We start from the raw sequence: 461,373 nt of genomic DNA, 5'->3' as shown, positions 1-461,373 counted from the left end.
CCTGCGCGTCCCCATTGGATGGAGCGATGCCGATAGGGTGCGCGGCGATGGTGATTGGGCGCGTTTCACGGGAGGCGATCACATGACATCGATGGGACGACGTACGGCTCTGCGCGCAGGCCTGGCGGCCACGGCCCTGGCGGGCGGGGCAGCTCTGGTGGCCAAGCCGGCCGAGGCGGCGATACCCGCCACGGACGACGGGTGGATCTCCGTTCTCGCGCACGGCGCGGTCGGCGACGGGGTCACCGACGACACCGCGGCGATCCAGGTGGCTTTCGACGCCGCGCGGGCGACCACGCCGAACAAGGGCGTGCTGTTCCCGGCGGGCCGGACCTACCGCGTCAGCAACCGGGTGACGCTCTCCGGGCTGACCGACACCGCGCTGCGCGGCCACGGGGCCACTCTGGCGCTGATCGGTGCCACGCCGATAACGAACAAGGACGACGTCCGCGGCGTGCTCCAGATCCAGGACTGCCACCGGTTGAAGGTGCTCGGGCTCAACCTCGTCGACAGCGCGGCCACGTACTGGTACACCGGGCTGGTCATCACCGCGTCGACCGGCATCGTGGTCGACGGGGTCGTGTCCCGCGGGTTCCGCCACACCGGCATCAGCGTGTGGGACAACACGCCCGGCACGTCAAACGACATCCTCATCACGAACTGCACCACCGAGGACGTTCGGCTCGGCATCGCCAGCAACGGCCACGACGTACGGATCACCAACAACCACGTGGCGATGGACTGGCTGTCGTCGCAGGAAGCCAAGGACTGGGGCGGCGTCTGGCGCGCGGAGTCCAAGTACTACGACGGCATCAACGTGTGGCGAGGCGCCGACCGGACCGTGATCTCTGGCAACACCATCACCGAGTGTGGCCAGGCCGGCATCTACGTGCAGCAGGTGACGAACCTGGTGGTCGCAGACAACACCGTGACGAGCAGCCAGCTGCTGGGCATCGAGATCGACGGCAGCGCCCGCGGCGGCGACCTGCCCCGGTCGGGCCAGGCTGTCGGCGTGTCCATCACCGGCAATTCGGTGACCAACTGCAACGGCCACATCAACGTCATGGCCACCCGCGACGTCACCGTCGTCGGCAACAAGGTGGCGAACCTGAACGCGAACCGGGCCGTGAGCTGCGTCGCCATCCACCAGGGCGCCACCAAGGCCGTGGTGGTGGGCAACCATGTGCGCCAGGCGCACGCGTCGTTCCCCGCGGTCTTCGTGGACACCGCGTCGACCGACGTCACGCTGGCGTGGAACGCCGTGGAGGCCGCCGTCCCCTACCAGGCCCCCGCGGACACGGTCATCATCCGCCGCAGCGGCGCGGGCCAGATCCGCACCGAGGGCAAGCTCATCGCCGTCGGCGGGCTCGGGGTCGGCAACAGCGTCGCGGCCACCACGCCGGGCTCGGTGGTCCGCAAGATCGAAGTGTTCTCCTCCACCGGGCAGAGCCTGGGCTGGGTCCCGGTCTACAACTCGATCACCTGAGTCCGTAGCGCTCCAGCTCTCCGCCTCCCCGGTGCAGGACCCGGAGGATCCGACCCCGGGGAGGCGGAGGCATCAGTCGACGATCGGCGGTGCCGTCCTCGCCGCCTCGGCGAGCGCGGCCGATGCCCCGGCGTACGGGTTGTAGCCGTAGGTGCGCGCCAGTCCGGCCGGGACCGTGAAGTACTCGGCGGCCAATTTCGCCGGGTCGCTGGCGATCTCGCCACGCGCGGGTGCGTCGTTGCCGTCGTCCCAGCCCCAGGGCGCGTTGGCGGAGTTCGTCGAGCAGCTCCAGGTGCCGACGCCGCAGTCGCCGGAGGTGTCGCCGGCGAAGGTGCCCAGGCTGGCGAACAGGCTCGGGTTGGACCGCTGCGCCCAGAGGCCGCCCGCGGCGAAGATGTCGATCAGCTGATACCGCACGTCGCGGTCGTTTCCACCGCTCGGCGTCTCGGCGATGGTCGACGGGTAGTAGACCAGGCCGTCGCCGTTGATGTTGTACTGCGGGTAGGCCTTCAGGCCGTGGCCCTGCGCCTCCTGGGCGGTCACCGGGTGCTGGAACGTGTCGTGCGGTGACGCCTGGAACTGCAGCGTGCCGTCGACGCTCTCCCGGCCACTGGTCCAGGTGCTGCCAGTCGGGGTGTAGGAGAAGAAGTCGCTGTGCGCGACCGTGACGGCGGAGCGCAGGACGCCGTACGCGGATCCGTCGCGCTCGATCGCGAAGAGGGCACCCTCACCGTCGTTCTCGTGCTCGGTCTCGAAGAACGGGTGGTCGGTCCAGTCTCGCGGGTGGAAGAAGAGGTACGTGATGTACCAGTGGGTGCTCGTCTCGACCACGGAGTAGTAGGCATGGGCGGCGAGTGAGACGCCAGCCTGGCCGGTTCGGTCCCAGTTGTTGCGTCCGTTCAGGTCGCCGTCGAAGTCGACTTTGGTGAGGTAGTCCGACTGGCCACCCAGAGCGTGGCCGCCGGTGGCGTCGACGTCCTGGTAGTGGATGGGCGCCCAGCGAAGGGCGAGCTCGGCCCGGCTGACCGCGGCGGTGGCGGGCGCCGGTGCGGCGAGTGGGGCGGCAGCCAGCACTGCCGCAGCGCCCGCCGCGACCAGTGCCCTTGCCACCCGGCGTCCCGGGGTCCTGCTGCTTCTGTCGAGCATGGTGTGCTCCTGCGTCCTAGGTGATAGACCGCGATGGATAATTCTCGGCCCGAACGCCCGGCGCGTGTCCTTTCGGCGAAGAGAAAACGGACGATTTTCGACAGGATCGCAACCGCCTTGTATCGATGTTCGTCGACTGCCATGCTGTGGTTCGGTCGTGCTCGGGAGCCAGCGCGCACCAGATCTTCTCCGGTCCACGGGGCGCACGAGGTGGCGTCGCCACCCGTGCCGGGCAGTCCTCGTCGGCGGCCGGAAACCCGAGTGCGGCACCGCCTGCCACCCTGGTCATCGGTGCCCGGTAACCACGGAGGTACCGATGCTTCGCCTGTTCCTCGCTGTCACGACCATCGCGCTGGGCGTCTGGGCCGGCACCGCCAGCGCAGCCGACGCGACGCCAACGCCAACACCGTCGGTCACACCAACGCCGTCGCCCACGATGGCGTGCCCGCCCGCCCTGCCGATCACCGCCAGCCTCACCGGGGCCACCACCACGAGCCTGACCATCTCGTACTCGATATTCTTCCGGCCGCCCTGTGGCTACGACCCGCCGATGACGATCAGCCTCTTCGCCAGCCGCGAGGCCGCCCAACGGTGGGAGGCTCCGGTGGCCGAGGCCGTCTCCGGCCCGGAGCGCAGCGGCGCGGTGACCATCGGCCGGCTGACGCCCAACACCGAGTACTGGTACCGGTTCAGCGACGCCGAGGGCAGGCGGGATCCCTACCTGGTCTCGTCGGCTCGGACCCTGTCGCTGACCGCGTGCCGGGCGACCGCCACGATCGACGCCCGCTGGGGTAACGGCTTCGTCGCCACGGTCACGGTCCGCAACGCCGGGACACAGCCGTTGGACCGGTGGCGCGTCTCGTGGCGGTGGTCCGGCGACGAGCGCGTCCAGACGGTCTGGGGCGGGGTGGTCGAGACGGCCGGTGCCGACGTCACGGTCCGCAACGCCCCGTACAACGGGGCGCTGGCGCCGGGCGCGGTGACGACGTTCGGTCTGCTCGTGGTGAGCAGTACGGTGCCCGACGGGTTGACGATGGCGTGCGATTCGTGAACGACGTCCGCCCCGCTCCCGCCGTCGTGGCGGGAGCGGGGCGGTGTCATGTCGGTCAGGGCTTGCGGGCCACCGCGCCGTACGCGTCGATCCCGGTGGCGTCGGCGTCCTCCGGTCGCCAGAGGGGGATCGGCACGAGGCCGGGCTGCACCATCGTCAGCCCCGAGAAGCAACTCTCCAACTCCTCCGGGCTGCGCAGAATGTACGGAACCCCGCCGCTCTGCGCCAGCCGGTCGGCGCCCGAGACCACCGCCGGGCTGGTGTTGGTGCCGTCCCAGAGCACCAGGTGGGAGCCGGACGGCATCGCGTCCATCGTCCGCCCGACGATCGAGCGCACCACGGCCAGGTCGGGCTCGTAGCCCATGACGCCCATGAACATCACCGCGATGGGCTGGTCGAAGTCGAGCGTCTGTGCCGCCTCGGCGAGAATCTTCTCCGGGTCGTGGTAGTCGGCGGGTACGTAGGTGGTGACACCCTCCGACGTCGTGCTGGACAGCAGCGCCCGTGCGTGCACCAGCACCATCGGGTCGTTGTCCACGTAGACGATCCGCGAGTCGGGTGCGATTCCCTGGGCGACCGCGTGCGTGTTCTGCATGGTGGGCAGGCCGGTGCCGATGTCCAGGAATTGCCGGATGCCCGCCTCGGCGGCGAGGTAACGCACGGCGCGCACCAGGAACACGCGTGACTGCTGTGCCATGAGGACGATCTCCGGGTAGACCTCGGCGACGGCGTCGCCGGCCGCCCGGTCGGACTGGAAGTTGTCCTTGCCGCCCATCCAGTAGTTCCAGATCCGGGCCGCGTGCGGCACGTCGGGCTGAAGCTTCGCGGCGAGTTCGGCGTCCGGGCCGGCCATGCCAGGCTCCTATCGAGGGGTCGTCGGCTGGAGGTCACCACAGCGGTACGCCCGGGATCGTACTCCGGCGATGTCCACTGTCGAGCGTGGGTCGGGTCAGCGGCCGGGGTGCCACCCGAGCGCGGGGCCGAGCCGGGTCGCCATGTCGGTGAGGATCTGCGCGTAGTCAGCCGACGCGAAGGTGAAGGGCAGGGCGAACGCGACCTCGTCGACCTCGCCGAAGGCGGCGTTCTCGAGCAGTCGTTCGGCGATCAGCTCCGACGGGCCGACGAGGTCGGGGGCGAACATCATCCGGGCCGGCCCCTGGGGCGCTGCCGTCCGCGGTGTCCGTTGCTGGGCGTACTCCTCGTAGCGGGCGCGTTGGGTCGGGGTGGCCGTGTCGGTGGGGATGACGACGAGCCCTTGCGAGACGCGAGCCCGCTCGCCGTCCGGGTGGTGGGCACGGAACGTCCGGATGTGCGAGAGCTGGATATCGGTGAAGTCGGTGGACTCCTCGGCCTTCACGACGCTGCTGGTGAGCAGGTTCATGCCCTGCTCGCCGGCCCAGCGAGCGGAGCCGAGACTGCCGGCGCCGTACCACATCCGGGCGGCCAGGCCGGGGGAGTGCGGCTGCACCCGTCGGGAGAACTGCTCGAAACCCTCGATGCCCTCGACGTCGCTGGCCGGCTCGCCGCGGACGAGGTCGAGCAGCCGTCGTACCCGCGTGTAGCTGAAGTCCTCCGCGTCGGCGGTGTCGGGGTAGAGCGATCGGCGGACCCGGTCGTAGTGCATCGGCGGACCGACGCTCACCCCGGGGTTGAGGCGCCCACCGGAGAGGATGTCGACCGTGGCCAGGTCCTCGGCCAGCCGCAGCGGGTTCTCCCAGCCGAGCGGGATGACCGCGGTGCCGAGCTCGATGTGTCGGGTCCGCTGCGACGCCGCCGCCAGGACGGCGACCGGTGAGGAGATGCCGTACTGGAGGTGGCGGTGGCGTACCCAGGTGCTGTCGAACCCGAGCTGCTCGCCCAGCTCGATGAGCTTCAGCGTCGCCTCGTGGCCGGCCCGAGGATCGGCCTCGTCGAACAGGCCGATGGTCAGGAAGCCGAGCTTTCGCAGTGGCGCCGATTGTCTCGACACGGGTGTTTCACTCACCGTCCGCCTCCGTGGATGCCAAGGATGCTTGACCCAGGGCTTGAAATCCTACCTTGTTGGTAGGAAAATCGATCGCATGCTGCCCGTTCGGCTGTTCACCTCTCGCCGGGTCGTCGACCTGATGCGAGTCGCCGCGCAGCTCTGTCCCGGCGAGCCCCTTCCGGCCTGACTGGGTCGCCGTCACCCGCACCCGCCCAGTTCTCCCGTCACCGGTCTCGCGGCCGGCTCGCGGTCACGCCGGCTTGCCCTGCATCCCGCGAAAGCGGAGGTGCCCCTTCGTCGAGAGAGACCCGCCATGAGTAACGATGCCGCGTCACCCGTCGCCACGGATCACCGGCGCGATTTCATCGAGGCCTGGCAGCAGTGGCATCGACGCCACGAAGAGACCCGGGCCGACCCGCACGGCTTCCTTGCCGTCACCGGCCTGCACTGGCTGACCTCGGGGCCGCAGCGATTTCCCGACGTGCCGGGGGAGTGGCACACCGGCGATGACGGGCCGGTGGTGGCTCTCGGCGACGACGAGGAGATCATCGTCGACGGCCGGCTGGTTCGGGGGCGGTACGAGTTCGGGCCGATCGCCGAGCGCGCCGGCGTCACCGTGGGCGTCGAGGGCGGAGTGCTGGAGGTGGCTCGCCGGGGTGGGCACGACATCCTCCGTCCCCGACGGCCGGACCACCCGCTGCGCGTCGACTACCGGGGCACCCCCACGTACCCGCCCCACCCGAACTGGGTCCTGACCGGGCGCTTCGTGCCGTTCGACACTCCGCGACCGACCACCGTCGGCGCGGCGGTGGAGGGGCTCAAACACGTCTACGACGCCCCCGGCCGGATCGAGTTCGCCGTCGACGGGGTGCCGCTGAGCCTGACCGCGTTCAACGGTGTGCGGCCGGGGAGCCTGTCCGTGCTGTTCACCGACGCCACCTCCGGCGTGACCACCTACCCGGCCAACCGATCCCTGTCCGTCGCGGCGCCGGACGAGCAGGGTCGGGTGACGCTCGATTTCAACCGGGCCACCAATCTGCCGTGCGCGTACACCGACTTCGCGACCTGCCCGCTGCCCCCGGCCGAAAACCGGCTGTCGGTCGCCGTCGAAGCCGGCGAGAAGACCCCGCACGAGCGGCTGGCGGGCAGTCCCGCCGACCGTTCGTAGCCCCTCCGGACCAACCCCTCGGGAGGATCGCCATGCCCCAGTCCACCGACGCCCCGATCGACGCCGACAGCGACGCGCTGCGGACGTTGCTGCGCCACCAGGCCAGCACCGTCACGGTCGTCACCGCGCCCGGCTCGCCGCCGGTCGGCTTCACCGCCACGTCGTTCACCTCGGTGTCATTGGCGCCACCGATCGTCTCGTTCTGTCTGAACCTGGGTTCGTCGAGCTGGCCCGCGGTGGCCCGTGCCCGACATGTGGCGGTGCATCTGCTCGCCCACCATCAGCAGGACCTGGCCCGGACCTTCGCGACAAGTGGCATCGACCGGTTCGCCGGCCCCACCCGGTGGCGGACCGGCCCGGAAGGCGTGCCGATCCTCGACGACACCCTGGCCTGGCTGCTCTGCCGGGTCGTCGACCGGGTGACCGTCGGCGATCACGCCGTGGTGCTGGCCGAGCCGGAGGTGCTCCGGCACGCCGAGGTCGGTTCGCCGCTGCTGTACCACCGGGGCCGCTACGCCGGGCTGACCGGCGACCACGACGCGGCAGCCCGTCGCCCCGCCGCCTGACCGACGCGGCCGTACGCCCGATCCGGGTCGAGGAGAACGCGGTCGGGCGCAATCCCGGTAAATCCTATCGGCCAAGTAGGGTATGCGTCAACGAATCGACGTCCCCACGTGCGATAGCCGACATCCGTCGATGGATTCGTTGACACCACAGCCGCCCTGGAGGTGGACTCGACTCATGTCCAGCGAGCTGCGGTTGACGATCCGCGGCCACATCGACTTCGGTCGCGTGTGGTCGAGTTCCTGTCTGGCCTGACCCGGCACCCTCGCCCGTAACCCGGCCCGCCGTACCGGCCCGCCGAGGTGAGGCGCATCGCCGCGCCGCCACAGCACCGACACCATCACCGGCCCACGCCCAGCCGTGGGGCCGGGTGTCGGCATACCCGCTTCCGCCTGCCTGGACAGGAGACTTCGCCATGCCCTCGAACCGATTGCGAACGCTTGCCGCCGCCGCACTGGCCCCACTGCTCGCCGTCATCGCCGGCTGCTCCACCGGCACCACCCCGGCCGCCGAGGCGGCCGGTCAGCCGCACTCCGGCGGCACCCTCACCTGGGCCGTGGAGACCGAGCCGATCACCCTCAACCCGCACCAGTACGCCCAGGCCAAGGCCCGTCTGCTGGTCTGGAACACCTTCGAGTCCCTGCTCACCTACGACAAGCAGGGCAGGTTGGTGGCATGGTTGGCCACCGGTTGGCGGGCCGCCCCGGACGGATTGTCCTACACCCTGACATTGCGCGACGGGGTCACCTTCTCCGACGGCACACCCTTCGACTCGGCGGCCGTCAAGGCCAACATCGACAAACTCCGTGAGCCCGGATACGCCCCGGGCGTCGCCGCCGTGCAGTTGCGCAACCTCAAGACGGTCGAGGCCGTCGACGCGCGTACCGTGCGGCTCACCCTGACCACGCCGGACGTGCTCATCCTCGACTTCCTCGCGTCGCCGCAGGGCGCCCAGATCTCGCCGAAGTCGCTGCGTGCGGCGAAGAACCTCAAGGCCGGCGGCGTCGACGTGGTCGGCACCGGACCGTTCGTGCTGGACCGCTACGTCCCCGGCCAGGAGCTGCACTATCGGCGTAACGCCGGCTACGACTGGGCCCCGCCCACCGCGACGCACACCGGGCCGGCCTACCTCGACGGAATCACCTACCGGTTCCTCAAGGAGTCGGCGGTGCGCGTCGGCGCCCTCACGTCGAGCCAGGTGCAGCTCATCGAGGGCGTGCCCGCCACCGATCAGCCGCTGGTCACCGGCAACCGGACGCTGCGCCTGAGCCGCGAGCTCAATTCCGGCTCGGCCTACTCCTACTACTTCAACACCTCCCGCGCGCCCTTCGACGACCTGCGGGTCCGGCAGGCGTTCCGGGAGGCCGTCGACGTCGACACCGTGCTGAAGTCGGTCTACCGGGACACGGCCACCCGCGCCTGGAGCGTGATCAGCCCGTCCAGCCCGCTCTACGACAAGAGCGTCGAAGGCGGATACAGCGGCGACGCGGGCAAGGCGAACACCCTGCTCGACCAGGCAGGCTGGGCGAAGCGTGACGCCGACGGGTTCCGGGTGAAGGACGGCAAGCGGCTCACCGTACGGCTCGTGCAGTCCGCACCCTTCGTCCGCGACCGTCGCGACGTCCTCGCCCAAGCCGTGCAGGCCGCGGTGAAGCAGAGCGCCGGCATCGACCTCAAGGTTTCGCTGGTCGACCAGGGCACTGCCACGCAGGCGTTCGAGCGCAACGAGTACGAGGTCTTCGACAACTCGCGCGCCGACACCGACGCGGGCGCCGCACTGAACCTGCTGCTGCACTCGAAGGGCGGCATCAACCGGACCCGGGTCAACGACCCGCGGATCGACCAGCTGTTGGAATCCGGTCAGGCCACCTCCGAGCCGACGAAGCGCGCCGGCATCTATGCCGACCTGCAGCGACAGGTCATCACCGAGCAGGCCCTGGCCCTACCGCTCTACGCGCCGGCCGACCAGATCGCCGCCAGCACCAGCGTCGGCGGGGCGCGCTTCGAGCCGACCGCCGGCGTCCCCGCCAGCGCGTACGACCTGTGGATCGGCAAATGACAGCCGTGCGGGCGGCGGCCCGTCGGCTCGGCGCAGGCCTGGTCGTCCTCTGGGTCGCGGCCACCGCCGCCTACCTGGCCCTGCTGGCCGCGCCCGGTGACACCGTGGACACCATCGTCGGCGACGGTGCGGACACCCCGCAGATCCGGGCTGAGATCATTACCGAGTGGGGCCTGGACCGGCCCGCCGTCCTCCAGTACCTGGACTACCTACTGCGGCTCGTCGGCGGCGACCTGGGCCGCTCCTACCTGCTGCAACGCCCCGTCGCCGAGGTGATCGGCGAGCAAATCGCCCCGACGCTCACCCTCGCGGTCGCCGCAGCCGGCCTCGGCGTGCTGCTCGCACTGCTCATCGCGGTCGCCACGGCCGGGGACCGCCGGCCGTGGCTGCGGCGGACCAGCTCCGGCATCGAACTGCTGCTGGTCTCCACCCCACCCTTCCTGATCGGAATCGTGCTGCTCAGCGTGCTGTCGTTCCGGTACGGCCTGTTCCCGGTCTCCGGCGACCAGGGCCTCGGCGCGCTGGTGCTGCCGGCCGTCACCCTCGCGCTGCCCATCGCCGGGTTGCTCGCCCAGGTGCTCCGCGACGGGATCGATCGGGCGCTCGACGAGCCGTTCGTGCTCACCGCCCGATCCCGAGGCGTACGGGAAGGTGCGGTGCTGCTGCGTCACGCCCTGCGACACGCGCTGCTGCCGGCCGTCACCATGGCCGGCTGGCTCTTCGGCATCCTGCTCGGCGGCGCCGTCATCGTCGAGCAGGTCTTCGGTCGACCCGGCCTCGGGCAGGTCACCCTCACGGCAGTGACCAGCAAGGACATGCCGGTGGTGCTGGCGGTCGTCACCCTCTCCGCAGCCGTCTACGTGGTGATCAACACCGCAGCCGATCTGGCGTACCTGCTGGTCGACCCGCGCCTGAGGAGGAGCTGACCCGATGACCGTCACCCTGAGCCCGGCATCCGCCGATGCCCCCGCGCTCGCCTCCGCCGACCCGGCCCGCCGGACCGTACGCCGGCGGTCCCGGCCGCGGCCCGGCCTGCTCGCCGCCGGGGCGTACCTGATCCTGCTGGTGGTGGCGGCGGCCTGGCCGGCCGCGCTGGCCCCCGCCGACCCGCTCGCCGCCGACCCGCTCACCGTGCTCTCACCGCCGAGCGCGGCGCACTGGTTCGGCACCGACCACCTCGGCCGCGACGTCTGGACCCGGGTGGTGCACGGCGCCGGCCACTCGCTCACCATCGGCGTGGCCGCCACCGCGATCGCCGTGACCGGTGGCGTGCTGCTCGGGCTGCTCGCCGGCCTCGCGCACCGGGTCGCCGACGAGGCGCTCAGCCGCACCTTCGACGCGGTGTCGGCGTTCCCCCTCCTGCTGCTGGCGCTCCTGTTCATCGCCGTCGCCGGAACCGGCACCGTCAGCCTGATCATCGCGATCGGCATCGCCACCCTGCCGCACCACGCCCGGGTGGTCCGCGGTCAGACGTTGCTCGTCCGCCGCGCCAACTACGTGGAACAGGCCGTCACCTTCGGCCTGTCCCGGCCTCGGCTGGTGCTGCGGCACGTGCTGCCCAACGTCGTCGGCCCGGTGCCGGTGCTCGCCGTGATCGGGCTCGGCGAGGCGATCCTGGTCGCCGCCGGGCTCAGCTTCCTCGGCATGGGCCCGCAGCCACCGTCGCCGGAGTGGGGCGCGATGCTCTCCGAAGGTCGCAACTACCTCCAGGTGGGCTGGTGGATCAGCATCCTGCCCGGCCTGGCGGTCACCGCCACCGTGGTGTCGCTGACCGTCGTCGGCCGGCACTGGCAGGCCCGCTTCGACGGGAGGCGGCGCTGATGGCCACCCTGGTAGCGGTCGAGGACCTGCACGTCGACTTCGACACCCCGACCGGTCGGGTGGCCGCGGTTCGCGGAATCAGCTTCACGGTCGAGCGCGGCGAGTGCGTGGCCATCGTCGGGGAGTCGGGCTCCGGTAAGAGCGTCACGGCTCGTACCCTGGTCGGCCTCGCCGGCCCCGGCGCGCAGGTCCGCGCCGCTCGGCTCGAACTGGCCGACCAGGACGTGCGGGGCCACCGGCCGCGAGACTGGCGGCGGATCCGTGGCCGGCTCGCCGGACTGGTCCTGCAGGACGCTCTGGTCTCCCTCGACCCGCTGCGTACGGTCGGTGCCGAGATCGGCGAGGTGCTCACCACCCACGGCATCGTCGGACGCCGCGAACGAGCCGGCCGGGTCGCCCACCTGCTGGACCAGGTGCACCTGCCCGATCCGCAGCGCCGGGCCCGGCAGTATCCGCACCAGCTGTCCGGCGGACTGCGGCAACGGGCACTGATCGCCTCGGCGATCGCCGGGGAACCAGCTCTGCTGATCGCCGACGAGCCGACCACCGCGCTCGACGTCACCGTGCAGGCGCAGATCCTGCGGTTGCTCGCCGAGCGGCGGGCCGCCGGGGTGAGTCTGCTGCTGATCAGCCACGACCTCGCGGTGGTCGCCCAGGTCGCCGACCGGGTGCTGGTCATGCGAGACGGTCGGATCGTCGAGCACGGCCCCACCGGCCGGCTGCTGCGGGCGCCGACGCATCCGTACACCCGGCAGTTGCTGGCCGCGGTGCCGTCTGCGACGTCCCGGGGCCGCCGGCTCGGTCCCGTTGCCGGGGCATCGCGGGACGGGGGCGCGTCGGCCCGGCCCGCACTGCCAGCACGGCCCGCGATCCGCCTCGACGACACCGTGCTCGACGCGGGCGGGCTGACCAAGAGGTACGGCGATCACACCGTCGTCCGGGACGTCTCCTTTTCCATCGCGCGGGGTGAGACGCTCGGCCTGGTGGGAGAGTCCGGGTCCGGCAAGAGCACCGTCGCCCGGATCGTCGCCGGTCTGCTCGACGCCGACGCCGGCACCGTCACCTTCGAGGGCACGCCGTGGGCCGGGGTCCCGGAGCGGACCCGTCGCCCGTCGCGGCGCAGGTTGCAGCTGATCTCCCAGGATCCGCTGAGCTCCTTCGACCCCCGCTACACGGTCGGGCGTGTCGTCGCGGAGAACCTCGACCACGACGTCGACCGGTCGGACCGCCGCGATCACGTCGTCGACCTGCTGCGCCGCGTCGGCCTCGGCGCCGACCTGGTCGACCGGCATCCCCGGCAGCTCTCCGGCGGGCAGCGCCAGCGCGTCGCCATCGCCCGCGCGATCGCGCCCCGACCCACCCTGATCATCTGCGACGAACCGGTCTCCGCCCTCGATGTCTCCGTCCAGGCCCAGGTCCTCGACCTGCTTGCCGACCTGCGGGCCACCGACGGCACCGCCCTGCTCTTCATCTCCCACGACCTGGGTGTGGTGCACCACCTCAGCGACCGCGTGCTGGTGATGCACGACGGCGCGGTGGTGGAGCAGGGTCCGGTCGGTGACGTCTTCACCTACCCCCGACACGACTACACACGGTCCCTGCTCGATGCGTTGCCCACGCTCGTCACCGTCGGCCGACCGCAGGAGGAACAACAATGACCGAGAAGACCCTGCACCTGGCCGTCGCCCTGGACGGCCTCGGCTGGCATCCCGCCGCCTGGCGGCTCTCGCACGCCGACGCGACCGCGCCCCTGACCGCCCGATACTGGAACGCCCTCGCTGGCGAGGCCGAACACGGCGCGCTGGATCTGCTCACCATCGAGGACAGCCTCGACCTCCAGTCGTCCCGCCCCGACGGCCCCGACGACCGCGTCGACGAGGTCCGGGGACGCCTCGACGCAGTGCAGATCGCGGCCCGGATCGCCCCCCTGACCCGGCACATCGGGCTGGTTCCGACCACCAGCACCACCCACACCGAGCCGTTCCACGTCTCCACCGCGGTTGCCACGCTCGACCACGTCAGCGGTGGGCGGGCTGGTTGGCGGCCCCGGGTTTCCGCCCGGCGGGCCGAGGCCGGGCACTTCGGCCGCCGGGAGATCCCCGCGCTGGACCTGGCCCGGCTCGACGAGCCGGAGGCGGTACAGACCGTCGGTGACCTCTTCGCCGAGGCCGGCGACGCGGTGGAGGTGGTCCGCCGGCTCTGGGACAGCTGGCAGGACGATGCGGCGATCCGGGACGTACCGACCGGCCGTTTCGTCGACCGGGAGCGGCTGCACTACATCGACTTCGACGGCCGGTGGTTCTCCGTCAAGGGTCCCTCGATCGTGCCCCGGTCGCCGCAGGGGCAGCCGGTCGTCGCCGCGCTGGCCCACTCGTCGCTGCCGTACGCCTTCGCCGCCCGGCACGCCGACGTCGTCTTCGTCACCCCGACCGACGTCGGACACGCCGCCGCGATCGTGGCGGAGGTGCGGGCCGCCGAGGAGACCAACGGCCGGGCCGGCCCACCGCTGCGCGTCCTCGCTGACCTGGTCGTCCTGCTGGACGAGACGCCGACGTTGGCCCGAGACCGTAGGACCCGTCTCGATGCGTTGCACGGCGACGAGTTCACGTCGGACGCGGCGATCTTCGCCGGCACCCCGGGACAGTTGGCCGACCTGCTCGCCGAGTGGCACCGGGCCGGCGTGGACGGTTTCCGGCTGCGACCCGCCGTGCTCCCCGACGACCTGACCGCGACCACCCGGGCGCTGGTGCCCGCGCTGCGGGACCGGGGCCTGTTCCGTGCTGGCTACCCCGGCGGGATGCTGCGTGACCTGCTCGGTCTGCCCCGACCTGCCAGCCGCTACGCCGTCGCGGCGACCGCCTGAGCTCAGGAGACCATCGTGCCCAAGCAGATCATCCTGGCCGCGCACTTCCCCGGCGTGAACAACACCACCGTGTGGAGTGACCCGGCGTCCGGTAGCCAGATCGACTTCTCCTCCTTCGTCCACCTGGCCCGCACCGCCGAGCGCGGGAAGTTCGACTTCCTCTTCCTCGCCGAGGGGCTGCGTCTACGCGAGCAGCGGGGCCGCATCCACGACCTGGACGTGGTCGGCCGTCCGGACACGATGACCGTCCTCGCCGCCCTCGCCGCGGTCACCACCCACCTGGGTCTGGCCGGCACACTGAACACCACCTTCCGCGAGCCGTACGAGCTGGCCCGACAGTTGGCCAGCCTCGACCACCTCTCCGGTGGCCGGGCCGCCTGGAACGTCGTCACCACCTCCGACGCGTTCACGGGGGAGAACTTCCGCCGGGGTGGCTACCTGGACCGCTCGCTGCGCTACGACCGGGCAGCCGAGTTCGTGCGTACCGCCCGGGAGTTGTGGGAGTCGTGGTCCGCTGAGGCGGTCGTGGGCGACCGGGACCGCGGCCGCTACGTCACGGAGGCCGGCCCCGGCGGCTTCGCCCACCACGGCGACCAGTTCGACATCGCCGGGCACTTCACGGTGCCCCGCAGCCCTCAGGTGCACCCGGTGATCCTGCAGGCTGGCGACTCTCCCGACGGGCGTGAGTTCGCCGTGTCCAGTGCCGACGCGATCTTCTCCCGGCACGGCACGCTGGAGGCCGGTCAGGAGTTCTACCGGGACGTGAAGTCCCGGCTCGCCCGGTATGGTCGCCAACCCGACGACCTGAAGATCATCCCTGGTGTCACCTTCGTGCTCGGGGGCACCGACGCCGAGGCGCAGGAACGCGCCCACCACATCCGCCGGCAGCAGGTCAGCCCGCAGACCGCGATCCTGCTGCTTGAACAGCTCTGGAACCGGGACCTGTCCGGGTACGACCCCGAAGGCCCGCTTCCCGCCGAGGACCCGGACGTCTCCGGCGACGCGATCAGCCGGGGCCGGGCCGGCATGTATCCCGACCCGGTCGGCACCGCGCGGCAGTGGCGGATCCTGGCCGAGGAGAAGGGGCTCGGCATCCGCGACCTGATCATCGAGGTCACCGGCCGACAGTCCTTCGTGGGCACCGCGCAGCAGATCGCCGAGCGGATGAACCACTTCGTGCAGTCCGATGCCGCCGACGGGTTCATCCTGGTGCCGCACTTGACGCCGGGTGGGCTCGACGAGTTCGTCGACCAGGTCGTCCCGCTGCTTCAGGAGCGCGGCGTCTTCCGCACCGACTACGCCGGCACCACCCTGCGCGACCACCTCGGCCTCGGCCCCGCCCGCCCGGTCACCCAGGTCGGTGCGGCGTGACCCGGCCGGTCACCGTCTGCCATCGACGCTGGGACGACCGGGACGCCGTCGCCCTGCGCACGGCCATGACCGGGGAGATGCGTCAGCGGTACGCGGACCGCCTGTCCGACCCCATCCATCTGCCGGACGCGCAGGCGGTCGCTGCGACCTCCGTGGCCTGGACGGGTGTGGCGTACACCGCCGACGCCACGCCGGTCGGGCACGCCGCGCTGCGCTGGCACGGCCCGGACCTGGAGCTCAAACGGATGTACGTGCTGCCGGCGCACCGGGGACGCGGCGTCGCTCAGGCGCTTCTCGACGCGATCCGGGAGACCGCCGGTCGGCTCGGCGCGGCGCGGATCGTGCTGCAGACCGGCGACCGCCAACCCGACGCGATCCGTCGGTACGAGGGGGCGGGTTACCGGCCGATCCCGGTGTTCGCCCCGTACGACGTGTTGCCGTACTCGCGCTGCTTCGCCCTGGTGGTGCGGCCGTCCCTGACCCTGCCCGCGAAAGTGCCGGTCCCCGCATGAAGTTCCTGCTGATCACCCTGATCACCCATCTACCCGACCCGGTCACCGGCCACCGCCGAAGCACCACTGAGCGGTTCCGGGAGGTGGTCGACACGGCCGTCCTCGCGGAGGAACTCGGCTTCGACGGGTACGGCGTCGGTGAACGGCACGAGCGCCCGTTCATCTCCTCGTCGCCGCCGGTGGTGCTGAGCCACATCGCGGCCCGCACCTCGACGATCCGGCTGTTCACCGCGGTCACCACCCTCAGCCTGCTCGACCCGGTCCGTGCCTACGAGGACTACGCCACCCTCGACCACCTCTCCGGCGGCCGACTCGAACTGATCATCGGCAAGGGCAACGGCGCCGCGCAGGCGCAACTGTTCCACGTGACCGCCGAGGACCAGTGGGACCGCAACCGGGAGGGCTACGAGCTGTTCCGCCGGCTCTGGCGGGAGGACAAGGTCACCTGGTCCGGGACGTACCGGCCGTCGCTGACCGAGGCCGAGACCTGGCCGCGCCCGCTGCAGCAGCCGATCCGGGTCTGGCACGGCAGCGCCACCAGCAGAGAATCCGTCGACCTCGCCGCCCGCTACGGCGACCCGATCTTCTCGGCCAACGTCACCAACCCCATCGAGCCGTACGCCGAGCTCATCCGTCACTACCGGGAACGGTGGGTCCACTACGGGCACGACCCGGCCGACGCCCTCGTCGGTGCCGGCACCGCCGGCTTCTACGTGGCCCGCACCTCGCAGGAGGCGATCGAGAGGTACCGGCCGATCTTCGACGCCCGGGTGGCCGCGTTCCGGCGGCTCGGCGTGCAACCGGTCTTCGGTGACCTGGAGGACGCTCTGGCCCGCAGCTCGATCCTGGTCGGCAGCCCGGAGCAGCTCGTCGACAAGGTGCTGCGCTACCACGAGCAGTTCGGCCACGAGGTCATCCACCTGCAGGCCGACCACGACGGGCTGACCGACAAGCAGCACCGGGAGAGCCTGGAGTTGTTCCAGGCCGAGGTGGCGCCGGTGCTGCGCCGGGAGATCCCCAGCCGTCCCTTCCTTCCGCCGGTGACCGCGGCCGCGGTCTGACCAGAAACGGGGATCACCATGTCACCGACTCCACTGTCCATCCTCGACCTCTCTCCGGTGCCCGCCGGTGGCACCGTCACCGACGCCCTGCGCAACACCGTCGACCTGGCCCGTCGGGCGGAGCAGTCCGGCTACCACCGCTACTGGCTGGCCGAGCATCACCTCGCCGCCGGCGTGGCCAGCTCCGCGCCGGCCGTGCTCATCGGGCAGGTCGCCGCGGCCACCAGCGTTATCCGCGTCGGCTCCGGCGCCGTCCAGGTCGGTCATCGCACCGCCCTGTCGGTGGTCGAGGAGTTCGGCACCCTCGCCGCGCTGTACCCCGGCCGCATCGATCTCGGGCTCGGTCGATCCGGCCAGCGGCGCGTCGAGGCGGCTCGGGAAATCCCCGCGCCCACCGCACCGCCGGTGGAGGCCCAGGTGGTCGACGGCCTGCTCATTCCGCCGCCGTTCTCCTACGCCAGGGTGCTCGCCTCACCGCGCTTCGCCCTGAGCAGCAACCTGCTGCACCAACCGGGTGCGCAGCCACCGCCCTTTGCCGAACAGGTGGCCGACGTCCTGGCCCTGCTGCGCGGCGACTACACCGACGCGGACGGCCTGGACGCACACGCCGTGCCGGGGGAGGGCAGCGACGTCCAGGTGTGGCTGCTGGGCAGCAGCGGCGGGGAGAGCGCCCAACTGGCGGGTGCGCTGGGTCTGCCCTTCGCCGCCAACTACCACGTCAGCCCCTCCTCGGTGCTCGACGCGGTCGCCGCCTACCGCGCCGCGTTCCAGCCCTCGGACGCGTTCGCCGAGCCGTACGTGGTGGTCTCCGCCGACGTGGTCGTGGCCGAGACCGACGATGCGGCGCGTCGGCTGGCCGCACCGTACGGCCCGTGGGTGCGCAGCATCCGCAGCGGCGACGGTGCGATTCCGTTCCCGAGCCCGGAGCAGGCCGCCGCGCTGCCCTGGACCGACGACGATCGCGAGCTCGTCGCCGACCGGGTGGACACACAGTTCGTCGGATCAGCCGCAACGGTCGTCGACCAACTGCGCACGCTGCAGGACGTCACCACCGCCGACGAGCTGCTGGTCACCACGATCACCCACGCGCATGCCGACCGGGTCACCTCCTACGAGTTGCTCGCCAAGGAGTGGAACCACTGACCGTCACCGGGTGCCGGGCGACGCCGTCGGGCAGTCGGCGATCCCGGTCCGTCTCGCCTGTCAGGCGGTCCTGGGGGTGGCACGCATGCCCACGTAGCAGACCCGAGTGCCGTTGGTGAGGGTCAAGAAGACCACCGGCATGTAGTCCTCGCTGAAGGAGGGACCTGCGCCGGAGGCCGCGAAGACCGTCTCGGTGACCGGCTCCAGGTCCATCTCCAAAGGCGGCGACAGGTCCTTCATGTCATCGACGAACTCGTACCGCATGTGGGGGGAGCCGTCGCCCTTGCGCGAGACGGTGATGACGACGCCCTCGCGCTTGTACGTGCCCAGCAGCGGCGCGAGGTCGATCGCGGGCGGTACGGGTGCCGGGGCGAACGGTGCGGGCATGGCGACGCCGGCGAGTTCGGCGAGCAGGTCGCGGAACAGGTCCGCGTACAGCAGGCGGGCCGCGCCGCCGTTGGTCATCAGGACCAGGGCGACGCCCGCCTGCGGGACGACGCGCAGGTAGGCGTACTGGCCGATGGCGGCGCCGTCGTGGCCGTACCCGGCGATGCCATTCCAGTCGTAGAGCGTCCAGCCCAGGCCCCACCCGTCGGCGCTGACCGTCCACTTGTCGGGCACGTCGACCTCGCGGTGTCCCATCGCGGCGACCGCCTCGGCGGAAAGAAGGCGGGTGCCGTCGGCCGCGAGCCCGCCGTCGAGGTGCATCTGGGCGAAGCGGGCCATGTCGCCGGCGGAGACGATGACCCTGCCCGCCGGGCCGATGGAGCGGGGCATCGGGTCCCAGAACGGGGCCGGGTCGGGATCGGTGCCCGACTCACCCAGGTGGCTCATGGCGACGCGGAAACGCAGGGCCTCCTCCGGCAGCGTCATCGAGCGTTCCAGGCCGAGCGGCTCGAACAGGAGGCTCTTGAGGGCTTGGTCCCAGGTCAGGCCGGTGAGCCTCTCAATGACGCGGCCCAGCACGACGTAGCCGAGGCCGCCGTACGAGATGGCCGTGCCGGGTGGGCAGTCCAGTGCCACCCGCCGGGCGGCTTCGACGTACCGGGCGAGGCAGTCGTCACCCCGGCCGCCGTCGAAGTTGAAGTCGTTGGTCACGCCGCCGGTGTGGGACAGCAGCTGTCGGATGGTGATCGTCCTGGTGGCCTCGGGGTCGGGGGTGGCGAACTCCGGCAGCACGTCCACGACCGGCGCGTTCAGGTCCAGCTTCCCCTCGTCGGCCAGCCGCATGATGAGCGTGGCGGTGTAGACCTTGGCGATCGAGCCGGACAGGAACACCGAGTCCGTGGTCACCGCCACGCCGGTGCCGCGGTGCAGCACCCCGCTGGCCAGTTCGTAGACCCGCGAGTCGAGCACCACGGCCAGGCTCGCGCCAGGGACATGGTGGGCGGCACGCAGCTCATCGAATCGCTGCTGCCAGCGGTCGACGTCGAATCGTTGGCCGGTCGAAACCCCTGCCCCCCAGTCGCCCTGGGTCTGTACAGCACTGTCGGCGTTCCGGCTCATGGTCACGGACATCGAACTTCCCTTCGATCCAGCGCCGCCTCGGATCGGGGCGACGGGCCCTCTCTCGGCACGGCACGTGCCGTGCCGTTATTGCCGGCGCCCAGTGTGGCCAGGTGGCGGGTGAATGTCAACGGCACGTGCCGTGCCGATAGAGTGACGGCATGAGCGACGACCGCCGCACCAGAGCCGCCGACCGGACCCAGGCGATCATGCGCACCACTCTGGAACTGGCGCAGGAAGTCGGCTACGCCAAACTCAGCATCGAGGCGGTGGCGGCCCGTGCCGGCGTCGGCAAGCACACGGTCTACCGTCGCTGGCCCTCCAAGGGCGCCCTGTTCCTCGACGCGGTGCTCACCTCCGGCGAACCCGGGCTCGACTACCCCGACACCGGCGACGTCGTGGCCGACCTACGCCGACAGATCCACGCGGCCGTCGACCTCCTGGGTCGGCCGCCAATGGGTCCCCTCTACCAGGCCCTCGTGGGCGAGGCCCAGCACGATCCCCTGGTCGCCGCCGCGCTCAACGAACGCTTCATCCGCCCTCAGGCAGACAGGACGGTCGCCCGGCTGAGGAAGGCCCAGCAACAGGGGCAGCTCTCACCCGAGTTCGACCTCGACGTGGCCATGGCCATCCTGTCCGGGCCGCTGTACTTCAGGCTTCTCATCACGCAGGAGCCGCTGACCCACGAGTACGTCGAGCGCGTGCTCACAGCCCTTCTCGCTGGGATGACACCGAGACCGTAGGGTCCGGCAGCCGTATCGCCGCCGCGCGACAGACCGATCGTCACCGCGCCGAGCCGTGCGTGGTGGTCTCCGCCGTCCTTGCCGCCTCGTTTTGGCGCGTACCGATGCGGGTACCGGACATCCATCGATGTCACCGACCACGCAGCGGAAAGGACCGTCCATGCGCGACGAACTGCTCGTTGGGGTTGTGCTCAGCCTTACCTTCGCCACCGGTTGCACGTCGTCAGCCGACAGTCTCGGCGGCGATGCGGCAACCTCCGGCTCTTCGTCCGAAAGCGCGAACCTGACCAGCCCTTTCGCACCGAGCGCTTCGGCGACTGGCAGCTCCGAGCCGGGAGCTGAGGCGAGCGAGATCAGGCGGACTGACTGGGCCAACGCGGTCATCCGCAACCTGAGTTTCTGCGGCGAGTCCGACGACTCGGTGGCGTTCCGCAACGGTTCCAACGGCTTCGACGTGCCCTGCAGGATCCTGCCGGACGGTGCGCAGCCGGTGTACGCCGAGTTCATCGTCGAGGAGCCGGCGAACGCGCCGTCGACCGAGGACGCGCTCGTCCTGGTCGAGCTGGGTAACCCAGGCGCGGCACGGCAGCAAGCGCTCGTGCCGGTCCAGCTCTCGGACGGCGGCAGCGGCCGGTACGCGTGGCCGGTCATCAAGGGAGACGACTCCAGCGCGGCCGGCGACCGGGTGATGACGTTCATCTCGTACCAGGTGGTGGGCCAACACGTGGAGGCCACCGTCCGCAATCTCGACGGCAGCACCGAGAACCGTCGGTGGCGCAAGGCCGACGGCAGCGGAAACTGGGAAAGGTACTAGTAGCCGCGCGGCCGTCGGGGCGTCCGCGCGTGCCGGTGCCAGAGGATCTGCCGGGCCTGGTGGCCTGCCCTTCCGGACATCGCTGCGACATCCGGGTTTGTCGCCGATCGAGCGACATCGTTTGACATGCTCCGGCAATCCATCTTTGATTATCGATGTTCCTTGTTCGACTTGGTCGGGCGCTGGGTCGTCGGCGCCGGGTCGGGCCGGTCAACACCCCCGATCCTGGAGGATCGATGCCAGTCTTCGCGCGGACCAACCCCCGGCACCCACGATGGCGGCTGCTGCCGGCGGCGATGGCAGCGGTGACGCTGCTGACCGTGGCGGTCGGCGTCCCGGCGTCGGCCGCGGCCCCCTCGACCGTGGTCGGCGTGGCGTCGGGTCGCTGTCTGGACGTGGTCGGCAACTCCAGGACGGCCGGGGCCGGCATCAACATCTACGACTGCAACGGTCAGGCCAACCAGGCGTGGAGTCTCACCTCGGCCGGTGAGTTGCGGGTGTACGACGAGACGATGTGCCTCGACGTGGTCGGCCAGGACACCACCGCGCCGGCCGCTCTGCAGATCAACGGCTGCAACGGCGGTGCCAACCAGCGCTGGCGGATCAACACCAACGGGACCATCGTCGGCGTCCAGTCCGGCCTGTGCCTGGACGTGACCGGCGCCGGCACCGCCAACAGCACCACCGTCGGTCTCTGGACCTGCAACGGGCAGGGCAACCAGCGGTGGACGACGGCCCTGGGCAGCGCCGACAGTCAGCCGCCCACAACGCCGGGCAGCCCGCGGGTGAGCGGCCTGACCTGCAACTCCGTGACGTTCGCGTGGAACGCCTCGACGGACAACGTCGCGGTGGCCTTCTACGACGTCTACCACGACGGTCAGCTGATGAAGTCGGTGAGCGGCTCGACGCTGTCCACCAGCCTCACCGTCGTCGCCGGTGCGACCTGGGGCCTGTACGTCAACGCCCGCGACGCCGCTGGCAACGTGTCCCAGGCCAGCACCACCGTCTCGATCACACCACCGCCCTGCCAGGCCGACACCCAACCGCCGACCGCGCCGCAGCAGCTCACCGGCACCGCGTCGGGCACCACGGTGACACTGCGTTGGACGGCGTCGACCGACAACATCGGTGTCCGGGCGTACGACATCTTCCGCGGTGGCGTGAAGGTCGGCACGGTGACCGGCGCGCCGCCCGCGACCACCTTCACCGACAGCGGGCTGGCGGCGAACACCGCGTACCAGTACTACGTGGTGGCCCGGGACGCGCAGGACAACACGTCGTCGCGTAGCGGCACCACGACGGTGACCACCGGCGCGGCCTGCGGCAATCCGGTGTGCGGGGTGCGGCAGGTCAGCACGGACACCGACATCCCGTGGGGTCTGGTGACGTTGCCCGACGGCAGCGTCCTCTACAACCGCCGCGACGCGCACGACATCATCCAGCTCAACCCCACCACCGGGGCCAAGACCAACGTGGGCACGGTGCCGAACGTCCAGAGCACCGACGGTGAGGGTGGCCTGCTCGGGCTCGCCATCTCGCCCAGCTTCGCCAGCGACCGCTGGCTGTACGTCATGCACACCTCGCCCAGCGACAACCGGATCGTCCGAATCAGGTTGGAGAACGGCCGACTCAACACCGCCAGCGAGCAGATCCTGGTCAGCGGGATCCGGCGGAACAAGTACCACGACGGCGGTCGGCTGCGGTTCGGCCCGGACGGCAAGTTGTACGCCAGCACGGGCGACGCGCAGAACGGCGCCTACGCGCAGGATCGGGCGAGCCTCGAGGGCAAGATCCTGCGTCTCAACCCGGATGGGACCGTGCCTTCGGACAACCCGTTCGGCAACTACGTGTGGAGCTACGGCCACCGCAACCCGCAGGGGCTGGCGTTCGACTCGCAGGGCCGGCTGTGGGAGCAGGAATTCGGCAACTCGATCATGGATGAGACCAACCTGATCACCCGGGGCGGCAACTACGGATGGCCGGCGTGCGAGGGCACCAGCGGCACCTGCGGCACCGCCGGGTTCATCGCGCCGGCGCGTACCTATCCGACCGCGGAAGGGTCCTGCTCCGGGATCACGATCGTGCGGGACGCGCTCTACGTGGCCTGTGCGCGTGGCGCCCGGATGTACCGCGCGGTGATCAGCGGTAGCAGCCTGACGAACGTGCAGACGTACTTCAGTGGCACCTACGGCCGGTTGCGGACGGTGGAGCCGGCTCCCGACGGGGGGTTGTGGTTGACCACCACCAACCTCGGTGACAAGGACAGCACCCCGAACAACAGCAACGAGAAGATCCTCCACGTCACCCTTGGCGGCTGACCGCGGCGGGTGGCGGTTGCTTCCGCTGCTCCGGCTCCGCTGAACCGGCGGACCGGTTCAACCCCCGCCGCAGCGCCCAGGCGGTGACGGCGGTGGCCAGCGTGCCACCCGCGCCCGCGACCAGCAGGGTGGTCGGGGGCGAGGTGGCGTCGAGCAGCAGGGCCCCGCCCAGGTAGGAGAGCGCCGCGGCGATCCCGATCGCGCCGTACAGGTTGCCGAAGACCCGGCCGAGCATCGCCTCGGGTACGGCTCGTTGCAGCAACGTGCTGGAGGCGACGTCCATGGCGGCGATCCCGAGTCCGCGTACCGCCTGCATGACGATGGCGGCACCGACCGCCCAGGCCAGTCCGGTCAGCAGGTTGCCGACGCTGCTGATGGCGAATCCCGCGATCAGCAGCCCGGCGGTGGACACGCGCATGCCGTACCGACTCAGCAGCAGGTAGCCGACGAACAGCCCAACCCCGACCGCTCCCAGCAGCAACCCGACCGCCGAGCCCTCAGCGTCGAAGGTCTTCGTGGCCAGCAGGACCAGGGCAACGTCGTCGACGCCGTTGAACGCCACGACTGCGCAGAACCCCAGCGCGACCACCCGGACCACCGGGGTCGACCAGAGGTAGCCCAGGCCCGCGCGCGCGTCCCGCAGCAGGGAGCCCTGGCCGGCATCCCCGCCGGCGGGCACCGGCATCCTCGGGAGCGTTGCCAGCAGGACCGCCGAGAGCAGGAACGACACGGCGTCGACCAGAAGCACCCCGCGTACGCCCATCAGTGGGAACAGTGCCGCCGCGAGCAGCGGGCCGATCGCCTCGCCGCCGTTGGTGCCGAACCCGACGGTGGAGTTGGCGGCCTCCAGGTGCCGGTCGGGGACCAGGGCCGGCACCGCTGCCCGGGAGGCTGGCTGGAACACCTGCCCGGCGATCGCCCGGACCGCCACCAGCGCCAGCAGCACCGGCAACGGCGGCAGCAGTACGGCGATCAACAGCACCATCCCGCCCTGGACCAGTTCCGCGGTGATCATCACCCGTCGCAGGTCGAATCGGTCGCTGAGCGCGCCTGTGAGCGGGCCGAGCAGCGCTGGCGCGAAGTCGCCGACGAGCAGCAGCACCGCGATCGCGAACGCCTGTCCAGTGCTGTCCGCGACGTGAAAGATCAACGCGACCAGGCTCAGGGAGTCGCCCGCGTACGAGATGACCCGGGCCGACCACAGCGTCCGGAAGGCCGGGTTCTGCCGCAACAGACGTATTCCGCCGTGGGTGGGTTGGCCGCCGTCGGCGTCGATGGCCGGACCCGTCACGACAGCCTCACTCCTCGCACTCGTGGTGGCTTGTGCGGACGGTAACGAGCCGACTATCTCGGCTCAACGCGATTTTCCACCCGGGGGTCGAGCGCCCTCAGCAGCTCGTCAGGATGACGAGCTGCTGGGTCGCCCGGGTCATCGCGACGTAGCGGTCGACCGCCCCTTCGATGCCCGCACCGAAGGCTTCCGGGTCGATGAGGACGACGAGGTCGAATTCGAGCCCCTTGGCCTGCTCCGGGCTCAGCGACCGGACGCGGGACATCGGCGGGAACGTCGGGTCGCCGATGACGCAGGCGATCCCGTCGGCGTGCGCGTCGAGCCAGGTGTGCAGGATCGAGGAAAGATCAGAAACCGATCCGTGTACGACGGCGAGCCCGTTGCTGCGGATCGAGGTCGGTACGTTGGCATCTGGGAGCACCGCCCGGATGATCGGCTCGGCTTCCGCCATGACCTCCTCCGGTGTCCGGTAGTTGATGCTCAGGGAGGCCAGGGTGATCCGGTCGAGCCCGACCCGCTCGAGGCGTTCCTGCCACGACTCCGTGAACCCGTGCCGGGCCTGGGCCCGATCCCCGACGATCGTGAAGCTGCGCGACGGGCAGCGCGCCAGCAACATCTGCCACTCGGCGTCGGTCAGTTCCTGGGCCTCGTCGACGACGATGTGCGCGAACGGGCCGGCGAGCAGGTCCGCTTCGATGCCGGGCAGCGCCGAATCGTCGACCAGGGCGTCGCGCAGGTCGGGTTGGCGCAACATCGTCAGCAGGCCTTCACCGTCGTCGTAGGCGTCGGCCGCGAGTAGCTCGTCGACGACCCTGGCCATGTGTTCGCGTTCGGCGGCGGCAGCGGGGTCGCGCCGACGCCTGCGTTCCGACCCCTCCGGGTCGCCGAGCCGCTGTCGTGCCGCGTCCAGGAGCGGTAGGTCGGACACGGTCCAGGCCTGGGCGTCGGCGCGCTGCAGCGTCCGGACCTCCTCGGCGCTGAGCCAGGGGGCACACTTGCGCAGGTACGCGGGCACCGACCACAGGTCTCCGACGAGGTCGGCCGCGTCGAGCAACGGCCAGGCGCGGTTGAAGGTCGTCCGCAGTTCCCGGTTCCGCAGCAGCGACGTGCGGAGCAGGTCGTCCGGCTCGTCGCCGTCGGACTTGTCGACCAGGATCGTGAGCAACTCCTCCCAGATTTCGTCCCGCGCCTCGTTGTGCGGCGTGCCGGGCCCCGGCGCCTGGAACGCGTTGGCCCAGTCGTCGGCGCTCAGCCAGATGTCGGACACGTCGGTCGTGACCGTCATGGGTTTGACCGGTGGTTCCTCGTAGAACCGGACCGCCGCGTCGATCGCCTTGACCAGGTCCGCGGAGGCCTTCAGCCGCGCGACGTCCGGGTCGGGTTCGATGGTCGCCGCGGCGCCCTCGGGCACGAGGTCGCGCAGGGTGCAGGTCTGCACGTCCTCTTCCCCGAGGCTGGGTAGGACGTCGGCGACGTAGGCCAGGTAGGGCTGGTGCGGCCCGACGAAGAGCACCCCGCCTCGGCGCTGGCTGAGACGCGGATCGGAGTAGAGCAGATAGGCGGTGCGGTGCAGCGCGACGACGGTCTTGCCCGTGCCCGGACCACCGTCGACGACGAGCGCGCCGGCCGATCCGGCGCGGATGATGGCGTCCTGGTCGGCCTGGATCGTACTGAGCACGTCGCGCATCCGGGTCGACCGAGCGCTGCCCAGGCTGGCGATGAACGCGGACTGGTCGTCGAGCGCGACGGCGTGCCCCACGAACCCGTCGGGGGTGAACACCTCGTCCCAGTAGTCGCTGATCTGGCCGCGGGTCCAGCGGTACCGGCGGCGGCTCGCCAGGCCCATCGGGTTGCCGTGGGTAGCGCCAAAGAACGGCTCGGCCGCCGGAGACCGCCAGTCGAGCAGCAGCCGCCGACCCGTGCTGTCCGTGAGGCCACGTCGACCGACGTAGACGGGCTCGGTGGTGTCCACGCCGACCACGTGGCCGAGGCACAGGTCCAGACCGTAGCGACTCAGTGCCCGCAGGCGACCGGTCAGCCGGCGGACCTCCATGTCCCGGTCCACCGCCTGCCGGCCCTTGCCGCCAGGTGCCTTGCGCTCGGCGTCGAGGCGCTCCGAGAGTTCGGTGTGCAACTGCTCGAGACTCTCCGCCATGGCAGCGAAGTGCTGCTCGTCGTGGCTGATCAGCGCCGGGTCGGCCTTGGGGGAGAGGCGATCGGGAAGGTCGAACACGGAGGTGGACGAAGAATTCAATTCACGACTTCCATTCGGCAGATTCTGGGCTCGGCCGACGATTTTGCGGCACGACCCGGGCCTTGCCGCAAGCCCCCCAATGCGCTATATGTTAGAAGTGGCAGGGACCGCGTGTTCCCGTTTCGCCTCTCTCCCCAGGCCCGATGATTGGCCGATCAACCCCTGATCGTTGGCTGACCGCCCGTTGCTCCCGGCTGACCGGCACGCCACCCACCCCACCCCAGCGCCGACGCCGCGCCAGGATGCCGTGCTGGCCGGCGCGGAGACGATCCGGCGCGCCTGAGGCGTCCTGGAGGTGAGCGGCTTCATGACTAGACGGACGGCGGCTACCTGCGGCAGTGTCTAGCGTGGACGTTCCGCCGAGGGCGTTCGCAGGGGAGGCTAATTGTGCGACGGGCCACTATGAACTCTCGCGCCAGCCGCGTCGAGGCGCGTCGAGAGCACGGCGGCACGCCCTCGGAGGCTCAGGAGGATCGGGTGGCGTCCGACGACCGCTGGCTGCGAGAAACCCCGATCGCACACCGAGGCCTGACCGGCGACGATCGACCTGCCAACTCGCTTGCGGCGTTCGAGGCGGGGGCCGACGGTGGCTATGCCTGCGAGTTGGACGTGCAGCTCACGAGAGCCGGCGAGCTCGTCGTGGTGCACGACCACGATTTGACCGAACTCACTGGTCAGTCGATCCGTACCGCGGAGCTGACCCCGGCCGACCGGCAGCGACTCAGGTTGAACGGCACCGACCAGCACATTCCCACCCTCGCCGAGGTATTGGAACGGGTCGCCGGGCGTGTGCCACTCCTGATTGAGCTCAAGCGGCCGAGCCTGTCACTCAACTTCGATCTTGTGGACGAAGTCTTTCGGCAGACGGCGGGTTACCCGGGGCGCTACGCGGTCGAATCCTTCGACCCGTTACTGGTGGCGGCACTGCGGGTCGCGGTGCTGCGAATGCCGCCCGACCAGCGGGTGCCGGTGGGGCGAATCTGTGGACTGCTCCGCACGGCCGGGCCGGTGACGCGAATGGTCGGCCGCAGCATGGTCAGCAACCTGGTTACCCGCCCGGATTTCCTGGCCTACGAGGTCGACGGATTCCCCTCCGGTCTGACGGCGTGGTGGCGCCGCCGGGGTGTTCCGGTGATTGCCTGGCCGGTAACCTCGCCCGATCGGGAGATGTTCGCCCGTCAATTCGCCGACAACATCGTGTTCTCGGGCTATAGACCGTCTCCGGGCGACGATCTAGCATCGTAACGTGTCTATTGATCGTGGGCAGCGTGGGGTGTTGGCCGGATCGCAGAAGTCTGCTACTGGAGATCCGTTACAGGATTACCGGGCGCTGGCCGAGGCGAGCGTCAACAAGCTCCGGGACCAGTATGATTGGCGGGCGAAATGGCACCGCCGACTGTTCCGATTCAGCGGCATCCTGGTCATCGTCATCAGCGCGTCCCTCCCGTTGCTCGCGGGCTTCAGCTACCCGGGAAAGAACCTCATAATCGCGGTCTCGGGCGTGGTCATCGCGACTGCCACGGCGTTGCGGACCTTCTACCAGTGGGATCAGATGTGGGCTCTGCTGCGCCGCACCCATTTCGCGCTCATCGAGGCGAACAACCAGTGGAGACTCGCATTCGGCCGTGCGGAGGCGACGGCCGATCCGATGGAGCGCGAGCAACTCGCCTATGCGGCCACTGAGGCACTGCTCGCAAAGATCGAAGATATTCGAAGCGCCGAGACGGAGAAGTTCTTCAGCTCGTTGGCCTTTCCGGACGAGACCACGCTGGCCCGCAGGCCGTTCCACCCCTGACCACTCGGCTGGCTGGGCCGAACCAAGGGTTGCTCGGTGGAAGACCTGATTCGAATCCAAGGGCCACCCGGGGGAGGTTCCCGGAGGTCGGACGAGCGGGGCGGCCAGATGATGGCTCGCATGAAACGCGCTGCGCTCTATGTGATCGCCGGGCCGGTGGGCATCGCGGCCTACGGCCTTGTCCGTCTGTGGGGAAAGTCCGACGGGGTGTACGGCCCGGGATTCGACTGGCAGGCCGCACACCTGGTCGCCCTGGCCGGCATGGTGTTCTTCGTCCCCGGGGTCCTCACGCTGGCCCGCCTGCTACCCCCCAGCCCATGGCGCACCGGGGTGGTGGTCCTCACGTTGGTCGGGCTCGCCGCGACGATGGTGCAGTTCGGCGCCGACATCGTGGAGGGGCTCCTGGCCGAGGACCGGGCGGAGATGTCGGCGCTCAGCGCGGACTTCAAGGACATCCCCGGCGTCGAGGTGGCCTTCTACGACGTCGTACCCCAGTTGTTCTTCCTCGGCCTGGTCGTCCTCGCGGGGATGCTCGCCGCCAAGCGGCGGCTGCCGTGGTGGAGCGCGCCGCTGCTGCTCGTCGGCATCGTCCTGCCGGTGGTCACCCTCGACCTGCTCCCCATCGGCGGCCTGTGCATGCTGGTGGCGTTGTCGCCGGCACTGCGGACCGTGGCGCGGCAGGATGAGCGGGCCACGTCACCCGTCGCCGTCCACTGAGGCCTCATCTGATGCGCTGGCCCCCACCGTCGGAGTCGACGCCGGGGGCCAGCCTGCGATGTCGGACCGCTACTTCAGCGCGAGGGTGCGGGCGTCGGCGGCGATGACGCTGGCGACCGGGGCCGGAACCAGCTTGCCGGCCTGCCGGTCGGCGTAGGTGGCCAGCTCGGCGTACTCGGCCCGAACCAGCTTGGTGGTCATCGCGTTGACAGCGGTCGGATCGGCACCGGACGTGAGGATCAGGTACCCGAGACCGGCCTGGCTCACCGTCACGGTGAAGGTGCTGGTCGCGGTGGCGGTGCCCTCAGGGCCGGTCACCTCGGTGGAGATGGTGTGGCGACCCGCGGTCAGCTTGGCCAGGTCGAGCTTGCGCCCCGCGGCGGACTTCTTGCCGTCGAGCGTGACGGTGACGGTGTCCGCGTTCGTCGCGGCAACCGCGATCACCGGGGACTGCGCCCGGTCGAGCCGAGCCCCGTTGGCCGGTGAGGTGATGGCCACCGTCGGGTCGGCCGAGGCCCGCTGCAGGAACGCCGAGTTCCAGCCGACCAACTCGGACGCGCGGTTGGTGATGATCGCGTCGGTGCCGATCCGCTCCAACCGCTGCCACAGGCCGGCGGAGTCCATCGTCCAGGCCATCACGGCGACCCCGGCGGCGTGCAGCGGGGCGACGACCTCCGGCTTGGCCAGCAGCGCGTTGCCGTCCGGGTTGTACGCGGTCAGGTGCAGCTCCTTGGCGATCGCCACCGGGTCGGCGTCGAGGGTGCTGCGGAGCAGGCCGAGCGGCAGCTCGGGGGCGAGTTCGTAGGTGTACCGGAGGGCGTCGACCTCGAAGCTCTGGATGAAGACGCGGCCCATCATCTGCTCGTCCCGGATCACCTGGATGATCGTGGCGACCTCGTCCCGGGTGTGCTTGCCCTTGATTTCCACGAGCAGGTTGCCGCCGCGGGTGCGCAGGTCGGCGAGCTGCTCGGCCAGGGTGGGCACCCGCTCGCCGACGTACTGCGGGCCGAACCAAGAGCCGGCGTCGAGCGCCTTGATCTGCGCGGCGGTCAGGTCCCGGATGTTGCCGGTGCCGTCGGTGGTCCGGTCGACGGTGCCGTCGTGCAGGATGAACGGGATGCCGTCCTTGCTCGGCTGGACGTCGTTCTCGATCCAGTCGGCGCCGCCCTTACGCGCGATCTCCTGCGCCACGAGGGTGTTCTCCGGCGCGGCGGCGGACGCGCCTCGGTGGGCGATCACGGTGAACGGGCTGCCCTCGGGGCGGAGGTAGCCGTTCGGCGCCAACTCGGTGACGGTGACGTCGTCGTACGACACGGTGGCGCCGTTGACGAAGAGCCCCTGGACGCCGTTGGCGGAGCGCTGGAGGCTGTTCGTCCGCATCGCCTCCCGCCCGTCGAAGATCCAGCGGGCCTGGTTCCCGTGTACCTCGACGGCGACGCGGACGTCCCGACCGGTGCCGGCGGCGTACGGGGCCGAGGCGGTGTTCGTCACGACCCAGGCGTTGGCCGTGGTCCGCTGGGCGAACTCGAGGCCGTTGGCGGCGGTGGTGCCGCTGCGCATGGTGGCGATCCACCACGGGGTGGCGCCGTCGGCGGGCACGTCGACGCCGAGTGAGGCCCAGCGCGTGGCGGCCGAGACCGACTCGAAGCGCATGGTCGCCTCAAGGCGGAAGTCGTTGAGGTGTCGACCGAAAGTGATCTTGTTGTTCTCGCTGGAGCTGGTCGAGGTGCCGTACAGCCGGCCGTTCTCGACCTTCCAGGTGCCGTCCACCGCGTTCCAGCCGGCGGGCAGCGACCCGGACGAGAAGTTCTCCGAGACGACGACGCTGCCCGGCTCGGCGGTGGCGGGTGACGACGTCGCGACGGTCACCGCGACGGCGGCGCCGGTGACGGCGAGGGCAGCGATGGTGGCGGAGGCCCGGGTACGCAGGGCGCCGAGCGTCGACCCGGCGCGGCCGAGCGACGAGGGTACGAGTGGGACAGTCATGGCCGGAACGGTACGAAGCGCGCCCGAACTGATGCTCAATCATGCATGGCTGTCGCCGGAACGCTCGGTGTACCGCATTCGATCGGCCCGGGTCGGCCCAGCCCGGTCAGTTCGGCAGACCGGTGCAGGCGACCCCGTCGATGGTGCACGCCTGGGGGCCGGAACCAGCGACCGAACCGTTGACCCGGAACGTCACCCGGACCGATGCGCTGCCGGGCACCTGGCCGGCGCTTCCGTCCGGCACGAACGTCCACACGGCACCGTCGCGACTGGCCCGGGCGCCTTCGACCGCGCTGACGCGCAGGGACTCCCGGGGCAGGGTGACAGTCAGCGTCCACTGCGGCACCGACACCGAACCGGGATTGCTGATCGTCACGGCCGCGCCATAGCTGAGCAGGGCGTTGTCCGCGATGGCGAACTCGGCGTTCAGGGGGGCCGGTGCGGGTGGGGCCGTCGAACCGGTCGGTACGGGTCGGGTCGACGCACCGCTGGTCGGTGGGGTCGCGGTGGCCGAGGCGGCGGGTGGGGGAGCGGGCAGCGCCGGGCTGGTGACCGCCGGTCGCGCCTGCGGCCGGGGGGTGCCGGGCGGCGGTGTGCCGACCTGCTCGACGGAGGCTGGCGGGTCGAGAGCCACCGGGGTCAGCTCCTCCGGCGTACGCAGCACCCCGATGATGGAGGCGGCTGTCGCGATCAGCACCCCGACCGCCGCGATCATGGCCACCCAGGCGGCCCGCGAGAAGTCGTCCCGACCGGTGAGCACCCGCCGTGCGGCCGTGAGCAGGGCCACGATCCGGTCCAGCACGATGATCGCCACGGTACGGCGTGGCTGGGGTGGTGTTGCCGGCACTGCCTGTCTCTCCTTCAGTTCGTCGCCGGGTGCCCGCTCGCGATCCGTTCGGGCCGCGGTCGGCACCAGCGCTGTCACAGGGTGCGGAGCCCGACGAGTATCGCTTCGAGCAGGTCCTCGGTCGGCAGCTCCGACAGCATCGGCGGATCGTGGGTCTCGATCAGCCCGGCCGTGAGCAGGTCGCCGAGCAACACCCGGACTGTCCCCAGCGGAAGGTCCAGCTCGGCGCCAACTTCGGCCACCGACACTGGATGGTGACACAGCTCGACGATCCGCGCCTGTTCAGGGAAGAGCGGTGTGGGCGGCGTGACTGCCCGCCGGGCGACGACCAGTGAGATCAGGTCGAATTGACCGCGAGCCGGCGCGGTGCGCCCGCCGGTCATCGTGTAGGGCCGGGCGACCGGGCCCGCGTCGTCGTCGTACCACGCCTCGTCAGCGGTGCCGCTGGTGTGCACCAGTGTCCCCGATCGTCGCCGAGGAGGCCGGTCCCAAGGTGATCGGCAGGTGCCGCTCGGCCTGCCCCACGAAGAGCGCCACCTCGTACGCCATGTCGCCGACCTCGACGTCATCCCCGGCGATCCGCACGGTGAGGATCGTTCCGTTCGGGATGGTGGCGATGAACAGGAACGCTCGCGACATCTGCACCACGACCTGGCGCAGACCGCCCGCGTCGCAGGTCCGGGTCGCGGCCAACCCGAGTGCGATCAGGCCGGCGACCACGCCGGAGATCTGCTCGGCCAGTTTCGCCTCCACCTGTCGGGAGCCGCCGAGGGCCAGCCCGTCGGGGGAGAGCACGACGGCGAACTCCGCGCCGTGCACTCGGTCGACCAGGCGGTCCAGGGCGCCGGTCAGGCTGTCGTTGGTGGCCACTGCAGACGTCATGGGTGTCTCCTCGCTGTTCTCGCGACCGGCATCTCGACCGTGTCGAGGCTGGTCCTGCCGTGTTCGGGGCTGGTCGGCCCGGTGCGACGGACCCGTGTCGGCAGCTCGCCGTCGCCGTTCGGGTCGGGCAGGTCGGCGCCGTCGCGGGCCGGCGGGTACGGGGCGCCGGGTGGTGCGGTGGCCGGTCCACGTCCGGTGTCGCTCTCCGTGACGAGCCGGGCCGGGAGGAGCACGATCGCGGCCGTTCCGCCGCGCCGACTGGGGCGCAGCGAGACGTGGGCGCCGCATCGCTCGCCGAGCACGGCGACGGTGTACAGACCTGCGGGGCCGGTGGGCGGGCCATCCGGCGGAGGGTTGCTGAGCAGGTGGTTCGCCTCGGCCAGCGCGGACGCGTCCAGCCCGGGCCCATCGTCGGTGACCAGGACCGCGCACCCCTGCGATCGGTGCTCCCCGGTCACCCGGACGGTGGTGTCCGCCGGCGAGAAGGCGAGGGCGTTCTCGATCAGCTCGGACAGCAGGTGGATGACGTCCGTGACGGCGGGACCCGCGATGGACCACGGCCAGTGCGGGGCGATCAGGACCCGGTGGTAGTCGGGTACCTCGGCGACCGCACCGCGAGCGACGTCGAGCAGTGGCACCGGGCGCCGCCAGCGGCGGGCGGGCGTCGCGCCGGCCAGGGCGATCACCTTCTCCACGTTGCGTCGGATCCGGGTGGTGAGGTGGTCGAGCTGGAACAGCTCGCCGGTCTCCTCGGCGGACCGCTCCCGGCGCTGCATCCCGTCGAGCAGGCTGAGCTGATCGCGCAGCAGGACCTGGTTGCGTCGGGTGAGCCTCAGGAACAGCTCCCGGTCGGCGCCGCCCGGAGTTGCCGGGGCGGCCGGGGTCGGGGCCGGGGCCGGGGCTGGGGCCGGGGGTGGGGGAATGATGTCCGGCCTGGTCAGCTCGTCGGTCAGGCGTCGGACGGTGCCCGCCCAGCTCAACAGGAGCATGAGCACGACGATGAGGCCCAACCCCACCACCGCGCCGGTACGCGCGACGATCACGGCGGCACCCGGCGTGGCCCGCTCGACGCTGCTGCGGGCGGTGGTCGTGACAAGTGTCTGCAGCGCGTCGAGGGCGGCGTCCGCGGCGGCGCGCCAGTCCTGGACGGTGATCCCGGCCAGTGCGTTGCCGGTGTCCGCCCGGAGCAGCCTGTCCTCCAGGGCGAGCAGGCCCGCGAACTCGGGGCCGGCCGCTATCCGCTGGTGCGCGCCCTGGCCGTCGACGCTCAACCCGGCCGCCGCCTCGGTCCGCGCGAACCGCTGGTTGCTGACGAGTTCGCCCAGTCGGAGTCGCTCGTCGACGCCGAGCGGTGCACCGGTCAGGGCCGCGCTGACCAGGGTGTCCTCCCGGGCGAGCAGTTCCCGGGCGCGGGCCAGCGCGATCACCGCGCGGGTGTCGGCGGCCAACGCGCTCTCGTACGCGCCCCACTCTGGGCCGTACACCCGGAAGGCGCCGTCGATGACCTGGTCGTACCCGTCGAGGGCCGCCGCCTGGTCGAGCCGCCCGGCGTCCACCTGGGAGCGGATCGCGCCCAGACCGTCGAGCCGTCGGACCAGTTCGCCGGCCCGGTCGCGGACCTCGCCGGCGCTGAGCAGCCGAAGGTCACTGCCCTCGCTGAACTCGCGGACCTCGGCGGCGGCCCGGTCGGTGCCCTCGCGTGCCCCGGCCAGCGGGGTCACCGTCGGCGCGGCCCCGGCGATCGTCTCGGTGGTGACCCGGCGTTCGGTCTGCAGGCTCAGGATCAGGCGGTCGAGCGGCTGGCCCAGATTGTCCGCCAGGGCGCGCACACGCAGCAGATCGAAGGCGTCCTGGCTGCTCACGTAGGCCGCGTACGACCAGAGCGTGATCAGCACGGCGGCCAGTACCACCAGCCTGGTCCGGATCAGCCGGACCTCGTTACGCGTCACGTCCCGCTCCGCTCGATGCGGCGGAGCTCGTGACGGGGGCGCCTCATCGGGTCGCCCGCTGCGGCCACGGCTGCCCGGCCGTGTCGCTGGCCCGGTCGGCGACGACGGTGCGCAGTAGAGCCAGCAACTCGGCGCGGTTGGCGCAGTTCAGCCGGCTGCGCATCCGCGCCACGTGATGTTCGACGGTCTTGGCCGAGATGAAGAGCCGGTCGCCGATCTCCCGGTAGGTCAACCCGGCCAGCACCAGCTCGGCAACCTCGTACTCGCGGTCGCTGAGCCCCTGCTGGGTCGGGCCGGCGGCCCGCGCCGTGCTCTCCGCGGTCGCCGATGTCGGCCCGCCGTGGCCGCCGGGCGGTCGGCCCTGCAACGCTCGGGCGCACTCCAGCAGGGTGGTCATCGCCCGCCGGTCCGCGGTACGGATCGCGGCCTGGCCGGCGAGGCGAGCACCGTCCCAGCACAACCCGGTGTCGTGCAGCCCTCGGGCGGCGGCCTCCACCCGGGCTGGGTCGACGACGCCCCGGAGCACCTCCACCCAGCTCTCCGCGGCCGAGGCGACGACGGCGGCGTACCGGCTGTGGTCCGCCACGGCGAGCAGCGCGGCGACGTGTTCGTCGGCGAGGGCCGGCTCGCCGGTGAGGATCGTGGCGTGCAGCCCACTCCAGTGCAGCGGCACGCTCCACAGTGGCGGGTCACCGAGCCGGCCGAGCAGCGCTCGTCCCTCCCGCAGGTACGGCTCGAGCCGGGCCAGGTCACCCAACCGCGCGCCCGCGATGGCCAGCTCACCCAGCGGCAGGAGCGTGAACAGGTCGACGGGGTGTCGGACCACCGCCTCCAGCGCCTGTCCCCAGCCACGCTTGAGCGCCCCGAGGTCGCTGTTGCGTCGGCCGATGCCCATCCGGATCGCGGCGGCGAAGAGCAGGTCGCGTGACTCCAGTTGCCGCCCGTCGAGCGTCACCGTGGCGAGGCGCTCGGCGGCGGCGTGCGTCTCGCCCCGGACCATCAGGATCCAGGCCTGCAACAGCCGGTGGCGACGAGCCATCAGCGGGCCACCGACACCGGCGCCCAGGGCCCGGTGCAGCACCTGCTCGGCGATCTCCAGCTCACCGCAGTGCACCGCGGTCAGCGCGGCGAGCGCCGCCGGGGAGTCCGGCAGCAGCGCCGCCCGTCCGTCCGGCTCCAGCAGCGCGGCGGCCTGCACGAGCGCGGAGAGCGCCGCGGTCGGCGGGCCGCTCACGCTCTCGCGTACCCCGTTGGCCATCAGCCGGGCGGCGCTGGTGTGCAGGGTTGGTGGGTCGCCGGTGGGTTCACCTGCCGGCGGCTCGGCGGCGGCGCGCAGGTCGCCGATGGCGAGGCCGCCGACGGTGGCGAAGGCCGCCGCCGAGGCGGTGCCGGACCACCGGTACAGCTCCACGCTGCGACCGACGTGACCACGATGCGCCAGGGCTGTCGCGGCCACCACGGCCGCCTCGGAACGGTCGGGCGGAGCGGCCGTGGCCAGCAGTCGGTCCGCCAGCCGCAGAGCGTCGTCGAGGTTGCCGGCGAGCGCGGCGGCGAGTGCCTGCTCGGCGCTCGCCGGCCGACCGGCGGCCGTGGCGGCCGCGAACAGTTCGGCCGCGAAAGCCGGCTCGTCGGCCAGCGCCTCACCCGCTGCGGCTGCCAGGGTCGAGGCCGGGCAGTCGCCGAGCGCGCCCACCGCCAGCAGGGAGCGGACCAGCGGCAGCACCGCGCCGCCCCGGGCGAGCTGCAACTCGGTGAGTCGGCGCCAGACCGCGGTCCGGTCGGTGGTGGGGCTGAGCGTCGTGACGGCCCGCCGCACGATCGGCGCGAGCCGGCCGTCGGCGCCGAGCAGCCCGGCCGCCCGCGTCGCGGCGACCAGTTCGTCCACCACCGCCGGCTCCCGGCCCAGGAGTGTGCCGAGCATGCTCACCGGCAGCAGCCCGCCGGCCGCGACGGCGAGCAGCAGTCGTCGTACCGCGGCGGGCTGCACGTCCAGGTCCGGCCCGAACTCTCCGACGGCGGACCGGGGTGGGGCGACCACCGTGCCGGTGGGGGTCTCCGCGCCGGCCAGGCCGCGGACCAGCCGTTCGACGTCCCGGGGTACGCCGGAGGTCTGTGTGTGTACGAAGTCGACCAGGTCGCCGTTGCGGCTCAGCTCTGGCGTGGCGGCGAGGTAGGCGGCGGTCTGCTCCCGGGTGAACGGCGTGAGGAGCACGGCCTGCCCGTCACGACGGAGGGAGTCGACCAGCTCACTGAGCGCCGCTGACCGGGGCCACGGCCGGTGGGCGACCACCAGCCGGTGCCGACGGGTGGCGACCAGACGCAGGAGCACCCCGATCCGCGCGTCGTCGAGCAGGTGCGCGTCGTCGACCAGCAGCAGCGCGTCGGGGTCGACCGGTTCGCCGGGCTCCGGAGCGGCCGTGCGTACGGTGATCCCGGCCCGCTGATAAACCCGGGCCAGCTCCGCGAGCAGTGCGGTCTTTCCGTGCCCGCCGGGGCCGGCGATGCCAACGGTGAGTGGGCCGGTCGGGTCCTGCCCGACCGTGTCCAGCAGGGCCTGCGGCCCCTTGTCCAGCGTCAGCCCCGACTCGGCGGTGCCATTCATGATCATTGAAGTCATCCTTCGCGTCCCCGGCTGCGGGCCAGCACCAGGCGGGACGGCTTCGGCAGTTCCAGTGGGAGGACCCGGACCGGTGGCCGCGGTGGCGGATCACCCGGGACGGTGGTGTCGTGGTGCGGGCGGCGCGGTGCCGGAACGGTGGCGCGCCCCGCACCGCTCACCGGCGCCGGTTCGCGGGCCGGCGCCGACGGGCGAGGGCGCGGCGACACCACCTGGCAGGCGGCCATCGCCGCCCCGGTGGCGGCAGTCAGTTGCGAGTCCGGTTCCACCTCGACGGGCACCGGGAGCGCCGCGCTGATCAGCTCGGTGACGAGCGGTACGCGGGTCGAGCCGCCCGCCAGCAGGACGCCGTCGAGCTGTGCCGGCGCCAGGTTGGCACTCTGCACGGCCCGCAGCAGGAGGTCGACGGTGGCCTGCACCGTCGGGCGGATCATCTGCTCGAACTGCGCCCGGGTCACCGGTATCCGGGCCGGACCGCTCGGCAGGGTAAGCACCACGTCGGCTGTCAGGTCGACGGTCAGCACCCGCTTGACCCGGTCACACTCCGCGCGTAGCCCGCGCAACGCGGCCTGGGTGCCGCGGCGGGCGGTGGTGGCCAACTCCCGGGCCAGCGTCGTACGCGCATGCGCGGCCAGCGCCTCGTCGAAGTCGGCGCCGCCAATCGAGTCGAGACCCTGGGGAGTGCCGAACGTCTCGTACGTGCCGCGCGGGGTTCGACGCACCAGGGCCGCCTCGAAGCTGTTGCCCCCCAGGGCGTAGACGACGGCCGTGCTGCCCGCGAACCCCCGGGCCGCGTGGCTCTCCGCCACCGTGACCGTGCGGGGCAGCAGCGTCACGTGACGCAACCCGAAGCCCGCCAACGCCCGGTGCAGCACCTCTCGCCGGTAGGGGCGCCACCCGGCCGGGTGGCTGAGCACGATCGCCTCGGCGGGACCGCCCTCCAGGGCGTGGACCCGATCCACCACCCACGCCGCCAGCTCCGCGGTCAGCGTCTGCGGCGCGCATGCTTCGCCGCCGAGTAGCAGGGGCACGTCGTCACCGATCCGGTGGACGAAGTCCCGCGTGGTGCGGCTGCCGTCGTCGGTCACCGGCTCGCCCACGTGCAGCGAGCCGTCCTCCGACAGGCACAGCACCGACGGTACGAGAGTCGAGTCGACGTGCAGCGGAACGGCCTCGGGACGCGTCCAGGTCGTGCCGTGCCGCCGCGCGACCGCGGCAGCCGTGTTGGTGCTTCCGATGTCTATCCCCAGGACGTACGGCATCGTCTCTTCTCTCCCCGTGGATCGGCCGGTTGGTGGCGATGGCGTCGGTGCTGCCCGACGACCCACCCCCGGCGAACCCCGCGGGCTCCTACGTTCGTACCAGAGATCAGTCCCTGGTCGGGACCCTAATCTCGCCGGTACGGTTTCCCCCTGTCCCCCTAACGTACGAGGTGGCGGTGCCCCTAGTTCAACCGGCCCGGATGCGGGCTGAGCCCCGATGCCCGGGGACGTGCCCGGCAATAGCGTCACTGTCGACGTACGACACTCGCCGACGCCAGATCCGAGGAGAACCGGCACATGGACTCGCAACAGACCCTCCACGACTTCGTGCTCGACCTGCTGACGAACCCCGACGCCCGGTCGGCCTTCGACCTCGACCCCGAGGGTGCGCTGCGATCGGCGGGGCTGACCGACATCACCGCGGCCGACGTGCAGGACGTCGTGCCGTTGGTCGTCGACTACGCGCCGGGGCAGGGCCTCGCGGCGTTGGCGCCGGTGGGGCAGCTCGGGCTGGACCCGCTGGTCACCGACACCACCGACGTGGTGGGCCAGTTGCAGAGCGTGGCGCAGCAGATCAGTGTCACGAGTTCTCCCTACGGGGTGGACGTCAAGGCCGGCGTGCTCGGTGCCATCGCGGTCGACCCGTCGGCGGCTGCCGCGGGGGTCACCGTGCTGCCGGGGATCGGCCTGGGTGTCGGTCCGTACGGTCTCGACACCGACCTGACCGGTGTCTCCGACGTGGCGCACACCCTCGACGCCGACGTGGTGCAGCCGGTGGACGCGATCGCGGACCCGGTGCTCGGGGACGCCACCGGCCTGGTCGGCGACTCGACCGGCCTGCTGGGCGGCACCGACCCGGGTCTGGTCGGTGGCGACCTGACCGGCGGCCTCCTCTCCGGCGCCCACGGTCAGGTCAACGGCATCGTCGGCTCCCTCGGTGTCGACGACACCCTGGGCGGGTTGGGCCTGGGGCATGACGGTGGCGTTGTCGGCGGAGTCGTCCCGCCGCTCGACGTGCCGTCGGTGGTGGGTGGTGTGACGCACCAGGTGGACGGTCTCCTCCCCGGTGTCACCGGCACGGTCGGTGATGTGACCGGCGGCGTCACCGACGGCGTGCTGGGTGACTCGGACGCCTCGTCCGATCACGGCCTGCTCGGCATCACCGGCGGTCTGCTCTGACGGGAATTTCCGGTCGGAGCGGAGGGTCGGATCGTCTCGGGCGATCCGGCCCTCTCCGGTTCCACATCCGGTCCCTCTTGCTAATTGAGCCGAAATCAGCACACTTGGTGCGGTGATGGCCGGGATCTGGTTGGACGTGCTGGACGACATCGCCCGCACGTGCAGTGCACACGGTCGTGGTGACCTGCTCCAGACGGTCCGGCAGAAACGTGCCCAACTGCTGGACCCGACGCTGCGTGTCCTGGTCATCGGTGAGCCGAACCAGGGCAAGAGTCAGCTGATCAACGCGATCATCAACGCGCCGGCCTGCCCGGTCGGCGACGGCCGAACGACCGTCCTACCGACCGTGGTGCAGCATGCCGAGGTCCCGTCCGTCGCGGTGGCTCAGGCTTCGCCACCGGCCCCCGGTCGTCCGGCCGGCACTGCGGTCGCGGCAACCGTCGAGCGGACCCCGGTGGCGCTCAACCAGGTCGCGGAGAGCGTGGCCGGCATGATCGGGCGGCGGCCGGGGGGCGGCCCGGCGTACGTCGAGATCGGGGTTCCCCGCGCCCTGCTCGGCGCCGGGCTGGTGCTGGTGGACACTCCCGGCACCGACGAGGTCACCGGTATCGGCGGCGCGGCCTCGGTCGCTGCTCCCGCCCGGGCCGACACCGTGCTGCTGGTCACCGACTCCACCCGGGAACTGTCGGTTGCCGAGCTGAACATGCTGCTGCACGTCATGCGGTCGCACCCGAACGTGGTGGTGGTGCAGAGCAAGACCGATCTGGTGGCGGACTGGCGGACGGTCGCCGAGCGCAATCGTCAACACCTGGCCGAGGCCGGCGTCCCCGCGGCGCTGATCCCGGTGTCGGCGGCGCTGCGGCTGCGCGCCGCGGCGGCCGACGACCGGGGCCTCAACGCCGAGTCCGGTTTTCCCGTGCTGATCGCCCGACTGCAGCGGGACCTGGCCGGCAAGGCCGACCAACTGGCTCGGGCGTCGGTGCAGACGGTGGCGCGGACGGTGGTGGAGCAGTTGGCCGCGCCGCTGCGTGCCGAGCTGGCCACCCAGGAGGCCGAGGAGCAGTCCGGGCCGATCTCGCGGCTGCACGCGGCGCAGCGCGAGGTCGACGAGCTGCGCCGCTGCTCCACCCGGTGGCAGAACATTCTCAGCGACGAGATCGCCGACCTGCTCTCCGACATCGAGTACGACCTTCGGGACCGGACCCGACAGATCCTCCGCACGGTGGACGAGGCGTTCGACACCGCCGATCCCCTGGTCGCCTGGGACACCTTCGAGGATTGGCTGGAGCGGAGCCTGGTGGAGGCCGCCGAGGCCAACCACGAGTGGCTGATCCAGCGCTGCGACTGGATCGCCCGCCGGGTGGCCGCCAACTTCGACCGGTACGGCTACGACGTGCTGCCGCCCTGGTCGATGACGATGCCGGACGACATCGGCGAGCGACTGCCGGAGCTGCAACGGCCGACGATCGACCGGTTCACCACCGGCCAGAAGCTGTTCACCGGCATGAAGGGCTCCTACGGCGGGATGCTGATGTTTGGTCTGGCGACCACATTGGCCGGAATGCCGATGATCAACCCGGTCTCGGTCGGCATCGGGGCGCTCTTCGGCGGCAAGAGCATCCGCGACGAGAGCAAGCAGTTGCTCCGCCGCCGACAGGCGACCGTCAAGACGGCCATCCAACGGCACGTCGACGACTTCTTCGTCCGGATGATCCGTGACTGCCGGGACGCCGCCCGGCAGGTGCAGCGGATGCTGCGCGACCACTTCACTGGGCTGACCGAGGAACTCCAGGAGGCGATCGTCCAGTCGTTCCGAAGCGCCAAGCAGGAGGCCGACACCGATGCCTCGCTGCGCGAGCAGCGGCAGCGCGAGATCCGGCTGAGGATGACCCGGTTGGCTGCGCTCTACGAGCAGGCGCAGCAGTTGACCGGCGCCCGTTCGGCACCGCTGCGGTTGGAGCCGCAGGCATGACCGTGGGGCTGCGCCTGGACGAGGCGGCCTGGGGTCTGCTGCATCAGGCCATCGATCTCTACCAGGCCGATCCGCGGGTCGTCGGGCAGTTGCGGCATCAGGTCGCCCGGTTGGAGCAACCGCTGCGGATCGCGGTCGCCGGCCCCTGGCGGTCTGGAAAGTCGACGATCCTCAACGCGCTGATGGGCGAGGAGGTCGCGCCGGTCGAGAGGGCGGACGGCGTGTTCACCTGGTACGAGGACGGCGCTGCGCCGCGGGCCACCGCGTACCCGGCCGGTCAGCCTCCGCAGGAGTTGACGGTGGTCAAGTCGGCGACCGGGCTGCGGGTGGATCTCGGCTGGGGCGCGGGCGACGTCCGCGACATCGTGGTGCAGTGGCCGACGCGGGCGCTGCGGCAGGTCACGCTGATCGACACCCCGGCGGTCACCGGCACTGTGGAGCAGGGGCGCGTGCCGGTGTTGGAGCGGGTGCTGCGGGACTCGGACGCGGTGTTGTATCTGACCCGCGATGCTCGCGACAGTGATCTGCGGCTGCTGGAGTCCGGCCGGGACAGCGCCGTCGGGCAGGCCGCGCCGGTCAACGTGATCATGGTGTTGTCCCGGGCGGACGAGACCGGCGGAGGCCGGATCGACGGCCTGCTCACTGCCCGCCAGCTCGCCCGCCGGCACTACCGCGATCCGCGGGTGAGCGCGCTCAGCGTGAACGTCGTGGCGTGCAGTGGGATGATCGGCCTGGCGGGCCGGATGCTCGGTGAGTCGGACTTCGCCGCGCTCGCGTCCCTGGCCCAGGTGCCCAGGGCGGAGCTGGACGTCCACCTGATCTCCGCCGACCGTTTCCTCCGTGGTGAGCTGCCGGTACGGCTGGAGACCGACACGCGCGCCGCGCTGCTGGATCGGCTCGGTGTGTTCGGCGTTCGGTTGGCGGCCACCCTGGTGCGCAGTGGTTTCGACAGCCGGGTGAAACTCTCTGCCGAGCTCATTCGGCGCAGCGGTCTCACCGAGTTGCGTGAGTCGGTGACACGCTGTTTCATCGATCGCAGCGACGCGCTGAAGGCCCGGTCGGCGCTGGCCGCGGTGGAGACGCTGCTGCGAGCCGAGCCCACCCGGGGTTCCGAGGAGCTGGTCGGCGCGATCGAGCGGATCCTCGCCGGTGCCCACGAGTTTCGGGAGCTACGCCTGCTGGTGGCGCTGCGCAACGCCCGGCTCGGTTTCGACGCCGAGTCGGCCGCCGAGGCGCAGCGGCTCGTCGGGGGTAGCGGGGTCGGCCTCGCCGCCCGGCTCGGTGTCGGGCACGAGGCGACCGTGCAGCGGCTCTGGGAAGTCGCCGCTGACGCGCAGTGGCGATGGCGGGACCGGGCGGAGGACCCTCTGCTTCCACTGGCGCAGCGGCGCGGGGCCCAGGTCGTCGTCCGTAGCTGCGAGGGGATGATCGCCGAGTTGGTCGCGGGCGGTCGCTGAGAGCTGACGGCGCCTGCTGGCACAGCGGCTGCCGACCATCTTCCGAGGTGCCGGGGCACCGGCATTGGCCAAAAACCGAAATGATGGTTAGCCTAACCTAACTCCGAGCCCGGGTGGCTCGCCTTTTCGATAGATCGGGAACTTCAGCATGCAGAAATGGCGTCCGGTCCTGGCCGTGGCGGCGCTCAGCGCCGCCCTCGGCGGGCTCACCGCATGTGGCGACGACACTGGTGCCGGTGACACCGCCGCCGCGTCCTCTGGCCCCTGGTCGTTCAACGACGGATCGGGTCAGGTCGTCAAGGCGGACAAGACACCCACGCGGATCATCGCGCATGCCGGCGAGGCCGCGGCGCTCCTGTCCTTCGGCATCAAGCCGGTCGGCGTCTACGCCGACGAGTCGGTCAAGACCGACCCCAACCTCAAGAACCTCGACCTCACCGGGATCGAGATCCTCGGCGAGGAGTGGGGCAAGATCGACGTGGAGAAGGCCGCGGCCCTGCGCCCGGACCTGATCGTCGGCGACTGGTGGCCGGCCGAGAAGGCGCACAGCGGCATGGAGGAGGGCGTCGACGAGAAGAGCAAGAAGCTCGCCGAGTTGGCCCCCGTCGTCGGAATCGCGCAGGGCAAGTCGATCGTCGCGCTGGCCGAGGGGTACGAGGATCTCGCCGAGAGCCTCGGCGCCGATGTCGACAGCCCGCAGATCGCCGCGAACAAGAAGCGCTTCGAGGAGGCGGTGTCCGCGTTCAAGGCGGCAACCTCGGGCAAGCCGGACCTGACGGTCGCGGCGATGTCGCCCGCCACGGAGAAGGTCTACGTGGCGAACCCCGAGTACGCGCCCGAGCTGCTGGACCTGCAGACCTGGGGCCTGAAGGTCATCAACCCGGCCAGCCCGGACCCGGCCTTCCCGTACTGGGAGAACCTCAGCTGGGAGAACGCGGACAAGTACCAGCCGGACCTGATCCTGTGGGACGGCCGCTCCTTCACGCCCACCGCCAACGCCGAGTGGGGTACGAAGCAGCCCACCTGGTTCAAGATCAAGGCTGCCAAGGCTGGCGCCACCGTCTCGTGGCCGGCGTTCTGGCTGCACACGTACGGTGACTTCGCCAACGAGCTGGGCAAGCTGACCGAGGCGGTCAAGGCCGCGGATCCGAATGTCGGCAACTAGCCAGATCGGGACGCGCGCCTCGACGGGGGGCGTTCGGCGAGCCTCTGCCCTCGGGCCGGGGCTCGCGGTCCTCTGCGTGCTCCTCGCCCTCGTCGGTTTCCTCAGCGTGACCATGGGCTCGCGCTCGATCGGGTTGTCCGAGGTGCTGCACGCCCTGTTTAGCCTCGACAGCGACGGACCGATCAGCAGCACGGTCACGCTGGAGATGCGCGTACCCCGCACTCTGCTCGGCATTTTGGTCGGCGCGGCGCTCGGTGTGGCCGGGGCGATCCTGCAGGGCGTCACCCGCAACCCTCTGGCGGACGCGGGGATCCTGGGCATCAACTCCGGTGCCGCCGCGTTCGTGGTCTTCGCCATCACCGTGCTCGGTGTACGCGGCGTCGGTGTCTACGTCTGGTTCGCGTTCGCCGGCGCGATCGCGGCGCTCGCGCTGGTGTACGCGATCGCGTCCATCGGCCGGGAGGGCGCCACCCCGGTCAAGCTGGCCCTCGCGGGGGCGGCTGTCACCGCCGGCCTCGTCTCGGTCACCGACGGGATCGTGATGACGAACGTGGACGCCCTCAACGAGCTGCGGTTCTGGCAGGTCGGGTCACTCGCCGGCCGGTACGCCCCGATCCTGACCGGGGTCGCGCCGTTCCTGCTGATCGGCCTCGCCGCGTCTCTGGGCCTGGGGCGTGCCATCAACAACCTCTCGCTCGGCGAGGACGTCGCGCGTGGCCTTGGCCAGCACGTGACCCGTACCCGCGCGGTCGCCTTCGCCGTGGTCGCGGTCCTCGCCGGCGCGGCGACCGCCGCGTGCGGGCCGATCGTCTTCGTCGGGCTCGTCGTGCCGCACCTGGCGCGGTTCATCTGCGGCCCCGACTACCGGTGGATCCTGCCGTACTCGATGCTGCTGGCACCCATCGTCCTGCTGCTCGCCGACGTGCTCGGCCGCGTGGTGGCCGCCCCCGACGAGCTCCAGGTCGGTGTGGTCCTCGGGTTGATCGGCGCGCCCGCGTTCATCGCCATCGTGCGCTACGGCCGGCTGTCGGAGGTGTGAGCAGATGACGACCACGACCACAGCCACGACCGACGTGCGCCCCGATCCATCTGCCACGGTGAGGGCGGTGCGCGCCAACCGGAGGCGTCGTGCCGGCCGGTCCATCGTGGTGACCTGCGCCCTCACCGGGGCGGTTTTTGCCCTCTTCGTGCTCACCATGATGGTGGGCAGCTTCCGCATCGGCGCCGGGGAGGTCATCGCCTCGGTGCTGCACCTGTCCGACAATCCCAGCGTCGACTTCGTCGTCCGTGGCCTGCGGCTGCCGACCGCAGCCGCCGCCCTGGCCGTCGGGCTCGCACTCGGCGCCTCCGGGGCGATCTTCCAACAGCTGCTGCGCAACCCACTCGCGTCCCCGGATTTCGTCGGCATCACCTCGGGGGCCGGGCTGGCGGCGGTCACCGGCATCGTGCTGCTCGAAGCCGGCGGGCTCGTCATCAGCGGGCTCGCCCTCGGCGGTGCGATCGTCGCCGCCCTGGCGATGTACCTGCTTGCCTGGCGCGACGGCCTCAGTGGCTACCGCTTCATCCTCATCGGCATCGCGGTGACGGTCTTCTTCCAGGGCCTGATCGGATATGTGCTCAGCCGGGCGCAACTGTTCGAGGCCCGTCAGGCCATGCACTGGCTGGTCGGTTCGGTCGGACAGGCCAGCACCACCGAGTTGCGTGTGCTCGCCGGCGCCCTGGTCGTCCTGCTGCCGGTCGCCGTGCTGCTCCAACGACCACTGGGCACCCTTGAACTCGGCGACGACGCCGCCCGCATGCTGGGCACCCGGGTCGAACTCAGCCGCGCCGGGCTCCTCGGAACCGCCGTCGTGCTGGTCGCGCTGGCCGTGGCCGTGGCGGGTCCGATCGCCTTCGTCGCCCTCGTCGCCGGGCCGATCGCCAACCGGCTCCTCGGCCCAGCCGCCCGGGGCATCCTCCCCGCCGCGCTGGTGGGCGCCGCGCTGCTGCTCACCGCCGACCTCGTCGCTGCGCACCTGCTGCCCACACCACTGCCCACCGGTGTGGTGACCGGCGCGGTCGGTGCCCCCTACCTGATGTGGCTTCTGGTCACCACCAACCGACAAGGAGCGGGCGGATGACCCGACTACGCGCCGAGGGGCTGACTCTCGGCTACGACGACCGGACCATCGTCGACCACCTCGACGTCGCCGTGCTCGACGGCAAGGTCACCGCGATCGTCGGCGCCAACGCCTGCGGCAAGTCCACCCTGCTACGCGGTCTGGCCCGACTGCTCGCGCCGCGCGACGGGACCGTCCTGCTCGACGGCAGGTCGCTCGCCGACCTGCGGAACATCGACGTGGCCAAGGTGCTCGGGCTCCTCCCGCAGACCCCCGTCGCGCCCGACGGCATCACGGTCGCCGACCTCGTCTCCCGCGGTCGCTACCCCCACCAGGGCTGGTTCCGGCGCTGGACCGCCGACGACCACGACGCCGTCGCCCGGGCCCTCGACTCCACCGGCACCGCCGACCTGATCGACCGTCCGATCCGGGAACTGTCCGGCGGCCAACGTCAGCGCGTCTGGGTCGCCATGGCCCTGGCCCAGGACACCGACCTGCTGCTCCTCGACGAACCCACCACCTACCTCGACATCAACCATCAGGTCGAGCTGCTGCGGCTGCTGCGGAAGCTGAACGCGGAGTCCGGCAAGACCATCGTCATCGTCATGCACGACCTCAACCTCGCCTGCCGGTACTGCGACCACCTCATCGCGATGTCCGGCGGCGCGATCGTCGCCGAGGGCGCCCCGGTCGACGTGGTCACCGGCGAACTCGTGGAGCAGGTGTTCGGTCTCAATTGCCTGGTCGTACCCGACCCGATCGCGGGCACGCCGATGGTCGTGCCTGCCTGAGGCTGGGCGACGGTTTCCGTACGCGTGATGGGGGCTGCCGTGGCGGCCGCCCCCATCGGTGCTCGCGGAGTGCGAATCAGCGCGGCTGATACGTCTGGCAGTCGGCGATGTCCTGCCCCGGGCCCACCCGAATGGACGGTGCGTGGCATTCCAACTCGGCGTTGTGTTGGCAGTCGGCGCGCTTGCAGGCCCCGACCTGGGCGATGACGCGGTCGAGACCGCCCTTCGCCGAGGTGTCGATGAATGTGGCGCAGCTGGCGTTCTGCTGCCCGATGGTGATGGCGAACGCGTGGCAGCCGTCGTGGTTGTAGCCGCAGTCGGTGACCGTGCACTCGTGGACCCGCGGCATCTCCAGCATGTCAGTCATGGCGATCTCGCTTCCGTCGGTGGTGCCGGGCCATCGTCATACCCAGCTTCGACCGGACAACTCCCTATCAGCCGCCCCTTTCGGGGATATTTTGGGTAGGAAAGCCTTGCCTAATCGCACGATTGGCGCCGACCATCAGTAGGCGCGTCGGGATCGGCAGCGTCGAGATTCCCGCAGCAGTGCCTCGATCTGGACGCCGAGTTGATCTGGATGGCGCAGCGGCGAGCGGAACCCCAGCCGGACGTCCCGATCGCCCCTGCTCAGCTCCAGCCTGAGCACGAGACCGTGCCGGTCCAGGCGTACCGGCCGGACCTGCTGGACGCCCTGCAGGTGGCGAGCGGGTATCAGCCGGCACAGGCGTTCGACGGTGTCCGGGTGGTGGTGATCGAGGTGGCACAACATCTCGGCTTCGGCGGCGGCCAGGGGGTCGGGATCGGCTGCCGCGAATGCGTCCGGGTCGATGCAGGTGGTACGGCCGTCGACGGTCAACTCGGCGGTGGCGAGGTCGAGGACTGCCAGCAGATCCTCATCGCCCCCGTTCGTGGTGGCCTGCGTCACCAGCCACCCGGTGAATCTGCCGCGCCCGCGAACCCGGTTGCGTACCGGGGTGGGCGCCAGGTCGGTCACCTCGACCAGCGCGACGGCCTCCTGCTCGTGCGCGAGGTGGTGCGTCAGACGGCCGTCGGCCGGTAGTGCGATCCGCAGTCGTCCGTCGTCCGCCACGGCGTGCCGTCCGAGGACGTACGCCTCGACGCCGGCGATGTGCAACGTGAGGGAATCGGCGGCGACGAGCATCGATCGGAGCCGGACGCTCGCGTCGTCGGCGGAGTCCAACGCGCTGGTCGAGGGGTTGCTCAAGGCGATCATCTCCTAATAAGGTTAGCCTTACCTTACTTGAGAGGTGAAGGATGAATCAGACCCGTCCCAAGGTCAAGCGGTCCCGTGCTCTGGGCATCGCGCTGACCCCGAAATGTGTGCGCTACTTCGAGCGCCGCCCGTTCCCGCCGGGGCAGCACGGCCGGGCCCGACGCACCACCAGCGACTACAAGGTGCGGCTGTTGGAGAAGCAGCGCCTCAAGGCGCAGTACGACCTGCACGAGGGGCAGTTGCGGCGCGCGTTCGACCGGGCCGTGCGCCGTCCGGGCAAGACCGGTGAAGAGCTGATCGTCGAGTTGGAGAGCCGGCTCGACGCGCTGGTGCTGCGGGCTGGTTTCGCCCGCACCATCTACCAGGCCCGCCAGGTCGTCACCCACCAGCACGTCACGGTCAACGGCCGTCGGCTGGACCGACCCTCGGCGCGGTTGCAGCCCGGGGACGTCATCGCCGTGGCGGAGCGCAGCCGGGGCAAGGCCCCGTTCCTCGCCGCGGCTGCGGGGGCGCACGCCCCGGAGCGTCTCGCCCCCTATCTGGAGGTCAGTCTGCCCGGACTGACCGCTCGACTGACCCGGCTCCCGCTGCGGTCGGAGGTCCCGGTCCTGTGTGAAGAGCAGCTCGTCGTCGAGTACTACTCGCGCTGAGCGAGGGCGGTCGACCGTTTGGAGGGCCCCGCTGACGCCATCCGCGCGCCGGGGCCCTCCACGTGGTTCGCCGCCCGAAAACCGTTATTCGATCTCCCTGCGCGCAGTCGCCCCACCTGCGGAGATAGCGCTCTCACGAAAGCTGGGAGAGTGCTTGACGCGCCCGAGGCAAGAACGCAACGATGCATTCGCATGTTTCGTGCCACCACCGCCAGGCGTGATCGGCGCACGCCGTCCTCGCACCGCGAAAGGACTACCGTGCGCAGATCCCTGAGATCGTGGCTCGGCGTCGCGCTGAGCGCGATCCTCGTGGCGGGCGGCATCGTCGCCGTGCCACCCACGGCCAGCGCCGCCCCGTTCACCGTGCTGGTCTTCAGCAAGACCGCCGGCTTCCGGCACGGATCCATCACACCGGGCATCACCGCCATCCAGCAACTCGGCGCCGCCAACGGCTTCACCGTCGAGGCCACCGAGGACGCGGGCCAGTTCACCGACGCCAACCTGGACCGGTTCGCCGCGGTGATCTGGCTGTCCACCACCGGCGACGTGCTCAACGCCGCGCAGCAGGCCGCGTTCGAGCGCTACATCCAGGGCGGCGGCGGGTACGTGGGCGTCCACGCCGCCTCCGACACCGAGTACGACTGGCCCTGGTACGGCGGGCTGGTCGGGGCGTACTTCGCCTCGCACCCGGCCGAACAGACCGTCACCGTCAAGGTCGCCGACCAGGTGCACCCGTCCACCGCGACGCTGCCGCAGCGGTGGAGCCGGTTCGACGAGCTGTACAACTACCGCACCAACCCCCGGGGCAACGTGCACGTGCTGGCCACCCTGGACGAGACCACCTACACCGGCGGCAGCATGGGTGCCGACCACCCGATCTCCTGGTGCCAGAACTACTCCGGCGGCCGGGCCTGGTACACCGGCCTGGGCCACACCGACGCGTCGTTCACCGAGGCGAACTTCCGTCAGCACCTGCTCGGCGGCATCATGACCGCGTCCGGCGCGGTCGGCGCCGACTGCGGCGGCACCGTCAACAGCAGCTTCCAGCAGGTCGAGTTGGCCAAGGGCGCCGCCGAGACCGGCGAGCCGATGAGCCTCACCGTCCTGCCGGACCGGGGCGTGCTGCACACCTCGCGCAACGGCGTGATCCGGCACACCGACGCCGCCGGCAACACCAAGATCGCGGCCACCCTGCCGGTCTACACCGGAGACGAGGAGGGCCTGCAGGGCATCAAGGCCGACCCGAACTTCGCCACCAACCGCTGGGTGTACGCGTACTACGCCCCACCGCTGAGCACCCCCGGTGGCGGTGCCCCGGCCACCGGCACCCCGGCAGAGTTCGCCGTCTGGGACGGCGTCAACCGGCTGGCCCGGTTCACCGTGAACGCGGACAACACCATCAACCTCGGCAGTGAGACGCTGATCCTGAACGTGCCGACCAGCCGGGGCATGTGCTGCCATGTCGGCGGTGACATGGACTTCGACGCGGCGGGCAACCTCTACCTGTCCACCGGTGACGACACCAACCCGTTCGACTCCGCCGGCTTCTCGCCGATCGACGAGCGGGCCGGGCGCAACCCGGCCTTCGACGCGCAGCGCACCTCGGCGAACAGCAACGACCTGCGTGGCAAGGTGCTCCGGATCAAGCCGAGCGCGGCCGGCGGTTACACCATTCCGGCCGGCAACATGTTCGCCGCGGGCACCGCGCGGACCCGTCCGGAGATCTACGCGATGGGCTTCCGCAACCCGTTCCGGATGAGCGTGGACAAGGCCACCGGCATCGTCTACCTCGGCGACTACGGTCCGGACGCGGGCACCGCCGACCCGAACCGGGGACCGGCGGGCAACGTCGAGTTCGCCCGGATCGACCGGCCCGGCTTCTACGGATGGCCGTACTGCACCGCCCGCAACGACGCGTACAACGACTACACCTTCCCGTCCGGCCCGTCCGGGCCGAAGTTCAACTGTGCGGGCGGGCCGGTGAACAACTCGCCCAACAACACCGGCATCACCCAGTTGCCGCCGGCCATCTCGGCGTGGCTGCCGTACGGCGGCTCCGGATCGCCGCCGGAGTTCACGGGCGGCGGCCTGTCACCGATGGGCGGCCCGGTCTACCGGTACGACCCGAACAACACCTCCGCCGTCGCGTTCCCCGAGTACTACGACGGGACCTACTTCGCCGGTGAGTTCGGCCGCCGCTGGATCAAGAACATCAAGCTCGACTCGGCCGGCCAACCCTTGAAGATCAACCCGTTCCCCTGGACCGGCACCCAGGTCATGGACATGGAGTTCGGGCCGGACGGCGCGCTCTACGTGCTCGACTACGGCACCGGCTGGTTCAACGGCGACGCCAACTCGGCGCTCTACCGCATCGAGTACGCCCGCACGGGCAGGGCGCCACGCCCGGTTGTCTCAGCCACTCCGACGAGCGGCACCGCCCCGTTGACCGTGGCCTTCTCCTCGGCCGGCACCCTCGACCCGGACGGGGACCCGTTCACCTACGCCTGGGACTTCGACAACAACGGCACCACCGACTCGACCGCGGCGAACCCGAGTTTCACCTACACCACCAACGGGACCCGCAGCCCGACGCTCACGGTCCGGGACACCACCGGCAAGACAGCCACCGCGAGCGTGGTCGTCACGGTCGGCAACAGCGCCCCGGTGGTCACCGTGAACACCCCGTTGAACGGGCAGACCTTCAACTTCGGGGACGCGGTGCCGTTCTCCGTCACCGTCACCGACGCCCAGGACGGTGCGATCAACTGCGCCCGGGTGAAGGTCAACTATGTGCTCGGGCACGACTCGCACGGCCACCAGCTCGGCAGCGTGCAGGGCTGCACCGGGGTCATCCAGACCTCGGCCGACGGCGAGCACGACACCGCGGCGAACATCTTCGGCATCATCGACGCGGAATACACCGACCTCGGCGGGGGTAGCCAGCCGCCGCTGACCACGCACACCCAGGCCGTCCTGCAGCCGCGGGTGCGCCAGGCCGAGCACTTCGGTGACTCGTCCGGCGTCCAGATCGTCGCCGGCGCGGCCGGGCACGGCGGCGCCGCGGTCGGATACATCGACAACAACGACTGGATCTCGTTCCACCCCTACAACCTGACCGGCATCCAGTCGTTCAGCGCCCGCGTCGGCGCCCCGGCCGGCGGTGGTGGCACGTTGGAGCTACGGGTCGATTCGCCCACCGGGCCGCTGGTCGGCTCGGCCACCGTCGTGCCCACCGGCGGGTACGCCACCTTCACCACGGTCACCGGTGGGGTCACCGCCCCGACCGGCACCCGGACCCTGTTCCTGGTCTTCAAGGGCGCCGGCCCGTACTTCGACATCGACGAGTTCACCCTCTCCACCAGCCCCGGCGGCCCGGGCCCGGATCCGGACCCGCCCACCGGGAACCTGGCCCAGGGCAAGCCCGCCCGAGCTTCCAGTCTCGAGGGCGCGTACGGCGCGGCCAACGCGTTCGACGGCGCGGTGGGCACCCGTTGGAGCAGCGCGTTCAGTGATCCGCAGTGGATCGATGTGGACCTCGGGGCCACGTACTCCCTCAACCGGGTCAAGTTGACCTGGGAGGCGGCGTACGGCAGTGGCTACCAGATCCAGACCTCGCCGGACGGGGTCAACTTCACCACGATCCGTACGGTGACCGGCGGTGACGGCGGCGTGGACGACCTGACCGGGCTCACCGGCTCCGGCCGGTACGTCCGGCTCCTCGGGACCACCCGAGGCACCGCCTGGGGCTACTCGCTGTTCGAGTTCGAGGTGTACGGCGGCACCGGTGGCCCGACCGGCCCCGGTACCAACCTGCTCTTGAACAAGCCGACGACGACGTCCAGCAACGAGGGGGCCGACGTGGCCGGCGCCAAGGCGGTGGACGGCAGTCTCACCACCCGCTGGTCGAGCACGTTCTCCGACCCGCAGTGGATCCGGGTCGACCTCGGCACCCCCACCGCGATTGGTCGGGTCAAGCTGAGCTGGGAGGCGGCGTACAGCAGCGCGTACCAGATTCAGACCTCGAACGACGGCACCACCTGGAGCACCGTCAAGACGGTGACCGGCGCCGACGGCGGCGTGGACGAGCACACCGCGCTCGGTGCCAACGGTCGCTACCTGCGGATCAACGGCACCGCCCGGGGCACCGGATACGGGCACTCGCTCTGGGAGGTGGAGGCGTACACCAGTTGACCCACCACCGCTGACGTGGCCGGCACGGATCGCCGTGCCGGCCACGTCGGTCGCTCAACTGCTGGGCGTCGGCGAGGGCAGCCTGGTGAACGGCCACGGGTAGGCGCCGAACAGGTTGGTGCACGCGGTGAGCAGCCCCTGCCGGGCGTCGGCCAGGCGCAGGTTGGCCGGCCCCTTGTCGACAGTGGGGTCGTTCTCCACCCAGAGCCGGCCGGCCTCCTGGGCGATCGGTCCGAGCCGCTGCCCGGCCTCCCGCACACCGGAGTCGGTCGATTCGATGGCCCGCATCGCGGTGCCCATGTCCTCGACGGGAGGGTTGTTCTTCTCGATGGTGAGCGCCACGCGGGTGCACGCGGAGGCGGCGGACTTGTCCGAGGGCGTGGTTGAGCTGGCCGCGGGGGTGGGCGCTTCGGTAGGAGAGCAACCAGCCAGCAGCAGCGTGGCGACAACGAGGGTGCGGATCACGGCAGGAGCCTAGCGATCTTCAGGTCCGGACCGGGTAGCCATTTCACTGTCCTTGCATATACCGGCTATCGGTATATGCTCCTGCCATGGCTGAGAGTCCACTTCGGGAACCGACGTTTCTGGTCCTCACCGCACTGGCGGAGGCACCCAAGCACGGTTACGCCGTCATCGAGGACGTGCTGCGCATCTCCGACGGTCGGGTGCGCCTCCGCGCCGGCACCCTCTACGCCGTCCTCGACCGGCTCCGCGCCGACGGCCTCATCGAGGTCGAGCGCGAGGAGGTGGTGCAGTCGCGACTGCGCCGCTACTACCGACTCACCGCGCTCGGCGCGCGTCGGCTCGCCGAGGAGGCGGACCGACTGCGGCACAACGCCGACGCCGCCCGCGTGCGGCTGCGCCGAGGCGGCCTGCTGAGCAATGGAGGCGCAGCGTGAGCAGCGACGATCTGGAACGGCGCTACCGACGCCTGCTGGCCGTCTATCCGTGGGAGCACCGCCGGGCGTACGAGGACGAGATGCTGGCCGTGCTCGTCGCCGGCGCGCGGCCGGGCCAGCGGCGACCTGCCGCAGGTGACGCGATGAATCTGGTCGGCGCCGGGTTGCGGGCTCGGCTGCGGGTGGGCGCACGGGGGTTCACCGGCTCGACCTGGGCGGACGCCGCGGCGGTGACGGGCCTGTTGGTCGCGTCCATCCTGCTCGCGCTCGCCGGGAAGTCACTGCTCAACCAGCTCATCCGGGACCCGAGCCTGCCACCGGGGTACGGGCCGGGTGGCCCCGACGTCGTCGACTGGCTTCGGGTGGCCGGCTGGGCGGGCGTCTGCGTGGCCGTGCTGGTCGGGTGGCGCTGGTTGGCCGCCGGTCTGGCCTGGGCTGGCGCGATCGGCTGGGGCGCGCTGGTCGCTCCCCAGGCCGGCGACGATCTCACGTACGTGGTGGACACCCTGCCGCGGATCGCCCTCGCCGTCGTGGCGGCCGCCGCGCTGACCGTGCCGGTGCCGCGTCACCGGACAATCGCGCTGCTGGGCGTACGCCGGTTGGCGGCGTTGCTGCTCGCGCCGGCCGTGATGGCCGGGCTGTTGGAGATCAACCGGGTGACCAGCCCCACGTTCAACCTTGTCGGCGCGGTCAGCTACGAGGCCTTCTACGGTATCGAGGCGAGCAGCGAGCTGGTCCTCTGGCTCTACGTCGCCGTTCTGACGGCCGTCGCGCTGACCATGCTGGTCGCGCTGGTCAGGCTCGACCCCGGGGTACGCCGACGAATCGTCGTCATGCTCCTTCCGGTCGCGGCGCTCGCCCTGGTGATCGACAACGCCCTCGCCGGTTGGTCCACCTCCACCATGCACATGGGACACGTCATTCCCCTGGTGCCGGCGCAGTGGGCGATGCTGATGCTCGTCCCACCGGTGACCTTCCTGGCCGGGGCACTGCTCGTCCGTCGTCGAGAGGAGACGATGCGCATGGTCGCCCTCGGCCGCGCCGCGGACCGCGAGCAGCCAGTGGGGCAGTAGGGGGGCGACCCGCGGTCAGTCGTCGGCGACTGCTACCGGCTCCGAGCCGATGCAGCGCACCTTCAACTCGTACTCGCGGGTCGAACCCTCGAACGTGACCTCGACGTCGTCATCCGGGCCCCGGTCCACGTCCCTGACCCGGTAGCCCTGCGCGGGTGCCCAGGAGACGAGGCGTACGCCGCTGGCGCCGCATTCGGCCACGGCCGTGCCGCCGTCGGTGGCGAAGCCCCGGCGGACCCCGGAGTTGGCGGTCGGCGCGGCGCTTGTCGTGGCCGGGCCGGGCGGCGCGGCGCTCGTCGTGCCCGGGCCGGGTGGTGTGGCGCTCGTGCTGGCGGTGGGCACCGGGTCTGGCGAGGCGAGCGCGCGCTCGATCTCGGCCTCGCTGCGGACCCCGCCCGGTGTGCCGGTGATGCTCTCGCCCACCAGCCGGATCGCGCCCAGCCCGATCAGGGTTGCCACGGCGGCGGTGGCCACCCACCCGCTGGCGACGAGGATCGAACGACGGCTCATGCCTCGACTATCCCCGATCCAGTGTTGTTGCCGGCACATCCCGACCCTAAGGAAGAGTTAACGACCCCTGCGGTGGGCGACGGGTCCTGATCCACTCCGCTTCGGCGATGTGGCGGTGTCACCGAGGCGGGATACCGCCACATCGGCGACATGGAGTCGATCGAGCCGTCGACCGAAGGGCCGGGACACCGATCGGGCCGCTTCGTCGACCGCCACGGCGAGATCGCGTGGTCCTGATGGCGAAACCGTTAGCCTTGCCAGGGTGGCCCGCCTGCTGCTCATTGAGGACGACCTGACCATCCGTACCCCGCTGATCCGGGCCTTGCGGGAACGCGGCCATGCGGTTGCCGCGGCCTCGACCGCGATGGCCGGGCTCCGCGACGCGCTGGAGGACCGGCCCGACCTCGTGGTGCTCGACCTGGGCCTGCCCGACCTGGACGGACGCGAACTGCTGCGAATGCTGCGCGCGGTCAGCTCGGTGCCGGTCATCGTGGCGACCGCGCGCGACGACGAGGCCGAGATCGTGCGGGTGCTCGACGCGGGCGCCGACGACTACGTCGTCAAGCCGTTCACCGCGGCGCAGCTCGACGCCCGCGCCCGGGCGGTGCTGCGACGGGGACCCGCCGGCGCCGACGCGCAGGATTCGGCGCTCGTCGTCGGTGGGCTACGGATCGACCCGAGGGCCCGACAGGTCGCCCTGGACGGGGTGGCGGTCGAGCTGACGCCCCGGGAGTTCGACCTGCTGCACCACCTCGCCGGCCGGCCCGGCCAGGTGGTCACCAAACGTGAGCTGCTCACCGAGGTCTGGCAGATCCCGTACGGCGGAGCCGACAAGACCGTCGACGTGCACCTGTCCTGGTTGCGGCGCAAGTTGGGTGAGAGCGCGCAGCAGCCCCGCTACCTGCACACGGTGCGCGGTGTCGGGGTGCGTCTCGAGGCGCCGGCGGCGCAGCCGTGAGGGCACGGCTCGCGCTGCTGGTCGCCGCGGTCAGCGTGCTCACCCTCATCGCGTTCCTGGTGCCGTTGGCGCTGCTGGTCCGCACCGTCGCCGAGGACCGGGCCACCGTTCGGGCCACCGCCGATGCGCAGAGCCTGGTGCCGGTGGTCGGCACCGCCGACGCGGCGACCATCCGTCTCACCGTCGAGCAACTCGCCGCGGAGTCCGGACGACCGGTGAGCGTCTTCCTGCCGGACGGCACGGTGCTCGGGGCGCAGACACCCCGTACGCCAGCGGTGGCCCTGGCTGCGCGCGGGCAGAGCCTCACCGGGGAGTCGGCGGCCGGCCGGGAGGTGGTCATCGCCGTGCAGGGGCGGGCGGACGGGACCGGGGTGATCCGGATCGTGGTGCCCCAGCACGAGCTGACCGCCGGGGTGACCCGGGCCTGGTTGGTGCTGGCGCTGCTCGGCGTGATCCTCGTGCTGATCGGGCTGCTGGTCGCCGACCGGTTGGCGCGCACCCTGGTCCGGCCGATCAGTGACCTCTCCGCCGTCTCCCACCGGCTGGCGAACGCCGAGCTGGACGCCCGGGTGACGCCAGCCGGCCCGGCCGAGCTGCGCGAAGTGGCTGGTGCGCTCAATCATCTCGCTACCCGGATCCAGGTACTTCTGGTCCAGGAACGCGAGCAGGTGGCCGATCTGTCGCACCAGCTGCGTACACCGCTGACCGCGTTGCGCCTGGAGGCGGAGTCGTTGCGTGACCCGGACGACGCCGCCCGGATCACCGCAGCCGCGGACGGCCTCGAACGGGCGGTCACCGGGCTGATCCGGCAGGCACGGTGGCGCCACTCACCGGCGGCGGCGCCGGCCACCTCGGACGCGGCGGCGATCGTCGCCGACCGGGTCGCGTTCTGGTCGGTGCTGGCCGAGGACACGGGCCGGGCCGTCACCCTCGACCTGGCTGCCGGCCCGATCCCGGTCGGTGTGGCCGCGGACAACCTGACGGCGGCCGTGGACGCCCTGCTCGGCAACGTCTTCGCCCACACGCCGGACGGCACGCCGTTCGCCGTCCGGCTCGCTCAAGACGCGGGGGAGGTGATCCTCACGGTTGCCGACGAAGGGCCGGGTATGCCGATCGGGGCGGTGCGGCGGGGCGCCAGCGCGGCCGGGTCGACCGGCCTCGGCCTGGACATCGCCCGGCGTGCCGCGCAGGCCGGCGGTGGTCGCCTGGAGCTGCGGACCGGCCCGGGCGGCGGGGCACAGGTGCTGCTTCGGCTCGGGCCACCGACGTCGACCCGGGAGGCAGAGGCGCCGCGCCCCCGGGATGCATAGGCGCCGCGCCCCCGGGTAGCTGCCAGTCATGGCGCGGTATACGAAACCCGAGCTCAGAGAGCAGATCAAGGAAGAAGTCAAGGCTTCCGACAAGGGCGGCAAGCCGGGGCAGTGGTCGGCGCGCAAGTCACAGCTGGTCACCCAGGAGTACAAAAAGCGCGGCGGGGGATTCCTGGGCGAAAAGGACGAGCGGCAGAAGTCACTGCAGCGCTGGGGCAACGAGAAGTGGCAGACGAAAGAGGGCGACACCCGTGCACGCAAGGGCGGCACGACGAGTCGTTACCTGCCCAAGAAGGCCTGGGACGAGATGTCGGAGAGCCAGAAGCGCGCGACCGACACCAAGAAGCGCGAAGCGTCCCGATCCGGCAAGCAGTACGTCGCCAACACCGGGCCGGCCAAACGAGCGCGTCGAGATGCCACCACGGCCGGCCGGATGTCGGAGATGTCGGTCGCCGAGGCCGCCAAGCTGGTTCGCGGCCTCGACACGCGACAACTCAGGACCGCCCTGCGTAACGAGCACGCCGGCAAGGACCGCAAGACGCTCGTCCAGCGGCTGGAGGCAGAACTCAACCGGCGCGGCTGACAGGCTTAACCTGGCCTTAGCGTCCCGACAGCGCGGTGCTATCCCGCTCCGACCGATCCTCAGAGTCGACAACCGAGGAGAGGTGGACACCACGATGAAGCGCACCAATTTGCTTCTGGCGACGGTAGGCGGGTCGGCGGTGCTGGCGGTGGCCGGCGTCGCGCTGGGCGTCAACGCCGCGAACGACACGCGGGTGGGCGGCACGGCACTCGCCGCGGTAACCGCCGACCCGACGGCCACGGACGCCAGCACCGCCACCGCCACGCCGGGAGCCAGCGGTACGCCGTCGAGCAGCACCCCGTCGAGCGGTACGCCGTCGAGCGGCACCCCGTCGGCCGGCACGCCGTCAGCCGGCACCGCGCCGGCGGGCAGCGCGGTCGATGAGAAGCGTGCCGGTGAGATCGCGCTGGCCAAGACCGGTGGCGGCCGGATCGTCGAGGTCGAGGCCGAGCAGGAACACGGCCGACCGGTGTGGAGTATCGAGATCGTCGCGGGTGACACCGAGCACGAGGTGGACGTCGACCGGGACAACGGCTCGGTGATCAAGGCCGAACAGGAACCGGTCGACGACGACGGTGACGACGACAACGATGACGACGACAAGGACGACCAGTCCGACGACGACGATGACGACCGCTCCAGCGACGACGACTGACAATTGTTCGACGGCGGACAACACGTCGACGACCGGCAACAATCAGCGGCGCTCCGACCGGATCCCACGATCCCGGTCGGGGCGCCGCTTCTTGCGGCCGAGCGCTGACCACGACGTGCATCGGGTCGGACAGCTCAGCGAGTAGGCTTGATCGATGTCAAAATCGGAGTCCCCGCTGTACGTGGTCGCCGACGTGCATGGTCACCGGTCCGAGTTGCGGACGGCGCTTCTCGACGAGGGGCTCGTCGACCCCGCGGGGCAGTGGTCCGGGGGAGACGCCAGGCTGTGGCTACTGGGTGACTACGTCGATCGTGGCCCGGACGGCGTCGGCGTCATCGATGACATTCGACAACTTGCCGCGTCGGCTGAGATCACGGGCGGCGAGGTGCGCGCACTCCTGGGCAACCATGAGGTGCAACTGCTCGCCGCGCACCGGTTCGGCACCGCCCCGATCCCCGGGTGGGATGAGCCCGGCGGCTTTCGAGGTGGTTGGGCGCGGTTCGGTGGGCGTGAGGACGACCTGCGCCGGCTGACCCCTGAGCACGTCGCCTGGATCATGAGCCTGCCGGCGGTCGCGGTGGTCGACCGGTACCTACTCGTCCACTCCGACACCGATCGGTACCTGGAGTTCGGGCAGACCATTGGTGCCGTCAACGCGGCAGTGGCCACGGCGATGATCTCTTTGGACACCTCCGACTGGCTGAAGTTCTGCGGGCGGATGAGCGATCGGAGCGCGTTTCGGGAGGCCGAGTCGGCGCGTCCGGACGATGTGGTGTCGGCGATGCTGGGCACGCTCGGTGGCGAGCTGCTTGTGCACGGGCACAGCACGCTCACCAAGTATTTCGGTGTGCCGCCGCAGGATGTCCGGGAAGCGCTGTGGTACGCCGACGGTCGGGTCGTCGCCGTCGACGGCGGGGTGTACGAGGGTGGCCGCATCCTGCTCACCCGGCTGGTCTGAATACGCCGCATCGCCGAGATACCCGAATGCCGGCCAGCACCCGGGAGGTTACTGGCGAACCGAACACGATCTCCACCGCGACATCGCCGCAGCACTCAGCTTCCCGGACTACTACGGACGCAACCTCGATGCCCTCAACGACTGCATGCGCGACGTGGTGAGCCAGGACTACGGGTGGGCACCGAGCACAACCGGCCTTGCTCTGGTTTTCACTGACTACGACGCCTTCGCTGCCCATTGCTCTCGCGCAGCCCAGGTCGTGCTCGACATCATGGCTGACCACTCCCGCAGCGCCGCTCTCTTCGGCCGTCGCCTCATGTGCCTGGTGCAGAGCAACGACCCACACATCAGATTCGCGCCCGTCGGCGCCACACCCGTTTTGTGGAACGACGCCGAGTGGCTCGACTCCAAGCGCAGCCCCAACTCATCCGCAGCCCCAGAAAACCCTTGAAACACGGCCTAGAGCCTGTTCCATAAGGACCGGCCGGCCTGCGGCGGGCCCGGACCGCCGCCCGGACTCCGCCTCGGCTCGACCGCCCTTATGAAACAGGCCCTAGTGCCGCCGCCCGTCACGGTATCTACCGGGACGGGCGGCGACATCGGGTACGAGACGACTCTCAGATGCCGACTCGTTGCTCCTGCACCGTCGGCTGTTCCTGGTCGAACTGCGTGCGGTACAGCTCCTGGTAACGGCCGCCCGCGGCGAGCAGGTCGCCGTGTCGCCCGCGTTCGACGATGCGACCGTCCTCGACGACGAGGATCTGATCCGCCGCCCGGATCGTGGAGAGCCGGTGCGCGATGACCACGCTCGTCCGACCGGTCAGGGCTTCGGCGAGGGCCTCCTGAACCGCCGCCTCCGAGGTGGAGTCGAGATGCGCGGTGGCCTCGTCGAGGATGACCACGCGCGGACGGGCCAGCAGCAGCCGCGCGATGGTGAGCCGCTGCCGTTCCCCGCCCGACAGGCGGTATCCGCGTTCACCGACGACAGTGTCGAGTCCGTCCGGCAGGGAGCGGATCAGGCCGTCCAGCCGGGCCCGCCGGAGCACCTCCCACATCTCGTCCTCGGTCGCGTCCGGCTGAGCGAACGCCAGGTTGGCGCGGACGCTCTCGTGGAAGAGGTGCCCGTCCTGGGTCACCACGCCCAGCGCGGTCCGGATCGACTCGGCCGACAGATCGCGTACGTCGATGTCTGCGAGCTTCACCGCGCCGTCCTCGACGTCGTACAGGCGTGGCACGAGCTGCGCGATCGTCGACTTGCCCGCCCCGGACGAGCCGACGAGGGCGACCATCTGCCCCGCTTCGGCGCGGAACGACACGCCGTGCAGCACCTCATCGCCGCCGCGCGTATCGAGCTTCGCCACATCCTCGAGAGACGCGAGCGACACCTTGTCCGCCGACGGGTAGCCGAACCGTATCCCGTCGAACTCGACCGCGACCGGCCCCTCGGGAAGCGGGCGGGCGTTGGACCTGTCGAGGATCAGCGGCTTGAGGTCGAGGACCTCGAACACCCGCTCGAAACTCACCAACGCGCTCATCACCTCGACCCGGGCGCTGGCCAGCGATGTCAGCGGCGCGTAGAGCCGCGACAGGAGCAGCGCGAGGGCGACCACGGTCCCGGCGTCGAGGCTGCCCCGTAGGGCGTAGATACCGCCCAACCCGTAGACCAGGGCCAGCGCCAGTGAGCCGACCACGGTGAGCGCGGTGATGAAGACCCACTGGAGCATCGCGGCTCGGATGCCGATGTCGCGTACCCGTCGTGCCCGCGCCGCGAACTCGGCGGACTCCTCGGCCGGACGCCCGTACAGCTTGACCAGGGTCGCGCCGGGTGCGGAGAAGCGCTCTGTCATCCGGGTGCTCATGGCCGCGTTGTGCTCGGCCGCCTCACGCTGCAACCGGGCGAGCTTCGAACCCATCCGCCGGGCCGGGAGGACGAAGATGGGCAGCAGGACGAGCGCCAGCAGCGTGATCTGCCAGGAGAAGGTGAGCATCACGGCCAACGTCAGGATCAACGTGACCGCGTTGCCCACCACACTCGACAGGGTGTCGCTGAAGGCCCGCTGTGCGCCGATCACGTCGTTGTTCAGGCGGCTGACCAGCGCACCCGTGCGGGTCCGGGTGAAGAACGCCACCGGCATCCGCTGAACGTGGTCGAAGACCGCCGTCCGCAGCTGGACGATCAGCCCCTCACCGATGCTCGCGGAGAGGAACCGCGTCACCAGACCCAGGCCGGCCTCGGCAAGGGCGATCAGGGCGATCAGCACCGCCAACCGGATCACGACGCCGCTGGCGGCGCCGTCGACGATCGCATCGACCACCCGACCCGCGAGTACGGGCGCCGCAACCGTGAGAACCGCGGTCACCACGCTCAGCAGAAGGAACCTGATGAGCAACGTCCGGTGTGGTCGCGCGAACTGCGCGATGCGCCTCAAGGTGGCCCGTGACAGTGGTCGCTCGTCCTGCGCGTTCATCGCGTGGTGCAGAGACATCCACGCGGTAACTTCCATGCTCATGCCGTACCTCCGATACCGGAGGCTAGGACCTCACCCGAGCTTGAGGTCAAGTCACCGCGCCGGAATGCCGCATCCGTCAGATGGCTTCCATGATCGACGGAAGACCTAGCTGCTGCGTTTGCTGGCGTCGAGGGCCGCCTGTTCCACTCGCTGGCGGTAGTCCAGCCACCAAGGCTCATCAGCGGGGGGCAGGTTGTCGTTCCTGGGCAGCAGCCCGGCCGCGCCGTCGATGAGTTCGCGCACGATGTCAGCGTGGCCGGCATGCCGTTGTGTCTCCGCGATGACGTGGACCAGGACGTGGTGCAACGTGACCGCCGCATCGCCCCACCACGGCACGCGGCCGACGTCGTCCAGCGCCAGGGCTTCAATGGTGGTGTCGGCGTGGGCGATCGCGCGACGGTACAGCGCGACGATCTCCTCGCGGGTTTCCTCCGCGGTCGCCCACATGTCGGCATTGGTCTCCGCCCCGTCGCCGACATACGGCAGCTCCTGCTCGAACGGTCGGCCGAACACGACGCCGAAGTAGAGGATCTCCATGGCCGCCGAGTGCTTCACCAGACCGAGCAAATTGGTCGCGGTCCGGGTCAACGGACGCCGAATGTCGTACTCGCTGAGCCCGTCGAGCTTCCACAGCAGCGCGTCGCGGCCGCCCGTCAAGTAACTGCGCAGGTCCGCCTTCATCGCGGCACTATGGCATTCGGTTGGGTGTCGGCGCTGCCCCGGACGATCCACGGGGCGGCTCGTCGGCCCGACAAAGGTGATCGCCTCGCTGGTGTGTCTATCTGCGTCGGTGGTAGTGGTTGCGGCGGGGGAGTTGTTCGGGGTCGAGCCAGGCGGGTGGGATGAATTCCGGGTGGCCGTTGCCGCCTAGCTGGACGGTCCAGTCGCTGTGGTGGAGGTGTCGGTGGTGGTGGCCGCAGAGCAGGACGGCGTTCGCCAGACACGTTGGACCGCCTTCGGCCCAGTGGTGGATGTGGTGGGCGTCGCACCAGCGGGGTGGGCGGTCGCAGCCGGGGAAGGCGCAGCCGCGGTCGCGCAGGACCAGGGCGCGCCGTAGCGGGCCGGTGATGAGCCGTCGTTGTCGGCCCACGTCGAGTGGTTGGCCAGTTCCGGCGAGGACGGCGGGCAGGATGGTGGCGTCGCAGGCGAGGCGGCGCACGGTTTCCGGGGTGAGTTGAAGACCGGTGTCGAGGGTGCCCGCGCCGAGTGGGAGGCCGGTGTCCAGGCTGCCGCTCTGCAGTTGCCGGGCGAGGCTGTCGTAGCTGGTGGTGACGACGATCTGGGCGGGGCCGCCGCCGTGTTCGGGTAGCTCGCTGGTGCGCAGCGCGAGTCGGAACACGTCGCTGAGGGCATCATGGCGGCGTTGCCCCGGGGAACGCTGATCGTCTGGACCGCTTGGCGCGGTCAGCGGGTCGATGGCGGCACGCAACAGGCCGGCGGTCTCCGCGTCGAGGGTGCCGCTGAGCCGCAAACGACCACCGGTCTGCTCGGACAGGGTGAGGTGCCGGTCGCGGGCAGCCCGCAGGGCTTCGGCGTCCAGTGCTGCCGCAGCGGCGGCGTCGGCGATGTCGGGGGCGACGTGGTCGAGGATGCGGGTGCTGAGTTTGCGCAGGAGGGCGGGGTCGAACTGCCCGGCCCAGTCGACCAGCACACCGATGGCTTTGTCGGCGGCCTCCGCGCCGGCCGACATGTGCACGGTGGTGACGGTGTCGGCGATGACCCGAGCCTGGTCGAGAGTGATGTCGGCGCTGGCCAGTGCGTGTCGTACCCCTGGGTTGCCAATGTCGAGCGCGGCGGCGAGGTCGACGAGCCGGCGGGCGGTGGGGACGGTGAGGCGGAGCCGGTCGCGCAGCCAGACCGCAGTGCTGGAGGCGCCCTGTGCGCGGGCGGTGCCGCGGGCGTCGAGCTCGCGGATCAGGGCGAGTTTTACGGCGGCGAGGCGTTGCTCCAGGCGGTGCGCGGCGTCGAGCGCGGCGATCAGCTCGTGCTCGGCCAGGGCCCAGGCGGCGGCATTGACGCAGGCGGCGACGGCGTCGTCTGCCTGCGCCAACTCCTCAACCATGACCCGAGATTAGAACAGGTGTACGACAGGAAGTTCGGCCGACAGGTATCTTCAGCGACGCCAGAACTGGCGTGGCGCGAAGCCCTCACGTCGCAGCCAATGCTCGGTGTAGACAATCCGCTCCGCTTCGATGACCACGAGGGTGTCCTCGGGCGGCTCGGACAGCAGTCGTCCCCGCTCGGCGTGCTCGTTCTCCCAGCGGAACGCCGCCCAGTAGTGCGCGTGGTCCGGCTGCTGCGGGTCAAGCACCCTGGCCGTTCCGAACAGTTGGGCGCCGCGGCTGCTGGCCAGCCCGACCAGCGGCGCGAAGATGCCGACGGACACTCGTGCGTCGGCGGCGATGTTGCGCATCTTCGGCGAGCGTGGCGCGGCGGTGAAGAGCACCGCGAAGCCGAGCGGGTAGTACCGCACCGGTGTGGCCAGCGGCCCGTCCGGACCCGTGGTCGCGAGCACGCACATGTTCTGCGACGACAGTAGGTTGAGAATGCGCTCGTCAAGTCGTTCACGATCGAGCCGCTTCGTCGGCGTGGGCCCGGACAGCCACGGATTCGTCAACGGCATTCGATGGCCTCGATCATGGCGAGCACCCTACCCGGGTAGCCTGCCACCAAGATCGGCAGAACGCCCCCGGCCCGGCGGGGCGGGGGAAGGTGGGGTCGAGGCCCGCGTGCGAGGCGGTGCGGTTGACGGCACGCGCAGCGCCGGCAGGTACGCGGCCAGCACGTTGCCCGGCTTGGTGCTCGTGTACGCCTCGACGGTCACAGGCCGGCGTGCATGGTCAGGCTCTGCCGCAGGTGGAGCTTGGGCCTGGACCCGACGACCGAGCCGACGACCTCGCCCCCACGGAACACCAGCAGCGTCGGCAGGGACATGACTCGGTAGCGCCGCGTGGCCTGCGGATTGTCGTCGGAGTTGAGCTTGGCGATGACCATCCGGTCGCCGAACTCCTGTGCCAGCTCGACGAGGCTCTTCTCGATCATCTTGCACGGCGGGCACCACTCCGCCCAGAAATCGACCACGACGGGCCGGTCGCTGGCCAGCACCAGCTCGGCGAACGTGTCGTCGGTGACGGTGATCAGGGAGCTGACGCTCGTTTCCTGGGGCATGTTTCCTCCCGGTGCGCGATGGCGTGGGTGAGCTGGGTGTGCAACTGCTGACGGACCGCTCCGAGCCGATCGAGGTAGTCGTCGACCTCGGCGAGCTTGCGTCGCAGCACCAGCACGGAATCCGGACAGACGTCACCGGACGCATTGCCCGCTCGCATGCAGGCGACGAACGGGCGGACGTCGTCGAGGCCGAAGCCGACGTCGAGCAGCGCCCGGATCTCCCGGACGACCCGCAGCTCCGCCTCGTCGTAGACGCGGTAGCCGTTCGCCGAGCGCTGTGGGTGTACCAACCCGCGGGCTTCGTAGTAGCGCAGCGTTCGGGTGCTCGTGCCGGCCCGTTCCGCCAGCTCGCCGATCAGCATCAGACCTCCTCGACCAGCCTGTCGCGACCAGGCTAAACCTTGTCGTCAGCGTCAAGGCAAGGCTGCTCCCGGCCCCGCGCACAGCTCAGGGCGCCGCGAGGCGGCGCCCTGAGCGTCTGCGGGTTTCGGACTAGCCGATGCGGAACTGTTGACCGTAGACGGCGAACGCCAGCGGGGTGTTCAGGTTGAAGTTGCCGTTGTTGAGGAACACCCGCTGGGCCGTGTCGACGCGGGAGGTGTCCGAGTGGGCCGCCTCCTTCTTCATCTCGATGACCCGCTCGTCGAGGAAGGCGTTGAGCCAGGTCCGCTCGTCGCCACCCTGCGCTGGGGGCTTCGCTCGAGCGAGGGCGCGGTTGCGGATCTGGCGCATCCCCTCGTAGCCGTGCATGACCGCCGCGTCGTAGTAGGCGAACTGGCCGAGCGCCCGGACCTGGTCGTTCTTGCCGTCGCGTACCGATGGGTTGAAGTAGACCCGGTCCCGCTCGGACTCCTGCGCGGCCCGGAACGCCGAGTCGTTGGCCGCGGTCCGCCAGTCGCGGGGGAAGTTGGGGTCGAGGCCCGCGTGCGAGGGGGTGCCGTTGACGGCCCGCAGCGCCGGCAGGTACGCGGCCAGCACGTTGCCCGGCTTGCTCTGCGTGTACGCCTCGACCAGTTCGAGCATGTCACCCGTGCCGGAGCAGAAACCGATGATGCCGGCGGTGTAGCCCCGACCGTCGCCGATGTCCTCGATGTAGGAGAACTGCGCGCGCCAGTCGAGCGACGAGTTCTCCGCAGCCGAGACGAGCTGCATGGCGACGTCCTTCTTCGCCGGGTCGTCGAGGTTGGTCCCGGTCGGAGTGGTCGGCGTGGGGGTGGGGGTGCCACCGCCGGGCAGCGTCCACCGCTGGTTGGTGGTGCCCCCGCAGGTCCAGATCTGCAACCGGGCGCCGTTCGCGGTGCTCCGGTCGGTGACGTCGAGACACTTGCCGGAGCCGGTGTTGACGAGCGCGCCGTTGCTGGCGGTCCACTTCTGCGCGGCGGTGTTGTTGCAGTCGTACAGCTGCACCTTTGCCCCGTTGGTGGTCGACGCGGCAGTGACGTCGAGGCACTTGCCGAGCGCGCGGATCGAGGCGTCGGTGTTACCGACCGTCCACGTCTGGGCAGCGCTGCCGTTGCAGTCGTAGAGCAGGACCGGCGTGCCGTTGGCCGGGTTGGCGCCAGCGACGTCGATACACTTGCCGCCGAGGCCGGTGATCGGACCGGCTGTCGCGGCGCTCGCCGACGGCAGGCCGTAGCCGACAGCGGCCACGCCGATCAGCAGGGTGCCCACTACGTAGGCGGCTGTTCTCTTGTGAACCATGGTGTTCCTCGGGGAAGGGGCGGCATGCCGCCGGCCGGTCGGTGGCCCGGCGCGGCGGTTCAGCCCCGGCGGGCACCGCGAGCATCAGGAAACTGTATTAACAAATACCAGTACGTCGATATGTCGTCAAACGGTGACCGCGAGGCGTGACGAAGCCTGTTCACCTCGTCGTTGGCGAGGCGTGCGGAAGGGTGGCTATCGTCGGGCGGCAACGAATCAGCGGGCCGGTCCAGCGGAACCAGCGCCGCCCGACGGACAGAGAATGGTCATGGAGTCGAGTCTGCGTGCCCGGGTGCGAGCCGGTGATCCCGGCGCGTTCGCCGAGCTCTTCGACCATTACGCGCGTTCGGTGTACAACCACGCGTTCCGGCTGACCGCCGACTGGGCCGCGGCCGAGGACGTCATGGCCGCCACCTACCTGCAGGCCTGGCGCTCCCGGGAGCGGGTCAGCGAGGAGGGCGGGTCGCTGCGGCCCTGGCTGCTCGGCATCGCCACCAACGAGGCCCGCAACCACACCCGCAGCAACCGCCGGTACCGCAGGGTGGCCGCCGCGCTGCTCGCCGCCGACGTCACCCTGCCCGATCATGCCGACGAGGTCGCCGGGCGGCTTGACGACAGCCGACGCATCGCCGCCGCGATCGACGCGTTGACCCGGCTGCGCCGGCCCGAGCGCGAGGTGCTGACCCTGTGCCTGTGGGAGGGCCTGGACTACGAGTCCGCAGCCGAGGCGCTGGGCGTTCCGGTCGGCACGGTCCGGTCCCGGCTGTCGCGTGCCCGCGCCCGGCTCCGTACCCTCGTCGACGCCCCGCCGCGCGCCTCGCGGCCGCCGGTCGTGGACGCCTCGCTCGTGCGGGAGGGCAGCCAGTGAGCACGCCGGACCCGGCCGAGTGGTCGGACCTCGCCCCGCATCCCGGTGACCACAACCTGCCGGCGGGCCGGCACGAGCTGCACCGGAGCCGCCTGCTGGCGGCGATCGCGCAGGAGACGCGTACCCGAAAACCAGCCCGCGCTCCTCTGCGGCCCGCACTCGCGGCGGCGGCGCTGGTCCTGGTCGTGGTTGGGGTCGGTGCCGGGCTCGCCACGACGTCCGGCGACGAACCGTCGGCCGCGCTTCCGTCACCCGCCGCGAGCAGTCCGACCGCGCTTCCGTCACCCGATGCGAGCAGCCCGGCCGCGCGGTCCGCGCCGCCGGACGCGGTCGGCAAGATCCGTGCGTACGGCACGGTGCGCCAACTCACCGACACGGCCGACCTGGTGGTCCGCGGGGAGGTGGTGTCGGTGGCCGATGGGCGGGCCGTCTACCGGGTGGCCGAGGTGCTCTACCGCGCGCCGGACGCCCCGCTGTCCACCGAGATCACACTGCTGGCGGAGTCGGCCGGGAGGCCCGGCCAGCCGACCGTCCTCTACCTGGCTCTCAGTGACCCGGAGGTGCGCGGCTACGCCCCGCTCAGCGGTGACTTCGGGATCTTCGACGTCGCCGGGGACAGGGCCACCAGCCGGTCGCCGATCAGGTCGGTGACCGGGCTGCGCACCGAGGACGCCACCTTGGCGGGTCGTGCGTTCGTGACCACCCTGCCGGAGCTTCGTCAGGTCGCGCGGGAGCGGGGCTGAAGCCCGGAAAAAAAAGATGGAACTCGGTGCCCGGACCGCACAGATAGATGGCGTAAGCAGTGCCACGTTCCGGGCGCGACGACCCGGGGCGGCACCGAGACGCAAGGAGCGTTCCATGGCAGTCGACCTCCGCCGTACCCGGCCTCTGTGGGCCACGGCCGCCGCCGTGCTCGCCGCGGCGGCGTTGTCCGCCTGCGGCAGCGGTGGCGCCGCCGACCCGGTCGCCGCACCCACCACGAGCAGCGCCGCCACGCCGACCGCCGCCACGCCGACCGCCGCCACGCCGACCGCCGTCGCGCCCCCGCCGATCAAGGGCAAGCTGCGCGGGTACGGCACTGTGCAGCAGCTCAGCGAAACCGCGGACCTGGTCGTACGCGGAGAGGTCGAGGCGGCCGGGCTCCGGGTCGACGAGGTGCTGCACGCGGCGACCGGATCGCCCGTGCGGGCCGGGGCGCGGATCACGCTCGCCCCGCTGCTGCCCGCCGGTGCGCCGGAAGTGGCGCACATGTCCAAGCTCGAGACGGGCCAGGTCGTGGTGCTCTACCTCTCCCAGGACCCGGTGGCCCCGGTGTTCCGGACGCTCAGTGGCGACTTCGGCGTGTTCGACGTGACCGGATCCGGCGACGACGCGGTCGCGGCGACGCGTTCGCAGGCGATGGCCGTCAGTGGCCTGCTCGCCGAGGACCCGGCCGCGTCCGGCCACGGTTTCCGCACCACCCTCGGCCAGTTGCGCGCCGTCGCCGCCCAGGTCAAGTAGCACCGCGGGACCGCGGACGGCACCCGGCCCGGGTGCCGTCCGCGTGGTCAGTGCTCCCGGTAGGTGGCCTGGTCGAAGTCGGCGTACACGCCGTCGCCGCCGAGATCCTGCACCCACAGGCCGACGAACGCCCCGGTGAAGCCCCAGGCCGCCGGTTCGCCATCGATGATCAGCGCGGCGTGTTCGTCGGACAGGATGGTCGCGTCCAGGTCGACCGGTAGCCGCTGCCAACCGGCGCCGAGGTCGTACTCGAAGCGCACCACCGGCCCGTCGAACACGGCCCGCAGACCAACCCGTGTGACCCCGCTGACGTCCACGCTCAGATCGGGGTACGGGGTGCGCCGCCCGTTGTCGGAGCTGAGCAGCTCCAGCACCGTCCGCCCGTCGTCGGCGCGGGTCAGGTAGAGGTGGTGCCAGTTGAGGGTGTTGTAGTAGGCGGTGATCCCGGCGAGCTGACGGTGGTCGACCGGGTCGAACTCCACCACGGTCTCCAGCGAGCAGTGCGTCGCGCCGACGCGCCGCGCGACCAGGCTGGGGGCCTGTCGACCGACCGGTGACTGCCCGCCGTGGACGCGCAGGTGCGATGGACGGGACCGCAGGTCGATCCAGTCCGGGGTGGCCGGCCGGCGCAGCGTCGACCAACACAGACCCAGCTCGGCGGCGTCGAAGTCGTCGGTGGCGGGCTCCGCCGGCCACGGGTGCGCGGGCAGGGCGGGTGCGACCACCTCGTCTGCTGGCACCCCTCCGGCGATCCGGGGCCAGCCGTCCGACGGCCACTCGACCCGCTGGATCGCGGTTTCCCGGCCCAGCACGCAACTGCCCAGCGGGGAGTAGGGGCGGCCCACCAGGTGGGCCAGGTACCACTCGCCGTCCGGGGTACGAACCAGGCTGCCGTGGCCGGCCTTCTGCAAGCGCAGGTCGGGCCGGCCGACGGAGCTGAGCAGCGGCCCGTCCGGGTCCACCTCGTACGGCCCGAAGAGCTCCCGGGACCGCGCCACGGTGACCTGGTGCTCCCAACTGGTGCCGCCCTCGGCGGTGATCAGCCAGTACCAGCCGTCGTGGCGGTACAGGTGCGGGCCCTCGGTGACCCCGACCGGCGTACCGGTGAACAGGATGCGGGGCCGGCCGACCAGGCGGCGCGCGGCCCGGTCGTACTGCTGGATCTCGATGCCGCCGAAGCGGTCCCGGCCGGGTCGCCAGTCGGCGCTCATGCTCAGCAGCCAACTCGTGCCGTCGTCGTCGTGGAACAGGGCGGCATCGAACCCGCGCCCGTGCAGTTTCACCGGATCCGACCAGGGGCCGGCGATGTCCTCGGCGGTGACCAGGAAGTTCTGGGGGTCCCAGTAGCCGCTGGCGAAGCTGGCCACGTCGCTGTAGACGAGGTGGAACTGACCGTCGTGGTAGGTCAGGTCGGGTGCCCACACCCCGTTGGAATCGCCGCAGCCGCGCAGGTCGAGCAGGCGGCGGTCGGTGATGATCCCGCCCAGGGCGCGCCAGTCCACGAGATCTCGCGAGTGGTGTACGCGCACCCCCGGGTACCACTCGAAGGTCGAGGTGGCCAGGTAGTAGTCGTCGCCGACGCGCAGGATCGACGGATCCGGGTGGAACCCGGCGAGGACGGGATTGCGGATCGACCGGGCAGCGGTCGCCACGTTAGCGATGTCGGTCGACACGAGGGCTCCTCTGTGCGGCGTACTGGAATTTCCGGAAAATCGCGGTCCAGGATCACTGGAAGCGCTGCCTACGCTAGCCGGTCCTTTCGCAATAGGACAGAGGTATTGACCGTGGCGGCGGCAGCTCGTAGCGTGCCGGCCATCGATCGGTATTACCGGCTACGCATTGAAAGTTCCGGAGATCCACGTTGGCGCCCTGCCGGCTCTACCGGCGTGCAGGCCCGAAGCTTCCAGCAGGACGAAGGGGGGACCGTGGGCGCCGAGAACGGCCGAAACGTCACCATCGCCATGATCGCGCGGCTGGCCGGTGTCTCCGTGCCCACGGTTTCCCGGGTCATCAATGGCCGCTCCGACGTCGCGCCCGACACCCGGGAACGCGTCGAGGCCCTGCTCAACCGGCACGGCTACCGCCGGCGGTCACCGGCCCGGCGCACCGACGCCGCCCTCATCGACCTGGTCTTCAACGACCTGGACAGCCCCTGGGCCGTGGAGATCATCCGCGGGGTGGAGGACGTCGGACAGACCAGCGGCGTCGGCACCGTCGTATCGGCCATCCACTGGCGCATCTCCTCGGCCAAACAGTGGCTCGACAACATGCGTACGCGCTCCACAGAGGGCGTCATCTTCGTGACCTCGATGGTGAACCCGCCGTTGCAGGCCGAGCTGCGCCGGCTCCACCTGCCGGTGGTCATCATCGACCCTGCCGGCGTCGACCCGCAGGAATCACCCACCATCGGCGCCACCAACTGGGCGGGCAGCCTGAGCGCCAACCAGTACCTGATCAGCCTCGGCCACCGCCGCATCGGCTTCATCGCCGGCCCACCGCACCTGATGTGCAGCCGGGCCCGGATGGACGGCTACCGGGCTGCCCTCGGCGCTGCCGACATCCCCGTCGACGACACCCTCATCCGCCCCGGCAACTTCTATCACGAGGCCGGTTTCAGCGCGGGTCTGCAACTGCTGGGCCTGCCCGACCCGCCCACCGCCATCTTCGCCTCCAGCGACCAGATGGCGCTCGGCGTCTACGAGGCGGTCCGTAAACGCGGCCTACGGGTGCCCGACGACATCAGCGTGGTCGGCTTCGACGACCTGCCGGAGGTCCGGTGGTGCTCCCCGCCGCTGACCACCGTCCGACAACCCCTGGCCGAGATGGGCATGTTGGCCGCACGGACCGTGTTGCGCCTCGCCGGCGGCGAGAAGACCGAAAGCCCTCGGGTCGAGCTGGCCACCGAGCTCATCGTGCGCGACAGTGCCGCGCCACCACGGCGAGCGGCAGCGTCCTGACCGTCGTCAGGCCGCGCGGAGGGCGTCGTCGACGCCCGTCTCCCGGCGGCCGAGGTGCGCCGGGTCCCGACCGGAGAGCAGGTCCAGCGCGGCCTTCAGGCAGGCGCCGTTCTCGCGGGAGGAGCTGATCCGCCACGTCTGGGCGTAGCGCTTCGCGGTCTCGTCACCCACCCCGGTGGCATCGATGCCGAGACCTCTGCACAGTGCCACGGCGCGGGGGAGGTGGAAGGACTGGGTCACCACCGTCGCGCGCCGCACCCCGAAGATGCGCTCGGCCCGCGCACACGAGTCGTACGTGTCGAAACCGGCGTAATCGAGCACCACCTTGCGCGCCGGTACGCCCCGGTCGACCAGCCAGCCCAGCATCGCGGCGGGCTCGTTGTAGTCCGCGTTCATGTTGTCACCGGACACCAGGATCGCCCGCACCTTGCCGCCCACGAACAGCCGTCGCGCGATCTCCAGCCGGGCGGCGAGGAACGGCGACGGGCTGCCGTCCGCGTCCACCTTGGTCCCGAGCACCAGGGCGACCGGCGCATCCGGCACGGAAGCCTCGCTGTAGATGTGGCCGTCCGCGGCGTCGCGGATCCACCGCACGCTGGCCAACGTGCCGCCGGTCAGCAGCACCGCACCAACCACCAGAGCGACGAGCGTGCGGCGAACGAACGGCCGGCGCTGCGCGTACCACCGCCTGAGCGCACCGAATCGTCCCCGCATGACGTTAGGTTATGCGGCTCGCGTTCGTGCAATCGCCGCCCCCCGGGCTACCTCTGGCTCGGCGGCTCGTACCGGTCGACGTAATCGCGGAACCAGTTGAGCGTGAAGCGGTGCGCCGCGATGCCGTAGTCGAGCGTTGCGCGCTGATGGGTGGCGAGGTCGCGGTGCTCCGCGGAGATGTCCAGGTTGTTGAGGTGCTTGTCAAGGGTCGAGAGTCCGGCGAGGTCGACCTCGATGCGCGCCGTGATTCGGCGCAGCACCGGTACGCGTTCGACTGGCTCCAGGAGGCCGAGGAAGTAGAGCCTGGACAGCGCAGCGGTTTCCAGACTGGACCCAGTCAGCTCCTCTGTCATCCATGTGTGGAACGCCTGGCGACCAGCGTCGGTGACGCGGTACACCTTCCGCCCCCGGCCCCCGGCTTCGATGCTGGCGACCTCGATGAGCCCTCGTGCGAGCAGGGTGTCCAGCGCCCGCTTGATGCTGCCCGAGCTGGCGCTGTAGAAGTGTGCGACGCCGGCCTCGAATCCTTTGATGAGGTCGTAGAAGCTCTGCTGGGCGATCAGGAGCAGACCGAGGATCACATGGGCCATTGGCCGAGTCTAAGCCGTTGCCTCTCATAGACATATCTAGTAGACATGTCAGTGATCGGCTCGGGGAGATGGGGACAGGGAGCATTCACGTGACATTGCCGCTTGCCACGACCCCGGCTCCTGACAATCACGTGCCCGCCGACGTCGACGCGCGGCTGACAGGCCTGCTGGAGAACCTCGTCGCGCGACGCGGTATACACCATGTCAACCTCGCCCTCAGCAGCGGCGACGGGAAGCGGCGCTGGTCCGCTGCCTCTGGCCCTGCCGCTGCCGACGATCACCCGCTGCGTCCCGATACCCCGTTCTTCATCGCGAGTGTCACCAAGCGTTTCATCATCGCGCTGGTGCTGCAGGCATACGAGCGCGGCGAGCTCGACTTGGCCGTGGCGATCGACCGCTATCTACCAGCGGAGACGATCGCAGGACTCCATGTCCTTCGGGGAATCGACCGGACGTCCGAGATTACGGTGCGTCACCTCGCGAGTCACACGTCCGGGTTGCCCGACCACTTCGAGAAGCGTCGTGCAGGCCTGAGCTTGTATGAGCGGCTTGCCGCCGGTCAGGATCTGGCCTGGACCTTCGACGACACAATGCGGACCACGCGCGAGCAGCAGCGCCCGCACTTCGAGCCGCAGGACCTCAACGCCGCTCGGCAGAAGGCCCGCTACTCCGACACCGGATTTCAGCTTCTCATCCGCATCGTGGAGACGGTGACCGATCGGTCGTTCGCCGAACTGCTGACCGAACGGATCATCGGCCCCCTCGGCCTGACGCACACCTGGCTTCCGGGACATTGCCCGCCGGATCCGGCGACCGCAATGCCGTCGTCCCTCTACGCGAAACGGCGCCGCGTGGAACTGACCTCGATGATCGAATCCTGCAACGATCTGTTCAGCACTACCGGCGATCTCCTCACCTTCCAGCGAGCGCTGCTTGACGGCAAGCTCTTCAGTGACGCCCGCTCACTGGAACTGCTCACCGAGCGGCGCAACCGGCTGCGCAACATCCCCGTCCTCCGGTACGGACTGGGCACCATGTTCTTCACGGTCGGTCGGCTCATGGCGCCGCGGCGCGGCCCGGCCACGCTCGTCGGTCACTCGGGAGCCACCGGAACGTGGCTCTTCCACTGTCCGGAGCTCGACCTGCATTTGGTCGGCACCGTTGACCAGACCAAGGGGCAGGCCATCCCCTTCCGGTTTATGGCACGCTGCCTGAGCGTCTGGCGAACGTGTTGACCGCCGCGGTCGTCACGCTGCTGGCTGCGGCCACTGTGCGTAGGCGCCGTAGTGGCCGCGGCGAGGACGACGACGTGTAGTGCCCCTTGAGATCCTCGATCCGACCATGACATTCTTGTGCGTCGATGACGAGCCGCGCGCGCGGGGCTGATGTCCGTCCAAAGGGCAGCCGGGATCCAGTACGGATCCCGGGGGACGGCGGCACGACCGATGGACCTCCGTGAGCCATCCGTCCACCCATTGCCGCGAAGGAAGCCCAGCCCATGCCCATCCCGAAAAGGCGCGCGTCCCTTCTGGTGAGCCTGCTGCTCGCCGTGACCGCGCTCTCCGGCATCAATCCACCGACCGCCAGCGCCGCCCCCGACCCCGTCACCGTGACCGTGACCGTCAACGCCCGCGCGGGGCTGGCGACCGTGCCCGACACCGCGTTGGGTGTCAACCACGCCATCTGGGACCAGAACCTGGGCACCGCCGAGACGTCGGACCTGCTACGCGACGCTGGCGTGCAGATGATGCGCTACCCCGGCGGCTCCTACGCCGACATCTACCACTGGAAGGACCACACCGCTCCCGGCGGGTACGTCGCGCCGAACACCGACTTCGACACCTTCATGGCGGCCGTCCAGCGGGTCGGCGCCCAACCGATGATCATTGCGAACTACGGCACCGGTACGCCCGCCGAGGCCGCCGACTGGGTGCGCTACGCCAACGTGACCAAGGGCTACGGCGCGAAGTTCTGGACGGTCGGCAACGAGAACTACGGCAACGGGCACTACGGGTCGGCCTGGGAGGCCGACGACCACCCGGACAAGAGCGCGACACAGTACGCGCGGCTGGTCATCGAGTACGCCGACGCGATGAAGGCGGTCGACCCCAGCGTCAAGGTCGGCGCGGTGTTGACGATGCCGGGCAACTGGCCGGACGGGATCACCGCCGGCAGCGACCCGGGCTCGTGGAACCAGACCGTGCTCTCCCTCGCCGGCGGAAAGATCGACTTCGTGGACGTGCACTGGTACCCGGGTGGCACCGCCGCGGAGTCGCTGGCCCGCACCAGCCACATCCCCGACGCGACCTACCTGCTGCGGCAGCAACTCACCCGCTTCGCGGGCCCGAACGCCGCGCGCATCGGCATCAGCTTCACCGAGCTGAACGTCGGCGTCGGCCAGAACACCCAGCCCGGGGCGCTCTTCCTGGCCGACGCGTACAGCGGCCTGCTGGAGAACGGTGTCTTCACCGCCCACTGGTGGAACGTGCACAACGGCATCGGCACCGTGACGCAGGTGGCCGGACAGACCGACTACGGCGACTTCGGGATGCTCTCCAGCGGCACCTGCACCGAGGACGGCTCGGTCTGCGAGCCGCCACTGAACACCCCGTTCGCGCCGTACCACGGGCTGACCATGATGAAGCTGTTCGCCAGGGCCGGCGACCAGTTCATCCGCGCCGGCACCGACGACCCGCTGGTCACCGCACATGCCGTCCGGCGGGGCAACGGTGACCTCGCCGTGCTGCTGGTCAACAAGGACCCGGACGCGGCGCATCAGGTCGCCATCGACTACTCCGGGTTCACACCGTCCGGTGCCGCGCCGACGGTCTCCACCCTCACCAACGGTGCCAGCGGCATCGCCACCAGCCAGTCCGGCACCGCGACGAGCCGGACGCTGCCGGCGTACTCGCTGACCACGCTCGTGCTGCGCGCGGCCGGCGGAACCAGCGGCCGTCCCACGGCGCCGGGCCAGCCCACCGCCAGCGGCGTCACCGACCGCGCCGCGACGATCTCCTGGCCGGCCGCCGCACCGGGCGGCAGCCCGATCGCCAAGTACGAGGTGCACCGGCAGAACGGTGCGGTCAGCGAGCAGCTCGGCGAGACGACGGCCACCTCGTTCACGGTCGGCAACCTGGTGCCGGGCAGCAGATACACCGTCAACGTGCTGGCTCGCGACACTGCCGGCCGGGTGTCCTGGGCGTCACCGCCGCTCACCTTCGCCACCGGCAGCCCTGCCTCCGGCGCGTGCACCGTCCGCTTCACCACCAACAGCGACTGGGGCAACGGCTACATCGGCGGCGTCGAGATCGTCAACAACGGGACCGGCCCGATCAACGGCTGGACCCTCACCTGGACCTGGCCGACCGGCTGGCAGCAGGTGAGCAGCGGGTGGAGCGCCACCTGGGAACAGGTTGGCACCGCCGTGCGGGTCACCCCCACCGACGACAATCGGCAGATCGCCGCCGGTGGCAGCGTGAGCGCCGGATTCGTCGGCGCGTACAGCGGGCCGAACGTGCTGCCCACGACGTTCACCCTCAACGGCACCGTCTGCGCGACCGGCTGACACCACCACCGCGGTCCGGCCGGCCCGTTCACTCGGGCCAGCCGGTCGCACGGTCAACCCATCACCCGGCAGGACGTTATGCTGCGGGATCGACGGGGGAGAGGCAGTCAGTCATGACGCAGTCGGAGTCCGAGGTCGGCCTGCAACCTGACAAGCCGAACGCGGCGAGGATGTTCGACTACTACCTGGGCGGCAAGGACAACTTCGCTGCCGACCGGGCCGCCGCCGAGATGGTGTTGCAGGTGGCGCCATGGATGCCCGAGGCCGCCCGGCAGGGCCGTGACCTGATCGCCCGGACGGTCCGCCACCTCGTGCAGGAGAAGGGCATCCGGCAGATCCTCGATCTCGGTTCCGGGCTGCCGACGCAGGACAACGTCCACGAGATCGCCCACCGCATCGATCCGGACGTGCGCGTCGTCTACGTCGACAACGACCCGGTGGTCTGCGCGCACGGACGCGCCCTGCTCGCCGACTCGAAGACGGTGTCGGTGGTGCAGGCTGACCTGCGCCACCCTGAGCAGGTCCTCGACCACCCGGAGATCGGCGCCGCGATCGACCTCGGCAGCCCCGTCGCGGTGCTGATGATGTTCGTGCTGCACCTGGTGCCCGACGAGCAGGACCCGCAGCGAATCGTGGCGACCTACCGCGACGCCCTCGCCCCCGGCAGTTACCTGGCGCTGTCGCACGCCAGCACCGACGCGCACCCGGACCTGATGGCGCGGATCTCCGCGATCTACGAGCGCGCCAACGCTCCGTTCGTGCCGCGCAGCCACTCGGACATTTCCCGGTTCTTCGGTGACTTCGTCCTTGAGCCGCCGGGCCTGGTCAACATGTGGCCGCACGTCGAGCCGCCGCCCACCGAGGACCCGAGCGTCGCCCGCACCGGCTACAGCGGCGTCGCCCGCAAGCCCGAGTGGAGCGAATAGCCGGGGTCAGTGCCGTGCGGGGTCGGGGTGGCGCAGGGGCGAGGTTGGGGTCCAACCCGCCGCGACGAGGGCGCGGCGCACGGTCTCGGCGACCTCGTCGGGGCGGGCGCGGACAAGCCAAGCCGGGAAGCGCAGAATCCGGTCGCCGCTGGTCCAAACGTCGTTCTGCCGACGCATGTCGGCCGCCCACTGCCGGGCGTCCATGTGATGCGCGCCGTCGATCTCCACCTGCACCCGCCACTCTCGCCAGTACGCGTCCAGCCACCGGTTCCGGCCCGCCGCGTCGACCCGGTGCTGCTGCAGGTCGGGGGCGGGAAGCCGGTGCCGGCGGCACAGCCGCAGGAAATCGATCTCGGAGAGCGCCTGGGCACCGCCCGCGATGTCGCTGATGGTCTGCCCGATCAGCCGCCGGCGGGGCGCCCGAGGGAGGACGTCGAGCACCGCCTGCAACTCGTCGGACAGCACCCGGCGCTGCTGGCAACCGGCGGCCAGCAACCCCTGCGCCTCGTCCACGCCAACCGCCCAGCCCGCTGCGTCCACGATGGCTCTGGCCGTGGTGGTACGCGGCGGGCGAGCGAGTTGACGATGAGACTCGGGCAGCACCGATGTGCGATGCACCAACACCGCGGGCATGTCGATCGGAAGTGAACGCAGGGTGGTCCGCGCGGCGCGGCGGGCTGCTGGCACCAGCACGTGCAGCGGCTCATGCCGCAGTCCCCGTACCCCGGCTTCCGCCGCGGCGGTTACGCCGGCCAGCACCGCCCCCGGCCCGGCTGCCAGCACTGCCACCCAGAGCTGTTGGTCGCGGGTGAGTCGGCCATTGCCGGCCAGCAGGATGCCTCGGCAGATCGACCGCCAGCGCCCGGAGCGGATCCGCCCACGCACTGCGCCCTCGCTGAGGAGCCCCGAGACCTGCGCGGTCGTCAGCACGCCGGCCTGCTCGAAGACGAGCCAGTCGAGTGCGTCGGCGTCATCGGCGGGCAGCATCCCGACAGCTTCCGCCGCCGGGCCGCCGCCACGCCACCAGATCTTGGACAGTTTCCGTTACCTGTTAACGGAAACTGTCCAAGATCTGCGCGGATATCGTGCTGGTGCTGCGGTCGCGCGCGGTCCGCTAGCGGGCGGAGGCCCAGGGGGTGTCTCCTCGAGCTCGCGTGGGGAGTGGCTGCCCCGTGAGTGCTCGCCCAGAAGGGGCGGCCCCGGTGCGAACACGCCCGCCGGGTCTCGGGCCCTCCACCGACCGCGCCGTTGGTGACACTCTGCTGTGGAACCAACTACGCTCGGACGGTGGGTCGCTGGTTCGGGCTGAGCTGGCGAAACGTTCCACGCCGGACGGCGGCGTGAGTAGTCGATCTTTCGGTTTGGGGTTGTGAATGGCCGACTTACCGCACCCACTCGCCGCCTTCATCGTCGGAGAAATCCGCCGCGCCCGAGGGGCTGCCGGGATGACACAGGAGGCCTTCGGCCGGGGCGCTGGCTTTAGCGCATCGCACGTCAGTGCCGTGGAGGGCGAGACGCGGGCGCTGACGATGGACTTCATCAAGGGCGCGGACCGGGCGTTCAAGAACGGCGGGCTGTTCGAGCGCATGGTGGGCAAGCTCGGCGCCCCGTCCTGGTTCCTGCCGTGGCTCGACGCCGAGCGCACGGCGACGCAGTTGAGGTCCTTTCAACCGAACCTCGTTCCGGGCCTGCTCCAGACGGAGGCCTACGGCCGCGCCGTCATCCGCTGCAACGAGACATTGAGCGAGGATGAGGTCGAGAAACGGCTCGCACATCGGATCGACCGGCAGGCGATCCTCACGAAGACGAACGCCCCGCAGTTCGTCACCGTCATCGCCGAGTCGGTGCTCCGCCGCGCCAGTGCGGACTTCCAGGACACCATGGCCGGGCAGATCAAGCAGTTGACCACCCTCGCGGAGCGGCCGAACATCAGCGTTCACGTGTTGCCGGACGAGGTCAGCATGCACGTCGGCCTGACCGGGCCGTTCAGCCTGGCCCGGCTGCCCGATCACAAGTGGGTGGCGGAGATGGAGAACCAGCTCGGCGGGGTTGTCGTCGATCGGGACGACGATGTAGATACCCTCGTGTCGAGGTGGGAGATGGTTCGCAGCGAGGCGCTGCCCCGCCGCCAGTCACTCGTTCTGATGAAGGAAGTGGAGACGTCATGGACCTGATCGACGCTGTGTGGCGTACGTCCACCCGCAGTGGCTCCGGCGGCGGCAACTGCGTCGAGGTTGCGGACAACCTGCCCGGCGTCGTTGGTGTGCGGGACTCGAAGGACCCCGAGGGGCCGGCCCTGGTCTTCGGGCCGGTTGCCTGGCGGGCGTTCGTCACCGAGGTCGCCCGGCAGTCATAGCCCCAGAAACGCGCCGAAGCGCCCGCCCCCGGGTTGAGGGGACGGGCGCTTCGCCGTGCGGGATCTGTCAGCCGACCACCGACCGTAGTGGCACCTTGGCGGCGTTCAGCGCGCGTACCAGATCTCTGGCGAACGGGTGTTCGTCCACCTGGAGTCCCTGGGGGTTGGGGATCACCACGTACGCCGAGTCGCCCTTCGCGGACGCCTGGGCGTCCGTGCTGAACCGTCCGACGATGGCCTGCGTGCGCGGCAGGTCCGCCGCGGCGACCTCGATGGTGATCGGCCGCCATCCGCCGCCCAGGTCCGGTGCCACCGGCGCGGCGGCGGCGCTGGCGCGCGCCGGGTCGATGCCGGCCGTGCGCCGAGCGTCCGGCGCCGCGCTCGCCGGGTAGAGCAACGCGTTGGCCACCAGGTGCAGACCATTTTCGTTGTACGCCCGGAAGAGCGGATTGAACGCGAACAGCACCGCCCGACCGGCGCCGGTCGGCTCGTCGACGACGGCTGCCGTGCCCTTCAGCGCCTCCGCCCCGACGGTGTAGCCGTTGGCCCAGAACGTGTCACCCGCCGGGTAACTGAGCACATTGGTGCCGGTCGTGGTCGGGTTGAGGATCGGGTCGCTGTTGTTGAACTCGAAGTCCTCCGCAGGGCGGCCCAGCGCGACCGGGCTGGAAGTGTCGACGTCGACCCGCAGGTGCGAGCCGATCACCAGGTAGTCGGCTGGCTTGGTCTTCTCGGTGGTGGAGGTGAGCCCGGCGGCGCGGGCCACCCGGGTGCCCTCGTTGCGCAGCCCGATGTACGTGTGGCCCTGGGCGATCCAGGCGCGCAGGTTGGCCTGCCCGGCGGCGGTCAGACCGCCGGTCGCGCTGCTCCCGTCCGGCACCAGCAGCACCGTGCGCCCGGTGAACGCCTCGGTGTTGTCGTTGATGTCGGCCGTGGTGACGGGGGAGAGGTCGAGCCCCCACCGCTTGCCGAGCACGTAGCGGGCCTCGCCGTGGGAGCCCGACGTGGTGGAGATGCCGGCGCCCTGGAACAGCCCGACCTCCGGCCGGGCGAGTGCGGTGCCGGTGGGGCGTCCGCCCGGGGTGAGAGTCACTCCGAGTGATTCGGCCAACTCGTCGACCGTACGGCTCAGCTTGGTGGCCGGGATCGCGACCCGGCTGGTTTGCAGGTCACGCACGAGCGGCACACCGCGGCCGAGCAGGGTGAACGTCAGCTCCGCGGCGGCCGCCGAGTCCAGCGGGTACGTGTAGGAGCCCCACGGCCACGCTGGCGCGGCCCGGCCGCCGGAGATCCCCCGGACCAGCTGGGCCTTCGGCCGGACGTTGTCACCGGTGTAGAGGGTGGAGACGCCCATCAGCAGCGGGTTGCTCCAGGACGACACGTCGTAGAAGTACGGGAACGGGACGTACGGATCCTCGCCCATGACGGCCTGGATCCAGTGCTTCTGCGGTTGGTCCATCGGGATCCAGTACGCGCCCTTCGGCACCGTCACGTTGCTGGCCGTCCGGCCGCCGAAGACCCGCGCGTTGGGCACCCGGGTGGGCTTCTGCACCTCGTAGACCTCGACGTCCATGCGGCGCAGCCGTTCGACGAGCTGGCGGACATCGGCGAGCTGCCGGTCGGGCAGCAGGAAGTACGAGCGGATCTTGATGTCGGGCACCGGGAACTGGACCTCGTTGGTGGGCTGCACCACCTCGTTCGGCTCCAGCGTGCCCGCCCTGCCCTGGGCGAGCGCGTCGGTCCAGATGTCGAAGTAGCCGTCCAGCACCTCGCGCTTGTTCGCGGCGGCCCAACCGAGCGTCGACCACTGGGTGTTGAACTGCTGCTGGACACGGTCGGCCACCGCCGACGTGCTGCCCTTCTCATACGTCATGCCGGCCGCGCCGAAGCCGGTGGTCGGCACCGTGTCGCCGTAACCCATGAAGAACATGTCGTACGTGTCGTAGTTGAAGTAACACTCGGTGGTGACAACCTCGTCGCAGGCGCCGTTGAAGCCGAAGCCCGCCTTGTTGGCCTCGCCGATCCGGTTGATCCAGTCCACCGCCTCGCCGGAGATCTCGTGGTGGATCGGGTCCGCGTTGGGCGGGAAGAAGTACTGGCGGCCACCCATCTCGTGGGCGTCGATGAAGACCTGTGGCGGGTAACGGCGCAGCAGTTCGAGCTTGCCGTCAGTCTCCTGCTGCGTGCGGGCGAACCAGTCCCGGTTCAGGTCGAAGCCGAACTCGTTCTGCCGTCGGGTCGCGTCGCGCCCGTCCGGGTTCTGGGTCGGGACGATGATGGTGACCAGGTTGTCGTTGCGCTGTTCGACCGCGCAGGACAGGCCGGCGGCCAACTCGTACAGCGTCTTGAGCGCGGCGTCGGCGCCGCTCTTCTCGCCGCCGTGCACGTTCGCGGTCACCCAGACGATGGCCGGGCTGTCCTTCGCCGTCCGGGCGGCCGTCCGCGCGCTGGTCCGGCGCGGGTCACGCAGGTCCCGGACGTCGTCGGCGATCTCGCGCAGCGCGGTGGGCCGCACGTTGCGCTCGTTGGACACCACCGCGTACGGCAGCGGCTGCCCGAGCACGCTGGTCGCCAGCACGCCCGTGACGACCCGGTCCGAGGCGCCGTCCACGGCCCCGAGGTACGCGCGGACCTCGTCGTTGGTGACGACCCGCTCCTGACCCACCCCCAGTGGGAAGCCGAGGACGGCCTCCGGGGTGGGCACGGTGCTCAACCGGGCGGTCGGGTCGTTGCGGCAGGGGGACGGCCGGGCGGCGCTCGCGGCGGACGTGCCGCTGAGCAGGGGGGTCATGCCGAGTAGGAGCGCGATCGTGGCGGCACTCGCCAACCGCTTCGGAGGGACCGTCCAGAACGGACGCGACGATGGGGCCATGTCTCGGGTTCCCTTCCTGGGGGAAAGCCTCGCAGTGGCCGGAGCCTATGAACCGTCGATGCGGCGGTCAAGGTCTGATCGACTTCGGTGACTTTGCGGGCTGCCCGGAGCCGGCGCCGGCTGGCAGGATGACGGTGTGGGGTTGTCCTCGCCGGAAGGAGAAGACGTTGCCCGCCTCTCAGGAGACGATCACGCTCTCGGTCCATCCAGATCTTCCCTCCGCCGACGCTCGGCGTTCCCTGGCGTCCTGGCTGCGCAACGAGGACCGGCTCCGCGGCAAGGTGACCGCCGCACCCGCCGCCGGTTCGACGGCGCCGCCCGACGAGACGTCGGCCGGTGCCACGGACGTGCTGCTGGTGGTCGTCGGCAGCGGCGGCGCCGTCATGGTGCTGGTCCAGGCGATCGCCGGCTGGCTGACCCACCGCCGCGACGACGTGACGGTGAAGCTCACCCGCCCGGACGGCTGGTCAGCGGAGCTGGACGTCCGCCGTGCTCGTGACATGGACCAGGTCACCGCGCTCATCGAGGAGGCCGTGCGCGCCGCCACCCCCGAGGAGGGGTAGGCGACTCGCCGCCGGCCGAGGAACCGGCCGGCGGCGAGTCGGGTCGAGCGGGGTACGCCTACCAGGTCGTCAGGCCGAGGCCGATCGTCTTGGTCAGCGTGGCGTTGTCGTCGTCGCCGTCGAGCGACCAGATCATCGCGCCACCCAGGCCGGCCCGTCGGATGTAGAGCATTTTCTGCAACACGACCGCCGGATCGTCGTACGTCCACAACGTCGTACCGTCGAACAACCAGGCGTGCCCGGCGCGGAGGTCGCGGTGCACGGTGAACCCGTTACCGGCCAGGGTCTTGAGCTGCTTGTAGTCCTCGTACCCGGCCTCGAAGGTCGCCGGTGCGGGCCCGGTGGCCGGCTGGAACAGGCCGTTGCCGCCGCCGGTGATGCCCGTCCAGCCCCGGCCGTAGTACGGGATCCCCAGGACCAGCTTGTCCCGTGGCGCGCCACGGGCGATCCACCCGTCGATGGCCACCTCGGCGGAGAAGTCCGGGTTGTCCGGGGCACCCGCCGGGACGCGCAGCGCGGACTGCTGGTTGGCCCTCGGGTCCCAGCCGCCGTGGAAGTCGTACCCCTGCACGGTGGCGAAGTCCAGGTACTTGAAGATCTTGCGACCCTCGTAGCCGGCGTCCATGGTGGCCGGGTTCGCCGGTAGGAAGGCGGTCAGCGGGTGGTGGGTGCGGGTCTTGCGCCCGTACGCGTCGAGCTGCCGGCGGAACTCGGCGAGCAGCTTGGTGAAGTTCTCCCGATCCTCCGGGCGGATGACGTTGCCGGGCTCACCGGCCCAGTTGGGCCACTCCCAGTCGAGGTCGATGCCGTCGAAGACGCCGGCCGCGGCACCCGGGCCGCCCGCCGCACCGTCTCCGCCGGGCAGGTTGCCCTTGAGGTAGAGGTCGATGCAGGACGCGACGAAGGCCTTGCGGGAGGCGTCGGTGCGGGCCGCGTTCGAGAAGTACGTCGACCAGCTCCAGCCACCGAGCGAGATCAGCACCTGCAGTTTGGGGTGCTTTGCCTTCAGCTTGGCGAGCTGGCCGAAGTTGCCGTTGAGCGCCTGGCCCGGGGCGTCCGCGACGCCGTCGACGCTCTCCTCCGCCGGGACGGGTCGCTGGTAGTCGGCCCAGGCGTCGCCCTCGGCCGGCCCGCCATCCACGTAGCAGCGCCCGTCCTCACTGACGTTGCCGAAGGCGTAGTTGACGTGGGTGAGGCGGCTCGCCGCACCGGAGGTGTCGAGCTTCTTGACCGGGAAGGCCCGGCCGTAGATGCCCCACTGGGTGAAGTAGCCGACCCGGTGGTAACCGGCGCGGCGCTGCTGGTTGTCGCTCGCGCTCGCCGCGGTGGGCGGGGCGGCGGTGAGGAGCAGGGCCGCCAGAACGACGACGGCGGTGAGACGGCGGTGACGGAATGGTCGCATCGGCACACTCCCACGAAGGTTGAGGCACAATTAGTAAAGATACTTATCTGATTGATGAAGTTAAGCCGATCACACTCTGCGGTCAAGAGCCGACCGGCCACACGGGGGATTGTGAACGCGTTACCGGGTGGTAACGATGTTGTGCCATGGACTCAGCCCTGACCTTGATCGGTCTGCCCATCGCTCTCGGCATCATCATGCTCGGCCTGGGACTCGGGCTGACCATTGCGGACTTCCGCCGCGTGGCCCAGCATCCGAGGGCCGCCATCATCGCCCTCGTGTGCCAGGTGCTGGTGCTGCCGGCGCTCTGCTTCTGCCTCGTCCTCGCGTTCGACCTGGCACCGGAGTTGGCCGTCGGGATGATGCTGCTGGCCGCCTCGCCGGGCGGCACGACCGCCAACCTCTACAGCCACCTGTTCGGCGGGCACGTGGCCCTGAACATCACCCTGACCGCCATCAACTCGGTGCTCGCCGTGTTCACCCTGCCGATCCTGGTCAACCTGTCGGCGGCGTACTTCCTGCCCGACGGCAGGAGCATCGGCCTGCAGTTCGACAAGGTGTTGCAGGTCTTCGCCATCGTGCTCGTCCCAGTCGCGATCGGCATGCTGATCCGGGCCCGGGTGCCGCAGGTCGCCGAGCGTCTGAACCGCCCGATCCGGATTCTCTCCGTCGTCGTACTCGTCGCCGTGATCGCCGGAGCCGTCCTCGGCGAGCGGGAGAACATCGCCGACTACTTCGTCTCGGTCGGCCTGGCCGTGCTCGCGTTCAACCTGCTGAGCCTCGCGATCGGGTACGGGGTGCCACGGCTCGCCGGGGTCGACCGCAGCGCCGCGACCGCCGCCGGGTTCGAGATCGGCATCCACAACAGCACCCTGGCCATCACGATCGCGCTCAGCCCGGCACTGCTCAACAACACCCAGATGGCGATCCCGGGAGCCGTCTACGGCATCGTCATGTTCTTCACCGCAGCAGCCTTCGGCTACCTGGTGACCCGCGCCGGCACCCGGTCCGCCACCACCCTGACGCCCTGACGAGGGGGCGTCAACCGTCAGCCGACCTGGCTGTTGTCCTTCTGGGCGCCCCAGCCGTGCCAGCGGTCGATCTCGATCAGGGCACTGACCCGGGCGCGCTCACGCCGCGGGTACGCGTTGCCCGTGTAGTGCTGGGACAACCGGTCGATGTCCGCGAGGTCCTCGTCCGCGCGCAGTTCGGTGACGCGCCCCATGATGCTGACGTGGGTGTACCACCCGGCCTCGTCGAGCACGGTGAGAGACACCCGGGGGTCGTTCCGGACGTGCTCCAGCCGGCGGCGACTCTCGTCCATGTTGACCAGGATCCGGCCGTCTTCCCACAGGTACCAGGTCGCGGCGGACACCGGCTGGCCACCGTTGCGCAGCGTGGTCATAACGGCCGGGTTCGGCTTCTGCAGCATGGCGACGGCGGCCTCGGGAAGTGGTGGCTTGGACATCGAATCTCCTTCGTGCGTGAGCGTTACCCCCGAACGTTACGCACCTTCGGTCCCGATCGAGATCGGATGGCGATCTTTTCCGTCCACGTCACTCTCCCGCTGACGGTGCTTCGCCGAGCCGCTCACGCAGTCGCGCACGGAGCGGCGGCACCTCGGGCAGCCTGGCGTCGCCGATGAGTTGCTCGGCCGCCGCCCACTCGGCGCGGGCTGCGCCGACGCGGCCCAGCGTGGCGAGGGCACTGGCCCGACCAAATCGGCTCCGGGCGGCATGCACCCGGTCGTGAAGCCGCTCGAACTGTGCGGCGGCCGCCTCGAACGCCACGATCGCGTCCTCGTACCGGCCGGCCCGGTCGGCGATCTCGCCCATTGCCTCCCACACGAAGCCGACGCCGTTGCCCTGCCGGTTGCGCTCGAACACCGCCAAAGCGTCCCGCATGTCGCGGGCCGCGTCGTCGTGCCGATTGTCGCCATACGCGAGCCAGCCGCGTTCCTCCAGCGCGTACCCCACGGCGATGTCGTCATCGAGCCGCCGTGCGATCTTCAGTGCCTGTGCGTTGAGCGTGATCGCCTCGTCGCGGCGGCCGGTGAACCGGTACGCGGTGCCCAACTGCAGCAGCGTCCAGGCGCGGTGGCGGCTGTCCTCGGCGGGCAGCAGCGCGAGCGCCCGCTCCAGCATGGGCACGGCGAGCTCGGGTTGCCAGGACATCGTGTAGAGCGTGCCGAGGGAGTTGCGGACCTCGATCTCGGACTCGGTGTCACCGAGTTCCACGAAGAGCCCCAGCGCCCGGACCAGCGGCTCCTGTGCAGCGTCCGAACGGCTGTCACGCAATGCTTCGCCGTACGCGTGCAGACCCTCGGCCTGCGCGCGGCGGTCGCCGAGCCGGTCGGCGATTGCCACGGCCTCCTCAGCCGGCGGCAACGCGTCGGTCACCGCACCCGCGCTCCGGTGCGAGTTCGAGATCCAACGTAACGCTCGCGCTCGACGGCTGTCGTCACCGAGGGACGCGGCCGCCGCTGCGGCGTCACGCCACAGCGCCAACCGGTCGGGGTGATCGCCCGCCCGGTCCAACAACGGGTGTACGACGGAGACGAGCGCCCACGCCCGCTCGTACGCGGAGGTCTCGACGGCTCGATGCGTTGCCGCCAGCACGTTGTCCCGTTCCTGAGCCAACCAGTCGCCGGCTCGGGCGTGCGTGGTGAGCCAGTCGAGCAGCCGGGTCAGGCACGCGTAGCGGTCGCCCGGCGTCTCTTCGATAGCGAGGCGCTCGGTGGCGAAGAGCCGGAGCAGATCGTGCAGCCGATATCGGTCGGGCGCGGGCGACTCGACCAGCATCGCGTCGACCAGACGTTCCATCGCGGCGGCGACCACCGGTGCATCGAGCCCGGCGAGCGCGGCAGCGCCACCGACTCCGAACACCTGACCGGGATGCGAGCCGGCCCGCCGGAACACCAGCCGGTCCACGGCCGACATCTCGACGTAGGACGCCTGGAAGGTGGATCGAATCTCCCGGTCGCCGACCTGCAACTCGTCCAGTCGGCGAGCCTCGTCGGCCAGCCTGGCCGCCAAGTCGCTCGGTGTCCACGATGGTCGAGCACGCAGGCGAGCTCCGGCGATGCGGATGGCCAGCGGCAGTCCGCCGCAGAACCGGACGATGCGCGCCGCGCCCTCCGGGTCACTGGCGGCCCGCTCGCCGCCGGCCGCGCCAGCGAACAGCGCCAACCCGTCGTCGTCGTCGAGCCCGCCGAGGGTGATCGGCCCAACGTTTGGCAGACCGGTGAGCTGTCGGCGGCTGGTGACCAGGACGAGGCAGCCGGGATCACCGGGCAGCAGCGGACGTACCGCGCTGGCGTCGCGCGCGTCGTCGAGGACGATGAGTACCTTCCGGTCGGCGACAGCGGACCGGAAGAGGGCGGCGAGGTCGTCGACGGTTCCGCGCCATTCGTCCTCGGGTACACCAAGGGCTCCGAGGAATCGGGTGAGCACCGCCTGCGGGGTGACGGGGTCGGTGCTCGCTCCGCGCAGCGCGGCGAAGAGCTGTCCGTCGGGATAGTGGTCGCGGCGGTTGTGGCCCACGTGCAGCGCCAGCGCGGATTTACCGGCGCCGGGCGGGCCGACCAGGGCGAGCACCCGGCAGCCATCGGCGAGGTGCTGATCGATGGCGGCGAGATCGCTTGCCCGGCCGGCGAAGCCGACCGGCGCGGCGGGCAACTCCGCCGGAGCCCGCGGGGCGGGGCCGGCCCGCAGTGGTGGTGCCACCGGGTCGGCGAGGCGCTGTTGCCAGAGCGTCAACCCGACGGCGACCACCCCGAGCAGCCCGACCGCTGGCCAGGCCAGCCAGGACACCGTGTCCAGCGGCGCCGGAAGCGTGCCACCGGTCGCGACGTTGACGGCGACGGCGAGCAGCACCGAGAGCACGCCCGACGTCACCGCCACCAGGGCAACCACCTGCCCACGTCGCAGTCTCGTCCCCCGACCTGCTCGGCGCTGCATCCGCCCACGCTACCGACCGGGTCCATCACTCGGGGTACCTCGTGCACCACCCGCCGCCCGGTGCTCGGCTGCTCGGCGCGGTGGGGCGGCTCGCCCGTCGTGCCCGCCGGCTGGGTCACCGGGTACCTGGTCGCCAGGCCTGGCCGGAGCCCCACCCGCCGGTGCGGCTCCGGCGGCCCCCGGAGAGGATGTGGGTCATGAGTACATCCGCACTGCCCAGACGTGTCGTCGTCACCGGCGCCACCGGCAAGCTCGGTCGCGCCGTCGTCGCCCACCTGCGCGCCGTTGGCGTCGACGTGCTGGCGGTGGACCGCGCCGGCGGTCGCGACCCGCGCGACGTGGCCGGCGAGTTCCTCCTCGTCGACCTGACCGACTACGGGCAGGTGGTGGAGGCGTTTACCGGGGGCGCCGACGAGCACGCCGGCGGGGTCGACGCGATCGTGCATCTGGCGGCCGTCCCGGCCCCCGGGCTGATGTCGAACGCGACGACGTTCGCGAACAACTCCGCCGCCACGTACAACGTGTTCGCCGCCGCCAGGGCGGCCGGGATCAAGCGGGTCGTGTGGGCGTCGAGTGAGACGGTGCTCGGGCTGCCGTTCGACACCCCGCCGCCGTACGCGCCGGTGGACGAGGAGTACGCGCCGCGGCCGGAGTCGACGTACTCCCTGAACAAGGCCCTTGAGGAGGAGATGGCGCGGCACTTCTGCCGGTGGGACCCGGAGCTGGTCATGGTGGGTCTGCGTTTCTCCAACGTGATGGACGTCGAGGACTACGCGCCGTTCCCGTCGTTCGACGCCGACCCGCGACTGCGGCGGTGGAACCTGTGGGGCTACATCGACGCCCGCGACGGTGCCCAGGCGGTCGAGCGGGCGCTCGCCCACGATCAGCCCGGTGCCGACGTCTTCGTCATCGCCAACGCCGACACGGTCATGACGAGGTCCAGCGCCAGCCTGATGGCCGAGATCTACCCGGGTGTGGAGATCCGTAAGGAGTTGGGCGAGCACGAGACCCTGCTCAGCATCGACAAGGCGCGGCGGGTGCTGGGCTACGAACCGCGCCACTCCTGGCGGGACCACGTGGGCCAGGTGTAGGTCAGCGGGCCGCCTGGTAGGCGCGGCCGACGGCGGTCGCTTCGCTACCGGTACGGAACAGCCCGGTCTGGTCCTTGTCCGTGGCGGGCAGGCCGAACCAGGCGTACCGGTGCAGCCAGGACAGGCCGCCCAGCATCCGGGTCGCCGCGGTGAGGAACGCGGCCTGCTGTGCCTGGGTCGGGAAGCGAACGCCGTTGGCGAAGTCGATCAGCGCGAACTCGGTGAGCCAGATCGGCAGCTTGTAGCGGTCGTGCACCGCCTGGAGGTACGACTTGAGCTGGTTGACCGCGTTGGCGGTGGTGAAGTCTCCGCCGTACCAGTGCAGGGCGATGAAGTCGACCCGGTAACCGCGCTGCTTGACGCCGGCCATGAAACGGTCGAGCCACTCGCCCGGCCGGTCACCGCCCCAGGCCACCGCCGGGCTGCCCAGCGGAAGGCCGGTGGCCTGCAACTGCGGCCACAGCTCCAAGGCCTGCTCGACGGTCATCTCCGCCTGGCCAGCCAGGTCCGGCTCGTTGAACCCGAGCAGGTAGCGGCCGTTCTTCTTGGCCTGCTGCAGATTGTTGGCGGTGACGCTCTTCGCCCCCCAGATCATCGGAACGAACTCGGAGTTCTTCGGGCTGGTGACGCCCTGGTGGGCCACGTCCCAGGTGTAGTACCAACTCGCTCCGGAGCTGGCCAGCGCCGCGCTGACGCCGTCGAAGGTCCACACACCGACGCCCTTGCGCTTCGAGCTCACCGCTGGCGCCGCCGGGGCAACCGGACGGCCGGTGGTCGGCTTCACCGTCGGGGTGGTCGTGGGCGTCGGGGTCACCCCCGCCGGGCTCGTCGTGGCAGTGGGCGTGGTCGCGGTGGACGGGCCGGGTCCCGGGCTCGTCGGCGGCAGCGCGTCGACCGCCTGCGTCGCCGCGGGGGCGGGCGCGGGCCCGGTCGGTTGCACCACGACGATCACCCCGGTCACCAGTACGGCGACCACCGCGGCCACGGCGAGGGGCCACAGCAGGCGCTTCGCGCCGAACGGGAGGTGACCACGCAGCCCGCGTCGGGGCTCCGCGTGGACGCCCCGGGTCACCTTCGAGGTGTCGGCTCGGCCGTCACCGGTTCCGCGCATCGCTTCCGCTCCTTCACGTGGTCGCACCGCTAACTGAGTGAGGTGTGGTGGTTGATCGCCACCAGCGCCTCCCCTCAGGAGACTGGCCGGCCATACCGGGATAACAGTTTCGTCGGCACGGCCTCGAACGGGCGGGCCCGGTCACTGCCCCGCTCGGTGCTCGATCCACCTTTCGGCCACCGCTACGGCGTACCTTCGGCTAGCGCCACGAGACTCGGCGCGGTCTGACCGGATCGGCTTCCTACGCAGGGCTGGGGCGACGGTCCGGGGACCGCCGCCCCACCTGCGTGGCTCGGTCAGACGGTGATGCGTCCGGCGCCGGCACCCGCGGTGACGGTCGCCTTGACGCCGCTGGCGGCGTCGAGTTGGTAGGAGTACGGGATGGCGGCGACGTCACCCGCGCTCTCCGGCGCACCGGAGTTGACGAAGACGTTGTTCCGCTGGACAAGGTCACCCGGGTCCGACTCGGCGTAGCCGACGGCGGTGGGCCGGGTCACGTTCTCGAAGGAGTTCCCCTCGACGAGCACCCCGGCGCCCATGGTGGACGCGACGCCGTAGTCCGCGTTGTAGTAGTAGTTGTTGAACACGTGTACCGGGTCACCGAACCGGACCCGGGGGTGCCGCTCCTTGCTGCCGTCGAACCAGTTGTGGTGGTACGTCACCCGCAGGTGTCCGATGTCGGCGGTGTGTCCGTCGTCGTGCCCGAGCAGCATGCTCTTGGTGTGGTTCGTGACCCGGTTCCAGGAGACGGTCACGAAGTCGGACTCGCGCTTGATGTCCAACGCGCCGTCGTAGCCGCCGTCGAAGGTGTTGTGGTCGATCCAGACGTTGCGCGAATTCTGCACGTTCACCGCGTCGTCGTCCCAGCCCCGGAACGTGAGGTTACGGATGATGACGTTGGTGGCACTGCTGACGTTCAGTCCGTTGTCCAGCGTGGCGTTGCCGACGCCGAGCACGGTCTTGTTGGAGCGGACGTCGTTCATCGTGTCCGGCATGCTGAGCGAGCCCTGCACCCGGATGACCAACGGTGACGCCGACTCCAGGGCGTCGGCGAGCGCCTGGCCGTCGGAGACGGTGACCGTCTGGCCCGCCGCGCCGCCGGTGGTGCCGCCGTTCTGGGTGGCCCAGCCGACGAGGCCGGTCTGCGGCGGGTTCGGCGGCGGGGTGGTCGGGGGAGGGGTGGTCGGCGGCGGGGTGGTCGGCGGCGGGGTGGTCGGGGTCGGGGTGGTCGGCCCGCCCGGCAGGCCGACCTTGCCGACTCCGGCCTGCGCGGTCACGACGGCCTTGATGTCGCAGGCGGTGGTGATGGTGTACGAGTACGACGGATTCGTGACGGTGCCCCCGGTCTCGCCCGCGCCCGTGTTGACCAGGCAGTTGTTCCGAGCGACCAGCCTCCCGGGGCCGGAGTCGGCCTCGGCCAGGTGGTACGGGTCGTCGACGTTCTCGAAGTAGTTGCCCTCGACGATCACGCCGGAGTTCTCGGTGGCCGCGACGCCGTAGTCACCGGTGTTGAGGTAGTAGTTGCTGTAGACGTGCACCTGGTCGCCGAAACGGACCCGGGGGTTGCGCTGGCGGGTCTCGTCGAAGAAGTTGTGGTGGTAGGAGACCTTCAGCCGCCCGGTGTCCTGGGCGGCGTTGCCGTCGTCGTGCCCGAGCAGCATGTTCTTGTTGGTGCCGTCGGCGTGGTTGTAGGACACCGTCACGTACGACGAGCCGCGCTTGATGTCGAGGCCGCCGTCCGAGCCGGTGGTCCAGGTGTTGTGGTCGATCCAGATGTGGTGGGAGAACATCTGGACGTTCATGGCGTCGTCCGCCCAGTTGCGGAAGTTGAGGTTCCGGATGATGACGTTGTTGACGGCGTTCGCGGGCGGGCTGGTGACCGCGTTGTCGATTGGCAGGCCGATGTTGAGGCCACCGCCGGTGAAGCCCGAGTTGGCGCCGAGACCGACGATCGTCTTGTCGGAGCTGACCTCGTGCATCGGGCCGGGCAGCGCGAGCAGCCCGTTCACCTGAATGATCTTCGGTCCGGCCGAGGCGGCCTCGGTGATGAACTGCGCGGCGGTGGTCACCGTGACGGTCGGCCCACCGGCACCGCCGGTGGTGCCGTTCTGACCCCAGGCGTCGACCGAGGCCCAGCCGTCGGCCACGTTCGGGCCCGGGTTGCCGGGCGGATCCGTCGGGTCGGTCGGGTCCGGGTCGGGAACAGTGGCGGTGACCTGGACGTTGTCGAAGTTCGCGCTGGCGTTGAAGGTGGCCACGCCGATCCGGCCGCTGGCGAACTGGCTGTCCGTGGCCTCGGTCAGCAGCGTGCCGTTGACGTAGCCCTTGAGCGAGTTGCCGGCAACGTCGATCCGCAGGGTGTACGCGGTGCCGACGGTCACCGTGACGGCCGCGCTGTCCAGCGTGGTGCCGGAGCCGCCGCTGAGCCGCTTGAGTTCGACGGTGTTGTTGCTGCGCAGAGCCAGGTAGTAGTAGCTGGTGCTGCTCTGCGCCCGGGCCAACAGGGCGACGAAGCGGTTGGAGCCGTTGAAGGCGGTCGGCTTGGCGGTGGCCTGGACCGAGTAGTCAGTCCAGCTCGCCGTGCCGGCCAACGAGCGGGCGTCACTGCTGGTGCCGGACTGCCGGTAGACCCGGGATCCGTCGGTGGCGACCGACCAACTGCCGCCGGAGGTGGTCCAACCGGTGGCGTTGCCGTCCTCGAAGTCGTCGGTGAAGAGGGTGTCGGCGTAGGCGCCGGTGGCCCCCATGCCAAGGACGAGCGCGACCGCGGCGAGCGCGGCCCCGATCGCGATCAGGAGACCTCGGCGATGCCTTCGCCAGGTTTCGGTGGTGTGCACGGAACCTCCTTGGTGGTGGTCAGCCCAGGAACGTGGGCATCAAATCGATCTACATCGATATATCGGAGTGGCGTCGTCCCTTGGTGCCGGGGCTGGTGCTGGGCGACCGGCCCCGGCCGCCACTGCTAGTAGCCGAGCTTTCCGGTGCCCGAGCCGGCCGAGACGACCGACTTGATCGTGCTCGGATCGGTGACGGTGTAGGGGTAGTAGGTGCTCGGCTCCTGCACGGAGCCACCCGCGTCACCCGGCTCGCTGGTGCCGGCGAGCACGTTGTTCCGGGCGATCAGCCGACCCTTGGACCCGGCGTAGCTGATCGACCACGGAACCTCGACGTCCTCGAAGTAGTTGCCCTCAACGACGCATCCGGAGTTGAGCTGGCAGGCGACCCCGACGTCGGTGTTGTAGACGAAGTAGTTGTTGAACACGTGCACCGGCTCGCCGAAGCGGACGCGCGGATTGCGCTGCGGCGTCCGGTCGAACCAGTTGTGGTGGTAGGTCACCTTCAGATAGCTGGTGTCCTGGGCGGCATTGCTGTCGTCGTGTCCGAGCAGCATGTTCTTCGTGTGGTGGTGGGTGTGGTTCCAGGAGACCGTGACGTAGCTGGCGCCGCGCTTGATGTCGATCAGCCCGTCGTAGCCGTACGCCAGGTCGTTGTGGTCGATCCAGATGTGGTGCGAGAACATCTGCACGTTGATCGCGTCGTCCACGGTGTTGCGGAAGTTCAGGTTGCGGACGATCACGTTGTGCACGGCGTTGGCGGGTGGGCTGGTCGCGGTGCTCACCGGCAGGCCGATGTTCAGGCCGCCGCCGGTGATGCCCGACCCGGCGCCCACGCCGACGATCGTCTTGTCCGAGGTGACGTCGTGCATCGGACCGGGTAGCGCGATCACACCGTTGACCCGGATGTTCAACGCGCCGGCGGTGCCGATCGCGGCGAGGAATTCGGCGGCGGTGTCGACGGTGACGGTCGGACCGCCCGCGCCACCGGTGGTGCCGTTCTGGCCGAGGGCGTTCACCGACGCGAAGCCGATCGGCGGTGCGCCTGGATCCAGCGGTGGCTCGGTGGGCGGCAGCGTCGGCTCGCCCGGCGGTTCCCCAGGCGCCCCGGTCTCCGTGTCCACCCTGACATCGTCGAAGGAGGCGCTGGCGTACGACGTGGCGAGTCCGGCGCGACCGGCGGCGAACGCGCCGTCGGTCGCCTCGACCACCAACGTGCCGTTGACGTAGCCCCGCAGTGTCGAGCCCACGGCCTCCAGACGGAGCGTGGCCCAGCTGCCGGTGGTCACGCCGCCGGCGGCCGAGTCGAGCGCCACCGGGTCGCCGCCGGACCGCTTGAGCAGCTGGATGCCGCCGCTGGCGGTGACCGCCAACGCGTAGTAGCTGCTGCTGTTCTGCGCCCGGGCGATCACCCCGACGTGCCGGTTCGTACCGCCGAACCCGGTGGGTCTGACCCGCGCCTGGACGCCGTAGTCCGCCCAGCCCGGGGCTGGGGTCAACGCCCGGGCATCGCTGCTGGCGCCGGACTGCCGAAAGGCCAGTGAGCCGTCGGTCACGACCGACCAGCTGCCCCCGGACCGCGACCAGCCGGTCGAGTTGCCGTCGGAGAAATCGTCGCTGAACAGCGTGTCGGCGAAGGCGGGTGGGGTGGCGATGAGCACGGCTGCGGCGGCGAGCGCTCCGGCGGCCAGTGTCGCGGCGATCAGCCGCGGCCCCGGCCGGCCCCGAGGGTTCATTGATGTCATCGTGGGCCTCCCTGGTGGTGGTGGCGGCTTCAGGAATCCGAGGGCGTAACGGATATGAAATGAGCCATACACAAACGGTAGGGAGACGTACTGGCAAGAGTCAATGCATTGAATGTGCAGGTATGTTGCAGGCTATTTGGGCATTGTGTATTGCCCGGCCGCTGGCAGCCGAGCTGATCGGCATTCGGCCCGATTCTCACCGGGCAGTAATGCCCATTCTTTGCGGCCGCTCAGCGATTTTCTCGCGGCGGCTGGAGTTCAGCTGTCGATGCTCGGCGCCGCCATGCGCCGATCAGCCGAGCCGTCCGTGGTGCGTGTCCGGCCGTGAGCGCCGATCGGCGCTCGGCGGCACCCGCTGGACAGCCCGCCGTGCGGTGCGTTGGTGGCGCGGCAGCCGGACGGGGAGGCCTCGGCCGATGGGCCTGACTGGCGCCGATATCCACCTCCCGTGCCTGCAAAGGTTTGCAGCGAAGGAAGCACAGAAGCTTGATCAACGTCAATGCCCAACAGTGAACCTGCGGCATTTATCCGCATTGATGAGGGTGCGGGGGCCGCGTCCGCGCTTCGGCGGCCACGAGATCACAGAAGTAGTCCGTGATCAATGCGGCAACCGTTTGCAGGAAGTGATGATCAGTTGATTGACATGGATCAATTGTCCTGTCTAGCATGGGTGCCGGAAAGCGCTTTCCGCCCTCACCCCCACCGCCACGGATCGCCGGCCGATCCGGCGCTCGCCCATGCCTCGTGTCGCCGACGTCCAGGCGTCACGGACCGGCTCGGGCTCGCCGCTGCGGCCCGTCGGACCCCCGCCCGGTCCGCGATTCGTCCCGCGAAAGGCAGCCAGATGCGCTCCACTTCCGCTCGCCGTCTCCCGTCGCGCTGGTGGTCACTCGCCGCCGTCGGCCTCGTCGCCGTCCTGCTCACTCCTCCTGGGCTGGCCAAAGCCACCCCTGCTGCCGCGTCGGTGGACCCGGTCACCAGTGCTGTGGCCGGTCCCGCTGACGGTTTCGCCAGCGTCGCGGCGCTCGGCCAGGACGGCACCACCGGCGGGGCCGGCGGACCGACCGTCACCGTCGCCACCACCGTCCAGTTCCTGGATTACATCGCCCGGCCGGGGCCCTATGTCATCCAGGTCGCCGGCACCATCAACCTGCCCGCCGGCAGTAGCGACGGGATGTACGACGTCGCCTCGGACAAGACCATCGTCGGCATCGGTGCCACCGCCAAGCTCTCCGGCGGTGGGCTGAACATCGGTGTGCCGGTCGACGACGACGTCACCGCACCGCCGGCGAACGCGGTACACAACATCATCATCCGAAATCTGCACCTGACCGGCGCGAGCGACGACCTGATCAACGTGCAGATGTTCTCGCACCACATCTGGATCGACCACAACGAGTTCTCCAATGGCGATGACGGCGCGGTGGACATCAAACGGGGATCCGATTTTGTGACCGTCTCCTGGAATCACTTCCACGATCATGACAAGACGTTGTTGCTGGGCCATGACGAGGATGCCGGCCCGCAGGACACAGGCCGGTTGCGGGTCACCTATCACCACAATTACTTCAACCGTTCCGACCAGCGCAACCCCCGGGTGCGATTCTCCGCGTTGGCGCACGTCTACAACAACTACTACTACGACAACAGCTACGGCGTCGCGTCCACCTACGACGCCGCCGTGCTCATGGAGAACAACTACTTCTACTCCGTGAACAACCCCGGCCGGGTGGACTTCAGTGGCGACCTGGGCCGGATCGTGGCACGGGGAAACATCCTCGTCGCCTGCAACCATCCGATTGAGACCCGTGGCACCGTTCCGGATCCGCGCGGTTACTACCCGTACCAGCTCACCCCCGCCGCCGACGTACCGACCACCGTTCCGGCGGGCGCCGGGGTGGGCAGGCTGCCGTCGACGCTCACCGCTGCCTCGCCGAGCGCGGTGCCGGCCAGTCAGCCGGACGGGTTCGCCAGCGTCGTCGCGCTCGGTCAGAACGGTACGACCGGCGGGGCCGGCGGCCCGGTGGTCACCGCGACCAACGCGGCGGACTTCCTCGACTACATCGACACCATCGGACCGATGGTCATCCAGGTCAGCGGCGTGATCCGGATCAGCAGCAAGCAGGGGGTGCGGCCGAACAAGACGATCATCGGCGTCGGGAACGCCGAGATCACCGGTGGCGGGCTGGACTTCTACCGGTCGTACAACGTGATCGTTCGCAACATCAACTTCATCGAGGCCGAAGACGACGCGGTCAACATCGGGCAGAACTCCCACCACATCTGGATCGACCACAACCGCTTCGCCGGCGCGATCGACGGCTCGGTCGACATCGTGCGGGGTGCCGACTACGTGACCGTCTCCTGGAACCACTTCGACCACGCCGACAAGAGCATGCTCATCGGACATTCCGACGGCGCGGCGTCCACTGACATCGGGCACTTGAAGGTGAGCATCCACCACAACTTTTTCGACCACAGCCGCCAACGCCATCCCCGGGTCCGGTTCGGCGATCCGGTGCACGTCTACAACAACTACTTCCTCGGCAACGCCCTCTACGGCGTCGCGTCGACGGAGAACGCCGGTGTCCTGGTCGAGGCCAACTATTTCCGGGACGTCCCGTACCCGCTGCACTCCGCGAGCGGGTACGCCGACAGCGGGCCCGGCCGTGCCGTGCAGCGCGGCAACGTCTTCGTCAACTCCGGCCAGCCCGAAACCGCCGGCACGGTCGTCGAGCCGCGTACCTACTACCCGTACCAGCTCGACCCCGCGGCGAATGTTCCGACCCTGGTCACCGCGGGTGCCGGGGTCGGTCGGCTGACCTGACGCCCTCGGTGTCGTACCGTCTCGGCTGGTGCCCCAGCGCACGGCCGGGACGGTACGATGCGGGACGGCCAGGTCAGCGACGCAGTGTCGCGGACGGTGACTCCCCGAATCGCGTCCGATACTCGGTCGCGAACCGGCCGAGGTGCACGAAGCCGTGCTGCAGCGCGACGGTGGTCACGGACGCCCCTGGCTCGGCCGCGCGCAGCATCCGATGGGCCGCGTCCAGGCGGCAGGCCCGCAGGTACGCCGTCGGAGTGGTCCGCAACTCCCGGCGGAAGCAGTCCTGCAGCGTCCGTACGCTCACCCGCAGCGCCTGGGCGACATCACCGACGGTCAGTGCCTCGTCGTGGTGGTCGGAGATCAGGGCGCAGGCCCGGCGGACGAGGCGCCCGGGGTTGGGGTGGTGGTCCGGCTCGGCGAGCAGGTCGGAATGGGTGTGCCGGTGGGCCAGCAACAGCTGGCCGATGAGCCCCTGTTCGAAGCGGGCGGCGACCTGCGGGTGGTCGAACAGGGACGCGTCCGCCGGCTGTGACAACTCGTCGGCGAGGAACGCCACCCCGCGGGCCCACGCCTGCGCGGTCGACGTGGTCATCACCATGCCGACGTCGAAGCGGACCGGGTCGTCCACCGGGCGGCCCAGGAGGCGGGCGAGTTCCCGGTCGACGGCGCGCCGGTCGGCGTAGAAGATCCGGTGTGGCGACCCCCCGGACCAGTGCATGTCCGACGGGTCGTACGGGGAGAGGACGGAGGCGACGCCGGGTGTCGAGGTCACGGTGTGTCCGGCGTGCCGGACCACCGTGCTGCCGGCGCGGGGGATCTGGACGAGATAGAAGGTGTCCAGGGCGGGGGGTTGGATCCGGACCGCCTGCCCGTAGTCGAGGTCGATGACACCCACCCCGCCCACCCGGCGTGCCGCCATTCGGAGTTGAACGCTGCGCACGCCCGCCTGCGGGATGAGCCGGTGCGGACAGAAGACCCTGCCCACCTCGGCACGAGCCCGATCGACGTCGTCCGTCCGGACCGTCACGGCATCCATCCGACACCTCCTGGGCGCCCTGGTGCGCCGACCATAAGGCGTGACCGGGAAGGACAGTGCCGCAAAGCCGCAGACCCGACACGGATCGGGGCCCGCTGCGCGTAGTGGACACATCCCGCGCGCAACGGATAGCGACCTCTGCGGCCTGCTCGTTAGCGTGCGCTCACCACGCTGCCGCGATTCGCAGCAGTGGTCCACGCACTCCGGAGGAGACCATGAGGATTGCCGTCGTCGGCGCTGGGTTCGCCGGTCTGAGCGCAGCGAAGGTGCTGCGGCAGAGCGGATTCGACGTCACCGTGTTCGAGAAGGCACCCGACGTCGGTGGGGTGTGGAGTCGTACCCGGCGTTATCCCGGGCTGCACACCCAGAACGACAAGGGCACCTACCACCTCTCCGACCTGCCGATGCCCGCCCACTACCCGCAGTGGCCGTCGGGTGAGCAGGTGCAGGAGTATCTCGAGAGCTACGTGGAGAAGTTCGGGCTCGCCACCGTGCTGCGCCTGTCCACCGAGGTCGCCTCCGCCGAACTCGTCAACGACGAGACCGGGTGGCTGATCGCGTCGCGGCCGGCGGGCGCCCAGGACCCGGTGATAGTGGAACGGTACGACCACCTCGTCGTCGCCAACGGCATCTTCTCCGACCCGCTCGTCCCGTCGTTCGACGGTCACGCGACCTTCGCCGCCGCCGGTGGACGCGTGCTGGCGGCGGGGGAGTTCCACGACATCGAGGCGGCCCGAGGCAGGAACGTCCTCGTCGTCGGCTACGGCAAGTCGTCCTGCGACGTGGCGATCCCGCTCAGCGATGTCGCCGCCCAGACCCACGTCGTGGCCCGCGAACTGCTCTGGAAGATGCCCCGCAAACTCGGCGGGGCGCTCAACTACAAGTACCTGCTCCTCACCCGGATGGGTGAGGCGCTGTTCCGCTACATCAACCTCAAGGGCTTCGAGCGGTTCCTGCACGGCCCGGGGAACGGTCTGCGCGGACGCATGGTCGACAGCGTCGGATCGGTCGCGACCAGGCAGCTCAAACTGCGCGAGCTGGGTCTCGTGCCGAACGGCAGCTTCGAGGACATCGCCCGCAGCACGGTCAGCCTCGCCACGGAGGGCTTCTTCGAGCGCGTCACCGACGGCCGCATCGCCGTGCACCGCGACCAGGTGATCAAGGAACTCCTGGTCGACGGAGGCCGACCGGCCGCCCGCCTCGCCGACGGTACGGTGCTCCCCGCCGACCTGGTGATCTGTGGCACCGGCTTCCGCCAGCACGTGCCGTTCTTCGACGACGCCCTGCACGCCCGGCTGCAGGACGAGGCGGGCAACTTCATGCTCTACCGCCAGATCCTGCCGATCGGTGTGCCGCGGCTGACGTTCGCCGGCTACAACTCGTCGTTCTTCAGCCCGCTCAGCGCAGAGATGGCGGCGGTCTGGACGGCCGCGTACCTGCGGGGTGGGATCGACCTGCCGACCGAGGGTCGGATGCGCGACGAGGTGCACACCCGCCTGACCTGGATGGCGGCGCGCACCAACGGGCGACACGCCCGCGGCACGAACATCATCCCGTTCTCGATGCACAACATCGACGAGGTGCTCAACGAACTGGGCCTCAACCTCGGCCCGCTGACCCGGGCCCGGCAGTGGCTGTTCCCCGTCGACCCGCGCTCGTACCGGGGGGTGACGGCACGCATGATCCGGCGTACCGCCGATGAGGGCGCGGCGGGCCAGGTCGAACCGACCCGGCCCGCCCGCGCGACGCGGTGAGAGCGCCCTGGCTACGGGCGGACGCAGCCCGGTCGCGGGGGACGCTCGGGCGCTGTCTGGGCCGCACCAACCGTCCACGCGCCACGGCCGGGCTCGTACACGCCCGCCGGGCTGCGCCGCTTGGACCTAGCCGCCATCGTCACTCTCACCTCGCTCGGGGTGGTCCTTCACCCCGACGTCGTCCAGCAGATCGCATCCGACCAGCTCCGGACAAGGATCTTCACGCGTCCTAGACAGCGGACGTCGGAGTCTTCACGCGCTCGATACGCGACGGTGGCATGAGTCGACCGGGTATCAGCCAAAACTATCAGGAGCCCTCATATAAGGCGATAAGGTACGCCAAAGGTGTTGAGGTGGAACAGATTGGCGATCCGTGCTGAGACCCACCTGGTTCCGCGGGCTCGGGGACAGCCGGAGCACCCCCTCGGCGACCGTCCTGGAGCTGCTGTTCGACATCGTCTACGTCTTCGCGCTCGCCCGGCTCGCCGGTCGGGTGGCGGACGACCTGACCATCGTCCGGCACACGCTGCTGTCCGAGGCGGGCCAGACGGTGCTGTTCTTCACGGCGATGTGGATGATCTGGTCGCTCAACGCTCTCCTGGCGAGCACCTACGACCCTCGGCGCCCTGACCTGCAGGCCGTTCTGTTGGTGACGATGTTCGGCACGTTGGTCCTGGCTGTCTCGTTGCCGGAGGCGTTCGGCGAGCGCGGCGTCGTCTTCGCCTGCACCTACGTCTTCATTCAGGTCGGCCGACCGCTCCTGCTGACGTTCGCCCTGCGCGGCCACCCGGGTCGGGTGTTCGCGAGCCGGGTGCTGGCCTGGCACACGGCGTCCGCCGTGCTCTGGATCGGTGGCGGCATCAGCGGCGGGCTCGGTCGGGGCGTCTTCTGGTCCCTCGCCCTCGCCGTCGAGCTCCTCGGCGCCGCCACGGCGTGGCCGGTGCCCGGCGGGAAACGGTTAAGCGGGGCGCGGGTCATCACCGTCTCCCAGGTACACCTCGCCGAGCGGTACAACCAGTTCTTCATGATCGCTCTCGCCGAGGTGGTGCTCGAAGCCGGTGCCGCCGTCAGCACCCCGGGCTTCACCACCGAGGGGAGCATCACCCTCGTCGCCGCGTTCTTGGCGGTGGTCTCGTTCTGGCGGATCTACTTCTACCACGCCCGATCCGGTCAGGCCTCGACCTCGGGCGGGGAAGGCACACGTCTCTCCCGGTGGGCGAGCTACAGCCTGCTGTTGATCGTCGGGGGCATCATCTGCACCGCGGTCGGCTTCGGGCAGATCATCGAGGATCCGCACCCGCCGATCGACTGGGCTCTGGTGGCCATCCTCTTCGGCGGCCCGGTGCTGTTCCTGCTCGGGCGGAGCTTTCTGGAGAAGGACGATCGAACCACGCCGCGCTGCCGGATGCTGTACCTCGGCGTGCTGGCGCTGGTCGTGGCGGCACCACCGATGGTGCTGCTCCCGCCGGTCGCCGTGGCGGCCGCCACGGGGTTGATCCTGGCCGGCATCGCCGTCCTCGACCAGGGGGCTCACCGGCGTGGCTCGGAGAGCAACCCGACGCTGTGACAATCCATTGCGGGCCGACGACCAGTCCGCGTATGGTCCTTTGGCACGCCGTCGAGCCGGGAGGAGGTCAGAACAATGTCCGATGTTCTGCGCCCCCTCCGCGCTCCGGCGTCCGCGCGGACCTGACCCGGGGCGCTCGCTTCCCGGAGGACCAAGCCATGACTGATCTGGTCATTCGTCCGCTCGTCGCGGGCGAGGAAAATCTGTTCGATTCGATGCCCGACCCGCTGCCCCAACTGCGGCAGACCGCGTACGCCGACGGCGTCGCCGGCGGCGGCTACCGGCCCGAGAACACCTGGGTCGCCCTCCGTGCCGGCCGGGTGGTCGGCCGGGCAGCCTGGCTCCTCCCGCCGGACGCCGTCGGTGCCCCCTGGCTGGACCGGTTCGATCTCGACGCCGAGCCGGAGGTGGGTGCCGAACTGCTGCACGCCGCCCACGAGGCGCTGGGCGGCCCTGGCCTGTACTACGCGGCCTTGCCGGCGCACTGGCGGCGTCGAGCAGAGGTGCTGGCCGTGGTGCGGGCGCCGATGGAGGCGGCCCGGCTCGCCGGGCTGATCGAGCGGGGGGAGCGGCTCAGATGCTCCTGGACGGGCACGCCCCTGCCGGCGTCCTCCGGGCGCTACGACTTCCGTCCGCCCGCCGACGCGGCGGAGATCAATGCTCTGGTCGCCAGGATCGCCGAGCCGGACGTGCTGACCGGCGTGGAGATCGCGCGGGTGGTCGGCGGCGTCGACCTGGCCACGGATCCCCTGGCCTGGCTCGGGGATGCGACCGAGGAATGGCGCGTCGCGCGGGAGGACGGGAGGCCGGTGGGCCTGGTCGGCACGGCCGGGGAAGCCTGCTACCCGCTCCTCGCCTACCTGGGCCTGCTCGACGAGGCGGCTCGACCCGAGCTGCTGGCCGAGGCGGTCCGGGTGCTGGCCGCCGGTGGTGCCCGTGAGGTCATCGCCGACGTCAACGCCCACCAGGTAGCGGTGCTGGCGGAGTTGGAGCGGACCGGGTTTCGGCAGTTGCGCTCCCGGGTCGTCTTCGCGCCGCCGAACGCTCCGGAATAGCTGATCGGGGTGCGCCCTGTCACCGGGGCGCACCCCTGCGCGGGCTCGGACTTCCTCCCCTGCCAGCATCTGCTCCATGCCGGAGATCATCGCGTTCGTCGTCGGCGCGTTTGCGCTGGTCGTGCTGGCGGTCGCCGGGCTGTATCTCTGGCCGGTACGCCGCCGTGGGCTGTCGATCGCGCCGGCGCAACCGCTCGATTTCGACACCGCCACCCGCGTCGCCGAGGCCGTCATCGCGGCCGACGCGGCGGATGCAGAGGTCCGCCCGGAGTCGCGCAGCCGCTTGTTGAGCCACGGCTCGCGGACCGGCAGGGTCGTGCTGCTGCTGCACGGATACACGCTCGCGCCCGAGCAGTACGACGGACTGGCCGAGGAGTTCTTCGACCGTGGGTACAACGTCTGGATTCCGCGGGCTCCCCAGCACGGGACCGTCGACCGCCGGGCCCACCACCGGGTCCAGACCGGTGAACTGACCGCGTACGCCGCGCAGGCGTTGGACGTCGCGGCGGGCCTCGGAGACGAGGTGGGCATCGTGGGGATCTCCGGCGGCGCGGTGCTCGCCACCTGGCTGGCCCAGACCCGGGTCGACGTCGTACGCCGTCTGCTGTTGTTGTCGCCGTTCTTCGGCCCGGATCCTCGCCAGGCGCCGGCCTTCGCGGTGAAACCACTCATCGTGTTGTACGGGCGCCGCATCCTCCCGGATCGCGTCACGTCGCGCGGCTACTCCCTCTCCGCCGTCACCCAGTACCTGACGATCGCGCGTGGTCTGCCGAAACCACGAAGCACCGGTCTGCGGAGCGCGGCGGTCGCCATCAGCCCGCTCGACGGTGTGGTGGACCTGGCGGCGGCGGTCAACGTGCCACGCCGGATCGCCGACGCGAACGCGATCCCGCTCCGGGTCCACACCCTGCCGGAGACATTGGGTGTCGGCCACAACATCCTCAACCTCACCGCGCTCGGCGCCGAGGGGGCCGAGGTACGCCGGCGGTACATCGCGCTCTACGAGGGCGATCCGGCGCCGACGTCCCCACTAGCCCGGACGTCCAGCGCCGACGAGTGAGCGTCGACGAGGCCGTGGTGACGGGGCCGCGTGCTTCCGCGTCCGCGTCTAAACTGCGCGCGTGCCTGAAAGACGGCGTCATCTCCGATGAGTACGGCCGGATCCACCGACCTACGTGCCGCAGTCCTCGCCGCGAACCGCCTCATCCCCCAAGCCGGCCTCGCCGCGCTGACGTGGGGCAACGTGAGCGGGGTCGACCGGGACGCGGGCATCTACGTGATCAAGCCTTCCGGCGTGGCATATGAGGACCTCTCGGTCGACCTTCTCGTCCCGGTGGATCTGGAGACCGGCCAGGTCGTCGCCGGAGAGCTCAAGCCTTCCGTCGACAGCGAAACCCACCGGGCGTTCTACCTGCAATGGCCGTCCGTCGGCGGGGTGACGCACACCCACTCGACGCACGCCGTCGCCTTCGCCCAGGCCCGCCGGGACGTACCGGTGCTCGGCACCACGCATGCCGACACCTTCGCCGGCCCGATCCGGGTCACCCGGGACCTGACGGCCGACGAATGTGCCCATGAATACGAGCTCAACACGGGGCGCGCGATCATCGAGCTCATCGGGGGAGAAACCGAGGCGCTGGCCAACCCGGTCGCCCTCGCCGCCAACCACGGCCCCTTCACCTGGGCGGCGAACCCACTGAAATCTGTGGAGAACGCGATCGTCTGCGAGGCGGTCGCCGAGATGGCCCTGAAGACGCTGTCCCTGAACCCCACCGCCGACGCACCACAGTGGCTGCTCGACCGCCATTTCACCCGCAAGCACGGCGCGGGCGCCTACTACGGCAACCAGCTCCCGGAACAGCGCCGGCCCTGACCAGCTGCCCGCCGGCCCAGCCGGTGGGCAGCCTCTGACGGCCGGTTGGCAGGAACAGGGGGCCCTCGTAGTGACGCTGTCGCTGCGAAGGCCCCTTGTTCCGCGGGCCTGACCTAGGGCCCGACCTCGCCCGACAGCGCCAGGTTGAACGCCTCGACGAACTCACGACAAAGGGTGTCGTTGCTCTGCGCCTTGTCGGGCTCCTTCACTTGGTGGGCTCAGACGCGCCGTTGAACACGGGAGGGGAGTAGCCCGCCGGCTTGTCGCCGATACCGAGACCGGGGCTCACCACCCAGGACTGGTACTGCGGAGTGAACATGGCGTACGGCAGCCCGAGGTTCGGGGCGCTGGCCTCCTCGATTCGGCGACGGGCGTCGGCCGGGATCTCGAAGTCGAGCGCGCCGAAGTTGCTGGCGAGCTGCTCGGGGCTGCTCGCCCCGACGATCACCGAGGCGACGGCGGGCTGGGTGGCGACCCAGTTGATCGCGACCTGGGCCATGCTGCGCCCCAGGTCGGCGGCCACGCTCTCCAGCGCCTCGATGACCTTCCAGTCGCCGGGGCTGATCTCCCGACCCGCCGCGTCGGGGTTGGTCAACCGGCCGGTCCCGCTCATGCCGTCGTCGGTCCGCCGGTACTTGCCGCTGAGCAGCCCGCCGCCGATCGGGCTCCACGCGGTGAGCCCCATCCCCAGGGTCTGCGACATCGACACGAACTCCGCCTCGATGCCCCGGCTGACCAGGGAGTACGGGAGCTGCACGTTGATCATTGGAGCCAACCCGTGCGCCTCGGCGTAGCTCTGCGCCCGGGCCGCGTACCAGGCCGGCACGTCGGAGAGTCCGGCATACCGGATCTTGCCGGCGCGTACCAGGTCGTCGAGGGTGTGCACGACCTCCTCGACCGGGGTGATCCGGTCCCAGGTATGCAGCAGGTACAGGTCGAGGTAGTCGGTGCCGAGCCGGCTCAGCGACGCTTCCACGGCCCGCATGATGTGCTTGCGGCCGTTGCCGCTGGCGTTCGGGTCGGTCGGGTCGACGGTGTTGGTGGCCTTGCTGGTGAGCACGAGCCGATCGCGGACGCCGGCCCGCGCGATCAGGCGGCCGAGGATCTTCTCGCTCTCCCCGGCGGTGTAGAAGTCCGCCGTGTCGATGAAGTTCCCGCCCGCCTCCAGATACTGGCGGAAGATCGGCTCCGCCTCCTCCTCGGTCTTGCCGTACGCGGCGTGGAACCCGTCCACGCCGAAGTTCATGGTGCCCAGCGCCAGCCGGCTGACCCGCAGACCGGACCGCCCGAGTAGGTAGTAGTGGTTCATCCTGACGTCCCCCTGATCGCGTGCCGGCCCCGTGCGGACCGCGCGTTCCAGACCTTTGCTCGGCAAAAATGGACCTGCAAGTCCAAAGTGCGAGCTAGGGTGACACCGGCAGGTCCGGGATGAAAAACGGTGACGGGGGTCTCATGACACGGGCGTTGACCCGCAAGGGCGAGGCGACCCGGGCGCGGATCGTCGCCGGCGCGGCCGCCGAGATCCGGGAGCGCGGCGTCGACGAGGTACGCCTCGAGGACGTGATGGCCCACACCGGCACCAGCAAGGGTCAGCTCTTCCACTACTTCCCCGACGGTAAGGAGGAGTTGCTGCTCGCGGTGGCCCAGCACGAGGCCGACCAGGTGCTCAGCGACCAGGAGCCGATGCTGAGCAACCTGACGTCCTGGCCGGCCTGGCTGGCGTGGCGCGACCGGCTCATCGAGCGTTACCTCGCCCAGGGTGTGAAGTGCCCACTCAACGGTCTGCTCGGTCAGACCGGCCGGCGTGCGCCGGGCGCGCAGGCCGTGGTGACCGGGCTCATGTGGCGGTGGCAGAAGGCGATCACCGAGGGCATCCGGCACATGCAGTCGACCGGCGACATCGCCGCAGCGGTGGACGCCGAACGCGCCGCCGCGGCGCTGCTGGCCGGCATCCAGGGCGGCGTGCTGCTGCTGCTCTCCACCGGAAAGATCGACCATCTTGAGGCGGCCCTCGACCTCACCATCGACTCCCTGCGGGCGAGCGCCCGGGTCGGGACGCAGGAAAGGTACGTCAATGACTGACGACGAGAACCGGCCGCCGTTGGTGCTGCTGCACGGCCTCACGTTCGACCGGCGACAGTGGAACCCGGTGCGGCGCGAGCTCGCGGTGATCGATCCTGCGCGGCAGGTCCTCACCCTCGACCTGCCCGGCCACGGAGAATCACCACGGCGGGCCTCCTACCGGATGGCGGAGGTCGCCGAGGTGGTGCACGGGCAGGTGACCGAGGCGGGTCTCGCCGAGCCGGTCGTGGTGGGACATTCGGTCGGCGCGGTGGTCGCCACGGCGTACGCGGCCCGCTACCCGGTGCGTGGGGTGGTGAATCTGGACCAGATTCTGCTGCCCGGACCATTCGGTGTGGCCGTACGCCAAGCCGAGCCGGCCCTGCGGGGAGCGGACTGGCGGCGGGTGTGGGACGGGATGCTGGCCGGGATGGGCATCGAGTCGCTACCGGCCGAGGCGCGCGAGATCGTGACGACCGCGACCGATCCTCGGCCGGACCTGTTGCTGGGCTACTGGGATGAGATCCTGCACGGGTCCGACGAGGGAATTGCCATCGAGCGGCACCGCGATCTGCGGTCCATCGGCGGGCGGGGGATCCCCTACCGCTGGGTGACCTCGTCCGAACCGCCGGCACGTTACCTGGCCTGGCTGACGGAGGCCCTGCCGGAGGTCGTGGTGACCGTGCTACCCGGTAGCCACTTCCCACACCTGGCGGAGCCCGCGACGATCGCCCGGCTGCTGGGCGGGAGCTGAGCGGGGCCGCCGAGTTACTCTTGCGGGCGAATTGCCGGAGATCGGAGCAAGCGTGGCAGGTGACGACGACATCTCCGGGTGAGAACCCGGACCAGCCGCCGACGGGCGCGTAATCGCGCCGCCGTCGCCGCGGCTCTGTCGTCATGCCCTGCTCATGCTGCCGGGCCACCCGTGTGCGCCCGGATCTCCCTTCCCCGAGGTCCCCATGTCTGTTCGACCCGCACTCATCGCTTATGACCTCGTGCGCTCCCGCGGCACCCGGCGGGTGCTCGACGGTGTCTCCCTGACCGCCGCGCCCGGTCGCCGGATCGGCCTGATCGGTGAGAACGGCACCGGCAAGACGACCCTGTTGCGGGTCCTGGCCGGCGTCGACGAACCCGACTCCGGCACCGTCGTACGGCCACCGGACCTTGGCTTCCTGCACCAGGAGTTGCCCTTCACCCCGTCCGCGACAGTCGCCGGAATCGTCGACGACGCGCTACGTGAGGCCCGAGCGGACCTCGCCGAGCTGGACCGGACCGCGGTGGCGCTCACCGAAACGCCGGAGGGCACCGAGGAACACGACCGGTTGCTGTCCGCGTACGGCGAGGTTCTGGAGCGCGCGCAGGACCGCGACGCCTGGGATGCCGACCGGCGTGCCCTGACGGTGCTCGCCGGCCTCGGCCTCGGCGAGATACCCCACGACCGGAGGCTGGCCGCGCTCTCCGGCGGGCAGCGTGGCCGCCTCGCCCTCGCGGCGATGCTGATCCGCCGGCCGGCCGCGCTGCTGCTCGACGAGCCCACCAACCACCTCGACGACGCGGCGGCGGCGTTCTGCGAGGAGCAGCTCCGCGCCATGCCGGGGGTGGTCGTGGTGGCCAGTCACGATCGGGCCTTCCTGGACGCGGTCTGCACCGACGTCATCGACCTGGACCCGGCGGTCGACGGGCCGGTCCGCCACGGCGGCAACTACACCACGTACCTGGCGGCCAAACGCGCCGAGGCCGAACGGTGGCGCCGACGCTACGACGACGAGCAGGCGCTCCTCGCCGACCTGCGCGAGGCCGCCGCCGTGACGGGGCACCAGGTCGCCCACGGCCGCGCCCCGCGCGACAGCGAAAAAATGGGGTACGGGCACACCGCCGGCCGCGTCCAGAACCAGATCTCCCGTCGCGTCCGCGACGCCGCGCGCCGACTGGAGACGATCGAGCGCGCCCAAATCCCCGCGCCGCCGGAGCCGTTGCGCTTCCACGCGTCCGTTCTCGCCGCCGGTGACGGCACCGAGGCCATCGTCACGGCAGACCAGGTGGAGGTTCCCGGCCGGCTGCGGGTGGGGCACCTTGAGGTCCTCGCCCGCGAACGGCTCCTGGTGAGTGGCCCCAACGGTGCGGGCAAGTCGACGTTGCTCGCCGTCCTCGCCGGCAACCTGAGCTGCACCGGAGCCGTCTGGCGGCGACCTGACCTGCGGGTTGGCCTGCTCAGCCAGGACAGCGTCTTCCCGGACGCGCAGCGGACGGCCCGGCAGGTCTTCGACGCGACCGTCGGCACGGAACGTGCCGAGGTGGTGGCGCTGTCGTCACTCGGGCTGCTCGCCCCGACGGACCTCGACCGTCCGGTGGCCGAACTGTCCGTCGGACAACGCCGTCGGCTCGGCCTGGCGGTGCTCGTCGCCGACCCGCCGGAGCTGCTCCTGCTCGACGAGCCCACCAACCACCTCTCGCCGCGGCTCTGCGACGAACTGGAGGAGGCGCTGGGCACCGGGCCGGGCGCCATCGTCGTCGCGAGTCACGACCGGCGGCTCCGGTCCCGGTGGCAGGGCCGGGAGATCACCCTCGCGGCGACGGTCACCGGCTGAATCGTTCGACGTCGTGGGCACAGGGGTGGATCGTCGCGGCTGGGCCGATGAGCATGCCGGGTAGGGCAGGGCGCCGGCCCGACCGTCAGGCCGGTGCGGCGGTCTTCGACGGCGGAGCGAGGCGATCGAGCCGTGCGAGGTTGGCGGTGCCGTCCCGGACCACGGCCACGGCCAACGCGGTCGTGGCCGGCTGGACCCCGTTCGTCCGCTCGGCGGAGGCGACCAGGACCGACTGCGTCAGGTGTGCACGCAGGTGCTCGGCGAGCAGCCGGAGAAACGGCTGCCCGCTGGCCGACCGCAACGCGGTCAACTCCTCGGCGGTGACCATCCCCGGCATGTCGTGACCCTCGTGCGGGTTCGTCGTCGGCGCAAGGGAGTCGCCCAGGAGCCGGCGGGCCTTGCCCAGGTCGGTGCGCAGGGTTGCCCCGACCTGGGCGGCCAGGTGCCGCCAGGCCGGGTCGGTGGTCCGCGCCAGCACGAGATCGAGTACGGGTAGCAGTCGCTCGACCATCGCCACCGTCAACTGGAGCCAGGCGATGTCGGTGGGGCTGAACGGTCCGGCCGTACCCGTGGGTGCTGGCACCGTCGTCGCGGCCGGCGCTGTCGCGGGCGGTGTGGTTGCGGGCGGTGCGGTGTCGGCGTTGTTCAGTGGTTCGATGGCGCAACCGGTGGCGAGCAATGTCGCCACGAGCAGGGCGGTCGGTCTGGTGATGCGCATCCGGCCCCCTCTCGCCTCGGATGATGCGTGTTGGTTGGCCGGCCTTGGGTGGCGGGCGTTGGTTGGCGGGCCTTGGGTGGCGGGCCCGGCGTGGACCGGGCCCGCCACCGCGGTGTGAACCAGTCGGCTCAGATCGGTCGGCCGTCGTGACCGCACTTGATGACGGGACGGATGCAGTCCTGGACCCGGCGGGCCATCTCCGCTACCGGCCAGGCGTTGAAGAAGTCGCCGTGCATGGTGTAGCCCGCTCCGGAAGCTAGCCGGAAGCCCGACGGGTTGCCGTTGACCGGGTAGCGCAGCACCTGCCGCAACTTCGGGACGTGCACGGGGTGGGTGCTCGGGCAGGCCTGGTTCACCGGGTAGGCCAGGTGGCTCTTGTGGTCCGGCGAGTCCAGGTCCCGACCGTTCCAGCACTGGGGGAAGTCCAGGTACGACTCCAGCATCGTGCCCGCCGGACAGGTGACGAAGTCCTTCGACGGCGGTACGTGCCCGGCGTGCAGGCACGACCAGCGGGCGATGCTCTCGTTCGGCCCGGTGGCTCGCGCGTTGCCGGCGACGAGTCGGAGCCCCAGCGGGAACGGCTGGGTGTTCGCGACGACGTCGGCGCGCACACCCTCGCCCAGGTAGTAGAACGTCGCGATCGCCGGCTCCACCGGCTGGTTGTCGCGGTACAGGGTCGGCACCCAGTAGGACGAGACGTCCACCCGTGGGTTGCAGGTGGTGGGGGAGCTGACCAGGTCGGGCAGTGTGGTGTGGGCGTTCGTCACCGTGCTGCCGAAGAAGCTGTGCATGTGCGAGGCCCCGGGCAGCCCGGGGAAGATGATCGGGTCGTCCGGCAGCCGGTGGCTGTAGGTGCAGTCGGCGGGGAACTCGGCCACCCGGATTGCGTTGACGCCGATGGCGTTGGCACCGGTGGCGTTGGCGCCGGTGGCGGCGTCGGCCCGGGCGGTGGTGGAAACGACGTACGTACCGAGTAACAGCAGCAGTGCGCCGATCGCTGTGGCGAGGCGCAGTCGGCGGTGGATGCCGGAGAGGGGTGCGGCCCTGTCCATCTTGTGACTCCTGTCGGGGGACGGGTCAGGGCCAGCTCCGGCGCCGCCGCCGAAGACATCGGAGTTTGCCCTGGCCAGACTGGTGGTGGCCGGTTGAGCCGGGGGTGAGAGAGCGCTCTCACCGTAGCTCAAGCCTCACCCGTGGGTCGAAACTTGTCAATACGTCCCGCAGTTGGTGGAAATGACGACGCCGAAGGGCCGGGCCCCGTGGTGGGGTCCGGCCCTTCGGTGTGGTCGTGATGGTGCGGGGGTCAGCTGGTGGCGTAGCCGCGGGTGGCGATCCAGTCGGCGAGGTGCTCGACGGTGATGTCGTAGGCGGCTTGGTTGGGGTCGGCGGAGTCGGCGATGGTGACGGTGTTGCCGTTGTCGTGGTAGCCGACGACGCTGATGTAGTGCCCGCCTTCGTAGGAGTGGGTGGTGCCGGTGGTGTCGGTGCTGGTGCCGGCGATGTTCGCGACCACGGCGCGGCCCTGGTCGACGGTCTTGACGACGTCGGCGCGCAGGGTGTCGGTCTGCTTGGTGTCAGCGTCAGGGCTGCTGATCTCCACGGACCGGTAGGCGTCGGGCTTGCCGGTTTCCTTGTTCAGGACGGGGGTGATGTCGTTGATGGAGTTGGTGCCGGCTTCGGTGGTGCCCATCTCCTTGGCCATGTCGTCGACGTTGATGTTCTTGCCTTGGACGGACAGGGCGTTACGGGTCGCGGCGGGGCCGCAGTAGTAGAAGTTCGGCTGCGCCTCGTAGCGGACGCCGAGTTCCCGCTCACCGGAGGGCTTGCGGTCGTTCTGCGTCTGCGAGGTCGGCTTGGCGTCGGACGCGGCGTAGGCGGCGGTGACGGGGCCGGCGATGGCGCCGCCGGTGAAGGCGAGTCCCGCAGCGGTGAGGGCGGTCTTACGGATCAGATCGGTACGCATGATGGCGTGCTCCTCTGCATTTCGGGGGGTGCGCAACACACACTCGGGGGTGGGTGTGCTGCGGGAAGAAGTCCTGGGGGGTTGCCCGGCAGCCCGCAAGGGGCCGGCATCGGGGCGTCTCCGTGGAGGGTGTAACGGCCCAGGGGTGGCGGGTCATTCCGCCGAACTCCCGGGGGTTGGCCTGCCGCTTGGGCGGCCGGGGGATGTAACCGTGGCGACCCGGCGGGTGTTCCCGGAGGCTGCCAGCTACTCGGGATGCAACCGTGGCGACCCGGCGGATGTTCCGGGGGCCGGCGGCTCCAGGGATGTAACCGTGGCGGCCCGGCGGGTGTTCCCGGAGGCTGCCACGCACCCCGGGGGTTGGGGCTGTTGCGCGCCTGGAGCCCGGGGGCTACGGCGGCATGCCAGGTATAACGACCCCGGCCGGCCCCCGATTCCGCCACCACGGTGACCCCGACCACCGGACGAAACCACCCAAACGGAACACGCCGAACGCCAGCCGACCCCGCATGATGGGCGCCGGGGCGTGATCCACTCCATGTCGCCGATGTGGCGGTATCCGTGGGGCGGGAAGCCGCCACATCGGCGACATGGAGTCGATCATGCCGGGGTCCGGTTCAGGGTTGCGGGGGCGCCTCTCGCTCCCGCCGAATGAACCGGACAAACCACCCATGCTGCCCATTGCCTGACCGGGCTTGGTCGGCGGTGCCACCCAACGCCGCCAGCGACCGCCCTGAGACCGGGTCGCGTGGCACCGAGGCGCGTCTCGTTTGTCCATGATCGCGCTCGATCCAGGAAACAGGGCCTTCGCGGGCGGACGAGGCCACTACATCCAGGATCGAGCACGATCATGCGAGGCGGAAGACGGAAGGCGGAAGGCGGTGGCGGAGGGCTGTGGCGCAAGGCGGCGATGGACCGCAGGCGGCGAGGGGCGGTGGCGCAAGGCGGCGGTGGACCGCAGGCGGCGAGGGGCGGTGGTGGGCGGGGTGGGGTGGTTGGTTCGGGACGGGCGGGTGGGGCAGCTCGACGTGCGAGCTGCCCCACCCGATGGACGAGATATTCGGGATGGACGGGATCAGAAGCCGAGGACGCCCCGCCCGCCGACCACCGGTAGGCGGAGTTCGCTGTCGTTCGGGGCGACCTGCAGCTCGGTGCCGCCCATCGGCAGCAGGGTGTACTCCTGGTCGCTGGAGAAGACGACCACGCCGATCCGGTGCCCTGCCGGGAAGATGTAGTCCTTCGGCTCCATGGTCCACCGGTAGTCGTACAGTTTGCCCTGCTTGACCGGCTCGGTGCGTGCGGCGTTCTTGCGGTTCTGCGGGTCCATCCAGCCTCGGGTCACCACGGTCGGCGCGGCGGTCGAGCCGGCCGGGCCGTAGTCGACCAGGTACGCGGTGAGGTTCGCGTCCGGCTTGTTGTCGATCGCCATCCGCAGCCGCATTTCCGGGCGTCCGGAGATGCGGACGTTCTGCGTCAGCGCGGGGGAGCGGTAGGCGAGTCGGTTGGCGCTCGCCGCGTCCGGGTTGGCGATCAGGGTGTCGGGGTGGATGGTGCGGCCCTCGTCGACGAAGCGCTGCTCGACCTTGGCCTTCGGCGGCTTGCCGGTGGTGAGCGAGCCCGGGGCGGTGGCGTCGGTGGCGGCGAACCGCAACCCGACCTCGCGTGCGGCCGGGTCGGGCCAGTTGGCGTACGTGGTGTAGGCCCGGTCCTCGCGCTGGAGCACGGCGGTCGGCTCGTCCATGATGCCGTTGCGTACGTTCCACAACCAGAAGTCGAACCAGCGGTTCTCGGTCTGCTTGTAGGTCCACGTGCGGCCGTCGGGCAGGGTCACCGACGCGCTGCTGCCCGGGCCGCCGTGCCCGCCCTGGTGCAGCCAGATCTTACGAGGTACGTCGCGCTTGGCGAGCTGGTCCCACCAGCCGGCGAAGTGCTCGGTCTTCACGTTCCAGTCGTTGAGGCCGTGCACGACGAAGACGCTGGCCTTGACGTTCCGAGCGTCGAGGTAGTCGCGGTCCTGCCAGTATTTCGAGTAGTCGCCGGTGACCCGGTCCTGCTTCTCGGTGATCGTTGCGAGCTCGTCGGCGCAGGGCCCTTCGGCGCGTGTCTGCCCCGCGGTGAACTGGGCCAGGATGTCGAGGTCCTCACCCTGGTACGTCCCGGGTGCGACGACCAGACCGTTGGCCCGGTAGTAGTCGTACCAGCTGCTGATCGCGGAGACCGGCACGATGGTCTTGAGTCCCTTGACCCCTGTGGTGGCCACCTGGTTGGGCAGCGTGCCGTTGTAGGAGACGCCGGTCATGCCGACCGCTCCGGTGGTCCAACCGGCGGTGATCGGGGCGCCGTTCGCGTCGTACCCCTTGGCCCGGCCGTTGAGCCAGTCGATGACCGCCTTGGTGCCGAGCGTCTCGGCCTGGTCGCCGCTGGTCGGGCAGCCGTCCGAGTCGCCGGTGCCGACGCTCTGACCGAGCACCACCGCGTACCCGCGTGGCACGTAGTAGTCGTCCAGCGAGCCGGGCAGGTTGGCTTTCGCCTGGGCCCGTTGGATGCTCGCGTCGAGCGCCCGCTGGCCGGACCGGTCGGTGCGGCCGTTCTGCGGGAGGTCGTCGACCAGCACGCTCGGGTATGGCACGTCACCCCAGGTGTCCTTGCGGTAGGGGCTGTGCTCGAAGATGACCGGCACCTTGAAGCCCTGCGTGGCGGTCTCCCGGGGTCGGGAGATGTCGATCGCCACCCGGTCGAGTCGGCCGTCGTGGTCAGTATCCACCGGGGTCTGGACGAACACCCGCTCCTCGATCGCGTCGGCGAGCGAGAACACCGGCTGGGTCATGCCGTCGGCGACGACGATGCCGGTGGGTGTGGGCACCGTGGGCGGGGCTGCCGCCGCTGTCGCTGCTGCGCTGAGCACCAGGGCGCCGGACACACCGACGCTGAGTAGTGCCAGATGGCGGGGTCGACGCATGCGCGTCTCCCTTCGGTTGGGCTGGTTGCCGGGGGTCGGCAGGGGCCAATCTCGAAGATCCATTCGTCGCCATGCTAGGTCCGGGCCGGCGTTCCGTCGATCCCTTCGAGCGGGGATACGTCTGTTGTCCACCGTGGTGCTCGCGAACGGGTAATCGAATCGACATCGAACCGGGCCCCGTGGCGACACACTGCGGAAATCCACGCCGCTCGGGCCGGAAATCCCCGCGACGAAGTCTCCCGAAGATCACGTATCCGTGCATATGATCTTGCTGGAAGTTGCCCGAAGAGGCACTTTCGTCCACTTAAGACGAGGAGCAAGATGCTCAGGAAAACGCGGTGGCTGATGGCCGTCGCCGTCACGGCCACGGTGCTGACCGCCGTACCGGGCGGCGCTGCCACGGCCGCGCCGAGCGGCATCGGTCTGACCGGCACAACCGGTGCCTCCGTCGACGGGAAGACGCACACCGTCACCCTGCTGACCGGGGACGTGGTGACCGTACGGAGCACCGGATCGGGATGCCCGCAGGCCACGGTGCGGCCGGTCGATGCGAACGCGGTGATCCGCCAGACCTGCGGGCCGGACGGCCACCTGCACGTCATCCCCGCGCGCGTCGCCTCCCAGATCGGCTCGGTCCTCGACCCCGACCTCTTCGACGTGACCACGTTGATCGCGGACGGTTACGACGACGAGAACGCCTCCGAGTTGCCGCTCATCGTGCAGCCCGCCACCGCGTCCGCCCGGGTGGCCGCGCTCGGTGACGTGCTGTCGCTGCCCAGCATCGGCGCGGTGGCTGGCCGCGTACCCAAGAAGAGCCCGGCCACCGCGAAGCTGGCGACCAACTCGCTGCTCGCCGGCGCGAAGAAGGTCTGGCTCGATCGTAAGGTCCGGGCCACCGCGCTCACCGGCGGCGGACAACAGGCTGGTCTCGACCGCAACCTGGGCCAGATCGCCGCGCCCGACGCCTGGAAGGCCGGCTACACCGGCAAGGGAGTCAGGGTCGCGGTGCTCGACACCGGCGCCGACTTCACCCACCCGGACCTGGCCGGCCGGGTCGCCGACCGGGCCGACTTCACCGCCGAGGGCGGTGACGCCGTCGACCACAACGGCCACGGTACGCACGTCGCCTCGACCATCGCCGGCACCGGCGCGGCTGCCCACGGGCAGCGTCGCGGTGTGGCGCCGGACGCCAAGCTGGTGATCGGCAAGGTCCTCGACGACCACGGTTTCGGCGAGGACTCCGGGATCATCGCCGGCATGGAGTGGGCCGCCACCCGGGCCGACGTCATCAACATGAGCCTCGGCGGCAGCGATCCCGACGACGGCAACGACCCGCTCTCGCTCGCCGTCGACGGTCTGAGCAAGCAGACCGGCGCGCTCTTCGTCATCGCCGCCGGCAACAGCGGCGGTGCCATCTCCTCGCCCGGTTCGGCCGCCAGCGCGCTGACCGTCGGCGCCGTCGACCGTAACGACAAGCTCGCCGACTTCTCCAGCCGCGGACCGCTGGTCACCAGCAACGTGGCCAAGCCGGAGCTGGTCGCCCCCGGTGTCGACATCGTCGCCGCCCGTGCCGCCGGCACCAACCTGCAGGATCCGATCGACGAGTACTACGAGGGCATCTCCGGCACCTCGATGGCCAGCCCGCACGCGGCCGGTGCCGCCGCGCTGCTCGCCCAGCGGCACCCCGAGTGGACCGGTGCGCAGCTCAAGGCCGCCCTCGTCGGTGCCGCCGATCCGCTGACCGGCGTCGACGCGTACGCCGTCGGGGCCGGACGGCTCAACGCGGTCCGGGCCCTCGGCGGCCCGACCAGCGACCAGCCGGTGGTCAACCTCGGGACCTTCGCGTACCCGCAGTCCGGTACCAGCGAGGCGAAGCTGAGCTGGACCGGTGCGTCGCGGACGGCGACGGCCGTCCTCGACCTCGACGTCACGGTCGTCAACCACGACGGCCAGCCGGTGCCGCGCGGCGCGGCATCGCTCTCGGCGAGCCGGGTGACGCTCAAGGGCGGCGCCACCGCCGGAACGACCCTCCGGGTCAACCGTGCGGCGCTGGCGGCCCGGCCCGGCTTCTACCTGGCCACCGTCACCGCCCGCACCGCCGGCCACAAGCTGGTCTCGACCACCCCGGTGAGCTTCTACGTCGAGCAGCCCAGCTATGACCTGACGATCCACACGAAGCCGATGCCCGGCCTCAAGGACGGCGCGGAGAGCTGGCTCAACATCCTGATCACCAACCTCACCGACCCGGTGATCTACTTTGGCGGGCCCAGCGGTACTCCCGGAGACACCTTCACCACGCGGCTGCCAGCCGGCCGGTACGCGGTCCTCGGCTCCTCCGTCGCCTACTACGTCGACAGTGACGTGCTGGAGACGACGCTCACCGGCGAGACCGACCTGAGCATCACCGGCGACCGGAGCATCACGCTCGACCCGGCGCGGGCCAGGCCGGTGACGGCGACGGTCGACGGGGTCGCCACCAAGGCGACCAAGATCGACTTCACCAGTCTCCAGACCGCGCCGAACGGTCTGTCCTGGTGGAACCAGATCAGCGGGTACGGGGCCGCGACGGCCGTCCGTACCTCCCCGCTGCCGAAGCCCGGCGTCGGATCCCGGCGCAGCTGGGCGGCCGTCAACCTCGACTCGCCGGCCGGGACGGCCAAGCCGTACCGCTACAACCTCATCCACGAGTACCCGAACGGCGTACCGGCCGATCCCGCGTACCGGGTGACCGCGGCCGAGCAGGCGAAGCTTGCCCGGATCGAGGAGCGGTTCCACCAGGCGGACTCGGAGGGGATGGTCACCCAGCTGATCCGTACCGGCCTCACCTCCGATGGGCTGGGCCTCACCCAGACCAACGAGGGGAACCTGCCCCCGTACCGCACCGACTACCTCTCGCCCGGCTTCCGCTGGGCGGACGAGGGAGTCTACGGTGGCCTGTCGGCCCAGGAGGCGCCTCGCAGCTACCAGCCGGGCAGTCGACAGACGAAGGTCTGGGCGCGGCAGCCGCTGCACTCCGGGTGGTACGACGACCCGGCCGGCGCCGGTTGGAGCTGTGCCACCGCGCCGTCGCGGACCCGGGGCAACCTGCACATCGACCTGGTGTCGCTGACGGACCAGCACCAGCGCGCCGACTGCCTGCAGGGCAACTCGATCGGCGTGAACCGCAAGCTGTCGCTGTACAGCAACGGCAGGCTGATCCAGGAGAGTGCCCTTCCGCTCGCCGACGTCACCGTCGGACAGCAGATGGCGGACTACCGGCTGACCCTCGACGTCGACACGAGCCTGATCCTGCCGATCTCGACCAAGGTCAACACCTCGTGGACGTTCCGGTCCGCCGGGCCGGACGGAACCGGGAGTGTGCCATTGCCGCTGCTCGCTCTGGACTACGCGCTGCCGATGGACACCAACAACCACGCCATCGGCGCAACGGCTGAGCTGACCGTCCGGCAGGCGCACGGTGTCAAGGCGCAGAAGGTGACGTCGTTGCAGGCCTGGACCTCGACGGACGACGGCGCCACCTGGAAGTCGGCCCGGGTCACCGGGAACGGCGACAACTACCGGGTCGCCCTGCCGAAGGCCGCCGCCGGGCAGGCGGTCTCGCTGCGGGTGAAGGCCGCCGCGAACGGCGGCAGCGGCATCGACCAGACCATCATCCGGGCGTACAACGCCGGCTGATGGTCATCCCGCTGGTGCGGCCCGGCCCCCCCCGACCGGGCCGCACCGGCACCCCGCCAATTTTTTTGGGTGGGCGGTGTCGATCCCGCCCTGCCTCGCTCGTCGTGACGGTAGAACGTGACGCCGACCCGAGAGGTGCGCCCATGACGTCCCTGACCACTGCCCCCGATCTCCGGCTCCGCCGAACCCGGATCCTGCTGGGCTGCGGCACGGTTGCCGGCGTTCTCTTCCCCGCCCTGTCGTTCGGGCAGGCGTTCACCCGCGCCGGTTTCGATCTGCGCCGGCACGCGGTGAGCGCACTCACCCTCGGTGACCTCGGTTGGCTGCAGGTCATCGCGTTCGTGGGCACCGGTCTGCTGGCCGTCGCCTTCGCGGTGGGCCTGTGGTGGGTGCTGCGTCCGGGCCGGGCCGGCACGGTGGTGCCGGTGCTGGTCGGCATCTACGGGGTGGCGATGGTCGGCGGCGGGATCTTCGTCCCCGATCCCGCGCTCGGCTGGCCACCCGGCGCGCCGGCGGGGCTACCCGAGCAGGCCAGCACGGGCAGCATCCTGCACACGGTGTGTGGCGCGGCGGCGTTCCTGTCGCTGATCGCGGCCGGGCTGCTGCTCGCCCGGCGCTTCGCCGGCCAGGGGCGCCAGGGCTGGGCGGTCTACAGTGCCGTCAGCGGCGCCGTCGCGTTCGTGCTCACCGCCCTGCCCTGGAGCGAGGAGAGCGCGAGCATCCGCTTCGCCGTCGGAGCTGTGCTCATCTCCGGCTGGCTCGTCGCGCTGTCCTGGCGAGCGCGTGACGAGGTGGCCTGAGGGTCACTGGCCCTCCCAGACCGCCTTCGCGCCGGAGTCGCCGGTGCGGACGACGTAGTACACGGCGATGGCGGCGGCCACCAGCGACAGCACCTGCAACGTCAGGGTCAGCGCCCGACCGCGTCGCGCGTCGTCGGCGGCATCCGCCTCGGCGGCTTTCGTCGGGGTGGTCTGCGGCGGGACGAACCGGACCAGCGCCAACGCCACGATCGCCAGGGCGATGGTGGCCCAGAGCGTGCTGTCGCCGAACGACTGGTGAGCCTCGATCTTGGGGACGAATTCGGGGGTGACCCGGTTGGCGTCACGCATGCGCTGGAAGAAGGCGTCGCCGGAGAGCTTCGCCAGCAGAGCAAAGACCGGTGCGCCCAGGGCCAGCAGCCCCAGCACCCAACGGGTGTGCGGCCGGATCGGGGCGACGAGCGCGTAGCCGATCGTCAGGAGGGCCAGCAGCGGCACGAACACGACCGCGGCGTGCACCACCAGAGGGTGGGCGGGGATGCCCATGATCTCCTCGAACATCGGCGTCTCCTCCGTCGGCGTCGGCTGGACGTCGCTCGTCCAGGAATGGACGGTATCGGTACCGCAGGCGTGTGTCAGCCCCCGCAGGCCGTCAGCAGCGCCCGCCGCGCTGGATGACCCGACGGGTACGTCGACCGGTCAGCGATCGCAGCGCAGCGCGGCCAGGTCGACGGCGTCCGCCATCGCCTGCATGCCCATGTCGTTCGGGTGGAGATGATCCCCGCTGTCGAAGAGCGGCAGGAGCGTCTGCGGGTCGTACGGACTGCGGGTGATCTTGTCGAAGTCGACCACGGCGTCGAACACGCCACTGTGCCTGATCCAGTCGTTGACGCCCTGGCGCACGGCCTCACCGGCGGGGTCGTACTCGGGCCAGCCCTTGTAGGCCATCAGCGTGGCGCCGACGACGCACTTGCCCGCCGCGTGCGCCCGGTCGACCAACTGCCGGTAGCCGGCGGCCAGGTCGTCCACGGTGACACCGGGGCGGGCCTTGATGTCGTTGATGCCTTCGTGCACGAACACCGTGCCGACCCCGGGGTGGGCGAGCACGTCACGATCGAACCGGCGCAGCGCGGCCTCCCCGGCGCCGTCGGCGAGGACCTTGTTGCCGGAGATGCCCTCGTTGGCCACGCCCTTCACCGTGCTCTCGGGCGTGGCCTGGAGCCGCCGGGCGAGGTAGTCGGGCCAGCGGTGGTTCAGGTTCGTGGTCGAGGCCCACCCGTCGGTGATGGAGTCACCGAGCGTCACGACCGAGCTGATCGCGGCGGATGTCTGCACGCTGACGGCGTCCAGCCAGTACCAGAAGCTCATCGCGTCGGTCCAGTTGACCGCCGCCTCCTCGGCGGCGTGATCACCCGTGGTCGCGTACGACGTCTGCATGGCCAGGCCGTGCCCGCTCATGGGCCCCTGGGCACCGGTGACGTAGAGGCTCACGACGAGATCGCTCTGGGCGGCCACGTCCCCGGGCAGCGGGTCGCTGAGTGTCGTCTCCCCGGCCGGGACGGTGACCGACGACTGCCCGCCGAACGTGAGCCGCCGGTTGCTGCCCGGGATCAGCTCCGCTCCCTGCCGCTGCAACCCCGCGTACGCGCTGGCGAACGTGACCGGGTGGTCGCCGAAGGCGTTGGTCAGGCGGATCCGTAGGGCGTTCCCGCCGACGCTGGTGCGGACGACCAGCCGGTAGCTGCGCTCGGCGGGCCCGGCGTTCTGCCGGCCGGCACTGGCCGCCCAGGTGACCGCGAAGTGCTGGTCCGCGGCCGCCGCCGGTTCGTGCTGGGTCCGCGCCGCGTGGACGACCAGGGGTACGCAGAGCGCCGTGAGTAGCGCCGCGACGGTGGACGCCACCACGCGACGTGCGGACCCGGCCCGCATCAGAGACCCCCAGCTGGACGGAATCAGTGCGGGCTCTTACCGAAATTGCTGCCCAGCGCGATCCGCGCAGCGCAGGGCAGCTCGCCCGGGGCCAGTTGGGTGTGCGACGGCCGCCAGAGCTCCGCACCCTTCGCGGTGACGCGGGCGAGGATGCAGTCGTACTGAGCGGCCCGCAGGGCGACGCCGACCCTGCCGCCCTGCACGGTCACCTCCTGCGCGATCGCCGGGTCCAGACTCAGGTCGTCGATCGCCGCGCGGACGGCGGACTCGTCGGGGCCGGCGGCCTGCAGAGCGCTCTTCAATCGTTCGTCGACTCCGCTGAGCGACGGGTCCTGGACAACCTGGAGGGGATCGTGGGACGGGCATTCGATGTCATCGTCACGGCGGTCGTCCTGCGGGCCGAGCTGGAGGCGGAAGCAGATCGGCTCGTCGCGTTCGTCGATCACTGAGCCGTCCGCGCCGATCTCCACCCCATGCGCCATCACCCGCAGCACCAACGTCACGCCGGTCTCCCAGTGCGTTTCACCAGAGACCGCGAGGACCGCGACGTCGGGGTTCTGGCTGGCCGAGTGCACGTACTTGTCTGCCTGGTAGAGGTGGTCGTACTCGAACCCGAACAGGACCTGGTCGACCTTCTTCGCGGCGTCGGCCACGGCACTGTCGTGAGTCCTGTTCTCCGGACGGTCGAAATGCCGCCACAGGCCGGCGCCGAGTAACGCCACCACCAGCAGCGCGACTCCGCCGAAGACCCATCGCCGTCCTGTCGTGACCACGAACCGGATTATGTCGCAGCCGGAACCGCACCGATGCCCCCCACACGGCTGAGCGTGCGATCCACGGGCGGCCACTTCGGACTCAGGAGACCGCCGCCCGCACGCCCAGGCCGAGCAGGATCGCACCGGTCAGTCGATCGAACACGCGTCGCACGCTCGCCTTGCGAAGCAGCCGGGCGGCGGCGCCAGAGACCGCCGTCCAACCGGCGAGCCAGCAGGTGTGCAGTGCGGCGTGGGCCGTGGCGAGGAGCAGCATCGGCACCAGCACGGGTCGGCCCGGTTCGAGGAACTGTGGTGCGAGGGTGAGGTAGATGGCGGCGGCCTTGGGATTCAGGACGTTGCCGAGCAGCCCCTGCAGGTAGGGGTGGTCGACGCGCCACGGCAGCCTCCGGGCACGCACCGTCGGTGGTGGCCCGGTGGGGCGGCGGGACGCGGACCAGAGCAGCCAGATCCCGAGCCCCACGAGGTAGGCGGCGCCGACCAGCTTGACGACCCAGAACGCCTGCGACGAGCGGAGCACCAACGCGGCCAGGCCGACGGCGGCCAGGGTGGCGTGCACGTAGAGCCCGGTGACCGTACCCAGGATCACCCACCAGCCCTGCCGCCGCCCGCCGGTGGCGACGCGCGAAACGACAAGCGTCAGGCTCGCTCCCGGAGTGGCGGTGATCGGCGCGACGGCGAGCAGGAAGCCGAGCACTGCTACTTCGCGCATGCTCAGACCACCACCCGGTAGTGGGTGGTGAGCAGGCCGGTGTCGTCGTACACGTGGAACGCGACGCCGGGCGGCTGGGTCTGGGTGGTCAGCCGGCCCTCGCCCTCCCAGGGCATCCGGAGGGTGGAGACCACGCCCGGCGCGATCCGCAGTGGGCGGCCGGCGAAGGTGCTGGCGGCGGCGGTGTGGAAATGCCCGGTCAGCACGGCGACGACCTGCGGGTGGGCGGCGACCAGCTCGGCCAGGGGATCGGCGGACAGCAGCCGCATCGGGTCGATGACCGGGTGGTGCAGCACCACCGGGGGATGGTGGAAGGCGATGAACGTCGGCGTTTCGGCCGGCACCGAGCCCAGCTCGGCAGCGAGCCACGTCATCGTCTCGTCGTCCAGGTGGCCGTCGTCCTCGCCCGGCACCGAGGAGTCGGCGAGGAGGAAGACCGCGCCGGCCACGTCGTGACGGGCGTTGATCGGGCCGGCGCCGCCGCGGTCGTCACCGAGCAGACCCTTGCGGTACGCGTCGCGCACATCGTGATTGCCGGGGCAGACCATGACCGGCAACGAGGAGTCGAAGAGCCTCGCGGCCAACTCGTACTCGGCGACCTCGCCGTGGTCGGCGATGTCCCCGGTGATCAGGATCGCGTCGACCGGTCGTGGCAGGGCGTGCAGGTAGTCCATGACCCGGGCGGTCCGCTCGGCCGATCGGGGATGGCTGTCGAGGTGGGTGTCACTGAGATGCGCGATGACCAGCACGAAGGCTCTCCCTAATGGCTATTACCGTTAAAGCCATTAGGGAAGCTACTCTGGGCGGGGTCGGCCGCACAAGCCGGAACGGAAGGAGAGCCCATGTCACCGCAGCTCGCGCTCGCCCTGGCCAGCACGATCCGGCACGACGGCAACGGCGGGGTCGCCGACGACCTCGGCGATGTCGAGGGCCTGACCGCGTGGCTCCGCGAGCAGGCCGAGCCCCTGCGGCAGTACGTCGGCGGGTTCGACCCCGCCGCCAGCACCGTCGACGAGCGGACCCGGCTCGATGTGGTGGCGGTACGGCGCGCCGCACGTACCCTCTTCGCGGTGGCGGTCCGACCGGGACCACCGAGCCGGGCCGACTCCTCCTCGCTGCTCCCCCCGCCGGAGGCGGTCAGCCGGCTCAACCAGGCCGCCGCGGCGCTGCCGGTCCGGCCGGTGCTGAGCTGGGCGGAGGAGGGCACGCCGACCCTCACCTGGCAGGGCGAGGCGGTCGACGCGCGAGTGCGGCTCACCGCGGGGCTGGCACGCGCGGCCATCGAATTCCTCGCCAGCCCCGCCCGCGACGAGTTGCGCGCCTGCCCCGCGCCGCGCTGCGTACGCTACTTCGTCAAGGACCACCCACGGCAGGAATGGTGCAAGCCCTCCTGTGGCAACCGGGCCCGCGTCGCGCGGCACTACCAGCGGCGCACCGAAGCGCGATAACCGACGCTCTCAGCTACGGGAACGCGGCAGGCAGTCCTTCTTGTACTTCAGACCCGAACCGCACCAGCAGGCGTCGTTGCGCTCCGGTGGCCAGGGGATCCGCGCGCTGGGCCGAGCCGACACCTCGGCGGCGTAACCCGCCCGGACCGCCACGTCGGCCGGGTCGCCGTCGCGTCGACCGGCGAAGGCGTTCAGCCCGGCCACGGACGCGGTGAACACGGCCAACCCGGCCTGACCGGCACCCGTCAGCCGGACCAGCTCCTTCTCCAGCAGGCCCCGGTGCGCGTCCCAGTCCGACCCGTACACCTCGGCGAGCCCGGGGTGCTCGGAGAGCAGCCGATCGAACTCGGCCCGAGGCCAGAAGAGCAGATCCGACTCGGCGCCCCTGCGCTCCCCGGCCCGACGGACGAGCTGGGTCTCCAACCGGTCCGCCAGATCGTCCTGCCGGTCGTGCGGCAGGTTGAGATCCCGGCGTACCCGATGCCGTTGTTGAAGCAGGAAGAAGAGCACACCCGGCGCGTCCGGCGGACCGAGCTCCACCACCGGGTCGATCGCCGTGCTGGTCGCCGCGGACGCCCCGGCGGCGGTCGCGCGCTCACTGAGCAGGGTGTCGACCGCCTCGCTCAGCCACGTCTCGGCGGTCGACGAACGCCCACTGGCGTCCAACGCGGCACTGACGTAGGCGGGGGCGTCGGGCTGCACGAGCAGCAGAGGGCGTAGCGCGGTCAACTCCGCCATCGCCTCGTCGTCGCGACCACCGGCCCGGAACAGGGCCCGCGCCCGCAGCGCTCGGGCGAACCCGGCCCGCGGGTCGTCCCCGGACGGGTACGCCGCCAGCGCCTGCTCCGCGTACCGCAGCGCGGCATCGGGTCTCGCCCGGATCTCGGCGATCTCGGCGGCCAGGGTCAGAGCGTCCCCGGCGTCGTCCGGATCCTCCAACCGGCCCTGCTCGGCCGCCTCGGCGATCTCGGCGGCGACACCGAGCGGATTGGCCGTCCCGAGCGCCGAGCGGCGAAGTTCGGCGAGGCCAGCCTTGGTGAGTACGTCTTTCGTCGACACGATCTCACGGTACGTCGGGGTGCTTCCGCCCGGCCCAACTATGGCCATCTGGTGTCAACCCACCGTCGATAGCGTCCGGTCGCCAGTTTCCCGAACAAGCACCCGATGGGGGAGTAATGGGCATGGTGGATCGGCGTACCTTCCTCAAGGCGTTGGGCGTTCCCGCGATCGGCGCGGCGCTTCCGTTGGACCTCAGCAAGGCACTCGCCATCCCGGCGAACAACCGGACCGGCTCGATCAACGACGTCGAGCACGTCATCATCCTGATGCAGGAGAACCGCTCCTTCGACCACTACTTCGGCGCCATGCGGGGCGTACGCGGTTTCGGTGACCCGCATCCGGCGACGCTGCCGTCCGGCAAGGACGTGTGGCACCAGCCCAACGGCGCCGACGAGCTGCTGCCCTTCCGCCCCGAGGTGAAGGATCTCGGCCAGACGTTCCTCCCGGACCCGCCGCACGGCTGGAACGACGGGCACGCCGCCTGGAACGACGGCCGGTTCGACAAGTGGGTGCCCAACAAGGGCGTCACGGCGATGACCTACCACACCCGCCAGGACCTGCCCTACCACTACGCGCTCGCCGACGCCTTCACCGTCTGCGACAGCTACCACTGCTCGCTGATGGGGCCGACCGACCCGAACCGCTACCACATGTGGAGCGGCTGGGTGGGCAACGACGGCAAGAACGGCGGCCCGGTCATCACCAACGCGGAGGCCGGCTACGACTGGTCGACGTACCCGGAGCGGCTGGAGCGCAACGGCATCTCCTGGAAGATCTACCAGGACGTCGGCACCGGCCTCAACGCCGCCGGCTCCTGGGGTTGGACGAACGACCCGTACATCGGCAACTACGGCGACAACTCGCTGCTCTACTTCCACCAGTACCAGAACGCGCAGCCCGGGACGCCGCTGGCCGACAAGGCCAAGACCGGCACGGAGATCAGGACCCAGGGCCGCGATCCCCAGGCGCTGCTGGCCGACTTCCGCGCCGACGTCGAGGCGGGACGTCTCCCGGAGGTCTCCTGGATCACCGCGCCCGAGGCGTACACCGAGCACCCGAACTGGGAACCGGCGTACGGCTCGTGGTACATCTCCCAGGTCATCGACATCCTCGCGTCGAACCCCGAGGTGTGGAGCAAGATGGCGCTCTTCATCACGTACGACGAGGAGGGCGGCTTCTTCGACCACGTGGTTCCGCCGACGCCCCCGCAGACCCGCGAGCACGGGCAGTCGACCGTCCCGACCACCAACGAGATCTTCCCCGGCGACGCCGACCACCCGGCCGGGCCGTACGGCCTCGGAATTCGGGTGCCGATGATCATCGTCTCGCCCTGGACGCGCGGCGGCTACGTCAACTCGCAGCTCTTCGACCACACCTCCCTGATCAAGTTCCTGGAGGCGCGCTTCGGGCACGGCCGGCCGGACCTGATCGAGAAGAACATCACCCCGTGGCGCCGCGCCGTCGTCGGCGACCTGACCTCGGCCTTCGACTTCCGGCACCCGAACCGGTCGCGCGACGTCAGACTGCCCGACACCGACGACTTCAAGCCCGAGGAGCTGGTCCGGCACCCCGACGAGGTGCCGGTCCCGCCGGCGGACCAGCGGCTACCGAAGCAGGAGCATGGGGTACGCCCGGCGCGGCCCATCCCGTACGCCCTGCACGCCGACGCGCGCATCGACGACGACTCGCTGCGCATCGACTTCCGCAACTCCGGTGGGGTCGCCGCGGTCTTCCAGGTCCGCCAGGCCGGCAGCGCGGACGCCCCACGCAGCTACACCGTCGAGCCGGGCAAGCACCTGACGGACACCTGGAAGGTCGAGTCCCGCTACGACCTGTCGGTGCACGGGCCGAACGGGTTCTTCCGCCGGTTCACGGGCGACCGGTCGCACCTCGACATCACCCCCTCCTACGACGAGCGCGACTACAAGGTCGTCCTCACGCTCAAGAACCGCGGGTCGAAGCGGGTCGAGGTGACCGTCCGGGACAGGTACAACTCCCGTCCGGTCAAGCTGTCGCTGCGGGCCGGCGAGACCGAGCGGTCGACCTGGGCGCTGTCCCGCACCCACGGCTGGTACGACCTGGCTGTCAGCGTCGCCGGTGACGCCGGCTTCGAGCACCGCTACGCGGGCCACGTCGAGAACGGCAAGGACAGCATCAGCGACCCGTCTCTCGGCGGACTCGTCTAACCGATGCCGTGTCACCCGGGCCGCACGTGGCCCGGGTGACACACCTACGCCCCGCTGTCGGCCCGCCGCTTGATGAACAGCACGGGCGATCGCTGGCCGGAGGCGGATGTCTCGTTGAGCGCTATGACTCACAGGTATATTTATGCCTCACAGTCATAACGCTCGTCGTGGTACCCGCTCGTCCGGAGGTCACGATCTGTAGCGGCCAAGCCGTGCCGTCGGTGCACGGCCTTCAGACCGTGACAACCGGCAACGCGACACAGGCGGGCTACCGAATGCGTCCGAGGTACGCCAGCATCGTCTCGCGGCTCCTCGGCAGGCCGTACTCGCCGACGAGCATGGCCACGTTGCCGAAGTCCTGCCCGTCGATCAGCCACGGCTCGGTCGACCGGCCCAGCGCCTCGGCGAGCCGGCGCTGCCGGGGCTCCAACGCTGCGATCGGCGTCCCGGCCGCTGCCGGACCGTCCGGGAACGCGAGGCGCAACGCCACGCCCAACACCGTCAACGACCGATCGCCGCTGACGGTGGGCAGCCGGTCGAGCAGCGCGTCGAAGGCGCGGTCCGTGTGCTGCGGGCCGAGCTGCCGCAGCGCGAGGCTGGCGTAGCCACCGAGATCACCGTCGAGGAACGGCACCCAGTCACCCTCGACCGGCCCGGTGGCGGCGTCGTCGAGCGGCGCTGACGCCCAGCTCAGCAGCTCCTCGATCGTCGCCGGACCGGCCGCCGCGCCGAGGACCCGGACCCGACCGATCGCGGCGGCCCAGCGGAGCACCGGGCGCGGATCGACCAACCAACGAACGTCCGGCGCGGCACCCAGCAGCCCGGAGGCCACCAGCATCGTGGCCACCTCGCCGAGGGTCGATTCGACGCCCGGTCCCTGAGCGGCGTCGATCGCGCCGTTCAGCGCGGTCACGCTGCCGTCGGCGTCCTCCGGAAACCAGGCGAGGGCGTAAGCCGCGACCGTCCGCACACTCGGATCGGGATGTCTCAGCAGAGTGCGAAACACGGGAACACCGGCCCGCACCGCGTCGTAGGTGGTCAGCTCGACGTACGCCCACAGCCGACTCTGCTCCGCCGCGGACAGGGACTCGACGTAGGTGTACTCGACGTACTCCTTCTTCGACTCGTCGGTGCCGGTCCACGGGGGCGGCTTGGCGGCGAGCAGCTCACGCCCGCCCTCGGCGGCCCGGCGGAACTCGGCCACCGGGAAGCCCTCCGGCAGGACACCCTCGTCGAACCCGACCGCCAGGAGGCTCAGCAGCCCGGCCACCGCCGCCGGGTCCGGGGTGGCCGGATCGGCGAGCAGCTCCAACAGGAACGGAACCGCGTACGCGCTCGCCTCGAACCGACTGCCCTGGTGGAAGATATTGGTGTAGAGATCGCCCAGGGCCTCGTCCCGGGTGGCCGGGTCGGGGGAGATCAGTGCCCGCAGTTGGCCGGGCACGTCGTCGGCTGCCCCGTAGGCGTGGCCCAGCCGCGCCCAATCGATGTCGTCAAGTCCGTCGAGCACGCGCCCATACTCTCCCGACCCGGTGACAGTCTGCCGGCCGGGAAGGTCAGAACTCCTCGTACACCGCCGGGTCCTGGTCCGCGAGCCGCCCGTCCGGGCGGCCCAACGCGGTGATCGCCTCGACCTCCGCGTCGGTCAGCTTGATGCCGAAGACGTCCAGGTTCTCGACCTGCCGCTGCGGGGACGCGGCCTTGGGCAACGGGATCACCTGGCGGGCCACGTGCCAGGCCAGGATGATCTGCGCCGGGCTGACGCCGTGAGCGGTCGCGATCTCCACGATGGCGGGGTGCTGCTGCAGGTCGTTGCCGCGGCCGAGCGGGCTCCAGCCCTGCACGAGGATCCCGTGCTCCCGGTGGTAGTCGATCGCTTCCTGCTGCGGGAAGTACGGGTGCACCTCGATCTGGTTGACCACCGGGGCAACCCCGGTCTCGGCCACCAGTCGGTCGATGTGCTCAGGCAGGAAGTTGGACAGACCAATGTGCCGGACCAGGCCACGCTCGCGTGCCTCGATCAGCGCCCGCCACGCCTGCACGTACAGGTCGACCTTCGGGTTCGGCCAGTGGATCAGGTACAGGTCGACCCGGTCGAGGCCGGTGCGGAACACACTCTCCTCGATGGTGGTCAGCGCCTCGTCGTAGCGGTGGTGCCGCCCCGGCAGCTTCGACGTGACGATCAACTCGTCGCGTACGTCGCCCGCCGCACGGGCCGCCCGGCCGACCGCCCCCTCGTTCTCGTAGTTGACCGCCGAGTCGAGCAACCGGTAACCCGCCTGGATCGCCTGACCGATCGCGTCGACACCGGCCGAGCCGTTCAGTCGGTAGGTGCCGAGCCCGATCGCCGGCAGGGTGGTGCCGTCGGCAGCCGTCAGATGGGGAATTGTCATGTTTGTGACCCTACCCGCACGTGGTGGCGTCTCGATGGCGAGTGCGGCTTGGACGAGCGCGGCGTGGGCAGCGTCTGGGGATACCGGTGCTTGCGAGGGCCTGAACGAGCCAACTGGATGCCCCAACCGGGGCGGCCTCTGCTTCGTCAAAGATACTGAGGACGTCACCGAGGGGACCCTGTTGTGGCCGGTTGGGAGCGAGTGCTGACGGATCTCGTCAGCACCAGAGGCATGGCGCTGAAACGCTACGCCTTCCTGCTGTGCGGCAATGACAGCGATGCCGAAGACCTGGTGCAGGACGCGTTGGTGCGTGCGTTCACCCGACCACTACGCGACGAGATCGAAAACCCTGAGCAGTACGTTCGCAAGGCCGTCCTCAACCTCTACCTCGACCGGGTCCGTCGGCGCAGCGTGTGGCGGCGAGTGATGCCGTTCGCGGCCGCGCCGGACCGAATCGAGGACGACTCAGGTGCCGTCGATGCCCGCCACGACCTCCAGGCGGCGCTCCTGGCGCTCGCCCCCCAACAACGAGCCTGCGTCGTCCTCTACTACCACGTTGATCTACCAATCCCAGAAATCGCCGCACAACTCGGCTGCGCGGTCGGCACGGTGAAACGCCACCTGCACGACGGTCGACGCCGCCTGGCCAGGCTGCTGCACGATGACACCAGGGAGGACGACCGTGCCGTCCGATGATCGTCTTTGGCGGGACCGTCTGGCAACCCTGGCAGACCGGGCCGCTCCGCCGTCGTTCGCCACCGATCGCCTGCGCGCACGTGTCCGGCGGCGGCGCAATCTACTGGCGGCCGGAACCGGCGCCGCGTCGATCATGGTGGTCTCGCTGGTGACGGTCGCCGCGGCCGGGATCGTAGGTGGCGGTGATCCGATCACCAGCACGGGTGCCACGCCCGGGCCGTCGACTCCCACCGGACCCACCGCCACCACCGGAAGCGAGCCTGACGTGTACGTCTGCGGTGACCGCTACGACCACCCCGGTTCAACTCCGGGAGGCATCCTCACGGCAGAGGTGTCCTCGGTAGCCAAGGTGAATGACGACTCTGGCCCCGCAGTAACAGTGACATTCGCTGCCACGCGGGCGGTCCACGTGGCCTCCAGTCCGCCATCGCTCCTTCAGGTCCTCTACCTGAAGGGCGGCGTCATTGTCGGCGGAGGGCCGATGGTCAACCAGCCGGGCGACACCATCGGCCAGGGCGTCGACGCGATCCGAAGTGGATTCGATCTCGCTCCCGGCAAACCTCACGAACAGCAGCTCGGTCCGCGAGAGATGTTGTGCCCGTCCCTGACCTGGTCCGAGATCTGGGCCACGCCAGATCGCTACGAGGTCGCTTTGGTGCTCGGCCCGATCGAAGACCGCGGGAAGGAGTTGATTCTCGGTGTTCCGCTCCCGCCCACTGTCGCCTCGCTGGTGGTGAAAGCACCACTGCCGGGCTGAAACGACGCTCTCCCCACGCTGCCCTGACTACCGGGCCCCACAGAGAGAGCGTCGATGTCAGAGTCAGGGCGCGAGTGACATTCCGAGTATGTTGAAGATGGCCGGGGCCTCCGTCCACCTCAAGTTCGTGCCGCCACTCTGGCTCACGATCCCGCGAGCCTGACGAACGTTGGCACTCACGTTGAACACAAGTCCTCCGCTGTCACCGTTTCGGGCCGCCGTGAGGCCGTCGCGTTGCCGCCCCTCCACGCCGCCATGGGTGATGCCATTGGACCCCACCCAGGTAAGCCAACTGGTGGTCACCTGGATGCCGCAAACGACACCGGTGGCGTAGCCCGTGTGGCAGACCCAGTCTCCGGTGTAGGAGAGAGCAGAGCTGGTCACGTCATTCACCGAGTAGGTGGGTGACTTGCCGTCCCACGTCCGGCTCGCTGTCGTCCCGGTGGACGAGGTGTCGATTGCTACCGCGTCGTAATAGTCGGAGCGCGTGGTGGTTACGCCAATCCTGTTACGTCCACCACTCTCCCAGCCGGTATAGATCGTCACGCTGTTGGCGAAGCAGTGCCCAGCGGTAATGAGAAATGATCGTCCATCGGACTTCCGACGGGCGGGCAGGCCGGACGTGCAGTCGTATCCTTCACTCTGCGTCGTTCCAGACGCGCTCAAGGCCGCGCCCGAGATCCATTGAGGGCTGTCCCGCCGCCGCGAAGCGTCGGCCATTGCGGGAGCCGGCTCGACGACGGTAGGAACGCCGACGAGTTCGGCGACGGGCCGCCGGGCGACGGCCGACGGCGTCAACGCCTCCGCAGCACGTACGACATCCCGGGCACGAACCCTCAGATTACTGCCGTCGGCGGGGACCGCCACGCTCTCGATGGACAGGTCGGCACGCTGCTGCTCGCCGATGAGTCGCTCACTCGCTGACTTCAACTCGACGAGGGTGTGACTGCCCTGCTTCAGCTCGATCCGGTCGGCTTCGATCGTTGGATCGGTCTTCCGCACCGCGGCCAGGAACCCCTTCGCGGCGCCGAGGTCCGTCAGATAGATCTTGACCGTTCCGGTCGTCCCGTCCAACTCGAGACCGGAGAAGACGTTGCTGTGAGACGCAGCCCCGACCGTAGCGGCCGCACTCGCGATATCCCGCAACGGCTGAAGCAGGATGCCCTGCTCGGCGGACGACATGGCCGCGATCTGCTCATTCGTTAATTGAGGCGGATCCGCCGCGGCCGGATTACCCAACATCGCAGTCGTCGCCACCAAGGTCACCGCGATGACGGCAGCCCCCCGCACTGTGGACATCCAACTCCTCCTCGTATTGCAATGAAGAGGCAGAGCTTATTCGGCCATGATTGACCTCGATGTCCCGGAACGACTGATCCGTACAAAAGACGAACTGCACCAAATTATGCTGGCAGTGCGTGTCCAGGGCGGGGTGACCTCAGCGCTGCCATCACTGATGGGCGGCTAGTTCGGAATGTCGTGCGTCTGGCGCCGACCTGGCGGCGAAGCTGCTGCACTCGGGACAGGTCGACACCACCGGGTGGGCGCAGGCGAGTACGTGATCAAGGAAGTCCTGCGCGGCGTGCAATCGGCGGATCTGGTCGATGAGCTGGTCCCGCCGGTCACGTACCAGCGCGGCGCGGCGCTGACCATCGCCGCGATACAGGTCTTTGATCTCGGCCAGTGACATGCCGGCCCGCTGGCAGAGCTGGATCAGACGCGCCCTCGTGATCGTCTCGTCGTCGTAGACCCGGTGTCCGTTGGCAAGCCGGGCCGGTTCGAGCACCCCGACCTCCTCCCAATGTCGCAGCACATGCGTCGGGACGCTGACCAGCGCCGCCGCGTCTCCGATTCGCCACGTCGTCACGCAGGCTCCTTAGGAATTGACTTCAGGTCGACCTGAACTTCTACGGTGCTCCCCCTGGCGCGCGGTGCGCCAGGATAGGGGAGAAGCTCATGATCCACGGGGTACGTCAGGCTGCGGTGGCGGCCGGTGCGTTGGCTGCGGTGCCGTACCGTCTGATTCGGCCGCGCCCGATCGACCGGCGCTTCCTGGCCGGGCTGTCCGACGCCGGCATCCCGCGCGGGGATGTCGAAGTCGAGCTGATCACATTGGACCAGACGGTGCGGTCGGTGCCGACGCCACTGATCGCCGAGGCTGTCCGGAAACCACGTCGGGTCGGCAACGCCCTGACCACGTACGTGATCCGGCATCCGGAGGTCACCGTGCTGCTAGACCCGTCGGTCTGTACCGACGTCGGCGACCGGGTGATCGGCGAGCTGCCGTGGACGTTGCGGCCGGCGGTGCGGCCGCGCTATCAGGTGCTGCCGACCACGATGGCGCTGGAACGGGCCGGCATTCCAGCCGACACGATCGACTTCGCACTGCCCACCCATCTGCACTGGGACCACGTCTGCGGTCTGCTCGACCTCCCCGGCCTGCCGGTCATGGTGCGAGAGCGGGAACGGGACTGGATGATGTCCGGCGACATCGCACCGGCAGGCGGCGTCCGAGCTGCGCTGCAGGGCCGCCGGCTGGACAGCTACGAGTTGCAGGGGCCGCCGGTGCTCACCTTCGAGCGCAGTCACGACCTGCTCGGCGACGGGTCAGTGATCATGGTCGAGCTGGCCGGACACACGCCGGGGAGTGCCGGCGTCCTGCTCCGTACTTCCAACGGGCCGGTCCTGGTTGCCGGCGACGCAGCCTGGCACGGACTGCAGATCGAACACGTCCGGCAGAAGGCGCCGTACCCGGGGTGGCTCGTCGACGACGATCGCGACGGAGCCTTCCGTACGCTGCACCGGCTGCACGCGGTCCGGAATCAGGTCCGCATCATCCCGACCCACGACCCGAGCGCCTGATCCCTGATCCGAACCTCGTACGTCGCCGCCAGCAGCGCCACCACGCTGTCCCGTTACGCAGCGGCCGACGGGGCCTGCGGGTCGCGCACGCGTGACTGGCGACCAACCGAGGAAGAGGGCATCGGTGTCGTGCCTGCACGCCATCGGCGAAGCCGAATTCAGCTGGCCCGTCCCTCACGTTTGGCGGTCGCGATGAAGTTGGTCCATGCCTGCGTGGTGAAGGTGAGTAGCGGACCCGAGGAGTCCTTCGAGTCGCGGACGGAGACGACCCCGGAGAGGTTCATGGCGACCTCGACGCAGTTGCCGCCGTTGTCACCGCTGCGGGTGCTCTTGCGCCAGTGGGCGCCGGTCAGGTCAGTCATGCCGCATCTCCCCGATGAGCCTCTTGATCATGTCTTTCGATTCTGCCTCGTCAAGCGCGAGGGCCACCAGCCCTCTCCACGTGTCCTCGTAGGCCCTGAGCTCATCTGGCTTGTCGAGGTACAGCGCCCCGGTAAGCGACTCGCTGTAAACCACCGAGGGTTCGGGTGCAGTCCGACCGCCGTTGGTTGGCGGAAAGTCGAGGACCACGAACGAGCCGGCGACCGCTCCAGGGTGCGGCCCTGCTGCGAGCGGCACCACTCGCACTGAAACGTTGGGCTGCTCGGAGACTTCGAGTAGATGTTTGAGCTGGTCGATCATTACGCCATAGCTGCCAACCACTCGGCGGAGTACCGCTTCGGAGAGCACTGCGTCCAAGCGTGGGGGCTGTGGCAGGCGACGCCTAAGCAATGCCTGCCGTTGTAGCCGCACCTCGACTGCTTGCTCACGCTCTTCTGGGCTAAGCCGACTCCCTGGCTGGAAGAGTCCAAGCGCGTAGGTGCGCGTCTGCAGCAACCCGGGAATCAGTGTCTCGCCGTACTCACGCAGTCGGGCCGCGGCAGACTCCAACCCCACGTACAGCTCGAACCAGTTCGGCACCGCATCGCCGTACGCGTGCCACCAGCCCTTCGACTTCGTCTCCGTGGCGAGCCCGCGCATTGCCTCGGTCATTTCAGGCGACACCCCGTACAGCTCGCACATCGCCTTGACGTCGAGCACCCGGACCGAGCCTTGGCCGCATTCGAGGCGCCAGATCTTCTGCCGGCTGTATTCGAGGGCTTCGGCGGCAGCGTCGAGCGTCACCCCGGCCTCGTTGCGGAACTGTCGCAGCAGCCGGCCGAGTTGTCGGCGCGGCACGGTCGATCCGATGTCGTCGGGCATCCGCACACTCCCTGGTTCCGTCACGCAACACTGCGTGACCTGCTCCTGCAACTCCTACGGGTTTCAACAAAGAAAGTCAATGCACAACGGCGAAATTGCGGTGTGGAACGTTGCCTCTCCGCTGCGGACTGTCGCAGGCTGATCACAGCACGGCGGCCGGCCGGTCCCCCCGAACGGTCGCCGTGCTTCCCCGAACACCCCTCGCCCCTCCGATCAGGAAGGCCGGCAGACATGAACGCCAGAAACCAGCGACCAGAGCCGCCGAGCGGTGGTGCGACCTACCGTTCCGCCGCGTACACCGGGCTGTTGCCGTGGCAGGTGCGCGAGCGCCGCTTTCCACCGACCGGGCTCGGACGTCGCGGTCTGAACCCCGACGACGTGTACGCCTTCCTCGACCGCGTCGCCGGCGACATGGCCGCCGTCTACACCGCGCTCGCCGAGAGCCGCCGCGAGACTGCCCGGATCAAGGCCGGCCTACGTCGCTGGCAGACCGATCAGGCCCGTGCCGGCAACGAGCGAGGCCAAGCCCGATGAGCCAGCGGTACGTCGTCCACCTGCCCGTCGTCGCCAACGACCTGCCTGCCGCGCAACGCCTGGCCCGGGTCATCGGCCGGTGGATGCTGGTGCTGCCGATGGCGGACCCGGGGGAGACCACCGTCTCCGAGGAGGACCAGCAGTTCCTCCGCCACCGGGTCTTCTGCGACCTGCGGCTGCCTGGCGGCCGGCGCTGCCTCCTCCGCGACGGCCACGACGGCCCCTGCGCCCGCCGGCTGCGCAGATGACCGTTTCCAACAGGGCCACCAGCACCCGGCGTCGGGTGCTCCGGGGCCGTCACGATGGCGACTGCTCGCGACGCCTGCACCGCGGACACAACCAGCCGATCCGGCATCTCAACTGCCCGTTGTGGGCGAGACCACGTGGACCTTGCCGGCCGCTGAGTAGCCCGGGTCAGCTCGCCGCCTGCTCGAGGTAATCGGAAACCGACCGCAGTGAACATCTTCACTTGCCGACAATGAGCACGTAGCCTGCCTGAAACGATTCATTGAGCGGAGGCCCGCGTGACTCGTCACCTTCCCCGATTCCGATCGGCACCCCGGCGGCGTCGAACAGCAGTGCTCCTGGCTGCCTCGACGGCCGTCGCGGTCGTCCTCAGCGGAGCCACACCGGCGCTGGCATCCCGGGGCCACGCTCCCGGTGCTCCGGTCTCGCTGACGGTCGGCGACCGAGGTCACCCACTCAACGTCGAGGGCATTCCGCGGTTCGGCTGGCTGCCTCGGGACGCTGATCCCGGTGAGACGCAGACCGCATACCAGATCACGGTCACCGCCACCGGCGGCGACCGGGTCTGGAACTCTGGCAAGGTCCGCTCCGACCAGCAGTCCTACGTGCCGTACGCGGGGCCCGCCCTAAGCCCCGGCGCTGCCTACGAGTGGACGGTCCGCACCTGGGACCGCACGAACCGGCCGTCCCGGACCGCCACCGGCGCCTTCGAAACCGGCCTCGCCGACACCCAGTGGGAGGGTGTCAGCTGGATCCGGCGCGCCACCACCGAGGCCGACGATTACACCCTGGCCCGCACCGAGGTACGCCCCAACGCCAGCCGCGTAGTCCGGGCCCGCGCCTACACGGCTGCGGATCACACCTTCGAGCTGTACCTCAACGGCACCCGCGCCGACCGGGGCACCTCCTTCGCCTACCCGGGAGAGGACTACTACCAGGCCGCCGACGTCACCAACCTGGTGAAGGCCGGCAAACCGCTCGCCATCGGGGTGCGCTACCACTGGTACGGCAGCGGCCAGGGCCGCCCGACCGGTGCCCGTGGCCTGCTGATGAAGCTGGTCGTCGAGCATGCCGACGGCACCCGGGAGGTGTACGGCACCGACGGCTCCTGGCAGGTCGCTCGGGACACCCAGTTCGTCGCGAACGCCGAACGCCGCAACGGCGAGGGTGACCGGATCGAACAGCAGGACGCCCGCGCCGAGGTCGCCGGTTGGACGCGGCCCGGCTACGACGGCAGCGCCGCTGGCTTCACCGCCGCCGAGGTACTCGGTGCGCACCCGACCGCGGCGTCGCCGCACCTGATCGGGCAGGAGACCCGGCTGTCCGAGACCACCGTCGCCCCGGTCGCGCTGCGCACCGCCGCCGACGGAACGGTGGTCGCCGACTTCGGGGTAGTCATCCCCGCCCGTCCCGTCGTGCGCTTCGACTCCGGCGTGGCCGGGCGCGCGGTCGACCTGCGGGCCGGCTACACCCTGACCGACACCGGCCGGGTCGCCACGTCCACCCTGGAAACTCAGGGCACCACCATGAGCTTCCCCTACCTGCAGAAGGACGGGGCGCAGGAGTTCCGGGCCTTCACCCACCTCGGCTTCCGCTACCTGGAGATCCCCGGCGCCGGCGAGAAGATCTCGGCGCGCGACGTCTCCGCCGTCGTGGTGCACACCGACACACCGGCCGGCCGGGAGGCGAGCTTCACCAGCTCGAACGCGACCCTCGACTCGGTGTGGACGATGATGAAGCGGTCCGCGATCTACTCCGTCCAGGAGGCGTTCGTTGACACTCCCACCCGGGAGAAGGGCCAGTTCCTCGGCGACGCCGCAAACATCTCGTACGCCACAATGGCCGCCTTCGGCGAGCGCGACGCCACCCAGCAGGCCATCCGCGAGTTCCTCCGCTCGGCCACCCGCTACTGGACCGCTGAGGCCGACCGTGGCCGGTACAACGCCGTCTACCCCAACGGTGACGGCAAGCGGGACATCCCCGACTACTCGCTGATGTTCGTCGACTGGGTGTGGCGGTACTGGACCGAGACCGGCGACCGCGAGCTGCTGGCCGAGGCGTACCCGGCCATCCGCGACACCGCCGAGTACGTGCTGCGCCATATCCCGGCCACCGGCCCCACCGCAGGCCTGGTCACCAACCTGTCCGGCGGGAGCGGTGGCTACCGCTACGGCATCGTCGACTGGCCCGAGCCCGGCCGCTTCGGCTACGACATGACCACCGCCGCCCGGACCACGATCAACACCCAAGGCGTCGACGTGCTGCGGACCACCGCTCGGATGGCCGAGGCCCTTGGCCGACCCGCCGACGAGGTGACCGCGTACGACGGGCGGGCCGGGGACCTCACCGACGCGGTCAACGCGTCGCTGCGCGCCGCCGACGGCAGCTACGTCGACGGCCTGTCAGCCACCGGCGAGCGCAGTGGCCATGCCGGGCAGCACGCCACGTCGTACGCCATCGCCCACGGGCTGGCACCACGGGGCGACCTGCCCGCGCTGGCGGATCGCATCGCGTCGATGGGCATGAAGCAGGGTCCGATGACGGCCCACTGGCTGCTGCGGGCGCTCGCCGACGCCGACCGGCCAGACGCGGTGCTGCGGCTGCTTACCAACCCGGACGACTTGGGCTGGGCGAACATCCTCGCCCAGGGCGGCACCTTCACCTGGGAGGCCTGGACCCTCGACCCCGGCAGCAACTTCAGCCAGTCGCACGGCTGGGGAGCGCAGGCCGTGGTCGACGTGCAGGAGACCCTGCTCGGCGTCCGTACCGCCAGCCCGGGCGCCGCCGTGGTCGACATCGTCCCGCCCGCGGTCGGGCTCGAACGGGCCAGCGGCACGGTACCGACGCAGCGCGGGGCGGTCCGCCTGGATTGGCGGCGCACCGGGGCCGGCCTCCGCGTCGACCTGGACGTGCCGGTCAACGTCACCGCCCGGGTCGCGCTGCCGGTCATCCCCGGAAAGTCCTATCGGGCCGCCGGTCCGAGCAAGGCCACCTTTGTCGGGATCGAGGACGGCCGCGCCGTCTTCCAGGTGGGTTCGGGCCGGTCCAGCTTCCACCCCGTCGCCGGCTCGGCGGCCCAGCCGCGCTGACTCCCTGACCCTTGCGCGTAGTGACGAAGAGCCGGGCGGGCAACCGCCCGGCTCCCCGTCGACAGCAGTCGGCGAGACTAAAACGTTTCACAGTGCGAACCCGTGGTGCTGTTCTTCGGATCGTCGGCCGGCGGATCAGTCCGGGTTGTCTTGGGAGTCGCCTCGGCAACAGGGAAGAAATCATGGCGAATCTCGGGCAACCGCGAGGCTGGCCCTGGCGGGAATGGGTCAGGTCTGGGCCGCCTAATAACTCCTAACGAAATGATGTTGGGCGTAACCCCCGGGACGTGAGGGTCGTTCTGTCTGAACGTGAGGAGGGGTGAGTAGCCGCCGTGGATCGTCTCGGACGATCTCTGGGCCGAGATCGCGCCGCTGCTGCCGCCCCGACCACCACGGCGGCACCGGTGAGAGCCGCCGACCAGCTCGACATGTCCCGGGCGGTGATCGACGGAACCCATGTCCGGGCGTTTGGTGAATTCGGAGCCAGCGACGCCGCCGCTGAGTCGAGAGGGCCGGTCAGCTGGCCTGCGAGCCCAGGCTGAAGCCGTCGAGCAGGTTGATGAGCTCGTCGTCGCGGCTCACCTCGTAGCCGCGCCGGCGCAGCTCGGCCACCAACTCGCCCTCGCTGGCGAGCGCAATCTCGAGGTAGTCGCCGTCGTGCAGAGTGAGCTCGCGCTTGCCGTACCGCTCTTGCAGGTCCTTGGGCAGCAACGTGAACGCCCGCACGGCGGCCATCCGCGGCCAGGTTCCGTCGCCGACAGCACCCACCTCGGTGATGTCGAAAGCCTTGTCGTCGGCGTACCCGTCCTCCGGCTCGTGGTATTCGGGGCCGGCGGGGTTCCACAGGTGGGTCATTCGGACCTGCCGGGCCTCGCCCCAGGTGCGCGCGGCGGCGAGCGCCCGGATCTCCGCGGCCTCCTCGGTCGCGGTGCCGGCGTCGGCGAAGGCGAGGCAGTCGTGCATCGTGGCGTAGCCGTAGACCAGGCGCCGGCTGTTCGGGTGGTGCGTCGTCATGGCGCACATCCTGCCCCAGACGTACGACTTCCAAGATCGTCGTACGGCCGGGGCCCTCTCCACCGGTCGGGTGACCGCTAGGCTGGCGTTCCCTGGTCTCGTCACCTGGAGAAATGCCCATGTCCGACAGCGTCTTCGCGCAGTTCACCGCCGACGACGACCAGCTCGCAGTCGGGCTGCTCGTGCAGCCGGCGATCAACGCCGCCCTGGTGCACAACCGGGTGCCCTTGGTCCGTCACCTCACGCTCGTCAACAACGGTGCGGTGCCGCTGACCGACGTGACGCTGACGTTGGAGCTGCTTGGCCCGGACGGCGCGCTGACCGAGCCGTGGACGCGCACGCTGGCCGCGCCGTTGCGGCCCGGGGCGAGCACGAGCTGGGACGACTTCCGCGACTTCACGCCCGACCGCGTGCTGCTGTACCGCACTGACGAGGCGTTCCCCGTCGACTACCGCCTCACCGTCAAAGCAGCCGAGGCAGCCGAGGCGGTTGCGGATCACAACCCGTTGACGCTGGTTGCCCCGTCACGAGTGTTGGCGCACAACGAATGGTTCAACAGCCCCGCCCTGTACGACAGCCTGGCGGCCTTCGTGCAGCCGAACACCCGGGCGGTGGAGGCGGTCCTGCGGGCTGCCGCCCAACTTCTGTTGGCGCGGACCGGCTCCGGCTCTCTGCAGGGCTATCAGGAGGGTTCGGAGCGAGCAGCCCTGATCGCCGGCGCCGTGTACGAGGCGTTGCGCCAACTCGAAATCACCTACCAGACCCTGCCGGCGTCGTTCGAGAACACCGGCCAGAAGGTACGGACGACAGCCGCGGTGCTGGACGGCCGGCTCGGCAACTGCATCGACCTGTCCGTCACGTACGCCGCATGCCTGGAGGCGGCAGGGCTGCATCCGCTGGTCTTCATCAGCGAGGGGCATGCCTTCGGTGGTTTCCTGCTGGAGGACGAACGGCTGGGCTCGGCCGCGCTGACCGAGAGCAACCTGCTGATCTCGATGGTGGACTCCGGTCGGGCGGTGCCGGTCGAGCTGACCCGCATCGGGCCGGGCGCACAGTCGGCGACCTTCACCGAGGCGGTACGGGTCGGGCTCGGCCACTTCCGCGGCGACGGCGAGCGCATGCAGGGCGTCGTCGACGTCCACCTGGCCCATCGCTCGGGGATCCGCCCGCTGCCGTCCGCCGACGAACTGGTCACCACACCGCTGGTCCAGGAAGTGACCGCCGACGCGGGAGCGTCCCTCGACCTTCCACCCGGTGTCGCGGCGGCGAAGCTGCGCCAGCTCGCCGACGAGGGCGAGGAGGTGCCGCACCAGTCCGACGGGTCCCCGGCGCGCGTGCAGCAGTGGAAGAAGTCGCTGCTCGATCTGAGCCTGCGCAATCCGCTGCTCAACCTGCCCAAGCGTGGCCGTGGGCTGGACCTGCACGTGCCGGCGGGTGCGCTGCCGCTGCTCGACGATCTGATCCACGATGGCCGTCAGGTACAGGTCATCCCGCAGGACGACATCAGTCATGTCCACGAGCTGGCCGGGGCACGCCGTGCGCAGGACCTCGACGCGGAGATCCTCACCCGGGAGCTGCGCACCGATCGCCGGGTCTACGGCGCGGTCACCGACGCCCGCTACAAGACCGCGATGCGGGCGTTGCAGCGTGAGGCGCGCACGATGGAGCAGGAGACCGGCAGCAACTACCTCTACCTGACCATCGGCACGCTGGTGCACACCAAGACGACCGGGGGAGAGGCGTACGCGCCGCTGTTCCTCCTACCGGTCCGCATCGAAGGCGGCAGCGGCCGTCGCCCGTACGCGATGGTCATCGACGGTACCGAGGTCGCCAGCCCGAACTACTGCCTCATCGAGTGGTTGCGGGTCAAGCACAGCGTGCGGATCCCCGAGCTGGAACAGCCGGTCCTCGACGAGCATGGCATCGACATCGCCAAGACCCTGGCCGCGATCAACACCGGCCTGCTCGACAACCGGCTCAACTACCGCATCGACGAGACCGCCAGCCTCCGGCTGTTGCAGTTCTCCACCTTCCAGATGTGGCGGGACCTCACCGACCACTGGCCGCTGTTCATGGAGAACCCGGTCGTCCGGCACCTGGTCGAATCCTCCGGCGCCACGTTCGACGACCCCGCCCGGCCCGAGCACGACGTCGACGTCGCTGTCGACGAGGCGGATTTGCACCTGCCGATCCCTGCCGACGGGTCGCAGATGCAGGCCATCGTCCGCGCCGAGCGCGGCCACTCTTTCGTCCTGGAAGGCCCGCCCGGTACCGGCAAGTCACAGACCATCACCAACATGATCGCGCGGGCGGTCAGCGCCGGCCGGTCGGTGCTGTTCGTCGCCGAGAAGCAGGCCGCCCTGGAGGTGGTGAAGCGCCGCCTCAAGCAGGTCGGTCTGGGGCCATTCGCCCTCGACCTGCACGGGCGCAAGCAGTCCCTCAACGCGATCCGCCAACAGCTACGCGACGCCCTCGATCAGTACGATCAGGGCGGCGACGGCACCTGGACGGCCGTCGAGACGGCGTACCGGACGCGGCTCGCCCCGCTGACCGACTACCCGGCTCAGGTGCACACCACCAACCCCGTCGGGATGTCACTCTGGTCGGCCTACGAGCAGACCCTGGCGTACGGGGACGGCCCGGTCGCCCCGATTCCGGTGAGCTACCTGCACGCACCCGCCGAGGCACGCGCCCAGGTCGAGACGACCCTGCGGGAGTTCCCGGCGGCCGCACGATCGGCGCGGCTCCGGGCCGCGCACCCGTGGGCGCTCAGCGGCTGCCGCGCCCTCGACGGGCTGCACGGGGCCGCCGTCACCGAGATCGCCGCCGAACTCGAACGTCTCCGTGCCGACCTCGCCGCCCACCCGCACCTTGTCGACCTGCTGCGGACACTGCCCGCCCCGGAAAGCGTGAGCGAGCTGCAGGCAGGCGCCTGGTTCGCCGTACGCGGAATGCTGCCGGACCGGGAAACCACCCTGCACGCCAGCGACCGACGGTGGGACGAGGCGGTGGCCCGGCTCCAAGCGGACCTGGCGGCCTTCCGGCAGGGCTTCGCCGGTGAGTTCGCCACCTTCCGGCCGGACGTGTTCGCCCGCCCGGAGCTGACCGCCTGGGATGGTGAGGCCCAGGAGGCCGCCAAGAAGCTGTTCGGTAAGCGCAAGCGTCGGCAGGCCGTCGCGGACCGGTTGGCGGTGCACCTGGTTGCCGGCGCGACGCTTGACGTCGAGCGGGCGGAGGTCATCACCGGCCGGCTGGTGGCCGCCCAGGCGCAGGCGGCCGGGCTCTACCAGCATGTTCTTGCGGTGGGCGGGCTGCGGCTGCCGCAGTGGCAGCCCACGGACCCGAACGCTCAGGAGCGGCTGACCGAGGCGATCGACGCGACCCGGGCCGGCCGGACACTTCTGGCGCGGCACCCGCAGGCCTGGGAGCTGTTCCAGCGCGGGTTCACCGACGGCGGTGCGGTGCTACTCGACCGGTTCGCCTCGCGCTGGCGGGCGTGGCGTGGGGTGTTGCGCTCGGCCGGACCCGAGCTGGCGCTGTGGGCAGCCGGTACGCACTGGTTCGACGCCTGGCAGCGCGACGGCGCAACCTGGCTGCACGAGCTGCAGATCGAGGAGCTGTTCCCGCTGCGCCGATGGGCGACCGTCCTGACGCACGCCGACGTGCTCGCCTCGGCCGGCCTCACCGACTTCCGGGACCAACTGTTGCGCGCCGAGGTGCCCGCGCAGCTGGCGGAGGAGGTCTACCGGCGGGGCGTCGCCGCCGCGTCCCTCGCCGAGCGGGTACGGGCCGGCGGGCTGCAGTACTTCGACCCGGAGCTGCACGACGACGAAATCAACCAGTTCGAGGTGGCCGCCGGTGAGCTGCGGTCCGCGCTGCCGACGCAACTGCCGGCGGTGCTGGTCCGTCGTCGGCCCTTCAGCCCGACCGACCGGCGTGGACGCTTCGCCGACTTCGCCGCGGAGCTTCGCCGCAAGCGAGGCGGCAGGTCCTTCCGCGAACTGTTCGAACAGTACCCGGACGCGGTGCTCGCACTGACCCCGTGCGTGCTGGTCAGCCCGGCGTCCGCGGCGAACTTCCTGGCACCGGGGAGCCAACGCTTCGACCTGGTCATCTTCGACGAGGCGTCGCAGATCCGCGTGGCAGAGGCGGTTGGTGCGATGGGTAGGGGCAGCGCCGTGGTGGTGGTTGGCGACTCCCGACAGATGCCGCCGAGCAGCATCATGCAGGCCAGCCACAGCGTCGACGAGGTCGACGAGGGCAACGGCCCGGTGCCGGAGGACCTGGAGAGCATCCTCAGCGAGGCCGTCGAGTCGGGACTGCCGCAACGATGGCTCTCCTGGCACTACCGCAGTCACGATGAGTCGCTCATCGCCTTCTCCAACCGCTACTACTACGACAACAAGCTCTCCAGCCTCCCGTCCCCTGGCGCCACCAGTTCCGCCGGTGTCAGCTGGCGGCGTGTCGACGGTCGGTACGACCGAGGTGGATCCCGAACCAACGAGGTCGAGGCGCGGGCGATCCTCGCGGACATCACCCGGCGGCTGCACGACCCGGCGACCGACACCCAGTCCGTCGGCGTGGTCACCTTCAACATCCAGCAGCGGGACCTCATCCTCAACCTGCTGGAGGAGAGCACCGACCCGATCATCCGCGAGCACCTCTCCGGGGCGGTCGCGGAGCCGATCTTCGTCAAGAACCTGGAGAACGTGCAGGGCGACGAGCGGGACGTCGTCCTGTTCTCCCTGGCCTTCTCCACGAACCTGGAAACCGGCCAGCTCCCGCTGAACTTCGGCCCGCTCAGCCAGGCCGGCGGCGAACGGCGGCTCAACGTGGCCATCACCCGCGCCCGCCGCCAGGTCGTCCTCTATTCCTCGTTCGACCCGTCGGACATCGACCTGTCCCGCACGTCCGCGCTGGGCACCCAGCACCTGCGGGCGTACTGCGAAATGGCCGCCGCCGGAGCGGACCGCCTGGGCGACCTCGCGACCGACCGCACCGAGCGACGCAGTCGGATCCGCGACGAGGTGGCCGGGGCGCTGCGCGACCGCGGCCACGAGGTCCGCACCTCGCACGGCCTCTCCGACTTCACCGTGGACATCGCCGTTCGCAGACCAGGCTCACCCACGTGGCAGGTGGCCGTCATGCTCGACGGTCCCGACTGGAGCGCCCGCCCGACGGTGGCCGACCGGGACTCGGCGCCCACGCTCCTGCGCTCGATCATGGGTTGGCCGGAGGTCGTGCGGTTCTGGCTGCCGGCGTGGATCCACGACCGATCGGCGCTGCTCGACCGTGTCGACGACGCGGTCACCCGTGCTGAGGCCCCCGCGACCGCCGAACCGGAGCCCGAGTCGGCAGATGCGCCGTACCGCGACGTCGAACTGCCGCAGCCGCGTTCCGCAACGGACGTCGAGCCGCCGCACCCGGCACCGGCCAGCGAGTTGCCGCAGCCGCGCCTCGGGGCGGACGAAGAGCCCCTCCTGGGCGCCGTGCCGGCACCCGTCACCGGACTCGCCGTTGAGTCCGTACCGTCTCCGGTGGCGGTCGCGCCGACGACAGCCTCGGGCACCATCACGGCGAGCCCATTCATCCCGTACGTCCCGACGCCGCTCGGCGAACAGGCCGACCTCGACCTGCTCGCCACGGACCAGCGCGTGCGCGGTCTGATGCGGAACGCCCTCCGCGAGATCATCGAGGCGGAGGGGCCCATCGAGCAGCACCGCCTGGCCCGCCTGGCCCTCGCCCGGTTCGGTTTCCTCCGGACCCGGGAAGACCGCCGCAGCGCCGTGCTCGCGCTCGTCGACTCCCGCCGGCTCCACACGCACCCGACCGTGAGCCGGTACGCCTGGCCCGAGGGTGCAGACCCGCAGACGCACCGCGCGTACCGGGTGACTCAGACAAGCAATGACCGCGCGTTCGAAGAGGTGCCGCCGGAGGAGGTCGCCAACGCCTTCGTGCACGTGCTGCAGGGCGTACCGAGCATGGACGAGGAGCGGCTGCTGCGCGCCGGTCTGGAGCGGCTCGGCTACCGCAGGCGTACCGACAAGATCGACAAACTACTCCGGTACGGGCTGCACGTCGCCGTGACCAGCGGTCGCCTCCGCTTCGACTCAGAGGGCCGTATCACCCTCGGCTGACGAGAGCGCGCCTCAAATCGGTGAGCGGCACGAATTGACGTAGCCGGTCCGGTAGCGGTGGAACGGGTCACGTCTTGGGCGCCTCAGCCGAGGTCGTGCTCGTCCAGGCGGTGTGGGACCGTGCGGCGAATGACTAACCGTCGCGGTGGATTACCTGGTCGGCCCGGAGCGTGACCATGGCGACGGTACGGCCGTCGGCGTCGGCGAACTCGACTTCGTACGCGGTCGAGGGGTCGCTGAAGATATGAACGACCGTCCCCACTGCCCCGGCAGGCAGTTGCTCTGCCGGCATGGCCTCTCGGAGCTCAACCACGTCGTACAGCTCCAACATGTCATCCTTCCTTGGGCGGGAACGAGATGGTGACCATCCGAGGTGTAGATGCCCCGTTCTCCAGTATCCAGGCTGTGCGGACGGTGATCGTGCCACCGGGCCCGGTCAGGGGAAGGTCCACGGACCACCGCTGGCCGAACTCGTCCGCCTTACCCAGCAAAGGGTTGCCGGCGAGTACGCCCTCGCGGATCTGCTGCACGATCACGTCGGCGTCGTCCGGGCCGAGGCCGGTGACGGAGCTGATGACGCGGTACTTGTTCTTACCGACAGGGTGGTCCGGGTTCATGGCGTAGGCGGTGATCTTCCTGGAGTCGATCTCGGCCTTGGTGAAGTCCGGTCGCCTGGGATCACCGGGAACCTTTGTCGGCCCGGACCCGTCGGGCCTCTGCGGGCCGGGCGACTGCTTCTGGAGTCGCCCCAGTGCCTGCTTGAGCTTCTCGATGAGGTCGCCGAGTCGGCGAACCTCCGGGATCAGCCGTCGCAGGCTGGCCAGCAGCCCACGCAGCAGTCGTGCGATCCGAGCACCCCAGGACGCCACCAGCGTCGTGACCTGTTCGACGACGAGCGGGGTGGCCAGTCCGCCGGTGATGACGAGTTCGCCCGCGTACACGATGATGCGGGACACGCAGGTGGCGATGGCGTCGCGGACCAGGAGCCGGACGGCGGCCACCAGGCCGGCGGCGCCTTCGGTGATCGCGGCCATGGTGTCGGCGCCCTGGGCGAGGCCGGTGATGGCCTGCTGTTGCTCGGCGGACCAGGCCCGGTAGGCGGGACCCGCACTGCCGCCCCAGCTGCCGATGTCGTCGCGGACGGCGAGAGCCAGCGCGGCGGCTTCCTCGCGTAGGGACCCTGCAACGTTGCGCCAGGTCTGGGCGTGTGCGGTGATCTGCGCGGGGTCGCCGGCGAGCCAGTCCAACGCCTCGCTGAGCGGCTTGACGTGTTCGATGAGCCAGGCGATCCCGTACTGCAGGAGGGCGCCAACCGGGTCCGAGACGAAGGCGAGGGAGTCCAGGCCGGCGCTGACCACACCGAGGCTGCCGTCGATCCAACTGCCGCTGCGCACGCCCTGCGCGATGAGCTCGATGTCCTCGCAGATCCAGACGCCTGCCCACGCGCTGGGTGGCGCGTCGGACGCGGTGGCGATGAGCGGGTTCGTCGTCACCGCCGTTGCCGTGTCTGATCGAGTAGGTGGCTGGCGCGGGCGTCCGAGCTTCGGTAGCGGTCCGCGCTGGTTCGCAGCCTTCCGGCGGTGTCCCGCACCGACCCGGTGGCGGCTCCGATGCCGTCGACGAGGGTGCGTTGCAGGCCGTCGAGCAGCATCGGCATCATGGCGCAGAGCTGCCCGTAGGCGTCGCCGCCCAGCCGGACGTGCTGGCCGGCCTGGCGGGCGGTGTCGAGGTTGCCGGCGCAGCGATCGAGGCGTGCGGCGTGGGCGGTCAGGTCGTCCGGGTCGACCTGGATGCCGTCACCGGCCGGCATCGCTTGACCCCTCGTCGCGGATCAGCCGGCTGCGGTACGAGTCGATGATGGCTCGGGCACTCGCGTCGTCGCCGAGGGACTCCGCGGTGACGTCACTGACCTGCCGCAGCAGGTCGGCGCGCGCGGCCCTGGTGGTCTCCAGGATCTGCTGTGCGGTGCGTGTCCCCGATTGTTGCCGGATGCGCTCGTCGAGCCGCAGGTCGATCAGCAGGCCGGCTGCGTCGACGGTGACGTCGACCGTCCGGTCGGCGTTGTGGGCGGTGCCGGTCAGATTCTGCATCCTCGCCGACAGCGTCTTCGCCCGCTCCGCCCGTTCGGCGAGCGACGACTCCCAATCGTCGAGCCGGCGCTGCGCCGCGTCTAGCGCGGCGTCGTCCGCCCACATGTCGACCCTCCCCAGGGGACCACCGCCGACCACCGCCAGCAGGATCACCGGTACGCTACCAACCGGTGGCGCTGCGTGCATGCCCCGAACCCTGGTCGGCCAGGAGGGATGCCGCCCCCGGGGCGAGGATTCGGCGCCAAATCGGGGGAAGGTCCAGGAGGATTGTCCCCGTGACGAGCAACAACCCGCTGCGGGGATGGTCCGCCCGAACCGCCTGGGAGGGGCGGTTCGACGCTCCGCTGCGCGCGTTCCTACGCACCGAGACCGGCGGCGCACGGGTCGTGCTGGTCGCCGCGGTGGCGGCGCTCGTATGGGCCAACCTGCACGTGTCGTCGTACGAGTCGCTCTGGGGCACCTCCCTCTCGCTGCAGCTCGGCGACTGGCACGTGACACACGACCTGCGTACCTGGGTCAACAGCGGCCTCATGACGTTCTTCTTCCTGGTCGCCGGGCTGGAGTTGCGCCGCGAGCTCGACATCGGCGAGCTGCGGGAGCGGCGTCGGCTGGCCTTGCCGATGCTGGCCGGGATCGCCGGCATGCTCCTGCCGATCGTGATCTATCTCGTCATCAACGCAGGGCACCCCACCGCTGCGGGCTGGGGTGCGGTGATGGCCACGGACACGGCCCTGGCGCTCGGCGCGCTGGCCGTCTTCGGGCCGCGCTTCTCGGATCGGCTGCGAGGTTTCCTGCTGACCGTCTCCGTCGTCGACGACCTGGTGGCGATCGCGGTGCTGGCGATCGCCTATCCGGACCATCCTTCGCCGAGGGCGCTGCTCGTGGCAGCGGGAATCTTCGGTGTCGTCCTGCTCGTCCGGGGCTTCCGCGTGCGGTTCGGGCCGGTCTACGCGCTGCTGGGGGTGGCGGCCTGGCTCGCCGTCTCGGAGTCTGGCGTCGACCCGGTCGCGGTGGGCCTGGTGATGGGGTTGCTGACCTACGCCTACGCCCCGGGTCGCGGAGACCTGCAGCGGGCGAGCGATCAGTTCCGCCTCTTCCGGGAACAGCCCACACCGCAGCTCGCCCGCATGGCCCGGGCCGGGCTCACCTCGGCGCTGTCCCCGAACGAGCGGCTGCAGACCCTCTACCACCCGTGGGCGAGTTACGTGGTCGTGCCGCTCTTCGCGCTGTCGAACGCCGGGATCGTGATCGACGGCGACCTGCTGGCCAGGGCCGTGAGCTCCCCGGTCACGCTCGGTGTCGTGGTCGCGTACGTCGTCGGCAAGCCGGCCGGAATCGTCGTCACCTCATGGCTGGTGGCTCGGCTGAGCGGCAACCGGTTACGGCCACCCGTGGGCTGGCTTGCCGTCGTGGGGGTCGGCACGGTCTCCGGTATCGGGTTCACCGTCGCGCTCCTGATCGCCACCCATGCGCTCAGTGGCCCCGCCCTGGATGAGGCGAAGCTCGGCATCATCGTCGCGACGCTCGGCGCGTCCCTCGTCACCTGGCTGGTCTTCCGCTCTGTCGGGCGGCTCTCGCCGGCACGGCGTGCGCGGGCGCTGCTGGGCGTCACCGAGGGGATCGTCGACCTGATGTTGCCGGTCGATCCGGAGCGCGACCATATGCGCGGGTCGCTCGACGCGCCGGTGACGGTCGTGGAGTACGGCGACTTCGAGTGCCCCTACTGCGGGCAGGCCGAGCCGGTGGTCCGGGAGCTGCTGGCCGACTTCGCCAACGTCCGGTACGTCTGGCGACACCTGCCGCTCACCGACGTCCACCCACACGCCCAACTCGCCGCCGAGGCTGCCGAGGCGGCGGGCGAGCAGGGGATGTTCTGGGAGATGCACGACCTCCTTCTCGCGCACCAGGACGCACTCAATCCCGACGATGTGCTCGGCTACGCCCAGCAGCTCGGACTGGACCTCGACGGGTTCCGGGAGCACATGGTGAAGCGCATGGGTGTCGACCGGATCGCCGAGGACGTCGACTCCGCCGACCTCAGCGGCGTCACCGGCACCCCGACCTTCTTCATCAACGGCCGGCGCCACCATGGCGCGTACGACATCGCCGCGCTGACCGCGGCGGTGAAAGGGGCGTTCGCGAGCGCCAAGCTCCGCCCCGAGTACCACCGTCGGGATCCCGGGCCTCGCGAGGGCGGCCCGGCGAGCTGACCGCGGGGCCGTGGGTCGGGGTGCGCTGGTCGGTGCCTTTGGAGCTGAATCGTTTGTGACATCACCGGCCGGAGGCGGCAGCCGGCCCGGTCTGAATCGTTTGCGACATCAGCTCCAAAGGCAGCACGCCAACCCCGCTGCCCCGCAGGTGGGCAGGGGCGTTCAGCTGGCCGGAAGGGCGGCAAGCCGCCCGGGGCGGTGCCCCGCGACGGCCACCGCAGCGGCCAGTCGGAGTCACCTCGGCGACGTGCTCGGAAGGTGATGTCCGAGATGGATCGACGTGCGGAACGTAAGCGCGAAATCACGATGGACGCGGGGTCTTGACTCTCGCGGAACATACGACCACCATCGGACAACGTTGTCATCGCTCACCGCCCACTGACAACGTTGTCATCTCTGGAGGCAAGATGTCCGAGCTACCGCCCCTGTCGCGGCGTACCTTCCTCTCCGCCGGAGCCACCCTGCTGGCCTCGGTCGGGGTGACCGCGGTCCTACCGGACGCCGTCGCGGCCGCCGCTCCGGCGACGCCGGCTGCCACGCCGCAGGCCACCGACCTCGCCCGGTACCGCCCGGTCGCGGTCTCCTCGACCGACTACGCGCCGACGCCCGGCACCTTCGCCGTGGATGGTCTGGCGCAGACCGGCGTTCGGGGGAGTGGTTGGCGGGCCGCCAACAGCGACCCACAGTGGATTTCGGTGGACCTGCAGGCACCGTGCCGTATCGAGGCCGTCACCCTGGTCTTCGAGGCCGCGCTCACCGACGGGCCGTTCGACGGCAACTACACCGACACCGACGGCGACGAGATCCTCTCCAGCGCCGCGACGGCGTACCGGATCGAGGTTTCCACCAACGGCCGCGACTGGCGGTCGGTGTACGAGACCGCCGAGGGGCAGGGTGGCGTGCAGGCCATCAAGCTGTCCGAGCCGGTCACCGCCCGTTGGGTCCGGATGACGGCCACCAAGCGCTCCAACAGCAACCCGGTGGGCCTCAACGGCTTCCAGGTCTACGGCGTACCCCTGGCGGGCCGGCCGAAGGCCGAGGGTTGGACCAGCTGGGAGGGTGGCAACACCGGTCCGGCCCCCGAGCTGCGGGTGGTGGCCGACGGCACGGTGCCGCTGGAGTCGGGCTGGTCGCTGACGATGGACGACTTCGCGGGCACCGCCGATGGCGCGGAGCTCTCCCGCGCCGGCGTCGACGTGCGGTCCTGGCTGCCGGCGACGGTGCCCGGCACCGTGCTGGGCACCCTGGTCGAGCAGGGGCACCTGACCGACCCCGTCTCCGGCTTCAACAACATGCGCATCCCGGAGGCGCTGTCGCGGCACACGTGGTGGTACCGGCGGGCGCTGCGGCTGCCGCGTGACCTGGACACGTCGGCCGGCCGACGAATCTGGCTGGAGTTCGACGGCATCAACCACGAGGCCACGGTCTGGGTGAACGGCGTGCAGGTCGGCGGCGTCAAGCACCCGTTCGCGCGGGCGGCCTTCGACATCACCGACGCGCTGGCCGGTCACCGGGGCGAGCACGTCCTCGCCGTCCGGGTCACCCCGATGCCGCACCCGGGCACCCCCGGCGACAAGGGCACCGACGGTCGCACCTTCCTCCAGTCGGCCCACCACTACCTCGACGCGCCGACCTACCTGGCGGTGTCCGGCTGGGACTGGATGCCCGCCGTCCGCGACCGGGTCACCGGCCTCTGGGACCACGTCCGCCTGCGCAGCACCGGCGCCGTCGTCCTCGGCGATCCGCACGTCCAGACCACGCTGCCCGACCTGCCGGCCACCGGCACCGCCGAGGTCACCATCAGAGTGCCGGTCCGCAACGCGGCGGCCACCGCCACCACGGTCACCGTCCGGGCGGAGTTCGACAAGGTACGCGTCGAGTCCACCGTCACCGTCCCCGCCGGCGAGAGCACCACCGTCACCTTCGCGCCGGAGCGCTTCCACGCGCTGCGCCTCCGCAACCCCCGGCTGTGGTGGCCCAACGGCTACGGCGAGCCCCACCTGTACGACCTCAAGCTCACCGCCACCGTCAAGCGCGCGGTCAGCGACCGGCGCCAGCTCCGCTTCGGGATCCGGGAGTTCGCCTACGACTGGCACCAGCCGATCGTGATCTCGCCGCCCGGGAAGGCGCCACTGGAGTTCGTCGACGGCGCCGCGACCCAGACGGTCACGTTCGACCGGCAGCACGCGCGTCACGTGCGCATCCAGGCCGGGCAGCGTGCCACCGGGTGGGGCATCTCGATGTTCTCGCTGTCGGTGGCCGACGGCAGCGGCGCGGATCTCGCCCTGCGCCGCGACGTGAGCGCGTCGACGTCGGAGAGCGACGCCAACGGGCCCGCCAGGGCCGTCGACGGCGACCCGGCGACCCGTTGGGCCTCACAGGCCGAGGACGACCAGTGGATCCAGGTCGACCTCGGTACGGCGGTCGACTTCGACCGGGTCACCATCGTGTGGGAGCAGGCGTACGCGCTGGACTACCGCGTCCAGGTCTCCGCCGACGGGGATTCCTGGAGCGACGTGAAGTCGGTCAGCAACGACACCCCGCTCGGTAGCCGCGCCACCCAGGTCGAGACGTTCGCGAGCCAGACCGCCCAGCACCTGCGCATCCAGACCGGGGCGCGGGTGACCTCGTGGGGGGTGTCCATGTGGGCGCTCTCCGTGCAGCGGCAGGCCGAGCCGGACGTCGACCTGGCCCTGCGCAGGACCGCCACCGCCTCGTCGTCCGACAGCGACTCGAACGGCCCGGACCGGGCCGTCGACGGCAACCCGCGGACCCGGTGGTCCTCGAAGTTCGAGGACAACCAGTGGATCCAGGTCGACCTCGGCGCTCCGGTCAGCTTCGACCAGGTGACGATCGTCTGGGAGCAGGCGTACGCCCGTGACTTCGTCATCCAGGTCTCCGACGACGGGCAGCGGTGGACCGATGTGAAGTCGGTCAGCAACGCGGTCACCCAGCTCAAGATCAGTGTCAACGGTGTGCCGGTGTTCGCCCGGGGCGGCAACTGGGGTTGGGACGAGCTGCTGCGCCGGGTGCTGCCCGACCGGCTGGCCGACACGGTCGAGATGCACCGCGACATGAACTTCACGATGATCCGCAACTGGCTCGGCAGCAGCAACCGCGAGGAGCTGTACCAGGCCTGCGACGAGCAGGGCATCCTGGTCTGGAACGACTTCTGGCAGGCGGGCCAGTTCCTGCCCAACCCGCCCGGTTACGTCGACATCGCCGCCGACACCATCCGGCGCTTCCGCCACCACCCCAGCATCGTGGTGTGGTGCGGCGCCAACGAGGGGGACCCGCCGCCGATCGTGGACGCCGGGCTGAAGCAGGCCGCCGCCACCGAGCACCCGGAGATCCTCTACATCCCCAACTCGGCCGGCGGCATCGTCAGCGGCCACGGCCCGTACCACTGGGTCGAGCCGGGGACCTACAACAACAAGAACACGTACGACACGGGCGCGTTCGGCTTTCACACCGAGATCGGCATGCCGGTGGTGTCGGTGGTCGAGAGCATGCGCAACCTGGTCGGCGACGCGCCGGAGTGGCCGATCGGCGAGGTGTGGAACTACCACGACTGGTCGACCATCGGGAACCAGCGCGTCGGCACGTACCAGGCGGCGATCGACGCGCGGCTCGGCGAGTCCGGCTCCCTCGACGAGTTCGCCGCCCGCGCGCAGTTCGTCAACTACGAGAGCCACCGCGCCATGTTCGAGGCGTGGAACGCCAACCTGTGGCAGGACGCCACCGGCCTGCTGCTGTGGATGTCGCACCCGGCGTGGCACAGCACGGTCTGGCAGACCTACGACTACGACCTCGACGTGAACGGCGCCTACTACGGGGCCCGCAAGGGTTGCGAGCCGCTGCACGTCCAGGCCGACCCGGGCACCTGGCAGGTGCGGGTGGTCAACCACACCACCGAGAAGCTCAGCGGTGTCACCGTCACCGCCCGCCGCTACGACCTGAGCGGCCGGTCGCTGGGCACGCCCCAGCGTCAGCGGGTGGACGTCGCCCGTTCGGCCACGACTCCGGTCTTCCCGCTCGCCGCGCCGGACGGTGGCGGGCTGCACCTGGTTCGGCTGGAGTTGCGGGACAGCCGCGACCGGCTGCTCACCGAGAACACCTACTGGCGGTACGACAAGGCCGAGCAGATGCGGGCGCTCAACGATCTGCCGAGCACCCGACTGTCGACGTCGTCGAGCACCGTACGCGTCGTGGACGGCCGGAACACCGTCACCACGACGGTCCGCAACCAGGGCCGTACGGTCGCCGCACTGGTTCGGCTCGCCGTCCGGGACCAGCATGGCAAGCGGGTTCTTCCGGCCCGTTACGACGACAACTACTTCTGGCTGTTGCCGGGGGAGACGCGTGAGGTGCGGATCTCCTGGCCCGCGCGGCCGGGCCTAGCCCGCCAGGTCACGGTGACCGCGCAGGCGTACAACTCCTAGGAGTACGCGGTGGGAAGCGGCGCTGTGCGGGCCGCTTCCCACCGGGACCCGGCCGGCGTCGCCGTCGCGAGTGGATTGCCCCGGCCCTGTTCACTGCGTGTTCTGGCGGGTGTCATGTCGGGCAGTTGGGATCAAGGGAGCAAAGGCAACACCGTCTGCTTTCCGGAAGGTATCCCTCCATGTCGCAACCCTCGTTCAAACTGCCGCGTCGTCACTTCCTCGCCCTGGGTGGCGTCGCCGCAGGCGCGACGATCCTCGCCGCCGAGCCCGCCTCGGCGAGCTCCGGCACCTCGAACGACCACATCACCCTGCCCGGCTACGCCTTCACGCTCGGTGTCGCGTCCGGCGACCCGTTGCCGGACGGCGTCGTGCTCTGGACCCGCCTGGCACCGGAGCCGCTCGCCCTCGACGGGCTCGGGGGCATGCCCGACCGCGCCGTCACCGTGCGGTGGGAGGTGGCCGAGGACGAGAAGTTCCGCCGGGTGGTGCGGCACGGCGCCGAGCGTGCCACCGCCGGCTGGGGGCACTCGGTGCACGCCGAGGTGCACGGCCTGCGGCCGGACCGCGTGTACTGGTACCGGTTCCGCGTCGCGGGCCAGGTCAGCCCCGTCGGCCGCACCCGTACGGCCCCGCGGCCGGGCGCCAACCTGCAGTCGATGACCTTCGCGTTCGCGAGCTGCCAGGCCTACACCGACGGCTTCTTCACCGCGTACGAGCACATGGCCCGTGAGGATCTGGACCTGGTCGTCCACCTCGGTGACTACATCTACGAGGGTGCCGGCGCCGGCACGATCGGCCGTCCGCACTTCCCGCTGGCGGAGACGTTCGCTCTGACGGACTACCGGATCCGGTACTCCCAGTACAAGCTGGACCCGGCGTTGCAGGCGGCGCACCGGGCCGCGCCGTGGGTGGTCGCGCCGGACGACCACGACGTGGAGAACAACTGGGCCGGTGACCACTCGCAGCCGGACACCGAGCCGGACCAGGATCCGGCCGTGTTCCGGTTGCGCCGGGCCGCCGGCTACCAGGCGTACTACGAGAACCTGCCGCTGCGCCGGTCGTCGATGCCCCGGGGCCCGGAGATGCAGGTGTACCGCCGCCTGGCGTTCGGTGACCTGCTGCAGCTCGACGTGCTCGACACACGGCGCTTCCGGGACCAGCAGCTCACCGACCAGTCGCTGCGCTGGGACCCGAACCGGCAGATCCTCGGCGCCAAGCAGGAGCAGTGGTTGTTGGCGGGCCTCGGCGCGTCGCGCGCGCGGTGGAACGTCCTCGGTAACCAGGTCTTCGCCATGGAGGCCGACCACACCGACGGCCCGGCCGGGACGTACAGCATGGACGGTTGGGACGGGTACGCGGCGGCGCGGCAGCGGCTCTTCGACGGCCTGGCGAAGCGGAACGTGGAGAACTTCCTCGTCGTCACCGGCGACGCGCACCGCAGCGTGGCCGCCGACCTCAAGCTGAACTTCGCCGACCAGAACTCCCGCACGATCGGCACCGAGTTCCTCGGCACCTCGATCAGCTCCGGTGGTAACGGCACCGACATGGACTCGCTCGGGGTGACCTGGCTGGCCGAGAACCCGCACATGAAGTTCCACAACTCCCAGCGCGGATATCAGGTGGTCCACCTCGGCCGTCGTGAGATGCACACCGACTACCGGGTCGTGCCGTACGTCAACGTGCCGGGCGCCCCGGTCGCGACGCGGGCCAGCGTCTACGTGCAGCACGGCCGGCCCGGGGTGGCGCACGTGTCGGCGTAGCTGGGCGTGAGCCCGGCGGTTGGCCACCGAGCCGGATCTCCGGTGTCGGTGACCAACCGCCGGGCGGCGGGGATGCGGGATGCGGGCGTTTCAGGGGGCGTTCGAAAGCCATGCTCGGAGGTCTTGCGGCAGTCATCGTATACAACATACGCTCCCCGAATCGCCCACTCGAGGAGCTCTCCATGACGAACCTCTCCGTCAGCGCAACGAGCCTGCCCCGTCGCCGTGTCCTCCGGGTCGCTGTCGCGGCGGCTGCTGTTGTCTGCACGGTCGTTGCCTGCTCACCGGTGTCGAACAGCGGGGACGGCTCCCCGTCCGGCGGCAACCAGTCGGCAGGCCAGGATTCCTTCGGTACGCCGGCCGACCCCGCTGCCGTCAAGCAGGGCGGCAAGCTCGTCATCGCCCTCTCCGCGGAGCCCGACGCGCTGGATCCGACACTGTCGCGAAGCCTCTACTCCCGTTACGTCTTCCAAGCGATGTGCCAGAAGCTCTACGACGTCGACGAGAAGGCGCAGGTCGTACCGCAGCTTGCCACCGCCCTGCCCACCACGAGCAGTGACGGCAAGACGGTGACCATTCCCCTGCGTCAGGGCGTGCGCTTCGCGGACGGGACGGCGTTCGACTCCGCCGCGGTGAAGGCCACCCTGCAGCGACACCTCACCAACGCCCGGTCGGCGCGCAAGAGCGAGCTCGGCCCCATCGACGGCGTCGACGCACCTGACGCGCAGACCGTCGTCCTTCGACTGAAGCAGCCGTTCGCGCCCCTGCTCGGCGCTCTCGCCGACCGGGCCGGCATGATCATGAGTGCCCAGGCACTGCAGAAGCTGGGCGACGACTTCGCCTCGGCGCCGGTCTGCGTCGGCCCCTTCAAGTTCGCCAAGCGGGTGCCGCAGAACTCGATCGAGGTCGTGAAGGACCCGAACTACTACGACGCGAGCGCGGTCCACCTCGACACCATCACGTGGCGCGTCCTCAGCGACGCGAGCATCCGTGCCGCCAACCTGCGCTCCGGCGACGCGCAGGTCGCCGACAGCGTCTCCACCCAGGACGTCGCCTCCCTGCGGCAGGACGCGTCGGTCTCCGTGCTGCAGTCGCAGTCCCTCGGCTACCAGGGCCTCACGATCAACATCGGCAACGTCGACGGCGTCGGCACCGCTCCGAAGCCCATCAACCGCCCGCTGGCGCAGAACGCGAAGGTGCGGCAGGCCTTCGAGCACGCCATCGACCGCAAGGCGCTGGTCGACGCCGTCTTCAACGGTGAGCACGCCGTCGCCTGCTCACCGATTTCGCCCGCGAGCTCGTTCTCGTCGCCGGAAGCGCAGACCTGCCCGGCGCACGACCCCGCCAAGGCCAAGCAGTTGCTCGCCGAGGCGGGTGTGCAGACGCCGTACGTGGTGACGATGCTCGCCTCGAACACGCCCGACACGCTGCGCCTCGCGCAGGCACTGCAGTCCATGGTCAAGGACGGCGGATTCGACCTCAAGATTAACCCGGTGGAGTACTCGTCGCTCCTCGACGAGCAGGATCGCGGCAACTTCGAGCTGCTGCAGCTGGGTTGGAGCGGACGGATCGACCCGGACGCCAACATCACGAACTTCGTCGGCACCAGCGCCAGCCAGAACGTCTCCGGCTACAGCAACCCCCAGCTCGACACGCTGCTCACCCAGGCCCGCCAGGCCGGCGACGTCGAGGAGCGCAAGAAGCTGTACGGGCAGGCGGTCACGCTGCTCCAGCAGGACGACGCGCTGATCTACCTCTACCGGCAGCGGAACCTGACCGCCGTGAGCAAGCAGATCCAGGGCCTGCAGGTCTTCCCGGACGGCGTGATCCGGGCGGCCTTCGCTGGCTTCGCCAAGTAGGTCACCATGGCCCGGTATCTCCTCACTCGCGCCTGGCAGTCGGCGCTGACTCTGCTGATGTCGACGATCGTGGTGTTCGTCGGCGTGCGGGCGCTCCCCGGTGACCCGGCCCTCGCGCTGGCCGGGGAGGACCGGTCGCCGGAGGCACTGGAGGCCATCCGTCGGCACTACGGGCTGGACCAGCCGCTGCCGGTCCAGTTCGCGCAGTACGTGGAACGCCTGGTGCAGGGCGACTTCGGAGTGTCGATCCGGACCGGTACGCCGGTCTCGTCGATGCTCACGACCGCCCTGCCGGTGACCGTCGAGCTGTCCGTACTGGCGATTCTCATCGCCGCGGCGCTCGGGGTCGGCGCCGGTGTGCTCGCGGCGGTCCGCCGCGGGCGCCCGGCGGAGTGGCTCGCCAACGGCCTGGCCCTGATCGGCCTGTCGGTGCCGCACTTCTGGCTCGGGCTGCTGGCGATCCTCTACCTCTCCGTGGCCACCGGCCTGTTCCCCGCCTCCGGCTTCGTGCCGTTCCTGGAGGACCCCGTGGACAACCTGCACCACATCGTCCTGCCGGCCGTGATCCTCGGGACGGGCCTCGCCGCCATCATCATGCGGCAGACCCGTTCCTCGATGCTGGATTCACTGTCCTCCGACTACGTGCGGACGGCGAAGGCGAAGGGCCTGCGGCCGCGTGCCGTCATCACCCGACACGCGCTGCGGAACAGCCTCATCGTGGTGGTGACCGTCGTGGGCCTTCAACTCGGCGGTCTGATCTCGGGCGCGGTCGTCACCGAACAGATCTTCGGGCTCCCCGGCTTCGGCAAGATGACCATCGACGCGGTGTTCCAGCGGGACTACCCGGTGATCCAGGCCGTCGTCCTGCTCACCGCGACCGCCTACATCGTGATCAACTTCTTCGTGGACCTGCTCTACTCGGTCATCGACCCACGAATCCGAGTGACGGGAGATCCGGCATGACCGTCCTCACCGTGCCGATCGCGGAGACCGCCTCCGCCAGCATCACCCGGCGAACGCGCGTGCTGCGGCGGTTGCGTCGCAACCCGCTCGCCGTCGTGAGCTTCGTCGTGCTGGCACTCGCGATCGCCATCGCGCTGCTCTCACCGTGGCTCGCGCCCTACTCCGTCGACCAGACCGACTTCGCCCGCGTGTTCGTGCCCCCCGGCAGTCCCGGGCACGTGCTCGGCACCGACGATCTCGGTCGGGACGTCCTCTCCCGCATCATGCTCGGAGCACGGGCATCGCTGCAGGTGGGGCTCCTGGCGGTGGCCACCTCCCTGGTCCTCGGGGTGCCGCTCGGGCTCGCGGCCGGTTACTTCCGGGCCTGGGACGCCGTGATCTCGCGCTTCACCGACCTGCTGCTCGCGTTCCCGTTTCTGATCATGGCGGTGGGGCTGGCAGCCATCCGGGGGGCCAGCCTGGGCAACGCCGCCGTTGCCATCGGCATCGCCCAGATCCCCGGGGTGATCCGGGTCGTCCGCTCGGACACGCTGCGGCTCAAGTCACTGGACTTCGTCGCGGCGGCCGTCGTGGACGGGGCGAGTGACCTGTGGGTGCTGGCCCGGCACATCCTGCCGAACGCGACGTCGGTGATCCTGGTGCAGGCCACGGTCGCCATCCCGGCCGCGATCCTCGGCGAGGCGGTGCTGTCGTTCCTCGGCCTCGGCATTCAACCCCCGGCACCCAGCCTGGGCACCATGCTGGCCACCGCCCAGCAGTTCGCCGCCCGAGCACCGTGGGCCGCGGTCCTGCCCGGCGTCGTGATCATGGGTCTGGCGTTGGCGTTCAACGTCTTCGGCGATGCCCTCCGCGACGCCCTCGACCCGAAGGGAGACCGACGATGACCACGGTCGAACGCGCCGAGCCCGTCCTGGCGATCCGCGACCTGTCGGTGTCCTTTCCGACCGAGACCGGCACCGTCTCGGCGGTCGACGGTGTCAGCCTGGATCTCGCCCCCGGGGAGATCGTCGGGATGGTGGGCGAGTCGGGGTGCGGAAAGAGCGTCACCGCGATGAGCATCGCCGGCCTGCTGCCGGGCAGCGCCCGGATCACCGGCTCCGTACGCCTCGACGGCACCGAGCTGGTCGGCGCCCGTGAGTCGGCGCTTCGGCGGGTACGCGGCCAGGAGATCGCCTACATCTTCCAGGAGCCGATGACGTCCCTGAACCCGGTGCTCACCGTGGGGCGTCAGATCGGGGAGGTGCTCCAGGTCCACGAGCGGATGTCCCGCCGCGCGGCGCGGGCCCGCGCCGTCGAGCTGCTGACGCTCGTCGGGATCCCGTCGGCATCACAACGCGTGGACGCCTATCCGCACCAGCTCTCGGGCGGCATGCGCCAGCGCGTGATGATCGCGATGGCGGTGGCCTGCGGCCCGAAGGTGCTGGTGGCCGACGAACCCACCACCGCGCTGGACGTCACGGTCCAGGCCGGCATCCTCCAGGTGCTGCGGGACCTGCGCGACCGGCTCGGCACGAGCGTCCTCATCATCACGCACGACCTCGGCGTGATCGCCGACATCGCGGACCGCGTCGTCGTCATGTACGCCGGGCGGGTGGTGGAGCGGGCGCCGGTCGACGACCTGTTCGCGCACCCGCAGCACCATTACACGGCCGGGCTCCTGTCCGCGTCGCCGCAGCCGGGCCGGCACGCCGGCACGGATCGGTTGACGGAGATCCCCGGGCTGGTGCCCGTCCTGTCGTCCCAGCCCGACGCGTGCACGTTCGCGGACCGCTGCCCGGCCGCCGACGCGCAGTGCCGCGACTCCGCGCCGGCTCTGCGGGAGCACGGCGGCACGGACCACCTCGCGGCCTGTTGGCACCCCTGCTCGATGGCACACCAGGAGGCGAACCGATGACGCCGCAGCCCAACGCCCTGGAGATCGAGGACCTGGTGATGCACTTCGGCCCGGTCCGCGCCGTGGACGGGGTGTCGCTCACGATCCCGAGGGGCCGGGTCACCGCCCTGGTGGGGGAGAGCGGTTCCGGGAAGTCGACAGTGGGCCGATGCGTGGTGCGGCTCGTCGAACCGACCGCGGGGACGGTCCAGATCGCCGGTACGGACGTCACCCATCTGTCCCGACGGCGGCTGCGCCCACACCGTGGCGCGGTGTCGATCGTCTTCCAGGACCCGGCCGCGTCACTGGACCCGCGGATGCTGGTCGGCGAGATCGTGGCGGAGCCGCTCCGGCTGGCCGGCAAACGGTTCTCCCGGCGCGAGCGGGAGGCCCGCGTCGCTCCGCAGCTCGAGCGGGTGGGCCTGCGGACCGAGGTGGCACGTCGCTACCCCCACGAGCTGTCCGGCGGGCAACGCCAACGGGTCAGCATCGCCCGCGCACTGATCTCCGAACCCATGCTGCTCATCGCCGACGAACCCACCAGCGCACTCGACGTGTCCGTGCAGGCGTCGGTGCTCAACCTCCTCGCCGACCTGCAACGTGACATCGGGTTCGCCTGCCTCTTCATCACCCACGACCTGTCCGCGGTCGAGTATCTGGCCGACGACATCGCCGTCATGTACCTGGGCCAACTCGTCGAGAAGGGCACCCGCGAGCGGATCTTCGCCCGGCCCGCCCACCCGTACACGCAGGCGCTGCTGTCGGCCGCGCCGGTGGCCGACCCGGTGCGCCAACGGCAGCGTCAGCCGGTGCTGCTCGGCGACGACCTGCCGTCCGCGCTCGATCCGCCGTCCGGATGCCGGTTCCGTACCCGGTGCCCGCTCGCGTTCGACCGGTGCGCGACGGAGGTGCCGGCGCAGATCCCGATCGGTGACGGCATGGCCGCGTGCCACCTGGTCCAGCCGGACGGCACCGGCCCTGACGTTCGCACCACAGATCCGAGTGAGGTGTTGTCATGACGTTCACGACCCGACCCACGCTGCAGGGCACCTTCGGCATGGTGTCCTCGACGCACTGGCTCGCCAGCCAGGCGGCGATGGGCATCCTCGAACGCGGGGGCAACGCCTTCGACGCGGCGGTCACCGCCGGGTTCGTCCTGCACGTCGTCGAACCGCACCTGAACGGGCCGGGTGGCGAGGTGCCGGCCATCGTGGCCACCGCCGGGGACCCGAGGCCGAAGGTGCTGTGCGGTCAGGGACCGGCGCCGGCCGGTGCCACCATCGCGCACTTCCGGTCCCTCGGGATGGACCTCATCCCCGGGGCCGGGCCGCTCGCGGCGGCCGTGCCCGGCGCCGTGGACGCCTGGCTCCTGCTGCTGCGCGAGCACGGCACGCTCACCCTCGCCGAGGTGCTGGAGCCGGCGATCGGCTACGCCGGCGCCGGCCACCCGCTGTTGGGCCGGGTCGGTGACACCGTGGCGGCGGTGCGGTCGTTGTTCGAGGAACACTGGCCCACCTCCGCCGCGCTCTGGCTGCGTAACGGCCGGCCACCGGCCGCGGGGGAGATGTTCGCCAACCCGGCGTACGCGCGCACGCTGAGCAGGCTGGTCGAGGCCGGGCAGGCGGCCGGCGCCGACCGGGAGGCACAGATCGAGGCGGCGCGGCGGGCCTGGAGTACGGGGTTCGTCGCCGAGGCGATCGAGGAGTTCAGCCGACAGCCGTTCCGGGACTCCAGCGGGCGCCCGAACGCCGGGCTCGTGACCGGCGACGACCTCGCCGCGTACTCGGCGACCTGGGAGGCGCCCGCCACCCTCGACTGGCACGGCTACTCGGTGGCGAAGACCGGTTTCTGGGGACAGGGCCCGGTGCTGCTGGAGGCACTGGCCACCCTGGACGCGCTCGACGACCCCGGTGCGTACGACGCGGGGACCGCGGCGGGCATCCACGCCCAGGTCGAGGCGCTCAAGCTCGCCTTCGCCGACCGGGAGGCCTGGTACGGCGACGGCACCGACGTGCCCGCCAAGGCGCTGCTCTCCCGGGAGTACGCGCGGGAGCGGGCGGCCCTGATCGGCGACCGCGCGTCGGCGGAACTGCGGCCGGGGCGTCCCGACGGGGCGCAGCCCCGCCTACCGGCCCACGTGCAACCCGGTGCGGGGCGTCGCACCGACTCGACGGACCCCACCACGGGCGAGCCGACTGTCCAGTCGGACGGGGTGACCCGAGGCGACACCTGTCACGTGGACGTGGTCGACCGCTGGGGCAACATGATCTCCGCGACCCCGAGTGGCGGCTGGCTGCAGAGCTCGCCCACCATTCCGGAGCTCGGTTTCCCGCTGGGGAGCCGGCTGCAGATGTTCTGGCTGGAGGAGGGGCTCGCCTCGTCGCTGGCACCGGGCCGTCGACCGCGTACGACACTGAGTCCGACGATGGTGCACCGCGACGGGGAGCCGGTGTTGGCGTGCGGCACACCCGGCGGCGACCAGCAGGACCAGTGGCAGCTGCCGTTCCTGCTCCGGCATCTCGTCGGCGGTCAGCCTCTCCAGGAGGCCATCGACGCGCCGGCCTGGCACACGCTCAGCCTGCCGGGGTCGTTCTATCCACGGGACATGGAGCCCGGGGTCCTGGTGGTGGAGGACCGCGTCGACGACGACGTGCAGGCCACCCTGCGGGCGTACGGGCACGAGGTGCGGCGCTCCGACGGGTGGAGCCTCGGCCGGCTCTGCGCCGTGAGCCGTGACCCGGCTACGGGTGTGCTCGCGGCCGGCGCGAACCCGCGAGGGATGCAGGGCTACGCGTGCGGCCGTTAGTGGGCGCCGTAGCCACCCTCGGCGTTCTCGTACGCCGCCGCGGATGCCGCGTCGAGATGGTCGAGTGCGGCCCGCTCGGCGCGGTCACCGTCGCCTGACTCGATGGCGTCGACGAGCTGGATGTGCTCGGCCCACGAGTGCGGCGCGCGTTCCGCCGCGCCCAGCCGGAAGACCCACTGGACATGGAGGTAGAGCGACTTGGCGATCGACGACAGCCAGGGGTTTCCGCTGATCTGGAGGATGCGCAGGTGCAGCGCGCTGTTCAGCTCGGCGACCCGGGCCAGGTCCTGCCGCTGCGTCGCGTCGCGGCCCTCGTCGAGCAGGGCACGCAGGGCCGCCACGTCCGCCGCGGTCGCCCGCTCGGCGGCCAGCCGGGCGGCCAGCGCCTCCAGGCGCTCGCGGACGGCGAACATGTCGGCGATGGTCCCGCTGCTGGGGGAGGCGACGACCGCTCCCCGGCGGGGGAGGATCACGACGAAACCCTCCGCCTCCGCGACGCGCAGAGCCTCGCGGACGGGGTTGCGGGAAACCCCGAAGTCCTCGGCCAACCGGTCCTCGGTGAGCCGTTCGCCGGGAAGGTAGTCCCCGTCGATGATGGCGGTCCGCAGAGCGGCGAGGACCTGATCGCGTAGCGGCAGGTGTTGCGCGCCGAGCTTGTCCCGCAGGTCTTCAGCCACCTGGTCGCCTCTCCCTACGTGTCCGAGCTTCGTGTATACGAAGAACAATCTCTGGAGGATAGCCGACAGTGTCGAGCACAGTGCCTCGCGTCATCCGCCCCCACGCCGCGGCTGAGAAGGACCAGCACCTCCTGCGGCGGCGGAACACACTCGTCGTCGTCCTCACCTTCCTGACCGGAAGCGCCGACGCTATCGGGTTCCTCTCCCTCGGCGGCGCCTTCTCCAGCGTCATGACCGGCAACATGGTCCTGCTCGGACTCTCGGCGGGCAGAGGTGAGGCCGAGCTCGCGGTGACGTCCGGCTGCGCCATCGTCAGCTTCATCGTCGGCGTCCTCGCGGGTGCCCGCGTCGTCGGCTCGGCACAGCCCGACGATCCGGTCTGGCCACGGCGGGTCACCTGGGCGCTGGTCCTGGAGCTGCTGGTGTTCGTCGTGTTCCTCGTCGTCTGGGAGGTCACGCTCGGCGCTCCCGACGCGCACGTCCATCTCGCACTGCTCATGCTCTCCGCGGCGGCGCTGGGTGTACAGAGCAGTGCGATCCAACGGTTCGGCGTGGCAGGCCTGTCCTCCACGTACCTGACCGGCACGCTCACGAGCCTGATCGCCGGCGTCGCCGCGCGCAGCCCGTGGGCCAGTCTGCGCCCCAAGGCTCAGGTGTTGCTGGCCCTGATGGTCGGCGCGGCGGTCGGCGCCCTGGTCGCCCTGCACCTGCCGGTCGTCGCCCCGGCACTGTTGATCGTGCCGCTGGTGCTCGTCATCGTCGTGTCCGCGCGAATGCGGGCCTGACTGTCATGGTGGCGTGCCGGTGTCGGTGGGACCAACGCGACATGGCGGAGACCCGCCATGTCCGTGCTCCGCCAGTGATCACGCGGTTCAACCGGAAGTCCCTCGCCTGAGAATCGGCGACGGCGGTGTCGGCCTTCCCCTGGCGACCGCCCGAGGGAGGGACGTTCTTCATGCTCAGACCCAGACAGCGGACACGTCGAGCCATGGGCGCCGTCGGTGCGGCGTTGGCCATCGTGCTCGCACTGCCCACGGGTGCGGCCGTGGCCGCGCCCGCGCCGACTGTTGGTGCGGTCGATCCGCTGCGCAAGGTGGACCCGCGCGTGCTCGGTTCGGCCCGCGCCGGCACCGAGGCCAGCTTCTTCGTGGAGCTGACCGACGAGGCCACCCTGGACCAGGGCGACCTGGACCGGGTCGAGCGGGCCGCCGGTGGCCGGGCCGGACGCGTCGCCCGCACCAAGCGGGTCTACGAGACCAAGACGGCGCACGCCGAGAAGACCCAGCGCAGCCTGCGTACCCTGCTGCGGGACCGGCACGCGGACTTCACCCCGTACTGGATCGCCAACATCATCGAGGTCACCGGTGACCTGAAACTGGTGACCGAGTTGGCCGGTCGGGCCGAGGTCGCACGGATCACCTCGATCGGCGGGACGAAGCTGGCCGAGCCGGTGCGCACCGCGGGCGCGTCCGCCGACGGTCCGCAGCTGCCGTGGAACCTCACCTCGGTCGGCGCGGACAAGGTCTGGCGGGAGTACGGCACCCGCGGCGAGGGCATCGTCGTCGGCAGCGTCGACTCCGGGGTCCAGTACGACCACCCGGCGCTGGTCCGCCAGTACCGTGGCAACGACGGTGACGGCACCTTCAGCCACGACTACAACTGGTACGACCCGACCGGGATCTGCCTGCCCTCGACGCCCTGTGACAACTACGGGCACGGCACCCACACCGTCGGCACGATGGTCGGCGACGACGGCGACGGGCGGATCAGCGGCGTGGCCCCGGGCGCCACCTGGATCGCGGCCAAGGGCTGCGAGGCCAACTACTGCAGCAACAGCGCGTTGCTTGCCGCCGGCCAGTGGATGCTCGCGCCGACCGACCACAACGGCGAGAACCCGCGCCCGGACCTCGCGCCGGACATCATCAACAACTCCTGGGGTGGCCACGACGGTGACCCCACCTTCTACGACACGATCATCGACGCCTGGGTCGCCGCCGGCATCTTCCCGGTCTTCGCGGTCGGCAACGAGGCCAAGGAGTTGCCCGAGCCGTGCGGCTCGGCGGGCCACCCGGCCACCAACCCGCTGGCGTACGCCGTCGGCGCGACCGACGCCACCGGCGTGATCGCTGACTTCTCCAGCCGTGGGCCGGGCCGCGAGGACACGGTACGGCCGGACATCACCGCCCCCGGGGTGGGCATCCTCTCCTCCGTGCCGGGCAGCGACTGGGGCATGAGCGACGGCACCTCCATGGCCGCTCCGCACGTCGCCGGCGCGGTCGCCCTGGCCTGGTCGGCGGTGCCGAACCTGCGCCGCGACCTGGCGACCACCCGCGAGCTGCTGGACCGCACCGCGCACGACGTCAACGACCTGCAGTGCGGTGGCACCCCGGCCGACAACAACGTCTACGGCGAGGGCCGGCTCGACGCGTACGACCTGGTGACCCAGGCCTCGACCGAGCAACTCGGCGGCGTCGTGGTGCACGCGAACCTGAACGGGCTCGCGCTCTCCGGGGCCAAGATCACCTTGACGTCCGCTCTGGTCACCCGCACTGCCCGCACCGACGCGCGCGGCACGGTCCAACTGGGTCGGGTCCCGGCCGGGGAATACACGCTGACCGCGTCGTTCTTCGCCCGGCGGACCGTACGACAGACCATCACCGTGTCGAGCAGCGGCACGACCAATCTGACGCTGGACCTGTCCGAGGCCGCACCGTGGCAGGCGATCCAGGGCCGGGTCACCGACCCGGCGGGCAAGCCCGTCGTCGGCGCGAAATTGTCGCTCGCCGGGGAGACGTTCCCGGCGTTCGTCACCGACGCCAACGGCCGCTACACGGGGATGCTGCCCGAGGCCGACTACGACCTGTTGGTCGACTACGGCCGGTGGCTGGCACCGAAGACGGTGGTGCTGATCGTGAACGGTCCGGAGACGGTGGACGTCGCGCTCGCCGCGAAGGCCGACCGGCACGGCTACCAGGCCGGCGCGGCCGCCGCCGGTTGGGTCGACGGCGGCACCGTGCTGCCCCTCACCGGCGACACCGCGAGCCGGGGCATCGACCTGCCGTTCCCGATGGCGTTCTACGGCAGCACCTACCGCCGGATCGCAGTGCACACCGACGGTTACCTGACCTTCGGCGCCGACGCGACCACCTCGGTCGGCGACAACGGGCCGCTGCCCGCACCGGCGATCTCCGCGCCAGCCGTCTACGCCTTCTGGGACGACCTGGTCCTGGACCACGCCTCGACGGTGCGCACCAAGGTGTCCGGGGCCGGTACGGCCCGGCAGTTCGTGGTGAGCTGGACCCGAGCCGCGCTGAAGAGCGCGCCGAAGACCCGGGTCGACGTTCAGGTGCGACTCGCCGAGAACGGCCGCGTCACCATCGCGTACCGCAAGCTCGGCGCCGGCGCGGCGGCCACCGGCGGTTCGGCGACGGTAGGCATCGAGGACGCCACCGGTCGCGACGCGCTGACGTACTCGCGGGACGAGCAGGTGCTCGACGCGGCCGACGCGGTCACCTTCCAGGTGGCCGGTCGTGCGCTGCTGCGGGGCACGGTGAGTGACGCGAACGACCGCCAGCCGCTGGCCGGCGCGACGGTACGGGTCGAGTCGCCGGACGCGCTGCAGCCGATCACCGCGACCACCGACGCCGACGGTTTCTACCAGTTGGAGGCACCTGCCGGGCCGGTCACGGTGACCGCTCTGCAACCCGGCTACGACCTGCCGGCGAGCACCCTCGACCTGGTCGAGGCGACGGTCGTCAAGCGCGACCTGGCGCTGCGTACGCCGCTGCTGCTCGCCAACCGGAACGCGGTCTCGCTGACCGCGCGGGCCGGGGTGACCCGGACCGCGACGGTGAACCTCACCAACCGTGGTGACCTGCCGGCCACCTGGCTGGCCCGGGAAATCAACTCGCCCACGCCACCGACCGGCATCCCCGGCCGGCAGCTCAGCTCGTTCCCGGTGAAGGAGATGTACAACGCGTTCGGCGTCGGCTACCGCAACGGCGAGTTGATCGTCTCCAACTCGTACCTGTTCGGGCAGTTGCAGCGCTTCGGCACCGACGGTCGGTCGATCGGCAAGGGCGTGCTGCCGATCGACGGTTGGCCCTCGGACATGGCGTACGTGCCGAGCCGGGACCTGATGTGCGCGCCGAAGATGTCGTTCGTCGGGGACCTGCCGATCGTGTGCTTCGATCCGGACACCCTGGAGGTGAAGGAGACCATCACCGGGCCGTGGGCCGGCAAGCTCTACTACGGGCTCGCCTACCGCGCCTCGGACGACACCTTCTACCTCAGCGGGGACGGCGGCATCCGGCACCTCGCCGGCCTGTCCCACTCGCGGCCCGGCTCGGTGCTGGGGGAGTGCACTCCGCCCATTCCGTGGATCACCGGTCTGGCCCTCAACGAGGAACACAACGTGTTGTGGGGCATCAACCAGGACTCCAAGGAGTCGATCTGGGCGCTCGACCCGGCCACCTGCCAACCGCTCGCCTCGCTGCCCGACCCCGACCCGAACCCGCTCAGCGGCGCCGGGCTCGACCTGGACGAGCAGGGCAACCTGTGGGTGCTGGGTAACGCGACCGGCCGACCGTACGGCAGCAAGGTCTACCACGTCGACGGGTCGCTCCCGGCCTACAGCGACGTGCCGTGGCTGTCCGCCGCAACGTCCGGTGAGGTGCAGCCGGGGGCGAAGGACGCCCTGACCATCACCGTGGACACCACTGGTCTGGCGCCAGGTACGCACGTCGCCACGCTGCTGGTCACCAACAACGGTGCGAAGGGCGCGTCCACCCCGGTCACCGTGTCGGTCACGGTCACGAAGTGAGGCACGGGGCCTGCCGACGCCTTGTCGGGTCGGCAGGCCCCACGACCGGGTTCAGAGCCAGTCGTTGCGGGCCATGAACCACCCGAGCTGCATCCGGGTGGCGCTGCCGGTCGTGTCCATCAAATGCCGCAGGCGTCGCTGCACCGTACGCAGGGAGATGCCCAACTGGGAGGCGACCGCCTTGTCCGGCAACCCGGTCATCAGCAGCGACAGGATCTGCCGGTCGGTGGGGGTGGGCGTGCTCTGCGGCTCGATGTCGTCGACCGAGGCGCTGGCCGGGGCGAGTCGGAGCGGCGTGGCGCGATCCCACACCTCGCCGAACAGCGCCACGAGCACCTCCACCCAGGTGGCGCCACGGACCACGAGCGCCCAGGGTTCCATGCTCTCGTCCCGGGTGGGGAAGGAGATCAGGGCCACCCGGCGGTCCGCGACGGCGAGTTTGCCGGGCACGTTCGCGGCTACCCGTGCCTGTTCACCGGCGGCGACGAACCGGCCGATGTGGGCGGTCGCGCCCGGCCGTTCCAGCCCGCGCTGGTCGTACACGACGCGGAAGGCGATGCCCCGGTCGAGCATCTCGATCTCGGTCGGGTTGTCCTGCAGCACGGCCGCGTAGGGCGGGCGGTCGAAGCCGAGCACCTCCTCCTGCGCCCCGCGCAGGAACTGGTCGAACGCCTGCATGATCGCGGGCACCCCGACGACCAGTTGGACGTCCTGGTCCAGCGGATCCGCCGGGCGTTGCTGCCGCAGCCAGTCCCACAGGCCGACCCGTGCCTCCTGAAGCTCGCGCATCCGCTGGTTCAGCAGCGACTCGATGGCCAGGTCGGGCGGTGCGGCGCCGGCGCGGCCGGCGACCAGGCGGACCAGCCCGGCCCGCACGAGGACATCGAGCGCGTGGTCCAGCTCGGGCACCGTGGCCGCGACCCGTGGCGCCAGCTCGGTCGCTGTCCCCGACTGGCCACGGACCAGCTCCAGGTAGACCTTCTCCTCCAGCTCGGTCAGACCGAATGCGCTCAGCAACAGACCACCACACCCAACTCGGGCGGCCCGCCGTGCGCGCGGCTCCGCTCCAGCTGATCTTGGAGCGCTCCCACCGACACGTCAAGGGGCACGACCGCGCGGCTTGCGACCTTCAGACGTTGCGGGCGAACAAGGCCAGACGTACCCGGTTGGGGCTGTCGGTCTTGGTCATCAGGCTGGTGATGTGGGTCTTGACCGTGGTGACGCCGATATGCAGCCGATCAGCGATCTCGGTGTTGGACAGGCCCTCGGCGACCAGGTCGAGTACGTCCTGTTCGCGGGCGGTCAGACCCTGCGCCGGCCGGGGGGTCTCGGGGCGGGCGTGCACGGCCCGCTGCACGAGGCGTCGCAGCACCTCCGGGCTGAACGGGCTGTCACCGACGGCGGCCCGGCGGATGCCGTCCAGCAGCTCGGTCGGGGGCGCGTCCTTGAGCAGGAAACCGCAGGCCCCAGCCGTCAGGGCCGGGTAGAGGTGGTCGTCGTCGCCAAACGTGGTCAGCACCAGGATGCGGGTGGTGGGGCGTTCGGCGAGGATCCGACTGGTCGCGGTGATCCCGTCGACACCGGGCATGCGCAGGTCCATGACGATGACATCGGGGAGGAGCCGCGCGGCGAGCGGGATCGCCTCGCGCCCGTTGTCGGCCTCTCCGACGACCTCGATGTCGGGCTGGGCGTCACAGAGCATGCGCAGCCCGGCTCGGATGAGGTGCTGGTCGTCGACCAGCAGCACCCGGATCACGCCGGCTCCGGCGCGGGTTCGCCGGCCCGGGCCTCGCGCTCACGGACCTGCGGCACGGCCGGCGTCCCGGCGGACGCGGCGACCACGGCCGGGAGGACGGTTCGCACCCGCCAGCCGGTGCCGGTCGGGCCCGCCTCCAGCCGGCCGCCGAGGACCTCGACGCGTTCGCGCATTCCGGTGATGCCGTGGCCGCCACCGCTCGGCACGCCCGCCGGGACCCCACCGCGCCCGTCGTCGGCGACCTCCCAGTGCACGGCCCCATCGCGAACGGCGACCACGAGGTGCGCGACCGCGGACGTCCCGGCGTGTTTGGCCACGTTGGTCAGTGCCTCCTGGGTCAGTCGCAGCACCGCCATGCCGCGCACCGCGTCGAGCGAACCGACCGCCGGGTCGAGGTCGGCCTCCACGGTGACACCCGCCTGACGGGCCCGGTCGATGGCCGCGCCGATCGCCGCTGGCAGCGCGGAGGGTTCGATCGCGGTCAGTGCCGCGTCACCGCGTACCCCGTCGGGGTTGCGCAGCACCGCGACCAGTTTGCGCAGCTCGGTCAGGGCTGCGGTGCCCGTGCCGTGCACGTCGTCGAACACCTCGCCCACCCGAGGATCCAGGTCGGTGAGCACATGCCGGGCCACTCCGACCCGCAGCACCATCGACGCCACGTGATGCGCGACGACATCGTGCAGCTCGCGGGCGATGGCGGCGCGTTCGTCGGCGCGTGCCGCCCTGCTGTCCGACTCGTGCTGCCGCTGCTCGGCCGCCGCCCGTTCCTGGGCCTGCCGGGCGACGTTCCAGTTGGCCCGGATGACCAGGCCGAGCAGCAACGGTATGCCGACCTCCAGGGCCAGGCCGACGACGCCGGCGGCGACCCGGTCGGCCGGATCGCCGATCGTGTTGGTCAGGTCGACCACGGCCAGCAGGCCGGCGGCCAGCCCGATGGTGCGGGCGCGGTAGGCCCCGATGGTGATCTCGATCAAGGCCCAGCTGGCGCCGACCTGATTGATCATGATGTCGTCGATCAGGGCGATCGCCACCGCCAACAAGGCCGCCTGCACCACCATGTTGACCACCGGCCGGCGGTGCAGCAGCAGCGCCGCGGCGAACGCGGCCACCGCGAGGATCCACTGTGTGGCCGTCGGCATGCGCCCGGCCTGGGTGCAGAAGACCAGGTAGGCAACCCCGGCGAGGTCGAGCAGCATCACCCGCACGAGCGCGTCGCGCGCGTTGAACAGCCGTCCCACCCACCGCACGGGTTTCAGCCTAGGTGCTGGGGCTCGGTGGCAACGACCGCCGACCGTTGCCACCGGGTACGGACTGCGAGGTAGGCGGCCAGGCCGAGCGGTCCGAGCAGGATCGTCAGCAGCAGCACCGGAGCCATCACCAGCGCCGGCACCCTCCGTTCACGGCTGTCCAACCACGCCCAGCGCCCGACGAACAGGTCAAACGCGATCATGTGGGCCCAGCCCGCCGCCGCCCCGTCGGAGGTGCCGAGCAGGTCACGCACCCCCGCCAGGGTCGGCCTCGTTACGGCCGGCAGCACGTCGCCGAACGCCGGGATCACCAGCAGCGCGTAGATCACCACCACCGGCAGCACGATCAGCGGCGAGGAGATGACGCGGGCGGTCCAGGACCAGTGCGGCAGCAGGATCATCAATGCCCAGAACGGCGCGGCCACCGCGAACGTCAGGGTGAACAGGGTCGCGGTCATGCGGCCAACGCCAGATCGGAGCGGCGCCGGCGAGCCAGCACCAGAGCGGTGGCGGCCGCTGTCGTGACCACCAGGGCCGCGACCGCGGCGAGCGTCACGGCATCCGGCCGCAGCAGCGGCTGTCCGCGCAGGGCCTGCCAGGTCAACAACACCGTGAGTACGCCGTACGCCGTCCCCGCCACGGCCACCAGCCGTGCCCGGGTGCGCTCGTCCAGCCGGGTCGCGAACCGGGTCAGCAGGATCGCCAGGATCGGCAGCGCCTGCAGGGCGTGCAGCCCCACGAAGTGCCCGATCCGCAGGTCCCCACCGGTGGTGCTCCACCCGACCACCGGCAGACCCGCTCCGCCGTCCGGTACGCCCACGCTGTGCGCCCCGCCGATCCCCTCGATGCCCGGGTCCTGGGAGGGCAGCGTCATCGGAATCGCCGCCAGCATGCCGAGCAGCGACAGGCCGAGACCCCACCGGACGGCGCTGCGGGCCACCCGGTCGGGGATCCGTTGGATCAGCACCACGATCCCGATGACGAGGTGCGCGACGAAGAGCACCGTGATCATTGCGGCCATCGTCACGAAGAGGGCGACGTTCAGTGGGGTGCTGATGTTGAAGTGGCTGGCCTGACCTCGCAGCACCTGCCCGACGATCACCGCCATCTCGATCGCCGCCATCGCGACGATGAGCGTGGCCATCCTCTGTGCGACCCGGCTCCGACGCGGCGGCAGCAACGAGAGCATCCAGGCGAGGGTGAGCCCGTACAGCACGAAGGACACCGCGAACTTGAACGGCTTGAGCCAGATCGGCGCCCCGATAAGGACGCGGGAGTCGACGAAGATGCCGACCGCGCTGACGACGGCGAGCACAGCCATCAGGTACACGAAAGTCATCAGTGGGCGGTGCCAGTGCGTCGTCCGACGCAGATCGATTGTCATGTCTGTAGATGTTCGCGACCGTGGCCGCTGGTCGCTTCCGACCGCGAGCCCCGAAAACGGCCGACGGTCGGAGCGGGCCTCCTCCCTGGGTAGGAGGTGAATCCCTCGGTGCTCTTCGCCAACCCTGGCACAATGGCCGGCCTGTCGAGCGGACCGGGAGTGACCATGACGACCAATGAGGACCGTGTCCAGCCGAACGAGACGACGGTGCCGCTGCTGCCCTGCCCGGCGCCGGAGGAGACCGTGGCATTCTGGCGGGCGCTCGGGTTCACGGTGGCGTACGAGCAGCTGAAGCCGTACGTGTACCTGGCCTTCACCTGGAGTGGGTTCCAACTGCACTACGGCCCGGCGCCCAGGGACCTGGACCCGGCGAAGGAGACGTCCGGCGGCTGCCTGGTGATGGTCGACGCGGTCGCGCCGTACCACGCGGCGTTCACCGAGGCGATGCGCCGCTCCTACGGCAAGGTGCTGGTCAAGGGTCTGCCGCGGATCACCCGCTACCGTGCCGGGACGTCGCGGTTCAGCGTCGTCGACCCGTCGGGCAACACCATCACCTTCATCCAAAGGGGCGAGCCCGAAGAGGTGGAGTACGGCGGGTCGAAGAAGTTGCAGGGCCTGGCGCGGGTGCTCGACAACGCGCGGATCCTGCGCGAGTTCAAGTCCGACGACCGGGCGGCCTACCGTGCGCTCGACTCGGGGATGCGCCGTCGTGCCGAGGACGCCCCGGTGGTCGAACAGGCGACGGCGCTCGCCGGCCTCATCGAGCTGGCGGTGGCGCTGGAGAAGGCGGAGCGCGTCCCCGAATGGGGAGCCCTCCTTCAGGCGCTGTCGCTGACCGCGCAGGAGCGGGCACAGGTGGAGCAGTACGTCGCCGACCCCACCGTGCTCAAGCCGTGGCTGCCTGACGCGACCTGATCGTCGCGCAGGACCGGTTTTCTCAGGGGCGCAGCCTGGTGTCGTCGCCGAGGACGGCTTCTGCCAGCCGCTCCGGGAACATGCGCCGCACGCTCGGGGAGTAAGCACTTCCGTCGCCGGGCTGCGTGACGCGGTCGCCGTCCACCCGCACGGGTGTCGAGACACCGGAGACGACGCCAGGGCCGGTCGCTTCGCAGTGCGCCCAGGCGAACGACGACGAACCGTCCCGCCCGAGCAGGCGGACCTTGCAGGTGCCTGGCCCACCGAGCAGTTCGAGAGGAAGGAGCGTCGCGAGACGCTCCTCCTCGGCTCGAACGTCAGTCGCGTTCCGGTCCGGCAGTGGGTACGGCGGCTCGGAGCAGCCGGAGAGCAGCCCGATCGCCAACCCGAGCCAGACGACGTGTCGGCGAATCACCCATCGAGCATCCCATCCGGTGGACCGCCGGGAAACACCATCGTCCTCAGCCAGCGTGCCGAGCGGCCCGAGCGGGAGGACGGCGGGTTCCGGTGCCGCGGCGGAACAGCACGGCCACGCCGGCGAGCATGACCAGCAGCAGCCCGGTGAACCAGGTCATCGCGGTGACGGTGCTGATGGCGCGGGTGGCGATTCCGATACCGACGGCCGGCAGACTCAGCCCCAGGTACCCGATGAGGAACAGCCCGGCCAGGGCCGCGCCGCGCTTGGCTGGTGCCGCCATCGCGGCGACGGTGCCGATGGCCGCCTTCAACAGCAGGCCGGCGCCGATGCCGGCGGCCACGCCGCCGACCAGGAACGCGGTCAGGCTGGCGGTGTGCATCCCGACCAGCAGGGTGGGCACGCCGAGAGCCTGTGCGAGCAGCCCGAGCCGCACCTTCGCCGGCGCGGCGAGTCGGTTGGTGAGGGTCTGTGCCACGGCGGCACCGCCGAACACGGCGAACACGATCACGCCGGCCAGGGCGCGGGACGGCAGGTGCAGGGCCCCGGCGACGAAGCCGGGGGCGACCGAGGTGAACAGACCGAACACGGCGAACGATGCGAATGCGGCAGCGGCAGCGGCGATGTAGCCGGCCCGGTCGCCGTGGTCGGCGCTGATCCGCTGCGGCCGGTAGGCGGGCTTGACCAGCCGCTCCTCGACGGTCTCCGGGGTCACCGCGACCGCGACGATGCCCACCAGCAGCAGGACGACGAACACCAGGTACGGGGTACGCAGCGGCGCGTCGACGTACTGGGCGAGGAACCCCGCGATCAGGGGACCGAGACCCAGGCCACCGATGTTGGCGGCGGTGGAGATCACTTCGAAGCGCTGGTGGGACCCCCCGGGCCGGTGCGCGGTGTGCAGGTCGTGCAGGTACGCGGTGGCGGTCGCGGTGATCATGCCGATGCCCAGGCCGGTGACCAGCCGGGCGAGCAGCAGGACCGGCAGCGACGGGTCACTCAGGAAGAGCGCGGCGGCGACCAGCTCCAACGCCAGCGCCGGGATGAGGATCTTCTTTCGGCCGACCCAGTCGGAGACGTGACCGGCCAGCACAAGGCTGATCACCACGCCCACCGAGTACGCCGCGAACACCACCGTGACCATGAACGTGGAGAACCCGTCCCGCGCCATGTAGAGCGGGTAGAGCGGGGCCGGCACGGTGGAGAACGCCATCGCGGTCAGGAACGCCAGGGCGATCAGCCAGAAGCCCCGGCCGTGTCGAGGGGACGAGCTCTCCGGGGTGGCGGGCGCGGCGGTGCTGGGTGACAGGGTCGTCAACGACATGACAACACTCTCGCCCCGACCCAGCATCACAGCCAACGAAAGTTGATGCTAGCAACGATCGCGATGGGTGATACTTGCTGGCGTGGAACTCCGTCAGCTTGAGTACTTCGTCGCGGTGGCCGAGGAGCAGAACTTCACCCGCGCCGCAGCCCGCCTGCACGTCGTCCAGTCGGCGGTCTCCGCGGCGGTCAAGACCCTCGAACGTGAGCTGGGGGCGCCGCTGCTGGACCGCAACTCCAAACGCGTACTCCTCACCGACGCCGGCGCGGCGCTCCTGCCGCGCGCCCGGATCGCCCTCGACGCGGCCCGCGACGCCCGCGACGCGGTCGCCGAGGTGCACGGCGGCCTACGCGGCACCCTGCGCATCGGCACGATGACCTCGATCCGACTCCTGCGCCTGCCGTCACTGCTCGGCGAGTTCCACCGCCGGCACCCCGGCGTGCTGCTGCAGACAATCGCCGCGCCGTCCGGGTCCCAGGGGCTCATCGACGCGCTCGCCGAGCGCCGGCTCGACCTCGCGTTCGTCTCGCTGCCCGGAGCGCCCCCGGCCGACATCCACCTCACCGAGCTGGCCCGTTCGGTGATCGACCTCGCCGTCCCGGACGACCATCCGTTCGCCAGTCGGGAGTCGGTGACGCTCGGTGAACTCGCCGGGCTGGACTTCATCGACTCGCCGGTCGGCTTTGGCAACCGCGCGGTGACCGACCGGGCGTTCGCCACCGCCGGCCTCTCCCGGCGCGTGGCGATCGAGATCCCCGACATCGCCACCGGAGCTGACCATGTCCGGCACGGCCTTGGCATCGCCCTGCTGCCCCGCTTTGTCGTCGCCGACACCAAAGGGGTACGCGCGTTGACCGTCACCGACGCCGACCTCGACTGGACGCTGTCGCTCGCCATCCCGCTGGGACGTCCCGTCGGCGCCGCCGCCCGCGCCCTGATCAACCTGACCGCCGAGTTCCTGCCCTGACGGGTCGAACGTCCGACTTCGTCGCCAGGCCATCGCTTGACGGCCGAGCGTCGGGTGGGCTTGCGAAAGCCGAATAGCCTGCGGCTATGACACGTCGAGCTGTGGTGGCCGGCATTTGCGGGGGAGTTCTGCTCATCCTGGCCTGCTCGGTTGCCATGGGGACGACAGAAGAACCCGCCGCGGCGCCGACCGTCAGCGCTGGCGCAGCCGACACGGCCAAGGCGATCGAGCTGCTGAGGGCAGGCACGACGTTCATCGATCAGACGAGCTTCCGCGTCGATGTCGACTTCGCCGGTCAAATCACGACGCTGTCGCACACCGACAACGTCAAGAAGCGCGGCATCACCACGGCTTCGATGTCCGGCCGCGTCATCGAGATCCGGATGATCGACAATGACGTCTATCTGAAGACCGACCTGGACCTCCCGGGCGTCGGCCACGAATGGATGACCCTCGACCCGGCCCGGGTGCCGTCGGACTTCGCCCTCAGCTTCGCGCCAGGCAAGAACGACCCTGGCGGCTCGGCCCGCCTCATCGACGCGATCGTCACCGCACGAGCAGACGGCTCTGAAATCGTCGGGACGTTCGATGTGACCCGGGTCCGCGACGGCACCGGGATCAACTTCCGTCCCCCTCCAGGAAGCACGTTTCCCGACAGCGTCCGCAGCCACCCGTTCCGCGCGACGCTGGACGCCGACGGCCGGCTGGTCGGTTTCCTGATCCCAGCCGGCAGCGGGATCCCGAACGCGTCCCTTCGCTACAGCGACTTCGGTGTGTCCACCGGCGTCACGCGCCCGGAAGGAGCGGTCCCTGCGCCGGACGCCCTGTATCCCCAGCTTGGTCTGAACGACTGACTACCGGCTCCCGGCTCGACGGAGTTCGGCGGCCATCTGCACTGAGTCGTGGTCGGCCTCGACTCCCTCGACGAGGATCACCTCGCCGGTGAGGTGCCTCGCCCGCAAGGGCTTGATCTCCTGGTAGGCGCTGGAGTGGTACCAGGAGCGGGCCCCGGCCAGGTCCGGAAACTCGATGATGATCACATCGCCCGGCCAGCTGCCCTCCAGCACCTCGACGGCACCACCGTGGACGATGAACCGGCCACCGAAGGGCGTAAGGGTCGACTCGATGCGCTCCAGGTATTCCAGCACTTCGGCGTTGATCGGTGCTCTGCGCAGGTGCGCAAGCGCGTACGCGGCGGCCATGAATCTCTCCTCGTTTGCGGGATGGGAGGCTGTGCGTGGCCTCCGAGAAGATGATTTCGGGTGCTTGTGCACGTTGTCGATTACGTCGCAGGTAAAGGTCCCTGCTCCGATGCGGCAATTAGGGTCGGGGCGTGACGACAATGACCAGGCAGGGGCGACCGGTCGGGGAGCTGCTGCGCGACTGGCGCCGAACTCGCGGGATGAGTCAGCTCGACCTGTCGATCGAGGCGGGCGTGTCGGCCCGGCACCTGAGCTTCGTGGAGACCGGGCGATCCCGGCCGAGCCCGGAGTTGATCCTGCGGCTGGCCGAGCAGCTCGACATGCCGCTGGCTGAGCGCAACACGATGCTGCTCGCTGCCGGCTACGCCCCCGCCTACCCCAGCCGCGAGCTGAACGACCCGGAGCTGGCTCCCGTACGTGCCGCCGTGCGGCAGATCCTCGACGGACACGGCCCGTACCCCGCCGTGCTCGTCGACCAGCATTGGCACCTCGTCGAGGCCAACCCTGCCGTTGCCCTGTTCACCGCCGGTGCCGAGCCGCACCTGCTGACCCCACCGATCAACGTGCTGCGGCTCAGCCTGCACCCCGACGGCATGGCCCCGCGCATCCTCAACCTGCCTGAGTGGCGCGCCCATCTGCTCAAACGACTGCACCAGCAGGCCGTGACAACCAACGACCCGGCCCTGTACGAGTTGCATGAGGAGCTTCGCGGCTATCCCAGCGGCGACGACGTCGCGGTGCCGATCAGCGACGACGCCGCGTCGCGGGTCGTCATCCCGCTGCGGTACCGCCACGGCGACCAGGAGCTGTCTTTCTTCAGCACCACCACCCTCTTCGGCACCCCGCTGGATGTCACCGTCTCCGGGCTGGCCGTCGAGGCCTTCTTCCCGGCCGACCCGGCGACCACCGCGACACTCCAAGCCCTCGCCAAGCCCGCCGCCGGGACGGGCTGAACTCGTCAGGTGGGTGGCCTCGGGGACACCGAAGCCGGGTCAGTGACCCGGCTTCAGTGTCCTCAGAAGGGCCACCGGTCGTGGGATCCGGCCTCGATGAGCGGGATCATCGCGAATGCGGCATCGGACAGACCGCCGAAGGTGTGGCGGTTCGCCGTGGTCGGTGCGTGACCAAGTCGGTATCCGGCCAGGTTCCAGGTGTACACGGGTACCTCCGTGGGCACCGCCGCCGCGACGTTCGCCGAGCTGTGCCATCGGGCCTGCTCGTCGGTGAGGATGACCACCCGGTCGTGCCCGTCGAAATACTTCCGGACCGCCTTCTCGGTGTCGGTGCCCATGCCGAGGAAATAGCCATCGTCCGTGAACCGCCGCACCCCCGCGAGCACCGACTCGCCCGCCATCGGCGGGAACACCCGGCTGGCGTTGGAGAACGACACCACCGTGGCCGCCTGCGCCCGGGCCGCCAGCGCGAGGCCGAACACCGTGGCAGCGTCCCAGCAGAGCAGGGAGCCGTCCCTGCTGAACGGGCTCCGCATCGAGCCGGACGTGTCGATGAGGACGAGGGTCCGACCATCCAGGGCGGGCACGTTCGTCAGGGCGTGCTGCAACGCCTTCTCCAGCGGGTACGCCCACCGCAGGCTCGGTGCCGCGTTGTACGCCGACAGGAAGCGCATCGGCAGCACCCGCGAGGTGGCGACCGCACCCGGATCCGAGAGCTTGGCCGCCACGGTCTCCGCGACGGTGTCGCTGACCCCCACCTGGTCGAAGTTGCGCAGGTTACGCAGCAACGCCAGGTAGCCCATGGTCGGGATGACGGACTCCCACGCCGTTGCGTCCAACGCGTTCTGCCGCCAGCCGGCCAGGGCCTCCCACGTCATACCGGCCGCGCCCAGCACCGCCGGATCGGTGACCGCCCGACGCTGCTCGACCGGCATCGCCATGAGCGCGTCCCGTGCCGCCAGCATCCGCAGCGACGACGGCAGCGGATTGTCCCGCCGGTGTCGCCGGTCCAGCGCGTGCCGGAACAGGTCACCCTGCCGGTCGTCCTTCGCGGTGGGGTGGGTCAGATCGATGACGTCACCGAACCGCACCTGGCTCCCGACCGAGTCGTACTTGAGCAGGCTCCGCTCGGTGTACAGCCGGACGGCCGCGTCGGCGATGCCCCGCTTGACCGGCTTGGGCAGTGCCCGACCATGGCGTGCCAGCCAGTACGCCAGAGCCTCGCCCGGCTCGTCCGCGCGCTGCAGCGCGGAGTTCACGACGGCCCGCGAGCCCGCGATCCCCGCGGCGACCTGGGCACGGGCACCCTCAAGGGCCGCCACCACAGACGCCGAGCGCATCATCGCGCCGGACCGGAGCCACGGTACGAAGCGGCCGAACCAGTCGGGATCGGCAACGGCGACGGCGGCAACCAGGTCCCGGAAACGAGCGTCCCGGGTCGTGGAGCCCTCGTAGAAGGTGTCTTCGCCGACCATGTTGGAGACTCCGAGCAGGAACAGCTCGAGTCGTGGCTCACGGGCGAAGCCGGGAGCGCCCTCGGCGGTCATCGGCTGATGCCGGCTCTTACGCAGCTTGAGGTTGAACTTGGCCATGACGTCCCCCCGTCAGTCGGCCGGAAAAGCGCCACCGCACCGCACACCCGAGATCAGAATCGGCCACGGACTAGTCCGCCGTTCTGTCCGTTGAACTACCCACCCGGAGGTGTCGAGGGGATTCGAACCCCCATCTGCGGAACCCTGAAGTAACCGTTGCCTGCGCACCGGGCGTGCGGCGTGGTCGCGCTTCCCGAGATCGAGATCAACGCACCGGGAAGTGCGGTCACGACCGTAGCGGTGGCGGGAAAGCCCGGGCAACGGAGTTTGCGATCTCCTGATCGACGAGGAAAGGGTCACGCCGCACGCCCGAGATCAGAGGTGGACACGGTGTTGCGGGTTCGAACCGCAGCCCTTGCCGGGCCTTACCAGAGAAGTAACCGTATCCGTCGCACCGGGCGTGCGGCGTGAGCGCACCTCCCGAGATCGAAGCGGTAACGGCGACCGGCCCTTGCGGGCCAAAGGTGACCTGGGCCGCTGGTCGACGCCACCCGAAGTGGCGGTGGGATTTGAACCCACGTCTCCCCGTTGGAAGCGGAAGTAGCCGTTGCCTGCGCACCGGGAGGTGCCCCATGACGCTAAGCCCGCAGCCCCGAGCGGACAACCCGATTCCGTACGTGCACAGATGCTGCCGGGCCAATCGGGCTCCGGGCCGTCTGCGGGCCACTGGCGGTGGTGCCGTTCACCGGGGGATGATCGTGGTTCGTCTCGACGGGGAGCCGAACCACGCGATCGGGGCGGGGAAGAGGGTGCCGCCGTGACCCCGACGCAGCTTCGCGCGTACGTCGCCGTGGTCCGGTTGGGGTCCGTCAAGCAGGCCGCCGCAGAGCTTCAGGTCTCCGAGTCGGCGGTGTCACTGCACATCGCGCAGTTGCGCAAGGAGTTCGGCGACAAGCTGTTCCGGCGGACGGCGGTGGGTCTCGCGTTCACCCCGGGTGGGCTTCGGCTGGCCAGTCGTGCGGCCGAACTGCTGGGCCTGCAGGACCGCACGATGCTGGAGGTGAGCGCCGCGAAGCGTGGCCGACGGTTGCTGCGGGTCGCCGCGTCGAGCCTGTTCGCCGAGTTCGCCGCGCCGGGGTTGATCGAGCTCTTCGCCAAGCGGGCGGCCGACCTCGACGTCGAGCTGAGCGTGGGCAACCCGGGCGCGTTCGGGTCGCTGTTGCTGACTCGCGCCGCGGACATCGCGATCGGACCGCAGCCGCCGGTCGTCGACACCGCGATCGCCTGCCGGCCGGTGATGAACTACCGGGTGGTGCTCGTCGTCGGCCCGGAGCATCCATTGGCCGGCATGCCGGCGTCCCCGGGGCAGTTACGCGAGCAGACGTGGTTGCTCGGGCCGTCGGCCGCCACCGAGTTGGGCGCGGTCCCGGCGCTGCTGCGCCGGCTGGCCGTGCTGGACGAGCGGCAGCAGATCTTCCAGAGCCACGCGGCGGCGCTGGGGGAGGCCAAGCGCGGCAAGGGTGTGGCACCAGCCCTCGCGTTCACCGTCACACCGGACGTCCGTCAGGGCCATCTTGCGCAGGTGGCGGGGCCGCACGCGACGATGGAAGCGGTGTGGCACTCGCAGGTGCTCGCCGTCCCCGGCTCGATGTCGGCCGCCGACGAACTGTCGCGTTTCTCGTCGACGCCGAGGGCGATTCAGGCGATGATGCGCGGCGCGGGCGTCAGCGTCGGCCAATTCCGGCCGTCGGTGCACGTGACGCTCTGGAGCTGACGGGCGACGACCAGCAGGTCCCCGAAGGTGCCGGCCGGCAGCATCCGGTCGCAGTAGGGGAGCGCGGCGGCCATGCCGCCGACCCGGGGGGCGAAGTCGGGTGCGCCTGCGCGGGGATTCAACCAGACGATCCGGTACGCACGCCGACTCAGCCGGGCCATCACGGCCGCCAACTCGTCGGGCGGATCGCTGTCCCAGCCGTCCGAGCCGATCACCACCACGGCCCCACGTACCGCGTCCGCGTGGTGGGAGTTGAGCAGGGCGCGCAGGTTCGTGGCGATCCGGGTGCCCCCGTACCGGTCGGTCACGGCGATGCTGGCCTGGGCGACCGCCTCGACCGCCGACGTGTGTCGTAGCACCACGGTGAGTCGGGTCAGGGTCGTCGCGAACGCGAACACCTCCGCGTCGGCGACGACCGCGAACGCCCGCATCAGGTGCAGGTACGCGGTCGCCTGCGCCCGCATCGACTCGCTGACGTCGCAGAGCAGCACGACCCGGCGTGGTCGCCGCACCGGCCGCTCGCGGACGACCTCGACGGGTTCCCAACCAGTACGGCGGGCCCGGGCGATCGTGGGCCGCAACGCGACCCGCGCACCGCCCGAGCCGACAGCGTGTCGCCGGGTACGCCGGGTCGGCCAGCCGGCGACAGCCGCGCGCAGAGCGTCACCGAGCTGCCTGACCTGTGCCGCGTCGAGTTCGTCGAACGGGCGCTCGGCGAGCCCGGCGAGGGCGCTGGGCCGCCGCTCGGGCAGCCGCAGTGGGGCCTCGTGTTCCGGTGTCTCCGCGACGGCTGGAGGCAGAGTCGCCCACGGCAGGCCGCCGTCCGACCCCGCGTCGTCGGTGTCGGCGGGCACCCGGGCGTACACGTCGTCGTGATCGGCCGCCGGCGGCGCGGACCGCGACGGTCGGGGCAGCGGCGGCGGGTCCATGAAGACCGCCGCGAAGACGCTGTCGAACGCGGCGAGGTCGGCGTGCCGCCGAACCAGGCTGATCCGGGCGGTCCAGTAGAGCGTGGACATCGAGTCGGGTGGGCTGATGGCGAGCGCCCGGACGAAGTCGTCGACATCGGTGAGCCCGGCGGGGACGCCGGCCCGTCGTAGCCGGCCGGCGAGCGCCACCGCGAACGCGGCCCGGTCGATCCCGCCCAGCACGGCCTGGCTCACCGGCGCGCGACCAGCCAGGCGATCACCGCGCCGACCGCGACAAGACCGACCACCACCGGTACGAGGCGCTTGGTGATCGAACCGCCGGCAACGCTGAGCAGGTCGAGCGCCTCCGGTTCGGCAGCCCGCGTGCCGGGCGTAGCGCCTGCCGACACCTCGGTGGGCGACGGCTCGACGGGCTCGGGTTCGGTGCGCGGCGCCGGGGCCGGCTGCTCGGCGGCCAGCTTGGCCTCCAGGTTGGCGACGAACTGGGCCAGCAACTTGCCCGACACCTCCTTGATCATGCCGCTGCCGAACTGGGCCAGCTTCCCGGAGATCTTCAGGTCGGTGTCCACGCTGACCAGCGTCCGGTCGCCGTCCGGGCGCAGGTGGGCGGTGACCAGCGCGGACGCGTTCCCGGTCGACCGGGCGTCGCGGCCCTTCGCGTCGATCACCCCGCGGTACGCGGTGTCGTCCTTCTCGACGAACCGGGCGGTGCCGGTGAACTCCGAGATGACCGGCCCGACCTTGACCTTCACCCGGCCCCGGTAGACGTCGCCGTCCACACCGGTCAACTGGGCGCCCGGCAGACACGGCGCGAGTCCTTCCAGGTCGGTGAGCACCGCCCACGCCCGCTCGATCGGGACGGTGACCGCGAACTCGTTGGTGATCTTCATGGCTGGCTCTCCTGGTAGGCGCCGAGCGCGGCGGCGACCACGGCGCGGTCGTCGGGGGTCTTGGCGATGGTGCCGATGGTCCGCGCGACGTCGTCGGCGGCCAGGTCGGCGGCGCCCAGCACCGACAGCGCGGCCACCCAGTCGATGGTCTCGGCCATCCCGGGCGCCTTCTCCAACTCCCGGCCGCGTACATCGCCGATGAACTGGACCGCCGTACGGATCAGTGGTTCGGTGGCCTCCGGCACGGCCCGGCGGACGATCTCCACGGCGCGGGCCGGCTCGGGGAAGTCGATCCAGTGGTACAGGCAGCGGCGACGCAACGCGTCGTGCAGTTCCCTGCTGCGATTGGAGGTGAGCACCACGACGGGCGGCGTGCGGGCGGTGAACGTGCCGAGCTCGGGGATCGTGATGCCGGCCTCGCCGAGGAACTCGAACAGCAGCGCCTCGAACTCGTCGTCGGCGCGATCGATCTCGTCGATCAGCAGCACCGGCGGGACCGGCCCCCGGTGGCGTACGGCCCGCAGGATCGGCCGTTCCTGAAGGAACTCGGCGCTGAACAGGTCCGCGTCGGTGAGGCGCGTGTGTTGTGCCTCGGCGAGCCGGATCGCCAGCAGTTGCCGCTGGTAGTTCCACTCGTAGAGCGCCTCGCCCGCGGTCAGCCCCTCGTAGCACTGCAAGCGGATCAGCGGCGTCTCCAGCGCGCGGGCCAACGCCTTCGCCGCGGCGGTCTTGCCGACACCCGGCTCGCCTTCCAGCAGCAGGGGCCGACCGAGGCGCAACGCCAGGAACAGGGCCATCGCCATGCCGTCGTCGACCAGGTAGTCGACGGCGTCGAGGCGGTGCCGCACGGTCAGGGCGTCCTTCATGCCTCGCCCGCCAGCAGACGCTCGTAGTCCGCCCGGGTGTCCACGTCGATCGGCACCGGCCCGTCGACGGGCACCTCGGTCACCGGGTGGCGACCAGAGTGCAGCAGCTTCCAGACGGCCTTGTCGCCGTGCAGGTCGTACAGCTCGGGGAGGACGTCACGGCCGAAGCGGAACGGGTGGCCCAGCCCGTTCGCGTACCGGCACACGGCCAGCGGGGTGGCCGCCGCGGCGACCCGGCGGACGTCTGCGGCGCGGACACCGGGCTGGTCGCCGAGGAGCAGCACGAGCGCGTCGGCGAGCGGGTCCACCGCCCGCGCCGCCGTGCTGACCGACGACCCGCAGCCGGAGCTGAACCGTGGGTTCTCCACGACCTGACAGCCGGTCAGGTCCACCCGGTCGCGGATGTTGTTCGCCGCGCCGCCGAGGGTGACGATCAGCTGGTCGAAGCCGCACGAGCGGGCCAGGTCGAGGGTGGCGTCGAGCAGCGTCCGCCCCCGGTACGGGAGCAGTTGCTTCGCCTCGCCGAGCCGCACCGATGCGCCCGCGGCGAGCACCAGACCGGTCAGGAACACGGGCTACGCCGCCAGGTAGGTCGCGAGGCAGCCGGCGCAGCAGAACCAGAAGTCCTGCCCGTCGACTCGCGTGTGCGGGGTCTCCGACCCGACCAGCACGGTCATCCCGCAGACCGGGTCGACGGCCTGGTGCGGCCGGCCGGCCGGCGCGTCCGAGGCCGGGGCCGGGGTCAGACCGTTCGCCCGGATCGCCCGGACCACCTCGGACATGATCGACAGGGCGATCTCCGGTGGTGTACTCGCGCGGATCTCCAACCCGGCCGGTGAGTGGACGCGGGCCCGTTCCGCGTCGGTCAACCCCAGCTCGTCGAGCAGGGCCGCGCCGCGTCTGCTGCTGGCGACGAGCGCGATGAACTCCACACCGGCGTCCAGCGCCGCGCGGATCGCCTCCTGCTCGCCCTTGCCGAGCCCGGCCACCACGACCGCGGTGCAGCCGGCGCAGTCGTCGGCCGTCACCACGTCGAAGTCGAGAAACGCGGCGAGGGTCTCCACCGCGGCGCTGATCGGTGTGCTGCCGAACACCCGCAGCGCCGGCGCCGGCAGCACCGGTTGGAGGAAGACCTCGATCGCGCCGCCGGAGTGGCACGGGTTGACCACCACCCGCGCCCCCGGGGTGTCCGGGAACGGGGCCTCGCCGTCCGGCAACACCCGCAGCAGCAGGGCGCTGCCGTCGCGCAGTGTGTCGAGTGCCGCCGCCCGCACCGAACTCTCGGCGCAGACCCCGCCCACGAAGCCCTCGATCGAGCCGTCCGTCCGGATCACCGCGGCGTCGCCAGGCCGGGCCGACGTCGGATCCTGTGCGCGGACCACGGTGGCGTGGACGAACGGCTCCCGAGCGACGGTCAACTCCCGGGCGCGCTCCGCGATGGTGGTCATTCTCGGCTCCCTCAGACCGGCGGCCGGGCCTGGCCGCGCATCGCGTCCCAGACCCGCGACGGCGTCAGCGGCATGTCGGCGTGCCGTACGCCGAAGGGCTGCAGGGCGTCCACGACCGCGTTGACGATCGCGGGCGGCGAGCCCACCGTCGCGGACTCGCCCACGCCCTTCGCGCCGATCGGGTGGTGCGGCGACGGCGTCACGGTGAAGCCGGTCTCCCAGTCGGGCACCTCCAGCGACGTCGGGATCAGATAATCCATCAGGGACGCGCCGAGGCAGTTGCCGTCCTCGTCGAACGCGATCATCTCCATCAGGGCCATGCCAACCCCGTCGGTCAGCCCGCCGTGCACCTGCCCCTCGATGATCATCGGGTTGATCCGGGTGCCGCAGTCGTCCACCGCGATGAACCGCCGGACCTTCACCTGGGCCGTGCCGGGATCGATGTCGACCACACAGATGTAAGCGCCGTGCGGGTACGTCAGGTTCGACGGGTTGTAGCAGATCTGCGCCTCCAGCCCGCCCTCGATGCCCTCGGGCAGGTCACCCGCGCCGTGCGCGCGCAGGGCGATGTCCTGGATCGTGACGGACCGCCCCGGGTCGCCCGCGACGTGGAAGGCGCCCTTATCCCATTCCAGGTCGGCCACCGACACCTCGAGCATTCCCGAGGCGATGATCCGAGCCTTGTCGCGCACCTTCCGGGCCACCAGTGCCGCCGCCGCGCCCGAGACGGGCGTCGAACGACTGCCGTACGTGCCGAGGCCGAACGGGGTGTTGTCGGTGTCGCCGTGCAGCACCTCGATGTCGGCCGGGGGGATCCCGATCTCCTCGGCGACGATCTGCGCGAACGTGGTCTCGTGCCCCTGACCCTGCGACTGCACGCTGAGGCGTACCACGGCCTTTCCGGTCGGGTGGACGCGCAGCTCGCAGCCGTCCGCCATGCCCAGCCCGAGAATGTCCATGTTCTTGCGCGGCCCGGCGCCGACCGCCTCGGTGAAGAACGCGATACCGACGCCCATCAGCTCGCCCCGGGCCCGCTTCTCCGCCTGCTCACGGCGCAACTCGTCGTAGCCGGCCATCTCCATCGCCAGCCGCATCGTCGGCTCGTAGTTGCCGGAGTCGTACACCCAGCCGGTCTTCGTCGTGTACGGAAACTGCTCCGGCCGGATGAAGTTCTTCAACCGCAGCTCGGCCGGGTCCATGCCGAGCTCGTCGGCGAGGCAGTCGACGATCCGCTCGACCAGGTAGACCGCCTCGGTGATCCGGAACGAGCACGCGTACGCGACGCCGCCGGGCGCCTTGTTGGTGTAGACCGCCGTCATCTTGCAGTACGCGGCCTCGATGTCGTAGCTGCCGGTGAAGACCCCGAAGAAGCCGGCCGGGTACTTAACCGGGGCGGCGGTGCCGTTGAACGCGCCGTGGTCGGCGAGCACGTTGGTGCGGATGCCGAGGATCCGGCCGTCCCGGGTCGCGGCGATCTCCCCGCGCATGATGTAGTCGCGGGCGAAGCCCGTGCTGATCAGGTTCTCCGAGCGGTCCTCCATCCACTTCACCGGTTTGCCGGTGACGATCGAGGCGACGATCGCGCAGACGTACCCGGGGTAGATGGGCACCTTGTTGCCGAACCCGCCGCCGATGTCCGGCGAGATCACCTGGATCTTGTGCTCGGGGAGGCCGGCCACGATGGCGTAGAGGGTGCGGTGCGCGTGCGGAGCCTGGGTCGTCGACCAGAGCCGCAGCTTGCCGTCGACGGCGTCGTAGTCGGCGACCGCCCCGCACGTCTCCATCGGTGCCGGGTGCACCCGGGGATAGACGAGATCCTGACTGACCACGACGTCGGCGCGGGCGAAGACCGCCTCGGTGGCCGCCTCGTCGCCGGTCTCCCAGTCGAAGCAGTGGTTGTTCGTCTTGCCGTCCAGGTCGTCGCGGATCAGCGGGGCGCCCGGCTCCAACGCGCGTCGCGCGTCGATGACCGGGTCGAGTACGTCGTACTCGACGTCGATCAGCTCCAGCGCGTCGCGGGCCGCGTACCGGTCCTCGGCGACGACGAACGCCACCTCCTGGCCCTGGAAGCGCACCTTGTCCGTGGCGAGCACGGCCTGCACGTCGTTGGAGAGCGTCGGCATCCAGGCCAGGTTCTGCTGCGCCAGCATCGCCCCGGTCACCACGGCCTTCACCCCGGGCGACGCCTCGGCGGCGCTCGTGTCGATGCTGACGATCCGGGCGTGCGCCACGGGGGAGCGGAGGATCGCGAGATGCAGCATGCCGGGCAGCTGGACGTCGTCGACGTACCGGCCGCGACCACGGAGGAACCGCGGGTCCTCCTTGCGCAGCATCCGGCCGTACCCGACGGGTTTCTGGTCGTTGTCGTGGAACGTGTCCACGCGCTCGTGCACGGTGGTCATGCGACGGCCCCCGCGGTCTGGCCGGCGTCGGCGATCTCGCCGGCCTCGGTCGATTCGGTGGTCTCGGCGACCTGGGCGGCGGCCTGTGCCTCGGCCACGGCAGCCCAGCGGACCGAGCGGACGATGGTGGCGTACCCCGTGCACCGGCAGATCTGACCCGAGATCGCCTCCCGGATCTCCGTCTCGCTGGGGTCGGGGTTGCGGTCGAGCAGCGCCCGCGCGGTCATCATCATCCCCGGCGTGCAGAAACCGCACTGCAGGCCGTGGCACTGCATGAAGCCCTGCTGGATCGGGTCCAGCTCGGCGCCCTTGGCGAGGCCCTCGACGGTACGCACCTGGTGGCCGCCGGCCATCGCCGCGAGCACGGTGCACGACTTGACCGGCTCGCCGTCGAGCCAGACCACGCACGTGCCGCAGTTGCTGGTGTCGCAGCCCCAGTGCGTGCCGGTCAGGCCCAGCACGTCCCGCAGGAAGTGCACCAGCAGCAGCCGGCCCTCGATCTCACGGGTGACCTCGACATCGTTGACGGTCATGGTGACCTGCATGCTCAGCTCCTCGCCCGTTCGACGGCCCGGCGCAGCGTCCGCCTGGTCAGCTCGGCGGCCAGATGCCGCTTGTAGTCCGCACTGCCGCGCTGGTCGGTCACCGGATCGCAACTGCGTGCCGCGATCGCCCCGGCCTGCTCGAAGAGGCTCTCCGAGGGCTCCTGCCCGCGCAGCGCGGCCGATATCTCCGGGATGCCGGTCGTGTTGGGGCCGACCGCCGCGAGCCCCACCCGGGCGTCGACGATCGCTCCACCGTCGAGCCACACCGCCGAGCCGGCCGACACCACGGCCCAGTCGCCGGCCCGGCGTTCGACCTTGGCGTACGCGCTGCCGCAACCCGGCCGCACCGGCAGCCGGATCTCGACCAGGATCTCGCCGTCGGCGACGGCGGTCTCGTACGGCCCGACGTGGAACTCCTCCATCGACACGACCCGCTCGGCGCCGCCCGGGCCACGGATCACGCAGCGCGCGTCCAGCGTCGTGCAGACCGCCGAAAGATCCTCGGACGGGTCGGCCTGGCAGAGCGAGCCGCCCAACGTGCCCCGGTTGCGCACCACCGGGTCGGCGATCACCCGCTCGGCGTCGGCGAAGATGGGGAACGCCGCCGCCAGCACGGCGGATTCGAGCAGCTCCCGATGTCGGGTCATGGCGCCGATGCGTACCTCGTCCGGGCCCGTCTCGATGTAGCCCAGCTCGGCGTGCAGGTCGTTGATGTCGATCAGGTAGTCGAAGTTGGCCAGCCGAAGCTTCATCATCGGCAGCAGGCTGTGCCCGCCGGCGATCAGGCGGGCGGTGCCGCCCAGCCGCTCCAGAAGGCTGATCGCATGGTCCACACTGGTGGCTCGCTCGTACTCGAACGGTGCCGGCACCTGCATGTCGCACCTCCGCAGTCCGGCAAAATCTCTGCCCGGCGGTGGCCAAAGTCAACGGCGACCTAAGCAACTGCTTAGGTCGCCGTTGACGGTGCCGCCGGGGCTCCCGGATCGTGCGGCCATGCGGGACATCGTCGACGGGCTGACGCGCTGGCGCACTGCCGGAGTCGCGTTCGCCGTCGCGACCGTCGTGCGAACCTGGCAGTCGGCGCCCCGCCCGGCGGGCGCGGCGATGGCCGTCTCCGCCCACGGTGAGGTCCTCGGAAGCATCTCGGGCGGCTGCGTCGAGGGTGCCGTCTACGAGCTCTGCCGCAGCGCGTTGGAGACCGGAACGGCCCACACCCAGACCTTCGGCGTCAGCGACGACGACGCGTTCGACGTCGGCCTGACCTGCGGCGGCACGATCCAGGTCCTGATCCAACCGGGCGTCGCGCTGACCGAGCCCGACGAGGTGCTCGCCGCGATCTCCGACGGCCGTCCGGTCGCCACCGCATCGGTCGAGAACGCCCAACTGGTGATCTGGCCCGACCGGGTCGCGGGCAGCCTGGGCGCACCCGACCTGGACGACGCGACGGCCCGGCAGGCGGCGGGGATGCTCGCCCTCGGTGTCAGCGGCACGATCCACCTGGGCCGGCAGGGGGAGCAGCGCGGCGACGACGTGGGCGTGTACGTGCAGTCGTACGTGCCGCCGCCCCGGATGATCATCTTCGGCGCTATCGACTTCGCCGCCGCGATGGCCCGGATCGGCAAGTTCCTCGGTTACCACGTCACGGTCTGCGACGCCCGTCCGGTGTTCGCCACCCGCGCGCGCTTCCCGGACGCCGACGACCTCGTCGTCAAGTGGCCGCACGCGTACCTGGAGTCGACGACCGTCGACGACCGCACGGTGCTCTGCGTCCTGACCCACGACCCCAAGTTCGACGTGCCGCTGCTCCAGGTCGCCCTGCACACACCCGCCCGCTACATCGGCGTGATGGGCAGCCGCCGGGCACACGACGACCGGATGCGCCGGCTGCGGGAGGCCGGTGTGCAGGAGAGTGCGCTGGCCCGGCTCCACTCACCGATCGGGCTGGACCTGGGAGCGCGGACACCGGAGGAGACGGCTGTGGCGATCGCCGCCGAGATCACCGCCGAGGCCTGGGGCGGCTCGGGTCGACCGCTCAGCGACGTGCGGACCCCGATCCACCACACCTGACCGACCTAGCTCATGGACAGGACCAGCGCGGCGGAGACCGCCAGGTCGCGGGCGACGAACACCATTGCCTGCCCTTCCTCACGGCGCACCGGACCCCGTACCCTCCGCGGATGGAGTTCGAGGATCTTCCGCTCGCCGAGTTCGCGTTTCCGGGGCCGCTGCGGGACAGTCTGGTGGCCGCGATCCTCTCCGGCGCGAAAACCTCGACGTCCGCCCTGCTGGTCGGGTACGAGCGCGCGAACGAGCCGCTGCCCGAGGTCGGCGAACGATCCGCCGTGGTGGACTCCGAAGGCCGGCGGGTCGCGGTGATCGAGCTGATCGAGGTACGCGTGTTACGGTTCGCCGACGTCGATCTGCAACACGCCCTGGCCGAGGGTGAGGGCGATGAGTCGGTGGCGCAGTGGCGCGCCGGGCACGAGGGGTTCTGCACAGCGCGGAAGTGCGCGCCGAGTTGGGCGACCCCGGCTTCACGGTCGACGACGACACCCTGGTGGTGACCGAGCGCTTCCGACTGGTGCACGTCGTCTGACGCTCCGTGGTCATATCTTCAGTTGGCCGCCGTTGCGCTGGGCATCGTCCTTGATCGCGATGAGATTCGCGGAGACGTACGGGATGTTGTGCGTCTGGTGCCATTCGCTCGGGAAGTACGTGACCAACCGCGACGCCTGGAACCGGCACTTGATCTCCGGCACGAACCGGGAATAGTTGGCGTCCGTGAAGTACCAGAACGAGTTTTCGTTGTAGAACGCCACATGCGTCGGATCCTGGTAGGCGCCCCGACCGTCGGTGCTGGGTGTCAGCGACAGCAGCATCCCGTTCGGCGCGAGGAGTCGGTACAACTCGTTGAACAGGGCGATCTTGTCCGGAATGTGCTCCAGGAAATCCACAGCCCGGATGACCCCGACGCTGTTGTCCGGCAGGTCGACGCCCTTCGTTATGTCGCAGACGATGTCGACGCCCGACCCGTCGTGGTAGTCCAGCCCGAGATACCCTTCGGGCTTGTTGTGGGCCGCACCCAGGTCGAGTGCCATCAACCCCTGCCGCCGTGACCAGGCCAGCGCGTTCTGTTGAATATTGCGGTCGTAGATCTCCACCGTGCGCTGCTGGATGCGGGCGTTGAAGTCCGGAATGCGCTGCGTGTTCTTGGCATGCATCCGCTGCAGGTACAGGCACTTCTGGATGTGATGGAACTCGCTCACCTGGTAGAACCGAGCCATGAGATCGGCGTCGTCCGCGACGTCGAGCGACTCGTCGTATCCGCCAACCTTCTCGTAGATGTCCCGCCGGAAGGCCCGCACATGGTTCGGCGCGTACCAGATGTAGCTCACATTGTGCGGCGTCGGCGGCATCGCCTGGCAGGCCAGCACCTCGCGGCCGTCCACCTTCTCGTCGTAGTGCCGCCAGCCGAACGAACTCGCGAAACGGTCTTCACAACGGCCGCCGTCCTCCTGGATCTGCGCGGTGTCGCTGTATACGAACCCCACCTCCGGGTTGGAGTCGAAGGCGTCGACGATCTCTTGCAGACAGTCGCTGCTGAGCAGGTCGTCGTCGTCAAGCTCAACCAGGATGTCGCCGGTGGCCTCGGCGCAGGCGAACCGCTTCACCGCGCCAACGCCGTTCAGGTTGTCCTGGACAATGAGCCGGATTCGATCGTCATGCCTCTCGGGCCGCCATCGAGATCCCTGGTTGAGAACGACCACCCATTCCCAGTCGGTGAAAGTCTGCTCGACCAGCGACTGAAAACATTCGTCGATGAAACGGGTGCGGTTGCTCCCCGTGAAGACCGTTACACGCGGCGTACGCATTGAGCTGATCACCTACCCGCCGGAGTCGAGGGCGGGGCCTTCGGGGCCGGACGGTACTTCGCCGGCACGGCTGAGGTGAGCTCCTTGTCCAGCCGGATCGCCGCCTTGAAGGCGTCCCGCGCCGCGGCGTCCTCACCGGACTGGGACAGCAGCATGCCCAGCCGGAGGTAGGCCGTCGACGACTTGTCGTCGATCGACACGACCTTGCGATAGATCTCCATCGACGTCGCCGGCGCCTTGCTTTCCAGTGCAATGGCCTTGTTGTAGAGGGCCGGCCGGTAGTTGCCGTCGGCCGCCAATGCCTTGTCGTAGTTGCCGACCGCCTCGTCGGCCTGGTTGCGCGACTGGGCGATGTAACCCAGGTTGAACCAGGCGAACTTGTTGTTGGCCTCTGCGGCCACCACCTTCTCGAAGGTGGCCTTCGCCGCGTCGAAGTTGCCGGCTTGGCCCTGCTCGACACCGAGCTTGAGCAGCTCCTCCGGTGTGGTGCCACCGTTCGCCTTGCCGTTGTTGCCGGCGCTGCTCGTCGGCTTCTCAGCAGGCTTCTCGCTGCATGCCGGGACTCCGGCCAGCAGGACCGCACCACAGGCGAGTGACCCGAATATCTGACGCGTGCTCATTCATTCTCCTTGACGGTAACGGGGCGGTCCGAGTCGCTGATCGGCCGGCTGGCATTGCTGCTGTTGGCCGTCGCCCGGCCCGACGTGTCGGCCGCAGACCCGAACGCCACCGGCGTGGCGGTCGAGATGCAGGACACCCAGATGTCGGCGCCTCCGCCGGTGAAGGTGAACTGGTAGCCACTGACCGAGAGCGGCTGGATCAGCACCGGGTTGACGCCCGCGCCCGACAGCTGATATCCGGTTCCGACAGCAATGTCTCCGGCCTGGCACCCGAAATTCACGGGGGTGTCCGCAATGACGGTCAGCGGGCCCTGAATGTAGGCGGCCTCAATTCCGTTGCCGGCCAGTCCCTGCACGCCCTGGGCACCCTGAACCCCCTGGGTGCCTTGGGCACCCTGTGCTCCGGTGTCGCCCTGGGCGCCTTGGAAACCTTGAGCACCCTGAATTCCCTGGGCACCGGTATCGCCTTGAGCGCCTTGAGCACCTGTGTCGCCCTGGTTGCCCTGGGAGCCTTGGAAACCCTGAGTGCCCTGGAATCCTTGGGCGCCTTGTGCGCCGGTGTCGCCCTGTGCGCCTTGGAACCCTTGGGCGCCTTGTGCGCCGGTGTCGCCCTGGAACCCTTGGTTGCCTTGCGCTCCGGTGTCGCCCTGTGCGCCTTGAGCGCCTGTGTCGCCCTGTGCGCCTTGCGCTCCGGTGTCGCCCTGTGCGCCCTGGAACCCTTGGTTGCCTTGCGCTCCGGTGTCGCCCTGGGCTCCTTGGAACCCTTGGAAGCCTTGGTTGCCCTGGAACCCTTGGTTGCCTTGTGCGCCGGTGTCGCCCTGTGCGCCTTGTGCGCCGGTGTCGCCCTGTGCGCCCTGGAACCCTTGGTTGCCTTGTGCGCCGGTGTCGCCCTGTGCGCCCTGGAACCCTTGGTTGCCTTGTGCGCCGGTGTCGCCCTGTGCGCCCTGGAACCCTTGGTTGCCTTGTGCGCCGGTGTCGCCCTGTGCACCTTGTGCGCCGGTGTCGCCTTGGGAGCCCTGGGCGCCGGTGTCGCCCTGGGCTCCTTGGAACCCTTGGAAGCCTTGGTTGCCCTGGAACCCTTGGTTGCCTTGTGCGCCGGTGTCGCCCTGAGCGCCTTGCGCGCCGGTGTCGCCCTGTGCGCCCTGGAACCCTTGGTTGCCTTGTGCGCCGGTGTCGCCCTGAGCGCCTTGCGCGCCGGTGTCGCCCTGTGCGCCCTGGAACCCTTGGTTGCCTTGTGCGCCGGTGTCACCCTGAGCGCCTTGCGCGCCGGTGTCGCCTTGGGAGCCCTGGGCGCCGGTGTCGCCCTGGGCTCCTTGGAACCCTTGGAAGCCTTGGTTGCCCTGGAACCCTTGGTTACCTTGTGCGCCGGTGTCACCCTGAGCGCCTTGCGCGCCGGTGTCGCCCTGTGCGCCCTGGAACCCTTGGTTGCCTTGTGCGCCGGTGTCACCCTGTGCGCCCTGGAACCCTTGGTTGCCTTGTGCGCCGGTGTCGCCCTGTGCGCCTTGCGCGCCGGTGTCGCCCTGTGCGCCTTGTGCGCCGGTGTCGCCTTGGGAGCCCTGGGCGCCGGTGTCGCCCTGGGCTCCTTGGAACCCTTGGAAGCCTTGGTTGCCCTGGAACCCTTGGTTGCCTTGTGCGCCGGTGTCGCCCTGAGCGCCTTGCGCGCCGGTGTCGCCCTGTGCGCCCTGGAACCCTTGGTTGCCTTGCGCTCCGGTGTCGCCCTGGGCTCCTTGGAACCCTTGGAAGCCTTGGTTGCCCTGGAACCCTTGGTTGCCTTGTGCGCCGGTGTCGCCCTGAGCGCCTTGCGCGCCGGTGTCGCCCTGTGCGCCCTGGAACCCTTGGTTGCCTTGCGCTCCGGTGTCACCCTGAGCGCCTTGCGCGCCGGTGTCGCCCTGTGCGCCCTGGAACCCTTGGTTGCCTTGCGCTCCGGTGTCACCCTGAGCGCCTTGCGCGCCGGTGTCGCCTTGGGAGCCCTGGGCGCCGGTGTCGCCCTGGGCTCCTTGGAACCCTTGGAACCCTTGGAACCCTTGGAACCCTTGGAACCCTTGGAACCCTTGGAACCCTTGGTTGCCCTGGAAGCCTTGGTTGCCTTGTGCGCCGGTGTCGCCCTGAGCGCCTTGCGCACCCGTGTCGCCCTGGGCACCTTGGTTGCCCTGGTTACCTTGAGCGCCTTGTGCGCCGGTGTCGCCCTGGAAGCCTTGGTTGCCTTGCGCACCGGTGTCGCCCTGAGCGCCTTGTGTTCCGGTGTCGCCCTGGGTGCCTTGGAAGCCCTGCGTGCCCTGGTTGCCTTGTGCGCCGGTGTCGCCCTGTGCGCCTTGGAACCCTTGGTTGCCTTGTGCGCCCGTGTCGCCCTGGGCACCTTGGTTGCCCTGGTTACCCTGAGCGCCTTGTGTTCCGGTGTCGCCCTGGGTGCCTTGGAAGCCCTGCGTGCCCTGGTTGCCTTGTGCGCCGGTGTCGCCCTGTGCGCCTTGGAACCCTTGGTTGCCTTGTGCGCCCGTGTCGCCCTGGGCACCTTGGTTGCCCTGGTTACCCTGAGCGCCTTGTGTTCCGGTGTCGCCCTGGGTGCCTTGGAAGCCCTGCGCGCCCTGGTTGCCTTGTGCGCCGGTGTCGCCCTGGTTGCCCTGCGCGCCGGTGTCGCCCTGTGCGCCTTGGAACCCTTGGTTGCCTTGTGCGCCCGTGTCGCCCTGGGCACCTTGGTTGCCCTGGTTACCCTGAGCGCCTTGTGTTCCGGTGTCGCCCTGGGTGCCTTGGAAGCCCTGCGCGCCCTGGTTGCCTTGTGCGCCCGTGTCGCCCTGGGCACCTTGGTTGCCCTGGTTACCTTGAATGCCTTGTGTTCCGGTGTCGCCCTGGGTGCCTTGGAAGCCCTGCGTGCCCTGGTTGCCTTGTGCGCCGGTGTCGCCTTGGGAGCCTTGGGCGCCGGTGTCGCCCTGTGCGCCTTGGAACCCTTGGTTGCCTTGTGCGCCCGTGTCGCCCTGGGCACCTTGGTTGCCCTGGTTACCTTGAATGCCTTGTGTTCCGGTGTCGCCCTGGGTGCCTTGGAAGCCCTGCGTGCCCTGGTTGCCTTGTGCGCCGGTATCGCCCTGGCTGCCTTGTGCACCGGTGTCGCCCTGGTTGCCTTGTGCGCCGGTGTTGCCCTGTGCGCCCTGGAATCCCTGAGCACCGGTCTCGCCCTGGTTGCCATGAGTGCCTTGGGCGCCAGTGTCGCCCTGGCTGCCCTGGGCACCTTGAGTGCCCTGAGCACCCGTGTCGCCTTGTGCGCCGGTGTCGCCCTGGTTGCCCTGGGCGCCATGAACGCCCTGGGGGCCTTGAGTGCCGTGCGAGTAGTCCGGCTTCGGCTGCTTGCCCTCGTCGTGCTTGCCGTCGTCGTGCTTGCCCTGGTCGTGCTTGCCCCACGGGCCCTGCCAGCCCTGGGGGCCGCAGTCCGGTGGCCCGCCAGGGTGCTGGTCCGCCGAGTCGTAAGGTCCGCCGCCGTCTCGAGCAACCGGAAGGAACGAGGGCCAACCGCCGTACTGTCCGAGAGGGCCGGGCGTGCCGACGTGCACGTCCTGGGCAGACGACTTCGCTTCCACGGGTTGCGCTGCGGCTGCGGGCCCGCCCGTCATCCCGACCACCATCAGGGCAGAGCTCAGCCCTGATGCGGCGCGGCCAGGCTTCAGCCCTCGCCGCAGCCGTCGGTTGTTGCTCATGACCCCTCCAGAAAGCCGCCTCGATACACCCAGAGCTACTGACGAGCGACGCATCGTAAGTTCGCGGGCGAGTCGTAGCGTATTCGACTGATTCGCCGGTTCTGATAGGTTTCGCGTCACCTAGGCGGAATTGGGCTAAAGTGGATTCCCTTCACGATCAGCCGTATGTCGGCCGCATAGGCCCCGGCCATTGCGTCACGGACCCGCGATGCGGGCCACTCATCCCAAGGCCTCGCCGCGTTCGGGGCAATGGATCGCCACCACGACGCCGAGTGCTTGGAACACCGCCGGGTGCGGCGGGCCCGGAGCCGCCTGCGGCGTGCATCGGCGAGGTCCTCAGTCGCTGCGTGTCACGGGGGTAGCTGTACTGCCCAGGGACGTTGCCCTGGTGCGAGCCCTGCAGCGCGCCCGGCGCGAAGACGTCGGTCGCGACAGTGGAGAAGGAATTGCGCGAGCTCGCCGCCGCGACCGCGGCAAGGTGGCCGAGGCGTTCTGAGCGAGTCGGCCCGGTCTCATTGTCGTGGCTAGCCTTCGTAACCTGGATCCGCCAGACTGCGCGGTATGGGTGATCGTTCGCGCCGGTGGGCGTGGGTCGGAGTGCTCGTCATCGGGCTGATCCTCTACATGGCGGTGCTGCGGACCCTCGTCAGCACGCAAAATCCGAATTTCGTACCGGCGCTGATCCTGCTCGGGGCGACGTTGGTGCCGCTGACGTTCCTGACGTTCGCGCAGGCCCGCACCGGGCGGTGGCAGGTGCCGGCGTCGGTGTTGGTGACGTCGGCGTTCTTCGGTGGTGTGATCGGCACGGTGGTCGCCGGCACGCTGGAGTACGACACCCTGCGCGGTCTCGGCACGCTGCCCATGCTGTTCGTGGCGCTGATCGAGGAGTCGGCGAAGCTGATCGTCCCGGTGGTGCTGCTGTTCACGGTCGTGGCCCAGCATCGCCGTCGGGTTCCCTCCGACGGGCTGATCATTGGCGTCGCCGCCGGCATGGGTTTCGCCGCGTTGGAGACGATGGGCTACGCGTTCAGCGCTCTGCTGAGTTCGCAGGGCAACATCGGCGCGGTGGAGCAGACGCTGTTCATCCGTGGTCTGACGGCGCCCGCCGGCCACACCGCGTGGACCGGGCTCACCGCCGGCGCGCTGTGGGCGCTGTTGGCCAGCCCGAGCGTCGCCCGGCTGTTCGGGTTCATCGGCACGTTCCTGGGTGTCGTCGTCCTGCACACCCTCTGGGACACGTTCTCCGGCTCACTGGTCTTCGTCGTGTTGGCGATCATCAGCATCGGTTGGCTGTTCTGGGAGCTGCACCGTTACCGGGCTTTCAGCGAGCACGGCGTCGGCCAGCTCCAGCCGAACTGACCTTCGGCGGGCACTCCGCCGACCGCATACACCATGCCTTCGCCGGCCCGCGCGAAAAAGGGCCGGGGGAGGCATCTCTCTAGTGATCCGCTGCGACCGGGGCGGCACCTCGTCTAATGTCAGGCTGTTCACATTTGTGCGATTAGTCGGAAAGGTGCGGCAATGGGGGTGCGGAGCTGGATCGAGGGCTGGCCGGTCTATCGCCAGCTCACCGGCACCGACCCGCTCGGCCGGGGCGCTGCCGCCAAGTCCGCCGGATCCCGTGCGCTCACCGCCCGTACCGAGGACGCCGACAGCATGGCCCGTTCGGTGTGCCCGTACTGCGCGGTGGGGTGTGGTCAGCGGGTGTTCGTCAAGGACGGGCAGGTCAGTCAGATCGAGGGTGATCCGGACAGCCCGATCTCGCGGGGTCGGCTGTGTCCGAAGGGTTCGGCGAGCAAGAGTCTGGTGACCAGTCCGCTGCGGCAGACGAAGGTCCGTTACCGGCGGCCGTACGGCACCGAGTGGGAGGACCTCGACCTCGACACGGCGATGAACATGATCGCCGATCGGGTCCTGGCCGCTCGGGACGAGACCTGGGAGGACGTCGACGCCGAGGGTCGACCGCTCAACCGGACGCTGGGCATCTCCAGCCTGGGCGGGGCGACGCTGGACAACGAGGAGAACTACCTCATCAAGAAGTTGTTCACCGCGATGGGGGCGCTCCAGATCGAGAACCAGGCCCGTATTTGACACTCCTCCACCGTCCCCGGTCTGGGGACCAGCTTCGGTCGTGGCGGCGCCACCCAGTACCAGCAGGACCTGTCGAACTCCGACGTCATCGTCATCCAGGGTTCGAACATGGCCGAGGCGCACCCGGTGGGCTTCCAGTGGGTGATGGAGGCCAAGCGCCGCGGGGCGAGGGTGTTCCACGTCGACCCACGCTTCACCCGCACCAGCGCGCTGGCTGACTCGTACCTGCCGATCCGGGCGGGCACGGACATCGCGCTGCTCGGCGGGGTGGTGCGCTACATCCTCGAAAACGAGCTGGACTTTCGGGAGTACGTCGTCGCCTACACCAACGCCGCGACGATCGTGACCGAGGAGTACGGCGACACCGAGGACATGCACGGCCTCTTCTCCGGCTTCAACGACGACAACGCCACCTACGACCAGGCCAGTTGGCGGTACCAGGGCCACTCGCAGAACCAGACGACCCGCGACAGTGAGACGCAGCGAGAGACGGCGGCCGGGCTGGAGAACGAGTCGCACGGCGCGCCGGTCGGCGGCGAGACCGAACGTGACGAGACGTTGCAGCACCCGCGCTGCGTCTACCAGATCCTCAAGCGGCACTTCGCCCGTTACACACCGGAGATGGTGGAACGGGTCTGCGGCATCCCGCAGGAGAAGTTCCTCGAACTGGCGCAGGCGTGGACGGAGAACTCCGGCCGGGACCGGACCGGGATGCTCGTCTACTCGGTGGGCTGGACCCAGCACAGCGTCGGTGTGCAGTACATCCGCACCGGCGCGATCATCCAGCTCCTGCTGGGCAACGTGGGCCGCCCGGGCGGTGGGGTGATGGCCCTGCGCGGGCATGCCAGCATCCAGGGGTCCACCGACATTCCGACGCTGTTCAACCTGCTGCCCGGCTATCTGCCGATGCCGCACCACGCCGAGCACCCGACCCTGGACAAGTGGGTGGACAGCATCGCGCACCCCGGGCAGAAGGGCTTCTGGGGCGACGCCCGCACCTACGGCGTCAACCTTCTCAAGGCGTACTGGGGTGACGCCGCCACCGCCGAGAACGACTACTGCTACGGCTACATGCCTCGGATGACCGGTGATCACGGGACGTACCAGCAGGTGCTCGACATGATCGACGGCAAGATCAAGGGGTACTTCCTGCTGGGCCAGAACCCGGCGATCGGGTCGGCGCACGGTCGGGCGCAGCGGCTCGGCATGGCGAACCTCGACTGGCTGGTGGTCCGGGACCTGTTCGAGATCGAGAGCGCCACGTTCTGGAAGAACGCGCCGGAGATCGAGACCGGCGAGATCGTGACGCGGGAGTGCCGCACGGAGGTGTTCCTCCTGCCCGCCGCCTCGCACGTGGAGAAGGAGGGGACGTTCACCCAGACGCAGCGTCTGTTGCAGTGGCGGGAGAAGGCCGTCGAGCCGCCGGGCGACGCCCGCTCCGAGCTGTGGTTCTTCTACCACCTCGGGCGCGTCATCCGGGAACGGCTGGCGACGTCGACGAAACCCCGCGACCGGGCGCTGCTCGACCTGACCTGGGACTACCCCACGCACGGTCCGCACGCGGAGCCGAGCGCCGAGTCGGTGCTGCGTGAGATCAACGGGTACGACGTGGCGACCGGCCGCCCACTGTCCTCGTTCACCGAGATGAAGGACGACGGCTCCACCGTCGGCGGGTGCTGGATCTACACGGGGGTGTACGCCGACGGGGTGAACCAGGCCGCCCGGCGCAAACCCGGCGCGGAGCAGTCCCTCGTGGCTCCCGAGTGGGGGTGGGCGTGGCCGGCGAACCGGCGCATCCTCTACAACCGTGCCTCCGCCGACCCGGACGGCAATCCGTGGAGTGAACGCAAACGCTACGTCTGGTGGGATGCGGACAAGGGCGAGTGGACCGGCTACGACGTGCCGGACTTCGAGAAGACCAAACCGCCGTCCTACCGACCGGAGCGCGACGCCTCGGGTGTGGCGGGCATCGCCGGCGACGACCCGTTCATCCTTCAGGGCGACGGCAAGGGCTGGCTGTACGCGCCCACCGGCGTGCTCGACGGACCGATGCCCACCCACTACGAGCCGGTCGAGTCGCCGGTGCGCAACCCGCTCTACCGACAGCAGGCCAACCCGACCCGCAAGGTCTACACCCACCCGATCAACACGCTCAACCCGAGCCCGCCGGAGCAGCACAGCCAGGTCTTCCCGTACGTGTTCACCGTCAGCCGGCTCACCGAGCACCACACCGCCGGTGGGATGAGCCGTACCGTCTCGCCGCTCGCCGAGCTGCAACCGGAGATGTTCGTCGAGGTGTCGCCGGAGTTGGCGGCCGAACGTGGCCTCGACCACCTGGACTGGGCTCATCTGGTCACCACCCGGGCGGCCATCGAGGCGAAGGTGTTGGTGACCGACCGGCTCACTCCGCTGCGGGTCGACGACCGGATCATCCATCAGATCTGGTTGCCCTACCACTTCGGATTCGAGGGCCTGGTCACCGGCGACGCGGCCAACGACCTGTTCGGGATCACCCTCGACCCGAACGTGCTGATCCAGGAGAGCAAGGTCGGCACCTGCGACATCCGGCCCGGCCGACGCCCGAGAGGACCGAAACTGTTGGAGCTCGTCGCCGACTACCGGCGCAGGTCGGGCGACCTGAGCCACCACTACCCACCGCAGGTCACGACTGACGTCGCCGACAGCAGCAGCGACCGGGAGGCCTGACCAATGCCCCATGCCAACGCCCTCTACGGGCCGCTCGACCCGGCGCCCGACGCCGGCTACGAGGACGCCCCACCGCGGATGGGGTTCTTCACCGACACCAGCGTCTGCATCGGCTGCAAGGCGTGCGAGGTGGCCTGCAAGGAGTGGAACGGCGTCCCGCAGAGCGGTCTCGACCTGCTGGGCATGTCGTACGACAACACCGGGGCGCTGACCGCGAACTCGTGGCGGCACGTCGCGTTCGTGGAGCAGCCTCGCCCGGCCGGTCGAGCGACCCCGGCGTTCGAGGAGGAACCGGCCGGGCCGCCGGTCAGCCCGGAGACGGCGGCGTTCGGCGCGCTGACCAGCGCGGACACCGGGACGACGCCCGGTCTTCCGACCGGGTCGCCGGCTGCGGCCGCCCGGATGTCGGGTGGGCCGGAGTTTCTGGGAATGCCGGGCGCGCAGCCGCCGGGCCGGGGGAGCGGCGCGGAGGGTCGCACGGATTTTCGCTGGCTGATGATGTCGGACGTCTGCAAGCACTGCACGCACGCGGCCTGTCTGGACGTGTGTCCGACGGGGTCGCTGTTCCGGACGGAGTTCGGGACGGTGGTGGTGCAGGAGGACATCTGCAACGGCTGCGGATACTGCATCTCCGCGTGCCCCTACGGGGTGATCGACCAGCGCAAGGATGATGGTCGGGCGTGGAAGTGCACGCTCTGCTACGACCGGTTGGGTGCGGGGATGACACCGGCGTGCGCGCAGGCGTGCCCGACCGAGTCGATTCAGTACGGCCGCCTCGACGAGCTGCGGGATCGGGCTGCGACCCGGTTGGCGACGTTGCACGGGCGGGGGGTCCCCGAGGCGCGGTTGTACGGGCATGACCCGCACGACGGAGTCGGCGGTGACGGTGCGTTCTTCCTGCTGTTGGATGAGCCTGAGGTGTACGGGTTGCCCCCCGATCCGGTCGTGACGACCCGGGATCTGACGGCCATGTGGAAACGCGCCGGCCTCGCCGCCCTCACCATGACAGCAGCCACCGTCATCGCGTTCCTCGGCAGGCGGCCATGACCGACATGCCACCGAACGAGCCGGTCGGCGCCCGGTTCCGTGACTTTCAGGCCCGCCTCGACCAGCCCGACGGGCAGCGCCAGCGCCGCCGGGGTCGCGGTCACGACGGCGAGCAACTCACCGTGCCGGCGGCCGACTTCACCTCCTACTACGGCCGTCCCGTCCTCAAACCGCCGGTGTGGAAGCACGACATCGCCGGCTACCTGTTCACCGGGGGCCTGGCCGCCGGAGGCGCGCTGGTCGGCGCGGGCGCCCAACTGACCGGGCGGCCCGGCCTGCGGCAGGTGGGGCGATGGACGGCCCTCGGCGGTGTCACCGCCAGCGCGTACCTGCTGGTGCACGACCTCGGGCGGCCGGCCCGGTTCCACCACATGCTCCGGATCGCCAAGCTGACCTCGCCGATGTCGGTCGGCACCTGGATCCTCACCGTCTTCGGGCCGCTCGCCGGTGTCGCCGCGATCGCCGAGATCGCGCCGCGACTCCCGCAGCACGGGGTGCTCGGCCTCGCCCGCCGACTGGCGCCGCCGGTCGGTGACGTCGCCGCTCTGGCCGCCGCGGCCACCGCCCCGGCGCTGGCCACCTACACCGGGGTGCTGCTCGCCGACACCGCCGTACCGTCGTGGCACGACGCGTACCCCGCACTGCCGTTCGTCTTCGCCGGTAGCGCGCTCGCCGCCGCGTCCGGGGTCGGACTGATCGCGGCGCCTGCCGCCGAAACCGCGCCGCTGCGGCGACTCGCCCTCGCCGCCACGACCATCGAGATGGTCAGCGGCCGACAGTTGGAGCGGATGGGCCTCACCGGTGAGCCCTACGAGCATGGTCGCGCCGGGCGGCTGGTCCGGGCGGGCCGCGTGCTGCTCGGCGTGGGCACCGTTGCCGCGCTGTTCAGCCGAGGGAACCGGATCCTGTCGGCACTCTCCGGCGCCGCTCTCGTCGCGTCGTCCGTCGCCACCCGGTTCGGGGTCTTCGAAGCGGGTGTGGCGTCGGCACGCGATCCGAAGTACACGGTCGTGCCGCAACGGGAGCGGCTCGAAAAGAAGCGGTCGGCCGGCCAGCTCTGAGCGATCGGCAAACGGAAGGCGCCCCTTCAAGGGGCGCCTTCCGTCGATCCAAGGTCTGGCCGCGACGGGCCGCCGCTGGCGCGACGTGTCAGCCGGTGAACAGCTTCGCGGCGGTGATGGCGGTCTGGACGATGCCGTACCCGAGGAGCACCGCGATCAGCAGCCACGACAACCAGAGGCGCCCGGTCTGACTACCGACGCGCGGCGGCGCGGGCGGCTGACTGTTCCGCCCGAGAGCGACCGGATCGGTGACAGTGGCTTTCGCCACGGGCGAGGTCGGCCCTCGGTTCGGTTCGTGGAACCGCTCGGGCACGGAACGGACCAGCAGGTTCGCGATGAACCCGATGGCGAGGATGCCGACCATGGTGAACAGCGCGGGCCGGTACGCCGCCGCGGTGAGGGTGCCGGGCTTGCCCTGCGTGTCGAGGATCCCGTTGACGATCAGCGGGCCGGCGACACCCGCGGCCGACCAGGCGGTCAGGATGCGGCCGTGGATGGCCCCGACCTGGAAGGTGCCAAACAGGTCGCGCAAGTAGGCGGGCATGGTGGCGAAGCCACCGCCGTAGAAGGAGATGATCGCGGCGGCGATCAGCACGAAGACCGCGGTCGCGGAGTGGCCGGCCACGGCGAGCAGCACGTACAGCACCATGCCGACGCCGAGGTACACCATGTAGATGGGCTTGCGGCCGATGAGGTCGGACGTCGTCGACCAGACGAACCGCCCAGCCATGTTGAACAGCGACAGCACTCCCACGAACCCGGCCGCCGCCGACACCGAGATCGTGGTGGCGGTCCCGTTGTCCCGGAAGAAGTCCTGGATCATCGGGCTTGCCTGCTCCAGGATGCCGATGCCGGCGGTGACGTTGCAGAACAGCACGATCCACAGCAACCAGAACGACCGGGTACGCACCGCGTTCGACGCGGACACACTCGCCGTCGTCACCAGCGGTCGGGCGGCGACGCTCGCGGGGTCGAACCCTGCGGGCCGCCAGTCCGGCGCCGGAACCCGGACGTTGAACGGGCCGAACATCATGATCACGAAATAGCCGATGCCGAACGTGACGAAGAGCGCCACGAGGGCATGTCCCGACGCGACGGCGGCCGGGTTGTCGGGGTTGTAGCCGGAGTCGTAGAGGGAGAGCAGTTGGCGCGCGAGCGGACCGGCGATCAGGGCGCCGCCGCCGAACCCCATGATGGCCAGCCCGGTGGCGAGGCCGGGACGGTCCGGGAACCACTTGATCAGTGTGGAGACCGGCGAGATGTAGCCGATGCCGAGCCCGATGCCGCCGATGACGCCGTACCCGAGGTAGAGGAGCCAGAGTTGTTGGGTTGCGATGCCGAGCGCGCCGACCAGGAACCCGACGGCCCAGAAGCAGGCGGAGACGAACATCGCCCGGCGTGGTCCGTTCCGCTCCACCCAACGGCCACCCACGGCCGCGGACGAACCCAGCATGACGATGGCGATACTGAAGATCGCCCCGATCGCCGTCTGGCTGGTGTCGAAGTGCGCGATGAGGGAGTTCTTGTAGACACTCGTCGCGTAGACCTGGCCGATGCAGACATGCACGGCCAGTGCTGCGGTCGGGATGAGCCAGCGGCTGTATCCCGGGGGAGCTACCGTGTGCCGGGGATCGAAGACCGACAGCATGGGCATCGTCCACACCTCCTGCGGCTGAGTAGGCCGCGACGTTGCCGAGCTGTCCGACCCGGCAGTTGCCGAGCGGCACCGCCGCAGTGGCGGCCCGGTGCACGTCTGGCGTCAGCCGGTTACCGGCTCTACCTCACGTTACGTGGCAGCCGGTTCGCACCAGGTGGTTACCAAAAAACGCGGGCGTACAGAACGGGGGCGGGCCTACCGGCCCGCCCCCGACTGCTGTCGTCCAGCTCAGTGAGTCGCGGCCTTGGCGGCCGCCTCCTCCTTGGCGCGTCGTTCGTCCCCGCTGAGGGTGTGCAGCGGCTTCTCCTTGATGAACAGCACGACGATCAGCGCGAGCAGCGCGATAGGCGCGCCGATCAGGAAGAGATCCGCGGTGGCGATGCCGTACACCTCCTGCACGATGCGCAGCACCGGCTCGGGCAGGGTGGACAGGTCGGGCACCTCGGCGGAGCCACCGCCGGCGGTCGCCGCCGGGCCGAGCCGCTCGGTCGTCAGCGAGGTCACCCGACTTGCCAGGACCGCTCCGAGGGCGCTGACTCCGATCGCGCCGCCCATGCTGCGGAAGAACGTCAGCACGGAGGTGGTGGCACCGAGTTCGTGGGCTGGCACGTCGTTCTGCGCGGCGAGCACGAGGTTCTGCATGAGCATGCCGACGCCGACGCCCAGCACGGCCATGTAGATCGACAGCACGACGACGCTGGTGTTGGCGTCGATGGTGCCCAGCAGCAGCATTCCGACGGTCATCACCGCGGCGCCGGCCACCAGGTACGCCTTCCACCGGCCGTACTTGGTGATGAGCTGGCCGGCCACCGTCGACGAGACGAGCAGACCGAAGATCATCGGAAGGCTCATCAGGCCTGCGACGGTGGGCGACTTGCCCAGCGAGATCTGGAAGTACTGGGACAGGAAGACGGTGCCGCCGAACATCGCGACACCGACCAGCACGCTGGCGACCGTGGCCAGGGAGACCGTGCGGTTGCGGAAGATGTCCAGCGGGACGATCGGCTCCGCCGCCCGCGACTCGACGACCACGGCCAGCGCCAGCAGCACCAGACCGCCGATGACCATCAGGGCCGTCCAGCCCGAGGCCCAGTCGAACTTGTTGCCGGCCAGCGACGACCAGATCAGCAGCGTGGAGACGCCCGAGGTGATGAGCAGGGCACCCAGCCAGTCGATCTTTGCCTTGCGGCGGACGACCGGCAGGTGCAGGGTGCGCTGGAGCAGGGCGATGGAGATGATGCTGAACGGAACGCCGATCAGGAAGCACCACCGCCAGCCCAGCCACGACGTGTCGACGAGCAGGCCACCGATCAGCGGACCGGCGATGGTGCCCACACCGAAGACCGCGCCGAAGATGCCGGCGTAGCGGCCCAGCTCACGTGGCGGGATCATCGCCGCCATGACGATCGTGGCCAGCGCCGTCATGCCGCCGGCGCCGATGCCCTGGACGATACGGCTGAGCAGCAGGACCTCGACGTTCGGCGTGAAGCCCGCGATGAGTGAACCCACCACGAACAGTCCCAGCGACAACTGGATCAGCAGCTTCTTGCTGTACAGGTCGGCCATCTTGCCCCACAGCGGCACCGTCGCCGTCATGGCGAGCAGTTCGCTGGTGACGATCCACGTGTAGACGGTCTGGCTGCCGTTCAGATCCGCGATGATCCGCGGTAGCGCGTTCGCCACCACCGTGGAGGCGAGGATGGACACGAACATGCCGACCATCAGGCCGGAAAGGGCCTGGAGAACCTCCCGACGCGACATGCGCGTGCCGACGTCGGCAGTGTCGGCGGGCGGGATGGTGGTGGTCATTGACGCTCCCTTGTCGGGTTTCTGGCGGAGTGGTTGCCCCGGAGCTGATGCGGCGGGGCGGGGACTGGCGGTCAGGAGTGGGATGGTGGATCGGGCAGCCCGGCGGCGATCGCGGCGAACGCCTCGTCGACGAAGTCGTGCAGGGGCCGGGTGTCGTCGTCGGCGGCCCAGCGCAGCATCGCGGTGCGGAAGGCGGCCCCGGCAACAGCGATGACCAGCGGCGGATGGCCGTGGTTGAGGCCGACGCCGAGGCGGGTGGCGACGATCGTGACCATGGCCTGCTCGGTCGCGCTGTTGCCGGCCACCAGCCGGGGCAGTAGCGCGGGGTTCTGGGCGATGACCGCCAGTCGCAGCCGCCACAACTCCCGGTCGGCCTGGATCGTGTCGATCGCCTCGTCGAGGGCGAGCCGGACGGCCTGCAACGCTGGCATCCGCGCAGGGGCGGCCGCCAGACGCGCCACGACCGGGTTGCCGTCGAGCGCCGGATCGTCGGTGAGCGCCTCGTCCTTGCAGGTGAAGTAGTTGAAGAAGGTCCGCGAGGACACGTCCGCGGCCTCGCTGATCTCCTCCACCGTCACGTGCTCCAGACCGCGTTCGGCGACCAGCCGCAGCGCGGCGGCGGTCAGCGCGGCCCGCGTCTGCGCCTTCTTGCGGTCGCGACGCCCGGTGGCAGCTTGGTCGGTGTCGGTCACGCGGCAGAGATTAGGAGTGAACTTGCACAGCCTGCAAGTTTTTAGACTATGAAGTGATCTTCCTGACCCGCGACGCCAGGCGGAGACCGGCGTGGGGTGCGGCCGGGACCCGGCCGCACCCCACGCCGTCGACTGGACCTACTCGCCGCGGGAGAACCCTCCCCTGGGCGCGATGAGTTCGAGGTTCGCTCCGTCGGGGTCGTTGAAGTACGCGACCTCGGTGCCGACGGCATCCGGCGGGTCCACCTCGCCGGCCGCGAACGTGTACGGCTGCCCGAGGAACTCGAAGCCGGCCTCGCGCATCCGGTCGAAGACCGAGCGCACGTCGTCGACCTGGAAACACAGGTGCATCGAGCCGGGCCGGTTGGCGGCCACCTCGGCGACGTCGCCGACCGGCTCCTGGAACTGGATCAGGTCGATGCCGAGGTTGTCGAGGTTGAAGGTGGCGTACCGCAGTTTCGTCGTCGGCAGGCCCTGCGACTGCGCGAACCCGGCGCCGTGCATGCTCTCGTCTCGTACCACCGGTTCCGCGCCGAGCAGGGCCTGATAGAACGCGACCGAGCGGTCGAGGTCACTCACCGCGATTCCGACGTGCGCGGCTGCCTTGAGGCCGATGGACACGGTCGAGGGGTGGGGGAAGGCCATCCTGACTCTCCTTACCAGCGTTCTTCGTCGCTTGTCTCGCTGCTGATCTTGACGTCGTACCCCACGCGCGATCAGTTCATGCGACGAAGCTGTCAGGCTCGTTCGACCCGCGCCTGCTGGTGGTCGGTCATCCGGAGCCCGACACCTCGAACGACGTCGATGGTGGCCCCGGTGCCGAGGTCGTGCAGCTTGCGACGCAGCCGCTTCACCAACGACTGCACGTCCGCCTTGCGTTCGCGCCCTTCATCGCCCCAGACCGACCGGTGCAACTCCGCGTAGCTCCAGACCCGGACCGGCTCGGAGATCAGGCAGGTCAGCAGGTCGTGTTCCAGTCGGGTGAGGTCGACCTCGCGGCCCCCGCAGCGCGCGCTGGACCGGGCTGAGTCGATCACCAGGGCGGCGGGCGCGGGCTCGGACGGGGTCGCGGCCACCTGCTGCGGTGCCGCGATCAGTCGGCGCAGCTCGTCGAGATCGGCCACCAGCAGCAGTGGCGCGATGCCGTCGAGGCGCTCCGCGAGCCGGATGCGCTCGGCCGGCGACGGGGTCACCGCGATCAGCAGCGGGAACGGCTCGTCGGCCGGAACACCACTGTCCACCGTTGCCTCGTCGTCCTCGGCCACCGCACCGCCCGGGATCGATGGGCATCCCTGCCCAGCTCGCGTCATGGTCCTGACAATGATTGGCAAGCGCGCCGCCTGCATGGCAACTCTTAGCGACAAGTTGCTTACGGCAAGTTCTTGATCGTCCGTTCTTCTCGATCATAGTGTCCACTCGGGCAACCGGCGTGACCCGCGCGGTGCATGGGGGGGCATGGAGGGTTCGATCGCTCGGTACGCCGAGACGAATCTCCCGCACTCTCACCATGGCCCATCTACACCCCTGGGTCGTTCTGAGGGAGGCAGCACCAATGTTCAGACGTCCACAATGGCGGCGCACAGCCAGATCACTGGTGAGCGCCGGGGCGGCGACGATCCTCGCCGCGACATGCTTGGCCACCATCAGCTCAGGCGCGCAGGCCGCGCCGGGCGGCGGGATGGGGGCGGGCGCCCCTGCGGGGGACAAGATCCGACCGGAGCTCGCCAAGCAGCTCCAGGCCAAGAGTGAAGGGGACTTCTGGATCCGGTTCAAGGACCGGGCGGACCTGAGCAAGGCCAGCGCCATCAAGGACTGGTCGAAGCGCGGCACGGCGGTCGCGGACGCTCTGCGCAAGACCGCCGCGGCGAGCCAGGGCAAGATCCGGGCCGACCTCGACAGCTCGGGCGCGAAGTACGAGACCTTCTGGGCCACCAACGCAATCAAGGTGAGCAGCGGCTCGCTGTCGATGGTGCAGAAGTTCGCCGGCTACTCCGAGGTCGAGGGCCTCTACGCCCCGGTTGCCTACAAGGTGCCCGAGACCACCAAGGGCACCGACGAGAAGACCGTGAACGCCCTCGAATGGGGTGTCGCCAACATCAACGCCGATGACGTCTGGTCCCAGTACGGCGTCAAGGGCGAGGGCATCACCATCGCGAACATCGACACCGGGGTCCAGTTCGACCACCCGGCGCTGGTGAACTCCTACCGCGGCAACAACGGCGACGGGACGTTCGACCACAACTACAACTGGTTCAACGCCGCCGGTACCTGCGCGGCCGCCCCCTGTGACAACGATGGCCACGGTACGCACACGATGGGCACCATGGCCGGCTCCGACGGCGCGAACCAGATCGGTGTCGCCCCCGGAGTCAAGTGGATCGCGGCGAACGGTTGCTGCCCCAGCGACGCCGCTCTGGTCGAGTCCGGTCAGTGGATGCTCGAGCCGCTGGACCTCAACGGCCAGAACGCGGACGCGAGCAAGCGACCGAACATCATCAACAACTCGTGGGGCACGCGCGACCCGTCGAACGAGCCCTTCATGGAGGACGTGACGCTGGCCTGGGCCGCGTCCGGGATCTTCGGAACCTGGTCCAACGGCAACAGCGGGCCGGCCTGTCAGACGAGTGGCTCGCCGGGCAGCCTCGCCAGCAACTACTCGACCGGCGCGTACGACATCAACAACAACGTCGCCGGTTTCTCCGCCCGAGGTCCGGGCCAGAACGGCGAGATCAAGCCCAACATCTCGGCGCCGGGCGTGAACATCCGGTCGAGCATTCCGGGCAGCTCCTACGGCAGCATCAGCGGCACCTCGATGGCCGCACCGCACCTCGCGGGCGCGATCGCACTGCTGTACTCGGCGGCTCCGTCGCTGGTCGGTGACATCGACGCGACCCGTGCGCTGCTCAACGGTGCCGCGGTCGACAAGGCCGACGCCCAGTGCGGCGGGACCCCGGCCGACAACAACGTCTACGGCGAAGGCCTGCTGGACGCCCTCGCACTGCTCAACGCCGCCCCGACCGGCGACGTCGGCACCCTGGCCGGCACGGTCACCGACGCGGCCACCGGTGCCGCGATCGCCGGCGCGACCCTGACGCTCACCGGCCCGACCGCGCGTGAGCTGACCACCGGTGCCGACGGCAAGTACTCGACCCAGCTCCCCACCGGTGACTACCAGGTCGCGGTGGCGGCGTTCGGTTACGGCAGCACCACGAAGCCGGCGACGGTCGCGAAGGCCGCGACCACCACGCTCAACGTCGCGTTGGCGCCGGTGCCGAGTGTCAACGTCACCGGAGCGGTCACCGATGGCTCCGGCCACGGCTGGCCGTTGTACGCGAAGGTGACCGTGACGGGCGTGTCCGGCGTCTACGACTACACCACGCCGACGAACGGCCGCTACAGCATCACGCTGCCGGCCGGGCAGACCTACACCCTGAAGTACGAGTCGCAGTACCCGGGCTACCAGACCGTCACCAAGCAGGTCGTGGTCGGCTCGGGCAACGCCACCGCCAACGTCGCCGTGCCGGTGGACACCAACAACTGCACCACCGCGCCCGGCTACACGTTCGGCTCCGACGGTGAGTACGAGACCTTCGACGGCACGACCACGCCGGCCGGCTGGACCGTCGTGGACAACGCGGGCAGTGGTCAGGTCTGGAAGTTCACCGACGACGGCAACCGGGGCAACCTGACCGGCGCCAGCGGCAACTTCGCGATGATCGACAGCGATGACTACGGGGCGGGCACCACCCAGGACACCTCCCTGGTCAGCCCGGTGGTCAACCTGACCAGCGTCGCGGCACCGGTCATCCGGTTCAACCAGGACTTCAACCAGCTGAGTGAAGACACCGCCGACGTCGACCTGAGCATCGACGGTGGTGCCACCTGGACCAACGTGCTCCGCCAGGAGACGGACGTCCGGGGCCCGAAGGTGACCGAGATCCCGATCCCGCAGGCGGCCGGTAAGGCGCAGGTGCAGGTCCGGTTCCACTACTACGACGCCTCGTACGAGTGGTGGTGGGAGGTCGACAGTGTCCTGATCGGCAGCCAGGTCACCTGCGTGCCGGTCGACGGCGGTCTGGTCGTCGGCAACGTCCGCGACAAGAACGACAACAGCTATGTCAACGGTGCGACGGTCACCAGCAAGGACCGGCCCGCCGAGAAGGCCGTCACCGTGGCGACCCCCGACGACGCGGCACTGGCCGACGGCTTCTACTGGATCTACTCGACGCTGACCGGCACGCACCCGTTCACCGCGACCGCCGGCAACTACGTCAGCCAGACCAAGCAGGTCGACGTCGAGGCCGACTGGGCGACCGCCGCGAACTTCCAGCTCGCGGCCGGTCAACTGTCGGTGACGCCGACGCAGTTGAGCGCGAACCTGCAGATGCCCAACGGCAAGGCCAGCAAGAAGTTCACGGTGACCAACACCGGCGGCGCGCCGGTCGAGGTCAAGTTCGGTGAGCGTGACAACGGGTTCGAACTTCTCCGGGCCGATGGTTCCAAGGTCACCCGGCAGCAGGTGCTCGGGGCCAGCGGCGCGCCGGAGCAGCGGCTCACCGTCCCGACGTCGTTCGCCGCCAAGGCGTCCGGCAAGGCAGCCAAGGCCGCGACCGCCGCGGTCGGCCCGCAGGCGGCGCCGTGGACGAACATCGCCAACTACCCGTCCACCGTCATGGACAACCGGGTGGTGAACCTGGACGGCAAGGTGTATTCGCTCGGTGGTGGCGACGGTACCGCCTCCAGCACCAAGAACTACGCCTACGACCCGTCCGCGCAGACCTGGACGGCGATCGCCGACCTTCCCGGTGCCCGCAACGCCCTGACGGTGGGCGTCGTGGACGGGAAGATCATCGCCACCGGTGGCTGGGGCGATGCAGGCCCGGACTCCGCCACCTGGTCGTACGACCCGGGGGCCAACACCTGGACCGAGCGGGCGGACAACCCGACACCGCGGGCCGCGGCCGGTCAGGCCGTCGTCGACGGCAAGCTGTACGCGGTCGGTGGGTGTACGACTGCGGCCTGTACGCCGATGTCGAACAGTGTCGTCCGGTACGACCCGGCCAGTAACACCTGGGAGACGATGGCGAACTACCCGAAGTCGGTGGCCTTCGCCTCCTGTGGCGGGATCGACGGCATGGTCTACTGCACCGGCGGCAACGACGGTGCCGCCTCGCAGAAGTCCAGCTACGCCTTCGACCCGGGTGCCAACACGTGGACCGCCATCGCCGACGCGCCGGCCGACAACTGGGCCAGCTCGTACGCTGTCGCCAGCGGCAAGCTCCTCGTCGTCGGTGGTTCGCAGGGTGGGGCCATCAGCAACGCCGGCTTCGCCTTCGACCCGGCCACCGGTTCGTGGTCCAACCTGCCGAACGCCAACACGGCGCGTTACCGCGGCGGGGCGGCGTGCGGCTTCTACAAGATCGGCGGATCGTCCGGCAGCTTCACCGCGGCGCCGGAGAGCGAGGTGCTCCCGGGCTTCGAGGGTTGCGCCGAGTCGGCGGCCGACGTCAGCTGGATGACCATCGACAAGTCGGCGGTCACCCTCGCACCGGGTGAGAAGGTCACGGTCACCGTCGGAATGACGGCGAACGTGGACCAGCCGGGCACCTACTCCGGCTCGGTCGGAATCTCGGAGAACACGCCGTACTCGGTGGCGCCGGTCGCCGTGACCATGACCGCGAACCCTCCGAAGACCTGGGGCAAGCTCATGGGTACGGTCACCGGCACCAGCTGCCAGGGTGCGACCTCGCCGCTCACCGGCGCGGTCGTCCAGGTTGACTCGTGGGCGTCGTCGTGGACCTTCGCGACCGACGCCGAGGGTGAGTACGCCTACTGGATGGACCGCCGCAACAACCCGCTCACGATGATCGTCGCCAAGGACGGCTGGAAGCCTCAGACCCGTCAGACGAAGATCAACGCCACCACTCCTACGGTGGAGAACTTCGGGTTGGCGCCAATCCGGTGCTAACGCCTGAGCGGTAGCGAAGAAGTCCGGCCCGCCTGGTCAGAGACCAGGCGGGCCGGATCGTTTCCCGGTGGATCAGATGGGGGCGAGCCGGAAACCCACTCCGCGTACCGAGTGGATCGTCGCCGCCGCGTTCAGGCTGGCGAGCTTGCCGCGCACCCGGCGGATCACCGAGTGCATGTCGGAGCCGCGGCCGAGGTGCCGGTTGCCCCAGACCTCAAGGTGCAGGCGCTCGTAGGTCCAGATCTGCCCGGGCGCGTGTACCAGGCAGAGCAGGACGTCGTGTTCCAACCGGGTCAGGTCGATCTCCTGGTCGCGCCACCGCAGCACCCGACGGTCGGAATCGACGGCCAGGTCGGGTGGCGGCGGCTGTGGGCTCGGCGTCGCCTCGACGACCATGGCTCTGGTCGGGGGAGTCGCGGCAGGAGGCGTCTCGACCACGCCGAGGAACTCTCGTGCCTGGTCGACGTTCGAGACGATCAGGAAGGCGTCGCTCCCGCCGAGCAATCGGGCCAGATGTCGGCGTTCGGCCGGTGACGACGCGATGCCGATAACCACGCTGGCGACTGGAATTCCCTGCATTCCCCAACCCCTTCCGGTTCCCCAACTCACTCCGGACGGATTTCTCGCACCGTCGACCGAAACATCGATCGGCGTCCTGACCCTAGTGGCGGCGGATCTCGGCTGGGTAAAACATCGTTGCATGTGAGCACATGAATCTATTCACGCCGCAGGCACTCCCGTCGGCGTCCGACTTTCCGGAAGCAGTTGTGACACAACCAAGACAATCCGCGCACGACGTACGGACCTGTCGGGGCGAGCATGGTCACCATGTCCATCGGATCGTCGTACCCTGTCGGGCGGTCGACGCCCGGCCCGCAGCCGGCGCGACCGCTGCCACGCCGCGCGGCGGCGCCTCTGGGTCTTCGGCTGCTCGCGGCGTCCCTGTGCTGTCTGCTCGCCCTGACTCTGACCGCCGTTGTCTTCGTGCGGACCTACCCCGGTCAGTGGCTCGACGGCGCCCTCCTGCCGCGCGCCGAGCGGGGCGGCGGATACGAGCAGCAGACCGTCCTGGTGGGCCCGGCCAAGACCGTGCTGGGCGCCTTCGGCAGCCCGACGCTCCTCGCCGCCCTGCTCGGCGCGGTGCTGTTGGTGGGTGTGCTGCGCCGACGGCTGGTGGCGGGTGTCGTCGGTGTCGGCATGGTCCTCTGCGCGGTGATGCTGGCCGGCGCGGTGAAGTCGGGGCTGCCCCGCCCGGATCTCCAGATCGAGAGTTCGACCACCCACAACAGTTTCCCCAGCGGCCACGTCGCGGCGGCGACGGCGCTGCTGTTGGCGTTCATGCTCGTCCTGCCCGGATGGGCCCGGCGTTGGCTGGCGGTGCCGGGCGCGGCGGGTGTCACGGTGATCGCCTCGGCCACGATGATCGCGGGCTGGCACCGGTTCAGTGACGCGCTCGGCGGCGTACTGCTGGGGGTGGCGTTGTTCTGCCTTGCCGCGGCCACGCTGGCGGGCTGGCGGGGTGACCAGGACACGGACGGCGGGTCGGAGGGCGGCAGCCTGTGGCGCGGGCTTGCCGAGGCGGCGGTCGGCCTGGTCGTGCTGGTCTGGGCACTCGTGGTGGTCGTGCCCGGCCTGGCCGCGTCGGTGCAGCGCGGGGCGCTGTTCGCCATCGCGGCGGCGGGCGCGGTGACGATGTTCCTGGTGGGATCGGTGGTGTTCCTGGTGCGCTCGACCGATTTCGGGGTCCGGCTTTCCGGGCGGCCCGGCTCGCGGCCACAGCCATCGACCGAGCCGCAAAAGATCTCGTGATGGGATACTTGACGACATGTCCCAGGTCCTGCTGATCGAAGACCACCAGACGGTGCGCGACGGACTGCAGTTGGCGCTCACCCGACAGGGCCACACGGTTCATGCGGTGGAGACCGGTGAGCAGGGGCTGGAGCGGCTGCGCAGCACCGCGTCCGACGTCGTGGTCCTCGACCTGATGCTGCCCGGGATGGACGGGTTCGAAGTGTGTCGTCGGATCCGGCAGCTCGGCGACCTGCCGATCATCATGCTCACCGCCCGCAACGACGACATGGACGTGGTGGCGGGTCTGGAGGCCGGTGCCGACGACTACGTGGTCAAGCCCGTGCAGGCCCGGGTGCTCGAGGCGCGCATCCGCGCGGTGCTCCGACGGACCGGTGGCGAGTCGCGGCGCACCGGTGGCGAGCGGGCCGGCCTGGAACGGCACGGCGCCCTGACCATCGACCGGGCCGCGCTGGTGGTCAGCCTGGACGGGACGCCGGTCGGCCTCGCGCCGACGGAGCTGCGCCTGCTGCTCGAGCTCTCGCACACGCCCGGGCAGGTGCTCAGCCGCCAGCAACTGCTGGAGGCCGTGTGGGAGCACGGTTATCTCGGCGACTCGCGGCTCGTGGACGCGTGCGTCCAGCGGCTGCGCGCCAAGATCGAGGCCGACTCGTCGGCGCCGCTCTTCATCCAGACCGTGCGCGGTTTCGGATACCGGTTCGGGCCGCTGTGACACGGTGGCGCTGGGCCGGCGCCCGAATCCTGGGTCTGCGGGTCCGGCTGATCCTGACCTTCGCGTTGCTCGGCGTGACGACCACGGCGGCCGTGGCCAGCGGCAGCTACTTCCAGGCCCGAACCGTCATCCTTCAGCAGGCGCAGGACGCCGCGGTGATGTCGCTGACCGACCAACTCACCAAGGTCTACCCGATCGCCCATCTCCCGCCGACCCAGGACGAACTCAACCTGCTGGCCCAGCGACTCTCCGACCGGGAGGGCTCCGCGGTGGTCGTCTACCGGGACATGCGGTCGCAGGGCAGTACCGGGCCGGACCCCGACCCGCTCACCCCCGAGCTGCGGCAGGAGGTCGGCGACGGCCTGATCGCCTGGCAACGTGTCTCATTCGACGGGCAACCCATGCTGCTCATCGGCACCCAGCTGGAGCTCGACCGGCCCGGCGGCATTTCCCGATCGTCCGGGCTGGAGGTCTACTCGGTGCGCAGCCTCGTGCCCGAGCAGCAGAGCATCGACCGGCTCGCCACCCGGGCATGGCTGACCGGCGGCCTGTCGCTGATCCTCGCCGTCCTGCTGGCCCTGCTGGCGGCCCGTGGTGTGCTGCGACCCGTCCGCGACCTGGGCCGGGCGGCACGCCGTCTCGGCGAGGGTGACCTGAGCACCCGGCTGACCGTCCGGGGCGCCGACGAGTTGGCCGATGTAGCGCGGACCTTCAACGACACCGCGGGGACGCTGGAGCGGCAGGTCGGTGAGCTGCGGCGGATGGAGTCCGACGCCCGCCGCTTCGTGGCCGACGTCTCGCACGAACTCCGTACGCCACTGGCGGCGATGACGGCGGTCACCGACGTGCTCGACGAGGAGGCGGACCACCTGCCCGGGGACGCGGGCCGGGCCGCACGCCTGGTCAGCCAGGAGACGCAGAACCTCACCCAGTTGGTCAACGACCTCATCGAGGTCAGCAGGTTCGACTCCGGCACCGCGCGGCTCGCCCTGGACGACGTGGACGTGGCCGCGGCGGTGACCGCGACGCTGCGGATCCGGGGGTGGGTCGACCGGGTACGGGCGGAGTTGCCCCCCGGAATCGTGGCGCGGCTCGATCCCCGTCGGTTGGACGTCATCGTCGCCAACCTGGTCGGCAACGCCTTCCGGCACGGTGCCGAGCCGGTGTCCCTGCGCCTGAGCGCCGACCCGGACTGGGTCACCATCGAGGTGAGCGACCAGGGGCCGGGACTGGACCCGGAGGTTCTGCCGCACGTCTTCGACCGCTTCTACAAGGCCGACACCGCGCGAACCCGGTCCGAGGGCAGCGGCCTCGGCCTCGCCATCTCCTGGGAGAACGCGCGCCTGCACCGCCACGGCGAGCGTCACGGGAGCCTCGTCGCGGGTAACGGCCCCGGTGGCGGCGCGGTGTTCACGCTCCGCCTGCCCCGGGACCTGGCGGACGCCGGAGGTGCCCGGTGACCGGCCGGCGGACGGGCCGCGCGCTGCTCGCCGGTGCGCTGCTCCTCACGCTGCTCGCGGCGGGTTGTGGGGTACGGCCCAGCCGCGTCATCACCGGTCGCTCCGCGGTCAGCGGCCCGTCGGTGGGCACCGGGCTCTACCTGCTGGCGCAGGGCGAACTCGTGCTGGTCCTCCGCCCGGCCAAGGCGGACGCTTCGCCCGCCAACGCCGTCGCACTGCTCGCGGCCGGCCCGGACGACAACGAACGCGGCCAGGGTCTCACCACCGAGGTGCCGGTCGAGCTCGGCCCGGTCAAGGTGGGGGCGGGCGCCGACCGTTCCGCCGGCCTCATCGCGCTGACGACAGGCGCGGCCCAGCCGTTGTCGGCGAACGCGGCTGACCAGATCATCTGCACGGTGGCCGACGCCGCGGCCCAGGTTGGCCTGGCGGACGACTTCGCCCCGGTCACCATCGTCGGGCCCGACGGCGCCCGACCGCCTCGGCCATGCCCGATCAAGTGACCGGGCGGCGACCACCGCCTCAGACCAGGTTGACCGCTCGTGCCTGCCGGGGCAACCCGCTGTAGCGGGCCTGGTCCTGGTCCGCCAGCGCGCCGGCGATCAGGATGTCGATCAGGGTGGCGAACCCGAGGCCGGCCGTCTGCCAGATCTGGGGGAACTGCGAGGCGGCGGTGAACCCGGGGAAGGTGTTGACCTCGTTCACGATGGGCTCGGGCGACCCCTCCGCGGGCAGGAAGAAGTCGACCCGGAGCAGTCCACGGCAGTCCAGGGCGTGGAAGGCGCGGATCGCGCGGTCCTGCAGCACCTCGGTGGTCGCCGCGTCGAGCGGGGCGGGGATCTGGAAGACCGCCCCGCCGTCGTACTTCGCGTCGTAGTCGAAGAAGCCGGCACCGGTCACCCGGATCTCCAGCGGCGGGCCCGCCTGCACCCGGCCGTCCGGGTGCTGGAGGACGGCCACGTCGATCTCGCGCCCTCGCGCCCCCTGTTCGACAAGCACCTTCGGGTCGACCTGGCGGGCCTGCTCCAGCGCGGCGGGAACTCCCTCCCAGTCGTTCACCTTGACGACACCCAGGCTGGAACCGGCCCGAGCCGGCTTGACGAAGACCGGCAGCTCCAGCCGTCGCCGATCCTCGGGCGACAGCTCCTCGCCGGCCCGCAGCGTCACCCCCGGGCTGACCCGCAGGCCCTCCGCGGCGAGCAGCCGCTTGGTGACGCCCTTGTCCATGCCGGCGGCGCTGGCGAAGACGCCGTTGCCGACGTACGGCACGCCGAGCCACTCCAGCAGTGACGCCACGGTGCCGTCCTCGCCGTAGGGGCCGTGCAGGGCCGGGAACACCACATCCTGGGTACGCAGGACACGCAACGCCTGGGGGAGGGGCATCGGCTTGCCGTCGACATGCCACCCGCCGTCACGGTCGATGAGCACCTCGGTGACCTGGTACCGCTCACGGTCCAGGTTGGCGAGGATGCTCGCCGCCGAGCGGCAGGACACCTCGTGCTCGCCGCTCTGCCCGCCGTACAGCACTGCCAGTCGGGTAGTCATGAAATCCGTGCCCTTTCGTGGAGGTGGTCGCGGGCCACCCGGGGCCCGATGCCGGTCAAGATCTCGTGCGGGTTGGTGCCCGCCCAGCGGGCCCACTCGACGACCGTGGGTGGGGTCTGGTCGCCCTCGGCGGGGCCGAACACCACGACCGGGTCACCGATCGTCACGGGAAGGTCCCCGGCGTCGACCACGCACTGGTCCATGGCGATGCGCCCGACGATCGGGCACCGCCGGCCGCCGAGCCACACCTCGGCGCGGCCACCGGTGACGCGGGGCAGCCCGTCGGCGTAGCCGAGCGGCAGCAGCGCCAGCGTGGTCGGCGCGCCGGTCACATGTTCGGGACCGTAGGAGACACCGGTGCCGGCGGGCACCCGCTTGACGTTGACCACGCTCGTGCGCAGGGTCATCGCGGCCTGCAGCCCGAACTCACCCGGACCGCTCGCGCCGAACGGGTCCACGCCGTACAGCGCGATCCCGATCCGGCAGAGGTCGAAGCGGGTCCGCGGTGCGGACAGCGCGGCCGCCGAGTTGGCCAGGTGCACCAGCTCCGGGTCGAGGCCGGCCGAGCGCGCGACCCGCAGCGCCTCCTCGAAGGTCGCCACCTGCCGGTCCAACTCGGGGGTGCCCGGCATGTCCGCGTCGACGAGGTGGGACCACACCCCGCGCACCCGGATCCCGCCCTCCTGCTCGTACTTGCGGGCCCAACCGACCAACTCGGGCCAGTCGTCCCCGGCAGCCCCGTTGCGGGACAACCCGGTGTCCGCCTTGAGCTGCACCATCGCTGGCACGCCGAGCAGGTGGACCGCGTCGACGACGGAGTGCAGGTGCGTCGTCGTCGACACGCCGACGTCGACGCCAGCGTTGATCAACTTACCGAAGTCCTCGCTCGGCCGGTGCAGCCAGCTCAACGTGGGCGCGGTCACACCGGCGTCGCGCAGGGCCAACGCCTCTGCCGCCGAGGTCACCCCCAACCAGCTCGCGCCGGCGCGCAGCGCGGCACGGGCCACCTGCACCGCGCCGTGGCCGAACCCGTCCGCCTTCACCACGGCCATCAGGTCGGTGCCGGTGATCGCCGTGATCGCCCGCACGTTGTTGGCGATCGCGTCAAGGTCGACCATCGCCTCGGCCAGGGCGCTCATCCGGTCGCCTCCACCCGGCGGGAGCCGGGAAGCGCGAACAGCCAGCGTGCGCGCGCCGCCAACAACCCGCGGTGGATGCCCAGGCTCAGGCCGATCACCAGCCCGGTCAGCAGAACCGGATAACCGAGCACGATCAGACCCTGAGCGGGCCGGCTCAGCCCGGAAACCGGTACGAGCAACAGCCGGTGCAGCAGAGCCAGGACCGGCATGTGGATGACGTAGATCGGCAGTGTGATGCGGCCGAGCCTAGCCAGCGGATTGCTGAGGACAGGCCACCGGGCCAGCCGGGCAGCGGCGGTTATGCCGAAGATCACTGCCACGACGGAGACCGCCGGCCACACGCCGAACCACTGCTGGGCGCCGGCCACCGCCATCGCGGCGAGCGCGAGAAGGTAGGCGCCCGAGGTCAACACCAGGCGGCGTCGGCTGGCGGTGGCCGCCCACCGATGGATCTGCGGCCGCAGGTACAGACCGGCGAGGAAGAAGATCAGATTCTGGTAGAGGCCGGCGCGGTTGCCCGGGGTGTCGAGCAGGCCGGCCGCGGCGACGGCGGACAGCACCGCGGCGGGTACGAGCACCAGCGCCCGGGGCACCCGACGGGTCGCCTTGGCGATGATGAAGTACAGCGCCAGGGCGTACAGGTACCAGAGGTTGGACGGCGTGATGGTGAGCTGCTCCAACAGGCCGAGAGTCGAGGTGGCGCGGTCGGTCGGCAGCTCCGGAGCGGCGGCGAGGATCGCGGTGTGGATCAGCAGCCAGACGGCGTACAGGTAGAGGAACCCGGCGACGCGGCTGCGGGTGACGACCCGCCAGGGCCGCTGGGCGGCGTTCGCCGCGAAGACGCCCGAGATGGTGAAGAACAGCGGCATCCGCAGCGGCAGGAACTGCTCACCCAGCGTTCCCCACAGGCCCGGCACCGGTACGCCGACGTGCCAGTCGAACTGCAGGTAGTCCTTCACGACGACGTGCCACAGGACGACGAGGATGATGCAGAAGCCCTTCGCGGCATCGGCCCATTCCGCGCGCCGGGACCGTTGCGCGGACGGCGTGGTCCCGGTCCGGTAGCGGTGACGAAACCGGACACGCGTCGCGTCAGGTTCGTTTTCGACGGGCCGGAACTCGGTGGAAGACAGCTCTTGGATCACTCAGCAGAAGCTGCCAGCCGGATATCCGCGCGTGATCCACGAATTGTCATGAACCGGTAATGGACGCGCCCAGCCCGGCTGGCAGGCCTTGCCGAGGAGCGCACCGCGGACCTCGCAGGCCACTAGGCTCGATCCGGAGGTGCCGAACATGAAGCTCGGGCTGCACTACTGGAGTTACTCGACCCCCGCCGATCCGACCACGATCGCGCCGACCCTGGCCGAGGCGGCGACCATCGCCGACCAGGCCGGCGTCGCCTCGTTCACGGTGATGGACCACTTCTTCCAGATGGAAGCGGTGGCCTCGGCCGAGGAACCGATGCTGGAGGCGTACACGACGCTGGGATACGTGGCGGCGAAGACTCAGCGGATGACGCTGGGTGTGCTGGTCACCGGCGTGATGTACCGGTACCCGGGGTTGCTCGCCAAGACCGTGTCGACCCTCGACGTGCTCTCCGGCGGGCGTGCCCGCCTCGGCATCGGCGCGTCCTGGTACGAGCGGGAGCAGCGCGGCCTCGGCGTACCGGTGGTCCCGATGGCCGAGCGGTTCGAGCGGCTGGAGGAGACGCTGCGCATCTGCCTGCAGATGTGGAGTGACGACAACGGGCCGTTCGACGGCCGGCACTACCAGCTCTCCGAGACGATCAACTCGCCGCAGCCGGTGAGCCGTCCGCGTCCGCCCATCATGATCGGCGGCGGCGGCGAGAAGAAGACCCTGCTGCTGGTAGCCCGGTACGCCGACGCCTGCAATCTCTTCGGCACCGACAAGGGCGCCGACGAGGTGGCACGCAAGCTGGACGTGCTGCGCGGGCACTGCGCCGCCGAGGGCCGCGACTACGACGCCATCGAGAAGACGGTGGTCGCCTCCCGGTCGCCACTGAACGACACCGACGGATTCCTCGCCGAGGTGTCCGACTACGCCGCGCTCGGCGTGACCGAGGTGCAGGTCACCCCGGATCGGCACCCGGTGGAGTTCGCGCAGCGGCTCGGCGACGAGGTGCTGCCCCGGTTGGCCGAGATCGGCTGATCCCTGCTGCGCCGGTGCGGGCGGCCACTGTGAACAAAGAGCGAACTCCGGATGGACTATCAGTCCCCGCAACGGCTCGGGCTCCGGAAAGAATGTGCCCGGAAGGGAATGACCTGGGTCACCTGGCGGCCCTGCTCTGCCCGTCGAAAATTGCGCGCCCGGTGGGCCAGGTAGCCTCTCCGGGTGCCGCAGATGTTACCGCTTCTTGTTACCGATCGGTATGAAGTCTTGGAGCTCCTCGGCCAAGGCGGAATGGGTCGAGTGTGGAAAGCCCGCGACCGAATGCTTCAGCGGGACGTCGCTATCAAGGAAATCGTCCCACCGCCCGGCCTCACCGATCAGGCGCGACAGGAATTGCGGATCCGGTCCCTTCGGGAGGCACGGGCGATCGCGCAGCTCGACCACGCCAATGTCGTCCGGGTCTTCGATGTGTTGTTGGGCGTCGACGGTGATCCGCAGATCGTCATGGAGTACGTGCCGTCCCGTTCGTTGCACGACACCATCACCACCGAAGGCCCCATCCCACCGGTGCGGGCAGCCGCCATCGGGCTGGCCGTGCTCGGCGCGCTCCGCGCCGCCCACCGCGCCGGGATCATGCACCGTGACGTCAAACCGGCCAACATCCTCGTCGGCACGGACGGCCGGATCGTGCTCACCGACTTCGGCCTGGCCACCGCAGTCGAGGACGTGAACCTCACCCTCACCGGTGTGGTGCTCGGTTCGCCCGCGTACGTCTCTCCGGAGCGGGCCATGCGCGGCACCGTGGGCCCGGAGGGGGACCTCTGGTCGCTTGGCGCGACGCTGTACGCCGCAGTCGAGGGTCAGTCGCCGTACGCCCGGCCGTCCAGCCTGATGAGCCTCACCGCGCTGGTCACCGAACCACCGCCGACGGCGCAGCGCGCGGGACCGCTCGCACCGGTGCTGGCCGGCCTGCTGCAGAAGGAGCCGGCCGAACGGATGGACGCCGAGACCGCCGAGCAGTTGCTCCGTGCGGCGCTCCACGGCACGTCGAAGTCCGTCGCGGTGACGCGGCGTCCGGTGCCCGCCGTGCCTCAGCCGGGGGCGGCGGAGACCGCGCCACACCCGGTCGGCGTGCACGACGTACCCCCGCCGTCGGCCGGAGCCACAGCGGACGGTGCCGGTCCGGGCCCGGCCCGCCGACGGCGAACCCTGCTCCTCGGCGGTGCCGCGGTCCTGGTCGCGCTCGGCCTGGCGATCGGGATTCCGCTGGCCAACCGCCGCCAGTCCGGTGTGACGGGCAGCGGGGCCGAGCTGGTGGACGCCACCGCCGCAGGTGTGCCGTCGACGCCGAGCGCCGCATCGACCGCCGGCGCGCTCCCGCCGATCTCGTGGTCGGTCTACCGGGACGACACCGGCTTCACGGTGCCGGCACCGCGCGACTGGCAGGTCGTCCGGCATGGCCAGCAGGTCGAGTTCCACGAGCCGGACGGCGAACGGATGCTCGTCGTCACTGCGACCGACTCCCCGCACAGCGATCCGGTGGCCGAGCTGAGCGGCCCCACGGTCAGCGAGCGGTACCGCGACTACCGTCGGGTCGACCTGCTCGCGGTCAACTATCAGCTCAAGGCCGCCGACCTGGAATGGGTCTTCCGCAGCGACGCGGGCACGGCGATGCATGCCCGCCAGCGCACCTTCACGACGGCGAAGCGGAAGGGCTACAGCATCGCCTGGTTGACGCCCGAGGCCGGCTGGCCGGCGGGAGCGGAGGCGTTCCGGAAGGTCACCGCGGGCTTCCGGGCGGCGTCGGCGGTGGGCGGAGCCACCCCGAGCGCCAAGCCCGATCCTCGCCTGTCGTCGACGCCGAGCGCGCCGCCCGCACGGTCCGGCTACCAGCTCGTCGGGGTGGCGAGCAACAGGTGCCTGGACATCTCAGCGCCGGACTCACCGGACCCGGTCCGGCTCCAGCTCTCCGACTGCCGGGACGACCGCGCCCGCAACCAGCTCTGGGCGATGCGACCGGACGGGAGCGTGCAGTTGGGCGGGCGCTGCCTGGACGTGCTCGGCGCGTCCAGCGAGGCCGGCGCGGCGATCCAACTGACCACCTGCAACACGACCCCGGCGCAGCAGTTCACCCTGAACGAGGGCCGCCAACTGGTCAACGCGCACAGCGGAATGTGCCTGGGCACGGTCGGGCAGAGCACCGCGAACGGGGCGTTGATCGAGCAGCGCAGTTGCAGCGCCAGCAGCCATCTGCAATGGACCAGGAAATAGCGGCATGACGAGCGACGAGGGCTGCCCTCCCGGCGAAGCGGAGGACAGCCCTCGTCACTGACCGGTCGGGTCAGGCGACCGAGGCCGGGAACCGTTCCCACACCCGGTGTGCGGCCATCAACTGCCGCACCGCCGTCAGAGCCTCGGCACCCGAGCCCGCCGTCACGATGCCGGGGGTGCCGGCCACTCCGGCCTGTTCCAGCACGGTGACGCCAGCGCCCCAGGCGCCGATGGCCTTGGCGTGCCGCCAGCACTCCTCGACGAGGAGCAGCACGCGCGGATCCACGGCTGCCGGGCCCGCCTTTGCCGCCTTACCCGCCTTGGCCGCCTTGGCGTCGGGGGCCGGGACGGCATCCGGCGCGGGCGCGGGCGCTCCGGCCAGCAGGACCGCGTCGAACTCGACCGACCGGCCGGTGGCGAAGGTGCGCTGCACCGGCAGGTCACCCACCAGGCCGCCGTGCGGGGCGATCAGCAGCGGCACCATGCCGGCCTCGAACACGGCCCGCCGCACCTCGTCGATGCTATCGAGGTCGCCGTCGGGGTCGACGACGATCCCGACCGTACGGCCGTCACTCGGCCACTCCCCGCCGACCTGCGACAGCGCCGGGCTGGGCGTGACGTCGGCGAGCGGCTCGGTCGGCTGCGGAGCGGGCAGGCCCAGACCGGTGGCGACCTCCGCACAGAGGACGGGGTCGATGTTGGCGAGGCTCTGCAACTGGCGTTCCTTGATCGCCTGGTGGTAGCACTTGCCGAGCTCGAAGGTGTACGCCCGGATGATGTGCTCCTTCTCGACCGGCGACATGCTCAGCCAGAACAGGCGCGCCTGGCTGTAGTGGTCGTCGAACGAGGCCGGGTTCGCCCGTACCTTCGGTGCCTGTGCGACCGTGACCGGCACGTCGAGGAACGCGTGCTCGTCGTCGCCGGCGGGGAAGGGGTTGCCGCCGTCGAGCGAGTTCGGCCGGTACGGCGCGACGCCCGCGTGCACGGCCTGCTGGTGGAAGCCGTCACGCAGCATGTCGTTCACCGCGGCATGCGGGCGGTTGATCGGGATCTGCGAGAAGTTGGGCCCGCCCAGGCGGGTGAGCTGCGTGTCGACGTACGAGAAGAGTCGACCCTGCAGCAGCGGGTCGTTGGTGACGTCGATGCCCGGCGGGAGGTGACCGAGGTGGAAGGCGACCTGCTCGGTCTCGGCGAAGAAGTTCGTCGGCGTCCGGTTGAGGACCAGCTTCCCGATGGGCTGCACCTCGGCCAGCTCCTCCGGCACGATCTTCGTCGGGTCCAGCAGGTCGATGTCGGCGAAGGTCTCCTCGGGGGTGTCGGGCAGGACCTGGATGCCCAGCTCCCACTCGGGGTACGCGCCGGCCTCGATGGCGTCGTAGAGGTCCCGACGGTGGAAGTCCGGGTCCATGCCGCTGAGCATCTGGGCCTCCTCCCAGGTCAGGGAGTGCACACCCAGCTTCGGCTTCCAGTGGAACTTGACCAGCACCGTCTCCCCGGCCTCGTTGACGAGGCGGAAGGTGTGCACGCCGAAGCCCTCCATGGTGCGGTACGAACGCGGGATGCCCCGGTCGGACATGTTCCAGATGGTGTGGTGCTGCGCCTCCGTGTGCAGCGACACGAAGTCCCAGAAGGTGTCGTGGGCGCTCTGCGCCTGCGGGATCTCCCGGTCCGGGTGTGGCTTGGCGGCGTGGATGATGTCGGGGAACTTGATGGCGTCCTGGATGAAGAACACCGGCATGTTGTTGCCGACCAGGTCGAACGTGCCCTCGTCGGTGTAGAACTTCGTCGCGAAGCCGCGGGTGTCGCGGACCGTGTCGGCCGAACCGCGCGAGCCGAGCACGGTGGAGAACCGTACGAAGACGTCGGTCTCCCGCCCCTTCTTGAGGAAGCCGGCCCTGGTGACCGCCTCGGCGGTGCCGTACGCGGTGAACACGCCATGGGCGCCGGCGCCGCGGGCGTGCACCACGCGCTCCGGAATGCGCTCGTGATCGAAATGGGTGATCTTCTCGCGTAGGTGGTGGTCCTGCAGCAGCACCGGGCCGCGTGGACCGGCCTTGAGCGAGTGGTCCGTGTCGCGCAGCCGCGCCCCCTGCGCGGTCGTCAGGTAGGCGCCCTGCTGACCGTTCGCGGTCGCCGGCGCTCCGGTCTCGGCACCGGTCGGCGTCCGAGTCCGCGGTGCCCCCTGTTCCGGCTTCGGCGGCAGCGGATCATGCGGCGTCGTCGGCTCCTCGACGGTCGGTGGCGCACTTCCCGGCGCGCCGGGGACCTCCGGGGTCAGCGCGTCGGCGATCTTTCCTGAGGCGGTCTTCACGGCGTTCTTGACCGCCTCGGCGGGCTTGCTTGAATCCACTGAACGAACCTCTCCATGGTGCGTGTGCGAGCAGGCGACTGCCCTGCTACCCCTGGTCAGAGGCTCGAAACACAACTGATCTCGGCATCCTCGGCCGGGACTGGTGATTTCACCGATGCGTGGATCGGCGGAGAGGGCCAAAACTGACGGACGTCGATATCCCTCGACTTTAGGGAGTGCCCGACGTGTCGTCACCTACCACCACCCGTCCCCGTTCCGTGGCCGCCCGGCTCGCGCTGGCCGCCACTCTCGTCGCCGGCGTCGTCCTGGCCGGACCGACCGGCGCCGCGCAGGCCGCGGGCCCGTACGAGCGGGGCCCGGCCCCGACCACCGCGATCCTGGAGGCCAGTCGCGGCCCGTTCGCCACGGCCTCACAGAGCGTGTCGTCGCTCAGCGTCACCGGCTTCGGCGGCGGCGTCATCTACTACCCGACCAGCACCAGCGAGGGCACCTTCGGCGCCATCGCCATCTCGCCCGGCTACACCGCCGCCTGGTCCAGCATCAGCTGGCTCGGGCCGCGGATCGCCTCGCACGGTTTCGTGGTGATCGGCATCGAGACCAACAGCCGCCTGGACCAGCCGGACAGCCGAGGCCGGCAACTGCTCGCCGCGCTCGACTACCTGACCCAGCGCAGCTCGGTGCGTACCCGGATCGACAGCAGTCGACTCGCGGTGGCCGGTCACTCGATGGGTGGCGGGGGCAGCCTCGAGGCGGCCTCGTCCCGGCCGTCGTTGCAGGCCGCGGTGCCGCTCGCGCCGTGGAACACGGACAAGAGCTGGTCCGAACTGCGGGTGCCGACGCTGATCATCGGTGGCGAGAGCGACACCGTCGCGCCGGTCTCGTCGCACTCGGTGCCGTTCTACAACAGCATCCCGGCCTCCGCCGAGAAGGCGTACCTGGAGCTGAACGGGGCGAGCCACTTCTTCCCGCAGACGACGAACACGCCGACCGCACGGCAGATGGTGGCCTGGCTGAAGCGGTTCGTCGACGACGACACCCGCTACGAGCAGTTCCTCTGCCCGGGCCCGAGCGGCTCGCAGATCGAGGAGTACCGCAACACCTGCCCCAGCGCCTGACCGTGGTCGAAGGGGCGGTCGCCACGCGGCGACCGCCCCTTTCACGTGTGGACGGCGCCGGCATCGAAGGGTCTTGACGCGATACCCGAGAAACGTACACTGCGAGTGTAAATAACACCCGCCACGACAGAGGGATGGGTGATGGAGCGCGGCCTCGAACTGCACCACATCGGCGTCCGTTTCGGCGGCCTCACCGCCCTCGACGACGTCTCACTGCAGGTGCCACCCAACCGGGTGGTGGGCGTGATCGGGCCCAACGGCGCCGGCAAGACCACGCTCTTCAACGTGATCTGCGGCTTCGTCGCGCCGGAGACGGGTGCGCTCACCCTCGACGGCCGGCCGTTGCGGCCACGGCCGCACCAGCTGACCCGGCTCGGCATCGCCCGGACCCTGCAGGGCACCGGGCTCTTCGCCGGGCTCACCGTGCTGGAGAACGTGATGACCGGCGCCGTGCACACCGCCCGTGCGGGCTTCGTCTCGGCGCTGCTCGGGCTTCCCGCGAGCGACCGCGACGAGCGCCGGCTGCGTCGACATGCCCTGGACATCCTCGACGGCCTGGGGATCGCCGACCACGCCGAGGCCGCGCCGACCACACTGCCCTTCGCCGTACGCCAGCGGGTCGCCCTGGCCCGCGCGCTCGCCGCCCGGCCCCGGCTGCTCCTGCTCGACGAGCCCGCCGGTGGCCTCGGCGGCGACGACATCGCCGAGCTGGCCGAGCTGATCCGCCAACTGCCCCGGCGCGACACCGATCCCTGCGCCGTGCTCCTGGTCGAGCACCACATGGACCTGGTGATGGCCGTCTGCGACGACATCGTGGTGCTCGACTTCGGCCGGGTGATCGCCACCGGCGCTCCGGACGCGATCCGCGACGACCCGGCGGTAACCGACGCCTACCTGGGCGCCGCAGTCGACAGTGAGGTCGCATGAGCGCGCCGGACCTGCTCGTCGTGCGCGGGCTGGTCGCTGGTTACGGCGCCGCGCCGGTGCTGCAGGCCATCGACCTCACCGTCCCGGCCGGCACGATCGCCGCGGTCGTCGGTGCCAACGGCGCCGGCAAGACAACTCTGCTGCGCGCGCTCTCCGGCATGATCCGCCCGGCGGCCGGCGAGGTGCTCCTCGCCGGCGAGGAGCTTCGGGGTACGCCCGTGGAGCAGCTCGTCCGGCGCGGCATGGCGCACGTGCCGGAGGGGCGGGGTGTGATCAGCGAGTTGACGGTCGACGAGAACCTGCGGCTCGGCGGGTTGTGGCGGCGCGACCGGGCCGACGCCGGTCGTGCGCTCGACGAGGTCTACCAGCTCTTCGAGCCCCTCGCCCGACGCCGCCGGCACCTCGGTCACCAGCTCTCCGGCGGTGAGCGGCAGATGCTCGCGCTCGGCCGGGCCCTGGTCGGCCGACCCCGCCTGCTGCTGCTCGACGAGCCGTCGCTCGGCCTGGCGCCGCGGGTCGTCGCCCGGACCATGGCCCTGCTCCGCCAGTTGCGCGACAGCACCGGTCTGACCGTGTTGCTGGTCGAGCAGAACGTCCGCAGCGCGCTCGCCGTCGCCGACCAGGGCGTGGTGATGTCCCTCGGCCGGGTGGTGATCGCCGCCCCGGCGGCGAAGCTGCGTGACGACGTCGACCTGCGCCATGCCTACCTCGGTTTCTGACCACCACCTCGTCCCCTGGAGGGAGGACTGTTGGACCGCTTCGTCTTCCTCACCATCGACGGCCTGTCCCGGGGCGCGGTGTATGCCGCGTTCGCGCTGGCCCTGGTGCTCATCTGGCGGGCGGCGCGGGTCGTCAACTTCGCCCAGGGGGCGATGGCCGTCGCCGCCGCGTACGTCGCCTACACCGTCTCGACCACGACGGGCTCCTACTGGCTGGGCTTCGCGGTCGCGATCGTCGCCGGACTGCTGCTCGGCGCGCTGGTGGACCGCGTCGTGATGCGGCACGTCGACCACGCCTCGCACCTCAACCCCGTGATCGTCGCGCTCGGCCTGGTGCTGTTGATCCAGGCGGTGCTGGGCATGGTGTACGGCAACGAGTTCCGCCCCGCCGAGGCGCCGTTCTCTCGGTCCGCGCTCACCGTGGGCGGGGTCGCCGTGCTGTCGCCGTACGACCTGTTCGTCTTCGCCACGATCGGGGTGGTGGTGAGCGGCCTGGCCTGGATGTTCGCCCGTACACCGGTCGGGCTGCGGATGCGCGCGGCGGCCTTCGCTCCCGAGGTGTCCCGGCTGCTCGGGGTCAACGTCGGTGGCATGTTGACCCTCGGGTGGGCACTCGCCTCCGGGGTGGGCGCGCTGGCCGCCATGCTGGTCATGCCGACCGAGTTGGGCCTGCATCCGCACGCGATGGACCTGGTGTTCGTCTCGGCGTTCACGGCGGCGGTGGTCGGTGGGCTGGACAGTCCACCAGGGGCGGTGGTCGGCGGTCTGGTGGTGGGTCTGCTGCTCTCCTACGTGAGCGGCTACGCCGGCAGTGACCTCACGCCGCTCGCCGTGCTGGTCCTGCTGTTGGCGGTGCTGCTGGTCCGGCCCGGTGGGCTGTTCGCCCCGGTCGCGGCGAGGCGGGTGTGAGCGCCACGAGGGCGGCCCTGCCGCCGAAGCACCGGCCGGCCGACACCGGTGACCGACCGGTCGACCGTCGACTCGGCTCCACCCTGCTGCGTCACCTCGCGGTGGTGCTCGCCGTCGGGCTGCTGCTGGTGGCGGTCAGCTACGCCGTCGAGCCGTTCCGCAACTTCCAGCTCGCCACGGTGGCGGCCTATCTCTGCGCGACCGCCGGGCTGACCGTCCTCACCGGGCTCAACGGTCAACTGTCGCTCGGGCACGGCGCGTTGATGGCCACCGGGGCGTACACCGTGGCCCTGTGTCAGAACGCGTTCGCCGACCGGGGGATGACCGGCGGCTGGCTGTTGCCGCTCTCGCTCGGCGCGGCGATCGTCAGCACGGTCGCGGTCGGCGCGGTGGTCGGTGTGGCGGCGGCCCGGCTGCGCGGCCCCTACCTGGCCGGGGTCACCCTCGCCGTGGCCATCGTCGTGCCGGCGTTGGCCGTCACCTTCGACGGCGTGTTCAACGGCGAGCAGGGGCTGTCGGTGCCGGTGGAGCCACCACCGTTGTCGCTCGGTCCGTACTTCCCGTACGAGCGGTGGCAGCTCTGGCTCACCGGCGCGGCCACCCTGCTCGCCCTGCTGCTGCTGGCGAACCTGATCCGCAGCCGGTACGGGCGCTCCTTCCGGGCGGTCCGCGACGACGAGGTGGCGGCCCGCCTCGCCGGTATCCACGTGGCCCGCACCCAGGTCCTCGCATTCGTGGTCAGCGCCGCCACCGCCGGGCTCGGCGGGGCATTGCTGGCGGTCCTCGCGCAGAGCGTCTCGCCCGGGGCGTTCTCGCTGACCCTGTCGCTGTTCCTGCTGATGGCCGTGGTGATCGGCGGTCTCGGTCGCCTCACCGGCGCGTTGTGGGGGGCCGTGCTGCTGGTCGCCCTGCCCGACCTCACGCACTCCGTGACCGAGTTGCTCACGCTCTCGCCCGCGGTGGCGCAGCGGCTGGAGGGAAACCTGCCGCTGGCGATCTTCGGGCTCACGCTGATCGTCGTCATGATCGCCGCACCCGGCGGGGTGCAGGGCCTGCTGTCGCGTCTCGGCCGGGGCCTGCTCGCCCGATGGTCGGCCCGGCGTTCCTGAGCTGTTCCCCGCCCGGCCTCCCGCCGGGCACACCACCACCACACCGTTCCCTCAATTACCGGACCGAGAAAGGTCGGTGTTTCCCATGCACCGTATGGCACAACGTGGTCTCGCGATCGCCAGCACCATCGCCCTGTTGGTCACCGCCGCCGGTTGCAGCGGTGACGACGGCTCCGGTCCCGGCGGGGCATCGGTGCCGGGAGTCACCGACACCGAGGTCACCGTCGGCACGCACATGCCGCTGACCGGTCCGGCCTCGGCCGGCTACTCGAAGATCGCGCCGGCGACGAAGGCGTACTTCGACTACGTCAACGCCAACGGCGGCGTGCATGGTCGGAAGATCACTTACAAGATCATGGACGACGGCTACAACCCGGCGAACACCCAGCAGGTGGTCCGTCAGCTCGTCCTGCAGGACAAGGTCTTCGCCATCCTCAACGGTCTCGGGACGCCGACGCACACCGGGGTGCTCGACTTCCTCAAGAGCAACCGGGTGCCCGACCTCTTCGTCGCCTCCGGCAGCCGCAGCTGGGACCAGCCGGACAAGTATCCCGGCACGTTCGGGTTCAACCCGGACTACACGGTCGAGGGCAAGATCCTCGCCAACTACGCGAAGGCGAACCTGGCCGGCCAGAAGGTCTGCTTCCTCGGCCAGGACGACGACTTCGGCCGGGACAGCCTGGCCGGCGTGGAGAAGGTGCTCGGCGCCGGGGCCGTGGCGGTCAAGCAGACCTACGTCACCAGCAACACCAACGTCGCGCCGCAGATCGGTGCCTTCAAGGCGGCCGGATGCCAGGTCGTGGTGCTCGCCACGGTGCCCGGCTTCACCGCGCTCTCCATCGGCACCGCGGCGCGGCTGGGCTTCAAGCCGCAGTGGCTGGTCTCCAACGTCGGCGCCGACCACCCGACCCTGGCCAAGCAGCTCGGCGCGGCCGCCCCGCTGCTGGAGGGCATGGTCGGCACCAACTACCTGCCGATGCAGAACGAGACCGCGAACCCGTGGATCCAGCTCTTCACCAAAATCAACAAGGAGCACAACGGGGACGCGCCGTTCGACGGCAACACCGTCTACGGCATGTCGGTCGGCTACCTCTTCGTGCAGACGTTGCTCGCCGCCGGCAAGGACCTCACCCGGGAGAAGGTGATCGAGGCCGTGCAGAAGGGCGGCTTCCAGGGCCCCGGGCTCGTGCCGCTGCGCTTCTCCGCCAAGGACCACTCCGGGTACGGCGGGCAGCGGCTGAGCAAGGTGAGCGGGGGAGTGCAGAGCTACTTCGGGCCGGCGTACGAGACCGACGAGGCGGACGGGGCGGTCAACGAGTACACCGCCACGCCGGCCGCGCCACCGGCGAACGGGGTGCCGACCGTCTCCTGAGGAACTGTCGTACACCTGGCGTCCGACCGGGCGTGGTCGCGCGTGACCACGCCCGGTCGGACGGCTGCGCGCGCTCCCGGGGTGGTGTCTCCGGGCTGTCGTCCGAGGCGTTGACCGACACCGATCAGCCCTCCTACTATCTGCACCGTGAATGCATATAAGGGCCGGCTCGTTGATCGTGTCGCCATCGTCACCGGCGCCAGTCGAGGCATCGGCCTGGCCATCGCCCAACGCCTCGTTGCCGAGGGCGCCAGGGTCGGTCTGACCGCCCGGCGTCCCGAGGCGCTGGGCGAGGCGGTGGCCGCCCTGGGCGGGCCGGAGTACGCCGTCGCCGTGCCCGGGCGCTCCGACGACCCCGAGCATCGAGCGGACGCCGTGCGACAGGTCAGCGCCGCATTCGGGCCGGTGGACCTCCTGGTCAACAACACCGGCATCAACCCGGTGCACGGCCCGCTGGTCGGGCTCGACCTGGCGGCGGCACGCAAGATCCTCGACGTGAACGTGGTCGCCACGCTCGGCTGGGTGCAGGAGGTCTGCGCCGCCGGCATGACCGAGCGCGGTGGCTGCGTCGTCAACGTCTCGTCGATCGCCGGGCTCGGCCCGTCGCCCGGCATCGCCTTCTACGGATTGAGCAAGGCCGCGCTCAACCACCTCACCGCGAGCCTCGCCGTGGAGTTGGGGCCGACGATCCGGGTCAACGCGGTCGCCCCCGGCGTGGTGAAGACCCACTTCGCCGCCGCCCTCTACGAGGGCCGGGAGGACGAGGTCGCCGCGCGGTACCCGCTCGGTCGCCTCGGTCTGCCGCCGGACGTGGCGGGCGCGGTCGCCTTCCTGGCCTCCGACGACGCCGGCTGGATCACCGGGCAGACCCTCGTCTGCGACGGGGGCGTCTCGCTGTCGGGCCGAGCCGGATGACGACGCTGGCGGTCGGCCCGGGGCCGCTGATCACCGCCTGTCTAGACTCGGCGATGCGTCGGGGGACGCCATGGGGGTGAAGGGGCGGGGGCGGATGGACGGGGTCGAGGTCGCGGGCCGGGTCGACGGGCGCACCGCCCGCGCCGAGCGCACCCGCGCGGCCATCGTCGAGGCGCATCTCGCACTCATCTCCGAGGGCGACCTCCGCCCGACCGGGGAACGCATCGCCGAACGGGCCGGCATCTCGCTGCGGACGCTCTGGACCAACTTCAAGGACATGGAGACGCTCTTCGAGGCGAGCGGCGCGGAGGTGCTCCGCCAGCAGGACGCCGCATATCGGCCGGTCTCGCCGGGGCTGCCGCTGGCCAAGCGGGTCGACGCGTACTGCCGGCAACGGGCCCGGCTGCTCCAACTCATCACACCGTCGGCGCGGGCCGCCCAGATGCGGGAGCCGGTCTCCGACCAGCTGCACCGCAACCGCCTCAAGCACATCGACCGGGTGCGCGACGAGGTCGAGGAGCTCTTCGCCGTCGAGCTGACGCAGGCCGACCAGGGGCGGGAGCAACTGCTCAACGCCCTGGTGGCCGCGAGCATGTGGCCGGCCTGGTCGATGCTGCGCTACGGCCTCGGGCTGGGCGTGGACCAGGCCCGCGCGGTGATGACCCGCACGGTGGGCGCCCTGCTCGCCGAGGTCGCGGCCGACTGATTCCGGCCCGACCCGGTATCGCCCCCTCTTTCCATTCGGTTTCCGATGAGTAACACTGACTTGCATGGTTACTGCATCGAGAGTGCAACTAACCGTGCTGCGTGGCCGCGACGATGAGTGGCAGGCTGTCCGGAGTCTGCTCGACGGCGTGACCGGCGGCGGTGGTGCCCTGCTGCTGCACGGTGAGCCGGGCTCGGGCCGGACCGCGCTGGTCGGCCACGCCCACCGGTACGCCGAGGGCTGCACCGTGCTCGCCGCGAGCGGACTGGCCGAGGAGGCCACGCTGCCGTACGCCGGCCTGCAACGCCTGCTCGACCCGGTGCTCCACCGCGCCGCCGCCCTGCCGGACGAGCAACGCCTGCTGCTGCGGCGTGCGCTGGCCGGGGAGACCTGCCCGGCCGACCGCCAACTGACGTTGTCCATGGCGGTGCTCGGGTTGCTCGCCGCCGCCGCCCGGGACCGTCCGATGCTCGCCACCATGGACGACGTCGACCGGGGTGACCCGCAGACCGCGCAGGTGCTGGCCTTCGTGGCCCGCCGGCTGCGACACCTGCCGGTCGTCGTCCTGCTCACCGCGGACGTCACCGTCACCGTCGACGGGATACCGGCGCACCGGCTCCGGCCGCTCGACGAGTGGGGCAGCGTCGCCGTCCTCACCGACCGGCTGCCCGAGCGGCCCGCCGCGTCGGTGGTGACCGCGCTGGCCGCGATCGGCGGCGGCAACCCGCAGGCCCTGGTGGACCTCGCCGAGGTGCTCAGCCCGGCCCAGTGGCGGGGAGAGGAGGCGCTGCCCGTGGCACCGCCGGCGGACGGTGCGCTGGGCCGCGCGTACCGGGCCCGCCTGGACCGGTTGCCACCGGACACCCGCCGGGTGCTGCTGCTCGCCGCGCTCGACGAGGCCGGCGAGCCGGGCACCCTGATCCGGGCCGCGGCGGCGGCCGGCACCGAGGTCGAGGCGCTCGCCCCGGCGGAGGTCGCCGGGCTGGTCCGCGTCGAACCGCGAGGCGTCACCTTCCCCCAGCCGTTGGTGCGCACGATGATCGCGGCCAGCGCGCCACTCGCCGAGCGCCGCGCGGCACACCGACTGCTCGCCGGGGTGCTGGTCGCGGATGGGCAGCGGTTGCGCCGGGCCATGCACCTCGCCGCCGCGACGGCGGGTGCCGACCCCGCCCTCGCCACCGAGCTGGAAGAGGCGGCGGCCGGTGGGGTCGGCGACTGGGCCACCGCCTCGGCGGCGCTGCGTTGGGCCGCAGAACTCAGCGGCCAGCCCACCCAGACGGCCGCCCGCCTGCTGACCGCAGCTCGTTACGCCTGGGCCGGGGGCCAACCCGACGCGGCCCGACTACTGCTCGATCGCCTCCGCGCCGTCTGCACGGACCCGGCCGTCCGGGGCCGCGCCGACCTGCTGCGCGGTGAGTTGGAGCTGCGGTGCGGCGGTGCGTCAGGTGCGTCGGTCACGTTGCTGACCGCCGCTACCGCGGTGGCTGGCACCGATCGCGCCCTGGCGCTGTCCGGGCTGGTGCGGGCCGGCGAGGCGGTCTGCTTCGCCGGTGACCAGTACCGGTACGCCGAGGTCGGCCGGCGGGCGCTGGCGTTGCGGCGACCGACCGACCCACCGGCCGTGGAGCTGATGGGCTGTCTGGTCGCCGGGGTGGCGGCGACCCTGCGGGGCGACCATGAGCGGGCCGGCCCCGCGCTGCGGCGCGCCGTCGTGCTGGGCGGCCGGTTGACCGGATCGGCGCTGACCCCCACCGCGCTCAACTCGGCGGCGGCGGCCGGCCTGGTGGTTGCCGTGGACGGGGCGGCGCACCGGCTCGCCGATCGCGCCGTCGGGTTGGCCCGGGAGCGGGGCGAGCTGTCCGTGCTGTCCCGAGCGCTGGAGTTGCGGGCGGTCGCCGAGTACTGGCTGGGCCGGCACGAGGCAGCGGCGGAGACCTCCCGCGACGGGCTACGGGTCGCCCGCGCCTCGGGCCAGGTCAACTGCGCCAGCGTCCACCTGGGCATGCTCGCCGTGCTCGCCGCGATCCGGGCCGACCGCGACACCAGCCTGCGGCACCTCCGCGAGATCGGCGAGTCGCCGACGCCGGGCAGCCGTCCGCACGCGCTCGCCGGGTGGGCACTGGCGGTGCTCGACCTCATCGACGGCCGGCACGCCGAGGCCGCCGACCGGCTGGCGTCGCTGGCCCGGCTCGGCACCGGTCGCGGTCAGGTCCTGGTGCAGGTGATGGCAACCCCATATCTGGTGGAGGCTGCGGCTCACCTGGCGCACCGACCGGCGGCGACGGCCGCGCTCGCCGTGTTCGACAGGTGGGCCAGCAGCACCGCGAGCCCGTTACGCCGGGCCCTGTCCGCCCGGTGCCACGCGTTGCTCGCACCCCGGGGTGGCGCCGACGCGGAACGGGATTTCCAGACGGCGTTACGGCTGCACCCGACGGAGGCCGGCACGTTCGAGCGTGCCCGTACCGAGCTGCTCTTCGGCCAGGAGCTGCGGCGCAGCCGACGCCCTCGTGACGCGCGTACGCACCTGCACCAGGCCCGCGAGATGTTCGGCCTGCTCGGGGTGGCGTGCTGGGCCGAGCAGGCCACCACGGAGCTGCGGGCGGCCGGGGAGTCGGTCGGTCCACCGGACCTGCCGGCGGCGCGGCTGCTGACCGGCCAGCAACTGCGGATCGCCGAGCTGGTCGCGGAGGGCGCCACCAACCGGGAGATCGCCGCCCGGATGTTCCTGTCCACCCGTACGGTCGACCACCATCTGCGCAACGTGTTCCACCGACTCGGCATCCGCTCGCGCACCGAGCTGGCCCGCGCGTTCGCCGCCGAGCGGCACGCCGGGTTGGCCTCCGACCGGTGACCGAGGGGCCGGTGACCGTCCGCTCTGGACGGCATAAACTATCACCGCTAGTTTAAAGGCCATGGAGCTGACCCTCTCCGCCGAGCAGGCCGCGGTCCGCCAGTTGGCCGCGGAGTTCGCCGACCGCGAGCTGGCGCCGCACGCCGCCGCCTGGGACCGGCGCGAGTCGGTCGACCCGGCCATCGTCGCCATGCTTGGCGACCTGGGCTTCCTGGGGCTGACCATCGCCGAGGCCGACGGCGGTTCCGGCGGCGACCATCTCGCGTACTGCCTGGTACTGGAAGAGCTCGGCCGGGGCGACTCGGCGGTGCGCGGCATCGTCTCGGTCTCACTCGGCCTGGTCGCGAAGTCGATCGCCGCCCACGGGACGGCCGCACAGCGAGCCGAGTGGCTGCCCCGACTCTGCGCCGGCACCGCACTCGGCTGTTTCGCGCTGACCGAGCCGGACAGCGGCTCCGACGCGGCCGCGCTGCGGACCCGCGCGATCCGTGACGGCGCCGACTGGCTGCTCACCGGCACGAAGACGTTCATCACCAACGGCACCACCGCCGACGTCGCACTGGTCTTCGCCCGCACCGGCGGCCCAGGGCACCGGGGCATCACCGCGTTCCTGGTGCCCACCGCCAGCCCAGGCCTGACCCGACGGGAGATCCACGGCAAGCTGGGCCTTCGCGGCCAGGCAACCGGCGAGCTGCGCTTCGACGAGGTACGCGTGCCCGACACCGCCCGCCTCGGCGACGAGGGCAGCGGGTTCCGGCTGGCCCTGGCGACCCTCGCCAAGGGTCGGATGTCGGTGGCCGCCGGCTGTGTCGGCATCGCCCAGGGCTGCCTCGACGCCGCGGTCGGCTACGCCGGGCAGCGGATCCAGTTCGGCAAGCCGATCGCCGGGCACCAGCTCGTCCAACAACTGCTCGCCGCCATCGCGGTGGACACCGCCGCCGCCCGGTTGCTGGTCTGGCAGGTGGCCGACCTGATCGACCGCGACCAGCCATTCGCGACCGAGGCGTCGATGGCCAAGCTCTTCGCCAGCGAGGCGGCCGTCCGCGCGGCCAACAACGCGGTCCAGGTCTTCGGTGGGTACGGCTACATCGACGAATACCCGGTCGGCAAGTACCTGCGGGACGCCCGGGTCGCCACCCTCTACGAGGGCACCAGCCAGATCCAGCAACTCCTCATCGGACGCGCGCTCACCGGCGTCAACGCCTTCTAGCCCCAAGGAGACCTGGCATGCGAGTCTTCAGCTCGTTCGAGGACCTGACGAGCGCGGTCGGCGAAACCCTCGGGCCCGGTCCGTGGCAGCGTATCGAGCAGGGTCGTGTCGATCTGTTCGCCGACGCCACCGACGACCACCAGTGGATCCATCTCGACCCGGTCCGGGCCGCAGCCGGCCCGTTCGGCGGGACGATCGCCCACGGGTACCTGACGCTGTCGCTGCTGCCGGCGCTGGCCGGCGGGCTCTACCGGGTCGAGGGGGTGGCGATGGGGGTCAACTACGGGCTGAACCGGGTGCGCTTCCCTGCCCCGGTGCGGGTCGGCGCCTCCGTACGGGCCACCGCCACCATCGCCGAGGTGTCCCCGGTGATCGGCGGCGTGCAGTTGGTCGCGACGGTCTCCGTCGAGAGCGACAGTGGCGGCAAGCCCGTCTGCGTAGCCGAGACCGTCAGCCGGCTCTACGGCGCCGAAGGTCGTTGACGCGTCGGTGAAATCGGGCCGATCTTGAGGTGCCTCATACCGCTAACATCGTCGCCATGGCGACGCGGCTTGTTCAGATCAACATGAAGGCTCGGGACGACTCCGCGCTGGGCGCTTTCTGGGCGGAGGTGCTCGGTTGGGAACTCTCCAGCGAGGGACCCGGCGTGACCAACCTCGAACCTGAGGGCTTCGTCTACCCCGACCCCGTCGCCGTCTGCATCGACCTCGTCGTCTCCCCGGAACCCAAGACGGTCAAGAACCGGGTGCACGTCGACCTCGCCACCACCTCGGCGGCCCATCAGGCGGAGGTGGTCACGCGCCTGAAGGAGCTCGGCGCGACACCCGCCGACGTAGGCCAGGGTGACGTGCCGTGGACGGTCCTGGCCGACCCGGAGGGCAACGAGTTCTGCGTGCTGGAGCCCCGACCGCTCTACCGGGACACCGGGCCGATCGCCGCGGTCGTGGTCGACTGCGCGGATCCGCGAGTCATGGCCCGCTTCTGGGGCGAGGCCACGGACTGGACCCTGCACGAGGTGACCGACCACCGGGCGGTGCTGCGCTCGGCGAAGGGTGTCGGCCCATATCTGGAGTTCATCCGCACCTCCGACGTGAAGACCGTCTGGAACCGCGTCCATCTCGACGTCCGTCCATACCCGGGTGACGACCCGGAGGCCGAGGCGGCCAGACTGCGGACTCTCGGCGCCACCGCCATCGACCTGGGCGGAAGCATCTCGTGGACGGTCCTCGCCGACCCGGAAGGCAACGAGTTCTGCCTCCTCGCCCCAAGCTGACCCTCGTCACCCGCTCAGGTGGGTGGCCGATCGTCGCCGACCTGGGGTTCTTCCAACCTCCGGGCGATCTGTTCGATGGCGGTGAGGTCGGTTGGGGTGAGACGGTCGATGAAGTGGCGTCGTACCGACTGAACGTGGGCCGGTGCCGCGTCCTCGAGTGCCTCCAGGCCTTGCGCGGTGAGTACGAGGAAGCAACCTCTGCCGTCGGCCGGGTCAGGTGTGCGCCGCAGGAGACCGCGCGACTCCATCCGGGTGGCGTGCCGGGACAGCCGGCTGCGTGACCAGCCCATCTTGTCGGCCTGTTCGCCGAGGCTGCTGGTGTGACCGGCCCGCTCCGACAGGGTGCTCAGCACCTCGTAGTCGGGCTCCGAGAGCCCGATCGCGGCCAGGTCGCGCGCCGTGCCGGTCTGGACGGAGACCATCACGCGCAGGAAGGCCCGCCACGCGCGTTCCTCGTCCGGGTTCAACCAGGGTACGGCCCCGACCGGCGATGTAGTTGACATGTAATCAACTTAGCACCTACGCTCGTTTCCATGTCAACGAAACTGACGCGTGTCCTCGTGCTGATGTGCAGCACCCGCCCCGGTGCCCTCGGCCCCGTAGTGGCACAGTGGCTGACCGAAACGGTCGCCTCCCGTGCCGCGGTGCTCGGCGTCGAGCTCGTGCCGGTGGCCCTCGGCGATCTGAACCTGCCGTTCCTCGACGAGGAGGAGCATCCGTCGTCGGGTCTCTACCAGCAGGAGCACACACGCCGGTGGAGCGCGATCGTCGACGCGGCGGACGGCTTCATCGTGGTCACACCGGAATACAACTACGGGATGCCAGCGACGCTCAAGAACGCGCTGGACTACCTCAGCCGCGAATGGGCATGGAAGCCGATCGGCTTCGTCAGCTACGGCAACACGTCGGCGGGCACCCGGTCGGTTCAACATGCCAAGCAGGTGGTGACGACCCTCCGCCTGGTCCCGCTGGGCGCCACCGTCGCGATTCGCATCGGCGACGCGGTGCGGAGTGGACAACTGCTCCCCGACGCGGCCCGCGACTCCGCGGGTGTCGGGCTGCTGGACGAACTGGTCCGGGTCGCCCACGCCCTCCGGCCACTGCGCGAACGCGGACGAGCCGGGGCGCTGTCTGGACCGTTGCCGGGGTCCTACGCGAGACGGCTGACTCCCGACGACGCGCCCGAGGTCACGGTGCTGCAGCGGTGCTGCTGGGTGGACGAGGCCGTCGTCAACGACACCCTGGCCATACCGGCTCTGCACGAGTCGCTGGAGGAGGTGCGCGACTGGCTGGAAACCTGGGACACCACGGGGATCTGGTTGGACGGCCGGCTGCTGGGCATGGTGCGGGCGCGTCGCGTCGGCACCGACTGGCACATCGGTCGGCTCGCCGTCGTGCCCGACCTGCGGGGGCACGGGCTCGGCCGGTGGCTGCTACGCACTGCCGAAGCAGGTGCCGGAGGGGATTGCCGCCGCATCCTGCTGTTCACCGGCGCGAAGAGCCTGCGGAACATCGACCTCTACCACAGCGAGGGGTACCAGTCGGAACCGCTTGCCCGCCCGGACGGAACCACCAGCCTCAGCAAGGAGATGGTGGTGGGTGGGGTGGTGGTCTTGTGATGGCCCGTGGCGTTCGACCCGAATTCGCGCGGCGGTGTCAGTGCGCGAATGCGTGCGCCGGGTGGAGCACCGAGTCGAGCCAACGCAGCTGACGCCGGACGTGCACGGCCTCGCCGCCTTCGTGACCGTTGAACGGGTAGACGTGCATCTCGCGCGCCGGCGGCACCGGTAGCTGGGCCGCCGCGCCGTACTGGTTGTAGGCGGCGAAGCCGGTCCGCGGCGGGCAGACGGTGTCGCGCAGCCCGATCCCGAAATGCGCCGGTGCCGTCGCGCGGCGCGCGAAGCTCACCCCGTCGACATAGGACAGGGTGCGCCACACCGCGTCCTCGGCCTCCCGGTGTACGGCCAGGTAGCGGGCGATCTCGCCGTACGGCGCGGGTTCGCTGAGTGCGACGGCCCGTTGCATGTCGCAGAGGAACGGAGCGGTGGTGAGCACCGCGCTGAGGTCGTCGACGAGGCCGGCCACAGCCAGGGCGATGCCACCGCCCTGGCTGTTGCCGACCACGGTGACCCGGTCACCGTCGACTCCCGGTAGGGCGCGGACGGCCTCGACCGCCCGGACCGCGTCGGTGATCAGGCGGCGGTAGTGGTAGTCACGCGGGTCGAGGATCCCCCAGGTGACCGGCGAGGGCCCGCCGGGCGCGCCGTGCGGGTCGGCGGTGTCACCGGCGCCGTACTGCCCGGCCTGGCCCCGGTTGTCCATGAGCAGGTGGGCGTAACCGGCGACCGGCCAGGTCAGCCGCTCGTGTGGCAGGCCGCGACCGCGGCCGTAGCCGGCGTACTCGACCACGGTGGGCAGCGGGTCTGCAACACCGGCCGGGCGGGTGTACCAGGCCCGTACGGGGTCGCCGCCGAAGCCCGCGAAGGTGACGTCCCAGGAGTCGAGCAGCCGCAGGTCGGTGGACTCCGGACGGACGTCGACGAGCACCGGTCGGGCGACCGTCTCGGCGAGGGTGTCGCGCCAGAACTGGTCGAAGTCGTCGGGCTCGACGATCTCGGGCGCGTACCGCTGGAGTTCGTCGAGGGTGCTTGCGTAATGGGGCACGGGTCCTCGCAGGGGCTGAAGTCAGTGCGGGTTGGCGGGCGGTGCGGTGCTCTCCCGGACGACCAGCTCGGTCACCAGGTCGATCCGGCTGGTCGCTGGCTCGTTGCCCCTGGCCAGGTCGAGCAGCATCTGGGTGGCGATGCCAGCCATGTCGCGCAACGGCTGATTGATCGTGGTGAGCGCAGGGTCGGTCCAGGCGGAAACCGGCAGGTTGTCGTACCCGATCACCGAAAGGTCCTCGGGCACTCGTAGGCCGCACTGGCGAGCGGCCCGGAGCACCCCCATGGCCTGGATGTCGGAGCCGGCGAAGATCGCCGTGGGTCGGGATGGCCGGCGTAGCAGCTCCAGCCCGTGGGCGTGCCCGGCGCCGGCGGAGAAACTGCCGTAGCGGATCAGCTCGCGGTCGACCGCGATCCCGGCTTCGTCGTGGGCCGACTGGAAGCCAGCGGCCCGGGCGCGGCTGCAGAGCATGTCGAGTGGTCCGGAGATGATGGCGATCCGCCGGTGCCCCAGCTCCAGGAGGTGCCGGGCGGCGAGCAGGCCGCCGTTCCAGTTGTTGGAGCCGACGGTGGGCACGGAGGCCGAGGTCGCGCTGTCGGTGTCGACGACGACGAACGGTATGCCCTGGCGTCGCAGGTGCTGTTGCTGGGCCTCGGCCAGGTGGGAGAGGACGAACACCACGCCCAGCGGGCGGTCGGCGAGTATCGCGTCCAGCCATCGTGCCGGCGGGCGGTGCGCGCCGTCGAGTTGAGCGACCGACAGCCCGACGCCGGCCGCGGTGGTCACCGCCTCGACACCGCGCAGGATCTCCATGGCCCACCCGGTGTCGAACTCGTGAAACACGAGATCGATCCGACCTCCGCTGGTCGCGGACCGCCGGGTGCGGCGCTGGTACCGGTGGCGGTCGAGGCTCGCCTCCACGCGTGCCCGGGTGCCGGGGGCGACATCACCACGTCCGTTGAGGACCTTGGACACCGTCGCGACCGAGACGCCGACGTCGTTGGCGATGGTCGCGATCGTGGTGGAGGCGGGTGGGTCGAGCGAGCGGTGCTCTGTCATCACGGCCCTCATGCAGCATCCGAAAGTTTCGGGAGACCCTAACACGATTGACCGTTCCCGCCAGTCGGTGCGGCAGCCGCCCTGCCCCGTTCGCCGGGCGTTTCAGGGCACTCGCGCAACCGAGCGCCGATGTCGAAGTCACCGTGCGCAGGCAACGGTCACCCATGGTCCAGATGAGACTCTTGACACACATCGATACGGACCTTAGGTTGCCGAAAAGGTTACGCAGGTTTCCGGAAAGTTTCGGATCGTGAAAACGTCCGCCACGGAACTGGTTCCACGAGGCACGGGGATGTGGCCGGAGCTAAAGGGGTCATGGCATGAGAAGTCAGTCGCCTGTGGGTAACGGCGCCGCACCGTGGCGCGATCCGCGGCTGTCGCCGACCGATCGGGCCGAGGCGCTCCTGCCGTTGATGTCGCTGGAGGAGAAGATCGCCCAGCTCGTCGGAGTCTGGGTCGGCGCCGAGGCGTCCGGCGAAGGCGTCGCCCCCCACCAGTCCGACATGATCAGCGAGCCGCTTGAGTGGAGCAGCGTCATCCGGTACGGGTTGGGCCAGCTCACCCGCCCGTTCGGCACCGCGCCGGTCGACCCGGTGGTCGGCGCCCGGTCACTCGCCGCCTCCCAGGCGCAGATCGTCGCCAGCAGCCGGTTCGGCATCCCGGCCCAGGTGCACGAGGAATGCCTCACCGGGTTCGCGGCGTGGCGGGCCACCGTCTACCCGACCCCGCTCAGCTGGGGCGCGTCCTTCGACCCGGAACTGGTCGAGGCGATGGCCGACCGGATCGGGCGTTCGATGCGTGCGGCGGGTGTGCATCAGGGGCTCGCACCGGTCCTCGACGTCACCCGCGACTACCGCTGGGGTCGCACCGAGGAGACGATCGGCGAGGACCCCTACCTGGTGGGGACCACCGGCGCCGCGTACGTGCGGGGTCTGGAGGGCGCCGGCGTGGTCGCCACCCTGAAGCACTTCGCCGGCTACTCCGCCTCCCGCGGCGGGCGCAACCACGCCCCGGTGCCGATGGGCCGTCGGGAGCTGACCGACGTGATCCTGCCGCCCTTCGAGATGGCCCTTCGGTTGGGCGGCGCCCGCTCGGTGATGAACTCCTACGCCGAGATCGACGGCCTGCCCGTCGCCGCCGACGAGGAGCTGCTGACCGGTCTCCTCCGCGACGAGTGGGGCTTCGCCGGCACGGTGGTCTCCGACTACTTCGCCGTCCGTTTCCTGCAGACCCTGCACGGTGTGGCCGAACGCTCCGCCGACGCCGCCCGGCTCGCGCTGCGCGCCGGGATCGACGTCGAACTACCCACGGTGGACACCTTCGGCACCCCGCTGGTGGAGGCGGTACGCAGCGGCGACGTCGACGAGGCGTTGATCGACCGGGCGCTGCGGCGGGTGCTGATCCAGAAGATCGAGGTCGGTCTGCTCGACGAGGACTGGCAGGAGCTGCCCGACGACGTGGCGTCCCTGCGATTCGACGACGAGAAGAGTCAGGACGTGGCCGTACGCCTGGCCCGGGAATCCGTCGTCCTGCTGCACAACACCGGCGTCCTCCCGTTGCCCACCGGCGGCCGGGTCGCCCTGGTCGGCCCGGCTGCTGACGACCCGATGGCCATGCTCGGCTGTTACTCCTTCCCCAACCACGTGGGTATCAACCACAGCGAGTTCGGGCTCGGCCTGGACATCCCCTCGCTGCGCGACGAGCTGGCCCGACGCGTTCCGCTGCTCAGCCACGAGCCGGGCTGCGCCATCACCGGCGAGGACACCTCCGGCATCCCGGCCGCGGTCGCCGCGGCGGCAGCCGCGGACGTGTGCGTGCTCGCCGTCGGCGATCGGGCGGGAATGTTCGGCCGGGGCACCTCGGGCGAGGGCTGCGACGCCGCCGACCTCCAGTTGCCCGGCGTGCAGGCCGAGCTCGTCCGAGCCGTCCTCGCCACCGGCACCCCGGTCGTCCTGGTACTGATGACCGGTCGCCCCTACGCGCTCGGTCCGGAGTTCGACACCGCGGCAGCCGTGGTGCAGGCGTTCTTCCTCGGCCAACTGGGCGGGCAGGCGCTCGCCGAGGTGCTCACCGGCGTGGTGAACCCGTCCGGACGCCTGCCGGTGAGCGTTCCCCGCGACGCCGGCGGAATGCCGAGCACCTACCTCTCGCCGCCACTCGGCCACCGCAACAACGTGTCCTCGATCGACCCCACCCCGGCGTACCCGTTCGGCCACGGGCTCACCTACACCACCTTCGAGTGGTCCGACGCCACCGTCGTCGAGCCGGCGGACGGGTCGCAGGATGACCCGACCGCCTGGCCGGTCGACGGCGAGGTTTCGGTGCGGATCACCGTCGCCAACACCGGTGACCGGGCCGGCACCGAGGTGGTGCAGCTCTACCTGCACGACCCGGTCGCGCAGACCACCCGCCCGGTGGTCCGGCTGGTCGGCTACACCCGACTGCCGCTGGAACCCGGCGAGGTGGCGCACGTGACGTTCGGTGTGCCAGCCGACCTGGCGTCGTTCAGCGGTCTGACCGGCCACCGGGTCGTCGAGCCCGGCGCGGTCGAGCTGCGGTTCGGCCGGTCGAGCGGCGAGGCGGTGGCGACCCTGCCGCTGCGGCTGACCGGCGTCGAGCGCCAGGTCGGCCACCAGCGGGAACTGCTCACGTCGGTGCGGGTCGAGCCCCTCGTGGCCGTCCCGCATCCTGCCTAGGAGGCCGAGGATGACATCGACGTTACGGCCACCACCGCCGGCGCCACCCCGTGCTCCGGCGGAGGCCGCCCGCCCCGCCCCGCGGTCACCGCGACGCCGCCGGAGCTGGCGGCAGGCGCTGCGCCGGGACTGGCAGCTCTACTCGCTCGCCATCGTGCCGCTGCTGTTCTTCCTGATCTTCCGGTACCTGCCGATGATCGGCAACATCATCGCGTTCCGCCGGTTCAAGCCGGGCGGCAGCATCTTCGGTGAGTACTGGGTCGGCCTGCGCTACTTCCGGATGTTCTTCAACGACCCGACGTTCTGGGAGGTCTTCACCAACACGCTGGTGCTCGGGACGCTGACCCTGCTGTTCTGCTTCCCGTTGCCGATCGTGCTGGCGCTGCTGCTCAACGAGGTACGCGCCCGACGATTCAAGCGGTTCGTGCAGTCGGTGTCCTACCTGCCGCACTTCCTGTCGATCGTCATCGTGGCCGCGATGGTCATGCAACTGACCTCGATCGGCGGCGCCGCCAACCAGCTGGTCCAGTTGTTCGGCGGCGACCCCGTGGCGTTCCTGCAACAACCGGGCTGGTTCCGCACCATCTACGTCTCATCCGAGGTCTGGCAGACCGTCGGCTGGGGCACGATTCTCTACCTCGCCGCCCTCACCACGATCGACCAGGACCTGTACGAGGCGGCCCGGATCGACGGCGCCAGCCGGCTGCGGCAGACCTGGCACGTGACGTTGCCCGGCATCCGGCCGACGATGATGACGCTGCTGATCCTCAACATCGGCAGCTTCATGGCGGTCGGGTTCGAGAAGATCCTGCTGCTCTACAACCCGCTGACATATCCGACGGCGGACGTGATCTCCACCTACCTGTTCCGGATGGGCTTCCAGTCCAGCAACTTCAGCTACGCCGCCGCCATCGGCCTCTTCGAGGCGGTGATCGGGTTGATCCTGGTCCTGACGGCGAACCTCATCTCCCGGCGCACGGTGGGGACGAGCCTGTGGTGACTCTCGGTACGAAGAGCGAAGCCCCGAAGACGCGTGGGCCGGTGGACAGCCGGGGTTACCGGATCTTCCGGGTGGTCAACACGATCGTCCTGATCGGCGTCGTGATCGTGACGCTGTTCCCGTTCCTCAACATCGTGGCCCGCTCGCTCAGCGAAGAGGCGTACATCATCGCCGGGAAGGTGACCATCGTCCCGCGCGGGTTCGACCTGACCGCGTACAAGCTGTTGATGTCGGACGCGATGTTCTGGACGAACTACCGCAACACTGTGGTGTACACGGTGGTCGCCACGCTCATCTCGATCGTGCTGACCACCTGTTACGCGTACGTGTTGTCGAAGCCGCAGCTCAAGGGGCGGGGTTTTCTCGTCGGCGTCGCGCTGTTCACCATGTTCTTCTCCGGTGGTCTGATCCCCAACTACGTGCTGGTCACCAGCCTGGGGATGAAGAACACCATCTGGGCCGTGGTGATCCCCAACGCCATCAGTGTGTTCAACCTGCTGGTCATGAAGGCGTTCTTCGAGAGCCTGCCGACCGAGTTGGAGGAGGCGGCGGCGGTCGACGGGCTGAACACGTACGGGATCCTGCTGCGGATCGTGCTGCCGCTGTCGAAGGCGATCATCGCAACGATGGTGCTCTTCTACGCGGTCTCCTTCTGGAACTCGTGGTTCACCGCGTTCCTCTACATGGACCAGCAGGATCTGCTGCCGGTCACCGTGTACCTGCGCAACCTCATCGCGGGCGCCACCAGCGCCGAGTCGGCGGCCGCCGACGCCGACAAGGTCCAGGCCGCCGCCACCCTTCAGGCCGTGACGATCGTGCTCACCACCCTGCCGATCCTGGCGGTCTACCCCTTCGTCCAGCGGTACTTCGTCTCCGGCGTGATGCTCGGCGCCGTCAAGGGATGACGCCGGGCACCGCAACGCTCCACCTCCGAGCCCCACCACCGAAAGGACGAGCCATGCTCCACAAGCCGTGGCGCCGAGTGGCGATAGCCACCGCGGGTCTGCTCGCGCTAACCCTCACCACCGCCTGTTCCGAGGACCCCGGCGAGTCGACGGATCTTTCCGAGAACCGGGTCGGCGCGATGGCCAACTACGGCGTCGGCGACCAGTTCAAGGCCACCGAGGCGCTCTCCTTCTCCACCCTCTACAACAACCACACGTTCTACCCGCTCAAGGAAGACTGGCTGTTCTGGTCCGAGCTCACCAAGCGCACCAATGTCAAGATCGAACCGGTCGCCGTGCCGCTGAGCGACTACGAGCAGAAGCGCAGCCTGCTGATCGGCGCCGGGGACGCCCCGCTGATCATCCCGAAGACGTACCACCCGCAGGAGGACGCCTTCGTGTCCTCCGGGGCGATCCTCCCGGTGAGCGACTACCTGGATCTGATGCCCAACCTCAAGGACAAGATCGCCAAGTGGAACCTCAAGCCGGAGATCGACAACCTGCGGCAGTCCGACGGGAAGTTCTACCTGCTGCCCGGCGTCCACGAGAAGCCCACACAGGACTACACGGTGTTGGTACGCACCGACATCATGCAGGAACTCAACCTCGCGGTCCCGAAGACCTGGGACGACCTGTACGCGGTGCTCAAGGCGATGAAGGCGAAGTACCCGAACGTCTACCCGTACTCCGACCTCTTCAGTAAGCCCAACCCGACCGGCGCCCTGCTGAACATCCTCGGCGCGTCCCACGGCACCCAGGCGGGCTGGGACTACCAGCACGCCACCTGGGACCCGACGGCGAAGAAGTTCAACTACACCGGTTCGTCCGAGCAGTACAAGCAGATGGTCACGTACCTGCACAAGCTCGTCGCCGAGGGCCTGCTCGACCCGGAGAGCTTCACCCAGACCGACGACCAGGCCCGCCAGAAGCTTGCCAACGGCAAGTCCTTCGTGGTCACCGGCAACGCGCAGACCCTGGTCAACAACCACCGGCCCGACCTGGCCAAGACCCTGCCGAACGCGAAGCTGGCCAAGATCCCGCTGCCGATCGGCCCGGCCGGTGAGATCAACCCCTTCCCCCGGCTCGAGAACGGCATCATGATCTCCACGAAGGCGCGGGAGAGCAAGAACTTCGTGGCCATGATGCAGTTCATCGACTGGCTGTGGTATTCGGACGCCGGCATGGAGTTCTCCCGCTGGGGCGTCGAGGGCACCACCTTCACCAAGGACGCGTCCGGCAAGCGCTCGGTCACCGCCGAGGTCGACGTCCTCGGGCTCAACCCGAAGGGCTCCAAGCACCTGCAGAAGGACTTCGGCTTCTACAACGGCGTCTTCGCCTACGGCGGCACCCCGGACCTGGTCCGCGGGTTCTTCTCCCCGGAGGAGCTGGAGTTCCAGAAGGTGATGGACGCCCGCACGCCGAGGCTGGTGGCCCCGCCGCACCCGTTGACCGATGAGGAACGCGAGCAGGCGTCGCTCTGGGAGACCCCGCTGAAGGACTTCGTCACCCAGAACACGCTCAAGTTCGCCCTCGGCCAACGGCCCCTCAGCGAGTGGGACGCCTACGTGGCGGAGCTGAAGGCCAAGAACTCCGAGCAGTACATCGACATGGTCAACAAGGCGTACGAACGGTTCCAGAAGAACAACGGCTGATCAGCGGGGAGTCGGTCGGGCGGTCCACCGCGGCCCGACCGACTCCCCGGCGACCACCACCGGCCGGTGCGACGCGCGCGACCCGCCCGCCCTCCGGCAGGACGACCAGAGGACAGCAATGCGCAACACCGTTCCCGATCAGCCCATCTGCCGCCTCACCGACGCCTGGCGGCAGTGCGTCGGCACCGGCCGTTTCGAGCTGGCCCTGCGCCGCGACTACCAGGACTCGCTGGCCCTCATCCAACGCGACATCGGCTTCCGACACATCCGGGGTCACGGGCTGCTCAGCGACGGCGTCGGTGTGCACCGCCCGTACGAGCACGCGGGTGAGCGTCGCGTACACCACTCGTTCACCTACGTCGACCAGGTCGTCGACGCGTACCTCGAACTGGGCATCCGCCCGTTCGTCGAGTTGGGCTTCATGCCCTCGGGTCTCGCCTCCGGCGACCAGACGGTGTTCTGGTGGCAGGGCAACGTCACGCCACCGAAGTCCTTCACCGAGTGGGCGGACCTGGTCCGCGCCACGGTCGCCCACCTGGTCGACCGCTACGGCCTCGACGAGGTCCGCGGCTGGCCGATCGAGGTGTGGAACGAGCCGAACCTCGTCGCCTTCTGGGCGGGCGCCGACCGCGACGCGTACCACCACCTGTACGAGGTGAGCGCGCACGCGATCAAGGACGTCGACGCGTCGTTGCAGGTCGGTGGACCCGCGATCTCCCCGGGGGCGGATGACTGGCTGATGCCGTTCGCCGAGTTCGTCACCGACCGACGGGTGCCGGTCGACTTCGTCAGCCGGCACGCGTACACCTCGGGGCCAGCCCAGCACGTGCCGTTCGGCACCCACCAGACCCTCACCCCGGCGGCGGAGCTGCTCACCCAGTTCGCCGCCCCGCGCCGGCACCTGACCGGCACCGCGCTGGCGGAGCTGCCGGTGCACATCACCGAGTTCAACTCCTCATACCGCCCGGACAACCCGATCCACGACACACCGTTCCACGCCGCGTACCTCGCACCCGTGCTGGCTGCCGGCGGCGACCTGGTCGACTCGTTCTCGTACTGGACCTTCAGTGACATGTTCGAGGAGGTGGGGATTCCCACCTCGTTGTTCCACGGCGGGTTCGGCCTGCTCACTCACCGCCAGATCAAAAAACCGACCTATCACCTGTACGCCTTCATGGCCCGCCTCGGCGACGAGGTGCTCGCGCGTGGAGACGACCACCTGGTCACCCGCCACACCGACGGCCGGGTCGCCGTGCTGGCGTGGGCACCGGTGGACGTCACCGGGCTGTCACCGGCACCGGACCGGCACCCGCTGGCCCTGTCGATCCCGCTCGGCCCGCCCGCTACGACGTCGGCGTTCCTGCTCCGTTCGTCGGTCAGCGAGGAGGCGGGCAACGCATGGGCGGCCTGGGCCGAGATGGGTCGCCCCCGCTCACCTCGAGCCCGCCAGCTCGACGCGCTGCGGGAGGCCGCCGAGCCCGCCCGGACCCACCGGGCCCTGCCGGTCGCCGCCGGCCGGGTCGAGGTGGACCTCATCCTCAGCCGGCACGAGGTCACCCTTCTCGAGCTGAGCCCGGTGCGGGACGAGACCCCGCCGTGGTGGAACGCCGACCGCCTGCTCGGCCTCCCGGCCGGGACCGACCGGAAGGAGCAATCATGAGCGGCGCCGCCCATGCCTGGCGACAGTTCGGTGACGGGCCACTGTCGCGGATCACCTCCCGCGTCTACATCCTGCTCGTGGTCGAGTTGCTGCTCCTGCTCACCACCCTGCCCGGCCTGCTCCCGTTGCTGCTGCTGGGCCGCGACCCCAGCAATCTGCCGTTGGTGGCGCTCTTCCTGGTGCCGGTCGGCCCCGCGATGTCGGCGGCCCTGTACGCCCTGCGCCACCAGCGTCCCGACCTGACCGAACTGCGGCCCGCCGCCCTGTTCTGGCGCGGGTACCGGGCCAACCTGTCCGGCGTGTTGCGCGTCTGGGTGCCGACACTGCTGTGGCTGACCGTGCTCGCCATGAACCTCGCCTACCTGGGTGCGGTCGGCCTCTCGGACTGGTGGACGGTGCCGCTGGTCCTGCTCGGAGTGGGGGTGACGCTCTGCGCGGCCAACGCTCTGGTGATCATCTCGCTGTTCGACTTCCGCACCCGGGACGTGCTTCGGCTCGCCACGCACTTCCTCGTGCGTACCCCCGGTGTCACCGTCGGCAACGCCCTGCTGCTGGCCGCGGCGGCCGGGATCACCGCGGTCTTCTCCGAGGCGGTGCTGGCGATGCTCGCTTCGGTCGCGGTCCTGGCGTTCCTGCGTATCGGTGACCCGATGATCCACCTGATCGAGAAGGAGTTCACCGGATGAGCCTGCCCGTCACTGCCAAGGTGCCCTTCGGGGGCGACTACAACCCGGAACAGTGGCCCGAGGACGTGTGGAAACAGGACTACCGTCTCTTCGACACCGCCCGGATCGACCTGGTCACCATCGGCGTCTTCGACTGGGCGCTCAATCAGCCCGCCGAGGACGTGTACGACTTCTCGTTGCTGGACCGGATCGTCGAGCGCGCCGGCGCCGAGGGGCGCGGGATCTGCCTGGCGACCGGCACCGGCGCTCACCCAGCGTGGTTGGCGAAGGCGTACCCGGAGGTGACCCGGACCGACTTCGAGGGCCGCAAGCACCGGTTCGGTCAGCGGCACAACTCCTGTCCCAGTTCCCCGGTCTTTCGCCGGCTCTCCACCGAGTTGGCCCGCCGGGTCGCCCGCCGCTACGCCGACAGCCCGGCGGTCGTCGCGTGGCACGTCGGCAACGAGTACGGCGGCGCCTGCTACTGCGCGCTCTGCGCGAACGGCTTCCGTGACTGGCTGCGCAACCGCTACGGCACCCTCGACGAGCTGAACGAGGCCTGGTACACCACCTTCTGGTCGCACACCTTCACCGACTGGGACGAGATCGAGCCGCCGTCGGCGCTGACCGAGCACTGGCGCGGCCCCGACCACACCGCCTTCCAGGGCATCACCCTGGACTACCTGCGGTTCTCCTCCGACGCGATGCTGACCAACTTCCGCGACGAGAAGGCCGCCATCCGGGAGTCCAGCCCGGTCCTACCGGTGACGACCAACTTCATGGGCATGTACCGGCCGATCGACTATCACCGCTGGGCCAGCCACCTGGACTTCGTCTCCTGGGACAACTACCCGCCGGACGACGAGTCGGCCGCCCGGATGGCGCTGACCCACGACCTGATGCGCGGGCTCAAGGACGGCCAGCCGTTCTGGTTGATGGAACAGACCCCGAGCTTCACCGCCTGCCGGGACGTCAACCCGCTGAAGAGGCCCGGCCTCATGCGGCTGTGGAGTTGGCAGGCGGTGGCACACGGCGCCGACGCGGTGCTGTTCTTCCAACTGCGTGCCGCCCGGGGCGCCAGCGAGAAATACCACGGCGCGGTCATCGGCCACGCCGGGCGCTCCGACACCCGGGTGTTCCGGGAGGTCGCCGAGCTGGGCGTCGAACTGGACCGCCTCGGCCCGGCGTCGCTGGGCGCGCGGACCCCGGCCCGGGTGGCCCTGCTGTTCGACTGGGACAGTTGGTGGGCGTTGGAGATCTCCGACGGCCCGTCCCGGCTGGTCCGCTATCAGCAGGTCGTGCTCGCGTACCACCGGGCGCTCTGGGACGCCGGCGTGGACCTGGACGTCGTCGCGGTGACCCAGGACCTGTCCCGCTACGACGTGGTCGTCGCGCCGGCCCTGCACATGCTCAAGGGTGACCTGCCGCAACGCCTGGAGGCGGTCGCCGAGCGCGGCGGTTCGGTGCTGACCACGTACCTGTCCGGTCGGGTGGACGAGAACGACCAGGCCTTCCTGATGGACGTGCCCGGCCCTCTCGGTCAACTGATGGGGGTCCGGGTCGACGAGTGGGACGCGCGCGGTCCGGAGGTGGTCAACCCGGTCCGCCTCGGCGACGGCGCCGACCAGGTCGACGTCGAGGCGCGGCTGCTGTTCGAGGTGGTGATCCCGCAGGGCGCGGAGGTGGTCGGCACCTACCAGGCCGACTTCTACGCGGGCACCCCGGCGGTGACCCGCAACTCCTTCGGTGCCGGCGACGGCTGGTACGTGGCCGCGGGTCTGGACCAGGCCGGGGTCTCCTGGGTGGTTCGGCAGGTGCTGGCCCGCCACGACGTGCTCGGGCCCTACCCGGACGTCCCGGACCTGGAATCCGCCGTCCGGGTCGCGCCGGACGGATCGCGGCTGCTGTTCCTGCTCAACCACCGCGCCGAGCCGATCGAGGTGGCCGCCCCGACCAGTGGCGTCGACCTGCTCACCGGCGACCGGACAGCGACCGGCGCTGCCCTGCGGCTGCCGGCGTACGGCGTCGTCGTGTTGCGGGCGGACGCGTGAACACCGAAGGGTCGGCGGACCTGGAGCAGTTGGTGTTCGTCGAGGAGCAGGAGAGGTCCGACGAGCCGCGCGTACACGCGGCCTGGTTGCCCCCGGAGGCGTTTCGGGCGCTGGGCGCGCGCCGCATCCTCGTCCACGGTCACGGGTTGCTCGTCGACACCGTCCTCGCCGAGGTTTCGCGTGCCTGCGCGCGCTACGGCGGACGGGTGTGGCATTCCCCCTCCTGGGACGTCGACGTCGACCTGGTGCTCGCCCTGCGTGGTGCCGGCGAGCTGCCCAACCCGGCGGTGGAGGCGGCGCGCGCCGTGGGGGAGGCGGCGCTGGTCGAGATCGGCGACGGCGAGACGCTCGGCGACGAGGGGTTCCTGCTGGCGCGGGCCGGCGAGGTGACCGTGGTGGTGGCCGACGCACCCGCCGGCCTGCTGTACGGGCTGTTCCACGTGGTTCGGCTCTGTGCCGCGGCCTACGACCCGGCCCGCCCGCCGGAGCGGCACCGGCCGGCGCTGCACCGGCGGATGCTGAACCACTGGGACAACGTGGCCGTGCACCCGGTGATGGGGCAGGTGGAACGGGGGTACGCGGGCGGCTCGATCTTCTGGTGTGCTGGCCGACCGCGCGGCGACCTTGCCCGGATCCGGGATTATGGGCGACTGTTGGCCGCGAGCGGTGTCAACGCGATCTCGGTGAACAACGTCAACGTCGCCCGGACGGAGGCGCTGCTGCTCACCGACCGGCTCGGTGACGTCGCCGAGATCGCGGACGTGCTGCGCCCGTACGGCATCCGGGTGCACCTGTCGGTCACCTTCGCCGCGCCGGTGGTCCTCGGCGGCCTGGCGACCGCCGATCCGATGGACGAGGCGGTGCGGGCCTGGTGGGCCACCACCACCCGAAACGTGTACGAGCGCATCCCGGACTTCGGCGGCTACGTGGTGAAGGCCGACTCGGAGGGGCAACCCGGCCCGTTCACGTATGGGCGTGACCACGCCGACGGGGCGAACGTGCTGGCGGAGGCCCTCGCCCCGCACGGGGGAGTGGTGCACTGGCGGGCGTTCGTCTACAACCACCACCAGGACTGGCGGGACCGGTCCACCGATCGGGCGCGCGCCGCGTACGACCACTTCGCCCCGCTCGACGGGCGGTTCCACACCAACGTGGTCGTGCAGGTGAAGTTCGGTCCGGTGGACTTCCAGACGCGTGAGCCGGTCTCCCCGGTGCTCGCCGCCATGCCGGCGACCCGGCTGGCGATGGAGTTGCAGGTCACCCAGGAGTACACGGGCCAGCAGCGGCACGTCTGTCACCTCGGCCCGTGGTGGAGTGAGCTGCTGCGCTTCGGCCCCTGGGGTCCGGGTGGACGGACGATCGCCGATGTGGCCACGGGGGAGGCGGGTGGCGGACTTGTCGCCGTCGCCAACACCGGTGACGATCTCTTCTGGACCGGGCACCCGTTGGCGCAGGCCAACCTGTACACGTTCGGCCGGCTCGCCTGGGACCCCCGGCTGGACCCGACGGCGGTCCTCGACGAATGGATCGCGCTGACCTTCCCACCGTCGGCGACCGCCGACCCGGAGCTGGTCGGACGGACGCTGCACGAGATCATGGACGACTCGTGGCGCACCTACGAGCGGTACACCGCCCCGCTGGGCGTCGGCTTCATGGTTAATCCCGGCGACCACTACGGCCCCGGCATCGACGGGTACGAGTACACCCGGTGGGGCACCTACCACTTCGCCGACCGGGACGGTGTGGGGGTGGACCGCAGCCGCGCGTCGGGCACCGGTTTCGCCGCCCAGTACCCGCCGTACTGGGCCCAGGTGTACGAGTCGCCCGAGAGTTGCCCCGACGAGTTGCTGCTCTTCTTCCACCACGTCCCGTACGAGCACGTCCTGCACAGCGGCTCGACCGTCATCCAGCACATCTACGACACCCACTTCGCGGGTGTCGAGGAGGTGGCGGTGATGCGACGGCGCTGGCAGACCCTGAACGGGATGATCGACGCGGCCGTGTACGAGCGGGTGGCCGAACGTCTCGACGAGCAGGTGCGGTCCGCCACCGAGTGGCGCGACCAGGTCAACACGTACTTTTTCCGGAAGTCCGGGGTGCCGGACGAGCGTGGGCGGCGCATCTACTGAACGAGGCCGGCACGTTTCGAGAACGTCCCGATAAAGGCACGCGATCCCCTCGGTGACCCGGTCTGTCGAGGTGCACGGGTGTGCAGGTGGGCACCAAATCGGTTGCGCTGAAAGGTTTCCGGAAGTCTTGACAATCGAGCATTCTCGATTGAAGCTGACTTGGTCACGCGAGCCGCGGTCAGGGTCGGGCGAAGGGCAGTCCTCGACTTACTCCCCTTCCATGCGCCATGTCCACGAGGGATCGCGAACGATGACACTCAAGACAAGGATGCTCGGCGCCGTCATGGCGGCCCTGACGCTGGCCGCCGCCGCGCTGACGTTCGCCACACCGGCGTCGGCGGCGACGCTGACCCAGGTGACCGGCTTCGGCACCAACCCCACCAACCTCCAGATGCACCTCTACGTCCCGGACCGGGTGGCCGCACGGCCGGCGGTCCTGCTCGCGATGCACTACTGCACCGGAACGGGCCCGGCGTTCCACTCCGGCACCCAGTACGCGTCCCTCGCGGACCGGTACGGCTTCATCGTGATCTACCCGTCGGCCACTCGCAGCAGCAAGTGCTGGGACGTGTACTCGCCGCAGGCGTTACGCCGTGGCGGGGGCAGCGATCCGGTCGGGCTCATGTCGATGGTCGACTACGTGCGGCAGCGCTACGCCGTCGACCCGGCGCGGATCTTCGCCACCGGCACGTCGTCCGGGGCGATGATGACCAACGTCATGCTGGGTGACTACCCGGACGTGTTCGCGGCGGGCGCCTCCTTCGCCGGCGTGCCGTTCAGCTGCTTCTCCACCGGGGGCAGCTCCGAGTGGAACAGCGAGTGCGCGAACGGGCAGCTCATCAAGACCCCGCAGCAGTGGGGCGACCTGGTCCGCGGGGCGTACCCCGGCTACAGCGGCCAGCGACCACGGATGCAGATCTGGCACGGCACCAACGACGAGACACTGCGCTACCCGAACTTCGGCGAGCAGGTCAAGCAGTGGACCAACGTGCACGGGCTGAGCCAGACCCCGACGTACACCGACTCCCCGCAGTCCGGCTACACCCGCACGAGGTACGGCAGCAGCGGCCCGATGGCTCCGGTCGAGGCGATCAGCATGCAGGGTGTCTCGCACAACCTGCCGGTCGACGCGGCGCAGGTCATCCGCTTCTTCGGGCTGGACGGCACCACGCCGCCGCCCACCACACCACCGCCGACCACTCCACCGCCCACGACTCCACCGCCCACGACTCCACCGCCCACGACTCCACCGCCCACCACGCCACCGCCCACCACGCCGCCTCCGACGACGCCACCGCCGACCACGCCGCCACCCAGCGCGGGCGCCTGCCGGGTCGGCTACACGGTCAACGCCTGGAACAACGGGCTCACCGCGAGCGTGACCATCACCAACACCGGTACCGCCGCCGTGAACGGGTGGGCGCTGGCGTTCACGCTGCCCACCGGACAGCGCATCACCAACGGCTGGAACGCCCAGTACGCCCCGGCCAGCGGCGCGGTGACCGCCCGCAACGTCTCCTACAACGCCACCATCGCCCCGAACACGTCGGTCGGCATCGGCTTCCAGGCCACCCATGAGGGCGGCACCGGCAAACCCTCGTCGTTCGCCCTGAACGGTGCCGCCTGCTCGGTGGCCTGACCCCCTTCCCATCCACCACCACAGAAGGAGTCGCACGATGACAAGGACGAAGTGGAGGGCGGCATCGAGAGCCGCGCTCGCGCTGGCCGGCGCGGGTGCTCTCGCCGCCGGCATGGCGCTGTTCGCGACGGCACCCGCCTCCGCCGGCACCACGCTCGGCGCGTCCGCCGCCGAGAAGGGTCGGTACTTCGGTACGGCGGTGGCGGCGTACAAGCTCTCCGACAGCGCGTACACGACGATTTTGAACCGTGAGTTCAACTCGGTGACGCCCGAGAACGAGATGAAGATCGACGCCACCGAACCGCAGCAGAATCAGTTCAGCTATGGCGCGGCGGACCAGATCGTCAACCACGCACGGAGCCGTGGGATGAGCGTGCGGGGCCACACCTTGGCCTGGCACTCGCAGCAGCCCGGCTGGATGCAGAACATGAGCGGCAGCGCGTTGCGGCAGGCGATGCTCAACCACGTGACGCAGGTGGCGACCCACTTCCGGGGTCAGGTGGTGGCGTGGGACGTGGTGAACGAGGCGTTCGCCGATGGCAGCTCCGGCGGCCGTCGTGACTCGAACCTGCAGCGGACGGGTAATGACTGGATCGAGGCGGCGTTCCGGGCCGCGGATGCCGCGGATCCGACTGCGAAGCTCTGCTACAACGACTACAACACCGACAACTGGACCCACGCCAAGACGCAGGGCGTCTACAACATGGTGCGCGATTTCAAGGCTCGTGGCGTGCCGATCGACTGTGTGGGTTTCCAGTCGCACTTCAACAACGACTCGCCGTACGTGAGTAACTACCGCACCACGTTGTCGAGTTTCGCGGCGCTGGGTGTGGATGTGCAGATCACCGAGCTGGACATCCAGGGCGCGTCGGCGGCCACCTACCGCAGCGTCGTGGAGGACTGCCTCGCGGTGGCTCGCTGCAACGGCATCACGGTGTGGGGTATCCGCGACAGTGACTCGTGGCGGGCCTCGCAGACCCCGCTGCTGTTCGACAACAGTGGGGCGAAGAAGCCGGCCTACGACGCGGTCCTCGCCGCGCTCAACAACGGCACCGCACCTCCGACGACCACCCCTCCGCCCACGACCCCTCCGCCCACCACTCCGCCGCCGACCACTCCTCCGCCCACGACTCCTCCACCCACGACCCCGCCTCCGGGGCAGGGTGGCTGCACCGCGACGGTGACGGTGAACCAGTGGACGGGCGGCTTCGTGGCGAACGTACGGGTCACGGCCGGATCGTCGGCTCTCAACGGCTGGACGGTGACGATCGGGTTGCCGTCAGGCGCGACGGTCACCAACGCCTGGAGCGCCAACCGCAGCGGTAACACCGGCACGACGAACTGGACGAACGTGGCCTACAACGGCCGGGTCGGCGCCGGGCAGTCCACCGAGTTCGGCTTCCAGGCCAACGGCACCGCCGGCAGCCTCAGCCCAACCTGCGCGGCAGGCTAACGGATCATCGGCCGGTGCGGGGGCGCCCCCGCCCCCGCACCGCCCCTCCGCACCCCCACCCCCACCCCCCCCTCCCGCGGTGATCAAGATGTTTCCGTCACGACACTCCGGGACGGCTGACGCAAATCTCTTGATCACTTGGGGCTCGTGGGGGTGGGGGTGGGGGGTGGGGGTTGGGTCTGGGCGGCGACCAGGAACATTGGTACGACGACGAGGATCCGGTTCGCGCGAGCGCGGTCGGCCTGCTCGGCGAGCCAGGTCTCGTCGTCGGTGATCCGTTTCAACAGGTCGAGCGCGGTGTCGCCGATGAGCACAGCGGTGTGCACCTCGACGATCGGGTCGGTGAACCCGGCGTCGAGCAGCAGGTTGCGATACCTACGTGCGATGCGCGGCGACGGGAGCGAGTCCGCTTTCGCGTGGACCAGCCGACGGGTGGCTTCCGGCTCGTCCGAGTCAATGGCGATCATGTCCCAGTCCTGACCGAGCAGCACGGCCCGACCGCCCGGTGCGAGCACCCGCCGGGCCTCGGCCACGGCACGCGCCGGGTCGTCGAGCGCGTGCAACACCTTGTCCGCCCGGTAGTAGGTGGCCGATCCGGTTTCGAGCGGCAGTTCGGCGGCGTCGCCGACATGGAACTCGCCGGCAGGCCAGCGCTCCCGGGCCACGGCGATCATCTCGGGATCGAGGTCGACGCCGACGGCGTGGGCTCCGCGCTCGGCCAGCTCGGCGACGGCGCGGCCACTGCCACAGCCGGCGTCGACGACGGTTCGGCCAGTGAGGTCGCCGAGCAACTCGTAGGAGCGGGCGCGCAGTTCGACGGCCGCAGGCTCGCTCTCGATGGCATCGAGGAAAGCTAGAAGACTGGACATGCCCGCCATGGTCGGCCTTAATGTCGACATGAAGTCAAGCCCGATGACGATCGGCGAAGTGGCCGACCACTTCGGCCTACCAGCGCACGTACTGCGGCACTGGGAATCGGTGGGCCTGCTCTGCCCCGCCCGGGTCACCGGCGGTCGTCGCCGCTACACCCACGACGACCTGTTCCGGGTGGCCTCGATCCTGCGCGCGAAGCAGGCCGGCCTGCCGCTGCCGGACATTCGAGCGTTCCTCGTCGCAGGCGACCCGGCCGCCCGCAAGGACGTGCTGCGCCGCAATCACGGCGCGCTGCAGGCCAGGATGGCGGCGCTGCGGTCGGCGCTAGATCTGCTTGAGGCCGGGCTGAACTGCTCACACGAGGACATCTCGACCTGCCCGAACTACCGCACCCACCTGGCGGAGCTGGTGGAGGTCGGGGGTAGGGGGTAGGGGCTAGCCGTCGATGCGGGTGATGTTGCGGATCTTGTTGGACGCGTCCAGGGCGGCCACCTTGTACGCCTCGGCCAGCGTCGGGTAGTTGAACACCGCGTCGACCAGGTAGTCGATCGTGCCGCCGCAGCCGATCACCGCCTGCCCGATGTGGACGATCTCGGTGGCGGCGGTGCCGAAGACGTGCACTCCGAGCAGTCGGCCGTCCTCGGGGGAGACGAGCAACTTCAACATCCCGTACGAGTCACCGACGATCTGGCCGCGGGCCAGCTCCCGATAACGCGCGATGCCGACTTCGAACGGTGTCGAGTTGTCGGTGAGCTGCGCCTCGGTCTGCCCGACGAAGCTGATCTCCGGGATGGTGTAGATGCCGATGGGCTGCAGGCCGTGCATCTCCCGGATCGGTTCGCCGCAGGCGTGCTGGGCGGCCAGCCGGCCCTGCTCCATCGAGGTGGACGCGAGCGCGGGGAAGCCGATCACGTCGCCGACCGCGTAGATGTTGTCAACCGTCGTGCGGTAGTTGGCGTCCACCTTGATCCGGCCACGTCGGTCCGCCTCCAACCCGGCGGCCTCCAGCGCCAGGTCGTCGGTCTGGCCCTGCCGGCCGGCCGAGTACATCACCGTGTCCGCCACGATCTTCTTGCCGCTCTTGAGGATGCACAGCGCGGCCGTCTGGTGCTTCTCCACGGCGGCGACCTCCTCGCCGAAGCGGAACGCCACGGACAGGTCGCGCAGGTGGTACTTGAGCGACTCGATGACCTCGTCGTCGCAGAACTCGAGCATCCGGTCACGGCGCTCCACCACTGTCACCTTGGTGCCGAGCGCCGCGAACATCGACGCGTACTCCATGCCGATCACGCCGGCGCCGACCACGACCATGCTGCGGGGTACGGCCTGGAGGTTGATGACGCCGTCGGAGTCCACGATCGTCCGGTCGTCGAAGTCGACGCTGTCCGGGCGGGCCGGGCGAGTGCCCGCAGCAATGATCATCTTGTCGAAGGTCACCCTCGACTCGCGACCCGAGCCGCTGTCGACCCAGACCGAGTGCGCGTCCGCGAAGCGCCCGGTACCGGTGATCATCGCGACCCGGTTGCGGGCCAGTTGATTGCGGATGACGTCGGTCTGTCGGGTGATCACGTGTTGGGTCCGGGCCGCCAGGTCGCTGACCGTGATCTCATCCTTGACCCGGTAGCTGCTGCCGTAGAGGTCACGCTGGCTGAGCCCGGTCAGATAGAGAACGGCCTCGCGCAGCGTCTTGGAGGGGACGGTGCCGGTGTTGATACACACCCCACCGATCATGTCGCGGCGGTCCACGATGCCGACTCGCCTGCCGAGCTTGGCGGCAGCGATCGCGGCCTTCTGACCGCTGGGTCCGGAGCCCAGCACCAACAGGTCGTAGTCATACACGAGCGTTAGCGTCGCAAGATGTCGTGGCCGGCGCCAGACCCCGGAGTCGAGCGTTATTCGTCTGCCACCACAGAGTTGGGCCGCCGCGGATTTAGCCGATGAGGCGGCGTTCCCAGGCCCACGCGGCGATCTCGACCCGGTTGCGGGCCTTGAGCTTCATCTGCACGCTCGCCAGGTGGGTCTTGACCGTGCCGACGGCGATGAAGAGCTGGGCGGCGATCTCGGCGTTGGTCAGGCCCCGGGCGACGAGCTTCACGACGTCGAGTTCCCGTGGTGACAGCCCGGTGTCGCCGCGCACCGGGGCGGGGGAACTGAGGTGCTCCAACAGCCGTACCGTGATGGATGGGCTGATCAGCGCGTCACCGGACACGGCCGCGCGGACCGCCTCCACCAGCAGGGCTGGCCCGGAGTCCTTGAGCAGGAAGCCGCAGGCGCCGTTGGAGAGCGCGGTGTGCACGTACTCGTCGAGGTCGAAGGTCGTCACCACGACCACCCGGATCGGGTCGGCGACGCCCGGCCCGGCGAGCAGCCGCAGTGCTTCGAGGCCGTCGAGGCGCGGCATCCGGATGTCCAGCAGCACCACGTCCGGGCGTAGTCGCCGGGCCAACTCGACGGCGACCACCCCGTCGGCGGCCTCGCCGACGACCTCCATGTCCGACTGCGCACCGATGATCATGCCGAAGCCGGTGCGGACCATCGCCTGGTCGTCGGCGATCAACACCCGGATCATCGTCCCACCGCCGTGGGCAGCGGGAACGCCGCATCGAGCACCCAGCCGCCGGCGATGCCGGGGCCGGCGGTGATCGTGCCGCCGAGGGCGCGTACCCGTTCGGTGAGACCGATCAGGCCGAAGCCGTGCCCCCGGGCCGGCGCGGTGCGCCCGGCCGTGCCGTCGTCGGCCACCCGGACCAACAACCAATCCGGGGTACGTCGCACGGCCACGTCCACGGATCGGGCGCCCGGCGCGTGCTGGCGGGTGTTGGTCAGCCCCTCCATCACCACCCGGTACGCCGAGGTCGAGACCTCCACCGGCAGCCCGTCCAGGTCGCCGTCGACGTGCAGTCGTGCCGGCGCGTTCGCCGCGCCGTTGAACCCGGTGAGCAGCGGCTCCAGCTCGGTCACCCCTGCCAGTGGAGCCAGCGGTGCGTCCGGCGGGGCGTCTGGATTGCGCAGGATCCCGACCATCCGCCGCATCGATGCCATCGTCTCCGCGCCGGCCCGCTCGATCTGCTCCAGGGCGACGATCACCCGCTGCGGGTCCTGCTCGGCGACGAACCGGGCGCCCTGCGCCTGCACCACGATGCCGGTGACGTGGTGGGCGATGAAGTCGTGCAGGTCACGGGCGAACTCGGCACGCTGCTCGGCCCGGACCAGCGCGATGGCCCGCTCCCGGCCGGCGGCCACGATGCGCAGGTAGAGCCCCACCCCGGCGGCGCCGGCCGCGGCGAGCACCTGGAGCAGGCCGAAGATCACCAGAAGGCTTTCGGTGCCGACGCGTAGCGGTAACGCGGCCACCGCGAGCCCGGCGGCCACCGCCGCCCACGGGGCGAGCCGCGGCGCGCCCCAGCGGGCCACCACGAAGACCACCCCGAGCAGTCCGGCCGACTCGGCGAGGCCCCAGCTGCCGCCGAGCAGGTAGCTGCCGTTGCTGGCGACCCGGATCGCCGCGGTCACGGCAAGCGAGGTGGTGGCGAGCGCCAACGCGGCCGCCGGCAGCCAACGGGAACCCAGCCGGTGCATCGGCAGCCAGAGCGGCACCGTCGCCACCGCCAGCCCCATCCGCACCAGCACGAGCAGGAGGGCAACCGGGGTCATCCCCACGGACGTGCTGAACCGCAGGTCGAACAGAGCGAGCAGGCCGATGGCCAGCAGTCCGGCGGCCTGGGCCAGACGTACCCACCAACGACGAAGATCCGGCGTGCTCATGATGACCCAGCGTAGCCAGCCACGCGGCGATGGCAGGTCGGCCGAAAGGCAGACCCCGCGCCGGCGATACCCGGCCCCGGACCGATGCGCCCAACCGCCGGTGACGGCGACGCTTCCCGGGTCACATCGCAGCCACTGGAGGAACAATGACAACCCACGCCCCGCCGGAGACCAGCCACGCCGCGGTCGCCGCGGTCGACCTGGTGAAGGTGTACGGCAGCGGCGAGACCGCGGTCCGTGCCCTGGACGGGGTCTCGGTCGGCTTCGGCCGGGCCGAGTTCACCGCGATCATGGGTTCGTCCGGGTCCGGCAAGTCGACCCTGATGCACTGCCTCGCCGGCCTCGACACGGCCACCTCCGGCCGTGTCCTGCTCGGCGGGACCGAGCTGACGGGCCAGTCGGACCGGACACTGACCCGGGTACGCCGGGAGCGGATCGGGTTCGTCTTCCAGTCCTTCAACCTGCTGCCGCAGCTCACCGCCGCGCAGAACATCACCCTGCCGCTGGATCTCGCCGGCCGGCAGCCCGACCGGCAGCTCCTCGAACACCTGGTGCGGGTGCTCGGCCTCGGTGACCGCCTCGCCCACCGGCCCAGCGAGCTGTCCGGCGGCCAACAGCAGCGGGTCGCGCTGGCCCGCGCCCTGGTGGCGCGACCGGAGGTGGTCTTCGCTGACGAGCCGACCGGCAACCTCGACTCCCGCTCGGGGGCGGAGGTGCTCACCATCCTGCGCGACTCGGTACGCGACCTCGGCCAGACCGTCGTCATGGTCACCCACGACCCGATCGCCGCCGCGTACGCCGACCGGGTGGTGCTGCTGGCCGACGGACGGGTCGCCGGCGAGATCGACAAGCCGGACCAGGGGTCGGTCACCGACGCGCTGCGCGATCTGGCGGCGGGCGCATGAGGGCGACCGTGCTGCGCACCCAGACCAGCGCCGCCGCCCGGCGGCCCGGCCGGCTGATCCTCACCGGTCTGGCGATCCTGGTCGCTTCCTTCGTCGTCTTCGGCACCGTGCTGGTGCAGGAGATCACCGAACGGACCGTGCGGGACAACCTCAGCGGTACCCCGTCCGCCACCGATCTGGTGATCGGCAGCCCGGAGCAGCCGCCACCCACCGTGACGGAGTTGCAGCATGTCCGCGCCGTGCCCGGTGTGGCCGAGGCGGTGGGCCGGGTGACGATCGGGGTGTCCGTCGGCGAGGGGTACCTCAACCTGCAGGCCGACCCCGGTACCGGCCCGCTTACCGCGGTCCGGGTGATCGAGGGCAGCTACCCGGACGGCCCGGGCGAGATCGCGATCACTCCGCGCACGGCCGAGCGGCTCGGGCTCTCGGTCGGCACCACGACCAACGGCACGGGCGGCGAACTCACCACACCCACCCGGCTGACCGTAACCGGCGTGGTCGAAACCCCGGCCGACGCCGGCTTCGACGCGTACGCCCCGGACAGCTTCGTGATGTCCTGGGCGCATCTGACGGCCGTGGAACGCGTCGATGTGCGGGCAGCCCCCGGCGAGTCGGTGGAGGCCGTCCGCCAAGGGGTGAGCGCGGCGTTCGCGGCCGGCCAGTCGATCCGCTCCGGCGCCGAGGTGCGCCAGGCGGAGGCCAACGCGGCAGCCGCGGAGGTCGGAAAACTCTTCATCCTGGTCGGCATCTTCGTCGCGATCGCGGTCGTCGCGGCAGCGCTGGTGGTCACCTCGACCTTCCGTATCGTCTTCGCCCAGCGGATGCGGCAGCTCGCACTGCTGCGTGCGGTCGGTGCGAATCGGGGCACCCTGGTCGGGGCGTTGACCGCCGAGGGAGCGCTGACCGGGCTGATCGCCGGCGTCGTCGGGGTCGCCGGCGCCCTCGCCCTCGGGTACGCGCTACCGGCGATCCTGCGCTCCACCGGGCGCGCGGTCTCCTCGCCGAGCCTGCCACTGGCGGAGGCGGTCACTGTGGTGCTCGGCGCCGTCGTGATCACCGTGCTGGCCGTGCTGGCACCGGCGCTCTCGGCCGCCCGGGTCTCCCCGCTGGAGGCGCTGCGGGCGGCAAGCACCACCGCCGGCCGGCGCGGCATCGGCGTGGCGCGTCTGGTCTTCGGGCTGCTCCTGGCCGTCGGCGCGGTCCTGGCGGCGGTCGGGACGATCAGCCAGTTGCCGAAGCCGGAGCAGTCGGACTACGACCCGTCGATGCCGCTGCTCCTGCTGGTCGGGTCCGGCGCACTGGCGTTCTTCGCGCTGGTGGCCCTGGGGCCGCTGCTGGTGCGTCCCGTACTGGCCGTGGTGGGTTGGCCGCTGCGCCAGCTCGGACCGCTCGGGCGGATGTCGGTCGGCGGGATCGGCGGTGCGCCGCGCCGCGCGGCCGCCGTCTCCGTCGTGGTCGCGCTCGGCGTGACCCTGATCTCCGGGGTGGTCATCGGTGGCGCGTCGCTGCAGATCCTGGCCGACCGCGAGATGGCGCTCTCGGCGCCGACCGACTTCGAGGTCACCAGCAACGGCGGGACACTTCCCGCCGCCGTGGTGAGCCGGGCCGAGGCGGCGCGCGGCGCGCTGGCCCGGGTGGTGCCGTACCGGCGGATCGACAACGTCACGCTGATGCGCGGTGCCGACAAACTCAGTGACGTCGAGCCCGGTTATCCGACGAACGACCTGGACCTGGCGGCGTTGCCGAGCACCGGCGATCTGGACACGGCACAGGGCACGCTGGCCGACCGTGGCCCCGGCCGGATCGTGCTCAACAGCTGGGTTGCCCGGGAAACCGGTCTGCGGGCCGGCGACACCGTCACGGTTGCCGTCGCTGCGCACAGGCTCGACGTGCGGGTGGCCGCGGTCCTGCCCGGTGACGGCCCGCTGCACGCGGGCATCCTCATCGACCGGACCGACCTGGACCGGCTCGGCGTGCCGGCCGCGTACACCGGTCTGCTGGCCGACGCGGCCGGCTCCGGCGAGGACGGCCGCACCGCCGGCGTGCGGGCGCTGCGGCAGGCGATCGGCGACAGCGACGGGGTGGGCCTCGCGGTGCTCGCCGACGAGCGCGACCGCAACGACACGTTGGTGAGCAGCCTGGTCTGGATCGCGGTCGGCCTGGTCGGCCTGACCGTGCTGATCGCGGTCGTCGGCGTGGGCTCCACGACCGCCCTCTCGGTGGTCGAGCGGGTACGCGAGTCGGGGTTGCTCCGCGCGATCGGCCTGTCCCGGACCGGGCTGCGCACCATGTTGACCGTCGAGTCCGGCCTCTACGGGGTGATCGGGGCGACCATCGGTCTGCTGCTCGGCGTCCCGTACGCCTGGTTGGCGGTCCAGACCCTCGGGATCAACGCACCGCTGACCGTGCCGGTGCTGCCGCTCGTCGGGCTTTTCGTGGCGCTGGTCGTGCTGACCGCGCTGGCCGGGGTGCTGCCGGCGCGGCGGGCGTCGCGGGTGAGCCCGGTGGTGGCGCTGGGCGCTGACGGCTGAACGTCATCCCGTTGGATCGCGGGTCGGCGCCGGCGTCTCGGCGCCGACCCGCGACGGCGTGCTCAGTTGGGGTTGTTGGCGTGGGTCAGGGTCTCCCAGGCGACGAAGAGGTTGTTGCTGCCGGCGGGGCGCTGTTGCAGCGTGAGGGTCTGCGTGTTGGTCATGACGTTGCCCAGCCGGGTGCTCATCGCGTTGAAGCCGACCTCGGTGATCGGGCCGAGGCCACGGGTGAGGCTGCCGCCGCAGAGCCAGGAGGGCGGCGCTTCGCCGAGCTGGTAACGCGAGTGGAAGCCGAGCGCCTGCCGCAGCCGCTCACCGACCTGGGGATACAGGTCCCGTCCCTGGATGCGGGAGGTCTCGGCGACGTGGGAGATGGCGGAGATCCCGTACCCGGTGTGGACGAAGTCGCGGCAGGTCTCCTGCGCGAGGCCGGCGACGAAGGTGGACTGGCCCTGCCAGTAGCCGATGATCTCCGAGCTGGTGTCGAGACCGCTGCCGGGCACCGTGTAGGGCAGCGCGCCGTCGCTGGGCAGGTAGACGAAGGCGCGGGTCCGGTTGAGGAAGCGGGTGACTGCCGCGTCGTAGGCGGACCGGTCCTCCAGGAAGACGGCGACGCCGACGGCCGCCTCCATCATGGTCAGCTCCCAGTTGCCGTTGCTGTTCGAGCCGTTGCGCACCACCGGCAGGTAGACGTTGCGCAGCATGGTGGCGAAGCGGTTGGCGTTGGGCCAGTTGGTGTACGTGTACTTGATGATCTCGGCGGCCCGGGGCCAGACCGAGGCGGCCCACCCGGTCTGCAGAGGGGCGTTGCTGCCGGTGTGCGCGGTGATCGTGGCCGACCAGGCGTCCATGATCTGGATCGACTTCTGCGCGTACCGGGCGTCGCCGGTGATGTACCAGGCGAGCGCGTCGGTGTACGCGGCGATCGCGTCCTCCCGCTCGTCGGTACATCCGTTGTTGGGGTTGGAGTAGGACCCGCACTCGACGACCGAACGGGGCGCCGGGGTGCGCGACAGTGAGGCGTACCGGCTGCCCATCATCTGGTTGTAGGCAGACGCCCACGGCTGCGCGCCCGCCTGCACCCGGCCGCGGACGAAGTCGAGCTGACCCCGGCTGACCAGCACGCCGGGGTGTGTGAAGCCGCCGGAGGGAGGTGGCGTCGTGCCACCGCCGGTGGGCAACGTCCAGGTCTGGTTGGCGGTGCCGGTGCAGCTCCAGATCTGCAGGGGTGTGCCGTCGGCGGAGCTGGGGCCGGTCGCGTCGAGGCACTTGCCGGAGGTCGGGTTGACCAGTTGCCCGGCGCTGGGCGACCACTGCTGCGCGCCGGTGCCGTTGCAGTCGTAGATCTGCACGCGCGCGCCGTTGGCGGTGCTGGCGGCGGCGATGTCGAGGCACTTGCCGAGCGACCGGATCGTGCCGTCGTCGGCCACCGTCCACTGTTGGGCGGCGGAGCCGTTGCAGGTGTAGAGCTGGACCTGAGTGCTGTTGGCCGGGTTCGCGGCGGCCACGTCGACGCACTTGCCGCCGTACCCCGTGATGGCGCCCGTCGCGGCCGCCGTGGCGGGCGAGGCGCCAACCAGCAGGCTTGTCGGTACGGCGAGCACGGTCACCGCGAGCGCGGCGGTCAAACGGATGCGGGGGCGGCGGGGCGCAAGCCCGGCCAATCGTCGCGCCATGTCGGGGTCCTTCCGAGCGGCGAAGCCAACTGTAAAGTGTGTTAATTATTACAGTCACACGCATCGATATCAATGCGTGTCGTGGACCGACGACCGCCATGAACGCGGATGGCCCCCGACGCCGCGCGCCGAGGGCCACCCGGTTCGATCGGGTTACCGCAGGCCAGGCACGTCGATCACGATCAGCTCCGTGTCGTCCGCGCGCCCCGGGACGCGACCGTCGTTGCCCGGGAAGTTGTTGTCGTTGGCCACGAGGACCCGGTCACCGCCCAGCGGCAGCACGGACTCGACCGACTGCAGCGGGAACGAGAAGAGCGGGCCGACGCCGTACTCACCCGGGCGGGCCGGGGTGGAGACGCCGGTCGGGTCGGCGATGTGCATCAGGTCGACCGCGGTGCGCCGCGGCAGGTAGCCGTCCGCGCCCACCTCGTCCAGATCGGTCACCACCAACCGCTTGACCAGCGACTGCTGGCCCATGCCGTTGTCTCGCTCGATCAGCAGCAACCGCCGGCCGTCGAGCACCGCCGCGTCTCCGACCAGCAGGGACGGGTCGTCCACCCGGAACGACCAGGTGCGGTTGGTGTACCGGTTGTGCCGTACGTCGAACTCGTAGACGACCCGGCGCCGCTGGTCAGGGTCGTTGACCTGGGCACCTTCGAGGATCGGGTAGAGGGTCCAGCCGTCCGCGCTGGCCGCCATCGCCTCGAAGCCGTTGCTGGCGCGCAGCGTCGGGGTCTCGCCCGGGGCGAGATCCGGCGACTGCGGGGACTTGGTCCCGTCCGGCAGCGGGATCGGCGCCTGCAGCACCTTTCCGGTCATGTCGGTGCGGATCAGGTACGGGCCGAACTCGTCACCGATCCACAGGTTGCCGCGTGCGTCGCGGGCCAGCGACTCGATGTCGAAGTCGGCGCCGGTCAGCAGCCGATCCCGGGTGTTGCCGTTGACGATCGGGAAGGGCACCTTGTGGTCCGGGTCGCGGAAGCTGATGTGCCCCCGAATGGTGACCTTGTGGCTACGGTAGGCCGGCTCGATCTCGTACGCCCGCAGCAGGAAGTCGGCCGAGTTGGTCTTCGCGCCGAAACCGTTGTCCGGCATGGCGAGCAGCCGCTTGCCCGAGCGGTCACCCGGCTGGGCCGGGATCACCGCCGAGAAGCCGGGAACGGGCTGGCCGGGGAAGGGGGCGGTGATCCCGTTGACCGGGTTGGTGGAGAGCTGGGTGCCGGAGATCGGGCCCGGCTGGTACGCGGTCGCCGACAGCAGCGCCCGGTCCCGCAGCGTCACCTGGGGCCGCAGCTTCACCGACAGCGAGTACACCCGGGTGGTCTGGGTGGCGCTGCCGTTGTCGTCGGAGATGAGGTACAGCTCGCGGCGACCGCCCGGCAGGTTGCCACCGAGCGCGGCACCCTCGATGTTGTCCAGCAGCGGGTTGGGCTGCGGCTGCTTGGTGGTCGCGCCGGACGGCGGGCAGGTGACGATGTCGACCAGCAGTTCCTTGCCGAGCCACGACCGCGGGTCGGTCGCCGTCGACAGGGTGGGCACGGCGGAGACGTCCGGCGCGCCGGTCGCGGAGACCCGGTACACCCGGACGGTGTTGCCCACCCCGCTGGTGAAGCCACGCTCCAGGGCGAGCAGTTGGTCGTCGCCGAGCGCGATCAGCTCGACCAGGCTGAGGTTGGGGTCGGTGCGGTAGGCGTACTGGGCGGTCGGGGCGTACGTGCCGCCCTCCCGGCCGTCGTACCGGATGATCCGGTTCCGGCCGCGCCCCTCGGCGTCGCTGCCGTCCGCGGCGAGCGGACCCTCCATGCCGGCGTAGAGCACCCGGTGGTCCGGGGTGGTCGCCAGCGCCTCGAAGGTCTGGTTGACCGCGGCCTCGCCGGCCGGGGTGACCTGGAACCGAGCGGGTACCGGTAGCGAGGCGATCTCGCGACCGTCGGAGAGCCGGAACCGGCGGATCGACGGCTCCCGCTCCGAGCTGGCCAGGACGGTGGCCCCGCCGCGCTCGGCGACGAGGCCCTCACCGTCGAAGTCCGCCCCGGTGTACGGCGTGCCATCCGGGCGGGTGAGCGTGGTGACGTCGCGGACACCCACGTCCACTCCGCGCCGGTCGGTGTCCAGGCCCAGCTCGTAGACCCGGGCGGGAGTGGTGCCGATGTTGTCCACCAGCGCGAGAGCGCGTCCGGGCCGGGTGAACGCCAGTGCCGACAGGCCGGCGACCGGGCTGCCCCGGAAGGTGGTCTTGTCGAGGGCATCGGTGAAGCCGAGCAGCGACGCGTCCGGCGCGCAGCTCGCCCCCGTGTTCGGGTGCCCCGGGGTCTGGTGCGTCGGCGCGCCGAGTGCCGGCGCCGCCGCGAGCAGCGAGATCGCCGCCGCGACCGACGCGACGGCCCGGGCCCTTGTGGAAGTGGTACGCACATTGCCTCCAGCATCAAGTCGGCGGTCGATACCGCCGGGCCGATGCAATCGCCCGCCGCTCACCACAGTGGAACCCCCACCGGAACGTCGCCTGAACAGCCAGTGCACGATCCTGTCCGTCGTCACCTCACGGGTGCATGGTGGTTCGGGTCCGTGTGGAAGTGGTGCGCGCGTGTTCATGCCCTGTTCCGGCGGGGGTTCCGGAGTGGCGGGCTGCGGCCGTCAGGCTGGAATTCCGGGCCAAGCGTCTGGCACGACGACGACCGCTCGCCTCCCCGATGAAGGAAAACCGTGGACCTGAATCTTGTGATCATTATTGGTGGTGCGGTCGTATTCGGCGGCGCCGTTGCCTACCTGGTTCTGCTGCGTGAGCGCGGCGCACAACGAGCTGCTCTGGCCGCCGTTGGCGTGGCGGCTGTCCTCGCCGCGAGCTTCCTGCTCATGCTCCTGCTCGCCAGACTCGCGTTGCCCGCCGTGCTGGTGTTCGTCGCCCTCTTCAGCGGCGCGGTCACCCACCTTGTCTTCCGTCGCGAGCTCGGTGCCCGGCGGGCGGCCCTGCTCGCCGCAGGCGCGACGATCGTGATCACCGTGAGTGCCCTGTTTGTGCTCTACCTCGCCGTGATCGCCTTCATCCTCGCCATCGGCGTGTACCTCCTACTGCGTATCCGTCTTCGGCTCGCCCCCGCACTGGTCCTGATGGGCGGCACGCTCGGCGGTCTGCTCGCGGCCTCCGCCGGCGCCTTCTGGATCAGCCTGACCTACATGTGACGGCACGTCCGGCCCGGCTCGGCGTCATCTCGGGTCGGGCCGGACCGCCGGGCCCGGCACTGCTGGCGTTCCTGCGGAGCTGATCAGTTCAGGCGAGCTGGCCGCCGATGACCGAGAGCAGCCGCAGCTTCTCGTCGCTCTCCGACCCGGGCACCGCGGTGAAGACCAGCAGCGTCTGCGACTGGTCGGGATCGACCAGCGTCTCGCAGTGCAGCTCCAGCGCCCCGACCTCCGGGTGCAGGAAGCGCTTCGGCGGGCAGTAGCCGGCCGGCACCGGGTGCTCCCGCCACAGCTCGGCGAACTCCGGGCTCCTGGTCAGCAGGTCGTCGACGAGCGCCGCCGCCCGCGACCCTCGGCCGTCGCGGGTGTACGAGGCGTGCAGGTTCGCCACGAGCAGGCGGCTCCGCGTCTGGTGGTCCTCGGCGGGGTGCAGCCGCCGCGCCGTCGGGTCGGTGAACCAGCGGTGGTGTGCGCTGCGCGCCATACCGGTGTGCCGGGTCTCGTCGCCGAGCAGGGCGATGGCCGGCGCGGTCTGCGCCAGGGTCTCGCCGAGATGGTTGACCACCTGGGCCGGGGTGTCGTGCATCCGGTCGAGGATCCGCATCATTCCTGGGTTGACGTGGTCGGCCCGCACCGTCCGGTGGGGGACGGCGTGGCCGGCGAGCTGGAACAGGTGGTCCCGTTCGGCCAGGGAGAGCCGCAGGCCACGGGCCAGGGCGGCGAGCATCTGCTCGGAGGGGTGCGGCCCCCGCTGCTGCTCCAACCGGCTGTAGTAGTCGGTGGACATACCGCTCAACGTGGCGACTTCCTCGCGCCGCAACCCACCGGTGCGCCGGCGCGCACCCCGGGGCAAACCGACGTCCTCCGGTTGCAGCGCCTCGCGGCGGGTGCGCAGGAAGCTGGCGAGCTGGGCGCGGTCCACGGCGTCTCCGATCAGTGGGTGCCGGCGGGTGAACCGGCACATCGAATGCAACAGGCGAGCCCAGCCGAGGTGTTCCGCCTCGCGGGCACGAACCTTGCAAGATCGCGCTGGCGGCGGGGACGGCACCGCCCCGACCCGACGGGCGCGGGCCGGGGTCGGAGCCGTCCGGTGGGTCAACGCTGGATGGACTTCGTCTCCAGGAACTCGTCCAGGCCGAAGCGGCCGAACTCGCGGCCGTTGCCGGACTGCTTGTAGCCGCCGAACGGGGCGAGCGGATTCCAGTGACCGGCGTTCACGTCGACCTGGCCCACCCGCAGGCGCCGGGCGACCGCCAGCGCGTGCTCCGGCTCGCCGAAGACCCCACTGGTCAGGCCGTACAGCGTGCCGTTGGCGATGGCGACGGCCTCCTCCTCGTCGGCGTAGGGGATGATCGTCAGGACCGGGCCGAAGATCTCCTCCTGGGCGATCGCGGAGGTCGGATCCACGTCGGCGAAGATCGTGGGCTGAACGTACGCGCCGGTCAGGCCCTCGGGCCGGTCCGGACCGCCGAACACGAGCCGGGCGTCGCTGGCGATGCCCTGCTCGATGTACCCGACGACCTTCTGCCGGTGCGCCTCGGACGCCAGCGGGCCGATCCGGGTTGTCTCATCGGTCGGGTCGCCGACGGTGTACTGCTTCGCGGCCTCGACGGCCAGCGCCACGACCTCGTCCTGGCGGGAGGCGGGCACCAGCATCCGTGGCCATGCGCCGCAGACCTGGCCACCGTTGGTGAACGACATCATCAACCCTCGGTTGACCGCCTCGGGCAGGTCGGCGTCGTCCAGGATGATGTTCGCGCCCTTGCCACCCAGCTCCAGCGCGACCCGCTTGACGGTCTGCGCGGCCACCGCGCCGATGCGCTTCCCGGCCCGGGTGGAGCCGGTGAAGGAGATCATGTCGATGTCCGGGTGGGCGGAGATGGCCTCGCCGACGACCGCGCCGGTGCCGTACACCACGTTGAACACACCCGCCGGCGCGCCTGCCTCGGCGACGACCTCGGCGAGGATGCGCGCGGTCAGCGGGGCGTTCTCGGACGGCTTGAAGACCATCGTGTTCCCGGCGAGCAGCGCCGGCGCCAGCTTGGAGACGATCTGCTGCAGCGGGAAGTTCCACGGTGTGATCGCGCCGACCACACCGATCGGCTCGCGGACGATCAGCGAGGTGCCGATCTCCTCGGTCCAGGCGAAGTCCTCGGCCAGCCCGGCGACCGACTCGACCACGGCGGCCGGGAAGGCGACCTGGGCGGTGCGGGACATGCCGATCGGCGAGCCCATCTCGGCGGTGATCGCCTGGGCGATCTCCTCCTGCCGGGCGCCGAGGCCGGCACCGAGGCGACGCAGCACCTCGGCCCGGTGCTGGGGCGTGGTCGCTGCCCAGGCGGGGAAGGCCGCCCGGGCGGCGGCCACGGCCCGATCGACGTCAGCGGCGGTGCCGGCCGGGGTTTCGGCGACGACCTCGCCGGTCGCCGGGTTCACGACGGGAAGGGTACCGGCGGCGCCGGCGACGATCTCGCCACCGATCCAGTGGCCGGTGACGGTGTGCGTGGAAGGTGTCATGGACCGACCGTCGCACCGGCCCGGAACCCCAACCAGGTGCGGTTTATCCAGGGCTTCGCGATCCCTGGCTGGGGCCCCTTCCGCTCAGAGCGTGAGGACGATCCGTCCGGCGGTGGTGCCGGCGTCCTGCCGGGCCCAGGCGTCCGCGACCGAGTCGAACGGCACGATCTCGTGGTCGACGGTGAGCCGGCCCGCCGCCGCGTGCTCGGCCACCACACCCAACGCCGCCGCCCGCTGCTCGGTCGACAACCCGTTGTTGGTGTAGCCGATCATCCGCAGCGAGCCGCTGCGCAGCACGGCGGACTCGATGGGCGCGGTCGCGCCCGCGGCGCTGCCCAGGTTGACCAGGCGGCCCGTCGGGCGCAGCACCCGCAGCGCCGCCGCGGCGGGGACACCGAAGACCGGGTCGAGGACGAGGTCGACCGGACCGTCGCAGACGTGGCGCAGCCGGTCAGCCATCGACGTGACGTCGTCGTCGGGCAGCAGCGGGATGGCGACGGCGGCACCGAGCTCCTCGGCGCGGGCCCGCGCCGCGGCCGAGCGGGCCACGGCGACGACCCGGCGTGCGCCGCCGAGCAGGGCCAGTTGAACGGCTGCCTGGCCCACCACACCCCCGGCGCCGAGCACGATGACCTGCTCGCCGACCGCCAGACCGCCGGCGTGGGTCAGCGCCGCGTGCGCGGCGACCGCGGAGAGGCCCAGGGCCGCGATCAGGGTCAGCGGTACGCCGGGCGGCAGCGCCACCACGTCGACGGCGGGCACCGCGACCGTGGTCGCCATGCTGCCGTCGACGCCAGGCTTCATCCCGGCTGACGTGCCGAACCAGACGGCGGTGCCGTCGGCGACTCGACCGACGCCCTGCACGCCCGGCACGTAGGGGATGCTCGGCGTGCCGAAGTAGCTGGTGCCGCTGGCGCAGAGCACGTCCAGCGGGGTGATCGGCACGGCCTCGACGGTGACCGCGACCTGGCCGTCGGCCGGTACGCGGGCCGGCCGCTCCACGATCGTCGGTGCGGTGCCGCAGGCGCTGAGCTGGGCCGCGCGGATCACGTCGCGATGTCCGGGTAGGGCATCGAGAAGTGCGCCAGCCGTGCGCCGTAGGACTTCTGGTACTCCAGTGGCTCGGTGTTGTCCCGCTCGAAGACGGCGATGAAGAGGGTCAGGGTGAGGAACGGGTGCGCCCCCAGCTCGAACAGCTTCACGTGGTCGTGGGTGGCCAACGCCTCCCGTTCCACGTCGTCGAAGCGCAACCAGGTGCTCGCCTCGTCGGTGTGGCAGTTCAGCACCGTGTTGGCGTACTCCGCCTCCCACCAGGTGACCAGCTCGCGCGGCTCGCTCCGGTACCGCTCGACCAGCTCGGGGTCCCGGTCGACCATGAAGAGGAACTTGTTCAGCAGGTACTTGCTCATGCCGCCGGCGCTCCGTTCGGGTACCAGGTGAAGTAGGCCTCCATGGTGTGGAACAGATCGAGGGTGTCGACGTAGTCGGCCTTCGCGCCAGCTCCGGCCACACCCATCATGAGCATGAAGTCCATGAAGCCGTGGGTGGCGTTACCCGGCGAGTGCAGGCTGTCCAGCGTGACCTCGCGCAGGCACCCGTCCAGGTCGCCGTTGGCGATCCACTCGACGGCCCGCTGGTCGAACTCCGGGTCCGGGCCGTGCGGGCCGAACTGCCGGGGGCCGCCGAGCTCCAGCGAGAGGTGGCCGGTGCCGATGACGGCCACCCGCAGGTGCGACGGCCACGACTCGACGATGTCCCGGATGGCCTGACCGAGCTGAACGAAGCGCTTCGGCTGTGGCAGCGGCGGCGCGAAGATGTTCGTGTAGATCGGCACGATCGGCAGGTCGGCCTCGGGCCGCAACGTGATGATCGGGCAGGTGATGCTGTGGTCGATCCGCAGCTCGTTGCTGAACGCGAGGTCGAAACCGGAGTCGAGCCCGGCCCGCAGAATGTGCCCCGAGAGGTCCTCCTGGCCCTTGAGCAGCATCCGGGGCAGCCCGAACTCGCGCTCCTCGTTGTACCAGTTGGCGTCGTAGAAGGGCGCCTTGCCGACCAGGAACTGCGGCATGTTGTCCAGCCAGAGCTGGTGGAAGTGGTCGGAGCCGACCATCACCAGCACGTCGGGCCTGGCCCGGGTCAACGTCTCACGGAAGGCCAGGATCTTGCTGGTCCACTCGTCGGCGAACGGTGGCCGATCCTCGCCGGTGGCCGTGCTGGCCCGGTAGTAGAAGGGGTGGTGAGTGGAGGCGATGACCGCGACGACGGTGGCCATTCCGCTCCTTCCGCTGCAGAGGAGGGGGTCTCAGGGTTCGTAAACCGCGTTGCGGTCCACGCTGCGGTAGATGTCCATGCCGAGCGGCCGGCGCCGCTCCTCGGCGAGGTGCCCGAGCAGCCCGGCCGCGCGGGCCAGCAGGGCGAAACCACGCAGCATCTCGACGGGGAGCCCGAGGTCGGCGAGCGCCGCGCCGCAGACGCCGGCGCCGTTGAGCGGCAGGGTTCGGCCGAGCACCTGCGGGTGCACCCGTCCGATCGCCTCGAACAGCCGCAGGTGGGGGCCGTGCAGACCCTCCTCGGTGGCGATCCGGATCAGCACGGGGGTGCGCGGGTCCTGCTCCTTGTGCACGGGGTGCCCGAGCCCCGGGACCAGGCGACGCTCCTGCTTGGCCCGGGTGACCGCGTCGAGCGCCACCGCGTCGTAGTCGGTCACCTCGCCGGCCTCAGCGAGGGTGTCGGCGAGGAAGCGTCCACAGTCCTCGGTGACACCGAGGAAGCGGGAACCGCCGCCGAGCAGGCCGGCGGCGAGCGCGCCCTGCAGCGACTCGGGCGCGGACAGGTACGTCAGTCGGGCCGCGATCGCCGTCGGGGTGAAGCCGTGATCGGCGAGCGCCACCAGTACCGCCTCGAAGACGCGCACCTCACCCTGGGTGGGGCGGCGGCCGGCGACCAGCCAGTACGCCAGTTCGCCGAAGCCGACCTTGCCCATCAGGTCGCCGGCCAGGTCCTGCCCGAGCAGGGAGATGGTCGTCGGGTCGGAGGTGCCGATCCCGGTCGGAAAGCTCAGCTCTTCAGCCACGCGCGGATCTCCTCGCCGTGTTCGTCGAGCCCGGGCGGCGGCAGCTCGTACCGGGCCGGGGTGTCGGAGAAGGTGATGGGGTTGCGGACGCCGGGCACGTCGCCGACGGCGACGACCGGGTCGAGCCCCAACTCCTCGGCGAGTGCCACGCCGCCGTCGATGGTGTTGATCGGGGCGCACGGGACGCCCGCGGCGAGCAGGTCACGGAACCACTCGTCCTTCGTCCGCTTGACGAGTCGTTCGACCAGCAGCGGCCGTAGCTCCTCGCGGTTGGCCGTACGGTCCTGGTTGCGCCCGAAGCGCGGGTCGTCGGGCAGGCCCGGCAGGTCGAGCACCTGGCAGAGCTTACGGAACTGCCCGTCGTTGCCGGCGATGACGATCAGCTCGCCGTCGGCGGTGGGCAGTGGCTCGTACGGGAAGAGGCTCGGGTGCGCGTTGCCCATCCGGAACGGGACGGTGCCACCGGCGACGTAGCCGCTGGAGTGGTTGACCAGCCCGGACAGCGCCGAGCTGAGCAGGTTGACCTCGACGTGCTGACCTCGTCCGGTCTCCGCGCGGTGGTGCAGCGCGGCGAGGATGCCGATGCTCGCGTGCAGCCCGGCCATCACGTCGAAGACGGAGATCCCGGCCCGGTACGGCGAGCCATCCGGGTCGCCGGTGAGGCTCATCAGGCCCGAGATCGCCTGCACCATCAGGTCGTAGCCGGGATAGTCCCGGCCGGCGCCGGTGCCGAAACCGCTGATGCTCGCGTACACGATCTTCTCGTTGCTCGCGGTGACGCTGTCGTAGTCGAGGCCGAACCGGACGAGACCACCGGGCCGGAAGTTCTCGATCAGCACGTCGGCGCGGCGGGCCAGCTCCTGCGCGGCGGCCAGGTCGTCCGGCTTCTTGAGGTCCAGGGCGACCGACCGCTTGTTGCGGTTGATGCCGAGGTAGTACGTCGAGACGCCGTCGCGGGTGGGTGGCATCCAGGTGCGGGTGTCGTCGCCCGCGGGACTCTCCACTTTGATCACCTGGGCACCCAGGTCTGCCAGGAGCATCGTCGCGTACGGGCCGGCGAGGATCCGGGAAAAGTCCGCGACCAGCAGGCCGGCCAGTGGCCCTGTCGAATGCTGCACCATGTTTCCGCCCGTCCTGCGGACACCTGTCCGCCGAGACAGCTTGCGACACCGAGTGGCCTCTGTCAACGGGTGCTTCACCGGCCGGAAACAGGCTCTTGACATGAATGGTGACCGGGACCACACTTGCGCCACTCGGGCTGGCCGCACAGCGGACATCGGTCCGGAACCCCCTCGTACCCCGGAAAGGAATGGGTGGCGATGAGCGCAACCGACCGGCCGGTGGTCTTCCGTAACGGCCTGGTTCTCACCATGGACGACGCGCACACGGTGCTGCCCGGCGCCGACGTGCTGGTCATCGGCGACCGGATCGCGGAGGTCGGCGTCGGCCTCACCGCACCCGACGATGCCCTGGAGATCGATGCCACCGACGGCATCCTCATGCCGGGAATGGTCGACACCCACCGGCACATGTGGCAGACCGCCATGCGCGGGTACGGCGCCGACTGGACCCTCACGCAGTACTTCGTCTGGTACTACCTCGAATCCGGAAAGCTGTTCCGGCCCGAGGACGTCTACGCCGGCAACCTGCTCGGTGCGATCGAGGCGATCGACGCGGGTGTCACCACCACCGTGGACTGGTCACACGGACTGCAGACGCCCGAGCACGCCGACGCCGCCGTGGACGCCCTCGAAGCGGTCGACGGACGGTTCGTGCTCGCCTACGGCAACATCCAGCAGGGGCCGTGGCAGTGGGCCACGTCGCCGGAGTTCCGCGACTTCCACCGCCGCCGCGTCGACGGTGGCAAGCTGGCCGGCTTCCAGATGGCGTTCGACGTCACGGGCGACCCGGCCTTCCCGGAGCGGGCCGCCTTCGAGGTGGCCCGCGAGTTGGGCGCCGCGGTGACCACACACGCGGGCGTGTGGGGCGCCACCAACGACGACGGCATCCGGCTGATGCACGAGAACGGGTTCATGAACCCGTCGACCGTCTACGTGCACGCGGCGACGCTGACCCACGACTCGTACAACCGGATCGCCGCGACCGGCGGCTCGGTCTCCGTCTCGACCGAGAGCGAGCAGAGCGCCGGCCAGGGCTACCCGCCCACCTGGCAGTTGCGCCACCACGACATCCCGGTGTCGTTGTCGATGGACACCAGCGTGTGGTGGAGCGGTGACCTCTTCGCCGCGATGCGGACCACGCTGGGGGCCGACCGCTCCCGGGAACACCTGGAGGCGCACGCCAAGCAGGACACCGTCACCCACTGCCACCTGCGCGCCGAGCAGGTCGTCGAGTGGGCCACCCGAGGCGGCACCCGCGCTCTCGGCATGGACTCCACGATCGGCGCCCTCACCCCCGGCCGGCAGGCCGACGTCGTCCTGATCAAGAACGACGCCTCGCCGGCGATGTTTCCGATCCTGAACCCGCACGGCCACGTCGTCTTCCAGGCCCAGCGTGGCGACGTGCACACCGTGCTGGTGGGCGGCCGGGTCGTCAAGCGGGACGGGCGGCTCGTCGGCGTCGACCTCGCCGCCGCGCGGGCCAAGGTGGCGGCGACCATCGATCACCTCCGCGAGACGATGGGGGAGGAGGCGTGGCAGCGGGGCATGAACCCGGACATCCCCGAGACCGCGATCCTGGAGAACCCGTACCAGTACACCGAGTGGGACGCCGGCTCGGCGCAGTGGAAGCATTAGGACATGAGTGACACCGGAAGGGGCGCCGGGCCCGACTTCATCGAGGCTCTCGCCCGTGGTCTCGACGTCCTGCGCTCCTTCCGTCCGGCCTGCCCGTCGATGACGCTCAGCGAGATCGCCGCCGCCACCGGCCTCGCCCGCCCCACCGTGCGGCGCATCCTCATCACGCTCGAGTCGCTGGGCTACGTCCGCGCGGCCGGCCGTGGCCACACCCTCACCCCTCGTGTGCTGGAGCTGGGGATGGCGTACGTCAACGCGCTGAACATGTGGGACGTGGCCCGACCGCACATGGAGAAGCTGGTCGCGCAGACCAACGAGTCGACCTCGATGGCCCAGCTCGACGGCAGCGACATCGTCTACGTCGCCCGCGTGGCCGTGCCGAAGATCGTCACGCTCGGGGTCACCATCGGCACCCGCTTCCCGGCTCCCGCGACGTCGATGGGGAAGGTGCTGCTCGCCGCGCTGCCACCGGAGACCCTGGCCGCCGTGCTCGCCGAGCCGACCCGCTCCGGCATCACGCCGCGCTGGCAGCCCGCACCGGCCGAGCTCCACGCCGTGCTGCGCGAGGTCCGGGCAAAGGGCTGGGCGCTCGCCGACCAAGACCTGGCCCCGGGAATCCGGTCCGTCGCCACCGGCGTACGGGACGGCGACGGACGGGTCGTCGCCGCGATCAACGTGACCGTGCACGCGGCCGAGACCTCGCTGGAGACCCTGCGGGAAGAGCACCTGCCGAGGCTGCTGCGCGCGGCGGCCGACATCGGGCACGACTGGGCGCTGACCGCCGCCGTGCCGGTGGTCACCGCCTGAGGCTGACCGCGCGTGGCCGCCGCACAGTCGATCCCTGGCCCTCGCCGGGCTGATCCGGACCGCGATCCGCCTCTAGGCCTGGTGCTGCTGGCTGATCGCCACCCCGACGACCGGCTGTAATGGGACGGCCGTTCGGATACGCGGCCGGGCGGTCACGAAAACTGGCAGCAGTTCGTCACAACTGGCGGTTAGTCTGCCCCCGCGCGTCGTCGCCCCGGCACGTCGCGCCCCGCGCCCGGTAGGCGCGGCCTCACCGCCACCGCCCCCTTGGCCGGATCAATCGACTTCAGGAGAGTTTGTGACACAGCAATCCGTCGCGACATCGGACAAACTCGACGCCGCGGTGCTCAAGGTGGCGGGTGTCGTCGTCCTTGGCGCGATCATGTCGATCCTCGACGTGACGGTGGTCAGCGTGGCGCTGCCCAAATTCCAGAGTGAGTTCGACGCGTCCTACGCCCGCGTCGCATGGACGATGACCGGCTACACCCTCGCGCTCGCCACCGTGATCCCGCTCAGCGGGTGGGCGGCAGACCGGTTCGGCACCAAGCGGCTCTACATGGTGGCGCTGGCCCTGTTCACGATCGGGTCGGGGCTCTGCGCCACGGCCGACACGATCGGCGAGCTGATCGGCTACCGGGTGCTTCAGGGCCTCGGCGGCGGCATGCTCATGCCGCTGGGCATGACCATCATGACCCGCGCGGCCGGCCCGCACCGGATCGGTCGGCTGATGGCCGTCCTCGGCATTCCGATGCTGCTCGGGCCGATCGGCGGCCCGATCCTCGGTGGCTGGCTGATCGACACCGCGAGCTGGCACTGGATCTTCCTGATCAACCTGCCGATCGGTGTCGTCGCGCTGATCTACGCGCAGATGGCGCTTCCGAAGGACGCTCCCGAGCCGTCGGAGTCGTTCGACTTCATCGGCATGCTCATGCTCTCGCCGGGCCTCGCCCTCTTCCTCTACGGCGTGTCGTCACTGCCGGAGGCGGGCACCTTCGCCGAAGCCAAGGTGTGGGCCCCGATGCTGGTCGGCGGCGCGCTGGTGGTGGCGTTCGTGCTCTACTCGTTCAAGCCCCGCCATCCACTGCTAGACCTGCGGCTGTTCCGCAACCGCGGCCTGACCATCGCGTCGCTGACGCTGTTCGTCTTCATCATCGCGTTCATGGGTGCCGGCCTGCTGTTCCCGAGCTACTTCCTGCAGGTACGCGGCGAGTCGACGCTGGCCGCAGGTCTGTTGATGGCCCCGCAGGGCATCGGCGCGATGATCACCATGCCGATCGCCGGCACGCTGGCCGACCGGGTGCCGATCGGGCGTACCGTCCCGTTCGCGCTGGCGCTCATCGTCGTCGGGTTCTTCAGCTTCACCCAGGTCGACCCGCAGACCTCGTACTGGCTGCTCGGCGGGTCGCTCTTCGTGATGGGCCTCGGCATGGGCGGCACGATGATGCCGATCATGACGTCGGCGTTGCGGACACTGCAGGCTCAGGAGGTGGCCCGCGGCTCGACGCTGGTCAACATCCTCCAGCAGATCGGCGGCTCGATTGGCGCCGCCGTGATGTCGGTGATCCTCACCAACGAGCTGAACGGCTCCAAGCCGATCCCCGGCCTGGTGGACCCGAGCGGTGAGCCGGTCACCGAAGCCGGGCTGGCCATCGCCGCCCAGCAACGGCCGGAGCTGCTCCAGCAGATGCCGGTGGACCCGTCCATCATCGAGCGTGGGCTCGACTTCGCCGCCAGGTCGTTCTCGCACACGTTCTGGGTCGCGTTCGCGCTGGTCCTGCTCACGTTCATTCCGGCCGCCCTGCTGCCGCGTCGACGTCAGCCGGCGCAGCTCGACGACCAGCAGGCGGATCAGGTCAAGGCGCCCGTCGTCATCCACTGAGCAACCCGCCCGCCGCGCTCGACACCTCCGCAGGTGTCGAGCGCGGCGGTTGCGGGTGGACGTCAGCGCAACGGGCCGTCGCCGGACCCGTCCGGGTCCTCGACCACGTGGATCGCCGCCTCCTCGGCGCTGGCGGCACCCGCGTCGATCCCGGCGTCCCACGCCACCGACTCGGCCTCGTCATCCTCACGAACGCCCTCGTCGTACGCGACGAGACGGCCCGCGCGTTCCTCGGCCTCGTACCCCCGGCGGGTCAGCTCGTCCTCGTCGTCACCGCCCTCGGCGTACGGGTCGACATCGGGCACCTCCTGGGCGAGGTGCTGCTCCAAAGACTCGCCCGCCCGCTCCTCGGCGGGCGTGGTGCCGAACCGGTTCGCCGCCGTCCAGTGGTCCTCGGCGATGATGCCGGTGTCGAGTGGGTCACCGACCCGGGTGTCGTCCAGAGTGTCGGACGCGTCCAGGACTCCGTCATCCTCGGCCACGTTCCACTCGTCGACGGAATCCATCCGCTCGGTCTGGCTCACGGTGGTCTCCTCCTCGTCACAATGCGGCAATGGACCAAGCCTATGGCTGTCCAACGCTGCCGCACCCCGAGGCCTGCCCGCTGTGACGAACGAACCTCGGGGCAGGGCGCCGCGCGAGGTTTCAGCGCCGCAACAGCTCCACCACGGCCTGGGTGAACTCCGCCGGCTGCTCGATGTGCCCGAAGTGCCCGCTCTGCTCCAGCAGCACCAGCCGGGAGTCCTTGAGGCCCGCGTGCAGTTGCTCGGCGCGGTGCGGCGGGCAGATGAAGTCGTACGCCCCGACGATCACCACTGCGGGCACGGTGATCTCGGCCAGGTTCTCCCGCACGTCGAAGGGCGTGGGGTCCTGCGCGCCCGCTGGCGCTGACCAGATCCGGACAGCGGCCTGAAACGGTGCGAATTCGTCCTGTCGGCCCCAGAAGTCCGCGAAGTAGACCGGAAGGGCGGCGCGCAGGGCGGTCCCCAACGACTCGTCGTCGGTGGCAGCGCCGATCTGCCCGAAGGCGGCCGGGACCGCCGCGGCCTCCGGCCGGTCCGGGTGCCTCTGCGGGTACGCGGCGAGCCCGGCCATCGCCTCGGCCCAGAACTCGGCGCCGGTGACGGGCGACGTGTCGTACAGGGCGAGGCCGGCGACCCGGTCCGGGTGCGTGAGTGCGTACCGCTGGACGACGAAACCGCCGTGCGAGTGCCCGAGGAGGTACACCCGGGGTTCGCCGAGGTGCTGGACGACGGCGTCGAGGAACCGGACATACGTGTCGAGACGGTAGTTGTCGGGGTTGTCGAGCTGCCCCGAGGCGCCCGTGCCCACCGGCTCGACGTACACCATCGTGAAGTGCTCTTCGAGGCTGGGCGTCCGCAGATACGCCCACTCGATGCCGGGGCCGCCGGAGTGCGCCACGCACACCGGGCCGGTGCCGGCGACGTGGTAGACCTGCCGAACGCCGTCGACGATGAACGTGTGAGCACCCGGTGCGAGGGCGCTGACGTCGTGGCTGGTGGAACCCATGAGCTATCTCCCGATCCGAGACCCGCGCGGCGTGTGCCGACGCGGCGACTGGTGAATGACGCGAACCAGATGCGCGGGTCGGGGAGAAAGTTCGCTCGATCCGAAAAGTTCTTCTCAGACCGGGGCGGGTTGGCGGGTCGCCAGCGCCGCGACGGGGTGGAAGAGGGTGAGTTGGCGCACCCGGCCCTCGCGCAGCACCTGCAACCACAGCGCCGCCGGTGGGCAGTGCTCCGGGTCGTCGGGCGGGCTGATCAGGTCGGTTTCCCAGATCAGCACGTCGCCGCTGGCCACGACGTTGCGCAGCCGCTGGCGTACGCCGGCCGTCAGGTCGCAGTCCATGCCCTTGATGGCGAGGTCACGGCCGCCGCGCGGGCCGCCCGGCACGACCATCTCGGCGTCCGGCCACCAGCTCTCGTGGACCACCCGGTCGAAGTCGCCGCCCATCGCCGTGGCGATCATGTCGCGGCCCTCGCGCCACCGCGAGTCGCTGGCCGCGGTGACATCGGTGTGCGCCGCGCTCGCCGCCGCCCGGAGGCCGCCGGCGAGCGCGCGGCGGGCGTGGCTGAGGCGGCTGCGGACAGTGCCGACCGGCACGCCGCACACGGCCGCGATCTGCTCGTACGAGGACGCGTCGCTGAAGTACCGCAGCAGGGTGACCAGCCGGTCAGGTTCGGACAGTTGCCCGATCGCGTGCCACACCCAGTCGCGCATCGCGCCCCGGTCCAGTGCCTCCTCCGGGGTCGGTGTGTCGGCGGGGCGGGCGAACCACTCCGGCTCGGCGACCGGGACGGCTCTGGGTCCGCGCAACGTCATCCGGCTGTTGTTGCGGACGATGGCACGTAACCACGGGCCGACGGCGGCCGGGTCGCGGACCTCGCCGATGCGGCGCAACGCCACCACCATCGCGTCCTGCACCGCATCCTCGGCGTCGGGTCCGTAACCGAGGACGCTCAGCGCCACGGCCCGCATCGTGGCCTCGTGACGGGCCAGCAGCGCACCGAGCGCGGCCGCGTCTCCCGCCTGCGCGAGCACGACCAGCTCCGCGTCACTCTGCGTCACGAGTTCGTCCTCCCTGCCCGTCCCAAGGCGTTCCACCTGTAGCACTTTGGGCGGTTTGCTCGGTACTGCCGCCCGTACCAGCCTACGACGGGTGAGTGTGCCGCCGTCCCGGCCAGCACCGCGGGGGCCGCCGGGCGCCGGCGACGCTGGCGGAAAGTGACGTACGTCGGTCGTAGCGTGGGCGACATGAGGACATGCGCCGTCGAAGGCCTGTGGTCGCGCGCGACCGGCAACCCCGCCCGCTGCACGAGCCCGCGATGAGCGACGTGAGCTGGGCGCAGGTGGCCGCCCGGCGTCTTGCGCGGCACGGGCTAGCGGTGTCGTCCGCGTCGGACGTCGCACCGGACGCCGACCGTGTCGCCGACGTGGTGTCGGCGATGTGCGGAGCCCACGCCCAGGTCGCCTCCGCCGCCGAGCTGTCCGTCGGGCTACGGGTCCCGGGTGCCACTCGTGCTCTGGTCCGCCGGGCGCTGTGGAGTGACCGCACCCTGGTCAAGAGCCGTGGGCCGCGCGGGACGGTGCACCTGCTCACCGCGGCCGACCTGCCGATGTGGACGGGCGCGCTGACCGCGATGCCCACCCCGCCGTGGGAGCAGAGCCGGGCCCTGTTGACTCCCCAGCAGACCGAGCAGGTCCTCGCGGCCATCGCCGACGCGCTGGCCGAGGCCGAGCTGACGACCGCCGAGTTGACCGAGGAGATCGTCGCCCGCACCGGCGCCTGGGCGGGCGAGCGCGTCATGGAGGCGTTCCAGGACAGGTGGCCCCGGTGGGTCGCCGCGATGGCCGCCGCCACCCGGGGCGGGGTCATGTGCCACGGCCCGAACCGGGGACGTGCCACCACCTACACCAGCCCGGCCCGCTGGTTGCCCGGGTTCGCGCCGATGGCCGGCCCGGCGGCGCTGGCCGAACTCGCCCGCCGCTACCTGTACGCGTACGGGCCGGCCACCCCGGCCCAGTTCGCCCAGTGGCTCTCGGCGACCGAGCGGTGGGCGACCGGGGTGTTCAAGTCGTTGGATCTGGCCGAGGTCACCGTGGCCGGCACGCGGGCGTGGGTGGTCGCCGACGACACCGACTTCCCGGACGACCGACCGTCCGGGGTGCGGTTGCTGCCCTACTTCGACGCGTACGCGGTCGGCTGCCACCCGCGTGAGCAGCTCTTTCCCGGTGCCGCCGCCGAGCGTGCGCTGGCCGGTGGGCAGGCCGGCAACTACCCGGTGCTGCTGATCAACGGGACGGTCGCCGGAGTGTGGCACCAGCGCCGCTCCGGGCGCACGATCCGGGTCACGGTCGAGCCGTTGCGGGCGCTCGGCACCGGTCGCCAGCGGGCGTTGGAGGCGGAGGTCGAGCGGGTCGGGGAGATCCTGGAAGGCAAGCCGTCGCTGACGATCGGCACGGTCGCCGTCGGCCCGCACGCCTGAGGGCACCCGTCTGTCACACGGCCGCGCAGTGCTTACGCCGGGCGGACCTGCGGCGCCGGCCCCTGCAGAGGGGTGTGCCCAGGGGCTCGCATGCCGTCGAGCAGGATCATGACGACTCGACGCCACCCGTCGGGCCCCGCGTCGACGCCGAGGCAGTGGTCGGTGTCCAGCGCCGCACGTGAGCAGAGCAGGACGTCCTGCCAGGTCACGTCCGCACGGAGAACGCCCGCCGCCCGTGCTCGCTCGGTCAGCTGGGTGACGGCCTCCTGCAGCGCGACGGTGCGCTGCGCGAGTTCGGGTGTCGGCGGCCGCTCGCAGGCCGCGGTGACCTCGGCCAGGCCACGGCTGTCCCGGTGGGCGCCGGCCAGCTCCAGCACGAACTCCGCCATGCCGTCCCACGGATCCGGGCGCTCCAGACAGACCTGCGCGGTGTCGCAGAGCTCGTCGTAGAGGCCGAGCACGGCGTTGTCGAGCAGCGCTTCCTTGGTGCCGAAGCGCCGGTACAAGGTGCCCACCCCCACGCCGGCGGCGGTGGCGATGTCCAGGGCCGAGACGTCGAGCCCACGGGCGGCGATCGCCTCCCTCGTCGCGATGATCAGCTGGCGTCGGTTGTGCCGCGCGTCCGCGCGGACGCCGGACGCCGGGTCCAGATCAGGCATCCGGGTAGCGTAGCACAAACGGACGTCGGTCGTCCGATTCTTCACGGCCTGGCCGACCACCTGCGCGCCGACGGACGCGTGTCAGCTCCCGGCCCTCACGAGAGCCGGGAGCTGACGCGGCGATGACCCCTGCGATCGCCCAGACGGGCCGCCGCTCAGTGGGCGGGCAGCGGGACGGCGTCCAGGGCGACGTCGTCCGACGCCGAGGTCGGAAGGTGCTCCGGTGCGCTGGCGTTCACCAGGATCGCGGAGACCAGGGCGGCGGCCACGACGAAGATGGTGGCCAGCCAGTACGCGGCCGAGTAGCCGTGCATCAGCGCCTGGTTCTGGACGTGGACGGGCGCTGCCGTACCTCCGCGGGTGACCAGGTAGGAGGCGGCGGAGCTGGTCGCGACGGTGTTGAGCAGCGCGACGCCGATCGACCCTCCGACCTGTTGCGACGAGCTGATCATCGCGGAGGCGACACCGACGTCCGTGGGCTCGACACCGTGGGTGGAGATGCTCATCGCGGGCATGAACGCGGTGCCGATGCCGATGCCGACCACCGCCTCGGCGATCGCGATCTCCAGGAAGCCGCTGTCGGCGTCGAGTAGGGCGAGCAGCACGAGGCCGGCCGCGCCCACGAGGTAGCCGCCGACCATGATCGGCCGCGGGGCGATCCGATGTGCGAGCCGTGCGCCGACCTGCGTGGCCCCGAGGGCCTGCAGCACCGCCATCGGCATGAACGCCAGTCCGGCCATGACCGGCGACCATCCCTTGACCTGCTGGAAGTAGTAGCTCAGCAGCAGGAACATCCCGAACATGCTGACGATGGCGAGACCCACCGACAGGTAGGCGGCGGCCCGGTTGCGTTCGCTCAGGACCCGCAGCGGGAGCAGCGGAGCCTTCACCCGCGACTGCACCACGATGAAGGCCGCCAGGAGCAGCACGCCGACGACGAAGGACCCGATGGTCGGACCGGCCAGCCAGCCGTGGCTCTCGGCGGCGCTGAAACCGTAGACCAGGCCGACGAGACCGAGGCTGGCCAGCAACACCCCAGGAATGTCGAGCCGGGCGCGGTGCCGTTCACCGTCGTCGTGCACGGTGGCGATGGCGCCCAGGATCCCGATGACCGCGATCGGCACCAGAATGAACATCGCGAAACGCCAGTTCAGGTACTGGGTGAGCAGGCCGCCGGCGATCAGACCGACGGCGCCACCGGCGATCGAGACCGCGGCGAACACGCCGAAGGCCTTCGCCCGATCCCGCGGCTGCGTGAACAACAGGGAGATCAGCGAGAGCGCGGCCGGCGCGAGCAGAGCCGCGAAGGCCCCCTGCAGCGCCCGAGCGATGAGCAGCATCTCCGCGTTCGCCGCCAGGCCGCCGATCGCCGAGGCGATCGCGAAGCCCGCCAGGGCGATCAGGAAGACGCGCCTGCGCCCCACCATGTCGCCGATCCGGCCCCCGACCAGCAGGAGACCACCGAAGGCCAGACCGTACGCGGTGACCACCCACTGACGACTTCCGTCGGTGAAGTGCAGCGCCTGCTGGGCCGAGGGCAGAGCGATGTTCATGACGGCGCCGTCGAGGACGACCATCAGTTGGGCGATGGAGATGAACAACAGGGCTTTCCACCGCTGAGAGCTCGGCGCGGTGTGACGAGTGGGCATCGTTGTTCCTTCAGGGGAGGTGGTGGCAACGGGTCGTCACGCGGCGGTCAGGCCGCCATCGATCGCGAGCGCGGCGCCAGTGATGAACGGGGCTTCGTCGCTCAGCAGGAAGGCCGCGAGCGCGGCGATCTCGTCGGGTCGCCCGATCCGTCCGACGGGGTGCATGGCGTTGCCCATCTGGAGGGCCTCGTCCGGGTTCGGGCCCAGGTTGCGCCGCAGGAGAGGGGTGTCGACGCCACCGGTGACGAGCGCGTTGATCCGTACGCCCGTGGCGGCCACCTCGAGTGCCGCCGAGCGGGTGAGCCCGACCACGCCGTGCTTGGCCGCGCTGTAGGAGGCCATGCCGGCAGAGCCGGTGACACCGCTGACGGAGGCGTTGTTGACGATCGAGCCGCCACCGGACGCCTGCAGCGCGGGGATCTGGTACCTGAGCCCGAAGAAGACGCTGCTCAGGTTGAGCGCCATCTCGGCGTCCCACGCGTCCTGGCCGATCTCGGTGAGCGGACCGACGGCGGTGGCCGCGCCGACGTTGTTGAAGACGCCGTCGAGCCGGCCGTAGTGGTCGACCGCCCGCTGCACCAGCTTCTCCATCTCGGCCCCGACCGTCACATCCGTCGGCACGAAGATCGCGTCGCGCCCGGCGGAGCGCAGGGTGGCGGCGAGTGCCTCGCCGGCCTCCTTGCCGCGGGCCGCCAGGACGACCTTCGCGCCTTCGGCGGCGACTCGTTCCACGAGGGCCTGGCCCATCCCGGAAGTGGCGCCGGTGACCAGAATGACCTTGTTTGCGAAGCGCTCGGACATGATTGTTCCTTCTCTGTGTGTAGAGGCTGGGGTGTTCCGCGGGTGAGCACGAGCCGCCCGCGAATCAGCGGTAACGGTTCTGCGGCAGGCAGCGCTCGGTGGCGCTGTCGAATGGCCGCCGTCCGGTCATCCGCAGCCGGACGGCCATCGTCCGCTTCAGCGAAGTTAGCCGAAGGGGACGAGCGTCGTCCACTTATGCTGGCGGTCGACGGAGTGACCCTGGCCATCCCCGCACCAGGAACAAAAGTGACCCTCGGCCACCGCCCGAGGGGAGCGCACCCGGAAAAACCGTCGGCCCGGCCGACACTCGGAGGCCACCCACCGAGGCAGGATGAGGACGTGGACATCGAGCCGGTCGACTGCGCGCCCCGGCAGACGTTTCCCCGAGCGATCCTGCGGCAGCGCTGGCAGGATCTCACCTTCCTGCACTGGGCCGTGGCACCCGAACTCGTCGCGCCGCTGCTGCCCGCCGGCACCCATCCGGACACCATGGACGGGGTCAGCCTCGTCGGCCTGATCGGCTTCCGGATGGTCGGGCTGGGCTTCGGCCGGGGCCCGGGAGTGCCCTATTTCGGCACCTTCGCAGAGACCAACGTCCGGTTGTACTCCGTCGACGACACCGGCCGACGAGCCGTGGTGTTCCGGTCGCTCGACGCGTCCCGCCTGGTGCCGGTCCTGGTCGCCCGGGCGACGCTACGACTGCCGTACCTCTGGTCGGCGATGCGGCTGGATCACGACGGTGACCGCTACACCTACCGGTGCCGTCGACGCTGGCCCGGGCCGGCGGGCACGACGAGCCGGATGACCGTGCGGGTGGGGGAGCGGATCGACGAGCCGAGCCCTCTCGAACACTTCGTCACCGCCCGGTGGGGTCTGCACACCCGGGCGTACGGGCGCACGCTGCACCTGCCGAACTGGCATCCGCGCTGGCCGCTGCACCGGGCCGAGCTGCTGCACCTCGACGACGAGTTGGTCGCCGCGGCCGGCCTGCCGGCGCCGGTCGGGCCGCCGGTCAGCGTGCTCTACTCGCCCGGTGTGGAGGTGGTGTTCGGCCCACCGGCGTCGGTGCGTCAGCCCGATTGACCGGGAACGGGCCTGGTGACCGCTCCCGGTCGGTGCCGCGTCAGTAGCGGCCGCCCTCCGGCGCGGGCAGCGCGTCGAGGTCGGCCAGGTCCTCGGCGCTGAGCCGCACGTCGCCGGCGGCGCAGTTGTCCACCAGGTACTTCGGGGTCTTGGTGCCCGGGATCGGAATGACCTGGTCACCCTGGGCGACCACCCACGCGAGCGCGACCTGCGCGGGGCTGACGCCGGCCCGGTCGGCGATCTCCCGGACCCGGGCGACGATGGCGAGGTTGGCGCGCAGCGCGTCCTGCTGGAAACGCGGCAGGCCACGCCGGAAATCGTCGGCGGGCAGATCGTCGAACGAGGTGAACCGGCCGGCGAGGAAGCCGCGACCGAGCGGGGAGAACGGCAGGAAGGCGATGCCCTGCTCGACGCAGTACGGCAGCACCTCGGCCATCGGGTCGCGGGTCCACAGTGACAACTCGGACTGGACCGACGCCACCGGGTGCACCGCCTGGGCACGCTGGATCTGCGTCACCGTCACCTCGGACAGACCGATCTGCCGCGCCTTACCAGCGGTCACCACCTCCGCCATCGCACCCCAGGACTCCTCGATGGGCACCTCCGGGTCGACGCGGTGCAGTTGGTAGAGGTCGACGTGGTCGGTGCCGAGCCGGCGCAGGCTGTCGTCGATCGCCGAGCGGATGTGCTCCGGGCGGCCGTTGTTGCCGATCTTCGGTGAGTTGCCGGGACCGCCGGTGGGCGAGGTGGCCACCAGGCCGGCCTTCGTCGCCAGAACGGCCCGCTCCCGGTGACCGCCGGCCAGGGCCCGACCGACCAGTTCCTCGTTGGTGTACGGCCCGTACACGTCCGACGTGTCGATCAGCGTGGCGCCCAGGTCCAGTGCCTGCCGGATGACGGAGATCGACGTGTCGTCGTCGCGAGGACCGGTGATGTCGTATCCGTGGCTCATGCCCATGCAGCCGAGGCCGATGACGCCGACCCCGGGGCCTGCGCTGCCCAGCGTGGTGGTTCGCATGCACCCCACGCTACGACCACCGCGGGCGATTGGCCCAGCGGGTGGTGCGTTGCTGCCGGGCCTCGCGGCCGGAGCGGCCTCATGCACGCAACGTCACCACCCCTTAGGGTCGGTGATGTTGACTACTGTCTCTGTCTGCGCTTGCTAGGGAGTCGCGACATGACGAGCAAACTGGTGGTGGGCACGTTCCTGTCCCTGGACGGTGTGATGCAGGGCCCCGCGGGTCCCGGCGAGGACGACTCGAGCGACTTCCCGCACGGCGGGTGGCTGCCGCCGCACCTGGACGAGGGGTTCGGCGAGATCATGGGTGGCGTGTTCGAGCGGGCGGACGGAATGCTGCTGGGCCGCAGGTCCTACGACATCCTCTCCTCGCACTGGCCCAACGTCTCCGACGAGGACGGCGGGGCGAAGATCAACAACATGCCGAAGTACGTGGCCACGCGTACCCCGATGACCGCCGACTGGCGCAACACCGAGGTCCTGGTGGGCGACGCCGCCGAGACGGTCGCCGCGCTCAAGCAGCGCACCGACGGTGAGCTGCTCGTGCAGGGCAGCAGCGACCTGCTGCGTACGCTGCAGACGGCCGGGCTGGTCGACGAGTACCAGTTGCTGATCTTTCCGGTCGTCCTCGGCCAGGGGAAGCGGCTCTTCGCGGAGGGGACCGCCGCGGCGGGGCTGCGATTGACCGGGTCGCGCACCACCAAGGCCGGTGTCGTCTACGCCGCCTACGAGGTGGCGGGCCCGCCGTCGTACGGCACCATCATGCAAGAGGCGTCCTGAGTCACGCACCCCGAGCGGATGGGGTGTCGGGGCGGTCGGACCGACCGCCTCGACGTCGACCCTCAGGACGTCAACTGGGTGAAGCGGATGCTGTTGCCGAAGGGGTCGCGCAGGCCGCAGTCGATCCCGTAGGGACGGTCGGTGGTGAAGATGAGCGAACCGCCCATTTCACGTTATTGCCGGGTTCCGCGACCCGCTTATCCGGAACTGCTCAGCGACCGTTGAGCAAGAAAAAGTTCGGCGGACGTGTCGAGGGCGGTGGTTCTGGCTTCGACCACGGGGTGAGGGCCGGGCACACCCGGTCCCACCGACAGGCTGACACAGCACGAACCAAGGAGTGGACCGATGACGAAGGTGACGACCGGGGCGACGATGTCGTTGGACGGCTACATCGCGGACGCGTCCCACGGCGGCTTCGAATACCTCTTCCAGTGGTACGCCAACGGCGACGTCGAGACCCCGACCGCCAACCCGGAGATGACGTTCCGGACGTCCGCCGCGAGCGCCCGGCACCTGCGCGATCTCAACGCGCGGACCGGGGCGCTGGTCGTCGGCCGGCGGCTCTTCGACATGACCCGCGGGTGGGGCGGCCGCCATCCGATGGACCTGCCCGTCGTGGTCGTCACGCACAGCGTGCCGGAGGGCTGGGAGCCGGAGAGCGACTCCTTCGTCTTCGTCACCGACGGCATCGAGAGCGCCATCGACCGGGCGAAGGCGCTCGCCGGTGACAAGGAGGTCGGTGTCAACGGCGGCACCGTCGCGGCCCAGGTCATCGAGGCCGGCCTGCTCGACGAGGTGCACGTCGACCTCGTCCCCGTTGTGCTCGGCGCCGGCATCCCGCTCTTCGCGGATCTGAAGATCGCGCCGCTGCAACTGGAAGGGCCGATCAACGTCGTCGAGGGCACCGGCGTCACCCATCTGGCCTACCGGGTACGTCCGGCGGCCTGACCCGTCCGGGGGCCGGTCCGTCCGGGCCGGCCCCGGCGGCAGAACGGTCCGTCACCTTAACGCACCGGAAACACGGCCGGCACCAAAGCTGGGAACGCTCGTCGGACAGCCGCGACCACCGACACGCGAACCGGGGTGACCATGGCCGACAACACCACGAACGCGCCGACGTTCGACGGGCCGATCGGCCGGTCCGGCAACGGCCGGACGCTGCCCACACCGCGTACCAACCCGCTCGTGTCGCTGCCCGACAGCGACCCGGCGGATCTGGCCACGATCGGCGTGGAGGAGGAGTTCCACGTCGTCGACCTGCACACCCGGGAGTTGGTGCCCCGGGCCGGCGAACTGCTCGACCGGCTGCCGACCGACTCGTTCACCGCCGAGTTGCACCGCAGCGTGGTGGAGACCAACACCGCGGTCTGCCGGACCCTGGACGAGATCCGCGTCGAGCTGACCCGGCTGCGCCAGCTGGCCGTACAGGTCGCCGACCGGGCTGGGTTGGGCATCGTGGCGGCCGGTACGGTGCCGCTGCGCGCCGACGGAGACCCGAGCGTCACCCCCACCTCCCGCTACCGGCGGATGCTCGACGAGTATCAGTTGCTCGCGCGGGAACAGTTGATCTGCGGCGCGCAGGTGCACGTCGGGGTGTCCGACCGGGATCTGGCGGTGGCGGTCACCCGCCGGGTCCAGCCGTGGCTGCCGGTGCTGCTCGCCCTCTCGACCAGCTCGCCGTACTGGATGGGCCAGGACAGCGGCTACGCCAGCGTCCGGTCGCTGGTCTGGCAGCGCTGGCCCACCGCGGGTGACCCGGGCGAGGTGACCAGCGCGGCGGACCATGAGGCGTTGGTCGCCGAGCTGATCTCCTCCGGCACGATCACCGACCCGGCCATGATCTATTTCGATGTCCGGCCGTCGGCCCACGTGCCCACGGTGGAGCTGCGGATCACCGATGCCAACGCCGACGTGGAGACCATCGTCCTGCTCACCGGCCTGTTCCGGGCGCTGGTCCGGCGGGAGGTCTTCGCGTTGCGCGCCGGGGTGGAGCGCACGGCGGTACGCCCACCGGTGCTGCGCGCCGCCGTGTGGAGGGCGGCCCGCTCGGGGCTGGAGGGGGACCTGCTCGACCTGCCCCGGTCGGCCCGACCGGTGCCGGCCGCCGAGGCGGTCCGCCGCCTGGTGACCGACCTGCGCCCGCAGTTGGAGGCGACCGGCGACTGGGAGCAGGTCCGCGAGCTGACCCGGTACGCGCTGGAACGCGGCAGCTCCGCGGCGCGGCAGCGGCGGGCGTACGAGCGTCGGGGCCGGTTGGCCGACGTGGTCGATCTGCTGCTCGACGAGACCCGGGGCCGGGTCCGTGGGCCGCTGCCCGGTGCGCCCGTACCGCCGGCGCTGCCCACGTACGCCGACGCCGGCGACGAGGTCTTCGGACCGGCCGGGCCGGAGCCGGCGTACGGCCCGATGCTGGCCGCCCTGCGTCAACTCGGTGCCGGTGCCCTGCGTCAGCGCGAGCACGACCGGGACGAGGAGCAGCGCGCGCGGGGGGTCACGTTCAGCGTGGCCGGCGAGGCGAGCACGCGGCTCTTCCCGGTCGACCTGGTGCCCCGCGTGGTGCCCGCCGCCGACTGGCGGACCCTGCGCGCCGGCCTGGTGCAGCGCGCCCGCGCCCTCGACACGTTCCTGCGGGACGTCTATGGCGACCGGGCCGTGGTGGCCGACGGCGTGGTGCCGGCGTGGGTGGTGGAGTCCTCGCCCGGGCTGCGCCCGACGGGGGCGCTCATGGGCCGGCGAGGCACCCGCGCCCAGGTCTCCGGGACCGACCTCGTCCGGGACCCGGAAGGTGGCTGGTACGTGCTGGAGGACAACCTGCGGGTGCCCTCCGGGATCGGCTACGCGGTGCAGAACCGCCGCCTGACCCGGGCGGTGCTGCCGGAGCCGCCGGTGCCCGCCGATCTGCTGCCCGCCGACGAGACGCCAGCGATGCTGTACCGGGCGTTGGTCGCCGCCGCCCCTGCCGCGGCCGACGATCCCGCTGTGGTCGTGCTCAGCGGCGGTTCGGGCGACCCCGCCTGGTTCGAGCACCGCCTGCTCGCCGACGAGATGGGCGTACCGCTCACCGAGACCAGCGACCTGCTGGTGGAGGACGGCCGCGTCAGGTTGGTCCGGGAGGGCCGCCGCAGCCAGGTCGATGTGATCTACCTGCGGATGGACGAGGAGGCGCTGCTGCACGCGCCGGGCGCCGACGGGGTGCCGCTCGGTTGGCCACTGCTCGCCGCGGTGCACGCCGGGCGGCTCACGCTGGCCAACGCGCTGGGCAACGGCGTCGGCGACGACAAGGCGCTGTACGCGTACGTGCCCCGGCTGATCGAGTACTACCTGGGCGAGAAGCCTCTGCTGGGGGACGTGCCGACGTACCTGTGCGGGTTGCCCGAGCAGCGGGTCGAGGTGTTGGGCCGGCTCGACCAGTTGGTGCTCAAGCCGGTCGACGGGTACGGCGGCGACCGGGTGGTGATCGGCCCTCGGGCCGAGGCGGAGGAGTTGGACGCCGTCCGGGAGCAGATCCTCGCCGCCCCGCACCGGTGGATCGCCCAGGAAATGATCGCGCTCACCACCCACCCGGTCTTCGACGGCACGGCTCTCGCTCCCCGCCACGTCGACCTGCGGGCCTTCGTGTTCCTCGGCGAGAAGGCCGAGGTCGCGCCGGTCGCACTGACCCGGGTGGCACCGGCCGGCAGCATGATCGTCAACTCTTCGCGGGGCGGCGGGTCGAAGGACACCTGGCTGCTCGGCGGCACCGAGCAGAATTCGGTGTAACCCACGCTTGACCTACACGTCATCGAGGCGCAACCCGGTCCACCAAGCCTGGACCGGTCAGCGGCCCGACGGTCCCGAGCCGATGAGAGGTGGGTGCCATGTGTGGTATCGGAGGTGAGTTCCGCCTCGACGGGAGGCCGCCGGACCTGGCCGCCGTCGAGCGGATGCTCCCCGTCCTGGCCTCCCGAGGCCCGGACGGCGAGGGTCGGTGGCAGCAGGGGCCGGTGGCCCTGGTGCACCGTCGGCTGCGCATCATCGACCTCTCCGACGCCGGCGCCCAGCCGATGGTCGACCCCGCGCTGGGCCTGGCCGTGGTCTTCAACGGCTGCATCTACAACTACCGGGAGCTGCGCGACGAGCTGATCGCCGCCGGTTACTCCTTCCGGTCGACCTCGGACACCGAGGTGATCCTCAAGGCGTACCACCGGTGGGGAACGGCCTGCGTCGAACGGTTCTACGGCATGTTCGCGTTCGCCCTGGTCGAGATCGCCACGCACACCCTGGTGCTGGCCCGCGACCGGCTCGGCATCAAGCCGCTCTACCTGGCGCAGGGGCCGGGCCGGGTCCGCTTCGCCTCCACCCTGCCGGCGTTGCTCGCCGCCGGTGACGTGGACACCGACCTCGACCCGGTGGCGCTGCACCACTACATGACCTTCCACTCGGTGGTGCCCCCGCCGCGCACGATCCTCGCCGGCGTCCGCAAGCTCCCACCCGCCACCGTGCGCGTGATCACCGCGGACGGCCGGAGCACCGACACGCTCTACTGGCAGCCGGAGTTCAACCGGGCCGCCGCCGCTCCGATGTCCGCCGACGAGTGGCAGGAACGGATCATGGCGGCGCTGCGCACCGCCGTACGCCGACGGATGGTCGCCGACGTGCCGGTCGGGGTGCTGCTCTCCGGCGGTCTCGACTCCAGCCTGATCGTCGCCCTGCTGGCCGAGCAGGGCCAGACCGGGCTGGCCACCTTCAGCATCGGTTTCGAGGCGGCGGCGGGGGAGAGCGGCGACGAGTTCCACTACTCCGACCTCGTGGCGCGCCACTTCGACACCGACCACCAGCAGATCCGCATCGGCGCGAGCCGGTTCGTCCCCGCCGTGCACGACGCCATCGCGGCGATGAGCGAGCCGATGGTCAGCCACGACTGCGTCGCGTTCCACCTGCTCTCCGAGGAGGTCTCGCAGCGGATCACGGTGGTGCAGTCCGGGCAGGGCGCCGACGAGATCCTCGCCGGCTACGACTGGTACCCGCCGATGGCGAACGTGGCCCGGGCAGACGCGGTCGAGGCGTACGCCCGGGTGTTCTTCGACCGTCGCCACGACGCGCTCGGCGGGCACCTGGCGCCCGAGTGGATGCTCGACCACGACGCCAGCCTGGAGTTCGTGGCGGCCCACTTCGGCGCACCCGGCGCGGACACCGCGCTGGACGCGGCGCTGCGCCAGGACAGCCTGGTGATGCTGGTCGACGACCCGGTCAAGCGGGTCGACAACATGACGATGGCCTGGGGGCTGGAGGCCCGTGTGCCGTTCCTGGACCACGAGGTGGTCGAGCTGGCCGCCGCGTGCCCACCCGCGTTGAAGCTGGCCCAGGGCGGCAAGGGCGTGCTGAAGGCGGCGAGTCGGGGGATCGTCCCGGATGAGGTGATCGACCGGCCGAAGGGCTACTTCCCGGTGCCCGCCATCCGGCACCTCTCCGGTCCACTGCTCGACGACGTCCGTGACGCGCTGACGGCTCGACCGGCGCGCGAGCGGGGCCTGTTCCGTAAGGACTATCTGGAGGAGTTGCTGGACGCGCCGAACGCCCGGCGGACCACGCTGGGCTCCAACGCGCTCTGGCAGCTCGGGCTGCTGGAGCTCTGGTTGCAGCGGATCGGGGTTTAGATGAGCGTACGGACCGAGGTGCCGCGTACCACCCGGCGGACCCGACCCGCCAGTCACCGCCCGGCGCCGCCGTCGTCGCTCCCGGCCGGCGAGGACTTCGCGCCCGCGCCGTCCCCCGACGGCCGCCGGGTGGCGTTCCTCTCCGACCGGGCCGGCACCCCGGGCGTCTGGGTCCGCGACGTCGACGCGGCCGAGGCCGTCGCGCTCCCCACCGGCGACGAGCCGGTGCTCGCGCTGAGCTGGTCCCCGGACGGGCGGTGGCTGGCGTGCGTCATCGCCCCCGGTGGCGCGCCGCGCACCGAGCTGTGGGTGCTGCGCCCGGACGGCTCGCGTCGCCGCCAGGTCGCCGGGTTCGGCCGCCGCAGCGCCGCGTTGGCCGGCTGGCTGCCGGGCGGCGCGGTCATGGCGGTCACCGAGACCGACGAGCAGGGTCGCGCCGTCCTGATCGACGCGGGCACCGGGCACCGGCGGGTGCTCGCCGAGGGCGACCTGCTCACCCTCCTGGACGTGACCCCGGACGCCAGCGCCGCGCTGCTGCGCCGCGGCCCGCGTAACGCCCGCTGGCTGGAGCTGCTCGACGTGGCGACCGGCGTTCGTCGGCGGTTGCTCCCGGACACCGGCAGGGGCAGCACCGACCAGGGTTGGTTCGGCTCGGACGGTACGAGCGTGCTGGCGCGCACCGACGCGTTCTCGGAGCTCGCCGCGCTGGTGCGGGTCGACCTGACCCGACCGGAGCAGACGCCGACCCGGCTCGCCGGGCGACCGGACGCCGAGTTGGAGCACGCGGCGCCGAGCGCGGACGGGCATCGTGCCGCGCTGCTCTGGAACACCTACGGCGGGCGCAGCGAGCTGAGCCTGCTCGACCTCGCCGACAACGTGCAGCGGGCCGTCGGCGCCCCCGGGGAGGTGCTCGACGACGCCGTCTTCGCCGCCGGCGGCGACCTGCTCTGCCTGACCGCCCAGGGGCCGGTGCAGCCCCGGGAGGTCTGGCTGGTCGACCCGCCCACCGGGGCGCTGCGCCCGTTGCGGCCGGGCAGCACCGCCCCGCGTACGGGCGACACCGGCGTCGCGCCGCAACTGGTCGACCTGCGCGCCCGCGACGGTCTGCCGCTCTCCGGTTGGCTCTACCGCCCGTCCGGCCCGGGCCCCTGGCCCACCGCGATCAGCCTGCACGGTGGCCCGGAGGCGCAGGAGCGTCCCGGCTACAACCCGCTGTTCCAGGCCCTCGTGGCGCAGGGCGTCGCGGTCTTCGCGCCCAACGTACGAGGATCGTCCGGGTTCGGTCGCTCCTTCGTCGCCGCCGACAACCTCGCCGGCCGTTACGGTGCGATCGCCGACGTGGCGGCCTGCGCCGACTTCCTCGTCGACAGTGGCGTCGCCCGGCCCGGCCAGCTCGGCTGTCTGGGCCGTTCCTACGGTGGTTACCTGGTCCTGGCGGTGCTGGTGAACTTCCCCGGGCTGTTCGCCGCCGGGGTCGCCGAGTGCGGCATCTCCGACTTTCGTACCTTCTTCGCCGGCACCGAGCCGTGGATCGCCGCCGCCGCCGTCAGCAAGTACGGCGACCCGGAGCGGGACGGGGAGTTGCTGCGGGACCTCTCGCCGCTGACCCACATCGACCGGCTGGACGTGCCGGTGCTGCTGATCCATGGCGCCAACGACACCAACGTGCCGGCTGGCGAGTCGACGCAGGTCGCGCAGGCACTGGCCGCTCGGAACGTGCCGCACGGGCACCTGGTGCTCACCGGCGAGGGGCACGACTTCCTGGCGCGTGCCAACCAGGAGACGGCTCGTACGGCCACCACCGGCTGGCTGACCCGGCACCTCGCCGCGACCGTGACCACCGTCGGCTGAGGCGATATCCTCCGCCGGTGGAGCTCACGGCGCAGGGCGAGCGGTTGGCCGCGGACCTGGGCCGCTGGCTGACCGATCTGACCTTCGTCGACCTGGACGCCGATGAGGTCACCGCACGGGTGATCGACTCGGTGGTGCGGTGGGCCGAGGCCCAGGGCTGGCGGGTCTACCGGCGCGCGCCCAGCGTGCTGCCGTTGCCACCACCGCTGGAGCAGCGACACTCGGTCCTCGATGTGGCGTGTGCCCGCCCGGACGGCCCGCCGGTCGTCGTGGAGGTCGACCACACCGACCGGGCCCGTACGGTGCAGAAGTTGCGCGCGGAGGCGGATGCCGGCCGGGTCCCGATCTGGGTGCGGTGGGGCGTCGGGCGTTTCACCGTGCCGCCACCGCCGGTGCGGATGGTGACCGTCGAGGTGACTCGACGGGCCGGCCCGGCGGGGCGCGGACGGCTGCACAGCCGCACCGGCGACCGCCCCGCGCCAGCGCACTCGACCGGCGGCGGCACGGTGGCCACGCAGGCGCTGCCCATCCCGCTGACCGATCCGGACGCGGGTGAGGGCGTCGGTAAGGGCGTCTGAAGCGAATCGTAAGCGGGTGCCGGCAGAGTTCTGGGTGTCACCGAAGAACACGACCGACAGCCAGGAGAATTCCGATGCGCAAGCTCATCAACTCGACCTACATCACCCTCGACGGCGTCATCGACAACCCCATGTGGACCATGCCGTACTTCGACGAGGAGGCCGCCAGCCTCGCCGGGGCACAGACCACCGAGGCCGACGCGATGCTGATGGGGCGCGCCACCTACGACGGCTTCTCCGCCGCCTGGCCGAACATGGACGAGAGCGACCCGACCACTGGCGCGGCGTACTTCAACAACGTCAAGAAGTACGTCGCCTCGACCACCCTGACCGACCCCACCTGGAACAACACGGAGGTGCTCCAGGGCGACCTGGTCGAGGCGGTCACCGCGCTCAAGGCCCAGGAGGGCAAGAACATCATCCAGTACGGCTTCGGCTCGGTCACCGCCCAGCTGATCAAGGCGGGCCTGGTGGACGAGGTCCGGTTCTGGATCCACCCCGTACTGGAGGGCGGCCCCAGCCTCACCTCGCCGCTGACGGACGTCAAGGGGTCGTTCGACCTGATCGACACCCGGGTGCACAAGAGCGGCGTGATCGTCGCCTCGTACGCGCCGAAGACGACGGCCTGACCCAGGGATCAGAGCTGAGCCCGGGCCTCGCCTGGGCTCAGCTTCGCGCCCTCGGCGAGCAACGCGTCGAACCGCTCCGGCCCGAGTTCGGCCCGCAGGCGCGCGGTCACCCGGTCGGTGTCGTCGCGTTCGGCCGGCGCGGCGGGGGACTGCGTGGCGAGCCGGGCGGCGGCCGCGGCGCCCAGCAGCCGGGCAGCGACCTCGGGGGAGCGCACCGCCGACGCCATCCCCTCCAACGGGCCGACCGCGTCGCGCATCGTCGCCATCGCCTCGGCGACCTCGAACGCCTCGATGTGCAGGGCCAGCGCGGCATCCGGGTCGCCACCCAACTCGATCGCGTAGCCCAGCTCGACCAGGACCATCGGCAGGTAGAGCGCGGGCTGGCTCTCCCCCCGTCCCAGGTCGACGAGGTGGCTGAGGTGGGTGACGGCCAGGTCGAGCTTGCCGTCGCGGCGGGCGGCCAGTCCGAGGCTCATCTCCGCGAAGACCAGCGCACCGGGCGAGCCCTGCTCCACCGCCAGGCCGTACGCGCGTTCGGCCAGTTCCCGGCCCTGGGCGTAGTCGCGGGTCTGCACGGCGAGCCAGGCCAGCCAGGACAGCTCCGCGCAGACCTGCGGCCACAGCGCCAGTTCCTCGGCCCAGCGCAGCCCCTCCCGGTACAGCGCGATGGCGCGCTCGTGCTCGCCGCGCATGTCGGCGAGCCCACCCTCCCATTCGGTCGCCCGGAGTCGACCCCACCGGTCGCCGAGGTCGGCGAAGATCGCGGCGCTGCGGGTCGCGGTGCGCTCCAGGGTGGCCTGGTCACCGTTGGCATGCGCGAGGTGTGCCAGGGAGGTGAGCACCGCGGCCTCGGTCCACGGGTCGACGATGGCGGTGGGCAGCAGCTCCGACGCCAGGGCCAGGTCGCCGTGCTCGATCACCGCGTTGGCCGCGAACCAGGCGGCGTGGCCGTCCGGGTCGGCCGCCACCGCGGCGCGTACGACGTCCGGTGCGATCGCCTCACCCTGGGACAGGGCGAAGCCGACCCGCCAGGGGGCCGCGCGGGTCTCCTGTCCCGGGTCACCGGGCACGGCCAGGGCTCGCCGCGCCTCGGTGAGTCGGCCGCGCAGATACCAGTACCAGCTCAGTGCGACGGCCAACCGCAGCCCGCCACCGTTGACCAGTGCCGATCGCAGGTTCGCCGTCTCGGCGTCCAGTTGTGCCAGCCACCGCTTCTGCTCTGCGCCGCGCAACCCGGGGTCGGCGCGCTCGGCCAGCTCGGTGTAGTAGGCGGCGTGCCGCGCGCGTACCTCGTCAGCGTCGGTCAGGCGGTCCAGGCAGAACGCGGCCACCGATTCGAGCAGCCGGTAACGCGGGTCGGCGCCGGAGTCGTCGAGCACCACCAGCGACCGGTCCACCAGCCGAGCGAGGGTGTCCAGATCGGTCCGGCAGACGTGTTCGGCGGCCTCCGGGGTGCAGCCGTCCCGGAACACCGCCAGTCGGGCCAGCACCGCCCGGTCGGTCTCGTCCAGGAGGTCCCAGCTCCAGCCGATCACCGCGGTCAGCGTCCGCTGCCGGGTCGGCACGTCCCGCTGCGGGGAGGTGAGCAGCCGGAACCGGTCGTCGAGGCGGTCCACCACCCCCCGCACGCCGAGTGCGCGGACCCGGGTCGCGGCCAACTCCAGCGCCAGCGGCAGGCCGTCGAGGCGGCGGCAGAGCTGGGCCACCGCGGGCGCGGTCTGCTCGTCGAGGCGGAACCCGCGCTGCTGCGCTGCGGCGCGGGCGGCGAACAACCTCGCCGCCGCCGAGCGCCGGACCGTGTCCAGGTCACTGTCGTCCGGCACGGGCAGCGGGGGTACGTCCCAGAGTAGCTCGCCGGTCAGCCCGAGCGGCTCCCTGCTGGTGGCCAGCACACTCAACCCGGGCACGTCACGCAGCAGCCGAGTGACCAGCTCGGCGACCGGCTCGATCACGTGCTCGCAGTTGTCCAGCACGAGCAGCAGCTGCCGGTGCCGCAGGGCGGTCACCACCCGGTCGCCGGCGGGCAGGCTCGTGCCGGCGGTCTCGTAGGCGCCCAGAACGCCGAGCACCTGCTCGGCGACGCGCGGGTCGCCCGCCGGCAGTGGTGCCAGCTCTACCAGTTGGACGCCGTCCGGGAAGGACTGCGCCCGGGCCGCCTCGGTGGCCAGTCGGGTCTTGCCGACGCCACCCGGCCCGATCAGCGTGACCAGCCGCTGCCGGGGCAGCAGCGCCCGCAGCTCGGCCAGCGCCTCGGCTCTCCCGACCAACTCGTCGAGCTGGGCCGGCAGACTGTTGCGGATGAGCGCGGCCTTCGGCGGAGCGCTCAGGCCGACGTCCTGTTCGAGGATCCTGCGGTGCAGGGCGACCAGCTCCGGGCCGGGGTCGAGGCCCAGCTCCTCGGCGAGCCGGTCGCGCAGTTCGGCGTAGCTGTCCAACGCCTCGGTCTGGCGGCCGGCCGCGTACAACGCGCGGAGCTGCACTGCCCGTAGGCCTTCGCGCAGCGGATGCCGGGCGACCAGCTCGACGAGGTCGGCGGCGACCAGGTCGTGCTCACCCCGGGCCAGCCGGGCCTCGGCCAGCCGCTCGTGTACGGCGAGGCGCTGCTCGGCGAGGCGGGCCGCCTCCGCACGGACGAACTCGGCGTCGGCCACGTCGGCGTACGCCTCGCCGCGCCACAGCCCGAGCGCCTCGGTCAGCCGGTCGACGTCGCTGCCGCGGGCCAGTTCGGCGAACCGGTCGGCGTCGACCGCGGCCGCCCGCAGCAGGTAGCCGGGCGGTCGGGACTCGATCAGCTCGCGGGCGCCCGGCTCGGCGTCGTTGAGCGCCTTGCGTAACTGGGACACCCGCACCTGCAGGGCGCCCAGGGGATTGGCGGGGGAGTCCGCACCCCACAGGTCGTCGATGAGCCGGTCCGCCGAGATCACCTGGTTGCGGTTGGCCAGCAGGTCGGCCAGGAGCGCCCGTACCTTCGTGCCGGGCACCACGACTGGCTCGCCGGCGTCGGTGCGCACAGCGAGCGGCCCGAGCACCCCGAACTGCACGGCCGACATCCTAGCGCCGGTAAGGCCACCTGAAGCCGACCGTAAGCGCGTCGGCGCACCGTGTGGGCATGGACATCTATCACGAAGCGCACGGCAACGAGGTGGGTCGCCCGCTGGTGCTGATCCACGGCGCGCTCTCCGGCATCGGCACCTCGTTCGGCACGATCCTGCCGTTTCTGGCGAAGACCCGCAGGGTGATCGCCGTCGAGTTGCAGGCCCACGGCCGCACCCCCGACGTCGACCGCCCGCTGACCGTGGAGCACTTCGCCGCCGACGTGGTGGAACTGCTCGACCGGCTGGGCGTCGCGCGGGCGGACGTGTTCGGCTGGAGCATGGGCGCGGCGGTCGCGCTGCGCCTCGGCACCGATCACCCCGACCGGGTCGGGCGGCTGGTGCTCGCCTCGGTGAGCTTCGACGACGACGGCCTGCACCCCGGGCTCCTGGACGGGATCCAGGACCTGCAACCCGAGCACCTGCACGGGTCGGAGTTCCACGAGGAGTACCTGCGGACCGCGCCGGACCCGGCCGGTTGGGCCAACCTGGTCACCAAGATGAAGGTGCTGGACGCGAACCTGCCGCAGTGGACGCCCGAGCAGATCCGCGCGCTGGCCGCACCCACCATGATCGTGCTGGCCGACTCGGACATCGTCCAACCCGAGCACGCGGTGCGGATGTTCCGGCTGCTCGGCGGCGCGGTGCCCGGCGACCTGACCGGTCTGCCCGCCTGCCGGCTGGCCATCCTGCCCGGCACGACGCACACCTCGATCCCGCAGCGCGCGGATTGGCTGGCCCCGATGATCGACGAGTTCCTGACCGAGGTTGGCCCACCCGGTCCGGGGTCGGTGTCGCATCGGGCTTGACCATGACGCAGCGTCAACCCTCCATGCTGGCTCCCATGAGCACCCCTTCGACAATCAGTCCGGCCCCGGGGCCGGCGATCCATGTGCAGGGCCTGGAGAAGTCGTTCAAGCAGCTGACAGTGCTGCGCGGTGTGGATTTCGAGGTGGCGCGGGGCAGCATCTTTGCCCTGCTCGGCTCCAACGGGGCCGGCAAGACCACGGTGGTGAAGATCCTCTCCACGTTGCTCAAGGCCGACGCCGGGACTGCCCGGGTCAATGGCCTCGACGTCGGGACACGCGCCGCCGAGGTACGCGAGTCCATCAGTCTCACTGGGCAGTTCGCGGCGGTCGACGAGATCCTCAGCGGGCGGGAGAACCTCGTCCTGGTCGCCAGGCTGCGGCACCTCACCGACCCGGGCGCCGTCGCGGACGACCTGCTGAGGCGTTTCTCGCTGACCGAGGCGGCCAGCCGCAGGGTCGCGACCTACTCCGGTGGCATGCGCCGCCGGCTGGACATCGCGATGAGCCTCATCGGGACTCCGCCGGTCATCTTCCTCGACGAGCCGACCACCGGGTTGGACCCGGAGGCGCGCATCGAGGTGTGGCAGGCCGTCAAGAAGCTTGCCGAAAGCGGCACGACAGTGCTGCTCACGACCCAGTACCTCGACGAGGCGGAACAGCTCGCCGACCGGATAGCGATCCTGCACGAGGGTCGGATCATCGTGAACGGCACCCTCGACGAGCTCAGGCAGCTCCTCCCACCGGCCGAGGTCGAGTACGTCGAGAAGCAGCCCACCCTCGAGGACGTCTTCCTCACCCTCGTCGGCGCCAAGACGGACAAGGAACAACGATGAACAAGCACTTCTTCGGCGACACCGCCGTTCTCCTCGGGCGTTCGCTGCGCCACATCGCCCGCAGCCCGGACACCATCATCACGACCGCGATCATGCCGATCGCCTTCATGCTGCTGTTCGTCTACGTCTTCGGCGGCGCGATCGACACCGGGTCCGAGTCGTACGTGAACTACCAACTGCCCGGCATCCTGCTCATCACGATCGCCTCGGGCATCTCCTACACCGCCTTCCGGCTCTTCCTGGACATGAAGGGCGGCATCTTCGAACGGTTCCAATCCATGCCGATCGCACGGTCCTCCGTACTGTGGGCGCACGTCCTGACCTCGTTGGTCGCCAACCTGATCTCACTCGCGGTCGTCGTCGGCGTCGCACTGGTCATGGGCTTCCGGACGGGAGCGGGCGTGTTGGGTTGGCTCGCGGTCGTCGGCCTGCTGGTTCTGTTCACCCTGGCGCTGACCTGGATCGCCGTGATTCCCGGCCTGACCGCCAAGTCCGTGGACGGCGCGAGCGCCTTCTCCTACCCGCTCATCCTCCTGCCGTTCGTCAGCTCGGCCTTTGTGCCCACCGCGACAATGCCCGGTCCGGTGCGCGCCTTCGCCGAGCACCAGCCGGTGACGTCCATCGTCAACGCGATCCGAGATCTGTTCACCGAGCAGTCGGTTGGCACCGACATCTGGATCGCCCTCGCCTGGTGCGTCGGCATCCTCGTCGTCGCCTACGTCTTCGCCAACATCGCCTACCGTCGGAGGATCGCCTGAGCCGCGACGACGGGTCCGGGCGGGTCGAGGGCAGGATCAGAGGATGCTGACGATCGGTCAACTGGCGGCGTACGCCGGCGTCACGGTGCGGGCGGTGCGGCACTATCACCAGATCGGGCTGTTGCCCGAGCCGGATCGGGATGCTTCGGGTTACCGGCGGTACAACGCGACGGCGGTCGTAGCTCTCATCAAGATCCGTACCCTCGCCAATGCCGGGGTGCCGCTGTCCCAGATCGGTCCGATGCTCGATGCTGACGCGTCGACCTTCGCCGAGACGATCCGAAGGATCGACTGTCACCTGCGCGACGAGATCGAACGACTTGAGGCGAGCCGCAGGCAGATCGCCCAACTCGCTGCCGGGGACCGTCTGATGCTCCCGCCGGAGGTGGCCTTCTATCTCGATCGTCTCCGGGAGATCGGGACGGCGGAGCGGGTGGTGGAGGGGGAACGGGACGGCTGGATCCTGGTTGCGGCTCGCTGGCCCGATCTGGTCCGCGGGTTCATGCCCGGGAAGATCGCGCAGCTCGATGACCCGAAAATCGTCCGGCTGTATCGGGTGCTGTCGGAGATCACCGAGAGTGACGATGCCGATGACCCGCGTCTGGAGGAAGCCGCCGACATCATGGCCTGCCTGGCCGAGCAGGCATACGCCTCCGGGGAGATCAGCCCTGCCGACGGGGCGTACGACGATCTGGTGCACGACCTGCTGGATGCGCTTGCGGCCGAGTCCGACCCGCGGTTGAAGCGGCTGCAGGAAATGATGCGCGAGCGTGGCTGGAACGGTTGGAACCGAATGGAACGGCTGACCGATCCGCCCGACTGACCTCCGGGCCTCGTCCGCCCGGTGGTGCGGGAGTCAGCTGCCGGCCGGCGGTCCCTGTTCGGATCGGCGGCGGACCGTGGCAAGCATCCGTCGGACGCCGATCACGTGACCGCCGGACGTCAGCAGGATCTGTCGGTAGAGACCGCCGGCGAAGCCGGGGAAGGTGGCTCGCGTCTCGGCCCGCAGGCGGGATCGGCCCGGCCCGGCTGGTTCGAGGCGGAAGATCAGCGCGTAGGTCGAGAACCGGTGGCTGCCCCGCAGTGCCAGCTCCTGACCGGGGATCGCGGCGGCGACGCGGAAGCCGGGGAATGTCGAGCCCTCGACGAGCGGTCGGGGCCCGGACCGGACCGGGTCGGTGGCGCTCACCAGGCGGGCGTACTCGGTCATGCCGATCCGCGAGAATGACCTCTCGACGACGTCGGTGAGGTGGGGCCAGATCCGGTCGGCGTCCGCCGCGATGAGCGTGGCGTGTTCGTCCAGGTGGGGCAACGAGTCGATAGGCATCTGCGCCTCCTCGCGTCACCGTTCATTCTCACCCGTCCGGCTGGAAGTTCGCCGCCCCGGTCATGGCGTGCGATCGATTTAACAGGTAGAAACATGGCAACCGTCAGAGAGCGCTCTCACAGCCCCAGTCGCGCCGGGAGAACGGTCCGGCCAGCGGAGAGGACTAACCACATGACAGCACCGTCCCGAGGCGTACGCCGGAGATCCGGTCGTACCCTTCTGCTCGCTCTGGTGTTGACCACCGCCGTCACGATGACCAGCACCGCCGCCACCGCCGGCCGCCCGACGGCCGGCGCGCCCGACTTCGGGCCCAACGTGACGATCTTCGACCCGGCGACGCCGGTCAGCGAGATCCAGCAGACCCTCGACGCGGCGCACGCCCGGCAGGTCGGCAACGAGATGGGCACCGAGCGGCACGCCTATCTGTTCAAGCCGGGCACGTACGGCAGCGCCGAGCAGCCGTTGCAGGCCAAGGTCGGCTACTACACCGAGGTGTCCGGCCTGGGCGCCGCACCCACCGACGTTGCCATCAACGGCAAGCTCGAGGTCTACAACCGGTGCCTGGCCGACGGCGGCACCGGTAACTGCCTCGCACTTGTCAACTTCTGGCGCACCCTGTCCAACCTGTCGCTCACCATCAACGCGGCCGGTCAGGACGGCTGCCGGTCGTCGGCGAACTTCTGGGCGGTGTCCCAGGCGGTGTCGATGCGCCGGCTCAACATCGGCGGCGGTGGTCTGTCGCTGATGGACTACTGCACGGCCGGCCCGCAGTACGCCAGCGGCGGCTTCATCGCCGACTCGCGGCTGCCGGCCACCACGAACGGTTCGCAGCAGCAGTGGCTGACCCGCAACAGTGAGGTCGGCGGCTGGTCCAACGCGGTGTGGAACCAGGTCTTCGCGGGGGTCGAGGGCGCACCGGACGACGCCACGTTCCCCGACCCGCCCTACACCACCCTGGAGACCACCCCGCTCAGCCGGGAGAAGCCGTACCTCTTCGTCGACGGCAAGGGCCGCTACAACGTGCGCGTACCCGTGGCGCAGCGCGAGAGCCGGGGCGTCTCCTGGGCCGACGGCCTGACGCCGGGACGGACCATTCCGATCAGCGACTTCTTCGTGGCCAAGCCGTCCGACTCGGTGCGCGTCATCAACAGTCACCTCGCGCGCGGAAAGCACCTGCTGCTCACCCCCGGGACGTACGACATCGCCCGCAGCATCGAGGTGCGACGCCCCAACACCGTGGTGCTCGGGATCGGGCATGCCACCCTCACGGCCGTGAACGGCGCCATCCCGCTGGACGTCGCCGGAGTCCCCGGTGTGATCGTCGCCGGTGTCACGATCGACGCCGGCACCGTGGAGTCACCCGTCCTGCTGCGGGTGGGGCGGCAGCACGGCCACAACGCCAGCAGCCCGCACAACCCGACCACCCTGTCCGACGTGTACTTCCGTGTCGGTGGTCCGCACATTGGGCGTACCAACACCGCGCTGGAGGTCAACAGCGACAACGTGCTCATCGACCACACCTGGGTGTGGCGCGGCGACCACGGCGTCGAAGGCTTCACCGAGGGCGTCAACGGTGACACGGACCGCTGGCGCACCAACACCGGTCGCTACGGCGCCGTCATCAACGGCGACCACGTGACCGCCACCGGTCTGTTCGTGGAGCATTTCCAGCGCTACAACACCGTCTGGAACGGCGAGCACGGCACCACGATCCTCTATCAGAACGAGCTGCCGTACGACCCGCCGACGCAGGCCGACTGGATGAACGGCACCGTCGAGGGCTGGGCCGGTTACAAGGTCGGCGATCGGGTGCGCAACCACACCCTGTACGGCGGCGGGGTGTACGTCTTCAACCAGAACAACCCCTCGATCCACACCGAGAACGGCTTCGAGGTGCCGGACAGGCCGGGCGTGAAGCTGCACCACGTCATGACCGTCAACCTCAGCGCCGGCACGATCGACCACGTGGTCAACGGCGTGGGCGACGCGGCCGACATGACCAAGGTCGGCGCACCGATCTATCTCACCCAGTACCCGACCCCGTAGGGAGAACGGGCGTACCGACGGGGCCGGAGCCGGCAAGGCTCCGGCCCCGTCGGCCTGTCACGGGTGAGACGCCGCGAAGAAGACCCGGCGATCTTGCAGTTTCGGTCGCCGTTTCGCGTGAAGTGTCCCCTATGTCGGGGCAGCAAGTGCAAGATCGCGGCGCCCAGCCAGGCCTGGCTGGCTGGGCGCGACGGGTGGCGGAGAATCCACGCTGACGGTCTTGAATTCCTATCGTCCTGATAGGAAAATAGGTGAATGCCGGTTGGTCCGCTCCTCACCTCACGTCGGGTCGTGGACCTGATGCGGGTCGCCTCCGAGCTCTGTCCGGGCGCACCGGCGACCGACTGAGCGCCGTCACCACCCGCATTCCTCGTCCGGCCCGCTGCCGGATCACACGCGCCGCCCGCACGGCCCCAACCGGCCCCGGCGGCGCTACGCGCGGTCGTCGAGGCCCTCGCGTATCCGTCTCCCCGCCCCTCAGCCGATCCCGCCGTGCCTGGATCGGTCCACCCCTTGGAGGTATGTCATGACCACCGATCCGTCACCGTCCACCCCACCGACAGCCGGGGAGTCCCGGCTCGCCTTCAGCGAGGACTGGGCGGCGACCATTCTCGGTCTGGCCCTGCTCGCTCTGGTCCTGCTCGGTGCCATCCCCGCCGGGCTGGTGCCCTGATGACCACCGACGCGACCCGCACGGGCGACGAGCCCCGCGCGGCCGACGCGACTCGCACGGACGACGAGCCCCGCGCGGCCGACGCGACCCGCACGGGCGACGAGGCCGACGTCACCGACGTCCGCGACGTGCCTGCTGGCGCCGTCGAGCCCAGCTCGGACGGTGGTCCACCGGCAACCGATGACCCCGCCGGGCCGACCACCGCCGTGCGCGGCGGCGGATTCTGGGCCTGGACGGCTCTCGGTCTGGTGGTCGTGGTCGGTCTCGCCGCGCTCACCCGTTACCTGGAGCAGAACGTCCCGACGTGGGCCGAGGGCACCGCGATCGAGGACTTCGGGGCGGCGATCGAGTACCCGGTCTACGCGATCCTGCTCGGTCTGCTCGGCAACGTGGCCGTCACGCTGCTCGGCTGGCGGGACCGGATCGCCGCCGCGTTCCGGACGGAGTTCTTCATCAAGACCGGTCTGGTGCTGCTCGGGGCGTCGATCAACCTGGCCGTCATCGCCAGTGCGGCCGGCCCGGCGATCGCCCAGGCAATCCTGCTGATCAGTGGGGTCTTCCTCTTCACCTGGTGGCTGGCCGGCAAGTTCGGGCTCGACGACAAGCTGCGGGCGTTGCTCGCCTCGGCGGTGTCGATCTGCGGGGTCAGCGCGGCGATCGCCGCAGCCGGCGCGGTGCGGGCACGCCGCGAGCAGTTGGCCTACACGGCCAGCCTGGTCATCGTCTTCGCGCTGCCGTCGATCTTCATCCTGCCCTGGCTGGCTGACGTGTTCGGGCTGTCCGACGCGGTGGCCGGCGCCTGGATCGGCGGCAACATCGACACCACCGCGGCGGTCACCGCCGCGGGGGCGCTCGCCGGGGAGGAGGCGCTCCAGATCGCCAGCATCGTCAAGGTCACCCAGAACGCCCTGATGGGTGTGGTCGCGGTCGCGCTCACCGCGTACTTCACACTGCGTGTGGAACGACGGCCCGGCGCGGCCCGTCCGGGCCTCGGTGAGCTGTGGCGCCGTTTTCCGAAGTTCGTCCTGGGCTTCATCGCGGCCTCGGTCATCGCCACCTGGTACCTCGACGCGGCGGGTTCGGACGGTAAGGCCACCATCGCCATCGTCAACGACCTGCGCGTCTGGTTCCTGATCCTGGCCTTCGTCAGCATCGGCCTGGAGGTCCGGGTGGCATCGCTGCGGGAGGCCGGTTGGCGGCCGGTGGCGGTGTTCGCCAGCGCCACCGTGTTCAACCTGGCGTTGGCGCTCGCCCTGGCGTCCCTGCTGTTCCGCAACTTCTCGGCCTGAACGAGCTGCAGCCCCGCCCCTCGGCGTCCGGGGGGCGGGGTGCTCGACTACTTCCGATTCGCTGGCGAATAATTTCATCGATCAGTCGAACTCTTGCGGGCCGGCAATCACTGCTGCCACGATGGCCGTCAATGCCTTCCGTCCCGAAGGAGTGGTCGTCATGGCGGTCTCCCGCCGCAGGTTCGTCACGTCGGTGCTGGCGGGGTCCGCCCTCGCCGCCGCCGCCTCCACCACCGAACTTCTCGCCAGCCCGGCGCAGGCCGCCAGTCCCCCCGGGGACGTGGTCGGCAAGGTGACGGTCGGCTACCAGGGCTGGTTCAGTGCTCCCGGTGACTCCGCGCCCATCGGCGGGTGGTGGCACTGGAGCCGGGACCGGTTCCAGCCCCCGTCGCCCTCCAACACCACGATCGTGTCCTGGCCGGACATGCGGGAGTACACGCGCAGCTATCCCACCGCGTACCCCAATCTCGGCAACGGGTCGCCGGCAACCCTCTTCTCCTCGTACGACCAGCAGACGGTGGACACCCACTTCCGGTGGATGCAGGAGTATGGCTGCGACACCGCCGCGCTGCAACGGTTCAACCCGATGGGCGACGAGGGGCCGACCCGCGACGCGATGACCCAGAAGGTCCGCTCCGCCGCCGAACGCTACAACCGCAAGTTCTACATCATGTACGACGTCACCGACTGGCTGACCTTCCAGGCCGACATCAAGACCGACTGGACGACGAAGATGTCGGCGTACACCGCCTCCAGCGCGTACGCCCGGCAGAACGGCAAGCCGGTCGTCTGCATCTGGGGTTTCGGCTTCAGCGAGCCCAGCCGCCCCTTCCCTCCGGGGCCCTGCCTGGAGGTCATCAACTGGTTCAAGGCGCAGGGCTGCTACGTCATCGGCGGCGTGCCCACCTGGTGGCGGCAGGGCATCGAGGACTCCCGCCCCGGCTTCCTCGACGTCTACCACGCGTACAACGCGATCTCGCCGTGGATGGTCTACCGGGCCAGGACCGTGGAGGAGCTCGACTCCTACTACAACAACGTCAACGTCGGGGACATGGCCGACTGCGCGGCCCGCGGCATCGACTACCTGCCCTGCGTGATGCCCGGCGACCTCGCCGGAGGGCACCGCAAGCACGGCGACTTCTACTGGCGGCACATCTACAACATGGTCCGACTCGGCTCGCAGGGCCTCTACGTGTCCATGTACGACGAGTACAACGAGGGCAACCAGATCGCCAAGACGTCCGAGACCCAGGCCACCACCCCGGCCGGCGCGAACATCCGGGCCCTCGACGAGGACGGCGTGGCCTGCTCCTCCGACTACTACCTGCGGATCACCGGCGACGGCGGCCGGATGCTCAAGGGGCAACTCGCGCTCACCCCGGTGCGTCCCACCCCGCCGATGGTCGGCACCCCGCCGCCGACCGGTGGCAACCTGGCCGCCGGCCGGCTCACCTCGGCAAGCAGCCAGGGCGGCGGGTTCCCGTCGGGCAACGCGGTGGACTCGAACGTCGGCAGCTACTGGGAGAGCGGTGGTGGCTCCTTCCCGCACTGGTGGCAGGTCGACCTCGGCGCCAGCCACCAGGTCAACAAGATCGTGCTGCGGCTCCCCGCCGGCTGGGGCGCGCGTACCCAGACCATCACCGTGCAGGGCAGCGTCGACGGCAGCGCGTTCTCCACCATCGCCGCCGCCTCCGCGTTCACCTTCGACCCGGCGACCGGCAACACGGTCACGCGCACGCTGACGACCACCACGGCCCGCTACGTCCGTCTCAGCATCAGCGGCAACACCGGCTGGGCGGCCGCACAACTCGCCCAGGTCGAGGTGTACGCCGGCAGCACCGTCCCGGACAACCCGCCGAGCACCCCGAGCGGCCTCACGGTGACCGGCAAGACGTCGACGAGCGTGTCCCTGGCGTGGACGGCGTCCACCGACGACACCGGGGTGACCGGCTACCAGGTGCGGCAGGGCGGCAACGTCGTTGCCACCGTCACGGGCACCACGGCGACCGTGAGCGGGCTCAGCCCGTCCACCGCGTACACGTTCACGGTCGTCGCCCGCGACGCCGCCGGCAACACCTCCAGCGCGTCCTCGGCGGTCACCGTCACCACGGACGCCGCTGCCAACTCGGACCTGGCCCGGGGTCGACCCACCAGCGAGAGCAGCCACGTCCAGAGCTACGGGTCGGGGAACGTCGTCGACGGTGATGCGAACAGCTACTGGGAGAGCGCCAACAACGCGTTCCCGCAGTGGGTCCAGGTCGACCTGGGCGCGTCGCGCACGGTCGGCCGGGTGGTGCTGAAGCTGCCGCCGTCGTCGGCCTGGGGCAGCCGGACGCAGACGCTCTCCGTGCAGGGCAGCACCGACGGGTCGAGCTTCGGCACGCTTGTCGGATCGGCGGGGCGCACCTTCGACCCGGGCAGCGGCAACCAGGTGACGCTCACCTTCGCCGCCGCCCAGACGCGCTACGTGCGGATCACCGTCACCGGCAACACCGGCTGGCCGGCCGGGCAACTGTCAGCGCTGGAGGTCTACGCGAGCTGACCGACGATCAGGCGGCCACCGGGGGACCGGTGGCCGCCCGTTCGCGCCAGCGGGCACGGTCAGCAGAACCAGCCGTCCTGCACCCAACCGCGTCGGTTGATGTGCCCGTACGCGAAGCCGTAGATGTAGCCACCGCTGCGGGGACCCTCGACCAGGAACGTCTGCCCCTGGTAGAGAGTGCCCATCCACGCGCCGACGGGCTGGGTGCGGACGAACAGGTCGCTCGCGCACACCGTCTCCCGTTGGCCGATCGTGCCGTTGGCGGCCTGGGCGGGGCTCGGCAGGGCGAGCGTCGCGGCCACGACCCCGGCCAGCAGGCCGGCGATCACCTGTCGCCTCACCATGAGTCGTACCCGCCGATGCACTCGGCGCGCAGGTAGCCCCAGTCGTTGGGGCCGAAGTCGAACGACGCCGCCCACCCGTTGTAGACCGGGTGCGCGCCCGGCGTGTGACCGATCTTGTTGCCATAGGCCAGGGTGCGCTTGAGGCCGGTCGGGCCGCCGGCCGAGTCGTAGTTGGCGTAGAAACTGGCGCTCTGGCAGACCACGATGGCGTGCCGTGGCACCACCGGGTCGGCGTGGGGCGGCGCGGCGCCCAGCGCGGCCGTGGCCGTGCCGATGGCCAACGTGGTGACCCACGTGCGGATTCGTCGGGGCATGCCCACCTCCCGTACGCCGAAACTTTCCTACCGGCAACCCTAACGAGAGCGTCGATATCTGTCGATGGCTCGGGCTCACCCGCTCGACACGGCGACGCGTTCGGCGGCCGGCATATCCGGCGAGCGGGCGGGAAAGCGCGGGACGTCCGACAGCCCGAAACCGGAGCAGGAGACAAACATGCCTTTCATCACCGTGGGGACGGAAAACTCCGCGCCCATCGACCTGTACTACGAGGATCACGGATCCGGTAAGCCGGTGGTGCTGATCCACGGCTTCCCGTTCAACGGGGCGACCTGGGAGAAGGTGACCACCCAGCTCCTCAACGCCGGATACCGGACGATCACCTACGATCGGCGCGGTTTCGGCAACTCGGCCCAACCGACGTTCGGGTACGACTACAACACGTTCGCCGCGGACCTGGACGTCCTGATGACCGAGCTGAACCTGAGCGACGCGACCCTGGTGGGGCACTCCATGGGCACCGGTGAGGTGATCCGCTACCTGGGCAACTACGGCTCCCAGCGAGTGAGCCGGGCCGTGGTGCTCAGCCCGCTGGAACCGATGCTGGTCAAGGCCAAGGACAACCCGGAGGGCGTCGACCCGAGCCTGTTCAAGGGTTTCCAGGACGCCATCATCAAGGACCGGTTCGCCTACCTGACCCAGTTCTGCGACGCGTTCTTCAACTACAGCGAGAACAAGGGCAAGCTGGTCAGCGAGGAGGCGTACCGGGCGCACTGGCAGATCGGTGCGATGGCCTCCGCGAAGGGCACCTACGACAGCGTGAGCGCCTGGCAGGAGGACTTCCGCCCCGACCTGCCGAAGATCGACGTGCCGCTGCTGATCGTGCAGGGCGACAAGGACAACGTGTTGCCCTACCCGGTGACCGGCCAGCGGCTCGCGCCGATGATGCCGACCGGCCAGCTCATCACGCTCAAGGGCGCGCCGCACGGTATCCCGTGGACACACGCCGACGACATCAACAAGGCGATCATGGACTTCATGAAGCAGCCGGCCAAGGCTCGCGCCTGACCCGTACCGGTAGCCGTTCGGACGCCAGCGCCGCGAGGACGCTGCGACACCCGGCCCTTCCCGGGCCGGGTGTCGCCGGCGGTCAGGGCCGGCGAGCGACCACCGCGCCGTTGGCCCCGGGGGCGTCGAACGGCACCGTACGGACGTCGACGAAGCCGGCGTCGGTCAGCCAGGCCGCATATTCGGCACCCGAGTAGTTTCGGCCGCCCTCGGTCTCGACCAGCATGTTCATGCCCATCAGCGCCGCCTCCGGCGGTCCGGTGCGCTCGTCGTTGAGCAGCAGTTCACAGACGACGATCGCCCCGCCGGGCGGCAGCGCCGCGTGGCACCGGGCCAGCAGCGCCCGGTTCGTCGGCTCGTCCCAGTCGTGCAGGATCATGCTGAGCAGGATGACGTCGTGCCCGCCGGGCAGCGCCGGGTCGGCGAGGAAGTCCCCGGCGAACGTGCCGATCCGCCCGGTCAGGCCGGCCTCCGCGATCCGCTCCCGCGCCCGTACGCAGACGTGCGGCAGGTCCAGGACGGTCGCCCGCAGCTCGGGCAGGCGTCGGCAGAACTCGATCGGGAACGCCCCGGCGCCGCCTCCCACGTCGAGCAGGCGGCTGTGCCCGGAGAAGTCGTACGCGTCGGCCAGCGCCGTGGCGGTGAAGCTGGACGTGGAGAACATGGCATCCCAGAACTGGGCCAGCATCTCCGGGTCGGAGGTGTCGAACATCGACTGCTGGGCCTCCGGGTCCCAGGTCAACGGTCGATCCGTGCGCAGGGCCTCGCCGATGCGGTGCCAGGGCAGGTAGGTGCGCAGGTCCGAGTAGCGCACCTGGGCACCGAAGTAGTACGGGCGGCCCTCGACCAGGAACTGCTCGGCCAACTCGGAGTTGCGGTATCCGTCGCCGGCCTTCTCCAGCAGGCCGAGCGAGGCACTAGCGGCCAGCAAAAGGTCCGCGGGCCGGTCGGGCAGCCCGAATTCGGCGGCGGCCTGGTCGACGGTCATCGTCCGCCCGCCGGCCAACCGGGTGAACAGGCCGAGCTCGACGCCGACCGCGAGGGTCTTGAACCCCCACACGCCGGCCACCAGGCGCATGAGGGGAGTCGGGGTGTTCATCGCGACATGAGATCACAGAAAGCGTCCCTCCACTATGGTCGTCGACCGGCGGTCAGGCCTGGATCAGCGTCACCAGCCCGGCCGCGACCAGCACGCCGGCCCACAGACGATCGACGTTGAACCACGCCCGACGCAGCACCCCGACCCCGAGCACCTCATAGACCAGCATCGCGATGACCAGGGCCGTGCCGAGCATGGCCACGGTGTGCACCCCCGCCGCGGCGAGCCCGGGCAGCGCACCTACCGGGGCGGCCGTCAGGTGCCCGGGGTGACCCCCGGGCACCGGCTCGGCGACCAGCACCGGCAGCAGCATCAGCCCCGCACCGTGCGCCGACGACATGAGGAACGACCAGCCCGCGAGTTGCGCCGCGGACAACCGCATCCCCGCCCAGCGGAAGTGTCGCTGGGAGAGCAGCCGCCACAGCCCGAAGGCGACCAGCAGCACCCCACCGACCACCGCCAGGGTGGTACTCGCCGTCACCGACCGGGTCGCGGTCACCAGCGCCGCGACGATCCCCACCGAGGCGAGATGTCCCGCCGCGATCGGCAGCAGCGACCGCAGCAGGACCGCACGGCTGCGTTCCTGCAGACCCCGGGCCACCGCGAACAGCCAGCCCATCGCCGGGTTCAGGCCATGGAACGCGCCGAGCGCCGCGAGCGTCGCCCAGGTGGTGACGGTCACGGAAAGCAGTACGAGTCGGAGGACGCGTCCCCGCCCTGCAACCGGGTCTGGTGCACCCGCAGCCCCCGGAACTCGTCCCCGTGGGGGAAGAACCTCTCGTCGGGGATGAGCCCTCCGGCGTCGACGTCGACGTCGAGCTTGGCCAGCCAGGCGCCCACCCCGTCGGGGTAGAACTGGTCGTCCCACGCGCCGTAGAGGGAGTTGCTGACATAGACCCGTCTGCCGTCGCGGCTGACCTCCACCATCTGCGGGCCGCCGGCCAACGCCTCGTCGGGGGCGGCCGGATGTGCCGTACGGCGGACGATCCCGCCAAGGTGCACCGAGCCCGTCTGCACGGGGTGCATCGGGTCGCTGACGTCGTACTGGCGTAGCTCCCCGGTGCCCCAGCAGGAGACGTAGAGGAACCGGTCGTCGACCGACAGGTCGATGTCGGTCACCAGCGGCGGCACCGCCCCGAATGGCTTGAGCAGGTCGGGCAGGTCCGCCGGGTCCGCGGGTTCGGCCGGAATGTCGATCACCTTCGTGACCGCCCAGGCGTCGCTGTCACGGTGCCACAGCCAGATCGACGCGGACAGGTCCTCGACGCTGATCACCACCCCGACGAACCCGTACGACTTCGTCGGATCGTGCGCCGGGCGCAGCTCCAGCGGCATCTGGTACTGGTCACCAAGGTCGACCCGCTGCACGTGCCGACGCTTCGCGAGGTCCCAGAAGTGGATCGCGTGGCCGTAGCGCCGACCCAACAGCAGCTCACCGATGATGCCGTCCTCGATCATCGACGGGGTACCCCACTCGCTGGTGACCAGCACGTCCTGGGTGAGGTGCCACCACACGTCGTACGCCAGGAACTGCGGGCCCCGGTCGGCCTCCCACGCCCCGCGTACCTCGAACGTGGTGTGGTCGAGGATGGCGACACCTCCCGGACCCTCGGCGCCGTCCGCGCCGCCGAGGGCGGAGAGGTAGATGCCGTCCGGACCACAGTGCACGGTGTGCGGGCGGGAGTAGCCGGCCCGCTTCGCCAGCTCCTCCGGCCCGATCACCTTGACGACCTGCGGCTGGCGGGGGTCGGGTTGGGTGTCGATGACGTGGATCCGTGACGACCGCAGACCGGGCACGATCAGGTAGCGCCGCTCGACGTGCGGGTGCGGCGCGGTCGGGCAGAGCGCGCTGCTGCACGCGTTCCAACCGAAGTGGTGCAACTCGTCACCGAGGTGTGGCAGGTCGGTCCAGCCGACGACCCGGCCGTAGTCGGGGGAGTCGGGGTCGGTGTCCAGCACCACGATGGCGTCCGGGCGGCTGGCGGCCCGGTCGAAGGCGGCCACGTAGGCGAGCTTCTCCGCCGGGGCGGTCACCGCCTCGCGGGGGGAGGGGTAGAAGGTGGGGTCGGGGGTCCAGTGGGTCATCGGGTCTCCGCTCGTCAGGTGGTGGGAACACCGAGTCGGTCGAGGAGGTGCCGGCGCAGCGCGCCGAATGCCGGGTCGTCCGGCGTGCGGGTGGGGGCCAGGTCGACGGGCAGGTCCGCGGCGATGCGGCCCGCGTCGAGGAGCAGGATCCGGTCGGCGAGCAGGAGCGCCTCCTCCACGTCGTGGGTGACCAGCAGGGCGGCGAAGCCGTGCTCGGCGCGGAGCCGGCGCAGCAGGACCTGCATCCGCAGTCGGGTCAGCGCGTCCAGGGCGCCGAACGGCTCGTCGAGCAGCAGCAGGTCCGGTTCGCGGACCAGGGCCCGCGCGACGGCCACCCGTTGCGCCTGCCCGCCGGACAGCTCCGCCGGCCAGGCGCGGTGCCGATCGGCGAGCCCGACCTCGGCCAGCGCCCGCTGGATCCGCCCGTCGGTGTCCGCCCCGGACAGCCCGAGGCCGACGTTGGGCGCCACCCGCTTCCACGGCAGCAACCGGTGCTCCTGGAAGACCACGGCGGCGGTGCCGTGCACGACGATCTCACCGCTGGCCTCGCCGTCCAGCCCGGCGAGAATCCGCAGAAGCGTGCTCTTGCCGGAACCGCTGCCACCCAGCAGGGCCACGACCTCACCCCGCGCGATGGTCAGGTCGACCCCGGCCAGCACGACTGTCGGCCCGAACGCCCGGTGCACCGCGTGGGCGGTCAACACCGGCGTCGCGCCGCTCAGGTGGCCCGCAGTCCGCGACGCCATGTCAACATCCTCCTCTCCAGGACACGCAAGGCAAGGTCGGATATCAGCCCGAGCAGCGCGTAGACGAGCAGGCCGAGCACCACCACGTCGGTCTGGCTGAACTCCCGCGCCTCCATCATCAGGAAGCCGATCCCGGTCTGGGCGTTGACCTGCTCGCCGACGACCAGGCTGAGCCAGGCCGCGCCGATCGCCAGCCGCAGGCCGAGGAAGAGTGCCGGTAGTGCGCCGGGCAGCACCACGTGACGCAGCCGGGCCGCGTGCCCCAGGCCGCAGGTGCGGGCGGCTTCCACCAGCCGCTCGTCGATGTCCCGGATGCCGGCGTAGGTGTTGAAGTAGATCGGGAAGAACGCGCCCAGGGCGACCAGGCTGATCTTGAGCGATTCGCCGATGCCGACCCAGATGATCAGCAACGGGACCAGGCCCAGGTGCGGCAGCATCCGGGCCATCTGCACCGGGGGGTCGACCAGGTCGTCGCCGAGCCGGAGCAGCCCCGCGACCGCGCCCAGGATCAGCGCCAGGAGGCCGCCGATGAGTAACCCGGTCCCGGCGCGGGTGAGCGAGTCCAGCAGATGGATGGCGAGTGTCCCGTCCCGGGCCAGCCGCCAGCCTGCGGCCAGCACGTCACTGGGCGCGGGCAGTTTCTCCGGTGCCAGCAGCCCGGTCCGGGCGGCCAGTTCCCAGCCCAGCACCAGGACGATCGGGCTGGCCAGCCGCCACCACCGCCTCGGCGGCCGCTGGGCGCGGGGTGCGACCGGCGCGGGGGCCGAGACCGCCGCGGGCGCCTCGGTGAGGCTTGTACGACTCACTGGAAGACCGCACTGAATCGGTCGTCGATCCGGGAACGGATGTCGACCGGGCCCGGAATGAGCTCCAGGGCGATGAAGCTGTCGGTGATCGCCTGGAGTTCGTCGCCGATGGCGGGGGTGACCGGGGCGAGGGGCTTGGCGCTGCGGGCCAGGGCGCGAGTGGTGATGTCCTGCGAGATCTTCAGCTCCGGCGCGAGCGTGCTGGCCCGCTCCTCGGGGTGGGCGATGCCCCAGTCGGTCACCTCGCGGTACCGCTGGAGGAACGCCCGGATCTCGTCCGACCGTTGCTCGACCGCGTCGGGGGCGGCCAGGACGTACTCGCGGTTGCTGGCCAGACCCGTCGCGTCGGCGAGCACCTGGACCCCCGGCTGTTCGGCCAGGGCGAAGTACGGGTCCCAGATCACCCAGGCGTCGATCTGCCCGCTGTCGAACGCGGGCCGCCCCTCCGCGGGCTTGAGGTACTTGACCTGGATGTCCTTCAGGGTCATCTGGTTGGCTTCGAGTAGCCGGACCAGCAGCCAGTGCACGTTGGAGCCCTTGTTCAGGGCGACGGTCTTGCCCTTCAGGTCGGCGAAGCTGCGATAGCCGCGGTCGGCCTTGACCAGCACGGCCTCACCCTGGGGGATCGGCACCGACGTCCCGATGATGGAGAACGGGATCTTCCCGGCCGCGGCGAAGACGGGTGGCGCCTCACCGACCTGCCCGATGTCGATGGACCCTGCCTTGAGCGCCTCGGTGAGCGCCGGACCGCTCTCGAACAGCGACCACTCGACACCCGGCGTCGCGCCGCGTGCCTTGACCAGGCTCAGGCCGCCGAAGCGCTGGTAGCCGATCCGGAGCGTCTTCGCGTCGCCGCGCGCATCGGCGGACCCGCCACACGCGCTCACTCCGGCCGTGGCCAGCAGTGCCACGGTGGCGAGCGCGGCCGTGAGCAGGCGGCGACGCGGGGGTCGGCTCGTCGATGAGATGCGCATGGCGGCTCCTCGGGTTGGACATGCGGGGGCGGACGCATCGACGGATGTCGGCGCCGTGGCCGGTAGCCTACTAACCCGATAGGTTTTATGGGTAGGCTGTCGGCGGGATCGTCCCACCCCTCAGGAGGTGCCCGCTCGCCGCGCGCGCACCCCCACCCGCACCCGCGCCGCACTCGAGGAAAGAGCCGAGATGAGCCTCACCTTCCACTGGTTCCTGCCCACCAACGGCGACAGCCGGGACGTCGTCGGTGGCGGACACGGCGTGCCGACCGGTGCCGCCGGAGGCGCCCGCCCGGCCAGCGTGGCCTATCTGGGGCAGATCGCCCGCACAGCGGAGCAACTCGGCTTCGTCGGCGCGCTCACTCCGACGGGTTCCTGGTGCGAGGACGCCTGGCTGAGCACCGCGATGCTCACCGAGGTGACCGAGCGCCTCAAGTTCCTGGTCGCCTTCCGGCCAGGGCTGGTGGCCCCCACGCTCGCCGCCCAGATGGCCTCGACCTTCCAGCGGCTGTCCCGGGGCCGACTGCTGCTCAACGTGGTCACCGGCGGCGAGTCGCAGGAGCAGCGGGCCTACGGCGACTTCCTGGACAAGGACGCCCGGTACGCCCGGTGTGACGAGTTCCTGCACGTGGTGCGCGCGCTGTGGCGCGGCGAGACGGTCGACCACGCCGGCACGCACGTGCACGTCGAGCAGGCACGGCTGCACCGCCTGCCCGACCCGGTCCCGCCGGTCTACTTCGGTGGCTCCTCCGCCGCCGCCCTGCCGGTGGCGGTGCGGCACAGCGACGTCTACCTCACCTGGGGTGAGCCGCCGGCGCTGGTCGCCGACAAGGTGGCCCGGGTCCGGGCGCTGGCCGCCGACGTCGGGCGTGAGGTGCGCTTCGGCATCCGGCTGCACGTCATCGTTCGGGACACCGCCGAGCAGGCCTGGGCGCAGGCCCAACGGCTGCTCGACGGCATCTCCGAGGCCGACATCCGGGCGGTGCAGGACGGGCTGCGCCGCAGCGAGTCCGAGGGGCAGCGCCGGATGCTCGATCTGCACGGCGGTTCCCGTGACGGCCTGGAGGTCGCACCCAACCTGTGGGCCGGGGTCGGGCTGGTCCGTGGCGGGGCGGGCACCGCGCTCGTGGGCAGCCACACCGAGGTCGCCGACCGGATCGCCGAATACCACGCGCTCGGCATCGACGAGTTCATCCTCTCCGGCTATCCGCACCTGGAGGAGGCGTACTGGTTCGGCGAGGGCGTGCTGCCGATTTTGCGCGACCGCGGGCTGTGGCGGCACCCCGACGGCGAGGGGCCCGCCTCGGCACCCGTCGACATCCCCTTCGCCGGGTCGCGGGCACCGGTGCCCGCCGCGCGGTGACCGGGCAGCCGCGACGGTCGGGTATCGCGATCAGCCGGGGCGGCCGGCCGAACGACGGCTGAGCCGCCGCGCCGAGACGCTCACCAGCGTGCTGCCCACCGCCATCCCGAGCAGCACCAGGACCGCCCCGACGGCCCACAGCCCGCTGTCGTCGCTGGCCGCGGCCTGCCACGTCCACGCCGACGTCAGGGCCACCGTCATCACCGGCGCCACCAACCACGGGCTGAGTCGTGTGCCGGCGAGCGCGGCCAGCACCACGAGCGTCAGCACGAGGCCGATCACCTGCCACGGCTCGTACGGCCCGCTGGTCGCGCCGGTCTGGGCATCGACCGTGTACTCGGTGTCCCGGCCCAGCCAGAGCAACCACGCCCCGACCGTGGCCGCCGCCAGAAACACACCACCGAGCAGTGCGCGCGTACCCCTCGTCGCCGTCATGCGGCGATCATGCCCCGGCTGGGGCACGAGCGGAATGAGCACGGGCACCCAGACGCGGGCCGCCGAGATCCCGAAAGGACTGTTGCCCCGGCCGGTGGCGATCCTCTACGGTCTGCTCAGCGGTGGGCGGTGCGGTCCGCATCCGACCGGACACCGCCGGTTGCCCGTCGCGCGGGCCGGGATGGTGGAGTCCCGGGACGCCCCGTCGACGGCGGCTCGGCGGTCGTGTGACTCCAGCTCGTACCCCGGGTGTTGCTGCCCGGCGCGGCTCCCCGCGGGGCCGACGACGAGCCGGGCACGCAGATCCCACCGGGAGAAGCCCGTGTTCCTCAGCCCCCACGAGCAGGACCGCCTGCTCGTCCACGTCGCAGCCGACGTCGCCCGCCGCCGCCGTGAACGCGGCCTGCGGCTCAACTATCCCGAAGCCGTCGCGCTGATCACCGCGTTCCTGCTCGAAGGTGCCCGGGACGGCCGGTCGGTGGTCGACCTCATGTCGACGGGCCGGACCGTGCTCGGTCGCGACGACGTCCAGGACGGCATCCCCGAGCTGCTGAGGGAGGTGCAGGTGGAGGCGACGTTCCCGGACGGCACCAAGCTGGTGACGGTGCACCACCCGATCCCGTGATCCCGGGGGAGATCCTGCCCGCAGCCGGCCCGATCGAGATCAACAGCGGCCGTCCGGTGACCACCCTGCTCGTGGTCAACACCGCCGATCGGCCGGTACAGGTGGGCTCGCACTACCACTTCGCCGAGTCCAATCCGGCGCTGGCGTTCGACCGGAACGCCGCCTGGGGGCAGCGGCTCGCCGTTCCGGCGGGCACCTCGGTCCGATTCGAGCCGGGCATCAGCCGCAGTGTCGACCTCGTCCCGTTCGCTGGTGCGCGCATCGTGCCAGGACTGCGCGGGGAGTGTGCCGGGCCGCTGGACCCACCGCCGGCCGACGGGTCGCCGCGGTGAGCGCCGTGCGGCGGGACCGCTACATCGACCTGTACGGGCCCACGACCGGTGACCGGATCCGGCTCGCGGACACCAACCTGCTGATCGAGGTGGAGACCGACCACTGCGTGGGCGGCGACGAGGCGGTCTTCGGCGGCGGGAAGGTGATCCGCGAGTCGATGGGGCAGTCGCGCGTCACCCGCGCCGAGGGGGCGCTGGACACCGTCATCACCGGCGCCGTGGTGCTCGACCACTGGGGCGTGGTCAAAGCCGACGTGGGGCTGCGCGACGGGCGGATCGTGGCCCTGGGCCGGGCCGGCAACCCGGACACCATGCCCGGCGTCCATCCGGACCTGGTCATCGGCCCGTCGACCGAGGTGATCGCCGGCAACGGACGAATCCTCACCGCCGGCGCGGTGGACACCCACGTGCACTTCATCTGCCCGCAGATCGTGACCGAGGCGTTGGCCAGTGGCATCACCACGATGGTCGGCGGCGGCACCGGACCGGCCGAGGGGACCCGGGCGACCACGGTCACCCCGAACGCCTGGCACCTGGCCCGGATGCACGAGGCCCTGGACACCCTGCCGGTCAACGTGCTGCTGCTCGGCAAGGGCAACACGGTCTCCAGCGAGGCGCTCTGGGAGCAGTTGCGGGCCGGTGCGGGCGGTTTCAAGCTGCACGAGGACTGGGGCACCACACCGGCCGCGATCGACGCCTGCCTGCGGGTGGCGGACGCGTCCGGCGTCCAGGTGTCGATCCACACCGACACGCTCAACGAGGCCGGCTTCGTGGCCGACACCCTGCGTGCGATCGGCGGGCGAGCCATCCACTCGTACCACACCGAGGGAGCCGGTGGTGGGCACGCGCCGGACATCATCACGGTGGCCAGCGAACCGAACGTGCTGCCGTCGTCGACCAACCCGACCCGGCCGTACACCGCCAACACCCTTGCCGAGCACCTGGACATGTTGATGGTCTGCCACCACCTCAACCCGTCCGTGCCGGAGGATCTGGCCTTCGCCGAGAGCCGGATCCGACCGTCCACGATGGCCGCCGAGGACCTGCTGCACGACCTCGGGGCGATCTCCATCATCGGCTCGGACGCGCAGGCGATGGGCCGGGTCGGCGAGGTGATCATGCGAACCTGGCAGAGCGCCCACGTCATGAAGGAGCGGGTCGGCGCGCTGCCGGGTGACGGCGCCGCCGACAATCACCGGGCCCGACGGTACGTGGCGAAATACACCATCTGCGCGGCGATGGCCAACGGGTTGGAGCACGAGGTCGGCTCGGTCGAGCCGGGCAAGCTCGCCGACCTGGTGCTCTGGGATCCGGCGTTCTTCGGCGTACGACCGCACCTGGTGCTCAAGGGCGGCATGATCGCGTACGCCCAGATGGGTGACGCCAACGCCTCGATCCCGACACCGCAACCGATGCTGCCCCGGCCGATGTTCGGGGCGTACGGCACCGCGGCGGCCGCGACGAGCCTCGCCTTCGTGGCACCGGCGGCCCTGGACGCAGGGCTCCGCCTGGACGTGCGACGTCGGGTGGTGCCGGTGCGCGACGTGCGGTCACGAGGCAAGGCCGACCTGCCGGAGAACAACGCGATGCCGCGAATCGAGGTGGACCCGGACACCTTCACCGTACGGATCGACGGCGTGCTGGTGGAGCCGGACCCGGTGACCCGCCTGCCGATGGCCCAGCGGTACTTCCTGTTCTGATGGCGACGCCGAGCCTGCTGTTGCTGCTGGCCGACGGACGCTTCCCGGCCGGGGCGCACGCGCACTCCGGCGGTCTGGAGGCGGCCGTCGCGGCCGGTCGGGTCACCGACCTGGTCTCGTTGGAGGCGTTCCTGGCCGGACGGTTGGCCACCGCCGGTCTGGTCGGTGCGGCGTTCGCGGCGGCCGCACACCGGGCGACGGTGCCGGGGGTCGGCGACGCGGCCGAGCCGGCCCGGTCCGCCGCACGGTCGAACGTGCTGGCGCGGCTCGACGCCGAACTGGACGCGCGTACCGCTGCCCCGGCTCTGCGGACGGTCTCCCGCCGACAGGGCCGAGCGCTGCTGCGCGCCGGCCGGGCCATCTGGCCGGACGCTCCGTTCGGCGACCTGCCCGCCACGGCCTGCGGTGCACACCAACCGCTGGTGCTCGGGCTGCTCGGCTCCGCGGCCGGGCTGTCCCGCCTCGAAACCGCCACCGTCGCCGCGTACGGGACGCTGACCGGGGCGGCCAGCGCCGGCGTACGCCTGCTCGGTCTCGACCCGTACCGGGTCCAGGCCTTGCTGGTCGGTCTCGCCGATGCCTGCGACGGCACGGCCGCCGACGCGGCGCAGGCCGCCGACGACCCACCGGAGCGACTGCCGGCCGCGGCCGCTCCGCTCACCGACATCCATGCCGAAGTCCATGCCACCTGGGAGGTGCGTCTCTTTGCGTCCTGACACCGTTGTGCCGAGCGCTGTGCCCACTGCCGAGCCGATCCCGCCGCTGCCGGCCGCCCCACCCCACGACGAGACCGTTCCGCACACCCATCCCGAACCAGGGGTCGACCCACACCCGCCGCTCGCGCGCGCGGGCCGTGCCCTGCGGGTCGGTATCGGCGGCCCGGTCGGATCCGGCAAGACGGCCCTGGTGGCCGCGCTCTGCCGCGCCTTCGCCGACGAGTTACGGCTCGGCGTGGTGACGAACGACATCTACACGACCGAGGACGCCGACTTTCTCCGACGGGCCGGAGTGCTGGACCCGGCCCGGATCCGCGCGGTGGAGACCGGTTGCTGCCCACACACCGCGATCCGCGACGACATCGGCGCCAACCTGGATGCCGTGGACGAGTTGGCCGAGACGGTCGGCCCGTTGGACCTGGTCCTGGTGGAGAGCGGTGGGGACAACCTGACCGCGACGTTCAGCCGGGGACTGGTCGACCGGCAGATCTTCGTGGTCGACGTCGCGGGAGGGGACAAGGTGCCCCGCAAGGGCGGACCCGGAGTCACCGCCGCGGACCTCCTCGTGATCAACAAGACCGACCTGGCGCCGATGGTCGGCGCTGACCTCGGCGTGATGGAGCGCGACGCGCGGGCCCGGCGCGGCGACCTCCCGACCCTCTTCCTGTCCATCGTGGGCGACCCCACGGCGGGCCGGGTCGCCGACTGGATCCGGCACGAGCTGGCCCACCACGCTGCCCTGCACCCCCTCGCCGTACCGGTCGGTCCGGCCTGATGCGAGCGCTCGCCCGGCTGGTGGCCCGGGCCGACGGTCGGGGTGGCACGGTCCTGGTCGAGCTGCACAGCGAAACGCCGCTACTGCTGCGCCAGACCCCGACCGACGATGGTGTCGCCACGGTGCACCTCGTCGGCGGGGCGGCCGGCCCGATCGCCGGCGACGATTTACGGCTGGAGATAGAGGTGGGACCGGACGCGGCGGTCCGGGTGCACACCGTCGCCGCGTCGATCGCCCTACCGGGCCGGCCCGGCGCCGTGTCCCGGATGGCGGTGCGGGCGGAGGTCCAGGCCGGCGCCACGCTGCACTGGCTACCCGAACAACTGGTCGCGGCGGCCGGCTGCGCGCACCTCGCCGAATCCCGGATCGACCTGGTCGCCGGGGCGAGCCTCCGTTGGCGCGACGAGCTGATCTGTGGCCGGTACGGCGAGGCACCCGGCGGCGCCGTCGTACACACCCAGGTCGACTACGCGGGCCGGCCGTTGCTGCGGCAGTCCCTGGCGGTGGGACCGCAGGCACCTGGCTGGGCGGGGCCGGCCGTGCTCGATGGCGCACCGGCTACCGGCTCGCTGCTGGTGGTCGACCCGTCGCGGCCCGCCGAACCGGCGTATGTCCGGTCCGACGGGACCGCCGCTCGACTGCCGCTTGCCGGTGGTCCAGCGACACTGTGGACCGCCACCGCCCCGGACGCACACACCCTGCGTGCCCACCTCACGAGCTGGGAGCACCCGCCCCTCAGCGCTGACCTGCCGTGATTCCTGCGGGTGTCGAGTCGGCGAGCCGGGTTGCGGGGGTCGCGCGGCGGGCCGGGTCGAGGCGGTCGATCAGGTCGTCGAGGGCTCCGATCAAACCGGCGGCCTGTGGCGCGTCCAGCGCGACGGTCTGCGAGATGCCCAGCTCGGCGAGGCTGGCCCGGACCCGCTCGTCGAGGCGGGCGTGCTCGCGCCGACCCCGGGCCGTGAGATAGGCGCGGATCCGCCGACGGTCCATCGGATCGATCCGACGGAAGACGAGGTTGCGGTCGACCAACTGGTCGACCAGCTTGGTGAGGGTGCCCGGGGGCAGTGAGGCCTCGGCGGACACCTCGCTCATCGGGTGTCCCTGGCCGTCGGCGAGCAGGCACAGCACCCGCCACGCCTCGATGGTCAGCGCGTCGTCGGCCAGGACGGCGCCCAGCCGGCGAGAGAGCAGCCGTTCGGCGCGGGTGAGCGAGCGCAGCAGGTCGGCTGGCGCCCCGGGCACGTCTGACATGAAACTCCCTGGTCCGGTGGCCCTGTCATGTTACCGAGTCGTCCCGGTCCGTGGAGAGCTCTGGCCTTCCGTCCTGGGCCGGGCAATCATGTGCACATGTCCGCGCCGGCACCGCCGTGGCTGACCGTCGACCGTGCCGTGGTCAGCATCGCGTTGGTCTATCCGATGCGCGGGCCGGCCGGCATGTTCGGCCCCACCTGCGAGCTCTGCGCGCAACTCGCAGTCGAGGAGATCAACCGGTGCGGCGGCGTGCTGGGTCGAGAGGTGCGGCTGGTGCCGGTCGACGGCGGCGCACCGCCGGCCGAGGTGGCCGCTGAGGTCGAGGCGCTGGTATCGGTGGGGGCCGTGCAGGGGGTGACGGGGTGGCACATCTCCTCGGTGCGCCAGGCGCTGGCACCTCGCGTCGCGCACCGCGTTCCGTACGTCTACACCGCACTCTACGAGGGCGGTGAGCGTACCGAGGGGGTCTTCCTGACCAGCGAGACACCGGATGCCCAACTGTGGCCGGCGATGCGGCTGCTCGCCCGCGAACAGGGGGTGCGTCGGTGGTTCGTGGTCGGTAACGACTACGTGTGGCCGCGGCGTACGGCGCGGGCGGCCCAGCGGTACGCGCTGCGCGGCGGCGGGCAGGTGGTGGGCCAGCATTTCCTGCCGTTGGACGCGCACGACTTCACCGAGGTGTTGCGCCGCGTCGAGCACAGCGACGCGGACGCGGTGTTGATGCTGCTGGTCGGTGCGGACGCGGTGCGGTTCAACCGGGCGTTCGCGCGATCCGGGCTGGACCAGCGCTGTCTGCGGCTGAGCACGTTGATGGACGAGAACATGCTGCTGGCCAGCGGTGCCGGCGCGACGCGGCGGCTGTACAGCACCGCGGGTTTCTTCGCCGGGCTGGTGACACAGGAGAACCTCGACTTCCACGGCGAGTTCGCCCGTCGCTTCGGGGTCGAGGCGCCGCCGCTGGGCAGCCTGGGGGAGTCCTGCTACGAGGGCGTGATGCTGCTCGCCGCGCTGATCGGGCAGGCCCGCACCCTCGACGTGCGGGCCATCGAGACGGCCGCCGACACCGTGGCGTACCACGGGCCGCGTGGGCGGTTGCGGCTGCGCCGGCGGCACGTGCGTCAGCGCATCTACCTGGCCGAGGCCGATGGGCTCGACTTCACCGTGCTCGCCCAGCTCTGACTCGGGCGCGGACAGCCGTCCCAGTGGTCGACCAGACCCTTGACAGCTCCACCCGATCCGGTCCTAAGATGCTTCCTGCGTGAAGGATCTGGCCCTGGGAGGTCAGCCGTCACCATTGTGCGCCCACCGTCGGCGGAATCGCTCGCCGACCATTGTGGTGACATTTTCTTCGACTCTCTCCGCGCGGCCGGCACCGTTCCTCAACGGGTGCCGGCCGATTTTCGTTGGCGTCTCACCGGCTGCGCGGAAACAGTCAATTAAGGACTGGGAAACACACGCGCAATCATGTCGGTCGACGCTTTCCCTGCCCATATCCGATCCGGTGCCTTGAGCGGCGTCCACCCGTCGCCCTCGGCATCGCCCACGTCAGCTCCACCGGACCGCACCGACCGTCCATTCGCCACTTGAGTGCACCGCAGGGAGAGTAGATGTCACTATTCCGGGGCCGCCGCATCATGGCGGGTGCCATGACCCTGGTCGCCGCGGCCGCGATGGCCGCGTGCGGCAGCAAGACCACCGACGATCCGAGCGCGACCGGCGTCACGGCCGACGTCGCCGGCGACACCGTCAAGGTGGGCCTGCTCAACTCGCTCTCCGGAACCATGGCGATCAGCGAGGTCACCGTCCGCGACTCCATCATGCTCGCCGTCGAGGAGATCAACGCGGCCGGCGGCGTCCTCGGCAAGAAGGTCCAGCCGATCGGTGAGGACGGCGCCTCGGACTGGCCCACCTTCGCCGAGAAGGCGGAGAAGCTCATCTCCGAGGACCGGGTCGCCGCCGTCTTCGGCTGCTGGACGTCGGCCAGTCGGAAGGCGGTGAAGCCGGTGTTCGAGAAGAACAAGGCGTTGCTGTTCTACCCGGTGCAGTACGAAGGGCTCGAACAATCCCCCTACATCTTCTACACGGGCGCGACGACCAACCAGCAGATCGTTCCCGGGCTCGACTACCTCAAGGCACAGGGCGCGAAGTCGGTCTATCTGGTCGGCAGCGACTACGTCTTTCCCCGCACCGCGAACAAAATCATCAAGGCCTACGCGGCCGCGAACGGGATGACCGTGCTGGGCGAGGATTACGCGCCACTCGGATCCACCGAGTTCGGCACCATCGTCAACAAGGTCAAGTCGTCGGGCGCCGACGCCGTGTTCAACACCCTCAACGGTGACAGCAACGTGGCCTTCTTCAAGGAATACAAGTCGGCCGGCCTGACCGCCGCCGCGATGCCGGTGGTGTCGGTGTCGATCGCCGAGGAGGAGGTGAAGGGCATCGGCACCCAGTACCTGGAGGGCCAGCTGACCGCCTGGAACTACTACCAGACCACGCCTGGGGCGGCGAACTCGAAGTTCGTGGCCGCGTACAAGGCGAAGTACGGCGCGGACAAGCCGACCAGCGACCCGATGGAGGCCGCGTACGTCGCGGTGCACCTGTGGAAGGCGATGGTCGAGAAGGCCGGCGCGTTCGACGTGGAGAAGGTCCGTTCCGCCTCGGGCGGGATCACGTTCGACGCGCCCGAGGGCGTGGTCACGGTCGACGGCACGACCCAGCACATCGCCAAGACCGCCCGGATCGGCAAGATCGGCGCGGACGGTCTGATCACCGAGGTGTGGAACTCCGGCAAGCCGGTCTCGCCGGACCCGTACCTCAAGACCTACCCCTGGGCGAGCGGCCTGAGCTGACGACGCCGGCCCGGGCGGGGCGCGTTGCCGCGCGGTCCGCCCGGGCCACCCGACCAGCAGTACGGAGTACCCACCGTGACAGTCCTCTTCGGTCAACTCTTCACCGGCATCAGCATCGGCGCGGTGCTGCTGCTCATCGCTCTGGGACTCGCGCTGACCTTCGGCCAGATGAACGTGATCAACATGGCGCACGGTGAGTTCATCATGGCCGGCGCGTACACCACCTATGTCCTGCAACAGAGCATCACCGGGGCCGGCTGGTCGCTGGTGGTCGCGCTGCCGGTGGCGTTCGTGGTCGCCGGCACGATGGGCGTCCTGCTGGAAATCCTGCTCATCCGCCGGCTCTACGCCCGACCACTGGACACCCTGCTGGTCACCTGGGGCGTGTCGTTGATGCTGCAGCAACTGGCCCGCGACGTCTTCGGCAGTCCGAACGTGCAGACCCGCGCTCCTGAGCTGCTGACCGGCAACGTGGCGCTGCCCGGCGGGCTGACCATCGCCAACAACCGGCTGTTCATCCTGGCCCTGGCGCTGGCCGCCGTCGCGGCGCTCACCCTGGCGCTGCGGCTCACCCCGCTCGGGCGCCGCATCCGGGCCGTGGTGCAGAACCGTGACCTCGCCGCGGTGTCCGGCATCCCCACCGCGCGGGTCGACCGGACAACCTTCTTCATCGGCTCCGGCCTGGCCGGGCTCGCCGGCGTGGCACTCACCCTGCTCGGCCCGATCGGCCCGACCATGGGCACCAACCTGATCATCGATGCCTTCCTGGTCGTCGTGGTCGGCGGGATCGGCCAGCTCAAGGGCAGCGTGATCGTCGCCTTCGCCCTCGGCGTGCTGCAGGCCACCGGGGAGTACCTGACCACCCTCAGCGTCGCCAAGGTGATCGTGTTCGTGGCGATCGTCGCGTTCCTCCAGTGGCGGCCACAGGGCCTGTTCACCCTGCGGACCAGGAGCCTCGCATGACTGCCGTCACCCCTGCGCCTCCCAGCGTCGCCGATGATCCGGCGCCCACCAGCGTCGTACCTCCGGCCCGGCCCGATGGTCGCTTCCGGCTGCGGACGGCCGCCGGCTTCGCGTTCGGCGCGGCGCTGCTGTTCGCCGTGGCGCCGCTGGTGCTGTCGGACTTCCGGCTGTCCCTGCTGGCCAAGTACCTCTGCGTCGCCATGGTCGCGGTCGGCATCGGGATCGCCTGGGGTCGGGGCGGGATGCTCACGCTCGGTCAGGGCGTCTTCTTCGGCCTCGGCGGCTACGCGATGGCCATGCACCTCAAGCTCGCCGACGCGGGCCCGGGTGGGATGCCCGACTTCATGCAGCTGTACGGGCAGCTCGACGAACTGCCGGTGTGGTGGAGACCGTTCGCCAGCCCGTGGTTCGCGCTGCCCGCGACGGTGTTGCTGCCGATGGCTGTCGCCTTCGGGCTCGGCTCGCTGGTCTTCCGTCGCCGTGTCCGAGGCGCGTACTTCGCCATCCTCAGTCAGGCGCTCGCCGCCGCGATGGTGATCCTGCTGATCGGGCAGCAGGGCACGACGGGCGGCACCAACGGGCTCACCGACATCAAGGGCTTCTTCGGCTACGACCTGGACGACCCGGTCAACCAGCGGATGGTCTACTTCATCATCGCCGGGACGCTGCTGGCGTTGCTCGCGCTGACCCGCCAACTCATCCGCAGCCGCTACGGGGAGCTGCTGGTGGCGGTCCGTGACGGTGAGGAGCGGGTCCGCTTCCTCGGCTACGACCCGGCGTCGGTCAAGCTCGTCGCGTACGTCGTCGCGGCCGGTATGGCCGGCCTGGCCGGGGCGCTGTTCGTGCCCGCGGTGGGCATCATCTCGCCCGCGCTGATCGGTATCGTCCCGTCGATCGAGTTCGTCATCGGGGTCGCGGTGGGTGGGCGGGCGACCCTGCTCGGTCCGGTGCTCGGCGCGGTGGCGGTGGCCTGGGCGCGTACCGCCCTGTCCGAGCGCTTCCCCGGCACCTGGACGTACCTGCAGGGTCTGCTCTTCGTGGTGGTGGTGGCGTTCCTGCCCGGCGGCCTGGCGTCGCTGTGGGCGCTGGCCCGCCGCCGTGACGGCGCCGTGGAGTCGCGCCGGCGTGGGTGGTCGCCGCTGGGTCGACGGCGCGCCGAGCGGACGGAGGTGCCGGCAGCATGAGCGGCGACCGGTTGGACGGTCTGTCCGTCTGCGACGTGCGGGTCAGCTTCGACGGTTTCACGGCCGTCGACGGCGTCTCGCTGGAGGTGCCGGCCGGCGACATACGGTTCCTGATCGGGCCGAACGGTGCTGGCAAGACCACCCTGGTCGACGCGATCACCGGCCTGGTCCGGGCCACCGGTTCGGTCCGCTTCGGTGATCACGAGTTGCTCGGCCGGCCGGTGCACCGGATCAGCCGGTTGGGCATCGGGCGGACCTTCCAGACCTCGACGGTCTTCGAGGAACTGTCCGTGCTGCAGAACCTCGACATCGCGGCGGGCGCTCGTCGCAGCTGGGCGACCCTGGCCCGCCGCCGTCGGGATGTCCCGGACGAGGTGGCCGGGGCGCTGGAGACCATCGGGCTGGCCGAGCGGGCCGGGCACCTCGCCGGGACGCTCGCGCACGGCCAGAAGCAGTGGCTGGAGATCGGGATGCTGCTGGTGCAGGACGCCCGACTGCTGCTGCTCGACGAGCCGGTCGCCGGGATGAGCCACGAGGAACGCGACGCCACCGGTGTCCTGCTGGAGACGGTGAGCCAGGACCGCACGGTCGTGGTGATCGAGCACGACATGGACTTCCTGCGCCGGTTCGCGCGCAGCGTCACCGTGCTGCACGCCGGTCGGGTGCTCAGCGAGGGCACGGTGGCCCAGGTCCAGGCCGACCCGCGCGTGCAGGAGGTCTACCTTGGCCACCCGGTCGACGCCGGGTCGGCCCCCACCGGCCTGGAGGCATGATGCTGACGTTGCGCGGGGTGCACGCCGGGTACGGGCGTAGTCGGGTGCTGCACGGGGTGGACCTCACCGTCCCGCCGGACGGGGTGGCCGCGGTGCTCGGGCACAACGGCGCCGGCAAGAGCACCCTGCTGCGGGTCGCGGCCGGCCTGCTGCGCCCGAGCGCCGGCACCGTCGAGCTGGACGGCGAGGACGTCACCCGCCTCGGGCCGCACGATCGGGTGGCGCGGGGGATGGCGTACGTCCCGCAGGGCCAGCAGTGCTTCCCGCACCTGACCGCAGCGGAGAATCTGCGGCTGGTCGCCGATGGACGGCGCGACGGCGCGGTGGCCACCGCGGAGGTGCTGGATCTGTTTCCGGCGCTGCGTCCGCTGCTGCGGCGCCGGGCCGGGTTGCTCTCGGGCGGTCAGCGCCAACAACTGGCCATCGCCCGGGCGCTGATCACCCGGCCGCGGCTGCTGATGCTCGACGAGCCGACCGAGGGCATCCAACCGTCGGTGGTCGCGGAGATCCAGGAGCGGATCGTCGAGCTGACCCGACAGTCCGGGTTCAGCGTGCTCCTCGTCGAGCAGCACCTGGGTTTCGCGCTGCGGGTGGCGAACCGCTATCACGTACTGGAATCCGGCCGGGTCACCTCGCACGGCGACGGGGGCGTCACGGCGGAACGGGAGGTCCGTGCGGCCCTGGCGGTGTGAGGCGGCGGTGCGGCCGACCGGTCAGGTCTTCGGTGCGGGCCCGGTCGAGTCGCGGACGACCAGCAGGTGTCCCGTGGGTCGGCGGCGAGGGCGTATCGAGCGTGGTTTGAGCGCGAGGGTGAGGGCCGTGCGCCCCATCTCGGTCATCGGCAGGCGGATGGTGGTGAGGCTGGGCGCGAGGTCGGCCGCCACCGAGACGTCGTCGAAGCCGACGACGGACATCCGCGCCGGCACCGGCACGCTGCGGGACCTCAGCGTCGACAGCACGCCCATGGCCATCACGTCGTTGAGCGCGATGATCGCTGTCGTTGCCGGATGTTCGTTGAGGATCTGTTCGGCGGCCGCACGTCCGCCACCGCGGGTGAAGTCGCTGTGCACGACGGCGAGGTCGGCGTCGGACCGCCCGCGTTGCCGCAGGGCCGACGACACGCCGGCCAGCCGATCGGCGACCGTGGTGAGTCCGGCGCTGCCGGCGGCGACCGCGATCCGCCGGTGGCCGAGATCCATCAGGTGCTGGGCGAGTGCGAAACCGCCGGCCTCGTTGTCCGGCAGGACGGCATCGATGCCGAGCGCGTGCCGTCCGATGGCGGCGGCGCGTCCGCCGTGGTCCTGGAACGCGGCCAGCTCGGCGCGGGCCGCGGCCTCCACCCGGGGGTCGTCGTAGCCCGAACCGCTGATCAGCACGATGCCGACCCGCTGGGCGATCAGGTGGCGCAGTTGTTGCAGCTCGTAGCCGGGGTCGCGTCCGGACTGGCACATCTGCACCAGTAGTCCCTGTTCGGCGGCGAGCTGGATGACTCCGGCGGCGATCTCGGAGAAGTACGGGTCGTCGACCTGGTGGACGATCAGGCCCACGGTGGAACTGGCTCCGCTGGCCAGGGTGCGGGCGTACGGGTTGGCGACGTATCCCAGCTCGCGGGCGATCTGCCGGATCCGGTCGGCCACCTCGGCGCTGACCCCCTCGCGGCCGGCGAGGGCCCGGGATGCGGTCGCCAGCGAGACGGCGGCGTGTTCGGCCACGTCCACGAGGCGCGGCCGCTGGTTGGCCCTGGGCATCCGCAACCCCCCGAAGGTATTCATGCCACCCGATCTATTGCCAGTGACGTTCGTCGAAGCCTAGGGTACGTAAGCGCTTACGTAAGCGCTTACGCAACCGGCACCGGCGTGCCGTGAAGTGAGGTGAACGCCCATGTCCAGGGCCCGACGAGCCGCCGTCTCCCTCCTGGCGGTCGGCGCGCTGACCGGCGCCGCGGCGCCGCCGGCGCAGGCGGATCGCAGCATCTCGCACGACGTCCACCCGGCCCTGCGAGCGCACCTGGTCGCCGCGTACGACTTCGACCACCCGGTGCCCGGCGACCCCGCGCTGGAGCGCGACCAGGGCCGCTCCGGCACCGAGATCGAGCTGATCAACGGCGGTGCCGCCATGCGGGTGCCGGACCACGCGTACCGGGGCAGCCGCAACGCGGTGCGGACGCGGCAGGTCGACCCGGCGGTGGCCGGCAACGACGACTGGAAGGCCGGCACCTGGTCGGCCAGCGGAGTGCGGACGCTGCGCGCCTTCAGCGCCACCGGCGGCACCACCGTGATGGGCTGGTTCAAGCTGAACATGGACAGCCCGCTGCCCAACTCCACCACCGCCGACCCGGACGACAGGTACAACGCGATCGGGCTGGCCGGAGTGCTGACCGGCGACTCCGACGGTCACGGCGTCCGCGCCCTGCTGGAGCTGATCGACGTCGACGGCGAGCTGCGTCTCGTCGCGCTCGGCCGACGCCTCGACGGCGGCAACTCGCAGACCTTCGCCGCCAACCGGGACTGGCGGGAACTGCTGCCGGTGGGGGAGTGGGTGCACCTCGCCGCCACCTTCGACTTCGGCACCGGGGCTCTCGCCCTCTACCGTAACGGCGAACCGGTGGACGGGTTCTACACCCGGACCGACGACCCGTGGCTGGTGTCCGGGCCTGGCCCGCACGTCACCACGGCCTCCGACCCTCGGGGCATCAAGATCGGCGGGAGCTTCCCCCAGGACACGCTGGAACGCAACCCGTGTGACTGCCGCATGGACGGCCTGATGTTCCTCGACAGTGTGGTCTCCGCGAACGACGTCCGGAGGCAGTACCGCCACCTGGCCCGCTGACCACCCTCGGCACCGTCCCACCGAGAAGGAGACACGCGTGCTCATCCTCCACCGCCGCACCGGCGGAGTCCGCCGATCCGCGCTGACGGCCGGACTCGCCGCCCTCGTGCTGGTCCTGTCCACCCTGGTCGCCAGCCCCGCCCGGGCTGCCGACGCGGTCTACGACCCGATCCCCGAGATGCCGATCCAGTCCCGCCTCGGGCTGGTCCTCAGCGAGTACACCAACTTCCCGCAGTCGCAACCCACTCCGGCTCCGACCGATCCGCGGCTCATGCGTACCGCGCGGATCAACACCATCATGGAGCTGCCCGACGGCTCCGGCCGACGCGCGGTGCCCGACCTGAACGGCAACCTCTACCTGGTCGAGAACGGCGTACCGCACGTCTACCTCGACGTGGCGGCGACGTTCGCGCCGCGGTTCTTCTCCGGCCGTGGTCTCGGCCAGGGCTTCGGGTACGTCACCTTCCACCCGGAATTCGGTGCCAACGGCCGGTTCTACACCATCCACACCGAACTGGCCTCGGCGGCGACGAGCACGCCGCCGGACTACGCCCAGCCGAACGCGATCTACCACGGTGTCATCACCGAGTGGACGGCGACCGACCCGGCCGCCGACACGTTCGCCGGCACCCGCCGCGAGGTGCTGCGCATCGGCTTCGGTGGCCAGGTGCACGGCATCCAGGAGATCAACTTCAACCCCACGGCCAAGCGCCACGACGCCGACTACGGCCTGCTGTACCTCGCGGTCGGCGACGGCGGTCAGGGCGCCCGCAACACCGATCCACAGAACCTGGGCCTGCCGCACGGCAAGCTGCTGCGGATCGACCCCCGGGGCACCAACTCGGCCAACGGGCGATACGGCATCCCACCCCGCAACCCGTTCGTCGGCCAGACCGGCGCGCTCGGCGAGATCTACGCCGTGGGCTTCCGGGACCCGCACCGGTTCAGCTGGGACCGGGCGACCGGCCGGATGTACCTGGGGCACATCGGCGAGCACGCCGTCGAGGCGATCTACGAGGTCCGCGCCGGCGACAACTTCGGCTGGAGCGAGCGCGAGGGTTCCTTCGTCTTCGACAAGGCGGCCACGAACCCCTGCGACCGGCTGTTCCCGCTGCCCGCCGACGACGACCGGTACGGCTACACATACCCGGTCGCCGCGTACGACCATGACCCGGCCGCGGGCTGGAACTGCACCGACGACGTCGGCGTCGCCGTGGCCGGCGGGTTCGTCTACCGGGGGCGGGCGCTGCCCGCGCTGCGCGGCAAGTACGTCTTCGGTGACCTGGTCGACGGCCGGGTGCTCTACACCGAGGCGAACGAGATGCGCCGCGGCCGTGGCCTGGCCCCGATCCATCAACTCGCGCTCTTCGACGCGGCGGGCGGTCCGGTCCGGATGCGGGACCTCTCCGGGCCTGGTGCGCCGGGCGACCCCAACCGGGTGGACCTGCGCTTCGGCACCGACGCGGCCGGTGAGCTCTACCTGGTCGCCAAGGCCAACGGGAAGATCTGGAAGGTCACCGGCACCCGGGTGTTCGCCAGCGGCGACGTCGGCGACACCACCCTGCGACGCACCGCCGGGGCGTCGAACTGGGCGCCGGTGACGCCGGCGAAGTGGCAGTTCACCCACGACCAGGTCATCCTCGCGGAGGCTGGGGAGAGCCGGCCGGGCCCCCGCCGTCCGTTCGAGTACGCGGTGCTGACCGCCGGATCGGCGTGGTCGTCGGTGCAGATCGACGCCCGGGTACGACTCGACACCCCGGTGGAGGTCACCAACCGTGATGTGATCATCGTGTTCGGTTGGCGTTCGGACACCGAGTTCTACTACGCCCACCTCTCCACCGACAACACGATCTATCCGCACAACGGCATCTTCAAGGTCGACAATGCCGACCGGGAGCGGATCGACCACCAGTGGAACGGCCGGTCCCGTGGCGCCAACCCGGCCATCACCGATGCCAAATGGCACGACGTCCGGGTGGTGCACCTGCCGGCGACCGGCGAGATCGCGGTCTACGTCGACGGGCACAAGGACCCGTTGTTGACCGCGAAGGACACCACGTTCGGCTCGGGTCGGGTGGGCTTCGGCTCCTTCGACAACGTGGGCCGACTGCGAAACCTGACCGTCACCGGCACGCCGGCCTGAGCCCTGTCGCGGTGTGGACGGCGATTCTTCGAGCCGCCGTCCACACCGCCGACGGCCCGGTCCGTCGACCTGGCCCGCAGGACCCTGTCCGGTTCGTAGAATCCCTGCCATGCCGGAGATCGTCGAGTTGCTGGCCTCGCCCGTGCACCGCTTCCTGGGCCGGCCCTCCGACGGCCCGGCGCCCGCCCCACCCGGCGAACTGGTCGACGTGGTCCAGATCCGGGCCAGTCTCGGCATCGTCGGCGACCGGTACTTCGGCCAGCAGGCGCACCGCGACGCCAGCGTCACGGTCATCGCCCGGGAGTCCCTGCCGGTCGGCATCGGCCTGGCCGAGGTCCGGCGCAACATCCTCACCACGGGGATCGCCGTGGACGAGCTGATCGGCAAGGTGCTGGTCCTCGACTCCGGCGACGGCCCGGTCAGCCTGCGGGTCAACCGGGCGGCCCGGCCCTGCGCCTGGATGGACGTCACCGTCGGCCCCGGAACGTGGAAGGCGCTGCGCACCACTGGCGGCATCCGCTGCACGCCACTCAACGACGGCACCCTGCGCGTTGGCGCGATCGCCGCTGCGGTGACCTGAGCCGGGCCAGCCGATTCGGCGAGGTGACGCTCCCGCGCGCCAGTGCGTGGTAGAACCAACACGCGCATGGGCTCGGAGGTCTGCGGGATGGACCCCGGCACGCCGGACGGGACCTGATCCGAACAGAGGTGGTGCATTGATCCCCGAGCTGCGGCAGCTCATCGAGGAGCTGCGGGCGGACCTGGCCGACCAACCGGCCAGCCTGGCGTGGGCCGAGTTCGGCGAGGGCGCCGCCATCGATGCCGTACCGGTGGGTCTCCCGGCCGACCTGCGGGATCTGCTGCTGGCGGCCGACGGGCTGCGCGCTGGTCGGGTCGAGCTGGCGTCCACGTCGACCCTGGCCGGAATGCAGTACCACCTCGACTACGCGCCGGACTTCTCGTCCATCCCCGAGGACCGGGCGGGCTGGCTGGTGGTGGGCACCCGCAGCGACGAGCCGATCTTCATGGACCGTGGCACGGGCGCCATCTGGTACTTCCCACCGAACGGCACCGAGTGGTTCATGTCCGACGCGTTCGAGGAACTCGCCCCCGACCTCGGCTCCTTCGTGGACTACTACCTGCTCGGCCCCGGCTACGCCGAGCTGACCCCCGCGGACGACCGATGGTTCGCGTACCTCGATGAGCAGGGCCTGCTCGACGAGGACGACGAGGAGTGACCTGAGTCAGACCGGGCTGACGTGTGCGGCGAGGACCCGCCAACCGTGCGGGTCGTCGTGGACCCAGGTCCGGGTGTAGCGCAGGCGTGCCGCGAACGCCGTCCCCTCGGACACCCCGGCCACCCTGCCCAGGAAGAAGGTCACCCCGGTCGACCCGACGACGAGCAGGTCCAGCTCCTCCTCGACCAGCTCCTCCACGACAGAGCGGCGGTCCCGGTAAGCGGCCAGGTCATCCTGCTTCGTGTACGTACCGCCGTCCGGACCGATGGCGATCAGCTGGTCGACGAGCAGCTGATCGAGGGCGGCCGCGTCGCCGGCCCGCTGGGCGTCCTGCAGGGTGCGCTCGGCATCGAGCAGCTCTGCCTCGCGTGCGCTGTCCGGCATCGTGCCATCCTCCCGATCGGGCTCGACCCGGTGTCACCGTCGGCCCGGGCTGTCCGCATTGTGGCAGCCAACGTAACCTGCGCGGGCGTGGATCGCCGCCCCCGTCACAGGCTCAGGCGAATACGTACGACGGTCTGCCCGGGGCTGGTGAGCACGGCGACCTCGTCGCAGACCCGTTCCACGATCGCCAGCCCTCGACCCCGTATCGCGTCGGCGGCCGGCATGGCCCGGCCCAACGCCCGCGTCGGCCCCTGGTCGACGACGTCGCAGAACAGCTGCCCCGATTCGGCCCAGAGCCGGACCCAGCCACCGCCGGTGGTGTGCTGCAACGTGTTGGTGGCCAACTCGCTGATCGCCAGCGTCAGCAGCTCCACCCGATCCGGCGGCAGACCCCGGGCCAGCGCCCCGGCGCTGACGAACCCACGCAGCGCTCGGACGTCGGTCGCCACCCGGTACGGCATGGTGTCCGCGAGGGGGGCGGGGACGCTCTGCTCGGTCACGGTCTCCGGTCGCTCCGCCGGCATCAGCCCGCCAGCTGCGGATCGTCGGTGCGCGTCACCACGATAGGCCCGGGTGCCGTGGACGTGCGAGCCTCGAAGTGCGCCATCGGGCAGCAGCAACCCTTCTCGTAGCGACAGCTGTCGGGCACATCATGTCACCCGCTGGCCGGAAAGCCGTCTCGCCCGTTCGGAGGTCGATCACACGCCGGCCGGCCCGATCGTGCGTCGTCGGCCCGGTGCCGGGGCCGGTCAGGGGGCCGCATCGAAGACGATGGACTCGCTCAACTCGCGCCACCGCGCATCGGATGCGGCAAGGGCCTCGGCGGCAGCCGTGGCGCCCGCCACAGCGTCGGCGCCGAGCAACAACCGGAGAGGCGGGTCGTCGACCCGGGTGATCCGGATGATCGCCTGGGCGGCCCGGACCGGGTCGCCCGGCTGGTTGCCGCTGGCCTGGCGCAGCCGCTGCACGGCCGGGTCGATGACCGGCTGGTACGGGTCGCTGATCGGCAGCATGGTCATCGACGAGCCGGCCCAGTCGGTGCGCAGCGCGCCCGGCTCGACGCTGGTGATCCGAATCCCGAACGTCGCGACCTCCTTCGCGAGCACCCCGGAGAAACCGCTGACCGCCCACTTGGCCGACTGGTACGCGCCCAGACCGGTGCTGGCGACCCGGCTGCCGACGCTGGAGATCTGGAGAATGTGCCCGCGCCGCTGATCGCGCATCGTTGGCAGGGCGGCGCGGGACAGATTGACCACCCCGTAGAAGTTGGCCTCGATCTGAGCCCGTAACGCGTCCTCCGGCATGTCCTCGATCGAGGCGACGTCGGCGTACCCGGCGTTGTTGACCAGGACGTCCAGGCTTCCGAAGGTGTCCACGGCGGTGCGTACGACGGTGTGGGCGGCGACCGGGTCGGTGACGTCGAGGGCGATCGTCCTGACCTGGTCGCCGTACTGGTCGACCAGGTCGTCGAGCTGGGCCGGGTTGCGGGCGGTGGCGACCAGCTGGTCGCCGTCGGCCAGCACGGCCTCGGCGAGCGCCCGGCCGAGCCCGCGGGAACAACCGGTGATGAGCCAGACTCGTGGCACGTCGCCTCCTCGGTGGGCGGTCTCCAGCTGCTACGGACGGATGTCCAGGGCGCCGATCAGGTCATCCCGCAGCGTGAACCGGTACCGCAGCTCGATCGGACTGCCGGGGAAGTCGCCGGAAACCCGGCTGAGGACCAGGTACGAGTCGCCCGCCTGCGGTGTGACACGAACCGGCTCGGACGTGTACGAGGTGGCATCCATCGTCTTCTGCCGCCAGGCGCGGATCGCGGCCCGTCCGTCGTACACCCGGTCATCGTCGGCGACGCTCGCGGTGTCCGCGAAGCAGGCGACGAAGGCATCCAGGTCCCGGTCGTCGACGGCCCGGAAGTACCGGTCGATCACGTCGGGCAGGTCGACCGCCATCTGCTCCTCCTGCGGCACGGGCCGCCGTCGGCAGCCGTCGGGTTCCCGGTCCGACCTCACCGTACGAGAAGCAGACGGCACCGCGCGGAGCAACCAGAAGAACGCCACCGATCGCCAGAGCGGGCATCCGCGTCGACTGCCGGGTTTGCCGCCGGTTGGCCCGGGTAGCCACGCGTTTCCGGAACGAAGGGCGGGGGCATGGCCGAGCTGGCATTCATCGACAAGGTTGCGGCGCGGGCGGGCATTTCGCCGGAGCAGGCGCGTCCACTGACCGAGGCGGTTCTGCGGACCCTCACCGAGCGGCTCAGCGGCGGTGAGGCGGGCGCGCTCGCCCCCCACCTGGCCGACGAGCTGAGCCCGCTGTTGGTCAAGGCCGCGGAGCCGCCGGAAGCGTTCGGCTACGACGAGTTCCTGCGCCGGGTGGCCGACCGCGCCGGGATCGACCGGCCCGCCGCCGAGCGGGGCGCGCGGGCCGTCCTGCAGACGATGCACCGGGTGGTCGGGCACCGGGAGTTCGAGGAGGCCCTGGCCCAACTCCCGACGGATCTGCGGGCGCTGGCGCAGCCGCTGCCCCACGGTCCCTGACCGACCGCCGACACGGCAGTCGACCGCGCTGTGCGCCCAACTCGCCGGCACCCGGTCTCGACCGGCCCGGAGTGGGGCCTGACCGGTCACCCGGGTCAGGCCCCGTCCGTCGTCAGGTGGCGTTGACCACCCACTTCTGGTGGGCGGCACCGGAGTTGGTGCCGATCTGGATCTGCGTGCCGTCGGCGGTGCCACCGCCAGCGGCCTGCAGGACCTTGCCCGACTGCGGGTTGCGGATCGAGCCGTCGGACTGCGGCTGCCACACCTGGGAACCGGTCCCGTTGCAGGTCCACAGCTGCACCTTCGTGCCGTCGGCGGTGCCCGCGTTGTCCACGTCCAGGCACTTGCCCAGGGCGCGGTAGGTCTCCCCAACCCGGCTCCACGACTGCGCGGTGGTGCTGTTGCAGGTCCACAACTGCACCTTCGTGCCGTCGGCGGTGCCCGCGTTGTCGATGTCCAGGCACTTGCCGGCGACTCCGGTGATGGTGCCCGGGGTGCCGCTGGCGCTCGCGTACACCTCCAGCTCGTAGATGCGCGCGGCGGTGTCGCTGGTGCTGGTCGGTGCGGTGATCGCCAGCCGGACGTAGCGGGTTCCCGGTGCGGAGACGCCGTGTGTGGTGGTGCTCGCGGTGTTGCCGGTCACCGTGGCGCGGGTGGTCCAGGTCGTGCCGTCGGCGCTGGACGCGACGGTGAAGTCCCGGGTGTTCCAGGCGGTGTCCTCACCGCCCGCGCCGGCGTGCTTGACCACGACCCGGTTCACCGGGTGGCTGGCTCCCAGGTCCACCTGGAGGAACTTCGTGGTGCCCTTCGAGCACCACTTGTCGCCGTTGCCGCCGGTCACGCTGCCGTTGACGGCCTTGGCCGGGGTCTCGGTCGTCGAGCAGGAGCTGTCCGCGACGGCTGGCTTGTTGAGTGCCAGGTTGGTCCCGCCGGTCGGTGGCGGGGTGACGCCCGGGATGGCGTTGAGCGTGTACCACGCCTCGGTGCTCCACAGTGACTGGCCGCTCGTCGAGGTGAACGGGCGAGGCGAGCGCAGGTGGACCACCCGCCCGGCCTTGCGCCCGGCCACCGCGAGGGTGACCTTCTTGCCGTCCGCGGAGAGGGTCGCCGAGGTGACGGTCAGCGTCTCCTCGTCGATCTTCGGGCCGCCGTAGTTCGAGGTCGCCTCGTACCGCCATTGCTTGATCTTGTAGTGCGCCGCCAGGTCGGCGGCGGTCTCCGTCGAGACGGGCTGGGTGTACTCCACCTCGAAGCCGGCCGTGGTGGCCCGCATGGCGAGCATCTCGAACGCGGTGGTGCTGTTCGGCGTGAGCTTCTGCAGGCCGTACGACAGCTTGCCGGTCTGACCCCAGTTGCCGCCCGCACCGAGCCCGCCGACGTAGATCGCGCCGTCCGGGCCGACGTTGACCTCCGAGACGCCCGCCTCCAGGCCCTGGGTGAGCCGGAACAGAGCGCCCTGGTACTCGCCGTTGACCTTCTCCACAAAGGCCCGCTGCAGCCCGCCGTACGTCACGTCGCCGATGACGAACTGGCCGGCGTAACGGCCGCTGGTCAGGTAGAGCGGCGTGCTGGGCGAGTTGGCGATCTCGTTCTGTGGCATCCAGAGCACCGGCGGGGTGACCGCGTTGGTGTCGAACGGGCCGGCCGGGTTGGTGTAGTGGTTGAAGAACCGGCCCTGCTTGACGTGCAACAGCTTCGACGAGGGCAGCCAGCCGCCCTGGTTGTCGGTGACGAAGATGCCGTTCTCCGGGCCCCAGCCGATGCCGTGCGGGGTACGCAGGCCGCCGGCGACGTAGCTCACCGCGCCGGTGTCCTTGTTGACCTTGAGGGTCGTACCCCGGTTGACCGCGGGCTGCGGGTTGGTGGTCGCGCCGCCAGAGTTGATCGACACCGACAGGTTCAGGTAGAAGAACCCGTCCTGGTAGAGCAGGCCGAACGCGAACTCGTGGAAGTTGCCGCCGTACGGCCAGGTGGCGACGGTCTCCAGGCGCTCGGCCACTTCGTCGCCGCCGGTGTTCACCAGTCGGGTCAGCCGCTGCTTCTCCGTGACGTAGACCACCCCGTCGACGACCTTCAGCCCCATCGGCTCCTTGAGCCCTCCGGCGATCTTCTTGGTGGTCACGTTGCCCGGACTGGTCGATCCGCCGGTGTTGCCGAGGATCCAGACCTCACCGTCCTGAGAGGAGCCGGACTGGTCGCTGCCACCCCAGGTGCAGATGACCAGCCGGCCGTCGGCCAGCCAGTCCATGCCCGTGACCTTCGGCTGGAAGCCGCTGGGCCGCAGGTTGGTCAGCGTGTAGCCGGGGTGTACAGCGGTCAGTGGGAGGCCGTCGCCGGGGGAGTCGGTGATCCCTTCGCACTCCTTGCGGCCGGGCGCGGTCACACGGACCACGCCGGCGTCGGTGCTCAGCGCCGAGTTCGGTACGACAACGAAGGACGACGAGCCGGGCGTCCTCCACTCCAGGGTGATCTGTTGACCACCCGCACGCTCGAAGTGGTCGATGCGCAGCGGGTGCAGCCCGGCGGTGAGGGTGACCGTGCCCTCCTTGGGCGGGGTGGCCCCGTGCAGCCCGTCGTGGTTGATCACCACGGCGTTGTCGATCGACAACTTGGAGCCGTCGTCGCTGCTGAGCCGGAACGTGTAACTGCCGGCCTGCGTGGTGGTGATGTTGCCGAGCACCTGCGAGACGAAGTTGTCCTCGAAGCCGAAGTCGGCCGCCGAGGTCCAGTTGATCGTGGACATCAGCTTGTCCACGTTCGGGGTCTGCGCGGGCTTGAGTGTGCAGATCTCGGAGAGCGGCACCTGCACGTCGAAGACGCGCAGCGTGACGCCCGGTTCCTGCTCGGGGGCGGCGGTGGCCGGGGCGGCCCAGAGGCCGGCGGTGAGGACCAGTGCCAGCGCACCCAGGACGGGATTGCGGAGTCGGCGTAGCAGGCGTGTGCCCATCGTTCCTCCAGGAGGGAGCGGAGTTTCCGACGGCCGGGACGGTTCAGTGGTGGGGGTGGCCGTCGGCCCGGCTCCGAAACGTCCTCGACGCCGACGAGTGACGATCCGGAAACACCGGGTTGATGGGTCGAGACATTAAGGCGTTTCGATTGGACTGTCCATGGCTTCACGTCGATACATCAAAAGTTCCCGATGTCCGTGCGAAAGTTCGCGGTGGTACGCGGAGAATGCCGGGTGTGGAGGTGGCCTACCGTCGTCCGCGCCGCGCTGGACCATCGGCCCGGTTGCCAGACTTGCGGGGAGCCGGGGTGGCGACCTTGCGGGTCGGTGCACCGGCCTTGCGCGCGGGGCCGGTGGGCCGTCGACTCGGCGTGGAGGTCGTGCGCGCGGCGGGTCGGCGGCGGGCCGCCACCAACACGATCGCGGTGACGACGACGACGATCAGGGCCGGCACCAGCCAGGCCGGAAACCCGCCGCCCTGCTTCTTTGTGGCATCGGCCGGCCCGGTCGCCGGAGCGCCGGTGACGTCCGGCAGGCCGCCCGTGGCGCCGGGGCTCGCCGATGCCCTGCCCTCGGCCTGGGCGAGCAGTGCCGGCTCCGGTCCGGCCGTGGGCGCCGTCCAGCCGGCCGGTGCCGCGGTGCTCGGCCCCTGATAGTCGAAGGTGACGGTGCCCCGCACCGCCTCACCGTCGGAGGCGACGGAGAGGTAGTTGGCGGTGTAGCGGCCCTTCGCCGGCCAGTGCGCGACGGTCACCATGGCCGGGAAGCCGGTGTGGTACAGCCGCGGCTCGAAGACGCCGTTGACCATGAAGTACTCCTGGACCGGCTTGTCCAGGCGCTTCGGCTCGCCGTGCGACCAGCCACTGTCCACTCGCGACCCGGCCGGCCCGGTGAGGGTGAAATGGGCGTTGGAGGCCGGCTTCTCGGTGAAGTACAACGCCACCTGCGTCAGTGGCTCGCGGACAACGGTGCCGGTCAACGGGGTGGAGGTCGCCAACTGGCCGTGCGCGGACGCCGGAGCGGCGGGCAGTAACAGCGACACCGCCAGTGTCGCGACCAGCGCCGCCGCGGCACGGCTCAGGGTGTTACTGACAGTGACGAGCCTCGATTGCATTCGTTCATCATGGTCATTTCCTCCCCGCCGAACAAGACGTAGAGTTCTCCTCCCCGACGATCAACTCGACACCCGTCCCCTCGCGTCGTTCGGAGTCCGCCCGTGTCCGTCCGTACCCGCACCTCCACCGCCCTCGCCGCCGGTGTCCTCACCGCCCTGCTCGTCACGGGTTGCGGGCAGGGCGACGACCCGTCCGGGGCGACCCCCTCCACGGCACCCACGTCCGCCGCCCCGTCGAGCGCCGCCACCGCCACCGCGCCGGCCTCGTCGGCCAGCCCGACACCCAGCGCCAGCACCCCGGCCGTGGACCGCGAGATCGTCGTGACGATCGCGAAGCGGCGAATCAACCCGCCGACCGGCCGGGTCACCGTGGACAAGGGCGAGCTGGTCCGGATCACGGTCACCTCGGACGTGTCGGACGAGCTGCACGTGCACGGCTACGACCTGGGCGCTCGACTGCCGGCCGGCACACCCGGCTCGGTGGAGTTCCGGGCCGACAAGACCGGCCTGTTCGAGGTGGAGACACACGAGACCGAGCTGGTGCTGTTCCAGCTCGTCGTCCGCTGAGCGACATGACCCCCGTGGAGACGGTGCTGGCGCACGGCGTCGGGGGCCGCCAGGACCTGCCGATCACACTGCCGCAGCTCGTCGTCGCCGCCGCCCTGACCCTCGTCGTCACATTCCTCGCGCTGGGTCTGCTCTGGCGCGAGCCCCGACTCGACCGGGACGCGACCGGTGGCCGCCCGGTGCCGCAACGGCTGGCCCGGCTCGTCGACGCACCCACGCTCCGGTGGGTGCTGCGCGGGCTCGGCCTGCTCGCCGCCGCCTGGTTCTGCCTGGGCCTGCTGGGCGGGCCGGACACCGCGGACAACCCGACGGCCGGCGCGCTCTACGTGCTGCTCTGGGTCGGGCTGGCACCGCTGTCGCTGCTGCTCGGCCCGGTCTGGCGGGCGGTCAACCCGCTACGGACGGTGCACCTGCTCGCGGCGCTGGCAGCACGGCGCGACCCGAACCGGGGGGTCCGTGAGCTGCCGGACGGTGTGGGTCTGTGGCCGGCCGCCACCACGCTGTTCGGATTCGTCTGGCTGGAGCTGGTCGCACCCGAACGGGCCACCCTGCCGGTCATCACCGCCTGGCTCGCCGCGTACGCGGTGGTCATGCTGGCCGGGGCCGCGGTGTTCGGCGCCGGCTGGTTCGACCGCGCCGACCCGTTCGAGGTGTACAGCGCACTGATCGGTCAACTCGCTCCGCTCGGCCGGGCCACGGACGGCGTGCTGGTGTGGCGCAACCCGCTCGACGGGATCGCCGGGCTGCGGCCCCGCCCCGGCCTGGTCGCCGTGGTCATCGTGCTGCTCGGCTCGACCATGTACGACAGCCTGTCCAACGCGCCGGGCTGGCTGCGCTTCACCCAGGAGAACGGCCTGCACCCGGCGGTCACCGGCAGCGCCGGACTGATCCTGGTCATCGCGGCTGTCGCGCTGGCGTACCTCGCCGCCACCGGAGCCGCGGCGCGCATCGGCCGGGCCGACCCGGTCGAAGCCCGTGGCGTGCCAGGCGAGATCGCCCACTCGATCGTGCCGATCGCGGTCGGCTACGTGGTGGCGCACTACTACTCGTTGCTGATCCTGGAAGGCCAGCGCACCGTCGCGCTGCTCTCCGACCCCCTGGGCACCGGCGCCAACTGGCTCGGCACCGCCGGCTGGGAGCCGTACACCGGTCTGCTCACGCCCTCCGGCGTGGCCACCCTCCAGATCACCGTCATCGTCCTCGGGCACCTGCTCGGCACCCTGCTCGCCCACGACCGCGCCCTGTACCTGTTCCCCCGGGCCCGGGCGGTGGCCGGTCAACTCCCGCTGCTGGCGCTGATGGTCGCGTACACCGTCGCTGGTCTGCTGCTGCTCTACGCGGGGTAGTCCGACCCGGTTGTGACTCCTGAGTCAAAATGGCTCGTGGACTCCGATCTTCAGCGCTACCTCGATGACCTGGTCGCCGCCGCCCGGGACGTACTCGGGGCCGACCTTGTCGGCGCGTACGCGGCCGGCTCGGTGGGGCTCGGCGCGTACCAGGCCGGTCGCAGCGACGTGGACGTCGCGTTGGTCAGCGCCGGGCCACTCACCGACGCCGTCAAGCGGGCGCTGGTGGCGCGGCTACGACACGAGGCCCTGCCCTGCCCGGCGCGCGGGCTGGAGTTGGTCGTGTACCAGCGTGCGGTGGCCGCCTCCGGAACGCCGGAGCCCGCCTTCGAGGTCGAGCTGAACACCGGGTCCCGAATGCCGTTCCGGTGCACCCTCGACCCCGCCGACCGACCGGCCGCCGACGGCCGCTTCTGGTACGGGCTCGATCGCAGCATCCTGCACCAGAGCGGGTTGCCGCTGCTCGGCCCGCCAGCGGGGGAGGCCTTCGCCGACCTCGCCCCGGCCGACCTGCGTCGCCTGCTCACCGAGGCGCTCTCCTGGTGGCTGGCCCTGCCGACCCCGCCGGACGACCAGCCCGCGCCCGGTGCGGAGGACGCGGTGCTCGGCGCGTGCAGATCGCTGGTGCGGCACCGCGACGGCGTGTGGCTGGCCAAGGTCGCGGCCGGTCAGCGGCTGATCGACGTCGGTGACCCGGCCGAGGTGATCCGTCGTGCGGTCGCCGCGCGGCACGGGGGACCGCCGCCCACCGGGGCGCAGGCGCGCGCCTTCCAGCAACGGGTACGCGACGAGATCGCCGGCTAGGCAGCCCGCGCGGCGCTCAGCGGACCGGGCGGGACCGCAGTGAGGCGAAGAGCAGGTTGAGACCCTCGGTCATGGTCGGGTGGGTGATGACCGCGTCGCGCAGGGCGGTCCACGGCATTCCGGCGAGCATGGCCAGTTGCACCGAGGTGATCACCTCACCGGCTTCGGCGCCGAGCAGCGCCGCGCCGAGGATCCGGTCGGTGCCGGCGTCGACGACCGCCTTCCACATGCCCTCGGTCTGGCGCAGGGTGCGCGCCCGGGGGATCGCGGCAACCGGCAGGTGAGCCACCTGGATGTCGTGCCCGGCGCGGCGCGCCTCGGTCTCGGTGAGCCCGACGCGGGCCAGCTCCGGGGTGGTGAAGACGGTGTACGGGATCAGTCGGTCGGCGGTGCTGCGCTGGCCCCCCGCGAGGTTCACCCGGATGATCCGGTAGTCGTCCAGCGCGACGTGGGTGAACTGGGGACTGCCGGCGACGTCCCCGGCCGCCCAGGTGCGCTCGGCGCTGGTGCGCAGGTGCTCGTCGACCACCACGAAGCCACGCTCGCTGAGCCGTACGCCGGCCGCGTCGAGGCCGAGCCCGTCGGTCACCGGTTCCCGACCGACCGCCACCAGCACGTCATCTCCGGTCACCAGGCTGCCGTCGTCCAACGTCACCCGGACGGTGCCGGCGACGTCACGGTCGATGCGGGCGACCGCGACGCCGACGCGTACGTCGATGCCGTCGTCGAGGAAGACGCGCATCACGGCGTCGCTCACGTCGGGATCCTCGCGGGTGAGCAGCCGGGGGCCACCCTCGATCAGCGTCACCGTGCTGCCGAACGACGCGAACATCTGCGCGAACTCGACCCCGACGGTGCCGCCGCCGAGCACCACCAGTCGGGCCGGCAGCCGGTCCAGGTGCAGCAGCGTCTCGCTGGTCAGCACCCCGGCCTCGGCCATCCCGGGCACCGCCGGCAGGTGTGGGCGGGTACCCGTGTTGATTACCACGTCGGCGCCGCGCAACAACCGCTCGCCACCGTCGGCGAGCGACACCCGTACGGTCCGCGGGCCGACGAACCGGGCCTGACCGAGCACCAGGTGCAGTCCCGAGTCGAGGAACTGTTGCCGGTTGGCGGCCACCATCCCCTCGACGACGTCCTGCTTGTGCGCGCGCAACAGGTCCACGTCGACCCGGCCGCCCTCGACCGCCAGGCCGAGCGTGGACGCGCCACGCAGGTGACGTGCCGCCCGCGCGCTGGTCACCAGTGCCTTCGTCGGGATACACGCGACGTTGATGCAGCTGCCGCCGATCATGCCGCGTTCGACCATCGCGACCCGTTGTCCGGACCGGGCGACGTCCATGCTCAACGTCTTTCCGGCCTTGCCGCCGCCCACGACGAGCAGGTCGAACTCCTCCGGTCGGTCGGTCACCGGTCGCTCCTCTCGGTCGCCGGGCCGGGCCGGCGGCCGCCGCTGGTGCGCGGCGGCCAGCCCAGCCTGGCAGGTCCGACGGGACCGTCGACGCGGTTCCGGGCAGAATCGCCCGGCTCGAGCCGCAGCCGAGAGTGATCGTCAAGGTCCAGGTGCGAGCCGTGTCGCCGAGGTGGGGGTATCCATGCGCGGGGATACCGCAACATCGGCGATCTGGAGTTGATCACGCGACGGGGTCAGGCTTGGGCGGTGACCAGATAGAACGTGAAGCCCGCCAGCAGCGGGCCGTCCGCGAGACGCTGAAGCCAGGGCTGAACATCCTCATCGGTCAACTCCCCGGCCAGCACCGCGCGAGCGGAGTTGCGCCGCAAGCCCAGGATCTGGTCCGCCGTGTCGAAGTCCCGGAACACCACGGCGATCGCCTCGACCGATCTCACCTGCAGGCCGGACTGCGCCGACAACCGGACAAGCTCGCGACCAATCGTCGGGTGCCGCACCCGTCCCGCTACGAACCGGGCGAAGCGGCGACTCGTCCGCACGTCCTCATCCGCGACCGCCAGGGTGTCCCAGTCCGGCTCTGCCATCCCGAACAGGCCTCCCGGACGCAGCACCCGACGGACCTCCGCCAGCACGTGTGCGGGACTCCGCACGTGCATCAGGACGCGATCCATCCTGGCCCGGTCCATGCTGGCGTCAGCGAGCGGAAGGTCGTGGGCGTCGCCTGAGCACAGCTCGACGGTTGCTCTGTCGGCCAGCCGGCGACCGGCCTGCGCCAACATTCGTGGGTCGCGGTCGACTCCGACAACCAGGCCGCTGGCCTGAACCGCGTCGGCGAGCCGTCCGAGATCGGTCCCGGGGCCGCAGCCGATGTCCACCACGGAATGCCCGGGCTGGAGGCTGAGAGCTTCGACGAAACGCTGCTTGTACTCGACACCCACAGCGGTGGCAGCGGCGGCGTCCAGGTACGCGATCTGATTCGGGGCGGTGGTCGCCGTCGCGAGTTGACTCATCCGCCAACCCAAACACAGAGTCGCGTACGTCCTGCGACGAGAATGTGCAGATTCGGTGCGGGTCGACCCCGTTCGCGTGCGGCGGCCGGCCCGGCCCGCAGCTTTTCGACCGGACCGTCTTCCCGGGCCCGTGCGGATTCGCTCCGGGCCCGGGTCGACCACTGTCGAGGTCAGTGCCGAGCTGCGCCGTTCTCGCTGACCGGCTGCCCGAAGGCCATGAACGGCACGGGCGTCGGGGCGTCAGGTCGGGTGAAGATCCGCTCAGCCTCGTCGGCGGGCCCGTCCGGGGCGGTCGTCCGCTCGGCCGAGGCGGCGACCGGCTCGTCCACGGTGGTCGGCCCGTCCGCACGCTCGGCACCGGACTGTTCGGCACCGGCCTGGTCGGCACCGGTCTGGTGCGCACCGGACTGGTCGGCCCTCGACTGATCAACAGCCGACTGGTCGGCCCTCGACTGATCAGTGACGGACTGGTCGTCGCCGGGGCGGTCGCCCTCGGGCCGCACACCCCCGGCCCGATCGACAGGGGACCGGTCGGCGCTGGACCGGGCACCCACCATCGGGTACTCGGCGGTCTCCGTACCGCCGGCTGCCGCGGCCATGACCGCGGCGGCGGCGAGGTCGGCCACCCGCTTCGCCTCCCGCTGCACCCGGGCGCGTACCTCCTTGGCGTGCCGCTCGGCGGCGTCGCCGGCCCGGCGGGCCTCGTCCAGCCGGGTGCTCTCGGCGGTGAGGTCCCGGCGGACCTCGTTGAGCCGCTGCTGCATCCGCGACAGCTCGTTCTCCAGCGTCTCGCCCTCCTGGCGGATCTCGGCCAGCTGCTGACCGGCGGTGTCCAGCTCGGCGTTCAGCTCGGTGGCCTCCTGCTGGCGCTCCTCGATCTCCTGCTGCAGGGCGGTGAGCTGCTCCTGGTGGCTGGCAGCCTGCTCGTCGGCCCGGTTGCGCAGCTCGGTCACGTGCTGCTGTGCCTCGGCCAACAGCTCGGCGATCTGCTGCTCGGTCGCGTTGCGCTGCTCAGCGAGCTCCTGCTCGGTGGAGGCCTGCTGCTCGGCGATGTCCTGCTCGGCGGCGGTCCGCCGCTCGTTGACCTCCCGCTCCACGCTGGCCTGCCACTGGGCCATCTCCTGCTGGTTCTTGGAGCGGGCCGACTGGAGTTCCTGCTGGATCTGGGTACGGGCCGACTTCATCAGCGCGTCGGCGGCGACCCGGGTCTGGTTGAGCTGCTGCGCGCTCTGCTCGGTGATCCGCTTCGCCTCGTGCTGGGCGCGCTCGTGCGCTGCCTCACCGTCGGCGCGCAACTGCTCCGCGTGCTCGCGAATGGCGGTCAACTCGGCCTCGGCCAGGGTGCGCCGTTCCTCGTGCGCCTGCTCCTGCTCGGAACGCCGGGTCGCCAACTCCTCGGCCAGGTCCTGCCGTGCCTGCGCGGCCCGCTCGCGGGTGTCGAGGAGAATCCGCTCCGACTCGCTGCGCAGCTCGTTCGCCCGGTCGGTGGCAGACTCGATGATCATGGCGGCCTGCTTGTCGGCGAGCGTCATGATCTCGGCGACCATCGGACCCAGGTCGTGGATCGAGGCGCGGTCCACCTGCACCGGTTGCTCCCGTAGTTCGGCCAGTTCGGTACGCAGCCGCTGCACCTCTGCGGTCAGCTCACGGACCCGGACGGCGGAGCGCCCGTGCTCCCCGCTCAGCATCGTGATCTGACCGTCGAGCTGCTCCAGGTGCCGGTCCACCTGGCGTTTGTCATAGCCGCGCAGGGCGAGCTCGAAGCTCGGCCGCGAGGCCGCATCGTCGCGTACTGCGTGCGGCTCAGCGCCGATGGACATGCACCATCCTCCGTAAGATCGGGGCGTCAGGGTCGGCGGTCGCCTGCCCCGCGGGCCGTCAGTGTGGCGCAACGCTACCGCCGAGCCCGCGCCGAGCGTAGGCCCCTCCCACCGCTGTTTGCTCGAACACCCGGGCCCAGGGTTGATCATGGAGTCGTGGTGCCCGGGTGACCCCGATCCGCGGCTCTTGTCCCCCACCACAACTGCATGATCGCCGCCCGGGGGCGGGGCGGGGGTGGGGTGGGGGAGAGCACGTCGGCCGGTCGCGGTGAGCGACCGGCCGACGTGAAATTTGGTACGGGGTCAGTTGGTTACGGACTGGTTGTAGTCCTTGACCGGGCCGGCGAGGGCCTCCTGCTGCTGCTCCAGCGCGGCGCGCGGTTCGGTGCCGCTGAGCACGGCCGCCTGCATGGCCTGCTCTGCGGCCTTACGAGCCTGCGGCATCGCACCGAGCAGGCAACCCTGGGTGGCCTTGCTCAGCGGGGTGTTCTGCAGCTGGGTGATCGCGGTCTGGAACTGCGGCCGCTGGGCCACCCACTGCTTGTCGACCTCGGTCTCCAGCGCACCCTTGCTGATCGGGAAGTACCCGGTCGAGGTGTGCCAGGTGGCCTGCGAGTCCTTGTCGGACAGGAACTTCACGAACTCCCAGGAAGCGCGCTTGTGCGCGTCGTCCTTGCCCTTGCCGACCACCCAGAGGGAGGCGCCACCGATGATCGGGCCACCCGCGTCGGTGGTGTTGATCTTCGGGTAGTTGCCGGTGGCGATGTCGAACTTGCCCTCGGAGCTCTTCAGGAACCCGCTCAGCGAGCCGGTCGACTCCAGGGTCATCGCGATGGTGCCGGCGGTGAACGCGTTGTCCGCGGTGGTGGTGTTGCTGTCCAGCTTGGGCGCCAGGCCCTCGTCCACCATCTTCTTCCACCAGGCGAGCAGCTTGACGTGGTCGTCGGTGGCCAGCTTGACGGTCGTGCCCCGGCCGTCGCGGCCGTTGCCCTGGTCGCAGTACTCCTGGTTGCCGACGGCGGTCCACTGCTCCAGGAACCAGCCGTAGAGCGCGGCACCGAAGCCGTACTGGGTGACCCGGCCGTTGGCGTCCTTCACGGTCAGCTTGCGGGCCGCCTCGGTGATCTCGTCGAGCGTCTTCGGCGGGTTCGCCGGGTCGAGGCCGGCCTTGGTGAACGCCGTCTTGTTCAGGTAGAGCAACGGCATCGACGTGTTGAACGGCATCGAGTAGAGCTTGTTGTCGACCGAGTAGTAGCCGGCGATGTTCGGCTGGATGTCCGCGGTGGTGGTCTTGTCGGCATCCACGAAGGACTGCACCGGCACCGTCGACTTGGAGTCGATCATGAAGCGGGTGCCGATGTCGTACACCTGCACCACGTCTGGGGCCTGACCGCTGTTCAGCGCGGCTTTGTACGCCGACAGCGTGTCGTCGTAGGTGTTCTTGAACTGGAGGTTGACCTTGACGCGACCCTTGTTCTTCGCGTTGAACTGGTCGGCGAGCTGCGTGAGCGCCTCGCCGTTCTTGCCGGTCATCGCGTGCCAGAAGTCGATCGACACCTCGCCCTTGCCGTCCAGGGCGCTGGCGGCCGGGGCGTCCGTGCCGCTGCTGGCGTCGCTGCTGTCCGCTGTGGCCGAACTGCAGGCCGCGGCGGTTGCCGTGAGGGCGGCGAGCGAGAGCCCGACCGCGATCCGGCGCAGAGTGGTACGCACTGTTTCCTCCTACTACGGGGTTGGGGGAGTTACTTGACCGCGCCGGCCGTGAAGCCCCGGACGAGCCAGCGCTGGCCGAAGATGACCAGCAGCAGCGTCGGCACCAGCGTGATGGTGATGCCGGCCAGGAGCACGGCGGGACTGCCGCCCTCGTTGTCCTTGAGGGCGAAGACCGCGGTTTGCAGAGTGTTCAGCGAGTTGTTGCTGGACGAGATGATCAATGGCCAGAAGTACATGTTCCAGCCCTGCAGGAACGACCACACCGCGATGCCGATCAGTGCCGGCCGGCTCGCCGGCAACAGGATGGTGACCAGGAACCGCAGGTGACCGCAGCCGTCGATGACGGCCGCCTCGCGCAGTTCCCGGGGGAACTGGGCGAAGGCCTGACGCAGCATGAACACGCCGAAGCCGGTGGCCAGGAACGGCAGGATCAGGCTGAGCCGGCTGTCGTTGATGCCGAGCGAGCGGATGAAGAGTGCGTTCGGCACCACGATCGACTCGTAGGGCACCATGATCGTGGCGAGGAACAGCCAGAAGATCGGCCTGCGCAGCGGGCTGCGCATGAAGACCAGGGCGTACGCGGCGAGGCACGACGTGATCAGGTGTCCGAGCATCACGCTGAGCCCGACGAAGAGCGAGTTCACGAAGGCCGGGGCCAGCGGCACCACCGGTTGTCGCCAGGCGGCCCGGTAGTTCTCCAACGTCCAGTCCCCGTCGAAGAGCTGCGGTGGCTGGTGCAGCAGCGCGTTCGACGGCAGGAAGCCACCGAGCACGGTGAGCAGCACCGGGAAGAGCAGCACCACCGCGGCGATGCCCAGCCACAGGTAGGTCAGGACGGTCGGTACCGGACCGGGTCGGTTCACGCTCCTGCTCACCGGTAGTGCACCCGCCTCTCGAGGACGCCGAACTGCACCACGGCGATCAGCACGCCGATCACCAGCAGCACCAGGCCCTGCGCGCTGGCCAGCCCGAAGTTGCTGTTGTTGTTGTGGAACGCGTTGTCGAAGATCGAATAGACAAGCGTCCGGGTGTGCCCGTTGGGCCCGCCGTCGGTCATGATCTGCACCTGACCGAGCGCTTGAAGCGCGGCCAGCGTGGTGGTCACCACGGCGAAGAACAGGCTCGGCGAGATCATCGGCAGCACGATGCTGACGAACTGCCGAGGGCCGGTGGCACCGTCCATCCGGGCCGCCTCCAACACCTCCTCGTCGACGCCGGCCAAGCCGGCGGCGAGCACGAGCAGGTTGAACCCGGAGACCATCCACACGGTGACGCCGACGACCGTGGCCATCGCCCAGCCCGGCTCGGTGGTCCAGTTCGGCGCGGGAACACCGATCAGACCCAGCGCCCAGTTCACCGGCGAGATCCCCGGGTTCAGCATGATCAGCCAGACCACGCTGGCCGCCGAGACCGAGTAGGCGAACGGCAGGGCGAAGGCGGTCCGGAAGATCCTCATGCCGGGCAGTCGTTGGGTCATCGGCGCGGCGAGCGCGAGCGGCAGCAGCACGCCGGGCACCACGACCAGCACGGTGAAGACCAGCGTCTGCCAGAGCACCGTGCCGAACTCCGGCGTCAGCAGCTCCTGGAAGTGCGCCAGCCCCACCGACCGGGTCGGGTTGCCGAGGATGTCGTTGCCCCGGGTGGCCAGGTAGATCGCCTGGAACAGCGGGAAGATCACGAAGATGCCCAGGCCGGCCAGGCCGGGAAGAGCGAAGAGCAGGCCGAGTGCCGTCTCCCGCGCCCGCGCCGGCGTGGCGGCCCGGCGGGCCCGGCCGGGTGGCCGGTCGGTGCGGGCAGCGGGGCTGGCCGCGAGCAGAGTTGGAGCTGTCACGCCGGGCAGCCTGCACAGGCCGTACGTCCGGGTGGGGTGAATCAGGTGGCGGATGGCTGACGTGCCAGTGACATTGCCTACGCAGCGTCACATCACGCAGAGAGAGATAGACATCCGCAGCTCAGATCCCCGGCCCTGCCCAGACATTCGTGACTATGCGTGCCGGTGGCGAGTGGGCCGCCACCGGCACCCGCGCTCAGCGCCGCCTGGCGAGCAGCACCGCGTCGTGGAGGGTGATGTGCTGGCCGTCCGGGTCGGTGGCCGGACGGGGGCGGGCGTCGGCGGCCAACACCTCCCAGCGGGCCGGGTCCAGCGCGGCGGCCACGTCCTGCGCGGTGTACATCATGTCCGGCATGTGCATCCGGTGCGCCGACGTCCACAGATCCGACGGGTGGTGCCCGACGATCAACAGGACGCCACCCGGCGCCACCGCGGCGGCCAGCCGGGCGAACAACTCCCGCCGCTGCACCGGAGGCAGGTGCATGAACTGCGCCGACACCAGGTCGTACGCCTCCTCGGCGGGCGGCTTGTCGCGCAGGTCGGCGTGCGTGAACTCGATCCGGCCCCCGACGCCGGCAGCGTCGGCGTGCGCGGCGGCCCGGCCCAACGCGACGGTGGAGATGTCCACCGCCGTCACCTGCCAGCCGCGCTCGGCCAGCCACACCGCGTCGGCGCCCTCGCCGCTACCCACGTCCAGCGCGCGCCCCGGCGGCAGGTCCGCGACCTCGGCGACCAACTGCGGGTTCGGCCGGCCACTCCACACCGCGGACCGGGACTGGTAGCGCTCCTCCCACGCCGGCTCCTCGAACGCCGTCGCCACCAACTGCCGGTACGCGGCCACCGCGGCACGGGTCTCCTCGGCGATGAGGTCGGCGTTGATCGCCGCTCCGGCAGTCAGACCGGCAGCGGCGGACGTGATGACCTGACCGCGGATGTCGGCGACGTTGCCGGCCACCCAGAGGCCCGGGACGGTCGTCGCCCCGGTGGTGTCGGAAGGGATCTGGGCGCCGATCACGTACCCACCCATCGTCACCTCCTCCGGGGCCAGGCCCAGCCCCACCAGGAGATCCGCGCGGGGAGTCAGCCGCGTCCCGACCACGACCGCGTCCAGCGCCACCACCCGGCCATCGGCCAGCCGTACGCCGGTCAGCGCGTCCCCGGTCACCTCCACCGCGGCGACCGGACCGGGCACCACCGCGATGCTCCGGGCGGCGAGGCGCTCGGCGGTCTCCTCGTCGGGTGCGGGGGCGTCGTGCAGCAGGAGCAGCACGTCGGAGCTCCACTGCCGCCACATCTCGGCCTGGTGCACGGCCATCGGCCCGGTCGCCAGTACGCCGATCCGCCGGTCCCGCACCTCCCAGCCGTGGCAGTACGGGCAGTGCAGCACGTCGCGCCCCCACCGCTGGGCCAGCCCGGGCACGTCGGGCAACTCGTCGGTCAATCCGGTGGCCACCAGCAGCCGGCGTGCCCGCACCGAAGTCCCGTCGTCGAGGCTCAGCCGGAACCCGTCGTCGGCACGCGTGGCAGCCTCCACCCGCCCGGTGCGGAACTGCCCGCCGTACCCGGCGGCCTCGGTCCGCCCGACCGCGAACAGCTCGCCCGGCGGCGTCCCCTCCCGTCCCAGGTAGTTGTGCACGTGGCCGGCCGGCGCATTGCGCGGCTCACCGGAGTCGATCACCAGGACCGACCGTCGGGCCCGGCTCAGTGCCAGGGCTCCGCTGAGCCCAGCGGCACCGCCGCCCACCACCACGACGTCGTATGTCTCGTCCACCGGTATCTCCCTTTATCTGTCGGCTGAGCCCACCATCCGTCGCCGCCGGTCAGGTGGCAACTATCCTTGCTGTTATGGCAAACGAGGACGCTGCCGCGCTGGCGGCCGTCGGCCCCCGGCTGCGCGCCCTGCGCCACCAGCGCGGGACCACGCTGACCCAGCTCGCCGACCTGACCGGCATCTCCGTGAGCACCCTGTCCCGGCTGGAATCCGGCAGTCGCCGGCCCACCCTGGAGCTGCTGCTGCCACTGGCCCGGGCCTACCAGGTGGCGCTGGACGAGCTGGTCGACGCTCCGGCCACCGGCGACCCTCGCGTACGCCCCAAGCCGATCGTCATACACGGCATCACGTTCCTGCCGCTGACCCGCCGACCGGGCGGGCTGCAGGCGTTCAAACAGATCTTCCCGCCGGACCCGTCCGCCGGGGAACGGACCCCGCAGACCCACGAGGGGTACGAGTGGCTCTACGTGCTCTCGGGCCGGCTACGGCTGCTGCTCGGCGACCGCGACCTGACCCTGACCCCGGGCGAGGTCGCCGAGTTCGACACCCGCATCCCGCACCTCGTCCTCAACCCCGGCCCCGGCACCGCCGAGGCCCTCAGCCTCTTCGGACCGCAGGGGGAGCGGCTGCACGTCCGGGCCCGCCCCGCCGCGCCCGACCCTCCGACTGATCACCCGCCGGCGTGACCGAAATGGCTTGCTGACTGGGCGGCACCGCTGCCATCCTTCGCCGCGATGACGACACCGAATGAACTTCTCGTACTGCACGACCAGCAGGTGCGGGGCACCATCGCCGCACGGCTGCCGAACAACTGGGAGCCGTCGTGGGACGGCCCGATTCTGCAGATCGCCACCCCTGCGCGAGGATTCGCCTTCGCCCAGGATCTCGACGGCCTCAGCAGTGAAGAGCTGGACGCGCACATCGGTCGGGTGCGGGACCGCTGGGCGACGCTGGGCCAGGCGGTCGAGTGGAAGACGTACGGCCACGACCGGCCGGATCTCACCGAGCGCCTGCGGCTGGCCGGGTTCGCGCCGGAGGACGAGGAGACGGTCGTCATCGGTGTGGCAGACACACTGACCACCGCCGGCGAAGTCCCCGACGGCATCACCATCCGCGCCACGACCGACCTTGCCGACCTGCGTCGGATCGCCGCCATGGAGTCCGAGGTCTGGGGCGCCGACTGGTCCTGGCTCGCCGGTGACCTTCGCGACCGCATCGAGTCGGCCCCGGAGAACATCGTCGTGCTCGTCGCGGAGGCCGGGGGCGAGGTCGTGTCGGCCGCCTGGCTGGTCATCATCGCCGGCACGGAGTTCGCGGCGTTGTGGGGTGGATCGACCCTCGCGCAGTGGCGTCGGAAGGGCATCTACCGTGCGCTGGTCGCCCGCCGAGCGCAGATCGCCGCTGACCGGGGCATCAGGTACCTTCTGGTCGACGCGTCCGAGGACAGTAGGCCGATCCTGCAACGCCTTGGCCTGCAGGCCGTGACGACCACCACCCCGTGGGTGTGGAGCCCGACCACCAGCGCGGGATAACAGCGCGGGCGGCCGGCCACGGTCGCCGGACACAGTCATCGCCGCCGCGGAAATGTCGGACCGGTGTGTGATCCTGCGGCCGTGGTTTTCGTCTTCGACGCCGAGTTGTGGTTGTGGGATGCCCGGCGCGCTGAAACGTGGACGTTCGTCAGCCTGCCGGCCGAAGCCTCGCAGGAGATCCGTGAGCTCACCGACGGTTCGCGTCGGGGCTTCGGCTCGGTGCGGGTCCGGGCGACGATCGGTGGCAGCACGTGGGCGACCTCGATCTTCCCCGGCGGCGGCGGTGGCGGCGCGTTCGTGCTGCCGATCAAGCGCGCCGTGCGCAAGGCCGAAGCGTTCGACGTGGGCGACATCGAGACCGTGACCGTCGAACTCATCGACGTGTGACGACCGGCCGCGTTCGGTGGACAGACACTCCAGAGCCGGTGATGCGAGGATGACGCGATGATCGATGCGGCATACCGACGCCAGCGTGACCGGATCGAGCACCGCGACATCGTCGTGCACGAGGTCCCGGGCTTCCGCCCGCTGACGTTGGACCTCGTCGTGCCGCTGGAAGCCCCCCAGCCGGTCCCGGTGCTGCTGTGGATCCACGGCGGCGCGTGGCTGTTCGGCTCGCCCAAGCAACCGGCCGACTGGCTCATGGAGGCCGATCCGTTCACCGCCGCGATACGTGCGGGGTTCGCGGTCGCCTCCGCGCAGTACCGGCTCAGCGGCGAGGCGCACTTCCCCGCGCAACTCGACGACGTCAAGGCGGCGGTGCGCTGGCTACGCCGCAAGGGCGACGAGGTGGGCGTGGACCGCGACCGGATCGGCGTGTGGGGCGAGTCGGCCGGCGGGCACCTGGCCTCGATGGTCGCATTGACGGGGGAGGACCAGGACGACAGCCGCGTCGCGGCCGCCGTCTGCTGGTACGCGCCGGCAAATCTGTTGACCATGCAGTCGCAGGCACACCCGTTGGCGACGATCGACCACGACGCGGCGGACTCACCCGAGTCACTCCTGATCGGCGCCCCGTTGACCGAGAACCCGGGGCGGGGCCGGGCAGCCAGTCCGATCACCTACGTCACCGCCGGGGCCCCACCCATGCTGCTCGTCCACGGCGACCAGGACCTGGTCGTGCCGGTGGGACAGAGCGAGGAGCTCGCCACGGCCTTGACCGCGGCAGGAGCTGAGGTCGAGTTGTCGGTGGTGCCGGGGGCCGACCACTGTTTCGCCGGAGTGCCGTTGGAGCCCCTGGTCCGCGACAGTCTGGCGTTCTTCACCCGAGTCCTCGCCGCGTAGGCGCTCTGGTCACCCTTCGCCACCTGCCGCGCTTGTGGACCGTTCGTACCCTCCTGGCATGACCACGGGGCGGGCGAGCGGACTGAGCACGACGCAGGGCTACTACTGGCACGCCGTCCTGCTCGGAGATCGCTCGCTGGTGCGTCGCCTGCAACCGCGCGCATTCCTCGACCGAAGAGCCTTGGGGGGTGTGCTGCTGGGAATGTTCAGCGTCGCGATTCGCTGGCTGAGCCCCGACCGGCACAACCCGACCGAGATTCGCCTGTTCGCTGAGCGGGTGACCAAGCACACCCACGCGACGTACGGCGTCACCGCGGACGAGGTGTCGCGGGCCATTCTTTGGGAGTTGGGAGACGCGGCCGGCGACGAAGACGTCAGCCCTGCGCATCCCGGCCTGGCGGAGTTGGCGGTCATCGCCACCGCCGTGCGTGATCTCGAGCTCAAGCCCGGCGACATCGATCGCCTGATCAGCAGCGCTGAGGGGCTCGCGAGGCAGCGGGGCATCAATCTCGCCGCCTATCGTCCCGGGCCTGTCATGCGTTGGCGCTTCGAGATGGCAGAGCTCCGTCGGTATGGATACCCGGCCCGGAAACGCTGGAGCGCAGAGCGAATGGGCGCCTTCGTCGACTGGATGCGGGACGACAGCACCGTCTGAGGGAAAGCCTGTGCTGACGGGTCGCGGCTGTGGGCGGCGATGGCGGTGACGTGCCGCGAGGGTCGGACCGGTTCCCCTCCGGTCCGACCCTCGCGATCATCCCGCGCTAGGCGCGGGTCCTACGCTGCCGTGCGACCAGCAGCAGCGTCGCGCCGAGCAGGAGGGCCAGCACGCCACCACTCATCCAGGCCACCGGGTACGACTCGCCGGTCACCGGCAGCTTCCCCTTGACGCGGATCGTGATGGTGGACTCCGGTGCCACCGGTGCCGGACCGTCCGGCGGGGTGCCGGTCGCGGTCGCGGTGTTGCGCAGCGATCCATGGTGGTAGTCGGCCTTGCTGACCGTGTAGGTCGCCGAGCAGGTGACGGCGGCGCCCGCCGCCAGGGTCACGGCCCCGTTGGCCGTCCGGTCCGGACCACAGGTGATCGGGCCGAGGTTGGTCGGCGAGGCCGGCGCGGTGAGAGTGTCGGTGACCGTCACGTCGGTCAGGGTCACCTGCCCGGTGTTGGTGACCACGAACTCGAACGGCACCTGTTCGCCCGGTCGGCCGATCTTGTCGGTGCTGCTGGACTTCACCACGGTGATCGCCGCACCCCGGGTGGCCGTGACCTCGGCGCTGGCCGGCTCGGAGCGTACCGGTGCCGGTGGTTGTTGGCCGGGGACGGTCGGCGGCGTGCCGGCGGCGGCGGCCGTGTTGGTGATCCTGCCGGTCTCGATGTCCGCCGCGGTGACGGTGTACGTCGACGTGCAGGTGGTGCTCGCCCCCGCCACCAGGGTGACGCTGCCGTTGGCCACCGGCGGTGTGCCGCAGGTGATCGGCCCGGGCGTTCCGGTGCCGGAGAATTCGGTCTCGTCGACCGTCACCGCGCTGAGCGAGGTGTTGCCGGTGTTGGTCACGACGAACTCGAACGTGACCGTGTCACCGGCAGCGGACACCACGGCGGGCGTGACCGACTTGGCGATGGCGATGTCCGGGTGCTGGATCGGGATGTCCAGGGACGAGGGCGGGGAGACCGGCGGCGGCCCGACCGGCGGCGTACCGGTGGCCGTGGCGACGTTGACCAACGCGGCGCCGGTGAAGTCCGTCGCGGTCACCGTGTAGGTCGCCCGGCACTGGATGGACGCGCCCGGCGCCAGGGTCACCTCGCCGTTCGGGGTGTCCTGCGGGCCGCAGGTGATCGGCCCGAGCGCGTCCCGTTCGGACGGCGGCAGCACGGTGTCGTTGACGGTCACGTCGGTGAGCGTGAGGCCGCCGGTGTTGACCACCAGGAAGGTGAACGGCACCTGCTGCCCCGGCGCGGTGATCGCCACCGTGGTCGACGACTTGATCACGTCGATGTCGGCGACGACCCCGGCCTGGGGGATGGTCAGCGTCGAGGGCGGCGAGTTCACCGGCGTCCCACCACCCGGGGGCGTCCCGTGCGCGGTGGCGGTGTCGGTGACCCCGTCGTTGTCGAGGTCGGCCTGCGTCACCGTGTAGGTGGCGGTGCAGGCGGTGGACTCGCCCGGGGCGAGGGTGGTGCTCACGCAGGTGATCGGGCCGAGGTTCGCGTTCGACGAGGGCGGTGCCTGGACGTCGGTGACGTTGACGCCGGTCAGGGTGAGCCCGCCGGTGTTGACCACGTGGAACGAGTACGGCACCTGCTGGCCGACCGTGGTGATCGACGCGGTGGTGGAGGTCTTGACCACCGAGATCGCGGCGACCAGCCCGGTCTCGGGGATCGTCAGGGTGGACGGTGGCGAGTTGACGGGCGTGTCACTGCCCGGCGGGTTGCCGTGCGCGGTGGCGACGTCGACGACCGCGTTGTTGTCCAGGTCGGCCTGCGTGACGGTGTAGGTGGCGGTGCAGGCCGTCACCTGACCGGGCGTGAGCGTGGTCTGCGGGCAGGTGATCGGCCCGAGGTTCGCGTTCGACGAGGGCGGGGTCTGCACGTCGGTGACGTTGACGTTGGTCAGCGTGACGTCCCCGTTGTTGATCACGAGGAACTGGTAGGGCACCTGCTGCCCGACCGAGGTGATCGCGGTGGTGGTGGACGACTTGACCACCGCGATCGACGGGGTGAGGTCGGCCGCCGGGATGATCAGCTCGGACGGCGCCGAGTCGACCGGGGTTTCACTGCCCGTCGGGGTGCCGTGCGCGGTGGCGACGTTTGTCACCTCGTCGTTGTCCAGGTCAGCCTGGGTGACGGTGTAGGTGGCGGTGCACGCGGTGGTCTCGCCGGGAGCGAGCGTGGTCTGCGGGCAGGTGATCGGCCCGAGGTTCGCGTTCGACGAGGGTGGGGTCTGCACGTCGGTGACGTTGACGTTGGTCAGCGTGACGCCACCGGTGTTGGCGACCAGGAACCGGTAGGGCACCTGCTGGCCCACCGAGCTGATGGCCGTGGTGGTGGACGACTTCACCAGCGAGATGGCGGGGACGACCGCATCGCCCGGGATCGTCAACGTCGACGGCGGCGACTGCGCGGGCGGCCTGCCTCCGGGCGGGGTGCCCTGCGCGGTCGCGGTGTCGCGTACCGAGCCGAAGTCCAGGTCGGCCTGGGTGACCGTGTAGGTGGCGGTGCAGGCGGTCTGCGCCCCCGGGGCGAGAGTGGTCGCCGCGCAGGTGATCGGGCCGAGGTTGGCGTTCGACGACGGCGGCGTCTGCACGTCGGTGACGCCCACGTTGGTCAGGGTGAACCCACCGGTGTTGACCACGTGGAACGAGTACGGCACCTGCTGTCCGACAGTGCTGATCACCGTGGTGGTGGACGTCTTCACCACCGCGATCGAGGCGACCAGGCCGGTCTCCGGCACGGTCAGCGTCGATGGCGGCGAGTCCACCGGCGTGCCGCCTCCGGGCGGGGTGCCGTGTGCGACGGCGGTGTTGGTGACCCCGTCGTTGTCGAGGTCGGCCTGCGTGACGGTGTAGGTGGCGGTGCAGCCGGTGCGCGCGCCGGGCGCGAGCGTGGTGACGGCGCAGGTGATCGGACCGAGGTTCACGTTCGACGAGGGCGGCGCCTGCACGTCGGTGACGTTGATGTTGGTCAGGGTGAGCCCGCCGGTGTTGACCACGTGGAACGAGTACGGCACCTGCTGCCCGACCGTGGTGATCGACGCGGTGGTGGAGGTCTTCGTCACCGTGATCGACGGGGTCAGCCCCGACTCGGGGATGGTCAGTGTGGACGGCGGCGAGGTGACCGGGGGGCCAGCGGGCGGCGTGCCCTGCGCGGTGGCGGTGTCGGTGACCCCGTTGTTGTCCAGGTCGGCCTGCGTGACGGTGTAGGTGGCGGTGCAGGTGGTGGTCTGGCCGGGCGTGAGGGTGGTGACGGCGCAGGTGATCGGGCCCAGGTTCGTGTTCGACGACGGCGGCGCCTGCACGTCCGTGATGCCGACGTTGGTCAGGGTCACACCGCCGGTGTTGGCGACCAGGTAGCGGTAGGGGACCTGCTGACCCACCGAGGTGATCGACACGGTGGTGGAGGACTTCACCACGGTGACGGCGGCGGCGAGTGGCTGCGCCGGGATGGTCAGGGTGTCCGGCTCGGAGACGACCGGGGGACCACTTGGCGGGGTGCCCTGGGCGGTTGCCACGTTGGTGACTCCGCCGTTGTCCAGGTCGGCCTGGGTGACGGTGTAGGTGGCGGTGCACGCGGTCCGTTCGCCGGGTGCGAGGGTGTTGACGGCGCAGGTGATCGGGCCCAGGTTCGCGTTCGACGACGGCGGGGTCTGCACGTCGGTGACCGAGATGTTGGTGAGCGGGACGCCGCCGGTGTTGACCACGTGGAACGAGTACGGGACCTGCTGGCCGACGGTGGTGATCACCGCGGTGGTCGACGACTTGATCACGTCGATGTCGGCCGGGGTGGATCCCTCGCAGGCGAGCGTGGTGCTGAACGGGAAGTAGTGGATCTCGCCGCCGCGGTGGTCCAGCGTACGGGTGATGACGCTGCCCTCGGTGTTGCTGGCCGAGAGGTCGGCGAGGCTGGCGTTGGGGGCGAAGATGGTGCCCTCGACGGTGGCCGCGGCCTGCGTGAGGGTGAGCGCGGTGGCGGTCGGGAAGTTGAACAGGACGTAGCGCGCCTGCGGGCCACCGATGCCGGCGAAGTTCGGGGCGTTCCAGTCGAAGTCGTTGCCGACGCCGCTGGTGTCCACGTTGACCAGCAGCGGGGTGTCGGCGGTGGGCTGGCTGGCGAACGTCAGCGTCTGGATATTGTTCAGGTCGGCCGCGCTGAGGTTGAGCACGTTTGTCACGCCCGGGGTCAGCGTGACCACGGCGTTGCTGCCGGCCGGGATCGGTCGGGGCAGCACGGCGCCGTTCGGCGTTCGCAGCACCACGGTGTTGCCGCAGGTGGCCAGGCCGGCGGCGTTGTCCCGGAAGGCGGCGAAGGCGCCGGCGAAGTTGATCGGTGCGGCGGGCCCGACGCTGGCCACCGGCTGCCGGGTGACCAGCTCGACCCGCGGGTACGCGTCGTAGTTGTCCGACGGCAGGATCCGGGTGTTGACCTGGGCGCCGTTGTTGTCGGTGTCGCGGACGAACGTGCCGGTCAGGTTGCCGATCTTGGCGTAACCGTTGGAGAGCACCTGGAGGCGGGTGCCGCCGACGCTGCCGGCGAAGTTCACCCGTCCGCCCACGACCAGGGCGGTCGGGTTGGCGTCGCCGGGTACGACGAACGACCCGGCGGTGTTGTTGGCCAGCTGGTAGTTGCCGAAGGTGAGATCGCCGCCGACCGCGAGGGTGCCCTCGTTCTCGTCGTTGATCACGCTGGCGTTGCCCTCGGTCATCACCCCGAAGCTCAGCGCCTCGGCGACCGGGTTGACCGGCCCGACGGCCTCGGCCGCGGCCAGTACCTGGTTCAGCGGGGGCGACGCTGGCGCCGGTGCCAGCAGGGCGTTCACTGCCAGCACGCCACCGACGGCGACCAGCGCCGCAGCCCGTGACCTGCGGCTACCCCACGAAGAAATCTCATCACGCCCCCGATGTGTCCGATGTGCGAGGGGAGCGTAGCGAGGTATTTAATAGCTTATGGGCAATTTGTCCGAATCGGCGCTGGCTGCCGTTAGCGCGGCGCGGCGATCGGCGGTGTCGACGGACCGAAGGCGGTCAGGAACCGGTCCCGGAAGCTGTCCATCGGCCACACCGGAGCGTCCGGCCCGGGCCGTAGCCCCTGCTGCCAGCCCCAACCCGACACCCGATCCAGCACCGCCGGATCGCGGGCCACGATGGTGATCGGGACGTCCCGGCTGGTGCCCTCGCCGGTGACCACCGGGGCGGGCTGGTGGTCACCGAGGAAGACCAGCACCAGGTCGTCGTCCCCGTAGGTCTGCACGTACGAGATCAGCGTCTCCAACGAGTAACCGATGGCCTGCCGGTAACCGGCCCGGACCTGGCCGGTGTCCCGGTCGTCGGCCTCGCCACCGTCCTCGCCGGTCGCGGCGCTGCCGTAGACCGAACCGTCGCCAACCTGGTCCCAGCCGATCATCCGGGGCACGGCCGTCCACGGTGAGTGGCTGGAGATCAGCGGGATCTCCGCCATCAGCGGACGGTCCGCGTCGGCCCGTACCCGCTGCTGGAAGAACTGCATCGTGTACTGGTCGGGCATCGGCGCGTAACTGAACTTCGGCCCCCGATAGCCCAGGGCCTCCGCGTCGTAGTAACGGTCGAAGGAGAAGAAACCCTTCTCCGGCCAGGGCTGGGTGGCGGCCGGCAGCACCCCGACCGTCTGCCAGCCGGCCCGTTGGAACGCGCCGTTGAGGGTGAGCCGGTCGCTGGCCAGCAGGCTGCGGTGGCGCTGCTCGTTGTCCGTCCACAGACCCGACAGCAACGTGTCGTGCGCCAACCAACTGCCGCCGCCGAAGGTCGGTGAGGTGAGGAAGCCGCTGCGGGCCTCGTACCCGGCCGCGCGCAGCCGCTCGGTCCCGGCGTCCAACACGGCGTTGACCTGCGGCGCCAACTCCGGGTCCTCCACCGCGTCGCGCCCGTAGCTCTCCACGAAGGCGAGGATGACGTCCTTGCCGCGCAGCCCGGTCAGGAGTTGGTCACCCGGGACGTCGCGGAACGGGTCGGCGTCGATCTGGGCGGTGAACACCTCCCGGTCACGCAGCCGCTGGTCCACCTGAGCGGCGTGCGCGCCGACCAGCGCCGTGATCTGAGTGTCGGCCACCGGAACGCCCGGCACGACCCGCACTCCGACGACGGCACACGCCACCCAGACGACGGTCAGCGCGGCCACCGTCCGGGTCGCGGCGCGTTCGTGGCGGACCAGCAGCGACGCCAGCCGCCGCAGCGCCAGCGTCAGCACCAGCAGCAGCGCGCCGACGAGCAGCACGACACCCACCGCCGCGCCGACCGCGCCGGCGCGACCGAAGGAGTCCCGGACGAAGCCGTACGCGTCGTCGAGCAGCAACCAGTCCAGTACCAGGTCGAACGGCCGGTCGAGGGCCGTCCGGAAGCCCAGGTCGGCGAGCTTCACGATGGCCAGCAGGCCGAGCAGCGGACCGACCACGGCCACCACCACCCGCCGGGGCCGCGCCGGCAGGGCCAGCAGGAGCGCGCCGACGAGCAACCCCTCCAGCGGGATGCGCAGGAACGCGCCGGGCGTCAGCAGGCCGAGCCGGTCCGGGCCCACCAGCACGGCGAACACCAGGAGAACGGCCAGCACGCTGCCCGCCACCCTCGCCGTCCGCCGGGCCCGGCCGGGAGAAACCCCAGGGGTACGCGGGGACGCGTCAACCCCCGGGCGGTGCGCGCGGAACCGGCCGGTGAGCCGGCGCACCCGGGCGGGAAGGGTCATCACGGCCTCCAGTCGGAGTGGACGCTACCGCCCGAACTGGCCGCCAAGGCGCGCACCGGCAGCCGAGGAGGCACGGTGACGGGTTCCGGCGCGACGGTGGGGCGGTGTCGCCACCGCCACGCCACGTCGCGGCCGAACGACTCGACCAGCATCGCCAGCGCCGCCACCAGCACCAGCGTGGTCCACGGCTCAGGCAGCACCCGCGCGGCGGCCACCGCCAGCAGGACTCCCTGCGCGGCGGCCACCACCTTGCGCCAGTAGCGCGGCGGCAGCGGCCCGTCCAGCCACGGCAGCACCACCATCGCCGCGACGAACGCGTACCGCATCGCGCCGATGGCCAGCACCCACACGCCGGCGGTCGGCGCGACGTACACGCTGAGCACCAGGATGAGGAACGCGTCGACCTCCATGTCGAAGCGGGCGCCCAGCGCGCTGACCGTGCGGGTACGCCGGGCCACCTGGCCGTCCACCGCGTCCAGCAGCAGCGCCACCGCGCTCACCGTGACCAGCAGCCCCACCGGCGCTGGCCGGCCGAACGAGTCCACCACCAGCGCGGCGACCGCGCCGACCAGGATCGCCCGGGTCAGCGTCACCCGGTCGGCGGGGCCCAACCGGGACGCGTCGGCCCGGTGCAGGCCCTGGTTCAACGCGAGGCAGGTGACCACCCCGTAGCCGACCCCGACCAGCCAGCCCGCCGGGCTCAGCCCCACCGTGACGGCCAGCGCCGCCAGCACGGCCAGTTGCGCGGTCAGCCCGATCCTCGGACCACTTCGAACTGTGGGCACCGTACCTCCGTGTTTATGATCGACGACCCCAACAGGGAACACGGAAACGGCGGCCGTTCGGTTCGGCCCGGAGCAAAAGGTGAGGTGCGCGACGGTGAACCGCGAGGCGTACGCCTGCTGGGTGCGCGAGCCCGGCGCGGCGGAGATCCGGCCGGTGTCGCTGCCGACGCCGGGGCCCGACGAGGTGCTGGTCCGTACCCGCTACTCCGGGGTCAGCCGGGGCACCGAGACGCTGGTCTTCGCCGGTCGCGTGCCCGCCGACCAGCACGCCGCGATGCGCGCGCCGTTCCAGGAGGGTGACTTCCCCGGCCCGGTGAAGTACGGCTATCTCAGCGTCGGCGTGGTCGAGCAGGGCCCGCCGGAACTGCTCGGGCGCACGGTGTTCTGCCTGCACCCGCACCAGAGCGCGTACGTCGTGCCGGCCACCGCCGTGGTGCCGGTGCCCGACGGGGTGCCGGCCGCCCGGGCGGTGCTGGCCGGCACGGTGGAGACCGCTGTCAACGCGCTGTGGGACGCGGCGCCGCTGGTCGGAGACCGGGTCAGCGTGGTCGGCGCGGGCATGGTGGGCTGCTGCGTCGCCGCGTTGCTCGCCCGATTCCCCGGCGTCGAGGTCGAGCTGATCGACACCGACGCCCGCCGGGCCGGGGTGGCCGGCGCGCTCGGCGTCGAATTCGCCCAACCGGCCGACGCGACCGGTGACCGGGACCTGGTCGTGCACGCCAGCGCCAGCGGGGCCGGCCTGCAACGCTCCCTTGACCTGCTCGCGCCGGAGGGCACGGTCATCGAGCTGAGCTGGTACGGCGACCGCCCGGTGCAGGTGTCGCTGGGCGGGGCGTTCCACTCCGGTCGACTGACCGTCCGCAGCAGTCAGGTCGGCATGGTCGCACCCGCCCGGCGGGGGCGCCGCAGCTACACCGACCGGCTGGCGCTAGCCCTGGACCTGCTCGACGATCCGGCCTTCGACGCGCTGATCACCGGTGCGTCCCGGTTCGCGGAGCTACCCGACGTGCTCGCCAGACTGAGCGCGGGTGACCTTCCCGCGCTCTGCCACCTCATCACCTACGACGACGGGGAGTGACCGTGTTTAGCGTGACCGTTCGGGATCACATGATGATCGCCCACAGTTTCCGGGGCGAGGTGTTCGGCCCTGCCCAGCGCCTGCACGGGGCGACGTTCGTGGTGGACGCGACGTTCCGCCGTGCCGACCTGGACTCCGACGGCATCGTGGTCGACATCGGCCTGGCCACCGAGCAGCTGCGGGCCGTGCTCAGCGAGCTGAGCTACCGCAACCTCGACGACGAGCCGGCCTTCGCCGGGGTGAACACCACCACCGAGGTGCTGGCCCGCACCATCGCGGACCGGTTGGCCGAGCGCGTACACGCCGGCGAGTTGGGCGCCGGCGCACGCGAGCTGGCGGGCATCACCGTCACCCTGCACGAGTCGCACGTCGCCTGGGCCAGCTACGAGCGGTCGCTGTGATCGATGCGGGCCGGGCGGTGCACGTCGTCCTGCCCGGTGACATCGACGACCCGACCACGCCCAGCGGTGGCAACACCTACGACCGGCGGATCTGCACGGGGCTGGGCGAGCGCGGCTGGGCGGTGCACGAGCACCCGGTGCCCGGCGCGTGGCCGCACCCCGGGCCGGCCGACCGGGCAAAGCTGGCCGAGGTGCTCGCCGCCGCGCCCGACGACGCCGTGGTGCTGCTCGACGGTCTGATCGCCTCGACCGTGCCGGACCTGCTCGCCCCGCACGCCCGCCGGTTGCGGCTGGTCGTCCTGGTGCACATGCCGCTGGACGACGAGGCCGAGGCGCGAGCACTGGCCACCGCGCGGGCCGTCGTCACCACCAGCGAGTGGACCCGCCGCCGTCTGCTGCTGCGCCACCCGCTGCCCACCGACCGCGTCCGGGTTGCGCCGCCGGGGGTGACGCCAGCGCCGCCGGTACCCCCCGGCTCGGCCACCGGTAACCGGCTACTCTGCGTGGCCGCGGTCACCCTCCACAAGGGTCACGACGTGCTGGTCGACGCCCTGACCGTCCTGGCCGGGGTTCCCTGGACGCTGGTCTGCGCCGGCACGCTGACCCGGGAGCCCGACCTGGTGCACCGGCTGCGTGACCGACTCGCCGGTGCGGGCCTCGCCGACCGGGTCCGGCTGGCCGGCCCGCTGACCGGGGCGGCGCTCGACTCCGCGTACGCCGCCGCCGACCTGCTGGTGCTGCCGTCGCGGGGCGAGACGTACGGCATGGTCGTCACCGAGGCGCTGGCCCGCGGCCTGCCGGTGCTGGGCACCCAGGTGGGCGGCGTACCGGAGGCACTCGGCCGTACCCCCGACGGTGACCTCCCGGGTCTGCTCGTCCCGCCGGACGACCCGGCCGCGCTGGCCGGCGCGCTGAGCTGGTGGCTGGGCGACGACGCGCTGCGGGGCCGGCTGCGGCGTGCTGCCCTCGCCCGGCGCGACACCCTGACCGACTGGCCGGCGACCGTCGGGTTGCTGGCCGCCGTGCTGAGAGAGGTGGCGGAATGACCGTCGAGGAGACCCTGCCGTTCGCCGACTGGCTGCGGTTGCGGGAGCCGGCCGACGCGGCGGCGCGCGCCGAGGACCTGCTGGACGCCGTCCGCCCCCGGCTGATCGGTGACGCCCCGACGGTGATCCATGACCTGGGCAGCGGCACCGGCTCGATGAGCCGCTGGCTGGCCACCCGGTTGCCCGGCCCGCAGCACTGGGTGCTGCACGACCGGGACGCCGACCTGCTGGCCCGCGCCGCCGACGGCATGACCGGGGTGACCGCCGCCGACGGCGCCCCGGTCACCGTGAGCACGCGGTGCGGTGACCTCACCCGGCTGAGCGCCGCCGACCTGGCCGACGGTTCCCTGGTCACCGCGTCCGCGTTGCTGGACATGCTCAGCGCCGAGGAGATCGAGCGGGTGGTGGCCGCCTGCGTCGGCCGCCCCGCCCTGTTCGCCATCTCGGTGACCGGGCGGGTCCGGCTCAGCCCGGCCGACCCGTTGGACGCGGCGGTCGAGGCCGCGTTCAACGACCACCAGCGGCGTACCGTCGACGGCCGGCGGCTGCTCGGCCCGGACGCCGTCGCCGCCACCGCCTCCGCGTTCGCCCGCCGTGGTGTCGACGTACGGGAACGGCTCAGCCCGTGGCACCTCGGCCCGGAGCAGGCCGACCTGGCCGCCGAGTGGTTCCGAGGCTGGCTGGGTGCGGCCTGCGAGCAGCGCCCCGACCTGGCCGGACCGGCCCACGAGTACGCCCAGCGCCGGCTGGCCGACGCGGCGGCCGGTCGGCTCACCGTGCAGGTCGAGCATCGCGACCTCCTCGCGGGCGGATGAACCGTTCACGCCCTGGGTACGTGCACTAGGGCAAGTGGACGATCTTCAAGGGGAGGGCCGGCGTCGATGTTCTGGGCCTGGGCACGATTGGTCGGCGGGGTGGGTCTGCTCGCCGTCCTGCTGTGGCAGGTGGGGGGCGGCCCGTTCCTCGCCGGAGTGCGACTGATCGACGCTCCGGCGCTGACCGCGGCGCTGCTGATCGGGCTGGTCACCACGGTCTGCGCGGCCTGGCGGTGGAGCCTGGTCGCCGGTGGCCTGGGCGTGCGGCTGCCCCTGGCGACCGCGGTGGCGCACTGCTACCGGGCGGTGTTCCTCAACGCCACCCTGCCCGGTGGGGTGCTCGGCGACGTGCACCGGGCGGTACGCCACGGCCGCGACGCCGGTGACGTCAGCCGGGGCATCCGTGCGGTGATCTGGGAGCGTACCGCCGGGCAGGTCGTCCTGGTCGGAGTCGCCCTGGTGGTGCTCGCGGCCTTCCCGTCCCCGGTGCGGCCCTACCTGCCGGTCGCCGCCGTGCTGCTCGTCGCGGGCGGGCTGGTCGCGGTGCTGCTGGCCCGGGCCGTTCCGAACGCCGGCCGATCGCGTTGGGCGAGAGCGGCGCGTACCGCCGTGGCGGACGTGCGGTCCGGGCTGCTGGCCCGGCGCACCTGGCTCGGCGTGCTGATCGCCTCCGCCGTGATGGTCGCCGGTCACCTGGCCACCTTCCTGGTGGCGGCGCGCACCGCCGGTGCGGACGCCCCACTGTCGCGGCTACTGCCGCTGACGCTGCTCGCCCTGCTCGCCATGGGCCTGCCGTTGAACGTCGCCGGCTTCGGGCCACGCGAGGGAGTGGCCGCGTGGGTGTTCGGGGCGGCGGGGCTCAGCGCGGCCCAGGGTGTCGCCACCGCCACCGTCTACGGGGCTCTGGTGTTGGTGGCCAGCCTGCCCGGCGCCGCCGTGTTGCTGGCCCGGCGGAGCCGGGTTCCCGCCGCCGCCCGGGAAGCCGCCTCCAGCGGCGGTTGTTGATCGGTTGTGAGACGCTACGCGTCGCCGCGCGGCGGTGGCGCCGGACGAAGGAGTCCCATGCCCGAAGCATTGCCGGTCGCCACGATCCGTACGCAGGTCACGGTGCCACTGTCCTTCCCCGACGGTTACGCCACGACCGTCCGGGTGTTCTCGTTCAAGGGTCTGGTCGACGGTCGGGAGCACCTCGCCCTCGGCCTGGGTGACTGGGCGGGCGCGCTGGATCGGCTCGCCGCCGGCGGCGAGCCGCCGCTGGTCCGCCCGCACAGCGAGTGCCTGACCGGCGACGTGTTCGGCAGCCAACGCTGCGACTGCGGGCCGCAGTTGCGCGAGGCGGTGCAACGGATCGCCGAGTTCGGCGGTTTCCTGCTGTACCTGCGGCAGGAGGGCCGCGGCATCGGCCTGTACGCCAAGCTCGACGCGTACGCGCTGCAGGACGCCGGGCTGGACACCTACCAGGCCAACGTCGCGCTGGGTCGGGGCGAGGACGAGCGGGACTACACCGCCGCCGCGCAGATGCTGGCCACGCTGGGCGTGCCGCGGATTCGACTGCTGAGCAGCAACCCGGACAAGGCGGAGCAGTTGACCCGCCTCGGTCTGGAGGTCGCCGAACGGGTGCCCACCAGCGTCTTCCTCTCCCCGGCGAACGCCGGCTACCTGGCGGCGAAGGCGGCCAAGGCGGCGGAGACCGAAGCAGCGGAGGCGCTCGCGGCGCGTACTCCTGAGCGGCCCGTCTCCCAATGAGCTGCTCGACGCGGCCGTACGTGCTGCTGAGTTGCGCCACCTCGATCGACGGGTACATCGACGACGCCTCCGACCAACGGTTGATGTTGTCCAATGCGGACGACCTCGACCGGGTCGACGCGGTCCGGGCCAGCTGCGACGCGATCCTGGTCGGTGCCGGCACCGTCCGCCGTGACGATCCCCGGTTGCTGGTCCGCTCCGCGAGGCGGCGCGCCGAGCGGGTGGCGTGTGGCCGACCCGCCTCGCCCACCAAGGTCACCCTGACCGCCCGCGGTGACCTCGACCCGACCGCCCGGTTCTTCACCGCCGGTGACGCGGCCCGACTCGTCTACTGCGCCACGGGCGCGCTGGAGAAGACCCAGGAACGCATCGGCCGACAGGCCACCGTGGTCGACGCGGGCGACCCGGTCGACCCGGGTTGGCTGCTGGCCGACCTGGCCGGGCGAGGCGTAGGGCGGTTGATGGTGGAGGGCGGCGGGACGGTGCACGCCCAGTTCCTCGCCGCCGGTCTCGCCGACGAGCTGCACCTGGTGGTCGCCCCGTTCTTCGTCGGCGACGGCCGGGCGCCCCGGTTCGTCGGCGAGGGAAACTTCCCGTGGCACCCGGGCCACCGCGCCCGGCTGGCCGAGGCCCGCCAGATCGGCGACGTGGTGCTCCTCCGCTACGCCCTCTCCGACCGCTTCACCGAAACCGGCGGCGGCGCAGGAGGTAGGTCACTGCGCTGAGGAGGAACAGGGCCGCGCTGAGGAAGAGCCAGCGGGCCAGGTAGGGCCGCTGGTCCTGGCCGGTGGCCGCCTGGTGGGTGGCCTCGCCGAGGCGGAGGATGCCGGGGGAGTAGACGACGAACAGCAGGGCCGTGCCGAGCGCGGGGACTCGCAGGTGGTTGAGCAGTGCGACCCGGCCGCGCACCAGCCGACGCAGCACACGGTCGGCGCTCGCGTACACCGGGAAGAGCACCAGGTCGTGGGCGATGGCCGCGCCGACGAACCAGAGCAGCATCCGACCGAACGTCGCCTCCCCGGCCAGCCGCAGCGCCACCCAGCCGGCGAGCACGATGGCCGCCGTCACCACGACGAGATGCCAGGGCGCGGCGCCGTAGCCGGCGCGCAGCCGGTCAGTCATCGGCACGCCCCCGAAAGTCGATCTCGGCGACCCACTTCGTGCAGTGCACCCCGGGTAGGGCCGGCACGATGACCCGGGCCGGGTAGCCGTGGTCGGGGGAGAGGTCGACGCCGTTGACCCGCAGGGCGAGCAGCGCGTCCGGGTCGACGACCTGGTTGGACGCGAGCACCGCCGTCCGGAACAGCCCGGCCTGCTCCAGCGACGACACCCGCGCGCTGGCCGGGTCGGCCACCCCGGCGAGCACGGCCAGGTCACGTAGCCGCACCCCAGTCCAGGTCTGCCGGGTCGACCAGCCCTCCACGCAGGCGATCGGCAGCGCGGCGGTGTGCTGCGCCATGGCCAGCAGCCCGGGTCGGTCCAGGGTCACCGTCCGTCCACCGCCGCGCAGGGTCAGCCGCCAGCCGGCACCGGTCTGCTCGGGGCGTACGCCGGCGGCCGCGACGGTGCGGTTGACCGGGAAGCCGTTCGGCCCGGGGCCGGGCTGCCGTCCCCGAGGCAGCAGCAGCGCGGTGTGGCGCAGCGGGCCGTCCAGGCTCTGCCCGATGGTCAGCGCACCCAGCAGCAGCGCACCACCACCGACGAGACCGACCGCGCCGCGTCGGCTGAGGGTCGCCGACCCGGGGTCGGCGGCGACCAGGCCGTCCGGGTCGGGCGGCTCGGGTCGGGTCGCCGTACGCGGGGTACGCAGCTCCGCGCCGAGCGGGCGCGACCGCAGTGCGGTCACCAGCCGGGGAAACTTGATGACCACGTGCGCCACGAACGCACCGGTGAAGACCCAGGCCCCGAAGTAGTGGGCGGTGTAGAAGTCGAAGCCGAAGATGTACGAGTACTGGATGTTCAGCAGGCCGGTGGCGATCTGGAACAGGATCCCGCCGACCAGCAACAGGAGGGTGAGCCGCTCCAACACCTGGGCCGGTGACCGGACCGGCGGCCAGGTGAACAGCTTCGGGATCACCGACCAGAGTTTGCCCAGCACCACCGGGATGAGGACGATCCCGAGCGTCACGTGCAGGCCCTGGGTGACCCGGAACAGCCAGGACGGCCGGGTCGGCCAGTCGAAGGTGGGTAGCCGCAACCAGCCCACGTTCGTCGGGAGCGCCTGGTCGAACCGGGGGCCGTAGGCGGCGTAGTCGAGCAGCCCGGTGATGATGACCAGGGGCAGTGCGACCAGCAGCACCGACCCGTAGACGGCGGTGAGCCAGGGCCCGCGCAGCGGGCTGCGCCAGCTTCGCTCGACCGTGTCCACCCCGGGCGGTTTCCACCCGCCGTCGCGTCGACCGGATCTGCTCGGGGACACCGCGGCTCCTTCCTCGCCGCCGTGGGCCGGCGACGGGTGCACTGCCGGCAGGCTAGACCGCGCGGGTACGGCCCGGACGGGTTTGCCGCATTACCGAACGCTTACCGGGCTGCCAGGTTGTGAACTCCTCACGGGTCACCCGAACCGGCCCGCCGGGCATCCGCACCGCCCTACCGTGACGGGAATGCGGGTACTGGTCACCGGCGCGGCCGGGTTCATCGGATCGCAGGTCGTCGACCTGCTCGTCGAGCAGGGGCACGAGGTGGTGGCGCTGGACGCGCTGCTGCCGCAGGCGCACGGCGGGGAACTGCCCGCCTGGTCGCGGCGGCACGACGTGGTACGCGGCGACGTCCGCGACGGCCCACTGTTGGACCGGTTGCTGACCGGGGTGGACGCGGTCTGCCACCAGGCGGCGATGGTCGGGCACGGCATGGACCCGTCGGACGCGCCCGACTACGTGACGCACAACGACTACGGCACGGCGGTGCTGCTGGCAGCGCTGCACCGGGCCCGGATCGGTCGGCTGGTGCTGGCCAGCTCGATGGTGGTCTACGGCGAGGGGCGCTACACCTGCCCCGGCCACGGCACGGTGCGTCCCGCGCCCCGGCGGCCCGAGGATGTGGCCGCCGGCCGGTACGACCCGACCTGCCCGCGCTGCGGCCTCGGCCTCGACCCGGCACTCGTGCCCGAGGACGCCCCACTTGAGCCCCGCAGCACGTACGCGGCGAGCAAGCTCGCCCAGGAACACCTGGCCGCGGCGTGGGCCCGGCAGACCGGTGGCGCGGTCTGGGCGCTGCGCTACCACAACGTCTACGGCCCCCGCATGCCCCGCGACACCCCGTACGCCGGGGTAGCGTCGATCTTCCGGTCCGCGCTGGCCGCCGGTGCGGCCCCCCGGGTGTTGGAGGACGGCCGGCAACGGCGTGACTTCGTGCACGTCAGCGATGTGGCGCGCGCCAACCTGCTGGCCCTGACCAGCACCGCGTCGCCGGCCACGCTGATGCCGGTGAACGTCTGCTCGGGCGAGCCGCACACCGTCGGGGAGTTGGCGGTGACCCTGGCCGAGGCGATGGGCGGGCCGGCCCCGCAGGTGGTCGGCGGTGCCCGGGCGGCCGACGTGCGGCACGTGGTGGCCGACCCGCGCCGAGCCGCCGACCTGCTCGGCTACACCGCCCGGGTCGGCTTCGCCGAGGGCGTGGCCGGCTTCGCCACCGACCCGCTGCGCGAACCAGCGGCCGTGGCCGGCTGACCGCCCGGAAGGCGCTGTGGCGGCTAGGACACCGTCCAGAGCAGGTGGTTCACCGCCAGCGCGGTGGCCGCCTGCGCAGCCAGCCACCAGCGCCGCGACCCCGCCGGCAACCAGGCGGTGGCCACCAGCAGCCACACGACGAACGGCAGCCAGATCCGCTCCACCTCGGCCTTGCTCAGTCCGGACAGGTCCGCGCCGAGCACCGCCAGCGCGGCGGCCAGCGGCAGCAGCACCGTCGGGCCGGCCGCGCGTACCGCTGCCAGCTGGCCCAGTCGGCGGCTGGCCCGCCACCGGCCCACCGTCGCGGGCAGTCCGAGCGCCGGGGGTCGCCGTGCTGCGGCGACGAGCGCCCGGCGCAGCGCCGGCCCGAGCACCGGCCCGGCGCTGAGCAGGAGCGCGGCCAGATTGGCCCACACCCAGTATCGGTACGGCCGGTCGGCCGCCCAGCCCTGGTAGTACCGCTCGACCACCAGTTGGTAGCCGACCCACCACTGGAAACCGGCGGCGACGAAGACCCCCGTCACGGCAGCCGCCCCGGCGCACGCGGCGAGCAGCGCGCCCCACCGGTGGGTGCGGCGCAGCGCCAGCACGGCCAACGCCAACACGCCGACCAGCAGGAATCCGTACGACAGGTGCAGCGCGAAGCCGAGCAGCGCGCCGCCGACCGCGGCGACGGCCCGGCCGCGTACCGCCAGCAGGGCCAGGCCTGCGGCGACCACGCCGGCGAAGATCCCGTCCGCGGAGGCGCCCACCCACACCGCGCCGGGCAGCAGCACGAGGAACGGGATGACCGCGCGGGCCGCGTCGGCCGCGCCGAGCGCCCGCAGGGTCACCGGCACCGACACCGCGACCGTGGCCCCAACCAGCACACAGGCCAACCCCGCGGCGGCACCCCCACCCAGGCCGACCCGGTCCAGCCAGACGAAGATCAACAGTGCGCCCGGCGGATGCCCCGCGGTGTGGGTGGACCAGGCGTCCGGCTGGAAGTCCAGGATCCGATCGGTGAACCCGGCCAGCATCGCCGGGATGTCGGTGACCCCCGGGACCTCGCGCGGATACTCGCCCTGAGCGGTGAGCCGCCGGGTCAGTCCCGCCGTCCAGCCGTCCACCAGGGCCAACGACAACGTCCACGCCACGGCTGCCAGCCACGCGGAGATCAGCAGAAGGCCCCACCGAGCGGTAATGGCCCACCGCGCCCCCCAGCCCACCACCGCGACCGCGACCAGCAGCGCGGCGGGGCTGCCCCAGCCGAGGTGCGGTCGCCAGGTCGCATAGAGCGGGGCGGTGTCGGCGTGCAGGCCGGCGCCGCGCGCGTTGAGCAGCGCGCCCACCAGCACGGCCACCGCGACCAGCGCCACCTCCACGCCCAGCACCAGCAGGTCGCCGGAAGAGCGGCGGATCGGCGTCCGTCCGGAGGTGGCGGGGGGAGCGGTGGTCGAGGTCATGACCACCGGACGGTACGGCGGCCACCGGCCCCTGCGGAGCGGAACCGTCGGCCCGTCATCGGACGGTAAGAAATGCGCAGGTGGCAGGGGTTCGGTAAGCACATTCCGGCCTCCGCCACCCCGGTGCCGCCCTAGCGTCGGCGATATGCCGACTCAGATCGACGTGGTGCTGCCCTGCCTGGACGAGGCGGCGGCCCTGCCCGGCGTACTCACCGCTCTGCCGCCCGGCTACCGGGCCATCGTGGTGGACAACGGGTCCCGGGACGGCTCGCCCGAGGTCGCGGCCCGGCACGGTGCCCGGGTGGTCCACGAGCCCCGCCGTGGCTACGGCGCGGCGGTGCACGCTGGGCTGGAGGCTGCTGACGGCGAGCTGGTCTGCGTCCTCGACGCCGACGGCTCATTCGACCCCGCCGAACTGCCGGCCCTGGTAGCGCCGGTGCTGGATGGCACGGCGGATCTCAGCGTGGGCCGGCGACGGCCGGTCGGGGCCGGGGTGTGGCCATGGCATGCCCGCGCCGGCACAGCGCTGGTGGCGGCGTTGCTGCGCCGTCGGGGCGTACCGCTGCGGGACCTCAGCCCGATCCGGGTGGCCCGCCGCGCCGCGTTGCTGGACCTCGGCGTTGCCGACCGGGCCTTCGGCTACCCGCTCGAACTGCTGATCCGCGCGGCCGCCGCCGGTTGGCGGATCCACGAACTGGACGTCACGTACGCGCCCCGGGCCGCCGGCACCCGTTCCAAGGTGTCCGGCTCGGTCCGGGGCACCCTGCGCGCCACCCGCGACTTCGCCGGCGTGCTGCGTACCGTGGATGGTCCCCGGTGACCGTCCTGCTGGTGGTCGCCAAAGCGCCGGTCGCCGGAGCGGTGAAGACCCGCCTCTGTCCACCGGCCACCGCCGCGCAGGCGGCCCGGATCGCCGCCGCGGCGCTGCGCGACACCCTCGACGCGGTCCGCGCGACCCCCGGGGTGACCCCCGTGCTGGCCTGCGCGGGCCAGCTGACCGAGGCCGAGGACTTCGCCGAGTTGACCGCCGCGCTGATCGGCTGGCCGGTGTTCGCGCAGCGGGGCGCGGGCCTTGGCGACCGGCTCGCCAACGCGTACGCCGACGTGGCGGCCGCGTATCCGGGCCGGCCGGTGCTGCAGATCGGGATGGACACCCCACAGGTGACCCCGACCCGGCTGGCCGCCGCGGTCCGTCGGCTGCGTACCGCCGACGCGGTTCTCGGCCGGGCGCACGACGGAGGCTGGTGGGCGCTGGGCCTGCGCGACCCCCGGCACGCGATTGTGCTGCGGGCGGTGCGGATGTCGACGCACGACACCGGCCAGGACACCTGGGAGGCGTTGACCCTGCGAGGGCTGCGCACCGCACCGCTGCCGGTGCTGCGCGACGTCGACGAGTGGCCCGACGCGCTCGCGGTGGCGGTCGAGGTGCCCGAGAGTCGGTTCGCCCGGCAGGTCGCGGCGGTCCACCGCACCCTGGTGCCGCCCGACCGGTGGTGAACCGGGTCGGGCCACCCCTCCGGGTCGCCGTCCCCGACGGGCCGTCCGGGAGCGGCGCGGCGCGGCACGGTCCCCGCATGATCCACTCCATATCGCCGACATTGCGGTGTCCAGCCGCCCGGATGCCGCGATATCGCCGATATGGAGTCGATCAGGAGCGTCAGCCTGCGCGACGTGCAGATCGCCGCCCGCCACGCCGACCCGCGAACCACCACGCGCTACGACCGGGCCCGCAGGAACCTCGGACCTCCAACAGAGGGGACCCGAATTACGATCGGTCCCAGATTGTTCCCTCATCTTGGGAATCTGCCCCTACGCGTGAATTAGGAGGCACTGTGAAGCTCTTGCTCACGTCGGGTGGTGTCACGAATCCCAGCATCCACTCAGCGCTCGTGCAGATGCTCGGCAAGCCGATCGACGAGTGCCACGCTCTCTGCGTCCCGACTGCACAGTGGGGTCACCCGATGTGCGGTCCGACATCGGTGCGGGACTTCGTCGCCGCCGCGCCCAAGCCCGACCGGCAGTACATGTCCGGCCTGGGGTGGGCGTCGCTCGGTGTCCTCGAACTCACCGCGCTGCCCACCATCGGCGCGGAGCGATGGATCCCCTGGGTCCGGGAGGCCGATGTGCTCCTTGTCGACGGCGGCGACGCGACGTACCTGTGCCACTGGATGCGCGAGTCCGGGTTGGCCGACCTGCTGCCTTCGCTGTCCGACAAGGTCTGGGTGGGAGTGAGCGCCGGAAGCATGGTGATGACGCCCCGGGTCGGAGACTACTTCGTCGAGTGGCCGTCCGCGCCGGACGACCGCACCCTGGGAGTCACCGATTTCTCGATCTTCCCGCACCTCAACCACTTCCCCACGAACACCATGGCTGACGCGCAGCGGTGGGCCGTTGGGATCGGCGTTCCGGCCTATGCGATCGACGAACAGACGGCCATCAAGGTCGTTGACGGCTCCGTCGAGGTGATCTCCCAAGGGCAATGGACGAAGCTCGGGTGATTGATAGCCCAACATCGCCAGCAAGCTGTCCGGTCGAATCGCCGAAACCCCGTACGCCGCCACGCCACGGGGGTCTGGACACAACCCCCGTGACATTTCCCTATGCGGCGTCGAGGGCTGCGGTGATCTTGCGAATCATGTCCGCCAGAGCTTCACGTCCTTGGGATACTTGGCGAGCACGTGCCCGACCAGCGGAGGCTAGGGCAATGGAGCCGCCGGTGGCAGCCTTGCGGGGCTCGCCGGCGAGATCGGCGGCGGACATCAGCGTCACGGCGCCGTAGGCGGCGGCACGCAGGGTGAACCCGTCCTGATCGGTGAGCGTGACGGACATGGTCGTGTGCTCCTTATAGTGTGGCCGGCATGCCACGCCTGGTGAAGATCACCCCGGAGAACGTCGAGGCCGCGTGCCGGGTGAATGTGCGGCCGGACCAGGAGAAGTTCTCGTCTCCGGTTGCCTGGTCCCTCGCCGAGGCGTACGCGCAGCCCGAGATCGCGTGGCCACGACTGATCGTCGAGGGTGACGACATCGTCGGCTTCCTGATGGGCTTCTTCGACATCGTGTGGCACCCGGACCGACCCGACGACCTGCGCTCGGGTCTGTGGCGGCTGAACATCGCCGCCGAGCATCAGGGCCGGGGGTACGGCCGTTTCGCGGTGCAGGCCGTCCGGGACGAGGCTCGCCGACGCGGGCACGAGCGCGTCTACACGACATGGGAACCGGGCGCGGACGGCCCGGAGCAGTTCTACCTGAAGCTCGGGTTCCGACCGACCGGGGAGACCAGTGAGGGCGAGGTCGTCGGCGCCCGTTCCGCCCACTGAGCGCGCGTCACCGCCCGCGCCCTGACCGAGTGATCAGCAGGGCGGCGTGGCCTGCGTACGATGCGGGGTCGAGTTCCCCTCGTCACGGCGGAGGTATCGGGTAGATGGCAGGCCAGCACGAGGGTTTCGCCCTCGGCGTCGACCTCGGTACGTCCAACACCGTCGCCGTGTTGCGCTGGCCGGACGGGCGGACCCGTCCGCTGCTGATGGACGGTCAGCCGGTCAGCCCGTCGGCCGTGTACGCCGACCCGGACGGCACCCTGCACACCGGCTGGGACGCCCGACGGTTGGCGCAGGCGGACCCGGCGCGGTTCGAGGCGAACCCGAAGCGTCGGGTGGACGAGCCGACCGTGCAGCTCGGCGATCGTTCGTACCCGCCCTCGGATCTGCTCGCCGCCGTGCTGGCGGCGGTCGCGCGGGCCGCGGTGGGCACCGTGGGTTTCCTGCCCCCGGCCGTGCTGACCTGCCCGGCCGCGTGGGACGCCACGCGGCGGCAGGTGCTCGCCGACGCGTTGCTGCAGGCGGGCTGGCCGCAGGCGGCCGAGCACACCCTCGCCGGGCCGACGCCGCCGGGCACCCGACTACTGCGGGAGCCGGTGGCCGCCGCCCGCTACTACGCCCAGGTGCTGCACCGCCCGGTGCCGGTCGGCGACTCGATCGCGGTCTTCGACTTCGGTGGCGGAACGCTCGACGTCGCGGTGCTACGCAACGAGGGCGCGGACCCCTGGGGTGACTCCGGCTTCACCGTGGTCGCCGACGGTGGGTTGCCCGACCTGGGCGGCCTGGATCTCGACGCCGCGCTGGTGCAGCGGGTTGGCGAGCTGGTCGGTGACCGGCACGCCGCGCAGTGGGCCCGGCTGATCCGACCGGCGGACCCGGCGCAGCGCCGCGACCAGGTGCGGCTCTGGGACGAGGTACGAGGTGCGAAGGAGACCCTGTCCCGGTCCACTGTGGCCCCGGTCGCGGTGCCGGGGGTCGCCGAAGCTGTCCGACTGACCCGGGCTGACGTCGAGCGGGTGGCCACACCGCTGCTGCGCCGCGCGGTGGACCGCGCCCGGGAGGTGATCGCGGCGGCCGGGCTCAGCCCCGACCAACTCGCCGGGCTGTTCCTCGTCGGCGGCTCGTCGCGGATTCCGCTGGTGGCCCGGATGCTGCACGCCGAACTGGGAGTCGCGCCGACCGTGCTGGACCAGCCGGAGCTGCCGGTGGCCGAGGGTGCGCTGACCGACCTGCCGCTGCGCCGACCGCTGCCCGCACCGGCGTACGCCGGACCGCACATCGCCCCACCCGCACCGGCCCCCGTGAGTCCGCCCGCCCCGCCCGCGGCGGCCGAGCCGCCCGTGCGGGCTGGGGCTGCCGCGACTGCGCCGTCCGGGGCTGCGCCGACAGCGCCGACGGTTCCGGCTGGGCCTGCGCCGACCGTGCCGGCCGGACCTGCACCGACCGTGCCGGATGGGGCTGCGCCGACCGTGCCGGATGGGGCTGCGCCGACCGTGCCGGCACAGCCCTGGCCAGGGGCGACCCCGTCGACCGTACCGTCGCGGCCTTGGCCGGGGTCGAGCCCGCCGGCGGACCCACCCGGGCCGGGCTGGGCGGGCCCTCCCTCGACGGCGGGGGCGGGTCGCTGGCGACGGGCACGCTGGGTGGTGCTCGGCGCGGTGGTGGCCCTGGTCGGGGTGGCTACCGCGGCGACGCTCTACCTCACCCGTGACCGCTACCCGGATCTGGAGTTCCGGGGGCTGCGTGAGCTGTCCCGGCCGGCGGCCGGCGCGGAGCGCCCGGCCGGCATGTGGACGGCGGTGCTCGGCGACCGGGCCTACCTCGGGTACCCCCTACCGGACGACCGTCTGGAGGTGGTGGCGGTCGACGCCGGCACCGGCGGCGAGCTGTGGCGCAAGGCGACCGACGTGCGCGCCGACGACTGGGAGGCGATCATCGCTGTCCCCGGGGCGGTCGCGGTCCTCGCCGACGCGCCGGGCGACAGCACCCTCCGCCCGCTGGCCGTCCTCGACGGTGGTTCGGGCGCGCAGCGGTGGCAGCGCGCGGTCCGTGGCGATGACACCGTCTACTTCGCCGATGACACGGCGGTGCTGGTGGACCGGGCCGAGGCCCGACTGGTCGGCCTGCGCCTGAGCGACGGCTCGACGAAGTGGACCGAGCCGAACCCCCGCGACCAGTACGACGGCGGCCGTACCGTGGTCCGGCCGGTGGGCACCGATGCGGCGGCGGGCGGCCCGGCCTTCCTCGACGGCACGCCCCGCAACCCGTGGACGAGCAAGGGGCGGCGACTCGTCCAGATCGGTGCGGACCGGTCGGTGCGGCTGCTCGACATGGCGAACGGCACCGTGTTGCGCACGTGGGGCAGCGTCGCCGACCTCGACGACCTGGTGGTCGCACACGAGGACCGCCTGTACGTGGCCGCCAACGAGGGCGGCTACCAGTTGCTGTCGTACGACCTGGAGTCCGACGCGGAACCGGTGGTGCTCCACCGCTCCGGCAACGACGAGTACCGCCCGACGGAACTGGTGGCCTGCGGCGAGCGGCGGGCCTGCCTGTTGCAGGTGCCGAACAACGACGTCCAGCGCACCGAGGTGGTGGCGGCCAGCGAGGGCGAACGTACGATCACCTGGTCGGCGCCGGGCGTGACCGACCTGGTTCCGTTGGGTGAGCAGGTGCTCGCCCAGCGGGAGAGTCCGGACCCGAAGGCCACCCTCTACGACGCCGCCGGCAAACCGGTGCTGCGCGACCGTGGTGGCGTGGCGGTCCGGCTGGACGAGGGCAACCTGCTGGTCTTCGCCAAGGCGCCCAGCGTCGTCGCGGACAACCGTGTGCTGGCCGGAGTGTGGGCCGAGTCCGGTGAGGTCGACGAGTTGGGCGAGCTGAAGGACGTTCGCAGCGAGTCCTGCTCGTGGAACACCCACGTGATCGCCTGCGGCGCAGAAAAGGACTTCGTCCTCTACCGCTTCGCCGAAAACTAACCCCGCCGGCCCCCGCGATCTTGCACTTTCTGCCGGTGCGAAGGCGGCAAATCGATACAGAACGACGACCGAAACTGCAAGATCGCGGGGGAGGGGGCGGGGCGGGGGCGGGGCGGGGCGGGTCAGGCTCGGGTGATGTTGTCGCCGTCGAGCCGGACGGGGATTTCGGTTAGGCCCTTTGTGGCGGGGCCGCCCAGGCGAGCGCCGTCGCTGGGCGAGAAGGTGGAGTTGTGCGCGGGGCAGGTGACGACCCCGTCGCGGGGTGCGCCGACCCGGACGCCCTGGTGGGGGCAGGTCGCGTCGTACGCCCTGAAGGTGCCCGCCTCGGGCTGGACGACCAGCACACCGGCGGTGACGGTGCCGCCGCCGACCGGGACATCTCCGGCACGGGCCAGCACGGTGCCGGGCGCGGCGGCCGCCTGGCTGTCGGTCGGGCTGTCGCCGGCACCGCAGGCGCTGAGCAGTCCGGCGGCGCCGAGGGCGCCCACTCCGGTCAGCAACCCGCGCCGGCTCAGGCACCAGCGGTTGTCGCGGAGGAACTCCTGCCCGTCGTACATCCTGGTCACCTCTTCCGTCGGCACACCGGACACCTCCGGTGGCTCGCCGGCTCAGCGTGCCCCAGCAGGCTGGACGCGCGATGCGACCAAGCTGAACATTGGCTGGACGGCCGAGCACCCGACACGGTGAACGAGGTGGAAGCGTGGCCGCGAGGGTCAGGGCGTCGGGGACGGGCTGAGCACCGCGCAGGCGGTCACCGCCTCGCGGGTCTTCGCGTCGCCGCTGTCGAGCCGGTCCGGATCCAGGCCGCGATTGCTCAGGCAGGTGCGGTACGCGGTGGCCCGACCATCGCCCGATCCGCCGGGTCGGCCGTCCGGCGCGCCCGACCCGCCCGGTCGGCCGTCCGGCGCGCCGGACGCGTTCGGGCCGCCGAAGCCGTTCGGCCGGCCGGTGGGCCGGACCGACGCGCAGGTCTGCTGTGCCTTCTGCCAGGTCTGCTCGTCGACCCCCTCCGGCCGGCCGCCGCCCGGGAAGCCCCCGCCGCCCGGAAAGCCCCGCCCCGGTCCGCGCGACGGGTCCGCGCTGCCCGACGGGCGGGCGGTGGGAAAGCCGGACGGGCGGGCGGTGGGAAAGCCGGACGGGCGGGCGGTCGGGAAGCCGGACGGGCGGGCGGTGCCGCGCGCGCGGCCCGGGGCGCGGGACGGGTCCATCGTCGGCAGCGTCACGCCGTTGTCCCGCAGGCAGTCCTGGTACGCGGCGAAGGCGTTCCCCGCCCCACCCGAGGCGCTCGACGTGTCGTTGTCGTCCGATCCTCCACCGCAGGCCGCCAGCAGCAGAACGGCCGTGGCGGTGGTGGTCAGTACGGCCGCGAGCCGGCGGTATCTTGCAGTCAACGGCACAGTGACTCCTCAGGCCTTCTCCGGGACCTGCTCAGCGAACCGGTCGAACCTCGTCGACGGCTCAGACCCGGCTCGGAGTTCCCTCGGAGCGGCGGGCGAGCGGCGCTGCTGTTCCCGGCTCCGAGCCAACTCTGAGGTGGGGTCGAGCCGATGGCGAGGCGCGGTGCGCAGACTGCTCGACCATGGGGATCGGCCTGAAGCGACGCTGGCGTACCCGGCAGGCCCGGTGGTGGGCGGCCGGTGCCGTTGTCGTGCTGCTGCTCGGCGTGGCCGGGGCGCGTGTCTGGTCCGCGGACGCCGGTTACGCGCCGGCCCGGCCGGTGACCGTGGCTGTCGACCGGGGGCCCGTCGCGGTCGAGGTGGCCACCTCGGGCACCGTCCAGCCGGCCACCACCCGCAGCCTCGGCTTCACCGTCGCGGGCACCGTGCAGACGATCGGCGTTCGGCCGGGCAGCGTGGTCAAGGTAGGTCAGCGGCTCGCCGCGATCGCCGACGCTGATGCCGCCGGGGCGGCGGATGCCGTCCAGGACGCCGAGGACGACCTGGCCGAGGCCCGCGCCGCCCTGACGAAGGCCCGGGACACCCTCGACGAGGATCCGGTGGTGAGTTGCCCGGCCGGCGCCGGGGTGCGGCCGGTTGCGTGGCGCTCTCCGCAGGCCAGCGCGACGCCGTCCACCGGCACGCCCACCGCCAGCGACAGCCCGACGCCCCGACCCACCGCAAGCTCCGCCACGCCGACCCGCACGCCTGGCCGGCCCGCGCCGAGCGTCACCGGCGTCCCCAGCGCTCCCCGAACGCCGACCGCTCCCGGGCAGAGCGGCCCGCGCTGCGGCGCGGACCCCGGAAACACCACCGGGGGTACGGATCAGATCCTGACCGCCCAACGCCGGGTCAACCAGGCCGAGGCCACCCTCAGCGCGGCGCGGCAAGCAGTCGCCGGCGCCACCATCACCGCGCCGATCGCCGGCACCGTGCTCTCCATCGCCGGGTCGGTGGGCAGCCAGGTCACGCGTGGAGCCGCCTTCATCACCCTGGCCGACACGTACTCCATGCAGGTGTCGGCGAAGTTCCCGGAGGCCGACGCCGGGGCGCTCGCGATGGGGCAGAGCGCGACGCTGTCCCTGGCCGACCGGCCGGGGCAGACGTTCCCGGCGACAGTGGTGCAGGTCGACCCGGTCGGCGCGGTCGACGGCACGATGGTCCGCTACGGCGTGGTGCTGTCCTTCACCGCCGCACCGGAGAACCTGCTGGTCGGTCAGAGCGCTGCCGTGACGGTGCGGACCGGTGCCGTGCCGGACGTGCTGCGCGTGCCGTCCACCGCCGTGCACGACGGCCCCGACCGCACCGGCACCGTTCTGCCGGCCGACGGTGGGCCGGCCCGCGCCGTCACCCTGGGACTGCGCGGCAACCAGTATTCCGAGATCACCTCCGGGCTCGCCGCCGGTGAGCTGGTGCTGCGCTCCTGGTAACAGCCCACGCACAGGTTCGGCACAGTTCGCGTGGAGGCTGGTCCGGTACTCAGTTCCCGTGCACACCGACATCCTCCGGCCGCCCACGGCCGGCCCCACCCCGACCGCCGAGGGCGAACCCGCCGCCGCCCGCCTGCTGGTGGTCGACGACGAGCCGAACATCTCCACCCTGCTGGCCGCCACCTTGCGGTTGGTCGCGTACGACGTGCGGGTGGCGGGATCCGGGCGGGCCGCGCTGACCGCCGTGGAGGAGTTCGCCCCGGACCTGGTCATCCTGGACGTGATGTTGCCCGACCTGGACGGCTTCGAGGTGGCTCGGCGTCTGCGGGCCGCGGGCCGGCCGGTGCCGGTGCTGTTCCTGACCGCCCGGGACACCGTCGAGGATCGTGTTGCCGGCCTGGTGGCCGGTGCGGACGACTACGTGGCCAAGCCGTTCAGCCTGGAGGAGGTGGTGCTGCGGATCAGGGCGATCCTGCGGCGTACCCGCTCGGAACCGCCCGCGACCTCGGACAGCCGGTTGCTGCGATACACGGACCTGGAGTTGGACGAGGACGCCCACGAGGTACGCCGCGGCGGCCGACCGGTCGACCTGTCGCCCACCGAGTTCCGGCTGCTGCGCTATCTGCTGCTCAACGCCGGTCGAGTGGTCAGCAAGGCGCAGATCCTGGACCGGGTCTGGAACTACGACTTCGGTGGCGACGGCCGGATCGTCGAGTCGTACGTCTACTACCTGCGGCGCAAGGTGGACCGGTCCGGTCCGCCGCTGATCCACACGGTACGAGGGGTGGGTTACACCCTGCGTCTGCCGCGCGGCGACGAGTGAGCCGGCTGCCCCGGATGCGTCCGTGGTCGCACTGGACACTGCGGTCCCGGCTGGTCCTGGTCGTCGGGGCGCTCGCCACGCTGGCGCTGATCGGGGCGAACACGGCCGGCCTGATGCTGCTACGCAGCTACCTGTTGGACCGCGTGGACGAGCAGCTCGCCGCGCAGGTCCGCCCGTTCACCGGCGGGCCCCGCCCGGCCCTGGCCACCACCCACCCGTTGGCCGCGCCCGCCCCGACGCCGTCCACCGCGTCGACCGCTCCGGCGGAATCGGCGGGGACCTGGCCGGGCAACGGGCCACCCGGCGCACCGCCCGGCCGGCTCGCCCGGCTCGGGCCGGACCAGCTGTTCCTCTACTACCGGGCCGACGGCACCCGCGACGCCGAGCACAGCAGCACCCCCAGCGAGGCCGCGCCTGACCCGGGCCCGCTGACCGAGGTGACGGCCCGCGCCCGCGCCGGTCGCCCGTACACCGTCCCCGGGGGCGACGGCGGCGCGGACTGGCGGCTGTACGCCGTGCCGGCCGGGGGGACCGGCGCGGTGGTGGTGGTCGGGGCGTCCCTGGCCGAGGCGACCGAGACGGCCGACCGGTTGCTGCTCATCGACGTCGCGGTCACCGGCGGGGTGCTGCTCGGCCTCGGGCTGCTGGCCGCCTCGGTGGTCCGTCTCGGGTTGCGCCCACTGACGCGGATGGAGCGGGTCGTCGCCGGCATCACCGGCGGTGACCTCGTGCACCGGGTGGACGACACCGACCCGCACACCGAGCCGGGCCGGCTGGGTGCCGCGGTGAACCTGATGCTGGACCGGATAGGCACCGAGATGAGCGCCCGCGCGGCGACCGAACGCCGGCTGCGCCAGTTCGTCGCGGACGCCTCGCACGAGCTACGGACGCCGCTGACCTCGATCCGCGGCTTCGCCGAGCTGTACCGGCGCGGCGGTACCCCGGCCGGCCCCGCGCTGGACGAGACGATGGGCCGGATCGAGAGTGAGGCGGCCCGGATGGGCGTGCTGGTGGAGGATCTGCTGCTGCTGGCCCGACTGGACCGGCAGCGTACGCCCACGTTGCGTCCGGTGGATCTGCTGGAGATCGCCGCCGACACCATCCGGGACACGCACGCCCGTACGCCCGGTCGGCCGATCCGGCTGAGCACCCTAGCTGAGCACGACCCGACCTTCGAGACGCCGACCGTGCTCGGCGACGAGCACCGGCTGCGGCAGGTCGCCGCGAACCTGGTCGGCAACGCCGTGCAGCACACCCCTGCGGCGGCGGGGGTGACCGTCCGGATCGGTTGGCTGCCCACCGCGCCGGCCGGGTCGGTGGTCCGGTCCGGCCCGGTGCCGACCGTGACCGCCGACGGGCTCGCCGTGCTGGAGGTGCACGACGACGGGCCGGGAATTCCCGCCGAGCATGCCGGCCGGGTCTTCGAGCGGCTGTACCGCGTCGAGGAGAGCCGGGGCCGGGGCAGCGGGGGTGGCTCCGGGCTGGGGTTGTCCATCGCCGCGTCGATCGTGCACGCGCACGGCGGCTGGATCGAGTTGGAGACCTCCGCTGGCGTGGGGACGACCTTCCGGGTGCTGCTGCCCGCCGTACCTCCGCGGTCGACGTCGCCGGACGACGACCCGGCGGCGCCGATTCCGAGCCAGCTCTGAGCTTGCGTCGAAGATCCTCCCAGGCGTGCCGGCGAGGCTGACCGGCATGCGAGTGCGCCTGCCGGCCGTCCTGCGTCGGCCTCCCGTCGCGGTCAACGCCGTCCTGGTCCTGCTGCTGGCCGGCGGCGGCTGCTGGGCCTGGCTGTCCGTGCGCGGCGACTCGGCGCAGGCCGGCCGGCCCACCGGCACCCGGACCGTCAGTGTCTCCCGGGGCACGGTGACCGCCACCGTCACCGCCGACGGCTCGGTGCGCAGCGCGTCGACGGCCAGCGCCAGCTTCGCCACCGCCGGGACCGTCACCGCGATCTCGGTGCGGGTCGGCGACGTGGTGAAGAAGGGCCAACTGCTGGCCACCGTCGATCCGGCTGCCGCGCAACGCGACCTCGACGTGGCGAAGGCGAACCTGACCGCCGCGCGGGATGCCCTGGACCGCGCCGAGGAGGGCGGTTCGGACACTTCGTCGGCGGAGAACTCGGTCGCCCAGGCCGAGCTGGCGGTGGACGAGGCGCAGGCCGGGGTGAGCGGTACCCGCCTGACCGCGCCGATGGCCGGCACGGTGGTCGCGGTCAACGGCACCGTCGGCAGCTCGGCCGGCGGGTCCGCGGGTAACGGCTCGGCCGCCGGTGCGAACGGAGGCTCCTCCGGCGGGCAGCAGGGCGGCTCCACCTCCAGCAGCTCGGGTTCCACCTCCAGCGGCGGGTTCGTCGAGCTGGCCGACCTGACGAAGCTCCAGGTCACGGCCGGCTTCGCCGAGGCGGACGCGACCAAGCTCAAGGACGGGCAGGCGGCCACCATCACGTGGAACGCGTTGCAGAGCGCCCAGGCCGCCGGCGCGGTGGTCGCGGTCGATCCGCAGGCCACCACCACCAACAACGTGGTCACCTACGGGGTCACGGTCAGCGTGACCACGCTGCCGGCCGGCGCCAAACCGGGGCAGACCGTGCGGGTCAGCGTGATCACCGGGACCGCCAAGGACGTCCTGCTGGTCAACTCGGCCGCGGTCTCCGGCACCGGCGATCGGCACACCGTCACGGTGCTCACCGAGACCGGGCAGGAGAGCCGGCGGGTCACCGTGGGTCTTGCCGGCGACCAGGCGTACGAGGTCACCGCCGGGCTGACCGAGGGAGACCGGGTGGTCCTGCCGCAGGGCGCCAGCACGGGCAGCACCGGTGGCGGTCTGCCCGCCCGGGGCGGCCTGCCGGGCGGCGGTGGTTTCCCGGGCGGCGGCGGCCTCACCGGCGGCGGTGCCCGAGGCGGGAACGGGACCCGCTGATGACGCCGGGAAACGCACGACCACCGGTCCTGGACGTTCGTGCGCTGACCAAGGTGTACGGCGAGGGCCCGGCGGCGGTGCATGCCCTGCGGGGGATCTCGCTGACCGTCGCGGCCGGTGACTATGTGGCGATCATGGGCTCCTCCGGCTCCGGCAAGTCCACCCTGATGAACATCCTCGGCTGCCTCGACGTGCCCTCGGACGGGCAGTACCTGCTGGACGGGGTGGACGTCGGCCGGCTCGCCGACCGCCAACTCGCCCTGGTCCGTAACCGGCTCATCGGTTTCGTCTTCCAGGCGTTCAACCTGATCCCGCGGACCACCGCGTTGGCCAACGTCGAGCTGCCGCTGGCGTACGCCGGGGTGCGGGCCGGCCAGCGGCGGCGGCGGGCGCTCGCCGCGCTGGACGCCGTGGGGCTGGCCGACCGGGCCGGCCACCAGCCCAACCAGCTCTCCGGCGGCCAGCAGCAGCGGGTCGCGGTGGCCAGGGCGTTGGTCACCGAGCCGGCGTTGGTGCTCGCCGACGAGCCGACCGGCAACCTGGACAGCCGCTCCACCGAGGACATCCTGGCGGTCTTCGACCAGCTCAACGCAGCGGGCCGGACCATCGTGCTGATCACCCACGAGCCGGAGGTGGGCGCCCGGGCCGGGCGGCTGATCCGGCTGCTCGACGGGCAGGTCCGCTCGGACGTCCGGCAGGGCGGACGGCACTCCGCGGCGGTGGGGCGATGAACCTCGCCGAGATCGTCCGGTTCGCGCTGCGCGGGGTGGCCGCCAACAAGCTGCGCTCCGCGCTGACCATGCTGGGCATCCTGATCGGGGTCGCCGCGGTGATCCTGCTGGTCGCGGTCGGCAACGGCTCCGCTCAGGTGATCACGAATCGGATCGAGGCCCTGGGCACCAACACGCTGACGGTGACCGGCGCCAACCGGGGCGGAAGCGGTGGCGGGCTGACCCTCGAGGTCGCCGACGCGCTCGCCGACCCGGTGCTCGCGCCCGACGTACGGTCGGTCTCCCCGCTGGTAACCACCAGTACCACCCTCACCTTCGAGGGGGCCGATCACGAGGTGCCGCAGTTCGTCGGCACCCGGCCGAGCTGGTTTGCCGCCGCCAATTCGCCGGTGGACAGCGGCGCCGCCTTCAGCGCCGACGACGAGGCGCAGGGCCGGCGGGTGGTCGTACTCGGCCGCACCGTGGCCGACGAACTGTTCGCGGGCAGGGATCCGGTGGGCCGGCAGGTCACCGTGGGCGGCGCGCTGTTCACCGTGGTCGGGGTGCTGGCGGCGAAGTCCTCCACCGGCTTCCAGGACGCCAACGACACCGTGATCGCCCCCCTGCGGGCGGTACGCGAGGTGCTCACCGGGTACGGGCCGCTCAACTCGATCCTGGTGGAGGCGACCGATGCGGGCCGGGTGTCGGCGGCGCAGGGGCAGGTCTCCACGGTGCTCGCCCAGCGCCTGCCGACGTCCACCTCGGGCAGCGTCCCGTACCGGATCCAAAACGCCGCGCAGCTCCTGCAGACCCAGTCCGAGACGGCCGACACGTTCACGGTGCTGCTGGGGGCGGTGGCCGCGATCAGCCTGCTGGTCGGCGGCATCGGCATCACCAACATCATGCTGGTCACGGTGACCGAGCGGACCCGCGAGATCGGCATCCGCAAGGCGCTCGGTGCCAGCCGACGTACCGTGCTGACCCAGTTCCTGGTGGAGGCGACCATGCTGAGCCTCCTCGGTGGGGCGCTCGGGGTGGCGGCGGCGCTGATCGGCGCCCAGTTCACCATCGTCGGCGTCCACCCGGTGATCGTGCCCAGCTCGGTGGGGCTGGCCCTCGGCGTCTCGGTGGCGATCGGCCTGTTCTTCGGTGGCCTGCCCGCGGCCCGGGCGGCCCGGCTGCGCCCCATCGACGCCCTGCGCTACGAGTAGGCCGACATGCGAGGACACGACATGGACAGCAGCGACACCGTCATCTTCGACCGGGTCGACGACCACCCGCAGGAGCCCTCATCGGCGGGGGCCCCGGATCGCGGCCTGACTGGCGCGCTCGCCGCGGCGGCGCCGCGGCGCTGGTGGAACCGCGCCACTCCGGTGCTCGGCGTCCTGGTGCTGGTGCTGGCCGGTTTCCTGGGCGGGGTGCACGTGCAGCAGCGCTGGGGCGAGCCGTCGAGCACCGCCGGGTCGGGCAGAGCCGGTTTCCCGGGCGGTTTCCCCACCGCCTTCCCCGGCGCCGCCGGGCGTGGCCAGAACGGCGCGGGCGCCCCCGGTGGGACGACCGCACCGGCCGCCACCAGCGGAAAAGTGAAGCTGGTCGACGGCGGAACGCTCTACCTGGAGACCGCCGACGGCACCGTGGTCACCGTCCGAACCACCGACGACACCGCGGTCCGCGTCGCCGAGGCCAGCAAACTGACCGCGCTCAAGGCCGGGCAGAGCGTCACCGTGCAGGGCGGCCCGGCGGCCGACGGCACGGTCACCGCCACCACGGTCACCGCCGGAGGCTGACGGTCGCCGCCGAACCGGCCGGACGTCGCCGCCGGGCCGGCTCGTACGATGCTCCGGTGAATCTTCGGGGTACGGTCCGGGCCGATCGTCCGCTGGTGGTGCTCGCCGTGGGCGAGGAGGCCAGCTATCTGCCTCCCGAGCTGCCGGTGCTGCTCACCGGCATGGGCAAGGTGAACGCCGCCAGCGCGGTGGCCGCGGTGCTGGCCGCCGGGCCGCGCCCCGCCCTGCTGCTCAACCTGGGTACGGCCGGCGCGTTGCGCCCCGGGTGGGCCGGCATCCACGAGATCGCCACCGTGCTCCAGCATGACCTGGACACCGACCTGCTGCGTAGCCTCACCGGCGAGACCTACGGAGCGCCGCTGTCGCTGGCCACCCAGGGCGCGGTGCTGGCCACCGGCGACACGTTCGTGGCCGACGACGCGGCGCGGGACCGGTTGGCGCAGCGTGCCGACCTGGTCGACATGGAGGGGTACGCGGTGGCGTGGGCCGCCGCGCAGGCCGGTGTGCCGTGCCGGCTGGTCAAGCAGGTCAGCGACGAGGCGGGGGAGGGTGCGGCCCGGACCTGGCGGGAGTCGGTGGACGCCTGTGCCCGCGACCTCGCCGAGTGGGCCGGTCGACACTTCGGCTGACCGTCGCGGTCAGTCGCCGGGACGCCGCAGGGTCAGCCCCGGCAACGTCTCCCGGCGGCCGCCGGGGACCAGCGCGTGACCGGCCAGCCCGAGCGCCACGATGGCGCTGACCAGCACCGGTGGCCAGCCGCCGGCCCACGGCAGCACCGCCAGGGGCAGCAGCTGCCACGCCGTTCGCCGCCACGGCACGGAGGTGGAGAGCAGCGCGGTGAACAGGGCGCGGCCGAGCACGAACAGCGCCGGCCCACCGATGATCAGCATCAGCCACCGCACCGGCGTCGTTCCGGTCGGCCGTTCGACGACCAGGTCGAAGGCGGCCGCCGTGGCGGTCACGCCGACCAGCATCACCAGATGGGTGTACGGGGCTACGCGGGCCGGCCGGTCCCCCTTCGCCTCGAGCAGACCGCCGGCCCGGAAGACGTAGATCTGCCAGAGCAGCAGCATGATGGCGAACCCGCAGAGCAGGGCGGCGATCCGGAGTATGTCGAACTCGCTCCGGCTGATCTCCAGGGTGGGCACCAGGATGATGTCGCCGAGGGCCAGGATGACGAACTGCTGGTAGCGCTCGCCCAGGTGTGCGGTGGTCCGCTCGTACTGTTCGATCGGCACCCGGCCCAGCCAGGGCGTGGGGTAGCGTGCGGCCGCGGAGATCAGGTCGATCGCTATCGCGCTGGTCCAGATCCACCAGCGCGCCGGGCCCGCCAGCGCGCCGATGATCCAGAGAACGCCGGACACCAGGAACCAGAACAGGAACCGGGCGGCTCGCGCCAGGGCCAACCGCTGCCGCTGCTGGTACAGGGTGCTGAGCAGGACGACGCCGCGTACCACGTGCGTGCCGACATAGGCGAGCGCGAAGGTCCGGGCCTGTCCGCTGGTGAGCATCGGTAGCGAGGCCGCCATCCCGACCGACCCGATCATGGCGACCATCAGGATGGCCTGGATCGGGCGCTGCTGCGGGTCGTAGAACTCGGTAGTGGTCGAGGTGACCGACCACGTCCACCAGATCGCCGTCAGCATCAGCAACACCGTCGCGCTGTGGGCCCAGGACTCCTGGTCGGCGAGCAGTTTCGAGGTCTGGGCGAGCGCGGCCACGAAGACCACGTCGAAGAGCAACTCCAGCAGCGTGGCCCGGGTCGACCCGTCCGGCCGGCGTACCAGTGCCGCGGTGCGTCCGGTGGTCATGCCCGGCCTCCCGCCGTGTCTCCCGAGGATTATCGGCGCCGCCAGCGCTGCCCGTCCCCGGATCGGCGATTCCCGCGTACCGGGGAAGAGGGCGGCCCGAGGTTGCCACGGCGTCAGAGACCGGGCGATGCTGGCACATATATCGATCTCGATCTCTGCGGAGGTTCGGATGCGTCGCTCCCCGCTCGTCGCCCTCGTCCTTGGCGTCCTACTGCTCGTCGCGCCCGGCGCGGCGCAGGCCGCCGTCCCCGACCGGGCCGCCGCGCCCGCCGCCGACCCGGCGGCCGTGCTGGCCGGCGTACGCACCGCGGGCACCGCCTGGGGTATCGACCCGGCGACCAACCGGATGACCCTCACCGTCGACGACACGGTGGCCCCCAGCGAACTGACCGCACTGCGGGCGGTGGCCGACCGGGCCGGCGCGCTGCTGCGCCGAGAGCCCGGAACACTGCGCACCCTGATCGCCGGTGGGCAGGGCATCTACGGCGGCGGCGGTCGCTGCTCGCTCGGTGCGAACGTGCGCAGCGGCAGCACCTACTACGTGATCACCGCCGGGCACTGCACCACGACCGCCAGCACCTGGTACACCGACAGCGCCCAGACCACCGTGCTCGGCACCCGCACCGCCACCAGCTTCCCCACCAACGACTACGGGCTGATCCGCTACACCGGTCGGATCGCCCACCCCAGCGCGGTCTACACCTACCCCGGCCTGCTGACCATCTACGGCGCCGGCAACGCGTACATCGGTCAGGCGGTGTGCCGCAGCGGTAGCACCACCGGGGTGCGCTGCGGCACCGTCACCGGTCTCAACCAGACCGTCAACTACTCCACCGGCGTGATCTACGGCCTGATCCGCACCAACATCTGCGCCGAGCCGGGGGACAGCGGCGGACCGCTCTACGTGGCCTCCACCGGCACCATCCTCGGCATCCTCTCCGGCGGCACCGGCAACTGCACCGCCGGCGGCACCACCTACTACCAGCCGATCGGGGAGGTGCTGGCCGCGTACGGTCTGACGTTGCCCTGAGCCTCGGGGGGCCCACCGCGCAACGGGTTGCTCGTCTCGCGCGGGGCACCTAGGCTCGGCGGCGCCCAGGACCCCCGCCGCGAGGACGTGTGCCCCGATGCCGACCGACCCTCGACCTGACCGGCCGACCGTCCCGGCGGATTCGCCACCGATCGAGGTGGCTGCGGTGGGGGAGACGATGGTGGTGCTCTGCCCCGCACCGGGTGAACCGCTGGAGCACGCCGAACGGGTAGCTGTCTCGGTCGGCGGCGCGGAGTCCAACGTGGCCGGCTACCTGGCCCGGCTGGGGCACCGGGCGGCCTGGGTGAGCCGGGTCGGCGACGACCCCTTCGGCCGGGCCGTCGTCCGGCATGTCGCCGCCGCGGGCGTCCGCGTCGACCAGGTCAGCGTGGACCCGGCCGCCCCCACCGGCATGTACGTCAAGGACCCGGGCCCGGAGGGGACCGCCGTGCACTACTACCGGGCGGGGTCGGCGGCCTCCCGAATGGACGTTGACACGCTGGCCGCCCCGGGGCTGGCCGGTGCCCGTGTGCTGCACCTGTCCGGGATCACCCCGGCGCTCTCCGCCTCCTGCCGGGCGCTGGTCGAGCACGCGGTGACCGATCGGCCGCTGGTGGGGGCGCTTGTCAGCTTCGACGTCAACCACCGGGCCCGGCTGTGGCCCGCCGAGCAGGCCGCGCCGGTGCTGCGTGACCTCGCCGACCGCTGCGACCTGGTCTTCGTCGGCCAGGACGAGGCCGAGACGCTGTGGGGCAGCGCCGACCCGATGGCCGTACGCCGGCTGTTGCCCGGACCGGAGACGGTGGTGGTCAAGGACGGCGCGGTGGGCGCCACCGTGCTGTGCCGAGACGCCGAGCCGGTCTTCGTCCCGGCGCCCCGGGTGACCGTGGTGGAGCCGGTCGGCGCCGGAGACGCGTTCGCGGCCGGTTACCTGGCCGGTCTGTTGCGCGGCCTCGACCCCGTTCGACGGTTGCGCCTCGGTCACCTGGTCGCGGCGCAGGCGTTGACCAGCAGCGGCGACAACGCCCCGGTGCCGCCGTGGGCCTGGTTCGAGAGGCTGCTCGCCGCCACTGCCGACGACTGGTCGTCGCTCGATCTGACCGGCGCGCGGGTGACGACCTGACCCGTGCCGTCGGGATCCGACCGGACCACCAGGCATCAGATTCACCGCGACCTCGGATGGAGTGCACCATGACCACAGCGGACTTCGACCACATCTTCGGCGGCGCCCGCGTGATGGCGATCCTGCGCGGCCTGCCGGTCGCCGAGACCGTTCGGCTCGCCGAGCGCGCCTGGGACCTCGGCATCGACGTGGTGGAGGTGCCGGTGGCCACCGCCGATGCCGTGCCGTCGCTGCGTGCCGCCGTCGAGGCGGGCGCCGAGCGCGGCCGGATCGTCGGCGCGGGCACGGTGCTCGACGTCGCACAGGTCGTCGCGGCCGCCGACGCGGGCGCCGCGTTCACCGTCGCGCCCGGCCTGGACCTCGCGGTCGCCGACGCGGCCGCCGCGCGTGGCCTGCCGCACCTGCCCGGTGTGGCCACCCCGACCGAGGCACAGCAGGCGCTGCGGCACGGCCTCACCTGGCTCAAGGCGTTCCCCGCGATCTCCCTCGGGCCGGCCTGGTTCAAGGCCGTAGCCGGCCCGCTGCCGCAGTTGCGCTTCGTCGCGACCGGTGGCTTGGACGCAGGCAACGCCGCCGCGTTCCTGCAGGCCGGCGTACGGGTGGTGGCGGTCGGCTCAGCCCTGTCCGACCCCAACCAGCTGGACCGCCTAGCCGAGCTGACCAAGCCCGCGACCTGAGTCGGCGGTGGCGGGTTTGTGCCATGTCGTTCTTGCGTCGCGGGTGGGTGGGTCGTGGGGGTGTGCGTTGCATCGATGCTGTGCTGCGTACCACTTCTCGACACAAAGAGGTCATCTTGGCTCTGTCTCACCGGCGTCGCCGATCCGGGCTGATCGCCCTCGGCACCGCCCTCACCCTGGCGGCCGGGTTCACCCCACCCGCCGCGGGGGCGTCCGCCGCCCCGCCGAACACCCCCGACCGCCCGGTAGGCCTTCCCCCGGCCGCCGCCGGACGCGCGTCCACCGTCACCCTGATCACCGGTGACACGGTCACGGTCACCACCGCGGCGGACGGCAGCACCGTGTCGACCGTGCGCCGACCGGACGGCAGCACGCCGACCTTCCACCGCACCGTGCTGCACGGCGACACGTACGTGTACCCGGACGCCGCCTTGCCGTACGTCACCAGCGGCGTGCTGGACCGGCAGCTCTTCAACGTCACCGAGCTGATCGCCGACGGCTACGACGACGCCCACACCGACAAGCTGCCGCTGATCGTCACCATGACCGACGCGGCGGCCCGCAACCGCACCCGCCCTGCCGTGGACGGCGCCGAGCTGGTCCGGCCGTTGGACAGCGTGCAGGGTGCTGCGCTGACCCGACCGCGTGCCACCGCCGACCGGTTCTGGACCGCGCTCACCGCCGGCTCGGCAGCCCGTCGTACGGGTGACGCCCCGACCCTGGCCAACGGCATCGCGAAGATCTGGTTGGACGGTCGGGTGCACGCCGACCTGTCCGAGTCCACCGCGCAGATCGGCGCGCCGAAGCTGTGGGCCGAGGGCAACACCGCCGCCGGTGTCGACGTCGCGGTGCTCGACTCCGGTGCCGACGCCGAGCACCCGGACCTCGCCGGGCAGATCGCCGAGTCCAGCAGTTTCGTGCCCGCGGAGCCCGACATCCTCGACTACAAGGGACACGGCACGCACGTCGCCTCGACGATCGCCGGGACCGGCGCCGCGTCCGGCGGTGTCGAGCGGGGCGTCGCCCCCGGCGCCCGGCTGCACATCGGCAAGGTCCTCAACAGCGAGGGCAGCGGGCAGGACTCGTGGATCATCGCCGGCATGGAGTGGGCGGCCCGGGAGCAGAAGGCCCGCGTCGTCAGCATGAGCCTGGGCGGTGAGACCACCGACGGCAGCGACCCGATGAGCCAGGCGGTCGACCGGCTCAGCGCCGAGACCGGCGCGCTCTTCGTGATCGCCGCCGGCAACAGCGGCCCGGCCACCATCGGCAGCCCGGGAGCCGCCAACTCCGCGCTCACCGTTGGCGCGGTCGACTCCACCGACCACCTCGCCGACTTCTCCAGCCAGGGCCCGCGTGCCGGCGACGGCGGGCTCAAGCCCGAGATCACCGCGCCCGGCGTGGACATCCTGGCCGCCCGCTCCCACCTGGTCCGCGGCGGCTCCGGGGACTACACGCTGATGAGCGGCACGTCCATGGCCACCCCGCACGTGGCCGGCACGGCCGCGCTGGTCGCCGCCGCGCACCCGGACTGGACCGGTCAGCGGATCAAGGAGGCGCTGGTCAGCACGGTCAAGGCCTCCCCCGACTACACCCCGTACCAGGCGGGTGCCGGTCGGGTGGACGCGGTCGCCGCCGTGCACGCCACCGTCTTCGCCACCCCGAGCGCCTACTCCGGCTTCCAGGCCTGGCCGCAGCAGCCGGCGATGACCGTCGACCGCACGGTCACCTACACCAACATCGGCAGCGCGCCGGTCACGCTGAAGCTGGCCCTCGACGCGGCAACCGCGCCGGCTGGGCTCTTCGCCCTCTCCGCCGACACGGTCACCGTGCCCGCCGGCGGCACCGCCACGGTGACGCTGACCGCGAAGTACGACAAGCTGCCGGTGGAGAAGCAGGTCAGCGGAATGATCATCGCCACGGACGACGCCGGTACGGTCCGCGGCCGTACCCTGATCGGCGCCGGCAAGGAGGGTCAGCGGCAGAACCTCACGCTGATCGCCAAGGACCGGGACGGCAAGCCGCTCGTCGGCAAGGTCATCCTCACCACCGACGGCCTGTTCACCGCCGTCGACCTGCCCGAGAGCGGCACCGCCACGCTGCGCCTGCCGGTGGCGAGCTGGAACGGTTGGATCTCCGCCGACGTGCGGGGTGTGAACGGGCCGCGTTCCAAGGGGATGGCGATGCTCAGCTTCACCGACGTCAACCTGGACCGCGACCGCACCGTCACGCTCGACGCGCGGGCCGCCCGACAGGTGCAGGCCAAGGTGCCGCAGGAGGCCACCGCCACTTCGCTGCGGATGGACATCCACCGGTCCACCGCGAACGGCTTCACCGAGAGCCAGGTGCTGCCCAACGACTCGTACGACAGCATGTGGGCGTTGCCGACGAGCCGGAAGGTCACCGACGGCGAGTTCGAGTTCGGTGCCCGGTGGCGGCTCGAGCAGCCGGCGTTGACGGTCTCCGCCGGCGGCCGCTTGTACGACGATCTGCTGGTGAAGCGGGCGACCCCCGCGCTGCCGGCCGGTCGTCGCCAGTTGGACGCGGTCTACGTCGCCGACGCGTCGGCGGCCAGCATGGCCAAGCGTCCGGTCCGGGACCGGGCGGTGGTGGTCCGGCGCAGCGACACCGTGGACATCGCCACCCAGGCGCAGGCCGCCGCGGCGGCCGGGGCGAAGTTGCTGCTGGTGGTCAACGACGGCGTGGGCCGGCTTGACCCCTGGGACGAGTCGCCGTGGAGCCCGGAGAGCCCGGCCCCGGTGACCGTGGCGACGCTCACCGCCGACGAGGGCGACCAACTCGTCGCGGCGTTGGAGCGCGGCACGGTGCGGCTGACCGTCGAGTCGCATCCGGAGACCACCTACCTGTACGACGTCGCGCACCACTGGACCGGCACCGTGCCGGCCGACCCCACCTACCGGCCCTCCGCGCGGGAGTTGGCCCGGGTCGACGTCGAGTTCCGCAACTACCGGCAGGGCAAGGCGCTGGAGTTCCGCACCGACATCTGGCAGGGCATGGCGTCGAGCAACCAGGAGACCGTCCCGGCACAGGGCCGGCGTACCGACTGGGTGAGCGCCGATCAGCGGTGGATCGACGACGCGTACATCGTCGGCGAGACCGGCCAGCACCTGCAAGACGTGGTCCGGTACCCGGCCGGCAAGCGGAGCACCGTCGAGTGGTTCGGCCCGATCCAGCGGCCCCGGATGGGCGGCCAGAGTTACACGCCGGTCCGCTACCTGGACACCGTCTACCTGCCCGCGCCGGGCTGGGGTGACGGGGGTGGCCACATCGGTGAGGCGCGCGCCAACTTCGACATGGTCAACCGGACCACCCTCTACCAGGGTGACAAGGAGCTGAACTGGGGTAACGCCGAGTACCTCCAGGTCTCCGGCCTGGCCGAGCAGCGACTGCCGTACCGGTTGGTGGTGGAGAACGACCGGGCCGCCTGGACCAACCCGTACTCCCGGCAGACCCGCACCGAGTGGGGCTTCAGCTCGGCGGCCACCGGGGAGGAGTCGTCGGAGGTGCTACCGATGATCCAGCTGGACTACCAGGTGGCCATCGACTCCGACGGCAAGGCGTCGCGGCGGGCACCGCTGACCGTGGTCGCCTCGCACCTGCCCGAGATCTCGGGCACGGTCGGCGGTGTGACCGTCGAGGTGTCCTACGACGACGGGGCGACCTGGCGGAAGCAGCGTCTGACCCGGCACGGTGACGGCTGGCGTACCTCGTTGTCCGCACCGGCGAAGGCCGGCTTCGTGAGCCTGCGCACCACCGCGCGGGACACCGCCGGCAACACCGTGAGCCAGAGCATCACCCGGGCGTTCGGCCTGCGCTGACGCCACAGTGGCCGGCCGCCGGTCGGGGTGCTTCGCGCATCCCGGCCGGCGGCCGGTTTCGTGCCTGACGTCAGCCGGTGGTGGTCCCTGGTCGGTCGAGGAAGAGGAGGCGGGCGCCTTTGTCCGGAAGGTCGATCAGTGGCCCGAGCCGGAACCCGGTGCGCAGCAACCGCCTGATGGCCCGGTCGTTGCGGGCGTCGGGCTCCATGACGACCCGCAGCCGGCCCGGATCGGCGAGGACGAAGTCGAGGATCGCGCCGAACAGCGCACCGGTGAACCCGCGCTCGACCCCCGTCGACGGTCCGATGAGCAGGTGGACGCCGACGTCGCCGGGGCGTACGTCGTAGCACTCGCCGACCGGGTCGGCCTCGGGCTGGTAGGTCTGGGCCAGCGCGGCCGGCACGCCGTCCCGGTGCACCAGGTACGCGTGATGGGTGGTCGACGAGTCCAGGTACGCGTAGATCTCGTGCACCCGTTCGCGGCTCGCCTCCCGCATGCCCCAGAAGCGGGCCCGATCCTGGGTGACCCACCCGTGCAGCAGGTCGACGTCCTCGTTCGGGCGCACGGGGCGGATGGTGACCACCCCGAACCCGGTGACGTCACGCCGGTAGTGGTGCTGGTCAGGCGTCGTGGTGTCAGCGCTCATCTGGCTCCTCCGTCAGCTGATCCCAGTCCGTGATCACCGGCAGCAGTTCGCCGGCCAGCCAGGCGGGGCTCTGGTCGTCGTGGTGCGGGTCACCGGGCACTCCACAGCTGCCCAGCGGCACCACCCAGCGGCTGTCCCAGCGTTGGGCCAGGTCCCAGACGAAACGCGCCGCCGGCCCGCGGAAGCACCAGTGGGTGACCCCGGGCACGCTGGAGGTGGCCAACACGCAGTCGTGGTCACCGTCGAGTCGGGGCCCGGGCCCGCCGTCCGGGTCGGGCAGCGCCCGCCACGGCAGCAGCCGGTGCAGGTCACCCCAGCGCACCTGCCCGGTGGATGCGTCGGCGACCTCGTCGGCCGCCGGGCGGACCAGCGCGGCCACGTCCACGCCGGGCAGCGGGGTCGCGCCGAGCAGGTGCTCCAGCGCGTAACCGACGCGCGGCGTCAGCGCCAGCCAGGGCGCGAACACCTCCGGGTACGCGGGCGGCTCGGCCAGCGCGGCCAGCGCCGGGTGGGCGGCGATCCGGCGTACGACAGCGGCCCGCAGAGTGGCGAAGTCCGCCGCGTCGGTGCTGTCGGCGGCCATCCGCCGATCCCAGCGCAGCAGCCGTTCGCGCAGCGCGGTGGCGGCCGGGCCGAGCCCGGTCGACTCGGCCAGCACCGCCAACAGTGCTCCGGCCGAGCCGAGGTAGGTGTCGGTGTGCACCGTCGCCATCTCGTCGGCCGTCCAGGCAGCACCGGCGTCGAGCAGTTCGGCGATGCGGTGTGCCCGGTGCGGCGGGGCGAACTCGACCCCGAGCGGTGTGGCCAGCCCTCGCTCGTTGGCCATCACCGCCCGGCCGACCACCTCGGCCCGGGGCAGCGGCGCGTACCAGCCCTGCCAGGTGTGCGCGGCCTCCCAGGCGGGAACCACCCGTCGGCCGTTGTCCGGATGTCGCAGCGGCACCGCCCCGGCGACCCGGTGCAGCAGCCCACCGGCGGTGTCCGCCGCCTGCACCACGTTGACCGGCTCCACCCAGTGCCGCAGTGCGTGGTCCACATCGGACACCGTGCGGGCGCGGAGCAGCTCCGGCAGCGTCGCGAAGCCGAGCTCGGCGCGCACCCGCGGCGGGTAGCGCAGGCTGATGGCCGTCTCGTCGTCCGGCGCGCCCACGATCACCGGACCCCGGTCGGTCTCCACCACCTCGACGTCGACCGGGTCGGCCCCGGCCACCTCGATCGTCTCGACGTGGGAGTGCACGGACCGCCAACCGTCCGGGCCGAGAGCCTGCACCTGGTTGCCGTGCCGGCGCAGCCGCTCGGCGTACAGGTCCTGGTAGTCGGCCATTGCGTTGGTGATCGCCCAGGCCACCGCGCCGGTGTGCCCGAAGTGCGCGATGCCCGGCACGCCCGGCACCGCCAGCCCGACCACGTCGTACTCCGGGCAGGCCAGTCGGATCTGCTGGTAGACGCCGGGATCCTCGATGAACCGGTGCGGGTCGCCGGCGAGCAGCGCGGCTCCGGTGCCGGTGCGCTCGGCGGCGAGCAGCCACCCGTTGCTGCCGGCGACGGCCGGCCCGTCGGTGGCGAACGCCTCGACCGCGTCCGGGCCGAGCCGCTGCGCCACGTGCTCGCGCCAGAGCTTGCTCGGGAACCCCGCGAACAGGATGTGGTGGCCCAGCCAGACCGCCAGCGGTGTCCACGGCTCCCAGCGGCCCGGGGACAGCCCGGTGGCGGCGAACTCCGGCGCTCGGGCCGCCCCGGCGGCGAGACCGGCGTTGACTCCGGCCACGTAGGCGTCCACCCACTCGGTGGTCGCCTCGTCGAGCGCCGCGTGGCAGCGGCGTGCGGTGTCGTCGAGCCGGACCTGCCGGACGAACCGGTCCCAGCCCAGCGCGTCGACGCCGAGGAACGCCGCGCTGGTGCCCTGTGCGCGGTGCCGTTCCACCTCGATCTGCCAGGCCCGGTCGTACGCGGTCACCCGGCCCTGCTCCGCCGCCAGCGCGAGCGGGTCGTCGGCACGCAGGTGCGGCACGCCCCACGGGTCGCGGAAACGCCGCCCGCCGCTCTGCCTGGTGGTTCGCCCGCTCACGCCGACTCCCGGACGGTGGCGGTGTTCCGGCGTCGGGCGGCGGGGACGACCAGCGGGGTGCCGGTCTCCGGGTCGTCGATGACCCGGCAGGGCAGCCCGAACACCTCGGCCACCAGATCGGCGGTGACCACCGCCGCCGGCTCTCCGGCGGCCACCACGCGTCCGTCGCGCATGGCGATGAGGTGCGTGGCGTAGCGGGCCGCGTGGTTCAGGTCGTGCAGCACGGCGACCAGGGTGCGCCCCTGCTCCTCGTGCAACCGGGCGCAGAGGTCCAGGATTTCGATCTGGTGGGCGATGTCGAGGTACGTGGTCGGCTCGTCGAGCAGCAGCAGGGGGGTCTGCTGGGCCAGCGCCATGGCGATCCAGACCCGTTGCCGCTGCCCGCCGGACAGCTCGTCCACCGGCCGATCGGCGAGGTCGTCGACGCCGGTCGCGGCCATCGACTCCTCGACGACCCGTTCGTCCTCGCGCGACCACTGCCGCAGCAGCCCCTGGTGGGGGTAGCGGCCCCGGGCGACCAGCTCGGCGACGCTGATGCCGTCCGGCGCGATCGACGACTGCGGCAGCAGGCCGAGCGTTCGGGCCACCTTCCGGGCCGGCAGATCGTGGATGTCCCGCCCGTCCAGCAGCACCGCGCCGGCGCTCGGGCGCAGCATCCGGGACAGCGCGCGCAGCAGCGTCGACTTGCCGCAGGCGTTCGGGCCGATGATCACCGTGAACGAGTTGTCGGGCACCGCCACGGTGAGGTCCTCGGCGATGGTCCGCTGGTCGTAGGCGAGGGTCAGCGCGGTGCCGCCGAGCCGGGATTCGCGGGGGTGCACAGGTGCTCCTTCGAGGGCGTCGCGAGTGTTCACAGCCGGCCCGCCCGGCGTTCCAAGGCCAGCAGCCAGACGAGGTAGCCGCCGCCGATCACTCCGGTCACCACACCGACCGGAAGTTGGTGCCCGGGAAAGGCGCGTTGGGCCAGCAGGTCGGCGCCGACCAGCAGCGCCGCGCCGACGGCCATCGACGGCAGCAGGTTCGGGCCCGGCGCCCGGGTCAGCCGTTTCGCCACGTGTGGTGCGACGAGCGCCACGAAGGACACCGGCCCGGCGGCGGCCGCCGCGAACGAGACCAGCAGCACCGCCGCGGCGAGCAGCACCAGGCGTAGCTGCCGTACCGGCACGCCGAGGGCGCTGGCCGTGTCGTCGCCCAACTCCATCATCCGCAGCGCCGGGGCGCAGCCGACGAGCACCACGGGTGCCAGCACGGCCAGAACGGCGAGCAGCGGCCCGGCGTTGGCCCAGCCCCGCCCGTCCAGGCTGCCGGTGAGCCAGAGCACCGCGCGGGCGGCGTCCATCAGCGGCGCCCGGGTCAGCAGGTAGCCGTTGACGCCGGTGAGGATCGCGGCGACGCCGATGCCGACCAGGATGAGCCGGTAGCCGTGCACTCCGCGTCGCCAGGCGAGCGCGTAGATCACCACTCCGGTGCCGAGCCCACCGGCGACGGCGGCGCCGGCCAGCGCCAGGCTGCTGCCGCCGAGGACGACCACCACCAACGCGCCGGTCGACGCGCCCTGGGTGAAGCCGAGGATGTCCGGGCTGCCCAGCGGATTGCGGACCAGCGACTGGAACACCGCGCCGGCGAGAGACAGCGCGGCACCGACCAGTAGGGCGGTGACCAGCCGGGGCAGTCGTAGCTCGTGCACGATGAACTGCTCCGCCGGGGTGCCGCCGCCGCTCAGCGTGCGCAGCACGTCGGCCGGGCCCATCGGGTAGTCACCACTGCCGAGAGCGACCAGGCTGAGCCCGGCGGCGAGCAGCGCGGCACCGACGCCGACGGCCAGCGCGCGGGGGCGGAACCGCAGCGACAGCCCGCCGGGGGTACGGAGAACGGTCACGGATGAGCCACCCGTCCACGAGCGACCAGCCACAGGAAGAGCGGGCCGCCCAGCACGGCGGTCACCATGCCGACCTGAAGCTCCCCGGGGCGGCCCAGCACCCGGCCCAGCACGTCGGCGCCGAGCAGCAGCACCGGCGCGAGCACCGCGCAGTACGGCAGCAGCCAGCGCAGGTCCGGGCCGGTCAGTGCGCGTACCAGGTGCGGCACGAGCAGCCCGACGAAGACGATCGGGCCGCACGCCGCTGTCGCCGCACCGCAGAGCAGCGTGACCGCGACGATCACGGCGGCGCGGATCAGCGCGGGTCGGGCGCCGAGCGCCCTGGCCGCGTCGTCGCCGAGGGCGAGCGCGTTCAGCGGGCGGGCGGCGGCGAGCGCCACCAGCAGGCCGACCAGGATGAACGGCAGCACCCGCGTCACGGTCGCGGAGTCCGCGCTGGCCAGCGAGCCGACCGTCCAGAACCGCAGCCGCTCCAGCGAGGCCGTGTCCAGCAGCATCACCGCGCTGACGTACGAGTAGAGGGTGGCGTTGAGCGCCGCACCGGCGAGCGCGAGGCGGGCCGGGGTGGCGCCCCGTCCGCCGCCGACGGCGTAGACGAGCGCGGTCACCACCGCCGCGCCGAGCATCGCGAACCAGACGTATCCGCCGACGGCGGTGACGCCCAGGAAGGCGGCGGCGGTGGCGACGGCCGCGGACGCGCCGGCGTTGATACCGAGCAGCCCGGGGTCAGCGAGGGGGTTGCGGGTGAGGGCCTGCATGACCGCGCCGGCCACGCCGAGCGCGGCTCCGGCAAGCAGCCCGAGCAGGGTACGCGGCAGGCGCATCCGGTGCACCACGGCGTACTCCGTGGCGTCGCGTTGCAGCAGCCCGGACCAGACGTCGGCGAGCGGCATGGCCTTCGCTCCGACCGCGATGCTGAGCACCACGATCACGCCGAGCAGCGCCACGGCGGCGACCAGGCCGGCGGCGCGGGCCGCGTGACGGCCGCGCCGCGCCGGGGGTACGGGCGTGTCCCTGGCTGGCACCGATGGTGCCGGCCTGGTGACGGTGGGTGTGGCGTCCAGTGTGGGCTCCGGGGTGGTGGCGACGCGGCGAACCGCTGTTGACAATAACCGAGGTTAGGCTAACCTAACCCCGCTGCCCCGGTCGAACCCGACCAACCCTGATCGAAAGACAACACCATGCCCGATGCCCTGTCCGCCCGCCGTCTCTCCCGCCGTGGCCTCCTGGCCGCCGGTGGCGCCGCCACGCTGGCCGCCCTGCTCGCCGGCTGCGGCAAGGACGACACCGCGAAACCCGTTGCCGGCACCGGAAGTGGCCCCTGGTCGTTTACCGACGACCGCGCCAAGAAGGTCGAGGCGGCGACCCGTCCGGCCCGCGTGGTGGCCTTCACCGGAGTCGCGGCAGCCCTGATCGATTTCGGTCTCGACAAGCAACTCGTCGGCGTCTTCGGGGAAACCAAACGTGCCGACGGAACGGCCGACCCGCAGGCCGGCGACCTGAACATCGAGGCCGTCGAGATCCTCGGCAACGTGTGGGGCGAGTTCAGCCTGGAGAAGTACGCGGCGCTGCGCCCCGAGTTGCTGGTAACCCACATGTACGACCCGGACGCCCTCTGGTACGTGCCGGACGAGAGCAAGGACAAGATCCTTCCGCTCGCGCCCAGCGTGGCGATCACCACCGCCCGCGTGCCGATGACCAAGCCCATCGAGCGGTACGCCGCGCTGGCCGAGTCGCTCGGCGCGGACCTGTCCGCGAAGAAGGTCACCGACGGGAAGGCGCGCTTCGACGCCGCCTCCGAAGCGGTCCGGCAGGCCGTCAAGGCCAACCCCGGGATCAAGGTGATGGCCTGCTCCGGCAGCCCCGACCTCTTCTACGTCTCCAACCCGAAGGTCAGCACCGACCTGATGTACTTCGCGGAGCTGGGCGTCGACATCGTGGTCCCCACCAAGCTCGAAGCCGGCGACTACTTCGAGGCGCTGAGCTGGGAGAGCACCGGCAAGTTCCCGGCCGACCTGATCCTGCTGGACAACCGCAGCACCGCCCTGCAGCCCAAGGACCTCACCGCCAAGCCGACCTGGCAGCAGCTGCCGGCGGTCAAGGCCAACCAGGTGACCGCGTGGGACGCGGTGCCCCGCTTCTCGTACGCCGGCTCCGCACCGTTGCTGGAGAACCTCGCCACCGCCATCCGCGCCGCGAAGAAGGTCAGCTGACACCATGACTGTGCCGACGTACCCCGTCGAGACCACCGTGGCGCCCCTGGCGCCATCCGCTGCGCGGGCCCACCTGCTGCATGACGGCTCGGTCGAGCAATACCGGCAGACGATCGCCGACGGCGTCGACCGGGTTGCCCGCCGGGTGGCCACCGTGGATCGTCCCGGCACCGGGATCACCCCGGCCGAGCTGTCCCCCCTGGTAGACCGGGTGGACCTGGACCGGCCGCTGGGCGACGCCCGTGCCGCGCTGGACGAGCTGGAGGACGTCTACCTGCGCGACGCCGTCTGGTTCCACCACCCCCGCTACCTCGCCCACCTCAACTGCCCGGTGGCGATCCCGGCGCTGCTCGGCGAGGCGGTGCTCACCGCCGTGAACTCGTCACTGGACACCTGGGACCAGAGCGCCGGGGCCACCCTCATCGAACGGCGGCTGATCGACTGGACCGCCGAGCGGATCGGCCTCGGTCCCGCCGCGGACGGCGTCTTCACCAGCGGTGGCAGCCAGTCCAACCTCCAGGCGCTGCTGCTGGCCCGGGAGGAGGCGTGCGCCGAGGCGATCGGCCCGGCCGCGCGCGCCGAGCTGCTGCCCCGGCTGCGCGTCCTCACCTCCGCGGCCGGTCACTTCAGCGTGCAGAAGTCGGCGAAGCTGCTCGGCCTCGCCCCGGACGCGGTGATCGCGGTGCCCACCGACGCCCGCCGGCGGATCCGGCCGGCCGCCGTCCGCGAGGAGATCGCACGGTGCCGGCAGGCCGGACTGGTGGTGATGGCCGTCGTCGGCACCGCCGGCACCACCGACTTCGGCTCCATCGACCCGCTCATCGACCTGGCCGGGATCTGCGCGGCGGCCGACGTCTGGCTGCACGTCGACGCCGCGTACGGCTGCGGTCTGCTCGTCTCGCCGACGCGGCGGCACCTGCTCGACGGCATCGAGCGGGCCAACTCGGTGACCGTCGACTTCCACAAGTCGTTCTTCCAGCCGGTCAGCTCCAGCGCGCTGCTGGTCCGCGACCGGCGGGCGCTGCGGCACGCCACCTACCACGCCGACTACCTCAACCCGGCCAGGATGGTGGAGCAGCGCATCCCCAACCAGGTCGACAAGAGCCTGCAGACCACCCGCCGCTTCGACGCTCTGAAGCTCTGGCTGACCCTGCGGGTGATGGGTCCGGACGCGCTCGGCTCGCTCTTCGACGAGGTGGTCGACCGGGCCGCCGACGCCTGGCAGTTGGTCAGCGAGGACCCGCGCTTCGAGGTGGTGACCCGCTCCGAGCTGAGCACGGTGGTCTTCCGCTACCTGCCCACCGGCCCGGGCCGGGAGCTGGCCGACGCCGCCAACCTGCACGCCCGGGAGGCCCTCGCGGCGTCCGGCCTCGCCGTGGTCGCCGGGACCCGCGTCGACGGCCGGCACTTCCTCAAGTTCACCCTGCTCAACCCGGCCACCACCGTCGACGACGTCGGCCAGGTGCTCGACCTGATCGCCAGCCACGCCGGCCGGTACGTGCACGACCACGTCGCCGCCGACCTGACCTGCCCCGTCGGCTGACGCCGATGACCATGGAGACCTCGATGTCCACCCACGACTTCATCGCCGTCGGGCTCGGCCCGTACAACCTGGGTCTGGCCTGCCTCACCGCGCCGATCGACGAGCTGGACGGGGTGTTCCTGGAGGCCCGGCCGAGCCTCGCCTGGCACCCCGGCATGTTGCTGGAATCAGCCCGGTTGCAGACCCCGTTCATCGCCGACCTGGTCAGCCTCGCCGATCCGACGTCGCCGTACTCCTTCCTCAACTACCTCAAGGAGATCGGCAGGCTCTACCCGTTCTACATCCGGGAGAGCTTCTACCCGCTGCGCAGCGAGTACGACGCGTACTGCCGGTGGGCGGCGGCGAAGCTGCCGAACCTGCGCTTCGGTCAGACCGTCACCACCGTGGAGTACGACGCCACCGACGAGCGGTACGTGGTGCGGGCCAGCACGGGCACGGGGGAGACCGTCGAGTATCGGGCCCGGCACCTGGTGCTCGGCACCGGCACCCCGCCACACCTGCCCGACGCTGTCGCCGACCTGCCGGGCGACGCTGTGCACAACTCCCGCTACCTGGAGCACCGGACGACACTGCGCACCAAGCGCAGCATCACCGTGGTGGGCAGCGGGCAGAGCGCCGCCGAGATCTACCACGACCTGCTCGGCGACATCGACCGGTACGGCTACCAGCTCAACTGGGTGACGCGTTCGCCGCGGTTCTTCCCGCTCGAATACACCAAGCTGACGCTGGAGATGACCTCACCGGACTACGTGGACTACTTCCACGCGCTGCCCGAGGCGACCCGCTACCGGCTGGAGTCCGATCAGAAGGGCCTGTTCAAGGGGATCAACGCCGACCTGATCAACGACATCTTCGACCTGCTGTACGCGCACAGCGTCGACAAACCGGTGAACACCCGCCTGCTCACCAACACCGAGCTGGTCGGCGCCGGCTACCAGGACGGGGAGTACACGCTCAGGTTGCGTCAGGTCGAGCAGGAGCGGGACTACGCCCTGCGTACCGAGGGCCTCGTCTTCGCCACCGGCTACCGCTACCGGGTGCCGGAGTTCCTCGCGCCGGTGCACGAGCGGATCCGCTGGGACGCGCACGGCCGCTTCGACGTGGCCCGCAACTACAGCATCGACCACAGCGGGCGGGGTATCTTCCTGCAGAACGCGGGCACCCACACGCACAGCATCACCTCACCGGACCTGGGCATGGGCGCCTACCGCAACTCCTGGATCATCCGCGAGCTGCTCGGCCGGGAGCACTACCCGATCGAGAAGAGCATCACCTTCCAGGAGTTCGGGGTGACGTCGTGAGCATCGTCTTCACCCACGCCGACGATCGGCTCGGCGAGTTCGCGCTGCGTCCGCTCGACCCGGTCGCCGACGCCGCGCTGGTGCGCACCTGGGTGACCCATCCGAAGGCGGCGTTCTGGCTGATGCAGGACGCCGACGAGGCCCAGGTGACCGAGGAGTACCAGCGCATCGCCGAGCACCCGCACCACGACGCGTACCTCGGGCTGTGGCGGGGGAGTCCCGCGTTCCTCGCCGAACGCTACGACCCGGACCACGTCGAGCTGGTCGGTCTCTACGACCACCAGCTCGGTGACGTGGGCATGCACTTCCTCTGCGCGCCCGTCGGCACACCGGTGCACGGCTTCACCCGGGCCGTGCTCGGCACGGTCATGGCCTGGCTCTTCGCCGACCCGGCGATCAGGCGGGTGGTGGTCGAGCCGGACGTGCGCAACACCGCCGTGCACGCGTTGAACGCCGCCGTCGGCTTCGAGGTCGTCGGCCCGATCGCCAAGCCCGAGAAGGAGGCGCTGCTCAGCGTCTGCACCCGGGCACAGTTCCAGGCCGCCGCCGAGCGCGCTGATACCACCCGAATCGAAGGAGCCCCGGCGTGACCGCCACCGCCGTCCCCGCCCAGATCGCCGCGCTCGCCGCCTCCGGCGACCCGGTCGGGCATCTCACCCCGCAGCGCTGGGCCCGGGCCAACCGGCTGCTGGTCCGCAAGGCGCTCGCCGAGTTCACCCACGAACGGCTGCTCACCCCGGAGCCCGTGCCGGGCCCCGACGACCGGCAGTGGTACGAGGTCCGCAGCGACGACGGCGCGGTCACGTACCGGTTCGCGGCGCGGGTGCTCGCCCTGGCGCACTGGCAGATCGACGCGGACAGCATCACCCGGCACCGCGACGGCAACTCGCTACCGCCCGACGCGGTGGACCTCATCATCGAGCTGCGTGGCGCCCTGGGGCTCTCCGCGCGGGTGCTCCCGGTCTATCTGGAGGAGATCACCTCGACGCTGGCCGGTACCGCGTACAAGCTGGCCCAGGCCGCGCCGAGCGCCGCCGAGCTGGCCGACGCGGACTTCCAGACCATCGAGACGTCGATGACCGAGGGCCACCCCTGCTTCGTGGCCAACAACGGCCGGCTCGGCTTCGGCGTCGACGAGTACCACAGCTACGCCCCGGAGGCCGCCGCACCGATCCGGCTGGAGTGGCTCGCCGCGCACCGCGACCACTCGACGTTCAGCAGCGCCGCCGACCTCGACTACGACACGCTGATCGACGGCGAGTTGGACGCGGAGACCCGGGCCCGGTTCGCGGCCACGATGGCCGGCCTCGGCCTGGACCTCGCCGACTACCACCTGATCCCGGCGCACCCGTGGCAGTGGTGGAACAAGCTGGCGGTCACCTTCGCCGGGGAGCTGGCCGCGCGCCGGCTGGTGCACCTCGGCCCCGGCCCGGACGTGTACCTCGCCCAGCAGTCCATCCGCACCTTCTTCAACGTCTCCGAGCCGAGCCGGCACTACGTGAAGACCGCGCTGTCGGTGCTGAACATGGGCTTCATGCGTGGGCTGTCGGCCGCTTACATGGCGGCCACCCCGGCGATCAACGACTGGTTGGCCGACCTGATCGCCGGCGACGAGGTGCTGACCGGCACCGGCCTGACCGTCATCCGGGAGCGGGCCGCGGTGGGTTACCGGCATCAGCAGTACGAGGCGGCGACCGACCGCACCTCCCCGTACCGGAAGATGTTCGCCGCTCTGTGGCGGGAGAGCCCGGTGCCCGACCTGGCGCCGGGACGGCGACTGTCCACGATGGCCGCGCTGCTGCACGTGGACAGCGACGGCGGCTCGCTGGCGGCGGCGTTGATCGCCCGGTCCGGGCTGGCGCCCGAGGTGTGGCTGCGCCGCTACCTGGACGCCTACCTGACCCCGCTGCTGCACAGCTTCTACGCCCACGATCTGGCCTTCATGCCGCACGGCGAGAACGTCATCCTGGTCCTCGACGAACGGGACACCGTGGAGCGGGTGATCTTCAAGGACATCGCCGAGGAGATCGCGGTGATGACCACCGAGGTCGAGCTGCCCGCCGCGGTCGAGCGGATCCGGGTCGACGTGCCCGACGACACCAAGCTGCTGACCATCTTCACCGACGTGGTGGACTGCTTCCTGCGGCACCTGAACGCGGTGCTGGTCGAGGCCGGTGTGCTCGCCGAGGACGACTTCTGGCGGACGGTCGCGGCCTGCGCCAGCGACTACTTCGAGCGGGTGCCGCACCTGGCCGAGCGGGTTCGCCACTACGACCTGTTCGCACCGGAGTTCACGCTGTCCTGTCTCAACCGACTCCAGCTGCGCGACAACCAGCAGATGATCGACCTGGCCGACCCGTCGGCCGCGCTCCAGTTCGTCGGCACCCTCACCAACCCGCTGGCCGCCCACGCCCCGGCCCGGTGACAGCTGGCGCGTTTGGTCCGGGCGTGTCCGAACGGGTGCAATGGGGAGCATGGGATTCCTGAGTACCGCCAGCCTGCTCGCCGCCACCCTGACCACCGGCCTGACCGCCGGGCTGTTCGCCGCTTTCGCGTACGCGGTCATGCCCGGTCTGGGGCGCACCGACGACCGGACGCTGGTGCTCGCCATGCAGCGGATCAACGAGTCGATCCTCAACGGGTGGTTCGCCGTCTGCTTCGGGGGAGCGCTGCTGTTCACGCTGCTGGCGGCGGCGCTGCACCTCGGTGCCGAGCGCCGGGCGGTGCTGCCGTGGATCGTGGCCGCGCTGGTGCTGTACGTGGTGGTGCTCGGCGTCACCGCCGTGGTCAACGTACCGCTCAACAACGTCCTGGCCCGCGTCGGCGACGTCGACCGGGTCACCGACCTCGCGGCGCTGCGGGCGCGCTTCGAGGTCACCTGGGTACGCGGCAACGTGGTCCGCGCCGTCGCCTCGACCGCCGCGTTCGGGCTCCTCGCCTGGGGGCTGGTCGCGGAGGGTCGGCTGCCCAGCTGACCCTCCGGGCCGGGCGGGCCGGTCGGGCGTCGTTCAGTCGGTTGTCCCGGGCGTTCCCGCCCCGCGGAACGCCCGGGCCAGCTGGGCGAGGTCGAAGCCCTCGAAGTGCTGCAGGAACCGCCGGCGGACGGCGGCCAGGTGGCTGGGCCAGGACTCCTCCAGGCGGGCGAAGCCCGCGTCGGTGAGGACGGCGTTCCAGCCCCGGGCGTCCTCCTCGCAGCGCTCCCGCTTGACCAGACCCTGCGTCTCCAGCCGGATGATGGTGCGGGTCATGCCGCTGAGCGAGAGGTGGCAGGCCGAGGCGAGCTCGTTCATCCGCATCCGCCGACCCGGCGCCTCCGATAGGTTCATCAGTGCGCTGTATTCGGTGAGCGGCAGCTGACGGTCGTTGACCATGTCGGCGTCGATCGTGCGGGGCAGCACGTACATCACGTGGCCCAGGGCGCGGACCAGGGCTTCCTCGTCGGGCGTGAGGGGTTGCAGCGGCTCTGCGGAGGGGTCGGACATCCTCATATCATAGTTGCTTGACTGAGCAACTGCCTACTCTGAGTGTGATCGTAACCATGCTCAGAGCATTTGCTTGACCAATCAAGCACCGGCTAGCGTTCACGTCGCCAGGCAAGGACTTCTGAAAGGTGCCAAAATGACCAGGATCGGAATCATCCTCGGAAGCACCCGCCCGGGGCGCAACGGGGAAGCCGTCGCTCGCTGGGTGCTCGAGATCGCCAAGCAGCGTTCCGACGCGGATTACGAGCTGATCGACCTGCTTGACTACCAGTTGCCGCACCTCGACGAGGCTTACCCGCCGTCGATGGGCCAGTACTCCCAGCCGCACACGAAGCGGTGGGCCGAGACGATCGCCTCGTACGACGGGTTCATCATCGTCACCCCCGAGTACAACCACTCCACCTCGGGTGCCCTGAAGAACGCGATCGACTTCCTGTACGCCGAGTGGAACAACAAGGCCGTCGGCTTCGTCAGCTACGGCTCGGTCGGCGGCGCGCGCGCCGTGGAGCACCTGCGTCTGATCTCCGGCGAGCTTCAGATGGCCGACGTGCGTTCGCAGGTCGCGCTGTCGCTCTTCACCGACTTCGAGAACTTCAGCGTGTTCAAGCCCAACCAGTTCCAGCAGGACGCGCTGACCACCACCCTCGACCAGGTGGTCGCCTGGAGCACCGCGCTGGCTCCGCTGCGCCAGGCCTGATCGTTTCGAGCACTTCCGGAGACGGTCGCGGGATCCTCCCGCGGCCGTCTCCGTCTGCCCACTTCCCGGCTGGTCAGGCACGCCGTGCCGCTACAGTCTGTCCTTGTGGCCACCCCTGAGCTGCGGCAACTGCGATACTTCCTGGTCCTTGCGGAGGAGCTGAGCTTCACGCGAGCCTCCGCCCGCCTGATGATCGCCCAGCAGTCGCTGTCCCAGCAGATCACCGCGCTGGAACGCACCCTCGGAGTGAAGCTGTTCGCCCGCGACTCCCGCGGCACCACCCTGACCGACATCGGCGCCCTGTTCGTGCCCGAGGCGCGGGCCGTGCTGGACCGCGCCGACGAGGCCGTCGCCGTCGTGGGACGGGCCCTGCGGGGCGAGGTCGGCACCCTCCGGCTCGCCTTCCTGACCACCGTCGCCAACCACCTCCTGCCCCCGGTGGTCCGGGCGGTGCGCGACCAGCTTCCCGATCTTCACCTGGCCACCGAGTCCACCAGCATCGCGTCCCTGGTCCAGGGTGTCCTCGGCGGCCAGTACGACGCCGCCTTCACCCGGACCACGCTCGTTCCCGGCCTGCAATCCAGGAGCCTGGCGACCGAACCGGTGTGCGCCGTGCTACCCGAGGGCCACCCGCTCGCCGGCCGCGCCGAACTGGAGCTCGCCGACCTGGCGGACGAACCGTGGGTGACGACGCCGCGCAGTTCCTGGGAACCCTGGCACCACGCCTTCGAGGAACAGTTCCGGGAAGCGGGCTTCGCGCCGAACATCGTCCAGGAGGAAGCGAGCGTGCAGAGCCTTCTCGGCCTGGTCGCCGCTGGGCTCGGCGTCACCCGGCTCGCCAGCTCGGCAGCCAGCCTGCGCCGCACCGGCGTGGTGTTCGTCCCGCTGACCGGCGCCTACGCGCAGACCGAGATGGTGTGGCTGCCGGACAACACCTCACCCACCCTGCACCGGTTCCTGGACGTGGTGACGGAACTCGCGGCCACGACCGACCTCACCAAGACCGGCTGACGGCAGCGCCACTACTCTCGTCGCGATGAGCCGAACTGTCTCCGCTGGCCGGGCTCCGCTGTGGCGGGACCGCACGTTCGGCACGTACTGGGTGGCGCAGGCACTCTCCGCCGCCGGCGACTCGTTCGCCTACCTTGCGGTGCCGCTGCTGGTTCTCCAGGCGACCGGGTCGGTGGCGCAGATGGGTCTGCTCACCGCCGTGGCGGGTGCGGCGTCCGTCGCCGCCGGGATCTTCGGCGGGGTGCTGGTCGATCGGTACGACCGGCGCACCCTGATGATCGTGGCGGACCTGGTCCGGTTGGTGCTCTATGGACTGGTGCCACTGATCTGGCTCGTCGGCCCGGAGGTCTGGCTGCTCTTCGTCGTGCTACCGATCTGCGAGGCGGCCGGCATGGTGTTCCAGGTCGCCGCGGTGACCGCGGTCCGCAACCTCGTCGACTCCGACCGGATCACCGAGGCCAACGGCCGGCTGCAGGCGACGTACGCGGCGACGGCCGTCCTCGGGCCGCTGCTCGCCGGCGTGGTGTCGGCTCGCTTCGGCCCGGCGATCGCCATCGCCGTCAACGCGGCGAGCTTCGCGCTCTCCGCGACCGGTCTGTGGCTGATCCGACTACGACCCGTGCGGGCCGACGACGCCGCACCGGCAACCCGGGAGAGACCGCTGGTCGAGTTTCTCGCCGGTGCGCGGTTTCTGTGGCGACAGCCCGTGCTCCGCGCCCTGACCGTCCTGTTGTCGGTCTTCATCTTCCTGACCTACGGCTTCACCGACGTGCTGATCTACCACGTCACACACGACCTCGGCGGCTCCGAGGGCACCGTCGGCATCGTGCTCGGCCTGGCGGCGCTGGGCACGGTCGTCGGCGCGCTGCTGGTAGCCCCGCTGCGCCGTCGTCGCGGCTTCGGCCCGACCTGGATCGGCGCGCACACGATCTGCGGCTTCGCGGTGGCGGGCGTCGGCCTCGCGGCGACCGTACCGGCGGTCACCGCGCTGACCGCGGTGTATCTGTGCTGCCTCAGCATCGGCGGGATCTGCTCGATGTCGCTGCGCCAGGAGATCACCCCCGACCACCTGCTCGGCCGGGTCACCTCGGCGTTCTGGAGCACGCACTACGCCCTCGGGCCGATCGGCGCGGCCGCGATGACCTGGGCCGCCGGCCGGTACGGCGTCCAGGTGGTCACCCTCGTGGCGGGGGCGGGGTGCCTACTGGTCGCGGCGGGTGGTCTCTGCACCCCGATCCGCCGCGCCGCCACGGGCCCAGCCCCTGTGCAGCCAGGGCTCCGCGCGGCCCCGGCCGGCGGCACGGTCAGTGGTTGAGACGCTACGGAGCTGATGTCGTACGCACCATCCTGGCCGCGTGACGCCTGCTCAGCCGTTCTACACGCCATCGTCCGTATTCGTGGACCAGGGCGAGGTAGAGGGCCACGGGCGCGACCGGAGTCCACTTCCGCTCCGGCTGCCCGGCGTGTAGCCGCTGCAGGACGGACCTTACATCGAAGGACACGAACTCCCAGGATGCGATCTCCAGCGAGCCGTCCTTCGTGCCGCGCTTCATACGACGTTCGAGTTGCTCCGAGGTGAGGTCATGCGCGTACGCCACGAACACCGAGTCCCACTGGTGCCGTTCGGTGTCGATGGTGATGCCGAGCAGGGCGAGGCGGTACTCGTGATCCTCAAGTGCAAGTTCCTCGCCGAGCCCACGTCGCGCGGCAGCATGTAGCCGAGGGGGAAGGCCGCTGGGCGAGTCGAGTCGTGCGCTGAGCCCCTCATCTGCCGAGACACCCCAGTGCAGCGGTCGGGAACCGACCCTGGGGCTCCGCTGGCAGATCAGAACGCGGTTGTCGGTCGTGATGACCAAAATGCTGGTACCGAGGCTCAGCGACATGAAGGCCGGTGCTCTGCGGTGACCGACTGGATCGATGTACCTGGTTCGTGGCGTGGTGCCGTCCCGAAAGCGCCTGTCGAGGTTCTGGCTGGCCAGGAAGCTGTAGTAGTCGGTGCGCCGGAGGTGGAGGAAAAGCTCCACCTCCTCGTCGCGGGAAGTCCGCTCTTCGACCAGTTCAGCAACCGCGAAACAATCACCATTCCAGTGGTGCGGTGCTCCGGAATCTGCCCTGGCCTGCTCCTCAGCGGCGATCTCCGATCGCCAGGCCGCCAACTCCGCCGGTAGCTCGACCGGCTCGTCACTGACGATGAGGTGCACCAGCTCCTCTTTGATGGCCTCGGTGCCGTCGCCAGTCACGATCATGCACTGTGACGTGACTCCGCCGAAGTCGAAGTCCACAGCTTTCGCCGCCCGCCGGCCCGCCCGCATAAATCTTCCCCGCCGACGAAGCCTCTGCAGGAGCTTCTTGAGCGGATCCTCAAAGACCACTGTCAGCAACAGACCCACCGTGGCGCCGACGAGAAGACCCACGCCGCCTGTGACGATCCACGCCAATGCTCCCTTGAGGGTCACTCAGCAAGGATATCGATGTGGTCAGCTCGCCCGGTTGCCCAACCGAGCCTTGCGCACGTGACCGAGGCGCGGAGCGCTGCCTCGGCCGGGGGCACGGTCAGTGGTTGAGACGCTATGGAGCTGATGTCGTAGACGATTCAGCCGGCACGGCTCAAACGGCACGGCTCAAACGGCACGGCGAGCGGCCGATTCGTTTACGACATCAGCTCCAAAGGCTCTGCCGACCACCATGGCCCCCGGCCAGCGAAGCCGGTCAGCCCACCAGGGACGGTCGGAGGCGCAGGTCAGAACTCCTGGTACATGACGTGCAGGCCGACCCGGCCGAGGGCGGGGTGGCGAAACGCGCCCGGCACGGTGCCGACCACGTCGAAACCCTCCCGCCGGTACAGGTCGACCGCCGACCGGTTGCTCTGCACCACGGCGTTGAACTGCATGCCCGCGTACCCCTGTTGGCGGGCCCAGGCCAGCGCGTCGCGGCACAGCGCGGTGCCGACGCCCCGGCCCCGGGCGTCGGCGGCGACCATGAAGCTGGCGGTGGACACGTGGGCGCCCGGTCCGGGCCGGTTGGTGCCCATCTTCGCGGTGCCGAGGACCCGCTCACCGTCGACCGCGACGACGGTCCGGCCCGGCGGAACCTCAGCCCACATGCCGTAGGCGGCGTCGGCGGTCATCGCCGGGTCGTAGGGAAAGGTCTCCCGGGCCCGGATCACCTCTTCGACGATCGGCCAGACCTGCGCCCAGTCCTCCGTCACGAACTCCCGAATCTGCACGCCGGGCAGGTTACGAGCGGTGCCCCGGCCGGGCAACGGGATTTCGCTCAGTCGAGGGCGAGCGCGGCCAGCTCCGAATCCAGCAGGGCCGCGAGCCGGGCGTGCCGCTGCGGGTGGCTCTGCGGGGTCATGCCCCGGCTGGGCATCTCGACGGTCATCAACAGGTACAGGTGCAAGCGGTAGAGGCCGAGCCGTCGGCGCGCGGACGCGTCCAGCACCAGCGGCGAGACGGCGGCGGCCCGGTAGCCGCGCAGCAGGGGCAGCTCCAGGTCGTCCTCGACGCGTCGGAACAGCACTGGCGAGACCAGGTCCAGCAGCGGGTCGCCGTAGAGGAACCGCTCACCGTCCACCAGCCCACGCAGCCGCAGCCGGCCGTCCGCACCCGGCGCGGCCAGCACGTTGCCGTCCCAGCAGTCGAAGTGCAGCAGGGCGGGGCGGCGCACCTCGTCCAAGTCGTCCGCGTGCGACCCCACCAGCGCGTGCAGGCGCTCCGGGGTCACCGGCAGCCGGACGTCCCACTCGGTCGCGTCGGCCAGCAGCGCGTCGAGCATCGCCGTGAACGCTGCCCGCCAGGTCGACCCGTCGGCCCGGTCGCCGTCGTACCCGAACCGGTCGCCGGTGACCCGGTGCAGCGCGGCGAGGGCCGCCCCGAGGTCGTACCGCGCCGGGCCGTCGTCGGCCGCGACACCGGCCTCGGCCAGCTCGCGCAGCGACCGGCCGGGCAGCAGCGCGGTGACCAACCACTCGCCGTACGCCGGGTCGGCGCCGTGATGCAGGACCGGGGGTACGGGCACCTGCGGCGCACGTTCGGCGACGAGTCGGAAGTATCGTGCCTCGGCGGCGCAGAGTCCTCGTTCGTAGCGCAGCAGTGGCGTTCCGGCCGGTGGGGCCAGCTTCAGCACCACCCGGCTGTCGTCGTCGAGCAGCGCCCACCAGACCGTCGCGTACCCGCCGCCGGCCAGCGGACCGGCGTCACGAACCCGGGTTCGCGACCCGAACGACGCACGCAGCAGGTACGCCACGTCGTCGCTCGTGATCCGACGCTGCGTCGGGCTGACCCCGCTCACGGGCTGAGCCCGCTCACGGGGTGGCGTCACCTCTTCGCGCGCGCGGCGCCGGGCCTGCCGAGGCACGGGCGGAATGCGGGACGGGACCGGCGGTGTCGCGGCGGACCAGCTCGGCGGGGAGCACCTCGACCCGGGGCGTCGGTGCCTCGGCGCCGAGCACCAGGGACATCGCCCGTACTCCCATGTCGACCAGCGGCAGCCGCACGGTGGTCAGCGCCGGGGTCACGTCCCGGGCGATCGGCATGTCGTCGAAGCCCACCACGGAGACCTGCTGCGGCACCGCCAGCGAACGGGCCCGCAGGGTGGCGAGCGCGCCGATGGCCATCGAGTCGTTGAGCGCCACGATCGCGGTCAGCTCCGGGTCGGCGTCGAGCAGCCGGGCGGTCGCCTCGGCCCCGCCGTCGCGGTCGAACTCGGCGTACCGGATGCGCCGCTCGGGCAGGTCGCGGCCCTGCTCGGTGAGGGCCTGCCGGAGGCCGGCCAGCCGGTCGGTCGTGGTGGTGAGGATGCGCGGGCCGGCGACCACGCCGATCGCCCGGTGCCCCAGCCCGCACAGCTCCCGACCAGCGAGGTAACCGCCGGCCCGGTTGTCCGGCATCACCGCGTCGCCGGAGTGCTCGTGGCGACCGATCACCGCGACCCGGCCGCCGGTCGCCTCGTACGCGGCGAGCTTCTCGTTGAGTTGCCGGGTGAACGCCTCGTCGTGGTAGCCGGAGCCGGCCAGGATCAGTGCCGCCACCTGGTGGCCGCGCAGCAGCTCCACGTACTCCAGCTCACGGTCCGGGTCCCGGTAGCTGTTGCAGATCATCAAGAGCCGGCCCTGGTCGGTGGCGACGCGTTGCAGACCACGGGTGATCTCGGCGAAGTACGGGTCGGAGACGTCGTGCACGATCACGCCGACCGCGCTGCGGTGCGAGCGGGCCAGCAGTTGGGCGTGTGCGTTCGGCACGTACTGCAGCTCGGCGACCGCAGCGAGCACTCGCTCGCGCAGCTCGTCGGTGACCGGCTTGCTGCTGCCGTTGATCACACGGGAGGCGGTGGCGGGTGAGACGCCCGCACGGCGCGCCACATCGGACAGGGTCGCCATGGCCCGCCCCCTCGATCTGTTGACGGCGTTTCGTCGTGCCGGCTAGCGTCACGGTACCGCAGAGAAAGCCCTTTCCCGCAGGGAGGCCCGGCCGTGTCGGATCACTTCGCCGCCCCGCTGCCCGGCGGCATCGGGGTCTCCCGCCTGCGCGTCTACGACACCGTCGCCCCGGACGGCCTGGTGGGCGGCACCCCGCACATGCACCTCTGCTGCACCGAGGGTTACGTGGTGACCGACGGCGAGGGCGCGGTGCAGACCCTGACCACTGCCGGCTTCCGGGAGACTCCGCTGCGGCCGGGCGCGGTGGTCTGGTTCGAGCCGGGCACCGTGCACCGCCTGGTCAACGGAGGTGGTCTGACCATTGTGGTGCTCATGCAGAACAGCGGTCTGCCCGAGGCCGGCGACGCGGTGCTGACGTTCCCGCCCGACGTGCTGGCCGATCCGGCCTCGTACGCGGCCGCGGTGGCGCTGCCCGACGGGGGAGCGCCGGGCGCGGACGTGCGCTCTGCGTACCGCAGGAGGGATCTTGCGGTGACCGGCTTCCAGGCGCTGCGGTCCGGTGGTCCGGCGGCGCTGGCCGCGTTCCATGCCGCGGCGATCGCGCTACGTCAGCCGCTGTTGGCGCGGTGGCGGCAGCGGTGGGAGGCCGGCGCGGGCCGCGCCGCCGCCGGAACCGGCGTGCAGCTCGACGCCCTCGAACGGGGGGACCCCGGTCACCTGGGCGAGGCGGGGGTGTACGCGGTGGACGAGCCGGTCGAGCGGGGTCGGCTGGGCATGTGTGGCCTGCTCGACACCTACCCGGCGACCGGCTGACCGTCCACAAGTCATGATTGCCGGGCTCGGTACGCATCGGTGGAAACAGATCGAGGAAAGGCCTTGCCTGGTATTGGTGGGCCGCCTACGCTCCAGGAAAGCGTTTGCCTGATCCGCCGACCGGCCCCTTCCGTGAATGCCGGGCCGGGCCCCGAGGAGGTTCCGCGTGACCGAGAACGCTCTGGACACGGCGGGCCAACGGGCCGGATCGGCGGCCACCGACGGCGTGGTTTCGTCCACGGTGGCCGGTCGACCGCCCGGCACCGGTGGCCGCCCCCCTCGGCCGACGCTCGGCCGTCGAGCGGTGACCTTCGCCGACTCGCTCTGGCGCCCGGCGCTGGTGCTCGCGGCCTTCGTCGCCGCCTGGTGGTTCGTGGCCGCCCGGGAGTACGTCCCGAACTACCTGGTGCCCACCCCCGGCCAGGTCTGGGAGACGATGACCGGCCAGTGGTCCGAGTTGGCCCGACACACCCTGGTCACCCTCTACGAGACGGTGCTCGGCTTCGTGCTGGCCGCCGCGCTGGGTCTGGCCACCGCGGTCGCCATCGCCTACTCGCGCACCCTGGACAAGGCGCTCTACCCGATCGTCCTGTTCGCACAGGTCATCCCGAAGATCGCCATCGCGCCGCTGCTGGTGGTCTGGTTCGGCCTCGGCCTCACCCCGAAGATCATCCTGGCGGTGCTCATCGCGTTCTTCCCGGTGGTCATCTCCGGCGTGGCCGGGCTGCGCTCCACCGATCCGGAGCTGCTCGACCTCGCCGCCACGATGGGTGCCGGGCCGTGGCGCACCTTCCGCAAGATCCGTTTCCCGAACGCGTTGCCGCACCTGATGGCCGGCCTGAAGGTGGCGGTCACCCTCGCGGTGGTCGGTGCCGTGGTCGGTGAGTTCGTCGGTGCCAGCGAAGGGCTCGGCTACGTCCTGTTGCTGGCCAACGGCAACCTCGACGCCCCGCTGCTGTTCGCCGACCTGATCCTGATGTCCGCCATCGGCATCGTCCTGTTCGTCCTGGTCGAGATCGCCGAGGCACTGCTCATCCCGTGGCACGCCAGCCGTCGCGCCAGCGTGTCACTCACCACCTCCTGACCGACCCCATCACGGAGGCACCGATGAAACGCACCGCTACCACCATCCTGGCCACCGCCGCCCTGCTCCTCGCCGCCACCGGCTGCGGCGGGGACGACTCCGCCGGCAAGACCGGCGCCGACGGCAGCAAGCAGGTCACCCTCACCCTCAACTGGGTGCCCTACGGCGAGCACGCGCCGTTCTACTACGGCCTGCAGAAGGGCTACTACTCGGCCGAGGGCATCGACCTGAAGATCCTGCCGGGCAACGGCTCGGGCAACACGGTCAAGCAGGTCGCCCAGAAGCAGACCGACTTCGGCTGGGCGGACAGCCCCGTGCTGCTCAAGTCGGTGGCCAGCGGGATGCCGGTGCGCAGCCTCGGCGCGTACCTGGAGAAGGGTCCCTCCTCGGTGGAGTTCTTCACCGAGGAGAACATCAAGACCCCGGCGGACCTCAAGGGCAAGACCGTCGGCGGCACCCCCGGCGACGCGCTCTACGCGACCTTCCCGGCCTGGTTGGAAAAGAACGGTCTCAAGAAGGACGACGTCAAGGTGGTCAACGTGGACGCCGCCGGCAAGATCGCAGCCCTGGCCGAGGGCAAGGTCGACGCGATCATGGGCTTCTTCCACGACCAGGCGCCCACCATCGAGAGCAAGACCGGCAAGAAGGTCGACGTGCTGCTCTTCGCCGACTACGGGATGAACCTGCTCGGCACCGGCCTGATCGCCAACACCCAGACCCTGCAGAAGGACCCGGAGCTGGCCCGCAAGTTCGTCCGGGCCACCCAGAAGTCCTGGTCCGACGCCGCGCGCGACCCGGCCGGAGCGGTGAGCGCGATGGTCGCGCTCGCCGAGAACGAGCCCGCCCCCGAGGTGCTCACCAAGCAGCTCACCCTCAACCTGCCGCTGCTCGGCGGCGAGGGCCCGCCCGGGGTGAACACCGAGGCGCAGTGGACCGAGACCATCGACCTGATGTCCCGCTACGCGGAGCTGAAGGACCCGGGTGCGCCGAACGCGTACTGGGACTCCTCGTACGCGGCGCAGGGGTGACCCGGTGACCGCCGCGCCGGCCGCCACCGGCACCGCCATCGGGATGTCCGGGGTGACCGTCCGATTCACCTCCCGGCGCTCGCAGACCACCGCGCTGGACGACGTGTCGCTGGACATCGAACCGGGCGAGTTCGTCACGATCGTCGGCCCGTCCGGCTGCGGCAAGTCCACCCTGCTGAAGATCGTCGCGGGGTTGGTCAAGCCGACCAGTGGCACGGTGTCGTTGCTGCGACGCCCGGTGCGCGGGCCGCAGAAGGAGATCGGCTTCGTGTTCCAGAAGGCCGCGCTGCTGGAGTGGCGCGGCGCGCGGGCCAACATCCTGCTCCAGGCCGAGATGCGGGGCATGGACCGGACGCAGGCGGCCCGCCGGGCGGACGAGCTGATCGAGATGACCGGGTTGACCGGCTTCGAGAAGGCGCTGCCACACGAGTTGTCCGGCGGTATGCAGCAGCGGGTGGCGCTCTGCCGCGCGCTGCTGCACTCCCCGCCGGTGCTCCTCATGGACGAACCGTTCGGCGCCCTGGACGCGCTGACCCGGGAGCAGATGAACGCCGAGCTGCACCGGATCTGGCGGGAGACCGACACCACGGTCGTGCTGGTCACCCACTCCATCGCCGAGGCGGTCTTCCTCGGCACCCGGGTCGTGGTGATGAGCGCCCGGCCCGGCCGGATCATCCGCACCTTCCCGGTCGAGCTGCCGGCGCACCGCGACTACGCGCAGGTGATGTCGGATTCCCGCTTCGACCGGCTCGCCACCGACCTGCGTGGGTTGCTCGGCAGCGCGGCCGCCAACCACTGAGCGCGGATCGGCACGACCAGCACGACGGAAGGAACACCATGACCCGCAGGTCGATCGGCATCATCGTCAACGGAGTGACCGGACGGATGGGGTACCGGCAGCACCTCGTCCGCTCGCTGCTGGCCATCCGCGAATCCGGCGGGGTGACGTTGGCCGACGGCACGACCATCTGGCCGGAACCGGTCCTGGTCGGGCGCAACGAGACGAAGCTCCGGGAGCTCGCCGAACGGCACGGGCTGACCGACTGGACGACCGATCTGACGTCGGCGCTGGCCCGCGACGACGTCGAGATCTACTTCGACGCCCTGGTCACCCAGCAGCGGGAGAAGGCGATCCGGCAGGCCATCGAGGCTGGCAAGCACATCTACACGGAGAAGCCACTGGCCGAGGACACCGCGGCGGCGCTCGACCTGGCCCGGGCGGCAGACGCGGCCGGCGTACGCACCGGCGTCGTGCAGGACAAGCTCTTCCTGCCCGGTCTGCGCAAACTCAAGCGCCTCATCGACGGCGGCTTCTTCGGCCGGATTCTCTCGGTGCGCGGCGAGTTCGGCTACTGGGTGTTCGAGGGCGACTGGCAGCCCGCACAGCGTCCGTCGTGGAACTACCGGGCCGAGGACGGCGGCGGCATCGTGGTCGACATGTTCCCGCACTGGCACTACGTGCTGGAGGAGCTGTTCGGTCGGGTCAACGCCGTCTCCTGCGTGACCGCCACCCACGTGCCCGAGCGGGTCGACGAGGCCGGCCAGGTGTACCAGGCCACCGCGGACGACGCCGCGTACGCCGTCTTCGAACTCGACGGCGGGGTGATCGCGCAGATCAACTCGGCCTGGAGTGTGCGGGTGTACCGCGACGAGCTGGTGGAGTTCCAGGTCGACGGCACCGAGGGCAGCGCGGTGGCCGGGTTGCGCAACTGCCGGATCCAGCACCGGGCGGTCACTCCGAAGCCGGTGTGGAACCCGGACCTGCCGGCCACCGAGGACTTCCGGGCACAGTGGGCCGAGGTGCCCGACAACGAGGAGTTCGACAACGGCTTCAAGGTGCAGTGGGAGGCGTTCCTGCGGCACGTCGTGGCCGGTGAGCCGTTCCGGTGGGACTTCCTGGCCGGCGCGCGCGGCGTGCAACTCGCCGAGTTGGGGCTGCGCTCGGCCCGGGAGGGCAGTCGCGTCGAGGTGCCGGAGCTGCGCTCATGACCGCCGAGGTCGTGCTGCCCGGCGGGCTGCGGCACCGGCTGGCCGGGGGGAGCGGGTTCGCCCGGCCGGCCGCGCCCGCGACCAGCCGCATCGCGTACGCCGCCGCGCACGTGGTCGCCGACCCGGGGGCGGAGAACGTGCCGGGTGCCCCGGCGGCGGTGGACTGGGACACCACGCTCGCGTTTCGGCGGCACCTCTGGTCGTACGGGCTGGGGGTCGCCGAGGCGATGGACACCGCCCAGCGGGGGATGGGGCTGGACTATCCGGCCACCCGGGAGCTGATCCGTCGCAGCGCCGCCGAGGCCCGCGCGGTGGGTGGGCGGATCGTCGCCGGCGTCGGCACCGATCAGCTGCCGCCCGGCCCGGCAACCCTGACCGCGGTCCGAGCCGCGTACCGCGAGCAGCTCGACGACGTACACGCGGCCGGCGCCCAGCCGGTGTTGATGTGCAGCCGGCACCTGGCCGCCGCCGCCCGCGGCCCGGAGGACTACCTTCGGGTGTACGACGAGCTGCTGACCGCCGCCGAGGAGCCGGTGGTGCTGCACTGGCTGGGCCCGATGTTCGACCCGGCGTTGACCGGCTACTGGGGTGCGGTCGACCTGGACCTGGCCGCCGACACGGTCACCGAGCTGATCAAGGGACAGCAGGCCAAGGTGGACGGCATCAAGGTGTCGCTGCTGGACGCCGGCCGCGAGGTCGCGTTGCGCCGCCGACTACCGGCCGGGGTACGCCTCTACACCGGCGACGACTTCCACTACCCGGAGCTGATCCGGGGTGACGAGGTGGGTCACTCCGACGCGCTGCTCGGGGTGTTCGCAGCCATCGCGCCGGCCGCCGCCGCCGCGCTGGCCGCCCTCGACCGGGGCGACCTGGCGGCGTACGACGAGATCTTCGCGCCGACCGTGCCGCTGGCCCGCCACCTGTTCGCGGCGCCGACCTGGCACTACAAGACGGGGATCGTCTTCCTGGCCTGGCTGGCCGGGCATCAGGACCACTTCACCATGGTCGGTGGCGCGCAGTCCGGCCGGTCCCCGGTGCACCTGGCGACCCTGCTCACCCTGGCCGACGCCGCCGGGTTGCTACCCGACGCCGACCTGGCTGCCGCCCGCGCCCGGGCGTTGTTCACGGTCGCGGGTGTCCGGCAATGACCGGGCTGCGCCGGTTCTCGTTCAATCAGGCGACCGCCCAGCGGTGGCCGCTGCCCGACGTGGTGGCCGGGTGTGTGGCTGCTGGCGTACCCGGCATCGGGTTGTGGCGGGAGCCCGTCGCGGAGCACGGCCTGGCCCGGTCGGCGAAGCTGGTCCGCGACGCCGGCCTGGCCGTCACCTCGCTGTGTCGGGGCGGCTTCTTCGCTGCCGACGACTGGCGTGCGGAGAATCTGCGCGCCATCGAGGAGGCGGCCACGCTTGGCGCACCGGAGCTGGTGCTGGTCTCCGGAGGGCTGCCGCCCGGTAGCCGGGACATTGACGGTGCCCGCCGTCAGGTCGCCGATGCGATCGGCGAGTTGGCCCCGCACGCGGCGGCAGCCGGGGTCCGGCTGGCGATCGAGCCACTGCACCCGATGTTCGCCGCCGACCGCTGCGTGATCGCCACCCTCGGTCAGGCGCTGGACATCGCCGAGCTGTTCGACCCGACGGTCGTCGGTGTGGTGGTGGACGCGTACCACGTGTGGTGGGACGACACGGTGTACGCGCAGATCGAGCGGGCCGGCCCACGGATCGCCGCGTTCCAGGTCTGTGACTGGGTGACGCCGCTGCCGGAGGGGGTGCTGCTCGGTCGGGCGCTGCCCGGCGACGGCTGCATCGAGCTGCGTCGGCTGCGCGAGGCGGTGGACGCGGCCGGGTATGCCGGCCCGATCGAGGTGGAGGTCTTCTCCGCCGAGGTGTGGGCGCGTCCGGGCGCGGAGGTGCTGGACGCGGCGATCACCGGCTACCTGGGTCACGTTGTCTGAGGTTCTCGAACGGCGGTGGCCGGCGGCGGTTGGCGCCTGGCTGGGCATCGGCACCGCGCCGGCCACCCTGGTGCTGGGCGCGGCGATGGCCGCCCGACACGGCGGCGCGGTGCCGGTGACCGGGCTGCTGGTCGGCGCGGCACTGATGGCGGCGCTGCTGTGGGGGCAGGGCCGGATCGGCTTGCGCCGGCCGCTCGGCGACGGTGGGACGCTGACGGCGGTGCTGCCCGCGTACCTGGGCAACACCTCGCGGCTGCTGCTGGCGGCCGTGCTGACCGTGTCGATGGTCGGCTGGAACGGGTTCAACGTCGGCCTCGGCGGCGCCTCCCTGGCCGCGTTGACGCATCTGCCGGGCTGGGCTGGGCCGGCCCTGCTGGAGGTCGCGGTCCTTGCCGTCTCGTGGGGGCCGGCCCGGCTCGGCAACCGGGTCGCGGTGTTCACCACGCTGAGCGCGGTGGTGCTGGTCGTCTGGTGCCTGACCGTGCTGCCGCCGCCCGGCGCGCCGGTCCGCCTCGCCGCCGGTGGGCTCGCCGACGCGGCCGCGCTGATCGGCTACGCGGCGGTGTTCGCGCTGCGCGCACCGGACTTCAGCGTCGGTCTGGCCCGGCGGCGGGACCTGGCCTGGTGCGTGGGGCTGCTGATCGGTCCGGCGCTGCTCGGTGTGCTCGCCGGCGCCGGCCTGTGGCTGCGGACCGGCTCGGCGGACGTGGTCGCGCTGCTCGCCACCGGGTCGGGGCTGGCCGCGTACGCGAATCTGTTCGTCGCGGTGGCGGTCTTCGCCGCGGCGCTGACCACCACCTACTCCGGGGCGTTGGCGGTGCGCGGCCTCGCACCGCGGGTGCCGGCCCGAGCGGCGATGCTCGCCGTCGCGGTGCTCGGCGGGATGCTGGCGGTGGCCCGCTTCGACCGCCTGGTGCTGCCCTGGCTCACACTGCTGGCCGCCGCGCTGCCGGTGCTGGTGGTGCCGATGGCGACCGAGGCCGCCGCCCGCCGGCGCGGCCGTGCGCCGCGGACCGTGCCCGCCTGGTGCTGGGTGCCGCCGGCGCTGCTGGCGGTCGCCTGCACGCTCGCCGGGGTCGGCGTCGCGCCGCTGCTCGGACTGGCCCTCGCCGGGGCGTGCACCCTGCTCTGGCGGCGTCAAGGAGACGCACCTGGACGGGGTGCCGCCATCGGTGCGGCCCGACAGGCCACACCGGACGCGGATGAGTTGAATCAGTAGCCCGGCTCGTGGCCGGCGGCCAGCCGGGCCGCTGCCTCGGCGGGCGTGTCGTCGTAGCCGGGCCGAGCCAGGAACGCCGACTGGAAGAAGTGACCCTGCTCCTCGTCCGGGTCGTCGTCCTCGGCGAACGGCCGCCACAGCGCGAGGTACAGCTTTCGCGCGGTGAACCCGTCGTCCTCCTCATTCGGCTCGATGTCGACATGGCGTCGTAGGCGCTCCACGACCTCCAGCGCGGGCAGCCCGAAGACATCGACATCGCGGTAGCGCACCACGTCCTGCTCATGTGGACGCCACACCTCGATCGCGTTGACCCGGCCCCGTGTCGGGCCGACCCCGAACCCCACGCTGAACCCCAGCCCGCTCGGCAGGTGCAGGGCCAGCTCGCCGTAGGCGGTCGGCGTCAGCCGGCCGAGCGTTTCGAGCGCTCCGCGGGCCTCGTCGATCGTCATGCCGAGCGAAAGCGGGCCCACCCCGCGCGGTGGATCGAGCACGAACTCCATCCGCTGATCATCGCAGCCCGTTCATGGGCGCACGCGATCGGACGCGTGGGGACCTAGGCGGCGGGCGGGATGGTGGCGTCGATGAGGTGCGGGCCGGGCTGGGCCAGCGCCTGGGAGAACTGCTCGGCCAGCTGCTCGGCGGTGGTTGCGCGGCTCGCGGGCATGCCGAACGCATTCGCCAGCCCGACGAAATCGATCTGTGGGTTGGCCAGGTCGAACAGTGGATTGCTGTCCGGACTGGCAAGGCCCGGGCGCTTGCTGAAGTGTCCCCACTCCTGGCGCAGGATCGCGTACGCCTGGTTGTTGAGAATCACGTTGGTGATGTTCAACTGCTCGCGCACCTGGGTCCACAGCGCGGTGGCGGTGTACATGACACAGCCGTCGGCCACCAGCGCCACCACCGGCCGGTCGGGTGCGGCAACCGCGGCGCCGACGGCCAACGGCAGGCCGTCGCCCATCGCGCCACCAGTCTGCATGAGCACGTCGTGCCGAGGGGCGCCGGCGGTGGCGGTCGCCAGAGCGGTGCCGGAGCTGACGCTCTCATCGATGATGATGGCCCGTTCGGGTAGCAGGGCTGCGACGACGTCGGCCCAGTTCTGCAGGGTGAGCGGGCCCGTCGGCAGCGCCGGTCGATGCGGGTCGGTGACCTGGGCGGCAGTGTCCGGTGCCACCAGGTCGGCAAGGTGGAGGAGCGCCGCGACGGCGTCCTGGCCGACCTCGGCCAGGATGTGCGTCCGAGCGCCCTCGGGCACGAGGAGACTCGGTTGGTCGGGGTAGGCGAAGAAGGAGATGGGCGCCTTGGTGCCCGCGACGATGACGTGACGTACCCCGTGCAGTTGTTCGAGCACCTGCTCCGGATAGAAGCCGAGTCGGGGGAACGCGGGTAGACCCGTCCCGCGTTCGACCCGGTTGGAGTAGAGCTCCTGCAGCACGCGAGCACCAGTCGCCGCGGCGATGCGGCCAGCGGCCAGCAAGCCCGCTTCACGGAGAAGCGGGCCCCCGATGACCAGGGCGGTCGTCTCGTCGGCGCGAAGGACGTCCGCGATCTGCGTCAGCACCTGTTGGTCGACGGCCGGCGCTGTCCGCGGCTTGGCGGGCGCGGCAGCCGCACCTCCGTCGGACCAGGACACGTCCGCCGGCATGACCACGGTGGCGACCTGCCCGGGAGGTTCCAGCACGGCGGCGAGGATGGCCGCGGCGTCAGGGCCGGCGCCGGCCGCGTCCTCGGGGCGGCGGACCGGGCCGCGCAGCCATCCCGCCAGGGCGGCAATGTCGGAGTTCAACGGTGGGTCGAACGCGGTGTGGAACGTGGCGTGGTCCCCGACGATGTTCACCACCGGCGAGTTGGCGCGCCGACTGTTGTGCAGGTTGGTCAGGCCGTACGCGAAGCCGGGCCCCAGGTGCAGCAGCGTCGCGGCGGGCTTGCCCGCGATTCTGGCGTAACCGTCCGCCGCGCCGGTGACCACACCCTCGAAGAGAGCAAGCACACCGCGCACCTCGGTGACCGACTCGAGCGCCCCGACCAGGTGCAGCTCGGTGGTGCCGGGGTTGGTGAAGAGCACCTCCACTCCGCCGCCGGCCAGCGTCCGCAGCAGTGCTTCGGCCCCGTTCACACACATCACCTCAGAAATGGCGGGATCAACAGTGATCAGATACTAATCCTGCATTCGTCACAAATACGGATAAAGTTATCCGAACCGCTCGTTCGGCTAGGGAGACGTGGGCACGATGGAACAGGGTCACTCCGAGCGCAGTTACCAGGCCAGGTGTCTGGACATCCGCGTCGATCGCCCCTTCGAGGACTTCCGGCGGCAGTACGAGCAGGCCGTCCCGCCTTACGACGCCGGGGCGTTCAACGCGCTGGTGGCCCGCGGCGCCCCGTGGGATGACGTGCTCGCCCTGATGCGCGAGCGGGCACCCCACGACTTCCTCATCTACTGGAGCAGCGGCGACCTGCAACCGATGATGAAGCTCGCAGGCGACCCCCTGCACTGTGTCGAATACCTGATGGGCAACCACACCACCGCCGAGCGGATGTTCCGGCACGATCCCGCCGCCATGCTGTACGCGCCGCTGCGCGTGGTGATCTGCGATGGACCCCAGGGCGGAGCGCGGTTCGTCATCGAGCAGCCCAGTCGTCCATTCGGTTCGTTCGGAGTGGACGCGATCCACGAGGTGAGCCTTGACCTCGACCGTGAGGTCGCCGCCCTCCTGGCGCACCTTCAGGTACCCGTACCGGCGGGGCTGTCGGGGTAGCTGCGCCCCCACGCGATGCGCCGGGCGAGCGATACGGGTTCGCCGTTTCCGATCATGGTATTGACGGCACGCCACCTAGCGCGCGTACGGTGATCTTGCCAGTGCCGGCGTTCCGTAACACCGCCCAAATCCTCGATTAACCGTCGTGGACTTGGGTTGGGGAGCGCTCCCAATGGCGGGTCGTGATCGATGAGAACTGCTCCACAAGGGAGCAACCGAAAGGAGCCTCGTGGCTACAGGCACGAGTGGAAACAGGCTGCGAAGACTGGCGATACCGACGCTGTTCGTCGCTCTGATCGCCGGAACCACCGGCGTCGCGGGAACGGCGTCGGCCGCACCCGCGGGTGCACCGGGTAACGGCAGCAGCGCCGGCTACTTCACCGCCGGGTCCGACCGGAAGGTCACCCTGACCGACGGGGCCGACCGCCGACCCGGCGGCAGCCGGGCGGCCACCCCGATGGCAGCCGTGGACGAGACCGGCTCCGGCATGTACGTCGTCGAACTGGCCGAGGAACCTCTGACCTCGTACGCCGGTGGTGTGTCCGGGTTGGCCCGGACCCGCCCGGCGGCAGGAAGCCGGTTGGACGTGACGTCGGCGCCGTCGCAGGCGTACCGCGGGCATCTCGACGCGCAGCGCAAGGCCGTCGTCTCCGCCGCCGGGGTCACGGTCAACGCCGTCTACACCACTGCCTTCAACGGCTTCTCGGCGAAGCTGACCGCCCAGCAGGCGGCCACCCTGCGGGCGGACAAGCGCGTCCGCGCGGTCACCGCCTCGCGGGCCCTCGGCACCCCGACGCCGCCGCCCACCGCGCCGCCGACCGCCCCGACCCCCGGTGCCCCGGCCGCCACCACTCCGGCCGCGCCGGACCAGGCCCCGACGGGTGGTCCCGCCGGTAAGCCGGTGAAGCCTGGCCCCGGCACGGGCGCGGGCATGGTGATCGGCGTCCTGGACACCGGCATCTGGCCGGAGAGCGCGTCGTTCGCCAAGAAGATGCCCGCCCCCGCGACCTGGCACGGCACCTGCCAGACCGGTGTCGGCTTCGCGGCCGAGCACTGCAACGGCAAGATCGTCGGCGCCCGGTACTTCGCCGACACCTGGCTCGCGGGCGGTGGCTCGGTGCCCGAGGGTGAGATGCTGTCCCCCCGCGACATGTCCGGGCACGGTACGCACACCGCGTCCACGGCGGCCGGTCTGCCGATCCCGAACGTCGAGATCGACGGTCGGCGCTTCGGCCCGGTCTCCGGGGTGGCGCCGGACGCCCAGATCGCCGTCTACAAGGTGCTCTGGGGCGGCATGGGCTTCGACGCGGACATCATCGCCGGCATCGACGCGGCCGTCGCCGACGGCGTGCAGGTCCTGAACTTCTCGATCGGCTCGGATCTCGGCGACTGGGAGGCCAACACACCCATCGGCATGGCCTTCCTCAACGCCTCGCTGGCCGGTGTCTTCGTGGCGGCGTCGGCGGGCAACACCGGCATCGTGAGCGGGGCGATCAGCAACGCGGCGCCCTGGGTGACCACGGTCGGCGCGGCGGTGACGAACCTCGACGAGGCCACCGTCAAGCTGGGCGACGGCACGAAGCTGGTCGGCGGCTCGCTGGACGCGCTGCCCGGTGACGCCTCGCGGCCGATGGTCTTCGGCGAACAGGCAGGATCGCCAGACCTGGGGGCGGTCTACTGTGAGCCCGGTAGCCTCGACCCTGCCAAGATCAAGGGCAAGGTGGTCGCCTGCGCTCTGTCCGACATGTTCGGATCCGCCAACGAGATCAAGGCCAAGGGCGGGGCGGCGATGGTGGTGTTCGACCCGGTCGGCAACTACCGGATCAACTCCATCTTCGACTTCCCGGTGGTCTACCTGCCGACCGAGAAGCAGGCCGGCACGCTCTTCAATTATCTGATGCGCCACCCCACCGACGCGAAGGTGTCTCTGCGCACCGGTGGTGACGGCTCCAGCGTCCCGGGCGTGCCCAGCGTCGCGGACTTCTCCTCCACCGGACCGGACAAGGTGACCCTCGGCGTCCTCAAGCCGGACCTGGTCGCGCCGGGCTCGGACATCATCGCCGCGGTCTCACCGGCGGGCAACTTCGGGCGGCAGTACGACGCGTACTCGGGCACCTCGATGGCCTCGCCGTACGTGGCCGGAGCGGCGGCTGTCCTGCGTGCCACGCACCCAGAGTGGTCACCGGGCGCGGTCGCCTCGGCGCTGCGCACCACCGCCACCGACACGGTCGGCACCAGCAGCCCCCTGGACCAGGGCAGCGGATTCATCAACCTGGCCGGGGCCAAGGACCCGGGACTGGTCATCGAGCCGACGGCCGCGGAGCTGGTCGCCTTCAGCGAGACGGCCACGCCGGACGGCAAGGAGCTCAACCTGCCGGCCATCTCGTTGCGCGAGTACGACGGGACCCGCCCGGTGACCCTCACCCGCACTCTGACCAACGTGGGCAAGGCGCCGGAGACCTACCGTTCGTCGGTGTCCGGCCTGGCCGGCATGAAGGTCACCGTGTCGCCGGCATCGGTGACGCTGTCACCCGGCAGGTCCGCGACGGTGACCATCACGCTGCGGCGGGGCAGCGCGGCCTGGGACCGGTACGCGACCGGGTCCATCGGTTGGCGCGGCAAGGCCCACAGCGCCCGGATTCCGGTCGCCGCCCGTCCGTGGGGAATCACGCCCCGGCCGTACGGTGACGACGGCGAGGAGTTCGGCCGGATGGCCAACGGTGCCTTCGGCTCGATCCAGCCGGGCTTCACCGGACCAATCGCCGGTCGCAGCACCGGTTACACGCCGGTGCAGCGGAAGTCGTACTCGATGCCGGCTGGCGTCTACGGCGGCGTGTTCGACCCGAAAGCCACCGGAGTGAAGAAGGTCGAGTTCACCGTGCCAGCCAACACTGCCGGCATCGTGGTCGAAACCAGCACCGACGACCCGAACACGAACCTGGACCTCTACCTGTACAAGGGCGACAGCCTGATCTACAGCAGTGACAGGTACTGGACCAGCGCGGAGCAGGCGTACAAGTTCCTGCCCGAGCCGGGGCGCTACACCGCGTACGTGTTCGCGCAGTTCCCCGGCGGACCGGTCGTCGACTTCCAGTTGAGCCACGCCATCATCGGCCGAAACGCCAAGTATTCAGGCGCCACGCTGACGATCCCCTCCACGGTGGAGCGCGGCTCGACGGTCGGATTCACCCTGAAGCCGAACAAGCCGTTGCCCGAGGGTGACTTCTGGGCCTACACCGAGTGGAGCACCAGCGGAACGGCCATCCCCGGCAACCTCGTCTACACCCAACAGAGTTCCTGGCAGTAGTCCGTCCTGAGCGGTGGGGCGGTGCCGATGGGCACCGCCCCACCGTCGCTTAGCCACTGATGGCACGACGGCGGGGCGGTGACGTCTGCCGCGGCTACCGGTCGTACCTGCCACCGTCCATCCGGAGGGTGGCACCGGTCATGTAGTCGGAGATCGGGCTGGCCAGGTAGGCGACGAGGTCGGCGTATTCGCGGGGATTTCCGATGCGGCCGACGTCGGTGCCAGCGCGAATCGGGGTGGCATTGCGCTCGACTTCCTCCCACGTCTCACCCCACCCGTTCTCGCGGCCGAGTTCCATGAGGTGCTCGCGGGTGGTCGGGACCAGGATGGCGCCGGCCGCGATGGCGTTGGAGGTCACCCCCGTGTGCTTGAGATCACGGGACAACGACCGGGCGAGGTTGAGCCGGGCGGCGTTGCTGGCCGCATAGTGTGGCTGCCCCGCCGACGGCGACTCACCGGTCACGCTGCCGATCTGGATGACCCGGCCCCACCCCTTGGCCCGCATCGCGGGAACCAGATGCCGGATCAGACGGACGGAGCTGAGCACGTTGAGGTTGAACATGTCGGCCCACGCGTCCGCGTCCAGGTCGGACCACCTTGAGGTGGGATCGTAGGTGCCGGCGTTGTTGACCAGGATGTCCACCTCTCCGGCTTGGGCAGCCACCGCCTCGGCGCCGTCATCGGTGGTGAGGTCACCGATGACGGCCTGACCGCCGACCTTCTGGGCGGTCTGCTCGGTGCGGGCACGGTCGCGCCCGTGGACGACCACGGCAACCCCTTCGGCGGCCAGGATCGCGGCGATCTCCGCGCCGAGACCGCCGCTCGCGCCCGTGACCAGAGCGCGTTTGCCAGCAAGCTGCAAATCCATGGTCTTCCCCCGTCACTTCCGGAAACGGCCGGGCCAGTGCTCGGCGCCGTATCGGACTGTGACTCGCAAATAATGGACCCGCAAGTCCAGAACCACTGGTTGGCGAGCCGCACGCAGCCGGACGGACTCGTATTTCGGCATCCCTCGGCCGAGCCTGGTGGAACGGTGGGACGGTTCGCGGCGATATCGATCGAGTTGAGGCCGCCGAGGCCCCGTCCGAGCCTGGGCCGCCGGGACACGGGCCATCAAGGCTGCTCGTCATGGCGGTGACGGGCGGGTGGTTAGCCCCGCCCGCCCGTCACCGATCTGCTGTCAGCTGACCGTGATGGTCAGGTTGGCCGAACGGGTTTCTCCGCTGGTGTAGGTGACCGTTACGCGGGCGGTGAAGGTTCCCTTGCGGGGGTAGCTGTGGGCCGTCGACCGCAGCGTCGCACCGTGCGTGATGGCGCTGTTGTCGCCGAAGTCCCACGCGTAGTCGGTGATGCTCTGCCCGGACGGTGCTGTCGCGGTGGCGGTGAGCGTGGTGGTCAGTGGCGCGGTGCCGCCGGTCGGGGAGGCGGCCAGGGACAGCGTCCCGCCCGGCTCCTGCTTGACCCCGGCACCGTTGAACCGCAGCCAGTCCAGTGCGAGGAGGTCCGGGGTGCCACCGACCTGGGCGGCGTTGACGAACTTCGCGTACAGGGTGGTGGTGCCGGTGGGCTTGTTGGTCAGCGTGACGGTGGGGGAGACCAGGTTGTCCCACCCGCCGGTCGAGCCGATGGCGGCCGAGCCGATCAGCGTGCCGGTGGGCGAGCCGGTCCGCAGCTCGATGGTGCCGCCGAGGCCGCCGTTGGTCACCCCGAGCGTCACCGAGCCGACGTTGCGCAGGTCCACCGGCCCGTACGCCGTCCAGTCGTTGTGGTCGACCTCGCCGAGCCGCTTGCCGGCGCGGGCGGTGGCCCGGTCGTTGACCGTGATGCCGGACTGGGCGCTGAAGTGCTCGGCTTCCTTGCTCTTCGGCTGTAGCTGCGCCCGGGTGGAACCGGTCAGCGCCGGCACGCCGCCGGCCGCGCCGCCGTCGGTGTACTGCGCGGTGACCACGGTGTAGAGGTTCTGCCCCGGCCCGTGCCCGTCACCGGCGTCCGCTTCGGTGGCCAGCAGCCCCGCGCAACCGGTGTACACGTCCAGCGGGTGGGCGTGGGAGTCGTGGCCGAGCTGCGTCTGCACGGTCACCTTCGAGCAGTCGATGGTGCCGTCCTCCGGGTCCGTCACCGTCACGGTGTACGGGATCTTGTCGCCGAAGTCGAAGAACCCGCCGTCGGGCACGGTGATGGTCACCGTGGGTCGGGTGTTGCCGACCACCACGTCGGTGACCGCGGTGGCGGTCAGCCCGTTGCCGCTGTTGCGGACGGTCAGTCGGGCGGTGTGCTTTCCGGCCGCCGAGTAGGTGTGGCTCGGGTTGGCCGCGGTGGAGTCGGTGCTGCCGTCGTTGGTGAAGTCCCAGGCGTAGCTGAGTGCCGACCCGTCACCGGCGGTCGAACCCGCCGACGAAAAGGTCACCGCGAGCGGCGTGCGTCCGCTGTCCGGGTTGGCGGCGATCTTCGCGGTCGGTGGCCTGCCGTTGGCCACGTAGTCGATCCGGTAGATGCCGGCGCCGGCGTTGCTGCCGCCGCGACCGCTGCCGGTGCCCTCGCCGAAGTCGATGACGTAGAGCGAGCCGTCCGGGCCGAACTCCGCCTCGAAGGGCTGGATCCAGCTCATGTTGCCGAAGATCCCGTTGATGGACTGGAGGTCACCGACGGCGGTGGGACCGAAGCGGGTGTTGGTGAAGGTCTGCGCCGTCTTGTGGATCGAGAGCGTCTTGAACCACCTGCGGGTGAGCTCGTAGGTGATCCACTTGCCCTCGAAGTACTCCGGGAACTTCGTGGTGCGGGTGTTCGCGGGGTCGTAGTCGTAGACCGGGCCACTCATCGGCCCGCCGCCGCCGGTGCCCAGCTCGGGGAACTGGGTGGAGGCGGAGTACGCGTACCAGACCAGCGCCGACTTCGCCGCCGGCAGGGTGGTCAGGCCGGTGTTGTTGGGCGAGTTGTTGACCGGCGCGGCGCAGTTGAACTTCGGCCCGGAGGTGTTGGTGGCGAAGTTGTAGTCGTTGAACGGGATGTTGTTGCCCACGCAGTACGGCCAGCCGAAGTTGCCGGCGCTGGTGATCCGGTTGAACTCGACAGTCCCCTCCGGGCCGCGGTTGGCGTCGGCGGCGCGGGCGTCCGGGCCGTAGTCGGCCACCAGGACCGCGTTCGTCTGCGGTTCGATGGTGATCCGGAACGGGTTGCGCATGCCCATCGCGTAGATCTCCGGCCGGGTCTTCGCGGTGCCGGCCGGGAAGAGGTTGCCGCTGGGCACGGTGTACGTACCGTCGGCCTGTGGGGTGATCCGCAGGATCTTGCCGCGCAGGTCGTTGGTGTTGCCGGCGGTGCCCTGGGCGTCCCAGGCGGCGCGGCCGGCGCGCTCGTCGACCGGGGTGTAGCCGCTGGAGGCGAACGGGTCGGTGTTGTCGCCGATCGCCGCGTAGAGCCGCCCGGTGGCGTCCATGGCCAGCGACCCGCCCATGTGCGAGTTGGCCCGGCCCTCACCCCGGTAGGTGGGGATGGCCAGCAGGCGTTTCTCCGAGGAGAGCGCGACGCTGTTGTTGGCGACCGTGAACCGGGACAGGTTGAGCTGTTTGAGGGTCTTGTCCGACCAGAGCAGGTAGATCCAGCCGTTGCTGGCGAAGTTGCGGTCCAAGGTCATCCCGAGCAGCCCGTCGGACTGGTCGGTCATCGCCGGGGTGTACGCGAAGTCCAGCAACGTGGTGACCTGGAGGGTGTCGGAGTTGACCACCTTCAGCGCCCCGGTGCGCTGGATGTAGTAGACCTTCCGGTCCGGGGCGACGGCCAGCTCGAACGGGTCGGCCAGGTTCTCGGTGACCAGCCCCACCCGTTCGAAGTTGCTGGTCTTGGTGGCCGAGCAGTCGCCGGCGACCGCACCGGCGGCCCACTCGATGCCGTAGCGCAGGTGCTCCAGGAACGTCGGCTCGCTGAACCGGGAGCTGGCGTGCCCGCCGGCGGTGAACCAGGACCGGCCGCCGTCGTAGCGCTGACACCAGGAGTATGCGTGGTCGATTCCCTCGTCCATCCCGTTGATCCCGTCGCGAACCTTGATCTGCGCGAGGGTGTGCACGTTGCCGGTCGGGTTGGTCCGCCAGTTGTACCACTCCTCACTCTGCTCCCAGAGCTCCGGCAGGTTGCGCGTCGAGGGGTGCGCCCGGTCGAGCACCTTGACCCGGCCGGGGAAGGTGCCGCCGGTGGCGGAGAAATCGGGGTGGTAGTCGAAGATCGTGCCGACCAGGCCCTCGTACCACGGCCAGTCACGTTCGCTGGCCGAGGCAGCGTGCAGGCCGGCCCAGCCGCCGCCGTTGCGGATGAACGTCTGCAACGCCGCCCGCTGGCTGGCGTTGAGCAGATCACCGGAGGCCGGGGTGGAGTTGGTGTTGTTGAAGACCAGGGCGTCGAAGGTGGCGAGGTTGGCGTCGGTGAACGCGGCCGCGTCGGTGGTGGCGACGACCTCGAAGTTGTGGGTGGTGCCGAGCTGCTGGATCGCGGCGACGCCGGCCGGGATCGAGTCATGGTAGAAGTTGGTGATCTTGGAGAAGACCAGCACCCGGAAGCGGGGGGCGGCCTCGGCGGGCAGGGCGGTGGTGGTGCTCACCACGGTGGCGACGGCGAGCAGGGCGAGGCAGAACGCACGGAGGTATCGGGGCATGGGGGCGCTCCCTGTCGGACGGTGAGGGTCGGAAAGCGCTTTCACACTGCCCGCATCACGGTACTGACAGCCAGTGATGACCGTCAATAGCCGCCTGGTAAGCGGTTTCCTGCTCGGGCGGCACCCGCGCGCGGTCCGCCGGTCCCGACGAGCGACGGGCACCGCGCCGCCACGGGGAGCACCTACCATGGTCCGGGTGGGCGTCGAGCCATGCGGCGGCGTAGCCGGTTGACCTGGGGAGGTCTCGTGACGGTGCCATCCACCTCGGATCTGTCCGAAAGCCGTGGTGTCGAGCCGATCGACACCACGACCGTGCACCCGGCCCGCCGCTACAACTACTGGCTCGGCGGCAAGGACAATTTCGCCGTCGACCGGGAGTCCGGCGACCAGATCGCCGCCGTCTACCCGGGCGTGCGCACCCTCGCACGGGAGAACCGGGCCTTCCTCGGCCGGGCGGTGCGGTTCCTCGCCGAGGAGGCTGGAGTCCGGCAGTTCCTCGACGTCGGCACGGGCATCCCGAGCGCCGACAACACCCACGAGGTCGCCCAGTCGGTCGCCCCCGAGGCCCACGTGGTCTACGTCGACAACGACCCGATGGTGCTGGTCCACGCCCGCGCACTGCTGACCAGCAACCCGGCCGGCGCCACCGCCTACCTGGACGCCGACCTGCGCGCACCGGAGCAGATCCTCGCCGACCCGCAGCTGCACGCCACACTGGACCTGTCCCGGCCGGTGGCCCTGGTGCTGGTCGCCGTGACGCACTTCCTCACCGACGACGACCGCCCACACGAGCAGGTTGCCCGGCTGCTCGACGCGCTGCCCTCCGGGAGTTGGCTGGCGCTGACCCACTTCACCACCGACCACATCCCCACCGAGATCGTCAAACGGATGGAGGCCGAGTTCGCGGCCGGCCGAATGAAGCAGGACGCCGTGCCTCGCGACCGCGCCGAGTTCGCCCGCTTCTTCGCCGGTCTGGAGCTGGCCGAGCCGGGCATCGTTCCGGTCGCCGAGTGGCGGCCGCAGGTGCCACCGGAGCAGCGGCCGCCCCTGGCCGACGCCTCCATCTACGGCGCGGTGGCCCGCAAGCCCTGAGCGGCTGCGCAGGCCAGGGCGTGTGCGGTGCCGGTTCCCTGATCGAGGACATCGGCGGTGCTGGAACGGCCTGACCGACTGGCCCGGGCGACGGCCATCCGCCTATGTCGATGACGGTGAGTCCGGCGCCGAGCTGCTCATTGCTCTGACCACGTCAACTCGGCCTTCGCGGCTTGCCGGAACAGACGTGTCTGCTCTCCGATAGCCTCATAAACCCGCTGCCCGTCAGGCGCGCCCTGCCACAGGCAGTGGCCGAGCTCGTTCGCAAGATTGTCTGCCGCAGTGCTGAGTTCGTCCGAACAAATCAACGTAAGTTGCTTGTGGCGAGACCACAGTTGCTTAGCGACGTGATCCTTCTCCTTGTCGGAAAGGGATTTGCGATTGGCGGCCGCCACCTCGGTTTCTTGGGCGGCCTCGAGGAAGGCGTCGACCGCGATTTTGCGCTCGCCACGTAGAGCTGCACGGCGCTGGAGTCGCTCGCGGGATTCCGCCGCGCTGGCAGCCACTCGTTGGCCAGCGATCGTTCCGATCATCCCAATGACGGTCCCGGCCAAGGTTCCAACCACCGCGATCCAGCCCATACCCATCCCCTTCGTGCGGTCATACTTCGCTCGCGCTCGACGGTGAAGATCGTTAACGCCCTACTGAGAAGATCAGGGACGTCTGCGCAGGTGTCCACTCTGGGCACGGCCCCTTCGGTGGCCCTGCGTGGATTGAAGGATCCGTGCTACGTCGCTTTCAGGACGAACATGTGCGGATCGGCGCGCCCATGATCGTCATCGTGCCGCACCTACACGAGCATATCGACGTCCACGCGTGCCGTGCCATGCGATCTGCTTGCCGCTATCCGCTTCTGCCGCCGATCAGACGAACGATCCCACGAATGCCGGCGACACACTGGTCGACGCGGAGCGCACCGCATCCGCTGAGATCCACCACCGACCCGCAGGCGCGCTGCGGCAATTGACCGTCAACGTCGGTGGTGTTCGACGGCTCCCTCGCGGTGGCGTGGTGTCGTCGCCCAGGTCGGGCGCCAGGTCGTCGTGGGCAGCGGTGCCAGGCTCGCGAAGTGGTCGATGACCGCCTGGAGCCCGGGGTGTGGATTCGCTCGGGGGAGGATGAGCGAGAGCGGGTAGGCCAGCGTCGGCTTCACGATCGGGATGCGACGTAGGTCGTGGTTCGTGGGCCAGATGTACCGGTCGCGTGAGCCGACGAGGGTTGCCACGTCGGCGGAGTCGGCGAGGATGTCGAGGAGCACCTCGTTGCCGAAGTTCGGGCCCGCCGCGTCCACGCGAAGATCGAAGGCGGTGGCGAGCTGATCGTAGAAGTCTGCCCATTCGCTTCGCGGCGCGATGCCCGGCACCCAGATCCGGTGTCGGCGCAGTTGGGCTGGTGTCAGCGTTCGTGCGGAGGCGAGCGGATGCCTCGGGCCGACGAGCAGCTCCGTCGGGGAGTCGAACGCGTGGATCATGTGCACGTCGCTCGGCAGTGTGGCCGGGTCGGTGACCGAGCGGAACGAGGCGTCGATGTCACCCGCCTGGACGGCGGCGACCGCCGCGCGTGGGTCGTCGACCCGGAGGGTCACCACGTCGAGGTCGGTTTCGGGATGCGACCGCCAGTAGTCGTGCAGGACGACGGCCTGTGCGGACCGTAGGCCGAGGACGTCGATCCGAAGGGTCCGCGAGCCTGGTCTGATCGCGGCCATGCCGCGATCGACGCCCGCGACGACGTCCCGGGCGTGCGGGAGAAGAGCCTGGCCGTCGAGTGTCAGCTCGACCCCTCGGGCGGTACGCGTGAACAGCCGGACGCCGAGGTCGCGTTCGAGAGTGGCGATCCGCTTCGACACGGCCTGTTGCGTCACGCCGAGCTCGTCGGCGGCATGTTGCAGCTGCCCGAGCTCGGCCGCGCGGACGAACGATCGCACCGCCTCGGTATCCACCGGACCATTATGCAGGCGCACAACCGATGGTTGTGACTCGCCCGGGGTCGGTTGTTTGATCCTGAGCCGACCGGTGCAGTGGGATGCGGAGACCCGAACATCGGTTGTCGCGAGGGAGTCGCATGCGCGTACGGTTGGGACGCAACTTCGGTTGGCTGTGGTCGGCCTACGCCGTCAGCACGTACGGCACGTGGATCGCTTTCGGCGCGTTCCCGCTGCTCGCGGTCCAGGTGCTGCACTCGTCGGCGTTCGCCGTCTCGCTCCTGGAGGCGGCCGGGCTCGCCGTTGCGGCAATTGTCGCCTTCTCGCTCGGACCGTGGGTGGAGCACCGCGCCAAGCGCCCGGTGATGATCGGGATGGACCTGATCCGGTTCGCCGCGATGGCGAGTGTCCCGATCGCGTACGTCCTCGGCTCACTGTCGTACGGCCAACTGCTGGTTGTCTCAGTCATCTCCGGAACCGCGAGCATCACCTTCGCCGCCGCGTCCGGCGCGTACCTGAAGTATCTCGTCCGTGGTGAGCATCTCCTGGCGGCGAACGGCAGATTCGAGGGCACGAACTGGGTGGCGACCGCGGCGGGCCCACCCCTCGGCGGCGCCCTGATCGGGTTGCTCGGCCCGGTCGTCACGATCATGGCCGACGCCTTCAGCTACCTGCTGTCCGCGCTCGGGGTCCTCCGCATCCGCGGCGGCGACGTCGCAGCACCCCGCGACCGGATCACCCGGCTGCGCGGGGCAGATCTTCTCGACGGCTGGCGGTTCATCCTGCGCGACCCCGTACTGAAGGGTCTGTTCCTCAACTCGGTCCTGGTCGGCGGCCTCATCATGGCCACCGTCCCGGTCCTGGCCGTCCTTCTGCTGGGCCAGTACCACTTTCCGGCCTGGCAGTACGGTCTCGCGTTCGGCATCCCCGCACTCGGCGGCTTCGTGGGCGCCCGACTGTCCGCGCGGCTCGTGACCCGCTACGGCCGGCACCGGATCATGACCATCTCCGGTTGGCTCCGGTCGCTCTTCCCCCTCGGTCTCGCGTTCGTCCAACCCGGCATTCCCGGACTCATCACCGTGATCGTCGTCGAGGGCCTGCTGATCACGTGCATGGGCATCTTCAACCCGATCTACGCGACCGAACGCCTGCAACGGACTCCCGCAGGCCACACCGCCCGGATCCTCAGCACCTGGAGTGCCGCCGGCAAACTCCTCCAGGCCGCTCTGATGGTCGTCTGGGGCATTCTCGCCACCCTCACCAGCCCGCTCGCCGCGATCACCATGTCCGGCGTACTCCTGCTCGCCACCCCACTCCTGCTGCCCAGGCGGACAGCTGACCCCGCGCCCGAGGCGGCCGCGTTGGCCGAAGATGCCCGGGTCGGCTGACCTCAGTCCGCGCTGCGGAGTGCTCCAGACTGTCGGGGCGACGGACGCTGGGTTTTCACGCTTGCGGGTTGACGGGTGTCAGGTCCGGCACTGCGATCATCGGAGTCGTCGCTGCTGATCTGCGCAGTTTCGGTCAGTTCCTGGTGCAGCGCCGGTGGGAACGTCAGCGCGCCGTCGAGCAGCGCTTGGGCGAGTGGCCGCGCGCGCGGCTCCTGTGCATTTCTGCCCAGCCACGTTCGCACGCAGTACTCGAACCACCCTGCCTCGTCCGTGGTCAGATCGCCGCGTGCTGCCGTGGCGGCGAGGACGAGGTGAGCAGAGGGTTGCTCGGCAAACCGCACCAACCACTCGCGAGTGAGGCGGAGAACCGTCTCCCGGACCTCGCGATCCAGGTTTGGTTCGGTGAGATAGACGAAGAGTGCATGGCGGGCCTGGGCCGCGTCGATTCCACGCTCAACGACGATCAGGTATGGGGAGGTGATCGCCCGGACCCTGTCCGGGTGTTCCGACTGCCGCCGAAATAGCGCCGCGATGAGGTGTCGGGCTCGAAAATAGTCGACCTCCGGTCGCGTCAGCCAGGTCCGAGCCGCTTCGATCGCGTCGACCAGAAGATCCTCCGGCAGGTCCGAACTGTCCAGGACCTCGCGGATGATGTCGCAAGCACGATCCGAATCTGCCTGCTCGTTCAGCCAGACCACCGCAGTTCGGAGCACCTGTTGGCGTGCCTGCTCGTGCAGAGCACGAGACCGCAGCAAGGGCTCGATGACCGAACGAGCCTCCGTGGAGAGTCCGAAACGCGACAGCCATTGCAGTGCCCGCTCGATCACCCTGGCGCTCGGAACATTCTCACCGTTATGGACGTCCAGAGCATCGTTGCTCGGCGGCTCAACCCGGAGTAGTGCGCGTAGGACCCCCACGGCCGCCGCCCTCTGCCACCACAGGTCCAGCCAGGCTGCCGCCGCGTTGACGGCCGACTCCCGAACCGCGGCCGGAACGACGTCGGCTTCCAGCAGCGCTTCCAGCAGGTGCCGCGCGGTGACGTGTGTGCCGTGGATGGGCAGCCAGGTCTGTGCGGTGGTGAACGTGGTGGTGCGCAGCTCTTCGGGCAGCTCTTTGGCGAGGACGAGCACCTGGAGCAGGTATTGCGCGGTGAGGTGTGTGCCGTGGGTGTGTAGCCAGGTTCGCGCGGTGGTGAACGCGGTGCCGCGCAACCCGTCGGGCAGCCCGTCGGTTTGCAGCATCGTTTCCAGCAGGTGCCGCGCGTCGAGATGTGTGCCGTGGGTGTGCAGCCAGGTCTGTGCGGTGGTGAACGTGGTGGTGCGCAGCTTCTTTGGCAGCCCGTTCGCGGGGACGAGCACCTGGAGGAGGTAGTTCGCGGTGGGGTGCTCGCGGTGCGTCTGGAGCCAGGCCTGTGTGGTGGTGAACGTGGTGCGGCGCAACCCCTCGGGCAGCCCGTCGGCCCGCAGCAACGTTTCCAGCAGGTGCCGCGCGTCGAGGTGTGTGCCGTGGGTGTGCAGCCAGGTCTGTGCGGTGGTGAACGTGGTGGTGCGCAGCTCTTCGGGCAGCTCCTTGGCGGGGATGAGCACCTGCAGGAGGAAGTTCGTGCTGAGGTGCTCGCTGTGCGTTTGCAGCCAGGCCTGTGCGGTGGTGAACGTGGTGGTGCGCAGCTCTTCGGGCAGCTCCTTGGCGGCGATGAGCAGCTGCAGGAGGTAATTCGTGCCGAGGTGTTGGCCGTGCGTTTGCAGCCAGGTCTGTGCGGTGGTGAACGTGGTGGTGCGCAGCTCGTCGGGCAGCCCTTTGACGGGGATGAGCAGCTGTAGAAGGTAGTTCGCGGTGAGGTGTGTGCCGTGGGTGTGCAGCCAGGTCTGTGCGGTGGTGAACGCGGTGGCGCGCAGCTCTCTGGGTAGCCCGTTGGCGGGGATGAGCACCTGCAGGAGGTGGGCCGAGTCGAGGTGTGTGCCGTGCGTTTGCAGCCAGTTCTGTGCGGTGGTGAACGTGGCGACGCGCAGCTCGTCGGGCAGCCCTTTGGCGGGAACGAGCACCTGCAGGAGGAAGTTTGCGGTGAGGTGTTGGCCGTGCGTTTCCAGCCAGGCCTGGGCGGTGGTGAACGTGGTGGCGCGCAGCTCTCTGGGTAGCCCGTTGGCGGGGATGAGTACCTGCAGGAGGTGGGCCGAGTCGAGGTGTTGGCCGTGCGTTCGCAGCCAGTTCTGTGCGGTGGTGAACGTGGTGGCGCGCAGCTCTTCGGGTAGCCCGTCGGCGGGAACGAGCACCTGCAGAAGATAGTTCGCCGTCTCGAGGATCCCGTAGTTCGACAACCATTTGGACGCGGTCGCGCAAACGACCGTAGTCATTTCCGACGGCAGTGCGGGGTGTGCCAATGCGCGTCGGATCAGGTAGTCAGCAGTGGGATCGTCCGAGTTCTGCTCGACCCACTCCCGCACGTGATCGAACGTTTCCGCAACGACTGTGGCGTCGAGGTCCTGGCGGGTCAGCAGGTGCGCCAGAACGTAGCGGGCTTCCGGCCGCGTACTGGAATGCGCGAGCCAGGTTCGGGCCGCTTTGACAAAGTCGGGGACCCGTTCCTGCGGTACCGCCGTTTGGTTGAGGAAACCCGGCAGCACATAGGTCGCTTCGATGGTCTCGCCGTAGCTGCCCAGCCAGGACAGTGCGCGGGTGACGAGCGGCACGACGGCGGCGGTGGGCAGGTGTCTGACCCTGCTCATAGCTCGCAGCAGATAGGTCGCTCTCAGTTGCGTGCCGTTCGCGGCCAGCCACTCCAGGGCGAAACCGGTGAGTCGTTCGAGGTCGGGATCCGCCTCGTGATCCACGACGTCGCGCCTCAGCGCGCACCTGAGGAGGAAGTCGGATCGAACGTCGCGGGAGTGGTGGCGCAGCCATTCGTTGGCCAACCGCACAGCGGCCCTGGCTCGGTCCGCGGGGAGATCGTCGCGGAGGAGTAGCAGCCGGAGGAGCTGTTCCACCCCGGCCAACGAGCGTCCGGTGAGCCAGGCGAGCGTGTGATCGGCCAACTCAGCGGCGACGTCCCGGCTTTTGGGGGGCACGTCACGCACCGCGGCCAGTAAAAGGGAGAAGGCCTCCGGCGCGCGGCCAAGCGTCGTCAGCAGAGGGCTGAACGCGTGGTCCCAGTACGTCTTCCAGGCCGTCGTGAGCATGCCGCTGCTCACCAGCACCGCTGCCGTCCGGGCACCGATCCGCGGGTCCCGCAGGAGCAGTTGAACCACCGGTTCGCGATGTTCTCCGAACCAACGGTTGATCTCACCAATCAGGTCGGCCGCGCGATCCCCATTGTCGATGTCGTCCGCGAGCCGGCCGAGCGCGACGAGCGCGTGCTCCAGGGAGGCCGGCCGCCGGCCGACGGCGTCCAAGAGTTGTGCGGTCAATGCCGGGCGCGGGGCGCCAGTGGTGCTCCAGAACACGACTCCGGTGACCAGGAAGTCCGTGACGACGTCGTGTACGGAGTCGAGGACGTCGTCACTGCTGACGAGCCAGCCCATCCTGATGAGCAGATGCAGCAGATTCGCCGCCGTCGCACCTTCGTTGAAGATGTGCGACGCAGCCTCCACGAGCGCCGGCTCGTCGCCCGGCGTGGCGAGGAATACGGCTGCCGCCGCCCGGATGTGGACCTCCACCTGCGGGCCCCACAAACTCTCGGACGAGTCGAGCCGTGGCACGAGGCCGTCCTCGTCGAGGCGAAGCTCCAGCCATTGCCGGAGGTCGTGGGCGTCCATGGTGGCGCGCGGAAGCACCGGCAGATTCCGGATGACCCGATTCTCGATCTGCCGCGCCACCAGGAGCGTGAGGATGGGCCGAACGCTGTCGGTGTACCCCAGCATGGTGTCCACACCCAGTTTCTTGGTGGCCACGGGGGCGACGGCCTGCACCAGGGATGCGCAGATGGCTCGCAGGTCCTCGGCCTCGGGCTCGAGCTGGATCTGCTCGAGGGCGGCAACGCCGCGGGCGTGGGCCGGTGTGAGCAACCAGCCCGTACGGGCGCTGGCGAGAATGGCAAGGTGCGGGCTGGAGCCGCGTCGGTTCTGCTGGATCAGGGCGTGCAGCTGCGGGAGGTCGAGGTCCTTGGCCATGCTCTGGTTGAGGTAGTCGACGACCAGTAGCACAGGCGCGAAACTCGACCGGACGACAGCGGTCAGGTGGTCCACCACCCCCGCGGCGTTCCCTGGGCGCACGTGCAGCACCGTCCAGCTCTGCCCGACGGCCAAGCCGGCAACTTCGAGCAGAGTGCGGCTCTTTCCGATGCCGCCGTGTCCATTCAGCAGGATGGCGTTCGGGCCGTCCTCGGCACTCAACCGCTGCCAGATGTTGCCAGGGTGCCAGCTGGCCTTGGGGTCGGGCGCGACGTACGGCATGACGTCGTCGAGCAAGCTGGACCGATAGCCGCTCAGTGATCGCAGTACGGTCTGGTGGTGGACGACGCACGCGGGGCCGGGTGGCCCGGGTCGCACCATGTGCAGGGGTGAGGTGCGACGTGCGCCAAACGCCGGCCACCAGTCGTCCGGGAGAGCCGTGGCGAGGGGTATGGCGGTCAGTGCGCTGGGACCTTCCGGCAAGCCGTGCGTGGTCACGACCCCGACCAGGTGCCCGTCGACGAGGACCGGCGCTCCCGAGAACCCCTGCCAGGGGGATCCCGATTCGACATTAGCCGGAGAGCTGCCGCTGACGTCGACACGTAGCAGCCCTTCACGCCGCCGGGTCATGTCCTCGATCTTGCCCACCGCGGAGTAGGTGCTCCGGTCGTGCCCGTTCGGACTGTCCATGAACTGAGGCCAACCCACGACGCGCACCGACTCCAGCGACCCCATCCCGGTGCGGTCGATCTCGGCGAGCGGAAAGGGTGGAGCATCCACCGCAGGGTCGTCGATATCGACAATGGCCAGGTCGGAAGCTATCCCCGTGCCTGGTGGGCGTGGGTCGCCCAGGTGTACGACGTGTCCGGTGTACGCGTTGCCCAAGGCGTCGTTCAGCAGCACCGTTTGGGCGCCGGCGACCACGTGTGCGCAGGTGAGAACGGCGCGGCCGGAGACAAGGAAGCCGGATCCGAAACCATATCGGCCGTCGGGATGGCCAGCTCCTCTATCGGCGGCTATCCCGAGGACACGTTCTGCGGCTTGCATCGACGTAAGCTACGGATCGCCTCACCGCTTCAACTCGTCAGCCGAATCCGAGATGCTCACCTGCTTGCCCACAGCATCCACGGGAGCTCCGAGTTGCACGGTGATGGTGCTGAGGACCTCATTTGTGTGACCCAGTTCGCCGCCCAGTTCGGTGTGGATGAACGGCACCTTGAACCCGGCCTTGCCGGTCTTGCTGCGCGTCGCGACGACCTTCAACTCGACCGTCGCCGACGTCACCGGAAACTTCGGATAGCTGGTCCGCGTGACGGCGGCTGCCGCCAGGTCGGCCTTGAGGGCCTCGATCGCGTCAGCGAGGCCCCACCCCTGATTGTCCTCGTCGTCGATATCCACTGGCTCGCCCTCCCCCTCTTGCGACCGGCCCGGCAGTCACGCATTGGACCGTATCAGTCACGGTCCATGAGGGGTGGAGGTCGAGTTGGCGCTCGCCCGGGCTGCGCCGGGTCGTCCCGTCAGGCCAGCGGCACCTGCGCCGACCGGTCGCCGTCGCCGCCGGCACGGACACCGACGGGCGCAGTGATCGGGGCCGTGGTGATCCGGCTGGGCAGCACCGGCGCGTCCCGGCCGGTGCCCCGTCGGCCGTCGCTGCTCGACGATTCCTCGTGGTAGTCCTGCTCCACGTTGACCGACCAGACGTCGTGCGTACTGCCGGTGGCGATGTTCTCGGCCGTGAGCATCGCGGTCAACATCGAGTGGTCCTGATTGTTGTAGCGGTGCATGCCGTTGCGCCCCACCGGGTGCACGTTCGGCACCGCCTCGCTCAGCCATGCCCGGATGACGTCCACGTTGTGCTGGTAGCGCTCGTCGTACACCGGGTAGGCCTTGGGCATCCGCACGACGTAGCCGGCCTCCACCACGCCCGGTCGCACCAACCCCAACCGCTCCAACTCCGCGGTGCCCAACGCCACGAGGTCGGCATCGGGGGTACGCCACATCTCGTCGTCTTGGAAGACGAAGTACTCCAGGCCGAGGCAGGTGCGTCCGTCCTTGACGAGGTGCGGCGACCAGGAGCCGAAGTTCTGGATCCGGCCCACCCGTACCCCCGGGTCGTGCACGTAGATCCAGTTGTCGGGGAAAGAGAACTCCGCCGGCACCACCAGCGCGACCGTCAGGAAGTCGCGGTAGCGCAGGTCGGCGGCGCAGGCCAGGATCTCCGGCGGCGCCGCCGGACGCAGCGCGGCCACCAGCTCCGAGATCGGCATCGACGAGATCACATGGTCGGCCGGTTCGGTACGCTGCCCGTCCGCGCCGTTGACCGTCACGCTGATCG

Annotated in this window: 382 protein-coding genes and 2 pseudogenes (1 of these 384 cut by a window edge); 217 read left to right on the top strand and 167 right to left on the bottom strand. The window is 70.9% G+C overall.

The features are described from left to right. Positions 1 to 91: 91 nt before the first annotated feature. A complete protein-coding gene (locus HNR20_RS02445; RefSeq protein ID WP_184176081.1) occupies positions 92 to 1,486 on the top strand; it encodes a right-handed parallel beta-helix repeat-containing protein in 1,395 nt (464 codons plus the stop codon). Between the two features lie 72 nt (positions 1,487 to 1,558). Here the strand turns inward: HNR20_RS02445 and HNR20_RS02440 are convergent, their stop codons facing one another. Beyond that, entirely contained in the window at positions 1,559 to 2,632 is a 1,074-nt protein-coding gene (locus HNR20_RS02440; protein ID WP_184176079.1) for a hypothetical protein, read from the bottom strand. Between the two features lie 316 nt (positions 2,633 to 2,948). On the opposite strand from HNR20_RS02440, the gene HNR20_RS02435 reads away from it, so the two are divergent. Beyond that, complete coding sequence (locus HNR20_RS02435; RefSeq protein ID WP_184176077.1) at positions 2,949 to 3,683, top strand: cellulose binding domain-containing protein; 735 nt, start codon at positions 2,949 to 2,951, stop codon at positions 3,681 to 3,683. 55 nt (positions 3,684 to 3,738) lie between these two features. Here the strand turns inward: HNR20_RS02435 and HNR20_RS02430 are convergent, their stop codons facing one another. Both HNR20_RS02430 and HNR20_RS02425 read right to left on the bottom strand, forming a co-directional pair. Further along, positions 3,739 to 4,536, bottom strand: a complete 798-nt coding sequence (locus HNR20_RS02430) for an SAM-dependent methyltransferase (RefSeq protein ID WP_184176075.1) — start codon at positions 4,534 to 4,536, stop codon at positions 3,739 to 3,741. A gap of 96 nt (positions 4,537 to 4,632) precedes the next feature. Next, positions 4,633 to 5,667, bottom strand: a complete 1,035-nt coding sequence (locus HNR20_RS02425; RefSeq protein ID WP_229687492.1) for an LLM class flavin-dependent oxidoreductase — start codon at positions 5,665 to 5,667, stop codon at positions 4,633 to 4,635. Positions 5,668 to 5,962: 295 nt separating this feature from the next. On the opposite strand from HNR20_RS02425, the gene HNR20_RS02420 reads away from it, so the two are divergent. The 11 genes from HNR20_RS02420 (at position 5,963) to HNR20_RS02370 (ending at position 18,211) form a co-directional block, all read left to right on the top strand. Next, positions 5,963 to 6,817 carry a DUF1684 domain-containing protein gene (locus HNR20_RS02420; protein WP_184176073.1) on the top strand — a complete coding sequence of 285 codons (855 nt, stop codon included), beginning with the start codon at positions 5,963 to 5,965 and terminating at the stop codon, positions 6,815 to 6,817. Positions 6,818 to 6,849: 32 nt separating this feature from the next. Next, positions 6,850 to 7,383, top strand: a complete 534-nt coding sequence (locus tag HNR20_RS02415; protein WP_184176071.1) for a flavin reductase family protein — start codon at positions 6,850 to 6,852, stop codon at positions 7,381 to 7,383. Between the two features lie 413 nt (positions 7,384 to 7,796). Further along, positions 7,797 to 9,440 (top strand): ABC transporter substrate-binding protein, encoded by a 1,644-nt coding sequence (locus tag HNR20_RS02410; protein ID WP_184176069.1) that lies wholly within the window; start codon positions 7,797 to 7,799, stop codon positions 9,438 to 9,440. Next, on the top strand, positions 9,437 to 10,366 hold the full coding sequence (locus HNR20_RS02405) for an ABC transporter permease (protein WP_184176067.1): 930 nt from the start codon (positions 9,437 to 9,439) through the stop codon (positions 10,364 to 10,366). Before HNR20_RS02410 ends, HNR20_RS02405 begins: the two co-directional genes overlap by 4 nt. A 4-nt stretch (positions 10,367 to 10,370) precedes the next feature. Beyond that, the gene (locus HNR20_RS02400; protein ID WP_184176065.1) at positions 10,371 to 11,261 is read left to right on the top strand and encodes an ABC transporter permease; all 891 of its coding nucleotides are present in this window, start codon (positions 10,371 to 10,373) and stop codon (positions 11,259 to 11,261) included. Next, positions 11,261 to 12,919: a dipeptide ABC transporter ATP-binding protein gene (locus HNR20_RS02395; RefSeq protein WP_184176063.1), complete on the top strand. Its 1,659-nt coding sequence runs from the start codon at positions 11,261 to 11,263 to the stop codon at positions 12,917 to 12,919. Before HNR20_RS02400 ends, HNR20_RS02395 begins: the two co-directional genes overlap by 1 nt. After that, positions 12,916 to 14,124 carry an LLM class flavin-dependent oxidoreductase gene (locus HNR20_RS02390; protein ID WP_184176061.1) on the top strand — a complete coding sequence of 403 codons (1,209 nt, stop codon included), beginning with the start codon at positions 12,916 to 12,918 and terminating at the stop codon, positions 14,122 to 14,124. The genes HNR20_RS02395 and HNR20_RS02390 overlap by 4 nt, the downstream gene beginning before the upstream one ends. A gap of 15 nt (positions 14,125 to 14,139) precedes the next feature. Further along, entirely contained in the window at positions 14,140 to 15,495 is a 1,356-nt protein-coding gene (locus HNR20_RS02385; RefSeq protein ID WP_184176058.1) for an NtaA/DmoA family FMN-dependent monooxygenase, read from the top strand. After that, on the top strand, positions 15,492 to 16,007 hold the full coding sequence (locus tag HNR20_RS02380; protein ID WP_221309665.1) for a GNAT family N-acetyltransferase: 516 nt from the start codon (positions 15,492 to 15,494) through the stop codon (positions 16,005 to 16,007). Before HNR20_RS02385 ends, HNR20_RS02380 begins: the two co-directional genes overlap by 4 nt. Further along, a complete protein-coding gene (locus HNR20_RS02375; RefSeq protein ID WP_184176056.1) occupies positions 16,004 to 17,068 on the top strand; it encodes an LLM class flavin-dependent oxidoreductase in 1,065 nt (354 codons plus the stop codon). The genes HNR20_RS02380 and HNR20_RS02375 overlap by 4 nt, the downstream gene beginning before the upstream one ends. Before the next feature lie 18 nt (positions 17,069 to 17,086). Then, a complete protein-coding gene (locus HNR20_RS02370; RefSeq protein WP_184176055.1) occupies positions 17,087 to 18,211 on the top strand; it encodes an LLM class flavin-dependent oxidoreductase in 1,125 nt (374 codons plus the stop codon). Between the two features lie 60 nt (positions 18,212 to 18,271). Here HNR20_RS02370 and HNR20_RS02365 read toward each other — a convergent pair whose 3' ends face one another. Then, positions 18,272 to 19,729, bottom strand: a complete 1,458-nt coding sequence (locus HNR20_RS02365) for a serine hydrolase domain-containing protein (RefSeq protein WP_184176053.1) — start codon at positions 19,727 to 19,729, stop codon at positions 18,272 to 18,274. A gap of 149 nt (positions 19,730 to 19,878) precedes the next feature. On the opposite strand from HNR20_RS02365, the gene HNR20_RS02360 reads away from it, so the two are divergent. From HNR20_RS02360 to HNR20_RS02350, 3 genes are all read left to right on the top strand, one after another. Next, positions 19,879 to 20,460: a TetR/AcrR family transcriptional regulator gene (locus HNR20_RS02360; protein ID WP_184176051.1), complete on the top strand. Its 582-nt coding sequence runs from the start codon at positions 19,879 to 19,881 to the stop codon at positions 20,458 to 20,460. A gap of 160 nt (positions 20,461 to 20,620) precedes the next feature. Continuing rightward, complete coding sequence (locus tag HNR20_RS02355) at positions 20,621 to 21,274, top strand: hypothetical protein (RefSeq protein ID WP_184176049.1); 654 nt, start codon at positions 20,621 to 20,623, stop codon at positions 21,272 to 21,274. Positions 21,275 to 21,510: 236 nt separating this feature from the next. Beyond that, on the top strand, positions 21,511 to 23,592 hold the full coding sequence (locus HNR20_RS02350) for a PQQ-dependent sugar dehydrogenase (RefSeq protein ID WP_221309664.1): 2,082 nt from the start codon (positions 21,511 to 21,513) through the stop codon (positions 23,590 to 23,592). Here the strand turns inward: HNR20_RS02350 and HNR20_RS02345 are convergent. Together HNR20_RS02345 and helR are read right to left on the bottom strand one after the other, a co-directional pair. Then, positions 23,576 to 24,883, bottom strand: coding sequence for an MFS transporter (locus HNR20_RS02345; RefSeq protein ID WP_221309663.1), 1,308 nt, complete (start codon positions 24,881 to 24,883; stop codon positions 23,576 to 23,578). The two genes, HNR20_RS02350 and HNR20_RS02345, sit on opposite strands and share 17 nt — an antisense overlap. A gap of 97 nt (positions 24,884 to 24,980) precedes the next feature. Next, on the bottom strand, positions 24,981 to 27,116 hold the full coding sequence (helR, locus tag HNR20_RS02340) for an RNA polymerase recycling motor ATPase HelR (protein WP_229687491.1): 2,136 nt from the start codon (positions 27,114 to 27,116) through the stop codon (positions 24,981 to 24,983). 498 nt (positions 27,117 to 27,614) lie between these two features. Between helR and HNR20_RS02335 the strand changes: the two genes are divergently transcribed. The 3 genes from HNR20_RS02335 (at position 27,615) to HNR20_RS02325 (ending at position 29,649) form a co-directional block, all read left to right on the top strand. Continuing rightward, on the top strand, positions 27,615 to 28,382 hold the full coding sequence (locus HNR20_RS02335; protein ID WP_184176045.1) for a glycerophosphodiester phosphodiesterase family protein: 768 nt from the start codon (positions 27,615 to 27,617) through the stop codon (positions 28,380 to 28,382). A 1-nt stretch (position 28,383) separates the two neighbouring features. Then, positions 28,384 to 28,932: an SLATT domain-containing protein gene (locus tag HNR20_RS02330; RefSeq protein WP_184176043.1), complete on the top strand. Its 549-nt coding sequence runs from the start codon at positions 28,384 to 28,386 to the stop codon at positions 28,930 to 28,932. Between the two features lie 120 nt (positions 28,933 to 29,052). Further along, on the top strand, positions 29,053 to 29,649 hold the full coding sequence (locus HNR20_RS02325) for a hypothetical protein (protein WP_184176041.1): 597 nt from the start codon (positions 29,053 to 29,055) through the stop codon (positions 29,647 to 29,649). Positions 29,650 to 29,718: 69 nt separating this feature from the next. On the opposite strand, the gene HNR20_RS02320 is transcribed toward HNR20_RS02325, so the two are convergent. The 7 genes from HNR20_RS02320 to HNR20_RS02290 form a co-directional block, all read right to left on the bottom strand. Continuing rightward, a complete protein-coding gene (locus tag HNR20_RS02320) occupies positions 29,719 to 31,635 on the bottom strand; it encodes a glycerophosphodiester phosphodiesterase (RefSeq protein ID WP_184176039.1) in 1,917 nt (638 codons plus the stop codon). A 106-nt stretch (positions 31,636 to 31,741) separates the two neighbouring features. After that, positions 31,742 to 32,482, bottom strand: a complete 741-nt coding sequence (locus HNR20_RS02315) for a cellulose binding domain-containing protein (protein ID WP_184176037.1) — start codon at positions 32,480 to 32,482, stop codon at positions 31,742 to 31,744. Between the two features lie 74 nt (positions 32,483 to 32,556). Then, complete coding sequence (locus HNR20_RS02310) at positions 32,557 to 32,937, bottom strand: DUF742 domain-containing protein (protein ID WP_229687490.1); 381 nt, start codon at positions 32,935 to 32,937, stop codon at positions 32,557 to 32,559. Further along, positions 32,915 to 33,364, bottom strand: coding sequence for a roadblock/LC7 domain-containing protein (locus HNR20_RS02305; RefSeq protein ID WP_229687489.1), 450 nt, complete (start codon positions 33,362 to 33,364; stop codon positions 32,915 to 32,917). Before HNR20_RS02305 ends, HNR20_RS02310 begins: the two co-directional genes overlap by 23 nt. After that, positions 33,361 to 35,313, bottom strand: coding sequence for a nitrate- and nitrite sensing domain-containing protein (locus HNR20_RS02300; protein ID WP_184176034.1), 1,953 nt, complete (start codon positions 35,311 to 35,313; stop codon positions 33,361 to 33,363). The genes HNR20_RS02305 and HNR20_RS02300 overlap by 4 nt, the downstream gene beginning before the upstream one ends. 43 nt (positions 35,314 to 35,356) lie before the next feature. Continuing rightward, on the bottom strand, positions 35,357 to 37,921 hold the full coding sequence (locus tag HNR20_RS02295) for a helix-turn-helix transcriptional regulator (protein WP_221309662.1): 2,565 nt from the start codon (positions 37,919 to 37,921) through the stop codon (positions 35,357 to 35,359). Between the two features lie 5 nt (positions 37,922 to 37,926). After that, on the bottom strand, positions 37,927 to 39,192 hold the full coding sequence (locus tag HNR20_RS02290) for an Hsp70 family protein (RefSeq protein ID WP_184176032.1): 1,266 nt from the start codon (positions 39,190 to 39,192) through the stop codon (positions 37,927 to 37,929). Between the two features lie 297 nt (positions 39,193 to 39,489). Between HNR20_RS02290 and HNR20_RS02285 the strand changes: the two genes are divergently transcribed. From HNR20_RS02285 to HNR20_RS02255, 7 genes are all read left to right on the top strand, one after another. After that, positions 39,490 to 40,371 (top strand): IniB N-terminal domain-containing protein, encoded by an 882-nt coding sequence (locus HNR20_RS02285; RefSeq protein WP_184176030.1) that lies wholly within the window; start codon positions 39,490 to 39,492, stop codon positions 40,369 to 40,371. 115 nt (positions 40,372 to 40,486) lie between these two features. Next, entirely contained in the window at positions 40,487 to 42,343 is a 1,857-nt protein-coding gene (locus tag HNR20_RS02280; protein ID WP_184187835.1) for a dynamin family protein, read from the top strand. After that, on the top strand, positions 42,340 to 43,800 hold the full coding sequence (locus tag HNR20_RS02275; protein ID WP_184176028.1) for a dynamin family protein: 1,461 nt from the start codon (positions 42,340 to 42,342) through the stop codon (positions 43,798 to 43,800). The genes HNR20_RS02280 and HNR20_RS02275 overlap by 4 nt, the downstream gene beginning before the upstream one ends. Positions 43,801 to 43,948: 148 nt before the next feature. After that, a complete protein-coding gene (locus tag HNR20_RS02270) occupies positions 43,949 to 44,965 on the top strand; it encodes an ABC transporter substrate-binding protein (protein ID WP_184176026.1) in 1,017 nt (338 codons plus the stop codon). A 76-nt stretch (positions 44,966 to 45,041) separates the two neighbouring features. Next, a complete protein-coding gene (locus tag HNR20_RS02265) occupies positions 45,042 to 46,004 on the top strand; it encodes a FecCD family ABC transporter permease (protein ID WP_229687488.1) in 963 nt (320 codons plus the stop codon). A 4-nt stretch (positions 46,005 to 46,008) separates the two neighbouring features. Beyond that, positions 46,009 to 47,085 (top strand): FecCD family ABC transporter permease, encoded by a 1,077-nt coding sequence (locus tag HNR20_RS02260; protein WP_184176022.1) that lies wholly within the window; start codon positions 46,009 to 46,011, stop codon positions 47,083 to 47,085. Then, complete coding sequence (locus HNR20_RS02255; protein WP_184176020.1) at positions 47,082 to 47,855, top strand: ABC transporter ATP-binding protein; 774 nt, start codon at positions 47,082 to 47,084, stop codon at positions 47,853 to 47,855. Before HNR20_RS02260 ends, HNR20_RS02255 begins: the two co-directional genes overlap by 4 nt. Positions 47,856 to 47,931: 76 nt before the next feature. On the opposite strand, the gene HNR20_RS02250 is transcribed toward HNR20_RS02255, so the two are convergent. Then, positions 47,932 to 48,222, bottom strand: a complete 291-nt coding sequence (locus HNR20_RS02250; RefSeq protein ID WP_030330445.1) for a DUF1540 domain-containing protein — start codon at positions 48,220 to 48,222, stop codon at positions 47,932 to 47,934. Positions 48,223 to 48,357: 135 nt separating this feature from the next. Continuing rightward, entirely contained in the window at positions 48,358 to 49,089 is a 732-nt protein-coding gene (locus HNR20_RS02245; protein ID WP_184176018.1) for a DUF2470 domain-containing protein, read from the bottom strand. 41 nt (positions 49,090 to 49,130) lie between these two features. Between HNR20_RS02245 and rpsD the strand changes: the two genes are divergently transcribed. Continuing rightward, positions 49,131 to 49,739, top strand: a complete 609-nt coding sequence (gene rpsD / locus HNR20_RS02240) for a 30S ribosomal protein S4 (protein ID WP_184176016.1) — start codon at positions 49,131 to 49,133, stop codon at positions 49,737 to 49,739. Between the two features lie 258 nt (positions 49,740 to 49,997). Then, positions 49,998 to 53,930 carry a ThuA domain-containing protein gene (locus HNR20_RS02235; RefSeq protein WP_184176008.1) on the top strand — a complete coding sequence of 1,311 codons (3,933 nt, stop codon included), beginning with the start codon at positions 49,998 to 50,000 and terminating at the stop codon, positions 53,928 to 53,930. A gap of 54 nt (positions 53,931 to 53,984) precedes the next feature. Here HNR20_RS02235 and HNR20_RS02230 read toward each other — a convergent pair whose 3' ends face one another. Further along, positions 53,985 to 54,395 carry a hypothetical protein gene (locus HNR20_RS02230; protein WP_184176006.1) on the bottom strand — a complete coding sequence of 137 codons (411 nt, stop codon included), beginning with the start codon at positions 54,393 to 54,395 and terminating at the stop codon, positions 53,985 to 53,987. 86 nt (positions 54,396 to 54,481) lie between these two features. Between HNR20_RS02230 and HNR20_RS02225 the strand changes: the two genes are divergently transcribed. Together HNR20_RS02225 and HNR20_RS02220 are read left to right on the top strand one after the other, a co-directional pair. Then, entirely contained in the window at positions 54,482 to 54,829 is a 348-nt protein-coding gene (locus HNR20_RS02225) for a PadR family transcriptional regulator (RefSeq protein ID WP_184176004.1), read from the top strand. After that, positions 54,826 to 55,902 (top strand): hypothetical protein, encoded by a 1,077-nt coding sequence (locus HNR20_RS02220; RefSeq protein WP_184176002.1) that lies wholly within the window; start codon positions 54,826 to 54,828, stop codon positions 55,900 to 55,902. The genes HNR20_RS02225 and HNR20_RS02220 overlap by 4 nt, the downstream gene beginning before the upstream one ends. A 15-nt stretch (positions 55,903 to 55,917) precedes the next feature. On the opposite strand, the gene HNR20_RS02215 is transcribed toward HNR20_RS02220, so the two are convergent. Next, on the bottom strand, positions 55,918 to 56,412 hold the full coding sequence (locus HNR20_RS02215) for a septum formation initiator (RefSeq protein ID WP_184176000.1): 495 nt from the start codon (positions 56,410 to 56,412) through the stop codon (positions 55,918 to 55,920). A gap of 262 nt (positions 56,413 to 56,674) precedes the next feature. Between HNR20_RS02215 and HNR20_RS02210 the strand changes: the two genes are divergently transcribed. The 6 genes from HNR20_RS02210 (at position 56,675) to HNR20_RS02185 (ending at position 61,327) form a co-directional block, all read left to right on the top strand. Further along, the gene (locus HNR20_RS02210) at positions 56,675 to 57,370 is read left to right on the top strand and encodes a response regulator transcription factor (RefSeq protein WP_184175998.1); all 696 of its coding nucleotides are present in this window, start codon (positions 56,675 to 56,677) and stop codon (positions 57,368 to 57,370) included. After that, positions 57,367 to 58,680, top strand: a complete 1,314-nt coding sequence (locus HNR20_RS02205; RefSeq protein WP_184175996.1) for a sensor histidine kinase — start codon at positions 57,367 to 57,369, stop codon at positions 58,678 to 58,680. Before HNR20_RS02210 ends, HNR20_RS02205 begins: the two co-directional genes overlap by 4 nt. 28 nt (positions 58,681 to 58,708) lie before the next feature. Next, positions 58,709 to 59,263 (top strand): DUF5872 domain-containing protein, encoded by a 555-nt coding sequence (locus tag HNR20_RS02200; RefSeq protein ID WP_184175994.1) that lies wholly within the window; start codon positions 58,709 to 58,711, stop codon positions 59,261 to 59,263. A gap of 94 nt (positions 59,264 to 59,357) precedes the next feature. Then, positions 59,358 to 59,918 carry a PepSY domain-containing protein gene (locus HNR20_RS02195; protein WP_184175992.1) on the top strand — a complete coding sequence of 187 codons (561 nt, stop codon included), beginning with the start codon at positions 59,358 to 59,360 and terminating at the stop codon, positions 59,916 to 59,918. Between the two features lie 154 nt (positions 59,919 to 60,072). Beyond that, positions 60,073 to 60,876, top strand: coding sequence for a metallophosphoesterase (locus tag HNR20_RS02190; protein WP_184175990.1), 804 nt, complete (start codon positions 60,073 to 60,075; stop codon positions 60,874 to 60,876). Further along, a complete protein-coding gene (locus HNR20_RS02185; protein ID WP_229687487.1) occupies positions 60,845 to 61,327 on the top strand; it encodes a barstar family protein in 483 nt (160 codons plus the stop codon). Before HNR20_RS02190 ends, HNR20_RS02185 begins: the two co-directional genes overlap by 32 nt. Positions 61,328 to 61,493: 166 nt before the next feature. Here the strand turns inward: HNR20_RS02185 and HNR20_RS02180 are convergent, their stop codons facing one another. From HNR20_RS02180 to HNR20_RS32590, 7 genes are all read right to left on the bottom strand, one after another. Continuing rightward, positions 61,494 to 63,386: an ABC transporter ATP-binding protein gene (locus HNR20_RS02180; protein ID WP_184175987.1), complete on the bottom strand. Its 1,893-nt coding sequence runs from the start codon at positions 63,384 to 63,386 to the stop codon at positions 61,494 to 61,496. Between the two features lie 105 nt (positions 63,387 to 63,491). After that, positions 63,492 to 64,067 (bottom strand): DinB family protein, encoded by a 576-nt coding sequence (locus HNR20_RS02175; RefSeq protein ID WP_184175985.1) that lies wholly within the window; start codon positions 64,065 to 64,067, stop codon positions 63,492 to 63,494. A 97-nt stretch (positions 64,068 to 64,164) separates the two neighbouring features. Continuing rightward, on the bottom strand, positions 64,165 to 65,448 hold the full coding sequence (locus tag HNR20_RS02170) for an HNH endonuclease signature motif containing protein (RefSeq protein WP_184175984.1): 1,284 nt from the start codon (positions 65,446 to 65,448) through the stop codon (positions 64,165 to 64,167). 51 nt (positions 65,449 to 65,499) lie between these two features. Further along, entirely contained in the window at positions 65,500 to 66,009 is a 510-nt protein-coding gene (locus HNR20_RS02165; RefSeq protein ID WP_184175982.1) for a pyridoxamine 5'-phosphate oxidase family protein, read from the bottom strand. 197 nt (positions 66,010 to 66,206) lie between these two features. Continuing rightward, positions 66,207 to 66,554, bottom strand: a complete 348-nt coding sequence (gene trxA, locus HNR20_RS02160) for a thioredoxin (protein WP_308425511.1) — start codon at positions 66,552 to 66,554, stop codon at positions 66,207 to 66,209. Continuing rightward, a complete protein-coding gene (locus tag HNR20_RS02155; RefSeq protein WP_184175980.1) occupies positions 66,524 to 66,916 on the bottom strand; it encodes a MerR family transcriptional regulator in 393 nt (130 codons plus the stop codon). The genes trxA and HNR20_RS02155 overlap by 31 nt, the downstream gene beginning before the upstream one ends. A gap of 130 nt (positions 66,917 to 67,046) precedes the next feature. Then, on the bottom strand, positions 67,047 to 68,255 hold the full coding sequence (locus tag HNR20_RS32590; protein WP_184175978.1) for a chitosanase: 1,209 nt from the start codon (positions 68,253 to 68,255) through the stop codon (positions 67,047 to 67,049). 268 nt (positions 68,256 to 68,523) lie between these two features. Between HNR20_RS32590 and HNR20_RS02145 the strand changes: the two genes are divergently transcribed. The 3 genes from HNR20_RS02145 (at position 68,524) to HNR20_RS02135 (ending at position 70,623) form a co-directional block, all read left to right on the top strand. Next, positions 68,524 to 69,123, top strand: coding sequence for an RNA polymerase sigma factor (locus tag HNR20_RS02145; protein ID WP_184175976.1), 600 nt, complete (start codon positions 68,524 to 68,526; stop codon positions 69,121 to 69,123). Further along, positions 69,120 to 69,866 (top strand): hypothetical protein, encoded by a 747-nt coding sequence (locus HNR20_RS02140; protein ID WP_184175974.1) that lies wholly within the window; start codon positions 69,120 to 69,122, stop codon positions 69,864 to 69,866. The genes HNR20_RS02145 and HNR20_RS02140 overlap by 4 nt, the downstream gene beginning before the upstream one ends. Before the next feature lie 115 nt (positions 69,867 to 69,981). Continuing rightward, complete coding sequence (locus HNR20_RS02135; RefSeq protein ID WP_184175972.1) at positions 69,982 to 70,623, top strand: hypothetical protein; 642 nt, start codon at positions 69,982 to 69,984, stop codon at positions 70,621 to 70,623. 47 nt (positions 70,624 to 70,670) lie between these two features. Here the strand turns inward: HNR20_RS02135 and HNR20_RS02130 are convergent, their stop codons facing one another. After that, positions 70,671 to 72,296, bottom strand: coding sequence for a glycoside hydrolase family 43 protein (locus HNR20_RS02130; RefSeq protein ID WP_184175970.1), 1,626 nt, complete (start codon positions 72,294 to 72,296; stop codon positions 70,671 to 70,673). Positions 72,297 to 72,548: 252 nt separating this feature from the next. Between HNR20_RS02130 and HNR20_RS02125 the strand changes: the two genes are divergently transcribed. Further along, positions 72,549 to 73,580, top strand: a complete 1,032-nt coding sequence (locus HNR20_RS02125; RefSeq protein ID WP_184175968.1) for a LacI family DNA-binding transcriptional regulator — start codon at positions 72,549 to 72,551, stop codon at positions 73,578 to 73,580. Positions 73,581 to 73,586: 6 nt separating this feature from the next. On the opposite strand, the gene HNR20_RS02120 is transcribed toward HNR20_RS02125, so the two are convergent. Then, the gene (locus HNR20_RS02120; RefSeq protein WP_184175966.1) at positions 73,587 to 74,294 is read right to left on the bottom strand and encodes a SanA/YdcF family protein; all 708 of its coding nucleotides are present in this window, start codon (positions 74,292 to 74,294) and stop codon (positions 73,587 to 73,589) included. A 47-nt stretch (positions 74,295 to 74,341) separates the two neighbouring features. Further along, on the bottom strand, positions 74,342 to 74,884 hold the full coding sequence (locus HNR20_RS02115; protein ID WP_184175964.1) for a PadR family transcriptional regulator: 543 nt from the start codon (positions 74,882 to 74,884) through the stop codon (positions 74,342 to 74,344). 89 nt (positions 74,885 to 74,973) lie between these two features. Here HNR20_RS02115 and HNR20_RS02110 point away from each other — a divergent pair, with 89 nt between their 5' ends. The 3 genes from HNR20_RS02110 to HNR20_RS02100 all read left to right on the top strand — a co-directional run bounded on the left by HNR20_RS02110 (position 74,974) and on the right by HNR20_RS02100 (position 79,375). Then, entirely contained in the window at positions 74,974 to 76,119 is a 1,146-nt protein-coding gene (locus tag HNR20_RS02110) for a serine hydrolase domain-containing protein (RefSeq protein ID WP_184175962.1), read from the top strand. Positions 76,120 to 76,382: 263 nt separating this feature from the next. Beyond that, positions 76,383 to 78,449 (top strand): cellulose binding domain-containing protein, encoded by a 2,067-nt coding sequence (locus HNR20_RS02105; RefSeq protein WP_184175960.1) that lies wholly within the window; start codon positions 76,383 to 76,385, stop codon positions 78,447 to 78,449. A gap of 113 nt (positions 78,450 to 78,562) precedes the next feature. After that, positions 78,563 to 79,375, top strand: coding sequence for an SAM-dependent methyltransferase (locus tag HNR20_RS02100; RefSeq protein WP_184175958.1), 813 nt, complete (start codon positions 78,563 to 78,565; stop codon positions 79,373 to 79,375). 6 nt (positions 79,376 to 79,381) lie between these two features. On the opposite strand, the gene HNR20_RS02095 is transcribed toward HNR20_RS02100, so the two are convergent. Beyond that, positions 79,382 to 80,362: a DUF559 domain-containing protein gene (locus HNR20_RS02095; RefSeq protein ID WP_184175956.1), complete on the bottom strand. Its 981-nt coding sequence runs from the start codon at positions 80,360 to 80,362 to the stop codon at positions 79,382 to 79,384. A gap of 386 nt (positions 80,363 to 80,748) precedes the next feature. Between HNR20_RS02095 and HNR20_RS02090 the strand changes: the two genes are divergently transcribed. Continuing rightward, the gene (locus tag HNR20_RS02090; protein ID WP_184175954.1) at positions 80,749 to 81,549 is read left to right on the top strand and encodes a helix-turn-helix domain-containing protein; all 801 of its coding nucleotides are present in this window, start codon (positions 80,749 to 80,751) and stop codon (positions 81,547 to 81,549) included. After that, entirely contained in the window at positions 81,540 to 81,731 is a 192-nt protein-coding gene (locus HNR20_RS02085; protein WP_184175952.1) for a DUF397 domain-containing protein, read from the top strand. Before HNR20_RS02090 ends, HNR20_RS02085 begins: the two co-directional genes overlap by 10 nt. Before the next feature lie 67 nt (positions 81,732 to 81,798). On the opposite strand, the gene HNR20_RS02080 is transcribed toward HNR20_RS02085, so the two are convergent. Further along, on the bottom strand, positions 81,799 to 84,603 hold the full coding sequence (locus tag HNR20_RS02080; RefSeq protein WP_184175950.1) for a M14 family zinc carboxypeptidase: 2,805 nt from the start codon (positions 84,601 to 84,603) through the stop codon (positions 81,799 to 81,801). Positions 84,604 to 84,770: 167 nt separating this feature from the next. On the opposite strand from HNR20_RS02080, the gene HNR20_RS02075 reads away from it, so the two are divergent. Then, positions 84,771 to 85,166 (top strand): effector-associated constant component EACC1, encoded by a 396-nt coding sequence (locus HNR20_RS02075; RefSeq protein WP_184175948.1) that lies wholly within the window; start codon positions 84,771 to 84,773, stop codon positions 85,164 to 85,166. 58 nt (positions 85,167 to 85,224) lie between these two features. Here HNR20_RS02075 and HNR20_RS02070 read toward each other — a convergent pair whose 3' ends face one another. Beyond that, positions 85,225 to 86,568, bottom strand: a complete 1,344-nt coding sequence (locus HNR20_RS02070; protein ID WP_184175947.1) for a glycoside hydrolase family 18 protein — start codon at positions 86,566 to 86,568, stop codon at positions 85,225 to 85,227. Positions 86,569 to 86,714: 146 nt separating this feature from the next. On the opposite strand from HNR20_RS02070, the gene HNR20_RS02065 reads away from it, so the two are divergent. Beyond that, complete coding sequence (locus tag HNR20_RS02065; RefSeq protein ID WP_184175945.1) at positions 86,715 to 87,599, top strand: bile acid:sodium symporter family protein; 885 nt, start codon at positions 86,715 to 86,717, stop codon at positions 87,597 to 87,599. A gap of 17 nt (positions 87,600 to 87,616) precedes the next feature. Here HNR20_RS02065 and HNR20_RS02060 read toward each other — a convergent pair whose 3' ends face one another. Together HNR20_RS02060 and HNR20_RS02055 are read right to left on the bottom strand one after the other, a co-directional pair. Continuing rightward, positions 87,617 to 88,036 carry a PPOX class F420-dependent oxidoreductase gene (locus HNR20_RS02060; protein ID WP_184175943.1) on the bottom strand — a complete coding sequence of 140 codons (420 nt, stop codon included), beginning with the start codon at positions 88,034 to 88,036 and terminating at the stop codon, positions 87,617 to 87,619. Between the two features lie 88 nt (positions 88,037 to 88,124). Continuing rightward, on the bottom strand, positions 88,125 to 90,527 hold the full coding sequence (locus tag HNR20_RS02055) for an ATP-binding protein (protein ID WP_184175941.1): 2,403 nt from the start codon (positions 90,525 to 90,527) through the stop codon (positions 88,125 to 88,127). A 197-nt stretch (positions 90,528 to 90,724) separates the two neighbouring features. Here HNR20_RS02055 and HNR20_RS02050 point away from each other — a divergent pair, with 197 nt between their 5' ends. Then, complete coding sequence (locus HNR20_RS02050) at positions 90,725 to 91,618, top strand: NAD-dependent epimerase/dehydratase family protein (RefSeq protein WP_184175939.1); 894 nt, start codon at positions 90,725 to 90,727, stop codon at positions 91,616 to 91,618. A gap of 1 nt (position 91,619) precedes the next feature. Here the strand turns inward: HNR20_RS02050 and HNR20_RS02045 are convergent, their stop codons facing one another. The 3 genes from HNR20_RS02045 to HNR20_RS02030 all read right to left on the bottom strand — a co-directional run bounded on the left by HNR20_RS02045 (position 91,620) and on the right by HNR20_RS02030 (position 97,308). Then, entirely contained in the window at positions 91,620 to 92,729 is a 1,110-nt protein-coding gene (locus tag HNR20_RS02045) for a glycoside hydrolase family protein (RefSeq protein WP_184175937.1), read from the bottom strand. A gap of 296 nt (positions 92,730 to 93,025) precedes the next feature. Continuing rightward, positions 93,026 to 95,566: a pectate lyase family protein gene (locus HNR20_RS32055; protein WP_229687486.1), complete on the bottom strand. Its 2,541-nt coding sequence runs from the start codon at positions 95,564 to 95,566 to the stop codon at positions 93,026 to 93,028. Between the two features lie 125 nt (positions 95,567 to 95,691). Then, positions 95,692 to 97,308 (bottom strand): pectate lyase family protein, encoded by a 1,617-nt coding sequence (locus HNR20_RS02030; protein ID WP_229687485.1) that lies wholly within the window; start codon positions 97,306 to 97,308, stop codon positions 95,692 to 95,694. An 844-nt stretch (positions 97,309 to 98,152) separates the two neighbouring features. Between HNR20_RS02030 and HNR20_RS31845 the strand changes: the two genes are divergently transcribed. Then, positions 98,153 to 100,135, top strand: a complete 1,983-nt coding sequence (locus tag HNR20_RS31845) for a pectate lyase family protein (RefSeq protein WP_221309661.1) — start codon at positions 98,153 to 98,155, stop codon at positions 100,133 to 100,135. 73 nt (positions 100,136 to 100,208) lie between these two features. Here HNR20_RS31845 and HNR20_RS02015 read toward each other — a convergent pair whose 3' ends face one another. Continuing rightward, on the bottom strand, positions 100,209 to 101,171 hold the full coding sequence (locus HNR20_RS02015) for an AraC family transcriptional regulator (protein ID WP_184175935.1): 963 nt from the start codon (positions 101,169 to 101,171) through the stop codon (positions 100,209 to 100,211). Positions 101,172 to 101,386: 215 nt separating this feature from the next. Here HNR20_RS02015 and HNR20_RS02010 point away from each other — a divergent pair, with 215 nt between their 5' ends. The 5 genes from HNR20_RS02010 (at position 101,387) to araD (ending at position 107,420) form a co-directional block, all read left to right on the top strand. Next, on the top strand, positions 101,387 to 102,925 hold the full coding sequence (locus tag HNR20_RS02010; protein WP_184175933.1) for a flavin-containing monooxygenase: 1,539 nt from the start codon (positions 101,387 to 101,389) through the stop codon (positions 102,923 to 102,925). A gap of 373 nt (positions 102,926 to 103,298) precedes the next feature. Continuing rightward, entirely contained in the window at positions 103,299 to 104,492 is a 1,194-nt protein-coding gene (locus HNR20_RS02005) for a low temperature requirement protein A (RefSeq protein WP_184175931.1), read from the top strand. Positions 104,493 to 104,650: 158 nt separating this feature from the next. After that, positions 104,651 to 105,547, top strand: a complete 897-nt coding sequence (locus HNR20_RS02000; protein WP_184175929.1) for an acetyltransferase — start codon at positions 104,651 to 104,653, stop codon at positions 105,545 to 105,547. Positions 105,548 to 105,623: 76 nt separating this feature from the next. Next, on the top strand, positions 105,624 to 106,607 hold the full coding sequence (locus tag HNR20_RS01995; protein ID WP_184175927.1) for an alpha/beta hydrolase: 984 nt from the start codon (positions 105,624 to 105,626) through the stop codon (positions 106,605 to 106,607). Positions 106,608 to 106,694: 87 nt separating this feature from the next. After that, a complete protein-coding gene (araD, locus tag HNR20_RS01990) occupies positions 106,695 to 107,420 on the top strand; it encodes an L-ribulose-5-phosphate 4-epimerase AraD (protein WP_184175925.1) in 726 nt (241 codons plus the stop codon). Positions 107,421 to 107,625: 205 nt separating this feature from the next. Here the strand turns inward: araD and HNR20_RS01985 are convergent, their stop codons facing one another. Beyond that, positions 107,626 to 108,729 (bottom strand): aldo/keto reductase, encoded by a 1,104-nt coding sequence (locus tag HNR20_RS01985; protein WP_184175923.1) that lies wholly within the window; start codon positions 108,727 to 108,729, stop codon positions 107,626 to 107,628. A 143-nt stretch (positions 108,730 to 108,872) separates the two neighbouring features. Here HNR20_RS01985 and HNR20_RS01980 point away from each other — a divergent pair, with 143 nt between their 5' ends. The 3 genes from HNR20_RS01980 to HNR20_RS01970 all read left to right on the top strand — a co-directional run bounded on the left by HNR20_RS01980 (position 108,873) and on the right by HNR20_RS01970 (position 112,069). Further along, positions 108,873 to 109,502 (top strand): TetR/AcrR family transcriptional regulator, encoded by a 630-nt coding sequence (locus tag HNR20_RS01980; protein WP_184175921.1) that lies wholly within the window; start codon positions 108,873 to 108,875, stop codon positions 109,500 to 109,502. Then, the gene (locus tag HNR20_RS01975; RefSeq protein ID WP_184175919.1) at positions 109,495 to 110,235 is read left to right on the top strand and encodes an alpha/beta fold hydrolase; all 741 of its coding nucleotides are present in this window, start codon (positions 109,495 to 109,497) and stop codon (positions 110,233 to 110,235) included. Before HNR20_RS01980 ends, HNR20_RS01975 begins: the two co-directional genes overlap by 8 nt. A 205-nt stretch (positions 110,236 to 110,440) precedes the next feature. Then, complete coding sequence (locus HNR20_RS01970) at positions 110,441 to 112,069, top strand: ABC-F family ATP-binding cassette domain-containing protein (protein ID WP_184175917.1); 1,629 nt, start codon at positions 110,441 to 110,443, stop codon at positions 112,067 to 112,069. Positions 112,070 to 112,154: 85 nt separating this feature from the next. Here HNR20_RS01970 and HNR20_RS01965 read toward each other — a convergent pair whose 3' ends face one another. The 4 genes from HNR20_RS01965 to HNR20_RS01950 form a co-directional block, all read right to left on the bottom strand. Beyond that, complete coding sequence (locus HNR20_RS01965; protein WP_184175916.1) at positions 112,155 to 112,787, bottom strand: DUF305 domain-containing protein; 633 nt, start codon at positions 112,785 to 112,787, stop codon at positions 112,155 to 112,157. Positions 112,788 to 112,915: 128 nt separating this feature from the next. Then, complete coding sequence (locus HNR20_RS01960) at positions 112,916 to 113,839, bottom strand: DUF1996 domain-containing protein (RefSeq protein WP_184175914.1); 924 nt, start codon at positions 113,837 to 113,839, stop codon at positions 112,916 to 112,918. Positions 113,840 to 114,090: 251 nt separating this feature from the next. Then, the gene (locus tag HNR20_RS01955) at positions 114,091 to 114,750 is read right to left on the bottom strand and encodes a C39 family peptidase (RefSeq protein WP_184175912.1); all 660 of its coding nucleotides are present in this window, start codon (positions 114,748 to 114,750) and stop codon (positions 114,091 to 114,093) included. Between the two features lie 1,075 nt (positions 114,751 to 115,825). Further along, positions 115,826 to 117,709 (bottom strand): Xaa-Pro dipeptidyl-peptidase, encoded by a 1,884-nt coding sequence (locus tag HNR20_RS01950; RefSeq protein ID WP_184175910.1) that lies wholly within the window; start codon positions 117,707 to 117,709, stop codon positions 115,826 to 115,828. 321 nt (positions 117,710 to 118,030) lie between these two features. Here HNR20_RS01950 and HNR20_RS01945 point away from each other — a divergent pair, with 321 nt between their 5' ends. Together HNR20_RS01945 and HNR20_RS01940 are read left to right on the top strand one after the other, a co-directional pair. Beyond that, a complete protein-coding gene (locus tag HNR20_RS01945; protein ID WP_229687484.1) occupies positions 118,031 to 121,384 on the top strand; it encodes a S8 family serine peptidase in 3,354 nt (1,117 codons plus the stop codon). 143 nt (positions 121,385 to 121,527) lie between these two features. After that, complete coding sequence (locus HNR20_RS01940) at positions 121,528 to 122,184, top strand: DUF998 domain-containing protein (RefSeq protein ID WP_184175908.1); 657 nt, start codon at positions 121,528 to 121,530, stop codon at positions 122,182 to 122,184. A gap of 3 nt (positions 122,185 to 122,187) precedes the next feature. Here HNR20_RS01940 and HNR20_RS01935 read toward each other — a convergent pair whose 3' ends face one another. From HNR20_RS01935 to HNR20_RS01915, 5 genes are all read right to left on the bottom strand, one after another. Beyond that, positions 122,188 to 122,703, bottom strand: coding sequence for a DUF2231 domain-containing protein (locus tag HNR20_RS01935; RefSeq protein WP_184175906.1), 516 nt, complete (start codon positions 122,701 to 122,703; stop codon positions 122,188 to 122,190). A gap of 138 nt (positions 122,704 to 122,841) precedes the next feature. Beyond that, positions 122,842 to 124,071, bottom strand: a complete 1,230-nt coding sequence (locus HNR20_RS01930; protein ID WP_184175904.1) for an SGNH/GDSL hydrolase family protein — start codon at positions 124,069 to 124,071, stop codon at positions 122,842 to 122,844. A gap of 23 nt (positions 124,072 to 124,094) precedes the next feature. Beyond that, a complete protein-coding gene (locus tag HNR20_RS01925) occupies positions 124,095 to 124,844 on the bottom strand; it encodes a hypothetical protein (RefSeq protein WP_184175902.1) in 750 nt (249 codons plus the stop codon). A gap of 82 nt (positions 124,845 to 124,926) precedes the next feature. Then, entirely contained in the window at positions 124,927 to 125,556 is a 630-nt protein-coding gene (locus HNR20_RS01920) for a LysE family translocator (RefSeq protein WP_184175900.1), read from the bottom strand. A gap of 2 nt (positions 125,557 to 125,558) precedes the next feature. Next, positions 125,559 to 126,305: a metallophosphoesterase gene (locus HNR20_RS01915; protein ID WP_184175898.1), complete on the bottom strand. Its 747-nt coding sequence runs from the start codon at positions 126,303 to 126,305 to the stop codon at positions 125,559 to 125,561. Between the two features lie 93 nt (positions 126,306 to 126,398). Here HNR20_RS01915 and HNR20_RS01910 point away from each other — a divergent pair, with 93 nt between their 5' ends. Continuing rightward, positions 126,399 to 127,004 (top strand): CGNR zinc finger domain-containing protein, encoded by a 606-nt coding sequence (locus HNR20_RS01910; RefSeq protein ID WP_184175896.1) that lies wholly within the window; start codon positions 126,399 to 126,401, stop codon positions 127,002 to 127,004. 9 nt (positions 127,005 to 127,013) lie between these two features. Here the strand turns inward: HNR20_RS01910 and HNR20_RS01905 are convergent, their stop codons facing one another. Next, the gene (locus tag HNR20_RS01905) at positions 127,014 to 128,063 is read right to left on the bottom strand and encodes an SEC-C domain-containing protein (protein WP_229687483.1); all 1,050 of its coding nucleotides are present in this window, start codon (positions 128,061 to 128,063) and stop codon (positions 127,014 to 127,016) included. Between the two features lie 122 nt (positions 128,064 to 128,185). Between HNR20_RS01905 and HNR20_RS01900 the strand changes: the two genes are divergently transcribed. Continuing rightward, the gene (locus tag HNR20_RS01900; protein ID WP_229687482.1) at positions 128,186 to 130,249 is read left to right on the top strand and encodes a phosphocholine-specific phospholipase C; all 2,064 of its coding nucleotides are present in this window, start codon (positions 128,186 to 128,188) and stop codon (positions 130,247 to 130,249) included. A 268-nt stretch (positions 130,250 to 130,517) separates the two neighbouring features. Here the strand turns inward: HNR20_RS01900 and HNR20_RS01895 are convergent, their stop codons facing one another. Together HNR20_RS01895 and HNR20_RS01890 are read right to left on the bottom strand one after the other, a co-directional pair. Continuing rightward, positions 130,518 to 131,759 carry a hypothetical protein gene (locus tag HNR20_RS01895; protein ID WP_184175890.1) on the bottom strand — a complete coding sequence of 414 codons (1,242 nt, stop codon included), beginning with the start codon at positions 131,757 to 131,759 and terminating at the stop codon, positions 130,518 to 130,520. A 46-nt stretch (positions 131,760 to 131,805) separates the two neighbouring features. Next, entirely contained in the window at positions 131,806 to 132,642 is an 837-nt protein-coding gene (locus tag HNR20_RS01890; protein ID WP_184175889.1) for an aldo/keto reductase, read from the bottom strand. A 183-nt stretch (positions 132,643 to 132,825) separates the two neighbouring features. Between HNR20_RS01890 and HNR20_RS01885 the strand changes: the two genes are divergently transcribed. Further along, entirely contained in the window at positions 132,826 to 133,338 is a 513-nt protein-coding gene (locus HNR20_RS01885; protein WP_311736866.1) for a sigma-70 family RNA polymerase sigma factor, read from the top strand. After that, positions 133,325 to 134,095 (top strand): hypothetical protein, encoded by a 771-nt coding sequence (locus HNR20_RS01880; RefSeq protein ID WP_184175888.1) that lies wholly within the window; start codon positions 133,325 to 133,327, stop codon positions 134,093 to 134,095. Before HNR20_RS01885 ends, HNR20_RS01880 begins: the two co-directional genes overlap by 14 nt. 63 nt (positions 134,096 to 134,158) lie before the next feature. Here HNR20_RS01880 and HNR20_RS01875 read toward each other — a convergent pair whose 3' ends face one another. Next, positions 134,159 to 135,394: a chymotrypsin family serine protease gene (locus HNR20_RS01875; protein ID WP_184175886.1), complete on the bottom strand. Its 1,236-nt coding sequence runs from the start codon at positions 135,392 to 135,394 to the stop codon at positions 134,159 to 134,161. 151 nt (positions 135,395 to 135,545) lie between these two features. Continuing rightward, on the bottom strand, positions 135,546 to 135,962 hold the full coding sequence (locus tag HNR20_RS01870; RefSeq protein ID WP_184175885.1) for a MerR family transcriptional regulator: 417 nt from the start codon (positions 135,960 to 135,962) through the stop codon (positions 135,546 to 135,548). An 89-nt stretch (positions 135,963 to 136,051) separates the two neighbouring features. On the opposite strand from HNR20_RS01870, the gene HNR20_RS01865 reads away from it, so the two are divergent. Next, entirely contained in the window at positions 136,052 to 136,957 is a 906-nt protein-coding gene (locus tag HNR20_RS01865; RefSeq protein WP_184175883.1) for an MBL fold metallo-hydrolase, read from the top strand. A 158-nt stretch (positions 136,958 to 137,115) separates the two neighbouring features. On the opposite strand, the gene HNR20_RS01860 is transcribed toward HNR20_RS01865, so the two are convergent. Both HNR20_RS01860 and HNR20_RS01855 read right to left on the bottom strand, forming a co-directional pair. Beyond that, positions 137,116 to 137,319 (bottom strand): DUF397 domain-containing protein, encoded by a 204-nt coding sequence (locus HNR20_RS01860; RefSeq protein ID WP_184175882.1) that lies wholly within the window; start codon positions 137,317 to 137,319, stop codon positions 137,116 to 137,118. Further along, positions 137,312 to 138,199 carry a helix-turn-helix domain-containing protein gene (locus tag HNR20_RS01855; protein WP_184175880.1) on the bottom strand — a complete coding sequence of 296 codons (888 nt, stop codon included), beginning with the start codon at positions 138,197 to 138,199 and terminating at the stop codon, positions 137,312 to 137,314. Before HNR20_RS01855 ends, HNR20_RS01860 begins: the two co-directional genes overlap by 8 nt. A 231-nt stretch (positions 138,200 to 138,430) precedes the next feature. Between HNR20_RS01855 and HNR20_RS01850 the strand changes: the two genes are divergently transcribed. The 3 genes from HNR20_RS01850 to HNR20_RS01840 all read left to right on the top strand — a co-directional run bounded on the left by HNR20_RS01850 (position 138,431) and on the right by HNR20_RS01840 (position 142,068). Next, complete coding sequence (locus HNR20_RS01850) at positions 138,431 to 138,733, top strand: DivIVA domain-containing protein (RefSeq protein ID WP_184175878.1); 303 nt, start codon at positions 138,431 to 138,433, stop codon at positions 138,731 to 138,733. After that, positions 138,730 to 138,981 carry a hypothetical protein gene (locus HNR20_RS01845; protein ID WP_184175876.1) on the top strand — a complete coding sequence of 84 codons (252 nt, stop codon included), beginning with the start codon at positions 138,730 to 138,732 and terminating at the stop codon, positions 138,979 to 138,981. The genes HNR20_RS01850 and HNR20_RS01845 overlap by 4 nt, the downstream gene beginning before the upstream one ends. Before the next feature lie 330 nt (positions 138,982 to 139,311). Continuing rightward, positions 139,312 to 142,068 carry a family 78 glycoside hydrolase catalytic domain gene (locus HNR20_RS01840; RefSeq protein WP_184175874.1) on the top strand — a complete coding sequence of 919 codons (2,757 nt, stop codon included), beginning with the start codon at positions 139,312 to 139,314 and terminating at the stop codon, positions 142,066 to 142,068. A 516-nt stretch (positions 142,069 to 142,584) separates the two neighbouring features. On the opposite strand, the gene HNR20_RS01835 is transcribed toward HNR20_RS01840, so the two are convergent. Then, positions 142,585 to 143,082 (bottom strand): hypothetical protein, encoded by a 498-nt coding sequence (locus HNR20_RS01835; RefSeq protein ID WP_184175872.1) that lies wholly within the window; start codon positions 143,080 to 143,082, stop codon positions 142,585 to 142,587. A 119-nt stretch (positions 143,083 to 143,201) separates the two neighbouring features. Here HNR20_RS01835 and proA point away from each other — a divergent pair, with 119 nt between their 5' ends. Further along, positions 143,202 to 149,219, top strand: coding sequence for an anti-phage protein ProA (gene proA / locus HNR20_RS01830; RefSeq protein ID WP_184175870.1), 6,018 nt, complete (start codon positions 143,202 to 143,204; stop codon positions 149,217 to 149,219). 133 nt (positions 149,220 to 149,352) lie between these two features. On the opposite strand, the gene HNR20_RS01825 is transcribed toward proA, so the two are convergent. The 4 genes from HNR20_RS01825 to HNR20_RS01810 are packed head-to-tail and all read right to left on the bottom strand — an operon-like array spanning position 149,353 to position 151,495. After that, a complete protein-coding gene (locus HNR20_RS01825; RefSeq protein WP_184175868.1) occupies positions 149,353 to 149,550 on the bottom strand; it encodes a DUF4926 domain-containing protein in 198 nt (65 codons plus the stop codon). 1 nt (position 149,551) lies between these two features. Further along, positions 149,552 to 150,712, bottom strand: coding sequence for a WXG100 family type VII secretion target (locus tag HNR20_RS32050; RefSeq protein ID WP_229687480.1), 1,161 nt, complete (start codon positions 150,710 to 150,712; stop codon positions 149,552 to 149,554). Next, complete coding sequence (locus HNR20_RS01815) at positions 150,709 to 151,029, bottom strand: type VII secretion target (RefSeq protein WP_184175866.1); 321 nt, start codon at positions 151,027 to 151,029, stop codon at positions 150,709 to 150,711. Before HNR20_RS01815 ends, HNR20_RS32050 begins: the two co-directional genes overlap by 4 nt. After that, the gene (locus HNR20_RS01810) at positions 151,016 to 151,495 is read right to left on the bottom strand and encodes a YbaB/EbfC family nucleoid-associated protein (RefSeq protein ID WP_229687479.1); all 480 of its coding nucleotides are present in this window, start codon (positions 151,493 to 151,495) and stop codon (positions 151,016 to 151,018) included. The genes HNR20_RS01815 and HNR20_RS01810 overlap by 14 nt, the downstream gene beginning before the upstream one ends. An 89-nt stretch (positions 151,496 to 151,584) precedes the next feature. Between HNR20_RS01810 and nhaA the strand changes: the two genes are divergently transcribed. The 9 genes from nhaA (at position 151,585) to HNR20_RS01765 (ending at position 167,222) form a co-directional block, all read left to right on the top strand. Beyond that, on the top strand, positions 151,585 to 153,519 hold the full coding sequence (gene nhaA, locus HNR20_RS01805; RefSeq protein ID WP_184175864.1) for a Na+/H+ antiporter NhaA: 1,935 nt from the start codon (positions 151,585 to 151,587) through the stop codon (positions 153,517 to 153,519). 407 nt (positions 153,520 to 153,926) lie between these two features. Further along, a complete protein-coding gene (locus HNR20_RS01800; RefSeq protein WP_184175862.1) occupies positions 153,927 to 157,961 on the top strand; it encodes a discoidin domain-containing protein in 4,035 nt (1,344 codons plus the stop codon). 179 nt (positions 157,962 to 158,140) lie between these two features. Further along, the gene (locus HNR20_RS01795; RefSeq protein ID WP_184175860.1) at positions 158,141 to 159,721 is read left to right on the top strand and encodes an alkaline phosphatase D family protein; all 1,581 of its coding nucleotides are present in this window, start codon (positions 158,141 to 158,143) and stop codon (positions 159,719 to 159,721) included. Positions 159,722 to 159,903: 182 nt separating this feature from the next. Then, positions 159,904 to 161,580: an ABC transporter substrate-binding protein gene (locus HNR20_RS01790; RefSeq protein ID WP_184175858.1), complete on the top strand. Its 1,677-nt coding sequence runs from the start codon at positions 159,904 to 159,906 to the stop codon at positions 161,578 to 161,580. Positions 161,581 to 161,586: 6 nt separating this feature from the next. Continuing rightward, positions 161,587 to 162,543, top strand: coding sequence for an ABC transporter permease (locus HNR20_RS01785; protein ID WP_184175856.1), 957 nt, complete (start codon positions 161,587 to 161,589; stop codon positions 162,541 to 162,543). Next, positions 162,540 to 163,427, top strand: a complete 888-nt coding sequence (locus tag HNR20_RS01780; RefSeq protein ID WP_184175854.1) for an ABC transporter permease — start codon at positions 162,540 to 162,542, stop codon at positions 163,425 to 163,427. Before HNR20_RS01785 ends, HNR20_RS01780 begins: the two co-directional genes overlap by 4 nt. Beyond that, positions 163,424 to 164,437, top strand: a complete 1,014-nt coding sequence (locus HNR20_RS01775; protein ID WP_184175852.1) for an ABC transporter ATP-binding protein — start codon at positions 163,424 to 163,426, stop codon at positions 164,435 to 164,437. The genes HNR20_RS01780 and HNR20_RS01775 overlap by 4 nt, the downstream gene beginning before the upstream one ends. Further along, the gene (locus HNR20_RS01770) at positions 164,434 to 165,435 is read left to right on the top strand and encodes an ABC transporter ATP-binding protein (protein WP_184175850.1); all 1,002 of its coding nucleotides are present in this window, start codon (positions 164,434 to 164,436) and stop codon (positions 165,433 to 165,435) included. The genes HNR20_RS01775 and HNR20_RS01770 overlap by 4 nt, the downstream gene beginning before the upstream one ends. Beyond that, a complete protein-coding gene (locus HNR20_RS01765) occupies positions 165,432 to 167,222 on the top strand; it encodes a gamma-glutamyltransferase family protein (RefSeq protein ID WP_184175842.1) in 1,791 nt (596 codons plus the stop codon). The genes HNR20_RS01770 and HNR20_RS01765 overlap by 4 nt, the downstream gene beginning before the upstream one ends. Here the strand turns inward: HNR20_RS01765 and HNR20_RS01760 are convergent. Further along, positions 167,219 to 167,899: a GntR family transcriptional regulator gene (locus tag HNR20_RS01760; RefSeq protein WP_184175840.1), complete on the bottom strand. Its 681-nt coding sequence runs from the start codon at positions 167,897 to 167,899 to the stop codon at positions 167,219 to 167,221. The two genes, HNR20_RS01765 and HNR20_RS01760, sit on opposite strands and share 4 nt — an antisense overlap. Before the next feature lie 68 nt (positions 167,900 to 167,967). Between HNR20_RS01760 and HNR20_RS01755 the strand changes: the two genes are divergently transcribed. Together HNR20_RS01755 and HNR20_RS01750 are read left to right on the top strand one after the other, a co-directional pair. After that, the gene (locus HNR20_RS01755; RefSeq protein ID WP_184175838.1) at positions 167,968 to 168,684 is read left to right on the top strand and encodes a YoaK family protein; all 717 of its coding nucleotides are present in this window, start codon (positions 167,968 to 167,970) and stop codon (positions 168,682 to 168,684) included. 170 nt (positions 168,685 to 168,854) lie between these two features. Beyond that, entirely contained in the window at positions 168,855 to 172,721 is a 3,867-nt protein-coding gene (locus HNR20_RS01750; RefSeq protein WP_184175836.1) for a S8 family serine peptidase, read from the top strand. Positions 172,722 to 172,772: 51 nt separating this feature from the next. Here HNR20_RS01750 and HNR20_RS01745 read toward each other — a convergent pair whose 3' ends face one another. The 5 genes from HNR20_RS01745 to HNR20_RS01725 form a co-directional block, all read right to left on the bottom strand. Next, positions 172,773 to 173,738, bottom strand: coding sequence for a helix-turn-helix domain-containing protein (locus HNR20_RS01745; RefSeq protein WP_184175834.1), 966 nt, complete (start codon positions 173,736 to 173,738; stop codon positions 172,773 to 172,775). Between the two features lie 112 nt (positions 173,739 to 173,850). After that, the gene (locus HNR20_RS01740; protein WP_184175832.1) at positions 173,851 to 174,477 is read right to left on the bottom strand and encodes a response regulator; all 627 of its coding nucleotides are present in this window, start codon (positions 174,475 to 174,477) and stop codon (positions 173,851 to 173,853) included. Next, entirely contained in the window at positions 174,474 to 175,724 is a 1,251-nt protein-coding gene (locus HNR20_RS01735) for a sensor histidine kinase (RefSeq protein ID WP_184175830.1), read from the bottom strand. Before HNR20_RS01735 ends, HNR20_RS01740 begins: the two co-directional genes overlap by 4 nt. A 5-nt stretch (positions 175,725 to 175,729) precedes the next feature. Further along, complete coding sequence (locus HNR20_RS01730; RefSeq protein WP_184175828.1) at positions 175,730 to 176,182, bottom strand: ABA4-like family protein; 453 nt, start codon at positions 176,180 to 176,182, stop codon at positions 175,730 to 175,732. After that, positions 176,179 to 177,108 (bottom strand): hypothetical protein, encoded by a 930-nt coding sequence (locus tag HNR20_RS01725; protein ID WP_184175826.1) that lies wholly within the window; start codon positions 177,106 to 177,108, stop codon positions 176,179 to 176,181. The genes HNR20_RS01730 and HNR20_RS01725 overlap by 4 nt, the downstream gene beginning before the upstream one ends. Positions 177,109 to 177,273: 165 nt before the next feature. Between HNR20_RS01725 and HNR20_RS01720 the strand changes: the two genes are divergently transcribed. Continuing rightward, positions 177,274 to 178,023 carry a DUF8817 family protein gene (locus HNR20_RS01720; protein WP_184175824.1) on the top strand — a complete coding sequence of 250 codons (750 nt, stop codon included), beginning with the start codon at positions 177,274 to 177,276 and terminating at the stop codon, positions 178,021 to 178,023. Positions 178,024 to 178,045: 22 nt separating this feature from the next. Here the strand turns inward: HNR20_RS01720 and HNR20_RS01715 are convergent, their stop codons facing one another. Beyond that, on the bottom strand, positions 178,046 to 178,438 hold the full coding sequence (locus tag HNR20_RS01715) for a hypothetical protein (RefSeq protein WP_184175823.1): 393 nt from the start codon (positions 178,436 to 178,438) through the stop codon (positions 178,046 to 178,048). A gap of 46 nt (positions 178,439 to 178,484) precedes the next feature. Continuing rightward, positions 178,485 to 179,762 carry an MFS transporter gene (locus HNR20_RS01710; protein WP_184175821.1) on the bottom strand — a complete coding sequence of 426 codons (1,278 nt, stop codon included), beginning with the start codon at positions 179,760 to 179,762 and terminating at the stop codon, positions 178,485 to 178,487. Between the two features lie 82 nt (positions 179,763 to 179,844). Here HNR20_RS01710 and HNR20_RS01705 point away from each other — a divergent pair, with 82 nt between their 5' ends. Both HNR20_RS01705 and HNR20_RS01700 read left to right on the top strand, forming a co-directional pair. Beyond that, the gene (locus HNR20_RS01705; RefSeq protein ID WP_184175819.1) at positions 179,845 to 180,729 is read left to right on the top strand and encodes a LysR family transcriptional regulator; all 885 of its coding nucleotides are present in this window, start codon (positions 179,845 to 179,847) and stop codon (positions 180,727 to 180,729) included. Between the two features lie 86 nt (positions 180,730 to 180,815). Further along, positions 180,816 to 181,583 carry a hypothetical protein gene (locus tag HNR20_RS01700; protein ID WP_189062336.1) on the top strand — a complete coding sequence of 256 codons (768 nt, stop codon included), beginning with the start codon at positions 180,816 to 180,818 and terminating at the stop codon, positions 181,581 to 181,583. Here HNR20_RS01700 and HNR20_RS01695 read toward each other — a convergent pair whose 3' ends face one another. Next, positions 181,584 to 181,931, bottom strand: coding sequence for a DUF1330 domain-containing protein (locus HNR20_RS01695; RefSeq protein ID WP_184175815.1), 348 nt, complete (start codon positions 181,929 to 181,931; stop codon positions 181,584 to 181,586). Positions 181,932 to 182,071: 140 nt separating this feature from the next. Between HNR20_RS01695 and HNR20_RS01690 the strand changes: the two genes are divergently transcribed. Beyond that, positions 182,072 to 182,884, top strand: coding sequence for a helix-turn-helix domain-containing protein (locus HNR20_RS01690; protein WP_184187816.1), 813 nt, complete (start codon positions 182,072 to 182,074; stop codon positions 182,882 to 182,884). A gap of 62 nt (positions 182,885 to 182,946) precedes the next feature. On the opposite strand, the gene HNR20_RS01685 is transcribed toward HNR20_RS01690, so the two are convergent. Next, complete coding sequence (locus HNR20_RS01685) at positions 182,947 to 184,476, bottom strand: TROVE domain-containing protein (protein ID WP_184175812.1); 1,530 nt, start codon at positions 184,474 to 184,476, stop codon at positions 182,947 to 182,949. A gap of 757 nt (positions 184,477 to 185,233) precedes the next feature. Between HNR20_RS01685 and HNR20_RS01680 the strand changes: the two genes are divergently transcribed. Beyond that, the gene (locus tag HNR20_RS01680; RefSeq protein ID WP_184175801.1) at positions 185,234 to 186,190 is read left to right on the top strand and encodes a LysR family transcriptional regulator; all 957 of its coding nucleotides are present in this window, start codon (positions 185,234 to 185,236) and stop codon (positions 186,188 to 186,190) included. Here HNR20_RS01680 and HNR20_RS01675 read toward each other — a convergent pair. Genes HNR20_RS01675 through HNR20_RS01640 form a run of 8 tightly spaced genes read right to left on the bottom strand, consistent with a single transcriptional unit; the run spans position 186,115 to position 194,145 of the window. Continuing rightward, complete coding sequence (locus tag HNR20_RS01675) at positions 186,115 to 187,353, bottom strand: vWA domain-containing protein (protein ID WP_184175799.1); 1,239 nt, start codon at positions 187,351 to 187,353, stop codon at positions 186,115 to 186,117. The genes HNR20_RS01680 and HNR20_RS01675 overlap by 76 nt on opposite strands. Continuing rightward, complete coding sequence (locus tag HNR20_RS01670) at positions 187,350 to 188,009, bottom strand: SRPBCC family protein (protein WP_184175797.1); 660 nt, start codon at positions 188,007 to 188,009, stop codon at positions 187,350 to 187,352. Before HNR20_RS01670 ends, HNR20_RS01675 begins: the two co-directional genes overlap by 4 nt. Next, positions 188,006 to 188,875 (bottom strand): AAA family ATPase, encoded by an 870-nt coding sequence (locus tag HNR20_RS01665; protein WP_184175795.1) that lies wholly within the window; start codon positions 188,873 to 188,875, stop codon positions 188,006 to 188,008. Before HNR20_RS01665 ends, HNR20_RS01670 begins: the two co-directional genes overlap by 4 nt. Further along, a complete protein-coding gene (locus HNR20_RS01660; protein ID WP_184175793.1) occupies positions 188,872 to 189,447 on the bottom strand; it encodes a nucleotidyltransferase family protein in 576 nt (191 codons plus the stop codon). The genes HNR20_RS01665 and HNR20_RS01660 overlap by 4 nt, the downstream gene beginning before the upstream one ends. A 3-nt stretch (positions 189,448 to 189,450) precedes the next feature. Further along, the gene (locus HNR20_RS01655) at positions 189,451 to 190,323 is read right to left on the bottom strand and encodes an XdhC family protein (RefSeq protein ID WP_184175791.1); all 873 of its coding nucleotides are present in this window, start codon (positions 190,321 to 190,323) and stop codon (positions 189,451 to 189,453) included. An 11-nt stretch (positions 190,324 to 190,334) separates the two neighbouring features. Beyond that, entirely contained in the window at positions 190,335 to 192,725 is a 2,391-nt protein-coding gene (locus HNR20_RS01650; protein WP_184175789.1) for an aerobic carbon-monoxide dehydrogenase large subunit, read from the bottom strand. Beyond that, the gene (locus HNR20_RS01645) at positions 192,722 to 193,270 is read right to left on the bottom strand and encodes a (2Fe-2S)-binding protein (protein ID WP_184175787.1); all 549 of its coding nucleotides are present in this window, start codon (positions 193,268 to 193,270) and stop codon (positions 192,722 to 192,724) included. The genes HNR20_RS01650 and HNR20_RS01645 overlap by 4 nt, the downstream gene beginning before the upstream one ends. 2 nt (positions 193,271 to 193,272) lie before the next feature. Then, a complete protein-coding gene (locus tag HNR20_RS01640; RefSeq protein WP_184175785.1) occupies positions 193,273 to 194,145 on the bottom strand; it encodes an FAD binding domain-containing protein in 873 nt (290 codons plus the stop codon). A gap of 118 nt (positions 194,146 to 194,263) precedes the next feature. Here HNR20_RS01640 and HNR20_RS01635 point away from each other — a divergent pair, with 118 nt between their 5' ends. After that, positions 194,264 to 195,337: an XdhC family protein gene (locus HNR20_RS01635; protein ID WP_184175783.1), complete on the top strand. Its 1,074-nt coding sequence runs from the start codon at positions 194,264 to 194,266 to the stop codon at positions 195,335 to 195,337. Positions 195,338 to 195,447: 110 nt separating this feature from the next. Then, positions 195,448 to 195,866, top strand: a pseudogene (locus tag HNR20_RS01630) (ASCH domain-containing protein). A gap of 10 nt (positions 195,867 to 195,876) precedes the next feature. Here HNR20_RS01630 and HNR20_RS01625 read toward each other — a convergent pair. The 3 genes from HNR20_RS01625 to HNR20_RS01615 are packed head-to-tail and all read right to left on the bottom strand — an operon-like array spanning position 195,877 to position 201,445. Then, entirely contained in the window at positions 195,877 to 197,142 is a 1,266-nt protein-coding gene (locus tag HNR20_RS01625; protein WP_184175781.1) for a glycosyltransferase, read from the bottom strand. 8 nt (positions 197,143 to 197,150) lie between these two features. Then, a complete protein-coding gene (locus HNR20_RS01620) occupies positions 197,151 to 197,762 on the bottom strand; it encodes a tetratricopeptide repeat protein (RefSeq protein ID WP_184175780.1) in 612 nt (203 codons plus the stop codon). Continuing rightward, positions 197,759 to 201,445 (bottom strand): beta strand repeat-containing protein, encoded by a 3,687-nt coding sequence (locus tag HNR20_RS01615; protein WP_184175778.1) that lies wholly within the window; start codon positions 201,443 to 201,445, stop codon positions 197,759 to 197,761. Before HNR20_RS01615 ends, HNR20_RS01620 begins: the two co-directional genes overlap by 4 nt. A gap of 561 nt (positions 201,446 to 202,006) precedes the next feature. Between HNR20_RS01615 and HNR20_RS01610 the strand changes: the two genes are divergently transcribed. The 4 genes and pseudogenes from HNR20_RS01610 (at position 202,007) to nrfD (ending at position 208,350) form a co-directional block, all read left to right on the top strand. After that, positions 202,007 to 202,804 carry a PrsW family intramembrane metalloprotease gene (locus HNR20_RS01610; RefSeq protein ID WP_184175776.1) on the top strand — a complete coding sequence of 266 codons (798 nt, stop codon included), beginning with the start codon at positions 202,007 to 202,009 and terminating at the stop codon, positions 202,802 to 202,804. A 162-nt stretch (positions 202,805 to 202,966) separates the two neighbouring features. Further along, positions 202,967 to 206,215, top strand: a pseudogene (gene fdh, locus HNR20_RS01605) (formate dehydrogenase); the annotation flags it as partial. Positions 206,216 to 206,245: 30 nt separating this feature from the next. Continuing rightward, the gene (locus HNR20_RS01600; protein WP_184175771.1) at positions 206,246 to 207,289 is read left to right on the top strand and encodes a 4Fe-4S dicluster domain-containing protein; all 1,044 of its coding nucleotides are present in this window, start codon (positions 206,246 to 206,248) and stop codon (positions 207,287 to 207,289) included. Further along, a complete protein-coding gene (gene nrfD, locus HNR20_RS01595; RefSeq protein WP_184175769.1) occupies positions 207,286 to 208,350 on the top strand; it encodes an NrfD/PsrC family molybdoenzyme membrane anchor subunit in 1,065 nt (354 codons plus the stop codon). The genes HNR20_RS01600 and nrfD overlap by 4 nt, the downstream gene beginning before the upstream one ends. 88 nt (positions 208,351 to 208,438) lie before the next feature. On the opposite strand, the gene HNR20_RS01590 is transcribed toward nrfD, so the two are convergent. From HNR20_RS01590 to HNR20_RS01570, 5 genes are all read right to left on the bottom strand, one after another. Next, the gene (locus HNR20_RS01590; RefSeq protein ID WP_184187813.1) at positions 208,439 to 209,998 is read right to left on the bottom strand and encodes an OFA family MFS transporter; all 1,560 of its coding nucleotides are present in this window, start codon (positions 209,996 to 209,998) and stop codon (positions 208,439 to 208,441) included. Between the two features lie 237 nt (positions 209,999 to 210,235). Continuing rightward, on the bottom strand, positions 210,236 to 211,816 hold the full coding sequence (locus HNR20_RS01585) for an MDR family MFS transporter (protein WP_184175767.1): 1,581 nt from the start codon (positions 211,814 to 211,816) through the stop codon (positions 210,236 to 210,238). Positions 211,817 to 211,887: 71 nt separating this feature from the next. Beyond that, on the bottom strand, positions 211,888 to 212,508 hold the full coding sequence (locus tag HNR20_RS01580; protein ID WP_184175765.1) for an acyl-CoA-like ligand-binding transcription factor: 621 nt from the start codon (positions 212,506 to 212,508) through the stop codon (positions 211,888 to 211,890). A gap of 138 nt (positions 212,509 to 212,646) precedes the next feature. Then, positions 212,647 to 213,153 carry a VOC family protein gene (locus tag HNR20_RS01575; RefSeq protein WP_184175763.1) on the bottom strand — a complete coding sequence of 169 codons (507 nt, stop codon included), beginning with the start codon at positions 213,151 to 213,153 and terminating at the stop codon, positions 212,647 to 212,649. A 92-nt stretch (positions 213,154 to 213,245) separates the two neighbouring features. Continuing rightward, complete coding sequence (locus HNR20_RS01570; RefSeq protein WP_184175761.1) at positions 213,246 to 213,818, bottom strand: winged helix-turn-helix domain-containing protein; 573 nt, start codon at positions 213,816 to 213,818, stop codon at positions 213,246 to 213,248. A 284-nt stretch (positions 213,819 to 214,102) separates the two neighbouring features. Between HNR20_RS01570 and HNR20_RS01565 the strand changes: the two genes are divergently transcribed. Beyond that, positions 214,103 to 218,476, top strand: a complete 4,374-nt coding sequence (locus HNR20_RS01565; protein WP_229687392.1) for a S8 family serine peptidase — start codon at positions 214,103 to 214,105, stop codon at positions 218,474 to 218,476. 72 nt (positions 218,477 to 218,548) lie between these two features. Here the strand turns inward: HNR20_RS01565 and HNR20_RS01560 are convergent, their stop codons facing one another. Beyond that, on the bottom strand, positions 218,549 to 219,055 hold the full coding sequence (locus HNR20_RS01560; protein WP_184175757.1) for a winged helix-turn-helix domain-containing protein: 507 nt from the start codon (positions 219,053 to 219,055) through the stop codon (positions 218,549 to 218,551). 249 nt (positions 219,056 to 219,304) lie between these two features. Between HNR20_RS01560 and HNR20_RS01555 the strand changes: the two genes are divergently transcribed. The 4 genes from HNR20_RS01555 to HNR20_RS01540 are packed head-to-tail and all read left to right on the top strand — an operon-like array spanning position 219,305 to position 222,957. Next, positions 219,305 to 220,285 (top strand): phosphatase PAP2 family protein, encoded by a 981-nt coding sequence (locus HNR20_RS01555; RefSeq protein ID WP_184175755.1) that lies wholly within the window; start codon positions 219,305 to 219,307, stop codon positions 220,283 to 220,285. Positions 220,286 to 220,301: 16 nt separating this feature from the next. Beyond that, entirely contained in the window at positions 220,302 to 220,997 is a 696-nt protein-coding gene (locus tag HNR20_RS01550) for a response regulator (protein WP_184175753.1), read from the top strand. Next, positions 220,994 to 222,457 carry an ATP-binding protein gene (locus HNR20_RS01545; RefSeq protein WP_184175751.1) on the top strand — a complete coding sequence of 488 codons (1,464 nt, stop codon included), beginning with the start codon at positions 220,994 to 220,996 and terminating at the stop codon, positions 222,455 to 222,457. The genes HNR20_RS01550 and HNR20_RS01545 overlap by 4 nt, the downstream gene beginning before the upstream one ends. Next, complete coding sequence (locus HNR20_RS01540; protein WP_184175749.1) at positions 222,454 to 222,957, top strand: hypothetical protein; 504 nt, start codon at positions 222,454 to 222,456, stop codon at positions 222,955 to 222,957. Before HNR20_RS01545 ends, HNR20_RS01540 begins: the two co-directional genes overlap by 4 nt. Before the next feature lie 19 nt (positions 222,958 to 222,976). Here HNR20_RS01540 and HNR20_RS01535 read toward each other — a convergent pair whose 3' ends face one another. The 3 genes from HNR20_RS01535 to HNR20_RS01525 are packed head-to-tail and all read right to left on the bottom strand — an operon-like array spanning position 222,977 to position 226,283. Continuing rightward, on the bottom strand, positions 222,977 to 223,999 hold the full coding sequence (locus HNR20_RS01535) for a D-alanine--D-alanine ligase family protein (RefSeq protein WP_184175747.1): 1,023 nt from the start codon (positions 223,997 to 223,999) through the stop codon (positions 222,977 to 222,979). Continuing rightward, a complete protein-coding gene (alr, locus tag HNR20_RS01530; RefSeq protein ID WP_184175745.1) occupies positions 223,996 to 225,138 on the bottom strand; it encodes an alanine racemase in 1,143 nt (380 codons plus the stop codon). Before alr ends, HNR20_RS01535 begins: the two co-directional genes overlap by 4 nt. Continuing rightward, complete coding sequence (locus tag HNR20_RS01525) at positions 225,135 to 226,283, bottom strand: acyltransferase family protein (RefSeq protein WP_184175743.1); 1,149 nt, start codon at positions 226,281 to 226,283, stop codon at positions 225,135 to 225,137. The genes alr and HNR20_RS01525 overlap by 4 nt, the downstream gene beginning before the upstream one ends. 148 nt (positions 226,284 to 226,431) lie before the next feature. Between HNR20_RS01525 and HNR20_RS01520 the strand changes: the two genes are divergently transcribed. After that, a complete protein-coding gene (locus tag HNR20_RS01520; protein ID WP_184175741.1) occupies positions 226,432 to 227,307 on the top strand; it encodes an LLM class F420-dependent oxidoreductase in 876 nt (291 codons plus the stop codon). Between the two features lie 192 nt (positions 227,308 to 227,499). After that, positions 227,500 to 229,539 carry a serine/threonine protein kinase gene (locus tag HNR20_RS01515; RefSeq protein ID WP_260321959.1) on the top strand — a complete coding sequence of 680 codons (2,040 nt, stop codon included), beginning with the start codon at positions 227,500 to 227,502 and terminating at the stop codon, positions 229,537 to 229,539. Between the two features lie 70 nt (positions 229,540 to 229,609). Here the strand turns inward: HNR20_RS01515 and HNR20_RS01510 are convergent, their stop codons facing one another. After that, positions 229,610 to 231,889, bottom strand: coding sequence for a catalase (locus tag HNR20_RS01510; RefSeq protein WP_184175737.1), 2,280 nt, complete (start codon positions 231,887 to 231,889; stop codon positions 229,610 to 229,612). A 185-nt stretch (positions 231,890 to 232,074) separates the two neighbouring features. On the opposite strand from HNR20_RS01510, the gene HNR20_RS01505 reads away from it, so the two are divergent. From HNR20_RS01505 to HNR20_RS01450, 12 genes are all read left to right on the top strand, one after another. Then, positions 232,075 to 232,965, top strand: coding sequence for an alpha/beta hydrolase family protein (locus HNR20_RS01505; RefSeq protein ID WP_184175735.1), 891 nt, complete (start codon positions 232,075 to 232,077; stop codon positions 232,963 to 232,965). A gap of 141 nt (positions 232,966 to 233,106) precedes the next feature. Beyond that, positions 233,107 to 233,892: an ABC transporter ATP-binding protein gene (locus tag HNR20_RS01500; protein ID WP_184175733.1), complete on the top strand. Its 786-nt coding sequence runs from the start codon at positions 233,107 to 233,109 to the stop codon at positions 233,890 to 233,892. Further along, positions 233,889 to 234,611 (top strand): ABC transporter ATP-binding protein, encoded by a 723-nt coding sequence (locus tag HNR20_RS01495; protein WP_184175732.1) that lies wholly within the window; start codon positions 233,889 to 233,891, stop codon positions 234,609 to 234,611. The genes HNR20_RS01500 and HNR20_RS01495 overlap by 4 nt, the downstream gene beginning before the upstream one ends. A 30-nt stretch (positions 234,612 to 234,641) precedes the next feature. Then, positions 234,642 to 235,520, top strand: a complete 879-nt coding sequence (locus tag HNR20_RS01490; protein WP_184175731.1) for a branched-chain amino acid ABC transporter permease — start codon at positions 234,642 to 234,644, stop codon at positions 235,518 to 235,520. After that, positions 235,517 to 236,629: a branched-chain amino acid ABC transporter permease gene (locus HNR20_RS01485; RefSeq protein ID WP_184175730.1), complete on the top strand. Its 1,113-nt coding sequence runs from the start codon at positions 235,517 to 235,519 to the stop codon at positions 236,627 to 236,629. The genes HNR20_RS01490 and HNR20_RS01485 overlap by 4 nt, the downstream gene beginning before the upstream one ends. A gap of 85 nt (positions 236,630 to 236,714) precedes the next feature. Next, positions 236,715 to 238,001: an ABC transporter substrate-binding protein gene (locus HNR20_RS01480; protein WP_184175729.1), complete on the top strand. Its 1,287-nt coding sequence runs from the start codon at positions 236,715 to 236,717 to the stop codon at positions 237,999 to 238,001. 147 nt (positions 238,002 to 238,148) lie between these two features. Next, positions 238,149 to 238,916 (top strand): SDR family oxidoreductase, encoded by a 768-nt coding sequence (locus tag HNR20_RS01475; RefSeq protein WP_184175728.1) that lies wholly within the window; start codon positions 238,149 to 238,151, stop codon positions 238,914 to 238,916. Between the two features lie 94 nt (positions 238,917 to 239,010). After that, positions 239,011 to 239,622, top strand: coding sequence for a TetR/AcrR family transcriptional regulator (locus HNR20_RS01470; protein WP_184175727.1), 612 nt, complete (start codon positions 239,011 to 239,013; stop codon positions 239,620 to 239,622). A gap of 64 nt (positions 239,623 to 239,686) precedes the next feature. Further along, positions 239,687 to 242,473 carry an AAA family ATPase gene (locus tag HNR20_RS01465; protein ID WP_184175726.1) on the top strand — a complete coding sequence of 929 codons (2,787 nt, stop codon included), beginning with the start codon at positions 239,687 to 239,689 and terminating at the stop codon, positions 242,471 to 242,473. Positions 242,474 to 242,534: 61 nt separating this feature from the next. Beyond that, positions 242,535 to 243,683, top strand: coding sequence for an acyl-CoA dehydrogenase family protein (locus HNR20_RS01460; RefSeq protein WP_184175725.1), 1,149 nt, complete (start codon positions 242,535 to 242,537; stop codon positions 243,681 to 243,683). 17 nt (positions 243,684 to 243,700) lie between these two features. Continuing rightward, a complete protein-coding gene (locus HNR20_RS01455) occupies positions 243,701 to 244,165 on the top strand; it encodes a MaoC family dehydratase (protein WP_184175723.1) in 465 nt (154 codons plus the stop codon). A 56-nt stretch (positions 244,166 to 244,221) separates the two neighbouring features. Next, positions 244,222 to 244,956 (top strand): VOC family protein, encoded by a 735-nt coding sequence (locus HNR20_RS01450; protein WP_184175721.1) that lies wholly within the window; start codon positions 244,222 to 244,224, stop codon positions 244,954 to 244,956. Positions 244,957 to 244,970: 14 nt separating this feature from the next. Here HNR20_RS01450 and HNR20_RS01445 read toward each other — a convergent pair whose 3' ends face one another. Beyond that, a complete protein-coding gene (locus HNR20_RS01445; protein ID WP_184175719.1) occupies positions 244,971 to 245,459 on the bottom strand; it encodes a MarR family winged helix-turn-helix transcriptional regulator in 489 nt (162 codons plus the stop codon). A gap of 30 nt (positions 245,460 to 245,489) precedes the next feature. Between HNR20_RS01445 and HNR20_RS01440 the strand changes: the two genes are divergently transcribed. After that, a complete protein-coding gene (locus HNR20_RS01440; protein ID WP_184175717.1) occupies positions 245,490 to 246,575 on the top strand; it encodes a bifunctional NAD(P)H-dependent oxidoreductase/GNAT family N-acetyltransferase in 1,086 nt (361 codons plus the stop codon). A 37-nt stretch (positions 246,576 to 246,612) separates the two neighbouring features. Here HNR20_RS01440 and HNR20_RS01435 read toward each other — a convergent pair whose 3' ends face one another. After that, positions 246,613 to 247,620: an acetylxylan esterase gene (locus HNR20_RS01435; RefSeq protein WP_184175715.1), complete on the bottom strand. Its 1,008-nt coding sequence runs from the start codon at positions 247,618 to 247,620 to the stop codon at positions 246,613 to 246,615. A 21-nt stretch (positions 247,621 to 247,641) separates the two neighbouring features. Continuing rightward, positions 247,642 to 248,679, bottom strand: a complete 1,038-nt coding sequence (locus HNR20_RS01430) for a LacI family DNA-binding transcriptional regulator (RefSeq protein ID WP_184175713.1) — start codon at positions 248,677 to 248,679, stop codon at positions 247,642 to 247,644. A 320-nt stretch (positions 248,680 to 248,999) separates the two neighbouring features. Between HNR20_RS01430 and HNR20_RS01425 the strand changes: the two genes are divergently transcribed. From HNR20_RS01425 to HNR20_RS01380, 10 genes are all read left to right on the top strand, one after another. After that, positions 249,000 to 251,375, top strand: a complete 2,376-nt coding sequence (locus HNR20_RS01425) for a beta-xylosidase/alpha-l-arabinosidase (protein ID WP_184175712.1) — start codon at positions 249,000 to 249,002, stop codon at positions 251,373 to 251,375. 10 nt (positions 251,376 to 251,385) lie between these two features. Then, positions 251,386 to 252,375 carry an ABC transporter permease gene (locus tag HNR20_RS01420; protein ID WP_184175710.1) on the top strand — a complete coding sequence of 330 codons (990 nt, stop codon included), beginning with the start codon at positions 251,386 to 251,388 and terminating at the stop codon, positions 252,373 to 252,375. Continuing rightward, a complete protein-coding gene (locus tag HNR20_RS01415; RefSeq protein ID WP_229687394.1) occupies positions 252,372 to 253,280 on the top strand; it encodes a carbohydrate ABC transporter permease in 909 nt (302 codons plus the stop codon). The genes HNR20_RS01420 and HNR20_RS01415 overlap by 4 nt, the downstream gene beginning before the upstream one ends. Before the next feature lie 53 nt (positions 253,281 to 253,333). Then, complete coding sequence (locus HNR20_RS01410; RefSeq protein ID WP_184175705.1) at positions 253,334 to 254,971, top strand: ABC transporter substrate-binding protein; 1,638 nt, start codon at positions 253,334 to 253,336, stop codon at positions 254,969 to 254,971. 118 nt (positions 254,972 to 255,089) lie between these two features. Then, entirely contained in the window at positions 255,090 to 256,631 is a 1,542-nt protein-coding gene (locus tag HNR20_RS01405) for a GH39 family glycosyl hydrolase (RefSeq protein WP_184175703.1), read from the top strand. Beyond that, entirely contained in the window at positions 256,628 to 257,317 is a 690-nt protein-coding gene (locus HNR20_RS01400; RefSeq protein WP_184175701.1) for a DUF624 domain-containing protein, read from the top strand. Before HNR20_RS01405 ends, HNR20_RS01400 begins: the two co-directional genes overlap by 4 nt. Continuing rightward, positions 257,314 to 259,347, top strand: coding sequence for a beta-galactosidase (locus HNR20_RS01395; RefSeq protein WP_184175699.1), 2,034 nt, complete (start codon positions 257,314 to 257,316; stop codon positions 259,345 to 259,347). The genes HNR20_RS01400 and HNR20_RS01395 overlap by 4 nt, the downstream gene beginning before the upstream one ends. Beyond that, on the top strand, positions 259,344 to 261,476 hold the full coding sequence (locus tag HNR20_RS01390; RefSeq protein WP_184175696.1) for an alpha-glucuronidase: 2,133 nt from the start codon (positions 259,344 to 259,346) through the stop codon (positions 261,474 to 261,476). Before HNR20_RS01395 ends, HNR20_RS01390 begins: the two co-directional genes overlap by 4 nt. 250 nt (positions 261,477 to 261,726) lie before the next feature. Further along, positions 261,727 to 263,115, top strand: coding sequence for an extracellular catalytic domain type 1 short-chain-length polyhydroxyalkanoate depolymerase (locus tag HNR20_RS01385; RefSeq protein WP_184175693.1), 1,389 nt, complete (start codon positions 261,727 to 261,729; stop codon positions 263,113 to 263,115). Positions 263,116 to 263,152: 37 nt separating this feature from the next. After that, positions 263,153 to 264,568, top strand: coding sequence for a glycoside hydrolase family 10 protein (locus tag HNR20_RS01380; protein WP_184175691.1), 1,416 nt, complete (start codon positions 263,153 to 263,155; stop codon positions 264,566 to 264,568). A gap of 134 nt (positions 264,569 to 264,702) precedes the next feature. Here HNR20_RS01380 and HNR20_RS01375 read toward each other — a convergent pair whose 3' ends face one another. Further along, positions 264,703 to 265,437, bottom strand: a complete 735-nt coding sequence (locus tag HNR20_RS01375) for a methyltransferase domain-containing protein (protein WP_184175688.1) — start codon at positions 265,435 to 265,437, stop codon at positions 264,703 to 264,705. 43 nt (positions 265,438 to 265,480) lie between these two features. Between HNR20_RS01375 and HNR20_RS01370 the strand changes: the two genes are divergently transcribed. Next, entirely contained in the window at positions 265,481 to 265,873 is a 393-nt protein-coding gene (locus HNR20_RS01370; protein ID WP_184175686.1) for a MerR family transcriptional regulator, read from the top strand. A gap of 3 nt (positions 265,874 to 265,876) precedes the next feature. On the opposite strand, the gene sthA is transcribed toward HNR20_RS01370, so the two are convergent. From sthA to HNR20_RS01355, 3 genes are all read right to left on the bottom strand, one after another. Beyond that, positions 265,877 to 267,280 (bottom strand): Si-specific NAD(P)(+) transhydrogenase, encoded by a 1,404-nt coding sequence (sthA, locus tag HNR20_RS01365; RefSeq protein ID WP_184175683.1) that lies wholly within the window; start codon positions 267,278 to 267,280, stop codon positions 265,877 to 265,879. Between the two features lie 91 nt (positions 267,281 to 267,371). Then, on the bottom strand, positions 267,372 to 268,010 hold the full coding sequence (locus tag HNR20_RS01360; protein WP_184175680.1) for a response regulator: 639 nt from the start codon (positions 268,008 to 268,010) through the stop codon (positions 267,372 to 267,374). Then, complete coding sequence (locus HNR20_RS01355; RefSeq protein ID WP_184175677.1) at positions 268,007 to 269,206, bottom strand: sensor histidine kinase; 1,200 nt, start codon at positions 269,204 to 269,206, stop codon at positions 268,007 to 268,009. Before HNR20_RS01355 ends, HNR20_RS01360 begins: the two co-directional genes overlap by 4 nt. Positions 269,207 to 269,352: 146 nt before the next feature. Between HNR20_RS01355 and HNR20_RS01350 the strand changes: the two genes are divergently transcribed. Together HNR20_RS01350 and HNR20_RS01345 are read left to right on the top strand one after the other, a co-directional pair. Then, on the top strand, positions 269,353 to 270,111 hold the full coding sequence (locus tag HNR20_RS01350) for an ABC transporter ATP-binding protein (protein WP_184175675.1): 759 nt from the start codon (positions 269,353 to 269,355) through the stop codon (positions 270,109 to 270,111). After that, the gene (locus HNR20_RS01345; protein ID WP_184175672.1) at positions 270,108 to 272,642 is read left to right on the top strand and encodes an ABC transporter permease; all 2,535 of its coding nucleotides are present in this window, start codon (positions 270,108 to 270,110) and stop codon (positions 272,640 to 272,642) included. The genes HNR20_RS01350 and HNR20_RS01345 overlap by 4 nt, the downstream gene beginning before the upstream one ends. 62 nt (positions 272,643 to 272,704) lie before the next feature. Here HNR20_RS01345 and HNR20_RS32040 read toward each other — a convergent pair whose 3' ends face one another. Further along, complete coding sequence (locus tag HNR20_RS32040) at positions 272,705 to 274,318, bottom strand: ricin-type beta-trefoil lectin domain protein (RefSeq protein WP_184175670.1); 1,614 nt, start codon at positions 274,316 to 274,318, stop codon at positions 272,705 to 272,707. Positions 274,319 to 274,471: 153 nt separating this feature from the next. Then, the gene (locus HNR20_RS01335) at positions 274,472 to 276,730 is read right to left on the bottom strand and encodes an esterase-like activity of phytase family protein (RefSeq protein ID WP_229687395.1); all 2,259 of its coding nucleotides are present in this window, start codon (positions 276,728 to 276,730) and stop codon (positions 274,472 to 274,474) included. Between the two features lie 291 nt (positions 276,731 to 277,021). Here HNR20_RS01335 and HNR20_RS01330 point away from each other — a divergent pair, with 291 nt between their 5' ends. Continuing rightward, positions 277,022 to 277,498, top strand: a complete 477-nt coding sequence (locus tag HNR20_RS01330; protein WP_184175664.1) for a hypothetical protein — start codon at positions 277,022 to 277,024, stop codon at positions 277,496 to 277,498. An 88-nt stretch (positions 277,499 to 277,586) separates the two neighbouring features. Here the strand turns inward: HNR20_RS01330 and HNR20_RS01325 are convergent, their stop codons facing one another. The 7 genes from HNR20_RS01325 to HNR20_RS01295 form a co-directional block, all read right to left on the bottom strand. After that, positions 277,587 to 278,420 (bottom strand): helix-turn-helix transcriptional regulator, encoded by an 834-nt coding sequence (locus HNR20_RS01325; RefSeq protein WP_184175663.1) that lies wholly within the window; start codon positions 278,418 to 278,420, stop codon positions 277,587 to 277,589. Positions 278,421 to 278,593: 173 nt separating this feature from the next. Then, entirely contained in the window at positions 278,594 to 280,015 is a 1,422-nt protein-coding gene (locus HNR20_RS01320; protein WP_184175661.1) for an aldehyde dehydrogenase family protein, read from the bottom strand. 84 nt (positions 280,016 to 280,099) lie between these two features. Continuing rightward, complete coding sequence (locus tag HNR20_RS01315) at positions 280,100 to 281,065, bottom strand: quinone oxidoreductase family protein (protein WP_184175659.1); 966 nt, start codon at positions 281,063 to 281,065, stop codon at positions 280,100 to 280,102. Then, on the bottom strand, positions 281,062 to 281,424 hold the full coding sequence (locus HNR20_RS01310; RefSeq protein ID WP_184175656.1) for a hypothetical protein: 363 nt from the start codon (positions 281,422 to 281,424) through the stop codon (positions 281,062 to 281,064). The genes HNR20_RS01315 and HNR20_RS01310 overlap by 4 nt, the downstream gene beginning before the upstream one ends. After that, the gene (locus tag HNR20_RS01305) at positions 281,421 to 282,287 is read right to left on the bottom strand and encodes a DODA-type extradiol aromatic ring-opening family dioxygenase (RefSeq protein WP_184175654.1); all 867 of its coding nucleotides are present in this window, start codon (positions 282,285 to 282,287) and stop codon (positions 281,421 to 281,423) included. Before HNR20_RS01305 ends, HNR20_RS01310 begins: the two co-directional genes overlap by 4 nt. A gap of 30 nt (positions 282,288 to 282,317) precedes the next feature. Continuing rightward, positions 282,318 to 283,088 carry a citryl-CoA lyase gene (locus HNR20_RS01300; RefSeq protein WP_184175651.1) on the bottom strand — a complete coding sequence of 257 codons (771 nt, stop codon included), beginning with the start codon at positions 283,086 to 283,088 and terminating at the stop codon, positions 282,318 to 282,320. Next, on the bottom strand, positions 283,073 to 284,209 hold the full coding sequence (locus HNR20_RS01295; protein WP_184175649.1) for a CaiB/BaiF CoA transferase family protein: 1,137 nt from the start codon (positions 284,207 to 284,209) through the stop codon (positions 283,073 to 283,075). Before HNR20_RS01295 ends, HNR20_RS01300 begins: the two co-directional genes overlap by 16 nt. A gap of 198 nt (positions 284,210 to 284,407) precedes the next feature. Between HNR20_RS01295 and HNR20_RS01290 the strand changes: the two genes are divergently transcribed. The 3 genes from HNR20_RS01290 to HNR20_RS01280 all read left to right on the top strand — a co-directional run bounded on the left by HNR20_RS01290 (position 284,408) and on the right by HNR20_RS01280 (position 288,530). Then, positions 284,408 to 285,844, top strand: coding sequence for an amidohydrolase family protein (locus tag HNR20_RS01290; protein WP_184175646.1), 1,437 nt, complete (start codon positions 284,408 to 284,410; stop codon positions 285,842 to 285,844). Positions 285,845 to 285,847: 3 nt separating this feature from the next. Continuing rightward, the gene (locus tag HNR20_RS01285; protein WP_184175643.1) at positions 285,848 to 286,651 is read left to right on the top strand and encodes an IclR family transcriptional regulator domain-containing protein; all 804 of its coding nucleotides are present in this window, start codon (positions 285,848 to 285,850) and stop codon (positions 286,649 to 286,651) included. A 298-nt stretch (positions 286,652 to 286,949) separates the two neighbouring features. Continuing rightward, positions 286,950 to 288,530, top strand: a complete 1,581-nt coding sequence (locus HNR20_RS01280; protein WP_184175640.1) for a DHA2 family efflux MFS transporter permease subunit — start codon at positions 286,950 to 286,952, stop codon at positions 288,528 to 288,530. A gap of 62 nt (positions 288,531 to 288,592) precedes the next feature. On the opposite strand, the gene HNR20_RS01275 is transcribed toward HNR20_RS01280, so the two are convergent. The 3 genes from HNR20_RS01275 to HNR20_RS01265 form a co-directional block, all read right to left on the bottom strand. After that, positions 288,593 to 289,054: a DUF5709 domain-containing protein gene (locus HNR20_RS01275; RefSeq protein WP_184175638.1), complete on the bottom strand. Its 462-nt coding sequence runs from the start codon at positions 289,052 to 289,054 to the stop codon at positions 288,593 to 288,595. A 121-nt stretch (positions 289,055 to 289,175) separates the two neighbouring features. Then, positions 289,176 to 290,060, bottom strand: a complete 885-nt coding sequence (locus HNR20_RS01270) for an alpha/beta fold hydrolase (protein WP_184175635.1) — start codon at positions 290,058 to 290,060, stop codon at positions 289,176 to 289,178. 114 nt (positions 290,061 to 290,174) lie between these two features. Continuing rightward, positions 290,175 to 291,119 (bottom strand): RNA polymerase sigma factor, encoded by a 945-nt coding sequence (locus HNR20_RS01265; RefSeq protein ID WP_184175632.1) that lies wholly within the window; start codon positions 291,117 to 291,119, stop codon positions 290,175 to 290,177. Positions 291,120 to 291,376: 257 nt separating this feature from the next. Here HNR20_RS01265 and HNR20_RS01260 point away from each other — a divergent pair, with 257 nt between their 5' ends. Beyond that, complete coding sequence (locus HNR20_RS01260) at positions 291,377 to 292,537, top strand: winged helix DNA-binding domain-containing protein (RefSeq protein WP_184175630.1); 1,161 nt, start codon at positions 291,377 to 291,379, stop codon at positions 292,535 to 292,537. Positions 292,538 to 292,569: 32 nt separating this feature from the next. On the opposite strand, the gene HNR20_RS01255 is transcribed toward HNR20_RS01260, so the two are convergent. From HNR20_RS01255 to HNR20_RS01245, 3 genes are all read right to left on the bottom strand, one after another. Next, a complete protein-coding gene (locus HNR20_RS01255; RefSeq protein ID WP_184175627.1) occupies positions 292,570 to 293,196 on the bottom strand; it encodes a TetR/AcrR family transcriptional regulator in 627 nt (208 codons plus the stop codon). 155 nt (positions 293,197 to 293,351) lie between these two features. Continuing rightward, positions 293,352 to 294,845 carry a DHA2 family efflux MFS transporter permease subunit gene (locus HNR20_RS01250; protein WP_184175624.1) on the bottom strand — a complete coding sequence of 498 codons (1,494 nt, stop codon included), beginning with the start codon at positions 294,843 to 294,845 and terminating at the stop codon, positions 293,352 to 293,354. 36 nt (positions 294,846 to 294,881) lie between these two features. Further along, a complete protein-coding gene (locus HNR20_RS01245) occupies positions 294,882 to 295,646 on the bottom strand; it encodes an SDR family NAD(P)-dependent oxidoreductase (protein ID WP_184175621.1) in 765 nt (254 codons plus the stop codon). 339 nt (positions 295,647 to 295,985) lie between these two features. On the opposite strand from HNR20_RS01245, the gene HNR20_RS01240 reads away from it, so the two are divergent. Then, positions 295,986 to 296,729, top strand: a complete 744-nt coding sequence (locus HNR20_RS01240; RefSeq protein ID WP_184175619.1) for a YqjF family protein — start codon at positions 295,986 to 295,988, stop codon at positions 296,727 to 296,729. Positions 296,730 to 296,769: 40 nt separating this feature from the next. On the opposite strand, the gene HNR20_RS01235 is transcribed toward HNR20_RS01240, so the two are convergent. Beyond that, positions 296,770 to 297,747 carry an aldo/keto reductase gene (locus HNR20_RS01235; protein ID WP_184175616.1) on the bottom strand — a complete coding sequence of 326 codons (978 nt, stop codon included), beginning with the start codon at positions 297,745 to 297,747 and terminating at the stop codon, positions 296,770 to 296,772. 159 nt (positions 297,748 to 297,906) lie between these two features. Between HNR20_RS01235 and HNR20_RS01230 the strand changes: the two genes are divergently transcribed. From HNR20_RS01230 to HNR20_RS01195, 7 genes are all read left to right on the top strand, one after another. Next, positions 297,907 to 298,527: a dihydrofolate reductase family protein gene (locus HNR20_RS01230; RefSeq protein ID WP_184175613.1), complete on the top strand. Its 621-nt coding sequence runs from the start codon at positions 297,907 to 297,909 to the stop codon at positions 298,525 to 298,527. 345 nt (positions 298,528 to 298,872) lie between these two features. Continuing rightward, complete coding sequence (locus tag HNR20_RS01220; protein ID WP_184175611.1) at positions 298,873 to 299,475, top strand: dihydrofolate reductase family protein; 603 nt, start codon at positions 298,873 to 298,875, stop codon at positions 299,473 to 299,475. Positions 299,476 to 299,616: 141 nt separating this feature from the next. Next, positions 299,617 to 302,286, top strand: a complete 2,670-nt coding sequence (locus HNR20_RS01215) for a carboxylate--amine ligase/circularly permuted type 2 ATP-grasp protein (protein ID WP_221309657.1) — start codon at positions 299,617 to 299,619, stop codon at positions 302,284 to 302,286. A gap of 98 nt (positions 302,287 to 302,384) precedes the next feature. Beyond that, positions 302,385 to 304,163: an N-acetylglutaminylglutamine amidotransferase gene (locus HNR20_RS01210; protein WP_184175608.1), complete on the top strand. Its 1,779-nt coding sequence runs from the start codon at positions 302,385 to 302,387 to the stop codon at positions 304,161 to 304,163. Next, positions 304,164 to 306,014: a S9 family peptidase gene (locus HNR20_RS01205; RefSeq protein ID WP_184175606.1), complete on the top strand. Its 1,851-nt coding sequence runs from the start codon at positions 304,164 to 304,166 to the stop codon at positions 306,012 to 306,014. 17 nt (positions 306,015 to 306,031) lie between these two features. Further along, positions 306,032 to 306,592: a hypothetical protein gene (locus tag HNR20_RS01200; RefSeq protein WP_229687396.1), complete on the top strand. Its 561-nt coding sequence runs from the start codon at positions 306,032 to 306,034 to the stop codon at positions 306,590 to 306,592. Positions 306,593 to 306,666: 74 nt separating this feature from the next. Continuing rightward, positions 306,667 to 307,221 (top strand): dihydrofolate reductase family protein, encoded by a 555-nt coding sequence (locus tag HNR20_RS01195; protein WP_184175604.1) that lies wholly within the window; start codon positions 306,667 to 306,669, stop codon positions 307,219 to 307,221. Between the two features lie 8 nt (positions 307,222 to 307,229). Here HNR20_RS01195 and HNR20_RS01190 read toward each other — a convergent pair whose 3' ends face one another. Then, complete coding sequence (locus HNR20_RS01190; protein WP_221309656.1) at positions 307,230 to 310,271, bottom strand: AfsR/SARP family transcriptional regulator; 3,042 nt, start codon at positions 310,269 to 310,271, stop codon at positions 307,230 to 307,232. Positions 310,272 to 310,330: 59 nt separating this feature from the next. Here HNR20_RS01190 and HNR20_RS01185 point away from each other — a divergent pair, with 59 nt between their 5' ends. The 4 genes from HNR20_RS01185 to HNR20_RS01170 are packed head-to-tail and all read left to right on the top strand — an operon-like array spanning position 310,331 to position 313,536. Next, positions 310,331 to 311,122, top strand: coding sequence for an alpha/beta fold hydrolase (locus HNR20_RS01185; RefSeq protein WP_184175600.1), 792 nt, complete (start codon positions 310,331 to 310,333; stop codon positions 311,120 to 311,122). Between the two features lie 35 nt (positions 311,123 to 311,157). Beyond that, the gene (locus HNR20_RS01180) at positions 311,158 to 311,955 is read left to right on the top strand and encodes an ABC transporter ATP-binding protein (RefSeq protein ID WP_184175598.1); all 798 of its coding nucleotides are present in this window, start codon (positions 311,158 to 311,160) and stop codon (positions 311,953 to 311,955) included. Then, positions 311,952 to 312,713, top strand: a complete 762-nt coding sequence (locus HNR20_RS01175; RefSeq protein ID WP_184175596.1) for an ABC transporter permease — start codon at positions 311,952 to 311,954, stop codon at positions 312,711 to 312,713. The genes HNR20_RS01180 and HNR20_RS01175 overlap by 4 nt, the downstream gene beginning before the upstream one ends. A gap of 43 nt (positions 312,714 to 312,756) precedes the next feature. Continuing rightward, positions 312,757 to 313,536 (top strand): MerR family transcriptional regulator, encoded by a 780-nt coding sequence (locus HNR20_RS01170; protein WP_184175594.1) that lies wholly within the window; start codon positions 312,757 to 312,759, stop codon positions 313,534 to 313,536. A 33-nt stretch (positions 313,537 to 313,569) separates the two neighbouring features. Here HNR20_RS01170 and HNR20_RS01165 read toward each other — a convergent pair whose 3' ends face one another. After that, the gene (locus HNR20_RS01165; RefSeq protein ID WP_184175592.1) at positions 313,570 to 314,040 is read right to left on the bottom strand and encodes an SRPBCC family protein; all 471 of its coding nucleotides are present in this window, start codon (positions 314,038 to 314,040) and stop codon (positions 313,570 to 313,572) included. Positions 314,041 to 314,211: 171 nt separating this feature from the next. Between HNR20_RS01165 and HNR20_RS01160 the strand changes: the two genes are divergently transcribed. The 4 genes from HNR20_RS01160 (at position 314,212) to HNR20_RS01145 (ending at position 320,590) form a co-directional block, all read left to right on the top strand. Beyond that, the gene (locus HNR20_RS01160) at positions 314,212 to 316,086 is read left to right on the top strand and encodes a pectate lyase-like domain-containing protein (protein WP_184175590.1); all 1,875 of its coding nucleotides are present in this window, start codon (positions 314,212 to 314,214) and stop codon (positions 316,084 to 316,086) included. 526 nt (positions 316,087 to 316,612) lie between these two features. Next, on the top strand, positions 316,613 to 316,759 hold the full coding sequence (locus tag HNR20_RS01155; protein ID WP_184175588.1) for a hypothetical protein: 147 nt from the start codon (positions 316,613 to 316,615) through the stop codon (positions 316,757 to 316,759). Next, entirely contained in the window at positions 316,759 to 318,048 is a 1,290-nt protein-coding gene (locus HNR20_RS01150; protein WP_229687397.1) for a YeiH family protein, read from the top strand. Before HNR20_RS01155 ends, HNR20_RS01150 begins: the two co-directional genes overlap by 1 nt. Positions 318,049 to 318,208: 160 nt before the next feature. Next, positions 318,209 to 320,590 (top strand): galactose-binding domain-containing protein, encoded by a 2,382-nt coding sequence (locus tag HNR20_RS01145; protein ID WP_184175586.1) that lies wholly within the window; start codon positions 318,209 to 318,211, stop codon positions 320,588 to 320,590. A gap of 59 nt (positions 320,591 to 320,649) precedes the next feature. Here the strand turns inward: HNR20_RS01145 and HNR20_RS01140 are convergent, their stop codons facing one another. Together HNR20_RS01140 and HNR20_RS01135 are read right to left on the bottom strand one after the other, a co-directional pair. Then, the gene (locus HNR20_RS01140) at positions 320,650 to 320,934 is read right to left on the bottom strand and encodes a hypothetical protein (RefSeq protein WP_184175584.1); all 285 of its coding nucleotides are present in this window, start codon (positions 320,932 to 320,934) and stop codon (positions 320,650 to 320,652) included. After that, a complete protein-coding gene (locus HNR20_RS01135) occupies positions 320,928 to 321,248 on the bottom strand; it encodes a hypothetical protein (RefSeq protein WP_184175582.1) in 321 nt (106 codons plus the stop codon). The genes HNR20_RS01140 and HNR20_RS01135 overlap by 7 nt, the downstream gene beginning before the upstream one ends. Before the next feature lie 178 nt (positions 321,249 to 321,426). Between HNR20_RS01135 and HNR20_RS01130 the strand changes: the two genes are divergently transcribed. Beyond that, positions 321,427 to 322,278 carry an alpha/beta fold hydrolase gene (locus HNR20_RS01130; RefSeq protein WP_184175580.1) on the top strand — a complete coding sequence of 284 codons (852 nt, stop codon included), beginning with the start codon at positions 321,427 to 321,429 and terminating at the stop codon, positions 322,276 to 322,278. Between the two features lie 82 nt (positions 322,279 to 322,360). On the opposite strand, the gene HNR20_RS01125 is transcribed toward HNR20_RS01130, so the two are convergent. From HNR20_RS01125 to HNR20_RS01100, 6 genes are read right to left on the bottom strand one after another with little or no spacing between them, the layout of a single operon-like run. Next, entirely contained in the window at positions 322,361 to 323,377 is a 1,017-nt protein-coding gene (locus HNR20_RS01125; protein WP_184175578.1) for a methyltransferase, read from the bottom strand. Between the two features lie 52 nt (positions 323,378 to 323,429). Then, complete coding sequence (locus tag HNR20_RS01120; RefSeq protein ID WP_184175576.1) at positions 323,430 to 324,059, bottom strand: hypothetical protein; 630 nt, start codon at positions 324,057 to 324,059, stop codon at positions 323,430 to 323,432. After that, a complete protein-coding gene (locus tag HNR20_RS01115) occupies positions 324,056 to 325,462 on the bottom strand; it encodes a selenium-binding family protein (RefSeq protein WP_184175574.1) in 1,407 nt (468 codons plus the stop codon). Before HNR20_RS01115 ends, HNR20_RS01120 begins: the two co-directional genes overlap by 4 nt. Before the next feature lie 14 nt (positions 325,463 to 325,476). After that, entirely contained in the window at positions 325,477 to 326,208 is a 732-nt protein-coding gene (locus tag HNR20_RS01110) for an ABC transporter ATP-binding protein (RefSeq protein ID WP_184175572.1), read from the bottom strand. After that, complete coding sequence (locus HNR20_RS32585) at positions 326,181 to 327,014, bottom strand: ABC transporter permease (protein WP_184175570.1); 834 nt, start codon at positions 327,012 to 327,014, stop codon at positions 326,181 to 326,183. Before HNR20_RS32585 ends, HNR20_RS01110 begins: the two co-directional genes overlap by 28 nt. After that, a complete protein-coding gene (locus tag HNR20_RS01100; protein WP_184175568.1) occupies positions 327,011 to 327,988 on the bottom strand; it encodes an aliphatic sulfonate ABC transporter substrate-binding protein in 978 nt (325 codons plus the stop codon). Before HNR20_RS01100 ends, HNR20_RS32585 begins: the two co-directional genes overlap by 4 nt. A 190-nt stretch (positions 327,989 to 328,178) precedes the next feature. Between HNR20_RS01100 and HNR20_RS01095 the strand changes: the two genes are divergently transcribed. Continuing rightward, positions 328,179 to 329,351: an LLM class flavin-dependent oxidoreductase gene (locus HNR20_RS01095; RefSeq protein ID WP_184175566.1), complete on the top strand. Its 1,173-nt coding sequence runs from the start codon at positions 328,179 to 328,181 to the stop codon at positions 329,349 to 329,351. Between the two features lie 30 nt (positions 329,352 to 329,381). On the opposite strand, the gene HNR20_RS01090 is transcribed toward HNR20_RS01095, so the two are convergent. Beyond that, positions 329,382 to 329,786, bottom strand: a complete 405-nt coding sequence (locus tag HNR20_RS01090; RefSeq protein WP_184175564.1) for a hypothetical protein — start codon at positions 329,784 to 329,786, stop codon at positions 329,382 to 329,384. 322 nt (positions 329,787 to 330,108) lie between these two features. Here HNR20_RS01090 and HNR20_RS01085 point away from each other — a divergent pair, with 322 nt between their 5' ends. Genes HNR20_RS01085 through HNR20_RS01060 form a run of 6 tightly spaced genes read left to right on the top strand, consistent with a single transcriptional unit; the run spans position 330,109 to position 334,689 of the window. Next, positions 330,109 to 330,411, top strand: a complete 303-nt coding sequence (locus tag HNR20_RS01085) for an urease subunit gamma (protein WP_184175562.1) — start codon at positions 330,109 to 330,111, stop codon at positions 330,409 to 330,411. Beyond that, positions 330,408 to 330,743 (top strand): urease subunit beta, encoded by a 336-nt coding sequence (locus tag HNR20_RS01080; protein WP_184175560.1) that lies wholly within the window; start codon positions 330,408 to 330,410, stop codon positions 330,741 to 330,743. Before HNR20_RS01085 ends, HNR20_RS01080 begins: the two co-directional genes overlap by 4 nt. After that, positions 330,740 to 332,443, top strand: a complete 1,704-nt coding sequence (locus tag HNR20_RS01075; RefSeq protein WP_184175558.1) for an urease subunit alpha — start codon at positions 330,740 to 330,742, stop codon at positions 332,441 to 332,443. Before HNR20_RS01080 ends, HNR20_RS01075 begins: the two co-directional genes overlap by 4 nt. Continuing rightward, positions 332,443 to 333,159: an urease accessory protein UreF gene (locus tag HNR20_RS01070; RefSeq protein ID WP_184175556.1), complete on the top strand. Its 717-nt coding sequence runs from the start codon at positions 332,443 to 332,445 to the stop codon at positions 333,157 to 333,159. Before HNR20_RS01075 ends, HNR20_RS01070 begins: the two co-directional genes overlap by 1 nt. Next, positions 333,149 to 333,934 carry an urease accessory protein UreG gene (ureG, locus tag HNR20_RS01065; RefSeq protein WP_229687398.1) on the top strand — a complete coding sequence of 262 codons (786 nt, stop codon included), beginning with the start codon at positions 333,149 to 333,151 and terminating at the stop codon, positions 333,932 to 333,934. Before HNR20_RS01070 ends, ureG begins: the two co-directional genes overlap by 11 nt. Beyond that, the gene (locus HNR20_RS01060; protein ID WP_184175554.1) at positions 333,934 to 334,689 is read left to right on the top strand and encodes an urease accessory protein UreD; all 756 of its coding nucleotides are present in this window, start codon (positions 333,934 to 333,936) and stop codon (positions 334,687 to 334,689) included. The genes ureG and HNR20_RS01060 overlap by 1 nt, the downstream gene beginning before the upstream one ends. Here the strand turns inward: HNR20_RS01060 and HNR20_RS01055 are convergent. Next, positions 334,670 to 335,185, bottom strand: a complete 516-nt coding sequence (locus tag HNR20_RS01055) for a MarR family winged helix-turn-helix transcriptional regulator (protein ID WP_184175552.1) — start codon at positions 335,183 to 335,185, stop codon at positions 334,670 to 334,672. The two genes, HNR20_RS01060 and HNR20_RS01055, sit on opposite strands and share 20 nt — an antisense overlap. Positions 335,186 to 335,281: 96 nt before the next feature. Between HNR20_RS01055 and HNR20_RS01050 the strand changes: the two genes are divergently transcribed. The 6 genes from HNR20_RS01050 to urtE all read left to right on the top strand — a co-directional run bounded on the left by HNR20_RS01050 (position 335,282) and on the right by urtE (position 341,649). After that, a complete protein-coding gene (locus HNR20_RS01050; protein WP_184175550.1) occupies positions 335,282 to 336,364 on the top strand; it encodes a substrate-binding domain-containing protein in 1,083 nt (360 codons plus the stop codon). Between the two features lie 428 nt (positions 336,365 to 336,792). Then, a complete protein-coding gene (gene urtA / locus HNR20_RS01045) occupies positions 336,793 to 338,037 on the top strand; it encodes an urea ABC transporter substrate-binding protein (protein ID WP_184175548.1) in 1,245 nt (414 codons plus the stop codon). 75 nt (positions 338,038 to 338,112) lie between these two features. Then, entirely contained in the window at positions 338,113 to 339,000 is an 888-nt protein-coding gene (gene urtB / locus HNR20_RS01040; RefSeq protein WP_184175546.1) for an urea ABC transporter permease subunit UrtB, read from the top strand. Then, on the top strand, positions 338,997 to 340,184 hold the full coding sequence (urtC, locus tag HNR20_RS01035) for an urea ABC transporter permease subunit UrtC (protein WP_184175544.1): 1,188 nt from the start codon (positions 338,997 to 338,999) through the stop codon (positions 340,182 to 340,184). Before urtB ends, urtC begins: the two co-directional genes overlap by 4 nt. Continuing rightward, a complete protein-coding gene (gene urtD, locus HNR20_RS01030; RefSeq protein ID WP_184175543.1) occupies positions 340,181 to 340,957 on the top strand; it encodes an urea ABC transporter ATP-binding protein UrtD in 777 nt (258 codons plus the stop codon). Before urtC ends, urtD begins: the two co-directional genes overlap by 4 nt. Next, the gene (gene urtE / locus HNR20_RS01025) at positions 340,957 to 341,649 is read left to right on the top strand and encodes an urea ABC transporter ATP-binding subunit UrtE (RefSeq protein ID WP_184175541.1); all 693 of its coding nucleotides are present in this window, start codon (positions 340,957 to 340,959) and stop codon (positions 341,647 to 341,649) included. The genes urtD and urtE overlap by 1 nt, the downstream gene beginning before the upstream one ends. Positions 341,650 to 341,670: 21 nt before the next feature. Here urtE and HNR20_RS01020 read toward each other — a convergent pair whose 3' ends face one another. Continuing rightward, positions 341,671 to 342,729 (bottom strand): LacI family DNA-binding transcriptional regulator, encoded by a 1,059-nt coding sequence (locus HNR20_RS01020; protein ID WP_229687399.1) that lies wholly within the window; start codon positions 342,727 to 342,729, stop codon positions 341,671 to 341,673. 109 nt (positions 342,730 to 342,838) lie between these two features. Between HNR20_RS01020 and HNR20_RS01015 the strand changes: the two genes are divergently transcribed. The 4 genes from HNR20_RS01015 (at position 342,839) to HNR20_RS01000 (ending at position 347,167) form a co-directional block, all read left to right on the top strand. Beyond that, entirely contained in the window at positions 342,839 to 343,786 is a 948-nt protein-coding gene (locus HNR20_RS01015; RefSeq protein ID WP_184175539.1) for a LamG-like jellyroll fold domain-containing protein, read from the top strand. 37 nt (positions 343,787 to 343,823) lie between these two features. Then, positions 343,824 to 345,929, top strand: coding sequence for a PQQ-dependent sugar dehydrogenase (locus tag HNR20_RS01010; RefSeq protein ID WP_184175537.1), 2,106 nt, complete (start codon positions 343,824 to 343,826; stop codon positions 345,927 to 345,929). 109 nt (positions 345,930 to 346,038) lie between these two features. Beyond that, on the top strand, positions 346,039 to 346,509 hold the full coding sequence (locus tag HNR20_RS01005; RefSeq protein ID WP_184175535.1) for a molybdenum cofactor biosysynthesis protein: 471 nt from the start codon (positions 346,039 to 346,041) through the stop codon (positions 346,507 to 346,509). 136 nt (positions 346,510 to 346,645) lie between these two features. Continuing rightward, entirely contained in the window at positions 346,646 to 347,167 is a 522-nt protein-coding gene (locus tag HNR20_RS01000) for an SUKH-4 family immunity protein (RefSeq protein ID WP_184175532.1), read from the top strand. A gap of 6 nt (positions 347,168 to 347,173) precedes the next feature. Here the strand turns inward: HNR20_RS01000 and HNR20_RS00995 are convergent, their stop codons facing one another. The 4 genes from HNR20_RS00995 to HNR20_RS00980 form a co-directional block, all read right to left on the bottom strand. Then, a complete protein-coding gene (locus tag HNR20_RS00995; RefSeq protein WP_184175530.1) occupies positions 347,174 to 347,551 on the bottom strand; it encodes a nuclear transport factor 2 family protein in 378 nt (125 codons plus the stop codon). 104 nt (positions 347,552 to 347,655) lie between these two features. After that, positions 347,656 to 348,075: an ATP-binding protein gene (locus HNR20_RS00990; protein ID WP_184175528.1), complete on the bottom strand. Its 420-nt coding sequence runs from the start codon at positions 348,073 to 348,075 to the stop codon at positions 347,656 to 347,658. A 225-nt stretch (positions 348,076 to 348,300) separates the two neighbouring features. Further along, positions 348,301 to 349,137 carry an oxidoreductase gene (locus tag HNR20_RS00985; protein ID WP_184175526.1) on the bottom strand — a complete coding sequence of 279 codons (837 nt, stop codon included), beginning with the start codon at positions 349,135 to 349,137 and terminating at the stop codon, positions 348,301 to 348,303. Between the two features lie 30 nt (positions 349,138 to 349,167). Next, on the bottom strand, positions 349,168 to 349,500 hold the full coding sequence (locus tag HNR20_RS00980) for a DUF4440 domain-containing protein (RefSeq protein WP_184175523.1): 333 nt from the start codon (positions 349,498 to 349,500) through the stop codon (positions 349,168 to 349,170). Between the two features lie 198 nt (positions 349,501 to 349,698). On the opposite strand from HNR20_RS00980, the gene HNR20_RS00975 reads away from it, so the two are divergent. Continuing rightward, positions 349,699 to 350,085 carry a DUF2267 domain-containing protein gene (locus HNR20_RS00975; RefSeq protein WP_184175521.1) on the top strand — a complete coding sequence of 129 codons (387 nt, stop codon included), beginning with the start codon at positions 349,699 to 349,701 and terminating at the stop codon, positions 350,083 to 350,085. 112 nt (positions 350,086 to 350,197) lie between these two features. Here HNR20_RS00975 and HNR20_RS00970 read toward each other — a convergent pair whose 3' ends face one another. Together HNR20_RS00970 and HNR20_RS00965 are read right to left on the bottom strand one after the other, a co-directional pair. Continuing rightward, the gene (locus tag HNR20_RS00970) at positions 350,198 to 353,032 is read right to left on the bottom strand and encodes a ricin-type beta-trefoil lectin domain protein (protein ID WP_184175519.1); all 2,835 of its coding nucleotides are present in this window, start codon (positions 353,030 to 353,032) and stop codon (positions 350,198 to 350,200) included. A 247-nt stretch (positions 353,033 to 353,279) separates the two neighbouring features. Further along, the gene (locus HNR20_RS00965) at positions 353,280 to 354,146 is read right to left on the bottom strand and encodes a copper resistance CopC family protein (protein ID WP_184175517.1); all 867 of its coding nucleotides are present in this window, start codon (positions 354,144 to 354,146) and stop codon (positions 353,280 to 353,282) included. A 102-nt stretch (positions 354,147 to 354,248) separates the two neighbouring features. Between HNR20_RS00965 and HNR20_RS00960 the strand changes: the two genes are divergently transcribed. Genes HNR20_RS00960 through HNR20_RS00950 form a run of 3 tightly spaced genes read left to right on the top strand, consistent with a single transcriptional unit; the run spans position 354,249 to position 356,863 of the window. Further along, entirely contained in the window at positions 354,249 to 354,713 is a 465-nt protein-coding gene (locus HNR20_RS00960; RefSeq protein WP_184175515.1) for a cupredoxin domain-containing protein, read from the top strand. Positions 354,714 to 354,718: 5 nt separating this feature from the next. Beyond that, the gene (locus tag HNR20_RS00955) at positions 354,719 to 356,059 is read left to right on the top strand and encodes a hypothetical protein (protein ID WP_184175513.1); all 1,341 of its coding nucleotides are present in this window, start codon (positions 354,719 to 354,721) and stop codon (positions 356,057 to 356,059) included. A 36-nt stretch (positions 356,060 to 356,095) separates the two neighbouring features. Next, positions 356,096 to 356,863, top strand: coding sequence for a nucleotidyltransferase domain-containing protein (locus HNR20_RS00950; RefSeq protein ID WP_184175511.1), 768 nt, complete (start codon positions 356,096 to 356,098; stop codon positions 356,861 to 356,863). A gap of 16 nt (positions 356,864 to 356,879) precedes the next feature. Here HNR20_RS00950 and HNR20_RS00945 read toward each other — a convergent pair whose 3' ends face one another. The 7 genes from HNR20_RS00945 to HNR20_RS32575 form a co-directional block, all read right to left on the bottom strand. Next, entirely contained in the window at positions 356,880 to 358,274 is a 1,395-nt protein-coding gene (locus tag HNR20_RS00945) for a dihydrolipoyl dehydrogenase family protein (protein WP_184175509.1), read from the bottom strand. 236 nt (positions 358,275 to 358,510) lie between these two features. After that, positions 358,511 to 359,284, bottom strand: coding sequence for a methyltransferase domain-containing protein (locus tag HNR20_RS00940; RefSeq protein WP_184175506.1), 774 nt, complete (start codon positions 359,282 to 359,284; stop codon positions 358,511 to 358,513). Positions 359,285 to 359,454: 170 nt separating this feature from the next. Next, complete coding sequence (locus HNR20_RS00935) at positions 359,455 to 361,104, bottom strand: coiled-coil domain-containing protein (RefSeq protein WP_184175504.1); 1,650 nt, start codon at positions 361,102 to 361,104, stop codon at positions 359,455 to 359,457. 303 nt (positions 361,105 to 361,407) lie between these two features. Beyond that, positions 361,408 to 362,814, bottom strand: a complete 1,407-nt coding sequence (locus HNR20_RS00930; protein ID WP_184175502.1) for an ABC transporter substrate-binding protein — start codon at positions 362,812 to 362,814, stop codon at positions 361,408 to 361,410. Between the two features lie 29 nt (positions 362,815 to 362,843). After that, positions 362,844 to 363,677 (bottom strand): carbohydrate ABC transporter permease, encoded by an 834-nt coding sequence (locus tag HNR20_RS00925; protein WP_204940404.1) that lies wholly within the window; start codon positions 363,675 to 363,677, stop codon positions 362,844 to 362,846. An 8-nt stretch (positions 363,678 to 363,685) separates the two neighbouring features. Further along, positions 363,686 to 364,645 carry a carbohydrate ABC transporter permease gene (locus HNR20_RS32580; RefSeq protein WP_221309654.1) on the bottom strand — a complete coding sequence of 320 codons (960 nt, stop codon included), beginning with the start codon at positions 364,643 to 364,645 and terminating at the stop codon, positions 363,686 to 363,688. 196 nt (positions 364,646 to 364,841) lie between these two features. Continuing rightward, positions 364,842 to 366,422 (bottom strand): FAD-dependent oxidoreductase, encoded by a 1,581-nt coding sequence (locus tag HNR20_RS32575; protein WP_373291113.1) that lies wholly within the window; start codon positions 366,420 to 366,422, stop codon positions 364,842 to 364,844. A gap of 68 nt (positions 366,423 to 366,490) precedes the next feature. Between HNR20_RS32575 and HNR20_RS00910 the strand changes: the two genes are divergently transcribed. The 5 genes from HNR20_RS00910 (at position 366,491) to HNR20_RS00890 (ending at position 369,887) form a co-directional block, all read left to right on the top strand. Then, the gene (locus tag HNR20_RS00910) at positions 366,491 to 367,102 is read left to right on the top strand and encodes a helix-turn-helix transcriptional regulator (RefSeq protein WP_184175498.1); all 612 of its coding nucleotides are present in this window, start codon (positions 366,491 to 366,493) and stop codon (positions 367,100 to 367,102) included. Between the two features lie 48 nt (positions 367,103 to 367,150). Further along, a complete protein-coding gene (locus HNR20_RS00905) occupies positions 367,151 to 367,948 on the top strand; it encodes a GNAT family N-acetyltransferase (protein ID WP_184175496.1) in 798 nt (265 codons plus the stop codon). A gap of 81 nt (positions 367,949 to 368,029) precedes the next feature. Further along, positions 368,030 to 368,335 carry a DUF1905 domain-containing protein gene (locus tag HNR20_RS00900; protein ID WP_184175494.1) on the top strand — a complete coding sequence of 102 codons (306 nt, stop codon included), beginning with the start codon at positions 368,030 to 368,032 and terminating at the stop codon, positions 368,333 to 368,335. A gap of 57 nt (positions 368,336 to 368,392) precedes the next feature. Further along, on the top strand, positions 368,393 to 369,232 hold the full coding sequence (locus HNR20_RS00895) for an alpha/beta hydrolase (protein ID WP_184175492.1): 840 nt from the start codon (positions 368,393 to 368,395) through the stop codon (positions 369,230 to 369,232). Positions 369,233 to 369,290: 58 nt separating this feature from the next. Beyond that, positions 369,291 to 369,887, top strand: a complete 597-nt coding sequence (locus tag HNR20_RS00890) for a hypothetical protein (protein ID WP_184175490.1) — start codon at positions 369,291 to 369,293, stop codon at positions 369,885 to 369,887. Positions 369,888 to 369,993: 106 nt separating this feature from the next. Here HNR20_RS00890 and HNR20_RS32570 read toward each other — a convergent pair whose 3' ends face one another. The 3 genes from HNR20_RS32570 to HNR20_RS00875 form a co-directional block, all read right to left on the bottom strand. Further along, positions 369,994 to 374,772, bottom strand: a complete 4,779-nt coding sequence (locus HNR20_RS32570) for a choice-of-anchor A family protein (RefSeq protein ID WP_184175488.1) — start codon at positions 374,770 to 374,772, stop codon at positions 369,994 to 369,996. Between the two features lie 152 nt (positions 374,773 to 374,924). Beyond that, positions 374,925 to 376,658, bottom strand: a complete 1,734-nt coding sequence (locus HNR20_RS00880; protein WP_184175486.1) for a sulfatase-like hydrolase/transferase — start codon at positions 376,656 to 376,658, stop codon at positions 374,925 to 374,927. Beyond that, on the bottom strand, positions 376,658 to 377,443 hold the full coding sequence (locus HNR20_RS00875; protein ID WP_184175484.1) for a CDP-alcohol phosphatidyltransferase family protein: 786 nt from the start codon (positions 377,441 to 377,443) through the stop codon (positions 376,658 to 376,660). The genes HNR20_RS00880 and HNR20_RS00875 overlap by 1 nt, the downstream gene beginning before the upstream one ends. A 94-nt stretch (positions 377,444 to 377,537) precedes the next feature. Between HNR20_RS00875 and HNR20_RS00870 the strand changes: the two genes are divergently transcribed. The 7 genes from HNR20_RS00870 (at position 377,538) to HNR20_RS00840 (ending at position 383,254) form a co-directional block, all read left to right on the top strand. Then, positions 377,538 to 378,521, top strand: a complete 984-nt coding sequence (locus HNR20_RS00870; RefSeq protein WP_184175482.1) for a zinc-dependent alcohol dehydrogenase — start codon at positions 377,538 to 377,540, stop codon at positions 378,519 to 378,521. Between the two features lie 2 nt (positions 378,522 to 378,523). After that, entirely contained in the window at positions 378,524 to 378,922 is a 399-nt protein-coding gene (locus HNR20_RS00865; RefSeq protein WP_184175480.1) for a 6-pyruvoyl trahydropterin synthase family protein, read from the top strand. After that, the gene (locus HNR20_RS00860; RefSeq protein ID WP_184187791.1) at positions 378,922 to 379,968 is read left to right on the top strand and encodes a glycosyltransferase family 4 protein; all 1,047 of its coding nucleotides are present in this window, start codon (positions 378,922 to 378,924) and stop codon (positions 379,966 to 379,968) included. Before HNR20_RS00865 ends, HNR20_RS00860 begins: the two co-directional genes overlap by 1 nt. Beyond that, positions 379,965 to 380,783, top strand: a complete 819-nt coding sequence (locus HNR20_RS00855; protein WP_184175478.1) for a class I SAM-dependent methyltransferase — start codon at positions 379,965 to 379,967, stop codon at positions 380,781 to 380,783. The genes HNR20_RS00860 and HNR20_RS00855 overlap by 4 nt, the downstream gene beginning before the upstream one ends. 66 nt (positions 380,784 to 380,849) lie before the next feature. After that, entirely contained in the window at positions 380,850 to 381,788 is a 939-nt protein-coding gene (locus HNR20_RS00850) for a lysylphosphatidylglycerol synthase transmembrane domain-containing protein (RefSeq protein WP_184175476.1), read from the top strand. Between the two features lie 57 nt (positions 381,789 to 381,845). After that, on the top strand, positions 381,846 to 382,529 hold the full coding sequence (locus HNR20_RS00845) for a GTP cyclohydrolase II (protein ID WP_184175474.1): 684 nt from the start codon (positions 381,846 to 381,848) through the stop codon (positions 382,527 to 382,529). Continuing rightward, on the top strand, positions 382,526 to 383,254 hold the full coding sequence (locus tag HNR20_RS00840; RefSeq protein ID WP_184175472.1) for a RibD family protein: 729 nt from the start codon (positions 382,526 to 382,528) through the stop codon (positions 383,252 to 383,254). The genes HNR20_RS00845 and HNR20_RS00840 overlap by 4 nt, the downstream gene beginning before the upstream one ends. On the opposite strand, the gene HNR20_RS00835 is transcribed toward HNR20_RS00840, so the two are convergent. Then, positions 383,211 to 383,651, bottom strand: coding sequence for a hypothetical protein (locus tag HNR20_RS00835; RefSeq protein ID WP_184175469.1), 441 nt, complete (start codon positions 383,649 to 383,651; stop codon positions 383,211 to 383,213). The two genes, HNR20_RS00840 and HNR20_RS00835, sit on opposite strands and share 44 nt — an antisense overlap. After that, positions 383,644 to 384,948, bottom strand: a complete 1,305-nt coding sequence (locus tag HNR20_RS00830) for a molybdopterin-dependent oxidoreductase (protein WP_308425483.1) — start codon at positions 384,946 to 384,948, stop codon at positions 383,644 to 383,646. Before HNR20_RS00830 ends, HNR20_RS00835 begins: the two co-directional genes overlap by 8 nt. Positions 384,949 to 385,132: 184 nt before the next feature. On the opposite strand from HNR20_RS00830, the gene HNR20_RS00825 reads away from it, so the two are divergent. After that, complete coding sequence (locus HNR20_RS00825) at positions 385,133 to 386,197, top strand: NAD-dependent epimerase/dehydratase family protein (protein WP_184175467.1); 1,065 nt, start codon at positions 385,133 to 385,135, stop codon at positions 386,195 to 386,197. Between the two features lie 23 nt (positions 386,198 to 386,220). Here HNR20_RS00825 and HNR20_RS00820 read toward each other — a convergent pair whose 3' ends face one another. Beyond that, the gene (locus HNR20_RS00820; protein ID WP_184175465.1) at positions 386,221 to 387,642 is read right to left on the bottom strand and encodes a hypothetical protein; all 1,422 of its coding nucleotides are present in this window, start codon (positions 387,640 to 387,642) and stop codon (positions 386,221 to 386,223) included. Positions 387,643 to 387,787: 145 nt separating this feature from the next. Here HNR20_RS00820 and HNR20_RS00815 point away from each other — a divergent pair, with 145 nt between their 5' ends. The 3 genes from HNR20_RS00815 (at position 387,788) to HNR20_RS00805 (ending at position 390,140) form a co-directional block, all read left to right on the top strand. Further along, entirely contained in the window at positions 387,788 to 388,462 is a 675-nt protein-coding gene (locus tag HNR20_RS00815; RefSeq protein ID WP_184175463.1) for a glycosyltransferase family 2 protein, read from the top strand. Further along, positions 388,459 to 389,139, top strand: coding sequence for a TIGR04282 family arsenosugar biosynthesis glycosyltransferase (locus tag HNR20_RS00810; RefSeq protein ID WP_184175461.1), 681 nt, complete (start codon positions 388,459 to 388,461; stop codon positions 389,137 to 389,139). Before HNR20_RS00815 ends, HNR20_RS00810 begins: the two co-directional genes overlap by 4 nt. Positions 389,140 to 389,474: 335 nt before the next feature. Beyond that, positions 389,475 to 390,140: a Type 1 glutamine amidotransferase-like domain-containing protein gene (locus tag HNR20_RS00805; protein ID WP_184175459.1), complete on the top strand. Its 666-nt coding sequence runs from the start codon at positions 389,475 to 389,477 to the stop codon at positions 390,138 to 390,140. A 100-nt stretch (positions 390,141 to 390,240) separates the two neighbouring features. Here the strand turns inward: HNR20_RS00805 and HNR20_RS00800 are convergent, their stop codons facing one another. Continuing rightward, positions 390,241 to 390,471, bottom strand: a complete 231-nt coding sequence (locus tag HNR20_RS00800; protein ID WP_184189369.1) for a hypothetical protein — start codon at positions 390,469 to 390,471, stop codon at positions 390,241 to 390,243. 29 nt (positions 390,472 to 390,500) lie between these two features. Between HNR20_RS00800 and HNR20_RS00795 the strand changes: the two genes are divergently transcribed. Both HNR20_RS00795 and HNR20_RS32565 read left to right on the top strand, forming a co-directional pair. Then, complete coding sequence (locus HNR20_RS00795; protein ID WP_184175457.1) at positions 390,501 to 390,959, top strand: GNAT family N-acetyltransferase; 459 nt, start codon at positions 390,501 to 390,503, stop codon at positions 390,957 to 390,959. Positions 390,960 to 391,063: 104 nt separating this feature from the next. Continuing rightward, entirely contained in the window at positions 391,064 to 393,937 is a 2,874-nt protein-coding gene (locus HNR20_RS32565) for an Hsp70 family protein (protein WP_184175454.1), read from the top strand. Positions 393,938 to 394,059: 122 nt separating this feature from the next. Here HNR20_RS32565 and HNR20_RS00785 read toward each other — a convergent pair whose 3' ends face one another. Further along, on the bottom strand, positions 394,060 to 394,518 hold the full coding sequence (locus tag HNR20_RS00785; protein WP_229687400.1) for a Rieske (2Fe-2S) protein: 459 nt from the start codon (positions 394,516 to 394,518) through the stop codon (positions 394,060 to 394,062). 132 nt (positions 394,519 to 394,650) lie between these two features. Next, a complete protein-coding gene (locus tag HNR20_RS00780) occupies positions 394,651 to 395,328 on the bottom strand; it encodes a hypothetical protein (protein ID WP_221309653.1) in 678 nt (225 codons plus the stop codon). A 188-nt stretch (positions 395,329 to 395,516) separates the two neighbouring features. On the opposite strand from HNR20_RS00780, the gene HNR20_RS00775 reads away from it, so the two are divergent. The 8 genes from HNR20_RS00775 to HNR20_RS00740 all read left to right on the top strand — a co-directional run bounded on the left by HNR20_RS00775 (position 395,517) and on the right by HNR20_RS00740 (position 403,674). Beyond that, the gene (locus HNR20_RS00775; protein WP_184175450.1) at positions 395,517 to 396,803 is read left to right on the top strand and encodes an efflux RND transporter periplasmic adaptor subunit; all 1,287 of its coding nucleotides are present in this window, start codon (positions 395,517 to 395,519) and stop codon (positions 396,801 to 396,803) included. 70 nt (positions 396,804 to 396,873) lie between these two features. Next, positions 396,874 to 397,626, top strand: coding sequence for a response regulator transcription factor (locus HNR20_RS00770; protein ID WP_184187782.1), 753 nt, complete (start codon positions 396,874 to 396,876; stop codon positions 397,624 to 397,626). Positions 397,627 to 397,640: 14 nt separating this feature from the next. Next, on the top strand, positions 397,641 to 399,275 hold the full coding sequence (locus tag HNR20_RS00765; protein WP_184175448.1) for a sensor histidine kinase: 1,635 nt from the start codon (positions 397,641 to 397,643) through the stop codon (positions 399,273 to 399,275). A gap of 46 nt (positions 399,276 to 399,321) precedes the next feature. Beyond that, positions 399,322 to 400,548, top strand: coding sequence for an efflux RND transporter periplasmic adaptor subunit (locus tag HNR20_RS00760; protein WP_184175445.1), 1,227 nt, complete (start codon positions 399,322 to 399,324; stop codon positions 400,546 to 400,548). Beyond that, positions 400,548 to 401,279 (top strand): ABC transporter ATP-binding protein, encoded by a 732-nt coding sequence (locus tag HNR20_RS00755; protein ID WP_184175443.1) that lies wholly within the window; start codon positions 400,548 to 400,550, stop codon positions 401,277 to 401,279. Before HNR20_RS00760 ends, HNR20_RS00755 begins: the two co-directional genes overlap by 1 nt. Next, on the top strand, positions 401,276 to 402,469 hold the full coding sequence (locus HNR20_RS00750) for an ABC transporter permease (RefSeq protein WP_184175441.1): 1,194 nt from the start codon (positions 401,276 to 401,278) through the stop codon (positions 402,467 to 402,469). The genes HNR20_RS00755 and HNR20_RS00750 overlap by 4 nt, the downstream gene beginning before the upstream one ends. A gap of 21 nt (positions 402,470 to 402,490) precedes the next feature. Beyond that, positions 402,491 to 403,045 (top strand): hypothetical protein, encoded by a 555-nt coding sequence (locus tag HNR20_RS00745; RefSeq protein WP_184175439.1) that lies wholly within the window; start codon positions 402,491 to 402,493, stop codon positions 403,043 to 403,045. Positions 403,046 to 403,101: 56 nt separating this feature from the next. Then, the gene (locus HNR20_RS00740) at positions 403,102 to 403,674 is read left to right on the top strand and encodes a nucleosidase (protein ID WP_184175437.1); all 573 of its coding nucleotides are present in this window, start codon (positions 403,102 to 403,104) and stop codon (positions 403,672 to 403,674) included. 9 nt (positions 403,675 to 403,683) lie between these two features. Here the strand turns inward: HNR20_RS00740 and HNR20_RS00735 are convergent, their stop codons facing one another. Next, a complete protein-coding gene (locus HNR20_RS00735) occupies positions 403,684 to 404,856 on the bottom strand; it encodes a low temperature requirement protein A (RefSeq protein WP_184175435.1) in 1,173 nt (390 codons plus the stop codon). 169 nt (positions 404,857 to 405,025) lie between these two features. Between HNR20_RS00735 and HNR20_RS00730 the strand changes: the two genes are divergently transcribed. The 4 genes from HNR20_RS00730 to HNR20_RS00715 all read left to right on the top strand — a co-directional run bounded on the left by HNR20_RS00730 (position 405,026) and on the right by HNR20_RS00715 (position 411,522). Continuing rightward, entirely contained in the window at positions 405,026 to 405,886 is an 861-nt protein-coding gene (locus HNR20_RS00730) for a S1 family peptidase (protein ID WP_184175433.1), read from the top strand. A 166-nt stretch (positions 405,887 to 406,052) separates the two neighbouring features. After that, positions 406,053 to 407,009 carry a sugar kinase gene (locus HNR20_RS00725; RefSeq protein WP_229687401.1) on the top strand — a complete coding sequence of 319 codons (957 nt, stop codon included), beginning with the start codon at positions 406,053 to 406,055 and terminating at the stop codon, positions 407,007 to 407,009. A 68-nt stretch (positions 407,010 to 407,077) separates the two neighbouring features. After that, positions 407,078 to 407,686 (top strand): bifunctional 4-hydroxy-2-oxoglutarate aldolase/2-dehydro-3-deoxy-phosphogluconate aldolase, encoded by a 609-nt coding sequence (locus tag HNR20_RS00720; RefSeq protein ID WP_184175429.1) that lies wholly within the window; start codon positions 407,078 to 407,080, stop codon positions 407,684 to 407,686. A gap of 116 nt (positions 407,687 to 407,802) precedes the next feature. Then, positions 407,803 to 411,522 (top strand): S8 family serine peptidase, encoded by a 3,720-nt coding sequence (locus HNR20_RS00715; RefSeq protein WP_184175427.1) that lies wholly within the window; start codon positions 407,803 to 407,805, stop codon positions 411,520 to 411,522. A 70-nt stretch (positions 411,523 to 411,592) separates the two neighbouring features. Here HNR20_RS00715 and HNR20_RS00710 read toward each other — a convergent pair whose 3' ends face one another. From HNR20_RS00710 to HNR20_RS00690, 5 genes are all read right to left on the bottom strand, one after another. Continuing rightward, positions 411,593 to 412,168: a GNAT family N-acetyltransferase gene (locus tag HNR20_RS00710; protein ID WP_184175425.1), complete on the bottom strand. Its 576-nt coding sequence runs from the start codon at positions 412,166 to 412,168 to the stop codon at positions 411,593 to 411,595. Then, on the bottom strand, positions 412,158 to 414,236 hold the full coding sequence (locus HNR20_RS00705) for a penicillin acylase family protein (protein ID WP_184175422.1): 2,079 nt from the start codon (positions 414,234 to 414,236) through the stop codon (positions 412,158 to 412,160). The genes HNR20_RS00710 and HNR20_RS00705 overlap by 11 nt, the downstream gene beginning before the upstream one ends. Further along, positions 414,233 to 415,021, bottom strand: coding sequence for an ABC transporter ATP-binding protein (locus HNR20_RS00700; RefSeq protein ID WP_221310016.1), 789 nt, complete (start codon positions 415,019 to 415,021; stop codon positions 414,233 to 414,235). The genes HNR20_RS00705 and HNR20_RS00700 overlap by 4 nt, the downstream gene beginning before the upstream one ends. Before the next feature lie 65 nt (positions 415,022 to 415,086). Continuing rightward, entirely contained in the window at positions 415,087 to 416,115 is a 1,029-nt protein-coding gene (locus HNR20_RS00695) for a FecCD family ABC transporter permease (RefSeq protein ID WP_184175419.1), read from the bottom strand. Beyond that, entirely contained in the window at positions 416,112 to 417,224 is a 1,113-nt protein-coding gene (locus HNR20_RS00690; protein ID WP_221309652.1) for a FecCD family ABC transporter permease, read from the bottom strand. The genes HNR20_RS00695 and HNR20_RS00690 overlap by 4 nt, the downstream gene beginning before the upstream one ends. Positions 417,225 to 417,296: 72 nt before the next feature. On the opposite strand from HNR20_RS00690, the gene HNR20_RS00685 reads away from it, so the two are divergent. Genes HNR20_RS00685 through HNR20_RS00660 form a run of 6 tightly spaced genes read left to right on the top strand, consistent with a single transcriptional unit; the run spans position 417,297 to position 424,147 of the window. Further along, positions 417,297 to 418,328, top strand: a complete 1,032-nt coding sequence (locus tag HNR20_RS00685; protein ID WP_184175415.1) for an ABC transporter substrate-binding protein — start codon at positions 417,297 to 417,299, stop codon at positions 418,326 to 418,328. 4 nt (positions 418,329 to 418,332) lie between these two features. After that, positions 418,333 to 419,871 carry a pyridoxal phosphate-dependent decarboxylase family protein gene (locus HNR20_RS00680; RefSeq protein ID WP_184175412.1) on the top strand — a complete coding sequence of 513 codons (1,539 nt, stop codon included), beginning with the start codon at positions 418,333 to 418,335 and terminating at the stop codon, positions 419,869 to 419,871. Positions 419,872 to 419,894: 23 nt separating this feature from the next. After that, on the top strand, positions 419,895 to 421,172 hold the full coding sequence (locus HNR20_RS00675) for a lysine N(6)-hydroxylase/L-ornithine N(5)-oxygenase family protein (RefSeq protein ID WP_184187776.1): 1,278 nt from the start codon (positions 419,895 to 419,897) through the stop codon (positions 421,170 to 421,172). Beyond that, positions 421,169 to 421,762 carry a GNAT family N-acetyltransferase gene (locus HNR20_RS00670; protein ID WP_184175410.1) on the top strand — a complete coding sequence of 198 codons (594 nt, stop codon included), beginning with the start codon at positions 421,169 to 421,171 and terminating at the stop codon, positions 421,760 to 421,762. The genes HNR20_RS00675 and HNR20_RS00670 overlap by 4 nt, the downstream gene beginning before the upstream one ends. Next, positions 421,759 to 423,597, top strand: a complete 1,839-nt coding sequence (locus tag HNR20_RS00665; protein ID WP_308425484.1) for an IucA/IucC family protein — start codon at positions 421,759 to 421,761, stop codon at positions 423,595 to 423,597. Before HNR20_RS00670 ends, HNR20_RS00665 begins: the two co-directional genes overlap by 4 nt. A gap of 49 nt (positions 423,598 to 423,646) precedes the next feature. Further along, positions 423,647 to 424,147 carry an anthrone oxygenase family protein gene (locus HNR20_RS00660; RefSeq protein ID WP_308425485.1) on the top strand — a complete coding sequence of 167 codons (501 nt, stop codon included), beginning with the start codon at positions 423,647 to 423,649 and terminating at the stop codon, positions 424,145 to 424,147. Positions 424,148 to 424,180: 33 nt separating this feature from the next. Here the strand turns inward: HNR20_RS00660 and HNR20_RS00655 are convergent, their stop codons facing one another. After that, the gene (locus HNR20_RS00655) at positions 424,181 to 424,654 is read right to left on the bottom strand and encodes a MarR family winged helix-turn-helix transcriptional regulator (protein WP_184175406.1); all 474 of its coding nucleotides are present in this window, start codon (positions 424,652 to 424,654) and stop codon (positions 424,181 to 424,183) included. 136 nt (positions 424,655 to 424,790) lie between these two features. Here HNR20_RS00655 and HNR20_RS00650 point away from each other — a divergent pair, with 136 nt between their 5' ends. From HNR20_RS00650 to HNR20_RS00640, 3 genes are all read left to right on the top strand, one after another. Then, a complete protein-coding gene (locus HNR20_RS00650; protein WP_184175404.1) occupies positions 424,791 to 425,351 on the top strand; it encodes an NADPH-dependent FMN reductase in 561 nt (186 codons plus the stop codon). Between the two features lie 105 nt (positions 425,352 to 425,456). Then, positions 425,457 to 426,362, top strand: coding sequence for a LysR family transcriptional regulator (locus tag HNR20_RS00645; protein ID WP_184175402.1), 906 nt, complete (start codon positions 425,457 to 425,459; stop codon positions 426,360 to 426,362). Positions 426,363 to 426,387: 25 nt separating this feature from the next. Next, the gene (locus tag HNR20_RS00640) at positions 426,388 to 427,677 is read left to right on the top strand and encodes an MFS transporter (protein WP_184175400.1); all 1,290 of its coding nucleotides are present in this window, start codon (positions 426,388 to 426,390) and stop codon (positions 427,675 to 427,677) included. Between the two features lie 4 nt (positions 427,678 to 427,681). Here the strand turns inward: HNR20_RS00640 and HNR20_RS00635 are convergent, their stop codons facing one another. From HNR20_RS00635 to HNR20_RS00620, 4 genes are all read right to left on the bottom strand, one after another. Beyond that, positions 427,682 to 428,818 carry an NUDIX hydrolase gene (locus tag HNR20_RS00635; protein WP_184175398.1) on the bottom strand — a complete coding sequence of 379 codons (1,137 nt, stop codon included), beginning with the start codon at positions 428,816 to 428,818 and terminating at the stop codon, positions 427,682 to 427,684. Positions 428,819 to 429,102: 284 nt separating this feature from the next. Next, positions 429,103 to 429,588, bottom strand: a complete 486-nt coding sequence (locus tag HNR20_RS00630) for a GNAT family N-acetyltransferase (RefSeq protein ID WP_184175396.1) — start codon at positions 429,586 to 429,588, stop codon at positions 429,103 to 429,105. A gap of 47 nt (positions 429,589 to 429,635) precedes the next feature. Continuing rightward, the gene (locus HNR20_RS00625; protein WP_184175394.1) at positions 429,636 to 430,655 is read right to left on the bottom strand and encodes a phosphotransferase family protein; all 1,020 of its coding nucleotides are present in this window, start codon (positions 430,653 to 430,655) and stop codon (positions 429,636 to 429,638) included. A gap of 13 nt (positions 430,656 to 430,668) precedes the next feature. Then, positions 430,669 to 431,742 (bottom strand): LacI family DNA-binding transcriptional regulator, encoded by a 1,074-nt coding sequence (locus HNR20_RS00620; RefSeq protein ID WP_184175392.1) that lies wholly within the window; start codon positions 431,740 to 431,742, stop codon positions 430,669 to 430,671. Between the two features lie 93 nt (positions 431,743 to 431,835). Here HNR20_RS00620 and HNR20_RS00615 point away from each other — a divergent pair, with 93 nt between their 5' ends. The 8 genes from HNR20_RS00615 (at position 431,836) to HNR20_RS00580 (ending at position 439,826) form a co-directional block, all read left to right on the top strand. Then, positions 431,836 to 432,555 carry a cupin domain-containing protein gene (locus HNR20_RS00615; RefSeq protein ID WP_184175390.1) on the top strand — a complete coding sequence of 240 codons (720 nt, stop codon included), beginning with the start codon at positions 431,836 to 431,838 and terminating at the stop codon, positions 432,553 to 432,555. A gap of 166 nt (positions 432,556 to 432,721) precedes the next feature. Beyond that, a complete protein-coding gene (locus tag HNR20_RS00610) occupies positions 432,722 to 433,639 on the top strand; it encodes an ABC transporter permease (RefSeq protein ID WP_229687402.1) in 918 nt (305 codons plus the stop codon). Positions 433,640 to 433,662: 23 nt separating this feature from the next. Further along, positions 433,663 to 434,667 (top strand): ABC transporter substrate-binding protein, encoded by a 1,005-nt coding sequence (locus tag HNR20_RS00605; protein ID WP_184175388.1) that lies wholly within the window; start codon positions 433,663 to 433,665, stop codon positions 434,665 to 434,667. Between the two features lie 43 nt (positions 434,668 to 434,710). Then, positions 434,711 to 435,466 carry an ABC transporter ATP-binding protein gene (locus HNR20_RS00600; RefSeq protein ID WP_221310008.1) on the top strand — a complete coding sequence of 252 codons (756 nt, stop codon included), beginning with the start codon at positions 434,711 to 434,713 and terminating at the stop codon, positions 435,464 to 435,466. A 38-nt stretch (positions 435,467 to 435,504) separates the two neighbouring features. Next, complete coding sequence (locus HNR20_RS00595) at positions 435,505 to 436,656, top strand: Gfo/Idh/MocA family protein (RefSeq protein ID WP_184175384.1); 1,152 nt, start codon at positions 435,505 to 435,507, stop codon at positions 436,654 to 436,656. After that, positions 436,653 to 437,804 (top strand): dihydrodipicolinate synthase family protein, encoded by a 1,152-nt coding sequence (locus HNR20_RS00590; RefSeq protein WP_184175382.1) that lies wholly within the window; start codon positions 436,653 to 436,655, stop codon positions 437,802 to 437,804. The genes HNR20_RS00595 and HNR20_RS00590 overlap by 4 nt, the downstream gene beginning before the upstream one ends. After that, positions 437,801 to 438,607: a sugar phosphate isomerase/epimerase family protein gene (locus tag HNR20_RS00585; protein ID WP_184175380.1), complete on the top strand. Its 807-nt coding sequence runs from the start codon at positions 437,801 to 437,803 to the stop codon at positions 438,605 to 438,607. The genes HNR20_RS00590 and HNR20_RS00585 overlap by 4 nt, the downstream gene beginning before the upstream one ends. Beyond that, entirely contained in the window at positions 438,600 to 439,826 is a 1,227-nt protein-coding gene (locus HNR20_RS00580) for an SLC5/6 family protein (RefSeq protein WP_184175378.1), read from the top strand. Before HNR20_RS00585 ends, HNR20_RS00580 begins: the two co-directional genes overlap by 8 nt. Here HNR20_RS00580 and HNR20_RS00575 read toward each other — a convergent pair. Together HNR20_RS00575 and HNR20_RS00570 are read right to left on the bottom strand one after the other, a co-directional pair. Beyond that, positions 439,820 to 440,326 (bottom strand): hypothetical protein, encoded by a 507-nt coding sequence (locus tag HNR20_RS00575; protein ID WP_184175376.1) that lies wholly within the window; start codon positions 440,324 to 440,326, stop codon positions 439,820 to 439,822. The genes HNR20_RS00580 and HNR20_RS00575 overlap by 7 nt on opposite strands. 53 nt (positions 440,327 to 440,379) lie before the next feature. Next, a complete protein-coding gene (locus tag HNR20_RS00570; RefSeq protein ID WP_221309651.1) occupies positions 440,380 to 441,939 on the bottom strand; it encodes an acetolactate synthase large subunit in 1,560 nt (519 codons plus the stop codon). A gap of 115 nt (positions 441,940 to 442,054) precedes the next feature. Here HNR20_RS00570 and HNR20_RS00565 point away from each other — a divergent pair, with 115 nt between their 5' ends. Next, on the top strand, positions 442,055 to 442,582 hold the full coding sequence (locus HNR20_RS00565; protein WP_184175372.1) for a DUF302 domain-containing protein: 528 nt from the start codon (positions 442,055 to 442,057) through the stop codon (positions 442,580 to 442,582). 229 nt (positions 442,583 to 442,811) lie between these two features. Beyond that, positions 442,812 to 445,889, top strand: a complete 3,078-nt coding sequence (locus HNR20_RS32560; protein WP_184175369.1) for a S8 family serine peptidase — start codon at positions 442,812 to 442,814, stop codon at positions 445,887 to 445,889. A gap of 94 nt (positions 445,890 to 445,983) precedes the next feature. Here HNR20_RS32560 and HNR20_RS00555 read toward each other — a convergent pair whose 3' ends face one another. After that, positions 445,984 to 446,757 carry an SDR family NAD(P)-dependent oxidoreductase gene (locus tag HNR20_RS00555; protein WP_184175367.1) on the bottom strand — a complete coding sequence of 258 codons (774 nt, stop codon included), beginning with the start codon at positions 446,755 to 446,757 and terminating at the stop codon, positions 445,984 to 445,986. 312 nt (positions 446,758 to 447,069) lie between these two features. Further along, on the bottom strand, positions 447,070 to 450,534 hold the full coding sequence (locus tag HNR20_RS00550) for a ThuA domain-containing protein (RefSeq protein WP_184175365.1): 3,465 nt from the start codon (positions 450,532 to 450,534) through the stop codon (positions 447,070 to 447,072). Positions 450,535 to 450,780: 246 nt separating this feature from the next. Here HNR20_RS00550 and HNR20_RS00545 point away from each other — a divergent pair, with 246 nt between their 5' ends. Further along, entirely contained in the window at positions 450,781 to 451,626 is an 846-nt protein-coding gene (locus tag HNR20_RS00545) for an SAM-dependent methyltransferase (protein ID WP_229687403.1), read from the top strand. Between the two features lie 137 nt (positions 451,627 to 451,763). On the opposite strand, the gene HNR20_RS00540 is transcribed toward HNR20_RS00545, so the two are convergent. Both HNR20_RS00540 and HNR20_RS00535 read right to left on the bottom strand, forming a co-directional pair. Next, positions 451,764 to 452,207: a hypothetical protein gene (locus HNR20_RS00540; protein ID WP_184175361.1), complete on the bottom strand. Its 444-nt coding sequence runs from the start codon at positions 452,205 to 452,207 to the stop codon at positions 451,764 to 451,766. Between the two features lie 389 nt (positions 452,208 to 452,596). Then, entirely contained in the window at positions 452,597 to 453,565 is a 969-nt protein-coding gene (locus tag HNR20_RS00535) for a LysR family transcriptional regulator (RefSeq protein WP_184175359.1), read from the bottom strand. A 122-nt stretch (positions 453,566 to 453,687) separates the two neighbouring features. Between HNR20_RS00535 and HNR20_RS00530 the strand changes: the two genes are divergently transcribed. Next, entirely contained in the window at positions 453,688 to 454,935 is a 1,248-nt protein-coding gene (locus HNR20_RS00530) for an MFS transporter (protein WP_184175357.1), read from the top strand. Positions 454,936 to 454,937: 2 nt separating this feature from the next. Here HNR20_RS00530 and HNR20_RS00525 read toward each other — a convergent pair whose 3' ends face one another. From HNR20_RS00525 to HNR20_RS00515, 3 genes are all read right to left on the bottom strand, one after another. Beyond that, positions 454,938 to 460,085, bottom strand: a complete 5,148-nt coding sequence (locus tag HNR20_RS00525; protein ID WP_184175356.1) for a S1 family peptidase — start codon at positions 460,083 to 460,085, stop codon at positions 454,938 to 454,940. A 21-nt stretch (positions 460,086 to 460,106) separates the two neighbouring features. Further along, positions 460,107 to 460,436, bottom strand: coding sequence for a trypco2 family protein (locus HNR20_RS00520; protein ID WP_184175354.1), 330 nt, complete (start codon positions 460,434 to 460,436; stop codon positions 460,107 to 460,109). Between the two features lie 119 nt (positions 460,437 to 460,555). Continuing rightward, positions 460,556 to 461,373: the 3' portion of an NAD(P)/FAD-dependent oxidoreductase gene (locus HNR20_RS00515; RefSeq protein WP_184175352.1), read on the bottom strand. It continues 742 nt past the right edge of the window; only the last 818 of its 1,560 coding nucleotides appear in the window; its start codon lies off the right edge, out of view; it ends in the stop codon at positions 460,556 to 460,558.

This window comes from Micromonospora parathelypteridis (genome assembly GCF_014201145.1).
Taxonomy (GTDB): Bacteria; Actinomycetota; Actinomycetes; order Mycobacteriales; family Micromonosporaceae; genus Micromonospora; species Micromonospora parathelypteridis.
Note: the sequence above shows the minus strand (reverse complement) of the source record. Positions and strands in the feature narration are given on the sequence as shown.

Bases quoted from the DNA above. Each gene is read 5' to 3' on its own strand.
- HNR20_RS00835 (WP_184175469.1), bottom strand. From the start codon at position 383,651: ATGACTGACCGGCTGCGCGCCGGCTACGGCGCCGCGCCCTGGCATCTC.
- HNR20_RS01800 (WP_184175862.1), top strand. From the start codon at position 153,927: ATGTCCGAGCTACCGCCCCTGTCGCGGCGTACCTTCCTCTCCGCCGGA.
- HNR20_RS01725 (WP_184175826.1), bottom strand. From the start codon at position 177,108: ATGACAATCGATCTGCGTCGGACGACGCACTGGCACCGCCCACTGATG.
- HNR20_RS02000 (WP_184175929.1), top strand. From the start codon at position 104,651: ATGACTGATCTGGTCATTCGTCCGCTCGTCGCGGGCGAGGAAAATCTG.
- HNR20_RS01320 (WP_184175661.1), bottom strand. From the start codon at position 280,015: ATGACACCTTCCACGCACACCGTCACCGGCCACTGGATCGGTGGCGAG.
- HNR20_RS00675 (WP_184187776.1), top strand. From the start codon at position 419,895: ATGTCCACCCACGACTTCATCGCCGTCGGGCTCGGCCCGTACAACCTG.
- HNR20_RS02430 (WP_184176075.1), bottom strand. From the start codon at position 4,536: ATGGCCGGCCCGGACGCCGAACTCGCCGCGAAGCTTCAGCCCGACGTG.
- nrfD (WP_184175769.1), top strand. From the start codon at position 207,286: ATGACCGACATGCCACCGAACGAGCCGGTCGGCGCCCGGTTCCGTGAC.
- HNR20_RS01960 (WP_184175914.1), bottom strand. From the start codon at position 113,839: ATGGACAGGGCCGCACCCCTCTCCGGCATCCACCGCCGACTGCGCCTC.
- HNR20_RS02350 (WP_221309664.1), top strand. From the start codon at position 21,511: ATGCCAGTCTTCGCGCGGACCAACCCCCGGCACCCACGATGGCGGCTG.
- HNR20_RS01955 (WP_184175912.1), bottom strand. From the start codon at position 114,750: ATGCGTACCGATCTGATCCGTAAGACCGCCCTCACCGCTGCGGGACTC.
- HNR20_RS00750 (WP_184175441.1), top strand. From the start codon at position 401,276: ATGAACCTCGCCGAGATCGTCCGGTTCGCGCTGCGCGGGGTGGCCGCC.
- HNR20_RS01950 (WP_184175910.1), bottom strand. From the start codon at position 117,709: ATGCGTCGACCCCGCCATCTGGCACTACTCAGCGTCGGTGTGTCCGGC.
- HNR20_RS01860 (WP_184175882.1), bottom strand. From the start codon at position 137,319: ATGACTGACCTGACCGGCGCCCACTGGCGCAAGAGCACCCGCAGCGGT.
- HNR20_RS01875 (WP_184175886.1), bottom strand. From the start codon at position 135,394: ATGTCCACAGTGCGGGGGGCTGCCGTCATCGCGGTGACCTTGGTGGCG.
- HNR20_RS02415 (WP_184176071.1), top strand. From the start codon at position 6,850: ATGCCCCAGTCCACCGACGCCCCGATCGACGCCGACAGCGACGCGCTG.
- HNR20_RS32040 (WP_184175670.1), bottom strand. From the start codon at position 274,318: ATGGCGCGACGATTGGCCGGGCTTGCGCCCCGCCGCCCCCGCATCCGT.
- HNR20_RS01780 (WP_184175854.1), top strand. From the start codon at position 162,540: ATGACCGTCCTCACCGTGCCGATCGCGGAGACCGCCTCCGCCAGCATC.
- alr (WP_184175745.1), bottom strand. From the start codon at position 225,138: ATGAGCGCCCTGGCCGAGGCGATGGTCGACCTTGACGCGATCGCCAAC.
- HNR20_RS01555 (WP_184175755.1), top strand. From the start codon at position 219,305: ATGTCCATCGGATCGTCGTACCCTGTCGGGCGGTCGACGCCCGGCCCG.
- HNR20_RS01220 (WP_184175611.1), top strand. From the start codon at position 298,873: ATGACGAAGGTGACGACCGGGGCGACGATGTCGTTGGACGGCTACATC.
- HNR20_RS00850 (WP_184175476.1), top strand. From the start codon at position 380,850: ATGTTCTGGGCCTGGGCACGATTGGTCGGCGGGGTGGGTCTGCTCGCC.
- HNR20_RS00680 (WP_184175412.1), top strand. From the start codon at position 418,333: ATGACTGTGCCGACGTACCCCGTCGAGACCACCGTGGCGCCCCTGGCG.
- HNR20_RS00735 (WP_184175435.1), bottom strand. From the start codon at position 404,856: ATGACCACCGGACGCACCGCGGCACTGGTACGCCGGCCGGACGGGTCG.
- HNR20_RS01500 (WP_184175733.1), top strand. From the start codon at position 233,107: ATGGAGCGCGGCCTCGAACTGCACCACATCGGCGTCCGTTTCGGCGGC.
- HNR20_RS00540 (WP_184175361.1), bottom strand. From the start codon at position 452,207: ATGGGCTGGATCGCGGTGGTTGGAACCTTGGCCGGGACCGTCATTGGG.
- HNR20_RS01205 (WP_184175606.1), top strand. From the start codon at position 304,164: ATGAGCGTACGGACCGAGGTGCCGCGTACCACCCGGCGGACCCGACCC.
- HNR20_RS01665 (WP_184175795.1), bottom strand. From the start codon at position 188,875: ATGAAGGACGCCCTGACCGTGCGGCACCGCCTCGACGCCGTCGACTAC.
- HNR20_RS01260 (WP_184175630.1), top strand. From the start codon at position 291,377: ATGAGCGACGTGAGCTGGGCGCAGGTGGCCGCCCGGCGTCTTGCGCGG.
- HNR20_RS00660 (WP_308425485.1), top strand. From the start codon at position 423,647: ATGGGATTCCTGAGTACCGCCAGCCTGCTCGCCGCCACCCTGACCACC.
- HNR20_RS02135 (WP_184175972.1), top strand. From the start codon at position 69,982: ATGGCAGTCGACCTCCGCCGTACCCGGCCTCTGTGGGCCACGGCCGCC.
- HNR20_RS01015 (WP_184175539.1), top strand. From the start codon at position 342,839: ATGTCCAGGGCCCGACGAGCCGCCGTCTCCCTCCTGGCGGTCGGCGCG.
- HNR20_RS02080 (WP_184175950.1), bottom strand. From the start codon at position 84,603: ATGGCCCCATCGTCGCGTCCGTTCTGGACGGTCCCTCCGAAGCGGTTG.
- rpsD (WP_184176016.1), top strand. From the start codon at position 49,131: ATGAATCAGACCCGTCCCAAGGTCAAGCGGTCCCGTGCTCTGGGCATC.
- HNR20_RS00795 (WP_184175457.1), top strand. From the start codon at position 390,501: ATGCCACGCCTGGTGAAGATCACCCCGGAGAACGTCGAGGCCGCGTGC.
- HNR20_RS00840 (WP_184175472.1), top strand. From the start codon at position 382,526: ATGAGCTGCTCGACGCGGCCGTACGTGCTGCTGAGTTGCGCCACCTCG.
- HNR20_RS02175 (WP_184175985.1), bottom strand. From the start codon at position 64,067: ATGAAGGCGGACCTGCGCAGTTACTTGACGGGCGGCCGCGACGCGCTG.
- HNR20_RS02105 (WP_184175960.1), top strand. From the start codon at position 76,383: ATGCCCATCCCGAAAAGGCGCGCGTCCCTTCTGGTGAGCCTGCTGCTC.
- HNR20_RS01975 (WP_184175919.1), top strand. From the start codon at position 109,495: ATGACTGACGACGAGAACCGGCCGCCGTTGGTGCTGCTGCACGGCCTC.
- HNR20_RS00550 (WP_184175365.1), bottom strand. From the start codon at position 450,534: ATGCCCCGATACCTCCGTGCGTTCTGCCTCGCCCTGCTCGCCGTCGCC.
- HNR20_RS01230 (WP_184175613.1), top strand. From the start codon at position 297,907: ATGACGAGCAAACTGGTGGTGGGCACGTTCCTGTCCCTGGACGGTGTG.
- HNR20_RS02245 (WP_184176018.1), bottom strand. From the start codon at position 49,089: ATGATCGCCTTGAGCAACCCCTCGACCAGCGCGTTGGACTCCGCCGAC.
- HNR20_RS01720 (WP_184175824.1), top strand. From the start codon at position 177,274: ATGACGACCAATGAGGACCGTGTCCAGCCGAACGAGACGACGGTGCCG.
- HNR20_RS01625 (WP_184175781.1), bottom strand. From the start codon at position 197,142: ATGCGTACGCCGCGTGTAACGGTCTTCACGGGGAGCAACCGCACCCGT.
- HNR20_RS02155 (WP_184175980.1), bottom strand. From the start codon at position 66,916: ATGCTGATCGGCGAGCTGGCGGAACGGGCCGGCACGAGCACCCGAACG.
- HNR20_RS01095 (WP_184175566.1), top strand. From the start codon at position 328,179: ATGAGCCTCACCTTCCACTGGTTCCTGCCCACCAACGGCGACAGCCGG.
- HNR20_RS01150 (WP_229687397.1), top strand. From the start codon at position 316,759: ATGACCACCGACGCGACCCGCACGGGCGACGAGCCCCGCGCGGCCGAC.
- HNR20_RS01610 (WP_184175776.1), top strand. From the start codon at position 202,007: ATGGGTGATCGTTCGCGCCGGTGGGCGTGGGTCGGAGTGCTCGTCATC.
- HNR20_RS01005 (WP_184175535.1), top strand. From the start codon at position 346,039: ATGCCGGAGATCGTCGAGTTGCTGGCCTCGCCCGTGCACCGCTTCCTG.
- HNR20_RS01165 (WP_184175592.1), bottom strand. From the start codon at position 314,040: ATGCCTATCGACTCGTTGCCCCACCTGGACGAACACGCCACGCTCATC.
- HNR20_RS00970 (WP_184175519.1), bottom strand. From the start codon at position 353,032: ATGGGCACACGCCTGCTACGCCGACTCCGCAATCCCGTCCTGGGTGCG.
- HNR20_RS01575 (WP_184175763.1), bottom strand. From the start codon at position 213,153: ATGGCCTTCCCCCACCCCTCGACCGTGTCCATCGGCCTCAAGGCAGCC.
- HNR20_RS01585 (WP_184175767.1), bottom strand. From the start codon at position 211,816: ATGACCACCACCATCCCGCCCGCCGACACTGCCGACGTCGGCACGCGC.
- HNR20_RS01650 (WP_184175789.1), bottom strand. From the start codon at position 192,725: ATGACCACCGTGCACGAGCGCGTGGACACGTTCCACGACAACGACCAG.
- HNR20_RS01655 (WP_184175791.1), bottom strand. From the start codon at position 190,323: ATGACCACCATCGCGGAGCGCGCCCGGGAGTTGACCGTCGCTCGGGAG.
- urtD (WP_184175543.1), top strand. From the start codon at position 340,181: ATGAGCGGCGACCGGTTGGACGGTCTGTCCGTCTGCGACGTGCGGGTC.
- HNR20_RS02170 (WP_184175984.1), bottom strand. From the start codon at position 65,448: ATGGTTGAGGAGTTGGCGCAGGCAGACGACGCCGTCGCCGCCTGCGTC.
- HNR20_RS01855 (WP_184175880.1), bottom strand. From the start codon at position 138,199: ATGCCCGACGACATCGGATCGACCGTGCCGCGCCGACAACTCGGCCGG.
- HNR20_RS01440 (WP_184175717.1), top strand. From the start codon at position 245,490: ATGTCAACGAAACTGACGCGTGTCCTCGTGCTGATGTGCAGCACCCGC.
- HNR20_RS00880 (WP_184175486.1), bottom strand. From the start codon at position 376,658: ATGACCCTTCCCGCCCGGGTGCGCCGGCTCACCGGCCGGTTCCGCGCG.
- HNR20_RS01930 (WP_184175904.1), bottom strand. From the start codon at position 124,071: ATGCGGGCCGGGTCCGCACGTCGCGTGGTGGCGTCCACCGTCGCGGCG.
- HNR20_RS01465 (WP_184175726.1), top strand. From the start codon at position 239,687: ATGGTTACTGCATCGAGAGTGCAACTAACCGTGCTGCGTGGCCGCGAC.
- HNR20_RS02060 (WP_184175943.1), bottom strand. From the start codon at position 88,036: ATGTCCAAGCCACCACTTCCCGAGGCCGCCGTCGCCATGCTGCAGAAG.
- HNR20_RS01070 (WP_184175556.1), top strand. From the start codon at position 332,443: ATGGCGACGCCGAGCCTGCTGTTGCTGCTGGCCGACGGACGCTTCCCG.
- HNR20_RS01775 (WP_184175852.1), top strand. From the start codon at position 163,424: ATGACCACGGTCGAACGCGCCGAGCCCGTCCTGGCGATCCGCGACCTG.
- HNR20_RS01350 (WP_184175675.1), top strand. From the start codon at position 269,353: ATGACAACCCACGCCCCGCCGGAGACCAGCCACGCCGCGGTCGCCGCG.
- HNR20_RS00685 (WP_184175415.1), top strand. From the start codon at position 417,297: ATGCCCGATGCCCTGTCCGCCCGCCGTCTCTCCCGCCGTGGCCTCCTG.
- HNR20_RS32590 (WP_184175978.1), bottom strand. From the start codon at position 68,255: ATGGTTCACAAGAGAACAGCCGCCTACGTAGTGGGCACCCTGCTGATC.
- HNR20_RS01460 (WP_184175725.1), top strand. From the start codon at position 242,535: ATGGAGCTGACCCTCTCCGCCGAGCAGGCCGCGGTCCGCCAGTTGGCC.
- HNR20_RS01160 (WP_184175590.1), top strand. From the start codon at position 314,212: ATGACAGCACCGTCCCGAGGCGTACGCCGGAGATCCGGTCGTACCCTT.
- HNR20_RS01020 (WP_229687399.1), bottom strand. From the start codon at position 342,729: ATGAATACCTTCGGGGGGTTGCGGATGCCCAGGGCCAACCAGCGGCCG.
- HNR20_RS01825 (WP_184175868.1), bottom strand. From the start codon at position 149,550: ATGTTGGAGCTGTACGACGTGGTTGAGCTCCGAGAGGCCATGCCGGCA.
- HNR20_RS01155 (WP_184175588.1), top strand. From the start codon at position 316,613: ATGACCACCGATCCGTCACCGTCCACCCCACCGACAGCCGGGGAGTCC.
- HNR20_RS02050 (WP_184175939.1), top strand. From the start codon at position 90,725: ATGAGTACATCCGCACTGCCCAGACGTGTCGTCGTCACCGGCGCCACC.
- HNR20_RS01180 (WP_184175598.1), top strand. From the start codon at position 311,158: ATGAGCACCCCTTCGACAATCAGTCCGGCCCCGGGGCCGGCGATCCAT.
- HNR20_RS02145 (WP_184175976.1), top strand. From the start codon at position 68,524: ATGGAGTCGAGTCTGCGTGCCCGGGTGCGAGCCGGTGATCCCGGCGCG.
- HNR20_RS02325 (WP_184176041.1), top strand. From the start codon at position 29,053: ATGAAACGCGCTGCGCTCTATGTGATCGCCGGGCCGGTGGGCATCGCG.
- HNR20_RS01190 (WP_221309656.1), bottom strand. From the start codon at position 310,271: ATGTCGGCCGTGCAGTTCGGGGTGCTCGGGCCGCTCGCTGTGCGCACC.
- HNR20_RS01815 (WP_184175866.1), bottom strand. From the start codon at position 151,029: ATGCCGGCCGGTGACGGCATCCAGGTCGACCCGGACGACCTGACCGCC.
- HNR20_RS00800 (WP_184189369.1), bottom strand. From the start codon at position 390,471: ATGTCCGTCACGCTCACCGATCAGGACGGGTTCACCCTGCGTGCCGCC.
- araD (WP_184175925.1), top strand. From the start codon at position 106,695: ATGAGTACGGCCGGATCCACCGACCTACGTGCCGCAGTCCTCGCCGCG.
- HNR20_RS00940 (WP_184175506.1), bottom strand. From the start codon at position 359,284: ATGAGTCAACTCGCGACGGCGACCACCGCCCCGAATCAGATCGCGTAC.
- HNR20_RS00720 (WP_184175429.1), top strand. From the start codon at position 407,078: ATGACCACAGCGGACTTCGACCACATCTTCGGCGGCGCCCGCGTGATG.
- HNR20_RS01835 (WP_184175872.1), bottom strand. From the start codon at position 143,082: ATGACGACGCACCACCCGAACAGCCGGCGCCTGGTCTACGGCTACGCC.
- HNR20_RS01790 (WP_184175858.1), top strand. From the start codon at position 159,904: ATGACGAACCTCTCCGTCAGCGCAACGAGCCTGCCCCGTCGCCGTGTC.
- HNR20_RS01645 (WP_184175787.1), bottom strand. From the start codon at position 193,270: ATGCAGGTCACCATGACCGTCAACGATGTCGAGGTCACCCGTGAGATC.
- HNR20_RS01050 (WP_184175550.1), top strand. From the start codon at position 335,282: ATGTCCGCGCCGGCACCGCCGTGGCTGACCGTCGACCGTGCCGTGGTC.
- HNR20_RS31845 (WP_221309661.1), top strand. From the start codon at position 98,153: ATGCGCTCCACTTCCGCTCGCCGTCTCCCGTCGCGCTGGTGGTCACTC.
- HNR20_RS02090 (WP_184175954.1), top strand. From the start codon at position 80,749: ATGGCCGACTTACCGCACCCACTCGCCGCCTTCATCGTCGGAGAAATC.
- HNR20_RS01405 (WP_184175703.1), top strand. From the start codon at position 255,090: ATGCGCAACACCGTTCCCGATCAGCCCATCTGCCGCCTCACCGACGCC.
- HNR20_RS01355 (WP_184175677.1), bottom strand. From the start codon at position 269,206: ATGAGCACGCCGGATCTTCGTCGTTGGTGGGTACGTCTGGCCCAGGCC.
- HNR20_RS01210 (WP_184175608.1), top strand. From the start codon at position 302,385: ATGTGTGGTATCGGAGGTGAGTTCCGCCTCGACGGGAGGCCGCCGGAC.
- HNR20_RS01270 (WP_184175635.1), bottom strand. From the start codon at position 290,060: ATGGGTTCCACCAGCCACGACGTCAGCGCCCTCGCACCGGGTGCTCAC.
- HNR20_RS02165 (WP_184175982.1), bottom strand. From the start codon at position 66,009: ATGCCGTTGACGAATCCGTGGCTGTCCGGGCCCACGCCGACGAAGCGG.
- HNR20_RS01395 (WP_184175699.1), top strand. From the start codon at position 257,314: ATGAGCCTGCCCGTCACTGCCAAGGTGCCCTTCGGGGGCGACTACAAC.
- HNR20_RS01245 (WP_184175621.1), bottom strand. From the start codon at position 295,646: ATGTCCGAGCGCTTCGCAAACAAGGTCATTCTGGTCACCGGCGCCACT.
- HNR20_RS02015 (WP_184175935.1), bottom strand. From the start codon at position 101,171: ATGGATGCCGTGACGGTCCGGACGGACGACGTCGATCGGGCTCGTGCC.
- trxA (WP_308425511.1), bottom strand. From the start codon at position 66,554: ATGCCCCAGGAAACGAGCGTCAGCTCCCTGATCACCGTCACCGACGAC.
- HNR20_RS01385 (WP_184175693.1), top strand. From the start codon at position 261,727: ATGACACTCAAGACAAGGATGCTCGGCGCCGTCATGGCGGCCCTGACG.
- HNR20_RS00555 (WP_184175367.1), bottom strand. From the start codon at position 446,757: ATGGATTTGCAGCTTGCTGGCAAACGCGCTCTGGTCACGGGCGCGAGC.
- HNR20_RS01640 (WP_184175785.1), bottom strand. From the start codon at position 194,145: ATGCAGGTGCCGGCACCGTTCGAGTACGAGCGAGCCACCAGTGTGGAC.
- HNR20_RS00965 (WP_184175517.1), bottom strand. From the start codon at position 354,146: ATGCAATCGAGGCTCGTCACTGTCAGTAACACCCTGAGCCGTGCCGCG.
- HNR20_RS01380 (WP_184175691.1), top strand. From the start codon at position 263,153: ATGACAAGGACGAAGTGGAGGGCGGCATCGAGAGCCGCGCTCGCGCTG.
- HNR20_RS01850 (WP_184175878.1), top strand. From the start codon at position 138,431: ATGAACGCCAGAAACCAGCGACCAGAGCCGCCGAGCGGTGGTGCGACC.
- HNR20_RS01770 (WP_184175850.1), top strand. From the start codon at position 164,434: ATGACGCCGCAGCCCAACGCCCTGGAGATCGAGGACCTGGTGATGCAC.
- HNR20_RS02095 (WP_184175956.1), bottom strand. From the start codon at position 80,362: ATGCTGCCCGCCGATGACGCCGACGCACTCGACTGGCTCGTCTTCGAG.
- HNR20_RS02355 (WP_184176049.1), top strand. From the start codon at position 20,621: ATGCGCGACGAACTGCTCGTTGGGGTTGTGCTCAGCCTTACCTTCGCC.
- HNR20_RS01865 (WP_184175883.1), top strand. From the start codon at position 136,052: ATGATCCACGGGGTACGTCAGGCTGCGGTGGCGGCCGGTGCGTTGGCT.
- HNR20_RS00730 (WP_184175433.1), top strand. From the start codon at position 405,026: ATGCGTCGCTCCCCGCTCGTCGCCCTCGTCCTTGGCGTCCTACTGCTC.
- HNR20_RS02200 (WP_184175994.1), top strand. From the start codon at position 58,709: ATGGCGCGGTATACGAAACCCGAGCTCAGAGAGCAGATCAAGGAAGAA.
- HNR20_RS01410 (WP_184175705.1), top strand. From the start codon at position 253,334: ATGCTCCACAAGCCGTGGCGCCGAGTGGCGATAGCCACCGCGGGTCTG.
- HNR20_RS01090 (WP_184175564.1), bottom strand. From the start codon at position 329,786: ATGACGGCGACGAGGGGTACGCGCGCACTGCTCGGTGGTGTGTTTCTG.
- HNR20_RS02120 (WP_184175966.1), bottom strand. From the start codon at position 74,294: ATGCGGGGACGATTCGGTGCGCTCAGGCGGTGGTACGCGCAGCGCCGG.
- HNR20_RS01495 (WP_184175732.1), top strand. From the start codon at position 233,889: ATGAGCGCGCCGGACCTGCTCGTCGTGCGCGGGCTGGTCGCTGGTTAC.
- HNR20_RS02055 (WP_184175941.1), bottom strand. From the start codon at position 90,527: ATGCAGCGCCGAGCAGGTCGGGGGACGAGACTGCGACGTGGGCAGGTG.
- HNR20_RS02400 (WP_184176065.1), top strand. From the start codon at position 10,371: ATGACCGTCACCCTGAGCCCGGCATCCGCCGATGCCCCCGCGCTCGCC.
- HNR20_RS01670 (WP_184175797.1), bottom strand. From the start codon at position 188,009: ATGAAGATCACCAACGAGTTCGCGGTCACCGTCCCGATCGAGCGGGCG.
- HNR20_RS01400 (WP_184175701.1), top strand. From the start codon at position 256,628: ATGAGCGGCGCCGCCCATGCCTGGCGACAGTTCGGTGACGGGCCACTG.
- HNR20_RS01375 (WP_184175688.1), bottom strand. From the start codon at position 265,437: ATGTCCAGTCTTCTAGCTTTCCTCGATGCCATCGAGAGCGAGCCTGCG.
- HNR20_RS02270 (WP_184176026.1), top strand. From the start codon at position 43,949: ATGCAGAAATGGCGTCCGGTCCTGGCCGTGGCGGCGCTCAGCGCCGCC.
- HNR20_RS02070 (WP_184175947.1), bottom strand. From the start codon at position 86,568: ATGCGACCATTCCGTCACCGCCGTCTCACCGCCGTCGTCGTTCTGGCG.
- HNR20_RS01985 (WP_184175923.1), bottom strand. From the start codon at position 108,729: ATGAACCACTACTACCTACTCGGGCGGTCCGGTCTGCGGGTCAGCCGG.
- HNR20_RS01620 (WP_184175780.1), bottom strand. From the start codon at position 197,762: ATGAGCACGCGTCAGATATTCGGGTCACTCGCCTGTGGTGCGGTCCTG.
- HNR20_RS02360 (WP_184176051.1), top strand. From the start codon at position 19,879: ATGAGCGACGACCGCCGCACCAGAGCCGCCGACCGGACCCAGGCGATC.
- HNR20_RS02180 (WP_184175987.1), bottom strand. From the start codon at position 63,386: ATGAGCATGGAAGTTACCGCGTGGATGTCTCTGCACCACGCGATGAAC.
- HNR20_RS02215 (WP_184176000.1), bottom strand. From the start codon at position 56,412: ATGAGCCGTCGTTCGATCCTCGTCGCCAGCGGGTGGGTGGCCACCGCC.
- HNR20_RS01185 (WP_184175600.1), top strand. From the start codon at position 310,331: ATGGACATCTATCACGAAGCGCACGGCAACGAGGTGGGTCGCCCGCTG.
- urtA (WP_184175548.1), top strand. From the start codon at position 336,793: ATGTCACTATTCCGGGGCCGCCGCATCATGGCGGGTGCCATGACCCTG.
- HNR20_RS02275 (WP_184176028.1), top strand. From the start codon at position 42,340: ATGACCGTGGGGCTGCGCCTGGACGAGGCGGCCTGGGGTCTGCTGCAT.
- HNR20_RS01295 (WP_184175649.1), bottom strand. From the start codon at position 284,209: ATGGTGCAGCATTCGACAGGGCCACTGGCCGGCCTGCTGGTCGCGGAC.
- HNR20_RS00575 (WP_184175376.1), bottom strand. From the start codon at position 440,326: ATGGAGTTCGTGCTCGATCCACCGCGCGGGGTGGGCCCGCTTTCGCTC.
- HNR20_RS00620 (WP_184175392.1), bottom strand. From the start codon at position 431,742: ATGGCGACCCTGTCCGATGTGGCGCGCCGTGCGGGCGTCTCACCCGCC.
- HNR20_RS00650 (WP_184175404.1), top strand. From the start codon at position 424,791: ATGACCAGGATCGGAATCATCCTCGGAAGCACCCGCCCGGGGCGCAAC.
- HNR20_RS01480 (WP_184175729.1), top strand. From the start codon at position 236,715: ATGCACCGTATGGCACAACGTGGTCTCGCGATCGCCAGCACCATCGCC.
- HNR20_RS00595 (WP_184175384.1), top strand. From the start codon at position 435,505: ATGACCCGCAGGTCGATCGGCATCATCGTCAACGGAGTGACCGGACGG.
- HNR20_RS01425 (WP_184175712.1), top strand. From the start codon at position 249,000: ATGAGAAGTCAGTCGCCTGTGGGTAACGGCGCCGCACCGTGGCGCGAT.
- HNR20_RS00935 (WP_184175504.1), bottom strand. From the start codon at position 361,104: ATGTCCATCGGCGCTGAGCCGCACGCAGTACGCGACGATGCGGCCTCG.
- HNR20_RS01170 (WP_184175594.1), top strand. From the start codon at position 312,757: ATGCTGACGATCGGTCAACTGGCGGCGTACGCCGGCGTCACGGTGCGG.
- HNR20_RS02410 (WP_184176069.1), top strand. From the start codon at position 7,797: ATGCCCTCGAACCGATTGCGAACGCTTGCCGCCGCCGCACTGGCCCCA.
- HNR20_RS01845 (WP_184175876.1), top strand. From the start codon at position 138,730: ATGAGCCAGCGGTACGTCGTCCACCTGCCCGTCGTCGCCAACGACCTG.
- HNR20_RS00775 (WP_184175450.1), top strand. From the start codon at position 395,517: ATGGGGATCGGCCTGAAGCGACGCTGGCGTACCCGGCAGGCCCGGTGG.
- HNR20_RS02405 (WP_184176067.1), top strand. From the start codon at position 9,437: ATGACAGCCGTGCGGGCGGCGGCCCGTCGGCTCGGCGCAGGCCTGGTC.
- HNR20_RS01945 (WP_229687484.1), top strand. From the start codon at position 118,031: ATGCTCAGGAAAACGCGGTGGCTGATGGCCGTCGCCGTCACGGCCACG.
- HNR20_RS01345 (WP_184175672.1), top strand. From the start codon at position 270,108: ATGAGGGCGACCGTGCTGCGCACCCAGACCAGCGCCGCCGCCCGGCGG.
- HNR20_RS01255 (WP_184175627.1), bottom strand. From the start codon at position 293,196: ATGCCTGATCTGGACCCGGCGTCCGGCGTCCGCGCGGACGCGCGGCAC.
- HNR20_RS01765 (WP_184175842.1), top strand. From the start codon at position 165,432: ATGACGTTCACGACCCGACCCACGCTGCAGGGCACCTTCGGCATGGTG.
- HNR20_RS01710 (WP_184175821.1), bottom strand. From the start codon at position 179,762: ATGTCGTTGACGACCCTGTCACCCAGCACCGCCGCGCCCGCCACCCCG.
- HNR20_RS00955 (WP_184175513.1), top strand. From the start codon at position 354,719: ATGACCCCCGTGGAGACGGTGCTGGCGCACGGCGTCGGGGGCCGCCAG.
- HNR20_RS01690 (WP_184187816.1), top strand. From the start codon at position 182,072: ATGACCAGGCAGGGGCGACCGGTCGGGGAGCTGCTGCGCGACTGGCGC.
- HNR20_RS01420 (WP_184175710.1), top strand. From the start codon at position 251,386: ATGACATCGACGTTACGGCCACCACCGCCGGCGCCACCCCGTGCTCCG.
- HNR20_RS01370 (WP_184175686.1), top strand. From the start codon at position 265,481: ATGACGATCGGCGAAGTGGCCGACCACTTCGGCCTACCAGCGCACGTA.
- HNR20_RS01515 (WP_260321959.1), top strand. From the start codon at position 227,500: ATGTTACCGCTTCTTGTTACCGATCGGTATGAAGTCTTGGAGCTCCTC.
- HNR20_RS00565 (WP_184175372.1), top strand. From the start codon at position 442,055: ATGGAACAGGGTCACTCCGAGCGCAGTTACCAGGCCAGGTGTCTGGAC.
- HNR20_RS02305 (WP_229687489.1), bottom strand. From the start codon at position 33,364: ATGACGTCTGCAGTGGCCACCAACGACAGCCTGACCGGCGCCCTGGAC.
- HNR20_RS02375 (WP_184176056.1), top strand. From the start codon at position 16,004: ATGAAGTTCCTGCTGATCACCCTGATCACCCATCTACCCGACCCGGTC.
- HNR20_RS01115 (WP_184175574.1), bottom strand. From the start codon at position 325,462: ATGACCCACTGGACCCCCGACCCCACCTTCTACCCCTCCCCCCGCGAG.
- HNR20_RS01685 (WP_184175812.1), bottom strand. From the start codon at position 184,476: ATGGCCAAGTTCAACCTCAAGCTGCGTAAGAGCCGGCATCAGCCGATG.
- urtC (WP_184175544.1), top strand. From the start codon at position 338,997: ATGACTGCCGTCACCCCTGCGCCTCCCAGCGTCGCCGATGATCCGGCG.
- HNR20_RS00995 (WP_184175530.1), bottom strand. From the start codon at position 347,551: ATGCCGGACAGCGCACGCGAGGCAGAGCTGCTCGATGCCGAGCGCACC.
- HNR20_RS00910 (WP_184175498.1), top strand. From the start codon at position 366,491: ATGGCAAACGAGGACGCTGCCGCGCTGGCGGCCGTCGGCCCCCGGCTG.
- HNR20_RS00755 (WP_184175443.1), top strand. From the start codon at position 400,548: ATGACGCCGGGAAACGCACGACCACCGGTCCTGGACGTTCGTGCGCTG.
- HNR20_RS01250 (WP_184175624.1), bottom strand. From the start codon at position 294,845: ATGCCCACTCGTCACACCGCGCCGAGCTCTCAGCGGTGGAAAGCCCTG.
- HNR20_RS02190 (WP_184175990.1), top strand. From the start codon at position 60,073: ATGTCAAAATCGGAGTCCCCGCTGTACGTGGTCGCCGACGTGCATGGT.
- HNR20_RS00975 (WP_184175521.1), top strand. From the start codon at position 349,699: ATGGCCGAGCTGGCATTCATCGACAAGGTTGCGGCGCGGGCGGGCATT.
- HNR20_RS02255 (WP_184176020.1), top strand. From the start codon at position 47,082: ATGACCCGACTACGCGCCGAGGGGCTGACTCTCGGCTACGACGACCGG.
- HNR20_RS02390 (WP_184176061.1), top strand. From the start codon at position 12,916: ATGACCGAGAAGACCCTGCACCTGGCCGTCGCCCTGGACGGCCTCGGC.
- HNR20_RS00815 (WP_184175463.1), top strand. From the start codon at position 387,788: ATGCCGACTCAGATCGACGTGGTGCTGCCCTGCCTGGACGAGGCGGCG.
- HNR20_RS32565 (WP_184175454.1), top strand. From the start codon at position 391,064: ATGGCAGGCCAGCACGAGGGTTTCGCCCTCGGCGTCGACCTCGGTACG.
- HNR20_RS01360 (WP_184175680.1), bottom strand. From the start codon at position 268,010: ATGATCCGGGTGTTGATCGCCGACGACCAGGCGATGGTCCGCACCGGC.
- HNR20_RS00905 (WP_184175496.1), top strand. From the start codon at position 367,151: ATGACGACACCGAATGAACTTCTCGTACTGCACGACCAGCAGGTGCGG.
- HNR20_RS01600 (WP_184175771.1), top strand. From the start codon at position 206,246: ATGCCCCATGCCAACGCCCTCTACGGGCCGCTCGACCCGGCGCCCGAC.
- HNR20_RS02280 (WP_184187835.1), top strand. From the start codon at position 40,487: ATGGCCGGGATCTGGTTGGACGTGCTGGACGACATCGCCCGCACGTGC.
- HNR20_RS00890 (WP_184175490.1), top strand. From the start codon at position 369,291: ATGACCACGGGGCGGGCGAGCGGACTGAGCACGACGCAGGGCTACTAC.
- HNR20_RS01920 (WP_184175900.1), bottom strand. From the start codon at position 125,556: ATGCGCGAAGTAGCAGTGCTCGGCTTCCTGCTCGCCGTCGCGCCGATC.
- HNR20_RS02250 (WP_030330445.1), bottom strand. From the start codon at position 48,222: ATGACTGACATGCTGGAGATGCCGCGGGTCCACGAGTGCACGGTCACC.
- HNR20_RS02100 (WP_184175958.1), top strand. From the start codon at position 78,563: ATGACGCAGTCGGAGTCCGAGGTCGGCCTGCAACCTGACAAGCCGAAC.
- HNR20_RS01940 (WP_184175908.1), top strand. From the start codon at position 121,528: ATGACGTCCCTGACCACTGCCCCCGATCTCCGGCTCCGCCGAACCCGG.
- HNR20_RS02030 (WP_229687485.1), bottom strand. From the start codon at position 97,308: ATGACATCAATGAACCCTCGGGGCCGGCCGGGGCCGCGGCTGATCGCC.
- HNR20_RS01590 (WP_184187813.1), bottom strand. From the start codon at position 209,998: ATGCTGTCGGTCTTCGATCCCCGGCACACGGTAGCTCCCCCGGGATAC.
- HNR20_RS01290 (WP_184175646.1), top strand. From the start codon at position 284,408: ATGAGCGCAACCGACCGGCCGGTGGTCTTCCGTAACGGCCTGGTTCTC.
- HNR20_RS00990 (WP_184175528.1), bottom strand. From the start codon at position 348,075: ATGCCGGCGGAGCGACCGGAGACCGTGACCGAGCAGAGCGTCCCCGCC.
- HNR20_RS00590 (WP_184175382.1), top strand. From the start codon at position 436,653: ATGACCGCCGAGGTCGTGCTGCCCGGCGGGCTGCGGCACCGGCTGGCC.
- urtE (WP_184175541.1), top strand. From the start codon at position 340,957: ATGCTGACGTTGCGCGGGGTGCACGCCGGGTACGGGCGTAGTCGGGTG.
- HNR20_RS02445 (WP_184176081.1), top strand. From the start codon at position 92: ATGGGACGACGTACGGCTCTGCGCGCAGGCCTGGCGGCCACGGCCCTG.
- HNR20_RS01430 (WP_184175713.1), bottom strand. From the start codon at position 248,679: ATGACAGAGCACCGCTCGCTCGACCCACCCGCCTCCACCACGATCGCG.
- HNR20_RS01810 (WP_229687479.1), bottom strand. From the start codon at position 151,495: ATGCACGCAGCGCCACCGGTTGGTAGCGTACCGGTGATCCTGCTGGCG.
- HNR20_RS01125 (WP_184175578.1), bottom strand. From the start codon at position 323,377: ATGAACACCCCGACTCCCCTCATGCGCCTGGTGGCCGGCGTGTGGGGG.
- HNR20_RS01550 (WP_184175753.1), top strand. From the start codon at position 220,302: ATGTCCCAGGTCCTGCTGATCGAAGACCACCAGACGGTGCGCGACGGA.
- HNR20_RS01795 (WP_184175860.1), top strand. From the start codon at position 158,141: ATGTCGCAACCCTCGTTCAAACTGCCGCGTCGTCACTTCCTCGCCCTG.
- HNR20_RS01560 (WP_184175757.1), bottom strand. From the start codon at position 219,055: ATGCAGGGAATTCCAGTCGCCAGCGTGGTTATCGGCATCGCGTCGTCA.
- HNR20_RS02285 (WP_184176030.1), top strand. From the start codon at position 39,490: ATGGACTCGCAACAGACCCTCCACGACTTCGTGCTCGACCTGCTGACG.
- HNR20_RS02395 (WP_184176063.1), top strand. From the start codon at position 11,261: ATGGCCACCCTGGTAGCGGTCGAGGACCTGCACGTCGACTTCGACACC.
- HNR20_RS02065 (WP_184175945.1), top strand. From the start codon at position 86,715: ATGGACTCAGCCCTGACCTTGATCGGTCTGCCCATCGCTCTCGGCATC.
- HNR20_RS00825 (WP_184175467.1), top strand. From the start codon at position 385,133: ATGCGGGTACTGGTCACCGGCGCGGCCGGGTTCATCGGATCGCAGGTC.
- HNR20_RS01140 (WP_184175584.1), bottom strand. From the start codon at position 320,934: ATGGTGAGGCGACAGGTGATCGCCGGCCTGCTGGCCGGGGTCGTGGCC.
- HNR20_RS01100 (WP_184175568.1), bottom strand. From the start codon at position 327,988: ATGCGCATCTCATCGACGAGCCGACCCCCGCGTCGCCGCCTGCTCACG.
- HNR20_RS01450 (WP_184175721.1), top strand. From the start codon at position 244,222: ATGGCGACGCGGCTTGTTCAGATCAACATGAAGGCTCGGGACGACTCC.
- HNR20_RS02370 (WP_184176055.1), top strand. From the start codon at position 17,087: ATGTCACCGACTCCACTGTCCATCCTCGACCTCTCTCCGGTGCCCGCC.
- HNR20_RS00640 (WP_184175400.1), top strand. From the start codon at position 426,388: ATGAGCCGAACTGTCTCCGCTGGCCGGGCTCCGCTGTGGCGGGACCGC.
- HNR20_RS02420 (WP_184176073.1), top strand. From the start codon at position 5,963: ATGAGTAACGATGCCGCGTCACCCGTCGCCACGGATCACCGGCGCGAT.
- HNR20_RS00980 (WP_184175523.1), bottom strand. From the start codon at position 349,500: ATGGCGGTCGACCTGCCCGACGTGATCGACCGGTACTTCCGGGCCGTC.
- HNR20_RS02195 (WP_184175992.1), top strand. From the start codon at position 59,358: ATGAAGCGCACCAATTTGCTTCTGGCGACGGTAGGCGGGTCGGCGGTG.
- HNR20_RS01570 (WP_184175761.1), bottom strand. From the start codon at position 213,818: ATGACGCGAGCTGGGCAGGGATGCCCATCGATCCCGGGCGGTGCGGTG.
- HNR20_RS00745 (WP_184175439.1), top strand. From the start codon at position 402,491: ATGGACAGCAGCGACACCGTCATCTTCGACCGGGTCGACGACCACCCG.
- HNR20_RS02010 (WP_184175933.1), top strand. From the start codon at position 101,387: ATGAGGATTGCCGTCGTCGGCGCTGGGTTCGCCGGTCTGAGCGCAGCG.
- HNR20_RS01055 (WP_184175552.1), bottom strand. From the start codon at position 335,185: ATGTCAGACGTGCCCGGGGCGCCAGCCGACCTGCTGCGCTCGCTCACC.
- HNR20_RS00655 (WP_184175406.1), bottom strand. From the start codon at position 424,654: ATGTCCGACCCCTCCGCAGAGCCGCTGCAACCCCTCACGCCCGACGAG.
- HNR20_RS01110 (WP_184175572.1), bottom strand. From the start codon at position 326,208: ATGGCGTCGCGGACTGCGGGCCACCTGAGCGGCGCGACGCCGGTGTTG.
- HNR20_RS01535 (WP_184175747.1), bottom strand. From the start codon at position 223,999: ATGACTACCCGACTGGCAGTGCTGTACGGCGGGCAGAGCGGCGAGCAC.
- HNR20_RS01175 (WP_184175596.1), top strand. From the start codon at position 311,952: ATGAACAAGCACTTCTTCGGCGACACCGCCGTTCTCCTCGGGCGTTCG.
- HNR20_RS00530 (WP_184175357.1), top strand. From the start codon at position 453,688: ATGCGCGTACGGTTGGGACGCAACTTCGGTTGGCTGTGGTCGGCCTAC.
- HNR20_RS01695 (WP_184175815.1), bottom strand. From the start codon at position 181,931: ATGGCCGCCGCGTACGCGCTTGCGCACCTGCGCAGAGCACCGATCAAC.
- HNR20_RS01235 (WP_184175616.1), bottom strand. From the start codon at position 297,747: ATGCGAACCACCACGCTGGGCAGCGCAGGCCCCGGGGTCGGCGTCATC.
- HNR20_RS01445 (WP_184175719.1), bottom strand. From the start codon at position 245,459: ATGTCAACTACATCGCCGGTCGGGGCCGTACCCTGGTTGAACCCGGAC.
- HNR20_RS00765 (WP_184175448.1), top strand. From the start codon at position 397,641: ATGCGTCCGTGGTCGCACTGGACACTGCGGTCCCGGCTGGTCCTGGTC.
- HNR20_RS01910 (WP_184175896.1), top strand. From the start codon at position 126,399: ATGTCACCGCAGCTCGCGCTCGCCCTGGCCAGCACGATCCGGCACGAC.
- HNR20_RS01970 (WP_184175917.1), top strand. From the start codon at position 110,441: ATGTCTGTTCGACCCGCACTCATCGCTTATGACCTCGTGCGCTCCCGC.
- HNR20_RS02115 (WP_184175964.1), bottom strand. From the start codon at position 74,884: ATGGCCCATGTGATCCTCGGTCTGCTCCTGATCGCCCAGCAGAGCTTC.
- HNR20_RS00845 (WP_184175474.1), top strand. From the start codon at position 381,846: ATGCCCGAAGCATTGCCGGTCGCCACGATCCGTACGCAGGTCACGGTG.
- HNR20_RS00855 (WP_184175478.1), top strand. From the start codon at position 379,965: ATGACCGTCGAGGAGACCCTGCCGTTCGCCGACTGGCTGCGGTTGCGG.
- HNR20_RS02225 (WP_184176004.1), top strand. From the start codon at position 54,482: ATGGCTGAGAGTCCACTTCGGGAACCGACGTTTCTGGTCCTCACCGCA.
- HNR20_RS01130 (WP_184175580.1), top strand. From the start codon at position 321,427: ATGCCTTTCATCACCGTGGGGACGGAAAACTCCGCGCCCATCGACCTG.
- HNR20_RS01785 (WP_184175856.1), top strand. From the start codon at position 161,587: ATGGCCCGGTATCTCCTCACTCGCGCCTGGCAGTCGGCGCTGACTCTG.
- HNR20_RS00605 (WP_184175388.1), top strand. From the start codon at position 433,663: ATGAAACGCACCGCTACCACCATCCTGGCCACCGCCGCCCTGCTCCTC.
- HNR20_RS01995 (WP_184175927.1), top strand. From the start codon at position 105,624: ATGCCGGAGATCATCGCGTTCGTCGTCGGCGCGTTTGCGCTGGTCGTG.
- HNR20_RS01195 (WP_184175604.1), top strand. From the start codon at position 306,667: ATGCGCAAGCTCATCAACTCGACCTACATCACCCTCGACGGCGTCATC.
- HNR20_RS01455 (WP_184175723.1), top strand. From the start codon at position 243,701: ATGCGAGTCTTCAGCTCGTTCGAGGACCTGACGAGCGCGGTCGGCGAA.
- HNR20_RS00820 (WP_184175465.1), bottom strand. From the start codon at position 387,642: ATGACCTCGACCACCGCTCCCCCCGCCACCTCCGGACGGACGCCGATC.
- HNR20_RS01965 (WP_184175916.1), bottom strand. From the start codon at position 112,787: ATGCGCATCACCAGACCGACCGCCCTGCTCGTGGCGACATTGCTCGCC.
- HNR20_RS02320 (WP_184176039.1), bottom strand. From the start codon at position 31,635: ATGACTGTCCCACTCGTACCCTCGTCGCTCGGCCGCGCCGGGTCGACG.
- HNR20_RS02435 (WP_184176077.1), top strand. From the start codon at position 2,949: ATGCTTCGCCTGTTCCTCGCTGTCACGACCATCGCGCTGGGCGTCTGG.
- HNR20_RS02085 (WP_184175952.1), top strand. From the start codon at position 81,540: ATGGACCTGATCGACGCTGTGTGGCGTACGTCCACCCGCAGTGGCTCC.
- HNR20_RS01285 (WP_184175643.1), top strand. From the start codon at position 285,848: ATGAGTGACACCGGAAGGGGCGCCGGGCCCGACTTCATCGAGGCTCTC.
- HNR20_RS01730 (WP_184175828.1), bottom strand. From the start codon at position 176,182: ATGACCGCGACCCTGTTCACCCTGACGTTCGCGGTGGCCGCGCCGTTC.
- HNR20_RS01310 (WP_184175656.1), bottom strand. From the start codon at position 281,424: ATGAGCAAGTACCTGCTGAACAAGTTCCTCTTCATGGTCGACCGGGAC.
- HNR20_RS01215 (WP_221309657.1), top strand. From the start codon at position 299,617: ATGGCCGACAACACCACGAACGCGCCGACGTTCGACGGGCCGATCGGC.
- HNR20_RS00895 (WP_184175492.1), top strand. From the start codon at position 368,393: ATGATCGATGCGGCATACCGACGCCAGCGTGACCGGATCGAGCACCGC.
- HNR20_RS02290 (WP_184176032.1), bottom strand. From the start codon at position 39,192: ATGCCGTACGTCCTGGGGATAGACATCGGAAGCACCAACACGGCTGCC.
- HNR20_RS01935 (WP_184175906.1), bottom strand. From the start codon at position 122,703: ATGTTCGAGGAGATCATGGGCATCCCCGCCCACCCTCTGGTGGTGCAC.
- proA (WP_184175870.1), top strand. From the start codon at position 143,202: ATGTCCGACAGCGTCTTCGCGCAGTTCACCGCCGACGACGACCAGCTC.
- HNR20_RS01145 (WP_184175586.1), top strand. From the start codon at position 318,209: ATGGCGGTCTCCCGCCGCAGGTTCGTCACGTCGGTGCTGGCGGGGTCC.
- HNR20_RS02260 (WP_184176022.1), top strand. From the start codon at position 46,009: ATGACGACCACGACCACAGCCACGACCGACGTGCGCCCCGATCCATCT.
- HNR20_RS02045 (WP_184175937.1), bottom strand. From the start codon at position 92,729: ATGCGCGGAACCGGTGACGGCCGAGCCGACACCTCGAAGGTGACCCGG.
- HNR20_RS01470 (WP_184175727.1), top strand. From the start codon at position 239,011: ATGGACGGGGTCGAGGTCGCGGGCCGGGTCGACGGGCGCACCGCCCGC.
- HNR20_RS01890 (WP_184175889.1), bottom strand. From the start codon at position 132,642: ATGACAATTCCCCATCTGACGGCTGCCGACGGCACCACCCTGCCGGCG.
- HNR20_RS01305 (WP_184175654.1), bottom strand. From the start codon at position 282,287: ATGGCCACCGTCGTCGCGGTCATCGCCTCCACTCACCACCCCTTCTAC.
- HNR20_RS02365 (WP_184176053.1), bottom strand. From the start codon at position 19,729: ATGTCCGTGACCATGAGCCGGAACGCCGACAGTGCTGTACAGACCCAG.
- HNR20_RS01980 (WP_184175921.1), top strand. From the start codon at position 108,873: ATGACACGGGCGTTGACCCGCAAGGGCGAGGCGACCCGGGCGCGGATC.
- HNR20_RS01135 (WP_184175582.1), bottom strand. From the start codon at position 321,248: ATGCCCCGACGAATCCGCACGTGGGTCACCACGTTGGCCATCGGCACG.
- HNR20_RS02295 (WP_221309662.1), bottom strand. From the start codon at position 37,921: ATGATCATGAATGGCACCGCCGAGTCGGGGCTGACGCTGGACAAGGGG.
- HNR20_RS00600 (WP_221310008.1), top strand. From the start codon at position 434,711: ATGTCCGGGGTGACCGTCCGATTCACCTCCCGGCGCTCGCAGACCACC.
- HNR20_RS01900 (WP_229687482.1), top strand. From the start codon at position 128,186: ATGGTGGATCGGCGTACCTTCCTCAAGGCGTTGGGCGTTCCCGCGATC.
- HNR20_RS01750 (WP_184175836.1), top strand. From the start codon at position 168,855: ATGCTCAGACCCAGACAGCGGACACGTCGAGCCATGGGCGCCGTCGGT.
- HNR20_RS01060 (WP_184175554.1), top strand. From the start codon at position 333,934: ATGCGAGCGCTCGCCCGGCTGGTGGCCCGGGCCGACGGTCGGGGTGGC.
- HNR20_RS01700 (WP_189062336.1), top strand. From the start codon at position 180,816: ATGACACGTCGAGCTGTGGTGGCCGGCATTTGCGGGGGAGTTCTGCTC.
- HNR20_RS00585 (WP_184175380.1), top strand. From the start codon at position 437,801: ATGACCGGGCTGCGCCGGTTCTCGTTCAATCAGGCGACCGCCCAGCGG.
- HNR20_RS00710 (WP_184175425.1), bottom strand. From the start codon at position 412,168: ATGAGCGCTGACACCACGACGCCTGACCAGCACCACTACCGGCGTGAC.
- HNR20_RS01615 (WP_184175778.1), bottom strand. From the start codon at position 201,445: ATGAGCAACAACCGACGGCTGCGGCGAGGGCTGAAGCCTGGCCGCGCC.
- HNR20_RS01520 (WP_184175741.1), top strand. From the start codon at position 226,432: ATGAAGCTCGGGCTGCACTACTGGAGTTACTCGACCCCCGCCGATCCG.
- HNR20_RS00525 (WP_184175356.1), bottom strand. From the start codon at position 460,085: ATGCAAGCCGCAGAACGTGTCCTCGGGATAGCCGCCGATAGAGGAGCT.
- HNR20_RS02440 (WP_184176079.1), bottom strand. From the start codon at position 2,632: ATGCTCGACAGAAGCAGCAGGACCCCGGGACGCCGGGTGGCAAGGGCA.
- HNR20_RS00760 (WP_184175445.1), top strand. From the start codon at position 399,322: ATGCGAGTGCGCCTGCCGGCCGTCCTGCGTCGGCCTCCCGTCGCGGTC.
- HNR20_RS01635 (WP_184175783.1), top strand. From the start codon at position 194,264: ATGCGGGACATCGTCGACGGGCTGACGCGCTGGCGCACTGCCGGAGTC.